Genomic DNA, 457,378 nt, shown 5'->3' on the forward strand with positions numbered 1-457,378 from the left:
GGTGCTCACGTTACCGCTCGCGCCGGGGGCGTACGGGCAGCCGCCCAGCCCACCGGCGGCGGCGTCGAAGCGCGTCACGCCGGTCTGCCATGCCGCCATGGCGTTGGCCAGGCCCATGCCGCGCGTGTTGTGGAGATGGATGGTCAGGCCCGTCTGCGGCAGCGCGCGCTGGAAGGTCTCGCACAGCGCGGCCACCTGGTTCGGGTACGCCATGCCGGTGGTATCGCACAGCGTGATGCCCGCCGCGCCGGCGTCCGCAAAGCGCTTCGCCAGCGCCATCACGTCGGCCTCGCTCACCTCGCCTTCGAACGGGCAGCCGAAGACCGTCGACAGCGACACGTTCACCGGTACGCCGGCCTTGCCGGCTTCGTCGATCATCGCCAGCAACTGCGCCTGCGACTGCTCGCGCGTCATGCGCAGATTGGCGCGGTTGTGCGTCTCGCTGGACGACATCACCAGGTTGACTTCATCTGGATGGCACGACAGCGCGCGCTCCAGGCCGCGCAGGTTCGGCACCAGCACCGTATAGCGCACGCCGGGCACGCGCTCGATCTGGTGCATCACGGCCTCGGCGTCGGCCAATGCGGGAATGGCGCGCGCCGACGTAAATGAAGTCGCCTCGATACGGGCAAAGCCGCAGTGCGCCAGCGCATTGACGAACGCGACCTTGCCTTCGGTGGGCACCACCACGGGTTCGATCTGCAGCCCGTCGCGCGGCGCGACTTCGTTGATCTCGATCTTTGCCGGGCCGGCCAGCGAATAGGATTGAACACTCATGCGATGACTCCACGGGCACGCAGGTCGGCAATCGCCGCCGCGTCGAAGCCGGCATCCGCCAGCACGGTATCGGTGTGCTCGCCCAGCGTGGGCGCGCGGTCATGGATGGCACCAGGATTGGTGGAGAGCTTCGGGATGATGCCCGGCACTTCCACGCTCAAACCCTTGGCCGACGTCACGGTCTCGATGACGCCGCGTGCCCGGTAGTGCGGGTCCTCGGCGATGTCCTTGACGGTATAGATGCGGCCCGACGGCACGTCGGCTTCGCGCAGCACGGCGAGCGCCGACTCCACGGTTTGCGTCTTCGTCCAGGCGGCGATCGCCGCGTCGATCTCATCCACGCGCTTGACCCGGCCATCGTTACGGGCCAGCGCCGGATCCTCGCCCAGGTCGCTGCGTCCCAACGCGGCCATCAGGCGGCGGAAAATCGCATCGCCATTGGCGGCGATCAGCACGTAGTCGCCACAACCGCAGGGATAGGCGTTGGACGGGGCGATCCCCGGCAGCGCGCCGCCAGCCGGCTGGCGCACGGCGCCGAAGGCCGAGTATTCGGGCAGCAGGCTTTCGCTGAGGTTGAACAGCGACTCATACAGCGCCACGTCGATGACCTGCCCTTCCCCGCCACGCGCATCGCGCTCGTACAGGGCCAGCAGCACGCCCAGCGCACCGTGCAGGCCGGCGATGGTGTCGCCGAGCGACAAGCCGGCGCGCACCGGCGGGCGGCCGGGCTCCCCGGTCAGGTGGCGCAGGCCGCTCATCGCCTCGGCCACGGCGGCAAAGCCGGGCTCGTCCTTGCGAGGACCGGTCTGGCCGTAGCCCGACACGCGGACCATGATCAGCTTCGGGTTGGCCGCGTGCAGCACATCCCAGCCAAGCCCCCACTTCTCCATCGTTCCGGGGCGGAAGTTCTCAATCAGCACGTCGGCCTCGCTGGCCAGCTTGCGCACCAGCGCCTGGCCTTCCGCCTGACGCAAGTCGATCGCGATCGACTGCTTGTTGCGCGACTGGGCTTCCCACCAGACCGACGTGTCTTCATGCAGCATGCGCCATTTGCGCAGGGGGTCGCCCTGACCGGGCGGCTCGACCTTGACCACATGGGCGCCGAAATCGGCGAGGGTCTTGGCTGCAAAGGGGCCGGCAATCAGTTGTCCCAGTTCCAGGACCCGAATGCCATCGAGAATCTGTTGCGCCATCTTTGAGGTGTCTCCGTAGCTGACCATCCGCGGCGGCGCCTGCATCGCGACGCGTCGTCGGTGCGGACCTACCTGTGTTTTCACGGAGTGTGCACCAGCGTGATACAGCGGCGGAATCGGCATTCCGGCAAGCGGGCTATCTCGGAACGCGAAGGGGTGGCCTCATCTGCGGGAAAACCCGGAGACGCTGCTCAGGACGGAGAACGGAGGGAAAAGGGGCCTGGAGGCGGAGACCGTTTCAAACGAAGCGCGGCGGTCCCGATCAGACGGGCGGCCGCAGATAGTGCCACCGGTACGGCAAGCCCGCCAATCGACGCCAGGAGCTTTCCGAAGCGACCTCTTAGAACGGCGCGCGGTCGCCGCAGAGATGGGTGATGAGCAGCCGCGCGGACACGGTCAGGCCGGCCGGATCTCGCATGCCGATCAGCAGCGTGCGGCGCGCCCAGGCATCCTGCAATGACACCAGCGAGAGACCCATCGACTTGACGTGCGGCTCGGCGGCGATGCGCGGCAACACGCCCACGCCCAGCCCGGCCATCACCATGCGGCACATGGCGTCGAAGCTGCGCACCTGGATGCGCAGGCGGAACTGGCGTTCCAGCCGGCTGCTTTCCTCGAGTAGCCGTGCCGCCAGCGATGTCACCTGCGGCAGGCTGACGAAGTCGTATTCCAGCGTATCGGCGTAGCGCACCGGCCCATGCTGTGACAGCGGATGCCCCGGCGGCGTGATGATGACCAGCTCATCCTGCCGGTATTCGACGGTCACCAGGCCGGCGCACGGCGTGCGGTCGGCAAAGATGCCCACATCGGCGCGATTCTCGACCAGCGCGGCGACGATGTCGCTGCTGTTCTGCTCTTCGAGCTCGATGCGGATGGTCGGATGCTGGCGCATGAATTCCGCCAGGTCGTCGGGCAGGAATTGGGTGATGGCCGAGGTATTGGCGCAGACGCGCACCTGGCCGCGCACGCCGGACGCATAGTCCGACATCACGCCCGCCATGCGCTCCACGTCCTGGAGGATCGTCAGCGCATGATGAAAGCACGCCTGCCCTGCCTCGGTCAGCTGCACGCCGGACGCATGCCGGAAAAACAGCGGTGCGCCGACGGCGGTCTCCAGATCGGAGATCCGTTTGCTGGCAGCCGCCACGGCCAGGTGCGACTGGCGCGCCCCGGCCGAGATGCTGCCCTGCCGGGCCACGGCGACAAACAGCCCCAGCGTAACGAGATCGAAGCGCGCCAGATTCATCGTTACAGGCTTCGGCGGTCCATCACGGCGCGGGCGATGGTGCCCGCATCGACGTATTCGAGTTCGCCACCCACCGGCACACCACGCGCGAGACGCGAGACCTTGAGTCCGCGCGCCTTCAGCATTTCGCCGACGTAGTGCGCGGTGGCCTCGCCTTCGCTGGTGAAGTTGGTGGCGACGATGACTTCGCTGACCGGGCCGCCCAGTTCGGGATCGGTGGCGCGTGCCAGCAGGCGGTCGAGGTGAATCTCCTTCGGGCCAATGCCATCCAGCGGCGACAGCCGCCCCATCAGCACGAAGTATTGGCCGCGATAGGTCAGGGTCTGCTCGATCATGACCTGGTCAGCCGGCGTTTCCACCACGCAGAGCAGCGAGGCGTCGCGCCCGGTGTCGCGGCACGTCTCGCAAATCTCCTGCTCGGTGAAGGTGTTGCAGCGCACGCAATGGCGAATGCCATCGGCGGCACCGCGCAGCGCATCGCCCAGCTTGCGTGCGCCGTCGCGGTCGTGCTGCAGCAGGTGATAGGCCATGCGCTGAGCGGACTTCGGCCCCACGCCGGGCAGCACCTTGAGCGCCTCGATCAGCGCCTGCAGCGAGGTGGGCGGCGCCGCTTTCATCGGATCACCGCCTCGGATCGATGCGTCATCGGAACGGCAATCAGAACGGCAGCTTGAAGCCCGGGGGCAGCGGCAGGCCGGACGTCATCGAGCCCATCTTTTCCTGCGTGGTGGCCTCGGCCTTGCGCACGGCGTCGTTGAACGCGGCGGCGACCAGGTCTTCCAGCAGGTCCTTGTCATCAGCCAACAGGCTGGGGTCGATGGTGACGCGCTTGACGTCGTTCTTGCAGGTCATGAGCACCTTCACGAGACCGGCGCCGGACTGGCCCTCGACCTCGATCTGTGCCAGTTGCTCCTGCATCTTCTTCATGTTTTCCTGCATCTGCTGGGCTTGCTTCATCAGCCCGGCCAATTGACCTTTCATCATGGGAATACTCCTGGATACGTGTGGATGGGTGCGGGTGGCCCGGGGGGCGGGCCACCTCTGGAATTCAGGCCGCGCGGGGCTGGATGGATCCGGGAACGATCTGCCCGCCAAACTCGCGCAGCAAGCCTTGCACAAACGGGTCGCCGTCGATCGTCGCTTCCGCCTCGCGCTGGCGTTCGGCGCGCGCCGCGGCATCGACGGCCGCAGCGGTGTGCGTGACCGCGCCGACCTCGCATTGCACGCGGACCTCGGCGCCGAATTTCTCGGTCAGCGCCGCCTGCAGCCGTTCGGCGACAGCGTTTTCGGCAATGGCCGCTACCGGCACGCGCAAGTGCAGCGTGCGGCCGACCACGCGGTGCAGCTCGCTCTGGAACGCCAGCTGCTGGGCCAGCCCCTTCAGCGGCAGGCCGGCGGCCAGCGTGGGCCAGTCGTCGGTAAATACGGGCGGCGTGCCATCATCGGCCGCGCTCGGTGCCACGGGCGGCACGGCGGGCGCCAAAGGCACGGAGGGCACTGCGGCCACGGCGGGGATGGGCTCCGCCTGACGCGCCGGTTGCGACGGCGCGGCACGCCGATTCGCGCGCGGGGCACGGTCGAAGCTTGCGGACTCCGGCTCAAAGCCGTTGTCGAAGCCACCGAAGCTCGGGTCGTAGCCGGGATCGCTGTCATACGGGCCGATGACCGGCAAGTCCGGCGGCAGCTCTTCCCACGGCGGCACGTCGCTGCCACCAGCGGCTTCCCATGGGGCCGCCGCCTTGGCTTCCGGCTGGCGCGCACGCGCGGCCGGCTCCGGCTGGGTCGGCTGGCTGGCTGGCGATGGTGCCAGGGAGGGACGCTGGGATGGCGCCTGCATCGCGGGCTTCGCAGCAGGCTGGGACGACGCCGGCACCGGGCTCGCGGTCGTGGCCGGGCGCGTGGCCGAAGGCGGGCGCAGCGGCTGGGCGGCGGGCCGCGCGCTCGCCGCGGCGGCCGCAGCCGATGCGCCGGCGAGCGGTGGGCTCATCGGACGGCCGGCACCACCACGCCCCGCGGAGGCTTGTCGTGCTGCAGCCAGCGCGGCACGGGCCGGAGACATTGATTCGTTGCCCACGGCCGGCGCCGGCGCGACCGACGTCGATTCGGAGGCGGAAGCGGATGCGGATGCCGGGTTGGGCTGCGATGCGGGTGCCGAAGCTACCGGGGCCGCCGGGGCTGACGCCGATACCGGCGACTCAACCGGCTCAGCCGGTTCGATTGGCTCGACGGCACGTGCGACGGGCGCAATGGATTCCGGTCGGACGGCCTGAGCCGGCGCCGCGACGACGGGTTTCACAGGCGCCGGTGCGGCTGCCGCCGACACAGGAGCCGACGCGGGCGCGGTTGCCGTCGGTGCCGCGGCCATGCGCGACGGCGGCGCGGACGGCGCAGCGGCCGGACGCGTCCGCTGGACCTGCTGGCCGCCACCGCCCTGCCCGCTCACGGGCGCCGGGCTGGCCGACGGTCGGAAGGCCAGCATGCGCAGCAACGTCATCGTAAAGCCGGCGTACTCGTCCGGCGCGAGCGCCAGCTCGCTGCGGCCGAGGTTGGCGATCTGGTAGAACAGCTGGACTTCCTGCGCGTCGAAGGTGCCCGCCAGGCGACGCACCTCGTCAGCCTCGGGCCATTCGTCCTGCACCGACGCCGGCACGGCTTGCGCCAGCGCGATCTTGTGCAGCAGCGAGCCAAGGTCCTGCAGCGCGCCGGCAAACGACAGGCTGCGGTCAGCCATGGCATCGGCGATACCGAGCATGCTGGCGCCATCTTCGGCAGCCAGCGCGTCCAGCAGTTGCACGAGGTAGCTCTGGTCGATAGCACCCAGCATGCCGCGCACGGCGTCCTCGGACACCTGCCCGGCGCTGTAGGCGATGGCCTGGTCGGTCAGCGACAGCGCATCGCGCATCGAACCATGCGCGGCCTGGGCCAGCAGGCGCAGCGCGCTGCCGTCATGGCTGATGCCTTCCTGCCCGAGGATGTTGTCCAGATGGGAAACGATATGCCCCGGCGGCATCTGCTTGAGGTTGAACTGCAGGCAGCGTGACAGCACCGTGACCGGGATCTTCTGGGGATCGGTCGTGGCCAGGATGAACTTGACGTGCCCGGGCGGCTCCTCCAGCGTCTTCAACATGGCGTTGAAGGCGTGGTTGGTCAGCATGTGCACTTCGTCGATCATGTAGACCTTGAAGCGCCCGACCGTCGGGGCGTAGACGGCCTTGTCCAGCAGTTGCGCCATCTCGTCGACGCCGCGGTTGGACGCCGCGTCCATCTCGATGTAATCGACAAAGCGCCCGCTGTCGATCTCCATGCAGGCCTTGCACTGGCCGCACGGCTGGGCGGTGATGCCGCCGTTGCCGTCAGGGCCGGTGCAGTTGAGGGCCTTGGCCAGGATCCGGGAAAGCGTGGTCTTGCCGACGCCGCGCGTGCCGGTGAACAGGTAGGCGTGGTGCAGCCGTTGCTGTTCCAGCGCGTGCGTGAGCGCGCGGACCACGTGCTCCTGGCCGACCAGCGTGGTGAAATCCCTGGGGCGCCATTTGCGCGCTAGAACTTGATAACTCATGGCGGCGATTGTAGCAAAAGGCGAAGGCCGGATCGGGCATCCGCGCCGTTTTCGCCGCCCCCGCCACCGGACAGGCGCCGGCGGCTGTTGCGGCAAGGCTGCATGAGCCGCCGGGCCCCGGCCCCGGCCGCCGGCACCCCTTGACAAGCGGCCCGGCCGCTAGCCGCATTCGCCCACGTAGCCGCAATTGGCGCATTTGGCGCAGCCATCGACCTTGTGCAAGGCGTGGGCGCCACACTCGGGACAAGGCTTGCCAGTCCCCACGCCGAGGTTGACCGTTGGCGGCGAGGCGCGCGCCGGCAGGTCAGCCAGGCCGATTGCCGTCTCGCCGCCATCGCGCCGGGCCAGACGCGCGGCCAGCGCGGTCAGCGGCACCTGGCTGCCCTCTTCGTCCAGGAAGCCGCGCTTGATCAGGATCCGCTGGATGGCGTAGCTGATGGCGGCGACCTCCGAATCGTGGAAGCGCGGAACCTCGGTGCCGTCCTGGCGCACCAGCGAGCCATAGCGGACGGTGCCCTTGTCCCAGACGACATTGCGCATATCCGCCAGCGCCTTGGCCACCGGGCCGCCGGAGCGCGCCACCATCGACAGCAGCCGCATCGTCGACGTGATCCACTGCTGGCCCTCGCTGCGCTGGCCGGCGGGCATGAAGAACTCGAGCGGCCGTTCAATGGTGACGGCCTGCCCGTTGACCAGCCCGGATACCCGCATGAAGTTGACGGTCAGGTAGACGGTCTTGTGGCCCTCGTACGTCAGGTACTCGACCTTGGAGGTCACGCCCTCGAGGTCGCCCAATGGCCGGCTGCCAAACGGATGGGTGAGCGGATCGTCGTCGGCGGGTGCCGCGACCGCCGCGGTGGACGGCGTGCCCGGGCTGGCTGCGGGTGGCGTGACGGACAGCACCGCGCCCAGCACGCTGTTGGGCCGGTAGGTCGCCAGCCCCTTCAGGCCCGCCTTCCAGGCTTCCAGGTACAGATTGCGGAAGGCCTCGTACGGATAGTCCTCCGGCACGTTCACCGTCTTGCTGATGCTGGTGTCGATGTACGGCTGCACGGCCTCCAGCATGCGCATATGGTCAAGCGCGGACATTTGCAGCGCCGTGACGAAACTCTCCGGCAGCCGCTCCATGTCGGCCCCCATGTGACGATGCAGCCGCCACGCGTAGTCGGCCACCTCGAACATCTTGTAGCTGTCGTCCGGCATCCGCTTGCGCCGGCTGTAGGTCCACGAGAACGCCGGCTCGATGCCGTTGGAGGCGTTGTCAGCAAACGCCAGCGTGATGGTGCCGGTGGGGGCGATCGATAACAGGTGTGAATTGCGCATGCCGTGTTCGCGGATCACATCCCGCACGGACTCCGGCAGGCGGGCGACAAAACCGCCACGGAGGTAGGCATCGGCATCGAACAGCGGGAACTTGCCCTTTTCGTCGGCGAGTTCGGTCGACGCCAGATAGGCATGGTCGCGCATGGTCTCGGCGATCCGGCCGGCCAGCTCGCGCGCCGCGTCGGTGTCGTAGCGCAGGCCCAGCATTACCAGTGCGCTGCCCAGGCCCAGGAAGCCCAGGCCAATGCGACGCTTGGCCGCGGCCTCGGCCGCCTGTTCGGGCAGCGGCCAGAAGGTAACGTCGAGGACATTGTCGAGCATGCGCGTGGACACTCGCACCACTTCGGCAAACGCCTCGAAGTCGAAGCTCGCCTGCGCCGTGAACGGCTGGCGCACGAAGCCCGTCAGGTTGATCGACCCCAGGCAGCAGCAACCGTACGATGGCAGCGGTTGTTCCGCGCACGGATTGGTGGCTTCGATCCGCTCGCAGTAGTAGAGATTGTTGTCGGCATTGATCCGGGAGAGGAACAGGATGCCGGGCTCGGCATGGTCGTACGTCGCCTGCATGACCTGGTCCCAGAGCCGGCGTGCCGGCACGCGCCGGTAGACCCACTGGCCGTCGTCGCGGCGGTAGGCACCGGCCGCGATCACGTCCATGCCTGGCTCGGCCTCGTGGACCAGTTCGATCTCGCCATCGGCTTCGACGGCCTCCATGAAGGCGTCCGTGACACCGATCGAGATATTGAAGTTGGTCAGGTCACCCCGGTCCTTGGCGTGGATGAAGCTCTCGATGTCCGGATGGTCGCAGCGGAGCACGCCCATCTGCGCGCCGCGCCGCGCGCCGGCGGACTCCACGGTGGCGCACGATGCATCGAACACCTTCATGAAGGACACCGGCCCCGATGCGCGGGAATGCGTGGCACGCACCAGCGCCCCGCCGGGGCGGATCGAAGAGAAGTCATAGCCGACGCCGCCGCCGCGCCGCATGGTCTCCGCGGCCTGGGCCACGGCGGTGTAGATGCTCGGCTTGCCATCGCGCGATTCGGATACCGAATCGCCCACGGGCTGGACGAAGCAATTGATCAGCGTGGCCTGGATGCCGGTGCCTGCGGCGGAGTTGATCCGCCCGGCTGGCACGAAGCCGTTTTCCAGGGCCCAGAGGAAGCGTGCGGCCCATGCCTCACGCTTGTCGACGGGTTCGGCCTCGGCGAGGGCGCGCGCCACGCGCTGGCGCACGTCGGCGGCGGTCCGCTCTTCGCCCTTCGCATATTTTTCAAGCAGTACTTCGGTGGAAATGTCTTGCGGCGCGAGTGCGCCACGTATGATCTGGTCGTTTGCGTTCATGTCCTGGCTCATCAAGATGAGAACGATTCGGCATTGGCATCGCACGCGCCAAGTCGCCGGCACGGGTCGGAGCAACCAATGCAGCCCGCCATGCTGCCAGCCACAGGTTTGCGACGAGCCTGCGTGAGATCAAACAATTCACCAAACAACGCGCTTAACCACTCGCATTACAACTAATTTCGTGACGGCTTCCCGGGTTGCGTTACAATGCCGGTCGGACGGGCCTCCTCGCATGGTGGCGCGGTCAACCTGGTCAGGTCGGGAACGAAGCAGCCACAGCCGTTTTCCGCCAGTGCCGAGGGTCAGGCTCGTCCCCCTTATTCCTTCCTCACCCCATCTGCGTTCCCCCCGAACAATGCACGCATTGCCGCTATCGCGCGGCGTGACGGGTATCGTCGACGGATTCGCCACACAGCCCCAGCGCACCCCAGCGGGATTCTCCCGGCACTCACCCGGAACGCGACTATTCTGCGCCCAAATCGGCAACCACGCGTAGCAAGGCGCGATGTCCGCGACACCCGGTCCTGCCGGTGCCGCTCAGCGCCCCGCCCTGTTCAGAATAGCGAGCCCTGCTGCATGCCCGACATCGGCCGTTGCGCCACCCGCAGACTGCCCGCGTCGATCCACTCGCCCGCCGCCGTCGCCACGCCGGCTTCGATCCGCTTGCCCGGGAACATCGGCCCCACCGCCGCCACATAGCGCGCGAGCTGGGCGCCATACGACGCATGCTCCTGCGGCAACAGCCGCAGCTTGTAGTCGATGATGACGACGCGGTCCTCGAATTCCACAAGCCGGTCGATCCGCAGCAACCGGCCGCGTCCGTCGTACAACTCCACCTCATTGCGCGCCGATGCCGCCGCCTCCGGGAAGAACAGTGGACGCAGCGCCGGCGCCGACAGCATCGCGCGCACGTCGTCCACCGCGGCTTCGGCCTGCTGTTGCCAGCGTTCACGCGCCTGGGGAGCTCCGGCACCCGCCAGCGGGAACCAGCGCATGACGGTGGGCACATCAGGCACCACGCCGAATGCCTCCGGATAGCGTGTGACCCGCTCCAGCAAGGCGTGGACCAGCTCGCCGTGCGCCGCCGCCGTCGCGTCGAACACAACGCCTTCGTCTTCCGGCACGTCACCTTCCCCACCCGCAGACACCTCGTCGTCGACGAGCATCGCAGCGTCCCGATAGCGCAGCCGGAAGTCCGCGTAGCGCACGCGCTCGCTGGCCGGCGCCAGCGCGGCCGCCTCGGGCGAGACATCGGCTTCCGGATACGCCGTCAACTCGTCGCCCACGCCCGCCGCCGCCAGCCGCACATACCAGCTGCCCGCGATCTCCGCGGCCGGCGCGCTGTCCTTCTCCGCCTTGCTGGTGCGTCCCTTCACGCCGCTGACCAGCAACCCCTGTTGTGCGCGCGTCATCGCCACATACAGCAGGTTCCAGTTTTCGCGGTCCGCCAGCGCCGCCTCCGCCTCGAACAAGTGCGCGCGCGCCAGACCGCGTTCGCTGCGCTTGCCGTAGGCCGAGAAATGCGTCGGCACATGCGCCGTGGGCGGCCAGTCCACCAGGATCCCGCCCCGGTCCGCCGCCGGGTCGCTGTGGTTGGCGTCGAGCAGCACCACGAACGGCGCTTCCAGCCCCTTGGCCGCGTGCACGGTCAGGATGTGCACCGCGTCGAGCTGGTTGTCGCCGTCGTCCTCGGGTTCGGCTTCCGTGTCTTCCACGCCTTCGCCCATGCCGCCTTCGTCGGGGCTTTCATCCTCGTCGCCACGGCGAATCTCCTGCAGTTCATCGATGAACTTCGGCAGGCTCGGATAGCGACCACCGTCGAGATCGAGCGACAGCTTCAGGAACGCATCGAGATTCGCCAGTACCTGTTCGCGGATGGCCGCCGGAGCCGCCTCCGCATAGCGGCGGCGCACCTCGCCGTGGTGATAGATCTGGTCGATCAGATCGTGCACGGGCCGATGCGGTGCCAGCGCCAGCCATGCGCGCAGCCGCCCCACGCCACCGCGCAGCGCGTCGGAGACATTGGCGGGCAGACCGACGGTCTCAATGCGCGCCCACCATCCGCCCTCGCCGTCCATGCCGGCCAGCAGGATCAGGTCGTCGTCGGTCGCCCCGACAATCGGGCTCCTGAGCACGTGGGCCAGGTCGAGATCCGACTCCGGCGTCATCAGGAACGCCAGCAATGCCGAGATATCGAGGGCTTCCAGCGTCGTGAGCAATCCGCCGCGCCGGGGGCTCAGGCACGGGATGTCCGCTTCGCGCAGGGCCCGTTCGTAGTCGGCCAGGTGAGTCTTGCGCCGAACCAGCAGGTGCATGTCGCGCCAGCTCGCCCGCCGCGAGGTATCGCCTTCGCGCACCGGCACGTTGTCGCGGATGTAGCGCAGCCACGCCGCCACGCGCCGCCCTTCTTCCAGCCGCAGCGAATCGCCTTGATGGGTGCGCGGCTGCGTGAGCGTGTCGCGATGGCCATCGGCTTCCGGCGCGTCCTCACGCGCCGCTTCCGCTGGCTCCTCCACGAGCGGCAGCAACCACACCGGCCCACCGGGTTCCTTGAGGGCCGTGGTCTGCGTTTCATACAGCGAATAGCGGCCCTCGGCACGCGCGTGATCGAACACCGCGTTGACCCAGTCGAGCACCTCCGGCCGGTTCCGGCGCGTGCGGTTGGTGCGCAGCACGGTCGCGCCGAAATCCGCCTGCAGCATCTCGCTGGCGGCACCGAACAGGCGGGCGTCCGCGCGGCGGAAGCGATAGATCGACTGTTTGGGATCGCCGACCAGGAACACCGTCGGCTTGCCGCCCAGGCCTTGATAGCCGGCCAGCCAGCCCTGCAGGATGCGCCATTGCAGCGGGTTGGTGTCCTGGAACTCGTCAAGCAGCAGGTGGCGATATCGCGCATCGAGCCGCACCTGCAGATAGGTGGCGGTTTCCTCGTCAGCCATCAGCCTGGCGGCCAGCCATTCGAGGTCCGCGAAATCCATCGCGCGCTGCTCGCTCTTGTAATGCTGGTAGCGTTCCAGCAGCGCGTCGCCAAGACGATACAGCGCCAGGTTGACGGCCAGCACGGTGGCCTCGCAGCGGCGCGCGGCGATCTCGTCCAGTCGGGCACAGTGACCGGCGTGCCGCTCCAGCAGGGTATCGACGGCGGCTTCACTGCCGGCTGCCTTGACCAGCGCCGTCGTGCGGCGCATGGCGCGTGGCTCGCCGGCTGCGGTGAAGAATGCCGCGCGCAGCAGGCTGAACGCCTGCGTGGCGGGATCGCCCTGCTCACGACCGGCCTCGCGCCAGGACTGGATCGCCATCAAGCCATCGACCAGCCGCGCGGCATGCCCCTGCTCCGTCTTGCCGCCCTCGCCCAGCAGCCTGGCCATCTGCGCGCAGTCTTCGAGCCAGTCGTCGTCACAGAGCGCATCGACGAGCACGTCGATCGTCGCGTCGTCGCCAAGATCCCTGGCCAGCATGGCAGCCGGGTTGCCAGCCTCGCGCATCGCCCACCATTCGCTGCGGGCATGGAACATCCGGTCGAGCAGCCCGCGTGCCTGGAATTCACCGATGGCGTCAACGAGCTGTTCATAGGATTCGCGCAAATCCGCGTATTGCGGTTGCGCCAGCGCGCGCCAGAAAGGGGCCCACGCCTCGCGCTTCATGCGCAGCGCATCTTCGCGCAGCGACGCACCCGGCACGATGCCCGACGCCAACGGCGCACCGCGCAGCAGCGTGCCGAACCAACCGTGGAAAGTGTCGATGGCCATCCGGCCCGGCGACGCCAGCACCTGCGCGTGCAGGCCGCGCGCACGGGGCAGCGCGGCACGTGCCGCATCTGGCGTCATGCCGCGCATCTCCAGCTGGGCCAGCACGGCCTCATCGGTGCCGCTGGCCAGTTGGGACAGCACTTCCAGCAGGCGTTCGCGCATCTCCTCGGCCGCCTTGCGCGTGAAGGTGATGGCAAGGACTTCATGCGGCGCGGCACCAGCCAGCAGCAGGCGCACCAGCCGCGCCACCAGTAGCCACGTCTTGCCGCTGCCGGCGCAGGCTTCCACCACCACGGATCGACCGGGGTCGCAGGCGGCGCGCGTGAAATCACCTTCGCCAACGGGCTGGCCATCGCGGAGGTAGGCGTGAACTTCGGTCATGACTGCAGATCGGGCAAGGCGGTGGATTCCCAGAAGCCCTTGCGGCACAGGCCGCGGGCTTCGCAATAAGTACAGGCGGCGGCATCACCGAATGCCGGGAGCCTCGCCCCCTGGCGCAAGCGGCCAACGTCATTGCGTAGCTGACGCTCGAGCCAGGTCACGGTGGCCTGGAACTCGGGCAGATCTACCTCACGTTGCGCGCCCGGCGAACTGTCCTTGCCGCCGAGCTTCACGCCTTCGAGCGCGACCCAGCTGCCGGCCACGGCATCCGCGCGCAACAGGCCGTAGAACGGCAGCTGGCAATCCTCCTCGGGGTCGCCGGCCTTGCGCCGCAAGCGGCTGGCGGGCTGCGTCTTGTAGTCGAGCACGGCATGCGCGCCATCCGGCCCCTTGTCGATCCGGTCGATCCGGCCCGCGAGCCGCAGTGGCACGCCGTCCGGCATCGCCACATCCACGCTGACATCCATCTCGCCACCGCGCCAGTGCCAGCCCTCGGCCTCGCGTGCGGTCTGCCATGCGACATACGAGGGCAGCACTTCGCACCAGCGACGGTAGTAGCCGATCGCATTGCCATCATCGGCCATCAACGCGCCGAAGACGTCATCCGAAATCTCGCGCAGGCGCGCCAGCCGGCGTTCGGCATCGCGCTCGTCCGACGCGTGCATTTCCTCGTGATATTGCAGCAGCACGCGGTGCAGCAGATTGCCGATGTCGCGCTTCTCGAGGTCGTCGTTGACGGCCTCCAGCCCGGCAAGCCCGAGCATGCGTCCCGCAAAGAACTGATACGGGCATCGACGGAGCATGTTGTACGCCTGCGCGCTCCAGCGAGCCGGCACGCGCTCCGGCGCGGCGGGCGCGGGCATGTAGCCGGGCCGCGCGAACGTCTCGTGCAGGCCGGGCGCGGCATTGGCCTCGATCGGCGCGCCAGCGCGCGCGCAGCAAGCCGACAGCCGCTCGATCCAGCCCGACACATGGTGCGGTTCCCCCCTGCCGCCAAAACGCTGCCACGTCATGACCACATCGTCATTGTTCAGCAGCACCTCGGCCAGATCGCGCGCCTGCTGGGCGAAACGCGCCTCGCGGTCTTCGAGCCCGAGTTCGCGGCGCATCTGGTTCGAGAAGAACATCAGCTCGGCGGCGCTGGACGGCAGTTGCGCATCGTCGCAGCCGACCACCACCACGCCGTCGAACCGGCGCATCCGCGCACCGTTCAGCGGCAGAATCGTGATCCGCGACGCATCGGGCGCGGAGGGTTCCTTGTAGGCGACCGATTCCAGCAGCGCGGACAGCATCGCGCGGAACTCCTGCTGACTGAGCGTCGCGTGCGCACCCGTCTCGTCGCCAGGCAGATCGGCCAGCCGGGCCAGCGCATCGAGAAGCTGTCGGCCGGCATCGTCCCCGGCCAGCGCCGTGCGCATGGCCAGCGCATCCAGCATGGCGTCCAGGCGCTCCAGCCAGACGGTCAGCGGCTTTTGCGCAGCACCGCGCGGCCAGGCGGAGGCCTCGTCGGCGAGGATCGCAATCAGGGCGCGTGCGGCGGCGCGCGTCTGCTGCGCGGTGTCAGCTGCCGCATCGGTCGTGGCATCGGGCGTGCCCTGCATCGCCGCATCGGCCCGCGCGGCGGTGGCCCGTTCGGCAAACAGATGCCGCAGGCGTGCCCAGCCGCCACTGATGCCGTCGCGGCGAATCTGGCGCTCCATCAGCGCGATGGCCGCGCCACGATTTTCGAAGGCCGGCAGGCAGAACGGACTCTTCAGCAAATCCAGCAAGGCCGACGTGTCGCCATCGCGAGCGAGCACATCGAACCAGCGCATGAGCGCGGCTGCGGCGCGCGTCGTGGAAAGTTTCCAACCGGTTTCGTCGCGTACCGGCGCACCGGCACGGGCCAGCAAGGCGCGCGCGCGGCGGGCCACCACGCGATCATGGGCGACCAGCGCGACGTGGCGGCGGCCTTCGTTGAGCCACTGGACCAGTTGGTCGGCCGCGGCCGCGGCCTCGTCCTCGAAACGCGCGCTGCCAATCACGCGAATCCGCGGCCGGCTTTCCGGCAGCGTGGTCGGCAGCGATGGCGTGAATGATGGCACCGGATTGGGCGTCGACGGCGGCACGCTGCCGTCTTCTGCCGAGGCAACCTCCGCATCCACACGACGCGCTTCGGTCCATAGCGCGAGCAACGTGCCGTACCAGTCGGGCCCGGAATCAGCGTCATGCGCTCCGCCCGACCAGTCGTAACCGATCTCCAGCGTCGGCATTTGTTCGCCGACCTGCATCAGGAACGTGGCCTCGATCGGCTCCGGTGGCGTCGGGCCGATCCAGATCACTGGCCCCGCCACCTGCAGCGCGAGTCGTTGCAGTGCACGACGGCGGGCCGGCAGCGGATCGTCGGGGCCTGACAGCATCTGCCAGAACGCCAGCACGATCTGCGCCTCCTGTCCGAGGAAACGCTCGGACAGATGCGCGTATGTCCGCTGCAACGCACCTTGCAGCAAGGCGGCGCGGTCATCGCCATCGACGTCATCGTCATCACGGATCGCCGCGTCCTCGAGCCAACGCGCGCTGAGCTCGTCGCTGATGGACAGCAGCGTCTGCGCCAGGCCCCACGCTGCGCCCTCTGTCTGCGCACCGAATGCCTGGCGCAGCCAGTCCTGCGCGCGGATCGCCTGCTGCACCGCCAGCAAACGCGCCGCATGACTACGCACGAGGGTGGGCTCGGCGGCCAGATCGGGCGGCAGGTCCAGCAGCCAGTGGCCGAGCGTCAGCACGCGCGGCAGCAGCCGTGGCTGGCCCGCGGCCCGCGCAGCGGCGTCGAGCGCCGCGCGCACGCCAGGAATCTGCGCGGCCGTGGGCACGACCACATGCGCGCCGGCTGCCGCCGGACCGCAATGATCAAGGAAATACCACGTCGCCGTGGCGGCCTGCTCCAGGAAAGAGGGGCCGGGAGAAAAGGAAAGCCGGGTCATGGGTGGCGCGACGCATCGCGCAAGGTCAGGCTAGACCTTGCTGCGCGACGCGGCGCAGCAAGGCGACAGGAATGCTCAGCGATCCGAGGGCAACCCGGGGCCCTCGGCAGGATGGCCGGGCTCAGTGATCCCCCCGGTCGAGCCGGGCACGCAGTTCGCGCGCGGTTTCCAGCAGTCCCTCATAGCCGGAGCGGGCATGCTCCGGCAGGTCGGGGTCCCCTATCAGGGTGCCGAGGGTTTCCATCACACTGTAAACAAGTCCCCGCGCAGCGCCGGTGGCAATGCTGTTGGTCTCGACCGCGCTGCTGAGATGCTCCAGCGCGTCGCTCAGGTGGTCCACATCCGGAGCCTGCTCGTCTTCGGGCGGGATGGGCTTGCGGGATTCTGAAGTCATGATCGATGGCCTTGGTGGTTGCCCCGGCTGGGTGAAAACGGGTGACGAAACAGCGCCTGTCGCGGCATATCGCGAGACAACCTGTCCCGCCAGTATCCCGCCGCCAATGCTTCGCCGATCCGAAGGGCGGGCAAAGGCGTACGCGTCATTGGTCATTCTACGCGCGCCCGTCGCCCCTAAAAATGTGACGCCTCGCAAAGTGCATTCTAGATCATGCACGCGCCGCCATTTTCAGGGAAATCCCGCTCCGCAATAACCCAAATGAGTACTGGTCAATTGAGCCAGACTCTTGGCACGATTAACACAAACTTCAGCACCGGCAGCGCCCTGGCGGCACAATGGATACCAACGCCGCAGCCCTGCCGGAAGCGTCCCTCGCGGGGGTCTTGAAATCCGTCAAACTGGTAATATATCGGCGACAAAGGCGGTGGCTCTTCCCATGAAAGTGCCGTCCGGCGAAGCCGCGGAATCTCGTGTATGGTAGCGGTTCGACCCATTAGCAGTTTCCAGCCTTCAACATAAACTGAGCGAAACCAGAGGTTTTCCGCCATGAGCGAACAAATCAAGTATGTGAGCGACGCATCTTTCGAGTCCGACGTCCTCAAGTCCGACAAGCCCGTCCTGCTGGACTTCTGGGCCGAATGGTGCGGTCCTTGCAAGATGATCGCCCCGATCCTGGACGAAGTTGCGCGCGACTACGGTGACAAGGTGCAGATCGCCAAGATCAACGTCGACGAGAACCAGCAAGTGCCGGCCAAGTTCGGCATTCGCGGCATCCCCACGCTGATCCTGTTCAAGAACGGCGAGCCGGCTGCACAGAAGGTTGGCGCACTGTCGAAGTCGCAGCTGACCGCGTTCCTGGACGGCAACCTGTAATTTGCCGCCCGCCGGGGCCCGCCAGGCGCGGCACCCCGGCAACCACAATCCGGCCTATGCGCGCCAGCCCTGGCGCTGCGGCCGGATTGTGCTAAGATGCCACCAACAACTTCCCCGAGCGTTCGCTCAGTCTTTCCCCCTTCCCTTAGGTCTTGCCCGTCCGGGCCCTTCTGTACCCCTCGTCTATGCACCTGACAGAACTCAAATCGCTTCACGTGTCTGCGCTTCTCGAAATGGCGGCAACGCTCGAGATCGACAATGCACAACGGATGCGCAAACAGGAACTGATGTTTGCGATCCTGAAGAAGCGCGCCAAGATGGGCGAAACCATCTACGGAGACGGCACGCTGGAAGTTCTGCCCGATGGCTTCGGTTTCCTGCGCTCGCCGGAAACGTCGTACCTGGCCAGCACGGACGACATCTACATCAGCCCCTCGCAGATCCGCCGCTTCAACCTGCATACCGGCGACTCGATCGAAGGTGAAGTGCGCACCCCGAAGGATGGCGAGCGCTACTTCGCACTCGTCAAGGTGGACAAGGTCAACGGGCAGCCGCCCGAAGCGGTGAAGAACCGCATCATGTTCGAGAATCTGACGCCGCTGCATCCGAACCGGCCGCTCATCCTCGAACGCGACATCCGCGCCGAAGAAAACATCACCGGCCGCATCATCGACATGATCGCCCCGATCGGCCGCGGCCAGCGCGCACTGCTGGTGGCATCGCCGAAATCCGGCAAGACCGTGATGCTGCAGCACGTGGCGCATGCCATCGCCAACAATCATCCGGAAGCGGACCTCTTCGTGCTGCTGATCGACGAGCGCCCGGAAGAAGTGACCGAAATGATGCGCTCCGTGCGCGGCGAAGTGGTGGCGTCCACGTTTGACGAACCCGCCATCCGCCACGTGCAGGTGGCTGAAATGGTGATCGAGAAAGCCAAGCGCCTGGTGGAACTGAAGCGCGACGTGGTGATCCTGCTGGATTCGATCACGCGTCTGGCGCGCGCCTACAACACCGTGGTGCCGGCATCGGGCAAGGTGCTGACCGGCGGTGTGGACGCCAACGCGCTGCAACGTCCGAAACGCTTCTTCGGCGCCGCGCGGAATCTGGAAGAAGGCGGCTCGCTGACCATCATCGCCACCGCGCTGATCGAAACGGGCAGCCGCATGGACGACGTGATCTACGAAGAGTTCAAGGGCACCGGCAACATGGAAGTGCACCTGGAACGCCGTCTGGCGGAAAAGCGCGTCTACCCGGCCATCAACCTGAACAAGTCGGGCACGCGCCGCGAAGAACTGCTGATCAAGCCGGAAATCCTCCAGAAGATCTGGATCCTGCGCAAGTTCATCTCGGACATGGACGAAGTACAGGCCATGGAATTCATCCTGGACAAGATGAAGCCGACGAAGAATAACGCGGAGTTCTTCGACATGATGCGTCGGGGTGGCTGACCCTCGCAGCTAGTCCTGCACAGCAAGAAGGCGTACCCTTGGGTGCGCCTTTTTTGTTTCCTCTTTCGCGAGACCATGTTTGGCAAACTGACCAGCTTCCTGCGCGCACGATCCAGGGCCCGCAAGCTCGAGCACTATGCGATTCCGGACGAATTGTGGACGCGCACGGTAGCAGCCCTGCCCTTCGTGCAACGCTACGATGCCGACGACCTGGCCGCGCTGCGCGAACTGGCCACGCTATTCATCGCCAGCAAGGAATACTCCACCGCGCATGACCTGCCGCTGACCGACGAGATGGTGGTCAGCGTGGCCGTCCAGGCCTGCGTGCCAATCCTGAAACTCGGTATCGAGTGGTATCGCGGCTGGCACGGCATCGTCCTCTATCCGGGCGAGTTCCTGATCCGCAAAACCGTCGAGGACGATATCGGGTTGGTGCACGGTGTAGAAGAGGAAGCCAGTGGCGAAGCCTGGGAGCACGGCCCTGTGATCCTGTCCTGGCAGGACGTCAAATCGCCCGGCGCGGGCCTGGATGCTGACGGTCTGACAGCCGATGCGTACAACGTGGTGATTCACGAGTTTGCGCACAAGCTCGACATGCTGGACGGGGAACCCGACGGTGTACCGCCGTTTTCGCGCGTGCTGCATCCCGGCGTGGATGCCGCCCAATGGGCCGAAACGCTCCTGAGCGAGTACGATGCGTTTGCCGAGGCCTGCGATGCGCTGCCCGATTCCGCCTGGGACCATCCGGCCCGCCTGCCGCCTCGATTGCGCGTCATCGATCCCTACGGCTGCGAAGCGCCGAGCGAGTTCTTCGCGGTGGCGTCCGAGACATTTTTCGTCGAACCAGGAGGGTTGCATCAGCACTGGCCCGCGCTCTATGACGCGCTCGCCACGTTTTACCGGCAGGATCCTGCGAAAAAGTGATGCGTAAGATGCCGTTGCCCACTAGTGTCGCGTCCGGGCGATATCGCGCGTCTCCTTACCCAAGTCTTTGTTTTTCTGCCATAATCCCGGTTTGCCCGTTATCGGCAAGTGGTTCGCTCGCCGCAAGCATCAGCGCGACCGGCACACCCAGCGAACTGGCTACCCAACCTGAAAGGAAGCACCATGAAAGAAGGCATTCACCCGAATTACCGCGAAGTCCTGTTCCACGACGTGTCGAACGACTTCAAGTTCGTGACCCGCTCGACGATCCAGACCAAGGACACGATCGAACACGAAGGCAAGACCTACCCGCTCGCCAAGATCGAAGTGTCGTCGGAATCGCACCCGTTCTACACCGGCACCCAGAAGATCATGGACACGGCCGGCCGCGTCGAGAAGTTCCGCCAGAAGTTCGGCAGCAAGCTGAGCGCGATCAAGAAGTAATCGCGCACGCTTTCCGAGCGACTGCCGCGCACGCCAGGACGGATGCTCCTGCGGCGCGCGACCTGACAAAGAGGCAGCATCGGCTGCCTCTTTGCATTTGTGGCCGCATGAATGGCCACATGCCTGATCCCACCTGCCGATGAGTCAAGCCAAGACCTCTCCCGTCCATCTGACCGCCGCCGCCACCGGTGCCCTGCCCCGTGCGCTGCTGCTGGCGATCTGCATCATCTACGGACTGGCCGGCCTGTTTGGCCGCGACCCCTGGAAAAACGAGGACGCGGCGGGCTTCGGCGTGATGTGGCAACTGGCCACCGGCGGCGTGCAGGACTGGCTGATGCCGAATATCGTCGGCCGTCCCTTCAGCGAGGACGGCCCCCTCGTGTTCTGGGTCGGCGGCATCATGATCCGGCTGTTCGGCGGCTGGCTCGGCGCACCCGATGCCTCGCGCATCTCCACTGCGCTGTTCTATTTCGCGACTTGCGCGTTCATCTGGTACACGACTTACCTGCTCGGCCGGCGCGATGAGGTGCAGCCGTTCGCATTCGCCTTCGGAGGCCAGCCCGATGCACGATCCTATGGCCGCGCCCTGGCGGACGGCGCGCTGCTGATCTTCCTGGCTTGCGTCGGTCTGGCGATGCGTGGTCATGAGACCACGGCACAGGTCGGCCAGGTCTGCTTCATCGCCTTCATGCTGTACGGGATGGTGCGCAGCCTCGACAAGCCCGTGCAGGGCAGCCTGTGGTTTGGCGCCGGCCTGGGTGCGCTGGTCCTGGCCAGCGGCCCGATCCTGGGGGCGGCACTGCTGGCGGCAACACTGGTGGCGGGTGCGGTCTGCAAGCCGGTGCCGCTGAAGCGCCTGATGGGGATCGGGCTCCCGATCGCACTGGTGATCGTCATGGCCTGGATGGCTGCCGTTTATTTCGGCGCCAGCGATTCCATCAACGGCGTGACCTACATCCGTGAATGGTCGCGCTACGACCGCCGTACGTATGGCGCGCCATCGGTATTCACCATCGGCTTCATTGCCCGCAACTTCTTCCTCTTTGCCTGGCCCGTCTGGCCAATCGCCGCCTGGGCGTGGTTGTCGTGGCGCGGCATGCGGCGCGCACCCCACGTGACGCTGCCGCTGTCGATCCTGGCCATGCTGTTCTTGCTGCTGGTGCTGCAACGCAATCCCGGCGACGTGCAGTTCATCCTGCTGCTACCGCCGATGGCGATTCTGGCTGCATTTGCCCTGCCCACGCTGACGCGCGGCGCGATCAATGCGATCGACTGGTTTGCCCTGTTGTTCTTCACGATCTTCGGCGGCTTCGTCTGGTTCATGTGGATCGCCAAGACCACGGGCTGGCCGCCACGTATCGCCAACAATGTGTTCCGTCTGATTCCCGGCTTCCAGCACACGTTTACGATCAGCGCGGTGGCCATCGCGCTGGCCGTCACGCTGGCCTGGGTGCTGATCGTGCGCTGGCGCCTGTCGCGCGCGCCCAAGCAGATCTGGCGTCCGGTGGTGATCTCCGCGGCAGGCACGACGCTGATGTGGGTCATCGCCATGACGCTGTGGCTGCCGTCGATCAACTACGGCAAGACCTATCGCGATGTCGCACAGGCCGCGTCAATGGCACTCCCCTCGACCTATACGTGTGTGCAGCCGATCCGCATGGGCGATGCCCAACTCGCGTCGTTCGCGTTCTTCGGCCACATCCGCTTTGGCGGTCCGAGCGATGGCTGCGACGTGCTGCTGCGGCACGATGCCGTCGACTACGGCACACCGAGCAGCATCTCCCATTTTGAATGGCGCCTGATCTGGGAAGGCCGCCGGCCGGCGGACCGCGACGAGCGCTTCCGCATGTACCGGCTGGTGGATACATCGCGCATTACGACACCGCGCCCCACGTTGCCGCGCCGTCTGCCACCCCAGCCCTGATCCGGGCAGTCGCCCCTCGTCCCGCCCGCGCACGCGGGACCCCACCTGACAAGAACAATGAGCAGCGCGCTGCAGGATATTCGTCGGATTGCCAACCTGGCCGCACCGGTCCTGGTTGGCCAACTGGCCGTGGTGGCCTTCGGTGTCATCGATACGGTCATGGCCGGCCGTGCCTCCGCGGCAGACCTTGCCGCGGTTGGCCTCGGCGGGTCCATCTACATCACGGTCTATATCAGCCTGATGGGCGTGCTGCAGGCACTGGCGCCCATCGCCGGGCAGCTCTACGGTGCGGGACGCACGGTAGAAATCGGCAGTGAAGTCCGCCAGGCCGCATGGCTCGGCCTGGCGCTGGCGATCCCCGGCATGCTGCTGCTACTGTTCCCCGAGCCATTGCTTGCATTTGCCAAGGCGCCGCCCGAGCTGGTGGACAAGGCTTCCCGCTACCTGCATATCGTCGCGTTCGGGCTACCGGCCGCGCTGGGCTTCCGTATCTATATGGCGCTGAACAATGCGCTGTCGCGGCCGATCATGGTGACGGTCCTGCAACTGGCGGGGCTGGCCATCAAGATCCCGCTCAACGCCTGGTTCATTCATGGTGGCTTCGGCGTGGCGCCGATGGGCGGTCCGGGCTGTGCGCTGGCATCGTCGCTGATCAGCTGGATCTGGTGCATCGCCGGGCTGATGATCCTGCGGCATGGCGCGGCTTACCAGCCGCTAGCGATCTTTGCCGGCTGGGAATGGCCGAAGTGGGAGAAGGTCCGTCCGCTGCTACGGCTAGGCGTGCCGATGGGGCTCACGTACCTCATCGAGATCACGTCCTTCACGCTGATGTCGATCTTCATCACGCGCATGGGCACCGAGACGCTGGCGGGTCACCAGATCATCGCAAACCTCAGTGCCGTCGCTTACATGATGCCGTTATCGCTCTCGATCGCCACCTCGACACTGGTCGCGCAGTCGATCGGCGCTCGAGATCTGGCCGGCGCACGGCGTATCGCCTGGCGCGGCATCCGTTTCGGCGCGGGGCTGGCACTGGTCACGGGCGCCCTGCTCTGGCTCCTGCGCGAGCCGCTCCTGCACGCCTATGCAAAGGATCCGGCCGTGGTGGCCAAGGCGCTGCCGCTGATGCTGTTCGTCGCCTTCTATCAAGCATTCGACGCAGTGCAGGTAATGAGCGCCTTTATCCTCCGTGCTTACAAGATCGCGCTGATCCCGACGCTTATCTATGCAGCGTCACTATGGGGCGTGGGACTAGGGGGCGGCTACGTGATGGGTTTTGGCTTGATCGAGGCGCTGCCGGCCTTCACGCGCGGTGCGTCAGGCTTCTGGCTGGCGAACAGTGTCAGCCTGGCGGTGGCCGGAACGTTGCTTGTCCGGTATTTCATGCGGATCAGCAAATTGCCAGCGATGGTCAGAGACGAATCGTCATCGCATTAGTTGCGGACAAGATTCCACGCCAATGGCGTGTTGTCCCGGCCAACACATCCGCAGCCCGGGCCTCGCAAACCCGGGGGTCCCAAATCGGAAGCACAAAAGAAAAACCCGCATGGCTTTCACCATGCGGGCTTAGTTTTGGCGGAGTGGACGGGACTCGAACCCGCGACCCCCGGCGTGACAGGCCGGTATTCTAACCGACTGAACTACCACTCCTTAGTCGGTGCCATCCAGAGCCATGCTCCGGACGACAAACTGAACGTCTGATTACGTTCTGTTGTTTTGGCGTCCCCTAGGGGATTCGAACCCCTGTACTCACCGTGAAAGGGTGATGTCCTAGGCCTCTAGACGAAGGGGACAGAAACTTGTTGCAACGTTTCCGTCTGCGCTGCGAAGTCGGCTATTCTAGCAGACTTTTTTCAGCTTGAAGCACCTTTTTTGCTGGGTCGGTGCCTCGAAATCCTGGTGGAGCTAAGCGGGATCGAACCGCTGACCTCTTGCATGCCATGCAAGCGCTCTCCCAGCTGAGCTATAGCCCCTTGGTACTGCATAATCGCATCTGACGCGAAGCCGCGATTATATCTCGATATTCTTCCGACACGCAACATATTGCCTTGAAGAAAACCGCGAAGTGATTATCAGATAATCACCTCTCACCCAAAGAAAAACCCGCTTGGTATTACCCAAGCGGGTTCAGTTTTGGCGGAGTGGACGGGACTCGAACCCGCGACCCCCGGCGTGACAGGCCGGTATTCTAACCGACTGAACTACCACTCCATAGTCGGTTGCCATCTGGAGCTTCGCTCCGGACGACAAAGCGGACGTTTGATTACGTCCATTTTTCTGGCGTCCCCTAGGGGATTCGAACCCCTGTACTCACCGTGAAAGGGTGATGTCCTAGGCCTCTAGACGAAGGGGACAGAAACTTGGTGGAGCTAAGCGGGATCGAACCGCTGACCTCTTGCATGCCATGCAAGCGCTCTCCCAGCTGAGCTATAGCCCCAATGTTGCTGTCATTTACTGCTACTTGCTAACCACCAGATTTACTGCGTTTCTGGCGAAGCGGCGATTATAAAGCAACCACACCGTTTTGCAAGCCCCCGTTCCGCTAACTTCTCCGGCCTTTCAGCCAGTCCGCTTGGCTTTCACCGTGCAGTGGGGAGAACGAGATTATGCTGAAGTCTCGGTCGGAGCGCAAGCCCCCGCCGAGACTTTTCCGCACTTTTTTACACCGCGGCCAGGCGGCGCAACACAACCTCACGGCCGAACAGCTCCAGCACGGCATCGATGCTCGGCGTCTGCAGCTGCCCTGCCACCAGCAGCCGTACCGGCATCGCCAGCTTTGGCATTTTCAGACCGAACTCGGCCAGCACAGCCTTGAACGTCGCGCTGATGGCCTCACGCTTCCACTCGGGCAGCGCCGCGAGTTGCGTGGCCAGTGCCTGCAGCGCAGGACGAATCTCGCCAGTGAGATGCTCGGCGACCAATGCCGCCTCCGGCTGCGGCTCGCCGCGATAGAACAGGATCGCGGTCTGGGCCACTTCCTTCAGCGTGTTAGCGCGATCCTTGACCAGTGCGATGACGTCCGGCAGGTTTGCGCCTTCCACCTTACCGCCCAGCGCCTCGATGAACGGACGCGTCAGCTCGGCCAGACGCGCGTTGTCGCCCATCTTGATGTAGTGGTTGTTCAGCCAGGCAAGCTTTTCCGGGTTGTACTGCGCCGGCGACTTGCCCAGGTGCTCCAGGTCGAACCACTCGACGAACTGCTCGCGCGAGAAGATTTCCGCGTCGCCATGCGCCCAGCCCAGGCGGGCCAGGTAGTTCAGCACGGCCTCAGGCAGATAGCCTTCGTCGCGATAGCCGGTCACGGGCATGGCGCCGTGCCGCTTGCTCATCTTTTCGCCCTGCTCGTTCAGGACGGTCGGCAGGTGCGCGTAGACCGGCACGTCACCACCCAGCGCGCGGATGATGTTGATCTGGCGCGGCGTGTTGTTGACGTGGTCGTCGCCACGAATCACGTGCGTGATCTTCATGTCGAGGTCATCCACGACCACGCAGAAATTGTACGTAGGCGTGCCATCCGGACGGGCGATCACCAGGTCATCCAGCTCGTCATTGGCAATCTCGATGCGGCCCTTCACGCCGTCTTCCCAGACCACGCTACCGCCGATTGGGTTCTTGAAGCGCACCACGGGCTGTACGCCAGCAGGCGGCTCGGGCAGAACCTTGCCCGGCTCCGGACGCCAGAAGCCGTTATAGCGAGGCTTCTCGCCGGCCGCACGCTGGGCTTCGCGCAGAGCGTCCAGCTCCTCCGTGCTCATGTAGCAGTGGTACGCCAGCCCGGCGTCCATCATCTGCTGCACGACTTCGCGATAGCGGTCCATGCGCTGCATCTGATAGAACGGGCCTTCGTCGATATCGAGGTCGAGCCAGGCCATGCTCTCCAGGATCACGTCGACCGCTTCCTGGGACGAGCGCTCAACGTCGGTGTCCTCGATGCGCAGGATGAAGTCGCCCTTCATGCGGCGGGCAAAGGCCCACGGATAGAGTGCGGAGCGGATATTGCCGAGGTGAATGAAGCCGGTCGGGCTCGGCGCGAAGCGGGTGCGGACGCGTTGTGTCATGTCTGGGAGAAACAAAAAGGCCCGCGCACGGATGCGCGCAGGCCGGATTCGGTTAACGCGGCATTATAGCGCCCCGACTGCCTCCCCTTCGGCCAAGGAATCATTTATGCTGCCACCGGTCTCAGACTCAGCCGCACGCAAGGCGACGGCCCGCAGATGCCAGAGGCATCACTTCCTGACGATTCCCAACCCTCGATGAAACGACGCCACTTCCTGCGCAATGCCCTGGGCGCGTCGGCGGCGATGCTGCTGGCTGCCTGCTCCACCGGCCCGAAACCGACTCCCACGCTCCCGACGACGACCGGCACCGTGCCACCCGTCGCCACCATTCCGCCGCGCCCGATACGCATCGGACTGGCCTTGGGTGGCGGTGCCGCACGCGGCTTCGCCCATATTGGCGTGATCAAGGCGCTGGAGGCGCAAGGCATCCAGCCCGACATTGTCACGGGCACCAGCGCCGGTTCCGTGGTCGCGGCACTCTACGCGTCGGGCATGGACGGCTTCACGCTTAACAAGCTGGCCCTGACCATGGACGAAGCCGCCATCGCCGACTGGGCCCTGCCCTTCGGCACCAAGTTCGGCGGCTGGCTCAAGGGCGAGGCGCTGCAGAACTATGTCAACCGGCTGGTGAAGAATCGCCCGATCGAAGCGATGAAGTTGCCGCTGGGCATCGTGGCTACCGACCTCAAGACCGGCGAGCGCATCCTGTTCCGGCGCGGCAATACGGGCCAGGCCGTGCGCGCATCCAGTAGCGTGCCTGGCGTGTTCCAGCCGGTTTCGATCCAGGGGCACGACTATGTGGATGGCGGACTTGTGGAACCCGTTCCGGTGGATTCGGCACGCGAGATGGGTGCGGACTTCGTGATCGCAGTGAATATCTCCGCCGAGCCCTCAAGCCAGAAGAATGGCGGTCAGAGCGGCGTGCTGCTGCAGACCACGGCCATCATGGGCCAGTCGATCAACAAGATGGCGCTGGCGCGGGCCGACGTCGTGATCCGCCCCGACCTGCCCGATATGGGCGGCAGCGACTTCACGGCGCGCAATCGCGCGATCCTGGCCGGAGAACAGGCAACGGCGGCAGTGCTGGCCACCCTCCGCGAAAAACTCGTCGCGGCGCGCGGCCGTCCAGCCGCCACGGGAACGGTCGCCACCCAATAACGCGAGATGCCAGCCAACAATAGTTGTCACATCATTGCGACAAAGCCTGACAGAACGCGTCACCCTCGATGACAGAGCATGTCACCCTTTAGTGGGGTATATGTCTCAAATGTCACATCGCCACGGCGCGCATGGACGAAAAAAAGGACTGCCGAAGCAGTCCTTTTTCTTTCTGACCCAGCCAGGCTCAGCCGCCATAAAGCGACCGGCCTTGAGCATTCGGATCGAAACGCTTGAGCGTCTCCACCATGCTGCCCATGCCACTGTTGGCCGAGCCGCGCGACGAATCGTCGATACGGCGGGCGCCATTGTAGCGGGTGGTCCAGTAGGCAGCGCGCATGTCGTCCACACGGATCTTGCTGCCGGTGGACGGCGCGTGCACGAACTTGTTGTCGCCAATATAAATGCCGACGTGCGAGAACGTATGGCGCATGGTGTTAAAGAACACCAGGTCGCCCGGACGCAGGTCGTTGGCGGCCACGGTGGTACCCACCTGGCTCATTTCTACGGATCGGCGCGGCAGCATGAAGCCGAAGGTGTCATTGAACACGTAGCGGACAAAGCCGCTGCAGTCCAGGCCGGATTCGGGGCTGTTACCGCCAAAGCGGTAACGCACGCCAATCAGACCCAGAGCGTTCATGACCAGGTCGCCAGCCTTGCTGGCAACGTTGCTGGTGGAATTCATGACCGACGACAGCAAGCCACGCTTGCCTTCCGGATGGGCATCCGCGCTCGGTTCCGCGCGGGCATCGATCCGGGCGTCGGGGTCCTTGAAGACCGTATCCGCCAGCACACCATTCGACACAGTCGCACCGCAGGCAATGGCAATTCCAATGGCTGCGTTCGCCAGGGAATGAAGTACCGTTCGCTGCATTGGTTCTCCTGATGATCGGACTATTCTGACCGGCATGTCAGACATTGCCGGACAGTCGAAAGACATCAGGGCGGATCGTACGCAAAAAGTACGCCAGCACAGTTGCACCAGCCGCGAGCACAGGTGGCCTTCCCAAAGGCCTGCAAGCGGCGGACGAACCACCCCCAAAAATAGCTATCGCGGGATGGTAAAGGACTACCCTTGACATGTCAAAGATGGTTACAAATTCCCGTGAAAGCGCCATCAAATCAATGAAGTAGCGCAAAAAACGTATCTCTTTTCTCGCATTCCGCATAAACGGAATGTGCTAACTAGAATGCCGTGTGCGTGTTGCGACGCACATCATTCAACCCGCCCCCAACCGGGCAGCCGCCATCAGCTTGCGCGTATACGCATGCTGCGGTGCGCCGAGCACGGTTTCCGTTTCGCCCGACTCCACGACTTCCCCGTTCTTCATCACGATGACCCGATGTGCCATGGCCCGGATGACGGCCAGATCATGGCTGATAAAGAGATAGCTGAGGTTGTACTTGTGCTGGAGTTGCGATAACAGCGCCAGCACCTGCTGCTGGATGGAGACATCAAGTGCCGAAGTCGGCTCATCCAGGACGAGCACCTGCGGCTTCAGGATCAGCACGCGGGCGATGGCGATCCGCTGCCGCTGGCCGCCCGAGAACTCGTGCGGGTAGCGGCCAAGCGCCGTCCGGTCCATCCCCACCTCGCGCAGCACCTCGATGACACGCTCGCGCATGGCTTCGGGCGACAGCCCCGGCTGATGCAGCGCCAGGCCCTCGCCCACGATCTGCTCGATCGTCATCCGCGGCGACAGCGAGCCGAACGGATCCTGGAACACCACCTGCATCCGGGACCGTAGTGAACTGCGCTCCTTGTGCGTGCAGGCATCGAAACTCTTGCCGAGAAACTGGATCGAGCCGCCGCTCTTGCGCTGCAGGGCCAGCACCGCATGCGCCAGCGTGGTCTTGCCGGAGCCCGATTCGCCGACGATGCCGACGGTCTCGCCTTCGCGCAATTGCAGATCGACGTCCTTGACCGCCACGAACTGCTCTTTCATGAACCAGCCGGCAAGCCCGGGGCGCTTCTTCGCGTAGTTGACGCATAGCCCGTCGGTTTCCAGCAGCACCGGCGCCAGCGGCACCAGCGGCAGCACTTCGCGCTTAGGCCGGCTGTCGATCAGCTTGCGGGTATAGGGATGCTTGGGGCTGGCAAAGACCTCGGACGTGACACCGGTCTCCACCAGCACGCCTTTTTCCATCACGCCCACGCGCTGGGCAAAGGCGCGCACCAGATTCAGGTCGTGCGTGATCAGCATCACGGCCATGCCGAACTCCGCCTGGAGATCGCGCAGCAAGTCCAGGATCTGGGCGCGGATGGTCACGTCCAGTGCCGTGGTAGGTTCGTCCGCCAGCAGCAGCTTGGGCCGGCAGGCCAGCGCCATGGCGATCATCGCGCGCTGTCGCTGCCCACCCGATAGCTGGTGCGGAAAACTGTTGAAGCGGTTGGCGGCATCACTGATGCCGGTGCGCTCCAGCAGCGCGATCGCCCGGTCACGCGCCGCGCGGCGATCCAGCCCTTCGTGCAGCGCCAGCGTTTCCACGATCTGGTTGCCGACGGTGTAGAGCGGGTTCAGGGCCGTCATCGGCTCCTGGAAGATCATGGCGATCTCTGATCCACGGATGCCGCGCATTTCGCGATCGGACACCTGCATCAGATCCTTGCCTTCGAAACGAACGGCACCCTGATAGCGCGCGTCCTCCACCAGCCGCAGCATGGCGAGCGCGGTGACAGTCTTGCCGGACCCCGACTCGCCCACCAGCGCGTAGCGCTCGCCAGCGCGCAGGTCGAAGCTGATGTCACGCACCGCGCGCGTGGCGTGCTCGCCCTCCCCGAACGTCACGGACAGCCGCTCGACACACATTAGTTGCGTGCCCGGCGCCGGTGCGGCCACCGGGTCTGGAAACATCGCGGCAAGGCTCATTGCACGGCCTCCGCAGGCGTTGCGGCAGGCACCTTGGGTTCCACACGGCCGCGTAACTGGGCCAGGCCCAGGCGCGTGTCAAAGGCATCCCGCAAGGCATCGCCCATGAAGGTCAGCAGCAGCAGCGTGATGACGAGCACCGCGAACGTGGACAGCGAGATCCACCAAGCGTCGAGGTTGCCCTTGCCCTGCGCCAGCAGCTCGCCGAGGCTCGGCGTGGTCGGCGGCACGCCCAGGCCCAGGAAATCAAGGCTGGTCAGCGCCAGGATGGCCGCGCTCATGCGGAACGGCAGGAACGTGATGACCGGGGTCAGGCTGTTTGGCAAGATGTGGCGCCACATGATCTGGACATTGGACAGCCCGAGCGCGCGCGCCGCCTTGACGTAGTCCAGCGACCGGTTGCGGTAGAACTCCGCCCGTACGTAGTCGGACAAACCCATCCAGCCGAACAGCGACAGCAGGATGATCAGCAGCGCCAGGCTCGGCTCGAAAATGGAAGCGAAGATGATCAGCAGGTAGAGCTCCGGCATGGAACTCCAGATCTCGATGGCTCGCTGGGAGAACAAGTCGAAGCGCCCGCCGAAGAAGCCCATCAGCGCGCCAGTCAGCGTGCCGATCAGCACGCCAATAATCGTCAAGGCCAGCCCGAACAACACCGACACGCGGAAACCGTAGATCAGCCGCGCCAGCACGTCGCGTCCGCGGTCATCCGTGCCAAGCCAGTTTTCCGCCGACGGCGCCGCCGGGTTGGGCTCCTTGGCGAAGTAGTTCAGGGAATCGTATGAGTAACGGTTGATCGGGAACACGGCAAAGTTGCCATGCGTCGTGATCCGCTCGCGGATAAACGGGTCCAGGTAGTCGGTCCGGGTCGGGAAATCGCCGTCGAACGTGGTCTCCGGATAGACCTTGACGATCGGGAAGTAGTACTCCCCCTTGTAGCGCACCACGAGCGGGCGATCGCTGGACAACACCTCCGCACACAGGCTCAGCACGAAGATCACCACGAACAGGATCAGGCTCCAGTAGCCCAGCCGGTTGCGGCGGAAGCGTTGCCAGGCACGCTGGCGCGGCGAAAGCGAATGCGGCAGGCCGTTGCCGGCGACCGGAGCGCGGGAGAAGACTTTCATCGATGCATCCCTTCGAAGTGGATGCGGGGGTCGACCATCACATAGCAGACATCGGAAATCAGGCGCGTCACCAGCCCGATCAGCGTAAACAGGTACAGCGTGCCCAGCACCACCGGATAGTCGCGACGCAATACGGCTTCATAGGACAGCAGGCCCAGACCATCGAGCGAGAACAGCGTCTCGATCAGCAGGGACCCGGTAAAGAATGCGCCGATGAAAGCCGCCGGGAAGCCCGTCACCAGCGGAATCAGCGCATTGCGAAACACGTGCTTCCAGAGCACCCGACGTTCGGCCAGGCCCTTGGCGCGCGCGGTCAGCACATACTGCTTGCGGATTTCCTCGAGGAAAGCGTTCTTGGTCAGCATGGTGATCACGGCGAAGCTGCCGACCACCGATGCCGTAATCGGCAGCACCAGGTGCCACAGATAGTCCATCACCTTGCCCATCATGGACATCTGCTCCCAGTCGTCGGAAGTCAGCCCGCGCAGCGGGAACCACTGGACAAACGTGCCCCCCCCGAACAACACCAGCAACAGCACGCCCAGCACGAAGCCAGGAATCGCGTAGCCGACCAGTACCACCATGCTGCTGATCACGTCGAACCGGCTGCCCGCGCGGATCGCCTTGGAAATGCCCAGCGGCACCGATATCAGATAAGTCAGAAAGAACGTCCAGAGCCCCAGGCTAATCGATACCGGCAGCTTGGACTTGACCAGCTCCCACACGCTGCGGTGCTGGAAGTAGCTCTGCCCCAGGTCAAACCGCGCAAAGCGCTTGAGCATCAGGAAATAGCGTTCGAGCGGCGGCTTGTCGAAACCGTAGAGCGCCTGGATCTCCTTGATTTTTTCAGGATCGACGCCACGCCGGCCGCGGTATTCGGCACCTCCGCCGCTGGCTTCGCCGGCACCGCCCCGCCCTTTCATTTCGAGCATCATCTGCTCGACCGGGCCACCGGGCACAAACTGGATCACGACAAAGGTGAGCGTGATGACGCCGATCAGCGTCGGGATCATCAGCAAGATACGTTTGAGGAGGTAGGCAATCATGGCCGTCCAGTCCCTGTGGTGGCTTATTGGGTCTTCGGCGTCAGATCTTTACGCCACCAACTGGAGAGAATCCAGCCCTCCGCCGTGTAGTAGTACGGCAGCCGCGTCGGATACGACATGACCTTGCGGTACGCCACGCGATGCGATGCACTGTACCAGTTCGGCACGATGTAGTACCCATGCATCAGCACGCGGTCCAGCGCGCGGCCAGCGGTGATCAGCTCCTCGCGGGTGTGGGCATGCAGCACGGCATCGACCAGCTTGTCCACGGCCGGCGATTTCAGCCCGAACAGATTGTCGGACCCGGGCATGGCGGCGGCCTCCGCCGAAAAGCGGTCGCGCAGCTCGTTGCCGGGGCTCTGGCTGTCCGGAAAACGGATCGACACCATGTCGAAGTCGAAATCCTCCAGCCGCTTCTGGTAGAGCGCAAAGTCCGTGGTGCGCTGGTGCACCTCGATGCCCAACCGCTCCAGGTTGCGCACATAGGTGGTGATCACCCGACTCATGGCGCCGCCGTCGTCGAGGAACTCGAACACCAGCGGCTCGCCCTTGGCATTGCGCAGCGCGCCGTCCTCGTACGTCCAGCCAGCCTGAGCCAGAAGGCGACGGGCCTCGCGCAGGTTGTCACGCAGCGAGCGCGGCGGATTGGTCGTCGGCTGAATCACATCGGGGCCGAAGACCTCGGCAGGCAATTCGGCGCGCAAGGGCTCCAGCAGCTTCATCTCGCCGGGGCCCGGCCTGCCATCAAACGTCGTGCTGGCCGCCAGTTCGCTATTGGAGAACCAGCTGTCCAGACGCTTGTAGGCCCCGTAGAACAACTGTCGGTTCAGCCATTCGAAATCCAGCGCCAGAATCAGCGCCTGCCGTACGCGCACGTCCTGGAAAATCGGTTTGCGCATATTCATGACGAAGCCCTGCATGCCGGCGCCGTTGCGGTGCGGGAAATCGGTCTTGATCAGTTCGCCATCGCGGAAATGCGGGCCGACGTAGCTTTTCGCCCAGTTCTTGGAGCGATACTCGACGATCGCGTCGAACTCGCCGGCCTTGAAGGCTTCCAGCTTGGCGGTCTCGTCCTTGTAGAGCCGGTAGACCACCCGCGCGAAGTTGAACGTGCCGCGCCGCACGGCCAGGTCCCGGCCCCAGTAGTTCGGGTTGCGCTTGAAGGTGATGCCGCGGCCGGCGTCATAACGTTCGATGATGTACGGCCCGCTGGTGATCGGCTCCTCGAAGGTCAGCTTGTCGAACGGCACCTTCGCCGTCCACTTCTTCGAGAACACCGGCAGCGACCCCACGATCAGCGGCAGCTCGGTATTCCGTTGCTTGAATTCAAACCGTACCGTGCGCTCCCCGAGCACCGTCACGGCCTTCACGTCCATGCACATGCTGCGATAGCCCGGGCTGGCGGCCTTGCTCATCAGCATGTCATACGAATGTTTGACGTCCGACGCCAGAACCGGATCGCCATTGACGAAACGGGCTTCCGGGCGGATGCGGAAGGTGACGGACAGCTCGTCGGGTGCCACGGACACGTCCTCCGCCAGCAGGCCATAGGCGCTGGCGGTTTCGTCGGCGCTGCTGATCAGCAGCGACTCGAACATGAGCGCGGTCAGCCCCGGCGCCGAGGTGCCCTTGAGCGTGAACGGGTTGAACTTGTCAAAGCTGGTACGCCGGTCCGGATTGGCCAGCGTCAGCGTGCCGCCCTGCGGCGCTTGTGGATTGACGTACTCGAACTGCTTGAAGTCAGCCGGATACTTGAGATCGCCGTGCAGCGCAAAGCCGTGGGCGGCCAGCACCGATACGGGAAAACCCGAAGCCAGCACGATCAACAGCGCCAGCCCCCATTGCACTACCGCGCTACGACGGAAGCACTGCCCTGCCGCCTGAAGCGGCCAACGTGCGCGAATAAGCATCCCGTTGCAGACCTCCACCATGACCAGGACAGCCCGACGTCTTGTGGCCGGGCGAAGTTGTGCGACAATTTTACATGCGTTCGGGTGGCCCCCAGCCATCCGGACATTCCCTCTACGCGGCGCAACAAACAGCGGGGAACTTTACCCGCCATGCACCGGCCCCGGGCCTGTGCACGAAGCATGCCCGCCCCACAATATCTTGGAGAACCTATGGGATTTCTGGCAGGTAAGCGGATCCTGATCACCGGCTTGCTGTCGAACCGCTCGATCGCCTATGGCATCGCATCGGCGTGCAAGCGAGAAGGCGCGGAGCTGGCCTTCACCTATGTCGGCGAGCGATTCAAGGACCGCATCAGCGACTTCGCCAAGGAATTCGGCTCCGACATGATCTACGAATGCGATGTCGGCAGCGACGAGCAAATCGCCGCCACGTTCGCCGCATTGGGGCAACGCTGGGAAAAATTCGACGGCCTGGTGCATTCGATCGGTTTTGCACCGCGCGAAGCCATCGCCGGCGATTTCCTGGAAGGCTTCACGCGTGAAGGCTTCCGCATCGCGCACGACATTTCGGCCTACAGCTTCCCGGCGCTCGCCAAGGCAGCCCTGCCGCTGCTGTCGGACAAGGCATCGCTGCTGACGCTGTCGTACCTGGGCGCCGAGCGCGTGGTGCCCAACTACAATACGATGGGCCTGGCCAAGGCCTCGCTGGAAGCCAGCGTGCGCTACCTGGCGTCGTCGCTGGGTCCGCGCGGCATGCGCGCCAACGGCATTTCGGCCGGTCCGATCAAGACGCTGGCCGCCGCGGGCATCAAGGACTTCGGCAAGCTGCTCAACCACTTCGAGGAAGTGGCCCCGATGCGCCGTAACGTGACCATCGACGAAGTTGGCAACGTGGCCGCATTCCTGCTCTCCGACCTGGCCAGCGGCGTGACCGGCGAGATCACGTATGTCGACGGTGGCTACAACATCGTCGGCGCCGGCGTGACGAGCGAATAAGCGCTCGCGCCTTTCGCCTGCCGTACAGAGCGCCCCCTTCCGGGGCGCTTTTTTTATCGCCGATGCATCGTTGCCCGATGCGCGAGGCGCATTCACGCCACGGCGTCGATGGCCGCCACCGCACGCTCCGCAGCCGGCGACAGCGTGCGCTGGGCCAGCCGGACGATCGCAAACTGCATCGTCACATCGGGCAGCTCCGGCACTGACAGCGGCACCAGCGCGCCGGCCTCCAGCTCGGCATGCACGGCGCGCGCGGGAGCCAGCAGGACGACATCGGCATGACGCACCAAATAGGTCAGCGCGCGGAAGTCGTTGCTTTCGACCTGGAACGGCAGGTCTTCACCAGGCTTGCAGCGCAGCAGTTTGCGCAAGCGTTCGTGCGTCTCGGGCGGGAACACCACCGAGACCAGCGCCGCCGCGCGCAACGCTGCCAGGCTCACCGGTCCGTCCGCCAGCGGATGACCGGCCCGCACGAACAAGCCCGCGGATTCCGGCGGCAGGCGCCGGCTCTCCAGTTCGGCGGACATCGGCACCGTCCTGTGCTCGACCACGACGAAGTCCAGCCGCTCCGCGTGCAGCGCCGCCAGCAGCGCGGCGGGATTGCTGACTTCCGTGGCGATTCGGAGCTTCGGCCAGTCCCGATGGATCGCGCACAGCATCTCCGGCAGCAGGATCGCCGCCGGAAACGCCCCCAGCCCGATTTGAACGCTGCCAATCTCGTGCTGCCGAATCAGCGTCAGATCGCGCGCCAGGCAACTGGATTCAAACAGAATGCGACGGGCACGCTCGGTCACCATCTGGCCCACCGACGTCAGCGTCACCCCGCGGGCGCCACGATCGAACAGCATGACGCCGGCCTCTTCTTCCAGCGCCTGGATGCTGCGCGTCAAGGCTGGCTGACTCAGGTGAACGCGGCGCGCGGCACTGGCCAGCGATCCCTCCTCCGCCACGGCGATCAGATGTTCCAGTCGTTTCAGGTTCATGGTATGCGCCGATTGCATGCTTGCAATACAAAATTTGCAATTGAATTATAGGTGCGGGACGTCTCAAATAGGCGGCTAGCCCACTCGCCATGTCTACGATCCCACCATGCGCCTTGCCCGTCCCGCCACGTTCGCCATGGCCGCGCTTGCGGTCCTCGCCGCCGCCAACGCATCTGGCGCCGCCGCTTCCCCCAACGCGGCCACGCCGCTGACGGCCCGGTCCAACGCCGACTGGCTACGATCGTTGCCCTTCGCGGACCGCGCCGACTATGAAGATGCCCGACGCGGCCTGGTGGCGCGCTTCCCCGAGCGCACCATCGGCACCGCCGACGGCAAGGTGGCGTGGGACTTCGATGCCTACGCGTTCGAGGCCGCGCAGGACGCGCCCGCCACGGTCAACCCCAGCCTGTGGCGGCTGGCGCAACTGAACAACGAAGCCGGCCTGTTCAAGGTGACGGACCGCGTCTACCAGGTGCGTGGCGCCGACCTGGCCAACATGAACATCATCGAGGGCGACACGGGACTGATCCTTATCGACACCCTGCTCACGGCGGAGACCGCCCGCGCCGCGCTCGACCTCTACTATGCCCATCGCCCGCGCAAACCCGTGGTGGCGATCCTCTACACGCACAGCCACGCCGATCATTTTGGCGGCGTGCGCGGCATCGTCAGTGAAGACGATGTCAAGCGCGGCAAGGTCGCCATCCTCGCACCCCACGGCTTCATGGAAGAAGCCGTCAGCGAGAACGTGCTGGCCGGCAGCGCCATGGGCCGCCGCGCCCAGTACATGTATGGCACGTTGTTGCCAAAGAGCGCCACCGGCCAGGTCGATACCGGGCTGGGCAAGGCCACCGCGCGCGGCACGATCACGCTGATCGCGCCGACCGAACTCATCACCCAACCGATCGACACGCGCCGCATCGACGGCGTGGATATCGAATTCGAACTCACGCCGGGCACGGAGGCGCCAGCGGAGATGAACGTCTACCTGCCCCAGTTCCGCACGCTGTGCATCGCCGAGAACGCCGTGCGCACGCAGCACAACCTGCTGACGCTGCGCGGCGCCCAGGTGCGCGACGCCAAGGCATGGTCCTATTTCCTGGGCCAGGCGCTGGTGCGCTATGGCGACCGCACGGACGTGCTGATCGGCCAGCATCACTGGCCGACCTGGGGACGCGCGCGCATTGTGGAAATGCTGTCGGACCAGCGCGACATGTACGCCTATCTGAACGACCAGACGCTGCGCCTGATGAATCAGGGCATGACGCCGCTCGATATCGCCGACACCCTGAAGACGCTGCCCGAGCCGCTGGCCAGCAAGTGGTACGCCCGCGACTACTACGGGTCGGTCAGCCATAACGTGCGGGCCGTCTACCAGCGCTACCTGGGCTTCTACGATGGCAACCCGGCGCACCTCAACCCGCTGCCGCCGGTGCAGACCGCCAGGAAAACGATCGAATGGATGGGCGGCGCCGACGCGGTCCTGGCACGGGCCCGCGAGGCCTACGCACGCGGCGAATATCGCTGGGTGGCGCAGATCGGCAACGAACTGGTCTTTGCCGATCCGGCCAACGCGGCAGCGCGCGCCTTGCAGGCCGATGCCCTGGAGCAGCTCGGCTACCAGAGCGAAAATGCGACCTGGCGGAACATTTACCTGACGGGCGCGCAGGAGCTGCGCAACGGTGTCAACAAGGCGACCGGCAGCGCGCTGGGCTCCTCGGACCTGGTCCGCGCGCTGACGGTCACCAACTTCTTCGACTATCTGGCCGTGCGCCTGAACGCCGACAAGGCTGCCGGCAAGACGATGACGCTGAACTGGAACTTCAGCGACCTGCAGCAACGCTACGCCATGACGCTGCGCAATAGCGCCCTGACGTATGTGGCTGGCGCGCAGGCTGCCCAGCCCACCGCCGCGGTCACGCTGACCAAAGCCACGCTGGACCAGATCAGCCTGAAACAGCTGACGCTGCCCGATGCCATGAAGTCCGGTGCAATCCGGATCGACGGCGACCCCCGCGCCGTGGCAGCCTTGTTCGCCATGATGGATACCTTCGACCCCGCGTTCAACCTCGTCACGCCACAGGAGCGGCCATGAGCCAGGCAGAGTTCGACTACATCGTCGTTGGAGCGGGTTCGGCAGGTTGCGCCGTCGCCAGCCGGCTGGCGGACATTCCGGGCGTCACGGTGGCGTTGCTCGAAACCGGCCCGAACGATCACCACTTCAGCGTCTGGACGCCACTGGCCATCGCCAAGACCGTGCGGCAGCCCGGGCCGCACAACTACGGCTACCGCACCGTGCCGCAGGCCGGACTCAACGGCCGGCCGTCCTACCAGCCGCGCGGGCGCGGATTGGGCGGCAGCTCGTCGATCAACGCGATGCTTTATATCCGCGGCCATCGCAGCGACTATGACAAATGGGCCAGCCTGGGCTGCACGGGTTGGGGGTTCGACGACGTCCTGCCCTATTTCCGCCGCAGCGAGTGCAACCAGCGCAATGCGGGCCATGACGACGCCTGGCACGGTGGCCTGGGACCGCTCCATGTGAGCGACCAGCGAACGCCCAACCCGTTCTCGCGGCGCTTTGTCGCGGCCGCCGCGCAGGCCGGCCTGCCGCTGAATCCCGATTTCAATGGCGCGGAGCAGGAAGGGGTGGGGTTGTTCCAGGCCACGCAATACAACGGCGAACGCTGGAACGCGGCGCGCGCCTACCTGCATCGCGGCAACAAGGCCGATGCCGGGCACAACGGTGGTCGCAAGAGCCTGACGGTGCTGGTCGAGACCCAGGCCATGCGGATCCTGTTCGACAACAAGCGAGCGGTGGGTGTCAGCGTGATGCGTGACGGGCAGGCACAGACGCTGCGCGCGCGGCGCGAGGTGATCGTCAGCGGCGGCGCCTTCAATTCGCCACAGTTGCTGATGGCCTCGGGCATTGGTCCCGCGAACCATCTGCGTAGCCTGGGCATCCCGATCGTGCACGATTTGCCCGGCGTCGGCGAGAACCTGCAGGATCACCTCGACGTCATCGTCGGCAAGCCGCTGAAGTCCTACCACCTATATGGCTACTCGCTGGTCGGCGCGGCCCGCATGGCCGGCGAGGTCCTGCGCTATCGCCTGCGCCGTAGCGGCATGCTCAGCTCGCCCGTGGCCGAGGCCGGCGCCTTCGTCAGGACACGGCCGGACCTGGCCGCGCCCGATCTGCAACTGCACTTTGCGCCGGCGTTGCTCGGCAATTCGAACGTGGCCCGGGCCGGCAAGCCGGATCATGGCTACTCGTGCCATGCCTGCGTGCTTCGGCCGGAAAGCCGTGGCAACGTGCGACTGCAATCGGCCGACATGCGCGACATCCCACTGATCGATCCGCGCTTCCTGTCGGCGGCGTCCGACCTGGATGGCATGGTGGCCGGCGTCAGGCTGATGCGCCGGATCTTTGCGCAGCCCGCGCTCACCGAAGCAGGTGGCGAGGATACGCTGACGCCGCTGTTCGGCCCCGGCGACGGCGATGAGGCCGCGATCCGCGACTTCGTCCGCAATCACGCCGACACCATCTATCACCCGGTGGGCACCTGCAAGATGGGGAGCGACGCCATGGCCGTGGTCGACGCCAGCCTGCGGGTGCATGGCGTGGCGGGGCTGCGCGTGGTGGATGCATCCGTGATGCCGACGCTGGTGGGCGGCAATACCAATGCGCCGACGATCATGATCGCGGAGAAGGCGGCGGACATGATCCGCGCTGGCGACTAAGGGGTCGGGGCGCAGGGATTTCAGGTGCGGGGAAGGTGGCCGGAGGAGTGACCGAGGGAGTGGCCGGAGGGAAGGTGGCCGAGGGAGTGGCCCGCCCTAGAGGATTCGAACCTCTGACCGCTCGCTTAGAAGGCGAGTGCTCTATCCAACTGAGCTAAGGGCGGCCGGCCTGCCGTTGCTGGCAAGGCGAGCATTCTACCGCAGCGCCATGCCTTGCAGCACGCGCCGCGCCAGATTATGAGGGTTCGCGCTCGCGCACCCGGGGGCGACGCGGCATGCCGACGCCCTCCGCCGTATCGTGCGCCGACACGCAATCGCGGCCCATCTGCTTGGCATCGTAGAGCGCGCGATCCGCGCGGCGCATCACCGCATCGGCGTTCTCGCCGGCCTGACGCTCCGCCATGCCAATGCTGACCGTGTAGGCAATCGCATCGGGCTCGGACGGACACGGCGTCGAACGCACCAGCGCGCTCAGCCGCAGGCCGACGGCACGACCGGCTTCCATCGTCGAGTCTGGCATGACGATGGCGAATTCCTCCCCGCCCAGCCTGCCGAGGATGGCGCCCGACGGCGCCGACTTGCGCAGCAGGCCGGCAAAGTGGCGTAGCACGCTGTCGCCGGCCAGGTGACCGTAAAGGTCATTGATGGCCTTGAAGTGATCCAGGTCGATGAACGCCACCGAAAACGGCTGACGCTGGCGCTCGGCCTGCTTGCAGGCGGCCTCCAGTTCCTCCCAGAACGCGCCGCGCGACAGCACGTCGGTCAGGTCGTCATGGCGTGCACGGCGCTCCAGCTTGCGGCGCAGGCGATCGTGCGCCATCAGCGCGAAGCTGACAGACAGGCCAACCACGCCGAAGACAAACCACACGGTGATACTGCCACGCACATCGGACGCCGGCATTGGCAAGCCGTCCACCAGCGCCCGCAACGGCGGCCACGCCTGCACGCCTGACAGGACCGCGCACGCCACGGCCACCAGCACCAGTGAAAACACGGCCAGACGGCCCATGCCGCGCTTGGCCGGCAAGCGCGAAGCAGTCACGCGGATCATTTCGAGCAGCAGCAGAATCTGGATAAGGGACGACGCCAGCGTCAGCCATGCGACGACGGTGTCAGACGTCAACCTGCCGCTTGCGGACGCAAGCGCGCTGCCGGCATGTACCGCCAGCGCTGCCAGGCCCGGCAGGTTCAGCGCCGCAAGCACGACACCGCGCCCCGGCTTGCCGGTGAAATGCCGGGTGCCATAGACCATCATCGACAGCCCGGCGGTGAGCGCAAGCTCCGGCAACGCTTCGATCGGCCATTCGGGCCGGTAGGCGTGCGTCGCCAGCAGCACCACGGCCAGCGTGACAATCAGGTCGCCGATTGCCCATGACGTCAGCCCGCTGCGCTCCATGCCGGAGGATCGCCGCAACACGGCACAGACGACCGCCATCTGCAGCGCGAACAAGCCTGCAATCAGCACTACCACCTGCGACTGAAACATCTTCTTTCCCGTTCACAAAGTCATCGCCGGTGCTCCGCATGGCACCCTCGTGTCTTTTGATTGCGGCCTGCGAAAAGCCGTCGTGTTTTGTTGCCGCGGGTTCCGGGTGCCCGGACAACCGGTAGCGCGTCAGGCACCGGGCGGGCATGGCTCAGGCACGGCCGGGCCGATCGCATCGCTCGCGGCGGCTGGCGCACCATTGTTGTGATATTCGGGACCGGGTCCGGATGGGAACAGCGTTTCCAGGGCGCGAGGCGCCGGCGGACCTTTGCGGTGTGCGGATTATGTCAGCGCCCCGGATCAAGTCAAGCCAAAACCCATCCCGCCTGAAGCGGGGTGCGAGCGCAGCGACTGCCGCGACACTTTTTCGGGCCCCGCGCGGCCCCTGCGCATCGTGATTGACCTCGACCCCGCGTCCGGGATAGAATCGCCGGCTTCGGAGCGTAGCGCAGCCTGGTAGCGCATCTGATTTGGGATCAGAGGGTCGTAGGTTCGAATCCTATCGCTCCGACCAGTATTTGCAGTGGTAAAGGCAGTGGAATGAAGGGCTTACGCTTTGCGGCGTAAGCCCTTTTTCTTTGCACTCCTCGCAATTACATGCCGCCAGGTACCTGCCTCGCCGCAAAATACATTCAAGACAATCACCTCGTACCAGGTTGACTCCAGAGTATTTCAATCGACCTATACTGGATTCAGGCCGCATGGCTACCGTGTCTCTGGCGCAGCTTCAGCCAACTTTGATCGACACGAGGTGGTGAGCAACCCTTCGCGCCAGCGCGCTTTGCGGGCGAGGAGGGACATCATGTTCAATCATCTTCTTCTTCCGGTCGACGGTTCAGCCCTTTCCGAATCGGCATTCCACAAGGCAATTGCGTTCGCTGGCGAGATGAATGCCAGGGTCACTGCCATTCGCGTTTGCCCCGACTATCACATCCTGGCCTACCACACGGAAATGCTGAGCGATACCCGCGAGCAATACAAGGAAGCGGCCTGGGAAAACGCAACGCATTATCTGAGCAGGCTTGCGCGCGAGGCGGGCGCTGCCGGCGTGGACTGCCAGACGCTCTACTCCGTCAGCGACCATCCCTATGAGGCAATTATCAAGGCTGCCGAAGACAGGGAGTGCGACCTGATTGTGATGGCATCGCATGGCCGCCGCGGTGTGCAGGGCGTCCTGATCGGTAGCGAGACACAGAAAGTCCTTACCCACAGCAAGATCCCGGTGCTTGTCTACCGATAACGCGAGAGATTTCCCATCGATGCCTCCTGCCCGCGCATATACCCTCCCCCACACGCGGCCGCACGCGCCGTGAGGTGGAAGGCGACGGCAGGTGCCAATCGGGGTGCTATTACAAGCCGACCAGGATCGTACCCAGGACGTACACCGTGCCGACCACCAGGATGGCGCCAGCAAATGCCAAGTAGTATCTGGCGCCGTGGCGCGGAGGATCCGAATGAAAATGGTGAACAACCGATTTCATTTTGTATTGGAGGACTGAACCCGCCTCCGCCTGTGCCGTAACGGCACGGCGGATGGCGGCGAAACGCTGATCAAGCTCAGCCGCGTGGCGATGCGGGCACCGCCTCCATTCGTCGCTCGAAATGCATGTACGCGTCAGCGGCCACCAGCCCAAACAGGGCGTGCGCGAACAGGCTTTCCCAGCCGCGGGCTTCGTCGAACCAGTTGAAATAACGCCCGAACACGTAGAAGTTGACGAAGTACGCTACCAGGCCAAATACGATGCCGACCGCCGACGCCATGACAAAGCTCGAGTCGAAGCGGAACGACGACACAATCATCGCCAGAACCCCCGCCATGACGATCGACAGCCCAAAGTGCACGATGCCGGCCGCCAGTACGATCGTCCAGCTGAAGCCATCGGCAGATGCCAGCGCCTCGCGTCCCAGCATCAGCGCGGCCACCATTTTGACGGTGCCCCACGCGCCCTGGTAGAGCACGAAGCGGGCCGTCAGCAGTTCCAGCACCATGTACATCGCACCGGCGATGAGCCCGGCAATCACCACGGCGCGCCAGTCCGGCATGCGGCGAACATAGTGATGTGATTCCAGGTGGAGTTCCATACTGCCTCCTTTTGCCCAGTGGGCAGGTAAGACCGATGACGACGGCCTTCCTGATAGTTTTAGCCCATCAATCACAAATACCAAGCGATTCAAAAGCCACGCCCGACCAGCGCCCGGACGCCAGTCGTTGCGGCAACGCAGCATCCCGGAAGCCCGCGCCCCGAACCGGTTCCGAGCCACCGTGCTGCGCCTGCGATGTGGTACAATCCCGCGTCAGTTCGGGGTATCTGAGCATGCCCTGTAACCGGGTCCACGCCGCCAGGCGTCTGGAAAAACCGCCCCCGCCCCGCATCTTCGGGAAGTTGGGACCGTCCCAGGCCCGGAAACACCTTGCCCGCCTGTCCCGCGACGCTAACGGCTGCAACGACAAGAGTGGCCGTCACTGGCAAGGCAATCGTCTGGGTTTTCCGCGCCCCTCCGCGATTTTCCTGACCTGGCTCTCCGGGCCCCGTCAGCTTGCCACCCGATACGGTCCGCGCGGCCGCCGCAAGTGCGGCGAAACTTGTGAGCGTGCGCTGCCGAGGCGCTCACAGGATTCACTAACTCATGCAGCCCCAAAAGGCTGCCGCAAAGGAAAACAGATTGGCTAAGGAAGAACTCATTGAATTTGGCGGCGTGGTGTCGGAAGCCCTGCCCGACAACCGTTATCGCGTCACGCTGGAAAACGGCGTGGAAATCTGGGCATACGCCTCGGGCAAAATGCAGAAGCACCGCATCCGCATTTTGGCCGGCGATCGCGTAACCCTGGAAATGTCGCCCTACGACCTGACCAAGGGCCGCATCAATTTCCGCCACAAATCCTGAGTTTGCGCCGACCCGGACGGACGCCGCTGTCACGCGGCTGACACCGCCCTCGCCGACACTAGCGGGCTGCCTACGGGCAGCCCGCTTTGTTTTTGCCACGAGCTCGGCTTGCACGGGGCAGTTCGCTTCACCATACTCAAAGCATCACGATCCCCTGCCCTGACATGAACCTGATTCTGTGGCGCCACGCCGAAGCCGAGGATCTGCCCGCCGCGCTGAGCCTGTCGCGCAGCGCGGACCTGCAGCGCCCACTGACACGGCGAGGCCGCAAACAGGCCGAAGCATCCGCGGCATGGCTACGCGCACATCTGCCCGCCGATCGGCGCGTCATCTGCAGCCCCGCGCTGCGCACGCGGGAAACCGCCGCGGCACTAACCGGCGAGCCGGAAATCATGCCTGACCTGGCCCCCGGCGCCGACGCCAGCACAGTGCTCGCGGCCATCGACTGGCCGCAAGGCCACGACAACACGGTGGTCGTCGGTCATCAGCCATGGATCGGCCTGATCGCCAGCCTGCTGCTGGCCGGCCAGGAAATGAACTGGAGCGTGAAGAAAAGCGGTATCTGGTGGCTAAGCGGCCGTACGCGCGAAAGCGAAGCCCAGGTGGTGCTGCGCGCCGTCATCAATCCCGACCTGCTTTAAGCCCCACGCCCGCGGCTTCCCTGTCGCGGCAGAACGTCAACGCCAGCATCAGCAACACCAGCCACCGCCGTCGGATGCCACAAATGGCACCCGAATGCCCGCGCATCTTTCGGAAAGCGGTGATCGCCGCGCCTGCGGCCAGCCAGTGAGCGTCAGTCACGCACGCCGGCCATCGCCAGAACTCTGCGTCACGGAAGCGTCATCACTGGTTCACGGCACTGTCACTCGGCCTCTCTACATTGTTTCGAAGCCGTTTCGTCACCGAAAGGACACACTGATGCGCGATCTCCCGACGCCTACCCAGCCGCTTTTCGACTCCTTGCCCACTGGCCTGACTGGCCAGTCGGCGCGGAGGCGTCTTCCTCGTCAGCCAACGCAACGTCAAAACGATACACAAGCTGCAGCGCCTGCTTTCAGTGTGGCGTGGGCACGTCACCAGGATGAAGTAGCCGAGGCCCAGCGCCTGCGCTACAAGGTCTTCGCGGAGGAAATGGGCGCCCGCCTGCAATCCTCGGCAGCGGAAACCGATGTGGACATGTTCGACGCCTACTGCGACCACCTGATCGTGCGCGACCAGGAAACGCTAAAGGTGGTTGGCACCTACCGCGTACTGCCGCCGCACCAGGCAAAGCGCATCGGCTGCCTCTATGCCGAATCCGAATTCGACCTCGTCCGCCTGGCGCACCTGCGCCCCAAGATGCTGGAACTGGGCCGCTCCTGCGTGCACCGCGACTACCGCTCGGGCAGCGTGATCATGGCCCTGTGGGGCGGTCTGGGCGAATACCTGCAGCGCTACAACCTGGAATCGATGCTGGGTTGCGCCAGCGTGCCGATGAGCGACGGCGGCCACTATGCAGCCAGCCTGTACCGCTTGTTTGCCGAAAAGGCGCTGGCCCCGATCGAATACCATGCCTTCCCGCGCGTGCCGCTGCCCGTGGACGACCTGAATCAGACGCTGGACGTGGAACCGCCCGCACTGATCAAGGGCTACCTCCGCCTCGGCGCCAGGATCTGCGGCCTGCCGGCCTGGGATCCTGACTTCAATGTGGCGGACTTCCTGACACTGCTGCGCGTGAGCGACATGAACCCGCGCTATGCCCGCCACTTCCTGGGCCTGAATCGCGACTGATCTCCGACTGATTCCCGGTCGAGGCGCTGCGTCGAGCGGCATCAAAAACAAAACGGCGACCTCGGTATCGGGGTCGCCGTTTTGCTTCTGCCCGCACGTCGGGCCGCTCGGCTCAGACGTACACGACCTTGTAGCGCTTGCCGATGCGCTCCCATTCATCGGCCTCCTGCGCGAGGCTGTACTCGACGAGCGGATTGGCATCGATCCACGTCTTCGGCAGCCGCACCTCAAAGCCTTCGTCGAGCGCATCGGAGCGCTGTCTCACGCGAATATCGGGCAGCTTGACGTCGGCACGGCGGCGGCACAGCACAAAGGCCAGCCGCAGGCTGAACAGCATCCGCCAGTCGACGAACTTGCCGCTGCCGGACAGCTTGCCAAGCTTGCCCGCGTGCCCCAGCAACAGCGTGGCCAGCCGGGCCTGATCGGTCTTTGAGAATCCCGGCATATCCGCGTGCGTCGAGATGTACGCCGAATGCTTGTGGTAGCCGCTGTGCGAGATCGACATGCCGATCTCATGCAGGCTGGCAGCCCAGCCCAGCAGCGCCAGGTTGTCGTCGCGGCGCTCGTTGGGCGGCGGATCGGGGAACTGCGCCAGCAACTCGCGCGCGGCGGCCCCTACCCGGCCGGCCTGCGCGCGGTCGACCGCATAGCGGCGCATGAACTGGTCGACCGTCACCGTGCGCATGTCCTCGTGATGGCTACGTCCCAGCAGGTCGTATAGCACCCCGAGGCGCAGCGCGCCGTCGGTGACGTCCATGCGATCGATGTCGAGCTCGGCGAAGACACCGAGCATGATCGACAGGCCGCCGGGCAGCACCGGAATCCGGTCAGCCTTGAGCCCGGTCAGCTTCACGCGATTGGTGTTCTCCGCCTTGACGAGGGCGCGCTTCAGGCGCTCCAGCCCTTCGCGCGTGATGCCGTGCTCGGCCGGGTTATCGTTCATGCCGTTGAGCTCGATCAGCTCGGCCAGCGCGCGCGCCGTGCCCGACGAGCCCACCGCCTGCTGCCAGCCCGCAGCGCGGTACTGGCGCACCAGCACCTGGATTTCGCGGCGTGCGGCCAGTTCAGCCTGCTTCATCGCGTATTCGTCGACATTGCCGCTCGGGAAGAACTGGCGGCTGTGCGACACGCATCCGATATACAGGCTCTCCATCAGCTTGGACTGATAGCCGCTGCCGATGATGAACTCGGTGGAACCGCCACCAATATCGACCACGAGGCGATTGCCCTGGCAGGCCGGCGCATCATGCGAGGCCCCCAGGTAGATCAGCCGCGCCTCTTCACGCCCGGCGATCACTTCGATCGGGAACCCCAGCGCGTTCTCGGCCTCGATCAGGAATTCGGAAGCATTCTTGGCCACGCGCAGCGTATTGGTGGCCACGGCGCGCACATGCTCGGGGGCGAAGTCGCGCAGGCGGTCGCCAAACCGGCGTAGTGCGTCGATGCCGCGCCGGCGTGCGGGCTGGTCCAGGTACTTGTCCGGCGTCAGGCCGGCAGCCAGCCGCACAGGCTCGCGCAGGGCATCCACCTGGAAGATCTGGCTGGCAGGGCCGGAAGCCGTGGGGGTCTCGTCCACCCGCCCGATCATCAGGCGGAAGCTGTTGGAGCCCATGTCGACGGCGGCCAGCAAGCGGGGAGTTTGTGTCATTGCGTCTGAATTGCGCGGGTTCGGCCCAAAGAGCACCAAACCCGAAAGATTATGTCCTTGTCATGTCTGCATCATGACAAAATCAAAGTGTCATCAAACTGACACGATTCTATGAAAAAGTCGCCACATTACCAAAATGAGGTCTTATACATGTCGACGACGCCGCCCGGCACGCTGCTGAACCGCGAGCTGGGCATTCTGGAATTCAATGCGCGCGTGCTCGCGCAGGCCGCCGACCCGAATGTACCGCTGCTGGAAAGGCTGAAGTTCATCTGCATCGTGTCCAGCAATCTGGACGAGTTTTTCGAGATCCGGATGGCCGGCCTGAAGGAGCAGATGCGGGACAACGCGTCGGGCCTCACGCCCGACGGCCTCTCCTTCCTGCAGGCCTACCAGCTTGTCACCGAGCGTACCCAGCGGCTGGTTGCCTCGCAGTATGACATGCTGCAGAACGTGATTTTCCCCGCGCTGGAAAAAGACGGGGTGTTCTTCCACCTGACCAGCACGTGGACCGACGCCCAGCGCGAATGGGCGCGCGACTTCTTCGTGCGCGAACTGGGCCCGGTGCTGACGCCGATTGCGCTGGACCCGGCGCATCCCTTCCCGCGCGTCCTCAACAAGAGCCTGAACTTCGTGGTGGAGCTGTCCGGCAAGGACGCCTTCGGACGCGATGCCGACCTCGCCATCGTGCAGGCCCCGCGTGCGCTGCCGCGCGTGGTGCGCATGCCGGAAAAGCTGTCCGGCTACCCCTACGGCTTCGTGATGTTGTCGTCCTTCATGCAGGCATTCGTGCATGAGCTGTTCCCGGCGATCGAAGTGCAAGGCTGCTACCAGTTCCGCGTGACGCGCAACTCGGACCTGTTCGTGTCCGAAGACGACATCACCGATCTGCGCGAAGCGCTGCAGGGCGAACTTCCCGCGCGGCACTTTGGCGATACGGTGCGGCTGGAAGTCTCCTCGGACACCCCGAACGCGCTGGCGCGCCGCCTGTTGCTGGAGTCCGGCCTGACGGAACAGGATCTCTACCGCGTCAGCGGCCCGGTGAACCTGGTGCGCCTGATGCAGATTCCCGATCTGGTCGACCGCCCCGCCCTCAAGTACCCGCCGCATGTGCCGGCGGCGATGAAGGCGTTCTCGCCGGGCATCGGCATGTTCGACGTGATCCGCCAGCAGGACGTGCTGATGCACCATCCGTACGAGAGCTTTACTTCCGTGCTGGACCTGCTGCAACTGGCCGCCGCCGACCCCAACGTGGTGGCCATCAAGCAGACCGTGTACCGCACCGGCAATGAGTCGCTGGTCATGGAAGCGCTGATGACCGCCGCCCGCAACGGCAAGGAAGTCACGGTGGTGGTGGAGCTGCTGGCGCGTTTCGACGAGGAAACCAACATCAACTGGGCGGAACGCCTGGAATCGGCCGGCGCCCACGTCGTCTACGGTGTGGTGGGTCACAAGTGCCACGCCAAGATGCTGCTGATCGTGCGCCGCGAAGCCGCCACGCCGAAGGCCAAGCACGTCTCGCTGCGCCGTTACGCCCACCTGGGCACCGGCAACTACCATCCGCGCACGGCACGGCTGTACACGGACTTCGGCTTGCTGACCACCAACGAGAAGATCTGCGAAGACGTACATCACGTGTTCCAGCTGCTGACGGGAACCGCAGGCACGATCCGGCTGAATCACCTGTGGCAGTCGCCGTTCACGATGCACAGCAACCTTGTCGAGCATATCCGCGCGGAGGCTCGCAACGCGCGCGCCGGCAAGTCCGCGCGGATCATCGCCAAGATGAATGCGTTGCTGGAGCCGTCGATCATCGACGAGCTCTACAAGGCGTCACGCGCCGGCGTGAAAATCGAACTGATCGTACGGGGCGTCTGCGCGTTGCGTCCCGGGGTACCGGGGATGTCGGAAAACATCTCCGTGCGCTCGATTGTCGGCCGCTTCCTGGAACACCATCGCGTCTACTACTTCCGCGCCGGTGGCGAGGATGTGGTCTACCTGTCCAGCGCGGACTGGATGGATCGCAACCTGTTCCGTCGCGTGGAGGTGGCCTTCCCGGTGCTGGACCGGGTGCTCAAGGCGCGCGTGATCAAGGAAAGCCTGCAGATACATCTGCGCGACAACGCGTCCGCATGGATCATGCAGCCGGACGGCAACTACGTGCGCAAGCTCTCGCGGGCCAAGGAACAGCACGTGAGCCAGCTGGAATTGCTGGCGATGTTCGGCGGCTGAGCCGGTAACGGCAACCCAAAACGAAAACGGCCCGTCGGGGCCGTTTTTTCTTCCTTGCATCGCCGTTGTACTCAGGCGGCGTGCCGCGTGCGATCCGGATAGTTCGGCGCCACGTCCGGCTCATACCCGCTGCGGTCCGTCGGGAAGATGATGCGAAACGTGCTGCCTCGTCCGACTTCGCTGGTCACGCGCATGTCCGCATGGTGACGGGACAGCACATGCTTGACGATGGCCAGCCCGAGCCCCGTGCCGCCCGTGTCGCGCGAACGGCTGCGATCCACGCGATAGAACCGCTCGGTCAGCCGCGGAATATGCTCGGGCGCAATGCCCAATCCCGTATCGCTCACCGAGAACACCGAATGCCCGTCGGTGTAGGTCAGGCGGATCGCGATCCGCCCGCCGTCCGGCGTGTAGCGCACCGCGTTGGAAACCAGGTTGCCCAGCGCCGAGAGCAGTTCGCTTTCGGCGCCACGCAGGACCACGCTCGCGTCGATCTCCGCCTGGATCTGGTGCCGATCCTGCGACAGCGCCTCGGCATCGTGCACCAGGTGCGCGGCCAGCGCCCCCACGTTCACGCGCTCCAGCGGAGGCGGCTGGACATCCGACTCCAGCTTGGCCAGCGCCAGCAGGTCTTCCACGATCCGCTGCATGCGCATCGACTGCACCAGCATCATGTCGACGTAGCGCTTGCGGTCATCCTCGGTTACGGGCAGGTCCCGCACCGTCTCCAGGAAACCGGTCAGCACGGTCAGCGGCGTCTTCAGTTCGTGCGACACATTGGCCACGAAATCGCGCCGCATGGCTTCGGTGCTTTCCACCTTGGTGATGTCCTGCGTCAGCACGAGCTTGCGGTTCTCGCCATAGGGAAGGATCTGCACCGAGGTGATGCTGCGCTTGTGCTCGCCCATATCGCGCATGATCAGCGGCTCGTCATAGCGCTCGCGCGTCAGGTAGTTGACGAATTCGGGGCGGCGGATCAGGTGCGTGATGCGCTGGCGCACGTCGCGCCGGGCGTTCAGGCCAAAATGCTGCTCCGCCACGCCATTGCACCACTCGATCTGGTCGGCATCGTCGAGCATCAGCACGCCGTAGGGCGACGCCTGGATGGCCTGGATAAAGCGCGTGTGCTGTTGCTCCACCTGCAACACCTGCGTGCGCCAGCGCTTGACCAGCCGGTGCAGGCGGTAATAGACCTCGCCCCACAGGCCGAGCGCGCTGGGAATCGCGCCATAGGCAGGTGCATCGAGCACCTTCCACAGCCGGTTGATCTGGAACAGGTAGTAGCCCAGCAGCAGGAACAGCGAGACGCAGAGGAACAGCAGGCCGGAAATGGGGCCGGCCGTGACGTACAAGCTGGCACCGATGATGGCCAGGCAGACAAGAATGGCCGCGGATCGGGCCCAGATGACATTCATGCGAGGGAAGAGGATTCAGGCGGGCGGCCAGGCCGCGGGCGCGTTGCGTCGGAGTGTGCCACGAATTCACGTCGTTCTGCGCGCGGATCTGTGGACCGATCCGCACATGGATCTGCGCATCGATCCGCGCATCGAGCCGCGAGCCGCCAGCGCTCGCCATGCCAGTCCGCCGGCGCGGCCCCTCTGTATCCGCGCCCGGCGAACGACCGTTCAGTGGCTCGACCCGCGGGCCAGGCGATAACCGCTGCCACGGACCGTTTCGATCATGTTGCTGTATCCGCCCGGCATCAGCGCGGCACGCAGGCGCTTGATGTGGACGTCCACGGTGCGCTCTTCCACGAAAACGTGGTCGCCCCACACCTGATCGAGCAATTGTGACCGGCTATGCACGCGCTCCGGATGCGTCATCAGGAAGTGCAGCAGGCGGAACTCGGTCGGGCCCAGGTCCAGCTTGATCGGCCCGCCCTCATCCTGCCCCGTCACGCGATGCGTGGCCGGGTCCAGCCGCAGGCCGTTGATGGCCACCACGTCGTCCGTCAGCTGCGGTGCCCGGCGGCGCAAGACGGCCTTGATGCGAGCCAGCAGCTCCTTGGGCGAGAACGGCTTGGTCACGTAGTCGTCCGCACCGGCCTCCAGTCCCATCACCTTGTCCTGCTCCTCGCTGCGAGCGGTGAGCATGATGATCGGAATCTGCTTGGTGCGGTCGTTGGTACGCAGTTCCTTGGCGAAGGTCGCGCCCGACTTGCCCGGGAGCATCCAGTCCAGCAGGACAAGGTCGGGCAGCACGTCGCTCATCAGCGACAGCGCCTGCTCGGCGTTATAGGCCCGGATCGGATAGTGCCCCGCGTGCTGCAGGTTGACGGCAATCAGCTCAGCGATCGCCGGTTCGTCTTCGACAACGAGAATACTGCTTGGCATGTATGTTTTCTCCGCTCTTCAGTCCCTGGGCTTTTCAGCTCAGCGCTTCGCGCTCCATATCTTCGCGCGAGGCATGACGGACGTCCCTGCCCTTTACGATATAGATGATGAATTCTGCAATATTCTTGGCATGATCGCCGATCCGCTCGATGGCCTTGGCGATAAACAGGAAGTCCAGCGCCACCGAAATCGTGCGCGGATCTTCCATCATGTAGGTGATCAGCTTGCGCACGAAGGCCCGGAATTCGTCGTCGATGGCCTTGTCGTCCTTGACGATCCGCGCGGCCGCCACGGTATCCAGGCGGGCAAACGCATCCAGCGCCTGACGCAGCAGCGTGATGGCCATCTCGCCCGACAGCTTCACCTCGGAATAATTGATGTTATGGGCCGCCGCATCTTCCATGATGTGCTTGGTCCGCTTGGCCACCTTCTCGGCTTCGTCGCCAGCGCGCTCCAGGTTGGTGATCGTCTTGGAGATCGCCATCACCAGGCGCAGGTCGCGCGCGGTCGGCTGGCGGCGGGCGATGATGTTGCCGCAGTCCGCGTCGATCTCGAGCTCCAGCGCGTTGAGCTGTTGTTCGCGGGTAATGACCTGGTCGGCCAGGTCGGCGTCGAAGTCGGCCAGCGCGCGCATGGCCAGCTCGATCTGCGATTCCACCAGGCCGCCCATCTGCAGCAGCTTGGTGTTGATCGCGTTGAGGTCGGCGTCGAACTGGGTCGACAGGTGCTTGTCAGTCATGGTGTTCTCCTGGCCGCTATTCGTATGCTAGGCGTGGAAGGTCGAGTCCTGCAATTCAGCCGAAGCGGCCGGTAATGTAATCCTCAGTTTCCTTGCGATGCGGCTTGATGAAGATCTTTTCGGTCTCGCCGAATTCGATCAGTTCGCCCAGGTACATGTACGCCGTGTAGTCCGAGCAGCGCGCGGCCTGCTGCATGTTGTGGGTCACGATGACCACCGTGTACTCGTCCTTCAGTTCGGCGATCAGTTCCTCGATGCGGCCCGTGGAAATCGGGTCCAGCGCGGAGCACGGCTCGTCCAGCAGCAGCACTTCCGGACGGATCGCGATGCCGCGCGCGATGCACAGACGCTGCTGCTGCCCGCCGGACAGGCCATAGCCAGACTGGTGCAGCTTGTCCTTGGCCTCATTCCACAGCGCGGCCTTGGACAGCGCCCATTCCACGCGGTCGTCCATTTCGGAGCGCGACAGCTTCTCGAACAGCCGCACGCCGAAGGCGATGTTGTCGTAGATCGACATCGGGAACGGCGTCGGCTTCTGGAACACCATGCCCACCTTGGCGCGCAACAGCGAGATGTCCTGCTTGCTGGTCAGCAGGTTTTCGCCGTCCATGTTGATCTCGCCCTCGGCGCGTTGCTCCGGGTACAGCGCATACATCTTGTTGAAGGTGCGCAGCAGCGTGGACTTGCCGCAGCCGGACGGGCCGATGAACGCGGTCACCTTGCGGTCCGGAATCGACATGTTGACGTTCTTCAGCGCGTGGAACTGGCTGTAGTAGAAATTCAGGTTCCGCACGTCGATCTTGGCGCGCACAGTATCGGGAATGTCGATGACGGTAGAAGTCATGCTCATGTCTCGCTTGAATTCGATGGTTCGGGCACGTGGCGCCGGTTATTTCTTGAACAGCATGCGCGCCGCGATATTCAGCGCGAGCACACCGACGGTAATCAGGAACACCCCGGCCCAGGCCAGTTGCTGCCATTCGGTGAACGGGCTCATGGCGAAGCGGAAAATCGTCACCGGCAGGTTGGCCATCGGCTTGTTCAGGTCGCTGCTCCAGAACTGATTGGACAGCGCGGTGAACAGCAGCGGCGCGGTCTCGCCCGCGATGCGGGCCACGGCCAGCAGCACGCCGGTCACGATGCCCGCATACGACGACTTGACCGTGATCGACAACACCATCTTCCACTTGGGCGTGCCAAGGGCCACCGCGGCCTCACGCAGCGCGTTCGGCACCAGTTGCAGCATGTTCTCCGTGGTGCGGACCACGATGGGGACCTGCAGCAGCGCCAGCGCGCACACACCGGCCCAGCCCGAGAAGTGGCCCATGCGGGTCACCACCAGCGCGTAGACAAACAGGCCGATCACGATGGACGGCGCCGAGAGCAGGATGTCGTTGATAAAGCGGATCAGGCTGGCCAGCGGCGATTTCTGGCCATACTCGGCCAGGTAGATGCCCGCCAGGATGCCCAGCGGCGTGCCGAGCAGCGTGGCCATGCCGACCATCACGAAGCTGCCGAAGATGGCGTTGGCCAGCCCCCCGCCGGCCGTGTTCGGCGCCGGGGTCATCTGGGTGAACAAGTCGAGCGACAGCCCGCCCACGCCCAGCGAGATGGTGGTCCACAAGATCCACGCGAGCCAGAACAGGCCAAAACCCATCGCCGCGAGCGATGCGGTCAGCGCGTACAGGTTCATCCGGCGGCGCGAGCCCTGCAGGCGGGCGCGCACGGCGTCCGCATCGGGACGAACGGCGGGGATGGCGGAAGTCGACACGACGGCTTGGCTGGCTTGGTTCATTTGCCACCCTCATTCTTGGCGAGTCGCAGCAGCAGGAGCTTGGACAGCGCCAGCACCACGAACGTAATCACGAACAGGATCAGGCCCAGCTCCATCAGCGCGGCGGTATGCAGCCCGGCGCCGGCTTCGGCGAATTCGTTGGCCAATGCCGAGGTGATGCTGTTGCCCGGCGAAAACAGCGAGACGCTATCCAGCAGGTTGGTGTTGCCGATCACGAAGGTGACGGCCATGGTCTCGCCAAGCGCGCGGCCCAGACCCAGCATCACGCCACCGATGACGCCCGCGCGGGTGAACGGCAGCACGACGTTCCACATCACTTCCCACGTGGTGCAGCCGATGCCGTAGGCCGACTCCTTCAGCAGCACCGGCGTGACTTCAAACACATCGCGCATCACCGAGGCGATGTACGGAATGATCATGATGGCCAGGATGACGCCGGCACAGAGCAGGCCAATGCCCAAGGGGGCGCCCTGGAACAGTTTGCCGATCACGGGCACCTGGCCCACGGTGGCAGCCAGCGGCTTCTGGAAGTATTCGCCGAAGATTGGCGAGAACACGAGCAGGCCCCACATGCCGTACACGATGGACGGCACGGCGGCGAGCAGCTCGATGGCGGTGCCAAGCGGCCGGCGCAGCCATGCTGGCGACAGCTCGGTGAGAAACAGTGCGATGCCGAAGCTGACCGGCACGGCGATGATCAGGGCGATCAGCGAAGTCACCAGCGTGCCGTAGATCGGCACGAGTGCGCCGTAGACGTCGGCGGGCGGATCCCACTGGGCCTCCCAAAGGAAGGCGATGCCGAACTGCTTGATTGACGGCCATGCGGTGATGGCCAGGGAAACGATGATGCCGCCCAGCAGCAGCAGCGTGACGATGGCGGCGCCGCGGGTCAGGCCGCCGAACAGGATGTCGCCGGTGCGGCTGGGAGGCCGGACTGCGGGAAGATCGGACGTAGTCGCCATGGTGGGGAAATCGAGTGCGTGGATGGATTCGGCGCGGATCGCCAGGGGCCTGGCGCGACGGCGGACCGGCCGGTCCGGCAGCCCCTGCAGCTTGCTGGCCGCGGGGGCTGCCTTGTCACGCGACCGCCGGGGCCACGTGACGGGGCATGTCAGGCAATCAGTACAGCGACTTGCCCGAAGCGTCCTTGACGCTGCTCTTCCAGGTCGTGCGGATCTGGTTCACGACCGACTCCGGCAGCGGCACGTAATCCAGGTCAGAAGCCATCGTACCGCCGCTCTTGTAGGCCCAGTCAAAGAACTTCATCACTTCGGCGCCTTGAGCCGGCTTCTCCTGGCTCTTGTGCAGCAGGATGAACGTGGCACCGGCGATCGGCCATGCCGTCTTGCCCGACTGGTTGGTCAGGATCTGGTAGTAGGTCTTGCTCCAGTCAGCACCTGCGGCGGCGGCCTTGAAGGCATCGTCACCCGGCTGCACCACTTCACCCGACGCGTTCTTCATGTTCAGGTGGGTCATCTTGTTCTGCTTGGCGTAGGCGTACTCGACGTAGCCAATGGCGCCGTTCAGGCGCTGCACGAAAGCGGCCACGCCTTCGTTACCCTTGCCGCCCGTGCCGCCACCCGGCCAGTTCACCGTGGTGCCCTCGCCCACCGAGCTCTTCCAGTCCGGGCTCACCTTCGACAGGTAGTTGGTGAAGATGAAGGTCGTGCCCGAGCCATCGGCGCGGCGTACCGGCAGGATGTCCTGGTTCGGCAGCTTGGCCTTCGGGTTCAGGGCCTTGATCGCGGGATCGTCCCACTTCTTGATCTTGCCCAGGTAGATGTTTGCCAGCACTTCGCCGGTGATCGTCAGCTCGCCCGGCTTCACGCCTTGCAGGTTGATCACGGGCACCACGCCACCGATGACGGTCGGGAATTGAACCAGGCCTTGCTTGGCCAGTTCGTCGTCCTTCAGCGGGGCGTCGGAAGCGCCGAAATCGACCGTCTTGGCGCCAATTTGCTTGATGCCGCCCGACGAGCCGATGGATTGATAGTTGACCTTGTTACCCGTTGCTTTTTGATAGGCGTCAGCCCATTTGGAATACACGGGCGCCGGGAAAGAGGCGCCAGCACCGGTAATTTCCGCCGCGAACGCAGTACCCGCTACGACCATCGAAACGATGCCTGCCACGGCAGTCTTGACCAGCTTCATATGTCCTCCAGAGAACATGGTTGGGAATGACAAATTTTTGACAAGTCGAACTTTAGGCCCTCTGTATGACAGTTCCGTGACATCCCCGAATCTTCTTCGAACATCCCGCCAGCCCGCCCTGATCCACGCTGCCGTCACACCGTCGCCGTCTCCCCGTGATCTGCCCGCCACCTGCCTTGTCGGCTTGAAAACATGGCGGTTAATTGCCAAATAGCGATAAAAAACGCCACGGCGGGTAGCCGTGGCGTCATGAGGCGTTGGTGCCTTGGGTAGGGACTGGCCGGAATCAGGTGCGCAATGCGTCCGCCAGCGTCTGCGCCGCGCGTTCGGCGGTTTCCACCTGCTCCGCCTCGACCATCACGCGCACCACAGGCTCAGTGCCGGAGGCACGGATCAGCACACGGCCGCGACCTTCCAGCTCTGGCTCCACGCGCGCACGGGCCGCTTGCAGACCGGCATGGGTCTGCCAGTCGAAGCCCTTCTCCACACGTACGTTGATCAGCGTTTGCGGGAACAGGCGCACGCCTTCCAGCAGTTGTGCCAGCGTCTTGCCGCTGCGACGCAGTGCCGCCAGCACCTGCAGTGCGGACACGATGCCGTCGCCGGTGGTGTGCCGGTCCAGGCAGAGCAAGTGGCCGGAGCCCTCGCCGCCCAGCATCCACTTGTTCTTGTTCAGCTCTTCCAGCACGTAGCGGTCGCCCACCTTGGCGCGCACGAAGGAGACGCCCAGGCGCTTGAGCGCCAGCTCCACGGCCATGTTCGTCATCAGCGTGCCGACAGCGCCTTCGACCTTCTGGCCGGCCGCCTGGCGGTCCCGGACGATCAGGTACAGCAGTTCGTCACCGTTGTAGAGACGACCATCGGCATCCACCACTTGCAGGCGGTCCGCATCGCCGTCGAAGGCCAGGCCCAGGTCGGCGCCGTGGGCCTTGACGGCCTCGATCAGCTTGTCCGGTGCCGTGGCGCCGTAACCCGCGTTGATGTTGCGGCCATCGGGCTGGTTGCCGATGGCAATGACCTCGGCGCCGAGTTCGTGGAACACGTGCGGGGCAATGTGGTACGCGGCCCCATTGGCGCAATCCACCACCAGCTTCAGGCCATGCAGGTCCTGCTCATACGGGAACGTGCTCTTGCAGAACTCGATATAGCGGCCCGCGGCATCCTCGATCCGGCGCGCGCGGCCCAGGTCGTCGGAGCGCACACAGGCCATCGGCTCTTCCAGCTGCGCCTCGATCTTCTGCTCGACGTCATCCGGCAGCTTGTCGCCGGAGGCGGAGAAGAACTTGATGCCGTTGTCGTAGTACGGATTGTGGCTGGCGGAAATCACCACGCCTGCCGCCAGGCGCAACGCCCGGGTCAGGTAGGCAATGCCCGGCGTGGGCAACGGCCCGGTCAGCAGCACATTCACACCCGCCGCGGTAAAGCCGGCTTCCAGCGCAGCCTCCAGCATGTAACCGGAGATCCGCGTGTCCTTGCCGATCAATACCGTCGGCTTGCCTTGCGAGGTCTTCTGGCCCAGTGCCAGCACCTTGCCGGCCGCATAACCCAGCCGCATCACGAAGTCCGGCGTGATCGGCGCCTCGCCGACCCGACCCCGCACGCCATCTGTCCCGAAATACTTGCGTGTCATCTGTTCATTTCTCCCTATTGCCCTGTACCGGCAACTGATTCATGGCGAATCGCCCACCACGTCTTGAGGGCGTCCACTGTCTGTTCCACGTCGTGCACACGCACGATGAAAGCACCGCGCTCGGCCGCGCACACCGCCGCCGCCAGGCTGGCCGCCACGCGCTGTTGCGGTGGCTTGCCGCCAAGGATGGCGCCGAGGGTCGACTTGCGCGACAGCCCGGCCAGAATCGGCAGGCCATCGACAGCCAGCCGCGGCATCTGGCCGAGCAAGCGGAGATTATGATCCGGAGTCTTGCCAAAGCCAAAGCCTGGATCTAGCGAAATGCGTGCATCGTCCACGCCCGCTGCGCGCAGGACGGCTACCCGCTCGCGCAGGAATGCCTCCACTTCGGTCACCACATCCGTGTAGTGGGGGTCTTCCTGCATGGTTTGCGGGTCGCGCTGCATGTGCATCACGCACAGACCCGCCTGCCCCGCCGCCACGGCCTCGACGGCCCCCGGCATGCGGAAACCCCAGATATCGTTGATCAGATCCGCTCCGCCCGCCAGTGCCGCGCGCATGACCTCGGGCTTGTAGGTGTCGATGGACAGCGGCTTGCCGCAGCCTGCCAGCGCCTCCACGATTGGCATCACGCGTGCAAGCTCCTGGTCGAGTGGCAGCGCCGCAGATCCCGGGCGGCTCGATTCGCCACCAATGTCGATGATATCCACGCCCTCGGCCATCATCTGTTCCGCATGACGCAAGGCCGCGTCGCGGGTAGCGTGCTGGCCGCCATCGGAGAACGAATCGGGCGTCACGTTCAGGATGCCCATGACGAGCGGGCGGCGGTTACGGGCGAAGCGGTAGCGCCCGCACTGGAAATACTCGGTCGACAAGGTTCGTGTCCTGGAATGGAAAAAGCCGGTGCGCAGGGCACCGGCTTCGGAGGCTGTCAGGGACAGCCGGGGTCACACAGGTCAGGCCGTGGCAGGGGCGTTGGTCGGCGCCACCGGCGAACCGCCCGAAGGCGTGCTGCCACCACCGTTCGGGCCCGACACGCCGCGCGGCGGGCGCGGCGGCTTGCCGGCCATGATGTCGTTGACCTGCTCGGCGTCGATCGTTTCCCACTCCATCAGCGCGTTGGTCATCGCTTCGACCTTGTCGCGGTTCTCTTCCAGCAGGCGCTTGGCCAGCGCGTACTGCTCGTCGATGATGCGGCGGATCTCGGCATCGACCTTCTGCTGCGTGGCCTCCGACACCGTCTTCGACGACAGCTTGCCGAACATGCCGTCCTGCTCGGTGTCGACGTAGACCATGGCGCCCAGCGTATCGCTCATGCCGAAACGGGTCACCATGTCGCGGGCAATCTTGGTCGCACGCTCGAAGTCATTGGACGCACCGGTGCTCATGGCGTTGAGGAAGACCTCTTCCGCCGCCCGGCCGCCGAAGAGAATGGCAATCTCTTCAAGCATGTTGTCCTTGTACTTCGAATACTTGTCATGCTCCGGCAGCTGCCAGGTCACGCCCAGCGCCCAGCCGCGCGGCATGATCGTGACCTTGTGCACCGGGTCGGCCTTCGGCAGCAGCTTGGCCACCACCGCGTGACCGGACTCGTGGTAAGCCGTGGCCTTGCGCTCTTCCTCGCGCATGACCGTCGACTTGCGCTCCGGACCCATGTAGATCTTGTCCTTGGCGTCCTCGAAGTCCTGCATGTCGACCACGCGCTTGCTGCGGCGAGCGGCGAACAGCGCGGCTTCGTTGACCAGGTTCGCCAGGTCGGCACCCGAGAAACCCGGCGTACCGCGCGCGATGATCGATGCGTCCACGTCGTTGCCGATCGGCACCTTGCGCATATGGACCTTCAGGATCTGCTCGCGGCCGCGGATGTCCGGCAGGCCCACGTAGACCTGCCGGTCGAAACGGCCCGGACGCAGCAGCGCCTTGTCGAGCACGTCCGCACGGTTGGTCGCGGCGATCACGATGACGCCCGAGTTGGCCTCGAAGCCGTCCATCTCCACCAGCATCTGGTTCAGGGTCTGCTCGCGCTCGTCGTTGCCACCGCCCATGCCGGCGCCACGATGGCGGCCGACCGCGTCGATTTCGTCGATGAACACGATGCAGGGGGCCTGCTTCTTGGCATTCTCGAACATGTCGCGCACACGGGCCGCGCCCACGCCGACGAACATTTCCACGAAGTCAGAACCCGAGATGCTGAAAAACGGCACCTTGGCTTCGCCGGCGATGGCGCGCGCCAGCAGCGTCTTGCCGGTACCCGGGGGGCCCACCAGCAACACGCCGCGCGGGATGCGCCCGCCCAGCTTCTGGAATTTCTGCGGATCCTTGAGGAAGTCGACCAGCTCGACCACTTCTTCCTTGGATTCGTCGCAACCGGCGACGTCCTGGAAGGTGACGGCGTTCTGGTTCTCGTCGATCAGGCGTGCACGGGATTTGCCGAAGGAGAAGGCGCCGCCTTTCCCCCCGCCCTGCATCTGCCGCATCATGTAGAACCAGAAGACGATGATCAGGAGGGTCGGCCCGAGGTAGTACAGGGCCTGCACGAGCAGGTTGGGCTCGTCGTCGGCCTTGCCGGTCACCTGGACACCGTACTTCATCAGGTCGCCGACCATCCAGATGTCGCCCGGCGAAATGATGGTGTACTTGGCGCCCTCTTTCGGCGATACCACCAGGTTACGGCCCTGCACGTCGACGCGGCTCACCTTGCCGTTCTTGGCGTCATCCATGAACTGCGAATAGGTGACGCCGTCCTGGGCACGTGGTTTGTCGAACTGCTTGAAGACGGTAAACAACACCAGCGCGATCACGAGCCAGATTGCCGCCTTTTGAAACAGGTTGTTATTCAAGGCCGAACTCCTTTGCAATTGCCTTGCCAACGGATAGCTGCATTGCATTGTAATGCAGTGCCCGCCCCCGGGGTGAAACTCTGAATCTATGATGCCGATAGTGCCCGACCCGCCCCATTCGGGACAATCCGGGAAAAACCAGCCCAACGCAACATCAGTCCAGCGTTTTCAGGTATCGCCCAAGAATAAAGGTCTCTGAAGACTTGTCGCGTGACGCCTTGGGCTTGCGTTTGGCGACCACCTTGAACTGACGTTTGAACTTCTCCACGATCTGGCTGTAGCCGCTGCCGTGGAAACACTTTACCAGCAACGATCCCTCCGGCTTCAGATGGGCCTGGGCAAAGTCCAGCGCCAGGTCGCACAGATACTCGATCCGGGCCGAATCCGCCGAAGACACACCAGACAAATTGGGGGCCATATCGGAGATAACAAGGTCGATCCGGGACCCGCCCGAGGCCGCCAGCACAACTTCTTCCAACTGGCGGAATACTTCTTCCTCGCGGAAATCCCCCTGAATGAAAGTGACGTCGGCAACCGGCTCCATCGGCAGGAGATCGATCGCCACCACCGCGCCGTCGATCCGGCCGTCCCGGGCCCGTGGCGACGCCGCCAGCTTGTTGCGCGCATACTGGCTCCAGCTGCCGGGGGCGGCGCCCAGGTCAACGATGACCTGGCCGGGCTGGATCAGCTTGTCCTGCTCGTCGATTTCCTTGAGCTTGTAGGCCGCCCGGGCCCGATAGCCGTCGCGCTGGGCCATCTTCACATAAGGATCGTTGATATGGTCGTGCAGCCACGACTGGTTGAATTTGTTCTTGGCCATTCCAGAGATACGCCTTGTTGCGGGAGCCGCCCGGCCACGTTACGTGACCGCATGCAGTTTTTCTCCCTTTTTGCTGATCTTTGCCGCCTGCCGGCGATATTTTGGCGGATAATACGCGCCAATCCGCTTTTCGCCATCTCATGCCAGCACTCCAACTGATCCCCGCCCAACGCTCCGACCTGCGCTCGCGCGCCCACAGCCTGAATCCCGTGGTCATGATCGGTGCGGAAGGCCTGACTCCCGCTGTCCTGGCCGAGATCGATCGCAGCCTGGCGGCCCACGATCTCATCAAGATCCGTGTATTCGGCGACGAGCGTGACACGCGAATCGCCATCTACGAAGCCATTTGCGACGAGCTCGACGCCGCGCCGATCCAGCACATTGGCAAGCTGCTGGTGATCTGGCGTCCGGGTCCGGCCCGCCTGAAGGAAAACCAGCCCGAGGAGCTGGGCCGCATGGCCCCGCGCCGCCTGGGAGCCGGTGCCGCGCCGCGCACTGTCACGGTGCGCAAGCCCAGCGCCGCGCCGAATCGCCGGCCGACCCGCAAGCAGGTGACCGTGCTCGGCAATGAACGGGTGACCCAGGGCGGCAACGTCAAGCGCTCGCGCGCCCGTCCTGCCAGCCAAAAGAAGAAGGCACTGGGCTGATTCGGTCCCTGCTTTCACCAAAAACGCCCGCGTCAGCGGGCGTTTTCTATTCCGCAGCCTGAATTGCCTTGCCTGGATTGCTTGTTCCCCGCTGCTTATTCCCCGGCCGATCGCGGCGCGGCGGCGCGCCAGACCAGCACCAGGGCCAGCAGGCTGTGCAGCAGATAGATGACGCTCGACACGCCGTGCAGCATGCCGAACTGACCCTTGTAGGGCGATTCGGAAACGCCCACGTTCAGCGCCTGTGCCTTGACCTTCAGCCCCTCCATGAAAGGCTGCACGCCGAAGTAGCCGGCCAGCACGCACACCAGCATGGCCAGCACGATCCAGCGCAATACGCGATACCGCGCGGCACCCCGGCGGATCATCACGTTGCACAGCACCAGCTGCAATACCCCAACCGTCACGCCGAGGATTGCCTCGTAGCGGAACAGGTGGCCCGCGATCATGCCGGCAGTCTCGCGGCTGGGCAGCACGGCAAACAGCGTGGGGGCCACCATGTAGCCCACCGTCCACAAACTGCCGGCCCATACGACGGTCAGCAGCAGGAAAATGCGGTGGGGCAACGGCGGCAGATTTGAATAGGAAGACGAGAACACGCCTGGGCCGCCCGTCAGACGTAGCGGACGGTGATGACTTCGTATTCGCGCTCGCCGCCCGGGGCCAGCACGATGGCCACATCGCCCTCGAACTTGCCGATCAGCGCACGGGCGATCGGGGAACTCACGGAAATCTTGCCGCTGTCCAGATCGGCTTCATCGTCGCCAACGATCTGGTAACTCACGGGCTTGCCCGATTCCAGGTCTTCCAGGTCCACGGTGGCGCCAAAGACGATGCGGCCGTCGGTGTCCAGCTGGGTCGGGTCGATGATCTGGGCGGCCGACAGCTTCGACTCCACCTCGATGATGCGGCCTTCGATAAAGGCCTGCTTCTCCTTGGCGGCGTCGTACTCGGCGTTTTCCGACAGGTCGCCCTGGGCGCGCGCCTCGGAGATGGCATTGATCACCGCGGGACGTTCGACGGCCTTGAGGCGCTGCAGTTCTTCCTTCAGGAGCTCGGCGCCACGCTTGGTAATCGGAATGGTGCTCATTGTCTCGTTCAACAAAAAAATGAGCCGCAGCGGAGCTGGAGCCATGTCCCGGCAAGGCTGCCGGAAGCACTTCCGCTCAACCGCGGCTTTCGGATATGACCGGACGGCGCAATGGCCGTCCGATCGACGAATTCGACGTAGTGTAGGCGAAGAAGCCCGCCGGCATCAACCCGGCGGGCCTCACGAGGGACGTGTGCGCCCCTCGCGGCGCAGCATTTTCAGACGCTGTCAGGCCAGTTGCTTATGCAGGCTCTGCAGGTCATAGACCTCCAGGCTTTGCATGTGCTTCAGGCCCTCCACCGCGGCACGGGCGCCGGCGATGGTGGTGTAGTACGGCACCCGGGCGGCCAGCGCCGCGATCCGGATCGACCGCGAATCGGCAATCGCCGTACGGGTCTCGTCCACGGTCGTGAACACCAGCGCCAGCTCGCCATTCTTGATCATGTCCACGATGTGCGGACGGCCGTCCTTGACCTTGTTGACCACCCGGACAGGGATGCCGGCGGCCTCGATGGCCGACGCCGTGCCGCGCGTGGCGACGATCGGGTAGCCCAGGTCGTGCAGCATGCGGGCCACGCCAACGGCGCGCGGCTTGTCGCTATCCTTGACGGTAATCAGCACGGTGCCCTTCTCCGGCAGGCGCGATCCCGCAGCCAGCTGGCTCTTGAACAGTGCCTCGCCGAACACCTTGCCCACGCCCATCACTTCACCGGTCGAGCGCATTTCAGGTCCGAGGACCGGATCCACGCCGGGGAACTTGTTGAACGGGAACACGGCTTCCTTGACGCTGAAGTACGGCGGCACGACTTCTTCGCCGATGCCCTGCGAATCCAGCGACTGGCCGGCCATGCAGCGCGCGGCGATCTTGGCCAGCGACAGGCCCGTGGCCTTCGACACGTACGGCACGGTCCGCGACGCACGCGGGTTCACTTCCAGCACGTAGACGACGTCCTCGCCGTTGGTCTGCTGGATGGCGAACTGCACGTTCATCAGGCCCACCACGTTCAGCGCCTTGGCCATCGCGGCGGTCTGGCGCCGCAGTTCGTCCACGGTGGCCTGGGCCAGCGAGTACGGCGGGAGCGAGCAGGCGGAATCGCCCGAATGCACGCCAGCCTGCTCGATATGCTCCATCACGCCGCCGATGAACACGCGCTGGCCGTCGCACAGGGCGTCCACGTCGCACTCGATGGCATCGTTCAGGAAGCGGTCCAGCAGCACCGGGGAGTCGTTCGACACCTTCACGGCCTCGCGCATGTAGCGCTCGAGGTCGCGCGGCTCGTGCACGATTTCCATCGCGCGGCCACCCAGCACGTACGACGGGCGCACCACCAGCGGGTAGCCGATTTCCTCGGCCAGGCGCAGCGCTTCGTCCTCGGCACGCGCGGTGCGGTTGGGCGGCTGGCGCAGGCCCAGCTCCTGCAGCAGCTTCTGGAAGCGCTCGCGGTCTTCCGCGGCGTCGATCATGTCCGGGCTGGTGCCGATGATCGGCACGCCGTTGGCTTCCAGGTCCAGCGCCAGCTTCAGCGGGGTCTGGCCGCCGTATTGCACGATCACGCCAACCGGCTTTTCCTTGTCGACGATTTCCAGCACGTCTTCCAGCGTCAGCGGCTCGAAGTACAGGCGGTCCGAGGTGTCATAGTCGGTCGACACGGTTTCCGGGTTGCAGTTGACCATGATGGTCTCGTACCCGTCTTCGCGCAGCGCCAGCGCGGCGTGTACGCAGCAGTAGTCGAACTCGATGCCCTGGCCGATCCGGTTCGGGCCGCCGCCCAGCACCATGATCTTCTTGTTGGCGGTCGGCTCGGCCTCGCACTCGCCATGTTCGGCTTCATACGTGCCGTACATGTAGGCGGTGTTGGTCGCGAACTCGGCCGCGCAGGTGTCCACGCGCTTGTAGACCGGGCGCACGTTCTGGGCCACGCGCGCCTCGCGCACGGCCTTTGCATCGGTCTTCATCAGCCGGGCCAGGCGGCGGTCGGAGAAGCCCTTCTGCTTGAGCAGGCGCAACTCGGCCGACGACAGGCTGGCCAGCGTGCGGTTACGCACCAGGCCTTCGGTCTTGACGATGTCCTCGATCTGGGCCAGGAACCACGGATCGATATCGGTTTCGGCATGCACTTCTTCCAGCGACATGCCCAGGCGGAAGGCGTCGCCCACGTACCAGATACGGTCCGGGCCGGCCTCGCCGATTTCCTCGATCACCTCGTCGCGGTCGGAGGACTTCTCGTCCAGGCCGTCCACGCCGACTTCCAGACCGCGCAGGGCCTTCTGGAACGATTCCTGGAAGGTCCGGCCCATGGCCATCACTTCGCCCACGGACTTCATCTGCGTGGTCAGGTGGCTGTCGGCCTGCGGGAATTTCTCGAAGGCGAAACGCGGCACCTTGGTGACCACGTAGTCGATCGACGGCTCGAACGACGCCGGGGTCTGGCCGCCGGTGATCTCGTTCTTGAGCTCGTCCAGCGTGTAGCCCACGGCCAGCTTGGCGGCGACCTTGGCGATCGGGAAGCCGGTGGCCTTCGAGGCCAGCGCCGAAGACCGCGACACGCGCGGGTTCATTTCGATCACGATCATCCGGCCATCTTGCGGATTGATCGAGAACTGCACGTTCGAGCCGCCGGTGTCCACGCCGATCTCGCGCAGCACGGCCAGCGAGGCGTTACGCAGGATCTGGTATTCCTTGTCGGTCAGCGTCTGGGCCGGGGCCACGGTGATCGAGTCACCGGTGTGGATGCCCATCGGGTCCAGGTTTTCGATCGAGCAGATGATGATGCAGTTGTCCGCCTTGTCGCGGACCACTTCCATCTCGTATTCCTTCCAGCCGAGCAGCGACTCTTCGATCAGCAGCTCGCGCGTGGGCGACAGGTCCAGGCCGCGCTTGCAGATCTCTTCGAACTCTTCGCGGTTGTAGGCAATGCCGCCGCCGGAGCCGCCCAGCGTGAACGACGGGCGGATCACGATCGGGTAGCCGGTGGTGCCGGTGTCCTGGGCGATGCGCGATTGCACCGCCACGGCTTCATCCATCGAGTGGGCGATGCCGGACTTGGCCGAACCGAGACCGATCTTGGTCATCGCGTCCTTGAACTTCTGGCGGTCTTCGGCCTTGTCGATCGCTTCCGGCGACGCGCCGATCAGCTCCACCTTGTACTTGTCCAGCACGCCGTGGCGATGCAGGTCCAGCGCGCAGTTCAGCGCGGTCTGGCCGCCCATGGTCGGCAGGATCGCGTCCGGGCGTTCCTTCGCGATGATGCGCTCGACCACTTCCCAGGTGATGGGCTCGATGTAGGTCACGTCGGCCGTGTTCGGGTCCGTCATGATGGTCGCCGGGTTCGAGTTGACCAGGATGACCTTGTAACCCTCTTCGCGCAGGGCCTTGCAGGCCTGGGCGCCGGAGTAGTCGAATTCGCACGCCTGGCCGATGATGATGGGGCCCGCGCCGATGATCAGGATGCTTTTAATGTCTGTGCGTTTTGGCATTGCACGCTCTCTTTGGTGGCCGGCTCGCGAAGGTGTCGCGGGCCGCGCCGGATATCAGGATTTCGCCGCGCGTCAGTTCAGCGTGGCCGTGGCCAGCTTGGCACCGAAGCCGATGAACATGGCCCCCACGCCGCTCGCCATGCCCGCCGACAGGCGGCGGCGCCGGCGGAATGCCTCGGCCAGCCGGGCGCCCACGAAAATGATCGTGGTCAGGTAGGCAAAGCTGCAGATCTGGCAGACGATGCCCAGCGCGACGAAGGACAAGGCCGGGTAGCCGAACTGCGGGTCCACGAACTGGATGAAGAACGAGATGAAGAACAGGATCGCCTTGGGGTTCAGCAGGCTGATGACCAGTGCCTTGCGGAACGGATTCGCCGCGCGGTCCACCGGCGCGGCCTCCGTGGCCGGCGCATTTTCCCCGCGCGCAGCCCAGCTGCGCAGCGCACCGCGCAGCATCTGGAAGCCGATCCAGCCCAGGTACGCCGCACCGATGTACTTCACGACGTAGAACAGCGCCGGGCTGGCCTTGAGCAGCGACGCCACGCCCGCGGCCGACAGCACCATCAGGATGGCATCGCCCAGGAACACGCCGCACGCGCCCTTGTAGCCGGCGCGCACGCCGCGCTGGGCGGCCACCGACAACACATACATCGAGTTCGGCCCCGGCAGCAGCACGATGAAGATCGTGCCAAGCGCAAAGGTCCAGAAATCGGTGATGCCCAGGCTGGCATGCATGAAGGCGTTCATGGGGATTCCCTGCTCTCTCGTTGTTCAGGCCGCGGCTTACTGCCTGGCGTCCTTCATCAGCTTGATGAAGCGGTCGAACAGGTACGCCAGATCGTGCGGGCCGGGCGACGCTTCCGGGTGACCCTGGAAGCAGAACGCCGGCTTGTCGGTCAGCGCAAAACCCTGCAGCGAACCGTCGAACAGCGATGTGTGCGTGATGCGGACGTTGGACGGCAGCGTGTCGGCGTCCACGGCAAATCCGTGGTTCTGCGACGTGATCACCACGCGGCCATCATCCATGTCCTTGACCGGATGGTTGGCGCCGTGGTGGCCGAACTTCATCTTGAGCGTCTTGGCACCGACCGCCAGGCCCATGATCTGGTGGCCCAGGCAGATGCCGAACGTAGGAATGCCGCGCGCGATGAACTCGCGCGTGGCGGCGATCGCGTAGTCGCAGGGCTCGGGGTCGCCAGGGCCGTTCGACAGGAAGATGCCGTCCGGGTTGAGCGCGAAGGCGTCCGCGGCGCTGGCCTGGGCCGGCAGCACGGTGACCTTGCAGCCGCGCTCGGCCAGCATGCGCAGGATGTTGAACTTGACGCCGTAGTCATAGGCCACCACGTGGAACTGCGGCTTGTCCTGCGTGGCGTAGCCCTGACCGAGCTTCCATTCGGACTGCGTCCACTCGTACGGTTCCTTGACCGATACGACCTTGGCCAGGTCCATGCCGGCCAGGCCGGGGAACGAGCGGGCCAGGTCGATGGCCTTCTGGACGTTGTCCTCGCCAGCCAGGATGCAGCCGTTCTGGGCACCCTTTTCGCGGAGGATACGGGTCAGCTTGCGGGTATCGATGCCGGCGATCGCGACGACCTTTTCCTGCTTCAGGTAGTGCGCGAGCGTATGTTCCTTGCGGAAACTGGAGGCCAGAAGCGGCAGATCCTTGATGATCAGGCCGGCGGCATGGACTTTCGTGGCTTCGACATCCTCAGTATTGACGCCAACATTGCCGATATGCGGATACGTCAGCGTGACGATCTGCCGCGAATAGCTCGGGTCGGTGAGGATTTCCTGGTAACCGGTGATGGCGGTGTTGAACACCACTTCGCCGATGGTATGGCCGGAAGCGCCGATGGAATAGCCACGAAAGACCGTGCCGTCTGCAAGCGCGAGAATGGCGGACGGAAAAGACGGTAACACGGGTAGGCTCCTGCTGGACTCACCCCGTGACCGACCTGCTCAACGCCTCGTGCCCCGTGGGCGGATCCCTTGGCCATGCGGATGGCGGGACCGGCCGATCGCGGCTTTTGCATCACATTTTGCAGTGCACAAAGACTCGCGCGAATGGGGGCGGCGGAAGGTGGAATACGGTAGGCGCTAGGGTGAAGGGTTCTGAAAGCGAAACTTTCGAATTATATCCCGTGGCGCCCATTTTCTCAAGTTTTCAAGGACTTGCGACAGCAAGTCCCGAGCCTTGGGTCATGCAGCCGGCGTCACAACCGCCGTGACCTCGATTTCCACCTTGGCGCGCGGCTCGACCAGATCCGCCACCTCCACGGCGGTCATCGCCGGAAAGTGACGGCCGATGATGTCGCGATAGTGCTGGCCGATGGCCTTGTAGGCACCCACGTACTCCACCTTGTCCTTCACATACCAGGTCATGCGCGTGATGTGCTCCGGGCGCGCCCCGCCCGCTTCCAGCACGGCGACGATATTGCGCAGCGCCTGGGCCACCTGCAAGGCGAAATCGTCGGTCTCGAATTCGCACTGGCCATTCCAGCCGATCTGGCCACCCACGAAAATCAGGCGGCTACCCACCTGCATTTCGGTCAGGATGCCGTTGGCGTAGCCCCGGGGCGGTGCCCAGTCGGGCGGTTGCAGCGTCTTGAGCATGATGAAATCCGTGTCTGTGAGAGATTGGGAATATCGGGAATCGGTCGACTTGTTCTGCATGTGTGCTGTCATGCGGCGGCCGCCACGAAGCGCCCCATCGCGGTGCGCACTGCCTCCGGCAGCACTTGCGGCGACATCGTTCGCGTGTCGACGCAAACCAGCCGCTGCGTGACGACCATGCGCGTGTCGTCACCCGGTCCGGCAAAGCGGATATCCACGGCAAAGCTGCTCCGGCCGACATGCGTCACGCGCAACTCGCGCGTCAGCAGATCGCCCAGCCGGCTCGGCGCCACGAAGCGGCACTGCAGTTCGGCGGTCGGCACGCCGGCATGGCCCGCCCCATGCATCGCATCAAAGGGCCAGTCCAGCCCGTCGGCAAACCAGTCCTCGATGAAGTCGTTCAGCATCTCGAAGTAGCGCGGATAGAACACGATGCCCGCGGCATCGCAATGCTTGAAGCGGATGCGTACGGTATTGCGAAAGACCTCGCTCACGGCCGCCCCGCACTGCCGCCGGCGCTGCCGTTGCCGTTGCCATTCGGGGCGATACCCGCGGCGATCTGGCGCAGGCGGAAGCGCTGCAGCTTGCCGGTCTCCGTGCGCGGCAGCGCGGCCACGAACTCGATGCGGCGCGGATACTTGTACGGCGCGATCTCGCGCTTCACGTAGTCCTGCAGGGCCGCACGCATGGCCTCGCTGGCCTCCACACCGGGCCGCAGCACCACGTAGGCCGTCACCACCTGCCCGCGCTCGGGATCGGGCGCGCCCACCACGCCGCATTCGGCCACCGCCTCGTGCCGCATCAGCGTGCCCTCCACCTCCGGTCCGGCGATGTTGTAGCCCGCCGAGATGATCATGTCGTCCGAGCGCGCCTGATAGAAGTAGTAGCCGTCGGCATCGGCCATGAACGTATCGCCCGGCAGGTTCCATCCGTCGCGCACATAGGCCTCCTGCCGGGGATCGTCGAGGTAGCGGCAGCCCGTCGGGCCGCGCACGGCCAGCTTGCCGACCACGCCTGGCGGCACCGGCTGCATGTTCTCGTCGACGATGCGGGCCTCGTAGCCGGGCACCACGCGCCCGACCGCACCGGGCCGCACGTCGGCGCCGGCACTGGAGACGAAGATGTGCATCATTTCCGTGCCACCGAGGCCGTCAATCATCTCGATGCCGGTCGCCGCCTTCCATGCCTGCCGCGTGGCGTCGGGCAATGCCTCGCCGGCCGATACGCTCTTCTTCAGGCTCGACAGGTCAAAGCCATGCGCCAGCGTGGCCATCTGGCGATAGAACGTCGGCGCCGTGAAGACGATGCTGGCGCGATGATCCTGGATCAGCTTCAACAGCGTCTCCGGCGTGAGTTTTTCCGCCAGCGCCGTGCTTGCGCCGATCCGCAGCGGAAAGCACAGCATGCCACCCAGCCCGAACGTGAACGCCAGCGGCGGCGTGCCGCAGAAGATGTCGTCGGCGGTCGGCTGCAGCACGTGACGCGGAAACAGGTCGCACATCGCCAGCACATCGCGATGGAAATGCATCGTGCCCTTCGGCTGGCCCGTGGTGCCGCTGGTGAAGGCGATCAGGCAGGTGTCGTCGGCGGCGGTGTCGCAGGCCGCGAACGTGTCCGGCTTGCCGGCCATCGCGGCCTCCAGCGCATCGTCGCCGGTGCCGTGGAAGTATCGCGTCGTCGTCAGCGTCGGGCAGTAGTGTTCGCCGTCGGCACGCAGGTTCGCCTCGAGCTCCTCACGCAGCCGCGCATCGCAAAGCGCCGCGGTCACCTGCGCCTTGTCGATGATCTGCTTCAGTTCCTTGGCGCGCAGCAGCGGCATGGTCGGCACGGCGATCAGCCCGGCCTTCACGATGGCCAGCCAGCTGGCCGCCATCATCAGGTTGTTCGGCCCGCGCAGCAGCACGCGATTGCCGGGGACCAGCCCCATGTCTTCCACCAGCACATGCGCGATGCGGTTCACCATCGCCGCCAGCCCAGCATATGTCACCGTTTCAATCCTGCCGTCGCGTTCGTGGCGCACCGCCACGCGCGCGCCGTTCCCTGCCGCCACGTGCCGGTCGACCAGTTCCGCTGCGGCGTTCAGGCGCTCGGGATAGCGGGTATCGGCATTGAACTGGAACACGGGCCACGACCGCTGCGGCGGCAGGCGGTCGCGGGCGAAGGTGTCAACGTGGGCAGTGGGGGCGGCCATGCTTGTCTCTCCTGGTTCTCGGCGATTCGTCGTTAGCGGGCGTGCGCGGCCAGCGTTTCGCGGGCGATGATCAGCTTCTGCACTTCGGTGGCGCCTTCGTAGATCCGCAGCGAGCGAATCTCGCGATACAGGCTCTCCACGCGCGTGCCGACCCTGACACCAAGCCCGCCGAACATCTGCACGGCGCGGTCGATCACCTGCTGGGCGTTCTCGGTGGCGACCATCTTTGCCATGGCCGCCTCGCGCGTAGTGCGGATACCCTGCACATCGCGCAGCCATGCGGCGCGATAGGTCAGCAGCACCGCGGCGTCCACGGCCGTGGCCATGTCACCGATGGCCGCCTGCGTGAGTTGCAGGTCAGCCAGCACGCCGCCGAACATCGGGCGCGATGTCGCGCGCGCCAGCGCATCGTCCAGCGCGGCGCGCGCAAAGCCGATCGCCGCAGCCGCCACCGACGCGCGGAAGATATCCAGCGTCATCATCGCCACCTTGAAGCCCTGCCCCGTCTCGCCGAGCCGGTTGCCCACCGGCACGCGGCAGTTGTCGAAACGCAGCGTGGCCAGCGGATGCGGCGCGATCACATCGATGCGCTCGGCAATCGTCAGGCCGGGGGTGTCCGCATCGACGACAAACGCGGTGATGCCGCGCGCGCCCGGCGCCTCACCGGTGCGGGCAAACACACAGTAGAAGTCGGCAATGCCGCCGTTGGAAATCCACGTCTTGGCGCCATCCAGCACGTAGTGGCTGCCGTCGTCCGACAGCCGCGCACTGCACTGCATGGCGGCCACGTCAGAGCCCGCCTCGGGCTCCGACAGCGCAAACGCGGCGATGGCGTCGCCACGGGCCACGCGCGGCAGGTAGCGCTCGCGCACGGCATCGCTGCCGGCCAGCGTGATCGCGCCGGAGCCGAGCCCCTGCATCGCAAAGGCAAAGTCGGCCAGGCCATCGTGACGCGCCAGCGTCTCGCGGAGCAGGCACAACGCGCGCGAATCGAGCGCAGGCAGCGCGCCGCCAAACGCGGCCGGCACGCAGTAGCGCAGCCAGCCCGCTTGCCCGAGCTGACGGACCAGCCCACGGCAGGCGGCATCCGCGTCGGCATGATCGACGTGTTGCAGGGATTTGCCACACCACGCATCCAGCTCGCGCTCCAGCGCGCGATGCGTCTCGTCAAAGAACGGCAGGTCGATGTAGGTCTTGTCGCTCATCGCCGGCTCCTCAGTTGCCTTCGAATACCGGCTTCTGCTTGGCGACGAAGGCGTCGTACGCGCGGCGGAAGTCCTTCGTCTGCATGCAGATGGCCTGCGCCTCGGCTTCGGCCTCGATGGCTTCGTCGAGCCCCATATTCCACTCCTGGTGCAGCAGTTTCTTGGTCACGCCATGTGCGAAGGTCGGGCCCGCCGCGATCTGCGCGGCCAGCGCCTGGGCTTCGCCCAGCACCGCCTCCGGCGCGTGCAGCGCGTTGAAGAAACCCCACTGCAATCCCTCTTCGGCGCTCATCGAGCGGCCCGTATAGAGCAACTCGCTCGCCCGCCCCTGCCCGATCATGCGCGGCAGCAACGAGCACGCGCCCATGTCCGCGCCGGCCAGCCCCACGCGCACGAACAGGAACGCGGTCTTCGCCTGTGCGGTGCCCAGGCGCAGGTCGGAGGCGAGCGCCATCATCGCGCCCGCGCCGGCGCAGATGCCGTCGATCGCGCTGATCACCGGTTGCGGGCAGGCACGCATGGCCTTGACCAGATCGCCCGTCATGCGCGTGAAATCCAGCAGCTCCGGCATGGTCATGCGCGTCAGCGGGCCGATGATTTCGTGCACATCGCCGCCCGAGCAAAAGTTGCCGCCCGCGCCGGTGACAACCACTGTCTTGATGTCGGTGGCGTAGCACAGGGCGCGAAACAGGTCGCGCAGCTCGGCGTAGGAATCGAACGTCAGCGGATTCTTGCGCTCGGGGCGATTCAGCGTGATGGTGCCGACCTTGCCGTCACCCGAGACCGACCACAGGAAATGCTTCGGCTGATAGTCGGCAAACGCGCGCTTGTGGTGGCGCATATCCAGTGCGATGTCGCTCATGTCGTTTCTCGTTGTCTCTCGTGGTGTTCGTCGTAACTCGTGAGGGGAAGCGCGGTTCAGCCGGCCATGACTTCGCCGCCCGCAACCGGCACGGCCTGGCCCGTGATGGCCGATGCCGATGGCTGGCACAGCCACGCCACTGCATCCGCCACCTCGTCCGGCTGCACCAGCCGGCGCTGGGGGTTGCGCGCGGCCAGCTCGGCGCGGGCCTGCTCTTCGGTGCGACCGGTTTTGCCGACGATATTGGCCACGGCATCGCGCACGATGTCCGTCTCGGTGTAGCCCGGGCATACCGCGTTGACGGTAATGCCCTTGGACGCCAGCTCCAGTGCCAGCGCCCGCGTGAGGCCGATCACGCCGTGCTTGGCCGCGCAGTAAGCGCTGACGTAGCCGTAGCCGATCAGTCCTGCCGTGCTGGCCACGTTCACGATGCGCCCCCACCCTGCCGCCTGCATGCCCGGCAGCGCTGCCTGCATGCAGAGGAAGGTGCCGGTCAGGTTGACGTCGAGCATCCGTTGCCAGAGCGCCAGATCGGTCTTGCCGAACGGCGCGCTGTGCGCCTGCCCCGCGTTGTTGACCAGCAGGGCGATGGTCCCGCGTGCCTCGGCCGCCCGGGTGAACGCGTCGCTCACGCTGGCAACATCGGTGATGTCCGCACTGACCGCGCCGAGCTGCGCGCCCGCGGTGACGCTGGCGCCAAGCGCGGTCACCGTGGCGTCGAGCGTCTTCGCATCGCGCCCGAGCAGCGTCACGCTGGCGCCGTCGGCCAGCAGCCGGCGCGCAATCGCCGCACCAATGCCGCGCCCACCGCCGGTGACCAGCGCGTGCCGGCCTTCGAGTGAATAGGCCATCGTCATTTCCCCGGCGGCTGTGCAAACGCCGCCGCGCGTTCGAGGTTGGTTTCCAGTTGGCGCTTGCCGGCTACGTACTGCTTCGGCCAGGTCACGTCACGGAAGCCCAGCCGCGCAGCCTCATGCAGCGTCCAGGCCGGATCGGCCAGGTGCGGGCGGGCAATCGCGCAGAGATCCGCGCGGCCTGCCGCGACGATGCTATCGACGTGGTCGGCCTCGAAGATCGCGCCCACCGCGATCGTTGGAATTCCGGCTTCATTGCGAATGCGGTCCGCGAACGGCGTCTGGTACATCCGGCCGTACACAGGCGCCTGGTCAGGACTGACCTGGCCGGACGAACAATCGATCATGTCCGCGCCGGCCGCCTTGAAGGCACGAGCGATCTCGACGGCGTCGTCGGCCGTGATGCCACCCTCCACCCAGTCGTGCGCGGAGATCCGCACCGACATCGGCTTGTCCTGCGGCCAGACCGCACGGACGGCCGCAAAGACTTCCAGCGGGTAGCGCAACCGGTTGGCGAGCGTGCCGCCGTAGGCGTCGGTCCGCAGGTTGGTCAGCGGCGAGATAAAGCTCGACAGCAGGTAGCCGTGGGCGCAGTGCAGCTCCAGCCAGTCGAACCCGGCCTCCGCTGCGCGGCGCGCATTGGCGACGAAGTCGTCGCGGACCGTATCCATGTCGGCACGGCTCATTTCTCGTGGCATCTGGGAAATGCCGGGCATGTAGGGCAGCGCCGACGCCGCCATCAGCGGCCAGTTGCCCGTCTCCAGCGGGAAATCCATCTTTTCCCAACCCAGTTGCGTGGAGCCCTTGCGGCCGGCATGGCCCAGTTGCATGGCGATCTTCGCGTCGCTGTTGGCGTGCACGAAGTCGACGATGCGCTTCCACGCGTCGCGCTGGGTGTCGTTCCACAAGCCCGGGCAGGCCGGCGTGATGCGCGCATCCGGAGACACGCAGGTCATCTCGGCCACGACCATCCCGGCGCCGCCAAGCGCGCGGGCACCGAGGTGGACCAGATGAAAATCGCCCGGCACGCCGTCGACGGACGAGTACATCGCCATCGGGCTGACTACCACGCGGTTCTTCAGCGTGAGCCCGCGGACGCGGTACGGCGTGAACATCGGCGGCAGGCTTTCGTGGCCCGCATCGGCGCGCAGCCGCAGCGTCTCGGCCGGCACACCCGCCTGTGCGGCCAGCCATTGCTCGAAGTCGTCCACGTACTTTGCGTCGCGTACGCGCAGGTTTTCATGCGAGATCCGCTGCGAACGGGTCAGCAGCGAATAGGCGAACTGCTCCGGCGCCATGCTTGCGTAGCGATCCACGTTTTCGAACCACTCCGTGGAATTGCGCGCCGCGTTCTGAATCTTGAGGACTTCCACACTGCGCGTCGCCTCGTAGCGCGACAACGCCTGCGGCAGTCCATCCACGCCCACGGCACGCGTCTTGCCGATCTCCTCGGCCAGGTCGATCGCATCTTCCAGCGCCAGCTTGGTGCCGGAGCCAATCGAGAAGTGCGCGGTGTGGGCCGCATCGCCCATCAGCACCACGGGCACGCGGCGGCCGTCGTCCAGCGTGTTCCAGTGCACCCAGTGGCGGCAGATCACACGCGGGAAGCGGATCCAGTTTGCCGAGCCGCGCAGGTGCGTGGCGTTGCTGATCAGCTTGTTGCCATCCAGATAGCGGGCGAAGAGCCGCTCGCAGAACGCCACGCCCTCTTCCTGGCTCATCTGTTCGATGCCGGCGGCGCGCCAGACCGGTTCCGGCGCCTCGACAATGAACGTCGATGTGGTGTCGTCAAACCGGTAGGCATGGGCCTGGAACCAGCCGTGCTCGGTTTTCTCGAACGCAAACGTGAAGGCGTCGAACAGCTTGTGCGTGCCGAGCCAGACAAAGCGGCACTGCCGCGTGTCGATATCGGGCGCGAAGCTCTCGGCGTAGCGCGTGCGGATGCGGCTGTTGATGCCGTCGGAGGCGATCACCAGGTCGGCGTTGTACTGACGGGCCAGCGCCTGGTCGTCGCTGACATCGGTCTCGAACACGAGCCGCACACCGAGCGCTTCGCAACGCGCCTGCAGGATATTCAGCAACCGCTTGCGGCCGATGCCGATAAAGCCGTGGCCGCCCGAGCGGATCGTCCGCCCGCCGATGTGGATGTCGATGTCGTCCCAGTGGTTGAACGCCTCGTTGATCTCCTGTGCGCTGACCGGGTCGGCCTGCTTCAGGTTCTCCAGCGTGGCGTCGGAAAACACCACGCCCCAGCCGAAGGTGTCGTATGCCCGGTTTCGTTCCACCACCACGACATCGTTGGACGGGTCCTGCAGCTTCATCAGCAACCCGAAGTACAGGCCCGACGGACCGCCACCAATACACAGCACGCGCATTTGCTTGCCTCCTGCCGGCCGCCGGCGGTACGCCATCCGGCCATCTAGATCAGGGTTAAATATTTTATGCTTAAAATATTAGGTCGCATGAGAACGACTGGCAAGCGAAATCTGCGCAAGTCCCCGCATTGATTGGGTTTTTGCCGGCCGGCCGCCTGCGCAGATTCGCGAGGGATCACATTGGACCCCGCTCCGATTCAGTCTAGACGCCCTTTTCGGCCATCGCCGCCTTGACCTGTTCCAGCGCCGTCGGGTCCTCGATGGTCGTCAGGTCGCCCGGATCCCGCCCCTCCGCCACCGCCTGAATGGCGCGCCGCAGCAACTTGCCGGACCGCGTCTTCGGCAGCGCGTTGACGAAAAACACGCGTGCCGGACGCGCCACCGCGCCGAGTTGCTGCTCCACGGTCTTCATCAACTCCCCTTCCAGCGCCAGGCGGTCCGCCGGCGTGGCCGTGCGGGCGGCGTCGCGGGCAATGCAGAAGCCCATCGCCACCTGCCCCTTGAGCGCATCCTGCACACCGATCACCGCCACCTCCGCCACGCCCGCGTGCGACGACAGGCTCTCCTCGATCTCGCGCGTGCCCAGCCGGTGGCCTGCCACATTGATCACGTCGTCCGTTCGCCCGAGGATGAACACGTAGCCGTCCTCGTCGCGCACGCCCCAGTCGAACGTCGAATAGCACTCCCGGTTCGGCACCGCCGACCAGTAGGTGCGGATGAACCGGCCATCATCGCCCCAGACCGTGGTCATGCAGCCCGGCGGCAATGGATAGTCGATGGCCACCACGCCCTTCTGGTTGGGCGGGCATTCCTCGCCCGTGATTTCGTCGACGATGCGCAGGTCATAGCCGTAGGCCGGCACCCCCGGCGAGCCCAGCTTGGGCGGCAGCGCCTCCACACCGCGCTGGATCGCGATGATCGGCCAACCCGATTCGGTCTGCCAGTAGTTGTCCACCACGGGCTTGCCGATGCCGTCCTGGATCCAGCGCGCGGTGGGCTCGTCCAGCGGTTCGCCGGCCAGGAACAACAGGCGCAGGCTGGACAGGTCATGGCGCCTGAGCAGCGCCGGGTCCTGCTTCTTGAGCACGCGGATCGCGGTCGGCGCGCTGAACATGAGATTCACGCCGTACTGTTCGACGATTTTCCACAGGATGCCGCCATCGGGCCGGACCGGCGTGCCCTCGTACATCACGGTGGTCATGCCGGCCAGCAACGGCGCGTAGACGATGTAGCTGTGTCCGACCACCCAGCCGATGTCCGACGCCGTGAACATCGTGTCACCGGGCTTGCCGCAGAAGATGTACGCCATCGACGTGGCCAGCGCCACCGCGTAGCCGCCGGTATCGCGCTGCACACCCTTCGGCTTGCCCGTCGTGCCGGAGGTATAGAGCACGTAGGACGGTTCGCTCGACTCCATCCAGACACACGGCACGGCCTGGCCGGCCACGCGGTCGCGCCAGGCGGTGTAGTCTTCGTCACGGCCCGCGGTGCGCGGCATGTCCGCCAGCTTGCGGTCCACCAGCAGCACCTTCTCCGGATGATGACCGGCCAGCCGGATCGCCTCGTCGAGCAACGGCTTGTACGGCACGACCTTGCCCGCACGCGACCCCGCATCGGCACTGACGATCACGCGTGGCCTGGCATCATCGATGCGCGCGGCCAGGCTCACCGAGGCAAACCCGCCAAACACCACCGAGTGCACCGCGCCGATGCGCGCGCAGGCCAGCATCGCGAACATCGCCTCGGGGATCATCGGCATGTAGATCAGCACGCGGTCCCCGCGCGTCACGCCCAGCCCCTGCAGGATCGCCGCCATGCGGGTCACTTCCTCGTGCAGTTGGGCGTAGGTATAAGTGCGCGCTTCGTCGGTCTCCGTGGAAACGTAGACCAGCGCACGCTGGTCAGCCCGCTCAGCCAGATGGCGGTCGATGGCGTTGTGGCACAGGTTGGTGCGCCCGCCGACAAACCAGCGCGCAAACGGCGGCCGGCTGTCGTCCAGCACCTGCTCAAAGGGGGTTTCCCAGTCGATACGCGCAGCCTGCTCCGCCCAGAAACCTGCCGGGTCGGACAGCGATCGCGCGTGCAGCGCACGGCTTGCCGTCATGATGGTGTCTCCTCCGCTTGACTGCGGTTTTATGGTCGACGGCTAGTGTGCCAGCGCAACCGATGGCGGTCTATGAGGGCAAATCGGCAGGAATTTGCCTCAGAAGATTGACCACTATCAAGGCGACAGGGGCATGGCGCGGATAGCGGCCATCTCGCGTGGGGAATCCACCAGGACCGCATCCATCCCCAGCCGCGCCGCCTCCTGGTATGCGGCGGCGTCGTTGACGCCGATCGCCAGCAGGCGGGTGCTGCCGTCGGCACGGAAACAGGACACGGAAGCCGGCGTCCACATCGCTGCACGGGTGCCGGAGCGCCCTTCCCCCAGCGTGAAGCGCTCCACCACGTCGACGTTGCGGCGCATCTCGAAGCCAGCCCAGGTGCCGTCCGGCGGCGGGGACTTGCATTCGCGGGCCAGCGCGACATCGACCAGCCGCCCGCGCGTGGCATCGCGGGACTCGAACAACTGCGCCCGCGGCCACGCGGCAAAGGCTTGCTGGAAAACGGCCTCGGTGGAATAGATGCGTACGCGCTGCCACGCCTGGTGCTGCGCCAGGACCGCCGCCACGGCGGCAGCCAGCGGGGGCGCCGGCAGGGATTTCATATCGAGGATGACGGGCACGGACGCCGGAATGGCGGCCAGCGCCTCATCCAGGGTTGGCAGCCCCACGGGCGCGGTGCGATAGGGATAACCCTTGCCGCCATCCGCATCGGTCACGGCAAACTGCCATCCTGCATTGCGCTGCCGCAATTCCGCCAGCGTCTTGCCCGCCACCGGCCCGGTCCCGTCGGTCAGCGCGGACAGATCGGCTGGCCGATAGAGCACCGGCACGCCATCCCGGCTCAACTGGACTGACAGCCAGATCATGTCGACGCGATGCGCCAGCGCGGATTGGATCGCCACCAGCGTATTCTCGGGCGCATCGGCCGTGCCGGCGCGGTGCGCGACGATCCACGGCCGCTGCGGATTGGAGACGGAGCCGACGGACGGACACGCCGCGACAACGCCGGCCGTCAACAACACGGCCAGCGCACGGAACGCGATACGGGGAAGGGAAACAGGCAGGAAACGACAACAACGCATGGCAACACCCCCCAAAGAATCGGGTCAATGGGGCCGCTTGTTGTTGTCTACCAGACTGCGGTCAGTGGGCCTTGCCTTTTGGCTTGGCGGTCGCCTTGGGGGCCGGCGCGGATTTGGGCGGCGTGGGCGGGGCGGCCTTGCCGGATGCCTTGCTGGCACCCTTGCGCGGCGTGGCCTCGACGACCACCCGCTTGCGCGGCTCGGCACGCTCGGTCTTGTCGGCCTTTGCGGCCTTCTCTGCCGTCTTGCCCTTCGCCTTGCCGTGCGCCGACGCCCGCACCGGCGCATCGTCGCTGTCGTCACCACGGTCCGCCCGCGCGGCGGCAGGCGAATTCGGCCGCACCATCAGCACCAGGCTCTGGCCGGCCACCAGCTTGCTGCCGGAGAGCTTGTTCCAGGACTGCACCTGTCGTGGGGATACGCCGAAGCGGTGCGCCACGGAAGACACGGTGTCCTTGCGGCCGGCGCGAACGACAATGCGCCGGGCATCGGGAACATCCGGCTCGACGGCCAGCATCGCGGTATCCACCAGCGATGCGCTGATGTCCTGGTCATGGCGCTCCGAGCGCGGGATCATCACCGTCGACCCTGCCTTCAGCCGCATGCCCTTGGGGATGCGGTTGATTTCCCGCAGCGTGTCGGCATCGACATTGAGCCGTGCGGCCAGCGCCTCCACGCGCTCGCGGCTGTCCACCGTCACGGTCGTCCAGCTGGACAGCCCGCCACGGTAGGTATTCAGGTTGTACTGGAAGCGCTCGGCGTTATCGAACGGCAGCAGGATCTGCGGATTGGCCGCACCCAGGATCACCGGCCGGTTGAACGACGGATTGAGCGCCTTGAACTCGTCCAGCGGCATGTTGGCCAGCTTGGCGGCCAGCGCCACGTCGATGTCGCGCGACGTGGTCACCGTGACGAAGTACGGATGATCCGGGATCTCGGGCAGCCTCACCCCATACGCGGCCGGGTTGGCGATGATGTTCTTGACCGCCTGGAGTTTGGGCACGTAGTAGCGCGTCTCGTTCGGCATCGTCAGGCTGGCGTAGTCCGTGGGCAGCCCGCGCGCCTGATTGCGCGCGATGGCGCGAGACACGGCGCCCTCTCCCCAGTTGTACGCGGCCAGCGCGAGTTGCCAGTCGCCGAACATGTCATACAGCCGCGAGAGGTAGTCCAGCGCGGCATCCGTGGATGCCAGCACGTCCCGGCGCTCGTCGCGGAACATGTTCTGCTTGAGGTTGTAGGTCTTGCCGGTGCTCGGGATGAACTGCCACATGCCGGCCGCCTTGGCCGTGGATTCCGCCTGGGGATTGAACGCGCTTTCGACGAACGGCAGCAAGGCCAGCTCAGTGGGCATCTTGCGCCGCTCCAGCTCCTCCACGATGTGGTAGAGGTAGCGGCTGGACCGGCCCACCATCCGCTCCATATAGTCGGGGCGGGCGGCGTACCACTGGGTGCGGTCGTCCACCAGCGTGCCTTCCAGGTCCTGCATCGCAAAGCCGCGACGGATGCGGGCCCAGATATCGGAGGACGGGCCGCGCATCCAGTCCACGCTGGTCTGGTCGACGTTGACGACGGCGTTACTGGAAAGCGAGCCGGGACGGCCGGTGCTGTTGAGCGTGTTGAGCGGGTCCTTCTTGGGACCGGAATCCAGGGCGGTCGGCGTGCCGGCCATCTCGCCGGCAGGCGGGGTAGGTGTGCTGGCGCAGGCTGCAAGCAGCGCCGCACACGCAACTACCGCCAGAAATCGACCAAATCGCATTAATTTCTCTGAAAGTGACGCCAAAAAATTTTGCCTGATGCTATGGAAAAGGCCCGCTGGCGTCAATGAGATTTTCCCCATGACGCAATTTAAGATAGTCGCCGCGCGAGCGTTCCACTGTGCGGTGGAAAACGGCCAGCAGCGCGGCGCGGCGCCGGTCCGCTAGCGGAAGTTGTCCTTCCAGCCCCTCAAGGCGCCGAAGGCCGCCGCGTCATTGCTCACGTCCCCGCCCTGCGCCCCCACCGCCCGCCGTACGGCCGGCTCGCGCGAGCGCAGGAACGGGTTGACCGCCCGCTCGTGGGCCACCGTGGTCGGGACGGTCGGGGTGTCCGCGTGGCGCAGGGCATCGACCCGCGACGCCCAGGCGGCGAGTTCCGCGTTGGCCGGTTCCACCGCCTGCGCAAAGCGGACATTGCCGCGGGTATATTCATGCGCACAATAGACTCGCGTGGCCCCGGGCAGCGCAGCGAGCTTGTCCAGCGACGCGAGCATCTGGGCCGGCGTGCCTTCAAAGAGCCGGCCGCAGCCGCTGGCAAACATCGTGTCGCCGCAGAACACCACGGGGCCGGCCCCAGGGAGATCGCCGACATAGGCCACATGGCCCGCGGTATGGCCGGGAACGTCCAGCACGCCGAAGGTGGCGGCCGGGTAGCGCAGCGTCACGGTGTCGCCCTCGCGCACGGCCTGGGTGCGGTGTCCGATACGTTCGCCTGCCGGGCCGACAACCGGCATCGGCGCGCCATCGGGGCCATACGGGTGCGCGTCCAGAAGGTCCGACACGCCACCCTGGTGATCCCCATGGTGATGGGTGATTACAATAGCGCCCAGTGCCAGCCCATGCTGGGTCAGGAAACGCTCGACCGGCGCGGCCTCGCCGGGGTCCACGACGGCGGCGCTATGCCCGTCATGGATCGCCCAGATATAGTTGTCCTGGAAGGCGGGGATTGGCTCCACTTTCAACATGTGTGCTCCTATGTCCAACCGTCCGATTATAAATTGGGAAGACTGGCTGGCCTCGCCTCCCGGGCAGTATGTGCTGCAATGGGAAGGCCGGCAGTACGACCGGATCGTCGCGGACATCTTCGGCTATCACGCGGTCCAGATGGGGTTGCCCGCCATCGACACGCTGCGCGAGAACCGCATGCCGTTCTCGGCGCTGGCGCTCGATGGCCGCTTTGGCCCGCACGGCCCGAGCGAGACCCACCCGGACGCCCGGCAGCTCCTTTGCCGCTTTGACGAGCTGCCGTTCGACACGCAAAGCATCGACCTCGTCACCCTGCCCCATATCCTGGAATTTTCCGAAGACCCGCACGAAGTGCTGCGGGAGGTCTCCCGTGTGCTGATGCCCGAGGGCCGCGTGGTGGTGACCTGCTTCAACCCGATGAGCCTGTGGGGCGCGCGGCAGGGCCTGAACCGCCTGGGCGCATCATCCTTCCTGCCCAGCGACGCCCAGACCATCGGCTTTGTGCGGATCAAGGACTGGCTCAAGCTGCTGGGGTTCGATATCATCCGCGGCCGCTTCGGCTGTTATTGCCCGCCCTACCGGACCGACCGCTGGATTCAGCGCACGGCCTTCATGGAAAAGGCCGGCGACCGCTGGTGGCCGATCTTCGGCGCGGTTTACATGATCTCGGCCGTCAAGCGGGTCAAGAACATCCGCCTGGTCGGGCCGGCCTGGAAGACCGCCAAGCCCACCCTGACACCTGTGGCCGCCCCCGTGGCCACGCCTACCGGCACGCACGGCAAGACGCCGGGCGACGATGCCTGAGACTCCCGAATACCTCCCATCCAATGCAAGAAGTCACCATTTATTCCGACGGCGCCTGCAAGGGCAACCCTGGCCCCGGGGGCTGGGGCGCTGTGCTCGTCGCCGGCACCAGTGAGAAAGAACTGTTCGGCGGCGAGAACCCGACCACCAATAACCGCATGGAACTGACCGCCGTGATCGAGGCCCTGCGTGCGCTCAAGCGGCCGTGCGTGGTCCAGGTCTACACGGATTCACAGTACGTGCAAAAAGGCATCAGCGAGTGGATCACCGGCTGGAAGGCCCGCGGCTGGAAGACCGCCGACAAGAAACCGGTGAAGAACGCCGACCTGTGGCAGCAACTGGACGAAGCCCGGCAGCCGCACACCATTTCCTGGCACTGGGTGCGCGGCCACAATGGCCACCCGGGCAATGAACGCGCCGACGCGCTGGCCAACCGTGGCGTGGCGTCGATCAACGTGTGACGCCCCGGCCTGCCCTCTCCGTTAGAATGCCCGCCATGCGACAGATCGTCCTCGATACCGAAACCACCGGCCTGAACCACGCCACCGGCGATCGCCTGATCGAAATCGGCTGCGTGGAAATGGTGAACCGGCGCCTGACCGGCCGCCACCTGCACTACTACGTCAATCCCGAGCGCGACATCCACGAAGACGCGATCGCCGTGCACGGCATCACGCTCGAATTCCTGGCCGACAAGCCGAAGTTCGCGGACGTCGTCCATGACATCCGCGATTTCGTGCAGGACGCCGAGTTGATCATCCACAACGCCGCGTTCGATCTGGGATTCCTTGACATGGAATTCCAGTTGCTGGGCTTGCCGCCATTCCGCCAGCACGCCGGCAACGTGATCGACACGCTGCGCGAGGCCCGCCAGATGTTCCCCGGCAAGCGCAATTCGCTCGACGCCCTGTGCGACCGCCTGGGCATCAGCAACGCCCACCGCACACTGCACGGCGCATTGCTCGATGCGGAATTGCTGGCCGAGGTCTACCTGGCGATGACCCGCGGCCAGAATTCGCTGGTGATCGACATGCTGGAAGGCGGCACGGCGGGTGGCGATGCCCGGGCCGCCACCGATCTCTCCACCCTGACGCTGCCGGTCCTGCTTGCCACGGAGGCCGAAGTGTCGGCGCATGTAAGCGTGCTGAAGGAACTGGACAAGGCCAGCGGCGGCAAGACAGTATGGCAAGCCGCACCGCCGCCCGAAGCCACGATCCAGTAAGCGCTCTGCGCGTGTGATCCCGCCGCGTGATTTCGCCGATCCGGCCCCGCTCAGAAAGTTAAAAAAAGGGCTTTACAAGATACAGCCCCGTCGGCATAATCTCGTTTCTCCGCTGCACGACACCAGCAACAACGGTGACGGCGCAGAAAGGGGTGGTTAGCTCAGCGGTAGAGCACTGCCTTCACACGGCAGGGGTCACAGGTTCAATCCCTGTACCACCCACCAGTATAATGGTTAGCAACACCTAACGTTGCCTGAAAACCCCGGCGCCAAGCGGCTTCCGGGGTTTTTTGTTACGTGGTTTGCCCGACGTTGACGCGTAGCAACGGTCACGTTTTGGGGTATGGATCCGGGTATGGGGGTATAGTTTTCAGGGTACGCACTTTTACCCGAAAAATGCCGAAGCGAATCCTGCCCCTCTCCGACATTCAATGCCGACACGCCAAGTACAGCCCGGAAGGTAACAACCGCCTCCGGGACGGCGGCGGTCTCTATCTCGAAGTCCTTCCGAGCGGCGCCAAGAAATGGCGCATGAAATATCAGAAGCCAGGCGGCAAGTCAGAAAACCTCCTGACCTTTGGCGACTATCCGGCAGTCAGCCTCAGCGCAGCTCGCGAACGGCGTGAAGAAGCTCGCGCCCAGATCACGGCAGGTACGGATCCGGCACTGGCACGCGATGTTGCTCGCGCGGCCGTCGCCACCGCATCGAGAAACACCTTCCGGGCTGTCGCGGAAGAATGGCTTGACCATCGCCGCGACACCTGGAGCGCGAACTACGCTCAGAAGACCAAGCAGCTGCTCGAACGAGATTTGTATCCGGACTTGGGCAACCACCCCATCGCGTCCATTACTCCCGCTTACCTTCTCGGCGTCGTTCGCAAGATCGAAAGCCGGGGCGCATATGAGATGCCTCGCCGAGCCTTAGTGACGGCTGGCCAGGTGTTCCAGTACGCCATCGGCACGGGCCGAGTTTCGACAGACGCCTCGGCCGGCATGGCAGCGCAGCTCAAGCCTCGTCCGCCAGTTCAACACTATCCCCACGTTGCCGACACACAGCTGCCGGACCTTCTCCGGCGCATCGATGGTTACTCAGGTCGGCCAGAGACAATTGCCGCCGTCAAACTGGCTGCACTCACGTTCATTCGTGGTGGCGAGCTTCGGTATGCCGAATGGAAAGAGTTCGACTTTGAGAACGCCGAGTGGCATGTGCCTGCAGGCCGCATGAAAGGCCGCCTCTGGCATAAACAATCCGGCGCGCCCCATGTCGTCCCTCTAGCACGCCAAACCATCGCGCTCCTCGAAGACTTGAAGCAGTACAGCGGCCACTTCGCGCTGCTCTTCCCCGGCGCCGTCAGCGTGCTCCGTCCAATTACTGGCGAAGCGATGAACAAGGTTTTCCACTCCATCGGTTTCAAGGGACAGCAGACCGTTCATGGTCTGCGCGGACTTGCGTCCACGCTACTCAATGAATCGGGACATTTCGATCCTCGCGTCATCGAAGCACAGTTGTCTCACAAGGAGACCAACAAGACCATCGCCGCCTACAACCACGCAAAGTACCTTCCGGAACGACGCCGCGTGATGCAATGGTGGGCGGATTACATCGACCAACGCGCGCGGGCCACAAGCTTGCCCGAGCGCGACGCCGCATAAAGAGATACAAGATCGCGACATATGGCACACATCACGAAAGAACTCCACGCTCGACTGCAAAACGAATTGAGAGACTTGCGTTGCGAGCTCAGAGAGACCTTCGAGGAAGCGTTCAATCTCGACCTGCAGCAGTACATCGACGTGCTCAAGGGACCGGCCGCAGAGAACTTCTTTGGCGACGGATACGTTAATCGCCCGCGCAATGAAGACGACCTACGAGACGATGACCCTCTAGCCATCTACATACACGGCGGCGATATCGGGCGCATACAGGAGCGAATCGATTCGGTGGCGCCATTCCTCGATCAGCTCCGACCCAAAAGCGCCTACAACGGAGGGATCTTTTATGCTCTGGCTCAGGCATCCATGGAACTCGCCATGGCCGAAAGCGGCCTCGAGAGCGCAGACATCAGGTACCTCGTCAGCTGTGTTCGGCAAGCCGGCAAGGAACTCGGTATAGCAAGTGGCTTTCTCCAGTCGAGGGAGTTCAGGAAGGCCGGCGCAAGAAGTGGCGCGTTGGGGCTTGCCTCGCAGCGCAAAGAAGACAGGGCAAAAGCGATGCAGATCTGGAGAGAACAAGTCCACCCGGGGCTGTCGTCAGAGCGTGCCGCTGAAATCCTGCGCACGAAGTTCAACGTCACAGTCGGGCATGGAAACTTGGCGCGATATGTTTCTGCCGAGAAGAAAAAGCTTGCCGCCAGTTCGCCTCGAACAGAAGCAGCGGTCACGCCGGACACCCAGGTCACCGAATAGCCCTTTGCGCCCCTTCACCCTTGACGCTGGTATGCGGGTGCAGATGTTGCGAAGTGGCAGAACAACAGGCCCTCCTTCAATTGATGGGCGCCGAAAGCAAACCGACCAAGATGTAGTCTCAACACCGTTTTGCCTTTTGCCGAGCAACAGACAGCGAATGCCAAGCATCATCAGACGATAGTTAGCAACTGGGCTTACGCCAAAGTGCTGCTGTCCCTACTCTGCGGTCATCAACAACTTTGCCCGCTTCGGGCTAACTATGTCGATGATGGCCAAGACCTCAAAGCGCACACCCGCCGCAAAGGCGACTACCGAGGGCCGCCGAGCGCAGCCCGACATGCTCACGTCACTTCCTCGAGTCGGCTTGGGCCGTTGGCGTGACATCGCTCCGTTCGTAGGGGTTAGCCGGGACACCTGGCGAAACCTGATCAAGGTAGGTAAAGCCCCTGCCGGCCGCCGCCTCTCCGAACGGTGCACCCTTTACGATTTCTCAGCAGTCCACACCTGGATTGCCGACCCTGCAAACTTCACCCCCGAAGTTCGAGAAGCCCAATGACAGCCCAAACGAATTCGCGTGCGCTTCTTTCGGGTGCTCAGGCAGCAGCACGGTATCTCACTCGCGTAGACGCATGCGCGACAAACGGTGCGTGCATGCCCTACTCGGAGCTGCATCGGCAGCTCGTAGCCTTAGGTGGCCTTCATCGTGAGGAAGCGCAAGGCTTTCTTCAGCACATACAGGACCAGTTGCAATTGATGCACGCTGGCCCAGCGCCACATCGGACAGCGATGAGGCCGGACATCGTCGGCAGGATTGTCCGACGGCATATTGACAGATGGTATAGCGGACCGTCCGACGCTTCTCTTGTCGATGCGCTTAGCGATGCCGTTGTCGATGTCCTTACCAGCCATCCCCAGGCAACGCCGCAACTCACGGCCAAAAGTCTGTGGCTTCAGGCCACACACGATGTCATCGTCGGCGACCCACCACTTCCGGCAACTCAAATACCGCCGTGGGAGCCCGACCCTCCGCTACCGTCAAACACTGCCCGAGGTGCGTAAATCTGCGTAATTCCTTGCACGGTGTCGCCGACCTTCCAAGTCAGCGCCGGGGCGGATCTCTGTCTCTACATGAGTGCATAAAAACCACTCGATGAAGCGCGCGGGTGAGGCGGGGTCTCCACGGCGCGCTGACGGTGCAGAGCACTGACGGCCCCAACCGTAAGGCCGCGATTTGCCACGGCCAGCTCGGAGCACGTTGCTTTCACATGCGACACGCGATCGCCCCCTTGCCCCGAGCCACTCAGACCGGAGCGCATGTTGTAAACGGCGTCACCACAACAGCGCGCTATTGCCATTAGTTGCGCGCGCTCAAGACACTGTGAGCTGCTCTGAGCAACAACGAGCGACGCCGAGGAACTCCGAGCGATGTTTCTCGAATCTTTGAACATTGATGAGGAAGACAGATGATCAGCTCGCAAGCTAGAGCGCCTGCCGCTCGCATTACTCCCGGCCTCGTCCTGCACGACGCGGGAGTAGCGGAGGGGGAACGCTTCATGCGACTGCCCGAAGTCACGGCCGTGTGCGGGATGTCAGCATCGTCCATTTACGACCGCATCCGACGCGGAGATTTCCCGAAGCCCGTGCCGCTGGCGGGAAAGAGCGTGGCCTGGCTTTCTAGCGAGATCAGGCAATGGATGCAGTCACGCATTGCATCACGTCGGCCGTAACCCATACCACTATGACCACACAACCACCCAACCAGGAAGTCCAGACAGCCTTGGACCGATACCGCAACGCGGCGACCGCATTCGAATCTGCCGTAGGCACAGCGAACAGAATGAAAGCGGACTTGGAGAAGCACACCAAGGCCGCACAAGCTGCAGATGCTGAAGCGCTTGCCGCGCGCAACGAAGCAGCGTCACTGATGCGCGATTCGGATGCGTCGATGAAGCAGCTTCGCGACCTGAAGGGAAAAGAGCGCGCTGCTTACACGCTTGCGGAGGACTACCGGTCCATCATCGCCGAAGTTCAGCTTGCATTAGATGAAGCAACGCTCGAAGCTCGCGTCGCGCATCTCGCGGAATCGTACGCCTACACAGGACTTGTAAGTCAGCATGCAGAAGAGCTGCTGCGCTCCAGCAGTCAGACGCTCCAGCCCTTTGCCCATGCGATTCATATTCTTGCGGACGCGTACTCGTGCCAAGCGCGAGACCCAGGCGGCGCGCAATGGGAAAAGCTGGGCTACGCGTCCGCAATGGACGCAGCTCTCGAAGAAGCCTTCTCGGTCGTTCGCAAGTGCGTCAAGGAATATGGCAAGACTTCTGCGCACGACCACGTGCTCTCCAACATCGAGCGCCCCTCCGGGCGTGCCAATTTCCCGCCGGCCTACGCGGCGACGGTGCAAAGGGTGCGCACTGAACTTTCCAAGCGCAAAGCACAGCTCCGTGAGGCCGCTGCGGACACTCTCTCCTAAGGAAACATGATGCAAGCAGAAAAATGTCCGAAGTGCCGTGCCCTGACACCCGCCGAAGGCTACGTTGAATGCGGCAGTGGGAATCGTGAGGCGCTGTATCGCTGCAAGAACTTGCGCTGCGAACACATGTTCTCCCGCTCCGACAGTGCCCGTCTGACCGAAAACACTGAGCGGTACTCGTCGAAACACGGCGACACCATCGCAACCGACTGCTGACATCACTGCGCACGGGCGGTGGCCGCTGGACGCCGCCCCGCAAAGGAGCACTTGTTTCCTATGAGAATGGACTGCCCTCACTGCGGCTCGAAATCGAATATTCGCTCCAGCCGCCCGGTTTCCCGCATGACGCGGGAGCTTTACTGCCAGTGCACAAACCTCGACTGCGGGCACACGTTTGTCAGCCTGGTCGAAGTGGTGCGGACCCTGTCTCCAAGCAGCATCCCCGACCCGGACATCGCCCGACAGCTTGCCGGGCGCTCGGCCAACGCAGTGCCGGCACGCGACCAGGTCGCGATCCAACCACTTTCCGCCCAAGTGAGGCCGGGGAGATAGCAACCTTGACACCCTGAAGCAGATGATGAAGAATTCAACCGTCGCCGAAACAAAGGCGGCCGGGCGTGAGAACCCGAAACAACCCAAGGCGGACAGCCGCCCATGCGGCATTTTTTTCGTCCGTAGCGCACGTGCGCGCCTACACTTCTATGGCGGGCCGGGCGGGGCAGCCTTCGGGCTGGCCGGTCACCTTGGGTACCGGTTTCTCACCCCCGCTGTCGGGCCCGCCACCCCTCACGTGAGAATGAGCGGCGGGCCTCCAACATACCCAAGGAGGCCGCAATGCGTGCTAATGCCCTCGCTCGTTCTGAGCAAACCGCTTTCCCCCAAATCCTCGCCATTGTTCGCCTTGCCCTGCGCGACGCGGTTGACGCGCCGACGGAGCGTGCATCACTCGACATCGTTGGCGACGCACTGGTCGCCGTCGCAGCCATCGCCCAAGCGGAGGTGCGCCATGCATAAGGCTCAGCATCTGACGGGAAACGAGCTCGCCTTCTTCCGCCAACGCGACATGCTGTCGCAGCTCGTGTCGCAGATCCTTCCAACAAACCGTCGATCCAAAGCGGAGCTGTCCAGCGCCGTTGCCCAAATCAATGCATTGAGCGAGAGCATTCGGGGTGCCACACAAAACAGTTGCTATGAGTTGCTGAGGGTAAGTGCCGGACTTGAAGGCATTCTGCGGCTCCTCGACCTTGAGAGCGACAGGTCCCCTACTCACCTCCGTCTGCATTGCATGCTCAGCCCACTTAAAAAACAATTGGATGAGGCACTGAGCCATGTCCATGACATGCTGTGAGGCCGCCCATGCATACACAGCACAATCCCGCCCTCCGCGCTTGGTTTGATGAACTCAAGCGCAGCATCGATCTGCACGATGTAGCCGAGCGATTAGACCTGAGGCGCAGCGGCGCCAAGGGCAACTATCACAGCCCACACCACACCGACAAGAGCCCCTCGCTCTCGATCTATGACAACGGACGTTCCTGGAAGGACTGGTCTACCGAGACGGGCGGCTCCTGCATCGACCTTGTCATCCATTGCCTGCCCGAGATCGATGGCCCGATGGACGCCGCCAAGCTGCTTGGCGAGTGGTATGGCATGCCGATGCCAAGTAGCGAACCCAGAGGGCTTCCAGCGAAGAAAAGCACTGAGGAATACATCGCGGAGAAGGCTCGCGCTGATGCAAGCCCTGCGGTCTCCTATCTGTCGGGCCGAGGCATCGATGAAGCGGTCGCGCGCCGCGCCATTAAGGCAGGCACTCTCGGATGGAACACATGGCAAAGCCACAAGGTTCCAGCCGGCGAAGTTGGCCACGGCGGGCCTGCGGCCGCGTTCATCGTGTGCGAATTGGGTACAGGTCGCGTCGTGGCCGTGGACCTTCGGTATGCAGATCCCACACTGAATGGCAACGTCAAGACGCAATGCCAAGGTGAAAAGCTCGGACACGGATGGACGAGCGATGCCATGCGACTGCGGCGCGCGCACACGGTGTTTATTGTCGAAAGCCCCATCAATGCACTGTCCGTCGAGTCGTGCCATCTTGCCGATGGCACTGCTGCGCTTGCCATCCGCGGCACCACCAACGTGGACAAGATCGATTGGACTTTTCTGCGCGGTAAGCGCGTCTTGATTGCGCTCGATCATACGGACGCCGTCAACGAGCAAACAGGACTGCGCGCCGGCCTATCGGCTGCATGGAAGCTGTCAGAAGCCCTAACAGCTGCGGACATCGGTGCGATGTTCGTTGACATGCAGGACTGGGACGAAGGACAGGATATCAATGATGTCCTGCAGCAACATGGCGCCGATGAACTGACCAAGCGGTTAAAGCGGCTTGAGCCTTGGCTGATACCGGGCATGCCGGGAGGTGGCGAGCGCCTCGAAGGGACACGCCGTGTTTTTCTACCGAGTCATGACTTCGCGGTCTACTGGCGTTTTCGTGTCAAGGAAGACTTCACGCAATACGTGCAAAAGTACAAAGAGGGTGACGGTGATGATGACCAGCCACGCCGCTCCGAAGAAGTGGGCGACCTTTGTTCGTTCCGCATCGCCGGCTTCTCCCGCCTGCGCATTCAAAGCCATCTGGCGACGATCAACGGCACGCCGGACAACCAGCCGGAGACAGTCTTCGGTATCAGCGCACAGGTTCCGCGTCACGGAGCAGTCCTACAGCGCGAGGTTGTCGGCGATGAGAAGCTCTACAACCTCGAATGGTGGCGAGGGAAGTTTGGGCATATCTGGATGCCGGCGCAGTTCTCCCGAATGGTGACAGTTTTGGAGCGCGCCGCCGATCTTGGTGCGCGAGACGTGGTGAATTTTGTTGGACTAGCGTGGCGCGGCGGCGAGCTGGCTGCATTGGAGGGCAGCGACTGCTTTTTCATTGAGCCGCAGAAGCAATGCCTGTATTACAACATGACGTTTCCGCGCGGAACGCGCCAGAACGCACGCGCAGTCATCAAAGCGTATCAGGCGACCTTCCGAGACAATGCGGCCGCTATTGGGCTTGTGTGGACCCTTGGAACGCATCTAAAGACGGTTCTCGGGTTCTACCCACATCTCCAGATGCAAGCCGAAAAGGGCTCGGGAAAATCCAAGCTGCTGGAAAGCCTACAAAGCACACTCGCCTTTCAGGTTCTGTCTGGCCAGATGCTGAAGACGGACCACCGCCGCCGCGCCTCCGTCTCATGGACTACGCAGCCCGTGGGATGGGATGAGTTTTCCAAGCTGCCCAAAGCCGTTCTATCGGACATCGACGGACTGCTGCAGTCCACGTATCGCTTCGAGTTCACACGTGTTGGGTCGTCTCTCACGCCATACCTGATGTGCGCCCCCGTCTTGTTGGCCGGTGAAGAAGTGGACGTGGCCAGCCTGCAGTCGAAAATCTGCCGCACGTCGCTATCGGTGGCCAAGCAGGGTGCAATCGTCCCGCACAGCACGCCGCAGTTTCCGGTATGGGAATGGCTTCAGTTTCTTGCCGCCATTGAGCCGGCACGCATTAGAGACCTTCACGAAGCCTTCATCGCTGAGTGTGTGAAACGCAGCGGTGTCGCATCGCCTGACGCCACCGCGCGGCGCATGATGGAGAACTACGCGGCGGTCATGACAGCGTGGGCGTTGTTGGCCGAGTTCGCCGACATCGATGTCGACCAGGGCGGATTTGTGGAAGACGTCCTGGCGGAAATGACCGCACACATCGCAGAAACCGATGGTGCACGCCTGCCGTGGTTCTGGGTAATGGATGTCTTGCTTTCCGAGCTTGCGGCACGCCGCTTTGAGTTCCCCCGCTGCTGGGACACCGTGCAGACCGATGAAGGCAAGGTCATGGCTCTTTTCGTGCGGCCGAGCCACGTCATGGACCATATCTCGACGGCACCGCACTTGCGGCAGAAGTTTGATTCGCTGCCCATCAAGACGGCACGGATCTTCAAACAGCAGTTGCTGCAATCCGGCGTCGTCCCCAAGCATGCGGGCAAGCTGCTGGACGATGTTGAAAAGCGCATCCACGGGCGGCGCCATGCCCATATGACGGCCATCAGCGTGCCGAATCTGGAACGGCTCGGCCTTGAGGCCATACCTGAAATCGAAGACGCTCGAAGTCCGCCGTAGTGCCCGCAGCGCCCTCTTCCAAGCCCGCCATGCGCGGGCTTTTGTTTTTTGGCTGCGCCAGCGCTCTCGGACAGATGTCGGCCTCGCTGGCTAGGCCAACATCGAGTTCCCTCTAGTCCGTTGGAAGCCGCACAATGTGAAAAAACTCGTGGCGGCGTGTAACTCGCCCCGTAACCCTTTGATTTCCAAGGAAACAAGCCACACAGCTTCGCCCGCTTTTGCCACGTTTTTGCCGCCATTTGCCACACCGAATGTTCAAGCTCCCTTCCCTCATCTTCTTTTCTTTCTCTTTTAAAATCAAAGAGAAAGAGAAAGAATCGTTGAAAACGGACGGACAGCGACGTGCCACAGTTTCGAGGCACTGCCTATTTTTTAAGCCACGGATTCGGAAGGAAGCCACACAGAATTTCGTGGCATTCCGAGGCGGGTTAGTCCGTTGATTTATATGGCTTCGCCGGCGATGCGCGCGCGTTGCCACGGTGCCACTGCATTTTTCGCCAGTCACTTCTCAGCCGGTGTGCTCAGTCTCGCCATGGGCCAACAACTTCCCCGGCGCCCGCCAATCTGCGCCATAAGCCCCTGCCAAAGCCAATTCAAGGATCGGCGGCTGCAGCTCCTCGGCGGCTGGGCTGGGTGGGCCTCTTCAGTAGGCGCTGCTGATTCTTGACAGCCCGGCGTCACTCGACACGGGATCTCTATGCCTTCATAAATCGAGAGTCGGACGCATGCTCTACGTCCGCCCGCCCGTGCGCCAGCGCCGACGGCTGCTGTCATATTCAGCGACAGTTACCACAGCAGTCTGTGATAATTTGTGCTCTCGTGTGACACAACATAAGAATGCGGAGGCACGCTTGCACATTTCCAAACTAACGCTCGTTAATTATCGAAATTTTGGTAACGCCTCCCTGCGATTCACCAAAGGCGTCAATACGATCATCGGCGAGAACGGCGCAGGGAAGACAAACGTCCTAAGAGCGATCAGGCTCATGCTTGATGACAGCATGGTCCGAGCTTCCTACAGGCTCAATGAATCTGACTTCTACCGAGGACTTGGATCCTGGCGAGGCCATTGGATCATAATCAGCGTCGAGTTCGAGGAGATCAGCGCGGATGAAGCCATTCAAGCTCTCTTTTTACATGGCACGGGAGTCGGTCAGCCTGGCGGCGTGGTTGAGCGAGCAACTTACAATTTGATATTTCGCCCGAATAAGCAGATCAGAATGAATCTCGCCGCTCTGGCGGATTTTGACGTTCCAGGCATGAACGCGATCCTTGATCGGGTTACAGTCGACGACTACGAAACGCTATTTACGGGAAAGAGCGTTGCCGATTTCTCGGATCCTGCTGTCTACCGACGCATTGTGGGAGACTTTGGCAGGGCTGTGTTCAGCCGCGAGATCGAGTTTCCGGAGCTAGGGACACGCATTCCGGGCACGCTGTCGGTCACCAAGGAAGTGTCGTTCACTTTCATTCAGGCTCTACGCGATGTGGTATCCGAGTTCCACAACAACCGGACGAATCCGCTCCTTACACTGCTGAAAAGCAAAAGTGGACAACTCGATCCCGTGCAATTTCAGCCAGTCGTAGACCGCGCACGACAGCTAAACGCAGAGATTGAAAATCTGAGGGATGTGCTGACCGTCCGCTCTGACATCATGGAGACGATCCATGGCGCTTCTGGCCAGACGTATTCCCCCTCCTTGCTAGCGATCAAGTCTGACCTACCGGATGAAGCGGACTTGCTATTTCAGTCGCTAAAACTCTTCGTCGGTGAGTTCGATGCGAGTCATGAGGGAAGCATTAACGAGCTCAGCCTTGGGGGAGCCAATCTCATTTTCCTCACGCTGAAGCTTCTCGAGTTCAAATACCAGCACGAACGCCAAGCGCTTGCGAACTTCCTGCTCATCGAGGAGCCAGAGGCGCATCTGCACACTCATGTGCAAAAGACGCTGTTCGATCGCATTGGATATGCCGGTGCGCAGATCATCTACTCGACGCATTCAACGCACATCTCCGAGGTGAGCAACATCCAAAGCGTCAACATCCTAGGGCGCACCGGAACTGCTTGCGAAGCGTTCCAGCCGGCCGCAGGGCTCGCTGCCGATCAGGTGGGCAATGTTCAACGTTACCTCGATGCTGTTCGCAGCAACCTGCTCTTTGCAAAGAGCGTCCTTCTAGTAGAGGGAGACGCCGAAGAAATCCTTATCCCGTTGATGGTGAAGAAGGTTCTTGGAGTCAGCCTAGACGAGCTTGGAGTGAGTCTAGTCAACATCGGCAGTACCGGATTTTCAAACGTATCCGCACTGTTCCATCAGACTAGAATACGTCGACGTTGTTCGATCATCACTGACCTCGATGCAGCATTTATGAACCCGCATCCATCGCCAGGCGACGATCCCGAAACATTAAAGTTCAAAAGCAAACTCTTAGGAGCCCAGACCTCCGGTGCAGCTCGCAAGATCGCACTCGACGCGCATACCGCCGACAATGCATGGCTTAAGGCGTTTTATGCTGCCAATACGTTCGAGGTTGATTTCGTGGCATGCGGAAATACGGGACAAGTGGTTGCAACGGTCAATGATGTCTATACGCAGGCAGCAACTCGCGCGCAATCCATAGCCGAGCTGAGCTCAGGAGATCCAGCTCAATTTGGAAGGCGCGTGCTCACCATGGCTAACTATGAAGGCAAGGGGTGGTTCGCGATTCTTCTCGGCAAGCGAGTAGATCACAAAACCGTGATCCCGCCCTACATCCGGCAAGCGATCATCTTCGCGCATGGCACGTTTTCCACCGAACTTATCTTCAGCATACTCAAGCACAGAGTGACACTGAACAACCCTGGCGGAGCCGCCACACCTCCAGAGCTGCAGCGCTATTGGGGACGTCTGCTTGAGTATCGTGCAGGCCGCGTTGACTTCAACACCATCAGAGCGGAGGCTGCGATAGGGCTCCCGGGCGATCAGATCCTAGCATTTTTGGGCGATCTGCCATGACCTTCGTATGGACTCAGACCGAGCTGAACGATGAGCAGTCGCAGGCTGTACGCGAGGAGAACAGCGTGTTCCTGATCGCATGCCCGGGCAGCGGAAAGACCAGAACACTTACCTATAAGATTGCCTATGAGCTCTCACGCCTGCAAAGCAAGCGGCAGTTTATCGTGGCCCTCACTTATACGCACCGAGCGGCCGACGAGATTCATGAACGGATCGAAGGGCTTGGCGTGGACACATCGCAGCTATGGATTGGGACAATCCACTCCTTCTGCTTGGAATGGATTCTGAAGCCCTACGGTATTTATGAACCAGCCTTAGCACGTGGCTTCCGGATCATTGACGGCCATGAGCAAGAGCGGCTACTGGAAGATCTATGCCGCACGCAGCGAGGAATTACTTATTGGGACTGTGATTACTATTTCACCGATGAAGGGTATGTCTTAGGGTGCAGAGACCAAAGCAAACACGAACGTCTTCATGCGATTTTCTCTCTGTACTTCCGCCACCTGTCAGATAACAGGCAGATTGACTTTGAACAGATCCTCTTCTATGCGTCGCGCCTGATTCAAAGCCAACCACAGATTTCTAAGGTTTTGGCAAACATCTTCCCGTGGATACTGATCGACGAGTATCAGGACACGAAAAGGATTCAATACTCCATCGTTGCCGCCATCGCGAGGGCTGGAGCTGAGCGATCAAAGCTGTTTGTTGTGGGCGACCCTAACCAAGCAATCTTTGGCTCGCTAGGTGGCTTCGCGATGCCAGTTGCCGAGTTACGGCAGCTGTGCGGTGTCCGAATGGACGAGCGTGTGCTGTCTGAAAACTATCGATCTACGGACCGGCTAATCAGATATTTCTCGAATTTCACTGTGTATCCAACCGGAATTCGAGGGGCCTCATTCGACCGAGCGTTCCCAAGCCGTATCAGCTACAACACCAATTTGGAGAGAGACCAGCTCGAAGCTGAGCTTGTGAGACTGATCAGGCTAAGCACCGCTCAGGGCTTTGCTGCGGAACAGATCTGTGTTGTTGCGCCATGGTGGATTTTGTTGGCCGGAGTGACACGCCGACTGGCAGGTGCTTTACCTGAGTATCAATTCGACGGCCCAGGCATGATCCCATTCAGCCGGGATCAGGAGAACTTCTGGTACCGGTTGTCGCGGATCGCACTCACGGATGCATCTCCCTCGCAACATGTGCGGCGCATGCGGTGGGCGACAGAGGTAATTAAAGACCTTGGCAATGAAGGGATCGACACTCGGATGCTAACTGCCAAGCTGCTACTTCGGGAAAGCAACTCCATCCATCTGAATCAGCTTGACGGCCTGCAATATCTTAGAGAGTACTTCACCTCATTGATGGATCGCCTCGGTGTCGATTGGCAGTCTCACAGGTTGCTCTCAGAGCATCACCAAGCATTCTTCGACAGTTCTGCCGCGAAGATCGCGCGACTACGGAGGGAGGGTGCCGCGTACATCGGAGGCATCGACTTCTTCCGCAAAGTCTTCCAGCACCGGAGTGGTATCACTGTCAACACAATCCATGGTGTCAAGGGTGCCGAGTTCGACGTGGTAATAGCCTTCGGGCTGCTGCAGGGAATGGTCCCCCATTTCAGCGAAGAAGCGGACGCAGACGAAGGAATCAGCAGCGCCCGAAAGTTGCTCTACGTCGTGGGCTCTCGCGCGCGCAAACATCTACATCTGATATCGGAGCGTCAGCGCTTGAGGGGCGGCGGGCGGGGCCCGTACGCAGCAACGGATGTGCTTGCCGCATGCGTGTTCGATTACGACGTCGTGTAGCTTGGCGCAACGATAGGCCCTCACATGTGAAACGCGCATTGTGTTGGTGCGGTCGACAATGTGCGGCGACGGCACACAGAGAGCACGCACAACGCCGAGACCTGACTGCTGCGCCGCCGCCCGACAAACCGTGACGCTCCGCGGCTTACCAAGCGCCCTTCTGCCTTTTTAGGGTATGCAATGGGGTATGCACGATCTAATAAACTTATAAGTCATTGATTTATATAGATCATTATGCATCGATTCGGTCGCTGTACCACCACCAGAATTTGGTAGCAAAAATCAACGGCTTACAAGGTTCGCGCCTCGTAGGCCGTTTTGCTATTCTGACCTTTCGCATCGCTCCCGCGTCCACGTTCCCGGCATACCCCCCTCTCGCTGCCCGCCTGCATCCGCTCCGGCTTCGGCAGGGTGGACGCAATCTTTTCCGTTTCCCTTACTGCCTCCAGCCGTACGTTTGCTGGAGCGCGGCTGTCTGATGTGATCTCGCTGATGAGCCGGGAGCGCCATACGCGCGTTTCGGCTCTCAGGGCGATGCGTACCACCGTGCGACTCCTGCGCGACGCACGCCCACTTCCGGCCCACTGTCCTCCCGCCCCCTAGTTCCCTCCGCTCTGCGTGTTGGCGCGGCTGGGATGGGACGGCCAGCCCGCTACAAAAGCGGATTTATCGACACTTGGCATCAAATGCAAAGCCACGGGCAGCCCATGCAAAGTTGTGCCTTGTCGCTATGCCTATCTTGGGTAGTGAGTTTGTTGGATTCAGATGCAATAAACGAACACACCATGAAAAGGATCATTATCGCTGCACTCATCGCGGCCTCTACCCTCTACCCTCGCTCCTGCCGCGCATGCGGCCTCTACCTTCGGTGCCAACTTCAAATGCGTGGATTTGACTGAACATGCCGAAAGAATCGACTCCAGGAACATCGCAATGGGTGCGTTTATTGCCGGTTACGCATCCGACTTCCCCTCTTGATTCTCTGAGTATCTGAAAATGAAACGGATTATCGCCAGCGCGCTCGCCCCTTTGGCCCTCTGTCTTTCCGCCACCGCCGCGCTTGCCTTTCTGACTCTCTGCCTTTTGGCTACCGCTGTTTTATTCGGATACTTCGAATTTCAAAAGTGATTGCCACGTACACAGAATCGAACCGATTCTGAGTGGCAACCAGATCAAACGCAATATCGAGATCGAGTTTAATTATGCTTGGATTGTTCAAGAAAAAGCCTGCCAACATTCACGATTTGCCCTTTGGTGAAAAGAACCAAGGGGAAATCCGCGAACTTGCAGAAAGTTTGGCGAACCAAATCCGGATCATTGTGTATGAAGATGTTCCCGGCTCAAGTCGCGAGCATGATAAACGCACATTTCACAAGATCGAAGATGCGGCATTCGAGATTAGCAGCAGCATGTTCGATCGCGTCAAGATCTGGAATGCCGTGGAGGGCGTTGACAGGGACGCATACGATAACCTTATCGCTGCGATCCAAAACCTGGGGCGCAACAACCGCGTCGCATCGATCATCTAGCAACAGGCGCGGCATTCCTGCCTGTCGCACGTGGCGGGGCCGCTTCCCCGCCTCCCCCGCCCCGCCCTCGCTCAAACCACCCCAAAGAAATGCGTCTGGTCCCGTTCGAGCTGGGCGATCAGTCCGAATTCCCAATCCAGATAAGCCTGCATCGCCGCTGTCGCGTTGTCGGTGCCCTCGTAGGGGCGACGATAGCGATCCGTGCGCGGCACGGCCAGGTGTGTCTCGCCCTGCTCCAGCAGCAGGCCAGCCTCGATCCACGCGGCGGTGCCGCCTTCCAGCACCACAACCTCCGCCGACGTCAGCCGCTTCAGGTCCGCTGCGGCAAACCGCGCCAGCTGGCTCGTTCCGCAAGTCAGCACGTAACGCTTCGCCGATGGAATATTCGCCAGCGCCTGCTCCAGTTGCGCGCGGATGACGAACCAGGCGCCCGGGATATGCCGCTTCACGTAGTTCGCACTCGCGGTGACGTCCAGCACGGCGATCTCGTCTTTCCCCGCCTCCGCCAGCCAATCGGCCAGCGTCGCCGGCGATACCGTTGCCACCGGTGCAGACTCCGGCACCGGCACGCTCGTCGCGCCACGCTCGCTTCGCCCGGCGTCGGGTACCGGATCGACGACCGCCACATCCCAGCCCATCTGCGCCAGCCACGACGCCGTCATGTCCGCGCGTACGCCGTCGTCGTCGGCCAGCACGATGCGGGCGCCACGCACCGGCGCGACATGGTCGGTCTCCTGCACCAGCTGGCCCCCGGGCGCGTTGGTGAAGCCCGGCAGGTGGCCATCGGCAAACTCCTCCGGCGTACGGACATCGAACCGAAACAGCGTGCGCCCCGCTTCCTGCAACGATTCCACCGCGTCATGGGCAATGCGCCGCACCCCGGCACGCGCCGCGATTTCGCGTGCGCCGCTGCGCGCGAGATCGCGATTGGCGGCGTCGACCACGGCCGGCGCGCGGCGACTGGCCCCGTGGTCCAGCACCTGCCCGGCCAGCGTCCAGCCAATCGTCCCGTTGCGCAGCGCCGCCACCGGGTTCGGAATGCCCGCATTGATCAGCGATTGCGTGCCGATGATGCTGCGCGTACGGCCCGCGCAATTGACGATGACCCGCGTCTTCGGGTCCGGCGCCAGCTCGCGCACGCGCAACACCAGCTCCGCGCCGGGCACGCTCGTGGCTGTGGGAATGCTCATGGTCTGGTATTCGTCAAAGCGGCGCGCGTCGACGATCACCACATCGGCCTTGGCGTCGATCAGCGCCTGCACCGCCTGCGCCGGCAGGGAAGGCGTATGACGCTTGGCCTCCACCAGCTCGCCGAATGATTTGCTCGGCACGTTGACGTCGCGGAACACTTCGCCGCCCGCCGCGATCCATGCGGCCAGCCCACCGTCCAGCAGCGAAACCTCCGTATAGCCCAACTCACGCAGCACGGCAGCCGCGCGCGGCGCCAGGTCCACGCCATCGTGCTCGCCATAGACCACGATCCGCGTATCGCGGCGCGGGATGCGCGACCACGCTTGCAGTTCCAGCTTCGACAGCGGGAAATTCGTCGCCCACAGCGGATGCTGCTGCGCGAACGGGTCTTCCTCGCGCACGTCGATCAGTGCGATCTCGGTGCGGTCCAGCAATGCCTGGCGCACCGCCAGGCTCGTCGTGGTCGGGAATGCTTGATGGAAATCGGTCATGACGCTGCAGGGTCCTTCGATCGGTCCCATGGGTTGGGGAGTGTCTGGTTGGAATAGCCGGAGATGAACGCCTTGCGGCCGCCCTCTTCCGGATACACATGGCGACGTACCGCGCCGATATTGGCGCCGTACACATGGATGCTGATCGACACGCGGTCGTCATAGGCGTTGTGCACACGATGGATATCGCCCACCGTCGGCGATACGGCCTCGACGTGCCCTGGTTCGAGGCGAATCGGCTCGCCCTGCGGACGCGGCTTGCCGTCGGCATCGAGCGCAAACGGCTGCGAATACTCCGCGCCGCGCAGCATGCCGATCAGCCCCCACACGGTGTGGTCGTGGATTGGCGTGCGCTGCCCCGGGCCCCAGACAAAGCTGACGACCGAGAAACGCTCTGCGGAATCGCAATGCAGCAGCACCTGCTGGTAGTACTCCGGGTGCGGTTGGGCAAAGGCATCGGGCAGCCAGTCGTCACGGGCAACCAGTCGCGCAAGCAGCGCGCCGCCTTCGGCAAGAATCCGGGATTCGTCGGGCTGCTGGTGGAGCAACGCGGACAAGCCGGTAATGAACTCGCGCAGCGGCGTCAGCGAGCCCTTGGTGTCGGGCAGGGAATCGTGCATCCCAGTCTCCTGATGGATCGTCCGGCCGTCTGATCGCGGCCGGTGGCCACAAACATAGCATGAAGCCTGCGGGCCGTTTGGCAGGGTCACAAGGCCAGCGCCGCACGGCCCGCGGCGATCAGGATCGAATCGTTCTGCGGCGTGTGAATGCGGCTGCAAAGCACATCCCGATAGTGCCGCTCGAGCGGGTTGTTGCGGCTCAGGCCGTGATTGCCGGACAGTTGCAAGGCCATCTCCACGGCCCGGATAGCATTGCCGGTGACCGTGAACTTCAGCAGGCCGCTGTCCGTGGCCAGTGGCGGCGCGCCCGCATCGGTGCGCGCGGCGGCCGCATCCAGCAGCCCCTGGTTGGTGTGGAGCAGCGCCGCGATCTCGCCGATGGTCTCCTGCACACGCGGCAGCGTAGCCAGCGGCGCGCCGAGGCTGCCCGGTGCGCGCTCACGCACAAAGCCACGAATCCAGTCGAAGCCGGCGCGCGCCACGGCGTCGTACAGGCTGCCGAGCAACACCACCATCCACGCCTGCTGATCCGTGCTGGCGTCGACGTCCGCCTGACTGGCGCCCGCAGGTGCCCACGCGGCGGGCGGGCGGATATCGACAGCGTTCGCGAGCGGTATCCACACGTCGTCCAGCACAGTCTCGTGGCTGCCCGAAGCGCGCAAGCCGAGGTGATTCCAGTTCTCCACCACGCCGATGCCCGGCGTATCGGCCTCCGGCTTTGGCACGAGGAAAACGCCGACGCGCGGATCTGGCTCATGCGTGCGCGCCCACACGACCAGCCATTTCAGCGCCGGAATACCGGTGCTGTAGAGCTTGCGGCCACGGATGCGCCATTGATCGCCCACGCGCGTGGCCACGGTGGCGGGCAGTCCGCCGCGCGCCGGCGAGCCGAGGTCCGGCTCCACACGTAGCGAATTGATCAGCGCACCGGACGCCACCGCGCTGGAAAACACTTCCCGCCGCACGGCTTCCGGCCAGCGCGAATCGGCGCGTCCGATGGCTCGGTGCTGCAGATAGGTCATCGTCAGCACCAGCGCCGTCGCCGCATCGCCAGATGCCACCGCGGCGACGATGCGTCGCGCCTCCGCAAGGCCCGCCCCGCCGCCGCCGTATTCGCGCGGTACCACCTGGGCAATCAATCCGTGCCGATGCAGCCAATCGAAGTTGTCGTGCGGAAAGCTGCCCTGTGCGTCGTGATCGGCGGCCGTCGCCGCAAAGCGGGCAGTCAGTTCAGCCAGCACATCGGCCAGCCGCGGCTCGCTCGCCGGCAGCCGGCGCAGCGGAGAAGAAGACATGGTGGGGGTCCTTGCAGGGGATGCTCGTGAAGGGATCGCCGCATAGCGTACCGCCGGCGCAGCGCGCCGATAACGACGCATATCGCATATCCAGCAGCGGTTTTTGCTGAATATTCAGTGGCGTTTTTATTCGTTGGGGCGTGTCGGACGCTGGCGTACTTTCTTCCTCAGCCCGCTTCACGAACCAGGAGAACCACGCATGAGCGTCGACATCATCGGCATGATCCAGAGCCAGAAGCAGTCCGAGATCCATCCGCCTTCCGGCCCGGTGATCGATCGCGACTATGTGCGCGCCTTCGCGCAGGCCCACGAGCAGGCGGGCTTCGACCGCATCCTCGTGCCCCACCACTCCACCGGCCCTTCGGCCACGCTGACCATTTCCTATGCGGCCACGGTCACCGAGCGGATTCACTTCATGCTGGCTCACCGGCCGGGATTCACGTCGCCGACGCTGGCCGCGCGCCAGATCGCCACGCTGGACCAGTTCAGCGGCGGACGGCTGGGCGTGCATTTCATCTCGGGCGGCTCCGACGACGAACAGAAGCGGGACGGCGACTATCTCGACCATGACCAGCGCTACGCCCGCACCGATGAGTACCTCGGCATCCTCCGCCGCATCTGGACGGAGGACAAGCCGTTCGACCACGCGGGCACCTTCTATCGCTTCAGCAATGGCTTCTCCGAGGTCAAGCCGGCGCAGCGACCGCATGTGCCGGTCTACTTTGGCGGCGCGTCCGAGGCCGCCATCGCCGTTGCGGGCAAGCATGCCGACGTCTACGCACTGTGGGGCGAATCGCTCGAACAGGTGCGCGAGCTGACCACGCGCGTGCGTGCCGAAGCCGCGAAGCATGGGCGCGAGGTGCGCTTCTCGGTCTCGTTCCGGCCGGTGCTGGCCGAAACGGAAGACAAGGCCTGGGCCCGCGCCGAGCGCATCCTGGAACGCACGCGCGCCCTGCGCATACAGGCTGGCTACAGCCGCGGCGGCCCGCAGCAGAGCGAGGGCGCGCGCCGGCTGCTGGCGGCGGCCGAGCAAGGCGACCGCGTCGACGCGCGGTTGTGGACCGCCATCGCTCGCGAAACCGGCGGCCGCCATAACTCGACCGGGCTCGTCGGCACCCCCGAGCAGGTGGCCGAGGCGCTGCTGGCCTACTACGACATCGGCGTCACCACCTTCCTGATTCGCGGCTTCGATCCGCTGGAAGACGCAATCGACTACGGCCGGGAGCTGATCCCGCGTGTCCGCGAGCTGGTGGCCCGGCGCGACGCGGAAGGTAGCCGGAAGGCCGCCTGAGCCCGAGCCTGCCCGCTGCAATCACGTCGACGACGGCGCAACGAGGACGCCATGACGGCGCGGGCGACATCGAAGAACACACCTACGTGCCATGACAAGACGGGAAAACAGACAACCATGAGCCAGCCGGAAGCCAACCCCATCAACGATCCACACAATCCACACCGCTCACACAGCTCACGCCGCCGCGATCTCCTGCGGCTGGCCGGTTCGGCGGCGATCGCCGCGCCCGCGCTGATCCTGGGCCGCCAGGCCTGGTCGGCGCCGCGCAAGCTGACGTTCGCGTGGAACCAGAATTCCTTTTGCCTGACGCCGATCGTCGTCGCGCAGGAACGGGGCTTCTTCGAGAAGAATGGCCTGCAGGTGGACCTGATCAACTACAGCGGCTCCACCGACCAGTTGCTGGAGTCGATCGCCACCGGCAAGGCCGATGCCGCCGTGGGCATGATTCACCGCTGGCTCAAGCCGCTCGAAGCGGGCTTCGACGTCAAGATCATCGGCAGCTCGCACGGCGGTTGCGTGCGGCTGGTGGGATCGAAGGCCGCAGGGGTCACGAACCTGCAGCAACTGAAGGGAAAGACCGTGGGCGTGAGCGACCTGGCCGCGCCGGGCAAGCACTTCTTCACGATCCTGCTGGCCAAGAACGGCATCGACCCGGACAAGGACATCACGTGGCGCCAGTACCCGGCCGACTTGCTGGGTGTGGCCGTGGACAAGGGCGAGATCCAGGCGATTGCCGACGGTGATCCCAACCTCTACCTGCTGGAGAAGCGCACCAACGGCGCCTACGTGGAACTGGCGACCAACCTGACCGGCGAGTACGCGCGCAAGGTCTGCTGCGTGGTCGGTGCACGCGGGGAGCTGGTGCGCAACGACAAGCCGGCCGCATCCGCGCTGGCGCGCTCGATCGTCCAGGCGACGGACTTCGTCAACGAGAACCCGAACGAGGCTGCCCGCGTATTCGCGAAGTACTCGCCGAAGATCAACCTCGACGACTTGCGCAAGCTGTACGCCACGCTGACCTATACGCACCACCCGACCGGCGTCGACCTGCAAGAGGAGATTGCGTTCTACGCCGACGACTTCCGCCGTATCGGCGTGCTCAAGAAGTCCACCGATGCAAAGCGGCTGGCGCAGCATGTCTACGCCAACGTTCTGGGGTGATGCCATGACGACGAGCCACACCGCGCTGGACGCGGGTCTTGCCCGCGACAACGAAGCGGGGCGCAGCGCTTTCTCCGGCGCGGCGCCCGGTGCCGCCCGCGCTGCGGCCGGCCACACGCCTGCGCAGCCGCATCGTGCGGGCCTCTGGCTGACCGGCCTGGTTGCGGCGCTGACCTGGGCCGCATTCGGCGCGGTGACCTGGCGCTGGCCCAACAAGGCCGTCGGCTTCAGCGACTGGGCCTATACCGAAGCCCTCGGGATCGCCGCGCTGGCGGTCGCCGCCGCATTGGCGTTGCTGGCGCTGACGGGCCAGCATGTGGCCCCGCTGCGGCGCGCACTGACCGCGTTGCGCTCGGCTGGACCCTGGCTGGTGGCGTTGCCACTGGGGTTCGCCGCGTGGGAAATCCTGACCGCCAAGACCGCCATCCTGCCGACCCCATTCTTCGCGCCGCCGCAGGCGCTGATCGAGGTCTACCTCGACGACTGGCAGCGCCTGGGCGACAGCGTGCTGAACACCCTGAAGCTGCTCGGGCTGGGCGTGGCCTATGGCGGCGCGGCGGGCTTCCTGATCGGCGTGTCGATCGGCTGGTCGCGCCGGATCGGCTACTGGGTCCACCCCGTGCTGCGCGTGCTGGGGCCGCTGCCCTCCACCGCACTGCTGCCGCTGACGTTCTACTTCTTCCCGTCCAGCTATTCCGCCGCCGTGTTCCTGATCGCACTGGCGACAGCCTTCCCCGTGGCCGTGCTGACATGGTCCGGCGTGGCCGGCGTCAACAAGAGCTACTACGACGTGGCCCGCACGATGGGCGCCTCCGGCTGGTTCCTGGTGCTGCGCGTGGCGATTCCCGCTGCGCTGCCGCAGGTGTTCGTCGGCCTGTTCATGGGATTGGGCGCATCGTTCTCGGTGCTCGTCACCGCCGAGATGATGGGCGTGAAATCGGGCCTCGGGTGGTATCTCACCTGGGCACAAGGCTGGGCCTCGTATGTGAACATGTACGCCGCGCTGATCGTGATGGCGCTGCTGTTCTCGGGCGTCATCACCTTGCTGTTCGTCGTGCGCGACCGCGCGCTGTCGTGGCAAAAAGGAACCGTGAAATGGTAGCCGTCCTCGCGCGCGAACCGGCCGCGCAGGCTCATGATCCGGTGCCGGCATCCGGCCCGGGAGCCCGCATCGATATCCGCAACGTCAGCCACGCCTTTGGCGACGGCGACAAGCGCCTGGAGGTGCTCGACGACGTCAACCTGACCGTGGCGCCCGGCGAATTCGTGGCCCTGCTGGGCCCGAGCGGCTGCGGCAAGTCCACGCTGCTGCGGCTGGTCGCCGGGCTCGACGCGCCATCATCGGGCCAGATCCTGCAGGACGGCACGCCGATTGAAAACCCGGACCCGTCGCGCATCGTCGTCTTCCAGGACCCGACGCTCTACCCCTGGCGCCGCGTGTGGGACAACGTAGCGCTGGGCCTTCAGGCGCGCGGCATCGTCAAGCGCGAACGCCATCGCGTGGATGACGCGCTCAGGCGCGTGGGGCTCGAAGCCTTCGACCGCGCCTTCCCGCACCAACTCTCCGGCGGCATGGCGCAGCGCGTGGCACTGGCCCGCGCGCTGGTCAATGATCCGCAATTGCTCGTGCTCGACGAACCGCTCGGCAAGCTCGATTCGCTGACCCGGCTGGCCATGCAGAGCGATCTGGTCGAGTTATGGCAACGCGCCGGCTTCTCCGCACTGCTGGTCACGCACGATGTGGAGGAGGCGCTGTTCCTGGCGCAGCGCGTGATCGTGTTCAGCGACCGTCCGGCAAAGATCCGGGCCGAGCTCAAAGTCGACCTGCCCTACCCGCGCCATCGTGGCGATCCGCGCCTGACGGCTCTGCGTCACGAAGCGCTGCGTCTTCTGGGGCTCGATGCCAGCTGGTAACGCGATGACGGCAACGGCCCCGCGCCACCGCAGCCGGGGCTTCGCATGAACGGCCTGCCGCCGCAGGCGTGGCTCAACACTCTGCTCGTCGTGCTTCAGGAGGCGCAGCTCGCACTGCTGCGCGCCTGGCACGCGCTCGGCCTGACCGGCGACATCCACGGCCAGCCCGCGTGGCCGTGGGCCCATCGCATCGTGGGCGAAACCCTGCTGATCGACCTCGGCCTGGCGCGGCAACTCGCGTGGAGCGTGGCGGCGATTACCTTCGCGCTGCTCGCAGTCATGGTTGCGCTGCTGTGGCGCCGCCGGCGACTGCCGTGGCTGGCGGCCGGCGCGCTGGCGCTGGTGCTGGCGCCCTGGCCCTCGCCGGCGCTGGTGTTCGGCCCGGCCGCGCCGACGAGCTTTCACGCAAGCCCCACCGGTTTTTCGGTCGCGTCCATCGCTCGCGGCGAGCGCGTTTATACGCAGCATTGCGCGGCCTGCCACGGCGCGGATGGACGCGGCGAAGGCCCACTCGCGCACACGCTGCAACATTGGCCGCCGACCGTGGTCAGCCCGTTGCTGGGACGCCGTGCAGAGGGCGAACTGTTTTGGCACATCCAGACCGGCATGCGCGACGTACGCGGCCGGTCGACGATGCCCGCATTTGGCCGGCTTCTGGACGATGCCGACACATGGGCGGTGCTCGACTACATGAAGGCGCTGGCCGCCGGCAGCGGCGCCGTCGCCACCGGCAATTGGCCAAACCCGCTGCGCCTGCCCGACGTTTCCATCCGCTGCGGCACCGATGCGCCGCGCCCCCTCTCTGAATGGCGTGGCAACCAGCGCGTGCGCGTGGTGGCGTTCGACGGCCCGCCCGCCGCACTGCCGATAGAGGATCCGCGCTTCCTGACACTGCTGGTGACGCCGGACGGCAAGCCGCCCGCCAGCGTGCCGCAATTTCGTGCAGGGTGCGTGGCGATGCCAGCGGCGACGTGGCGCGTGATCGCGCAGATCGCCGGCGTCCCGGCTTCCGCATTGGCCGGCACCGAGCTACTGGCTGACCGCAACGGCTGGCTGCGCGCACGCGGCGCGCCGGGTCGCGGCACCTGGAGCGATGCCGACCTGCTTTGCACCTCGGGCCAGCCGGCGGCCGCGCGCGCCGGAACGCCACCATCGCGGGACGGCCTCACCGCGTTGCTGCTGCGCATGGACGCGGAACCCGTGCGCTTTGTTCAAGGCGGATTCATTCATTAGGAAGACAGGCGCACGCCGGGACTGCAAGGGCGGCATGCTGCGACAAACCCCGGAGCATGCGAGACTAGCCGCCTGCCCTTTCTCTTGGCCACATCACCATGTCCACCCATCGACCAGCCCCGTCCGACGTCCATTTCTACCGTCCCGAAGATGGCCACGGCCTGCCTCACGATCCGTTCAAGGCCATCGTCGCGCCCCGCATGATCGGCTGGATTTCCAGTCGCGACGCAGCGGGCCGCGTCAACCTGGCGCCGTACAGCTTCTTTGGTGCCTTTGCCGGCAACCCGCCCGTGATCGGGTTTTCCAGCGAGGGCTACAAGGACACGGTCCGCAATATCGAAGCCACTGGCGAATTCGCGTGGAACATGGCCAGCCTTTCCCTGGCCGAGAAGATGAATGCCACCTCTGCCAGCGTACCGAGCGATGTCGACGAATTCGTGCTGGCCGGGCTGACGCCGGCACCGGGGCGCAGCATCGCGGCGCCCCATGTGGCCGAGTCCCCGGCGGCGCTGGAATGCAAGGTGTTGCAAGTGATCCGGCTGAACGCGCTGGACGGATCGCCGATGCCCAACTGGCTGGTGCTGGGCCAGGTGGTGGGGGTGCATATCCGTGGCGAGTTTCTCAAGGAGGGGATGTTCGACACCTTCCTCGCGCAACCCGTGATGCGGGCCGGCTATCGTGCCGACTACGCGCAAACGGGCGACAAGTTCGAGATGATCCGGCCGCGCTGAGCAGGGGTTCGATCAATGATCGCCAAAGATTCAGACATTTCAGACGCCAATTCCAGACTTTTCCTGTAGATCGGCCCACACCAGCCGCGTAGCGTGAGGGCCCTCCTCTTGCTACGGAATCACGTGGATGTCGCTGGATCTGCTGCCTTCGGAATACGCCGCTCAACTCGCCATCGGGGCCATACGGCCCTGGACGGGCCACCATGCCGGGTCCGCCGGCCTGTTCGAGGTCCGGCCGCGACACATCCCGCGCGATGTGCGCCCGGTCTTCGACGAAGACCTGGATTGCATCATCGGATACCACCGCGTATTCCGGGAGCGTTGCTATCTCTATGACCTGACCGGGGACATGGCCGCGATCTGGGAAGGCATGAAGGATTTACCGCCACCGGCGCAGCACGATACGTTGCTGGTGGCGGGCGGCCTCTGGGCTGCGAATGTGCGCGGGATGACGGCGCTGGGGATTGCGGGGAGCGGGGTCGCGCTGGCGCCGACGACGCTGGCCCAGCTACGCAAGCGGTTTGCCGGGCTGACGCAGGTGCCGCTGCACTTCACGGAGGCCGCGCACGCCAGCATGGACGATGCGCGGCGCTTTGTGCCACCGCATATCCTGCGGCTGGCGATGCGACTGGGCCAGCGCGGCAACGCGCCCGCGGAATGGCCGGGTGCGGCGCGCTATCTGGCCAGGATGTCGATCATGCAACTGCCCTGCATCCTGGACCTGGTCACCGTCGATGACGGCACCGTGGTCCAGTTCCGGCACTGGCGTTACGCCGAGACCCGGCCGGACGATGCCTGGCCGGCAGCCTGAACGGAAGGAGGGGTCGCAGCGGCCGGCGACTGCGTCACCTGCCCGATCGCGGCCATGACGGCGTCGACCGAGGGCGGTGCGCCGTTATCGCCGATCGACACCGACTGCCCCGGCCGCTGCACGCCAAAATGCGCGCACGACGTGGCCGTGAACAGCATGACGGTGGGCTTGCCGAGCGCGTCGGCCAGATGGACGAAACCGGTGTCCATGCCGACGACCAGTGCGGCGGCATCCACACGCTGCGCGCATTCGGTAATGGACATGCGCGGCAGCACCTCGGCATCGGGAATCGCCGCGGCCAGCGCCTGGGATTCCTCATGCTCCCTGGCGGAGCCCCACGGCAATTGCACACGGTAGCCGCGCGCGGCCAGCGCCTGGCCGACCTGGATCCAGCTGGCCTGCGGCCATTTCTTGATCTCCGCGGACGTCGCGTGGAACAGCATCGCGCGCGGCACGCCGTCGGTGTTCAGCGGCGTGGCAGGTGCCGGCACGCGCAGGTCGCAGACCTCGGGCGGTTCGATCTCGTACCCCAGCGCATTGGCCACGACCAGCCGCATCTTGTGGCGGCACGTCGCGTCGCCGTGCGGCCCGAAGATATCCGTATAGGCAAAGACGGCCTTGGCTTCTCCCAGGAACTCGGCCGCGTAGCCGAAGCGGCGCGGCGCACGCGCCAGCCGCGCGACGATGGCGCTCTTGTAGACGCCGTGGACGTCGACCACCACGTCATATTTCTCGCGTCGCAACTCGCGCACGGCGCGCAGGATGCCGCGCAGGTCTTTCCACTGCTTGCCGTTCTTCTTGAACTGCCGCAGCGGTGGCGCGATCACGCGGTCCACACCCACGGTCCAGCTCGGAATATCGGCGCACGATGCGTCTGCCACCCAATCGATTGCCGCGCCGGGATAGGCGCGGCGCAGGTCAGAAACCAGCGGCAGGGTGTGCACCATGTCGCCAAGCGAGGTGATCTTGATCAGGAGGATGCGCTTCATGGAAACAGGGGCGTAATGGCGGGCTGGTGCGGCCAATGGCGGCCGCCCGGAAAGGCGCTAGTATGCCTGACACGCCCGGGCCCGGGACGGCGAAAATGCAATCCAGTCCGCATATCCGCCCGACATACGCGACGCCTGCGGCACGGCGCCGCTTTTTGTTACATCTGGCGAATTGCGACGCCCTTCCCCGCGCCCCCCTGCGACACCCAGTCCCTTATCTCCAGACCGAGGCGTCCCCGACGACGGTTGCAAACCGGTCATTCAGCGCGGCCAGCGTCACCCGGTGCAGTTCCGCGGCTGTCAGCGGATCCCCGCCGAGCGGATCGGGCAGATCCCGCGTGGCGCAGGCATTGGCCACCAGCGTGACCCGATAGCCATGATCCAGCGCCGAACGCGCGGTCGCGCTGATGCACATGTGCGTCTGGAAACCGGCGAGGATCAGTTCCTTGCGCCCCGTGGCCGCCAGTTGCGCGGCCAGTTCCGTGCCGGCGAAGCTGTTGGGCAGGTGCTTGACGACGGTTTGCTCGCCAGCCTTGGGCGTCAGCCCCTCGATGATCGCGGCAAACGGCCCGCCCGGATCGAACGCGCCGCCGGCCTTGCCGTGGTGCACCACGTGAATCACCGGCGTGCCATGGGCGCGCGCCAGCGCCAGCAGGTCCGCACAGGCGGCGACGGCCTCCGGCATGCCGGTCAGCGGCAGCTTGCCATCGACATATTCACGCTGGTGGTCGACCAGCACCAGCACGGCATCCGTCCAGGCGGAAGGCTTGCGGCTGGCGCCGGCGGCATCGAGCAGGGTAAAGGGGGCGGGCATGACGTCGGGCTCCTGAGGAGGTGGTCTATGCACGTATCCTATGGCGCGCTATCCTGTGCGCCAATTCCCCAACAACTCACACTCGCTGTGCAAAAAAGCACAATCGCCTGGGATGATCTGCTGACCCTGTCCACGCTGATGCGGGCGGGGAGCTATTCGGCTTGCGCGCGGGAGCTCGATATCACCCATGCCACCGCCATCCGCCGCATTCGCCGGCTGGAAACCGCGCTGGGCAAGCCGGTGGCCACCCGCACCGACGGTACCTTCGTACTGACCGCCGCCGGCCGCAACGCCCTGACGGCGGCGCGCCAGATGGAGCAGTCCGCGGACCGGCTGATGCGCGAGATCGAGGGCGCCAGCACCGGCGTCTCGGGCGTGGTGCGCGTTGCCGCCACCGCGGCGTTGGGCAGCGAATTCCTGACGCCGCAACTGCCCACGCTCTACGCAGCACACCCCGATGTCGAGATCCGGCTGGAGGTCGATAACCGCGTCACCAGCCTGGCACGCCGGCGCGCGCATATCGCCGTCCGGCTGGCCCGCCCGCAGGAGGACGACATCGTGGCGCAGCGGGCCGGCACAGCGCGCTTCGGACTCTACGGACCGACGGGCGGCCAGGCACCGGACGATGCGCCGCTTTGCGGTCTGCTGGACGAAGGCTTTTCCCTGCCGGAGGTTGCCTGGCCCCAGGCGCTTGAGCGGCGTTTCGCCTACCAGTCCAACAGCCTGCTGGCCGTCCGCGAGGCCGTGCGCGCCGGCATCGGCATCGCCTTGCTGCCCCACTACGTCGCGCAGCATCACCCCGACCTGCAACTACTGCGCGAGGTACCCGAAGTCGTCCGGGAAATCTGGCTGGCCTACCCTGCCGAGTTCCGCGGCGCCTCGCGCTTCCGCCCCGTGATCGACTGGCTGGCGGACACCCTGGCCAGATGCCCGTGAGCGGCCGGCCGGGGTGTCCGCCAGCCGGCACTGTCGCATCGACACCACCCGAGTCCCGCCGCTGATCGCGCAAGGCGTCGCATGCGCCACACATGTGGGATGACACACGTCTCCGGGCCTTTGCAGGCGCTGCGAGCGAAACCAGTTCTGCTACGCTACAAACCGGTTTGCCGAAAAATGGGCGGGTCGATGTCCAAAGCCCTGGCACCGGATAACGGGTCACTGCGCAAAACGAAAAGAAGAGATTCATGCGGCACTCCTTGAAGTACCGGATGGCGGTCGCGACTGCGGTCGCGGTCACGCTTATTCTTGTGGCGCGTGCCGGCTTTTCCCAGTACTACGCCTATGAGAGCCTGAAGGAGATGCTTCAGGCCCAGCAGGACACACTGGTCAAGCTGGTTGCCGGACAACTCGACGAGAAACTCGAATCTCGCGAGGTCGTGTTGCGCCGCCTGGCGCGTGCGTTGACCCCCGCGCTGAACCAGAAACCATCCGAACTGCGCCGCATCGCGACGGAAACCGTCGACATGCCCGAAAGCTTCAACGCCGTCTTCCTGGCGTGGCCGGACGGCACGCTTGCCTTCAGCACGGCAGTGCCTGAAGGGGTCAAGATGACCGTGGGCGAACGGGACTATTTCAAGGAAATCCAGCGCGGCGCATCGTTTGCCGTCTCCGACCTGCTGCAAGGCAAGCATTCCAGTTCGCCGGGCGTGATCCTGGCCATCCCGCTGCGTGGCCCCGACGGCGAGTTGCGCGGCGTGGTGGGCGGCGTGCTGAACCTGTCGGCGAGCAATTTCCTGCGTGAACTGGCCCACAGCCGCGTGGGCGTGACCGGCTACTACTGCCTGGTCTCGGCGGGCGCCAATCCGCGCTACGCCTTGCATCCGGATGGCGACAAGGTCCTCGCGCCGGCGCGCGCGGTTGGCGAGGCCTGCGGGGCCGATCAGCCCGAATCGAACTGGGAGATGCTTTTCCCCGAACAACCGGTCGTCGCGCGCTATCTGCTGTCCTCCAACGGCTGGGAGGTGGTGTCGGTGTTGCCGGCCGACGAGGCCTATGGCCCGCTGTTGGAAATCCGCCAGCGTGCGGTGGGCATCGGCCTGGCGTCCCTGCTGATTGCCGCCGTGTTGATGTGGAGCGTGGTCCGGCGCCTGCTGGCGCCACTGGAACACCTGCACCGGGCGGTGCGCCAGCTGGCGACGCAGCCTGCGGCGGTGTCGGACCTGCCAGTCGGCCGTGACGACGAGATCGGCGAGCTGGCGGCGTCCTTCGCCGAGGTCATGCACCAGCTTTCCGAACGCGAGGCCGCGCTCAAGGCGGCCAAGGACAGCGCCGCCGCCAGCGAAAAGCGTATCGAGGCGATTGCCAACCACGTGCCGGATTTCGTCGCCTTCATCGATGCCGCCGAGCGCTTTGCCTTCGTCAACCAGGCCTATGCGCGCCACTTTGGCCTGCCGGCCGAGCAGATCACCGGCCTGTCGCTGCGCGAGCTGTGGGGCACGCCCGAGTACGTCGCCAACAAGCCCTACCTGGATCAGGCGCGCGACGGCCACGCCGTGACCTTTACGCGCGAGAGCACCGAGGGCACGGCGTGGGAAGTCACCTACCAGCCTGCCTGGGACGATGCCCAGGATGCCGTTACGGGCCTGCACATGTTCGCGCGCAACGTCACCGGCGAGCGGCAGAAGCTGCGGTCCCTGGAAGCCCAGACGCTCTCCGACCATCTGACGGGCCTGCTCAACCGCAAGGGTTTCGATCGCCGCCTGACGGAAACCATGGCGCGCGCCGACGCGGCCGGCCAGCGCGCGGCGCTGTTGCTGGTGGACCTGGACGACTTCAAGGCCGTCAACGATACGCACGGCCACCCCGTGGGCGACCGCCTGCTGGTGGCGTTTGCCGAACGGCTCACCGCCTGCGTGCGCAAGGGCGATGCCGTGGCCCGCATCGGCGGCGACGAATTCGCGATCATCCTGGACAACGTGTCACAAGCCGGCACCGTGGAGCGCATCGCCCACACCGTGGTGCAGGCGGCACTGCGCCCGTTCTCGATCAACGGCCACACCCTGGTGTCCACCGCCAGCGTGGGAAGCGCGATCCATCGGCCGGACAATGGCACGTCGGTCAGCGAACTGTTCATGCGCGCCGACATGTCGCTGTACGAGGCCAAGCGGCGCGGCAAGGCTCGCTACGCAGCAGCGGCGACTGCGACGACTTCCGAAGCCTGAGCACGCCGCCACAGACAGCGGATGAAGAAAAGCTCTTCGCTGATTTGCGGGGTGAGGGAGCGTCGCAGAGCGACCGTGGATTCAACCGGTCGATGCAACACTCTAGAAACTGCGGGCGGCAGCGGTTCGATTCGTGCGAATGGTCGTCCTCGATTGCGACACGTTTCGTTGTCTGTAACGTGCCCTGCCTCTGCAGAAACAAAGCTTACGGATTGTCACGAGTTGGCAGTCAACTGAGTGTGAGGCTGCCCCGTTTTCTGGGATAAGCGCGGCACATCGCAGCGCCCAAACCTCTCAGAAGGATTGTCGATCATGAAGAAGCTGTTTGCTGCCGTTGCCGCTTTTGCCATCACTGGTGCCGCCGTTGCTCAAGGCGTTGCCCCGGCTCCCGCCACGGCCGCTCCCGCAGCGCCGGCCGCTACGGCAGCTACGGCGCCCGCTGCGAAAGCGCCCGCCGCTACCGCGACCCACAAGCATGTCGCCAAGCACGCCAAGGCAACCAAGGTGAGCGCCGAGAAGGCTGCTGCGCCGGCCAAGGCCGAGAAGGCTACGGTCACGGCAGAAAAGGCCGCGCCGGCAGACGCCGTCAAGAAGCCGTAATCGCGAGCCAGTAAGCCTGCGGGTTGACGCCACAGGCGCGCCCGCAAAGAAAACAGCCGACCATGTCGGCTGTTTTCTTTTGGAAGGCGGTGACCGCATCTTAGGATTGTGTGCAATCAGGGCCCGCATACCGAGCGGCAGCTACCGGCCGATCTCGGTCGGATGCTCCCAATCCAGGCGACCTTCCCCGGAACTTTACGAAGAACCCAAAAAAACGGTGGCGCCGCAAGACGCCACCGCCCTTCCTCTACAACACCCCGCGCAACCAATCAGCGAACGCGACCTTCCTTCCACGCCTGGAGCAGCTTGTCATAGGCGATGGTCTCGCCCTTCGGCTTTTCGTTATCCAGCTTCTTCCACGGCGCGTGGTCCGACGACAGCCACTTGGACGGATCGCTCTTCGCATTCAGCTTGGGCGCGCAGTTGGCCATGCCGGCGCGCTGCAGGCGACCCATCACCTGATCCATCTCCTCGGCCAGGTTGTCCATCGCGGCCTGCGGCGTCTTCTCGCCGGTGACCGCCGTGGCCACGTTCTTCCACCAGAGCTGGGCCAGCTTCGGATAGTCGGGCACGTTGGTACCGGTCGGCGTCCAGGCCACGCGGGCCGGGCTGCGGTAGAACTCGATCAGGCCGCCGTACTTGGCCGCATTCTTGGTCAGATAGTCGTGGTGGATATCGCTGTCACGAATGAACGTCAGGCCGGTGAGCGACTTCTTCAACGACACCGTCTTGGAGGTCACGAACTGCGCATACAACCACGCGGCAGCCAGGCGGTTCGGGTCGGTGTTCTTGAAGAACGTCCACGAACCCACGTCCTGGTAGCCGTTCTGCATCCCCTGCTTCCAGTACGGGCCGTACGGCGACGGTGCCATGCGCCACTTGGGCGAGCCATCGGCGTTCACCACCGGCAGGCCCTTCTTGGTCATGTCCGCCGTGAAGGCGGTGTACCAGAACACCTGCTGGGCGATCTGCCCCTGCGCCGGCACGGGACCGGCTTCGGAGAACGTCATGCCCATGGCCTGCGGCGGCGCGAACTTCTTCATCCAGTCGATGTACTTGGTCAGCGCATAGACCGCAGCCGGGCTGTTGGTGGCGCCGCCACGGGACACCGACGCACCGACCGGCGTGCACTTGTCCTCTGCCACGCGGATGCCCCATTCGTCCACCGGCATGCCGTTGGGCAGGCCCTTGTCGGCCGTACCCGCCATCGACAGCCACGCGTCAGTGAAACGCCAGCCCAGCGACGGGTCCTTCTTGCCATAGTCCATGTGGCCATAGACCTTCTTGCCGTCCAGCTCCTTCACGTCGTTGGTGAAGAAGTTGGCGATGTCCTCGTACGCGGACCAGTTGGTCGGCACGCCCAGGTCATAGCCGTACTTGGCCTTGAACTTGTCCTGCAGGTCCTTGCGCGCGAACCAGTCGGCGCGGAACCAGTACAGGTTGGCAAACTGCTGGTCCGGCAGCTGGTAGAGCTTGCCGTCCGGCGCTGTGGTGAACTTGGTGCCGATGAAGTCCTTGACGTCGAGGTCCGGATTGGTGAATTCCTTGCCCGCGCCGCTCATGTAGTCAGAGAGCGGCAGGATGGCGCCATAGCGGTAGTGCGTGCCGATCAGGTCCGAATCGGAGATCCAGCCGTCGTAGATGGACTTGCCCGACTGCATCGAGGTCTGCAGCTTCTCCACCACATCGCCTTCCTGGATGATGTCGTGGTTGACCTTGATGCCGGTGATTTCCTCGAACGCCTTGGTCAGCGTCTTGGACTCGTATTCGTGCGTGGTAATGGTTTCCGAGACCACGTTGATCTGCGTGACCCCCTTGGCCTTGAGCTTGGCGGCGGCATCCATGAACCACTTCATCTCCGCCATCTGCTTGTCCTTGGCTAGCGACGACGGCTGGAATTCGTTGTCCACCCACTTCTTCGCCGCAGCCTCGTCGGCCCAGGCGGCATGACCGCATGCCAGCGCGGCCGCAAAGGCCAGGGCCGACATCCCCAACTTCACGTGCACTTTCATCAGTGTCTCCTCAGGAATCCCCTCCCCGGCTCTGTTACTGGGTTGCGGCCCCGGGGAAGGGACAAGCTGCGCAGCCCATGACAGCGAAACCCGGCGTGCCGCGTCAGCCGCGGCGCATGATCACCAGCAGCACCACGGCGGAAATCGCCACGCTGATCCAGATCGACGGCTCCTCGGCCAGCGAGAACCACGCCTGCATCTTCTCCCCCAGCCCCACCCAGGCCAGGTTGATCCATGCCGCGCACATCAGGCCGATGAACAGGCGATCGCCACGCGTGGTGGCGATCGGCAGGAAGCCCTTGCGCATGACCGTGGGCAATCGCGTCTCCCAGATCGTCATGCCGATCAGCATGACCACCACCGACGTGAAGAACACCGCGACGGGGGTGGTCCAGACCATCCAGCTGAGCATCTCTTCGACTCCTTGTTATCGGCTACACGCGGCCCATCGCGAAACCCTTCGCGATGTAGTGCCGCACGAACCAGATCACGATGGCGCCCGGCACGATGGTCAGCACGCCGGCCGCCGCCAGCACGCCCCAGTCCATGCCTGACGCGGACACCGTGCGCGTCATCGTCGCCACGATCGGCTTGGCGTTGACGGACGTCAGCGTGCGCGCCAGCAGCAATTCCACCCAGCTGAACATGAAGCAGAAGAACGCCGCCACGCCCACGCCCGCCTTGATCAGCGGCAGGAAGATCGTCACGAAGAAACGCGGGAAGGAATAGCCGTCCACGTAGGCGGTCTCGTCGATCTCGCGCGGCACGCCGGACATGAAGCCCTCCAGGATCCACACCGCCAGCGGCACGTTGAACACCAGGTGCGCCAGCGCCACGCCCAGGTGCGTATCCATCAGCCCGATCGTGGTGTACAGCTGGAAGAACGGCAGCAGGAACACCGCGGGCGGCGTCATGCGGTTGGTCAGCAGCCAGAAGAACACATGCTTGTCGCCGATGAACTGGTAGCGCGAGAACGCATAGGCCGCCGGCAACGCCACGGACACCGAGATGATCGTGTTCAGCGCCACGTAGATCATCGAATTGATATACCCGGAGTACCACGAGGCGTCGGTAAAGATGGTGACGTAGTGCTCCAGCGTGAACGACGCCGGCAAGAGCGACAGCGTGGAGACGATCTCCTCGTTCGTCTTGAACGACATGTTCACCATCCAGTAGATCGGGACGATGGCGAACAGCAGGTACAGCACCAGGAACAACGGGCGCCACCAGCCGGCGCGCTGGCCGGGATGCGCGATATCAGCCATTGGGCATCTCCTCGGTGCCGGACGTGCCGGCACGCTGCATCCAGTTATAGAGGATGAAACAGGCCAGCAGGATGATCAGGAAGTAGATGATCGAGAATGCCGCGGCCGGCCCCAGGTCGAACTGGCCCACCGCCTTCTGCGTCAGGTATTGCGACAGGAATGTCGTGGCATTGCCGGGGCCGCCGCCGGTGAGCACGAACGGCTCCGTGTAGATCATGAAGCTATCCATGAAGCGCAGCAGCACGGCGATCATCAGTACGCCCCGCAGCTTGGGCAGCTGGATGAAGCGGAACACGGCAAAGCGCGACGCGCCATCGATCCGGGCCGCCTGGTAGTAGGCGTCCGGAATCGCGCGCAGGCCCGCGTAGCAAAGCAGCGCCACCAGCGGCGTCCAGTGCCAGACATCCATCACCAGCACCGTGACCCATGCATCGACCGCACTGCCCGTGTAGTTGTAGTCAAACCCCATGCCCGCCAGCGCCGCGCCAAGCAGGCCGATGTCCGTCCGGCCGAAGATCTGCCAGATCGTGCCCACCACGTTCCACGGAATCAGCAGGGACAGCGCGATGATGACCAGCACGGCGGAGGCCCTCCAGCCCTTGGCCGGCATCGCCAGCGCCAGCAGGATGCCGAGCGGAATCTCCACCAGCAGCACCGCCAGCGAAAAACCGAGCTGGCGCAGGAGCGCGTCGTGCAGTTCGCCATCGCGCAGCACGGTGCGGAACCACTCCGTGCCGACGAACACCCGCCGCTCTGGCGAAATGATGTCCTGTACCGAATAGTTGACGATGGTCATCAGCGGCAGGATGGCCGAGAACGCCACGCACAGCACCACGGGCAGCACCAGCAGCCAGGCCTTCTGGTTGACGGGCTTCATTGGACCAGTTCCTCGTTGATATAGAAGCAGGTGTGCCGGTTGAAGACCGACAGCCAGACGGTGTCGCCGGGGCGCAGGCTCGCGGCCTCGGTGCCAAGCCGGGCCCGGATCGTGGCCGGCTCGCCGCCGTTCTCCACGGTCGCCGTCACCAGCCAGTAGGTGCCGATATCCTGAGCGCGTACCACGTGCGCCGGCATGGCCTGCGGATCGTCACTGGCCGCCAGCTCCAGGTATTCGGGCCGCACGCCGATCTTGAAGCTGCCGGCGGCCTGCAGCGCAGGCCCGGTCGCCGGTGGCAGCGTCGGCATGTAGCGCCGCCCGGCCACGTCGATTGCCCCGTCGCGCCATACGGCCGGCAGGAAATTCATGCCCGGGGAACCGATGAAGTGGCCGACAAACGTGTGCGCCGGCCGCTCGAACAGCGCATCGGCGGAACCCACCTGCACCGCCTTGCCACGCGACATCACCACCACCTGGTCGGCGAACGTCAGCGCCTCGGTCTGGTCGTGCGTCACGTAGATCAGCGTCAGCCGGAATTCGTGATGAATCTCTTTGAGCTTGCGCCGCAACTGCCATTTCAGATGCGGGTCGATCACGGTCAGCGGTTCGTCGAACAGGATCGCCGAGACATCCTGCCGGACCAGCCCGCGGCCGAGGGAAATCTTCTGCTTGGCATCCGCGGCGAGCCCGCTCGCCCGGCGGTCCAGCGATGACGACAGGTCCAGCATCTCCGCCACGCGCCCCACGCGCTCCCTGACCTGCGCAGCCGGCACCCCGCGATTGCGCAGCGGGAAGGCCAGGTTCTGGCCGACGGTCATCGTGTCGTAGATCACCGGGAACTGGAATACCTGCGCGATATTGCGCGCCTGCGGCGTGGCGCCGGTCACGTCGTTGCCGTCAAAGCGAATCGTCCCCTGCGAGGGCCGCAGCAGGCCGGACACGCAATTCAGCAGCGTGGTCTTGCCGCAACCGGACGGGCCCAGCAAGGCGTAGGCCCCGCCATCCTCGAAGGTGAAGCGCAGCGGCAGCAGCGCGTAGTCCTCGTCGTTCTGCGGATTCGGGCCGTAGGCGTGCGCGAGATCGAGATCGATGCGTGCCATCTCAGCCTCCCGACTCGGTAATCGGCGTGCTGGCCACGTCGGCCAGTGCGCCCGGACGGCGCGGCGCGTGGATGCGATCGCCGGCAGCGTTGAACAGGTAGAGCTGCGCGGGTTCCAGATGCAGCGACAACGGCGCCCCCAGTCGAAGTTCGAGCACGCCGGCAAACTGCGCGACGAGATTGCCGACAGCGGTATCGAGGTGGACGAAGGTATCCGAGCCCGACAATTCGGCCAGCGCCACCTTGCCCGGCACCGCCACCGCGCCCGGCACCTGCGCCAGCCGCAGCGCGGCGGCGCGCACGCCGACCGTCACCGGGCCATCCGGCGCGGACACCTCGGGCAACGGAATCACGATATTGCCGGCCAGCGTCACGCGTCCGCCGGACAGCGTGCCCTCCACCAGGTTCATCGGCGGATCGCTGAAGGCGCGCGCCACGCGCAGCGAAGCCGGGTAATGGAAGACCTCGGGCGTCGGCCCGTACTGGAGCAGTTCGCCGGCATCGAGCACCGCCGTATGCCCGCCCAGCAGCAGCGCTTCGGCCGGCTCGGTGGTCGCGTAGATCACGGTGGCGTTGCCGTGCGCGAAGAGCTGTGTCAGTTCCTCGCGCAGTTCCTCGCGCAGCTTGTAGTCCAGGTTGACCAGCGGCTCGTCCAGCAGCATCAGCGGCGCGTTCTTGGCCAGCGCCCGCGCCAGCGCCACGCGCTGCTGCTGCCCGCCGGACAGTTCGGCGGGATAGCGGTCCAGCAGATGTTCGATATGCAGGCGGCTGGCCAGCGCGCGGACCTGCGTGGCAATATCCTCGCCACGGTCGCGCCGCAGCTTCAGCGGCGACGCGATGTTGTCGAAGACCGTGAGGGAGGGATAGTTGATGAACTGCTGGTACACCATCGAGACATTGCGCTCGCGGACTGGCACGCCGGTGACGTCGGCGCCGTCGACCAGCACACGCCCTGCGCTGGGCTTGTCGAGCCCGGCCATGACCCGCATCAGCGACGTCTTGCCGGCCTGGGTGGTCCCCAGCAGGATGGTGACGGCGCCGGGCACGGGAGCCAGCGTCATCGGGTAGAGATAGGCTTGCGACCCCACTTGCTGCGCAATGCCTTCCAGGCTCAGCTGCATCCAGTCTCCAATGTTCGATTGCTTGCTCAGCCACACCGAATACCGTGACCAAGGGGCACTATTCATAGCTTCCTGCTCGTTTTAGCGCAAAAACGAACGCAAAACAATCGTGCAGTGCATCATTTGTTTTCGTTTCTGTTTGAACTAGAATGCCGGCATGACGCTTAATCCCCGCCAGACCGCCCTCCTCGAGGAAGTCCGCAGCCAGGGCTTTGCCTCCATCGACGAACTCGCACGCAAGTTCGGCGTGACCCTGCAAACCGTCCGGCGCGACGTCAACCTGCTTGCCGAAAACGGCATGCTGGCGCGCTTTCACGGCGGCGTGCGCATGGAAGGGTCCACCACGGAGAACATCGCCTACCGGCAGCGCCAGGTGCTGCACGCGGAAGGCAAGGCGCGCATTGCGCGCGCGGTGGCGGCCGCCGTGCCGGAAGGCTGCTCGCTGATCCTGAACATCGGCACCACGGTGGAAGAGATCGCGCGCGCGCTGGTCCACCATCGCGGCCTGCGCGTCATCACCAACAACCTGCACGTGGCCAATATCCTGGCCGACAACCCGGAATGCGAGGTCATCGTGGCGGGCGGCGTATTGCGGTCACGCGACCGCGGCATCGTCGGCGAGGCCACGGTGGAGTTCATCCGCCAGTTCAAGGTGGATATCGGCCTGATCGGCATCTCGGGCATCGAGACCGACGGCACGTTGCGTGACTATGACTTTCGGGAAGTGAAGGTGGCGCGCACGATCATGGAACATTCGCGCGAGATCTGGCTGGCGGCGGATGCCAGCAAGTTCAATCGCCAGGCGATGGTGGAGCTGGCGCCCCTGTCGAGCATCGACCGCTTGTTCACGGACGAGCCGCTGCGCGCGCCGTTCGTGGAGATGCTGGCGGACAGCGGAGTGAATTGTGTGGTTGCGGACCAGGAATAACGCGATGGCGGGTCCGCGCGCCCGTCGCCTCCCCCGCGTGCGGGAGAGGCGGGATACCCATGGCTTACTTGAACACCACGGTCTTGTGGCCGTTCAGCAGGATGCGGTGTTCGGCATGCCACTTGACGGCGCGGGCCAGCGCCACGCATTCGACGTCGCGGCCGACCGCGGTCAGCTGATCGGGGTCCATGCTGTGGTCCACGCGCTCGATCTCCTGCTCGATGATCGGACCTTCGTCGAGGTCGGCAGTCACGTAGTGGGCGGTGGCGCCAATCAGCTTCACGCCGCGATCATGGGCCTGGTAGTACGGCTTGGCGCCCTTGAAGCTCGGCAGGAACGAATGGTGGATGTTGATCGCGCGACCTTCCAGCTTGCGGCACAGGTCGTTGGACAGCACCTGCATGTAGCGGGCCAGCACGACGAGGTCGATGTTCTGGTCGCGCACCACTTCGAATACGCGCGCTTCCTGGGCGGACTTCTGCTCGGCGGAGGCGTTCATCAGCGGCAGGTGGAAGAACGGCACGTCGTACGACGCGGCAAGCTGGTAGAAGTCGCGATGGTTCGACACGATCGCGGCGATCTCCACCGGCAGGCCACCCACCTTGGCGCGGAACAGCAGGTCGTTCAGGCAGTGTCCGATCTTGGACACCATGATCATCACGCGCGGCTTCGCCGCGGCGTCGAACACCTCCCACTGCATGCCGAACTGGTCGCCGACCGGCGCGAACGCGGCGCGCAGCGTGGCCAGGTCCGGACCGCCGGCGGCCGTGCTGAAGTGCACACGCATGAAGAAGCGGCCGGTGAACGCATCACCGTACTGGTCGGAATCGACGATATTGCAGCCATGCTGGAACAGCAGGCCGGAGACGGCATGCACGATGCCCGGCTGGTCCGGGCAGGAAAGAGTGAGGATAAATCCGGTGGAGCTCATCGTAGGCGAATCGGGCGAATCTTAGTCAAGCGGCAGGGCGCGGCCGTGATGCGAACAGATCAGGATGGCTGGGTGGATGCAGCCGTCCAGCCGCGTCGGCGGAGGGCATCCAGCGTCACCAGCGTGGCATCGACGGTCATGGCGCGGTCCGCCATGATAGCAAGCAATGCCGAAGGGTCGATACGGCGGTGCTCGGCCACCTCCCCGTCGCGATTGTGCGGCACGAAGTCCGGCGGCAGTGACAGGTCGTACACATACACCCGTTCCCACTGCACGCCCTCGGGGATTTCGCGCAGGACATCGATCACGCCGTGCGCCTCCGCCCGGGCCGCCAGCGCCGGAGGAATGCCGGATTCCTCGTCGCATTCGCGGATCAGCGTCTCCAGCGGGTCGCTGCCGGCCGGCATGCCGCCCGCCACGAGGTTGTCCCACATGCCGGGGTCCACGGACTTGGCGGGGCTGCGCCGGGAAATCCAGAGCGCACGCTCGCCGTCGATGATGCCGTTCATATGCGACGCGAACGTCAGCAGGCCGAGGAACCGCGCCGCGGCACGCTCGATCACGGCCAGCGCCGGCGCGTCCGGTGCGGGCGTGACCGCGAACAACTCGTTGCGCCAGCCGCGCAAATGGCCGGCGTCCGCCAGTTGTCGCGCCAGATTGGCCAGCGTGGCGCTGCGCGTATCGAAGTCCGGGCACCCGGGCAGCAGCGTCATAGCGCCCTCTCCCACCGGGACCAGCAAGCTCCCGGCGCCCGGTATGCCGGTCATCGAGTTCAGCACATCCGCGTGCCTGCGCGACAGCCAGCCCACCTGCCGGCCTTCGACCATCAGCCGCAGATGCGCGGACGGGTCAAACGGGCTGCGCGCGGCCACGCCGGCCGTCACGCGGGTAATCAGATCAGAAGGTTCGGAAACGATGTCGGCCATGGCAGCAAGGTTTGGCCGGCAACACCAGCCTCAATTTTTTTCCGGACGGAACGCATGACGCCGACTCACACTTCCCAGCAGCCCCAGTACGTACTGGCCCTGGACCAGGGCACCAGCAGCTCGCGTGCCATCCTGTTCGATCACGCCGGCAATGTGGTGCGGATTGCCCAGCGCGAGTTCCGCCAATATTATCCGCATCCGGGTCACGTCGAGCATGACCCCTATGAAATCTGGCAGTCGCAGCTGGCGGTTGCCCACGAAGTCCTCGCCGATGCCGGCGTCAGCAGCACGCAGATCCGCGCGATCGGCATCACCAACCAGCGCGAGACCACCGTGCTCTGGGACCGCAAGACCGGCGAACCCGTGGGACGCGCGCTGGTCTGGCAGGACCGCCGCACCGCGCCGATGTGCGAGGACCTGCAGGCCGCGGGCCACGGCGCGACCTTCCAGCAAAAGACCGGGCTGATCATCGACGCCTACTTCTCGGGCACCAAGCTGCGCTGGATGCTCGACAACTACGAAGGCGCGCGGGAACGCGCCGAGCGCGGCGAACTCGCGTTCGGCACCGTCGACAGCTGGCTGATCTGGCAGTTGACCGACGGCACGCGGCACGTGACGGACGTCTCCAACGCCTCGCGCACCCTGCTGTTCAATATCCACGATTTCCGCTGGGATGACGAACTGCTGGGCCTGCTGGACATTCCTCGCAGCCTGCTGCCCGATGTGGTGCCGTCGAGCGGGGAAGTCGCCCTCACGGCGGCGCGCCTGTTTGGCACCGGGATTCCGATCGCCGGCATCGCTGGCGACCAGCAGGCCGCGACGTTCGGCCAGGCCTGCCTGTCCCCGGGCATGGCCAAGAATACGTACGGCACCGGCTGCTTCATCCTGATGAACACGGGCGACAAGCCCGTGACGTCGCAAAATCGACTGCTCACCACCATCGGCTGGCAGATCGGGCAGAACACGCAGTATTGCCTGGAAGGGGGCGTATTCATGGGCGGCGCCACGATCCAGTGGCTGCGCGATGGGCTCAAGCTGATCCACAGCGCCCCGGAAGTGGACCCGCTCGCGCGCCAGTGCGAGGACACCGGCGGCGTGGTGCTCGTGCCGGCCTTTGCCGGTCTCGGCGCGCCCCACTGGGACCCCTTCGCGCGCGGCACGATCGTCGGCATCACGCGCGGCACCGGCGGCCCGCACATTGCGCGCGCCGCGCTGGAATCCATCGCGCTGCAAAGCGTCGACGTGCTGGATGCCATGCAGAAGGACGCCGGCATCTCGCTGGCGGAGCTGCGTGTCGACGGCGGCGCGTCGCGCAGCGATTTGCTCATGCAGATGCAGGCCGACCTGCTCGGCACGCCCGTGGTCCGTCCGCGCGTGACCGAAACCACCGCGCTCGGCGCGGCCTACCTGGCGGGGCTGGCCACCGGCTACTGGACCGATCCCGAGGAGATCACGCGCCAGTGGCAGGTGGAGCAGCGCTTCGAGCCGAAGCTCTCGGCCGACGCGCGCGCGCATCGACTGGCCCGCTGGCATCGCGCCGTGGACCGCGCCCGCGACTGGGCCCGCGAGGACGACACCAACGCCCGCGCACACTGATTTCCGTATTCGACCATCACCATGCCAACACCTGCTACCCCCATCCAGCCACCTTCGCGCGCCGAGCTGCTCGCCACGCTGTCGCGCGAGGCCCGATGGGATGTCATCGTCATCGGCGGCGGCGCCACCGGCCTGGGCACGGCGGTGGATGCCGCCTCACGGGGCTATCGCACGCTTCTGGTGGAAGCGGCCGACTTCGCCAAGGGCACGTCGAGCAAGGCCACCAAGCTCGTGCACGGCGGCGTGCGCTACCTGGCCCAGGGCAACATCAGCCTGGTGCGCGAGGCGCTGCACGAACGCGGCCTGCTGGCCCGCAACGCCCCGCACCTGGTCTGGCCGCTCGGCTTCGTGGTGCCGGCCTACCAGATGTTCGACCAGCCGTTCTATGGCATCGGGCTGAAGGTCTACGACATGCTGGCGGGCGGCCTCAACCTGTCCGGCAGCCGCTGGCTCAGTCACCGCGAGACCCTGCAGGCGGCGCCCACGCTGGCCGAGCACGTCGGCGGCCGTCCGCTGCGCGGCGGCAATCTCTATTTCGATGGCCAGTTCGACGACGCGCGCCTGGCCGTGGCCCTGATGCGCACGCTGTTCGATGTGGGCGGCACCGCCGTCAACTACATGCGCGTGACCGGCCTGTCGCAACGCAACGGCGTGATTACCGGCGTGACGGCGCAGGATGCGCTCGGCGACGCCACCTTCGACCTGCGTGCGGACTGCGTCATCAACGCCACGGGAGTATGGGTGGACGCGGTGCGGCAGATGGAAGACGGCCACGCCCGCAGCATGGTGGCGCCCAGCCAGGGCGTGCACCTGACGCTGCCCAAGAGCTTTCTGCCCGGCGACCGTGCGATCCTGATCCCGAAGACGGACGACGGACGGGTGCTCTTCCTGGTGCCCTGGAACGGCCACACCATTGTCGGCACCACGGACACGCCGCGCCAGGACCTGCCGCTGGAGCCGCGCGCGACCGGTGACGATGTCGATTTCATCCTGGAAACGGCCTCGCGATACCTGGCGCGCGACCCGACACGCGCGGACGTGACCAGCGTGTGGGCCGGTTTGCGCCCGCTGGTCAAGGCGACTGGCGAAGCGTCCACCGCATCGTTGTCACGCGAGCACACCATCCTGGTATCGAAAGCGGGCCTGATCACGGTCACCGGTGGCAAATGGACCACCTACCGCAAGATGGCTGAGGACGTCATGGCGACAGCGATCCAGCGCCAGTTGCTCAAGGCGGCGCCGGGCAGGACGGAAGACCTGCCGCTGCACGGCGCCACCGGCATGCCGGCGGACCTGCCGCCTGCCGGCTCGGGATCGCCGGACCGCTACTATGGCGCCGACCTCCCCCTCGTCCGCGCCCTGCCCGGCGCGGACAACCTCCTGGTGCCCGCCGCGGGCCTGACCGAGGCCCACGTGCGCTTTGCCGCCCGCCACGAACTGGCGCGGCGCGTGGAGGACGTGCTGGCGCGGCGCAATCGCGCCTTGTTCCTCGACGCAAAGGCGGCACTAGCCGGTGCGCCGCAGGTGGCGGCGATCCTCGCGGAGGAACTCGGACACGATGCGGCCTGGCAGGCGCGCGAACTGGAGAGCTTCGGCACGCTGGCGAGGGGATACATGCTCGACTGAATGTATAAACGTGCGCAATCGGGGCGGCCGTGGTGGAGGACTTGGGCGATAATGCGGGCTATCGCATCAGGGAGAACACCATGGACGAGATTGATGATCTGTCCGATTTGCCGATGCCCCGGTTCATCTGGGGTTTCGCCGTCATCGCAGGCAAGGGCGGCGACATCATGCACGACGAATTCGAGTATCTGACCCACACCCGCAGCCCGCGCTTCACGTGCCGCGTGGTCGAGCTGGAGGATATGCCGGCCGACAGCGAGGAATCGGGGATCGACGGGCGTATCGTCCACTACGACGAGCCGGACCGTCTGTTCTACATCACCGATGCGGGTATGGCGCTGGTGAATTTCCAGCTGTTTGACAAGCTGCCCGACAAGGACAAGCTCAAGAAGGTGTGCGACGAAGCCATCGCCAACTGGATGCTTCGCCGCGACTTCCTCGGCGACGAGGAAGACGAAGGCTGACTGGAAGTTCCGGGGAAAGCCCCCGGGATCCGGGAAAACCAAGGCCCGCGGACTGCGGGCCTGGCAGCCTGCCCCCGCTCCTCACCGGAGCGGGGCGACCATCACCGGGAAATTATTCCCCCAGCCCCTTTTCCACCACCTCGGCCAGCAGGCCGCTCATTCCGCCGGGATGATCCTTGGCCAGTTCCTGCAGACGCGTCACCAGCTTGCCATCCAGCTTGCAGGCAAACGGCACCAGGCCAGCCTGCTGATCCAGCTTGCGCTGCTCGCGGCGGTCGATCTTCGCGCCCTGCGCCACGCCGCCCGCACGCGTTGCCGCCGCGTGCTTCATGTCGTGGGCAATCTTGAGGCCTTTGTTCTTTTCCAGGTCCGTCTTCTTCACGGGAATTCTTTCGATGGGATGGGAAGGCCGCTATTGTACCGGCCTCACTCGGTCCGGACCTCGATCAGGCCGGAAGCCACGCGTTCGATCTCGCAATAGACCGGCATGGCCTCCAGCGGACCGGTGCAGCCGACGCCGGACGCCTGGCTCGCGCTCGCCCCCGGCGGCAGGAAGACAAACGCCATGCCGGGCTGGAAGCCCGGATGTTTGCGCAAGCTGTCGTTGAGGATGTCGAGGTACTGCGAACGCGAGAAGACCTGCTTTGCCATGTCTAGCCTCCGGGTGGGTGACCCCTGCCCCGCGCCATGCCTGCGCCGTTCTGTGCGGCGGCCGGCATGAGAGGTCGCTTCATTTTGAAGCAACCTCCAGGTCGCGGGTCCGGAGATCCTAGCATGGCGCTCCGTGCTCCCTTCTCAGCATTCGCCCTTCTTGGCGTGGCCGGGCGGGCAGTGGTAGCCGCCCTTGCCGCGATGGCCATGGTCGTGATCATGATCGTAGTCATGGTCATGATCGTGGCCGCGACGGTCCCAGTCCGGCCCCTGATTCCAGCGACCCGGCTGCATCACCCAGCCATTGCTGGCCTGCACCCAGCGCGGCGACTCGTAGACGTAGCCCGGGCGCGCCTTGGCCCACTTGCCCTTCTTCCAGTTGTGCTTGTGGTAGTGGTCGTCCCAGTCCCAGTAGCCAGGTTGCCAGATGTAGCCGGGGCGTGGCCCAGGTACGACTTCGTAGACCGGGGCTGGCGGCGCGACACCAATGCCGATGTTGATATTGACCTGTGCCATGGCGCTGGGCGCGAAGGCGATTGCCGACCAGAGCAAGGCGGCGGCCGTTACGGCGCGCACGACGGTGCGGTGTGTCATGGGGGACCCTTTTCCATATTGTGATGACTACGGCAGCAGTCTAGCCGACCCCGCGCAGGGGCCGGTGTAAGAAAGGGTATCGGGAAGTTACGCGGCGCCGACCGGGCCACCGCGCCGGTGGCCGTCAGTGATCGGCGGCCATCGCTTTCAGTTCGGCGTCGCCCGCCACACGCGCGGCATCTGACGTCGTGAAGGTGTCGTCGGACACCATGGTGCGCCGGATCTGCTGCGCACTGAAGTCCACCAGGGAAATGACCCACACATAGCGCCCTGCCTGGGGCGCGGTCTGCACGAAAGCCTTCAGCTGCGGTCTGGATTCGGTCGCCATGGTGCTCCTCCGTAGACAAACGCGTCCAGAAACTCTAGCACATCCAATCCAGACGACCGGCACCCACCTACAGCGTTTGACCCAGTGCCACCGCGTGCATTTCAGGCTACAGTTTTTTTGACAAGTGCCGACACCCATTGGAGTACCAACCGCCACCAAATTGCCGCGCATCGCCATCCACCCTCCCCAGCACCCCATGGCTGAACCAGGTTGTCCGCTCCCTGATCGGCCACGGCTCAGCATCGCCCGCGCCCGCCGCCATGGACTGGCCGCGTTGCTGGCATGGCTGGCTGGCGCGATGCCCCTCGTACTGACGCCTGCCGTGGCCGCACAGACGCCACAGGCAACACAATCTCCGGCCTCGGCCGCCGCACCAGCCTCCGCACCCGCCGCCGCGCCGGTGCCGCGCCCGGAGGCGGTCGCGCGTGTCGTCATGAGCCTGCTCAGCTACGCCCGCTGGCCCGCCGAACGCGAGACGCTGCGCCTGTGCGTTGACAACGGCACCCGCTACGCCGGCAAGCTGATGGAAGGCGGCACGCTGTCCACCGGACGCCTGGTCGAGGTGCGGCGCGTGGACGTGATGAGCGATGCCCTGACGCCGGACTGCGATGCGCTGTACCTCGGCACCATGACCGATACGCGTCGCAAGAAGCTGGCTGGCGACCTGACGGGGCGCCCGGTGCTGGTCATCGCCGAAGAAGACTTCGAATGTGAGGTTGGCAGCATGTTCTGCCTGAACATTCGCGAGAACCAGGTCTCGTTCCGTGTGAACCTCGATTCCATCGCCCGCAGCGGCATTCATGTCCATCCGGGTGTGCTGCAACTGGGACGTCGCAAGACGCCGGCATCATGATCACGCCCGGCCCGCGCCCTACCCCGCCTACTCCGCCCGCCCCACCCGCGCCGCCTGCCACTCATGCGCGGCCCACGCTCTACAGCACGCTTCGGCGTATCCACCTCAGCGTCGCGCTGATCGCCGTCTGCACGGCCGGGCTTTCGCTGACGGCGCTCGGCCTGACCGCGCTACGCGTCTATGCCGACCACAACCTGCGGCTGGTGGCGCGCTCCATTGCCTATACGCTGGAAGCGCCAGTCGTGTTCCGCGACGAAGCCGCCGCGGCCGAGACCCTTTCCGTCATCGCCGCCGGCGAGGACGTCACCACCGTCGCGGTGTTCGACCGAGACCACCAGCCGCTGGTCACATGGCAGCGCCCCGGCCAGGACCGCTTTCCGCAATTGCGCAGGCTGGCTGGCGACCTGCTGACGTCCGGCCCGGTGGAACAGCCGATCTATCACGAATCCCTGCAGGTGGGCAGCGTGCGCGTGGCGGGCGACCCCATCGCGCTGCTGCATTTCCTGCTGCAAGGCACGCTGGGCCTGCTGGCGTGCCTGCTGCTGACGGCCGTGGGCGCGCACTACATGTCGAGCCGCATGATCGTCCACATCATCGACCCGGTGCGTAACCTCATGCGCGTGGCCCATGCGGTGCGGTCCGAACGCGCGTTCGACCAGCGCCTGCCGCCAGCGCGGATCGCGGAACTCAACGCGCTTTCGGAAGACTTCAACGTGCTGCTGGACGAGCTGGAGGCGTGGCAGAACCAGCTACAGCATGAGAACCGTTCGCTGGCGCACCGCGCCACCCACGACAGCCTGACAGGATTGCTCAACCGCGCCGCCTTTACCGAAGCGCTCGAGCATGCCGTGCACACCGCGGCGGCGTGCAACCAAAACGCCGCCTTGCTTTACCTGGACAGTGACGACTTCAAGGGCATCAACGACCGCTATGGCCATGCCGCCGGCGACGCCGTGCTCGTCGGCATCGCCCAGCGCATTCGTACCTGCGTGCGCGAGAGCGACCTGGTCGCACGCCTGGGCGGCGACGAATTCGCCGTGCTGGTGGGCCCGCTGCGGCAGCCGGAAGACGCCGTGCTGGTGGCCGAGCACATCCTTGCCGTCATGGCGGACCCGATCGCGCTGCCGGACGGCACGCACATCGTCGCGCCGCTCAGCATCGGCCTGGCCGTCTATCCGTTCCACGCCCGTGCCGGCTCCGCGCTGCTGCACGCGGCCGATGCCGCAATGTACGGCGCCAAGCGCCAGTCAGGCGCAACCTGGCGCAGCGCCGAGACCGTCCCGCCAGACGCGCACGTGTAGGAGGTCGCGATGACGCTCCGCCCGACCGCCCGCCCGACCGCCCGCCAGTCCGGCCGCCAACCGGGCCACCGGTGGCTCGGTGCGATGGGCATCGCCGTGGCACTGGCGTTGGCGCTGGGCGGTTGCCAGAGCGCGCCGCCGCCGCCGCCCGGCAAGCTCACGCCGGCCCAGATTGCGGTGCTGAAGGATGAAGGCTTTGCGCTGACCGATAACGGCTGGGAACTGGGTCTCTCGCACAAGGTGCTGTTCGGCTTCGATGAAGACTTGATTACCCCGGAGCGCCGCGGCGCCGTCATGCGCGTGGGCCTGGCGCTCAATGCCGCCGGCATCGAGCGGCTGCGCGTGGACGGCCATACGGACGCCGCCGGCACCGTTGCCTACAACCAGCAGCTCTCCGTCCGGCGCGCCGAGGCCGTGGCCCGCTTGCTGTCCGCATGCGGCTTTCCCCGCGAGCACATCGAGGTGCGTGGCCTGGGAAAATCCCGCCCGGTGTCCGACAACCGCACCGCCGCGGGGCGGGCCGAGAACCGCCGCGTAGCGATCATCGTCACGGTCGACTAGAAACCGAAGAAACACTCTAATTCGCCAGGTAATGCGGTCAGATCCGCCCCGGCACTGACGCCCCCGGCCACGGTGACCCCGAAGAAGGGTTGACGCCGTGTCCCGCCATGCGAAATGCCGGGCAAACCCTGCCCGCCAACCGTCACGAACGGTCGTACACTCGCGCCTGTGCCGTCTGGCCGAGACGCGGGGTTTCCCGCGCGGGCGCGCATCACCGAATTCCAATAAAAGAAAGCAAGAAAGCATGCGTACCCAGGCGCTGGAGCAGGCAATAGACGCCGTGGTCGTGGTCAACGCGCGCAATCAGGTCACCCTGTTCAACGCCGCTGCCGAGGCCTTGTGGGGATTGCAGCGTTCAGCCGTGCTAGGGCGATGCGCGAGCCGGCTCGCGCTGGACGACCTTGGCGGCCATCATGCGCGACAGGCCGGCCAGCCCGACGCCGACATCGCGTTCGACCTCACCATCACGCGTCCCGACGGGACGACGCGCCATGCACAGTTGCGCACGGCCGCCTTTGCTCCCCTCGATCCCGACACCCTCGCATCCGCAGCCGCGAATGACGCCGACCTGCAGTACGCCGCATTCCTGCGCGAAGACAGTGGCGATGGGCTAAGCCCCGCCGGGCTGCGCATGGTTTCGCTGTGTCTGGACCATGCCGAGAATCCGGTCATGATCACCGACGGCCGCGGCATCGTCTGCCACATCAACGGCGGCTTCACGCGTCTGCTGGGCTATGGCCGCCATCAGGCCGTGGGCCGCCTCTGGCACGACCTGCTCAAACCGATCAACGCCCGCCCGGAGATGATTCCGCCGCTGCTGGCGCCGCTGACCGAAGGCCGGCCGCTCCAGCGCGAAGCACTGGTGGCCGACAAGAGCGGCCAGCCGCGCTGGCTGTCCGTGGCCGTCAGCCCGGTCATGGCCCGGCCGGGCAGCCGGCCCGCGCCGCAGCCCCAGGAGCAAGGCGGGCTGGTCAATGCGGTCTGCGTGCTGACCGACATCACGGCCACCAAGCTGCGCGAATCGATCCAGCACCGGACGCTGGAAGCGCTGGCGCAGGATCTGCCGACCGCGGACATCATGGCCGACCTCTGCCGGCAAGTGGAGCGGATGGCGCCGGGCGCCGTGGCCTCCGTGATGCGCGTGGCCGATGGTCGCCTGCGCATGGTGGCGATGCCCTCGGCACAGCCGGCGTCCCTCGATCACTTCGACAACCTGCCGATCGGCCTCCAGTCGGGGTCCTGCGGCGCTGCCGCCTTCCTCGGCCGGCCCGTGGCGGTCAGCGACATCGCGCAGGACCCGCGCTGGGAACTGCTGCGCGAACACGCCCTCGCGGCCGGCTGGGCCGCCAGCTGGTCCACACCGGTGCGCGCCGCCGATGGCCGCGTGCTGGGCACCTTTGCCCTGAGCTTCGCCCAGCCGCGCCTGCCGGACACCTTCCACGAAAACCTGGTGGCCGTTGCCGCGCACCTTTGCGCGCTGGCGCTGACGCGCGACCAGGCGCAGGAACGCATCCACCGGCTGGCCTATTACGACGCGCTGACCGGCCTGCCGAACCGCCAGTTGCTCCTCGCCCGTGCCGACGAAGCCGTGACGCAAGCCAATGCCGAGGGCACGCCGCTGGCATTGCTGTTCATCGACCTGGACGACTTCAAGCGCGTCAATGACGTGCAAGGGCACGTGGCCGGCGACCGCTTCCTGAGCGAAGTGGCCGCGCGCCTGCTGCATGAGGCCGGCGAGCACGATACCGTGGGCCGGCTGTCCGGCGACGAATTCGCAATGCTGCTGCCGCATTGCACGCGCGATGACGCCGTGGCCACGGCGCAGCACCTTCTGCGTGCATTGGCGGCACCGATCCACATCTCGCGCGGGCTGAGCCTGTCGCCGTCGGCGAGCATTGGTATCAGCCTGCTGACGGAAAACGCGCGCGACCGCGAGACGCTGCTGCACCATGCCGACCTCGCCGTGTACCAGGCCAAGCGGCGGGGCAGCCACGTGTGCGTGTATGACAGCGCCCTCGCCCGCCGCCTCGGCGACCGCCGCACGCTGGAGCAGGAACTGCGCGAGGCCATCGCGGAGGGCCAGTTGCGCATGCATTACCAGCCGCAGATCCATTTGCCGACCGGTAGCCTGTGGGCCGTGGAAGCGCTGGCGCGCTGGGCCCATCCGCGGCGCGGCGATATCGCGCCGTCCATCTTCGTGCCGCTGGCCGAGGAAACGGGGCTGATCGTGGCGCTGGGCTACTGGGCCGTGCGCGAGGCCTGCGTCCAGCAGGCCCGCTGGCGTGCGCGCGGCGCGGCGGTGCCGGCGATCTCGGTCAACCTGTCGCCGCTGTGCATCCGCGATCCGGGCCTGCCGGAGATGGTCGCGCAGGCGCTGGCCGCGAGCGGCCTGCCAGCCGGCGACCTGACTATCGAACTGACGGAGAGCGTTTTCCTCGATCTCACGCCGGCTGCGGAAGCCACCATTGCCGCGCTGCGCCAGCTGGGCGTGCGGCTGTCGATCGACGATTTCGGGACGGGATTTTCGAGCCTGAGCCGACTGACGCGGCTGCCCGTGGAAGAGATCAAACTGGATCGCAGTTTCCTGGTGGACCTGGAAACCAGCGAGCCCACGCGCACGCTAGTGGAAGCCGTGATCCGTATCGGCCGGGCGCGGAACCTGACGGTGGTGGCCGAGGGCGTCACGACCGCTTTCCAGCGCCAGTTCCTGCTCGACCAGGGCTGCCACGTGGGCCAGGGCTTCCTGTTCTCGCAGCCGCTGCCGGCACGGGCCATCGAGGGCTGGCAGCCGCAGGCTAGTTCCCCCGGCCTGCCACACTAGGAATACGAAGGGACCCGTTGGCGCCGCGTCGGCGACTAATCGCCGAACGGGTTCGGCACGCTGCCTGGCGGATCGTCGCCGAGGTCGAACTCTTCACGCACCTCGTCCACCACGGCGCGGATCGCGGCCTCGAAGCCGCGCGCGTTGCCAAAGCGGCCCATATCCCAGTTGCGGCCGCGGGCATCCCGCTCGTGCGGCTGGGGGTCCGGCACCCGGATCAGCGTCCCATCGTCGGCGATCTCGTCGATCTGCTGGATGCGCCGGCTGACCTCTTCCTTCAGGACACGCCGGCTGCGCTCGCGCTTGGCCATGACTGGCCTCCTTTCGGTGGTTCGTCCGCGGGCATCCTAGCACGCGGCCACCGGGCGGTCACAGCACCGCTTACAGGGCCGATTTCGCCGCCTGGTAGCCCGCGTAGAGCCGCTGGAACACCGGGCCCGGCTTGCCGGTGCCGATGGTTCGGCCATCGATCGTGACGACCGCCAGCAGTTCCTTGCTGGCCGAGGAAATCATGACCTCGTCGGCGACAAATACCTCGTCGCGTGTGATGCGGCGGGCTTCCAGCGAAATATCCAGCGCCGCGCACAGTTCTTCCATCAGGCCGTAGCGGATGCCTTCCAGGATCAGGTTGTCCTTGGGCGGCGCCTCCAGGCGACCCTTCCTGACGATCCACACGTTCGACGACGACGCTTCCGTCAGGAAGCCGTCGCGGAACTGGATGGCTTCCGTCACGCCATGCTCGGCGGCGACCTGCGCGGCCAGCACGTTGCCCAGCAGCGAGGTCGACTTGATCTGGCAGTTCAGCCAGCGACGGTCTTCCATCGTCACGCAGGCGACACCGGCTTCGACGGCCGCCGCCGGCGGCAGCGCCATCGGGTTGGTCATGATCAGCACGGTGGGGGTGACGTCCTTGGGGAATGCATGCGCGCGCTTTGCCACGCCGCGCGTGACCTGCATGTAGACCATCTGGTCAGACAGGCCGTTGGCTTGCACCACGCGATCGATCAGCGCAAGCCATTCGGCCTCGCTGTACGGATCGGGAATGCCGATCGCGGCCAGGCTGCGCTTCAGGCGCGCCAGGTGCTGCTGGCCGCGGAACGGCTTGCCGTTGTAGAGCGGGATGACTTCATAGATGCCGTCGCCAAAGATGAAGCCGCGATCCAGTACGGGGATGCGGGCTTCGGACAGGGGGAGGATCTCCCCATTCAGGTAGACGACGGCTTCGGACATGGCGGACACGCTAAAGGGATCAAGAAACGGGATCGGAAAACAAGACATTCTTCCACATGGCTTGCCCTGCCTTCATGCAAATTCGGCATCGTGGCCACGAAGACCTGCCGCCCCACGCCGGCAAGACCGGGAGCCCGCTGCGTGGGCCAGGCGGAAGCGCTGCTGCCGCCACCCCACTCCAGAGGGGCTTTAACCTTTGATTCGCAAGGAAAAACGTCACGGAGACGACACGCACGCCGCCTAAACTCGGGGCCACTTTTCCATCACTGGCTCCTCCCGTCATGTCCGGCGTCCTGGTTGATCCTTTCGCTGCCCGTCCGCGCTTCCGGCAGCCGTGCGCGGAGGATCTGGCCGTTGCGACGCCGTCTGTCACCACCGACCAGACCAACCAGGACGTGCTCGAGGTCTTTGCCGTGCATCGCGACCTGGCCTGCCTGCCGGTGACCGAGGCCGACCGGCCGATCGGCCTGATCAACCGGTCGATCTTCCTGTCGCAGATGAGCAAGCCGTATCACCGCGAGCTCTACAACCGCAAGAGCTGCATCGCGTTCATGGACAAGGAGCCGCTCGTGGTGGATGCGGCCATGAGCATCGACGCCCTGACCTTTCGCGCCGTGGAGTATGGCGAGAAAGCACTCGCGGACGGCTTCATCATCGCGCGTGACGGCAAGTTCATCGGCCTGGGCCAGGGCCTGCAGCTGATGCGCGTGGTGGCCGACATGCAGGCCGAGCGCAATCGCCAGATCATGCACAGCATCGACTACGCCAGCACGATCCAGCGGGCGATGTTGCGCACGTCGCGCGAAACGCTGGCGGCCACGCTGCCCGACGCCGCACTGGTGTGGGAGCCGCGCGACGTGGTCGGCGGCGACTTCTATCACTTTGCCGCGTTCGAGGACGGCTGGTTCGCCGCGCTGGCCGACTGCACCGGACATGGCGTGCCCGGCGCGTTCATGACACTGATCGCCTCGTCGCTGCTGACGCAGGCCATCGAACAGCAAGGCCCGCGCGATCCCGGTGCGCTGCTGATGGCCGTCAACCGCGGCATCAAGCAGATGCTGGGCCAGATGCCCGGCCAGATGGGTAGCCAGCCGGATGGCCAGCTGGAAGGCCACGGCGGCGCATCGGCGTCCGACGACGGCATGGATGCCGCCTTCTTCTGGTTCGACAACGCCACGCGGCAGCTTACCTTCGCCGGCGCCAAGTCCGCGCTGTTCGTGCTGCAACCCGGCGACGCGGAAGGCGAAATGCTCAATGGCGCCCGGATGGGCGTGGGCTACGTCGATACCGACATGGACTTCGCGTGGCAAAACAGCACGGTGCCGACGCGCACCGGCACGCTCGTGTTTGTCACCACCGACGGGCTGATCGACCAGATCGGCGGCCCGAAGGAGATCGCCTTCGGCAAGCGCCGGATGCGCGAAGCGATCCGCGCCAGCCGCGACGCCCCGGCCGTGCAGATCAGCCAGGCGGTGCTTGAGGTGCATCGCGCCTGGCAGGGCCCGCATCGCCGCCGGGATGACCTGACCTTCTTCTGCTTCCGCGCCCGCTAGCCTCACGGCGCGCCAATTCGCCCCCACATGACCGTCGCACAACCCGCACTGTCCGCCGCACAATCGATTGACCATGAATATGAGCCCTTCTTCGCGATGGCTCGGGAACGTAAAGTGATCTTCTACTACGTCGGGTACTTCTCGCAGAACATCATCGCCGCCATGTCCGACGCGGTACGCCTGCAACTCGCCGTGAGCGGCGTGGATGGCACCACGCGCCGCAAGCTGTTTTCATCGTTCGTGGAAATGGCGCAGAACATCGTGCACTACTCGTCCGACGCGCTGACGCCGCCCACGCAGGACAACGGGCAGCTGCGTCACGGGTCCGTGTGCATCAGCATGGTGGACGAACACTATCGCCTGATGTGCTCGAACCCCGTGGCCACCGCGCGCGTGCATCAGCTGCGTGCCACGCTGGAGCCGTTGCGCACGATGACGCTCGACGAAATCAAGCAAGCCTACAAGCAGACCCTGCGCGCCGAGGCGCCGCAAGGCAGCAAGGGAGCCGGGCTCGGCTTCCTGACGATGGCGCGCGATGCCAGCGCACCCCTGGAGTACAACTTTCAGCCGATCGATACCGATCCGGTCTCGACGATGTTCCAGCTCGTCGCCACGATCTGACGGTATCGACAAGAGCCTGCCATGGAAAACCTGTTCATCGCCGCCACGCCGACCTCGCCCGAGGTCAGCTTCGACTTCGAGCGGCACGTCCTCTCGCTCAAGGGCGAGTCCTACCCCGAGAACGCCGCGGTGTTCTACGGCGAGGCCATCGTGCGCCTGCGCAAGTACCTGGCCGCGCGCGAAGGCGCCGAAGTCACCGTCAACGTGGCGCTGACCTACTTCAACAGTTCGAGCACCAAGATGCTGTTCAGCATGTTCGACGCACTGAACGAAGCCGCCGAGCGTGGCAACCGCGTCCGGCTGCACTGGTTTCACGACGAGGACGACGACACCATCCTGGAGTTCGGTCAGGAACTGCAAGCCGACTTCCCGGCCATCGCGTTCTTTGACGAAGTGACGACCGGCAGTTGAACCCGCCGCTTGCCGCTGCCGTTCCAGCTGCCACCGCCCCCGTCATTCCCGTCGCCATGTCCGAGCCCGACCTGTTCGAATCGGAGAACAGCGCCCTGGCCCATGCCAGGGCCGTGTTTTGCGATGTCGATGCGGGCGAGGAGGCCTATCGCCATACGCTCGGCCAGCTGATCAGCTACTACGAGCGCCTGATGCGGGAGACGCGCCGGCTGATCCGCCGCAGCGATCGCGAGGAGCTGGAAATGAACCGGCTCAACCATCGGCTGCAGGAACTGGCGCAAGAACTGGAATATCGCGCGACGCACGACACGCTGACCGGCGCACTGAACCGCGGCGCCGTCATCGACCGTGCCACCGCGGCACTGGCGCGCGGCAGCCTGGCGCTGATCGTGCTCGACATCGACCATTTCAAGCGGCTCAACGACACCTTCGGCCATCCGGTCGGCGATGCCGTCATCTGCGGCGTCACGGCCTGCCTGAAGAACGCAGTCGGCACGGAAGGCGCGATTGGCCGCGTGGGCGGCGAGGAATTCGCCGCGCTACTGCCCGGGTTGACGCTGGACGAAGCGACCAGCCTGGCGGAGCGCATGCGCGAGGCCATCGCCGGATACCGCTTCCCCGCGCCGGTCGACCGCGAGGTGACGGCCAGCTTCGGCGTCAGCTGGACCGCCGAGGGGCGCACGTTCGAATACGCCTACGGCCGCGCCGACGAAGCGCTATACCAGGCCAAGCGGGACGGCCGCAATCGCGTGACGCGGGCCGGAGCATGAACGCGCGGGCGTTCGACAGCTCTTCTCAAAGGCAGAACCGTGCCGACGTGATGCGGCGCCAGCTCGGGTTTCCCGGAAGCCAGCCGCACGCAACCGAGCGCGGCTGGGCGGAACCGCTATCGCTTTAGCTGTTGTGCTCGGCGGCAATGGGGCGGGTCTCGCCGGTCTCCACAAGGGTGCGGCTCGCGTCCGTGGAACCATAGATCCACAGGATCTTCATGGGCGCCGTCGCCGACGCATTGCGGAAGCGATGCGGCACGTTCGGGGGAATGAAGGTGGCGTCGCCCTTCTTGACGGGAATCGATTGTCCATCGATATCGAAGATCGCCTCGCCATCGATCAGCACAACACTTTCTTCGGCATTGTGGTGATGGAAAGGAATCTCGGCGCCTCCGCCGAACTCGGTATAGCCCGTGATGAAAGCCGTGGCGCCCGCCCCCTTCCCCACCAGGGGCGTCGTGCGGGCACCGCCGCCGCGCTCATGCGTTTTGATGGTGTCGGGCTTCAGCAGCACGGCATTGGATTCTGTCTTGATCATGGCATTGCCTCGAAGATAAGGAATAGGTTCAGTGGGCAGGGCCAACCCACACTGTCTTGATATTGGTGAACTCGCGGATACCGAACTCGCCAAGTTCGCGGCCGTAGCCGGATTGCTTGACGCCACCGAATGGCAATCGCGGATCGGAGGCAACCAGGCCGTTTACGAACACCGCGCCAGCCTCGATGCGCCGGGCCAGCGAGTGGGCCCGTTCCAGATCGCCGGTCCAGAGTGCCGCGCCCAGGCCAAACTCGGTGGCATTCGCCATCGCGATGGCCTCGTCAGCGCTACCGACCCGAATGACTGCCGCAACAGGCCCGAACGTTTCCTCCACGGCTGCGGCCATGTCTGGTGTGACCCGGTCCAGAATGGTCGGCGCGTAGAAGAAGCCCGGTCCTTCGACCGGATGGCCACCCAGCGCGACCACGGCGCCTGCGCTGACACTGCGCTCCACTTGCGAATGGAGATCGCTGCGCAGATTAGATCTCGCCAGCGGGCCCACGGTTGTGCTGCGATCCGTCGGGTCGCCGACTCGCAACTTGCGTGTGGCGGCGCAGAAGGCGGCGACGAAGCGGTCTGCAACGGCGTCTTCCACGATAAAGCGCTTGGCGGAAATGCAACTCTGGCCCGTGTTCGAGAACCGCGCCTTCACAGCCATGTTTGCGGCAGCCTCCACGTCCGCATCGGCCAGCACGATGAACGGATCAGAACCGCCGAGCTCCAGGACCTGCTTCTTCATCAGGCTACCGGCCTGGGCGGCAACCAGCTTGCCAACGGCCGTCGAGCCGGTGAGCGTCACCGCCGCAACGCGTGCATCGGCCAGAACGCCGGCCACCTCCGATGCATCGATCATCAACGTGGAAACCAGGCCCTCGACCGCGCCCGCTTCCCGGAAGACGTCCGCCAGCGCCAGCGCGCATTGGGGCACGTTGTTGGCATGCTTGAGCAGGGCCGCATTTCCCGCGGCGAGTGCGGGGGCGGCAAATCGAATGAACTGCCAGAACGGGTAGTTCCAGGGCATCACCGCGAGAACCACGCCCAGCGGGTCGAACACCACGCGGCTATCCGCCGCATTGCTCGGAACGCGGACGTCGGCGAGGAAGCCCGGCGCGGCATCGGCATAGAAGTCGCAAGTCCACGCCGATTTCTCGATTTCGGCCTCGGCTTCCGCGAGCGGCTTCCCCATCTCGGCGGTGATCATCGCCGCATATTGCTCGCGGTTACGGCGAAGCACCCTGGCTACTTCCGCCAGAAGCACGCAGCGCTCTTGCACCGACCGCATGCGCCAGGCCTGTTGCGCCTGCGCCGCGCGTTGCAGCTTGCGTTCGACATCTTCCGGGCGATCGAGCGGATAGCGGCCGAGCTCCGCACCCGTGGAGGGATTGAATGAAACGATCATGGGTAGATTGGTAGCAGGTTGTCTGGCGAACGCGGCCATGGCGGGGCCGCATTCACACAAAGGTCAGATGGGTTCGCTGCCCAGTACCTTGCGCCGGATCAGGTCTTCAAGCGTACCGGCATCCTTTGCCAGTCTCGCCTTGAATGCATCAGGCGTGCTGTTCACGATGTCGAATCCGTTCTGGGCGAAGTGCTTCGCGACTTCCGGGTTGCGCATCACTTCCGAGGTGGCCGCCACGATCTTGTTCCGCGTGTCCGCCGGCAGTCCACTCGGCGCGACCAGACCGACCCAGGTGGGATATTCAAGCCCCGGGATGGACTCGCTCATCGTGGGAACACCCGGCAACAGGGCAGACCGCTTCGACGAGCCCACGGCGATTGCCCGGACCTTGCCCGCCTGGATATGGGGGAGCAGCACCGATATGCCGGCGAAGGCGAAGTCGATATGCCCGCCCAGCAGGTCCGTGATCATCGGGGCAGCGCCCTTGTACGGAACGTGAGTGGTCTTGAGCTGACGGGCCAGGGCCATCTGCGCACTGTTGACGTGCCCCGCGGAGGCAAGCCCCGAGGTGCCGTAGGTCGTGCCCGGGTGGGCTTTCAGGTACGCGATCAACTCTTCCAGGTTCTTCACGGGGAGATCGCCCCGGGTCACCAGGATTTGCGGCGTCGTCACCAGCAGGTTCAGGTAGTCGAAGGACTTGAAGGTGTCGTACCGCAAGCCCTTCATGATCTGGTAGTTGGCCGCCTGCGTATCGAGCGCCAGCATCAGCGTATAGCCATCGGGCTTGGCACGGGCGATCTCCGCCGCGCCGATGGATCCGCCTGCGCCCGGCTTGTTCTCGATCACGATGGGTTGCCCGAGCTTCTCGCCGAGGGCCACACTGATGATGCGCGCCGTCTGGTCGACAGCGCCGCCCGGCGCGAACGGTACGATCAGCCGGATCGGCTGGTGCGGGTACGTCTGCCCCGAGGCCAATGCGCTGGCGCCGGCGCATAGGGCGAACACCGCGGCATTGAACAGCCTCCGATAGAAGGATGCCATCTTTGTCTCCTATTTTTTTCTGGTATGGTCTGCCCCGCGTCCGCGAGCACCTGTGCCCGGCTGGACGCCGATGTCGGAATCAGGGCGTGCTTGCGATCAGGCCGCCGTCGATGACGATCTCCGTGCCGGTGACGTACCGGCTCTCGTCGGCTGCCAGGAACAGGGCGGCATGGGCCGTGTCCCAGGCATCGCCCATATGCTTCATCGGAATCTGATTGTTCCGGCGCGCGAGGAAGCCATCCGGATCGCCTTGCGCGTACTTCTGGACCAGGTTGTCGAGCAGAGGCGTTTGCATCAGCCCGGGCACCACGCAGTTCAGGCGGATACCCTCCGCAGCGTGAATGACGGCCGTCGTCTTCGTGAACTGGATCAGCGCAGCCTTGGCCGCGGCGTAGGCGACCTGGGGCTTGCCCACGTAGCGCAGGCCGGCAACCGACGACACATTGATGACCGAACCGGCGCCCTGTTTGCGCATGACGGGCAGTACGTGCTTGCAGGCGAGGAACGCACCCTTCAGGTTCACTTCGATCTGCGCATCCCAGACAGCTTCCGTCATATCCACGGGACCACCAGGCTGCGACAGCCCAACGTTGTTGACCAGGATGTCGATGCGCCCGTGCTGCTCGAGGCAGCCGTTCACCGCGCGCTCCACGTCTTCAGCCTTGGTGGAATCGCACCGCACCACCGTTGCCACGTTGCCTTCTTCCTCGATGCGCTTGCGCGTATCTTCCGCGTTCTCGAGGTGCAGGTCGGTGCCAAAGATCGTGGCGCCCTGGCGGGCCATCAGGACTGCCATGGTCCGGCCGTTACCCCAGCCTTGTGCCACGGAGCCGCACCCCATGATCAGGGCAACCTTGTTGGTCAGTTTGAACATTCGACTTATCTCCTTGTACGGCGCTCCTCGTATGGCGCCTTGGGCGGTCACATCCGCCGACGTGGTGCACATCGTAAGTAGCGGCGATTGATAAGTGAAATTCTTTATATCTATCCAATGATAGGATTAAGGAATTAATCGCCCCCCTTCGCCGTGGCGCGAAGGGTCCAACCCGCACGATCAAAGGAACGCAGCGTGAATGTGATCCCCCGCCAGCTCCGAATCTTCCTGGCGCTTGCCGAGTCGCTCAACTTCAGCCGCACGGCCGAGCAGTTCTTCGTCACGCAACCATCGCTGAGCAAAGCCGTGAAGGACCTGGAGGCGGAACTGGGCGTCACCCTGTTCGAGCGCTCGACGCGCTCGGTGCGCCTGACGCCGGCCGGCGAACGCATGACTTCACTGGCAAGGCGCGTGGTCGGCGAATACGACAGCGGCCTTCAACGCCTGCAGAGCCTGGCCGACCTGGAATCCAACCACGTGGCCATCGCCGCGATCCCATCGCTCGCGAACGCCGTGCTGCCTGGCGTGTGCGCCAAACTGGAGAGCCGCTTCGCCGGGACACGCTTCACCATTCATGACGGCACCAATGCGTCCACGATCCAGCGCCTGATCAACTATCAGGTGGATTTCGCCCTGGCGTCCGCCGCCCCCTCGCACCCCGAACTGGAGTACGAGGAAGTCATGCGCGACCGCTTTGCCCTGCTGGCACCAGCGGCATGGAAAAAACTGGTGCGACCAACCATGCGCATGGAAGAGCTTGTCGACCTTCCACTGATCAGCGGCACCGATGCAAGCACCGCCAAGGAATATGTGAGTGCGGCCTTCCTGCAGCGAGGCGTCGTCTTCCGACCGAAACTTTCATTTGACCAGGTGGCCACCGCGACGGGGTTCGTGCGCCAGGAAGTGGGCATCGCGATTCAACCTTACCTGGGCGTCATGCCGCTTCTGGATTTGCAGGGCATGCGACTTTGCCAGATCGAAGATGGCCCGATCCGATCCGTCGGCATCGTCAGACGCAAGGGCTCATCCTTGTCGCCCATCATCGAGCAAGCGCTGGAGGAAGTGCGCGCGGCGGCCAGGCAGTTGGTGCGGCAGCTTCCGGCGTGGATTCATCCGCCCGTGGCTTCTGCGTGAGGCGGGGGCGATCTGATTGGGTGCGTGGGGGCGTTCCTTCGCACGTGGAATCGAAGACCACGAAGCGGGTCTGTCGACGCAAGGCGGAGCGAACGATACCGCCAATAGCAAAGGGCCGGGTCACGGTAAAGTGACCCAGCCCTTTGCTCGTGACCCGGCGCGCGATCTGGAATCGCCCGCAAGGCCTTGAGGAATACTGTGGCGGAGAGAGGGGGATTCGCCTACACATGCGCAGGCCGCGGATTCCGGGTTCGCTTGCAAGCGAATCCCTTCGAAGCCCCCACGCAAGCCAAGCCGATGGCTTGCTTCTCTCCAAATGAGAAATGCCCGCTTGCGCGGGCATTGAATTCTGGCGGAGAGAGGGGGATTCGAACCCCCGATAGGCTATTAACCTATACACGCTTTCCAGGCGTGCGACTTAAACCGCTCATCCATCTCTCCGGGAAGTCCGCGATTATAGCAGAGCTTGTCAGCCTGTCCAGCCCCTTTCCCGTCGCGCGGGCACAACCGCCCTCCTCGCCTACCCCTTGCGCAGATAGTTGACCATGCGGTCGATGACCGGGGCGTTTCTCGGCGTCACCAGACTCACCAGGATGGCCGCGGCGAAGCCTGCCGGGACGCCGAAGGCGCCCGAGGCGATCGGGTCCACGCCGAACCAGCGGTTGCCAAAAATCCCCGTCATCCGCGTGAAGAACGGATAGTTGACGAAGATGTAGTAGACCGCAACGGCCAGACCGGTGGCCATGCCGGCCACGGCGCCGGCTGCTGTCGTGCGGCGCCAGAAGATCGCCAGCACCAGGACGGGGAAGAAGCTCGATGCCGCCAGCGAGAACGCCGCCCCTACCAGGAACAGAATATTCCCCGGCCGCAGCGACGTGACGTACGACGCGAACAGCGCCACCCCCAGCAGCACGATCTTGGCCGTGGTCACGCGCCGCTGGTGGCTCGCCTGCCGGTCGATCATGTGGTAGTAGACGTCGTGAGACAGCGCGTTGGCGATCGTCAGCAGCAGTCCGTCGGCCGTGGACAGCGCGGCAGCCAACGCGCCGGCCGCCACCAGCCCCGAGATCACATACGGCAGGCCGGCGATTTCCGGGGCGGCCAGCACGATCATGTCTGGCTGGATCAGGACTTCCGCCCACTGGACGATGCCGTCGCCGTTGACATCGCGAATCCCGAACACCGGCGGGTCCACCTTGCGCCACTGCACCACCCATTGCGGCAGCTCCGCGTACGGCGTGCCGACCAGGTGCTGGAAGAATTCCACCTTGACCAGCGCCGCCAGCGTGGGCGCCGACACATACAGCAGCGCGATGCAAAACACCGCCCAGGCCACGGAGTTGCGCGTCTCTTTCACCGATGGCGTGGTGTAGAGCCGCGTGAGGATGTGCGGCAGGCTGGCCGTGCCCAGCATCAGGCAGAACACCAGCAGCACGAAATTCAGACGCTTGGTCTTGCGATCCTGCTCGGACGGTGCGGGATATGGCTCGGTCGACGGCGTCAGCGGCTGGCTGCGTGCCAGCGCGTCTTCGCGCATCTGACCCCACTGCTGCTGGGCATCGGCCACATCCACCGGAAACGCCTGCCGTTCGCGCTCGACGCCCTTGATCTCGCGCAGCGGCGCGTTGCGGGCACGCAGGTCCAGCAGCTTCGCGTCCAGCGCGTTGCGCTCCTCATCGAATGATTGCGGCAGGCGCGCAATGCGATCCTGCAGCTGGATCGCCTGCTGGCGGAACATCTCGCGCACCTGCAGCTCGGCGGGGTCGCGATCCAGCCGCTTCTCGGCCTTGTCGATCTGGACCAGCAGCGAACCGTAGCTGACCTGCGGCAACACCTCATGGTGATGCTTCCACGCGATCAGCGACACGGTCAGCAGGAACGCCACGATCAGCATGATGTACTGCGCAACCTGCGTCCAGGTGACCGCGCGCATGCCGCCCAGGAACGAGCAGACCAGGATGCCGGCCAGCCCGAAGAACACACCGACCGCGAACTCCACGCCGATGAAGCGCGTGACGATCAGCCCCACCCCCTGTATCTGGGCGACCAGATAGACGAACGAGCACAGCGATGCCGCCAGCACGGCAATCGCCCGCACGGGCATGTTGCCGCCAGGCTTGCCGTTGCCGTAGCGGGCAGCGAGGAAATCGGGAATCGTATAGCCGCCGTACTTGCGCAGGTATGGCGCGAGCAGGAACGCCACCAGGCAGTAGCCGCCGGTCCAGCCCATCACGTAGGCCAGCCCCTCGTAGCCGGAAGCGAACAGGATGCCGGCCAGTCCGATGAAGGATGCCGCGCTCATCCAGTCCGCGGCGATGGCCATGCCGTTGAACAACGCGGGCACGCGTCGCCCCGCCACGTAGTACTCGGTGAGGTCCGATGTCCGGCAGATCAGCCCGATGCACGCATAGATCGCAATCGTGACGAACAGGAACACGTAGCCGAGCCACAGGGCGTCAGCGTTGGAATGCTCGAGCAAGCCCATCATGCCGACAAAGCCGAACAGCCCGAGGGTGAACAGGCCGTAGTACAACATCAGCCGGCGGCGGAAGCGCGACTGGGCGTCAGGCATGAGCGAAGGTAGGGGTCACGTTGGCGAGCGGTTCGTCCGTGCAAAAAAAGCCCGCCAGCGCGTGGGGCGCCGGCGGGCCGTGGCTTGGGGGGCTTGGGCCCGTCAGCGTCTTATTGTGCCTGCTTCAGCTGGTCCAGGATGGCCGGATTTTCCAGTGTCGAAGTGTCCTGCGTGATTTCCTCGTTCTTGGCCAGGGACCGCAGCAGCCGTCGCATGATCTTGCCCGAGCGCGTCTTGGGCAGGTTGTCGCCAAAGCGGATGTCCTTCGGCTTGGCGATCGGACCGATTTCCTTGCCAACCCAGTTGCGCAATTCGGTGGCGATCTTCACGGCTTCCTCGCCGTCCGGACGCGAACGCTTGAGCACCACGAATGCACAGATGGCCTCGCCGGTCATGTCGTCGGGACGCCCCACCACGGCGGCCTCGGCCACCAGCGGATTCGCCACCAGCGCGGACTCGATTTCCATCGTGCCCATGCGGTGCCCGGACACGTTCAGCACGTCGTCGATCCGGCCCATGATCGTGAAATAGCCGGTTTCCTTGTCGCGGATCGAGCCATCGCCGGCCAGATACAGCCTGCCGCCGAGCTCTTCGGGGAAGTAGCTCTTCTTGAAGCGCTCCGGGTCACCCCAGATCGTGCGGATCATCGACGGCCACGGACGTTTGACCACCAGGATGCCACCACTGCCGTTGGGCACGTCCTGACCGGTCTCGTCGACGATCGCGGCCATGATGCCGGGCAGCGGCAAGGTACACGACCCCGGCACCAGCGGCGTGGCGCCCGGCAGCGGCGTGATCATGTGACCGCCGGTTTCGGTTTGCCAGAACGTATCGACGATCGGGCAGCGCTCGTTGCCGATGTTCTTGTAGTACCACATCCACGCTTCAGGGTTGATCGGCTCGCCCACCGTGCCGAGCAGGCGCAGGCTCGACAGGTCGTATTGCTTCGGATGAATCTTCTCGTCAGCGTCGGCGGCCTTGATCAGCGATCGGATCGCCGTCGGCGCCGTGTAGAAAATGCTGACCTTGTGGCGCTGGATCATTTCCCAGAAGCGCCCGGCGTTCGGGAAGGTCGGCACGCCTTCGAAGACGACCTGCGTGGCGCCGGCGGCCAGCGGGCCGTAGGCGATGTAGGTGTGGCCCGTGACCCAGCCGATATCGGCGGTACACCAGAAGAGATCGTCAGGCTTGACGTCGAACGTCCAGCGCATCGTCATCAGCGCCCAGAGCAGGTAGCCACCGGTGCTGTGCTGCACGCCCTTGGGCTTGCCGGTGGAACCGGAGGTGTACAGCACGAACAGCGGGTGCTCGGCCCCGACGGGCTCCGCCGCGCAGGCGTCCGGCTGGCCGGCGGAAACTTCGTCCATCCAGCGGTCGCGGCCTTCGGTCCAGGCCACCTTGCCGCCGGTGCGGCGATAGACCACCACGTGCTTCACGGCGTCACAGCCGCCCAGCGCCAGCGCCTCATCGGCAATCGCCTTCAGCGGCAACGCCTTGCCGCCGCGCATCTGTTCGTCGGCCGTGATCAGCGCCACGGCGCCCACGTCCACCAGGCGTTCCTGCAGGGACTTGGCCGAGAAACCGCCAAACACCACCGAGTGCGTGGCACCCACCCGGGCGCAGGCTTGCATTGCCACCACGCCTTCGACCGACATCGGCATATAGATGACGACGCGGTCGCCCTTCTTGATGCCCAGTGCCTTCAGCCCGTTGGCAAAGCGGCTGACCTTCGCCAGCAGTTCCTTGTAGCTGACGCGGGTGACGGTGCCGTCGTCCGCTTCGAAGACGATGGCGGTCTTGTCACCGATGCCCTTTTCGATATTGCGCTCGAGGCAGTTGTAGGAGGCATTGAGCTGGCCGTCCTCGAACCACTTGTAGAACGGCGCGTTGCTCTCGTCCAGCACCTTGGTGAACGGCTTGTCCCAATGCAGCAGCTCGCGGGCGTGGCGCGCCCAGAAACCCTCGTAGTCCTTTTCGGCTTCGTCGCACAGGGCCTGGTAGGCCGCCATGCTGGGGATCGCCGCAGACTTGGCGAACGACTCGGGGGGATTGAAAACGCGATGCTCCTGCATCACCGACTCGATGGCGGACATGGGTTGTCTCCTGTTTGACTTTGACAGCTTCGCTGCAAGGTACGCCCGGCGGCTTACTTAAACCTGACGGTGGAGGCACGCGCGGCATCCTTGGCGGATGCTGCGGCGCAGCAGGCAAAAAGCGGGAGACGGGGGCGCAAGTGCAGTCGGCTCTACTACGTTAGCACAGCTATAATGCGCCGAGCCCTATACCCGAACGCCGCATGCGAGCATTTCGTGGCGCTCCCATCATTTTTCGCGGCACCTCCCGGTTCGCCGTTTTCCGGCGCCGCTCCCATCTCCCGGTTGCACTCGCCTTGCCCGTCCACGCACTCTTCCTGATCGCCGCGATGGCCCTTGTTGGCAGCAACGTCGGCCTGGGGAAGTCCATCATCGCTGAGGTACCAGTCCTGCTGTTCGCGTTGCTTCGCTTCGTGATTGCGATCGTGTGCCTGTCGCCGTGGTATCGGCCCGCGCGCATGCGCACGGTGTCGCGAGGCGAATGGCGCAACCTGTTCCTGATGGCGTTCTTCGGCACGTTCATGTTCACGCTGCTGATGCTGGGCGGCGTGCGACTGACCAGCGCGATGGCCGCGGGCGTGATCACCAGCACGATCCCGGCCACGGTGGCCATCCTCTCTTGGCTGTGGCTGCGGGAGCGTCTGTCGCGCCGGACCGTGGCGTCAGTGTTGCTGGCGGTCGCTGGCATCGCCGTGCTCAACATCGCCCGTGGCGGCGAAGATCATGGCGGCCTGGCCGGTGGCCAGGCACTGGTCGGCAACCTGATGATCCTGGGCGCGGTGGTGTGCGAATCGATCTACGTGATCCTGTCGCGCCGGCTCTCGCAGACGCTGGCTGCGATCGAGATCTGCGCATACACCCACCTGATCGGCGGTGCGCTGATGCTGCCGCTGGGGCTGCTGCCGCTGCTGACGTTCGACTTCGGCAGCGTGGCCGGCACCACCTGGGCGATGCTGCTCTGGTACGCACTATCGGCCAGCGTGTTCTCGTTCTGGCTCTGGATGAAGGGCATCCGCCATGTGCCGGCGCAACTGGCGGGCGTGTTCACGTCCGTATTGCCGGTGGCGGCTGCGTTGTACGGCATCGCCTTCCTGGGCGAGCGGCCGGGCTGGGCGCACGGCGTGGCGCTGGCCTGCGTGCTGGGCGGGATCGCGCTGGCCAGCTTGCCAGGGCCGATGGCACGACGCGCGCTGCGGAGTCGCCCGGATCAGGCAACGCCAGACGGGAACTGACGCAAGGGGCACCGGGAGGCCCCCGATAAACCGGATGTGACGGTTTCGATTGTCATAGGGCGCAAGGTACAATCACACCCCACTTTGATTGTCTTGCGACATTTACAATCACCTCCCTGCGTTGCCCATGGCCTACCCCCCTCTTCGCCCTATTCCCCGCATCATCTTTGCGTCCCGCTGGCTGCAGCTTCCGCTCTACCTCGGCCTGATCATTGCGCAAGGCGTCTACGTCTATCACTTCCTGCATGAGGTCTGGCACCTGCTGTCGCACGTCACCACCTATGACGAGACCAAGATCATGCTGGTGGTGCTGGGCCTGATCGACGTGGTGATGATCTCGAACCTGCTGATCATGGTGATCGTGGGCGGATACGAGACCTTCGTCTCGCGACTGGGTATCGACAACCACCCGGACGAGCCCGAGTGGCTGGACCACGTGAACGCGGGCGTGCTCAAGGTCAAGCTGTCGATGGCGCTGATCGGCATTTCATCGATCCATCTGCTGAAGACATTCATCGATGCCGACCAGCGCTCCCATCACACCATCATGTGGCAAGGCATCATCCATGTGGCCTTCCTGCTTTCCGCGCTGGCCATGGCCTGGGTGGACCGCATGGTGTCCCACCCTCACGCGGCAGGACATGCGCCGGCCGCGGGTGCGCCGCAACAGGCGCACTGAGGCGGCCCGGCCCTTCCGGGTGAAGCCTTGATCGCTTTTCGTGATGTCGACGGCTGTATGCAACTCCGCAACCGTCGCCGTCACGGTGTATCATCCCGGGCTGTGTTTCACCGCTGCCCTCCCCCACAAAATGACAGTCATCAAGCAAGAAGACCTCATCCAGAGCGTCGCCGACTCCCTGCAGTACATCAGCTATTACCACCCGATGGACTACATCACCAGCCTGGGCCGCGCCTATGAGCTGGAACAGAGTCCGGCCGCCAAGGATGCGATTGCGCAGATCCTGACCAACAGCCGCATGTGCGCGGAGGGCAAGCGCCCGCTGTGCCAGGACACCGGCATCGTCACGATCTTCGTCAAGGTGGGGATGGACGTGCGCTGGGATGGCGCCACCATGGGCCTGACGGACATGATCAATGAAGGCGTGCGCCGTGGTTACACGCACCCGGACAATGTGCTGCGCGCCTCGATCGTCAGCCCGCCCGAAGGCGCCCGCAAGAACACCAAGGACAACACCCCGGCCGTGATTCACTACGAGGTCGTGCCGGGCAACACCGTGGACATCCAGGTCGCGGCCAAGGGCGGCGGCTCCGAGAACAAGTCCAAGTTCGTGATGCTGAACCCGTCCGACTCCATCGTGGACTGGGTGCTGAAGACCGTGCCGACGATGGGCGCCGGCTGGTGCCCGCCGGGCATGCTTGGCATCGGCATCGGCGGCACCGCCGAAAAGGCGATGGTGATGGCCAAGGAATCGCTGATGGAATCCATCGACATCCAGGACATCATCGCGCGCGGCCCGAAGGACTGGGTCGAGGAAATGCGCGTCGAGCTGTACGAGAAGGTCAACGCGCTGGGCATCGGCGCACAGGGCCTGGGCGGCCTGGCCACCGTGCTGGACGTCAAGATCATGGCATCGCCGACGCACGCGGCATCCAAGCCCGTGGCGATGATCCCGAACTGCGCGGCCACCCGCCACGTGCACTTCACGCTGGACGGCAGCGGCCCGGCCCAGCTGGAAGCGCCGGACCTGTCGGCCTGGCCGAAGGTGGAGTGGGCGCCGAACACCGAGACGTCGAAGCGCGTGGACCTGAACACGCTGACGCCGGAAGAAGTGGCTTCGTGGAAGCCGGGCCAGACGCTGCTGCTCAACGGCAAGATGCTGACCGGCCGCGATGCCGCGCACAAGCGCATCGCCGACATGCTGGCCAAGGGCGAGAAGCTGCCCATCGACTTCACCAACCGCGTGATCTACTACGTGGGCCCGGTGGATCCGGTGCGCGACGAAGTGGTCGGCCCGGCTGGCCCCACCACCGCCACCCGCATGGACAAGTTCACCGAGATCATGCTGTCGCAGACCGGCCTGATTTCGATGATCGGCAAGGCCGAGCGCGGCCCCGTGGCGATCGAAGCGATCCAGAAGCACAAGTCGGCCTACCTGATGGCCGTGGGTGGCGCGGCCTACCTGGTGTCGAAGGCAATCCGCGGCGCCAAGGTGCTGGCCTTCGAAGACCTGGGCATGGAAGCGATCTACGAGTTCGACGTCAAGGACATGCCGGTGACGGTAGCCGTGGACAGCTCGGGTACGTCCGTGCACAAGACGGGCCCCGCCGAATGGCAGGCCAAGATCGGCAAGATCCCGGTCGCGGCGGCATAATGGCGGCACCGGCGAACCTGCTTCGCGCAGGTTCTCCACACAGGAAAGCCGGGTCGATGTGGCCCGGCTTTTTTGTTTGAATGCTCTTCACTTTCTGCCCCACGTGAATCCCGCACCTATCGGCGTTTTCGATTCTGGCCTTGGCGGCCTGTCCGTCCTGCGCGAGATCCGCGCGCTGCTGCCGCACGAATCGCTGCTCTACCTGGCTGACTCCCGCTACGCGCCCTATGGCGAGAAGCCCGAGCACTTCGTGGAGGCGCGCACGCTGCAGGTCTGCGAGTGGCTGGCGGCGCAGGGCTGCAAGGCCCTCGTGATCGCCTGCAACACCGCGACGATGCACGCGGTGCAGACGCTGCGCGATCGACTGACGCTGCCGATCATCGGCGTGGAGCCGGGGCTGAAGCCCGCAGCGGCCGCGAGCCGCAGCAAGGTGGTGGGCGTGCTGGCCACCGCCAACACACTGAAGAGCGCCAAGTTCAACCGGTTGCTGATGTCGCTGCAGGACGAAAGCCGCTTCGTCTGCGAGGCCGGCCTGGGCCTGGTGCCGCTGATCGAGCAAGGCGACGTGTCCGGGCCGGCCGTGCGCGACAAGCTCGACGCATTCCTGACCCCGATGCTCGAGGCCGGCGCCGACACACTCGTGCTCGGCTGCACCCACTACCCTTTCCTTGCGGAGACGATTCGCGCGATGGTGGGCGACCAGCTCGCGCTCGTCGACACCGGCAGCGCCATCGCCCGCCAGCTGGCGCGCAAGCTCGTCGAATTCGATCTGGCGGCCGGCGCGGACGCCATGCCGCGCGACCGCTATCTATCCACCAAGGATGCCGCACACTTGCGGGCCATGGCCGCGGCGCTGCTGCAGGTGGAGACGAATGCCGAGACTGTCACCATCGAACCTGCCCCGGCCGTCTGAAGCGCTGGCGATTCGTCGCTACTGGAAGAAGCCCAGCGGCTTGTGATGCCGCACCTCCGGTTTGACCGCATGCTCCTGGCGAAGCTGCGCGAGGAATTCATCGGGCGTCAATGATTCCCCCAGCACGACGGACTGCCGCTTGACCGTGGCAAAGTCGCCCGGCGTCAGACAATCCATCGCATCGAGCTCGTGGCGGATGGCGTCGGTCATACGGCCTTCATTGCCTTCCAGAGCCTCGTCGATGAACATGGTCGCGCGCTGCGCGGGCTTGAGCGGAAGGAAGCGGATCTTGAACGAGAAACGCCGCAGCGCGGCTTCGTCGATTCGATCGAACAGGTTGGTCGTGCAGATGAAAATGCCGTTGAAGCGCTCCATGCCCTGAAGCATCTCATTGACTTCCGACACCTCATAGTTGCGCACCGCCTGCTGGCGGCTTTGCATGAAACTGTCGGCCTCATCAAGCAGCAGCACCGCCCCGTCCTCCTCCGCGCGCGCGAACATCGCGGCAATTTGCTGTTCGGTTTCGCCGACGTACTTGCTCATCAGGTCAGAGGCACGCCGGATCATCAGCGGCAGATCGAGTTCGGCGGCGATGTGCTCGGCGAGCGCGGTCTTGCCAGTGCCGGGTGGCCCGTAGAAACACAGCGTGCCTCGTTGCCGCGCGCCAAGCGCCTGCACGATCTTGTCCACTTCATAGCGCGCTTCCAGGTGCAGGTTATCGAGCCGGTAGTGGGTCACCACGGGACGTGCCTCGGCCTCGGGCCGCAAGCCCATCGCGCGGTCCGCATGCTCCAGCTGACGCAGGATCAGCGCCTCGACGGGTTCCTCCACATCGGGCCGCGCGAGTTCCACGAAGCGCGCGGCCGACTGCACCTGCGCGGGTGTCAGCGTCTTGCGCGCCGCCAGCGTGGCGATAAAGGCATCGCTCACGGCCAGCCCGCCCAGGTGCTTGCGGATGATGTTCTCGCGCACCAGCGGTGGCGGAATCCTGAGTTCCAGATGGAACTGGAAGCGCCGCAGATAAGCCGGATCAATCTGACGGATCGAGTTGGAGATCCAGATCACCGGCACGGGATTCTGCTCCAGTGTCTGATTGACCCAGGCCTTGCCGTTGACGGAGGCGCGCGTGTCCTCCTGTCCGAAGAGGCTCATCAACTCGCGCGCGCTGCCGGGGAAGACGTCCTCGACTTCATCGAACAGCAACGCCGTGCGCGGGCGGCCGCGCAGGAACGCTTGCGAGACCTGCAGCGAACGATAGCGGTCCTTGCCGGACAGGCTGTTGCCATCGCGATCGAAGCAGTCGACCTCGTAAAGCTCGCAGCCGGCCTCGCGCGCAAGCAGGCGCGCAAACTCTGTCTTGCCAGTACCCGGCGGACCATAGATCAACACATTGACGCCAGCGGCATTCTGGCGCGTGGCATTGGCCAGCAGCGCGGAGAGATAACGGGCATCGGTCTCCACATGCGGGTAGTCGCTCGTCCCCAGCGTGGGCGGGGCGGCAGGCCGCGTGAAGACCGCCATCATCTCGGCCTCGCTCGCATAGTTGCCCAGCAGCACGTGGAGCAGCCGGTCGGACAGTCGCATCAGGTCGCCGAGGTCCGTGACGCTGTTCTCCGGCAACGGCTGTTCGATCAGGTTGAGGGTTTCCAGCCGCGAACCGGGGCGCAGCGACACGGCGATGTCGGCGGGACTTGCGCCGGTCAGGCCGGCCAGGATCTGAAAGGCCTCCTGGCTGTGCGCAACCTTGCAGTCAACCATCACCGCGCGCAGGTCGCGCTTGTACTTGGCCAGCGCGGCGTAGAGAAGCAGCTTGCGTTCGTGTTCGGGCAGGTTCAGCACGTGGCTGAGCATGTCGATGTTGCGCACCAGCAGCACGCGTTCGCCGTCCAGCCGCGCGGCGATCGCGGCGGCCGATGCATCGAACACCGCGAACATGTCCTTGGCGTGGTGCTTGACGTACTCGTCGAGGTAGTAGAACAACGCGCTTTCATCGAAAGCGCTGTTCCACTGGCCGTGGCGATCCAGAAATTCCTCGGGTGTCAGCCGCGACGCGCCCTTCCATGCGGGCATGTCGGCACACCGCGCCGACAGGAAGCGCTGCACGCGCAGCACCACCCCATAAGGCCAGACCATTTCCTGTGCGCTGACGGTCAACACGTCATTGATGTTGCTGCGCAGGTTAAAACGGGGCCCGAGCGCGCATACGACGCGCAATGCAAACTGGGCACACATCCAGTCCAGCGCCGAAGTCCCGGTCAGGCCGGGAGAAGCGCGGAGGAGCGTGGAGCGGTCGTCTTCAGCAAAACGTGTGAAGTCCATGGCCAGTTCCCTTCGCACAGGGCTGGCGGGCGCCCGGACCGCGGGAGCGCCATCGCCTGCGCTGTTTCTGCCGCTAGTGGGGTGTCACGTTGTGTCTTTCGCTATTCCTTTCTGTCGCCGGATGGATTCGTTCTAATAATCCTAGCGCGGTTTTCCGCCGCCGGGGTATCGGAGACACCCGGCGGACGCGGCCTCTCCCACGCAGGGCGCCGGTAGCGCTCCTTGGTAGCGCTCTCGTTACGCGGCCATGCGATTGCTGCCAGGATGCGCCATCATATTGGCGAATCGGCCGAACGCATTGCACAATGCGCAACAAATAAGAATCATTATCGTTTATACTATCGCCCTGATACGCTACCCAAGAGTGGCGCTCCCCCGGCAACCCGGTTTCTTCGAGGCTGTTTTTTGGAGCGTTATCATGGAATTGCTGTTGAGCCTGCTGGTCGGATGTGGCATCTCGCTGATCCTGTTCTACCGCAAGTGATTGCGCCAACCGGCGTTCACCTGTCGTTCTTCCCATGTTCGATCAACGATTCTTCAAGATCACTGTTGCTGTCCTGCTGTTTCATGCCGGGCTGCTGTATCTGGTCCAGAGTGGCCTGGCGCGCAAGCTGACCGAAGCGGTCATCTCGCCTGAAATCATCGCCCGGATCATTCCACTGGAGCCACCTCAGCAGCCGCCCGCGCCGGAACCGCCCAAGCCGAGGCCGGAGACGCCGCCCAAGCAGGTCAAGGTGGTGACGCCGCGCCCCACCCCGCCGAGGCCGCAACCGACGCCGGAGCCGGTAGCGTCGCTGCCGCCGACACCGACGGCTATCTCGGCGCCGCCCTCGCCGCCTGCACCGCCTGCGCCCGCACCGGAAACCGCTGCGCCTGCGGCCCCGGCCAACGCCGCGCCGCGCGCCGTGGGCATCGGCGAGATCGCCTGCTCGCCGCCTCAGGTCGCCTATCCGTCGCAGTCTCGCCGTATGGGCGAGACCGGCAAGGCCGTGGTACGCCTGACCACCGATGAAGGCGGCCATGTGGTAAAGACTGCAGTGGTCACGTCTAGCGGGTCATCACGACTTGACCAGGCTGCGGTAGACGCCGTGCAGAAGATGCGCTGCAAGCCCTACATGGACAACGGCCGCGCCGTGGCCGTGACAGCCCAGCAGCCGATCAATTTCGAACTGAACTGATTTCCCGGAATTTTCCGATCTTCCCAAACACAGACATCATCAGGAACCACCATGCAGGACCTCGGACTCTCCCACCTCTGGTCGCAAGGCGATTTCGTCATGCGAGCGACCGCCATCATTCTGCTCATCATGTCGCTGCTGTCGTGGATCGTGATCCTCACCAAGGCGTGGGATCTGATTCGCCTCAAGAAGATGGCGCACGGCGCGGAAAAGCGCTTCTGGCATTCCGACGATTTCGATCACGCACTGGAAACGCTGGGCGCCAATGACGCCAACCCGTTCCGCACGCTGGCCGTGACTGGCAAGGAAGCCGCGCAGCACCATCGCGCGAGCCAGCCGCAGTTGCACGACGTCCTGGACATTTCCGACTGGCTGACCCGCTCGCTCAAGAGTGCGATCGACGAAGCCGTCGCCCGTATGCAGTCCGGCCTGGCCGTACTGGCATCGGTGGGTTCCACCGCGCCGTTCGTCGGCCTGTTCGGCACCGTCTGGGGCATCTATCATGCACTGATCGGCATTGGCGCCTCGGGTGTGCCGACGATCGACAAGGTGGCTGGCCCGGTGGGTGAAGCGCTGATCATGACCGCCTTCGGCCTGGCCGTGGCGATTCCCGCGGTGCTGGGCTACAACGCACTGAGCCGTGGCAACAAGTCGGTCATCAGCAAGCTCAACCGCTTTGCGCACGATCTGCACGCATACTTCGTGACCGGCGCCCGCGTGCGTCCGACCACCTCCCGCGCAGCCGACGACGGCTCGGTGCGCCTGGCTGTCAAGAACTGAGCGCGACCCGCATTAGAAGGAAGTCATCATGGCATTCGGCACTCTCGACGGAGACGATGACGAAGTGATGAGCGAAATCAACATGACGCCGCTGGTCGACGTCATGCTGGTACTGCTGATCATCTTCATCATCACGATTCCGGTCATCAATCACGCGGTAAAGATCGATCTGCCGCGTGCAACGAACCAGCCCAACGACAGCAAGCCGCAAAACATCAACGTGTCCATCGACGCGCAGGGCAAGGTTTTCTGGAACCAGCAGGAAGTTGATCAGCCCGCGCTGGAGGCCCGCATCGCCGACGCCGCACAGTTACAGCCGCAACCGGAGCTGCATCTGCGCGCGGATCGCGATGTGCGCTACGAGCGCGTGGCCGAAGTCATGGCCGCCGCGCAGCACGGCGGGCTTGGCAAGATCGGCTTCATCACTGAGCCGAAGCACTGATTCGACGCGTCCGGGCGGACACCGGGAAGAGCAAGGGCATCCAATCGGATGCCCTTTTTCTTTGCGCGTTCGTACGCGGTCGGTCACGCGAGGTTGCGCGGGTCGATGCTCGGGCACTGAGTGTCGATCCGCATGAGTGGCCGTATGCGTGTCTGTATGGGTGTTCGTTTGCCCGTTCGCTCGCATGCATTCCGACAATCTACCCCGCCCTCCGCCCTGGCGTTCTTAGCAAGAATTGTCGCGTGGTTATTGCAGGTGTAAAGGTTCGTGAAGATCCTTGTAATGATAACAATTCTCATTTAAGATCGATGTCACTGTGAATCACACATCGAATGCTTCGTACGGAGAAGATCATGAGCACCCTGAGCCTGCCGCTGTCGCAACCGCGTGAAGTCACGCGCCGCCGCTTGTCCCTGCGTCGTGTCGATGTTGCCCCGCAGGCGCGCCGTGAGACGTCTACCGCTTCGTCGGCGATCGAATCGGTCAAGTCGGCCGTGGCCGCACTGCCCGCACGGCTGGAAGCCCTGATGCGCCCCGACAGTTCGCCCAACGAATCCACCGCCCAGGCCGTGCCGCTGGAAGCCATCATGCGCGGCGCCACGACGCTGCCGATCTTGCATAACGGCGAGGTCTACACTCTGCGTGTGACGCGCTACGGCAAACTGATACTGACCAAGTGAAATACGGCTTCGCAGCCGGTGCGGCCAATATCAACTGTAATGACTTTTGTGGGGACCACCCTCTCAAGGGGTGTTAGGCAGTAGCCAGATGGTCGGACCGTAATAGGGCAAGCTTCCAAACCCCTTGCCCTATTGCCCGACGCCAGCCATGCCATCTTTTTATACCGCCCCGCAGGCATTGCGCCTGCGGGGCTTTTGCTTTTGCATGGGGCCAGTCGCCCGGCCCTTGCAATGCGAGATCAGATACCCAGGGCAGCGATGCCTGCGCGAGCGATCTGCGCGTCTTCGGTCGACTTCACGCCCGACACACCCACGGCGCCCACTACCTGATCGCCCACGACAATGGGTACACCGCCTTCGAGCATGCCGTGCAGCACGGGCGCCGTCATGAACGAGTAGCGGCCGTTGTTGATCATGTCTTCGTAAATCTTCGATTCGCGACGGCCCAGCGCGGACGTGCGCGCCTTTTCCGTGGCGATATAGGCCGAGATCGGCGCTACGCCATCCAGGCGTTGCATGCCGAGCGGATGGCCACCGTCGTCGACGACCACAATCGTGACAGCCCAGTTGTGGGCCTTGGCCTCAGCCTCGGCGGCGACCAGCACCTTCTTCACGTCGTCAGCCGTCAGTACGGTTTTTTGCTGCATACCTCTCTCCAGGTTCATGTCAGGTTGAGGCCGCAGTATATCGCGCGAAAGTCCCTGCCAAGGTCGTCACGGGCGGTTCAAGGTCTTTCACCTTGACGGACATTGCACAAAAAAGCCCGCATTGCTGCGGGCCTTTCTCAATTGCGACTGGCTGGACGAATCAATCAGGCTCCATCGGTGAACGCGTCGCGCTTGTCGTTCACTCGTGCACCGTCCAGATAGACGTCGCGCCTGTCATTTACGCGGGCACCATCGGTATAGACGTCGCGGCGATCATTGACGCGTGCACCATCGGTATAGGTGTCGACAGCGCCCACGCGCTGGCCACCACTGTAAACGTCGAATTTGGCGGGTGCGGCGAACGCCGAAACCGAAATGGCGGACAGCGCGCCGAGTGTGGCAATGGCAGCCATGTGTTGCTTGATGTTCATGTGAATCCCCTTGTTCCTGTTAGCAGCGGGCGCCGCGCCATCAGGCTGATCCTGTGGGAGCGACGTCACGAAGGCAGTGTAGGGGGAAACCCTGAAGTCAGCGTCCAGATCACTTGAGCGGTCGCATCAAATTCTTTGACTGATGAATTCCGACGGGAACTACCTTGCGCAATCTTCCACCAACTTTTCTCGCAAAAATTCCATAAACCCCGAGGTAGTTCGCCCGTATAAACAGAAAAAGCTCCAACCCTGGAGCTTTTTCTAACAGTCGCCTTTCAACGACCTTTCAATTCAATCTCTGTGTACCGGCTTGATCTCACCAACGACCGTGGCCATGACCATGACCGTGGCCATGATCCCGGTAATACCCACCGTGGCCACGCCACCCCGGGTGTCCGTAGTAGTAGCCGGGACCAGGGTAGTAGCGGGGACCGTAGTAGACCGGTGCAGGGCGCACCACCACCGGCGGCGGGCCGTAGTAGACGGGCGCCGGAGCCACCACAACCGGCGGCGGGGCATAGTAAGCCGGCGCAGGCGGATAGTAGGCAGGACCGCCCACAATCACACCAGGCACGCCAATCGCCACGTCCACGTTCACGCGTGCCATTGCAGCGCCAGACGCCAGCGCGGCGGCTACACCGAATGCTGCGAACAACCAACGTTTCATGATCGTGCCTCTAGAGTTGAGTGAATCTCGATACCCGTATTGTAGGGGTTCTCAATTCTCCAGGTGCAACGCGGGTATCTACATTGTTACCGGCGGTAACAGCGGGATCACATTCGCCGGAAGTGCTCTGGCTTGCTTCCTGCAGGGTAAGCCACGACAATACCGGGCTTGCCGTGCGGCCGTGGAGAAATTGGTAGACTCAGCAGACTTAAAATCTGCCGCCTTTCCGGGCTTACGGGTTCGAGTCCCGTCGGCCGCACCACTTCTTGCACCGCCCCCCCAAGGCTGGGTCAGGTCAACAGCGCGCAAAGCAGCGCGCCCACCCCCATCAGGAATACGAATAGCACACCCGCCAAAGCCAAGGGCTTGCGGCCCGCGCGCAGCAAATCGCCAATGCGCGTGTGCAGACCAATGGCCAGCATCGCACATGCCAGCAGCCAGTTGTCGAGCGCGATCAAGCCAGGCTTCAGCAATGCTGGCACCATCGACGCCGAATTCAGGGCCATCACTGCGACAAATCCAATCGCGAACCACGGCACCGACTTCATCAATCCGCGCCAGTTGCGCGTGCCACCGGAAGCGTCCGACCAGCTTGTGCGCGGCCACAGCGCCATGATGAGCAGCAGCGGGCCCAGCGCCAGTACACGGACCATCTTGGCAACAACCGCCGCATCGGCCGTGGCATCGCTCACCATCTTGCCCGATGCGATCACCTGAGCCACCTCGTGCAACGTGGCACCCGTGAAGATGCCGAACGCGCGCTCAGTCACGGACAGGTGCAATTGCTGCGTCGCCAGTTCGTAGAGCCACGGATACAACAGCATGCCCACCGTGCCAAACAACACCACCGTTGCCACCGCCACGGCAGTCTGGCGATCATCGGTCCGCACGACCGATGACACGGCAATCGCCGCAGCCGCGCCGCAGACTGCGCTACCCGCACTCACCAGAATGGCTTCCCGCCGGCTCAGGCCAAAGAAGGATGTGCCAACCCACATGCCGAACAGCAGCGTCGCCACCAGCATCGCCAACGGGACGACGACCCCACCGAGACCGAGTGCCGCAATCGCGCCGAACGTCAAACGCAGGCCGTACAAGGCCACGCCAAGGCGCAGCAGGTGATGGCGCGCGAACTGCATCCCTGGCGCCAGCGGCGTCAACCAGTGCTTCGGCATCGTATTGGCGGCAACCATGCCGGCGCACATCGCCAGCGTCAGGGCCGACAAGCCATACTGGGAGATCGCGGGATGGTCGGCCAGCACCAGCGCCAGCCAGGCGATGGCACCAAGCGGCGCCAGGGTGAGCGCGCGGACGCGCCACAATGCCAATCCCGACGGAGCGGTGGCCGTCAGTGAGGAAGAAGCAGGGGAAGAGGCAGGGGTCGTGGGCATGGCTGCGACAATGTTCTTGGACTGCCTGAAGCGTAATGGTCGCGACCTAACCCGCAAAACGGGTAATATCGTTATACATAATCTGTTATATCGATAGAGCCACCCCATGGACCAGCGCCCGCTTCGCCTGACCCTGCGTCAACTGCAGGTGTTCGTTGCCGTCGCCCAACACGGCAGTACCATTGCTGCGGCAGACGCACTTGCGATGTCCCAGTCTGCCGTGAGCGCATCACTATCAGAACTGGAGCGCGCCCTGAATGGGCCACTGTTCGATCGGGTGGCGCGGCGACTGAGTATCAACGAAGCCGGCCGGCAGTTCTTTCCGCGCGCATTGTCATTGCTCGATCAGGCCCACGAGCTTGAGCGATTCGCGTCGGCGGGTGGCGTCCAGTTGCGAATCGCAGCCAGCAATACCATCGGCAGCTATATCCTGCCGGCCCTTCTGGCTGGCTTTCGCAATGCACAGACCGGCCCATGCACGCTCGACTTGCGTATCGGCAATACCCAAGATGTGCTTCAGGCACTGATGAAGTTCGAGGCCGACATCGGCCTGATCGAAGGCACCAGTCACGAACGCGACCTGCGGAGCGTCCACTGGTGCGACGACGAGATGGTGGTGATCGTAGGACCGGCACACCCGCTGGCGATGACTGCAGAGGAACCAGAAATTCTCCACAGCATGCTGCGCGAGGCCGACTGGATCGTGCGGGAACCGGGCTCGGGTACGCGTGAGGTTATCGAAGAGCGGCTTGTGCCACATCTGGGGGCGCTGCGCTTTGCGCTGGAGCTTGGCAACGCAGAGGCCATCAAGCGCGCCGTGATGAGCGGCTTCGGCGTGAGTTGCCTGTCCCTGCACGTGGTGCGCGACGAGATCGAACGCGGCGCCCTCGTAGCGCTGCGCAACGGCTTGCCGCGCGTCATTCGTCCGCTGCAACTTGTCGTGCATCAGGACAAATTTCCGACCCAAGGCCTGCTGGCCTTCACCGAATACCTGCGTGGCGCGGCGCCGGACCTCTGCACCTGAGCCGAGACTACACCGTCAGACCGGCTGCGGATCTCCGCCCCGATCCATCCGTGCGCTGTAGCGGTCGAGCATGTGGAATAGCACGGGGTTGAGCAGGATCGACAGCAAAGCGCCAGCGAGGATCAGCGCCTGGCCACGCTCCGGCAGAATCTTCAGGTAGACGCCCAGACTGGCCAGGATGAACGAGAATTCGCCGATCTGCGCCAGGCTCACGGCAATGGTCATGCCGGTCTTGTTGTTGTGGCCGAACGCCCGCACGATGCCGAGCGCCGCCAGCGACTTACCCACAACAATGATCAGCAGCGTGGCCAGCACGCCCCACGGATCATTTACAAGCACCATCGGATCGAACAGCATCCCCACCGAAACGAAGAACAGCACGGCGAAAGCATCCCGCAGCGGGAGTGATTCCTCGGCCGCGCGATGACTGAACTCCGATTCCGCCAACACCATTCCGGCGAAGAAGGCCCCCAGCGCAAACGACACGCCAAATAAGGAGTAAGCACCAAAGGCAACGCCCAGCGCGGTGGCCAGCACACCCAGTCGAAACAGCTCGCGGCTGCCGGTCCAGACAATGCGCTCCAGCATCCATGGAATGAAGCGCCGACCAATCACGAGCATCACGGCCACGAATGCGACGACCTTCCCGAGCGTGGCAAACACCTCGATCAGGACTTCCATGGTGTTCGGCACGACCGCATCGCCCTCATGCCCGCTGCCAAGCAGCCCGGCCATGGCCGGCAGCAGCACAAGCGTCAGCACCATCGCCAGGTCCTCGACAATCAGCCAGCCCACCGCAATGCGCCCCTGCGGCGACTCCACCAGATCACGCTCCTGCAAGGCACGCAGCAGCACGACGGTACTCGCCACGGACAGCGCCAGGCCGAACACAAGCCCCTGCCCCCACGACCAATCGAAGCCCCATGCCACAAGCATGCCCAGCGCAGTGGCAATGGCGATCTGCACGATGGCCCCGGGAATGGCGATAGTCTTCACCGCCATCAGGTCCTTGACCGAAAAATGCAGCCCCACGCCAAACATCAGCAGGATGACACCCAGCTCCGCCAGTTCCGGCGCAAGCGCCTGGTCGGCCGTATAGCCAGGCGTGTGCGGGCCCACGACGATGCCGGCGCAGAGATAACCAATCAGGGGCGGAAGCTTGAACTTGTTGGCGATCGCACCCAAGATGAACGCCAGCACGATACCGCCGACGATTGTGCTGATGAGCGGGGTGGCGTGATGCATGCGTCTGGGGTTCCTTTCCGGTGTCTCGGTTGTCTCGGTATCGGGCGACCACGCACCTCCCTGGCGTCGGCATCGCACGAGGACACGTCATCGACGACAAGGCATGGCAGCGAGTTGAAGGTCGTACGGGAAGAGCGGCCGCAGACCGTGGGCGCAAGCGAAGACCAACGCGTCACGGCATGGGGAATGCATCGGAATACGACTACGCGAGGTGGGCAGACCCACGACAGGCGCCGTCCCGGATGCGTACGGCATGGCGTAATGTAACACGCGCGCCACCCCGGGCAGCCTGAGAAACGTCGCAAAAAGCGGCGGCTATTTGACGGCTTTTCGGCGAGTGGGGCGGATGGGCGTCTGAGCCGAAAAGCAAAGCAGCGCCGCAAAAACAAAACGGCGCCACAATGGGCGCCGTTTGCTTAAGACTGGAGGCGGAGGTCGGAATCGAACCGGCGTACACGGCTTTGCAGGCCGCTGCATAACCACTCTGCCACCCCGCCAGGTGACGATGCTGGATTGTATCCGTATTCGCCTACGCCGTCGTAATCGACATCACTGCGGCTTGGACAGCAATCCTGCCAAACAAAAAGGGAAGCGACGCTTCCCTTTGGGATTGGAGCGGGAGACGAGTCTCGAACTCGCGACCTCAACCTTGGCAAGGTTGCGCTCTACCAACTGAGCTACTCCCGCGTACAACAACTTTTTACTACTTCGCATTCGATGACCTTTTCAAAGCTTCATCGAACGTATTTAACCTGGAGCGGGAGACGAGTCTCGAACTCGCGACCTCAACCTTGGCAAGGTTGCGCTCTACCAACTGAGCTACTCCCGCAGGGCCCTGCATCATACTGAAAAGCAGACTTTTGCGCAACTTCTTTTAAACACGCAGCTTTGTGCCGGCATTTCGCGCTAAACACTGCTTATCTTGCTGCTTTCGATTGCGTCGTCAGCAGCGAGAACGAGATTATTGCAAAGATCGAACCGCCCCGTCAACAACTTTTTGCAGGGGTTTTCATTTTTGTGTGCGAGCCCCGCCGACCATATTGCTGCGCTCGCGGATCTGCGGCCAGGCGAGCTTCATGTAATAGAACATGGACCACAGGGTCAGCACGGCCGCCACATAAATCATCCAACCGCCCAGCACAGATGCATCCACGCCGAACACCGGATCGTTAAACAGCAGCAGCGGGATGGCGATCATCTGCACGGTCGTTTTGAGCTTGCCGAGGAAGTTCACTGCCACGCTCTTTGAGGCGCCGATTTGCGCCATCCACTCGCGCAGCGCCGAAATTGTGATCTCGCGCCCGATGATGACCAGTGCGATCAGGTCGGCCACACGGCCCAGAGCCAGTAGCGACAGCAACGCTGCCGTCACCATGAGCTTGTCCGCCACCGGATCGAGAAAGGCGCCGAACGACGAGGTCTGGTTCCAGCGCCGCGCCAGAAAGCCATCGAGCCAGTCCGTGGCCGCGGCCACAATAAAGAACGTCGCTGCCGTGACGTTCTTGGTGTGCATCGGCAGCCAGGCCTCGGGCAGGTAGTAGACCCCCACCACGAGAGGAATCATGGCCACGCGAAGCCAGGTCAGCAGGATGGGGATATTCAGTGGCATGAGCGGGCGTTTGGGGAAGGAGCGAGCCGGCCGGCATTGGCGAATGCCGCGATTGTCGCCGATTTCGGCCCGAACCCGCCAGTTCGGGCCGAAATCGCCCACGCCACGCCGTCAGCGGCATGTGTGACGGTCAGTGCAACTGGCGATAGATCTCTTCGGCCAGTGTGCGCGAGATGCCCTCGACGCTGGCCAGTTCGTCGATGCTGGCCGCCATGACACCCCGCAACCCGCCAAAACGCGTTAGCAGCTTTTGTCGGCGACGAGCGCCGACGCCTTCGATTTCCTCGAGTCGCGACGTCGTGCGCGCCTTGGCCCGGCGCGCGCGCATGCCGGTGATGGCGAAGCGGTGGGCCTCGTCGCGGATCTGCGCCACCAGCATCAGTGCCGCGCTGCCCTGCCCCAGCTCGAGCGATGGCCGTCCGTCGGCGAATACCAGCGTCTCCAGGCCCACCTTGCGACCCTCGCCCTTGGCCACGCCGACCAGCAGTCCTATATCGAGACCGAGTTCCTCGAAGACCTGGCGCGCCACTTCGACCTGGCCCTTGCCACCGTCGATCAGTACCACGCGCGGCATGCGCGGCACGACATCACCACCGGCAGCTTCGCCGCTCAGGTCGCCACCATCTTCCTGGATCTGCTCCACCAGCTTCTGGTAGCGGCGGGTCAGCACCTGCCGCATGGCGGCGTAGTCGTCTCCCGGCGTAATGTCCTGGATGTTGTAGCGACGGTATTCGCTGTTCTGCATGTCGTGGTGATGGAACACCACGCACGAGGCCTGCGTCGCCTCGCCAGCAGTATGGCTGATGTCAAAGCACTCGATGCGCAGCAACGCCAGGTCTTCCATGTCCAGGGCGATGGTTTCGGCCAGCGCGCGCGTGCGAGCTTCCTGGCTGCCCTGCTCCGCCAGCCGCCGCGCCAGCGCGAGTTCAGCCCCCTGCACCGCCATCTCCAGCCAGACCTTGCGCTGCCCCTGAGGCTGGCGCACCAGTGAGATCTTGCGTGACGCCTGCATCGATAGCGCCTCCACCAGCGCGGCGTCCGCGGGTCGGTGGCTCAACACGATGATCGGGGGTACCGCCTGGTCGAGGTAGTGCTGAACCATGAATGCCGACAGCACGCGCGCAGCGATACGGTCAACAGACAGCGGCCCTGCGCCCGGCATTGCCTCGGAACCCTCGTCGCCCGCCTCGGTCGCGTCGTCAGTCTCTTCCACGATCATCGCGGCCTCGTCGGCATGGGCCGGAAAATACGCCTTGTCGCCCAGATGGCGGCCGCCGCGCACCATGGCCAGGTTCACGCACGCGCGCCCTCCCTGCACGGCGACGGCCAGGATGTCGATGTCACGCGCCTGCCCAACCTCCTCCACGGCCTGCCGCTTGAGCACGGTGGACAACGCGGAGATCTGGTCACGTACCGCCGCGGCCTGCTCGAACTCCAGTTGCTCCGCGTGCGCTTCCATCTTGGTCTGCAGGCCCTCCAGCACTTCCGTCTCGTGCCCCTGGAGGAAGCGCGCCGCGTTGTTGACGTCGCGCGCGTAGTCTTCCTCGCTGATCGCGCTCACACAGGGCGCCGTGCAGCGATGGATCTGATGCAGCAGGCACGGCCGCGTGCGATTGTTGAAGACGGTGTCCTCGCACGTGCGCAACTGAAACACCCTCTGCAGGATTTGCATGCTTTCGCGCACCGCGTAGGCGTTCGGGAACGGGCCGAAGTACTGGTGTTTGCGATCTGTTGCGCCGCGGTAGTACGCCATGCGCGGAAATTTGTGCCCCGTCAGCTTGAGAAACGGATAGGACTTATCGTCGCGGAACAGGATGTTGTACCGCGGCGCCAGCGCCTTGATGAGGTTGTTCTCAAGCAGCAGCGCCTCGGCCTCCGTCCGCACGACCGTGGTCTCGATGCGCACAATCTTGCCGACCATCATCGCGATGCGCGGCGAGAGCTGGGTCTTGTTGAAATAGCTTGAAACGCGTTTCTTCAGGTCGCGCGCCTTGCCCACGTAGAGCACGTTGCCGTCGGCATCGAAATAGCGATACACACCCGGCAGCCCCGGCAAGCGCGCGAGGATCGGCCGGGGGTCGAAGGCTGGCGCGTCGGGCAACTGCGGATCCGCAGCTGGCGCCGCATCAGCCGGCGCGATATCGGCCTGCACGGCGTCGACTTGCAACGTGGGCGCGGATTGTGGCTTGTCAATCGGGGGCGCGGGTTCCTGCTCGGGCATCTGAGATGAGAAAGTTGGACGGCGTGGCACGCGGGCGGCGGCACTCGCTCTAGAATCGCAAGTTTAGAGCAATTCGCCTGCAGGGCTTTTGCGGGTTATTCCTGCCATGACCATCCGTTCCTGGGACATTTTCTGCACCGTCATCGACAACTACGGCGATATCGGCGTTTGCTGGCGCCTGGCCCGCCAGCTAGCCCAGGAACATGGGCATGCCGTGCGACTTTGGGTCGATGATCTGGCCAGCTTTGCGCGGCTGGCACCCGAAATCGATCCCGCCGCACCACGTCAGAGGCTGGCCGGCGTGGAGATCCGCCGCTGGGACCCCAACCCAGGTGCGCCGTTCGATGCGGTAGCGCCGCATGACGCCGTGATCGAGGCCTTTGCCTGCCATCTGCCCGAGCCCTTCCTCGCTGGCATGGCCGCAGCCGAACGCAAGCCGGCGTGGATCAACCTGGAGTACCTGAGCGCCGAGGCGTGGGTCAGCGAGCATCACGCGATGTCGTCACCCCATCCCCGCCTGCCGCTGATGAAATACTTCTTCTTTCCCGGCTTTGCGCACGGCACGGGCGGCCTGCTGCGCGAATCATTACTCGGGGCACAACGCGATGCGTTTCTGTCCAGCCCGGCTGCTCACGCAACGCTCTGGCACCGCCTGGGCGTGGATCCGATCGCGGGTGCACTGCGCGTCAGCCTGTTCGCCTATGCCAACCCCGCGCTGCCCGCCCTGCTCGAACAATGGCGCGACGGAGCGACGCCGATCCAGTGCCTGATCCCGCAAGGATTGGCCGCCCGGCAGATCGGGGAATGGTTCGGCGCGCCGGCGCCAGTGCAAGCTGGCGCCTCATTTCATGCCGGCAACCTGACGGCGCAGATCATTCCGTTCGTGCGGCAGGAGCACTACGACGAGTTGCTCTGGGCTTGCGATATCAACTTCGTGCGCGGCGAGGACTCCTGCGTACGCGGACATTGGGCCGCCAGGCCATTGATCTGGCACATCTACCCGCAATCCGACGACGCCCATCACGTCAAGCTCGATGCGTGGCTGGAGCGCTTCGGGCGCAGCGGCGTGGCGCCGCAGGCGTCACATGCGCTGACGCAGTTCTCGCATGCCTGGAATGGCTACGGCACGGCGCCTGACTGGGCGTCCCTCCATGCACAATTGCTCGCGCTGACGTCGGCGATGGACCGTTGGCAGCGGCAGCTGCAGCACTTGGGTGATCTGGCCGCAAATCTCGTGGCCTTCTGCGAAAATCGGGTAAAATAGAGGGTTGATTTTGATGGCGAGCCAAGAACAGCAACCGCCGGCAGCGCGCCTTCGCCATACCGATTCCCGGGGTCGTATTGTTCCCGGACCTACTTTTTCAGGAAAACAGTTCAGATGAAAATCGCACAGGAACTCCGCGTCGGCAACGTGTTCATGATCGGTTCCGATCCGATGGTCGTACAGAAGGCCGAGTACAACAAGTCGGGCCGTAACGCCGCCGTCGTCAAGATGAAGTACAAGAACCTGCTGACGGAAGCCCCGGGCGAGTCGGTATTCAAGGCCGACGACAAGTTCGAGGTGGTGGTGCTGGAGCGCCGCGAATGCACCTACTCGTACTTCGCCGACCCGATGTACGTGTTCATGGACACCGAGTACAACCAGTACGAAGTCGAGAAGGACAGCATGGGTGACTCGCTGAACTACCTCGAAGACGGCATGAACGTCGAAGTGGTGTTCTACAACGACAAGGCTATCTCGGTGGAAATGCCGACGACGCTGGTTCGTGAAATCATCTACACCGAACCGGCCGTCAAGGGCGACACCTCGTCGGGCAAGGTGCTCAAGGGCGCCAAGATCAACACCGGTTTCGAACTGCAAGTGCCGCTGTTCTGCAACATCGGCGACAAGATCGAAATCGACACGCGTACCGGCGAATACCGCAGCCGCGCCAACTAAGGCGTGTGCACCTTCCCGCTCTGGCGGCGGGGAGACGAAAAAGGGCAGCTTCGGCTGCCCTTTTGCTTTGATCGACGCGCAACGTCAGGCGATCAGCTGATGCTCCTTCAGCAAGCGCAGCGCAGCGCGATACTCGCCTTCCTGCTGCAGCTTGTTCCAGTCCAGCGGCTTCTTGCGACCGAACAGCTTGCGGATGCGGCGTTGCGAAGCCTTGCCGATCGAAACATCGAGCTCGGACAGCAACTGGTCCGCGCGATCCGGATGATTGCAGATCAGCACCATGTCACAGCCGGCGTCGAGTGCGGCACGCGCGCCCTGCGTGACGGTACCAGCCACGCTTGCGCCCTCCATGCTCAGATCATCGCTGAAGATCACCCCCTCGAAGCCCAGCCGCGCGCGCAGCACGTCCTGCAGCCAGAAACGCGAGAATCCAGCCGGGTTCGGGTCCACCTTCGGGTAGATCACGTGCGCCGGCATCACCGACGCCAGCGCCCCACCCATCCAGTCGTACGGGCGTGCATCCTGGCCCAGGATCTCGTCGAGTTCGCGCTCATCAACGGGCACTGCGACGTGCGAATCGGCAGCCACAAAGCCATGCCCCGGGAAATGCTTGCCGCAGTTGCTCATGCCCGCCAGCAAAAGGCCGTGCGTGAGGTGATTGGCCAGCATCGTCACCACGCGCGGGTCGGCGTGGAAGGCGCGATCGCCGATCACGGCGCTGCGCCCGTAGTCCAGATCCAGCACAGGCGTAAAGCTCAGGTCGATGTCGCACGCGCGCAGCTCGGCCGCCAGCACGTAACCGCAGGCGATCGCCACCTTGGTGGCTGCCATCACATCGCGATCCCAGAGTTCGCCCAACTTGCCCATGGCTGGCAAGTGCGTGAATCCATCGGTCCTGGCGCGCTGCACGCGACCACCTTCATGATCGATACAGATCAGCACGTCGTCGCGCACAGCACGAATGGCGCGCGTGAGTGCTGTCAGTTGCGCGCGTGATTCGAAATTGCGCGCAAACAGGATCACGCCACCTGTCAGCGGATGGGCGATGCGGCGCGCATCTTCCGCATCGAGCTGCTTGCCCACCACATCAAGCACCACCGGACCCGGCTGCTTGCCGGAGACTTTCTTGTTCATAGAAATTAGTTCGAGGCAGGTTCAGACAGCGGATCGGCCGGCTGGCCAGTCCGCTCCGCGATCGCAAAGGCGACCGCATAGTCGTGTTCGTCACTGACACTGACACGGATGGTCAGGCCGCGTTCCCGCACCCATTCGGCAAGTTCGCCCGTGCACTGAGGCGTGGGCTCGCCCGAGGGCAGGTTCAAGAGTTCCATCGCGCGCCACGTCATCGGCCAGCGCATGCCCAACCCGATGGCCTTGGAGAAGGCCTCCTTGGCCGCGAAGCGCGTGGCGAGGAACGCGAGCCCGCGCTTTTCGGAGCGGGCCTTGCGCGCATGGTAGACCTTCAGCTCACGCGGACCGAGCACCTTTTCCGCAAATCGTCCGCGTGTGCGCTCCATCACGCCCTGCACGCGATCAATCTGGATGATGTCGGTACCGACGCCGTAGATCACGCCGCCTGGCCCGGAACGGGGTAGCGGGTGCCAAGGCGCGCAGCTACCATGATTGCCTTCATCTCGCGCACGGCGTTCTGCCAGCCCACGAACACCGCATGCGCGACGATTGCATGGCCGATGTTGAGCTCCTTGATGCCCGGCAGTGCCGCGATCGGCTGCACGTTCGTGTAGTGCAGGCCGTGACCGGCGTTGACGATCAGGCCGTGCCTCAGGCCGGCGTCCACGCCCTCCGCCACACGCCGGAATTCCGCAGCCTGCTCATCGGGCGTGTGGGCATCGGCATAGCGGCCGGTGTGGATTTCGATCACCGGCGCCTTGCAGGCGGCCGCAGCAGCAATCTGGTCAGGGTCCGCGTCAATGAATAGCGAGACGCGGATCCCCGCATCGGCCAGCTGGCGGCATGCGGCGCTGACCTGCTCGAAGTGGCCTGCCACGTCGAGGCCACCTTCGGTGGTCACCTCCTCGCGCTTCTCGGGCACCAGGCAGACATCCTGCGGCTGGATCTCGCAGGCGATATCCAGCATCTCGCGCGTGATCGCGCACTCGAGGTTCATGCGTGTAGCGAGCCTCGGCCGCAGCGCGCGCACATCGGCGTCGCGGATGTGGCGACGATCCTCGCGCAGGTGCAGCGTGATCAGGTCCGCGCCCGCCTCTTCCGCCTGCAAGGCGGCCTGGATCGGGTCGGGATATACCGTGCCGCGCGCGTTACGCAGCGTGGCCACGTGGTCGATATTGACGCCAAGGTCGATGACGCCGGGGTTCGCGTGGAAAATCATGCTGTCGAATCGTAAAACGTCAGGAATCAGAGGTACTGCAGGTCAATCAGGATCTGCCGCGTCTTCAGCGGCGCACCCTGCAAATAATAATGCAGCAGGAACCGCATCAGGGCACGACTTTGCGCCGCCGTCTGCGCGCGCGAATAATCGTCCTGTCCCATGTCCAGCAGCGTCTGGCCCGAAATCACCGGCCAGCTCGACGGATCGCTCGCGTGAGCCCGGCGCACGCCGCGCTCAGGCTGATAGACATAATCGAGTCCGGGCTGAACGCGCTCGCCGGATCCAGTGCACTGGTCGAATGCCACCGCGAAGCCGGTCTCCTGCAGCAGCACGCGTTCGAAACTGCGCAGCACCAGGCTTGCCGATTCGCCATGGGCTAACCGGGTCAGCGTGATCATGTAATGCCGGAACAGGGCGGGATGAGCGTCCTCGCGCGGACAGAAACGCAGCAAGAGCTCGTTCAGATAGAAGCCAGAAAGCAACGCGTCGCCGGACAGCGGCAGCACACCGCCGACGTATTCGGCCTTGGTCAGCGTCTTGACCTCGCCGCGACCGGTCCAGGACAGGGAAATCGGGTGGAAGTGCTGCAGCACCGCGCGCAGTGCCGAATGCGGACGCTTGGCGCCTTTCGCCACCATCGCCATGCGACCGTGATCACGCGTGAAAACATCCAGGATCAGGCTGGTTTCGCGATAGGGATACGCATGCAGGACAAAACCGGCCTCGTTGGCCACGCGCAGTTCCGTACGAGCTGGAACAATGCGCATGGCGCGGTCCATCATCTCGCGCCCGGCGGCTACCGCGGGACTCAGGCCGGGCACGGACTGGGATTCGAGGAGTTCCGCGGCCTCTTCCGCGATGGGATCGGCACTACGCGCGCGCGGTGCGTCGGCACGGCGCGCGACGGTGGCAGATGGCGCGGTCTTGCCAGGGCCACCGGCCCCGCCGCGACGCACGTCAGGCATCTTGCTCACTCGTAGCCGTAGGCACGCAGTCCGGCTTCGTTATCGGCCCAGCCGCTCTTGACCTTGATCCACATCTCCAGGTAGACCTTGCCGTCGAACAGCTTCTCCATGTCGAGGCGTGCCTCGGTGGAGATCTGCTTGAGCTTGCTACCCTTGTTGCCGATGATCATCGCCTTGTGTGCGTCGCGTTCCACCAGAATCGTCGCAAAGACGCGGCGCAGCCGGCCTTCGGTCTCGAACTTGTCGATGACCACGGTGCTCGTATATGGCAGCTCGTCGCCGGTCCAGCGGAACACCTTCTCGCGAATGATTTCCGACGCCAGGAACCGCTCGCTGCGATCGGTCATCGCATCGGCGTCGTACATCGGCTCGCCTTCCAACAAGTAGGGGCGGATGATGGCCAGCAGCCGCGTGATGTGGTCGCGCGTCTTGGCCGACATCGGCACCACTTCCCGGAAGGGGAACATCTGCCCCACCTTCTCCAGAAAAGGCATCATCACCTCCGAGCGATTCTCCCCGAGGCGATCCAGCTTGTTGGTCACCAACAGCACCGGCACATTCTTCGGTAGCAGCGAGAGCACGCGCTCGTCATCGGCGCCAACATAGCCAGCCTCCACGACGAACAGCACAACATCCACCGACGACAGCGTGGACGTGACCGCCCGGTTCAGCGAACGGTTGAGCGCACTGGCATGGCGGGTCTGAAAACCCGGGGTATCGACAAACACGAACTGCGCGTCATCCGTGGTCTGGATGCCGACGATCCGGTGGCGCGTGGTCTGCGCCTTGCGGGAGGTGATGCTGATCTTCTGGCCGACCAGCGCGTTCATCAGCGTGGACTTGCCGACATTGGGGCGGCCAACGATGGCCACCGTGCCGCAGCGAAAAGCCGGGGCATCAGACGGTTCCGCCGCAACCTGCTGCGGGGGGAGAGAATCGGTCATTCCTTCAACCTGAGAGACAACTGGGGATCCGGGGGCACCGGCTGCTTGCGGGTCTTGCCCGTGCGTTCGGCCCGGCTGCGCTTGAGCAACTGGGGTACGAGCTTCTGAACTTCATCGAGCGCGAGCTTGGCTGCCGCCTGTTCGGCCGCACGCCGTGAGGCGCCGGTGCCGAACACGCGCACCTCCAGTTTAGGCACGGTGCACTCGACTTCAAACTGCTGGCTGTGTGCGGCACCGTGGGTGGCGATGACGTTGTACTGCGGCAGGGCAATCTTGTGGCCCTGGAGATACTCCTGGAGCAGCGTCTTGGCGTCCTTGCCCAGCGTGCGCGGGTCCACCTGCTCCAGAATCGGGATATACAGCTTGCGGATCAGCGCCCGCGCGGCATCGAAGCCGGCGTCGAGGAACACGGCGCCAACGATGGCTTCCAGCGCGTCCGCCAGAATCGACGGACGGCGGAAACCGCCGCTCTTGAGCTCACCTTCACCCAGGCGCAGCGCGTCGGACAATTGCAGCATCTGGGCAATTTCGTACAGCGCCTGCTGCTTGACCAGGTTGGCGCGTACGCGGGACAGGTCGCCCTCGTCCAGCTTGCCGAACATGTTGAACAGCATGTCGGCGACGGCACAGTTCAGTACGGAGTCGCCCAGGAATTCCAGGCGCTCGTTGTGCTGTGCGCTGTGGCTGCGATGCGTGAGCGCCTGCTGCAGCAATTCGGGCTTGCTGAATCGGTAGCCGAGACGTTGCTGCAAGGCGTCGAGGGTCATGTCGTTACTGCGTTCCCGAATAGGTAATCAAAAAGCTCAGTGGACCATAGACAGGGATCTCGGTCCGGTATTCAAAGCCAATATTACGGATCCTGCCGCTCTCGTCTTCGATCACATTCAGATCCTCGCCCTTGACTGCCTCGATACGGTCAATCTGGGCTTGTCTGTTGAAATTGGCGGCCACTTCATTGCGGTTGTTCGATCGGTCCTTCGCATAGTTGATCGCCCGCTTGACCGAGAAATACTCCAACACACTCGGAATCGATTTCAGCCCCGGCAAGACCACCGCAATGACGATGACGATGACGATCAGCAATGACCCCAAAGAAAAGCCGCGTGACCTACGCCTCACATCAACGCGGACATTCCCCCTGCTTCCCAAAAACCATTGACCCATGTTGCGCTTCCCTCAATTTTTAGAGTGTATTTGCGCCGCGCGAGACCGCCGGATTGTTATTTGAACGATCCCACGCGTCCGAAGTTACCCAGATTCATCCAGATCAGGAACGCCCTGCCGACCACATTTGTGTCTGGCACGAAGCCCCAGTACCGGGAATCGAGGCTGTTGTCACGGTTGTCACCCATGACGAAATAGTGACCTTCCGGCACTTTACACGTCAGCCCCTGCTGATTGTAAGTGCAGTTCTCGCGGAACGGAAAATCCGGATCCGCGCCAGCCACGAAAGCCGGCCGGTCGGCGTCATTCAGGATGCCATGCTCCGGACCGCTGGGCAGCTTCTCGGTGAAATGCTTCGAGTACGCCAGGCGCTCTTCATCCAGGTAATCCGGCAGCGCGCTGTATTCCGCCGGCTTGCCGTTCACCGTCAGCTTCTTGTTCTCGTAGCTCACCACATCGCCCGGCACGCCAATGACGCGCTTGATGTAGTCCAGCGATTCGTCTTTCGGATAACGGAAGACCATGACATCGCCGCGCTGCGGCTCGCCCATGTTGATGATCTTCTTGTTCACCACCGGCAAGCGGATGCCGTAGTCATACTTGTTCACCAGGATGAAGTCGCCGATCAGAAGCGTCGGGATCATCGAGCCGGACGGGATCTTGAACGGCTCCACCACGAACGACCGGAGCACGAACACCGCCAGGATCACCGGGAAGAAGCTGGCCGAATACTCAAGCCACCATGGCTGGCGCAGTTTCTCTTCCGCCAGCCGGGCACGCGAGTTGTCCAGCTCGGCGGCACCGTGCATCGACTGCATGTCGGCGCGGCGCGCGTCGAACTCGGCAAGCGCCAATTGCGCCACGCTGCGGCGCTGGCGCTCGAAGACCAGCTTGTCCGCGACCCAGGCAATGCCCGTAATGACCACCAGCACAAAAAGGATCAGTGCAAAATTCATGACGGCTTGGAGTGTTGTCGATGTTTTGTTGTTGCCGGACCCGCGCTTACTTGTCGTCCACCTGCAGGATGGCCAGGAATGCCTCTTGCGGAATTTCCACGGTGCCCACCTGCTTCATGCGCTTCTTGCCCGCCTTCTGCTTTTCCAGCAGCTTCTTCTTCCGCGAGATATCCCCGCCGTAGCACTTGGCCAGCACGTTCTTGCGCAGCGCCTTCACGTTCTCCCGCGCGATGATGTTCGAGCCGATGGCCGCCTGAATAGCCACGTCATACATCTGGCGCGGAATGATTTCGCGCATCTTGGCCGCCACCTCGCGCCCGCGATATTGCGAGTTCGAACGGTGCACGATTACGGACAGCGCATCGACCTTGTCGCTGTTGATCAGAATGTCCACCTTGACCACATCCGAGGGGCGATATTCCTTGAACTCGTAGTCCATCGACGCGTAGCCGCGCGACACCGACTTCAGGCGATCGAAGAAGTCGAGCACGATCTCCGCCATCGGAATTTCATACGTGAGTTGTACCTGCTTGCCGTGGTAGCTCATGTTGATCTGCGAACCACGTTTTTGCGTACACAGCGTGATCACCGAGCCAACATAATCCTGCGGCATGTACAGGTTCACCGTGACGATCGGCTCCAGGATCGCCTCGATCTTGCTCGGATCGGGCATCTTGGCCGGATTTTCCACCGTTATCACGGTCCCGTCACGCAACTGGACCTGGTAGACCACCGTCGGAGCGGTGGTAATCAGGTCCATGTCGAATTCGCGCTCCAGTCGCTCCTGCACGATTTCCATGTGCAGGAGCCCCAGGAAGCCGCAGCGGAAGCCGAAGCCCAGCGCCTGCGAAACTTCCGGCTCGAACTGCAGCGCGGCATCGTTCAGCCGCAGCTTTTCCAGCGATTCCCGCAGCGCTTCATACTGGTTGGCCTCCACGGGATACAGCCCCGCGAACACCTGCGGCTTGACTTCCTTGAAGCCCGGCAGCGGCGCCTCGGCCTTGCGCGTGGTGGTGGTGATCGTATCGCCCACCTTGGCGGCCTTCAGTTCCTTGATGCCGGCGATGACGAAGCCCACCTCTCCTGCCGCCAGCGACTCGCGCTGGATCGACTTGGGCGAGAACACACCGACCTGCTCCACCAGGTGCTGGGCGCCGGTGGCCATCAGCAGGATCTTGTCCTTCGGGCGCAGGGTACCGTTGACCACACGTACGAGCATCACCACGCCCACGTAGTTGTCGAACCACGAGTCGATAATCAGGGCCTGCAGCGGAGCGTCCGGAGTGCCCTTGGGCGGCGGCACCTTCGCGATCAGCGCCTCGATGACGTCTTCCACGCCTTGCCCGGTCTTGGCCGAGCACGGCGTGGCATCCTGTGCATCGATGCCGATCACATCCTCGATCTCCTGGATCGCGTTGGCGGGGTCCGCCTGCGGCAGGTCGATCTTGTTCAGCACGGGCACCACTTCCACGCCAAGCTCGATGGCGGTGTAGCAGTTGGCCACGGTCTGGGCTTCCACGCCCTGGGATGCATCCACCACCAGCAGCGCACCCTCGCACGCAGACAGCGACCGGCTGACTTCGTAGCTGAAGTCCACGTGTCCCGGGGTGTCGATCAGGTTCAGGTTGTAGACCTGGCCATCGCGGGCCTTGTAGCTCAGCGCGGCCGTCTGGGCCTTGATGGTGATACCACGCTCCTTCTCGATGTCCATCGAGTCGAGCACCTGTGCTTCCATCTCGCGATCGGATAGCCCACCACAGCGCTGAATGATTCGGTCGGCCAGGGTCGATTTCCCATGGTCAATGTGGGCAATGATCGAGAAATTACGGATATGGTCCATCTAGTGCTCAAGGAAGCCCGGCGCGCCGGTGAGTCAGGGGGCGCGGGAGCTAAAAATGGTGGGGCGCGAAGCTCGTGCCAATCCGCGATTTTACCGGATTTTCAATGACTTCCGGCGCGGGAAATGGTGTCGGTCGTTGCGTGAGGGCGGCGACCAGATGACGCGGGAGATGCCGCCTGGATCACCCGCCCCGAAAGACAAATCGCGCCGGATGGGCTCCGGCGCGATGATTTTCCCGAAAGGCTCCTGCGCCTTGCCTTAGCGAGCCTGACTCGGGCGCAGCGTCAGCACCTGGGTGGCGTCGCCACGACGGACAAAAACCGCAGCCATCTTGTTCTTGTCCAGCCCCTTGACCAGTTCGTTGAACTGCCGGGCACCCGTCACATCAGTATCGCCCAGGCGCAGGATGATGTCGCCAGGGCGAATGCCGGCGCGCGCCGCCGAGCCATCCGCCGACTCCACCTCCACACCCGACTTGACCTTCAGCTCCTTCAGGCGTGTTTCGGAAAGATCGTTGACGATCAGGCCTAGCGAGTTTGGCTTGGCCGCCGGTGCTGCCTCATCCGCGCTGCCGCCACGCTTGTCGCCGCGACGCGCCACGGCCTTGGCGTCCGGCTCCAGCTCGGCGACAGTAATCGACACGTCGCGCGCCTGGCCCTTGCGCCACAACTGCAGCGGCACTCGCGTACCAGGCTTGGTGTCGCCCACCATGCGCGGCAGATCCGACGCCTTCTCGATATCGCGGCCGTTGAACTTCAGGATGATGTCGCCCGCCTCGATCCCAGCCTTTTCCGCCGGCCCGCCTGGCTCCACGCTGCCCACCAGGGCGCCGCGTGCACGGCCCAAGCCGAGCGAATCGGCCACTTCCTTGGTGACATCGCCAATCGCCACGGCGATGCGACCGCGTGTAACCTTGCCAGCGGTCTTCAGCTGCTCGGACACGCGCATGGCCTCGTCGATCGGAATTGCGAACGAGATGCCCATGTAGCCGCCGCTACGGCTGTAAATCTGCGAGTTGATGCCGATGACTTCGCCGCGCAAATTGATGAGCGGGCCGCCCGAGTTGCCGGGGTTGACCGCCACGTCAGTCTGGATGAACGGCAGGTAGTCGCCGGTATCGCGACCCTTTGCCGAGACAATCCCCGCGGTCACGCTGTTGTCGAGCCCGAACGGCGAGCCGATAGCCAGCACCCATTCCCCCGGACGGATCTTGTCCGAATCGCCCAGCGGCAGGCGCGGCAGATTGGTAGCCTCGATTTTGATCAGCGCCACATCGGTGCGCTTGTCCGAGCCAATCAGCTTCGCCTTGAATTCACGCTTGTCCGGCAGGGTCACATAGATGGTTTCCGCGTCGGCCACCACGTGAGCGTTGGTCATCACATAGCCGTCCTGGCTGATGATGAAGCCGGAGCCCACGCCACGACTCTGCTCCTCACCTTGTGGCGGCTGGCCACGGCGGGGCGGTGTCGGCGCACCGGGCATAGGAACCCCGAAGAAACGGCGGAAGAACTCAGCCATCTCATCGTCGTCCGGCGTGCCGTTGCCGCGTGCGCGCACCCGCTCGGTCGTGCGGATGTTGACCACGGCCGGGCTCGCCTTCTCGACCAGGTCGGTGAAGTCTGGAAGGTTGTAGTTCGAGGCTGCCGCCTGGGCATGGCCCAGTTCGGACATAGCCGGACCCAGTACGAGCATGGCGGTCATGACCACGGCTCGCACCAGGGCTGGGGATCTGGAAATCATCGACAACTCCCGGGAGATCAGCGAGAAACGTAAGCTTCGCGGCGCATCAGGGCGCCTGGGAAGCGGAACTGCCAGGTGGCTTCGGCACGGCGCGCTCTGCCCCGTGCCGCCACACGCGGTTTCCTCAGTGTACCGCCTTGGGAGGGCGATACTCCACGCCCGCGGCGAACTGCCTGACCGTGGCGGCCGGCACTTCGCCGACCACCGTGATCCAGTAGTCGGCCACGCGTCGCACCACAACTTGCGTGGCGCCGAGCGAAGCTACGCCTTCACGGCGGGCGCGTTGTTCGGATACGGGCTCGATGAAGATCGACAACCCGGTCAGGCCATCGCTATAGACGACCTGGAGCACTTCGAAGACCTGGCCACCCTTGTTGTTACCTTGTGCCGGCGCACGCAGCTCCCCAAGTGGTCGGCGAACTTCGCGGATCTTCTGGAAGCCCTTGAGAGATGAATTAATGGTCCATCCCTCGTCGGCGATATTGGCCGGCTGGTAGGTAACCTCGTAGTGATTCCACGAGCTGGCACCCTTGATCGCGCTAAGGATGCGCTGCTTGTCGGATGGCACGCCGATATCGACCTGCGAGAACGCAACCTGCTCCAGCACCTTGCCACCCTCGCCGATCGTCTGCGCGCGCATCAGTAGCCCGGAATTCTTGTCGGCCCACAGGCGCACCGCATAGCGGGCATTGTCATGCGGCTCCAGGCCAAAGACTTCGCATTCCACGCCAGCCACGCGCTCGGCGGGCAGCTTGCGCATGTCGTAGAGATCGAGCACATCGCTCTTGTTGGTGGCCAGCAGCGCCGGGAAACGATCCTTGGCCTCCTGCTTTTCCACCACCACCAGCTTGGCTTCGGGGATCAAGCTGTGTACGACGTCGTTCTGGCGCAGAACTTCGCGCGGCTTGCCGTCCAGCGTTTCCAGGCGCTCGTACTCGTTCTGTACGAGATCGCTGTAATGCTGGATACGCGACGCATGCATGACACTGCCGCGCTGGTAAATCAGCGTGCCGACATAGTTCTCGCGCTGGGCCGCACGGTGGATCTTGTTGAGCCACGCCGTGGCGTCCCGTCGGTTCAGCGTATTGTCAGACGGCTGCGCAGTGGCGGCGGCAGCGGTCAGACATAAGGCCAGAAAAAAGGACCTGCGCAGGCCCTTCTTTCTGTGTACGCCCGCTACGTTGGCGGACGACCGTCCTTTATGCATGTCCGGCATTATTCCTGCGAATTGTCCTGAGTGAAGTTTGCACCGTTGGCCACCGTGCGCATGGTCGGCACAAAGGCGTCCGTTGCAACCGACGTGCGGTGCGCGCGCAGGTATTCGTCGAGACGGGGATCGCGAATCATCTGGGCGCTGTCCGCGGCGACAGCCATGATGGCACCGGATTTGACCGGCGCTGCGGGTTGTTCCACGCGAGCCACCACGGCGTCAGGGGCGCCGATATCGTTCGGGCCGCGCATTTGCGGCACCACGACCCAGCTCACCGCAGCGACGGCAGCAGCGATCGCCGTGCCCGGCATCACGCGTCGTACCCATGATGGGCGGACCAGCATGCGCTGACGGCCAGCCGCGGCAACGGCGGGTACCAGCACATGAGGCTCAACCTCGAGGCGGGCGGAAAAGCGGGAAAGGAAAGCGTCGGTCGAACCAGCGTGCGTCAGTTCTTCCGAACGCAGCGTGTCACCGATCAGTTGATACATGGTCCAGTCGGACATGCCCGCATCGCTCTTCGCGAGACCCAGCACTGCGTCCACTTCATTCGGCGCCAGCTCGCCGTCCATCAATACGGAGATTTGCTCCGATGCTTCCACTACATGAACCGACTGCTTATGAGCCTGACCCATTTCCAACCCCAAGAAATTCCATTGAACACCGATAAATCCCGTCACTACCGCTGTCGTTTATCGATGCAGGAATAGGCTGCAACGCTGGCCGCACGACATTCTGAACTACCACCGCTTACCCTCTGCCGTTCCCAGCAGAGGTCGCAATTTTTCCGCGATCGCCTCACGCGCCCTGAAGATTCTCGAGCGCACTGTTCCGATCGGACACCCCATCGCCTCCGCGATCTCCTCATAGCTGAGGCCTTCAATCTCGCGCAGCGTGATGGCAGTGCGTAATTCCTCCGGAAGCGCTTCCATCGCACGGTTGACCGTCTCGGCCACCTGGCGCGTGTGGAGCATGGACTCCGGCGTATTGATATCCCTTAGTTGCTCGCCGTCTGCAAAAGTTTCAGCCTCTTCGGCATCGATATCGCTGGACGCTTCCGGCCGGCGGCCCTGGGTCGCCAGGTAGTTCTTTGCGGTGTTGACGGCGATCCGGTACAGCCATGTATAGAACGCGGATTCCCCCCGGAACTGGGGCAGGGCCCGGTATGCCTTGATAAAGGCATCCTGCGCCACATCCTCCACTTCGGCGGAGTCCCGGACAAGGCGCGAAATGAGCCGGATGATCTTGCGGTGGTACTTGGCCACCAGCAATTCAAAGGCTCGCTTGTCGCCCTGCTGGACGCGTTCAACTAGAAGCTGATCGGCTTCGCGCTCGCTCACGAATGGTTCACCTGCAGTGTATCTCTTGGTTTCGTCGTCACGACAAACGTTGTATTTTACCTACGATTCCGGCGCAACCGAGTATCGCGAAGCGCATTCTGTGACCGCAGGTGCTCCCATTGGTTCCAGGGTTATTGATATTGGTTGCACCTGCGTGCAACCCCATCCAGCCCCCGGGTCCGCAGGACGGATGCTGCATACGAGACCGGCGCATGAAAATCGGGGAGGCAAAACAGAACCAGGGCCCATCGCATCGGACGGGCCCCGGGGTGGCGTGAGCCGAAAAGGCTGCGCCCATGCGCGACAGCTTGCGCGAAATCAGATGCGACGGAAGACAAGCGTGCCGTTCGTGCCGCCAAAACCGAAGTTGTTTTTCACAGCGACATCAATCTTCATTTCACGCGCCGTATTGGCCACGTAATCCAGGTCGCATTCGGGGTCCTGGTTGAAGATGTTGATAGTCGGTGGCGACACTTGGTTGTGGATCGCCAGCACCGTGAACACTGACTCCAGGCCGCCAGCGCCGCCCAAGAGGTGACCCGTCATCGACTTCGTCGAATTGACCACCATCTTGTAGGCGCTATCGCCAAACGCGAGCTTGATGGCATCGGATTCGTTCTTGTCGCCCAGGGGCGTAGACGTACCGTGCGCGTTCAGGTAGCTAACTTCGTCAGGATTGACGGCTGCGTCCTTCAGCGCGGCGACCATGCAGCGGCGTGGACCGTCCGTGCTCGGGGCGGTCATGTGGAACGCGTCCCCGCTCATGCCGAAGCCAATCAGTTCGGCGTAGATGCGTGCACCGCGGGCCTTCGCCGACTCATACTCTTCCAGCATCATCACGCCAGCACCTTCGCCCAGCACGAAGCCATCGCGATCCTTGTCCCACGGACGCGACGCCGCAGCGGGGTCGTCGTTGCGGGTGGACAGCGCACGGGCGGCGGCAAACCCGCCAATACCCAGCGGCGACACCGTGGACTCCGCCCCGCCGGCCAGCATGGCGTCGGCATCGCCGGCCTGAATCAGGCGAGCAGCCAGGCCAATACTGTGCAGGCCGGTCGTGCAGGCCGTCACGGCGGCCAGATTCGGGCCCTTCAAGCCGTGAATAATCGACAGGTGCCCGGAAATCATATTGATGATCGATCCCGGCACGAAGAACGGCGAGATCCGGCGCGGGCCGCGGTTGGCCAGTTCCATCTGCGTATCTTCGATCATCGGCAGGCCGCCGATGCCGGAGCCGACCAGCACGCCGATGCGATCGGCGTTGGTTTCGTTGATTTCCAGCCCGCTATCCTTCAGGGCCTGCGAACCTGCGGCGATGCCGAAATGGATAAACGTATCCATATGGCGGGCTTCCTTCGCCGGAATGTAATCCTCGGCGTTAAAGCCCTTCACTTCGCCGGCAAAATGCACGGCCAGCGCGGAGTGATCGAATTTGGTGATGGTGGCAATACCGGACTTCCCGGCGACCAGGTTGGCCCAGCCTTCGGTAACCGTGTTTCCGACCGGGGACACGAGGCCAAGCCCGGTGACGACGACGCGACGACGGCTCACTATTTTTCCCTACGAGTGCGTGAAGCGGAATTGGATTGATTCAGGATCTCGCCGATCGTGCCGTAAGGCAACGGTATGGGTTGAGATCATTCCGATTCTGCTTCTTCGAACAGACGAAAGCCACAGAAAACAGCATGACAGGACCGTGACGGCCCCGCCCATGCGCCTTCTGTGGCTCGGAATACGAAGACGACGGCTTAGGCCTTGACGTGCGCGGTGGCGTAGTCGATTGCCTGCTGCACGGTCGTGATCTTTTCGGCTTCCTCATCGGGAATTTCCATGCCGAATTCATCTTCCAACGCCATCACGAGTTCAACCGTGTCCAGCGAGTCTGCGCCGAGATCGTTCACGAACGACGATTCGTTCTTGATGTCTGCCTCGGCCACGCCAAGCTGTTCAGCCACGATTTTCTTGACGCGTTGTTCGATATTGTCCATGTAACCCTCCAGGGAAGTTCGACAAAAAGTGGGCGCATTTTAGCAGGTTTGGACCACAAAACATCCGCCTGCAGTCCATTGCAAGAATCGCGCCCGTTTGGTTTCAAAAACAACTACTTCGCCCGGCTTCTTTCGGCTTCTCCCTCGAAACCGAAACCGGGAAAGGCAATCAGTTCATGTACATGCCGCCGTTCACATGCAGCGTGGTGCCCGTGATATAGGCGGCCTGCGGACTCGCCAGGAACGCCACCGCATTCGCGATGTCTTCCGGCTGGCCCAGGCGACCCAGCGGAATCTGGGTCTTGAGTGCCGCATGCTGCTCTTCAGACAGCGCCTTGGTCATGTCGGTGTCGATGAAGCCCGGTGCCACACTGTTCACAGTGACGTTGCGGCTGCCGATCTCGCGCGCCAGCGCACGGGCCATGCCTTCCACACCAGCCTTGGCGGCCGCATAGTTCATCTGGCCGGGGTTGCCGGTCGACCCGACCACCGAGGTGATGTTGATGATACGACCACCGCGCGCCTTCATCATCGGGCGCAGCACGGCGCGCGACAGTCGGAAGACGGCCGTCAGGTTCGTGTCGATGACCGACATCCAGTCATCATCCTTCATGCGCATGGCCAACTGGTCCTGCGTGATGCCGGCATTGTTCACCAGCACGCCCAATCCGCCGTGAGTCTTCACGATTTCGTCGACCACGGCCTCGCAGCGCGCGGCGTCGTTCACGTTCAGCACCACGCCGTTACCCTTCAGGCCTTCCGCCGACAGGTATTCGCCAATGGCGGCCGCACCCGATTCGCTGGTAGCGGTACCGATCACCGTGGCGCCCTGACGGGCCAGTTCCAGTGCGATGGCGCGGCCGATACCGCGCGAGGCGCCAGTCACCAGCGCAACCTGATTTTCCAGAGTCTTGCTCATGTTGCGATATTCCTTCGCTTACTTCAGCAGCGCCAGCGTGTCTTGCAGCGATGCGGGATCAAAAATCGCGCCACCGACGAGATTGCCGTCGATGCGCTTGGTCATGCCGGCCAGCACTTTGCCTGGGCCGCATTCGATGACGTGCGTCACACCTTCCGCAGCCATCTTCTGCACGCCTTCCACCCAGCGCACCGGCGCGGCGGCCTGGCGGACCAGCGCATCCTTGATCTGCGCAGGATCGTTGGCGATGGCGACGTCAACGTTGTTGACCAGCGGAATGGCCGGCGCCGAGAACACCAGGCCAGCCATGCGCTCCTTCAAACGATCCGATGCGGGCTTGAGCAGAGACGAGTGGAAAGGCGCCGAAACCGGCAGCGGCAGCGCGCGCTTGGCCCCCTTGGCCTTGGCGATCTCGCAAGCACGCTCCACTGCGGCCTTGTGGCCGGCAATCACGACCTGCGACGGCGCGTTGAAGTTGACCGCTTCCACCACGCCAGCGGCCGAGGCCTCGGCGCACGCGGCGCGCACATCGTCGTCGGACAGACCAAGGATGGCGGCCATGCCACCCTCACCTACCGGCACGGCTTCCTGCATGGCCTGAGCACGGAAGCGCACCAGCGGTACCGCGTCGGCAAACGGGATGACGCCCGCGGCCACCAGCGCCGAGTATTCGCCCAGGCTGTGGCCCGCCACCAGTGCCGGGGCCGGGCCGCCGGCGTCAAGCCAGGCACGGTACACGGCCACCGCAGCCGTCAGCATCACGGGCTGGGTGTTGGTGGTGAGGTTGAGTTCTTCTGCCGGGCCTTCCGCGATCAGGCGGCCGATATCCTGGCCGAGCGCGGTGGAGGCTTCCTCCAGCGTGGCACGCACGACGGGATTGTCGGCAAACGCGTTAAGCATGCCGACCGATTGAGACCCCTGACCGGGGAATACGAATGCGAATTTCATCGGAAATCCAATCCTAGAGAACCATACTGTCGACTCGCGCCGCGCACCGAAGCGCGCCGCGCCGGCCGCATATTACATGCGCAGCAGCACCGCGCCCCAGGTAAAGCCGCCGCCGACACCTTCCATCAGCACCGTCTGACCCGGCTTGATGCGGCCGTCGCGAACCGCCACGTCCAGCGCCAGCGGGATGGACGCAGCCGACGTATTGCCGTGCTCGTGCACCGTGGCCACCATGCGGTCGCCGGACAGACCGAGCTTCTTGGCCGTGCCCTGCATGATGCGGATGTTGGCCTGATGGGGAATCAGCCAATCGATCTCGTCCGACTGCACTTCCGCAGCCGCCATCGCTTCGCGGGCAACCTTGTCCAGCACAGTCACGGCGAGCTTGAACACCGCCTGGCCATCCATGTGCAGGAACGCATTGCCCGTGATGGCGCCACCGGACACATTGCCCGGTACGCAAAGGATGCCGACGTGGCTGCCATCCGAATGCATGGCCGACGACAGGATGCCCGGCTCGTCTGATGCCGACAGAACCACGGCTCCGGCGCCATCGCCAAACAGCACGCACGTCGTGCGGTCGTTGAAATCGAGAATGCGGGAGAAGACTTCCGTGCCGATCACCAGCACGTTCTTGTGCGAACCGCTGCGGATGAACTTGTCCGCCGTGGCGAGCGCGTAGACAAAGCCCGAACACACAGCCTGCAAGTCGAATGCCGCGCAGTTGTTGGTGATGCCTAGCTTGGTCTGCACCAGGCACGCCGTACTCGGGAACACGAAGTCCGGCGTGGAGGTGGCGACGATGATCAGGTCGATATCCTGGCGGTTGATGCCGGCCGCGGAAATTGCCTGCTCGGCAGCCTTGACGGCCAGGTCGCTGGCGGTGACATCGGGCTCCGCCCAGTGACGCGCCGAGATGCCGCTACGCGACACGATCCACTCGTCGCTGGTTTCGATGCCCTTTTCCGCGAGCTGCGCAGCCAGTTCGTGATTGGTGACGCGCCGCGGAGGCAGGAAGCTCCCCGTACCGATGATTTTTGCGTACTTGGTCATGTAGTGTCGGATCTAGATGCTCACCAGGTCGCCCGGGCGCGGGCGCATCGGCAGGCCCCGCCACGCGGGCGTGGCATCTGGGCCTCAGGCGGCACGTGTGTCGGGATGTGGGTCCGGTGCGTCTGTCTCCGGGCCGCCAGTCGCGGCGCCTGCGGCACCGGACTTGTTGGCAAAGGCCCTTGCTATGCGTTCAATGACGCCATTACTGGCCGCATCATACCCGCGTTTGATCGCCCATTCAAAAGAGTGGGCATCGGCCGAACCATGGCTTTTGATCACCAGCCCGCGCAGACCCAGGAGGGATGCGCCGTTGTACCGTGCGGGGTCCAGCCGGCGCGCCAGGCGCGACAGCACGGGCATGGCCACGCCGGCCAATAGCTTGGTGAACCAGGAACGCGTGAACTCTTCCTTGATCATGCTGCCGATCATCTTGGCCAGGCCCTCGGTGCTCTTGAGCGCCACATTGCCGACGAAGCCGTCGCAGACGACGATATCCGTCGTGCCCTTGAAGATGTCGTTGCCTTCCACGTTGCCGTAGAAGTTGAGTTCGGAAGCGCGCAGCAGCTCGCCGGCGGCCTTGACCACCTCGTTGCCCTTGATGACTTCCTCGCCGATGTTGAGCAGGCCTACCGAAGGATGGTCCTTGTGGTCCACAACGGACACCATGGCCTCGGCCATGCGGGCAAACTGCAACAGGTGCCCGGGTTCGCAGTCGGCATTGGCGCCCAGGTCGAGCACCGTGGTGCCCCAGCCCTGCTCATTGGGAATGGTGGTGGCAATGGCCGGCCGCTCGATGCCCTCGAGCGTCTTCAGCACGTAGCGCGACACCGCCATCAGCGCACCGGTATTACCGGCGGAGATGCATGCGTCGGCCTTGCCTTCCTTGATTTGCGTGACGGCCACGCGCATCGAGGAATCCTTCTTCTTACGCAGCGCCACTTCCACCGGGTCATCCATGGTGATGACCTCGGTCGCCGCCACAACGGTGACGCGCGGATGATCCACCGCATGCAGCTTCTTGAGCTGCGCGCCGATGGCGTCGGGCAAGCCGACCAGAATCATCTCGGCATCGTCGTGACGGGAAAGAAAACTGATCGCCGCCGGCACGGTCACGGATACACCGTGATCGCCGCCCATGCAGTCGATAGCGAGCTTGATCGTCATTGTTTCCAAATACGGAAAGCGCGCCGGCACCCACCGCATCGGTTCGCGGGGACGCAACCAGCCGGACACGCGGATACGCTGCCGTGCGGGCGCCGAGCGCCCAACAAAAAAGCGGCAACGAGCTTGCCGCTTTCCTGTTTTACACCTGACAACGTGCGCGAGCGAGACACAGGGTCACGCCAGACGACCTGGTCAGTCGTTCTTGGTCTTGATGACCTTGCGACCACGATAGTAGCCGTTCGGGCTCACGTGGTGACGCAGGTGGGCTTCGCCCGTGGTCGGCTCGACGGCCAGAGGTGCGACCGTCAGGTGGTCGTGCGAACGATGCATGCCGCGCTTGGACGGCGACTTCTTGTTCTGTTGAACTGCCATGATGACTCCTTCGAGAATTTTACGATATTAACACACGCACCCTGCACAAGGCGTAGCCGGGGCCCGGCCGGGTACTTGACCTGCTACCAGTAAGACGCTGGCACCGTACGCATAAGTGGCGTCAATGCTTCGTCTTCAGGCTGGCCAGCGCCGCGAAGGGCGATGGCCGCTTTTCTTCTTCAGGTGGCGCCTCGGGCTCCACCTCGCCGTCCGTGCCGGTCACGAGTGACTCGTGCACTGCCGGGCAGACCGCATGCTTCGGCGCCGACGGCAACGCCAACAGCACCTCGTCTTCAATCAGATCCAGCGCCGAAAACTTCTTCGAACCCACGATCACGTCGAGTTCATCATCATCCATCGGCGCCTCGTCAGCCGCTTCCTCGCTCATCATGACCTCGAAGCGCATCTTCGTGGCGATCGGCTCCGGATACACCTGGAGGCACCGCTGGCAATCCAGCCAGACCCGTCCATTGACCGTCACGTCCAGGAACATCCGTTTGGACACCGGCTCGCCGGGCTCCACCGCCTCCTCGCGCACAAAGCCCGCGAGCATGTACCGGAAGGTTTCCTCCGGCGCCGACGCTGGCGCATCTTCCGCCGTCTCGGCTAAGATGCGCGGCAAATCGCGCGTCACGACCTCTCCCGTCACGTTGCCGCCTTTGCGGCAGAAGGCGAAGAGATCCGTTTCGCGCAGATCGAATGCCACGGCGGACGCCGCAGACTGGGTCGGCTGACTCATGTAGGGCTGACGCTGGAAATATGCCTTGTTTGCCGCATCTGAAGACGATCCACGCTGACGAGGCTGGATTCGCCTGCCGGCCAGACCCTTGAGGGAACCCGGCCCGGCGCGAGGCACGAACGTGCCCGAGCGGCTAAACGCGCGATTTTACGACGAAATCTTTGAAGCGGTCAAAGTATACCGACCCTGCATCGACCTTGCACAGCGAATTCCCACACAGATATGCAGCGCCCGCCGCATCCTTTGTTCTTTTTGCCCAGTGACTGATATGTCTTCCCCCGATGCCCGCCCTCCCCTGATCCTGGGCTCAAGCTCCCCCTACCGGCGCGAACTGCTGGCGCGCCTGCGCCTGCCTTTTGAGGTCGCCACCCCGGACATTGACGAAACGCCACTTCCCGGCGAAGCCCCCGAGGCCACCGCGCTCCGACTGTCCCGCCTGAAAGCGGAAGCGATCGCCGCGCGACACCCGGGCGCACTGGTGATCGGCTCAGACCAGGTCTGCACGCTCGATGGCACGCAGATTGGCAAGCCTGGCAACCACGAGAAAGCGATGGCGCAACTGCGTCAGATGCGCGGCCGTACCGTCACATTTCATTCCGCCCTGTGCCTCCTGGACGGCCGCACGGGGCAGGCCCAAGTGGCGGACGTGCAAACCCACGCCACTTTCCGCGACCTGTCCGACGCGGAACTCGACACCTATCTGCGGCTGGAAACGCCTTACGACTGCGCCGGGAGCGCCAAGGCCGAGGGCCTGGGCATCGCGCTGCTGGCCCGGGTGGAATCCGACGATCCGACGGCGTTGATCGGCCTGCCGCTGATTGCGCTGACCGGCATGCTGCGCGCGGCCGGCTATCCGCTATTTGGAGCCTGAGCCATGACCGGCACCCTTTTCCTGATCCCGAACACGCTGGGCAAGCGCGATGCATTCGACCCGCTGCCCGACGTCATTCCGGCCGGCGTCCAGCAGATCGCCGCACAACTCGACTACCTGGTAGCCGAAAACGCCAAGACGGCGCGCGCCTTTCTGAAGAAGCTGAATGAAACCAGCGCGCTGGCGCACCCGATCCAGCAGATCGAAATCCGCGAACTGAATGTGAATACGCGAGCCGAAGCGCTGGCCGCCCTGCTCGATCCGATTGCAGAGGGGCGCGATGGTGGCCTGCTGTCGGAAGCCGGCGTGCCGGCCGTGGCAGACCCGGGCGCGGACCTCGTGCGACTGGCCCACGCGCGCGGCGTTACCGTGCGCCCGCTGGTTGGTCCGAGCTCAATCCTGCTGGCGGTCATGGGCTCAGGCCTGAACGGCCAGAGCTTTGCGTTCAATGGCTACCTGCCCGTCGATGCCGACGCGCGCGCGCAAAAGCTGCGCGAACTGGAAGCCCGCTCGCGCAAGGCGCACCAGACACAAGTCTGGATCGAAACCCCCTACCGCAATGGCGCACTGCTGGAAGCACTGCGACAGCATTGCGCCGGATCGACCCTGCTGTCGATCGCCGTCGATCTGACGCTGCCCACCGAGACGATCGTCACGCTGCCGCTCTCGGCGTGGCGGCCGGACCGGCTGGATCTGCACAAGCGACCGGCCATCTTCTCGCTGCTGGCCAGCTGACCCGCGCCACCCGCAGGCTCCGCACCAAGGGAAGAGAAAAGCAAAGGGGACGCACGGCGCGTCCCCTTTTTCACATCACATCCGCGATCCCTACCGCATCGGCTGGATACTCGTGCCCATCAACATCGTCTTCATCGCCGCCGAGCCCATTGCCGCACCAAAGCGCTTGGCCACGCGTTCGGCGATGTTTTCCTTGACCGTGTAGTCGACGATGTCCTCGGCCTTGAACAAGTCCCGTGCCACGTAGTCCGCGCTGCCAACACCATCGGCCAGCCCAAGTTGCACGGCGCGCTCGCCAGACCAGAACAGGCCGGAGAACAATTCCGGATCGCTCTTCAGACGGTCGCCGCGACCTTCCTTGACCACGTTGATGAACTGCTGATGGATTTCCTTGAGCATGGTCTCGGCGTAGACCTTCTGGCGCGGAACCTGCGGCGAAAACGGATCGAGCATGCCCTTGTTGGCGCCCGACGTGTACAGACGCCGCTCCACGCCGATCTTGTCCATCAGGCCGGTAAAGCCGAATCCATCCATCAGTACACCGATCGAACCCACGATGCTGGCCTTGTCGACGTAGATCTTGTCCGCCGCGGCCGCCACGTAGTAACCGCCGGATGCGCAGATCTCCTCCACCACGACATAAAACGGCTTGTTCGGATAGAGCGTGCGCAGACGATGGATCTCATCGTTGATGATGCCCGCCTGCACCGGAGAGCCACCCGGCGAGTTGATCTTGAGGATGACGCCAGCCGCATTGGTATCGGCGAATGCCGCCTGCAGCGAGGCATTGATCGATTCCGCACTGGCCGGCGTTCCCGCCGCGATCTCGCCCTCGAGCGACACCATGGCGGTATGCCGGCCCGATGTGCTGGTCAGGCCGTCGCCCTTGAAGTCGAACACCGCCAACAGGATCAGCGCGAGGATGCCCAGGCCAAGGAAGCGGAAGAAGATCTTCCAGCGCCGCGCGGCACGCTGCTCGCGCAGCGTGGCCATCAGCACCTTTTCCAGGACGTCGCGCTCCCAGCCGCCAGTGGCGCTGCCGCCTACCGGGGCCTTGCCACCTTTGCCCGCCATGCGCGCCTGGCGTTCGTCACCCTCACGCCGGGCAGCATCATCGCCCGCCTTGAGTTCATGCTCGAGCGGGTAGTCCGCCTGGCGCGCGGTCTCCAGCCGATGGGCGTCTCCGGGGCCGGCGCCCGGTGCGTCCGCATCGTTAGGAAAACCCGGTTCGACCGGCGGTTTTTGCTGTTCTGTCATGCAATTGGACTCGGTGAAAATCGGACTCGGTAAAGTCAGACGGAAGCCCCGCGAGGCTCAGGTGGCCTCGGGCGGGTAAAAAGGCGGTTCGGGGAGCCAATAGACGGCGCCCTCGCGTTCTTCGGTCCGGAGCTTGACCAGCGCGGCGCCCCGGCAAGGGCCGCCCACGCAAAGGCCGGTGTCAGGCGCATACGTCGCGCCATGTGTCGCGCACATCAAGTATAGGCCCGTGCTATCGAAAAAATGCCCTTCCTGCCAGTCGAGCTCCATCGGCACATGCGCGCACTGGTTCAGATAGGCATGGGCGGCGCCGTCGTAACGCACCACAAAGGCACCGATCTCGCGCGCTTCGACCTTGACGGTGAATCGCACTCCCGCGCCACCATCGGCAAGTTCGTCAGCGCCGCACAAGCGCCGCGGCTCCAGGCTGGATTCAGGCATGCGTGAGTAACCACTCTTGCAGATCGGCAATCGACGTCGCGCAATGCACCGGCGCCATCGCGCGCAGCGCATCGGCCGGATGCGCGCCATAGCACACGCCGAGGCCCTGGGCGCCCGCGTTGACGGCCATCTGCAGGTCATGCGTGGTATCGCCGACCATCACCGTTCGGGAAATGTCCTGCCCGAGCTCGCGCGTCAGTTCGTGCAGCATCGCCGGATGCGGTTTGGAAAACGTCTCGTCGGCACAGCGCGTGGCATCGAACAGCTTGCCGAGCCCGGTGGCCGCCAACGCACGCTCGAGCCCCACCCGGGTCTTGCCGGTGGCCACCCCCAGGAAATAGTGCTCCGCGTGCAGGGATTCGAGCATCTCGGGCACGCCGGGGAACAACACCAGATCGGCGTCGCGGGTCAGGAAGTGGAAGCGATAGCGCTCGGCCAGACGCTGGTAGTCGGCCGGGTCGAGCGTCGGCACGGCGTAGGACAACGCATCCTTCAGCCCCAGTCCGATCACATGGCTGGCGGCGCTGTCGTCCGGCACCGGCAGCCCCAGGTCGCGGCTGGCCAGCTGGATGCATTTGGCGATGGTCGGGGTGGAATCCATGAGGGTTCCATCCCAGTCGAAGACGATCAGGTCGAAGCGCTGCCTGCCCATTGAGGTCCTTGTTCGATGCAGAAAGTGTGGCGGGTTGCCCGATGCGCGCGCTTCAGGGCGCGGCGCGGGCCTGCCGCAATTGTTGCAGAAATTCAACACAATCGGCGGGGAGCGGCGCCGAGACCGTGATCGGCTCGCCCGTGGCGGGATGGATGAACGTCAGACGGTGCGCGTGCAGGAACATCCGCTTGATGCCCGGCCGCGCGTTGCTGCGCGATAGCGACTTGTTGAGCGCGAAATCGCCATACTTCTCGTCACCGACAATCGGAAAGCCCGATGCCTGCAAATGCACGCGGATCTGATGGGTACGACCGGTCTTGAGCTCGGCTTCCAGCAACGTATAGCCCTCGAAGGCCTCTACCCGGTTGAACACGGTGTGCGAAGGCAGCCCATCCGCCTGCACCCGGACCCGGCGCTCGCCGTCCGGCGTGCTGTATTTATATAGCGAGAGTTTTACGTGCTGGCGGGCATTGGGGAATTCACCTGCCACGCAGGCGAAATACCGCTTGTCCATGTCGCTGCCCCGAATCTGCTCATGCAGATGCACCAGCGCGGATCGCTTCTTGGCGAGCACCAGGATGCCGGATGTTTCCCGGTCCAGCCGGTGGACCAGTTCCAGGAACTTTGCATCGGGACGTGCGCGCCGTAACTGCTCGATCACCCCGAATGCCACGCCCGAACCGCCGTGGACGGCCACGCCCGCAGGCTTGTCGATCACCAGGAGATGCGCGTCCTCGAACAGGATCGGAAATTCCGCGGACGGCACATAAGCGCCGCCAGCATCCGGAGATGCCTTTTCCGCCACTCGCATGGGCGGAATGCGCACCACATCGCCGCACTGAAGGCGGTAGGTGGCGTCGATCCGGCCCTTGTTGACCCGGACTTCACCCGACCTCAATACGCGATAAATATGACTCTTGGGCACCCCCTTGGCGACCTTGAGCAGGAAATTGTCGATACGCTGACCTTCCGCGCTTTCATCGATGGTCACATACGCCACCTGGAGCGCGCCCGGGGTGGAACGCGGCTCCTTTTCAATTTGATGGCGTAACTCATTCATTTTCAATATAATTTCCCGGCTGTTCCGGCCAAAGACCGGCAGCGCAAGACCTGTGTAAGCGTTTTTTGGCGCGGGCCCTGTCCGACATGCATGACTTTCGGAAGGTTTCCAGTCGGGCACCCTTGGGTATTCCCACCAGTATCCGCGCGAGATCTCGCATTTTACACTTCGGGTTGCCGCCAACCCGGCCCGTCTCCCGCATTTTGCGTACCCCGCAGGCGCCAGACGGGCAAATAGCGGTAATCAGCAGCACGCACGCGCCGCGCCGGCGCGCAGGAAGTCGCCCATAGGCGGCTTCGGCGAAAGACGGCGGGCACGTGGAAACTGAGTGTTCAGGTAGAACAGAATTCAATGTGGATGCCCTACCGGCATCCGCATCGGTGAGAGAAGACCGCCCGCACCGGGAATCGGTGCCGGCCGGCAGGCGAGCCTGCCACCTGATCTGCATTATCGGCTTGTCGTATTTACCGGCGCCCGGTCGCAGAACTCCAAGAAGCAGCGGTGCGCCGCCAGGAGACAGATCAGGATGGCAAAAGGCCACGCGTGCCGCGTCCGAAAACTTGCTCTTTGACGCGTCTTGGCCATCCCGGCCGGCCGCGATGCGCGGAAAGCCAGTGCCGCAGGCATTGGACTTCATGGCGCATCGCCTCCGGCTGCCGGGCATCCGCCGCAAGTCGCTGTATCAGGAGCAGTGCCACGGCGCTCTCTCCGACCCAGCGGACGCCACGACGCCGACAGCCTCTCTCTTTCACCCGCGCCCTGCCGGCTGCGACGTTTTGCGCGCCGGCGACTCCGGCAATTCTCCCGCCCTCGCTCTATTTCCTCGCGTGCTCCATGGATCGTCGCGGGCACCGCCCATAGGTGCCATCCGCGACACAGGAGTGAGGTATTGCGATGAAACGCATGCTGTTCAACGCGACGCAACAGGAGGAATTGCGCGTCGCGATCGTCGATGGTCAGAAACTGATCGACATCGACATCGAAACTGCCGGGCGCGAACAGCGCAAAGGCAACATCTACAAGGGCGTCATCACCCGGATCGAGCCCTCCCTGGAAGCCTGCTTCGTCAATTACGGCGAAGAGCGCCACGGCTTCCTGCCATTCAAGGAAGTTGCCCGCGCCTTCTTCAAGGACGGCGTGGACGTGCGCAATGCACGCATCCAGGACGCCCTGCACGAAGGCCAGGAACTGATCGTCCAGGTGGAAAAGGAAGAACGCGGCAACAAGGGCGCCGCCCTGACCACGTTCATCTCGCTGGCCGGCCGTTACCTGGTGCTGATGCCCAACAACCCGCGTGGCGGTGGCGTGTCGCGCCGCATCGAGGGTGAGGACCGCCAGGAACTGCGCGAAACCATGGCGCAGCTGAGCGTGCCCGAGGGCATGAGCATCATCGCCCGCACCGCCGGCATCGGCCGCGCGGCCGAGGAACTGCAGTGGGACCTGAACTACCTGCTGCAACTGTGGAAGGCCATCGACGGCGCCGCCGGCGACAACAAGGCCCCGCTGCTGATCTACCTGGAATCGAGCCTGGTCATCCGCGCCATCCGCGACTACTTCCAGCCCGATATCGGCGAAATCCTGATCGATACCGACGAGATCTACGAGCAGGCCCGCGCCTTCATGAGCGTGGTCATGCCCGACAACATGAGCCGCGTGAAGAAGTACCGGGACGACGTGCCCCTGTTCTCGCGGTTCCAGATCGAGCACCAGATCGAATCGGCTTATTCCCGCATGGTGATGCTGCCGTCCGGCGGCGCCATCGTGATCGACCACACGGAAGCCCTGGTTTCGGTCGACGTGAACTCGGCCCGCGCCACCAAGGGTGCGGACATCGAGGAAACGGCGCTGCGCACGAACCTGGAAGCGGCAGACGAAATCGCCCGCCAGCTTCGCCTGCGCGACCTCGGCGGCCTGATCGTGATCGACTTCATCGACATGGAGTCCGGCAAGGCCCAGAAGGACGTGGAAACGCGCCTGAAAGACGCCCTGCGCCACGACCGCGCCCGCGTGCAGATGGGCAAGATCAGCCGCTTCGGCTTGATGGAGCTGTCGCGCCAGCGCCTGCGTCCGTCGCTGTCCGAGGGCTCGCATATCACCTGCCCGCGCTGCAATGGCACGGGTCACATCCGCGATACCGAATCGTCCGCCCTGCAGGTGCTGCGCATCATCCAGGAAGAGGCGATGAAGGAAAACACGGCCGCCATCCACTGCCAGGTGCCGGTGGAAGTGGCTGCTTTCCTGCTGAACGAGAAGCGCCAGGAAATCAACCTGATCGAGTTGCGCTTCAAGGTCAACGTACTGCTGATCCCGAACAAGCACCTCGAGACCCCGCATTACAAGCTGGAGCGCCTGCGCCACGACGACCCGCGCCTGGAGGAATCCACCGCGAGCTACCGCATGGCCGAGGCCGCCGCCAAGGAACTGGAGGCCGACACCAGCTACAGCAGCCGCAAGAAGGAAGACGCACGTCCGCGCCAGGAAGCCGCCGTCAAGGGCATCACTCCGGAGCAGCCGGCGCCCGTGTCGGTGCCGCGTCCCGAGCGCGCCCCGCGTCCGGAATCCGCACCGCGTCCGGTCCCGGCCACGCAACCTGTGGCCAGCGGCGGTTTCATCGCCTGGCTGAAGGGCCTGTTCGGCGCCAAGCCGGCCGCCCCGGTGGCGGAACCTGCCAAGCCGGTCGCCGAGACGCAAGCCCGCGGCGAAGGCCGCCGCGAGCGTGGCCAACGCGGTGACAGCCGTGGCCAGGGCCGTGGTGATCGTGCCGAGCGCGGTGAGCGCGGTGAGCGTGGTGACCGCGAGCAACGCGGCGAGCGTGCAGAGCGCGGCGAACGCCAGGGCCGTGGCCAGCGCGGCGAGCGTGGTGAGCGCGAGCAACGCGGCGAACGCGCCGAGCAGCGTGGCGAACAGCGTGGCGAACAGCGCGGTGAGCAACGTGGCGAACGTGGCGAGCGCCCGGCTCGCGCCCCGCGCGACGCTCAGGCCACCCCGGCCATCGCCCGCCAAGCGGACGCCGCCCAGGGCGAGCGCACCGAAGGCCGCCAGGAGAACCGTCGCGAACGCAACCAGGAACGTCGCGAGCGTCAGCGCGAACGCCAGCGTGAGCGTAGCGAATCCCGCGAGACTGACGAAACGCTGAACGCCGACGTTGCCCCGCAAACCGCGTTCGAGGCTGCACAGGCTGCTCCGGCTGCGCAAGTGGCTGTGACGGCTACCGGTGAACTGCCGGAAGGCGTGGAAGCCATGGCCGGCGAGGCAGGCGAAGGCGAGGAGCGCCGCCGCCGCAATCGCCGTGGCCGCAACCGCTATCGCCGCGAACGCGAGGATGGCGTGCAGGGCACCGAAGGCGAAACGCCTGAAGCGAACGATGCCAACCTGGCGGAAGTCAGCGCGGGCGTGACCGAGTCCGAGTACGAATCCGAAGTGGCACAAGCTGCCGCCACGCCGGTGACTCAGGCTCCGCAGCCCGCAGCCGCACAGCCGGTAACGGTTGCCGTGGCCGAGGTCGCGGAACGTGTCGAAACGGTTGTCGCCCGCGTGGAGCCGGCATCGTACGCCGAGCCAGTCGCACCGGCCCCGGCAGCCGAGCCGGTCTTTGCCGCCGTCAGCCAGCCGCCGGCAGCGCCGGTGGTGCCGCCGGCTCCGGCCTACACCGCACCGGCTGCACCGGCGGTGGAAGCACCGGCGCCCGTGGCCGCTGCACCGGCCATTCCGGAACCTGTGATTGTCACGCCTGACGTCGCGCCGGCTCCCGTGGCCAGCGCGCCGGCCCCGGTGGTGACCCCGGTCCCCACCCCGGTTGCTGCACCCGCCACCGCTTCGCTGAGCGAGGCGGCACTGGAACCGATGCTGTCCTCTGCGGGCCTCCAGTGGGTCCAGACGGACAGCGACAAGCACCGTGCGGCCCAGGAAGCCGCTGCCCGCATCGCACCGGCTCCGCGCGTGCTGCGCGAGCGCAAGCCGCTGCCGCCGCTGCCCCAGGGTCCGATGATCCTGGTGGAAACCGGTGGCCAGCAACGCGAAGCGGCACAGCAACAACAGCAGTAACTTGCCCGGACACACGGGATGGCGGCTTCCACGGCCGTCATCCCGTGGCGATTCCGCAAGACGAAGGGACGGCCATGCCGTCCCTTTTTTCATGTGGCGACAACCCGACTCACCCCTTGCCTTGGACTGTATTGCCCGGCGCGGCGGGAAACTGTGCCCCTGCGCCGAACCCGGTAGTCGACGGTGCCGAGGCCGCCTCGGCTAGAATGACAGCAGAACGGCGGCCACGCGCCCTTGCGCACTGGCAGACCGCCTCGCCACCCCCAGGCCATGACCGATACCGTCATTCCCATCCTTGATCTGCGCGACCATCTCTATCGCTCGATGGTGCCCAGCATTCCGTCCAGCCTCGTCACGCCGACCGGGCTCGTGGCGGATACGCGCGGCCGTCCCTTGCATGATCTGCGCATCTCGGTCACCGACCGCTGCAACTTCCGCTGCGTGTACTGCATGCCAAAGGAAGTGTTCGACAAGGACTACACCTTCCTGCCCCACTCCGAGTTGCTGAGCTTCGAGGAGATCGAGCGCACCGCACGCATCTTCGTCTCGCAGGGTGTGGAAAAGATCCGGCTGACCGGCGGTGAGCCACTGCTGCGCAAGAACATCGAAAAGCTCGTGGAGATGCTCGCGCGTATCGAGACGGTCTCCGGCAAGCCGCTGGATCTGACGCTGACGACCAATGCCTCCCTGCTGGCCCGCAAGGCGCAATCGCTGCGTGATGCCGGCCTGTCGCGCGTGACCGTGAGCCTGGATGCGATCGACGACGTCACGTTCCGCAAGATGAATGATGTGGACTTTGCCGTACGCGACGTGCTCGACGGCATCGAAATCGCCCAGGCCGTGGGTCTGGCGCCGATCAAGGTCAACATGGTGGTCAAGCATGGCACCAACGACGCCGAGATCGTGCCGATGGCACGCCATTTCCGTGGCAGCGGCATCATCGTGCGCTACATCGAATTCATGGACGTGGGCGCCAGCAATCACTGGCAAATGGACGAAGTGCTGCCGTCCGCCGATGTCGTGCGGCGTATCGACGAGGTTTTCCCCCTGGAAGCGATATCCGCCAACTACTCCGGCGAAACTGCGGAGCGCTGGCGCTATCGCGACGGCGGCGGCGAGATTGGAGTGATCTCCAGCGTCACGCATGCCTTCTGCGGCGATTGCAGCCGCATCCGCCTCTCCACGGAGGGCCGGCTGTACCTGTGCCTGTTCGCCACTGAGGGCTACGACCTGCGCGCGCTGCTGCGCGGCAGCCACAGTGACCTGGAAATCGCCAATGCCATCGCCCAGGTTTGGCAGGGCCGCACCGACAACTATTCGGAGCAGCGCAGTGACCCCGCCGTGCGCCAGGCGCGTGCCGAGCGCAAGATCGAGATGTCCTATATCGGCGGCTGACGCCGCCAAACGGTTCGCCGGCCGGATCCTTTTCCGACCCCTTCCATGCATCGCCTCTTTCCGAAAATATGATTGCACGCGACGACATCACGGGCCTGATCCTGGCCGGCGGCCGGGGCAGCCGCATGGGCGGCACCGACAAGGGACTGCAGCCATTGCGCGGCGTGCCGATGGCCATGCACACGCTGATGCGCCTCTCCCCGCAAACCGGCGCAATGATGATCAACGCCAACCGGAACCTGGCCGCGTACGAATCGTTCGGCGTGCCGGTGTACACGGATTCGGTGCAGGACTTCGCCGGCCCGCTGGCGGGCATGCTGGCCGGACTCGAGCAATGCCAGACTGGCTGGATGATCACCGCGCCATGCGACACGCCGTTCCTGCCCACGGACTTGGTCCAGCGCCTGGCGAGCGCCATCGAAGCGGAAGGCGCGGAGATGGCCATTCCCGTGACGGTGGATGCCGATGGCCGCCGGCAAACCCAGCCCGTGTTCTGCCTGATGCCGGCCACGGCCGCCGACAGCCTGACGGCCTACCTGAACGGTGGCGGCCGCAAGATCGAAACCTGGGTGGCCAGCCACCGCCTGGCTGAGGTGCTGTTCGACGATACCGACGCGTTTGCCAACATCAATACGCTGGACGAACTACGCACGCACGACAGTCGCTGAGCCCCGCGCCCGGGTTAGACTTCTTCGTATTTCGCTCCGGTATTCGCATCGTCATTCGCGCCACCTCCGCGCTCCACCAGACCGCCCCATGCCTTCCCTGCAATCCGTCATCTCCTGCCTGTCCGACTACGATCCCTCCGCGCTGCCCGTCGCTCAGGCCAACGCCATCATTGGAAACGTGGTCGAGCCCGTGCGTGGCACGGAGCAACTGGCCATTCGCGCCGCGCTGGACCGCGTGCTGGCCGAAGACGTGATCTCGCCAATCGACGTGCCGGCGCACGACAACTCGGCGATGGATGGCTATGCGTTCGCCAGTGCGGCACTGGCCAGCCAGGCCACGGATGTCGTGCTGGAGGTCATCGGCACGGCCTATGCCGGCAATACATATGACGTGGCCCCCGCTGCCGGCCAGGCCGTGCGCATCATGACGGGAGCGGTCATGCCGGCCAGTTGCGATACGGTGGTGCCACAGGAATTCGTCGAGGTGCAGGCCGGCGGCAACCAGATCCGCTTCGCCGCCAATGCCGTGCGCGCCGGCGACAACCGCCGCCTGCGTGGCGAAGACCTGGCGCGTGGCCAGGCCGCGCTCTCCGCGGGCCGCATCCTGCAACCTGCCGACCTGGGCCTGCTGGCCTCGCTCGGCGTTGCCGAGATCAAGGTACGCCGTCGCCTGCGCGTGGCGTTCTTCTCCACCGGCGACGAACTACGCTCGATCGGCGATCCGCTCGACCCGGGTTGCGTCTACGACTCCAACCGCTACACGCTGCACGGCATGCTGCGCCGTCTCAATGTCGAACTGATCGACATGGGCGTGGTCCGCGACGATCCGGCCGCGCTGGAAGCCGCATTCCGCAGCGCATGCGAAAACGCCGACGCGATCATCACCTCCGGCGGGGTCTCGGTGGGCGAAGCCGACTACACCAAGCAGATCATGGCGAAGCTTGGCGACGTGACGTTCTGGAAGATCGCGATGCGTCCCGGCCGGCCCATGGCCTTTGGCCGCATTGCCTCAAATGGCCGCGAGGCCATGCTGTTCGGCCTGCCGGGCAACCCGGTGGCCGTGATGGTGACCTTCTACCACTTCGTGCGCGCGGCGCTGCATCGGCAGATGGGCGCCAATGTGCCGCCGCTGCCGATGATGCGCGTGCGCAGCGTTGCAGCCATCCGCAAGAAGCCGGGCCGCACCGAATACCAGCGCGGCATCCTGGCGCCAGCCGCCGAAGGTGGCTGGGAGGTGCGCATCACGGGGCAACAAGGCTCCGGCGTGCTGCGATCGATGAGCGAGGCAAATTGCTTCATCGTGCTGGCACATGAGCAAGACACAGTCGCTGCCGGTGACACCGTTGACGTCATGCTGTTCGACGGGTTGATCTAGGCCCGGCGGATGCGTGCGCGTTTCGCCAAGCGGACATAGATGCCGTCCATTGATGAGCCGAATCGATTACCGATAAGGTGACGGCTAGTTGTCGTATAACAAGCAGCCACGGTGTCGTGACAGGTGTCGTTTTTGCGCCGCATTCTGCGCCTGCAGCCGCGTCCGGTCTCCCAAATTGCAAGGCTCAACGAGTGGTGGACTATGCGTCGCAAGCCCCAGTCGCTACACTTGCAGCACGAAAAATCTGAATCCCCCAATATCTTGTCTGTCGTCATGAATCAGGAGATCGCGTACCTCCACCCCGTCAAGACCGCACGCGCACTTGTGCTCGTCTACCTGTGCTTTTCGGTGCCGATTGTGGCCATGGGTCTGTTCGTAGCCTTTGTCCGATACGGCGATCTGCCCGGGATCACAGTGTTCACCGCACTGATCCTGAACGCACTGATCGGTTTCGGACTGCTGTGGCTGGGATGCAAGGCGTATAACTGGGTGGCTGCGCGCTTCGGCGGCATCGAGGTACACGTTCGCGAACTCACGCCTGACGATCGTCACTGAGCCGTCACTGCGTCGCTACTGAGCGATCAGCACCAGGCGGCCTGCGCGGCCGCTTGAGCATCCCCTGAGGATCGCCTTGCCGATCCTCTCGTTTTATCTCTGCGGCCTACTGCTGGGCCGTGCCGCCGCCTTCCTGCGGCTGCGGCGGCTGTTCGGGCACCCCACTCCCCGCCATCCCCACCGCTCCTGCAGTTCCCAATAGCTGCTCCGCCATCTCTCCGGGCAGTGCCTCCACGGTCCTCAGCTTGCGCTCCATCTGGCGTGTGCGTACCTCGGCTTGCTCGATGTTTCGCGCGGCGCGCACGAGCGTATCGCGCGTCTTGGCCAATATTTCGCCGAACTTGCCGAACTCGGTCTTCACCGCGCCGAGCACCTCCCAGACTTCGCTGGAACGTTTCTCCAGCGCCAGCGTGCGGAATCCCATCTGCAGGCTGTTGAGCAGCGCCGTCAGCGTCGTCGGCCCCGCCACGGTCACGCGGAAATCACGCTGCAGCAGATCGGTCAGGCCGGGGCGGCGCAGCACTTCTGCGTAGAGGCCCTCGGTTGGCAGGAAGAGAATGGCGAAATCGGTCGTAGCCGGTGGCGACAGATATTTCTCGGCAATGGTCTGCGCTTCGCGGCGCAATGCCACTTCCAGCTCGCGACCGGCACTGGCCACGCCCTCTACGTCACCATGCTCCTGCGCATCGACCAGGCGCTCGTATTGTTCCTTCGGAAACTTGGCGTCGATCGGCAGCCACACCGGCCCACCATTGCTATCGCGCCCCGGCAGGCGAATGGCAAACTCCACGCGCGCGCCGGAGTTGCGGACCGTCTCCACGTTCTTGGCGTACTGCTCCGCTGTCAACATCTGCTCGAGCAGCATTTCCAGTTGCACTTCGCCCCACGTACCGCGTGATTTCACATTCGTCAGTACGCGCTTGAGATCGCCTACGCCCTGCGCCAGCACCTGCATTTCGCCCAGCCCGCGGTGTACTTGCTCGAGCCGGTCCGAAACCAGCTTGAACGATTCGCCCAGTCGCTGTTCCAGCGTTGCATGCAGCTTCTCATCCACGGTCCGACGCATTTCCTCGAGCTTGGCCGCATTGTTGGCCTCGATGTCGCGAAGCTTCTGTTCGAGCGTGGCACGAACCTGAGCCAGTTGCCGCTCGTTGGCTTCGGACATCTGCGCCAGTTGCTGCTGCAGGCCGTCGCCAAACCGCCGCAGCGACAGCGCCTGTTCCTCGCGCCCCTGCTGCCCCTGCAGCAACAGATGCTGGCGGAAGTGCTCCTGTTGTTGAGTGTTCGATTCCGTCAGCTTGGCCAGTTGCTGCGCGAACGTGTCGATCTGGTTGTTCTGCAGCGTGGCAATGCTGGTCAGTTGCGACGACAACGTCTGCTGGAAGCGCAGCATCTGCTGTCCCGCTTCACCACGGTTGGCGCGCGCGGTCTCGCCGACTTCGGTACGCAGTTCGCGCTCCAGTCGCTCCAGGCCACGCGTGGTGTCGTCGCGCACGTTGCCGCGCATCTCCGTCAGCACGCGCAACAGGTCGGCAGACGGCGACGACGCGTCCCGCCCACGCCAGACGAGCATTACCAGCAGCAAAACCGCTACGAGCACGGCGGCGAGGGTCAGTACGGCAATCAGGGTCATGGAAGCGAAAACTAGACAATCGGAGCGCCGCGATCCATGCCAGATCGCGGCGGCGTTCAGCGATCAGCGACGATGCGCCATCACCTCGGGGTTGATGACCGAAGACGGCTTGCCGGATTGCGGACCCGCATCGAGGGCCGCGATCAGATTGTCCGCAGCCAGGTTAGCCATCGCGCGGCGCGTCTTTTCCGACGCGCTGGCGATGTGCGGCGTCAGCACCACGTTCGGCACGGTCAACAGGTCCGGATGCACGCGGGGTTCGCCCTCGAACACGTCGAGGCCCGCCGCGAAAATCCGGCGGTCGCGCAGTGCCGCGGCCAATGCGCCGTCGTCAACGATGCCGCCGCGCGCCAGGTTGATCAGCGTGGCCGTGGGCTTCATCAGCGCGAGCTCTGCCGCACCAATGGCGTGATGGCTCTCCGGGCTGTACGGCAACACCAGAACCAGGTGATCGGATTGTTGCAGCAACTCGGCCTTGCTGACGTAGCGCGCGTTCAGTGCCCGCTCGGTATCGGCGGGTAACCGGCTGCGATTGTGATAGAGGACCTGCATGCCGAAGCCGGCCGCGCGTCGCGCCAGCGCCTGGCCGATCCGCCCCATGCCAAGGATGCCCAGCGAGCTGCCGTACACGTCCATGCCGACCAGCATGTCGTAGCTCCAGCGCTCCCACTTGCCGGCGCGCAGGTAGTGCTCGGACTCGGTCACGCGCCGTGCGGTGGCCATCAACAGTGCCCAGCCGAAATCCGCGGTGGTCTCGGTGAGCACGTCGGGCGTGTTGGTCGCAACGATGCCCGCGGCGGTCAGCGCCGGTATGTCGAGGTTGTTGTAGCCCACTGCCATGTTGCACACGGCCCGCAAGGCCGGCAGTCCGGCCACCACACCGGCGTCGATCTTGTCGGCGGCATTCGCCAGCACACCGGCCTTGCCCGCCAGGCGGCCTTTCAGCGCGGCGGCATCCAGCACGACGTCATCCTGGTTGCTGTCGACTTCGAAATACTGCGCGAGCCGGTCGATCACGTCAGGAAAGATCGCGCGGGTAACAAGGACGGAAGGCTTCATGGCAGTCATACGTGGAAGAAAAGGAACGTCATCACCAGGAAAATCGGCAACAGCACGGCACACGACCATGCCATGTAGCCAAAGAAGCTCGGCATGCGAACGCCGCGGCTTTCGGCAATCGCCTTGACCATCAGGTTGGGCGCATTGCCGATATACGTATTGGCGCCCATGAACACGGCGCCGGCCGAAATGGCCGCCAGCGTGGAGGCTTCGCGCGTCATCAGCGTGGCCGGGTCGCCTCCGGCCGTGTTGAAGAACACGAGGTATGTTGGCGCGTTGTCGAGGAATGAGGAGAGGATACCGGTTGCCCAGAAGTACATGCTGTCGATCGGCTGGCCCTTGCTGTCGCTGACAGCGTGGATCACGCCGGCAAACGCGCCATCGGTCCCGGCCTTCAGCATCGCGATGACCGGGATGATCGTGAGAAAGATGCCGGCGAACAGCTTGCCGACTTCCAGGATCGGTTCCCAGTTGAACTCGTTCCTGCTGCGCGCCGTGCGGGGCGTGGCCAGCAGCGACACCACGGTGACGACGATCAGCAGCACGTCGCGCATCAGGGCCGGCAACGGCACCTCGGTACCCATCACGTCGAACGCGATGCCCGGCTTCCACAGGCCACTCATCAGCACCAGGCCGATCACGGCCAGCAGCAGTACAAAATTGACCTTGCCCTCGATGCGAATGCCGGCCGAATCCGGGGTCGGATCGCGTGCGATGGGCAATTCCTCCTCCCTGTTCAGGAAGTAATGGCGGTCCACCACATAGAACAGCGCCAGCAGGATCACCCAGACGAATATCGTCTCCGGCAGGATATTGCGCATCGTCCAGAAGAAGTCCACACCCTTCAGGAAGCCCAGGAACAGCGGCGGGTCGCCCAGCGGCGTCAGCGCCCCACCCGCGTTGGCCACCAGAAAGATGAAGAACACGACGACGTGCGCCACGTGGCGGCGATTGTCATTGGCGCGCAGCAACGGACGGATCAGCAACATGGCCGCGCCCGTGGTCCCCATGAAGCTGGCCAGCACTGTGCCAAGTGCAAGGATGCTGGTGTTGAGCCGCGGCGTCCCATGCAGGTTGCCGTGCACGCAGATGCCACCGGCCACGACGTACAGCGAAGTCAGCAGGACGATGAAAGGCACGTATTCGGCAAGCAGGGCGTGGACCGTGCTGACCACCGCCGCATGGGTGCCGTACTGCATGGCGAACGGCACCAGGAACAGCAGGCCCCACACCGCGGAAATCTTGCCGTAGTGGTGATGCCAGAAGTGAGGTGCGAACAGTGGAAACAGGGCGATCGACAGCAGGATGCCGGCGAACGGCATCCCCCAGACGGGAGACAGCGCCGCGCCGTCGAGATCGGCCGCATGGACGAGCGTGGGAAATAGTGCGATGGCAGCAAGCAAAGCCGGCGGCAGGATCGCGAAGGCACGTCGCATCGAGCAGGATTCTCCTTGTCGCGAAACGAAAGCCGCCCGCGCGGTCAGGCTACGGCTTGCGCATGAAATGGCGAAAAGGCGCACGCGTCCGAGGCGTTGCAGGGCCTCGGACGTCAGCACGCAGCGAAGGGCTCAGTGTAAAGCAAACCCCTTTGCGAAAGGTCTCAAAATGCGCGACAGGGGACCTCGCCCCGGACGTCGGGGCATTGGGGAATCCGGGCTTCAGCCCTGGTCGACGAGGATCACGTGCACGCGATACGGGCCATGCGCGCCCAGCACGATGGTCTGCTCGATATCGCCCGTGCGGGAGGGCCCGCTGATGACGTTCGTGGCGCGCGGCAGCTGACCATGCTCCGCGCGCATGCGGGCAAACGCCTCTTCGAGATTGACCACGATGCGGGACACTGGCACCACCGCGATGTGCGTCTCGGGCAGCAGCGCAGCCGAGGCAAAGGTTTCCGGCCCGGACAACAGCATCAGCGACCCGGTCTCCGCGATCGCCACGAAACAGCCGGTGATGCCGACGAGGTCGCCGTGATCATGATCGGCCTGCGGTTCGCGCACCGGGGGACGGCATTCCACCGTCAGCCCCTGCGCGTCCCACGGCAGGCTGCCGAAGCTGTCCCACGCCACGGCGCGGCGCACGAGCTTCAGCCCATCGAGATACCGGGCCACTGCGGCCGGGACATCGGCCAGCGTGGCCACGCGATCCACCGTCGACGACAACTTCCGCGCCTGCAGGCTGAAGGCTTCGACACGGTCCCCGGCCACGGGCGGCTGCGGCCCTTGCGGATGGCGCGTCAGGTAGTCCGCCACGGCCTCGCGCTCGCCGCTGGTCACCTTGGGGCCCCGACCCTGGGCGGCACGGATGCGGGCAAAGATGCGGTCACGGGCAGCGTTGGTTTCCATGGCAATCGGTATCGGGTTTCAGGTGGGATCAGTTGGGACCAGTCAGGATCCGGGACTGGCCGATTATAGGAGCGCGGACGGCGCCGGGCGTGAATCTTCCTAAGCCGATGGCTGAACCGTGAACACCTGGCGCAGGTAGGCCAGGTAGCCCGGATCGTCGCACATGGTTTTCTCCGGGGTATCCGACAGCTTGGCCACGGGCTGGCCATTGCAGCGCACCATCTTGATGACGATCTGCAACGGCGTGTAGCCGAGGTCGTTGGTCAGGTTGGTCCCGACGCCGAATGCCAGCTTGCAGCGGCCACGGAACCGCTCGTACAGTTCGATGACCTTCGGGATGCTCAGCGCGTCGCTGAAAATCAACGTCTTGCCGCGTGGATCGACGCGGTTGGCGGTGTAATGCGCCAGCATGCGTTCGCCCCATTCCAGCGGGTCGCCGGAGTCGTGCCGCACGCCATCGAACAGCTTGCAGAAGTAGAGATCGAAATCGCGCAGGAAGGCATCGAAACCGTAGGTATCGGACAGCGCGATACCCAGGTCCCCACGATATTCACGTGCCCAGTTCTCCAGCGCGTACACCTGCGAATCGCGCAGGCGCGGCCCTAACGCCTGGCAGGCCTGCAGGTACTCGTGCGCCATCGTGCCGAGCGGCGTCATGCCGTGCAGCCGCGCGAAGTGTACGTTGCTGCTGCCGGCCAGTTGCTGCCCGAGGATCCGGCGCGCGGTCAGCAGGACCTCCTCCTGCCAGTCGCGCGAGAAGCGACGGCGCGTGCCGTAGTCCGCGATCACGCAATCCGCATACGGCGCGGCCTTCAGCAGCGCGAGCTTGGCTTCCAGGCGCCTGCGGCCCTCGGCCAGGTCTGGCTCCGGCTGCGTCCGACGGAAATAGACTTCGTTGACGATGGCCAGCAGAGGCACCTCGAACAGGATCGTGTGCAGCCACGGCCCCCGGATCGTGATGTCGATCTCGCCGTTGCCCCCGGCAGACGGCGCGATCGAAACGTACTTCTCGTTCAGGTGGAACAGCGCGAGGAAGTCGACGAAATCGCTCTTGATAAAGCGCATTCCGCGCAGGTAGTCGAGCTCTTCCCCGGCGAAGCGCAACTGGCACAGGCGGGCCACCTCGGCACGGATCTCGTCGACATAAGGCGTGAGATCGACGCCGGCGTTGCGGCACTTGAAGCCATACTCGACCTGGGCTTGCGGAAAGTGGTGCAGCACCACCTGCATCATCGTGAACTTGTACAGGTCGGTGTCGAGCAGGGAGCGGATGATCATAACGAGGCCAGACGGCATGCCGGGGTCAGGCCGACATGCTAACCGAAAGTGATGTGGCGGCGCGGCGCATCAGCCACCGTCGAGATATCGCTGCGCTGGCTTCACCTGCCGCCCTTGCACGCACCATAGCGGCTTGCCCTGCGCGTCCTGGCAGGAAACCAGCGTGGCCCGGTCGCGCGGCACGGCAGCCGGAAGCGGATCGGCAAAATAGCCTGATGCCACGATGATGCGCTCCTGGTAGACCGGCCGTCCTGCGCGGTCGAAGCGCAGCACCTGGATCAGCGTGTTGGGCGGTGGCTGCAATGCCGGGTCGCACGGCAGGAAGCCCTCACGATTACAGTTGGCGAGCGCCTCGCCGGCCGGGGCACGGACCACGCTGAAGCTGTCCCAGTCGAACGCCGTCAGCGCAGAGAGCGTCACCGGCTGGTCCGTCCGCGCACGCCATGCCACCAGCCGGGAGACCACGCTGCCGGCCATCTCCCCCTGGGTCGGCGCGTTGGCCAGTCCCTGCGCGTCGGCAGGCGTCAACGCCGGCCAGAGCATGGCCGCGGCGGCGAGCAGGCAGGCGAGGTGGCGCTGGCGGGCGCATACCGGCATGGTGAATATCCTTGTTCGGCAAGGGCTTTTTCCCACGAAAACCATGGGAAAAAGCCCCGGGTGACACAGGGGAATAGTAGTCCCTCCGTGCCCCATCCGACACCCAAATCCCGCTCGGCACCCGCCCCAAACTGCCCTGCAGGCCCATTCCAGCGGGGTGCCGGCACAAAAGTACATAAAGAAATAAGAAAACTATCTGACCCGGCTATATAGACTGGCTATCCTTGCGGGAAGGCTCGGATACAATATCGGTCTTTGAAAGGCCACGGCCCCCGTTCGCCCCGACTTACCCCGATTGACATGCGCGTTGCGCGCGTGTCTGTCGGCCAGCCGGATGAGCGGCAGGCAAGAAGCGGCCTGAACAGTTTCCCATCAAAGACCGATCCGTTTTTCTGGAACCGAAATGACTCACGTTGTCACCGAATCCTGCATCCGTTGCCGCTACACCGACTGCGTTGATGTGTGTCCGGTCGATTGTTTCCGCGAAGGCCCGAACTTCCTGGCCATCGACCCCGACGAATGCATCGATTGCGCCGTGTGCGTCGCCGAATGCCCGGTGAACGCGATCTACGCCGAGGAAGACGTTCCGGGCGACCAGCAGCAGTTCATCGACCTGAACGCCGAGCTGGCCCGGACGTGGCCGTCCATCACCAAGACCAAGGCGCCGCTGGCCGAGGCCGAGGAATGGAAGGACGCCACTGACAAGCTGCAATACCTGCAGCGGTAAAACAAAAGAAAGCCGTCCCCGCGCTTTCCCGCAATGCCGGGCACATCGCGTGCCCACAACGTATCAGGACGAATATGGACTTGAGCATTCCAAATCCCGTGGCCGACGCGACCCAACAGGCCGGCGGGAACCCCGGCGGGCAGCCGCTGGAAATCGATGCGCTGATCGTGGGCGCAGGCCCCGTCGGCCTGTTCCAGGTCTTTGAACTGGGGCTGCTCGAAATCAAGGCGCACGTGATCGACTCGCTCAAGGTAGTGGGCGGCCAGTGCGTCGAGCTCTACCCGGACAAGCCTATCTACGACATCCCGGCGGTGCCCATCTGCACGGGCCAGGAACTGACCGATAACCTGCTCAAGCAGATCGAGCCGTTCGAGCCCACGTTCCACCTGGGCCAGGAAGTCGCCGTCGTGGAACGCCGCGAAGACGGCCGCTTCTTCGTCGAGACGTCCCTCGGAACGCGCTTCATCACGAAGACCATCTTCATCGCCGCTGGCGTGGGCTCGTTCCAGCCGCGCACGGTGAAGGTCGAAGGCATCGACAAGTTCGACGGCAAGCAGTTGTTCTACCGCGTGAAGGATCCGAGCCGCTTCCACGGCCGCAACCTGGTCATCGTCGGTGGCGGTGACTCGGCGCTGGACTGGACGCTGGACCTGGTCGGCAAGGCCGAGTCCGTGGTGATGATCCACCGCCGCGACGGCTTCCGTGCCGCGCCCGCCTCTGTCGCCAAGATGAAGGAACTGTGCGAACAGATGGAGATGCAGTTCATGGTGGGCCAGATCAGCGGCTACGAGGAACGCGACGGCCTGCTCACCGAGATCAAGGTTACCGGCGGTGACGGCGTGACGCGCCGACTGCCGCTGGACGACCTGCTGGTGTTCTTTGGCCTGTCGCCCAAGCTCGGCCCGATCGCCGAGTGGGGCCTCGAGCTCGAGCGCAAGCAGATCAAGGTGGATACGGAGAAGTTCGAAACGAACATCCCGGGCATCTTCGCCGTGGGCGACATCAACACCTACCCCGGCAAGAAGAAGCTGATCCTCTCGGGCTTCCACGAGTGTGCGCTGGCCGCTTTTGGCGCTGCGCCGTACATCTTCCCCGAGAAGAAGATCCACATGCAGTACACGACGACGTCGCCGAAACTGCACAAGATCCTCGGCGTGGATTCGCCGGTGTTCGACTGATCCGTCGACGCGAATACAAAAAGACCGCCTCCGGGCGGTTTTTTTGTTTGCACAAATCAAAAAGCTGGCTATAATGCGGCCTCGCTGCTGAACACGGCGCGAAGCAAACGGCGGAAACGCCCGCTGCAAGCCGATTCCAGGGCGACCCAGAGTTTTGGAAACGACTTCCAACGAAAATAAAACGTTGAAAAGTTGTTGACGAAACGAAGAGAAGCTGGTTATAATTTCTTTCTCAGCTGTTCCCCGATAGCTCAGTCGGTAGAGCGCCGGACTGTTAATCCGTAGGTCCCTGGTTCGAGCCCAGGTCGGGGAGCCAACCGATAGAAGAGGAAGGCCGATGCGAAAGCATCGGCCTTTTTCTTTTTCCGCTTTCCCTTTCGGCCCCCCCTTCCCTCGCTTAACCCCTCCCTGCACAAACGTTCCAGAAAATTCTCGCATCCATCGCTAGGATAGGGAAACCAGGCGCCACGCCCGCCACCACTCCCCCGGAAACGCAGTGAGCCCCCAAAGCTGGATCGATCTGAAGCAGGATGCCGAAACAGGCATCGAGACGATTCGCGCCCATTTCGTAGGCCACGCCTACGACCCGCACTGGCACGACAGCTACCTTGTCGGCTACACCGAACAGGGCATCCAGCAATTCCATTGTCGTCGCACCATCCACAGCAGCACGCCCGGCAAGGCGTTCACGCTCGAACCCGGCGAGATTCACGATGGCTATGCGATCGCACCGGATGGCTTCACCTATTCGATGCTCTATCTCGATGCGCAGTGGGTCGAGCGCGAACTGCGCGCATTGTTCGAGGAAGCCCCCGCGCATTGCCAACCAGGCTTCACGCAGACGCTAACCGAAAACCCGACCCTGATCGTCGCGATCCAGCGCGCGTTTTCCGTACTTCAGCAGCCGGAGCTGCGCATCGTCAGGCAGACAACCCTCGACACCCTGCTCGGCCAACTCACGACGCAACTGCATTGGCGCGCCCGGCAGGGGCTCGATCCCCGCCTGCCTCTGGTTGCCCAACGTGCGCGCGATTATCTCCACGACCATCTGGATCAGGACGTCGGACTCGACGACCTCGCCGCGGTCAGTGGCGTCGATCGCTTCCGCCTGACGCGCGCGTTCAAGGCCGCGTTCGGCATCGCCCCGCATGCGTACCTCGTGCAGTTGCGGCTCGCTCGGGCGCGCCATCTGCTTGCGCGGGGCGCGACCCCTGCCGACGTGGCCGTCGCACTTGGATTTGCCGATCAGAGCCACCTGGGCCGCTGGTTCCTCCGGGCCTATGGCCTGACACCGGCGCTCTACCGCAAGCGGTGCTCAAATCTTCCAGACGCGTGAAGGATGCGGCGGCAACAATGGCCTCATGCACCAGACCCTGCCGCTCCTCCCCTTCCTGCTGTTTGCGATCGTGGCATCGATCACACCCGGTCCGACCAACGTGCTCGTGCTCAGCAACAGTGCCCGGCATGGGGTGGCCGCCACAGTGCCGATCATCGTCGGCGCGTGCGGAGGTGCCGCATTGCTCGTGCTGACCGTCGGGATCGGCATTGGCGATACGCTGGCACACCATCCCGATGTGCAGCGCGCCATGTCATGGGCCGGCGTGCTATGGCTGACGTGGCTCGCGTGGCAGATCTTCAGCAGTCCGGCTGCCGGCGTCGAGATCGGCGCGGAAAGCAAGCGACCACTAGGCTTCGTTGGCGCGGCCGGCCTGCAGCTCGTCAATCCCAAGACATGGATGATGGCGCTCGCGGTCGTCAGCGTGTTTGCGGGCCATGGCGCCGCTCAGACGCGGAATGTGGTGCTGCTGTCGCTGATATTCTTTGTGGTGGCGATGCCATGCATGGGTGCGTGGGCCTTCCTCGGTGCAGGAGCCGCGCGCTTTATCCGATCGCCAAGGCTCATGAAGTGTTTCGACCGCCTCATGGCGCTGGTTCTGCTGGCCTCGGCATGGCTGAGCCTGCTGGGTTGAGCCAATGCCAGGAACACAATGCATTGGCGCACGATACGACGCTTTTTGCGGCAACAGAGGCAGCTTTCGCGCCTTTTGCTTGACTCCCGATTCGTATACCTGTAAAAGCTTACCGGCGTATCACTTGCGCAATATCCAAGGAAACAGGTAGTCGCCAAGTTTTTACTACGTAGGAAAATTTGGCCCATCACCCCTGACACTGGCAGTACGGACCTCGGTCTACGCTTCAGGTTCGCGGGGGCGCACCGCGGCATTCGCCGCAGCGTGCAATACCACCGTCGCAGAAGGCTCCGGAGCCCCAACGCGACGACGTTTCCCCCCGTATGAACCCGCCGCCCTCGCGGCATTCCCAAAAGGACTGAGTTGACTAAGATCGTTCTGAAACCGGGTGAACCCGTTGAAGTTGCAATGCGTCGTTTCCGTCGCGCCATTCTGCAGACTGGCCTGATCGTGGAACTGAAGAGCCGCACCGCCTACGAAAAGCCGACGACCGAGCGCAAGCGCAAGAAGAAGGCTGCCGAGTCGCGTCTGCGCAAGCGTCTGCGTATGCAAATGCTGCCGAAGAAGCTCTACTGATTCGCGCGCACTGCAACAAAAAAACCGCCAGCATGCTGGCGGTTTTTTTTCGTCCTCGCGGACCCGGTTGGCTGCGGCGCAATCAGCTGCGCGCCGCAATCAGGGCACCAGCGCCGATCAGGGTAATGCCACCGGCTCGCTGAACATTGGCCTGCGCGCGACGCGTGGTCAGGCGCGTCGCCAACGATCGCGCCAGCAGCGCATAGACCATGGCATTCGCGCTCGCCAGGACGACAAAGGTCGGGATCAGCACCGCCGCCTGCGGCCAGAACGCCAGTTTGGCGTCCAGGAACTGCGGCACGAAGGCTACAAAGAATACGATGCTCTTGGGGTTCAGCGCCGTCACCAGCCACGCCTTGATAAAGCGCTGACGCGCGCTACCGGACTGCGACGATACATCGAGCGCATTGGCACGACTGGCCGACCGCAGGGCCTGGATACCCAGATAGACCAGGTAGGCAGCACCGACCCATTTCAGGGCCGTGAAGAGCGCGGCGGAGGCCGCCAGCACGGCGCCCAGGCCGGCCATCGACAGCGTGAAGGCGGTGAGATCTCCGGCGGCCACGCCGGCTACCGTAGCGAAGGCGCTGCGGCCACGATGCGCCAGCGCGTCACCGATGACCAGCAGGATGGTGGGGCCGGGGATGATGAGAAGAACCAGGCTTGTCAGCGCAAAGGCCAGCCAGTGCTCGAACGACATGTTGCCTCCTTGGGAATTCTTGTCATGGATCTTGTTGAATGGGCCAGGCCCAGCGTGCAAGGCTAGTACGAAACCGCCCCGCGCGCTTGCCGCCCCATCAGGCCGGCAGTGGGAACAGCAAGCACGTGGTCGTCGCATAGGCATACAGCTTGCCTTGCACATCGACCAGGCGCCCTTCGGCGATGCCGATCTGGCTAGTCAGACTCACCACCTTGCCCTCCGCGCGAATAGGGCCGGTATGCGTAGTCAGCGGGCGGACGTAGTTCACCTTGAGCTCAAGCGTCGTATAACCCTTCCCCGCCGGCAGCATGGTGTGCACGGCGCAGCCAACGCAGGAATCCAGCAGCGTGGCCGCGTAGCCACCGTGGACGGTGCCCAGCGGGTTGTAGTGCTGCGGCCCCGGCGTTCCCTGGAAGACGAACCGGCCCGGCTCGTATTCCATCGGCACGAAATCGACGAGATCGCCGATGGGAATGCCCGGCAGCTTCCCCGAAAAGATATCGTCAAAAAACTCCGGCCCGGAGCGCGCACGCAGTTCGTCGCGCGTGATCAGCCCCGGTGGCGCCAGCCGTTCCCGCACCCGTTCCTCGGCGGCCTGCCACTGGGCCAGCACTTTTTCAACACTCATGATCCGATGTCTCCTGTGAAGGTTGCGCCGCGCACCATGGACTGGCATCGTCTTCGGACGCATCCCGGAAAGATACCTGCAACGGCTGATTCTTGCTGCATTGCGCCACCGGATGCCCCGCGCGATGACCGGCATAATGGCGGGATATCGCACTCACGAGGCCCCGCCTTGACTGCCATCCTGCAAATGCGCAATGTGCGCAAACTCTACGGAGACACCGTCGTCGTCGACAACCTCGACCTCGAAGTGCAACGCGGCCAGTGCTTCGGCCTGCTCGGTCCCAACGGGGCGGGCAAGACCACCACGCTGCGCATGCTGCTGGGGCTGACCACACCCGCATCGGGCACGTTGATGCTGTGCGGCGAGCCGATTCCCCAACGCGCGCCACAGGCCCGTATGCGCGTGGGCGTGGTGCCGCAATTCGACAACCTCGACCCAGATTTTTCCGTGATCGAGAACCTGCGTATCTTCGGCCGCTACTTTGGCCTGTCGTCGGCGGAAATCGCCCGACGGGTACCCAAGCTACTGGAGTTCGCACGGCTCGAAAATCGCGCCGATGCCCAGGTGCGTGATCTGTCCGGTGGCATGCGGCGGCGGCTGACCGTGGCGCGCGCGCTGATCAACGACCCGGATCTGCTGGTGATGGATGAACCCACCACGGGTCTGGACCCGCAGGCACGCCACCTGATCTGGGAGCGCCTGAAATCCCTGATGTCGGCCGGCAAGACCATCTTGCTCACCACGCACTTCATGGAAGAAGCCGAGCGCCTCTGCAACCACCTGTGCGTGATCGATGCCGGCCGCAAGATCGCGGAAGGCAAGCCACATGAACTGATCGACCGGGAAATCGGCTGTGACGTGGTGGAAGTCTATGGCGACGAACTCGAGCCGCTGCGCGCCAGCCTCACACCACTGGCCGAACGCACCGAAATGCGCGGCGAAACGCTGTTCTGCTACGTGCGCGACCCCGCCCCGCTGCTGAACGCCCTGAACGGGAAGGGCGGCGTGCGCTACCTGCACCGGCCTGCCAACCTGGAGGACGTGTTCCTCAAGCTGACCGGCCGCGACATGAGAGACTGACATGAGCGAACAAGATCCCCGCACACCGGAGGCAACGGCGACCGCCCGTCCGGCATCCGCCGCCCCGCCCCGCCAGCACTATCCCCAGCCGCTGCTCCCACGCAATGCGCGCAACTGGATGATGGTCTGGTACCGCAACTACATGGTCTGGAAGAAGCTGGCCATCCCGTCGATGATCGGCAACCTGGCCGACCCGATGATCTATCTCTTCGGCCTGGGGCTCGGGCTCGGGCTGCTGGTGGGCCAGGTGCATGGCGTGTCGTACATCGCCTTCCTGGCCGCCGGTACGACGGCTTCGAGCGTGATGATGTCGGCGAGCTTCGAGTCGATGTACTCCGCGTTCTCGCGCATGCATGTGCAGCGCACGTGGGAGGCCATCATGCACGCACCACTGACGCTGGGCGATGTGGTGCTGGGCGAGATCCTGTGGGCCGCCAGCAAGGCCGTGCTGTCGGGCGTGGCGATCATGCTCGTGGCCAGCGCGCTGGGCTACGCGCAGTTTCCCAGCGCGCTGGCGGCGTTGCCCGTGATCGTGCTGGCAGGCATCGCATTTGCCAGCCTGGCGATGATCGTGACGGCGCTCGCACCGAGCTACGATTTCTTCATGTTCTACCAGACGCTGGTGATGACGCCGATGCTGCTGCTCTCCGGCGTGTTCTTCCCGCTCGAGCAATTGCCCGAGGGCGCGCGGGCGGCGACCAGCGTGCTGCCGCTCGCCCACGCGGTGGCGCTGATTCGACCGTTGATGCTGGGCCGCCCCGTCGAGAACGCACCGCTGCACCTGGCGGTGCTGGCTGCGTATGCGATTGCGGCGCTGGTCATCGCGTTGGTGCTCTTGCGACGCCGATTGCTGCGCTGAGCGCTGGGTATGACAAAAAAGGGCAGCCGATCTGGCTGCCCTTCCTGTTTGACGATGTCCTCGCCGCTGTTAGCTTCCCAGCCCGCGCAGCAGATCCGCCTTCAGATCCACCACCGACTCCAGGCCTACCGCCAGGCGGATCAGCCCTTCGCTGATGCCGGCCGCCGCCTTGACTTCCGGCGCCACACGCCCGTGCGTGGTCGTGTACGGGTGGGTGATCGTCGTGCGCGTGTCGCCAAGATTGCCGGTAATCGAGCAGACCCTGGTGTTATCGATCACGCGCCAGGCATTGGCACGCTGCTGCTCGGGCGTGGCGCCCTTCAGCTCGAACGACACGACGGCGCCGCCGCCGCTCTGCTGGCGCTGTGCAATCTCGTACTGAGGATGCGATTTCAGCGCCGGGTGGAACACCCGGTTCACGGCCGGGTGCGACTCCAGGAACTCGGCAATCGCCAGCGCACTCTGCGAGTGGCGCTCCATGCGGATCGCCAGCGTCTCCATGCCCTTCAACATCACCCAGGCGTTGAACGCGGACAGCGTGGGGCCTGCCGTGCGCACGAACGGAAATACCTTGCCCATGATGAAGTCGTGCTTGCCCAGCACGGCGCCACCGAGCACGCGCCCCTGCCCATCGATATGCTTGGTGGCCGAATGCACGACCACATCGGCACCAAACCGGATCGGCTGTTGCAGCGCCGGCGAGCAGAAGCAATTGTCCACCACGAACAGTGCACCGGCATTGTGGGCGATGTCGGCAACGGCCGCGATGTCCGACACCTCGGTCAACGGGTTCGACGGCGTTTCCAGGAAGAACAGCTTCGTGTTCGGCTTCACCGCCGCGCGCCACGCGGACAGGTCGCCGCTGTCGACGTAGGTCGTCTCCACACCGAACTTGGCCAGGATGGTATTGAACAGCGTCATCGTCGAGCCGAAGATCGAACGCGAGCTGACCAGGTGGTCGCCGGCCTGCAGCGACGCCAGCGCCACCGACAGGATCGCGCTCATGCCCGATGCCGTGGCCATGCAGGCCTCGGCACCTTCCAGCGCGGCCAGGCGCGACTGGAACATCGACACCGTCGGATTGGTGAAGCGCGAGTAGGTGTAGCCCTCCTCCGAGTTCGCAAAGCGCTCTGCAGCCTCGGCGGCGCTGTTGAAGCAGAAGCTGGAGGTCAGGTACATCGCCTCCGAGTGCTCCATGAATTCGCCGGTACGCAGCGTGCCGGCGCGTACGCCGAGGGTATCGATGCCGAGGGAGTCAGGATTGAACGGTTCGCTCATGCTGCTTTGCTGCCCAGATATGAGGGTTGGTCTTGGTCTTACTCGTTGCCGCTCGAACGCTGCAGATGCAGCTGCGAGCGTTCCGTATCGCCGTTGGTGCCGTCGCGGTCCGCCTGGCTGCGGGCCGTTTCCAGTCGCAGCAGGTAGGCCTCGTCGATATCGCCCGTGACGTAGCGGCCATCGAAGCACGATGCATCGAAGTCACGCAGCGCCGGGTTGATGTCGCGCACGGCCTGCTTCATGGCTTCCACGTCCTGGTACACGAGCTTGTCGGCACCAATCATGCGTGCCACTTCCTCATCGGTGCGGCCATGGGCCACCAGCTCGCTGCGCGTGGGCATGTCGATGCCATACACGTTCGGGAACTTCACGGGCGGCGCGGCCGAGGCAAAGATCACCTTGTTGGCGCCGGCGTCGCGCGCCATCTGCACGATCTCGAACGACGTCGTGCCACGCACGATCGAATCATCCACGATCAGCACGTTCTTGCCCTTGAACTCCACGCCCATCGCGTTGAGCTTCTGGCGCACCGACTTCTTGCGCACGGCCTGGCCTGGCATGATGAAGGTGCGGCCCACGTAGCGGTTCTTGAAGAAGCCCTCGCGGTAGTCCACGCCCAGCGAGTTGGCCACTTGCATGGCGGCCGGACGGCTGGAATCGGGAATCGGCATGACCACGTCGATATCGCCACCGGACACTTCGCGGCGGATCTTCTCGGCCAGGTAGTCACCCATGCGCAGGCGCGCATCGTAGACGGGCACGCCGTCGATGCACGAATCCGGACGGGCCAGGTAGACGTATTCGAAGATGCAAGGCGTCAGCACGGGGTTCTCCGCGCACTGCTTGCTGTAGAGCTTGCCGTCGAGATCGACGAAGATCGCCTCGCCCGGGGCCACATCGCGGTCCATGCGGTAGCCGATGCCTTCCAGGGCCACGGATTCGGAAGCGATCAGGTATTCCTTGCCCGCCGGCGTGTCGACGCTGCCGATGCACAGCGGCCGGATGCCGAACGGATCGCGCACCGCCAGCAGGCCATAGCCGGCAATCTGCGCCGTGATGGCGTACGCACCCCTCACGCGGCGATGCATGCCGGCCACGGCCTTGAAGATGGTCTCAGGATCCAGCGCCTTGCCATTGCTGGCTCGCTGCAGCTCGTCGGCCAGCACGTTCAGCAGGACTTCGGTATCCGAATGCGTGTTGATGTGGCGGCGGTCGCGGCGGAACATTTCCTCGCGCAGCTGCTCCGAGTTGGTCAGGTTGCCGTTGTGGGCCAGGATGACGCCATACGGCGCGTTCACGTAGAACGGCTGGGCTTCTTCCTCGCTCGATGCGGAACCGGCCGTGGGATAGCGCACCTGGCCGATACCGGACGTGCCCGGCAGGCCGCGCATATTGCGGGTGCGGAACACATCGCGCACGAGGCCGTTGGCCTTGTGCATGTGGAAGGTGCTGCCGTTGGCCGTGGCGATGCCGGCTGCATCCTGTCCGCGGTGTTGCAACAGCAGCAGGCTGTCATAAATGAGTTGGTTGACAGGGCTGGTGGAAACCACGCCGACGATACCGCACATGCCGAACTCCCAGGAAAGGCGAATGATTCAGGGGCGCGGTCCCGTCTTGGGCGGACGGGACCCGCATTGTTACTGCCACGCGGGCGGGCCTGTCGGCCACGCCTCACGCTTTCACATACTTGGCCAGATCCGGCGGCAGCCAGTGCCGCAATTCGTTCATGGCCTGCAACACATAGGGGCGCGACACCGCGTCACGCCAGAATGGCTCCTCAGGCAGCTTCGTGAGGCCCGCCAGCACAACGACGAGCATCACGATCAGCACGCCGCGCGCGAGGCCGAAAAACAACCCGAGGCCGCGGTCCGCCGGCTTCAGGCCTGTGGTCTCCAGAAGCTGGCCCAGAATCGTGCCGGCCAGTGCCGCGACGATCCAGGTGCCGAAGAACACCACCAGGAACCCCAGCGCACTGCGCGTCAGTTGCCCCCCAGGCAGCGATTCAGGCATCCACTGCGCCGCCATGCCGCCGAAGTGATAGGCCAGCACGAAGGCCACCACCCAGCCGACCAGCGCCAGCACCTCGCGCACGAGGCCACGCAGGATGCCGATCAGGCCAGAGGCCACCACGATAAAGGCAACGCCGTAGTCGAAAAAAGTAAAAGCCATGCGTCTGGCGCGTGTCCCTGACAAATGGGGGCGATGTGGCGCCCGGCAATAGTGGGCGTTACTGCTCGACCACCTTGGAGGTCAGGCCCACGGCCTTGACCCGCTTGTCGGCCGCATCGGCGGCATCGCGATCGGCAAACGGGCCGGCACGCAACAGGATGCGCTCGCCATCGGCCAGCACTTTCTTTTCCACGTAGGCCGGCACCTTGCTCGCCTTGAGCTTCGCCAGCCAGTTCTTTGCGCGTTCCTCCGACGAGAACGCGCCAATCAGAATCAGGTACTTGCCACTGCCAGTGGCCTTGTCCGCCTTGTCCTGCTTCGCGTCGGCGATCTTCGCATCGGCCTTGGCGTCCGGCTTCGCATCAGCCTTTGCATCGGCCCGCGGCTTGTCCGACGTGGCGGCCGCGGGGGTGCTGACCAGTTCCTCGCCGGCATCGAGCGCGGCGTCATTGCGGGACGGGTTCTGCGCAGGTGGCAGCGGATCGGCCTTGCGGGCCTCGACCTTGGGTTTCTGGGAGACGCCCTGCCCGTTCGCGACCTTGACGGCCACGTCTTCCGATACCGGGCGTGGCTTGTGTTCGAACACGATGGGCAGGACGATGACCGCCGCCACCAGCAGTACCACCGCGCCGATCAGGCGGCGCCGTGCACGTTGCTTCTGGGGAAAGTCGGGGTCGAGGGTGTCGTCGGCGTATTCCTCCGCCAGCCGGCGCGACGAAGCGATGCCGGCGCCTGCGTCTGAGCGCGTGCGGCGACCGCGTCCGGGTGCCGGGTCAGTGCCCTTGCGGGACGAGAACAGCGAAAGCAGGCCCATAAATGCCCAAAGAGTGGTTCGGTGCGATGTCGTCGACTAGTTCGCCTGGGTGGCGCGATATGCCATCACGCCGGCAACCGTATAGAACGACCCGAAGACTAGGATTCTATCATTCTCGGTCGCTCTCTCGATGGCATCTCGATATGCCATTTCCGGGCTCGAGAAGCACGCGGCCGTATTGTCCGGGCCTTCCCGGAAGCCGCCCGCCTCAAGCTTTTCCAGCACCTCGGCGGCGCTGGCGGCGCGGTCCGTAGGCAGGTCGCACAGGCACCAGTGGTCAACCTTGTCCGCCACGTGGTGCAGCACCCCGGCGATGTCCTTGTCCGCCATGGCGCCAAACACCGCGTAGGTGTAGCGGAAGAACCCCATGTTTTCGAGGTTCTGGCCCAGCGTGGCGGCCGCATGGGGATTGTGCGCGACATCGAGGATCACCGCGGGACGGCCCGGCATGACCTGGAAGCGCCCTGGCAACTCCACGAAAGCCAGCCCGTTGCGGACTTCCTGCGCGCTGACGGGCAACTGCGGGCGCATGGCCTGAAGTGCCGCCAGCGCGGCGGACGCGTTCAGGAGCTGGTTGGCTCCGCGCAGCGCCGGGTAGCCAAGGCCATTGAGCTTGCGGTCACGTCCCGCCCAGTCCCATTGCTGACGCTCCTGGCCCTGGGCCGCCTGATGGCGAAAATCGCGGCCCACGAGCCACAGGTCGGCGCCGATGGCCTCGGCGTGGTCGATCAGCGATTGCGGGGGCATCGGGTCGCCGCAGATGGCGGGCACATTCGGGCGGAAGATGCCGGCCTTCTCGTAGCCGATCTTCTCGCGCGTATCACCGAGGTACTGGGTGTGGTCAATGTCAACGCTGGTGATGACGGCGCAGTCCGTATCGATCACATTGACGGCGTCCAGCCGGCCGCCCAGCCCCACTTCCAGGATGATCGCGTCGAGCCCCGCAGCGGCGAAGGCGTGAATAATCGCCAGCGTGGTGAATTCGAAGTACGTCAGGCTGACCGGGTCGGCAAAGCTCGTCCGCGCACGTTCCACCGCCTCGAAGTGCGGCAGCAACTGGGCATCGGTGGCCTGCTCGCCATTGATGCGCGCGCGCTCGTTGAAGGTGATCAGGTGCGGCGACGTATGCAGGCCAACCTTGTAGCCCGCCTCCAGCAGGATGCGCTCCAGTATCGCGCAGGTGGAGCCCTTGCCATTGGTCCCGCCGACGGTGAAGACCACGGCGTCGATCCGCAGGCCCATTGCTTCCTTGACGCGCGTGATGCGGGTCAGGCCCATGTCGATGCCCACGGGGTGAGCGGTTTCCAGGTGGGTCAGCCAGTCGGGGAGATGATGGAAAATGGGCATGCTTGTGGATTCGAACTTCAGGTTGCTTCTGCTTCGACGTCGCAGGCGTGGTGGCGGTTCGCCCCAGAAAACAAAATGGCGCGGGTCAGCACCCGCGCCATTGTCCTGCATTCACGCCAATCTTTCAGGCCACCGCGTCCGCTGGTTGCTTTTGCAGCAGCGCCAGCAGTTGCGCCAGTTCCGCGCGCAGCTTGCGGCGATCGACGATCATGTCGATCGCGCCCTTCTGCATCAGGAATTCGGCACGCTGGAAGCCTTCCGGCAGCTTCTCGCGCACGGTCTGCTCGATCACGCGCGGTCCGGCAAAGCCAATCAGCGCCTTCGGCTCGGCGATGACTACATCGCCCAGGAACGCAAAACTGGCCGATACGCCACCCATGGTCGGATCGGTCAGCACGCTGATGAACGGCAGCTTGGCGTTCGACAGCTGGTTCAGCATGGCCGTGGTCTTGGCCATCTGCATCAGCGACAGCAGGCTTTCCTGCATGCGCGCGCCACCCGTGGCGGTAATGCAGATGAACGGCACCTTCTGCTCCAGCGCCGCCTGGGCGCCGCGGGCAAAGCGCTCGCCCACCACCGAACCCATGGAACCGCCCATGAACTCGAATTCGAAGCAGCTCACCACCACCGGGATGGTGTGGATTGCGCCACCCAGGACCACCATCGCGTCAGTCTCGCCGGTGTCCTCCATGGCGGCCTTGATGCGGTCCGGGTACTTCTTCGTGTCCTTGAACTTCAGCGCGTCCACCGGCACGATTTCCTGGCCGATTTCATAGCGGCCCTCGGCGTCCAGCAGCGCGTCCAGGCGCTCGCGGGAGCGGATGCGCATGTGGTGATCGCACTTCGGGCAGACGTGCAGATTGGCCTCGACGTCGGTCCGGTACAGCGTGGCCTCGCACGACGGGCACTTGACCCACAGCCCTTCCGGAATGCCCTTGCGGGTGGAGGGGTCGGTCTGTTGAATCTTGGGAGGCAGGAGTTTATCCAACCAGCTCATGAAAGCTCCTTTCGGATAGCTGCCGCCCGCGCGCCAGCCCCCTTCGGCAGGGTCTGGTACAGGGACGGCAGGGAATCAGGCCGCGAATTTACCACGCCGGGGCCGTCTGGCCGAAGCAAAACCCGATCGTTGTTATCAATACATCACAATATTGGGCGAGCCGTGTCTGCGCGGCATCACGTTCAGGCATCCAGTGCCTGACGAATTTCAGCGATAAACCCGCGCAGCGATTCTACCGCCTGGCCGCGCGGCGCATCTTCCAGCAGTTGCACCAGGCGGCTGCCGATCACCACGGCGTCCGCCACGCTGCCGATCGCCCGGGCGGTCTGGGCGTCGCGAATGCCAAACCCCACACCCACCGGCAGGTTGGCATGGCGCTTGATCAGCGGCAGGCGCGCCGCCACGCTGCCCAGGTCCAGCGTCGCCGACCCGGTCACCCCCGTCAGCGACACGTAATACAGGTAGCCGCTGGCCACCTTGGCCACGGCCTCGATGCGGGCGTCGGTGGACGTCGGCGCCAGCAGGAAGATCGGATCCATCTGGTTGGCGCGCATCAGCGCGGCAAAGGATTCGCTCTCCTCGGGCGGATAGTCCACCACCAGCACGCCGTCCACGCCGGCAGCCTGGGCCGCCTTCGCGAACACTTCCTCGCCCATGCGCTCGATCGGGTTGGCGTAGCCCATCAGCACCACCGGCGTGGCGGCATTCGTCTTGCGGAACTCGGCCACCCACGCCAGCACTTGTTTCAGCGACACGCCATGCGCCAGCGCGCGCTCGGAGGCGCGCTGGATCACCGGGCCGTCGGCCATCGGGTCGGAAAACGGTACGCCGAGTTCGATCACGTCGGCGCCACCGGCCACCAGCGCGTGCATCAGGTCCACGGTCAGGCCGGGCTCCGGGTCGCCTGCGGTGATAAACGGGATCAGGCCCTTCTTCTGCTGCGCGGCCAGCGCCGCGAAAGTCTTCTGGATGCGGGACATGTCAGGGAATCAGATAAGGTGTTGAGCCGCCGACGCTTCCTCATTGGCGTCGTCGTTGGCCGCGGCCGGGGTTGGCGCGGGCGCCGCTTCGGGGGTGGTGGACGCGATCAGCGGCCTGGCCGCCGATACGCGCTGGCGTACCAGCTCCGCGTACTCCGGATTCATCTCGAAGCCGACAAACCGCCGGCCGTGCCGCACGCAAGCCACCGCCGTGGTACCGCTGCCAGTGAACGGGTCCAGCACCAGCCCGCCCGGCGGGCAGCTGGAGAGCACCATGCGCTCGACAATCTCCAGCGGCTTCTGGGTCGGATGATCGGCCCGCTCCGGGTCCTGCCGGTGAATGCGCGACACGCTCCAGAGGTCCTTCGGGTTGTATCCCACCTCCAGCCACTTCTTGCCTTCGAAGCGGGGCCGACTGCGCGCCTTCTTGGTCTCGGCGTCATACGGGATGCGCACCGGGTCCAGGTCGAAGTAATAGTCGCGCTGGCGGGCAAAGAAGCCGATGTTGTCGTGCACCGACGAGAACTTGCGCGTCGTGCCGCCCATGCTCGGCACCCGGCGGTCCCAGATGATCTCGTTGATCATGGTCAGGCGTTGCTTGAGCATGACGAACAGTTCGGGCGAGTATTGCCAGGTGCAGAACAGGTAAAGCGAGCCGCGCGGGGCGATCTTGGGCACGATGGCATTCATCCAGCGCTCCGACCATTCCAGGTAGGCCTGCCCGGAGAGGCGGTCTGAATCGTTGCCGTAGTCCTTGCCCAGTCCGTAAGGCGGATCGGCCACGACCAGGTCGATCGAGCCGTCGGGGATCTTCGCGATCCCTTCGAGCACATCTTCCTGGTACAGGCGCAGCGTCGACGTGTCGAGGATATCGATCGCGTCGGCGCCTGCGCCGCCCTCTTCGCCTGCGGACAGCGGTGTGTTGGGTGGCAGCGCGCGCATCAGAGCTTCAGCCCCGAACGCTCGGCCACGGTGTGCATGTCCTTGTCGCCGCGGCCGGACAGGTTCACCAGCAGCAGCTTGTCGGCAGGCAGTGTTGGTGCCAGCTTGCATGCGTAGGCGATGGCATGGCTCGATTCCAGCGCCGGGATGATGCCCTCGATGCGGCAGCAGTCGTGGAAGGCCTTGAGCGCTTCCTCGTCGGTGATCGGCACGTACTGTGCGCGGCCACTGTCCTTGAGCCATGCATGCTCGGGGCCCACGCCCGGGTAGTCCAGCCCGGCGGACACCGAGTGGGTCTCGATGATCTGGCCGTTCTCGTCCTGCAGCAGGTAGGTACGGTTGCCGTGCAGCACGCCCGGCGTGCCGCCGGTCAGCGATGCCGCGTGGCGGCCCGTGTCCAGGCCGTCGCCGGCCGCTTCGACGCCGATCAGCTGCACGTCCTTGTGCTCGATATACGGGTAGAAGATGCCCATCGCATTGGAGCCGCCGCCCACGCAGGCGATGACCGCATCCGGCTGGCGGCCGGTCATCTCGGGCATCTGCACCTTGGCTTCCTCGCCAATCACGCACTGGAAATCGCGGACCATCATCGGATACGGGTGCGGGCCCGCCACGGTACCGATGATGTAGAAAGTGGATTCCACGTTGGTCACCCAGTCGCGCATTGCTTCGTTCAGCGCGTCCTTGAGCGTGCGCGAGCCGCTCTCCACGGGCACCACCGTCGCGCCCAGCAGCTTCATGCGATAGACGTTGGCTGCCTGGCGGCGCACGTCCTCGGAACCCATGTAGACCACGCACTCCATGCCGAAGCGAGCAGCGATCGTCGCCGTGGCCACGCCGTGCTGGCCGGCACCGGTTTCGGCGATCACACGCTTCTTGCCCATGCGTTTGGCGAGCAGCGCCTGGCCGATGACGTTGTTGATCTTGTGGGCGCCGGTGTGATTCAGGTCCTCGCGCTTGAGGTAGATCTGCGCGCCGCCGAGCAGCTCGCTCCAGCGCTGCGCGTGGTAGATCGGCGACGGGCGGCCGACGAAGTGCTTCAGTTCGCGCCGGAATTCGGCATCGAACTCCGGGTCCTGCTGGTAGCGCGCATAGGCATCACGCAGTTCGTCCAGCGCGTGGACCAGGGTCTCGGAAACAAAAGTGCCGCCATAGGGGCCGAAGTGGCCGCGGGAATCGGGCAAGTCGTACATATCCAGGCTCTCAGGATAACGTGCCTGCGCCAATCGGGCAGACACGCGAGGATTCGATGTGGGATGCGGCCGTCGGGCCAAGGCAGGCGATGCCGGGAATATCGGGAAATTCCGGCTGACTCACCCTGCCTCCGCCATGCGTACAGCACGCACGAACGCTGCAATGCGGGCGTGGTCTTTCACGCCCTTGGCGGCCTCCACGCCACTGCTCACATCCACAGCGTAGGGCCGCACGCGTTCAATCGCGCCAGCGACGTTTTGCGCGTTCAACCCACCACTCAAAACGATGCGAGGAGCGCCGTTTGCGGTCGGGGTGCCCGTGCGGGGCGGATTGGACGGAAGCCATTGGGCGGGAATCAGGGTCCAGTCGAAGACGTGGCCACCGCCGCCGTAGCCTTCCACGAAGGCATCGAGCAACAGGCCGGCGGCGTCACGATATTGATCGGCGAATTCTACCAAATCGAGGCCCGGTCGGACACGGGCAGCGCGCATGAATGGCAGCCGGCAGCGCCGGGCGATGTCGGAACACTGCTGGGGCGTCTCGTCGCCGTGGAACTGAAGCAACGTCAACGGCACTCGCTCGGCCACATGCGCCACTTCCTCGGCATCGGCATTGACGAACAGGCCGACCACCGAGACGAATGGCGGCACGCGCTCGGCCAGTTCGGCGGCACGAGCCACATCGACGTGACGCGGGCTGCCGGCATAGAACACCAGGCCGATGGCGTCGGCGCCGGCATCGACAGCCGCGCGCACATCGTCCTCGCGCGTGAGGCCGCAGATCTTGATACGGGTACGGGCGGGCACGCCGCCCGCTTCAGGCGCCGTCATCGGCAAATACTCCGTGGAAAACGCTGGCGGACGGGTCCGCCCTGGGAAGGTCGTAGGGCTCAGGATACTTTACGTCAGCGAGGTAGAGGCCGTCAGGCATGAAGGTCGGCGCGGCCTTGCTGCGGTCGCGGCCCGCCAGCACGCCGGCCATCCAGTCGGCCGGATAGCGCCCGCGCCCTACCGCCACCAGGCAGCCCATCAGGTTGCGCACCATGTGATGGAGAAACGCGCTGGCGCGAAAGCGCAGAAAAACCCAGTTGCCGTCCGCCTTGATCGTCACGTCGTACATCGTCTTGACCGGCGACTTGGCCTGGCATTCGGCGGCGCGGAAGGCGGAAAAATCGTGCTCGCCCAGCAGATGGCTGGCGGCGGCGCGCATCGCCTCCACATCCAGCCGCTGGCCGGGAGGCAGCATCTGATAGCCCGCGCGGCCGTGGATCATCGGCACGCGATGCGGGCCGGTATAGAGCGCGTAGTAATACTTGCGCTCGAACGCCAGGAAGCGCGCGTGGAAATTCTCGTCCACAGGCTCGGCCCACTGTACGGCAATGGACGGCGGCAGGAAGGCATTGACGCCGCGCACCCACGAGAATTTCTCGCGCGACAGCTCGGTGTCAAGATGGATCACCTGCCCGAGCGCATGCACGCCGGCATCGGTCCGACCCGCCACCGTGGTCAGCAGCCGCACGCCGGCAAAACGCTCGATCGCGTCTTCCAGGTGGTCCTGCACGGTATTGCGGTGGGGCTGCGACTGCCAGCCGGAAAAGGCTGACCCGTCGTAGTGGAGGCCGATGGCGATGCGGTTCATGGATGCGTGAAGTGGCCGACCAAATTGGCCGAACCCAAAAAGAAAATGCGCCGGAAGGGACGCTTCCGGCGCATCGCTTCGGGCTACGGCGTCGAGACGCCGCGCAAGCCCTCAATCATACCGGCCTTTGCAGGCCGTCACGGCGTCAGACCACTTCGCGGAGCAGCGTGCGGGCCTCAGCCTGCAGCGGATCTTGCGACTGGTCGACCACTTCCTGCAGCAGCTCGCGGGCCCCCTCCTTGTCACCGATCTCGATGTAGGCGCGGGCCAGATCGAGCTTGATCTGCATGTCACGGCCACCGTCCATGCCCGTGGCGGACAGGGTACTGGCGGACACGCCATGCGTCGTATCGGCACCGCCCTCGGACGTCACACGCGTCAGGTCGATCGGCTCGACCAGCCGGCCGTTCTGCAGCATCGTCGGCGCCGGCAGCGGCACTGTGGACTCCGCCAGCGAGCGGCCTTCCGTCTGCTGGTCCGCGTTCAGGTCGAGCGAGATGCCCGACATGTCGAAATCCAGCGGGCGCGAACGCGTCGGGGTGTCGAGTGCCGGTACCTCGGCCAGATGCCGGCTTGCCTCGTTCACCGGCATATCAAGGCCGGCGTCGTGGCTTTCGTCGAGTACGTCATCCAGTCGTGCCACCGGTTCCGCTTGGAGTTCGTCACCGAACACCAGCGAGGCCGACTCCGGCGCCACGATGGGCTCCCCCGGCGCAGGCGCCGGGAAGGCGTCCAGCGGCAGTGCCAGGTCCGCCATGGCGGGTTCCTTCGGCGGCTGCTGCGGGTTCTGTGCAGGATCCTGCGTGCGCCACTGGTCCGCGACGGGCGTGGTGGTATCCACGCCTGCAGAGGTGTCCGGTGCGACCGACAGATACAACGCATTGCTCGGGTCCAGCTTGCGGCCCATTTCCGCGGCCTGCAACCAGTCCGCGCCTTGCCCGCCCGTCTGGGCGAACATTTCTTCTGCAATCACTCGGAAACCTTCCACATCCTGACGAGTGTTGTAAATCTCCATGAGCTTCAGGCGGATAGCCTGGCGCTCAGGGCTCTGTTGCAGCGCTTCGCGCAGGATTTCCTCGGCCTGCACGTCGCGCCCGTAGGCGATATACACCTCGGCTTCCGCGATCGGATCGACCTCGGTAGCCTCAGGCGAGTTGTTGCCAATCCGGAAATCCGCGCCGAACACGCTGTGCTGCGAGGTATCCACGCTCTGGCCGCCGGCGGTGCCGAACAGCGAGTGACCGCCCGCCATCACGGTGCTTTCCTGCGACAAGATGCTGTCGCCGAAGCCGGAGTTCTCGCTCGCCTTCTGCTTCTGGCGGCGACGGTAGAACGCGTAGCCGCCCAGCAGCACAGCCAGCAGGCCGGCACCCGGCAACAACATCGGGTTGTCCAGCAGTTCGTCGACAAAGGATCGTTGCGGCACCGGGGCCGGCGGCGACACCGGCTTCCTGGCCGCGGGGGCCGGGGCTGCAGCGGCCGGCGCCGATGCGGCGGCCTGGGCTTGCGGCGCCGAAGCCGAGGCTTCGGGTGCCGAGGCGGCAGCCGTCGCGGCCGGCGCAGGCACCGGCGTCGCCGTGCTCGGGGCGTCCGTCGGCTTGGCGGGTTCGGCCGGTACCACCGTCGGCTCGGTGCTTGCAGCCGGTGCCGGTGCGGCAGCAGTCGCGGCCGGCGCTGCGGCAGCTACTGTTGCCGCAGCCGGCGCGGCCGGAGCCGCCTTCGCCGCCTGGCTTGTCTGATTGAGCTTGGCGATCTCCGAATTCTTCAGCTCCATCAGGCGCTGCATATCGGTGACGTTCTTTTCCAGCTGGGCCAGCTTGGATTCCGCATCCTTGAGCTTGCGCTGGTTGGCGACGTCGGCTTCCGCCTGGGCTTGCGCCTTGGCTTGCGCGCCACGGTCGGCCTTGGAAAGCTTCAGCTCGTCACGCGGACCTGCCGCGGGCACCGTGGTGTCCTGCACGCGCGCGGTGATGTTGCCCGACTGCTCGCGGCCGGTGCCGGCTTCCACGGACTTGGCGGCAGCAGCGGCAGCCAGACGACTGCGGTAGCTGTCGAAGCCCTGCGTGCGGGCCACGACTTCGCGATGCGCCACACGCGGGCTCACGGACTGGGCCTGCTGGGCACTCGGCACCTTCAGCACGGCGCCGGATTTGATCCGGTTGATATTGCCGCCGATGAAGGCATTCGGATTGTTCCGATACAGCGCGAACAGCATCTGTTCGAGCGACACGCCGTCCTGGGCGGCCTCGCCGGCAATGCCGTACAGGGTGTCGCCACGCTGGATCGTGTAGTTGCCGTTGGCGGGGGCGCCATCCGTCGCGGTCGGGGACGGGGCGGCAGCGGCACGGCGCGGCTGGCGCACAGCGGGTGCGGGGCGCGCGGCCTCGGTCGCCGGTGCGGCGGATGTGGCGGCGGGTACCGACGCGGCAGCGGCGGGCGCCTGGGCCGGCGACGCGTCCGGCGACGCGTCCGGCGTGGCGGCCTGCACGACCGTGGTCGGCGAGAACGATTGGGAGGTCGACTTGACGCCGGCCGGATCGAGCAGGAACGTGTACGCGCGCGTCACCTTGCCGCTGGACCAGCTCATGTCGACAAGGATGTCGACAAACGGCTCGCTGATCGGCTGGTTGGATTTGACGCTGGCGACGTAACTGCCATTGGGGCGACGCTCCACCTGGAGCCGTACGCTGGAAACAGCGGGCAGGTACGTCAGCCCTGCCCTGGCATAGGCGGCGGGCGAGGCCAGCTTGACAGTCAGGCTGTCCGCTTCCTCGGCTGAGACGCCGCTGATATCGATTTCAGCCTGGAGCGGCTGCCCCAGGTTGGACTGTACCCGTAGTTGTCCGAACCCCGCGGCATACGCGGCCGGCTGCATCAGCAGCAAACCGAGTGCCGTGACGGCCAGCGTTGACCAGCGCTGACGGACAGTAGGCGCATCTTTCCGGCGATGTAGGCTCACACTCACCTCGTGCTCCATTTATGTTTCTAGTAGCGAAAAATAACCCGACCCCAAATGCCTGGCTGGCGGGCGGATGGCCGGTGCGGACGGAAACGTCTGCCCGGATACCTCGCCCTTTCGCCACCGCAGAACAGCGACGAAGACCCCGTAGCCAAGCGTATGCCGGCTGTATTGTGACGCAAGCCCGGGAAAAATAGGCACTCGGATGCAACAACGCCGCGCTGTGGCGCGGCGTTGCAGGGAAAGCAGAGAATTCTGTTGCCTCGCCGCAACGAAAGCGGCGGGGCTCACCGGAGGCTCAGCCCTCGATCAGAATGCGCAGCATACGCCGCAGGGGTTCGGCTGCCCCCCACAGCAACTGATCACCCACCGTGAAGGCCGACAGGTACTCGCCACCCATCTGCATCTTGCGCAGGCGGCCGACCGGGATGGTCAGCGTACCCGTCACGGCAGCCGGCGTGAGATCCGTCATGCTGGCTTCACGCGTGTTCGGCACCACCTTGGCCCACTGGTTGTTGGCCGCCAGCATGCCTTCGATCTCATCCAGCGGCACATCCTTGCGCAGCTTGATCGTCAGCGCCTGCGAATGGCAGCGCATGGCGCCAATCCGCACGCACAGGCCGTCGACGGCGATCGGGGCTGCGCCGGTGGCGCCCACGAAACCTTCGCCGCGACCCAGGATCTTGTTGGTCTCGGCGCCGCCCTTCCACTCTTCCTTGGAAACGCCGTTACCCAGGTCCTTGTCGATCCAGGGAATCAGGTTGCCGGCCAGCGGCACGCCGAATTGCTTCGTTTCGTCCGCCGACAGCCCGTGCTGGGTGGCCAGGATGGTGCGGTCGATTTCCAGGATGGCGGAAGCCGGGTTGTCCAGCAGCGGCTTGACCGCGGCGTTCAGCGTACCGAACTGCGTCAGCAGCTCGCGCATGTGCTGGGCGCCGCCGCCCGATGCGGCCTGGTACGTCATGGAGGTCATCCATTCCACCAGATCATGCTCGAACAGGCCGCCCAGGCCCATCATCATGCAGCTGACCGTGCAGTTGCCGCCGATGAAGTTCTTCACGCCCTTCGACAGCGCATCCTTGATCACGCCGAGGTTGACGGGATCCAGCACGATGATGGCATCGTCCTTCATCCGCAGCGAGGACGCCGCATCGATCCAGTAACCGTTCCAGCCGGCCGCACGCAGGCGCGGGAAGACATCGTTCGTGTAGTCGCCGCCCTGGGCGGTGAGCACCACGTCGCACTTCTTCAGTGCCTCGATGTCGTTGGCATCTTTCAGCGTGGTTTCGTTCTTTGCCATCGCCGGGGCCTTGCCGCCAGCGTTGGAAGTGCTGAAGAAAACGGGCTCGATATGGTCGAAATCGCCCTCTTCCTGCATGCGCTGCATCAGGACGCTGCCGACCATTCCTCGCCAACCGACGAGACCTACAATCATGACTTACCTCGGATGTGATGTGAACTTCCCCGCCATTTTCCTCGCCCGGCGTGGCTGCGCGGGGAAGACGGGCAGGCACGACGAACGATCTAGGCGATCGCTTTTTTGGTAATGGTTTTAATCGTCGTTGCGGTAACCGCCGGGCCGAGCGAATCCGCGCCGCCCGTGCCGCGGGTGGCGGCGGGAGCGACGGAGGCAGTCAGGATGGACTGGTTGATTCGGGCCATGCGGGGGAGTCTACACGATTTTGCCGCGCTGCCGCAGCAGACAAACCTGTGAAAAATGCGCTGCCAACCGGGGGAACCGGGGGGGCCGGCCGGCAGGACGCCTCGACACGAAGCCGCCCTGCCAAGCCGACGCCGCTTTACAGCGCGGCGAGCACCGCTTCGCCCATCTCGCGGGTGCCAACCTGCTTGCAGCCCGGCGTCAGGATGTCGCCCGTGCGATAGCCCTGCGACAGCACCTTCTTGACGGCATTCTCGATGCGATCCGCCTGCTCGGCGCGGTTCAGCGAGTAACGCAGCATCATCGCGGCGGAAAGGATCGTGGCCAGCGGATTGGCCACGCCCTTGCCGGCGATGTCCGGTGCCGAGCCGTGCGACGGCTCGTACAAACCCTTGTTGTTCGCGTCCAGCGATGCCGACGGCAGCATGCCGATCGAACCCGTCAGCATGGCGGCCTCGTCCGACAGGATGTCGCCGAACATGTTGCCGGTGACGATCACGTCAAAGCTCTTCGGCGCCTTGACCAGTTGCATCGCGGCGTTGTCCACGTACATGTGGGACAGCTCGACGTCCGGATACTCCTTGCTGACATCGATCACGATGTCCTTCCAGAACTGGAACGTCTCCAGCACATTGGCCTTGTCCACGCTGCACAGCTTCTTGCCGCGCTTGGCCGCCGCCTGGAACGCCACGTGCGCGATGCGGCGGATTTCCGGCTCGCTGTAGCGCATCGTGTCGAAGGCTTCGCGATGACCCTTGAACAGGCCGTCCGGGGCTTCGCGCAGGCCGCGCGGCTGGCCGAAGTAGATGTCGCCGTTCAGCTCGCGCACGATCAGGATGTCCAGGCCCGCCACCAGCTCGGGCTTCAGGCTCGAGGCGCCGGTCAGTTCCGGATAGCAGATCGCCGGGCGGAAGTTGGCGAACAGCTGCAGGTGCTTGCGCAAGCCCAGGATGGCCTGCTCCGGACGCAGCGGACGCTCCAGGCTGTCGTACTTCCAGTCGCCCACGGCGCCGAACAGGATCGCGTCGGCTTCCTTTGCCAGCTTCAGGGTGTTCTCCGGCAGCGGATGGCCTTCGGCCTCGTAGCCAGCGCCACCCACCGGCGCGGTTTCCATTTCGAATTTCTCGTCGAGCGCGTTGAGCACCTTGACGGCTTCGGCGACGATCTCGGGACCAATGCCGTCACCCGGCAGGACTGCAATCTTCATCTGTCTTCCTGTATTCGTAGTGTGTCTTCAACCAACCAGGCGATTGCCCAGCCACGGCATCTTCGTCAGGCGCTCGGCTTCGTACGCCTTGATCTTGTCCGACTGGCGCAGCGTCAGGCCGATGTCGTCAAATCCGTTGAGCATGCAGTACTTGCGGAACGGGGCGATATCGAAGGAATAGCTCTCGCCGCCCGGCGTCAGCACCACCTGCTTGTCGAGGTCGATGGTCAGCTTGTAGCCCGGGAACGCATTGGTCTCGTTGAACAGGTGATCGACCTGCAGGTCGGTCAGCACCACCGGCAACAGGCCGTTCTTGTAGCAGTTGTTGAAGAAGATGTCGGCGAAACTCGGCGCGATGACGGCGCGGAAGCCGTATTGCGAAAGCGCCCACGGCGCATGCTCGCGCGAGCTGCCGCAGCCGAAGTTGCTGCGTGCCAGCAGCACCGACGCGCCCTGGTAGCGCGGCTGGTTCAGCACGAAGTCCGGGTTCAGCGGACGCTTGCTGTTGTCCTGGCCGGGCTGGCCGACGTCCTTGTAGCGCCATTCGTCGAACAGGTTCGGACCAAAGCCCGTGCGCTTGATCGACTTCAGGAATTGCTTCGGGATGATCGCGTCGGTATCGACGTTCTCACGATCGAGCGGCGCCACGAGGCCGCTGTGTACGGTGAACTTTTCCATGGTGGTGTCCTTACTTCTTGGCAGCGTTCTCGAGCGAGCGGCCCGCCGCCTGCGTGTCCTTGCCCAGTCCGGCCATCGTGTTGCAGCCAGCCAATTGCAGCATGCCCAGGCATGCCAGCAGCGTGATCACGATCTTTTTCATGTTCTCTCTATTCGAAAGTCGTGGTTGACCCGCCCGATCAGCCGAGCTTGCGGATATCGACGAAATGACCCTCGATGGCGGCTGCGGCGGCCATCGCCGGGCTGACCAGATGGGTACGTCCGCCCGCACCCTGACGGCCTTCGAAGTTCCGGTTGGAGGTAGACGCGCAGCGCTCGCCCGCCTCCAGGCGGTCGGCGTTCATGGCCAGGCACATCGAGCAGCCCGGCTCGCGCCATTCAAAGCCGGCGGCCTTGAAGACCTTGTCCAGCCCTTCGCGTTCGGCTTGCGACTTCACCAGACCCGAGCCCGGCACGACCATCGCCAGCTTCACATTCGACGCCACCTTGCGGCCGAGTTTCTGCACCACCCATGCGGCGGCTCGCATGTCCTCGATACGGCTGTTGGTGCAGGAGCCGATGAACACCTTGTCGACGTTAATCGCTTCGATCGGCACATTCGGCTGCAGGCCCATGTATTCCAGCGCGCGCTCCATGGCGTTGCGCTTGTTCGGGTCCTTTTCCTTCTCGGGGTCCGGCACGCGGTCTTCGATGCTGACGACCATCTCCGGCGACGTGCCCCAGGTCACCTGCGGGCGGATATCCTCGGCGCGCAGCTCCACGACCTTGTCGAAGTGGGCGCCATCGTCGGAATGCAGCGTGCGCCAGTAGCCCACCGCCTGCTCCCATTCCACGCCCTGCGGCGCGTACGGACGGTTCTTCACGTATTCCAGCGTGGTGTCGTCCACGGCAACCAGCCCGGCGCGGGCGCCGGCTTCGATCGCCATGTTGCAGACCGTCATGCGGCCTTCCATGGTCAGGTCGCGAATGGCCGAGCCGGCGAACTCCATGGTGAAGCCCGTGCCGCCAGCCGTGCCGATCTTGCCGATGATGGCCAGCACGATGTCCTTGGCGGTGCAGCCGCGCGGCAGCTTGCCTTCCACCTTGATCAGCATGTTTTTGGCCTTCTTGCCCAGCAGCGTCTGCGTGGCCAGCACGTGCTCCACTTCCGAGGTGCCGATGCCGTGCGCCAGTGCGCCGAACGCGCCATGCGTGCTGGTGTGGGAATCGCCGCAGACCACGGTCATGCCCGGCAGCGTGGCGCCCTGCTCCGGCCCGATCACGTGGACGATGCCCTGGCGGTGATCGTTCATCTTGAACTGGGTGATGCCGAAGCTGTCGCAGTTGGCGTCCAGGGTATCGACCTGGAGCTTCGACACCGGGTCCGCGATGCCTTGCGAGCGGTCCGTGGTCGGCACGTTATGGTCGGACACGGCCAGGTTCGCGCTGATGCGCCAGACCGGACGCGACGCCAGTTTCAGCCCCTCGAACGCCTGCGGGCTGGTGACTTCGTGCAGCAGGTGGCGATCGATGTAGAGCAGCGTGGTGCCGTCTTCCTCGACGTGGACGGTGTGGTCATCCCAGAGTTTGTCGTAGAGCGTCTTGGCCATGATGCGAGGGGGCAGACCGACCGTCCGGACAGGAACGGCGCAGATCCGCGCGTTGGTTTGCAGGGGATTTGTTTTTTCCGGATGCCATCGCGGGCAAGCAGACTATTGTGCTGCTTTTCCCGCGTCGCCGGTGATTGCTTGACATCGCAATCGATTATGCCATGTGCGCCGGCCCGGAACGGGTGCGCCGGACGCGACCTGCGGCGGTCATTGGCGAAAGGGGGATTTCGCAGATGGCGAAAAGGTGGCAACGCGCACGGCCCAGGCGGGCGGCCCGGAACGCGGAGGAAGCGGAGGAAGCGGACGAGCTGAGGAAGCGCCGCCGTGCCCACAAACGGGGCACGACGGCGGTACGGCGGGATCGGGGGCCGGAATCAGCCGCCGAGGTAGGCGCTGCGAATGCGGTCGTTCGCCAGCAGGTTTGCGCCGGTATCGGCCAGCACCACGCGGCCGGTTTCCAGCACATAGCCGCGATCCGCCACTTGCAGGGCCTTGTTGGCGTTCTGCTCCACCAGGAAGACCGTGACGCCCTCGTCACGGATGGTGCGGATGATGTCGAAGATCTGCGCGATGATCAGCGGTGCCAGGCCGAGCGTGGGCTCGTCCAGCAACAGCAGGCGCGGACGGCTCATCAGCGCGCGGCCGATCGCCAGCATCTGCTGCTCGCCCCCGGACATCGTGCCGGCACGCTGGCCCGAGCGCTGGTTCAGGCGCGGAAACAGCTTGAACACGTGCTCGATGCCGGCCTCGATCTCATGGCGGCTGCCGAAGAATGCGCCCATCTTGAGGTTTTCCAGCACGGTCAGGCTCGGGAACACCCGGCGCCCTTCCGGCGAGATCGCCATGCCCATGCGCATGATCTCGTGCGTGTCGCGGCGCGTGATGTCCTGCCCCTCGAACAGCACGCGGCCGCCCGAGGCGCGCGGCGATCCGCACACGGTCATCATCAGCGTCGTCTTGCCGGCGCCGTTGCTGCCGATCAGGGTGACGATCTCCCCCTTGTTGACTTCGATCGATACGCCAGACAGCGCCTCGACGGCGCCGTAGTGGGTATGGACCTGTTCCAGCTTCAGCATCAGTCCTCTCCCAGGTAGGCCTTGATCACGCGCGGGTCGTTGCGCACCTCGTCCGGCGCGGCCGTCACGATCGGGCGGCCGTGCTCCATCACCATGATGCGGTCCGATACGCCCATCACCAGGCTCATGTCGTGCTCGATCAGCAGCACGGAGATGTTGAACTCGTGGCGCAGGCGGTCGATCAGCTGTTGCAGCTCGATCTTTTCCTGCGGGTTCAGGCCGGCGGCCGGTTCGTCCAGCATCAGCAGGCGCGGCCGGGTGATCATGCAGCGCGCGATCTCCAGCCGCCGCTGATGACCGTACGACAGCGTGCCCGCCTCGCGGTTGGCCACCGACGTCAGCCCCATGCGCTCCAGCCATTCGGCGGCGCGCTCCAGCGCTTCGCGCTCGGCGCGACGATAGGCCGGCGTGGCCAGCAGGCCGCGCAGCAAGCCCGACTTGACCTGCAGGTGCTGCGCGACCAGCAGGTTTTCCACCACGGTCAGCGACTTGAACAAGCGGATGTTCTGGAACGTACGCACCAGGCCGCGTCGTGCCACCAGGTGGCTCGGCAGGCCGGCGATCGCGTGGCCGTCGAGCGTTACCTCGCCCGCCGTGGGCTTGTAGAAGCCGCCCACGCAGTTGAATACCGTGGTCTTGCCCGCGCCGTTGGGGCCGATGATGGCAAAGACCTCGTCGCGACGCACATCGAAATCGACGCCGTCCACGGCCAGCAAACCGCCAAAGCGCATCTGCAGGCCGGATACTTTCAGCATTTCCGCGCTCATTGCGGCAACTCCACGTGGGGACGGCTCGCGGGCAGCAGGCCCTGCGGACGCCACATCATCATCAGCACCATCACCAGGCCGAAGATCAGCATGCGGTACTCGGCAAAATCGCGCGCCACCTCGGGCAGCGCGGTCAGCAGGATCGCCGCCAGGATCACGCCCAGCTGCGAACCCATGCCGCCCAGCACCACCACCGCCAGGATCAGCGCCGACTCGATGAACGTGAAGGACTCCGGATTGACCAGGCCCTGGCGCGCCGCGAAGAACGCACCGGCCAGACCCGCGAAGGAGGCGCCCAGCGTGAATGCGGAAAGCTTGATGCGCGTGGGATTCAGGCCCAGCGAGCGGCAGGCGATCTCGTCGTCGCGCAACGCTTCCCATGCACGGCCCATCGGCATGCGAATCAGGCGGCTGGTCACGAACAGGGTGAAGCCCACCAGCAGCAGCGCCAGCAGGTACAGGAAGATCACCATGTGCTGGCCGGCGTATGGAATGCCGATCAGGTCATGGAACGTCTTCGCGCCTTCCACGCTAGCGCTGCGCGCCATCTCGATGCCGAACACGCTCGGCTTCGGAATGCCCGACACGCCATCCGGGCCACCGGTCAGGCTGGTCAGGTTGTTGAGCAGCAGGCGGATGATCTCGCCGAAGCCCAGCGTCACGATGGCCAGGTAGTCGCCGCGCAGGCGCAGCACCGGGAAGCCAAGGATGAAGCCGAACGTCGCAGCGAGGCCGGCGGACAGTGGCAGACATTCCCAGAACGTCAGGCCGAAGTACTGGTTGAGCAGCGCGTAGGTGTAGCCACCCACCGCATAGAAGCCCACATAGCCCAGATCGAGCAGGCCGGCGTAGCCGACCACGATGTTCAGGCCCAGGCCCAGGATCACGTAGATCAGCGCCAGCGTGGCCACGTCGACAGCGCCGCGCGAGCCAAAGAACGGGAACACCAGCCCCACGGCCAGCAGCACCCAGACGGCGGTGCGCTGCTGCTGCGCACCCATCGCGGGCAGCGTCGGCAGCTTCACGGCGCTGCGTGCGCGCGTCAGCATCGGCTTGAACAGCTGGAACAGGAACACCGCGGCCACGGCAATCCAGACCGGACGCCAGTGCGACTCCAGCACGACCTTATATCCGTCGAGCTTCAACTGAAGGCCGAGGACGGGGATGGTGAGGATCGCCGTCATCACGGCTGCCGTCACGGCGTTCTTGAGCGTCTGCCCAGGCAAGGCCCCGTTGGCCGCCGGTGTGCGGCCGGCCGGCGTTGCCGAAATCTGATTAGTCATCTTGCGCTCCCCTCAGACTTTTTCCACATCCGGCTTGCCCAGCAGGCCGGTCGGACGGAACAGCAGCACCAGGACCAGCAGGCCGAAGGCGACTACATCCTTGTATTCGGCCGGCATGTAGCCGGAGGCGAAGGTCTCGGCCAGACCGAGCAGCACGCCGCCAAGCATGGCGCCCGGGATACTGCCGATGCCGCCCAGCACCGCGGCCGTGAAAGCCTTGATGCCGGCAATGAAGCCGATGAACGGATTGAGCTTGCCGATCGTCAGGCCGATCAGCACGCCACCGACGGCGGCCAGCATCGCGCCCAGCACGAACGTGAACGAGATCACCCGGTTCGTATCGATGCCCAGCAGATTGGCCATGCGCATGTCCTCGGCGCACGCGCGGCAGGCGCGGCCCATCCGGGAATGGCCAATGAACAGCGTCAGCGCCACCATCAGCACCAGCGTCACGCCTACGATCAGCAGGCGCGAATACGGCACGGTCACGGTGAAGTCGCCGCCCATCTGGAATTCGATGGCACCCGAGATCAGCAGCGGCACGGAAACGTCACGTGCGCCCTGCCCGATCTGGACATAGTTCTGGAGAAAGATCGACATGCCGATGGCGGAGATCAGCGGCACCAGCCGAGGCCCACCGCGCAAGGGGCGGTACGCCACGCGCTCGACGGCAAAGCCGTAGCAGCCCGTGACGGCAACGGAAACAAGCAGCGCCGCGCCCAATACCAGCGGCAGCGGATAGCCGGCCTGCGCGCCGATGGCGGTCAGGGTGACCAGGCCCACATACGCGCCGATCATGTAGATCTCGCCGTGGGCAAAGTTGATCATGCCGATGATGCCGTAGACCATCGTGTAGCCGATGGCGATCAGGGCATAGATCGCGCCCAGCGTCAGGCCATTGACCAGTTGCTGGGTGAACTGTGGAAGAAATTCGTTCATGCGAGGGACCTTTTGGATCGGAGAGCCCGATGCGGCGCGCTGGCCGCCGTCATGTGGCGGCAAGCCGACATCGAACCGATACCAAAACGCCCCGCTCGCCGGGTCGCGAGCGGGGCGTTTGCCAGGAGTGGCGCCGGATTAGTTGGCGGCGGTCTTCGTGGCGTCCTTGTGCCACGTGTAGACGACGAACTTGAACGACTTCAGGTCGCCACGATCGTCGTACTCGACCTTGCCGATCGGGGTCTGGAAGGCGTTCTTGTGCATATACGCCGCCACCTTGGCCGGGTCCGTGCTCTTGGCGCCGGCGATGGCGTCGCCAATGATCTTCACGGCGGCGTAGGCAGGCATCTGGAACGGACCGTTGGCGTCACGCTTCTTGTCGGCGAAGGCCTTCACCAGGCCGGCGTTGGCCGGGTCGGCGGAGAAGTCGGCCGGCAGCGTTACCAGCATGCCTTCCGACGACGGGCCGGCAATCGCGGTCACGTCCTTGTTGCCCACGCCCTCGGGACCCATGAAGGTCGCCTTCACGCCCTGCTCGCGCGCCTGGCGCAGCAGCAGGCCCATTTCCGGGTGGTAGCCGCCGAAGTAGACGAAGTCCACGCCTTGCGCCTTCAGCTTGGTGATGACGGCGGAGTAGTCGGAATCGCCGGCGTTAATGCCTTCGAATACCGCCACGGGGATCTTGGCCGCTTCCAGGTCCTTCTTCACCGAACTGGCGATGCCCTGGCCGTACGACTGCTTGTCGTGCAGCACGGCGACCTTCTTGGGCTTGACCTTGCCGATGATGTACTGGGCGGCTGCCGGACCCTGCTGGTCGTCGCGGCCGATCGTGCGGAAGACGAACTTGCGCTTCTTCGTCTCGGTCAGTTGCGGCGCGGTGGCCGACGGCGTGACCATCACGATGCCTTCGTTTTCGTAGATGTCCGATGCGGGAATGGTGGAACCCGAGCACACATGACCGATCACGTAGTGGATGCCCTGGCTGACGATCTTGTTGGCCACCGCCACGGCTTGCTTCGGCTCGCAGGCATCGTCCATCAGCACCACTTCCAGCTTGTTGCCGCCGGCGCCGCCCGCTGCATTGATCTGTTCGATGGCGGTCAGGGCGCCCGCCTTGACCATGTCGCCGTATTGGGCGACCGAGCCGCTCATGGGGCCGGCGATGGCGATCTTGACGGTTTCGGCGTTCGCCGAGGTGAAAGCAGTTGCGCCGGCAGTGGCGAGCACGGCGGCCATGGCAGTGGACGTGAGACGGGACAGCGTCATCAGGAGCTCCTCGATTATGTATGGGTCATTCCGGGCAGAGGCGGCATGACCAGCGCAATCGAACAACACCCGCGGGGAGCGTCCGCCGGAGATGGCGGAGAGAAGACCCGAAGCGGAAGACGGGCCTGCGATAGAGACAAGTGAAGCGTGCGGGGCCCGGCATGTGTCAGCGTCCCGGATACCCGTGACGCCCAAAGTTCGGAAAGACAACGTTGTGATGCGTTCTCTATTGCGCAAGCGCTTCGCCTGCCCCGCTTTCCAAACTCGACGCACCGGAAGGGTGGCCCGGCTGCCGGTCGGAAAAGCAGCCCGCATTATAGAGGGAAGTTGCAACCGGATGGGGTGAAAGTCCCCGCACTTGCGGAAAAACCGACAACTAATACCGAGAGGTGCAACCCTGTTTCAGCATGAATCACCGCTAAAAGGCACATTCCCAACCGTTGTGCATGACACATACGATGACGTGACCAGGATGACGCAACCTGTTGCAACCCAAAAACAAACGCCCCGGCAAGCCGGGGCGTTCGAATTTGCTGCACTGCAAGGCGGCGAGTGCCGCCCGAGGATCAGCGCTTGGCCATATCCGGCACGTCGCGGGCGGCGTTGCCGTTGAACAGCTGGCGCGGGCGACCGATCTTGTATTCCGGATCGGTGATCATCTCTTCCCACTGCGAGATCCAGCCCGGCGTACGTGCCAGGGCGAAGATGCAGGTGAACAGCGAGGTCGGGATGCCCAGCGCGCGCTGCACGATACCCGAGTAGAAGTCCACGTTCGGGTACAGCTTGCGGCTCACGAAGTACTCGTCTTCCAGCGCGATCTTTTCCAGTTCCATGGCCAGCTTGAACAGCGGGTCGTTGTGCAGGCCCAGTTCGTTCAGCACTTCATGGCAGGTTTCGCGCATCAGCTTGGCGCGCGGATCGTAGTTCTTGTACACGCGGTGGCCAAAGCCCATCAGACGCACGCCGGAGTTCTTGTCCTTCACCTGGCGGATGAACTCGTTGATGTGGTCGACGCTGCCAATTTCTTCCAGCATCTTCAGCGCGGCTTCGTTCGCACCGCCGTGGGCCGGACCCCACAGGCAGGCCACGCCGGCGGCGATGGCGGCAAACGGGTTCGTGCCCGACGAACCGGCCAGGCGCACCGTCGAGGTCGAGGCGTTCTGCTCGTGGTCGGCGTGCAGGATGAAGATGCGGTCCAGCGCGCGCTCCAGCACCGGGTTCACGGTGTACGGGGCGCACGGCGTGCCGAACATCATGCGCATGAAGTTGCCCGAGTAGGACAGGTCGTTCTGCGGGTAGATGTAAGGCTGGCCGATGTTGTACTTGTAAGCCATGGCGACCAGGGTCGGCATCTTGGCGATCAGGCGGATGGCCGAGATCTCGCGCTGGTGCGGATCGTCGATGTCCATGGCGTCGTGGTAGAACGCGCTCATGGCACCCACCAGGCCCGTCAGCACGGCCATCGGGTGGGCATCGCGGCGGAAGCCACGCAGGAAGAATTGCAGCTGCTCGTGAACCATCGTGTGGTTCATCACGCTGTTTACGAATTCTTCCTTCTGCTTGGCGTTGGGCAGCTCGCCCTTCAGCAGCAGGTAACAGGTTTCGAGGTGATCACACTTCTGTGCCAGTTGCTCGATCGGGTAGCCGCGATACAGCAGTTCGCCCTTGTCACCATCGATGTAGGTGATCTTCGAGTTGCACGAAGCTGTCGACATGAACCCCGGGTCATAGGTGAACTTGCCGGTTTGTCCGTACAGCTTGCGAATGTCGATCACGTCCGGGCCAACAGTGCCCTTGTAGATCGGCAGCTCAACGCTGGGGGAACCATCGGAAAACGATAGCGTGGCTTTCACATCGGACGGCGTCATGTCGGTTCCTTCAAATGCTGTGAATAATAGTGTTGACCAAACTCAGACCGAACGCAGCAGGCCAAGGACCCGCTGCATCGGGGGCGTGTCGAGCTCACCGTCCAGCTCCTTGCGGGCAAGCAGCAGGTCCATCAACTCGTTGTCGCTCAGCTCGAACAGCTCGCCAAGCGATGCCACATCCTGATCGGACAGGCTCTCCTCGTAACGGTTGAAGAAACGTTCGACGATGATGTCGTTCTCCAGGAGGCCGCGGCGGGCACGCCAGCGAAGACGGGCGCGCTTGTGCGGATCGGCCTGATGGGAGAAAGTGGTGGAAAGACTCATGGTCAGCCTTCTTGCGATCGGCGCGCCCCCCGATATACCTCACCGGGCTGACGCGCCGCTTACATCGACTACATCAACTGCAAACTACGGCACTGCGCTGGCTCTGCGTGGTGGCAGAAGGCAGTTTATACCGCGCCCTTATACCGCGCGGCGGACCATCAGTTCCTTGATCTTGCCGATGGCCTTGGTCGGGTTGAGACCCTTCGGGCACACGTCGACGCAGTTCATGATGCTGTGGCAGCGGAACAGGCGGTACGGGTCGTTCAGGTTGTCCAGACGCTCGTTGGTTGCCTGGTCGCGGCTGTCCGCGATGAAGCGGTAAGCCTGCAGCAGGCCGGCAGGGCCGACGAACTTGTCCGGGTTCCACCAGAACGACGGGCACGACGTGGAGCAGCTGGCGCACAGAATGCACTCGTACAGGCCATCCAGCTCGTCGCGCTCCTGCGGCGATTGCAGACGCTCCTTCTCGGGCGGCGGCTCGTCGTTGATCAGGAACGGCTTGATCGAGTTGTACTGCTTGAAGAACTGCGTCATGTCGACGATCAGGTCGCGCACGACGGGCAGGCCGGGCAGCGGACGCAGCACGATGCGGTCCGGCAGCTCGCGCATGTTCGTCAGGCAGGCCAGGCCATTCTTGCCGTTGATGTTCATCGCGTCCGAGCCGCACACGCCTTCACGGCACGAGCGACGGAACGAGATGGTTTCATCCAGCTTCTTCAGCTTGACCAGTGCGTCCAGCAGCATGCGCTCGTGACCGTCGAGTTCCACCTCGTAGGTCTGCATGCGGGGTGCGGCGTCCTTGTCCGGATCGTAGCGGTAGACTTCGAAAATACGCTTCATTTCTGTGGGTCCTGTTTTCTCTACGATGCGGTGCTCAGAAGGTACGGGCCTTCGGGGGAACGGATTCCACCGTCAGGGGCTCCATCTTCACCGGCTTGTAGTCGAGGCGGTTGCCTTCGCTGTAGAACAGCGTGTGCTTGAGCCAGTTCTGGTCGTCGCGGTTCGGGAAATCGCTGTGCGCGTGGGCGCCGCGCGATTCCTTGCGGGCCGCGGCCGAGATCATCGTCGCCTTGGCCACTTCCACCAGGTTGGCCACTTCGAGGGCTTCCACCAACGCGGTGTTGAAGACCTTCGACTTGTCCTTCAGGTGGATGTTGTTGGCGCGCTCGGCCACTTCCAGAATGCGCTCGACACCCTCGTCCATCAGCTTCTGCGTCCGGAACACGCCGGCATGCGACTGCATGTTGCGGCGGATGTCGTTGGCCACGTCCTGCGTGTACTCGCCCGAGGACGTTGCCTGCAGCTTGGCCAGGCGCGACATGGCGCGATCGGCGGCATCTGCCGGCAGCGGCTTGTGTTCCTTCTGCTTCGAGGCGTTGGCGATGATGTGGTTGCCGGCCGCACGACCGAACACCACCAGATCCAGCAGCGAGTTCGTGCCCAGGCGGTTGGCGCCGTGCACCGACACGCACGAGCATTCGCCGATCGCGTAGAAACCGTTGACGACCTCGTTGGGGTTGCCGTTCTTCGGCACCACCACCTGCCCGTGGAAGTTCGTCGGAATGCCGCCCATCTGGTAGTGGATGGTCGGGACGACGGGGATCGGTTCCTTGATCGCGTCGACGTTGGCGAACTTCATGCCGATCTCGCGGATCGACGGCAGGCGCTTCATGATGGTCTCGGCACCGACGTGAGTCAGGTCGAGCAGCACGTAGTCGCCGTTCGGGCCGCAGCCACGGCCTTCCTTGATTTCCTGGTCCATCGAGCGCGAGACGAAGTCACGCGGCGCCAGATCCTTCAGCGTCGGCGCATAGCGCTCCATGAAGCGTTCGCCATCCTTGTTACGCAGGATGCCGCCCTCGCCGCGCACGCCTTCCGTGATCAGCACGCCCGCGCCGGCCACGCCGGTCGGGTGGAACTGCCAGAATTCCATGTCTTCCAGCGGCACGCCGGCGCGCGCCGCCATGCCCAGGCCATCACCGGTGTTGATGAAGGCGTTGGTGGAAGCCGCGTAGATCCGGCCGGCACCGCCGGTCGCGAACAGCGTGGTCTTGGCTTCGAGGATATAGACTTCGCCGGTTTCCATTTCCAGCGCGGTCACGCCCAGGACGTCGCCGTCCTCGTCGCGGATCAGGTCCAGCGCCATCCACTCGACGAAGAAGTGGGTCTTGGCGCGAACGTTGCGCTGATACAGCGTGTGCAGCAGCGCGTGACCGGTACGGTCGGCCGCGGCGCAGGCACGCTGCACGGGCTTCTCGCCGTAGTTGGCGGTGTGGCCGCCGAACGGACGCTGGTAGATCGTGCCATCGGCGTTACGGTCGAACGGCATGCCGAAGTGCTCGAGCTCGTACACGACATTCGGCGCTTCACGGCACATGAACTCGATGGCGTCCTGGTCGCCCAGCCAGTCGGAGCCCTTGATCGTGTCGTAGAAGTGATAGTGCCAGTTGTCCTCGCTCATGTTGCCGAGCGAGGCACCGATGCCGCCCTGCGCCGCAACGGTGTGCGAGCGGGTCGGGAAAACCTTCGACAGCACGGCCACGTTCAGGCCGGCTTCTGCGAGCTGGAGGGATGCGCGCATCCCGGCGCCGCCCGCCCCGACGATGACCACGTCGAACCGACGACGCGGCAATCCAGTCTTGACTGCGACCATTTATTACACCCTCCAGAGAATCTGAGCAGCGTAGCCCGCGCAACCGACGAGCCACAGAATCGTAAGAACTTGGAGCACGAGGCGCACGGCCATCGGCTTCACATAGTCCATCCAGATGTCGCGTACGCCGATCCAGGCGTGGAACAGCAGCGAGAGGATGGTGAGGAACGTCAGGATCTTCATCCACTGATTGGCGAAGAGACCCGACCAGCCTTCGTACGAAGGATTGCCGAAGGCGAGATACACCGCGGCGAGCACCACGGTGAAGATCACCATGATGACGGCGGTGACGCGTTGCGCGAGCCAGTCTTTCAGACCGTAGTGCGCGCCGACGACGAGACGCTTGGGACCGATATTGTTATTTGCCACTTGATTCTCCTCAGAACAGGCCGAAAAGCTTCAGCCCGAAAATCAGGGTAAGCAGCAGGCTGACGATCAGCACGGATACGGCAGACTTGGCGGACGCGGGCTTGGATACGCCAACGTGCACATCGAGCAGCAGGAAACGGATGCCGGCGCAGAAGTGATGCAGATAACCCCAGATCAGCGCCAGGATCACCAGCTTGACGAAGCCGTTGGACAGCAGGGCCGAGAACTTTGCGAAACTCAGTTCGGAGGTGACGCTCTGCTCAAACAGGTACAGAACGAAAGGAAGGAGGAGAAACATCATTGCACCGCTGACACGATGCAGGATGGATACCTTGCCGGCCCAGGGCAACCGGTAGCGCGAGATTTGCGCGATACCGATGTTCCGGAACTCCGGCCTGGCTTGTTTGACGGCTTCAGCCATGCGAGACCCCATTTGCGGTAAGAAAAAAACTGCAAAAGAACGAAACTGCCATTGCCCCGGATTGCATACATGCGCCACAGCAGGTACCGTGGACGCACTGGTTTGGATCCTGCGCGTGGGTGTCGCTGGATGCAAATGGATGCACTGGAGCAAATCCCGATGATTTTAGCGCCTTTGTTGCGCAGCGCACCAATAATTTTCAGCTATCGCGCACCAATCCGGCGTGCCCGACAATCGCACGCAACAATTCACGCACGATAGCCGGACGAGGCATTTCCGGCGATTGCACTCGCCATCCGCAATGGTAGGCACAAGCGTCGCCACATGCCGCAACAATCGGCACGCCGCCCTGCCCGTCCATCGCTTCCGGTCATCAACTCAAGTCGTTCTGATAATAGTGCCGCGCAGTGACATACAGTCCGCGGCGAACCTCCACCGGACGATCGCCATAGGTGAACGACACACGTTCCACCGACAGCAGCGGCGAGCCCGGCTCCACGGAGAGCAACTCCGCCGCCGTATTATCGGCACCGACGGCCCGGATCTTTTCCGTGGCGCGGATCATCCGCGTCCCGAACTCGGCTTCGAAGAGCGCGTACATCGGGCCCTTCCACTCGTTGAGCTTCTCGGCCGTCAGGCCCTTGAAGTTCGCGCCCAGCAGCCAGATTTCATCCAGCACCGTGGCTTCATTCGAAAAAGTCAGTACGCGGCGGATCTGCACCACGCTATCACCCGTGCGGATATCCAGCAGCCGGGCAATCTCGGCCGGTGCGCGCAGCCGCTTGCACTCCAGCACGCGACTAGCGCCGTAATGGGGTTCGCCCTCGTCCGGCACCAGCCGCAGGAAGCGGAACTTGACCACATCCTCGTAGTGCGTCGTGACGAAGGTGCCCTTGCCCTGCCGGCGCGCCACCAGGTTGTCGGCGGCCAGTTCGTCGATGGCCTTCCGCACCGTGCCCTGGCTGACCTTGTAGCGGGCGGCCAGATCCATCTCGCTGGGGATCATGTCGCCCGGCTTCCATTCGCCGGATTGCAGGCTCTGCGTGATCAGGGCCTTGATCTGCTGGTACAGGGGACTGAACGTCGGCGACGGATTGGCGCCGGCTGGCACGCCCTGCGCGGCAGGCAGGGACGACGGGGAATTCGCGGACGGCTGCGCCCCGGCACTGCTCGGGGCAGTGCCAGATTCCGGCGCGCCAGGGTTGGTCGCGGCGGACAAGGGCGTAGGCAGGGATGACATAGGCCGGATTTCACCACAAAAGCGAGAATCGCGTCCAGCGCGCTATGAAATGTCTTATGTCTTATATAAGACATATGAATTGACATCAATCAGGGTCCGCCCTACACTCGCGCAGTCCGCGGAGCCGCCGCTGGCCGACTTCCGCCCAGGGAGCTCAAAACCCTGCTCGCGAATCCGTCCGGATGCGGCACACCACGCAGCAGTAGTAGACTTACGCCTTGTCGCCCTCGACGCATGCAAATGGCTCGCGCGCTCCTTGTCGCCGGCCACGGGCAATGCCGCGGGCTCCCGGCGGATGCCCGCCTGCCCCGTGGCGACACGCGACCAGCACCCGGTGACGCGCCGCCCCCTATCCGCGGCCGCCGCCGACCGGTTTCCCCCTCTTTTCGTTTGGAGAATTACTCATGGCTAAAGCCCCAATGCGCGTCGCAGTCACCGGCGCCGCTGGCCAGATCGGCTATTCCCTGCTGTTCCGCATCGCCAACGGCGACATGCTCGGCAAAGATCAGCCGGTCATCCTCCAACTGCTCGACCTCCCGCAAGCCCAGGCCGCCGTCAAGGGCGTGGTGATGGAACTGGAAGACTGCGCGTTCCCGCTGCTGGCTGGCGTGGTCATCACCGACGACCCCAAGGTCGCCTTCAAGGACGTCGACGTGGCCCTGCTGGTGGGTGCCCGTCCGCGTAGCAAGGGCATGGAACGCAAGGACCTGCTCGAAGCCAACGCCCAGATCTTCACGGTGCAGGGCAAGGCACTGGACGAAGTGGCCAGCCGCAATGTGAAGGTGCTGGTGGTGGGCAACCCGGCCAACACCAACGCCTACATCGCCATGAAGTCGGCCCCGAGCCTGCCGCGCGAGAACTTCACCGCGATGCTGCGCCTGGACCACAACCGTGCCCTGTCGCAAGTCGCCGCCAAGACCGGCAAGCCGGTGTCGTCGATCGAAAAGCTGTTCGTGTGGGGCAACCACAGCCCGACCATGTACGCCGACTACCGCTACGCCACCGTCGACGGCAAGAACGTCAAGGACATCATCAACGACCAGGTCTGGAACAACGACGTGTTCCAGCCGACCGTCGGCAAGCGCGGCGCCGCCATCATCGAGGCGCGCGGCCTGTCGTCGGCTGCCTCGGCCGCCAATGCCGCCATCGACCACGTGCACGACTGGGTGCTGGGTACGAACGGCAAGGTTGTCACGATGGGTATCCCGTCGAACGGCGAATACGGCATTCCGAAGGATGTGATGTTCGGCTTCCCCGTGACCACCGCCAACGGCAAGTACGAAATCGTGAAGGGCCTGGAAATCGACGCCTACAGCCAGGAAAAGATCAACATCACGCTCAAGGAACTGGAAGAAGAGCGTGCCGGCGTGCAACACCTGCTGGGCTGATCTCCGGAGCTTCCCGCTCATGAAAAACCGGGGTCCCGCATCGATTCGAAAATCGGCGCGGACCCCGGTTTTTTCTTGGGCATCGACTTTGTCTTCTCATTAACCCCTGTTTTCATACGTATTCAACGTGCATCCATCCGAGGTCTTGTTCCAGGGCGAAGCCATTCCGGTCCAGTTGCCGGTGTGTGACCACTATGCCGGCAGCGAAAAGCTCATGCGCAAGTCGCTTGCCTTGCAGCAAGAGCTTGGCCCCGTGTTCGACATCACGTTCGACTGCGAGGACGGCGCCGCCGTGGGCCTGGAGCGCGAGCACGCGATGCTGTGCGCACAGCTCATCAATGGCGCCGACAACGCCCACAACCGCGTGGGCGTGCGCATCCACGATCCCGCCCACCCAAGCTGGCGCGAAGACATCGACATCCTGGTGGCCGCGGCCGGCGCGCGGCTGGCCTATGTGGTCGTGCCCAAGGTGACCGATGTGGTCGAGGTGGCCCGCATCACCGACCACGTGAACCACGTGGCCAAGTCGGCCGGCATTGCGCGGCACATCCCGATTCACGTGCTGATTGAGACACACGCGGCACTCGAACAGGCCTTCGACATCGCCGCGCTGGTTCAGGTGGAATGCCTGAGCTTTGGTCTGATGGACTTTGTCTCCGCCCACCACGGCGCCATCCCGGGCGACGCCATGCGCTCGCCCGGCCAGTTCGAGCACCCGCTGATCCGCCGCGCGATGCTGGAAATCTCCGCCGCCTGCCACCGGCACGGCAAGGTGCCCTCGCACAACGTCAGCACGGACGTGCAGAACCCCCAGCAAGCCGGCGACGATGCCCAGCGCGCCCGCGCCGAATTTGGCTACTTGCGCAAGTGGAGTATCCATCCGGGCCAGATCGCGCCGATCGTGGCGGCATTCCGCCCGAGCGACGGCGAGATTGGCGCCGCCAGCCAGATCCTGCTGGCAGCCCACGAGAACAATTGGGCGCCGATCCGCCATGATGGCCAGTTGCACGACCGTGCCAGCTATCGCTACTACTGGTCTTTGCTGCAGCGCGCCCACGCCACGGGCAAGAGCCTGCCCGGCCCGGTGGCAGACCTGTTTTTTGACTGAGGCGGGACCGACGCGCAGGTGACGTGGCCGCGCGCGGAAGCTGCCCTTTCCGGGCTCCATGTGCCCCATGGCAAACGATCCGCGTCCGATTATGTAACCAATGAATGATGGACTTCGCCCGGTCAGACAAATCGTAGAGAATAGCGGCGGAAAGTTGCCGGAGCGCCCCCCGGTGCCCCGCCCGGACCAATATTAGAACGAGCTTTTTTTGACTACTTTGAAATCCGGAAGGAAACCCATAATGAAACAGATCGTGCTTGCCACCTTGCTTGGCGCCCTCACCCTGACCGCCGCCAGCACCGCCATGGCGCAGGAACCCGCCAAGAAGCCGGCAGCCACCAAGAAGGCGCCTGCCAAGAAGTCCGCCAAGGCCGCCCCCGCGGAAGCCGCTGTCACGCCGTCGGGCGAGAAGTGGCAATGCGAACTGGGCAACGCCCTCTATATCAGCGGCAACATGCAGCGCGACGAGGTGCTCACCGTGCATTGGCAGGGCAAGGATTACCGCCTGCCGCGCCAGAGTACCGTCACCGGCGCCGATCGCTACTTCGATGCCCGGTCCGGCCTGGATCTGGTCGTGATCCCGAGCAAGGCGATGCTGTTCAACAAGAACCTGGGTCAGCGCCTGGCTGACGAATGCCAGAACGCCGACATGCAGGCCGGCGGTTCCGCGCCGACGCAAGCCGGCGCCCTGCGCGCCCCGGCGACCACGCCGCTGCTGATGGCCCCGGCGGCTCCGCAACAGGCCGCCGACGCCCAACAGCCGGCTGCCCAGGCCGCGCCGAAGCAGTAAAGTCTTACCTTGCCGTACCCCGCGTGGCGGACCACCCGCCGCGCGGTCGCTCTGAGTTTGTTGCAACGGTGCGCGTCCGGGCTCCGGCCGCGCCGCGTACAGGCGGCGGAACCCTTTCGTGCACCGGGGTCTGAAGAAGAAGAAAGTCCAGAAGTCGAGTCCCGCGTCATCCTTCGATTGGAGTCAGGCAATGCCCCACAATCTCAATAACACACTGAAAGAATTCAAGATCGGCTCCGGCGGCCGCGGCCAGTACTATTCCCTGCCCCAGTTGGGCAAGGCGCTGGGCGTGAAGATCGAGCGCCTGCCGATGTCGATCCGCCTGGTGCTGGAATCGGTCCTGCGCAATTGCGATGGCAAGAAGGTGACCGAGGAACACGTCCGGCAACTGGCCAACTGGAAGCCCAACGCGGACCGCGTTGACGAAATCCCCTTCGTGGTCGCACGCGTGGTGCTGCAGGACTTCACGGGCGTGCCGCTGCTGGCCGACCTGGCCGCCATGCGCAACGTGGCCGAGAAGATGGGCAAGAACCCCAAGAAGATCGAGCCGCTGGTGCCGGTGGACCTGGTGGTCGACCACTCGGTGCAGATCGACCACTTCCGCGAGAAGAAGGCGCTGGACCTGAACATGCAACTGGAATTCCAGCGCAACAACGAGCGCTACCAGTTCATGAAGTGGGGCATGCAAGCCTTCGATACGTTCGGCGTGGTGCAGCCCGGCTTCGGCATCGTCCACCAGGTGAACCTGGAATACCTGGCCCGCGGCGTGCACAAGAAGGAAGGCGTGTACTACCCGGACACCCTGGTCGGCACGGATTCGCACACGACCATGATCAACGGCATCGGCGTGGTGGGCTGGGGTGTCGGCGGCATCGAGGCCGAGGCCGGCATGCTCGGCCAGCCGGTCTATTTCCTGACGCCTGACGTCGTCGGCGTGGAACTGAAGGGCCGCCTGCGCGAAGGCGTGACCGCCACCGACCTGGTGCTGACCATCACCGAAATGCTGCGCCGCGAGAAAGTCGTCGGCAAGTTCGTCGAGTTCTTCGGCGAAGGCACGGCCAGCCTGACCACCCCGGATCGCGCCACCATCGGCAACATGGCCCCTGAGTACGGCGCCACGATGGGCTTCTTCCCGGTCGACGAAAAAACCATCGACTACTTCAAGGGCACGGGCCGCACCGAAGAGGAAATCGCCGCATTCGAAGGCTACTTCCGCGCCCAGGGCATGTTCGGCGTGCCGCGCGCCGGGGACATCGACTACAGCACCACGCTGTCGCTGGACCTGGGCACCGTGGCCCCGTCGCTGGCCGGCCCGAAGCGCCCGCAGGACCGCATCGAGATCGGCAACGTCAAGAGCACGTTCGCATCGCTGTTCACCAAGCCGGTGGCCGAGAACGGCTTCAACAAGGACGCCGCCGAGCTGGACCGCGAGTACACCACGTCCGACGGCGTGAAGGTGAAGAGCGGCGACGTACTGATCGCCGCCATCACCTCGTGCACGAATACGTCCAACCCGAGCGTGCTGCTGGCTGCCGGCCTGCTGGCCAAGAAGGCGGTGGAAGCCGGCCTGACCGTTGCGCCGCACATCAAGACCTCGCTGGCCCCGGGCAGCCGCGTGGTGACCGAGTACCTGACCGCCACGGGCCTGCTGCCGTACCTGGACAAGCTCGGCTTCGGCGTGACCGCGTATGGCTGCACGACCTGCATCGGCAACGCCGGCGACCTGACCCCGGCGCTGAACGAAGCCATCGTCCAGAACGATCTGGTGGCTGCCGCCGTGCTGTCGGGCAACCGCAACTTCGAAGCACGCATCCACCCGAACATCCGCGCCAACTTCCTGGCATCGCCGCCGCTGGTGGTGGCCTATGCCATCGCCGGCAATGTCACACGCGACCTGATGACCGAGCCGGTCGGCAAGGGCCGTGGCGGCAAGGACATCTGGCTGGGCGATATCTGGCCGACTTCGGAAGAGATCCAGTCGCTGCTGAAGTACGCGCTGGACGCCAAGACGTTCAAGGGTAACTACGAGCAGGTGAAGAAGCCGAGCAAGCTGTGGGCCGCCATCAAGGGCACCAAGGGCCAGGTCTACGACTGGCCGACGTCCACCTACATCGCCGAGCCGCCGTTCTTCCAGGACTTCACGCTGCAGCCGGGCGAAGCCAGCGCCAGCGTGCGCGGCGCGCGTGCCCTGGGCGTGTTTGGCGATTCCGTGACCACCGACCACATCTCCCCGGCCGGCTCCATCAAGGACACGTCGCCGGCAGGCAAGTACCTGCTGTCGCACGGCGTGCTGAAGGCGGACTTCAACAGCTACGGCTCGCGACGCGGCAACCATGAGGTGATGATGCGCGGCACGTTTGCCAACGTGCGCATCAAGAACCTGATGATCCCGCTGAAGGCGGACGGCTCGCGCGTGGAAGGCGGCATTACGCTGCACCAGCCGACCGGCGACGAGATGTCGATCTACGACGCCGCCATGAAGTACGTCGCCGAGGGCACGCCCACGGTGGTGTTCGGCGGCGAAGAGTACGGCACGGGATCGTCGCGCGACTGGGCGGCCAAGGGCACGCAACTGCTCGGCGTGAAGGCCGTGATCGCGCGCAGCTTCGAACGGATTCACCGCTCCAACCTGGTGGGCATGGGCGTGCTGCCGCTGCAGTTCAAGGGCAGTGACAGCGTGCAGTCGCTCGGCATCATCGGCAACGAAACGTTCGACGTGGAAGGCATCGAGGGCGAGCTGAAGCCGCAGCAGGATGTGGTGCTGGTGATCCACCGCGCCAATGGCGACACGCAGCGCGTGCCGGTCCTGCTGCGCATCGACACGCCGATCGAAGTCGACTACTACAACCACGGCGGCATCCTGCCGTTCGTGCTGCGCCAGTTGCTGGCAGCGTAGTCAGCACGTGATCGGTGCCCGCCCCCACGGGGGCGCGGACCGCGCGGCAAGCCAACGGCGCACCACCCGGTGCGCCGTTTTCCTTTCCGGCTTCCGGGTAATCCCCACCCCCTCGCGTAAGTTCCACGCAAGCCTGCGCTGCCAGACTGGCCTTCACACCGCCGGCCGTCATGTACTTACTGGCGTTCACCCCGGCGCTCAACCCTTGAGGCGCAGCAGAATTTCAAGCGCCCGCCCTGACTGGAGACACCCATGGTTAAGATTCTCATCGCTTTCATCGTCGTGGCCGGCGCCTGCCTGTACCTGCTGACCAAGGGCGGTGGCGACGTTTCCATGGGCGGAGAACAGCACGGCACCGAAACCCACGCTCCCGCCGCACAGAAGTAAGCGTGCGACCCTAGACACGCATCCGGGCACCGCCCGGCCACGATCGGTCGTGGCCATCGCGACGTGCCCTGCACCGGGCCGCTGTGTTTGTCAACGCAGCGAGTAGAATACCGTTTTACGAAAAACGGACGGTCTCTACATATGGCAGGTTTTCGCCCCAAGTCTTCCCCCCGACTCTCGCCCGATGCCGAGCGACTGGTGGCCGACGCGCTCGCCCTGGACGCCTCGGGCAGTCGCATGGAGGACGGGTATTGGGAGCGGCGGCTGTCGCAACGGCTCGGCCGTCTCCTGAAGAACGGCAGCCAGACCGCACTGGACGCCGCACTGGAACATTTGTTCAAGCACAACGCCGATGCTTCCGACGTGCTGGCCGAACAGGCCGAGACGCTCGCCGAATCGGCCACGCTCGAGATCGATGGCGTATTGCACGATGCCCTGCTGATTGCCGCGCCGATCCTGGCCCACACCCGCTACGCGATTCCCTCCGGCGCGCTCAAGCCTGAACTGGCACAGACCCTGGCCGTGCACCTGCAGGCGCACGTGCTGGCCACCAGCACCAAGGTTGCACTGTCTCCTTATCTGTACAGCATCGACCAGCTCCCGCGCACCCACAGCGACACCTTCGCGCTGACGCACAAGCTGGCGTCGGCCGCACTTGCCGGCACCGTGCCCAAGGTCGACCTGAAAGACCTGCCCGAGACGGCGCCCATCCTGGCCGATCCGCGCTACCTGCTGGCCGTGGTGGTGGCGCCGCACGAAGGCGCACTGTTCCGCTGGCAGGAGGATGCCAAGGAGCACCACGCCGAACGCACGGTCTGCCTGGAGCAATGGCGCAATCAGGTGCAGCCGTCGGTGGCCGTGCTGCTGCCCGGCTGCGAGTTTGAACTGCTGCTGCCGGACGCCTTCTTCCTGTCGTGCCGCGAATCGGACAAGAGCATCCGCCCGCTGACCGTGCGCGCCGCCGTCAACTACCTGTGCGGCACGCTGGACGTCCCGGCGGGCCAACTGGCTGCGGTGGTGGCATCGTTTGGCGAGGAAGTCGTCGAGGAATACCGCGTCGGCTTCACCATGCGCGGCGAGAAGGATGTGATCTACGGCATCGTCTGGCCCGTCTATGGCCGCGAGGCCGGCGAGGTGGACGCCGAGGAGAAAGGCAACCCGCTCGAGCAGATCTGCGAGGAACTGCGTAACGCCGGCGTGGAGGAAATTTTCCGCCATGCCGCGCTGTTCGACCCCGAGTACTGCGAGGACTGCGGCACGCCGCTCTACGCAGACCGCTCGGGCGAGATCGTGCACGCCGAACTACCCGAGGACGCGCCGACCCAGCAGCCGCTGTTCCATTGAACAAAAAGCCCGCGAAAGCGGGCTTTTCTTTTGGTTAGGAGGTTGTTTAAAAATGAAGCGAAGCGGTCCTGGCTAGGGCGGAGCAGGGGTTTCGGATCGCACGCGATCCGCCTGCGTAGCGGTATGCGCCTACGAGCGCATACGCGCCCTGCAAGGGCGCGGCCGCAGACAGTACAAGTGGTACGGCAAGGCCGCGCAACGACGCCAGGATCTTTTTTAAACGACCTCTAAAGGGCTCAGGTTCTCTCGCTGACGCATCGCCACAGCGCCTGCCCCGATGCGCCGTACTTGCGCTCGAACGGTGTCATCGGCGTCTCGGGCTGCCAGGCCTCGGTCGTTGCCGGGCGGCCCACCATCGTCAGCGCCGCGGCGAACTCGTCGATGTAGATCTTCCAGTTGCTGCGGCATTCCAGATAGTCGCCGCAGGCCGCCAGCGCCGGAAACACCGCGTGGCCTTGCCATCGCCGGCCAAGGTGGCCGATCTTGGGCCAGGGGTTCGGATACAGCACATAGTGCCGCGCCACCGGCACCTTTGCGTCCTGCATCAGGCGCCAGACGTCGACCAGATCCGCGCGGGCCCAGTGGAAGTTGGCAGGCATCGCCGCCTCCCACCAGTCCTTGCCGGCGGTCAGCCGCTTCTCCGACTGATCCACCCCGATCACGTAGTGATCCGGGAAGCGCGTCGCCAACCGTAGCGTGCTCTCCCCCACGCCGCAGCCAGCGTCGAGGATCAGCGGCGTCCCGCCGGCCTGCTGCCAGGCGTCGATGGCCATATCGAACGCGCGCTGGCTTGGCGCGCCCACGGGCTTGCGGAACGGCTCGGCCAGATGGCGCGCCACGCGGGCGGCCAGATGCTCATGGATATCGGACTGCGCCGACGTTATCGTGCGGGAATTGGCGAACATGGGCGCGATTTTACCGGCCTCGCCGCCAGGGGGCTGCGCCGCATTGCGCAACAATGTACATTTGCCGGCACAATGCGAGCGAATGCGAGCGAACGCCAGCGCAAGCGAGCGTATGCAAGCCACTGCAAGCCCCTGACACCGTCTGACCCTGAACGAGGAGCCCACCGATGAATGCCAGCGATCGATCCGCCGCCGTCCGCCGCACGCTGCTGCAGGCCACCTTGTCCGCCGTGCTTGGCGCGGCCACGTTCACGCTGCTGCCAGCGGGCGTGGCGCATGCCGAGGACCTGCGTATCGGCCTGGCCGCCGACGTCACGTCGATGGACCCGCAATGGAACAACTCGGGCCCGAACAACGCCATCGCGCTGCATATCTTCGAGTCGCTCGTGTTCATGGACAAGAACGCGCGCTACATCCCCGGACTGGCCCTGTCATGGAAGCCCGTCAACGCCATCACGTGGGAAATCAAGCTGCGTCCAAACGTCAAATGGCACGACGGCGCGCCGTTCACGAGCGAGGACGTCAAGGCGTCGCTGGAGCGCCCGGAGAAACTGACCAACAGCCCGGGCTCGTTCACGAGCTACACCAAGCCGATTGCGCGCATCGACACGCCCGATCCGCTGACCGTCCGCCTGACCATGAGCGTGCCCAACTACGCCAACCTGGCCAACGACCTGAACAGCGTGCCGATCATGCCGAAAAAGGTCGCCGCCAACCTGACCCAGGCGGACTTCGATTCCGGCAAGGCGATGGTCGGCACGGGCCCGTTCAAGTTCGTGCGTTTCGCGCGCGGGCAGGAAATCGTGATGGCGAAGAATCCCGACTACTGGGGCCCGAAGGCGGAATGGGACCACGCGACCTTCCGCATCCTGACGGACAACGGCGCCCGCAGTGCCGCACTGCTAGCCGGCGACGTCGACGTGATCGAAAGCGTGCCGTCCGCCGACGTGGCGAAGCTCAGGCAGAATCCGAAATTCAAGATCGAACAGGCGGTCTCCTGGCGCACGATCTTCTGGCAGATGGACCAGTCGCGCGATAACCCGCCATACGTGACCGACAAGGCCGGCAAGCCGCTCGGCAAGAACCCGTTCAAGGACGCCCGCGTGCGCGACGCGATCAGCAAGGCCCTGAATCGTGATGCCATCGTCAGCCGGATCATGGAGGGCCTGGCGGTGCCGGCGTCGTCGATCGTGTCGCCGCAGATCTTTGGCCATCCGGGCACCAAGCCCGACGCGTACGACCCCGACGGCGCCAAAAAGCTGCTCGCCGCCGCCGGCTACCCGGACGGCTTCGGCCTGACGCTGCATGCGACCAACAACCGTTACCTGAACGATGCCCAGGTGGCGCAGGCCACGGCCAGCATGCTGACGCGCATCGGCATCCAGACCAAGGTGGAAACGCTGCCGGTGGCCGCGTACTTCACGCGCGCGCGGCAAGGCGATTTCTCGTTCGAGATGCTGGGCTGGGGTTCGGCCGCGGCCGATGTGGCGCTGCGCTCGATCACTGGCACGCCGAATCCGAAAACCGGCTATGGCACCTGGAACTGGGGCAAGTACAGCAATCCGCAACTGGACCAGTTGATCGAGAAGTCGCTGACCACGGTGTCGAGCGACAAGGCCCGGGAGGAGAACGCCCGCGCGGCGGCAAAGTTCGCGCTGGCGGATCACGCGATCATCCCGTCGCACAGCCAGCTGGCCATGTGGGCGATGCGCAAGGGGCTGAAGTATGAGGCGCGGACGGATGAGTGGTCGCTGGCGCAGTTCTTCCACAAGGAGTAAGGGAACAAGCGGCACGATCGAAATGGACAAGGGGGCACGTGCCCCCTTTTCTCATCGTTGTTCGCCCCGGCGCCACTGCGTGGACGCCGCCGCTCCAGCGCTCGCCAGGGCGACCCCGCATCTGATCACCAGTGCCTCAGATCACCAGCCGGGCTTCCTGACGCGCGTTGGCCGCGCGCAGCTTCTGCACCCAGTCTTTCGCCGGCAGCGTCGTCGCGGCTTCCACGACGGCGGCCCTTGCCTCCAGCGTTTCCCATGACACATCGATCGCCGGCCCATTGAAAGCCATCGCGATGATATTGCCGTCGTGCACCTCCGGGAACACCAGCACGCGATTGTCGAATGCATCGCAGATCCGCACGATGTTCTTCGGAAAACTCTCGTGGTCGCCGAACAGGTTGATCGTCATCACGCCGGGAGACTTCAGCACGCGGCGGCAGGCGCGATAGAACGCCGTGGTGTCGAGCACCGGCCCCCGCGCCGTGGCGTCGTACAGGTCCACTTGCAGCGCGTCCACGGATGCCGTGGTCGCGCCATCCATCACGTAGTCCCAGGCGTCCTGCTCCCGCACCGTCAGGCGGGCGTCGTCATTGCGCAGGCCGAACATGCTGCGGCCCGCCACGATCACCGCCGGATTCAACTCCACCGCCGTCACCTTCGCGCGCGCGAAATGACGATGGCAGAACTTGGTCAGCGCGGCGGCACCCAGCCCCAGCTGCACCACATGGAAGTCACCATCGGAGGGCGACTGGAACAGCAGCCACGCCATCATCTGCTGCGCGTACTCCAGTTCGATGGCATCGGGCTTGCGCAGTCGCATCGCACCCTGGACCCATTCGGTTCCGAAGTGCAGATAGCGCACGCCGTCCATCTCGGAAAACGTCACCGGGGCGAAGCGCGGCTTCATGCGCACTTCCTTGGCGCCGTCCTTTTGAGTCGCCTTGCCGGCGCCCTTGCCGCCATCTTTGCCAGTTTCCTTGCCGGCGTCCTTGCCGCTGTGTTTGCCGGCATCCTCCCCCTCATCCCAGAGGTTATTGCGAGAGGATTCGCGATGGCCCCGTGCCGGGCGGCGCGAGGCGACTGCCTCGATCGATTTGCGTTTCAGAAGCGTCATAGAACTGAAAAAAGCGCCCAGGGCGCGGATCATTGGGCCAGCGCCGTCTGCGCGCGCTGCAGCCATTCGCGATTGTGTTCGCGGGCATGGCGCGGCCAGTGGCGCGCGTCATGAACAATTTCGGTGTAGAGCACCCTCGCGCGTTCGCGGTCCGCGGCGTCGGGCTGAGCGGCCAGCCAGTCGGCAAACAGGCAGCGCGGCGCGGCATCGCTGGCACACGCCAGCGCCTGCTCGAACGCCGCACGCGTATCCGGGGACCCGACGGCAGCCAGCGCGCGAGCATACAGCAATGCCGGGTCCGCCTGTTCGCGCGCCTGCGGCGTGGCCGCGAACAGACGCTCGAGCGTGGCCTGCGCGGCCGCATGCTGGCCTGTGGCGACCTGCGCCCGGGCCAGGCCCTGCAGCAACGCTGGATCGGAGGCAAACGGCCCGTTGGCGGCGGCCTGATAGTGTTCCAGCGCCTCCGAGGCGTTGCCGGCATCGAGCAATGCCGCGCCCAGGCGCATGCGGTGATCGACCGTTGGCGCGCGATCAAACGCGTCGCGCGCCTCGCGCACGGCACGGTTCGGATCGACGATCTGCTTGATGGCGCGGGTGGCCGCCCGCGCGCCGCGCGTCTGGCGCAGGCTGGGCAGGTAGACCGCGAAGAAATACACCACGCTGCCCAGGCCGGGGAAGATAAACAGCAGCAGGAGCCAGTACATGTTCTGGTGGCTGCGCACCGCATGGATCGCGAAGAAGATCGCGACGATCACGTGCAGGCCGATGCCGCCGATGCCGAAAGAGGACATATGCAATGAACCCGGAAAAATGCCGCCGGCTCCACCGGAGCCGGTCATGGCCGCGATTGTGACAGAAGCCGGTAAGACCGCCCCCGTCGCCCTAAAGTTTTCCGGGACGGTGCCGATGAAGGGGTACGCTCTCCCGTCGATCGGATTTACGCATGACATCCCTCAGCAGCGTTACCCCCCAGATCATCACGCCCAGTGACGTCACCGTAACCAGGGCCAACCGCTTCACCCAGCCCGCTGATGCCGAAACCCAGGTAACCGACAGCAAGGCAGGCGACAGCCAGGGGAGCGTCACGGGCCCGGCTTCGGGCTCGGCCCGCGCCAGCGGCTCGATCACCGGCCCGTCCGGCCTCGGCCGTGCAGGCAAGGCCGGCGGCACAGGCGCCACCGACAGCAGCAGCGAAGACAGCGAATCGGCCGTCATCAAGGCCCTGAAACAGCAGATCGAGGCGCTGCAGAAGCAGCTCGCCGCCCAGATGCAGCAACTGCAGGCGGCACAGAACAGCAACGCTGACGACAGCGCCAAGGCCAGCACCGTGGCGGCGCTGCAAGCCGGCGTGACGGCGACGTCCGCCGCCCTGCAGGAGGCTGTTGCCAAGCTGGCCGAAGCGATTCAGGAAGCCGGCGGCAGCACCTCGGGCAATATCGTCGACACAACGGCCTGACTTGCCTCGCGGCTGCGGCCATTGTATTGAGACATACCGCGGAGACATACCGCGGATACATACCGCGATACCCGCCTGACCGGCCTGCCCAGGCCAGCCGGGCGCGCCGCACCACCTGCCCCGCCCGCCTGAACAGACGGGCCGGAACCCGATGCGGCCAGTGCCTAGCGCCGCGTCTTCTGCGACCCGGGCATCTGGCCCGAGTCCGCCAGAGTCGACTCGATACGGCGAATTTCCTGCCGGAGCTTTTCAAGCTGGGTGCGCGCGGCGCGGTTATCGACTTCGGCGGCCTGCACTTCCATGCGGGATGCCTGCCGGGTCTCCGTCAGGCGCTGGCGCTGCGCCTGGATCACGCTCAAATCATTGCTGAGGGCACTGGCCCGCGCTTCCGCGTCTTGAATCGCACGATCATATTGGCGCTGCTGCGTGGCCAGCAATTGCCGCCGGATCTCATCGTCAGCCATGGCTGCGCTTTGCTTGCTGGCCGTACGGTAAGCCGACTCGGCCGCCGCCAACGAATGAAAGCGCGATACGTTCCAGAGCTTGTTCTGGTAAGAGAGCCCGACGTAGCAAAGCACCTGGTCATCGGCAAGCATCAGGGTCGCGCCGTAGTCGCCATTGACGCTCGCGCGCAATTCACGGACGGACTTGTCTCGCATACGCTGCTGCAGTTCAGCGACGAGGCTCGTCGAAGATGGCTCGGCCGGCGTACCGGACTCGACCGAAGTGTCGACGGCGGGCGCCGGATTGGCTTGCGCGAAAACAGCGGACGCGCCCATCGACAACTGCATCGCAATGACGCAGGCGAACAACCGGGGATGGCAAAATTTGTCAAACATGCTTTTTAGTATGTAGTGGCAGTTTGTTTGGCAAGGCAGCCAGACTGCAACAACACGGCTGCAGGAGGACGGACATCAACAACATGGCTGAAAGCAGCTGGTTCTTGATCCCGGCTCTCCACCATGGAGCGTCGGTGATCTGGGATTACGGCTACTTCCGGAAAAACTTGACCCCTGATCTTGATGCAGCCGCACAGGATAATCCATGCCGCAGGTCTTGCCGAGAATATCGCCCATCAACGACCAGAACCGGTTGTTATTTTGTCTAATTTGACACCACCAGGCAGTTGGCCGCGCAGATGCAGCCGTTGCAGGCGGCGCAGAACAGTGGCGCGGATGACAGCGCCAAGGCTGGCACCGTGGCCGGCCTGCAAGCCGAGGTCACCGCCACGCTGGCGGCCCTGACTCGACGGCCTGAGCGGCACTCCCCTCCCCCGAGACGCCCTTTGAGCCGGCTGGACCTCCACTGGCCGGCGCGTATCTCCCCTCCCGCATCGCCTGCGCCCCGAACCATCGGATGTAACAGAGCTTGATCTTCATTTAACCAATGAGTTAAATGACCTCATGCCAAATACCGGCGACCCCCTCTCCACCATCTTTGCTGCCCTGGCCGACCCGACACGCCGCGCGATTCTTGCGCGGTTGTCCGAGGGCGACGCCCCGGTCAGCGAACTGGCGCGCCCGTTCGATATCTCCGCCCCGGCCATCTCCCGGCATCTGCGTGTGCTGGCCGACGCAGGACTGATCGAGCGGGAAGTCAACGCACGCTGGCGTATCTGCCATTTGCGCCCTGGCGCATTGCGCGATGCGCATGGCTGGCTGGAGACCTATCGCCGGCTTTGGGATGGCAATCTCGACCGGCTGGTGGCCTTTGTCGAGCAGACGCAAAGCGAGCCCGCTGTCACCCATCGGAAAAAGGGGATCAAGTCATGACCGAAGCTGCAACGTTTCATCTGGAGATGACCCGCCAGATCCGCGCGCCGCGCGAGCGGGTGTTTGATGCATTTACCGACCAGGCCGCCCTGGCCGTCTGGCATTGCCCGCGTGGCATGCAGGTATTGGAAGCCAGCGCCGATGCGCGCGTGGGCGGCCGCTATCGACTTGTGATGGGCGCAAAGGACGGCGAGCAACACATCGTCGGTGGCGAGTATCAGAAGATCGATCGCGCTGACTTTCTGGCCTACACGTGGCAGTGGGAAGGGAGCGAGCCACCCGCCGGCGTGCGCACGCTCATCGAGATCACACTGACCGACAAGGATGGCGGCACGCACCTGCACATGCGTCATAGCGGCTTCCCCGACACCGCCACGCGCGATTCGCACGCCGGCGGCTGGCAATCGGTCTTCAACAACCTTAGTGACTATGTGGATGCCGAAGGCAGCGCCGGCACGCTGACCGTCTACGGCGATGCGCGCAGCACCTACGTTCGCACGGTGCGCCTGGCGCTCGAAGAGAAAGGCGTGGCCTACACGCTCAAGCCACTTGCGCCGCACAACGACGAACTGCTGGCCCACAACCCTTTTGGCCGCATTCCGGCATTCGCCGACGGTCCGATCGAATTCTACGAAACGCGCGCCATCCTGAGCTATATCAACGACGTCTTTGGCGGCCCAAACCTGATTCCGCAAACCGGCCCCACTGCGCGCGCACGCTGCGAGCAGTGGATCAGCCTGATCAACTGCCACGGCTACGATGCGATGGTGCGCCGCTACGTGCTGCACTACGTGTTCCCGAAGGGCCAGGACGGCCAGCCTGATCGCGCCACCATCGAGGCGGCCCTGCCCGAGATCGCGAGGCAGCTCGATGCATTGGAGCAGGCATACGGCGGGCGCGATTTCCTGGTCGGGAATACGTTGTCGATGGCCGACCTGTTCTTCGCCCCGATCGTCGAGTATCTGGCGCGATTCCCGGAAAGCGCGGCGATGCTGGAAACGCGGACGAACATCCGGCGTGGTCACGCAGTCATGCGTGCGCGGCCAAGCTACGCAGCCACGCAGCCGGATTTCGGCTAATCAGTCGAGCCAGGTCGGAGCGGCCGGGGCGCTCCGACGCACGCGAGGGAACGTGAAGGGCTATACCAGACGCGGCTTTTCAGACAGCCACGTCTGCAATGTCTGCCAGGCGCGCAGCTTTTCCGCGTATGACAATGTGTAGGCAGGGCTGCTGGAGGGAAGCATGACGATCCGATGCCGATCCGCATGATGCGCGAGCGCTTTCTTGCCGATACGCGCCGCCGTGCCACCATTGAACGCGATGACCTCGAGACCGGGCAACGCAGATCAGCCAAGTCCCTCCATCGCCGCGCGCAGCTCCCCGGCAAATCGGGAGTCTTCGCCATGGGTTATCACGAGTTGCCGCGTGGCCCGCGTCATGGCCACATAGAGCAACCGGGCCTCGTCCTCCGGAGATTCTTCCTTCTTGTGAGGCATGCCAGTGCCTGGAATGCACACCAGCGGGAATTCCAACCCCTTGCTGCTGTGCATGGTTACCACCTTGACACTGTCATCGCCGGGCGTAAAGCGCTTGCTCTCCTGTGGGCACTCGAATGGAATACCTTGTCGCGCCAACACATTGGTGATTTGACTAGCCATATCCCAATAGCGATACAACACGGCCATTTGCGACCACGGCGTCCCAGTCCTATTCTCATCTCGCAGGATCTGGGCAATACGTTCCACCTCGGCACTGAACGTAGGCAGCTCAAGCAAGAGGGGCTTGGGACCTCGCCTTCCGGCCCCTATGGGAAGCACGGTGGGCGCCTCATCCTCCCCAACATCACGTGAATTCAATAGTTCGCCAGCAACGGAACGCGCGACAAACAGAATCTCCTGCGTGTTTCGGTAGTTCAGCTTGAGAATGGTGGTACGACCCGATGCCTTGATACCAACGCTCGCGAAGCTGAATTTCCGTTTAGCCGTACCGCCATAGATCGACTGCGCATCGTCATACATGACAAGCAGAGAATTGCTCTCCGGGTTGACCATTTGCACGACCAGCTTGAACCACTCCGGCCGAAAATCGTGACCCTCATCGATCAGTACGGCGTCATACTGACCGGATGGGATCAGCTTCCGATCAACGCCATGGATGACGCGCTCCACCATCGACTCGAACAATGCGTCCGTCGGCGGACCCTTGGGTCGCTCAATATGAAAGGCATCGAGCTGGCGCGAACACCACGCATGAAAATTGTGAACGTGAACCTTGTCGCCGATACCCTTTTCATCCATGGAAGCCGCCAGCTTGGCGGCAAGCGTCTTGTTGTAACAGAGCACCAGCACCGGCCGCGTTACGATCTTCGCCAAGTGCTCTGCACGATAGCCAAGAATCAGCGTCTTACCTGACCCGGCCACGCCATGGATAACGCGATGCCCTTCCCCCAAACTGCGCGCCAACTGCTCCTGCTGCAAATCCATGACGCGCAAAATGTCGGGAATATCCTGCGGCCCGGCGTCATCCTCGGCAAACAACGCCCGCTGTTCGGGCAGCCGAACCTGCGGAAACAGGTGCCAGCGAATCCTGTCGATCTGAGGAAGCGAAAGTTTGTGCGCAAACTTGATGGGAAACATGTCCCACAAACGTTGCTGGAACACTTCGGCTTCCACTTTCGGGTACATCTCGTCCTGACAGATAACAAGGTGCGGCGGGATGACATCGCCGAGATTGGTTCTATCGAAATCGCCACGCGAGATATTGGACAGTACGACACCATGGCCATATGGGAAGAATGGCTTCCCCCTTAATGAGCCGGAAGGCCAGACCAGTTGCGGATCCCGCTGCAGCAGATTGGTGACGTAGAACATGAACTGCCGCGCCTGCTCGAGCGGATTCATCGTCGCGACCAAGCCTTGGCTGGTCAGTAGGGTAACTGCACGCTGATCGATCTCGCGAATGTTGTCGAGCTTCCAATCCTTGACCTCCAGCACTAGCAACCCACGACTTGGATGAAACACGATGAAATCCGGATTTCGTGTCTTCTCGCCCAGCGTGACGTCATACCAGCAGACGTAGTCGTCTTCCAGCTTGGCCTCGAGCCTTTCGGCGAAGCGCTTTTCGCCACCGGTCATGCGCGAGGTGACCGAACCGAGGGAAGGAATCAGCGTTGCCATTATCTTCTTCTTATTCGCTATATAGCTATTGAGTTACTCTACCGGAATACTCTTCCGTGACCCGATGCAATCCGTATGGCCGAGAGAGTAGTCAACCCTCACATCGGACAATATCAAGAGAACCGGTATCTCATGTCAAGAGCCAAAACAACTTTCGAAGAATCCATCAAGGACGCCGACGAACTGCTGCGACATTTTGATAACCTGAATTCCAACCCGCCGCCGCCAAATGCCGAGGTTCTTAAACGTGCTGGGCTCATCATGGCAATGACAGCGTGGGAAACCTATGTCGAGGATCGCGTTCAGGAGGGTGTTACGGATTGGCTGCGCCCGGTCGAAGGCAGTCCGTTGGCGAAATTTGTTTCCGAACGGCTACAGGATGAACTCAAACGGTTTCACAATCCATCGACAGACAAGACGCGCAAGCTCTTTCTCGATTATCTAGGCAAAGACGTCACTGCGCATTGGACGTGGAATAACACTGATGCCGCAAAGGCCAAACAGACGCTGGATGACTGGATTCGGCGGCGAGGAGATGCCGTGCATCGATCTCGCACTGTCTCGGCGGGTCCTGCAGTTGCACACCTGATAAGGCGCGACGAACTAGAAAAGGCGATTCGCTTTCTTCGCGGTCTGGTGGACGCGACGGACAAAGCGCTCGATATGCGCTGATACGCACGTATCAGCCAATCCCGTGCATATGCGTCCGCAATGCCTGCCATGCGCGCAACTTTTCCGGATAGGCCAATGTATGGGCCGGGCTGCTGGATGGGAGTCTAACGATGCGGTACTGGCCGCAGTCGTGTTTCACAAGAACCTTCGAACCAATCCGCTCAGCTGTACCGCCATTGAACGCAATCACCGCGAGCTGTGGTAGCGATTGGATCAGGCCGATGAGATCGTTCCCTGCGTGATCACGGATGTTGCTGTCCAGGCTGCCTTCGCGTTTCGCTTCGGCGACGACATCCCATAAACCAATGTTGTAGGCCAGCAGCGTTTGCAGTCGTTCGGCATATTCCATTCCGACGAGATCCCCGCCGACAACATCGCCAACCAACCGCCAGAACTGGTTCTGCTTGTGCGCGTAATACTGGCTTTGCGCGAGCGAGACCTCGCCCGGCAGGCTGCCGAGCACGAGCACGCGGGTGTGGGCATCGACGACCGGAGGAAAGCAGCGTTTGGTGGTCATTGCCGGGGCCTCATGACGGCAAAACGGGGCGGCCGTCGCCGGCCACCCCGCCCTGCCTGCGCGTCACGCCGTCAGGCCAGCAGACGGTTGACACGCTGCACATAGGCCGCCGGGTCCTCGAGCATGCCGCCTTCGGCCAGCAGGGCCTGGTCGAACAGCACGCGCACGCGGTCGCCAAACGCGTCGCCGTCCGGCACGTCGCGCAGCTTTTTCACCAGCGCGTGCTCCGGATTCAGCTCCAGGATCGGCTGGGCGTCCGGCGCCTTCTGGCCGGCCTGCTTCAGCAGGCGCTGCAGGTAGCCGCTCATGTCGCCGTCATCGGACACCAGGCACGACGCCGATTCCGTCAGGCGCAGCGTCACGCGCACGTCCTTGGCCTTGCCTTCCAGCACGGCCTTGGCGCGGTCGACCACTTCCTTCCAGTCGGTTTCGGCCTTTTCCTGCTCGGCCTTCTCGGCTTCATCGGCCAGGCTGCCCAGGTCCAGGTCACCACGCGCCACGGAGACCAGCTCCTTGCCATCGAACTCGCGCAGGTAGGACAGCATCCATTCGTCCACGCGCTCCGTGAGCAGCAGCACTTCGATGCCCTTCTTGCGGAATACTTCCAGGTGCGGGCTCGATTTCGCCGCGGCCCAGGTGTCGGCCGTGACGTAGTAGATCTTGTCCTGCCCTTCCTTCATGCGGCCCACGTACGCCGCCATCGAGACCGATTGCCCGGCCGTGTCGTCTTGCGTCGACGCAAAGCGCAGCAGCTTCGCGATGCGTTCGGCATTGGCCTGATCCTCGCCCAGTCCTTCCTTGAGCACCTGGCCGAACTGCTCCCAGAAGGTCGCGTACTTGGTGCGGTCGGCTTCGTCCTCGCTGTCAGCCAGCGATTCCAGCATCGACAGCACGCGCTTGGCGCAGCCCTCGCGAATCGCACGCACGTCACGGCTTTCCTGCAGCAGTTCGCGCGACACGTTCAGCGGCAGGTCCGCCGAGTCCACCACGCCCTTGACCCAGCGCAGGTACGACGGCAGCAGTTGATCCGCATCGTCCATGATGAACACGCGCTTCACGTACAGCTTCAGGCCGGCCTTGTGATTGCGGTCCCAGAGGTCGAACGGCGCGCGCGCCGGGATGTACAGCAGCTGGGTATATTCGCTGCGGCCTTCCACGCGGTTGTGGGTCCAGGCCAGCGGCGCCTCGTGATCGTGGGCGATGTGCTGGTAGAACGCCTGGTACTGCTCGTCGGTGATATCGGATTTGCCACGCGTCCACAGGGCGCTGGCCTGGTTCACGCTTTCCCACTCGCCGGTGCGCTTGTGCGCGCTGGCCTCGGCATCCCACTCTTCCTTGGGCATGCGGATCGGCAGCGAGATATGGTCCGAGTACTTCTGGATGATGTGGCGCAGGCGGTAAGCCGACAGAAAATCGTCCTCGCCCTCGCGCAGGTGCAGCGTGATGGTGCTGCCGCGCTCGGTGCGGGTGATGGCATCCACGGAGAACTCGCCGTCGCCGGCGCTTTCCCAGCGCACCGCCTCGTCGGCGGGGAGGCCCGCGCGGCGGGTTTCCACGGTGACCTTGTCGGCAACGATAAAGGCCGAGTAGAAGCCCACGCCAAACTGGCCGATCAGCGCCGCATCCTTCTGCTGGTCACCGGACAGTTGCTGGAAGAATTCCTTGGTGCCCGACCGGGCGATGGTGCCGAGGTTGCGGATCGCCTCGTCACGGCTCATGCCGATGCCGTTGTCGGTGATCTTCAGCGTGCGGGTGGCGGCATCCGCTTCGATCCGGATGGCCAGGTCGGCGTCGTTCTCGAGCAGCGCGGGGTTCGCGATCGCCTCGAAGCGCAGCTTGTCGGTGGCGTCCGAAGCATTCGAAACCAGCTCGCGCAGGAAAATTTCCTTGTTGCTGTACAGCGAGTGGATCATCAGGTGCAGCAGTTGCTTCACTTCCGCCTGGAAGCTCATCGTCTCGTGCGGTGCGGTCATGGTTCTCCTCTTGAAAACAGGCAAACGGAACATGCCCGGCCCGTGGGTCCGGGCCGGCGTCGATGGGGCAGCAAATCGGGACTGGCAGGCGGTTTTTCAAGCCCCCGGGGCGGCTGACTGGCCCGACAGGCGATCCATCTGCCCGGCCAGGAAGCGCAGCATGCCGGGGTCGCTGCTGCTGGCGATGTTGAAGCGCGTCCAGCTCGACGGCATCTGCGACGGCGAGAACAGGCTGCCCGGCGCGAACAGGTAGCCTTCCTCATGCCCCGCCGTGGCGATGGCGTTGGTATCCACGCCCGTATCCGCCCACAGGTACATGCCGGCATGCTGGCCGGGGAACATGCGCAAACCCAGCCGTTCCAGCCGGTGGCGCGTCTCGTCGCGGGCGCGGTCCAGCCGCGCGCGCACCCGCTCCACGTGCTTGCGGTAGTGCCCTTCGGTCAGCACCTTGTAGACCACGCGTTCGTTGATCTCCGGAGTTGCCATGCCGGTCACCAGCTTGCTGTCGGTCAGCGTCACGGCCAGGTCCGGGCTGGCGGCGATGAACCCGACCCGCAGGTTGGCGGCCAGCGTCTTGGAGAAGCTGCCCAGGTAGATCACGCGCCTCAGCTGGTCCAGGCTGGCCAGCCGCGTGGCGGAGTGGCCGGGCGGGCACAGGTCGCAATAGATGTCGTCTTCGATGATCAGGAAGTCGTACTGCTCGGCCAGCTGCAGCAGCCGATGCGCGCGCGCCGCGGAGAGCGAGGTGCCGGTCGGGTTGTGCAGCACGGAATTGACGACGAAGAACCTGGGCCGGTGGGCCTGGACAATCCGCTCCAGCGCCTCCAGGTCCGGGCCGTCCGCCGTGTAGGGCACGCCGATCACGTTGGCGCCCTGCGTCGCAAAGCGGGCAAACATCACGAACCAGGCCGGATCGCCGACCAGCACGGTGTCGCCGGGATGGAGGAATTCCCGGGCGATCAGGTCCAGTGCCTGGGTGATGCCGGACGTCATCACGATCTGATCCGGCGTGACGCCGATCTCCAGCTCCTCCAGGCGCGTCCGCAACTGCTGCCGCAGCGGCAGGAAGCCTTGCGGCGTGCCGCTGGCGAGGAAGTGGTTGCCCGGCTGGCGGCCCAGGCTGCGCAGCGCACCGGAAACCAGCTCGCCGTCGAGCCATTCATTGGGCAGGAAGCCCCAGCCCGGCGCCTTGTGGCTTTCCGCCGAGTGGAACATGCTGCGCAGCAGCCAGGTGACGTCGATATTGCGGATGGCATTCGAGGGCGGCGGGACGACCGCGGCGGAATGACTGACGCGCTCGCGCACATAAAAACCCGAGCCGCGCCGGGATTCCAGGTAGCCCAGCGCCACCAGCCGCTCGTAGGCCTCCACCACGGTGAAGCGCGAAATCCCCTTCTCCGTGGCCAGTTGCCGGATCGATGGCATGCGCATTCCGGCGCGGAACACGCGCTCGTCGATCCGCAATCGCGCCCATTCGGTCAGTTGCTCGACCAGCGTCATCTGGGCGGACGGGATGGGGTCCGGCAGCCGCTCATGACCCGCCGCCGGCATCACCAGCCGCAATGCGCGTGTGCCGCCCACCGCACTGGCGTCGCCTCCGCTATTCTTGCGAGCTGGCGTCTTGGACGGGTTTCCGTCCTCCTGGCTCCCTTCCATGTGCTGCTCCCGAAACTGTACTGAATACGATCCGCTGAACTGTATCGGTACTGTACCGCCAACCTTGACTACCATCAACCGACGATGAAGCTAGCCATTGACCACCTCGTGATTGCCGCGCCCGACCTGGATTCAGGGGTCGACTACGTGGCCGGCGTGCTCGGTGTCGCCCCGCAAAGCGGCGGCGCGCACCCGGGCATGGGCACGCACAACCGCGTAATGGGCCTGTTTGGCGGCCTGTACCTGGAAGTCATGGCGATCGACCCGTCGGCGCCAGCGCCCGACCGGCCGCGCTGGTTCGGGCTGGACAGCGACCTGATACAGCAGCGCCTGCGCGACGGCCCGTTCCTGGCACACTGGGCGGCCCGCGTGGAGCGCCCCGCCGACCTGTCGCGCTGGCAGGCGCAATACCCGGACCGCATCGCCCCGGCCATCCCGATGACGCGCGGCGACCTGCACTGGCGGCTGACAGTGCCCGAGGACGGCAGCCTGCCCGCGTGGCGGGGTGAAGGAGCCAGTGCCGGCGACGGCCTGTTCCCCACGCTGATCCAGTGGGATGTGGCCAATCACCCGGCGATCAGCCTGCCGCGCCAGGACATGGCGCTGCGCAGGCTGCGCGGGCGGCACCCGCATGCGGAACTGCTGCGGCAGGGGCTGGCCTGGCTGGGCGCCGACCACCTGATCGAGATCGAACAGGCCGATGGCGCGCCTGGGCTCGCCGCCGAGATCGAAACGCCGACGGGCATCAAGACCCTGGGCTGAATCCCCGATACGACAACACAACAACAAGCCCCACACACCGAAGGAGCCCCCGCGATGTCCGCCACGACTCACAAGCGTTTCGACGACGACGCCTACCTCGACCACTGCAGCGCCACGGTCGTGGCCGTGAGCGAAGCCGGCATCGAGCTGGACCAGACCGTCTGCTACGCGCGCAGCGGCGGCCAGGCGGGAGACACCGGCACGCTGACCCTGGCCGATGGCCGCATGATCGTGCTGACCGACACGGTCTATGGCGACGACCGCACGCGCATCCTGCATGTGCCCGCCCCGGATGCCCCGGCCGTGCAGGCCGGCGATCGCGTGGAGGTGAAGATCGACTGGGCGCGCCGCCACAAGCTGATGCGGCTGCACACCTGCCTGCACCTGCTCGGGTCCCTGATCCCGGTGCCGGTGACGGGCTGCAGCATCTCGCCGGACTCGGCCCGCATCGACTTCGACTTGCCCGAATCCACACTCGAAAAATCCGAACTGACCGCACAACTGAACGCGCTGATCGGCGCGAAGACCGATGTGCGGATCGACCGCATCACGCCCGAACAACTGGCGGCCCAGCCGGACCTCGTGCGCACCGTGGGCGCGGCGCCGCCGGCCGGCACTTCGACCATCCGCATCATCGAGATCCCCGGCGTGGACCGCCAGCCCTGCGGCGGCACCCATGTGGCCAACACGGGCGAGATCGGCCCCGTGACCGTGACCAAGATCGAAAAGAAAAGCCGCACCAACCGGCGCGTGGTCGTCAACTTCGCCTGAGGCGGCACCGTCATGGATAGCACCTGGCTGACGGGCCTGTCGATGGCCCAGTTCCTCGCGTTGGTGACGCTGCTCGCCGTCGGCGCCTTCACGCCCGGCCCCAACACCACCATCGCCGCCGTGACCGGCGCCAACTTCGGCCTGCGCGCCACCCTGCCGCATTGCGTCGGCGTGGCGTTCGGCTTTGCCAGCATCGTGGCCCTGTGCGCCTCGGGCGTGGGCGCGCTGATCCTGGCCAGCCCGGTGCTGGCCACGGTGATCCACGTGATTGGCGTGGCCTACCTGCTGTGGCTGGCGTGGAAGATCGCGCGCAGCACGTCCCTCGCGGAAAAGACCGTGCTCAAGCCGATGAACGTCTGGCAGTCGGTCGCGCTGCAGTACGCCAATATCAAGGCGTGGATGCTGGCGCTGGCCGTGGCGGCGTCCTACATGGCCGGCGCGCCTTCGCCCGCTCAGCGTATCGCGCTGGTCAGCGCCGTGTTTGCGCTGTTCGGCTTCTGCAGCAACGGCGCCTATGGCGTGCTGGGCGCATCGCTGCGCCAGTGGCTGGCGCACGGCAATCGCGTGCGCTGGTTCAACGGCGCGATGGGCCTGGCGCTGGCGCTGACGGCGGCATGGATCGCCGTGGCTGGCCAGCCGCATTGATGTTCCGGAATTGATAATGACCTCCCGCAATCCTTCCTCCCCACCGTCCGGCGGCATGCTGCTGGGCTTTATCGGCGTGGCGATCTTCAGCCAGACGCTGCCCTTCACGCGGATGGCCGTGGCGGAGCTCGACCCCATCTTCGTCGCGCTGGCCCGCGCGGTGATCGCGGCGATCCTGGCGATCGTGCTGCTGGCCGCACGCGGCGCGCTGGCCGCGCATCGGCGGCCGCGCGGCGGCCAATGGTGGCGCCTTGCCGTGACCGCGCTCGGCGTGGTGGTGGGATTTCCGCTGTTTTCCTCGCTGGCCATGCGCGAGGTGCCGGCCGGGCATGGCGCCATCGTGATCGGCCTGTTGCCACTGGCCACGGCCGTGTTCGCGGCGTGGTTCGGCAACGAGCGCCCCTCCGCGGCGTTCTGGCTGTCGGCGATGGCCGGCAGCGCGCTGGTGGTCGGCTTTGCCCTCTGGCAAGGCGCTGGCGGCCTGCAGCATGCGGACTGGTTCCTCTTCCTGGCCGTGGTGCTCGGCGCGCTGGGCTACGCCGAAGGCGGCAAGCTGTCGCGCGAGCTCGGTGGACTGGAAACCATCAGCTGGGCGCTGGTGGCCTCGCTGCCGGTGCTGGCGCCCGTGGTGGGTTGGCTGGCCTGGATGCACGCCCCCGCCATTGCCGCGGCCTCCCCGCGCGCGTGGCTCGGCATGGCCTATGTTTCGGTCTTCTCGATGTTCATCGGCTTCCTGTTCTGGTACGCCGGGCTCGCAAAAGGCGGCGTGGCACGCGTAGGCCAGATACAATTGCTGCAGCCGTTCCTCACGCTGGCGGGCGGCGCCCTGATCCTGGCCGAGCCGCTCGACGCCCCCACCCTCGCTTTCGCAGTGGCGGTGATCGCCATCGTGGCCCTTGGCCGGCGCGCCGCCGTGCGCAACACCGCACCCGCCACGCCACCGGCCGCCGCCGGAGAGACGCCCCCCATCGTTCCAGGACGAATTCACTGACAGGAGAAACGCATGTCCGTCTACGACACCCTTGCCCGCCTCGGCGTGGAACTGCCCACCGCCAATGCCCCCGCCGCCGCCTATGTGATGGCGGCCACCACCGGCAACACCGTCTTCCTGTCGGGCCACATCGCCCGCAAGGACGGCAAGCCCTGGGCCGGCAAGCTCGGCAAGGACATTGACACGGAAACCGGCAAGGCCGCCGCCCGCGGCATCGCCATCGACCTGCTGGCCACGCTGCACGCCCATATCGGCGACCTGAACCGCGTCAAGCGCATCGTCAAGGTGATGAGCCTGGTGAACTCCACGTTCGAATTCACCGAGCAGCACCTGGTGACCAACGGCGCGTCCGAGTTCCTGGTCGAAGTGTTCGGCGACAAGGGCCGTCACGCCCGCAGCGCGTTTGGCGTGGCGCAGATCCCGATGGGCGCCTGCGTCGAAATCGAAATAATCGTGGAAATCGCCTGAGTCGATTCGACCGGGACATTCCGATGCGCATCGACAACCTGCCCTTTGGCACCACCGACTGGTCCGACGTCGCCCCCACCCGGCATCCCGGGGAGACCGGCGAAGCGCTCTGGCGCACGCGCCAGTTTGGCGACATCCGCGTACGCATGGTCGAATACACGGCCGGCTACCTGGCGGACCATTGGTGTACCAAGGGGCATATCCTGTTCGTCCTTGACGGCGAACTCCATACCGAACTGGAAGACGGCCGCCAGTTCGTGCTCCGCGCGGGCACGAGCTACCAGGTCGCCGACCATGCCGAGCCGCACCGTTCCTCCACACCGACCGGTGCGCGGCTGTTCATCGTTGACTGAGCAGCACAACGACTCAACTCCCACAAGAGACAAATCATGAAATGGGCCATCTCCCGCCGGGCGCAGCAACTGACCAGCTCGGCCATCCGCGAAATCCTGAAAGTCACCGAGCGTCCGGAAGTCATTTCGTTCGCCGGCGGCCTGCCCTCGCCGGCGTCGTTCCCGGTAGCGGCGATGGAAGCGGCAGTGGCCCGCGTATTTGCCGATAACCCCCAGGGCGCGCTGCAGTACGCCGCCACCGAGGGTTACCTGCCGCTGCGCGAATTCGTCGCCAAACGCTACAACGTGGGCGTCGAGCGTGTGCTGATCACCACCGGCTCCCAGCAGGCGCTGGATCTGATCGCCAAGGTGATGATCGATCCGGGCAGCCCGGTGCTGGTGGAAACGCCGAGCTACCTGGGCGCGCTGCAGGCGTTCTCGCTGTTCGAACCCGAGTTCGTGTCGATCCCGACCGATGAACGCGGCCTGATCCCGGAAGCCCTGACGCCCGAGCTGACCGCCGGCGCGCGCTTCCTGTACGCGCTGCCGAACTTCCAGAACCCGACCGGCCGTCGCCTGCCGCTGGAGCGCCGCCAGGCGCTGGTCAAGCGCGCGCAGGAACTGGGCGTGCTGCTGGTGGAAGACGATCCGTACGGCGAACTGAGCTACACCGGCGACCAGTTGCCGTCGCTGCTGTCGATGAATCCGGACGGCGTGATCTACATGGGATCGTTCTCCAAGATCCTGGCGCCGGGCCTGCGCCTGGGCTTCGTGATCGCCCCGCCCGAATTGCACTTCAAGCTGTGCCAGGCCAAGCAGGCGTCCGACCTGCACACGCCGAGCTTCACCCAGCGCCTGGCGTACGAGACCGTGCGCGACGGCCTGCTGGAGCGCCACATCCCGAGCATCCGCGAGCTCTACGGCAAGCAGTGCACCGTGATGCTGGACGCCCTCAAGCGCCATATGCCGGCCGGCGTGAGCTGGAACCAGCCGGAGGGCGGCATGTTCATCTGGGTGGAGCTGCCGGAAGGTCTGGACAGCATGAAGATCCTGGAAGAGGCCGTGCGCCGCAACGTGGCCTACGTGCCGGGCGCCCCGTTCTATGCGGGCAACCCGCGCACCAACACACTGCGCCTGGCGTTCGTGACGGTGTCGCCGGAGCGGATCGAACAGGGCGTGACGATCCTGGGCGAGGTGTTCCGCGAGGCCATCGCGAAAGCGGCGCCGCAGCCGCGCGCAGCCTGAGGAGCGACGACAGCCATGAAGCGTGATGAGCCGCAAAGCATGCTGCGCATCTGGGGCCGGCTGTCGTCGATCAACGTCCAGAAAGTGGTCTGGTGCGCGCGCGAGCTGCACCTGGACCACGAGCGGATCGACATCGGCAATTACCAGGGCGAGCTGGACACCGAAGCCTATGTCCGCCTGAACCCCAACCGCCAGATTCCCGTGATCGAGGATTTCCGCGATACGGACGTCGCCGGCGAGCCCTTCGTGCTGTGGGAATCCAACGCCATCGTGCGCTACCTGTGCGCGCGCTACGGCGAGGGCACGCTATGGCCTTCGGACGTCAAGGCGCGAGCCTCGGCGGATCGCTGGATGGACTGGCAGACCACGGCATTCAGTCCGGCGATGGTGCAGGCGTTCCTGCAATGCGTCCGCGTGCCGGCCGAACAGCGCGACGAGGCGGTGGTTGCCAAGTCCTGCGCGCGGACCGAGCCGCTGGCCGCGATGCTCGATGCAGCCCTGGCTGGCCGCGAGTTCATCGGCGGCGACCGCTTCACCATGGCCGACATCTCGCTGGCCTGCGCCGCGCATCGCTGGATGGGCACGCCGGTTACCCACGCGCCGCGCCCCCACCTGGAGCGCTGGCTGACGGAGATGCGGGCCCGCCCCGCCGCCACCGGCATCCTGATCCTGCCGCTGCGCTAAGAGGCGCCATGTGCCGCCACGGCGGCGCATGGTCTGCCCCAACGCATTCCCATCGCACCCCCTCGCATCCCCGGTTTTCCCCCTCTCCCGCACCACCCTCCCGCCCGCCTGCCATGTGGCGCAGGCGCGACTGTCTGCCTCGTCAGGGTTCTTTCGAACGCTCGTTTAAAGGAGTACCCTCGCCCGATAGCGTGAGGTGCACAAGCCTGCCCCCGAGCAAACCCTGATCCCTGAATCCGGCTCACGACGACGATGACCGGATTTAAGGCGGATCGCCCGGAACCGCTCCTTACAATCCCTTTTCTGTCCGTCCGCGCGGCGATCTCGCCGCTTGCCCGGACAACAGTAGTCCGGCAGTCCAGGCCCGTCAGAGGCACGGCTGCCGCATCAACCAGAGGAGGATTCAATCGTGTGGAGTCAAGTCTATGACCCGCTCGGCAATATGGCGCTGTCCACTATTGCCGCCGGGGTTCCGGTCGCCGTGCTGCTGGCAGCGCTGGCGTTCTTTCACATGCAGGCCCACCTGGCGGCCGGGCTGGCGCTGGTCGTCGGCATCGTCGTCGCCTCGTTCGTGTTCGGCATGCCGGCGGCCATGGCCGGCAAGGCGGCAGGGCTGGGCGTGGTCTCTGGCTTGTTCCCGATCGGCTGGATCGTTCTCAACATCATCTTCCTGCACCGGCTGACCACGATAAACGGGTCATTCAAGGTGCTGCAAAACTCGATCTCCGGCGTGACCGAAGACCGTCGCCTGCAGCTGCTGCTGGTGGCGTTCAGCTTCGGCGCGTTCTTCGAGGGCGCGGCCGGCTTCGGCACGCCGGTGGCCGTGACCGGTGCCATCCTGATCGGGCTGGGTTTCTCGCCGCTGGCCGCATCGGGCCTGGCGCTGATCGCCAACACCGCGCCCGTGGCCTTCGGCGCGCTGGGTGCGCCGATCATCGGCCTGTCCTCGGTGACCGGCATCGACCAGGTGCTGCTGTCCGCGATGATCGGCCGCCAGCTGCCGTTCTTCTCGGTGCTGGTGCCGTTCTGGCTGATCTGGGCGTTCGCGGGCTTCCGCGGCATGCTCGCCATCTGGCCCGCCATCCTGGTGGCCGGCGTCAGCTTTGCCGTTCCGCAGTTCCTCGTATCGAACTTCCACGGCCCGTGGCTGGTGGACGTGATCTCGGCCCTGATCTCGATGGGCTGCCTGACGGCCTTCCTGAAGATCTGGCACCCGAAGGAAATCTGGACCTCCACCCGCATCCTGGGCCGCCATGACGACTCCAAGGTCGATCATCCGGAAGCGCTCGAAGCCGACGCCCGCGCCAACGCCGCATCGGTGGGCATCTCGGTGGTCAAGGCCTGGATGCCGTGGGTGATCCTGACCGTCTTCGTGTTCGTCTGGGGCATCCCCGAGTTCAAGAAGTTCATGGACGCCATCTGGCAGTTCAAGTTTCCGATTCCGGGCCTCGACAAGGCCGTGATCAAGGGCCCGCCGGTGGTGCCGAAGGAAATCGCCGAAGGCGCCGTGTTCACGTTCAACGTGCTGTCGATGGCGGGCACCGGCATCTTCGTGTCGGCGATCGTGGGCGGCCTGCTGATGGGCTATTCGATCCCGCGCCTGATCAAGGAATACTTCGAGACCATCAAGCTCGTGCGTTTCTCCCTGCTGACGATCTGCGCGATGTTCGGCATCGGCTACCTGACCCGCTACTCGGGCCTGGATGCCACGCTGGGCCTGGCGTTTGCACAGACCGGCGTGTTCTACCCGCTGTTCGGCACCATGCTGGGCTGGCTGGGCGTGGCGCTGACCGGCTCCGACACGGCGTCGAACGTGCTGTTTGGCGGCCTGCAGAAGACCACGGCCGAACAGCTGGGTCTGTCGCCGATCCTGATGTCCGCGGCCAACAGCTCCGGTGGCGTGATGGGCAAGATGATCGACGCGCAGTCCATCGTCGTCGCATCCACCGCGACCAAGTGGTACGGCCACGAGGGCGAGATCCTGCGCTATGTGTTCTGGCACTCGATCGTGCTGGCCGTGCTGGTGGGCCTGTTCGTGACGCTGCAGGCCTATGTGCCGCCGTTCACGCACATGGTCATCCACTGACGCGCATCGCGGGCGACGGGGCGTTCGTTCCATCCCCCCCGCCTCGCAAGCCTCGCGCAAGCCCCGCCTCCCGGCGGGGCTTTTTCTTTGGGCCCTGCCCCGGCCTCCGCACGCGCGTATGATGACCGGTTCACTCCCACGGACGAGATGAGGGTCGCCGCATGCCGATTCGCCGCCTGGAAAGACTGATCGATCCCTTCCGCCGGATGCCCGATACGCAACCGCCAGGCAACGTCTGGCAGTTCTATGTGCATTTCCTGCGCGAGGTGCGGGGGGTGTTTGTCGCGCTGCTGGTGGTCGGCCTGATCGGCGCGCTGATCGAGGTGGCGCTGTTCAGCTTCCTCGGCCGGCTGGTGGATCTTGCGAGGGAAGCGCCGGACGGCAACTTCTTCGTCCGTCACCGCAACGAGTTGCTGTGGATGGCCTTCGTGGCGCTGATCCTGCGCCCGGTCTTCTTCGGCCTGCACGACATCCTGGTGCATCAGGTCATCAACCCGAGCCTGGCCAATCTGATCCGCTGGCAGAACCATCGCTACGTGCTCAAGCAAAGCCTGTCGTTCTTCCAGAACGACTTCGCGGGCCGCATCGCGCAACGGATCATGCAGACGGGTTTCTCGCTGCGCGACTCGGCGGTGCAGGCCGTGGACGCCCTGTGGCACGTCATCATCTATGCCGTCAGCTCGCTGATCTTGTTTGCCGAGGCAGACTGGCGCCTGATGATCCCGCTGCTGCTGTGGATCGCGGGCTATATCGCCGCCCTCGCCTGGTTCACACCCCGCGTGAAGGAACGCTCGGTGGTCGCCACCGATGCGCGGTCCCGCCTGATGGGCCGGATCGTCGACGGCTACACCAATATCACCACGCTCAAGCTCTTCGCCCATACGCAGCAGGAGGAAAGCTACGCGCGCGATGCCATGGCCGAGCAGACCGACAAGGTGCGGCTGGCCGGCCGCATGGTCAGCGCGATGGACGTCACGATCACCACCATGAACGGCGCGTTGATTGCCGGCACCACCGGGCTGGCGCTCTGGCTATGGAACCAGGGCCTGGTGTCCACGGGTGCCATTGCGCTGACGACCGGGCTGGTGATTCGCATCAACAACATGTCCGGCTGGATCATGTGGGTGGTCAACGGCATCTTCGAAAACGTCGGGCAAGTGCAGGACGGCATGAAGACCATCGCCGTGCCGCGCCACGTGGTGGACCGGCCCGATGCCAGGCCGCTGGAGATCGGGCGCGGCGAGGTGACGTTCGATAACGTGGGCTTCCACTATGGCAAGGGCGCCGGCGTCATCGAGAACGTGGGCCTCGTCGTGCGGCCCGGCGAAAAGATCGGGCTGGTGGGCCCTTCCGGCGCGGGCAAGTCAACGCTGGTCAACCTGCTGCTGCGGCTGTACGACGTGGAAACCGGCCGCATCCTGATCGACGGGCACGACGTGGCAGGCGTGACGCAGGAAAGCCTGCGCGCGCAGATCGGCATGGTCACGCAGGACACCTCGCTGCTGCACCGGTCGATCCGCGACAACCTGCTCTACGGCAAGCCGGACAGCACCGAGGCCGACCTGCATGAGGCGCTGCGGCGCGCGCGGGCCGATGACTTCATCGGCGAGCTGGCCGACTCGCACGGCAACAAGGGGCTCGATGCGCTGGTGGGCGAGCGCGGTGTCAAGCTGTCGGGCGGGCAGCGCCAACGCATCGCGATTGCGCGCGTGCTGCTCAAGGATGCGCCGATCCTGATCCTGGACGAAGCCACCTCGGCGCTGGACTCCGAGGTGGAGGCGGCGATTCAGGAAAGCCTGGAGGAGCTGATGCAGGGCAAGACGGTCATCGCCATCGCTCACCGGCTGTCGACGATCGCCCGCATGGACCGGCTGGTGGTGCTGGACGGCGGGCACATCGTCGAGACGGGTACGCACGCGGAACTGCTGGCGCGCGGCGGGCTGTATGCGCGGCTGTGGGCACATCAAACCGGCGGCTTCGTCGGTGTCGACTAGGAGGTCGTTTCAAAACGATTCTGGCGTCGTTGCGCGGCCTGGTCGTGCCACTCCGTACTGCCTGCGGCCGCGCGTCTAGCCAGAACCGCTTCGCTTCGTTTTGAAACAACCTCTAGAGCGCTATCGCGATCCCGGCGCCGATCAAACCAAACCGAGCAACCCAGCCCCCGCGCCCAGCGCCACCAGCGCCAGCGGATGCACCTTCGTCTTCAGCATCAGGCCGATCGTCACCAGCGTCACGGCCACGGCGGTCCAGCTATGGTCGACACTGCTGGCCAGCACCCAGCCGGTCGACATCAGCAAGCCAATCGTCAGTGCCGACAGCCCGCGCTTGATCAGCCCCGGCCACCGGGCATGGGGCGAGCGCCCCGCGAAATACTCGAACCCCAGCGCGATGAGGCTGGATGGGCCGCACATGCCGACCATCGACGCGAATGTCCCCGCCGCGCCAGCCACCTGCCAGCCGAACAACGCCACGAACAGGATGTTCGGCCCCGGCGAGGCCTGCGAGATCGCGTACAGCGCGGCAAACTGCGCATCGGTCATCCAGCCGTTGGCTTCCACCAGATAGCGATGCATATCGGGTATCACCGTCCCGCCGCCGCCGACGGCCAGCAGGGACAGCATGCTGAAATGCCCCAGCAGGCTGCGCAGGACCTCGGGCGAACTCATGCGCCCTCCTTGCGGCTGGCGCGATGTTCGAGGATCAGGGCCACCGGCACCAGCACCGCCATGACCGGCAGCAGCGGCCAGCGCATCAGGCCGATCAGCACAAAGGCGGCTACGCCGATGACGATGGCGCGCACGGAGCGCGGCTGACTCTGCGCCAGCTTGAAGCCGGTGGAGAGCACCAGCCCCGCGGACACGGCCGTCATGCCGGCGAGCATCTGCCGTACGGCGGTCACGTCCTGATACCGCAGGTACAACGCCATCGCGCAGAGCACGACGACCATCGGCACCAGCACCAGGCCGCAGAACGCGGCCACCGCGCCGCGCAGGCCGGCAAAGCGCAGGCCCAGCATGAGTGCGAGGTTGATGACGTTCGGGCCGGGCAGGACTTGCCCGAGGCTGAGGATTTCGACGAAGTCACGGTCATTGAGCCAGCGATTGCGCTCCACGACCGAGCGCCGGACGAACGGGAGCACACCGCCAAACCCTGACAGGCCCATGCGGGCGAATTCGAAGAACAAGGCGCGGGCGTTGGGTGGGGGAGCGAGTTCGGGCTCGGAGACTGCGGGCAGCGGCGTGGAGGACATGACGGGGCGATAAGAGGCGCCCGCGCAAATGGATGACACGCGGCGCGCGCGGGCTGCCGACATACTACGGCAAACCCGCCGCCGGGCACACGGCCGGGGTCATCACGAACACGCAAGAGGGGGTCATGCCATGTGAAAGCGGCGCGCCGGGATGCCCCGGACGCGCCGCTTTCCTTTCTGTGCGAGTGGTCGACGATCGGTCGACGATCGGTCGACGACCACTCGCCAACCCATCACCGACCGGTCATCAACCGATCGCTACGATGCCGGCGTCAGCCTGCCGGCTCCGTCGGTACCGGCTCGATCTTCACGTCCTTCAGCCGCGGTTCGATCTGCTTGCCCTTGCGTGCGCGCTTGCCCACGTACGGCAGCAGCGTCTTGCCTGCCAGCTTCTGCGGCGGCATCTTGCCGCCACGGACGCCGGTGCCGGAGATCAGCAGCCCCGGCGCACCCACGGCTACCGCCTGCGTCAGCGTCTCCTTCGGCTCCAGTTCCATCAGGATCACGCCTCGGCCACCGGCAGACAGCACCTTGACCTCGTCGATCCCGACCAGCAGCAGGCGGCCGTTGGCCGAGAAGCAGGCCACATGCGTGGCCTCGTCGCCGATCGGTGCCGGCGGCAGCGCCGTGTCGCCCTCGTCGAGCGTCAGGAACGACTTGCCACCCTTCTGGCGGCCCGTCATGTCGCCAACCTTGGTGACAAAGCCGTTGCCGCTCGCCGTGGCGATCAGCATGCGTTGCTCCGCTGCGCCCGCGAACGTGTTCGCAATCTGCGTGCCGGGTGCCAGGTCGATCAGCGTCGTCACCGGTACGCCGTCACCGCGGCCGCCCGGCAGGCCCGCCACCGGCACCGAGTACACGCGACCGTTGCTGCCGAATGCCAGCAGCGTGTCCACGGTGCGGCATTCGAACGTGCCATACAGGTTGTCGCCCGCCTTGAACGTGAACTGCTGCGACTCGTGCCCGTGGCCCTGGCGCGTGCGCACCCAGCCCTTGCCGGACACGATCACCGTCACCGGCTCGTCCACCACGCGCACCTCGGCGGCGGCGCGGCGTTCTTCCTGAATCAGCGTGCGGCGCGGGTCCTTGTCTTCCGGGCTGTACTGCCTGGCGTCCTGCTCGATCTCCTTGATGATGCGACGGCGCATCATCGTCTCGGACTTCAGCAGCACGTCCAGCTCGGCCTGCTCGTCGCGCAGCTTCGCCAGCTCCTGCTCGATCCGGATCGCCTCCAGCCGCGCCAGCTGGCGCAGCCGGATTTCCAGGATGTCCTCGGCCTGGCGGTCGGACAGGCGGAACGCCTCGATCAGCGCGGGCTTGGGCTCGTCGCTCTCGCGGATGATGCGGATCACCTCTTCGATGTTCAGCAGCACCAGCATCCGGCCTTCCAGGATGTGGATGCGGTCTTCCACCTTGGTCAGCTGGAAGCGCGTGCGCCGGGTCACCGTCTCGAAGCGGAAAGCAATCCACTCGCGCAGGATCTCCTGCAGGCCCTTCTGGCGCGGCCGGCCGTCGGTACCGATCATCACCAGGTTGATCGGCGCGCCGGATTCCAGGCTGGTGTGCGCCAGCAGCGTCTGGACGAATTCCTGCTGGCCGATGTTCTTGCTCTTGGGCTCGAACACCAGGCGCACCGGCGCATCCTTGCCCGACTCGTCGCGCACGGCGTCCAGCACGGCCAGCATCGTGGTCTTGAGCTGGGTCTGTTCCGGAGTCAGCGCCTTCTTGCCGGCGCGGATCTTCGGATTGGTGATCTCCTCGATCTCCTCCAGCACCTTCTGCGCGGACGTGCTCGGCGGCAGTTCCGTCACCACGATCTGCCACTGGCCCCGCGCCATCTCCTCCACGGTCCAGCGCGCGCGCACCTTCAGGCTGCCACGTCCGCCTTCGTAGATCTGGGCGATGTCGCTGGCCGGCGAAATGATCTGGCCGCCGCCCGGATAGTCCGGGCCGGGCATCAGCGCCAGCAGCTCGGCCAGCGAGATATTCGGATTGCGGATCATCGCCACGGTGGCCGCGGCGACTTCGCGCAGGTTGTGCGGCGGAATCTCCGTCGCCATGCCCACCGCGATGCCCGACGCGCCGTTCAGCAGCACGAACGGCAGGCGTGCCGGCAGCAGCTTCGGTTCTTCCTCCGATCCGTCATAGTTGGGCAGGAAGTCCACCGTGCCCTGCTCGATTTCATCGAGCAGCAGCCGCGAGATCGGCGTCAGGCGCGCTTCCGTGTAGCGCATGGCCGCCGCGCCGTCGCCGTCGCGCGAGCCAAAGTTGCCCTGGCCATCGATCAGCGGATAGCGCAGCGAAAAATCCTGCGCCAGACGCACCAGCGCGTCATACGCGGACTGGTCGCCGTGCGGGTGGAACTTGCCGAGCACCTCGCCGACCACGCGGGCGGACTTCACGGGCTTGGCATCGGCGCGCAGCCCCATGGCCTGCATGGCAAACAGGATGCGGCGCTGCACCGGCTTCTGGCCGTCGGCCACCTCCGGCAGGGCGCGGCCCTTGACCACGCTGACGGCGTAGTCCAGATAGGCCCGCTCCGCATAGCGCGCGAGCGTCAGCGAATCGGCCGGCTCTTCGGGTTGAAACGAAATGTCTGGTTGATCCATGGTTGGCAAGAATTCGGCATGCGGGGCGCAACTTGCGTCCCGGCGGCCGGGTAGCGTGGGTACCGCGACGAACGGGCGATCCGGTCAGCGTGGGATTCTAACGAACTGGGGCGATGGCAGGCAGTTTTGCGCGGCGGCCCCTCAGGGCATGTTGCGCCGGCCGCCAATCACCATCTTGACGCGCCCCGCCTCGTGGCTGGCGCGCACCACCGAAACGCCGGCGGGCTGGTAGATGCGGTAGAACTCCATGACGGTGCTGACATACTGCCGGGTCTCGGGGAAAGGCGGAATCTGGTTGTTGTAGCGCTGCACCGCGCCCTCGCCGGCGTTGTAGGCCGCCAGCACCAGTTCCAGGTTGTCGGGAAACAGCTCCATCAGCCAGCGCAGGTATCGCACGCCGACCGAGATGTTCAGGCGCGGATCGGCCAGCTTCTGCTCCACGGTACGGCGCTTGTCCGCGGCGATGCCGAAGCGCGCGCCCGTGTCCGGGATCACCTGCATGAGGCCGATGGCGCCCTTGGGCGACACCGCGCCGGGATTGAAGCCGCTCTCCACCGCCATCACCGCCTTGACCAGCGCCGGGTCCACGCTCTGGGCCGCGGCGATCTGGTGGATCATCGGGTCGACGGCGGCGATGTTCGGATGGTTGAGCACGTAGCGAAACAGCTTGTCGCGATCCGGGTCGGCCTTGCCGGCCGGCATCGTGGCAGTACTGCGTGGCATGGCGGCGGAGTCGAGCCTGCCGCCGTCCTTCATGAACAGCTTGTAGCGGCCGTCGAGCTTCTCGTCGGCAAAGTGGGCCACGCCCTCCTCGTCGATATAGCCGTACAGGGCGGCATGGGCCGCGCCGGCGGCGCACAGGCCGGCCAGCGCCAGCGCGAGATGCGCCGCCAGCCTTGCCAGTCGCGCCCGCATGGCGCGTCGATTGCCCGTGATCCCCATCGCTTTCTCTCCTTCACCGACCGCCTGCCCACCCGGGGACGATCAGATATCGGCCTCCACCTCGTTGCCCTTTTCTTCCAGCCAGGTGCGGCGCTGGGACGCCTCGCCCTTGCCCATCAGCATGTTCATCATGCTCACGGTCTGCGGCAGGTCGTACTCGCCCAGCGATACCGGCAGCAGCCGGCGCGTGTCCGGATTCATCGTGGTTTCCCAGAGCTGCTCGGCGTTCATTTCGCCCAGGCCCTTGAAGCGGGAGATCTGCCACGCGCCTTCCTTGACGCCGTCCTTCATCAGCTTGTCCTGGATGGCCTCCAGTTCGCCTTCGTCCAGCGCGTAGAGCTTCTGCGCCGCCTTCTTGCCGCGCGCAGGCGCATCCACGCGGAACAACGGCGGGCGGGCCACGCAGACGTTGCCGTTGTCGATCAGCTTGGGGAAATGGCGGAAGAACAAGGTCAGCAGCAGCACCTGGATGTGCGAGCCGTCCACGTCCGCATCGGACAGGATGCAGATCTTGCCGTAGCGCAGGTTGGACAGGTCGGGCTCGTCATCCGGGCCGTGCGGGTCCACGCCGATCGCCACCGCGATGTCATGCACCTCGTTGTTCGCGAACAGGCGGTCGCGCTCGGTCTCCCAGGTGTTCAGCACCTTGCCGCGCAGCGGCAGGATGGCCTGGAATTCCTTGTCGCGGCCCATCTTGGCGGAGCCGCCGGCGGAGTCGCCCTCCACCAGGAAGATCTCGTTGTGGTTGACGTCGGTCGATTCGCAGTCGGTCAGCTTGCCGGGCAGCACGGCCACGCCGGAGCCCTTCTTCTTTTCCACCTTCTGCGCGGCGCGCGTGCGCGCCTGGGCCTGGCGGATCACCAGTTCGGCCAGCTTCTTGCCGTAGTCCACATGGTGGTTGAGCCAGAGTTCCAGCGCGGGGCGGCTGAACGTCGACACCAGGCGCACCGCGTCGCGGCTGTTCAGGCGCTCCTTGATCTGGCCCTGGAACTGCGGGTCCAGCACCTTGGCCGACAGCACGAACGAGGCGCGCGCAAACACGTCTTCGCTCATCAGCTTCACGCCCTTGGGTTGCAGCGAGTGCATCTCGATGAAGCTCTTCACGGCCAGAAACAGGCCTTCGCGCAGGCCGGACTCATGCGTGCCGCCGGCCGGCGTGGGAATCAGGTTGACGTAGGACTCGCGCACCGGCGCGCCCTCTTCGGTCCAGGCCACCACCCACGATGCGCCTTCGCCTTCGGCAAAGCCTTCCTCGCCGGGATTCGCGTCCGGATCGGCGAAATGCTCGCCCTCGAACATCGGGATGACCAGCTCGGCGCCGCTGCCCTGGGCCAGCGCCTCCACCAGGTAGCCCTTCAGGCCCTGGTCGTACTGCCAGACCTGGCGCTCGCCGGTCTTCTCGATCTCGAGCGTGACCTTCACGCCCGGCAGCAGCACGGCCTTGCTGCGCAGCAGCCGTTGCAGTTCCGCCTGCGGGATCGTGGCGGAGTCGAAATAGCTGGCGTCCGGCCATACCTGGACGCGCGTGCCGTTCTTCTTCTCGCCGCGTTCCAGCTTGCGGGTGGCCAGCGGCCGGGTGACATCGCCGCCGGAGAACGTCAGCGTGGACAGCGAGCCATCGCGCCACACGGTGACGTCGAGCTGCGTGGACAGCGCATTGGTCACGGACACGCCCACACCATGCAGGCCGCCGGAGAACGCGTAGGCGCCGCCCTTGCCCTTGTCGAACTTGCCGCCCGCGTGCAGGCGGGTGAACACGATCTCCACCACGGGGACCTGCTCCTCCGGGTGGATGCCCACCGGGATGCCGCGGCCGTCGTCTTCCACGCTGACACTGCCGTCGCGGTGCAGCGTCACGAGGATCTCGGAGCCGTGGCCGCCGAGCGCTTCGTCGGACGCGTTATCGATCACCTCCTGCACGATATGCAGGGGGTTGTCGGTACGGGTGTACATGCCGGGCCGTTGCTTGACCGGCTCCAGGCCCTTCAGGACCCGGATGGAAGATTCGCTGTACTGACTGGTTTTGCTCGCCATGGAGTCGCTACGGATAGTGGGATCTCCCGACCGCCGACGGCCGGGCTGCGCAGCATTGTAATGGAAGGCCGGGTCGCCAATCCGATTGGCACGGCCCCAATTCGACCGATGCTTTGCCGCCACGCCCACGGCACATTCGGGACGGCGGCCCCCGGCAGGAACGGCCGGGGCAGAGTAAACTCCACGACCACTACCCGCCGGCGCCGCCCTCCTGCCCGCGCGCCCTCGCAGGGACGCCGGCCTACGCGTCACCGGTGTCGCCGTCATAACAATAGAGACAATCGCACCGAGCCCGACGACATGACCGACCGCAAACTTTCCCTGACCACCGTACTCGTGTGCGGCGGGCTGCTCGTAACCCTCTCGATGGGGATCCGGCATGGCTTCGGCCTGTTCAACCTGCCGATTACCCAGACGCACGGCTGGAACCGCGAGACCTTTGCCTTCGCGCTGGCACTGCAGAACCTGATGTGGGGCGTCAGCCAGCCGATCGCGGGCGCGCTGGCTGACAAGTTCGGCGCGCTGCGCATCATGGTGATCGGCGTGGCGCTCTACGTGGGTGGGCTGATCATCATGGCGCTGGCCAGCAGCGGTACGGCGTTCGCCTCCGGCGCCGGCGTGATGATCGGCATTGCGCAGGCCGGCACGACCTACAGCGTGGTCTACGGCGTGATCGGCCGCGTCGCCAGCGCGGAAAAGCGCGTCTGGGCGATGGGCATTGCCGCGGCAGCGGGTTCGTTCGGCCAGTTCCTGATGATTCCGGTGGAGCAAACGCTGATTTCCACCGTCGGCTGGCAGAACGCGCTGTTCGTCATGGCCGTGATGGCGTGCTTCATGCTGCCGCTGGCCTTCACACTGCGTGAACCGAAGTCGATGGCGGCCAGCGGCGGCCATCACCAGACCATTGGCGAGGCCGCGCGCGAGGCGTTCGGCAACCGCAACTTCCAGCTGCTGACGCTGGGCTACTTTGTCTGCGGCTTCCAGGTCGTGTTTATCGGCGTGCACCTGGCACCGTACCTCAAGGACCGCGGCTTCACCGATCCGAAGATCGCCACCGTGGCGCTGGCGCTGATCGGCCTGTTCAACGTGTTCGGCACCTACACGGCAGGGGCGATGGGGCAGCGCGTGCCAAAGCGCTACCTGCTGTCGTTCATCTACCTGGCGCGATCCGTGGTGATTGCCGGCTACCTGCTGCTGCCGCTGACGGCCGCGAGCACCTGGGTGTTTGCGGCGTTGATGGGGTTGCTGTGGCTGTCCACGGTGCCGCTGACCAACGGCATCATCGCGCAGGTGTTTGGCGTGAAATACCTGTCGATGCTGTCAGGCGTGGTGTTCTTCTCGCACCAGATCGGCAGCTTCCTGGGCGCGTGGCTCGGCGGTTTCCTGTTCGACCGGACCGGCAGCTACAGCCTGGTATGGCTGATCGCGATTGGCCTGGGCGTGCTGGCCGCGCTGGTCAACCTGCCGATCCGCGAGCAGGCGCTGTCGCGCCCGCAACCGGTGGCGGTCTGACCATGATCGCGGCGCGGCAGCGCTGGCTGAAGGGACTGGGCCTGCTGGCGCTGGCGGTGGCGCTGACGCTCGGCTTCCTGGCCTACCTGCGGCCGGCGTTCATGGTCGACCTGACCAATATGGTCCTGGCCTGGTGCGGCTGAGTGGGTCCTGGCGAAAGGGCGGGGTTACTGCGTCTCGCCCTTCGTTTTAGCCTCAAGCACTTCCCAGCGTTCCAGCGCCTCCAGCAGTTCCATCTCGATCTCGTCATGCCGGCTGGCCAGTTGCGCGGCCTTGCCCGGATCGGTCGCGTACAGCGAACCATCCGCAAGCTGCGCACCGAGGGTTTTCTGCTCGGCTTCCAGCGCGTTGATGCGCTCGGGCAGGCCATCCAGTTCGCGCTGCTCCTTGTACGACAGTTTCACCGTGCGATTGGCGCCGCGGGATTCGCGCGTGGCCTGGGCCTTTGACGCCTCGGCCGGCTTCTGCTCGGCCTGCCGGGCCGCCTGCAACGCTTCGGCACGGGCCGACTGGGCCAGCCAGTCCGAATAGCCACCCACGGATTCCCGCCACTGGCCGTCGCCCTCGGCGGCGATCGTCGATGTCACCACGTTGTCCAGGAATGCCCGGTCGTGCGAGACCAGGAACACCGTGCCGCTGTAGTCCTGCAGCAGTTCTTCCAGCAGTTCCAGCGTGTCGATGTCGAGGTCGTTGGTCGGCTCGTCCAGCACCAGCACGTTGGCCGGCCGGGCGAACAGGCGCGCCAGCAGCAGGCGGTTGCGCTCGCCACCGGAGAGCGACTTGACCGGCGACCGCGCGCGTTCCGGCGCGAACAGGAAGTCGCCCAGGTAGCTCATCACGTGCTTGCGCTGGCCGTTGACCTCCACCCAGTCGCTGCCCGGGCTGATGGTGTCCGCCAGTGACTTCTCCAGGTCCAGCGCCGTGCGCATCTGGTCGAAGTACGCCACCTGCAGGTTGCTGCCATTGCGCACGGTGCCGCTGTCCGCGGCCAGCTCGCCCAGGATCAGCCGCAGCAGCGTGGTCTTGCCCGCGCCGTTGGGGCCGATCAGGCCGACCTTGTCGCCACGCATGATCGTGCCGGTGAAATTGCGCACGACCCCCTTGTCGCCGTACGCCTTGGAGACATCGATCAGCTCGGCCACGATCTTGCCGGAGCGATCCGCCTGGGAAACCTCCAGCTTCACGTTGCCCTGCACCTCGCGGCGCGCGGCGCGCTCGTTGCGCATGGTGACCAGTCGCTGGATGCGGGCCACGCTGCGGGTCCGCCGCGCTTCCACGCCCTTGCGGATCCACACCTCTTCCTGTGCCAGCAGCTTGTCGAACTTGGCCTGCTCCACAGCCTCGGCGGCCAGCAGGTCCGCCTTGCGTGCCTGATAGGCGGCGAAATTGCCCGGGAACGACACCAGCCGGCCACGGTCGAGTTCGACGATGCGCGTCGCCACGCGATCCAGGAAAGCGCGGTCGTGGGTCACCAGCAGCACGCTGCCACGGAAACCCAGCAGCAGGTCTTCCAGCCAGCGGATGGCTTCCACGTCCAGGTGGTTGGTCGGCTCGTCGAGCAGCAGGATGTCGGGCTCCGCCACCAGCCCCTGGGCCAGCGCCACGCGCTTCTGCAAGCCGCCGGACAGCGCATCCACGCGCACGTGCGGATCCAGCCCCAGCTTTGCCAGCGTGGATTCCACGCGGGTGCGCAGCTGCCAGGCATCGGCGGCGTCGAGTTCCGCCTGCACGCGATGGAGTTCGGCCAGCGTGGCCTCGTCGTGATGGGTTTCGAGCCTGGCCAGCGCGGCGTCGTAGCGGATCAGCAGGTCGTGGGCCTCGCCCATGCCCTGGCTGACCGCATCGAACACGGTCAGGCCCGGCTCGAACTGTGGCTCTTGCGCCACATATGCCGAAGTAACGCCACTTTGGCGCGCGATCAGCCCGTCGTCGGGCGCGGACATGCCGGCCACGATCCGCAGCAGCGACGACTTGCCCGTGCCGTTGCGGCCGATCAGGCCAACGCGTTCACCGGCTTCCAGCGAGAAATCGGTGTGGTCAAGCAATGCCACATGCCCGAAGGCAAGCTGGGCATCGGAAATGGAAAACAGGGCCATGGTGCGGAGACGGGTAACGTGCGGCGCGCGTCAGTCGGGGATCGCGGGTCGATCCCAGCGCGCAAGGCAGGCCCGAATTGTAGACGAGTCGGCGGCCCGGCCACGGGCACCGGCGCCCAAAAAAAGAAGGGCCCGTTTGCACACGGGCCCAAGAGTCTCTCCTCGGTGCCCTGCTCGCAAGGCACGATTGAAGGATACGCATAGGCGTCGCGCACCAGAAGTCGGAGAAATCCGTAAGGGAAAGTCCCCGTCAACCGCCGGATGGGGGGAACGTTGCAAGCGAGCACGACTACTATCGCGGCGGTTGTGTCTCAGCCGTTCGCCGTGGAACAATCAGCGCCATCGGATTTCTCCGAAAGCACAACAGCGGTATCAGAAGAAGGCAGTACGAGAGAGCCGGACCCATCCGGCCATCGGGTGGCTATCCGCCACCAGGGGTTTTTTCCTGACAATTTTCGGACGGGTGTCTTTCATGACCAATTCTGGCCTGCCGCGCCGTGCCTCGCTCAAGAGGCTGGCGCCTGTCGTACTTTCCCTTGCCGCCCTGCTTTCCCTGCCGGCCATGCCGCCGGCGCAGGCAGCTTCCAACTCCGTGGTCCTGCGCATCCAGCAGACCGGCGCGATCCGCATCGCCCACCGCGAAAGCTCGGTGCCGTTTTCCTTCGTGGTCGACGGCAAGCCGATGGGCTACGCCGTGGACCTGTGCCTGAAGGTGGCCGAAGCGGTGCGCACGCAGCTCAAGATGCCGCAGTTGCGCGTGGATTGGGTGCCGGTGACGCCGGCCTCGCGCATCCCCGCCATCGTCGACGGCAAGGCTGACCTGGAATGCGGGTCCACCACCAACAACCGCGAGCGCCGCGACCAGGTGGCATTCACCATTCCGCACTACATCGCCGGCAGCCGCATGCTGGTGAAGGCGGACTCCGGCATCCGGAAATGGAGCGACCTGCGCGGCAAGACGGTGGTGTCGACCACCGGCACCACGCCGCTTGCCATGGCTCGCAAGATGGATGAATCCGGCACCCTGGGCCTGAAGGTGGTGGAGGCGAAGGACCATGCGGAAGCATTCGCGATGGTGGAGTCCGGCCGCGCCGACGCCTTCGTGATGGATGACGTGCTGCTGTTCGGCCTGCGCGCCAATGCGAAGAATCCAGCGACGCTGGCCGTGACCGGCGACCTGCTGACGATCGAGCCGTACGCGATCATGCTGTCGAAGCACGACGCCGAGTTCAAGAAGCTGGTGGACAAGGCGATGGTGGCAGCGATCTACGATCAGGAAACCCAGAAGCTCTACCGCAAGTGGTTCCTGGCACCGATCCCGCCGAACGGCATCACGCTCGACATCCCGATGAGCTACCTGCTGCGGGATTCGTTCAAGTTCCCGAGCGACAAGGTCGCGGACTGACCTCCCCGGGGGCGGCGACCGTCCGCCCCGCCTCCCTGCTGCCGCCGCGGGCAAGCGTGTTCCGCGCCGGCGCGCGCCCGTGCGAAGATGTCGGCCACGCCGCACAGCCCCTCCCCGCACAAGACGCCATGACCGCCGCCTCCCCAAAACTGTCCGACCTGTCCGTCTCCACGACGGTGGCCGGGCTGATCGCCCTGCTGACCGGCTACACCAGTTCGCTGGTGCTGATGATCCAGGCCGGGCAGGCGGCGCATCTCAGCGACGCCCAGATTTCGTCGTGGATCTGGGCGCTGTCGATCGGGATGGGGATCACCACGCTGGTGTTGTCGCTGGCGATGCGGGCACCGGTCGTCACCGCGTGGTCCACGCCCGGTGCGGCACTGCTGATTGCCAGCCTGCCAGGTGTGCCGTACCCCGAAGCCGTCGGCGCCTTCCTGCTGGCGGCGCTGCTGATGACCGCGGCGGGACTGACCGGCTGGTTCGACAAGCTCATGAAAGCGTTACCGGCCAGCATCGCCTCCGCCCTGCTGGCCGGCATCCTGTTCCGGATCAGCGTGGATGTCTTCGTGCAGGCCCAGCACCAGACCTTGCTGTTGCTGGTGATGTTCGCCGCCTATCTGGTCGGGCGGCGCGGGTGGCCACGCTACGCGGTGCCGGGCGTACTGGGGATCGGCGTGGCGCTGGCCGGCGCGCTGGGCCAGCTGCACTTCGAGCACCTCCGCCTTGCCGTGACCTTGCCCGTGTGGACCACGCCGGCGTTCTCGCTGTCCGCATTCGTCAGCATTGCGGTGCCGCTGTTTATCGTCGCGCTGGCGTCGCAGAACATCCCCGGGCTGGCCGTACTGCGCGCGGACGGGTATCACGTACCGGCCAGCCCGCTGATCACCATCACGGGCGTGGCGTCCGCCATCCTGGCGCCGTTCGGGTCGCACGGCATCAACCTGGCCGCGATTACCGCCGCCATCTGCACCGGTCCGCAGGCCGACGCCGATCCGCGCCGGCGCTACATGGCCGCCGTGGTTTGCGGCATTGGCTATCTGACAATGGGCGTGATGGCGGCCAGCATCGCGGCGCTGTTCGCGGCGTTTCCAAAGGCCCTGGTGGTGGCGGTGGCCGCGTTTGCGCTGCTGGGGTCGATCGCCAACGGGCTCACGGTGGCCATGCAGACGCCGGCCGAGCGCGAGTCGGCGCTGCTGACGTTCATGATCACGGCCTCGGGGATGACGCTGGCCGGCGTGGGCTCGGCGTTCTGGGGGGTGGTGGGCGGGATGCTGGCACTGGCGGTGCTCAGGCCGCGGCAATCCGCCACCTGAGCCCGGACCCCCTCTAGCACCTACAACAACAGGAAGGCCACGTCGGCGGCGCAGATCTGCGTCACCGGCACACCCTTGCGACGCTGGAACAGCACGTGCTCCAGCACGCGGTCGCGGTGTTCGGCAAAGACGGCCGGATCAAAGCTCAGCGCGGCCGTGGCGTAGTGTTCGGACAGCAACTTGTAGACGCGGTGACGAACCAGCAGCATCTCGTTGTCCGCCTGCAGGCGGGACAATTCCGCGCTGTTGTCTTCCTCGAGCTGGCGCATGCCAACCACCACGCGCGCGTGCATGCCGCGATAGCGATCGATCTCCGCGTGCGCCTTGCGCAACTCCTCGCGCAGCGCCCGCACTTCCTGCATCAACTTGAGATTTTGCTGGACGCCCCGCTGAATGCGGGACGCTTCTTCCAGCGCGTGATCGGCGGCGGCAATCGTGTTCTGCCACACGCCCTCGCCGGTGTCCTCGTGGTGCGCCGGGTCCGATGCGCCCTCGATTTCGGCGAAGCGCGGTTTTGGCCAGGCCGTTGCCGTCTCCAGATTGTTGCTCATACCGCTCCCCTTTATCCCTACAGCAACCTACCTGCCACCAGCTTTGTTATGGTGCCGGCATGGTCAGGCGAACACCGCGACATACCTGAGCCGCCTCTTTTGTCTTCCCGAGCGACCCTTGCGTCATGCGCATACCTGCATTCAAGACCTCTATGCGACGTAATACAACCACCGCAAGGGGGTAATCCATCTGCCCGAGACCCGCATGGTGCTTGGGCTTACGGCAATTCAGAGCCGGCCTTGCAGCCCCATTTGGGGTGTGCCGCCGCATAATATCGCGTCCGGAGCGCCTTACCCGCCGCTTTCGCCCCAACCCAAGTGACACGCATCAAGGTTATGAACGGATACGTACTCCTCGCCCTGGCCATCGTCGCCGAAGTCATCGCCACCAGCAGCCTGAAGGCCGCGGAGAATTTCACGCGGCTGTGGCCCAGCGTGCTGGTCGTCACTGGATATGTCGCGGCCTTCTGGCTGCTGATGCAGGTCATGAAGACCGTGCCAGTGGGGGTGGCCTACGCGATCTGGTGCGGTGCCGGCATCGTGCTGGTCACGCTGATTGCCGGCGTGCTGTACCGCCAAGTGCCGGACCTGGCCGCATGGATCGGCATCGCGCTGATCATTGCGGGCGTGGCGGTCATCCAGCTGTTCTCGAAGATGACGCACTGAGTCGTGGAGTGGGGAATGGGGAATGGGTAATGGCCGGCTGCTCCGCCGGTGGCCGGTCAGCTCTTGGGCGGCAGGGTGCGGAGCAGGCGGTTGACCTGCACCAGCGTCTCGCACTCGTCGGCATTGCGCTTGCGGCGCTGGTCGATGATCTCCAGCAACGCCCGGATCTGGCCGTTCTTGACTTCGCAAGCGGCCTTGCCAGCTTCCACGCAGGCCACGTCGATCTCGCCGCGCAAGCTTTCCTGAACGATATCGATCAGCGCGGTGCAGCCGGACGTATCCGCCAATGCGGGATCAGGCGTCGCCGCCATGGCATGGATAGCGCCAAGCATGGCAAGCGCCGGTAGCCAGCGGTGAATCGTCCTGACAGGGAGCATGTGCGCGGTGATGAAGATGGGACCGCATCCGGCGGCGTCGGGCGCCCTTGCGGCGCGCAGCCGACATCATAGCGGTTTGGCCCGGCGCCGAGGCCGCGGGATGTTGGGGACCGCGCAGAACCGGCTCGGCTAGTGCTCAGGGGGATGAAGTCGGGACCGGCATCTGGTGGCATCGGGCGCGCTTGCAATCCAGCCACAAGTTCCCGCATCCCCGCACATTGTGTGCGCCAGCCGACCAAAGCAATTTGCCCGAATTGGTAAGGTGCGGTTCCATCTCGCTTCCGGACGGCAAAGGAATGTGCACGCGATGAATCCATTCGACAGCACCATCGTTCACTTCCTGAACCAGTTCGCATTCCGCTCGGAATTTTTTGACCGCGCCGCTTTGGCCATGACCCAGTTGTATATGCTGCGCGGCGTGCCAATGATTGCCCTGCTCTGGTGGATCTGGTTTCGCGATGGCGACAGTGCGACCAGGCAGCGCGATCGGGAAATCATCATCACGACCATTTTTGCCGGCCTTTGCGCGCTGGCCCTGGGCCGGTTTCTGGCGCACTGGGTACCGTTCCGCATTCGGCCTTTCGCAAACCGCGAGCTGGGGTTGCATTTCCCCATGTCCTCGGAAGATCGCATTCGCACCTGGAGTGCCTTCCCGAGCGACCACGCGATGCTGTGGGTCGCCGTGGCGACCGGCATCCTGCTGGCGTCCTGGCGGGCGGGTATCGTCGCGCTGGCGTACGCGCTTTTCGGCATCTGCCTGACGCGTGTCTATGTCGGACTGCATCATCCGACCGACGTGCTCGGGGGCGCCGTCATCGGCGCCTCACTGTGCCTGCTACTGAACCTGACGCCGTGCCGCCAATGGATAGCCGCACCAGTCCTGTACCTTTCAAGGCGCTACCAGGCCCTGTTCCATATGGGCATGTTCTTACTGAGCTTTGGACTGGCGACCCATTTCGACGAATTGCTGATGATGAGTTCGGCGCTGCTGAAGCTCGCCTGAAGGCGTTGTGGCAGCGGCGAGTTTGTTGAGCGCGTGCAACACGGTGCAACCGATACGTTGCAATGCGAATTTCCACGGTTTGTCATGTGGCCGATTGGCTGGCCAGATCACCAGGTACCCAGGCTCAAAGGAACCGGTGCCAGAAGGTGCGCGGGCAATTGACGGGGAAGCCGTAGGTCTTGGCAGTGAATCCGCATCGACTGACATCGCTGATGCGGTCCAAGGCGTAGGCATAGCCAAACAAGGCAACGAGAAGTAGCGCCAGGACATACGTCGGGATGGCACCACACAGGGTACGCAATAGCTTCATAGTCAGGCTCACAAAGGTTAGCTACATCGGAAAACGAAGTGCCCTACCGGTGACCCGTGCCAGTTCTCTGAGTGACTGGCTTGAAAACTAAACGCCGTGCTGGACAACCATACCAAGACTTGGCCAAAAACTGAATGCCGTGAATACCATTAGGCAATTTAAGGGCGCGTGTTGAAGCAGCGCGGAATTCCAGGCCCGCCGACAATCGGACGCAACCAGGGCGGTTTGCAAGGTAATTGGAAATGAGAGGTTCGACCGTACGGGCATCGCTCAGGGGCACCGAGAGTCGGGGCATCGAGTGATGCCCCCGGGGAAACCCCGAAAATGGTGGATGCCAGCGGGTCGCGGCGATCCTTGGCAAACGTTGGCGAACCAGGTCAGACCGAAAGGCCTTGAATTGGCTTGACCGGGTGAACGTTGAAGAACGTCCGCAGCCTTGATGATGGTCCCGCCGACAGGAATCGAACCTGTATCTAGCGCTTAGGAGGCGCTCGTTCTATCCATTGAACTACGGCGAGCGGACCGTCTGCACGTTGCTTGTGCCGCGCTGGGGCGGCCAAGCCGGAAGACGGGGCGGAGTATAACAAACTCCGCCGCGCCCGGCCTCTTCTGCCGGTTGTTTCACGTATCCCGCGGCCGGTGCCGCGCGCGCTCGCCCTGCCCTGTCCGCATCCACGATGGCAGGCACGTCCGCTGCGGCTGTCGCAGCGTTCCCAGTCGATCAGTCCGGTCATGGCAGGCTCCTTGGGGTTGTAAGGGTCAGGCGGGTAAATCAGGCGGCATGCAGGCCGGAGCCCGTGCCGGTCGACGACAGGAAGGCGCGGACCATTCGCAGCACCGTATGCACGGCGGCACGCGGGTGGCGCAGGCAGGTTTCCACTTGCTCGCTGCGGCCTTCGCCCAGCAGGCACCACGTGCAGAAGTGCTCGCAGTTGTTGGTCAGCAGGTGGTAGTGGCTTTCTCCCAGGCGGGTGCGGGCACGTTCCACGGCTTCCACGCCGATGTAGCGGGCGCAGGGTTCGGGCTTGACCGCCACACCATGGCCGTGGGCGAACTGTTCGAGCGAGGTTTCTTCCACCGGGGCGGCGTGCAGCGTGTGGCAGAAGCCGGCGTAGTGGATCACGCGGCCGTGGCCGACGTAGATGCCGTGGTGGATGTAGCCATTGCGTTCCGTGACCAGATGGGCGCCAGGCAGGTAGTCGTCGTCGGCCAGCGCGATCGGGTCGCTTTGGCGTGCGGCTTGTTGTTGGTCTTGGGCGTTCATGGCAGGTCTCGGTTCGGTGTCTGTTGGCTGCAGCCAGTGCTGCGTCGTTGCCAACCAACCGCATCAAGCGTGCCAATGACACCGATCGACGGCGCCACAAGGCTTCCCGGGGAATCCGGCCAGAATCGAGCGCCGGAGTCGTCGGCGAGCATCCAACACCTTTTGGCTCACTGTGTTGGCGTCCCACCACCAGCAAGGTCCCGCCAGCATGGCTTTCACGGCGGGAACAGGCCGACGGCCGACTGGTGGGCAAAATCCACCACCGCAGGCGAGCCTGTTGGAGGGCCCCCAACGCCGCAAGCGTCGCATGCGGCATATTTCGGGCGGAATCTTGCCCGGACGCCACGTCCACGCCACCATGGCGACGGTGGCACACCGCTTGCTCTTATCAGGCATCGCGCAATGCGCAGCCCGGGCCGGACGGCCCCGACTCAGGAGACCACCATGGCCACGCTTATCATCAAGGACCTCGACACCCACCGGGAGCTGGATTTCCGCTCGATGGCCTGCATTCGCGGCGGCGGCGCCCCGTGGGTGTTCGGCTGGATCCAGCCCTACTTGCCGTCCCGGCCCAGCGCGTCTCCCGTCGTGAACTTTTACGAGATCAACTACAGCTTCTATGCTGATCAGATGAACAACCAGTTCCAGAACATCGACGTCCACAACAACGCGCCGAATTCGACCATCACCGTCGACGCCAACCTGGACGCCCGCAACAAGGGACGGCTGGTCTGAGTCCTGCCGGTAGCCGGCGAGACTCGCTGGCTACCATTTGACGGCTGCCCCAGGGGGCGGCGCTTGCGCGGAGCCGCACCGATCCGCGCCGGAGCACAACGTGACCTGCGCATCGCAATTCCGCTGGACCTCCGCCGCCTGTACAGATGTCGGACTGGTGCGGGAACGCAATGAAGACGCCTGCCTGGATGCCCCCGAACGCGGCGTCTGGGCGGTAGCCGACGGCATGGGTGGCCATGCCGTCGGCGACTTTGCGAGCCGGGCCATCGTCCAGGCCCTGTCGGCGATATCCCCCGGGGACAGCCTGGAGTCCACGCTGGACGTCGCGCGCGCGGCCATGCAGGCGGTCAACCAGGCGCTGATCGACGAAGCCCTGCGGATGAAGGTGCGGGTGATCGGCAGCACCGTGGTGACGCTGGTGACCTGCGAGCGCCGCTGCGGCTGCCTCTGGGCCGGCGACAGCCGGCTTTATCTATTCCGCGCCGGCCATCTGAAGCAGCTCACCCGCGACCACAGCCAGGTGGAGCGGCTCCGCGCGCGCGGCCTGATCACGGCCGAGGAAGCCAAGCACCATCCCGCGCACAACACCATCACGCGCGCCGTGGGCGCTGCATCCACGCTCGACCTTGAGCAACTGACGCTGGAGATTGGTGATGGCGACATCTTCCTGCTCTGCAGCGACGGGCTCAGCAACGAGGTCGAGGACCCCGAGATCGCGGAAGTGCTGGCGGGTGGCGATACCGAGTGGGCGGCGAAGAAGCTGGTCGAGCTGGCGCTCGCGCATGGCGGGCACGACAACGTGTCGGTGGTGGTGATCCGCGCCGAGGATATCGGCGGGGGATCGGACATGACGCTGCTGAATCCGGAGGTTTGACGCCCCCGGTTTGCCTTCACACGATTCCCGGATGCATCGGCGAATTTCACGCCAAGGGTCTGGGATCGACACATCCCTCTCCGCCGCGCTCACTGGGGGAATGGCTGGCACGAAGTCTGGCGCCACGCCCGGCTCACGTGCACCGCACGTGCTCCATCCGTATCACGGCGAGTGGCCCGGGATGTACCCGGTGACGCATTCGAATCACCTCGGGCTCCCCCTTTCGATCGATGAGACGGTAGCGCCCTTTTAAGCATTCTCTGATTTACATTCAGACGATTCTGAAAGACGACTCCCGCTTTCGAGTTACTCCTATTCAAGCAGCTCAGGGCTGCAACCAGAATGGATCAACTGACAGGCACGCCCCCTCATCGCCCGTCCCGCACAATCCGCTTTCGCGCCCCATTCGAGAAAAAAATGGCCTGCAACGCTGGTTCTCTAAGCGCCCTGACGCTTGCATGTCCCTCGCCCGCACAGGCTTCCATGCACGCGAGACTACTCTCGCTCGCCAAATGCGCTATTTCCCACATGGTCGTGGGCATTGCGGTCATCTGCCTGCCTGGAATCGCACTGGCCGATTGCAGCAGTGACGGATCCCTAAGCATTGATGTTCCCGTGAAATTCAGCGCCCCAATCAATGTCGGGCGCGACGTCGCCGTCGGACAGGATATTTCAGCCGCGTACTTTCACCCGGTAACGGCGAACGCAGGATTTGGCACTTGTACCCCGCCAGGTGGGAATGCATATTGGCAAGGCAATAGACCGCTTGCGCCCGGCTTCCACGATGTATATGAGTCCGGCGTGCCTGGAATTGGATTGCGCTTTGAAATGGCCGTATCCAGTGGACTGTGGAATGGATCCTTCGTCATCCCTTACACGCAATCCAATCGCAACAACACCCATCTGAATTTGGCATGGCATACCGCTGACTATGTCAAAGTTCACATCGTCAAGACGGCGAGCACGACGGGAAGCGGCCTCGCCACACCCGGGACATACGCCACCATGGCCTTGAATTCGGGGCCCACGAGACTGACGATCTCAATCCCTCCCGACGGGCTCCATGTCAATACCGTGACCTGCCAGACGCCGGATGTTGTGGTCAACCTCGGTAACCACGCCACTTCCGAGCTGGGTACCGTCAACGCATTTTCAGCGTCGACCAACTTCGAGATTGCCCTGAACAATTGCCCCGGCGGCATCAAGGCCATCAAATACGAGGTGGATGCGGCCACCTCGATTCTGGATGCCGACAGGGCCGTCGTTGCGCTGGATGCCGCCTCCACGGCCAAGGGGGGAGTTGGCGTGCAGCTTTTGGATGGCGCAGGAAACCCGCACAAGCTGGGGGTTTCCAACACATTGAGCGGCGTCGATCCCAACGGCGGCAACTACAAAATCCCCTTGCGCGCGCGGTACTTCCGAACAGGAGCAGGCATTGGCGCCGGTAGCGCGAACACCTCCATGACTTTCACCATGTCGTACGAATAGAACGAACCAGGTGGCATTGGCCAAAAGCCACCTACTTCCCCCCCTCCGCCTGCCGGTTGTTCCTGAAGTCCTTCGAGTGAATCCCGTGCTTCTTCAGCAGCATCTGCACGTGGGAGCGATTCATGTCGAAGCGGCGCGCCAGTTCGGCGACGGTGCCGCCCACCTCCTGCAACCCACGCTCCAGAAACGCGCGTTCGGCCTCGTCGCTGGCCGCGCGTTTTGCCTCGCTCAGCGATGTGGCGGTGCTGCTCAGGTCCGTTACCGTGGCCTTTCCGCCTGCGATGGCCACCGCTTGCAGTCCGGCGGGTTTCGGCCGGATGTCCTGCGGCAGGTGCGCGAAGTCCGCCGTATCGCCCGCCAGGCATGACAGCCGGTACATCAGGTTGCGCAGCTCGCGGATATTGCCCGGGTAGTCGTAGTGCAGCAGGAAGTCCCGCAGCCGGGGCGTCAGCTTGATGGGCCTGCGCTTGAGCAGCCCAGCCGCTTCGTCGCCAAAATACGCCACCAGCAGCGGGATTTCGTCGCGCCGTTCTCGCAACGCCGGTAGCGTCACGTGGATCACGCTGAGCCGGTAGAACAGGTCTTCGCGGAACGTGCCCTCCTGGCTCATCCTGCGCAGGTCCTTGTTGGTCGCCGCGACGATGCGGGTGTCCACGGCAATCACCTCGTCCGATCCCACGCGCTGGATTTCGTGCGCTTCCAGCACGCGCAGCAGCTTCACCTGCCCCGTCAGTGGCAGTTCGCCGATTTCGTCGAGGAAAATGGTGCCGGTATGGGCGCTTTCGAACTTGCCGCGCCGGTCGTTGGACGCGCCCGTGAACGCGCCCTTCTTGTGGCCGAACAGTTCCGACTCCAGCAGGCTATCCGGAATGGCGCCGCAGTTGACCGAGATGAACGGCTTGTCGGTGCGCGCGCCGTTGGCGTGGATCACCTTGGCCATCAGCTCCTTGCCGGTGCCGCTCTCGCCGTCGATCAGCACCGGGAGGTCGGTCGGCGCCGCCTTCTCGGCAATCTCCAGCGCCTCCAGCAGCTTGGGGTTGTCGCCGAACGTCCCTTCGAACACAAAGCTGCGCTCGAGCAATGCCTGCCGGCGCTCGCGCGAGGACATGTCCACGGGCTCCACCTCGGGCACTTCGGGCTCGCCCGTGGCAGACGCCGCCGCGACAAAGCGCTCCTTGTGCGACAGCCCCATCACTTCGTCGCGCAAGGTCGTGGCCTGCTTGAGCAGCTTCTCGATCTCGGGCCGCTCCAGCCGCGACGCCCAGCGCAAGGTGGAGCGCAGGATCTCGATCTTCTCCATCAGGCCGGCAAACGACACCGCGGACGTGACAGGCGTTGGGTTGTATAGCTTCATGCCGCGCTCAGCTGTTTCTGAACCAACTGGTAGTACATGCCGCGGCGCGCGAGCAGTTCCTCGTGCCGCCCCTGTTCCACGATCCCGCCTTCGTACAGCACCAGGATCGTGTCTGCCTGCATGATCGTGCTGAGCCGGTGCGCGATGATGACCGCCGTGCGGCCGCGCAGGATGTCCTGCATGTTTGCCAGGATGTTGCTTTCCGACTGCGTATCGAGCGCCGACGTGGCCTCGTCGAACACCAGCAGCCGCGGATCGTGATACAGCGCGCGGGCGATGCACAGCCGCTGGATCTGCCCGCCCGACAGCCCGATGCCCCGTTCGCCCACCACCTGCTCGTAGCCCAGCGGCAGCTTGGAGATAAACGGATGGGCGTCCGCCATCTTGGCGACTTCCTCGATTCGCCGTCGATCGGGACTGTCGTCGCCACAGGCAATGTTCTCGGCGATGCTCCCCGAGAACAGCAGGTTGGTCTGCATCACATAGCCCACCTGCGCCCGGAAAAACTCGGTGTCGATCACGCCGACGTCGTAGCCATCCACGGTCATCGATCCTTCCGTCGGCTTGTAGAAGCCCACTAGCAGCTTGGCGAGCGTGGTCTTGCCCGACCCGCTGCGTCCCACGATGGCCACCATCTCGCCGGGCCGCATATGGAAGCTGATGTTCTCCAGCACGTAGGGCGTGTCCTCGCCGCCATAGCGGAAGTAGACGCCATCAAAGCGGATTTCGCCCTGCAGGTCCGGCAGCATCACGCGCGACAGCACGTCCTGCGGCTTCTGCTCAGGCTCCAGGTCCAGCACGTCGCCCAGCCGCTCCATCGCCACGCCGGCATCGTTCAGTTGCCCCCACAACGACACCAGCCCCATCAACGGCGCCAGCACGCTGCCCATGAACGCGTTGAACGCGATGAGCTGGCCGATGGTCAGCTCCCGCTCCAGCACCAGCGTGGCGCCGACCCAGAGCACGGCGATGGTCGTCGCCGCGTTGAGGACCTGGCTGACCAGACCGACGAGGATATGGAACGACTGCGCGTGATACTGCCGATCCAGCGCCTTGGCGTACTTGCGCTCCCAGCGCAGCCGCACGGGCCGCTCGATGCCCATGCCTTTCACCGTCTCCGCACCACCCAGCGTTTCCATCAGGTAGGCCTTGGCATCGGTCGATGCGGTGAAGACCTCGCGCGCGTAGTTCTTCACCTTCGGCGTCACCACCACGGTCAGCCCCGCGATGGGAATCACAAACGCGATCAGCAGCAACGTCAGCTTGACGTTGTAGAGGAACATGATGGTGAAGTAGATGAACACCATCAGCAGGTTCAGCGCCGTGGTCACCGTGGACTCGGTCAGGAAGGCGCGGATGGTCTGGTTTTCCTGGAAGCGCGCGAAGATGTCCCCGGTCTTGCGTTTGGCGAAGAACGACAGCGGCAGCGATAGCGTGTGCTTGAAGAAGTGCGACATCATGGCGAAGTCCATGTTGCGCACCATGAAGTTGGCCAGGTAGGCGCGAATGGTCACCATCAGCTGCGTGAAGACGTTGGAGATGACCAGCCCCAGGATCAGCAGGTGCAGCAGCCCGACGTTCTGGTGCACCACCACGCCATCCAGGATGTTCTGGATGATCAGCGGCGGCACCACGCCCAGCATCTGGATCACGAACGTCGCCAGGAACAGGTGCGCGAGGATCTTCTTGTAGGGGGCCAGGTAGCTGATGAAACGCAGCCAGGGCGACCGCGCCACGGCCAGCTGCGTCATCGTCTCGCCGGCCGTGAACAGCAGGCAGGTGCCGCTCCAGCCGCGCTCGAATTCCTCCGTGCTCATCTTGCGGAAGCCGAGGGCCGGGTCGGCCACCCAGACCCAGCGCGCGGAGATCCCGTAGACCACCACGTAGTGGTAGCCCTCCCAGTGGACGATGAACGGCAGCTCGAACCCGAGCAACGCGTCGCGCGTGCATTGCACGCCGCGCGCGGTAAAGCCGAGCGATTCGCCGGCGCGGGCCAGGCTGTCGAGCGTGGCGCCGGCCGTGGTCACGTTGGCCAGCTCCCGCAACTTGCCCAGCGTCATCGGAATGCCGTAGTGGCGGCAGATCATCGCCAGGCAGGCCGCGCCGCAATCCATCTCCTCGGCCTGCTCCACCAGCGCGAAGCGACGGATCAGGCGTTCACCGAATTCCGGCTTGGAATGCAGGTCCAGCAGCACGGGCCGCTTGCGCCGTTCGGCCAGCTTCTTCTGCCGATGCAGCTCGCGATCCACCACACGGATGCGCTCCTCCATCACCTCGCGCAGCCGTGCATTGCGTTCCAGGATCAACTGGACGGTCTTCTCGGGGATCACCAGCAGCCGCGTGTCGGTTTCCGCAATCGCCGAGGCCACCTGCTCCTGCCGCATCACGCAGGCGCGCTCGCCGAAGATGTCGCCCTGGCCGAGCGTGGCAAGCTGGAACGTGTCGCCGTCGTCTTCGCGCACGATGCGCACCGTCCCCTGCCGCACCACATAGAGCCGGCGGTCATCGCGGCCATCCTGCTGCAGGATCGTCTTGCCGGCGGCCACGCGCTTCACGCCGACGCTGCGCACGGCTTCTTCCAGCTCGGTCTTGTCGAGCTTGCCACGGAGGTCGAACAGCCGCGCCACAAAGCCGCCAGCCGAACTGATCGCCACATAGCTGGTGATGAACGCCAGTGCGGCGGGATTGCCCGCCACCACGGGTTCGCTCACGCTGCGCGGGATGGTGATCAGTTCCGTCTTGCCCGATGCGCGCACCGACGACTCGTGCCGGTATTCGCGCAGCAGGGCGATATCCGCGAAGACCTCGCCGGTCTTGCGCACGCCCATGCTGATTTCCTTGCCGTGCTCCTCGTTGAACACGCGGACGGAGCCCGTACGGACGATGACGATGCCATCAGCCGGGTCGCCAGCGTTGCACACGGTGTCGCCAAAGCCGAACGTCAGCGTCCTTGCGCTGGCCGCCAGCCGCTCGATTTCTTCGCGCGACAGCGGCGTCAGGATCTCCACGGTCGCCAGGAAATCGGCCAGCGCGGACTGGCCGGTCGGCGACGATGCGCCAGGCGACGGCGGCTCACCGGCTGCCGGTGCGCCCGCCGCGACGGTCGATGCGGATTCGCTAGCGGGCTTCGATGACATGTTCCTGCGCCCTCGCCATCAACCAGTCCTCGCGCAGCCGCCGCTTGACCTCCATCGTCACGTCGGCATCCAGCCGGGCGGGATGCTTGGCCCGCACGAGAAAGACCTCGAAGAAGGAGCGATCCGGCGCCGGAAACGGCCCCAGCAGGTCGCCCGGCTCCGCATTGAACACCTTGGCCTCGATATCGCCCTTGAGCGATCCGCGCAGCACCTTGCCGATGTCGCCGCCCTGCTCGCGCGTGTCGGCGATGGAGTGCTCGCGCGCCATCTCGGCAAAGCTGTCCGGGTCATCCTGCAGGTACGACACCAGTTCGCGCGCCTTGCCTTCCGTGTCCACCACGATATGGCTGACCTCGATGCTGTCGAACTTCGGCGAATTCAGCTGGAAGTACTCTTCCACCGCCTCGTCGTTGCAGACGCTCGCCAGCATCTTCTCCTGGTAGAGGCTGTCCGTGACGAAGGCCTCGAACTCGTCCAGGGTGATGTTGAGCGCGTCGAGATAGTGATTCATGTCCGCCGCGCGATGCAGGCCCTGCACGCGCCGGAACTGGTCGGCGCGCTCCTGGATCTCCTCCGGCGTCGGCTTGATGCCGTGGCGCCGCGCCGCGTGCGCGGTCAGCTTGTCGCGCACCAGTTGCTCGACCAGCCCTTCGAACTGGCCGGTCAGCTTCAGCACCCTCACGAATTCTTCGACGCCGATTACTTCCTCGTCGATTCGCACGATGGCTGTCATCGCCCTCTCCTCTTGCGTTGTTAGCCCGCGACCTGGCGGAACGGATCCAGCCCCAGGTCGATCAGGCGCCGCTCGCGCACCACAATCTCCGCCGTGGCGGTCATGCCGTAGCGCAGCGGGTACTTGTTGTTGGCCACGGCGTAGTAGTCCTGCGCCAGTCGCACGCGACCCTCATAGACGGGCTGCTTGTCCGGCCCCGACGGCTTGGTGGCCGGCGAGATGTATTCGAGCGTTCCGGCAATCAGGCCGTATCGCTGGAACGGAAACGCGTTGAACTTGAGCTTGACGGGCAAGCCTTCGCGCAGGAACGCGCGATCGCGCTCGGCGATCTCGATCCGCAGCATCGGCCGCGCATCCTTGGGGGCGATGCCGCCCAGTGGCGCGTTGGCCTGAACCTTGTCGCCGCGCTGCGTCGACGTGACGTCCGTGATCACTCCCGACACCGGTGCGAGGATCAGCAGGAAGTTGTCCTTGTCGATGTTCTCGAACTTGATGCGCGCGGCGGCCTCTGCCACCAGCCGCGCGGTCTGCACCTGCAGTCGCAGCTTGTCTTCGGTGTTGCTGATCTCGCGCATTGCCGCGTCGTACTGGATCCGCAGGTTCGCCAGCTCCTGCCCGCTGCCTTCCAGTTGCGCGCTGGCCTGCGTGTATTCCTGCGATAGCCGCGCATCGAGTTCCGCCAGCCGCGATTGCGCGACGCGCAGGTTGTTCTCGGCCTCCTGCGTGGTGGCGCGTTTGGACTCCACCTGCGATTGCGACACGCCGCCGCCGGCCGGCAGCGCGAACAGCCGCGCGTAACGATCCTGCTCCTGGCGGGCAAAGTCGCGCGCGCGGCGCGCATTCTCGAGGTTGCTGCGTGCTTCCGCAAGCTGGGCACGCTGCTGCTCCGCCAGCCGCGTGGTGCCCTCGGCCATGCGGTTCTCGTGCTGGCGCGACGACAGTTCGATCTGCTGCTTGAGCGCCGCCGCCTTGCGCTCCATCAGCACCTTGCGCTCGGGAAACTGCTTCCACTCGCGCTCTGAGTCCTCCAGCTTCAGCTGCGCCTCCAGCGCGTTGGCGGCGGCCTCGATGGCGCCGCGCGCATTCAGGCGCGCCACGACGTCATCCTTCGACACCGGCTGACCCTCGGCGACATAGAGGTCGGCGAGTTCGCCGTCGACGGGGGCATAGAAGCGACGCACCTCGGATTCGGGTGCCAGCGTGCCCTGCGCGCTGACGATGACATCGGCGTGCCCGAAGAACGACCAGATCAGCGCGCAGACCACCAGCGCACACGTGGTGATGACCGTCATCATCGACAGCTTCCACGGCTCCGCGCTGAGGATGGAGATGCCCTCCGCGCTGTGGTCCTCCAGCGCCTCGGTGAGGGGGCGCAGGCGGTTATCGCGGTTGTCGTCCTTCATCGCGCACCTCCCGATGCCGTCTGCGCTGGGGCGCTCGCGCCGCTGTCGCCGGTCTTACCCGCGTCGGCCTTGTTCGCGCCAGTTTCTGTGGTCGAATCGGCCCGGGCTGGCTCTGCCTTCGCGGCATCGGCCTTCGTTGCATCAGCCTTGGTCGCTGCGTCCTTGCCGGCGCTGTCGCCGGCTCCACCGTCCTTCGCCCCAAGCTCCTTGCTGCCCTCTCCGACCAGCGCGAGCTTGGCCTTGAGCACGGCCGGGTCCAGCACCATGCGCAGGTCGTTCAGCGAGCGGCGCTGCAGGTCGACCTCGGCCTGGATCTCGTCGCGCACCTTGCTCCACTGTGCCGAGTCTTCGGCCTTGAGTTGCGCGTAGATGCGCAACCCCTGTCGCGCGTCATCCTGCGCATCGGCCAGCAGCTTGGCCTGCGCGCGGAACTTGGCGGAGATGCCCGAATCCAGCCGTTGCTCGCCGGCAATCAGGCCGTTGTTGCGATACTGCCGCCAGCTGGTCGCCGCGCGATTAAGCAGCGCATTCGCGCGGCGCAGCGCCGCTTCGCGAATACCGTTGACGTCGGCATCGACGGCCTTTACGTAGTAGGCGTCGGCCTCCGGATCCAGCGACGCGTAGAACGTCAGCAACTGGTCCTCGTAGCCACTGCCGCCGCGCGCGGCCTTGACCGCTGCAAACTGCGCGGCCACCTGCTGCTTGTGGGCGACGTCCTTTGCGACGTCGCTGGCCCACGGCCCGCTGGTGACCTGCCGCAGCGCGTCGGTGGCGGCCGCGCTGTCGCCCTGACCCCATGCCTTGGCCGCCAGCGCGTACTGCCGCTGCACATCGGCGTCCGGCAGCCGGCTCGCCAGCAGCTTCTGGTATTGCGCCTGGAACGGCGGCGTGACAAAGCTGGCCTTGCCCATCTGCGCGACCAGTGGCCCCGTGGCGCGGTCACGCAGCGCGCGGATGAGTCCCGTGTATTGCTTCAGATCGCTTTCCACACGATCGAGGCCGGCGAGCCGCGGATACTTGTCCTTGTAGTCGGCCAGCATCGACTGGAGCGCCTCGGGCTGGTCGCGCCCGAGTTCGGTGGCAATCGCCGCGTTCAGCCGGTCGATAGCGGCCAGGAAGACCGAATCGTCGTTCTGCAGCTTGCGCAGGTAGCTCAGGGCCTCGGCGTAGGTATCGCGGAAGGCGGGCACGTAGTTGGCGATACGGCCCAGCGCTCGCTGGTGCGATGCCGTATCGGCATCCCAGCGCGACACCAGTGCGCGAATCTTGCCTTCGTCGGCGTACATCCGGATCGGCGCGTCGGCGCCACCGCGCCCCACGACGAAGCGCTCCAGGTTACCTACCCAGTCGAGTTCGTCGATCAGCCCGCGCCCGTCGGCGTTGTGGCGGCTATGCGCGCGCATGTCGGCCACCACCGCGTCCGCGCCGCTGAAGTCTTTCGCCTGCAGCCGGGCCGTCCACGGCGGCACGTAGGCGTGCATCAGCGCCTCCGTGCCGAGGGCCTGGTACTGCGCGCTGTCCGGGTGGCGGCTCAGGTAGTCGTCGGCAACGGCCGCGGCCCGCACATACTGCCCTTCCTGCATCAGGTCCTTGAGCGTCCGGTCTGCCGCGCCGCGCCAGTACAGGTAGCCTCCGCCGACAGCCACCAGGATCGCGCCCACCGCAGCCCAGCGGCCCACGCGCTCCAGCTGCTTGCGGTCCTGGAGGCCAAAGCTGCGCGCCGCTTCCGACAGCAACATGGCCACCTTGCCGCGTGGTGCCGGCTTGTGCGCGGCATGCTGCGCGGCGTCGGGCATTTCCTCCGGATTGACCTCGTCCTCCTGCGCGGCGCTGTAGTCCATGCAGAAGATATCCAGGAAGGAATCGGCCGCGCCGACGAACGTGGTCTTGTCGGCATCGCCGTCCGCCGGCAGCGCGGCCGGCGCGTCCATGGCGCCTGCGGCAACACCGGGGCCAGCGGTTCCACCGGCGCCACCCACGCCACTTGCGCCGGCAGTGGTCTGCAGCGGCGATTCCGGCGGTGGCTCGAAGATCATTGACTTCGTCGCCGTGATATCGGCATCGGCCTCGCGCTCGATATCCACGCGATACACGAAGTGGCTGCCGCCCAGCGCGATCACATCGCCGGGCTCCAGCCGGATCGACTGGTCGTCCAGCTTCACGCCATTGACGAAGGTGCCGTTGGTGCTGCCGAGGTCTTCGATCCACGGCGCGCCGGCCTTGATGTAGATATGGGCATGGCGGCGCGACAGGTAGTTGACCTGATGCGGATAGTCGTTCTTGTAGCGCGCGAAGGTATCGTCGGCCTTGCTGAAGAGAAACGGAAACCCGGTGACGATGACCGGTTGCAGGCCCAGGTCCTCGCGCACGGGCGCCAGCGTGACGGCCACGCGTGGCGCCTCCGGTGTCGGCGGGCGCGGATACAGCCGCACGCGATACGACAGCGCCGCGCCAAAGCTGACCTCGTCGCCATCGCGCAGCACGGCGGGCTGCTGCGCCACCGTGTCGCCGTTGACGCGCGTGCCGTTCTTGCTGCCCAGGTCCGCCACGTAGACCGCGCCATCCTCCGAGAAGATGCGCGCGTGACGGCGCGAAAGTACCGAGATCGCCTCCGAGGGGTACGCAACGAACGGGGCCTCGCCGCGACCGATGGCGAACAGGTCTTCGCCAATGCGGATCTCGCCCAGCTCGGGACGCGATACGGGCATCAGCAGGACGTCGAAGGCCTGACCCGCTCTCACCGGCATTTCCATGATCAGGGCATCGTCGCGCGTCATGTTTCAACGGAACCAACAGTCGGGCCTGTGGCGCAGCGCAGTGTGTCGGTCTGCTGGCAGCCGACGAAGAGACGGCAGGTCACGGGTAAGAACATAGTAGGCCACGCATTACGGGAGTCAATCCGCTGCGCCGCAGCGTTGCGCGAACGCATGGCGCAGGCGGGTTTCAAGGTTGAAACGCTTTGGTCGCGAGAGCGCCTAAGGCGCCGCGTTCGCGCTGGTCTTGAGGCCGTAGCCGCCCGGTGCGTTGCGCACGTCGGCCGACGGCCATCCGCCGCCCAGTGCCTTGTAAAGCGTGACGGTGTCGGACAGGATTTGTTGGTGGACCGCCAACAACGCCAGTTGCGCCTGCAGCAGCGAACGCTCGGTCTCAAAGACCTCCAACTGCGATGCAATGCCTTCCTTGGCCTGGGCCTCGATCTGGCTGGAGACCACGCGGAGCTGATCCACCTGTTGCTGCAGTTCGATGCGCTGCTTCTTGTGTGCGTCCACGTTCACGAGCGAGCTTTCCACTTCCTCGAACGCGGTCATCACGGTGCGGCCGTACTCGTTCTCGACCACGCCGATATTGGCCTCGGTGGTCTTCACGCGGGCCCGCACGTTGGGGTCCAGCATCGGCAGGTTGATGCTGGGCATGAAGCCGAACGTGAACGACTTGAGCAAGTCGGACAGCGCGAAGCTGGCGGTGCCCCCGCGTGCGGTGAGGCTGACGCTGGGCAGTTGCGCCAGCCGGGCCTGGCCGACCAGGTTGTACGCAGCCAGCACGCGGTATTCGGCGGCCACGATGTCCGGGCGCCGCGCGAGCAGTTGCGACGGCAGCCCGGCCGGCACCACCGGCAGCTTCACGCGGTCCTGCAGCCGGCCCGGCGGCACCTTGAAGTCGCCCGCGGGTGCGCCGACGAGCGTGGCCAGTGCGTTCTCGCCCACGTCGCGAGACCGGCGCAACTCGATCAGGTCCTTGTTCAGGCGGTTGATTTCCGCCTGTTGCTGCATCACGCGGATCTGCGGCAGCAGGCCATTGGCCAGCATTGCCTTGTAGGTCGTCAGGATCTGGTTGTTGCGATCGATCGTGTGGCGCTGCTGCGCGATCTGCTCGTCGAGCTGCAGGATCGTGAAGTACGTGACAGAGACATCGGACACCAGCGACAGGTAGCCGGCGCGCCAGTCGGCTTCCGTGGCGCGGAATTCCGCGGTCTGGGCCTGTACGCCTTTCTCCACCTTGCCCCAGATGTCGATATCCCAGTTGACCGTGCCGCCCAGGTTATAGGTGCGCGACACCGGCTGGCCGGTGGTCTTCGAGATGTCCACGCCGGCGCCGATGTCAAACACCGGCAGTGCGCCCGCCTTGGCCTCGGCAATCTGCGCGTTCGCCACGCGAATGCGCGCCGCCAGCACCTTGATGTCGTAGTTGCCGGACAGCGCCCGGGCCACCAGCTGGTCGAGGTACGGGTCCTGGAAACCTTGCCACCAGTTGGGCACGATGGTTTCCGTGGGCGACACGCTCACCGATTCCTCACGCGACCACGACGCCTTGGCCGGCGTTTCGGGACGCTTGTACTCGGGTGGCCGGAAATCGGCGCAGCCGGCGAGCAGCGTGGCACATAGCGCGGCCCCCAGGGCCAGACGCGGAGTCAGGCGGCGGACGGCGATGGCAGGGAGGAAAGCGATCACGATGACATCCTGCTTGGAACGCCATCGGACCCTGACTGCAAGTCCCGGCGCTCGATCTGTATTGTGGTGCGCGGCGAAGCGAGCTCCAACCTCAAAATGCGCGAAGTCGAAGGATCAAAAAAAGCGCCGGGGCGGAGGTGTCCCGGCGCAAGCTCCCCGTGCGGTTTGAGGCGCCGCGCGCGGCGGCGCCCTACCGTTCTGAACCGGCTTTATCAGTAGATGTTGTTGTGTGCATCTTGCGACGTATGCACATCGTTCTTCATATGGTCCTGGAAGGCCGAGCCATTGCCGAAGTAGCTGGCGACCTGCTGCATTTGCTGGTTGCTCTGGTTGATCGTGGTGGTCTTCTCGAACGACAGCTTCACCGGCGTGTAGATCGAGGTGTAGGGGGCGAAGATGCCCAGGCCGCCGCGAACGGCGCGCAGGCCTTTGGCGTCGAGGGTTTCGGTCGAGGACAGATCGATGATGGTCAGGGTGCTCATGGCAGTCTCCAGGCGGGTGCGAAGTGGGGTGATCGTCAGTCAGGTGGTGCGCGGGTCAGGCGGCGTGGCCGTACACGTTGTTGGTGGCCGTTTGCGACGTGTGCACGTCGTTCTTCATGTGGTCCTGGAAGGCCGAGCCGTTGCCGAAGTAGCTGGCGACCTCTTGCATTTGCTGGTTGCTCTGGTTGATCGTCGTGGTCTTGTCGAACGACAGCTTGAACGGGCTGTAGACGGAGGTGTACGGGGCGAAGAGGCCCAGGCCGCCGGTAACGGCGCTCATCTTCTTGGCGTCCAGGGTTTCGGTGGAGGTCAGGTCCTTGATGGTCAGCGAGGTCATTTCAATTCTCCTAGAGAGGAAGGTCAGGCTTTGGTTGGTTGAGCATCGGGTTGGTGTCGCGCTCGGTTGAGATATCGCAGGGAGCGTGCCAGCGCGGGCCAGCGCGACGAAAAAAAGTCGCCAAGCCTTTCTGGACAATGGATTGCGGGCGATGGCACGATGCCGCGCGCCGTGCCGGGGTGGCATGGGCGGGCAGAGAGTGACGGGGGCTGGCCGACAGATGTCAGCAGGTGTGTTGGCGGCGCAGCGACACATGTCCATGCCAGGCGCCAGCTAGCGAAGAAAGGCAAAAAAAAACGGCGCACATCGCTGCGCGCCGTGTCGGAGGTGGGCGGACCGCCCCGCCCTACCTCACATAGATCGTGATTTTCTTGGAGTAGACCGGCGGATTCGTCGGCACGTGCTTCTCGTCGCCCATCAGCAGTTGCAACGTATGCTTGCCCGGCGCCAGTTCAATCGTGGTCTCGGTCTCCCCGGCGCCGAAGTGCAGGTGATTGCGGTCGTTGGGGATCTCCTTGTCCATCGGCGGCAAATCCACGTCGATCAGCAAGTGATGATGGCCCGTGTTCGGATACCTGACGTCCTTGGGCGCCACGCCCATGTTGCGCAGCCCGAACCAGACCTTGACAGGCTTGCCGGCCGGCAACGTCTGATTGTTGTTCGGATAGCCGATATAGAGATAGGCGTTCTTCGGCGCCGGCGTGGGTCCGCTTGCAGCGGCGGGGGCTGCGGCGGGCGCGGCAGGTGCGGCGGCGGGCGCGGAAGCATCCGCGGCCCAGGCTGTGCCAGCAAGCCCCGCGGCCAGCGCGCTGGCGGCAAGCAGGGTGACGACGGCGGTGACGGACTTGGTCATGGCTTCTCTCCCCTACGCGCGACGAACTCCCGAACGAGCGCGGAACGCCGCGCTTTGTGCGTCAGCGCACGGTGATCGTGATCTTCTTGGAGTAGATGGGCGGATCGAACGGCACGTGCTTGCTGTCACCCAGCAACAACTGCAGCGTGTGCTTGCCCGGCGGCAGCTCGATGCGCGCGTCCGTCTCGCCCGCGCCAAAGTGCAGGTGGTTGCGATCGTTGGGGATCTCCTTGTCCATCGCCGGCAGGTCCACATCGATCAGCAAGTGATGGTGGCCGCAGTTGGGACGTTCGATGCCCTTCGGGCAAACGCCCATGCCTTTCAGGCCCATGCGCACCCAGAGCTTGCCGCCTTCGATGACGGTGCCGTCCGCAGGCCAGATGATGTAGACCTCGGCGTTCTTTGGGGCGGGTGTGGGATTGGCCAGGGTGGCGTACGCGGCCACGGACATGGCCGCCAGCGCGCGGAGCAAGGATCGTCTGGACATACGCGGCTCCTCCCGGAGAACTGTCCGCGCGCTCCCTTCCCGTGCGGGACGGCAAGCGAGGTGAGCAGGCAGCGGTTCTTGATTGGTGTTGTCTGTCGTGCAATGCGCTTGGCGATGTGTCCTCAAGCGTAGGTCGGAAGCCTGGAAAAAGCGAACCCGGCACGACGCCACCACGGGTTGCGGAGACCTTTCACGCCACACGTGCTGTGCTATCTTGGAACGAGCCGGTACCGCGTCACGGCAACTCCACACCGCGCGTTGCGCCGAACCCAGGGGCCTGAATATGTGGCGGAAACTCCTCGTCGTGTCATTGGTCGGGATTGGGGCGCTGCAAGCGGGGGCCGTGCTCGTCGGCGCCCGCCCCCTCGGTGCCTGCTTCCTCGGCACCTGCTTCATTGCACCGGCCGCCGCCGGCATCCTGCCCAAGAACAGCGACGAGCAATATGAGTTGTCGTTCTGGGATTCCATCAAGAACAGCAACTACGCGAGCGACTACGAGGCCTATCTGAAGGCCTACCCCAACGGCCGCTTCGCGGCGCTGGCCAAGGCACGTATCGAGCGCATCCGCGCCGCTGGCCCCGCCACGCCGGCGGCCCCGGCCGCAAAGCCCGAGCCGAAGGCGGAGTCGAAGCCAGCGCCCGCTCCCACCCAGCCACCTCCCGCTGCACGCACGACGCCCCCGCCAAGTGCTCCGGCACCCGCGCCGGCCCAGCCACGTTCGCGCACGGGCGGCCCCATCGCGCAGGGCACCGTCACCTATCCCACCGAAGGCAAGGAGGCCGCCAGCAACGGCGGCGCGAAGCCGTCCGAGGTCAAGGGTGGCGAGATCCGGGACTGCCCGGCGTGCCCCGTGCTGATCAGCCTGAATCCGGGCAGTTTCACGATGGGCAGCGCCACGAGCGATCCCGCCGAGCGGCCTCCGCATCGCGTCAACATCCCCCAGTCGTTCGCGATCGGCAAATACGAGGTGACGAACGAGCAATGGAATGCCTGTGCCGACGCCAACGCCTGCCCGCGCATCGGCACCAATCCGGCGGATGCGAAGAACGCACCGGTGCGCGACGTGAGCTGGGACGACGCGCAGCAGTACCTGGCATGGTTGTCCAAGACCACCGGCAAGACCTACCGGCTGCCGAGCGAAGCCGAGTGGGAATACGCGGCGCGCGGCGGCACGGCGTCGGCATATTGGTGGGGCGACCAGATGCGCAAGGGCAACGCCAACTGCAAGGATTGTGGCGACCCGTGGAGCGACGCCGCGCCGGCCAACGTGGGATCGTTCGCGGCCAATCCCTATGGGCTCCATGACATGAATGGCAGCGTCTGGGAATGGGTGGCCGATTGCTGGCACAGCTCGTACAAGAACGCACCGGTCGACGGCCGCGTCTGGGACGAAGCCGCCTGCACCGCGCGCGTGATTCGCGGGGGGTCGTGGCGCGAAGGCGCGAGCTACATGGTGTCTTCCACGCGCTTCAAATACAGCACGAGCGTGCGGCAATCGCAGAACGGCTTCCGCGTGGCACGGGACATGAAGTAGAAAGAAGCAGGAACGAAGACGCGCGCCAGCTAGCGCGCCCGGGTCGAAATCTGCACGAGGTCTGCGCTGATGCGGTCCTGGCCGTACTTGCCCGCCATCTGCGCCAGGGGCCGCTCCAGCGCGCGCAGGTATTCCTGGCGTGTCTCGAATTCCGGCCGGCGCGCCTCGAACAACGGCGCCGGCGTGGTCAGCAACACCACCAGTTCCGTGCCGAACGGCTTGGATACCACCCAGTCGCCGCTGTCGCCGATCGTCGCGCTATAGCCGGCGGGAGCCTGGTTGCCCTGGATGCGCTTGCTGGGAACCAGGTGCGCCACCTTGCCGTCCACGACGAAGTAATCAACATAGACGTAGGAATCGTGCGCCGGCGTGGTGAGGTCCAGCACCAGGGGCGTACCCTCGGTGAGCTGGGTGCCATTGCCCCGCGTGCGCAGCACGGCGGTGCCTGGCTTGTGGCCTGACCAGTACGGCGCGACCGCCTTCACCACGTCGCATTTGTCGGCGCTGAGCGGCTGGGCATCGAACTTCAATGACTTCACGCCGGGGATGGCGGCAAGGCGGTCGCGCAGCGTCTGCGCGCCGGCTTCCGAGACATAGCCGCTGACCTGCAAGGCATTGCCATCGACGTTCGCCGTCAGCAACGAGCATGGCGCGGCGGCCAGCACCGGCGCGACCGCCTGCAGCGTCAGCTTCGGCTCGGGCTTCGGTTCCGGTTTGGCTTCGGCCTTGGCTTCGACTTTCGGCGCGGGCTTCGCCTCCGGCCCGGATTCGGGCCCCGCTTCGGGCTTCGACCCCGCCACGCTTCCCGGCGAGGCCGCGGTCTCCGGCGCGCTTGCCTGCGTGGCCTCCCTTGGCGTTTCGCCCAGGTGCCAGACGTAGTAACCCAGCCCCGCCACGATGGCCGCCCCGGCCGCGACACCGCCCAGCACCATCGGCAGCTTCGACGTACCGTGCTGTGGCTCGGCGCCGAGCCCCTCGAGGAACTTCGTCACCGTGGGGGTGCGCGTGGCGCGGTCCAGCGACAGTGCCTGCCGCAGCGTCTTCCACTGGACGCGGTTGAGCGACTTGGGCTGCGCCGGCTTCAGGTTCGATGCGCGCGCCTGGTTGGCGGACAAGCGGTCGTACGGATGCCGGCCCGTCATCAGTTCGTAGGTGACGCAAGCCAGCGCATAGATATCGTCACGCGGATCGGGTTCGCGGTGCTCGAACATTTCCGGGCTCGCATAGGCGGGCGTCATGCCGCCCAGCGATCCCGGATCGAACACGGTCTGGTCGGCGTCGTCGGTCGGTTGCACGAAGCCGCGCGCGATACCGAAGTCGATCACCTTCACTTCGCCGCGATCGGTCAGGAAGACGTTGGCCGGCTTGAAGTCGCAATGGACAAAGCCGCGCTCGTGCGCATAGGCCAGCGCGCGGCCCATGCCGAGGATGATCGGCATCGCCTTGGCGTAGGGCATGCCGGTGAAGTCCGGCGCGCGCAGCACGCGGCTCAGCGGCTTGCCGGACAGGTATTCCATGGTCAGGAAGACTGTGGGGCCGTCGCGGTCGAAGTCGTACACCGTGACGATATTCCGGTGCGCCAGCTGCTGCGCCTTGCGCGCTTCGCGCTGCAACGCCATCAGGGACTTCGGGTGCGCGCTGAACTGCAGGTTGAGCACCTTGATCGCGATATAGGGCTTGCGGTCGGATGCCTCCAGCTTGCGCAGGTCGAGCGCCTTGTAGACCGTGCCCATGCCACCCACACCCAGGCATTCCTCCAGCACGAAGCGGCCATTGAGCGTGTCGCCAACCCCCTTGGTGGGCCCCGACGCGATGTATCCGCCCGTGATGCTGCTACCTGTATTGGCGCCACCGGTATTGCTGCCCGTATTACCACCGGCCGTGCCGGTCGTGTTGCCGCCACCGGGCGGGCCGGACGGGCGATACGTCGGCGATGCGGGCGCGGACGGTCCGCTGCGGTCGGCCGGATCGGCCTCCACGCGGGTTTCCTCGCCGATGGGATCGAACTGCGTAGCCACGCGGGACTCGATGCGCCGCATTACCTCGGCATAGACGCCAGGTGGCAGCGGGTACCGCGTGTGCTCTTCGCTGAGCACGCGCGCCAGCTGGCTGGAATGCGTATGGTCTTCCTGCAGGGCCATATCGACCGACGCAAGGAATTCGTCACGCGAGAGGCCCCCGCGCTGGAAGTTGCGTATCAGGTCGGTCAGGCTAGACATCAGATGCAATCCCGACGAGTGGTTGCGGACCGGGCGAAACCGTTGCGTCACGAACCATCGCCCACGATGGATACTAGTGCGCACTCAGGCCATTCGCAAACCCCGACTCACCCGGGTGGTTGCCCGGCCACCAACACCCACCGCCAATCTGTTGGCGACAGCCCGTCAGTCCCGCCCCGGCTGGCATGGCGCGCACCGCCTCCGCCCCTCCCCTTGCTACCCGCCAGCCCAATCCGGACAAGGCTTTGCGACTTTTTTTCGTCGCGCTGGCCCGCGCTGGCACGCTCCCTGCGATATCCCAACCGAGCGCGACACCAACCCGATGCTCAACCAACCAAAGCCTGACCTTCCTCTCAAGGAGATTGAAATGACCACGCTGACCATCAAGGACCTGACCTCCGCCGAAACCCTGGACGCCAAGAAGATGAGCGCCGTTACCGGCGGCCTCGGCCTCTTCGCACCCTACACCTCGGTCTACAGCCCCGTGAAGCTGTCGTTCGACAAGACCACGACGATCAACCAGAGCAACCAGCAAATGCAGCAAGTCGCCAGCTACTTCGGCAATGGTTCGGCCTTCCAGGACCACATGAAGAACGACGTGCATACGTCGCAAACGGCCACCAACAACGTGTACGGCCACGCCGCCTGACCCGCGCACCGCCCGCCTGACCGACGATCACCCCACTTCGCACACCCTGGAGACTGCCATGAGCACCCTGACCATCATCGATCTGTCCTCGACCGAAACCCTCGACGCCAAAGGCCTGCGCGCCGTTCGCGGCGGCCTGGGCATCTTCGCCCCCTACACCTCGATCTACACGCCGGTGAAGCTGTCGTTCGAGAAGACCACCACGATCAACCAGAGCAACCAGCAAATGCAGCAGGTCGCCAGCTACTTCGGCAATGGCTCGGCCTTCCAGGACCATATGAAGAACGACGTGCACACGTCCCAGACGGCCACGAACAACATCTACTGATACGGCAACACGAGGGCGCCACCACCCGGCGCCCCGCCGATACCCAGCACCGAACCCAAGGAGTCCACCATGTCATCGATCATCGTCCGCGACCTTGCCGCCAGCAAGGACCTCGACCGCAAATCCCTGTGCGCCATCCGCGGCGGCACGGACTGGCTGAACAAGGTTGCCAACGTCGGCCCGCTGGCCAACGTCAACATCAACATCAATCAGAGCGTCCAGCAGTTCCAGCAAGTCAACGTGGCCGCGCTCAACAACAACACGCTGATTGGCGCCGACCTCGGTCACGTCAAGATCGGCGTGAACCCCTCGCAATGGGGCGGCAACTGGGCGGCGGCCTGACCGGCCGGCGTCCGGGGGCGGTCCCGCCACAATCGCGGGACCGCTCGCCTATACTGAATCGGGCCCGCGCCTGCCCCGGCGCTGCCCGGCCGGCCCCTAGCAGGACCGCCACGGCAAGGCCCGCATGCTGGAGAACGCCATGGCAGTGATCGTCATCAAGGATTTGTCGGAGAACGTCGACCTCGACCGCGAGGCCATGACCGCCATCACAGGCGGCGCACGTACTTCCGGCAGTCAGCATGGATTCGCACGCCGACGCGCGCAGCTCGCGCGCCTCATCCAGTATCCGGGGGGGATTCCCGGCGAGCCACAGGTTGCAGGGCAGGAACGGGTGAGCGGCAAGCTGCCGCGCAAATGACCGCGCGGCATACGCCTGCCGACCAGTAGAAAAGAAAAGCCCGCCAAGCAATTGGCGGGCTTTGGTTGCGGACGGCCCCGGACCTCCTGGGTCAGCGTCGCCGGCGAATTCCGGTCATTCCTGTGCCAAGCACGCTTCCCATGATTCCGCCCATGACGCGGACGCCCATCCGGACCACCCGGATAGTCGGAGGAAACCTGGCAGTGGCATCAATGACCGCAATGCCGGGGGCGAGCGGCAAGCGAACCTTGCCGTAGGCAGATCATCGGATTCGTAGGTGTCCGCCCCATGCGGGCATGCAATGCTCGCGCTCTGAGTATAGGCAGGGAGCCCCCGCTTTCAAGACGCCCCGCCGCCGCCCGACAATCGGAAAATGCCTGAAATTGCCCGGAAAGCGGCGTGGTTGACACATTCGCTTACTTTTCGCGCTGCAACATAATAATCGTTGTTCTGTTATACTCCGGCCCGTGAGTTTCGCACTGTGAGATCCGCTCCGCGCCCCCGGCACCACGCCATGGCGTATCCGCTGCCTCCCAAGCTCTGCTCCCTGCCTCTGTCTCCTCTTAAGCCGTTTCTGATGACAGGTGTTGGCCAGAACGCTCCGCTCACCTGACGTCGCCTCGTCTCCGATCCTGATGAACAGCCTGAATCTCTGCGCTGTTTGCCTGCCAGGGAACAACGGCCGGTTGATGCACTGACCAGTCGCCCCCTGCCTGCCGCCGTATTGCCAGCTGAGTCTGTCGTACGGCCTACCGATTGGCGCCGAAGCCTTTTTTAAAGACTTTGCACTGCGCCCGCCCCTTTGCGCACACTTGCCCTGGGGTGCCATGCATTTTTATACCTACGACATGACCCAGCACGATTTCCGTGCGGAGCAATCTTTTGCCTCCGCCAGCGATTCTTTTGCCCCCGCTACCGACGCAACCGCCACGCCCGCTGCCGCCACGAGCCCGCTCGACAAGCTCGACGCCATGCTTAACGGCGACGCCGCGCCGGCCGTGACCGAAGCGACGGAAAATGGCTTCGCACACCTCGGCCTGGACGCTGCCATCCTGCGCGCCCTTTCCGAAGTGAACTACAACACGCCGACGCCCGTCCAGGCGCAGGCCATCCCCGCCTTCCTGGCCGGCCGCGACCTGCTGGTATCCAGCCAGACCGGTTCGGGCAAGACCGCGGCGTTCATGCTGCCCGCGATCCAGCGCATTTCCGAGAAGCCGGCCCCGAACCGTCCGCGTGCCGACGAACCCGTCAAGCGCATGAAGGGCAAGCGTCCCCGCCCGGCTCCGGCCCAGCCGTCGCTGCTGGTGCTGACGCCGACGCGCGAACTGGCCCTGCAAGTGACCGAGGCCGCCGCCAAGTACGGCCGCCACCTGCGCCGCATCGTGTGCGCAAGCATCCTGGGCGGCATGCCCTACCCGAAGCAGCTGGCCATGCTGGCCAAGATGCCGGACATCCTGGTTGCTACGCCGGGCCGTCTGCTCGACCACATCGACGCTGGCCGCATCGACCTGTCCGCGCTGGACATGCTGGTGTTCGACGAAGCCGACCGCATGCTGGACATGGGCTTTGCCGATGACATCGACGCGATTGTTGCCGCCACGCCGGCCACGCGCCAGACGCTGATGTTCTCCGCGACGCTCGACGCCCGCATCGCCCAACTGGCTTCGCGCCAGCTGCGCGACCCGCAACGCATCGAGATCGCCGCCGCGCGCGCCGACCAGAGCCACATCGAGCAGCGCCTGCACTTCACCGACGACATGTCGCACAAGGAGCGCCTGCTGGACCACCTGCTGCGCGACGCCACGCTCAAGCAAGCCATCGTCTTCACCGCCACCAAGCGCGATGCGGATTCGCTGGCCGAGCGCCTGTCGGACACCGGCTTCTCCGCCGGCGCGCTGCATGGCGACATGACCCAGGGCGCGCGCAACCGCACCCTGACGGCCCTGCGCCGCGGCAATCTGCGCGTGCTGGTGGCTACGGACGTGGCCGCTCGCGGCATCGACGTGCCGGACATCACCCACGTGGTGAACTTCGACCTGCCGAAGCAAGCCGAGGACTACGTGCACCGTATCGGCCGTACCGGTCGTGCCGGTCGCTCGGGTATCGCCATCAACCTGGTGAACCACGGCGACATGTTCCAGTGGAAGCGCATCGAGCGCTTCACCAACAACCGCCTGGACGCATCGGTGATCGAAGGCCTGGAGCCGCGTCGTACGCCCAAGCCGCGTTCGAACTTCGGCGGCAAGCCGGGCGGCCGTGATGGCTTCCGCGGCAACGGTGGTGGTGGCGGTGGCTATCGTGGCAACAATGGCGGCGGCTACCGTGGCAACACCGGCGGCAGCGGCGAACGCACCTTTGGCGATCGCAAGTTTGGCGGCGGCGAAAGCCAAAGCCGTGGCTTCGGCGACCGTGGTGGCTTTGGCGATCGCGGCGGCTTCGGCAACCGCGAAGGCGGCCGCACCTTTGGCGACGACAACCGTGGCTTCGGTGACCGTGGCAATGCTGGTTTCGGCGACCGTGGCAATGGCGGCAATGGTGGCTATCGCGGCCAGACGCAAGGCCAGGGCCAAGGCCAGCAACGCGGCTTCGGCGGCGAGCGCAGCGCGGGCGATCGTGGTGGCTTCGGTAACCGCGACGGCGCGCGTGGCTTTGGCAATCGTGAAGGCGGCCAGGGCACCCAAGGCGGTCAGCGCGATGGCAACCGCGGCTTCGGCGACCGTGGCGAACGCACCTTCGGCAACCGTGAAGGCTACGGCGCCCAGCGCAACAGCCGTTCGCGCTACGAGCGTTAATCGCCAGGCAGCATAGATAAAGGGCACCCTCGGGTGCCCTTTTCTTTTGCCTGCCGCTTTGTCGGCAAGTTTGGCATCGGTGCCCGGCTCGGCGGGACTTATAGTGGAAAGCCGCCCGCGCCACTTGCCGACATGGCCGCCGCAGCGTTCCTCGATGTCCGCTGCCGGTGACCGCTGCCCGCCAGCTCAGACCGCGCAGGACCGGAAGCCCACGAACGAGACATCGTCTTCCGGCAGCAATGCCATGCGCGCCCGCGTATGCCGCTGACGCGCCGGACTTGCGAACGACACGCCTCGCACCGCCTGATGGGTGCCGAAGCGTCCGACAATCTCGGCATCCGCCGGTTGCGCGACAAACCCTGCGTAGGGCTCGTACGGCGTGGCGGTCCATTCCCGCAACGCGCCCCAGTTCAGGCCGCGATTCTGCGTGGCCGCGAGTTCCCACTCCACTTCCTGAGGCAGCCGCCGCCCGGCCCACACGCACCACGCTTGCGCCTCGAACAACGTCACGTGGCGCACGGGCTCGTCCGGATTGAGCGTACGCTCCGCACCGAAGCGAGACACCATCCACATCCGGTTGACCGGATGGCGGGACCAGTAGCGTGGCGCCGAGCGCTCCTGCGTCATCAGCCACTGGCGGCCGGCAGCCGACCACCATGCGGGATGCTCGTAGCCGCGGTCTTCCACGAACTCCAGGAACTGCGCGTTGGTGACCAGCGCCGCGTCCATTTCGAACGCCGGCACATAGGTCGGCTGCGGCGGCACTTCATCGGGCAGCGCGAAGCCATCGGCATCGGACCATCCCTGCAGGAAGCGGCCGCCCGGGAAATGCAGCGTGCCGGCGTTGACGACCGAGACTGACGGCCCCACCGATGCGGGCTCCGCTGGTGCCATGCCCAGCGACTGCAGCAGCGTGGCGATGGTTTCGCCCTGCGCGTCCTCATGGAACAGCGCGCGGCGGAAGGGATAGAGCGTGGCGTCACCGTCGTCCGGAAGCAGCGCGATGCGACGCAGCAGGCCGTCGAGCACCTGCGCGGCGTATTGCTTGACGCGCCCGACATCAGGCAGCGCGATCTCCCAGCGCTCGTCCGGCCCGATACGCTCCGGGTCGAACCATTCGTCCGCACCGTCGAGCAGCGATGGCTCGCTCGCCACCGGCAGCCGCAGGCCGCCCCGCTCGAGGTGTCTCACACCGCGCAGGCACCACCATTCGGCGTGCCATGCAATATGGCCGAGCGTCCACAACGGCGGATTGCAGTCGTACTGGCGCGTCACGGTCCAGCCACGCCGCGTCTGGCCAAATGCGGCCAGCCAGGCAAGCGTGCGGTTGCGCGACTCCACCAGTGCCTGCGCCAGCCCCTCGCGCGGCAGGCGGCGCGCATCGGCCCACGATGCCTTGCCGCCTGTGAAGTGAAGATCGGGAAGCATGGAGAAGCCGCTCATCGAAGATTCCGTGAGAGAGGGTGGAAGGGAAGCCGGGGTCACCGGCTGCGCGCATTATGACACCTGCGCGACGATGGCCTCTTCCCCCTGCCAGCCCTGCGGACTCTCCGTGCCAGCTCAGCCCCGCGCGTGAAATACTGCGAACCACCCTTGCGGATCCGTCCAGCAGACCGGGTCCGTGAAGCCGGCCGATTCCAGCAACAGCGAAAAATCCCCAGGCCGGTACTTGTACGAATCCTCGGTGTGGATCCGGTCGCCGGCGGCAAAGCGACGCTCGCCACCGGGCCAGCGCACGGTCACGTCACGCGTGGCCTCCAGATGCATCTGGATGCGCGACGCCTGCCTGTCGAAGCTGGCCGTGTGACGCCAGTCCTCGAGCGCGAAGTCACTGCCGACGATGCGATTGAGGTTGCGCAGCACATTGCGGTTAAAGGCCGCGGTCACACCGAGTGCATCGTCATAGGCGGCCACGAGCGTGTCGGCATCCTTGTAAAGATCCACGCCGATCAGCACGCCGTCGCCGCGCCCCGCTGCCGCGCGCAGACGCTGAAGCAGGCCCAGCGCGTCTACCGGCGCGAAGTTGCCGATGCTGGAACCGGGATAGAAGAACAGCTTGCGGCCGCGCCTGACGCGGTTGGGCAGATCAAGCGGACCGCAAAGGTCGGCCCCCAGCCCGAGCATCGGAATTTGCGGGTTCTGCTGCTGCAGGCACGACAGCGTGCCGCGCAGGAACTCCACCGAGATATCGAGCGCCACGTACTGCGCCGGCTGCAGGCTCGGGAACAGGCGCGATGCCTTCTCGCAATTGCCTGCGCCCAGGTCGATCAGCACGCAGCCGCTGCCGGCGCGCGCGGCGATGGCCTGCGCCGCGCTGGCGAAAATCGACGCCTCCGTGCGGGTCGGGTAGTACTCGGGCAGGTCCGTGATGGCTTCGAACAGCCGCGAGCCCAGCACATCGTAGAAAAACTTGGGGCTGATGCCCGGTTCGGGCCGTGTCAGTCCCGCCACGATCTCGGCCCGTAGCGCACCGCTGTCCTCGTGGTATTGCTGCACGAACTCCGGCTGCGGCGCTGTTCCGGCGGCCGGCGCAAAACCGTTGCCAACGACGATGCCGGAGGTCGGCTCGGACGTCAGTTCCGGGGAGGCGTTGTGGTGGTTGTGATTGGGTTGGGTTCGAGGGCGGGATGGGTTCAGCGGTGTCGTAACGGCCGGCATGACGTTTCCTTGTTGTCGATGGGCACTACGTGAATCCCCAAAGACCGCCCGCGGCTGCGTCGGGCGGCTGGCGGCGGGGTGCATTCCTGTCCTGTCCGAAGCACACCGGCCGGCGCCAATCCAACTAGCATAGGAGGATAAATTTATGCGTGCAGGATGCTTTGCATCGGCTTACAAACTCCCCCGGGCGTCATCGCAACGACCTTTGTTCCATACATTTGAACGCGATGATGGCGATGCAACATTTCTTCTCACACTTCGCTTATAATCCGCCCCAGCGCGACCGCCACCCGATACTGCGGCAGTCGCGTCCCTTCAAAGGGGAGTAGCTTGGGGGCCCATGCCCTTAGCACAATCGTCATTCCGAGACGCTCGCTCGTCTCCGGTTGTGCTGACCCTGGCGCGCATTCCGCGCCAGTGTGTCGAGCAAGACCTTTGCAACCTGGTTTCACGGTTTGCAAAGGACGCCCCCAACCTCCGGTGCTCCGCGATCCCAGGCGAAACAAAAGCCCCTTGCAGGCCAGATTGGCCCGCAGCTATTCGCACTTGAGGAGAGTTCATGGAGTGGTTCACCGATTTGTTCACGATGCAGTTCCTGACGGCGCTGCTGGCGATCGTCGTCATCGATCTGGTCCTGGCTGGCGACAATGCCATCGTGATCGCCCTGGCGGCGCGCAACCTGCCCCAGCACCTGCAGAAGAAGGCCATCATCTGGGGTACCGTGGGTGCCGTGGTCGTACGCTCGGCGATGACCGTTGGCGTGGTCTGGCTGCTCAAGATCCCCGGGCTGCTGCTGATCGGCGGCGTGGCGCTGGTCTGGATCGCCTACAAGCTGCTGGCGGCCGAGGAAGACGGTGACGAGCACGGCGCAGGCGCCAGCACGCTGGTCGGCGCGATGAAGACCATCATCATCGCCGACGCCGTCATGGGCGTGGACAACGTGCTGGCCGTGGCCGGTGCCGCGCACGGCAGCTTCCTGCTGGTGGTGCTGGGCCTGCTGATCAGCATCCCGATCGTGGTCTGGGGCTCGAGCCTGGTCCTCAAGCTGATGGGGCGCTTCCCGGTCATCATCTACCTGGGTGCCGGCGTGCTGGCCTTCACGGCGGTGAAAATGATCGTCAGCGAGCCGCTGGTGAAGGAGTTCTTCGCCAGCCAGCCCGTGATCTACTGGGGCCTGTATGTGCTGATCGTCGGCGGTGTGCTGGGCGCCGGCTACCTGACGCAGAAGCGTCGCACGCCGGCCACGCAGGAAAGCCACTGACGCCGGACTGCCAGGCGTCCGCATGATGCAACAGCCGCCCTTCGGGGCGGTTTTTGCTTTTCGGGCAAGGTCGGCCTTTCAGGCTAAAATCCCCGCTTGCGGCCCAAGCGCCAACATCACTTTCCCCCATCCGCGCCGATGAAACAGTACCTCGACTTCATGCGCCATGTGTACGAGCATGGCACCGAAAAGGCCGATCGCACCGGCACCGGCACGCGCTCGGTGTTTGGCTACCAGATGCGCTTCGATCTGAACGAAGGCTTCCCGGTGGTCACCACCAAGAAGCTGCACCTGAAGTCGATCATCCATGAACTGCTGTGGTTTCTCCAGGGCTCGACCAACGTCAAGTACCTGCAGGACAACGGCGTGACGATCTGGGACGAGTGGGCCGACGCCAACGGTGAACTGGGCCCGGTCTATGGCTACCAGTGGCGCGCGTGGCCGACACCGGACGGCAAGCACGTGGACCAGATCGCCGACCTGATCCAGCAAATCCGCAACAATCCCGATTCGCGCCGGCTGATCGTCTCCGCCTGGAACGTCGGCGAGATTCCGCAGATGAAACTGCCGCCCTGCCACGCGTTCTTCCAGTTCTACGTGGCCGACGGCAAGCTGTCGTGCCAGTTGTACCAGCGCAGCGCCGATATCTTCCTGGGCGTGCCGTTCAACATCGCCAGCTATGCACTGCTGACGCACATGATCGCGCAGCAGACCAACCTGGGCGTGGGCGACTTTGTCTGGACCGGCGGCGACTGCCACGTCTACAGCAACCACTTCGAGCAGGTGGAAACCCAGCTCGCGCGTACGCCGATGAAGCTGCCGACGCTGCAAATCAAGCGCAAGCCGGACAGCATCTTCGACTACAAGTACGAGGACTTCGAACTGGTCGGCTATGAATCGCACCCCGCGATCAAGGCGCCGGTGGCCGTATGACGCTGCTGACCCTGATCGTGGCGCGGGCCCGCAATGGCACCATCGGCCGGGACAACACCCTGCCCTGGCGCCTGCCCGAGGACCTGCAGCACTTCAAGCGCACCACCATGGGCGCGCCGGTGATCATGGGCCGCAAGACCTGGGATTCGATTGGCCGGCCGCTGCCGGGCCGCCGCAACATCGTGGTGAGCCGCAACCAGGACCTGAAGCTGGAAGGCGCCGAAGTGGCGGCATCGCTCGAAGATGCGCAGCGCCTGTGCGTCGGCGTGGAGCAGGTGTTCCTGATCGGCGGCGCGCAACTGTACGCGGAAGCGCTGCCGAGCGCTGACCGACTGATCGTGACCGAGATCGATGCCGACATTGCCGGCGACGCGTTCTTCCCTGCAGTGGACCGTGCGCGATGGCTGGAGGCGGCGCGGGAGACGCATCACTCGGCGGCCAACGGCTTCGACTACGCGTTCGTGACCTACGAACGGCCGCCGTCGGGCGAGGAATAAGCGAAAGCCAGTCACTCGCAGGCGCCCCAAAAAACAAACGGCACGGTTCGCACCGTGCCGTTTCTGTTTGTCGTTCCGCAGCCTAGTTGCCCGCGATCGTCATCTGCTCGATCAGGATCGACCCGGTTTCCTTGGTGCCGCGCACCAGCGCATCGGCGCCCACGGCCACGATCTGCTTGAACATCTCGACCATGCTGCCGGCGATCGTGATCTCTTCCACCGGATACTGGATCACGCCGTTTTCCACCCAGTAACCCGACGCGCCGCGTGAATAGTCGCCCGTCACGTAGTTGACGCCCTGCCCCATCAGCTCCGTCACCAGCAGGCCCGTGCCCATTTTCTTCAGCATGCCGGCGAAATCATCGCCCGGCTGCGTCAGCGTGCTGCTCAGCGTCAGGTTGTGCGAGCCGCCCGCGTTGCCGGTGGTCTGCATGCCCAGTTTGCGTGCCGAGTACGTCGACAGGAAATAGCCTTCCACCACGCCGTCGCGCACCACGTCGCGCTCGTGCGTGCGCACGCCCTCTTCGTCGAACGGCGCGCTGCCCATGGCACCCGGTACGTGCGGCTGCTCGTGGATCTGGATGTGCGGGGCAAATGCGGCCTTGCCCAGCGAGTCATAGAGGAACGTGGACTTGCGATACAGCGCGCCACCCGAGACCGCCTGAACGAAGGCGCCCAGCAGACCGGCCGCCAGCGGAGCTTCGAACAGCACCGGGCACTTGCGCGTGGTCAGCTTGCGCGCGTTCAGGCGCGCAAGCGCGCGCTCCGCGGCGTAGCGGCCGATGTCTTCCGGCGCGGCCAGCGTCAGCGGCGACCGCTTGGACGAATACCAGTCGTCGCGCTGCATGCCGCCGCCCGAACCGGCGATCGGCGCGCAGGAGATGAAATGGCGCGAATACGGATAGCCGCCCGAGAAGCCACGCGAGGTGGCCAGCACGAACTGCGAATGCTGGGCCGATACGCTCGCGCCGTCGCTGTTGCGGATCTTGGGCGACACGGCAAACGCGGCGGCTTCGGCGCGGCGGGCGATGTCGATGGCCTCCTCGGCATCCACGGTCCACGGGTGGAACAGGTCCAGGTCCTGCGGATCGCGCTCCAGCAGCTCTTCCTCGGCCAGTCCCGCACAATCGTCCTCGGCGGTGAAGCGGGCGATGTTGTACGCCGCCTCGGCCGTGGCGCGCAGTGCCGCCGGCGAAAAGTCCGACGTACTGGCATTGCCGCGGCGCTTGCCGATCATGACCGTCACGCCCACGACCTTGTCGCGGTTCTGCTCGATGGTCTCCACCTGGCCCTTGCGTACCGTCACCGACAGGCCGCTGCCTTCGGAAATTTCGGTGGCGGCGTCCGTCGCCCCCAACTCGCGTGCCACGCGCAGCACATCGGCCGCCATGGCCCTGAGCTGATCCTGGGAATAGGTGAAATGCGCGGTCGGTTCGGCAATCTGGTCCATGTGGGCGGGCGTCATCAAAAGTCCAAACGGGAATCATAGCAAGATAAAATGCCGCCTATGACGCGAAATACCCGTAGCACCTCCAATTCTCATTTCCCGGGCGGATTTGCCCCGGAGCCGGATGACGACCTGCCGAAGAGCAAGTCGCAGAAAAAGCGCGACATGACGGCGCTGCAAGACCTGGGCGCCGAACTGGAAGCCCTGCCGCGCGACCGGCTGGCCCGCGTGCCGATGCCCGAAGCTCTGGCCGATGCCATCGGTCAGGCGCGCAAGATCACCAGCCATGAAGGCAAGCGACGCCAGATGCAGTTCGTCGGCAAGGTCATGCGCGGGCTGGACGACGATGAGGTGGACGCCATCCGCGCCGCGCTGGAGGGCTTCAAGGGCACCAGCAAGGCGGAAACCGCCCGCCTGCACCTGATCGAACGCTGGCGCGAACTGTTGCTGGCCGACGACGCGGCGCTGACCAAGTTCCTTGGCGAGCACCCGGGCGTGGACGTCCAGTCGGTGCGCAATATCATCCGCAATGCCCGCAAGGAAAGGGAACAGGCTCGACCGCCCAAGTACTTCCGGGAGCTGTTCCAGGCCATCAAGACCGCGCTGGAAGATACCGATGCCGGCGCGTCCCCCGAATCCGCCCCTGCACCGGAGCCCGAGGCATGACCCAGCCGCTGAACGCACCCGTTTCCCGCAACCATCCCGACGAGCTGGTGGTCGGTTTCGTATCGATTTCCGACCGGGCGTCGTCCGGCACCTACCAGGACGAGGGCATTCCCGCCCTGCGCGACTGGTTCGGCCGTACGCTGACGTCGCCCTGGCAAGGCGTGGAACGGCTGATCCCGGATGAAAAGGCGCTGATCTCCCGCACGCTGATCGAACTGGTGGACGTGGCGGGGTGCGACCTCGTGCTGACCACGGGCGGCACCGGCCCGGCGCGCCGCGATGTGACGCCGGAGGCCACACTGGCCGTGGGAACCAAGGAAATGCCGGGTTTCGGGGAACAGATGCGGCAGGTCAGCCTGCACTTCGTGCCGACCGCGATCCTGTCGCGCCAGGTGGCGGTGATCCGCGAGACACCGAGCCGCGCCGCGCTGATCGTCAACCTGCCGGGCCAGCCACGTGCGATCCGCGAGACACTGGAAGGCCTGCGCGATGCCGACGGCAAGTCGATCATTCAGGGGGTATTTGCCGCAGTGCCCTATTGCATCGACCTGATCGGCGGCCCCTACATCGAGACCGACGAAGCCGTGGTCAAGGCCTGGCGTCCCAAGAACGCGGTGCGCACCCGGCCGGCCGCCTGACGGCCGTGGTCACCTGAGGCCGAGGTAGAGTCCCAGCGGGATGAAAACCACGGCCGCGATATTGCCCAGCAGCACGATGGAGGCCACCTGATCCGGCTCCTGCCGGAAGTGGTCGGCCACCAGGAAATTCAGCACCGCCGGCGGCAGTGCCGCGAAGACGAACAGCAGCCCGCGCTGCAGGTCGCTCATCGGCACCCACCAGGCCAGCGGCAGCGCCACCGCGATGCCGGCCAGCGGGCACACCGCGGCGCCCAGCATCCCCATCCCCCAGTTGCGCAGGCTCACGTCTTTCATCCGCACGCCCAGCGCAAACAGCATCAGCGGCACCGTGGCGTCGCCAAGCAGCTTGATCGATTCATAGACCGGTTGCGGCAGCGTGAACACCGGGCGCGCCAGCGACAGCGCCACACCGACCACCGTCGCCAGCACCATCGGGTTGCGCGCGATCTGCGCCATCGACGCGTGCCGGTTGACGATCTTCATGCCGATCGTGAAGTGCATCAGGTTGGATGCCGCGAACAACGCCACAGCTGGCGCCAGCCCGGCCGGGCCGAACGCGAAGACCGACAGCGGCAAGCCCATGTTGCCGCAGTTGTTGAACATCATCGGCGGCACGAAGGTACGCGGGTCGGCCTTGGTCAGCCGCGCGACGATCCAGGCCACGATGCCGGAGCCGATCACCACCGCCACGGCGCAGGCCAGCAGCACGAGCTGGTCGGCCAGCACGAATTCCTTGCTGACGAACGCCGAAACCACCAGCAATGGCGCGATCACGTCCAGCGTCGCGCGATTGATGCCCGCCATGTCCGGATGGGCGCGCCGCCCGTACAGCCACCCCACCAGGATAATCAGGATGACCGGGGTGATGATCGAGACGATACGGGTGAACATGGCGGGATGCGGGCGGCAGGAGGGCGGACGGCGTGGCGGCCCCGGCTTCCGGGGCTGCCCGCCGGGTTATTGTTCGATGCTTGTGCGCTTGTGCCTCACGCGGCGGGCGCGGCGGGCGCGTCCGGTGCGGCCGGAGCCGCGGCGGCAGCTTCGGCCGCCGACGACCTGATGAAATGCGTGCGGTAGTAGCGCAGTTCTTCCACGGACTCCAGGATGTCCGCCAGCGCCGTGTGCAGCTGCCGCTTGATGAAACCCTTGTGGATGGCCGGTTCCCAGCGCTTGCAGAGTTCCTTCAGCGTGGACACGTCCAGGTTGCGGTAGTGGAAGAACGACTCCAGCTTGGGCATATGGCGCGCCATGAAGCGGCGGTCCTGGCAGATCGAGTTGCCGCACATCGGCGACTTGCCGGCCGGCACCCAGCGCTTCAGGAAAGCCAGCAGTTCGGCTTCGGCCTGGGCTTCGGTCAGCGTGGAGGCCTTGACCTTGTCGATCAGGCCCGAGCGGCCGTGGGTGCCCTTGTTCCAGTTGTCCATGGCGTCCAGCACGCTATCTGGCTGGTGGATCACCAGCACCGGCCCCTCGGTCAGGATATTCAGCTCGGCGTCGGTGACCACCACCGCCACTTCGATGATGCGGTCGGTGTCCGGCTGCAGACCGGTCATTTCCATGTCCAACCAGACCAGGTTGTTTTCACTTTTTACGGAGGTGGCGGCGGGGCTTGTCATCTGGCGGTACGGCTCGATATGGGGTACGGAAGGGGAAATCGCGAACCAGCGCGAATTCAGCGCAATCGTCCGGGCAGGCACCCGGCGCGAACAACTTATAATTCTCGCATATCCGCCCCGGATGGCCGCCCGCGCACTTTGCGAGAAGCCAGCCGGGCATCGTTTGCGCGCCGTGGCCGGCGCGGTCCCCGACAAGGCCTTGCCGATGTTCACAGTGATCTTTCTTGCCGCCCTGGTCGTCATGGTGCTGACCAAGCTCTGGCTCGCCGCCCGCCAGGTCCGCCATGTGGCGCGCCACCGCGGCGCCGTGCCCGCCCGCTTTGCCGACACCATCACGCTGCCCGCCCACCAGAAAGCGGCCGACTACACGATCGCCCGCACGCGGCTGTCGATGCTCGAGGTGCTGGCCGGCGCTGCCGTGCTGATCGGCTTCACCATGCTCGGCGGCCTGCACGTGCTGAACCAGTTCTGGCTGCGCATGTTCGACGGTGGCGGCTATCTCTATGGGGTGGCGCTGATTGCCAGCGTCGCGCTGATCGGCGGACTGGTCGACCTGCCCTTTTCGCTCTACGGCCAGTTCGGCATTGAGCAACGCTTCGGCTTCAACAAGATGACCTTCGGCCTGTGGCTGGCGGACCTGATCAAGATGATGGCCGTGGCCTGCGTTCTGGGCCTGCCGCTGCTGCTGGCGGTGCTTTGGCTGATGGAGCGGGCCGGCCCCTACTGGTGGGTCTGGACCTGGCTGTTGTGGATGGCGTTCAGCCTGTTGTTGCAGGTGATCGTGCCGACGTTCATTGCTCCGCTGTTCAACAAGTTCGAGCCGCTGACCGACGAAGGCCTGCGGCAGCGCATCGAGGCGCTGCTGCGCAAGTGCGGCTTTGCCAGCAAGGGGTTGTTCGTGATGGATGGCAGCAAGCGCAGCGCCCACGGCAATGCTTATTTCACCGGCTTTGGCGCCGCCAAACGCATCGTCTTCTTCGACACCCTGCTCTCGCGGCTCGATGGCGAGGAGGTGGAGGCCGTGCTGGCGCACGAACTGGGCCATTTCAAGCGCCGCCACGTGGCCAAGATGATTGCGGTCACGTTCGCGCTGTCGCTGGTGTTCCTGGCCCTGCTGGGCTGGCTGGCCACGCGGTCCTGGTTCTATACGGGCCTGGGCGTGCTGCCGAACTTCGGCACCAGCAATCATGCGCTGGCGCTGGTGCTGTTCTTCCTGACGCTGCCGGTGTTCACATTCATCCTGGGGCCGCTGGCCAGCCAGTCGTCACGCCGGCACGAATTCGAGGCTGACGAATTCGCCGCCCACCAGACCAACGCCGGCCACCTGGTATCGGCACTGGTGAAGCTCTACAAGGACAACGCGTCCACGCTCACGCCAGACCCGCTCTATAGCGCGTTCTATTACTCGCATCCGCCGGCAGCCCAGCGGATCGATCGCCTGCTGGCGCACGCATGAGCCGCAACGCACGCCATCACAACGCCGGCAAGGGCACCGGCGGCAATACCGAATCGGCACTGATCATCGCAGCGCATGGCCGCCACTACGTGGTGGAACTGGGCGACGGCACGCGCCTGCATGCCTTCCCGCGCGGCAAGAAGAGCGATTGCGCTGTCGGCGATCACGTGCGTGTGGAATCCGCCGCGGCGGACCAGTGCGTGATCACCGCCGTCGACGCGCGCAAGAACCTGCTGCATCGCTCGGACCAGTTCAAATCCAAGCTGCTGGCGGCCAATATCGATCAGGTCATCATCGTGCTGGCCACCGAACCGAGTTTCTCCGAGGATCTGCTGGGCCGCGCCCTGGTGTCCGCCGAGGCGCTGGAGATCCGGCCTCTGGTCATCCTCAACAAGACCGACCTGACCGGCCGGCTCGATGACGCACGACGCAGGCTGAAGCTCTACCAGGACCTGGGCTACGACACGCTGGAGCTATCCGTCCACGGTCGCCCGGAGGAAGCCCTGGCAGCGCTGCAACCGCGCACGGCCGGGGTGTCGAGCATCCTGATCGGCCAGTCCGGCATGGGCAAGTCGTCGCTGCTGAATCTGTTGATCCCGGGCGTGGAAGCGCAGACGCGCGAAATCTCGGCCAAGCTCGATTCCGGCAAACACACCACCACATTCACGCGGCTGTATCACCTGCCGGCGGGCTGGGCCACCCTTGACGGCCGCCCCGGCTATCTGATCGACTCACCGGGCTTCCAGGAATTCGGCCTGCACCACCTGAGCGAAGGCATGCTGGAGCGCGCGTTCCCAGAGTTTCGCCCCCGCCTGACCGAATGCCGGTTCTACAACTGCCACCATGTGAACGAGCCCGGCTGCGGCGTGCTTTCAGCCATCGATGGCGGCGCGATCTCCGAACGCAGGCACCAGCTCTATACGCAGTTGCTGCACGAGTCCCGGCAGCAAAAACCCTGGTAGTCCGTGGTAAGGTTGGCGCACCTGCCTGAAAGTTCGCGCCATCATGAAACTGCTGCTGAGGACGCCGTCGCTGGTGCATGCCGCGCACTGCGAAAACCTGCTGCGGGCCGCGGGAATCCGGGCCGAATTACGGAATACGTGGCTCGCCGGCGCGACCGGCGATATCCCGTTCCAGGAAAGCGCTCCACAGGTGTGGATTGCCGACGATGCCGCCGAGGCCGACGCATGGGCCGTGCTCAATGCCGCCGCCAACCCCGCACCGGGGCCGCGCTGGCAATGCCGTCACTGCAAGGAATGGCACGAGTCCCAATTTTCGGCATGCTGGCGTTGCGGCGCGCAGCACGATTAAAAAAAGCGCCACGTATGTGGCGCTTTTCTATTGAAGCGATCGCCGGATCGGCTGCCTGGAAGACTAGCCCACCCAAAGCGCCAGCGAGATCATCGCCAGCAGCAGCATCCACAGGATGACGGCACGCCAGACCAGGCCGACAGCCGATTGCAGCGTGCGCACGCCGGGGTCCGCGCCGAATTCCGGAGGCACCGGTTCCGAGGAATCCGCCATGCCCGGCGCATAGTCCACGCCCGCCAGGCTGGTGCGCAGCATCACGCTGGAATCGTCCTCAGCCAGCGGCGCCCCGAGCCGGACACCCAGCGCCCCGCCGCCGCTCGCCAGCAGGATGCCATTGACCGCATCGTTCCATTTGCGGGCGTGATTGCGCCACGCATAGACCGCATCCTCGAAATTCCCGACGATGGCAAACCCGATCGCGGTCAGCCGCGACGGCACCCAGTCCAGCACGTAGAACGCCTGCGCGGCAAAGCAGCCCAGCGCCGGGCTGCGTTCGTTGGATGGGGTATTCCATTGGCGGCTCAGGAACTCGGCGGTGCGATACAGCACCACCCCGCCGGGCCCGATGGGCACCAGGAACCAGAAGAACACGCCGAAGACGTGGCGGTGCACGGCAATGATCGCGGCTTCCAGCGTGTGGCGGACAATCTCGCTGACCGGCATCTCCACGGTATCCAGCCCGGTCCACTCGTGCAGGAGCGCGCGCGCCGTGTGCGGGTCGTCACGGTTCAGCGCCTCGTGGATATCGGTGAAATAGTGGCTGAACTGGCGGAAGCCCAGGGTCAGGTACAACAGCAACACGTTCCAGGCGAGCGTCAGCGCCACGCTGATCGACGCCAGCAGATAGTGCACGACCACGGCGGCCAGCATCAGCGGCACCACCACGGTCAGCCACGCCAGCGCGGCATCTCGCGGGCGGCCCGTATCGAAGGCGTGTTCGGCCCGATCGCCCAGTACGCGCACGATGTCGTAGATGGGGTTATTCCGGCCCAGGGCACGGAATTGTTCGGCGATCAGCGCCAGGAGAATGGAAACAAAGGTCATCTCGTGACAGAAGCAGAGGCAGCGGCGAAGTGCCGCGCCGGTCGCATAGCGGTATTGTCAGACGATAGCATAGCGTCACGCCGTGTCGGCATTGCAAAAGACCTGTAAGCGGTCGTAAGCAAAAAAAAGCCCGCCGGGTTGCCGACGGGCTTTGGTCGTCCCCGGCCGCTGGCGAACGGGGACGGATAGCACTTGCCAAATGCGTCAGGGCAGGTCGAAAACCAGCACCTCGGCATCGCTGCCTTGCGACAGGCTGATGGCATCGACATCTTCCACCCGGGCGGCATCGCCGGCCTCGAGCGCCCGGCCGTTCACCGACACGCGGCCACGGGCCACGTGGACATAGGCGCGGCGGCCCGGGGCGAGGTTCAGCGTGGCGGATTCGTCGCCATCGAACAGGCCGGCGAAGATCCGGGTGTCCTGATGCACAACCACGGAACCCTCGGCGCCATCGGGACTGGCCACCAGGCGCAGCTGGCCCCGCTTGTCGGCCACCTCGAAGCGGCGTTCCTCGTAGCCCGGCTCGATCCCGAGCTGGTTCGGCATGATCCAGATTTGCAGGAAGTGCGTCGTATCGTGCGCCGCATGGTTGTATTCCGAGTGCCGCACACCCGTGCCGGCGCTCATGCGCTGCACGTCGCCGGGGCGGATCACGCTTCCGTTACCCATGCTGTCCTTGTGGGCCAGCTCGCCTTCCAGCACGTAGCTGATGATCTCCATGTCACGGTGGCCGTGCGTGCCAAAGCCCATGCCCGGCGCCACGCGATCCTCATTGATCACACGCAGCGGCCCGAACTGGATATGGTTCGGATCGTAGTAATCGGCAAAGGAGAAGCTGTGGTATGACTTCAGCCAGCCATGGTCCGCATAACCGCGCTCTCCAGACTTACGGATTTCAATCATTTTGATGGCCCTCCTTGTGGCCTCTGCACTGCCCCTCCGGCCTACCATTCGGGCTCGGGCTTGGGTCAGTGGCGTTTCGATGCTAGGCAGTTTAGGGGTGTGGGAGTATATTGGCGGGCACCGCGTTAGAAGCACTCGTTCAGAATTTCTGAATATGCCACTCTCCCTAGAATCCCTTGAAGTCCTTGATGCCATCGAGCGCAAGGGCAGCTTTGCCGCCGCCGCCCACGAGATGGGCAAGGTGCCCTCCGCCCTGACCTACGTGGTCCGCAAACTGGAAGAGGACCTGGACGTCCTGCTGTTCGACCGAAGGCGCCACCGGGCTGAGCTGACGCCGGCAGGCCGTGCGCTGCTGGACGAAGGCCGCCACCTGCTGCACGCAGCCGATGACCTGGCACGCCGCGTCAAGCGGCTGGCCACGGGCTGGGAGGCCAACCTCAACATCGTCGTGGACGATCTGGTCAATTTCCGCGCCCTCCTGCCAGTGATCCAGGACTTCTATGCCGAGAACACCGCCACGCGGCTGCGGTTTTCGAAAGAGGTGCTTGGCGGTGCGTGGGACGCACTGGTCAGCAACCGGGCGGACCTGATCATCGGCGGCGCCTACGAAGCCCCGAGCACGCAGGGCTTCCAGGTGCGGCCGCTCGGCGCCATGCCATTCGTGTTCGCCGTGGCCGCTCATCATCCGCTGGCGACGGAGGAAGGTCCGCTGACGACGATGCAGATTGCCAAGCACCGCATCGTGGCCGTCGGCGACACCTCCCGCAACCTGCCCGCGCGCACCCACGGCGTGCTCGCGGGGCAGGACGTGCTGGTGGTACCGACCATGCGCGACAAGCTCGAAGCGCAGATTCGCGGCCTGGGTTGCGGCTGGCTGCCGGCACCGATGGCACAGCCCTATATCGAAAGCGGCGTGTTGCAGGCACGCGAGACCGTCGAAATCCGCGCACCGGGCAACTTCAAGGTGGCCTGGCGGACCAGCACGCGCGGCAAGGCGCTGCAATGGTGGACGACCAAGCTGGAAGATCCTCGCCTGGCGCAGGCGCTGGTGCTCCAGCCGGTGGGGCAATCCGACTGACCTGGCGGCGTCGTATGTCGCAAATGCCCACGCCGCGCTCCCCGTCGCACCTTCCGTCGCGCTCACCGTCGCGCTATCGCGGCCGCTTCGCGCCCTCGCCTACCGGCCCGCTGCACCTAGGCTCGCTGGTCACGGCGCTGGCCACCTGGCTGGACGCCCGCGCACATGGCGGCGACTGGCTCGTGCGAATCGAGGACATCGACTATCCGCGCTGCGTGAGCGGTGCGGACGCCGACATCCTGCGGACGCTGGAGACCCTTGGCATGCATCCCGACGAGCCGCCGGTCTGGCAGAGCCGCCGCGAAGCGCTCTACGCCGAAGCACTGCATCGCCTCGATGCCAACGGCCAGCTCTACCCGTGCGGGTGCTCGCGCAAGGAGATTGCCGATTCGCTCGTGCATGTGCGGGAGCGCCATCAGACGCTCGGCTATCCGGGTACCTGCCGCAACGGCCTGCACGGCAAGCTGCCGCGCGCATGGCGCGTACGGGTGCCCGACGGCCCGGCAGCGACGATCTGCTTCGACGACCGCTGGCAGGGCCGCCAGTGCCAGGATCTGGAGACGGAGTTGGGGGATTTCGTCCTGCGCCGGGCCGATGGCCTGTGGGCCTACCAGTTGGCGGTGGTGGTCGATGACGCCGCGCAGGGCATCACGCATATCGTGCGGGGTGCCGACCTGCTGGATTCCACGCCGCGGCAAATCCATCTGCAACATCTGCTGGGGCTGCCGACACCCGCCTACCTGCATGTGCCGGTGGTGGTGAATGCCGTCGGCGAGAAACTCAGCAAGCAAAGCGGCGCACAGGCAATCGACACCTCCGCGCCGCTGGAAGCGTTGCGTGCGGCCGGTGCGCACCTGGGCATCGTCAACGGCGAATCGACCATTCCCGAGTGGCTGGCGGCAGCGACCGAACAATGGTCGATGTTGCTTCGCCAGCCACAGGCCCCTCGCTGACATCCGACAGAAAAAGAAAAGGCACCCGAGGGTGCCTTTCTTGCATCGTCGAGCCAGTCGGCTCAGACCATCACGACTTGCGCGGTGCGCCGCCCAGCAGTGCGGCGACGGGCCGCTTGGGCAACTGACGGCCACGGGCGAGTGCGGCGGCCAGTTGTTCCTCGGCCGGCTGCGTCTGCGCATGGCTGCTCGACGGCTCATACGGACGCGAGAAGAATGGATCGTCCGACGGACGGAATGCCTGGCGGTTGTTCGACTCCGTGCGACGGCGGCGGCCTTCGCCATCACCCTCGCCAGCTTCGCGCGTCCGGCGCACGTCGGTGCGTTGGCGGCGACGATCGGCATCCTCGCTTCGGGCGCGCTCGCCGGTCGGGTCAAAACCCTCCAGCGTGCTGCGCGGAATGCTGCGCTTGATCAGCTTCTCGATATCGGCCAGCAGGCGTTCGTCGCCGCCCGGCACAAAGATCGACAGCGCATCGCCGCTGGCGCCGGCCCGGCCCGTACGGCCGATGCGGTGCACGTAGTCTTCCGCGCTATAGGGCAGGTCAAAGTTGATCACGCACGGCATGTCGGGGATATCGAGGCCACGGGCCGCCACGTCGGTGGCCACCAGCGCGTCGATCGAGCCGTTCTTGAAGCCGTCGAGCGTCTGCATGCGCTCGGTCTGCGTCTTGTCGCCGTGGATCGCGGCGGCGTTGATGCCTTCGCGCTCCAGGTGCCGTGCCAGGCGCGAGCAGCCGATCTTGCTGTTCACGAACACGATGCACTGGCGGGAGGTTCCATTCGTGGCACGCTGCTTGAGCAGGTGCACCACGGCGGCCTGCTTGTGGCCATCCTCCACGGAATAGACGGTCTGGCGCACGTTCTCGTTGGTCGAATTGCTGCGCGCCACTTCGATCGTCACCGGCTCCTTCAGGTAGCTGGAGGCGAGTCGCTTGATTTCGGTCGAGAAGGTCGCGGAGAACAGCAGCGTCTGACGTTGTGCCGGCAGCAGGTTGATGATGCGCTGCAGGTCCGGCAGGAAACCCATGTCGAGCATGCGGTCCGCCTCATCCAGCACCAGCATCTGCACTTGCGACAGGTTCACCGACTTCTGCTGAACGTGGTCCAGCAGGCGACCCGGCGTGGCGACCAGGATTTCCACGCCACGGCGCAGTGCATCGGTCTGCGGGTTCATGTCCACGCCACCGAACACCACGGTGCTGCGCAGGTCCGTATGCTTGGCGTAGCGGGCGACGTTGTCGTAGACCTGATCCGCCAGTTCGCGCGTGGGCGTCAGCATCAGCGCGCGCACCGGGTGACGCGCCGGCGAAGCACTGGCATTCGCCATCGGCAGCAGGCGCTGGATGATGGGCAGTGCAAAGCCGGCGGTCTTGCCGGTGCCGGTCTGTGCGGCGCCCATCACGTCCTTGCCCAGCAGCACCACGGGAATGGCTTGCGCCTGGATCGGCGTCGGCTTGGTATAGCCCTGGTCGGACAAGGCGCGCAGGATGCGCGGATCCAGCCCGAAGCTCTCGAACGTCTGCTCTGCTGCTGGGGTCTGGTCTGGGGTGGTCGTCATCGTCATGGTTTCGGTGTCGTTGCGGGAGGCGATGCCAGCGCAAACGGACACGCGTCTCGAACTGATCGGCAAGTGCGCCGGCCGGCCGGAGTGGCAGGCGGGGCCGGGGTTTCCGGCCTGAAGCGGCGTCAGGCGATCAATTGCCTAGAAAATCAAAGACTTGGATTCTACCATCAGTGCCCGGACGCGGACATGGCAGGCGACAGTATCCCCACATGGGATTTCAACGGCGTGTCACAAATGCCGGCCACCATGTCGCGCGCCGGACAAGTGCCGGCAGGGTCCCACCGATGACCCCCAACCACAACAATCCCTGGTGCCGAACCCACTTGCGAGCCGCCCCATGACGACCGCCCCGCTTCCCCCCCAAGCCCCGTCCGACCTGGCGCGCCGCCACTTCCTGCGCACGTCGAGCCGCTTCCTGGGCCTCGGGGTCGGCATGAGCGCCCTCGGCCCCGCGCTGGCCGCCGCCAGCCAGCCGGCCGCGCGGCCCGCCGCCCCTGCTGTCATGGCGTCCGGCCGGCCCGGCCTGCCCGACGGCATCCAGCTGGGCGATCCCTCCGACGACGGCCTGGTGGTCTGGGCTCGTGCCGACCGCCAGGCACGCATGGTGGTCGAATACGCCACCGATGCGAATTTTCGCAATGCCGCACGTATTTCCGGCCCGCTGGCCGGCAGCGAGGCCGATTTCACCGCCCGCACGCTGCTGACCGGCCTGTCGCCGGGACAGTCTTACTTCGTCCGCGTCGCGTTCGAAAATCCGGCCGAGCGCCGCGGCCTGGGCCCGTGGATGGACGGCAGTTTCCGCACCCCGGCGCTGACCGCCGATCGCCCCGTGCGCTTCGTCTGGTCCGGTGACACCGTCGGCCAGGGCTGGGGCATCAACCCGGAGCTCGGCGGCATGCGCATCTACGACGCCATGCGCCGCCGCAATCCGGACTTCTTCCTGCACAGCGGCGACACGATCTATGCCGACAGCCCGATCACGGCCGAGCAAAAGGCCGAAGGCGGCCGCATCTGGAAGAACCTCGTCACCGAGGAAGTCAGCAAGGTCGCCGAGACGCTGAAGGAATTCCGCGGCCGTCACCGTTACAACATGATGGACGACAACGTGCGCCAGTTCGCGCGCCACGTGCCGCAGATCTGGCAATGGGACGACCACGAGGTGACCAACAACTGGTCGGCGTCGAAGGATCTTTCGGGCGATGCTCGCTATACGGAAAAAGATGTGCGTGTGCTGGTGGCACGCGGCCAGCGCGCGTTCCTGGAAAATGCGCCGATGCGCTGGCACCGCCAGGGCATGGACGAGCGCGTGCATCGCAAGATCGCGTACGGCCCGTTGCTCGATGTATTCGTGCTCGACATGCGCAGCTTCCGCGGCCCCAACGGCTACAACCGCGAGACGGCCGAGGGCGCCAACACGGCCTTCCTGGGCAACGCGCAGCTGGAATGGCTGATGGCGGAACTGATGGCGTCGCGCGCCACGTGGAAGGTGATTGCCGCGGACATGCCGATTGGCCTGGGCGTGCCCGATGGCAAGGACGCCGAGGGCCGCGCCAAATGGGAGGCCATCGCCAATGGCGACGGTCCGGCGCTGGGCCGGGAGCTGGAGACCGCGCGCCTGCTGACGCGCATCCGTCAGGCGGGACTGAAGAACGTGGTCTGGGTGACGGCCGACGTGCACTACTGCGCAGCGCACCACTATGCGCCGGAGCGCGCCGTGTACAAGGACTTTGATCCGTTCTGGGAATTCGTGGCCGGTCCGCTCAACGCCGGCAGCTTCGGGCCGAACCCGCTGGATAACACGTTCGGTCCGCGGATCGTGTTCCAGCGCGCGCCGACCGCCCAGAACATGTCGCCGTTCGCCGGCTTCCAGTTCTTTGGCGAGGTAAACATCGACCCGGCATCGCGGGCGCTGACCGTGGACCTGCGCGACCTGAACGGGGTGTCGCAGTTCAGCCAGACACTCCAGGCCCAGGCGTGATGCCGGCACCGGCCGCCAACACCCTCACCTGCATGCGGGCGGGGGCGTTGGCGGTCGGGATCGCCGCAGCTCAGTCGCCGCGGATGCCGTTGTCCTGGATCACCTTGCCCCACTTCGCGTAGTCATTGCGCATGCGGGTGGCCAGCTGGTCCGGCGGCATGAAGGACGCCACCGTCCCAGCGCCCAGCATCTTCTGCTGCACGGTCGGGTCGGCCAGTGCGGCGCGCAGCTCGGCGGACAGCTTCGCGACCACCTCCTTCGGTGTGCCGGCCGGCACCAGCAAGCCGCCCCACGACGCAGCATCGAATCCCGGAAAGCCTTGCTCCGCCACCGTTTTCACCTCGGGCGTGAAGCTGACGCGCCTGGCCGACCCCACCGCGATCGGACGCAGCTTGCCGGCCTTGATATGCGGCAACGCGGCAATCATGTCCGCGAACATCATGGGCACCTGCCCCGCCAGCAGGTCGGACATCGCCGGCGCGCTGCCTTTGTAGGGCACGTGCTGAACGTCGAAGTGACCCAGGCTCTTCAGCAATTCGGTCGACAGGTGCCCGAAGCTGCCATTGCCGGCGCTCGTGTAGTTGAACTGGCCGGGCTTCGCCTTCACCCTGGCGATGTACTGCTGCAGGTCCGTCACGTCCGGCAGCGATTGCGGATTCACCACCATCACGATCGGCAGTTCGTAAGCAGCGCCGATCGGCGTGAAGTCCTTGAAGATGTCGTAGCCCTTGCGCGCGATCAGGTGCGGCGCCAGCAGCGTGGGCGTGGCCAGCATCAGCAGCGTGTAGCCATCCGGCGCGGCCTTGGCCACGGCCTCGGCGCCGATCGTGCCCGACGCACCCGGGCGGTTGTCGATCACCACGGTCTGCTTCAGGGACTCGCCCATCTTCTGGCCGATGATGCGCGCGGCGGTGTCCGTGGGACCGCCGGCCGGGAACGGCACGACCAGCCGGATCGGCTTGTCGGGGTAGCCTTGCTGCGCCAGTGCGGGCGTGGCGGCAAACGGCAGCATGGCTGCCAGGGCCATCGTGGAAAACGTGAGACGACGACGTTGGTGTTGCACAGTCCTTCCTCCAATGGGCCGGTCAGCGCCGGCTTGCTTTGATTTTCTGAGTGTCTGAGCGGTCAGGGCAGTCAGAGCGTCATGACGCCGGGCCGGAACAGGCGAGCGTCCATCTCGCGCAGGTCGTCCGCCACGGCCACCGGCGTGGCGCACTGATCCAGCACGTCGCGCTGCAAGTCCATGCCGGGGGCGATTTCCACCAAAGTGAGGCGCGGCTCGCCGCCGGCATCGGGACGCATCTCGAACACGGCGCGCTCTGTCACGTAGAGCACCGGAACACCGAGCGACGCGACGTACGGACCGTTGAAACTCAGGTGCGAGACCTCGGGCACGATCTTCTTCACGCGGCCCTCGCGCACGATCTGCAGGCGATCGCCTTCCGCGCGGATTTCCAGCCCGCCGGCCGTCAGCGTGCCCATGAACACCACGGCGCGTGCGCTTTGGGTGATATTGATGAAGCCGCCCACGCCCGCGATCAACGCGCCCTCGCCCTCGCCAAACTTGCTGACGTTGACGTTGCCGTGACCATCCAGCTCCGCCAGGCCAAGAATCGCCAGGTCGATGCCGCCACCCTCGTAGAAATCGAACTGCGCCGGCTGGTCCACCACCGCCTCGGGATAGGCCGATGCGCCGAAGCTCAATCCGTCGGCGGGCGTGCCGCCAATCGGGCCCGCTTCCACGGTCAGCGTGAAGCCATCGAGTCCGGCCTGATGCGCCAGCGCACCCACGGCGGCGGGCATGCCCACGCCGAGATTCACCACGCGCGGCTGGCGACGCGCCAACTCCATGACGGCGCGGCGCTGGACGATAGTCCGCGCATCGAGGGCCGTAGCCGCGGCGGGAAGCGCTTCGGCCTCGCGCGCGTGCTCGGCTGCCGACGCCGCCTCGCCACGCCACGGCGTCACGTAGGCCTCGTTGTAGGCCTCGGCAAACGTCATCTGGTGGTGCGCGGGCTGCTCGCTGACGACCACGTAGTCGACCAGGATTCCCGGCACGTGGATGGCCTGCAGGTTCTGGTGATAGTCGACGAGCGATTCGACTTGCGCGATCACGATGCCGCCCGAGTTGTGCGCGGCTTGCGCCATCGCCAGCAACTCATGGTGAAAGGCCTCGCGATGCGTGCTCAGGTTGCCGCGCGTGTCGGCCGCCGTGCAGCGGATCAGTGCGCAGTCGATGCGGAAGCTCGGATAGAACAGATACTCGTCGCCACGGAAATTGACGGCTTCCACCCAGTTGGCGTGGCCCGCCGTGATGGCATCCCGCGCACGCTGGTTGACGGCACCGCCGTGGTAGCGCGGATCTTGTGCCGTACGCGGATCGACAAAAGTATGCAGGCCGATCTTGGTCATCACGCCCGGCTTGCCGCCGGCAATCGCGCGATAGAGGTGGGTCAGCACGCCCTGCGGCAGGTTGAAGCCCTCGCATTCCTCGTTCATGGCCAGCGTGGCCAGGCGCGTGGCAGAGCGCCAGTGACCGCCGACGATGGCCTTCGTCATGCCGGCATTGCCGAAGTGGTTCACGCCGCGCGCGCCGCGATCACCCTGCCCCGCCGAGTAGACCAGCGTCAGGTCGCGCGGCAGCCCATGCTGCAGGAAACGCTGCTCCAGCGCCTCGGTCACGCCCTCGGCATGGCCGGCACCGACAAACCCCGCGCTGGCCACGGTCCAGCCGCTTTGAACGAGTTCCGCCGCCTGCCGGGTGGTGATCACCTTCATTGCTGTCTCCAGTTTTCCTCTTTGTCGTGGTTTCTACCGACCCACGTTTTCCGAACATTTGTTCGCAAAACGCCTATCATACGGATCGACCGCCCGGACGCAAGTCCGGTCTGACCCGCAGAAGGCCCTTAAGCTGAACGCTCGGTTCGATGCCGGTTCGACCCCGGTACAACTCAATTCGACCGCCCGACGCCATCGATATGGCTGTCTCGACACGCCGATCCGCCATGCCGCGCACCGACACCCCGCCCGCAGACCTCCCCGACACGCCCAGGAAAGAGGAACTGCTCGATTCCCTGACGAAGGGGCTGGCCCTGCTGCGCCTCTACGCGAGCGGCGTGGAGCGGCTGACGATGCAAGAGGTGGCCGATCAGCTCGATGTGACGCGCGCCGCTGCACGCCGGCTGCTGCTGACGCTGGAGCACAACGGCTACCTCGCGCAGGAAGGCCGGCAATTCGCGCTGACCCCCAAGGTGATGGACCTGGGCTACGCGTACTTCGCCTCGATGAACCTGCCGCAACTGGCCCGGCCATACCTCCAGGCACTATGCGCGGAGGTGAACGAAAGCTGCTCGATCGGCATGCTCGACCGGGATTCCGTGGTGCTGGTGGCGCGCGAGGAACCCAGCCAGATGCTCCGCGTGGACATGGCCATCGGCCGCAGGATGCCAGCCTATGCGCATTCGCTGGGCCGGGTGTTGCTGGCCGGACTGGACGATGGCGCCCGCGCCACCTACCTGGCTGGCGCGGAGCTCAGGAAACTCACGCCGTTCACGATCAGTTCCCGACCGGCGCTGGCGCGCAAGCTGGAGCAGGTCAGGGCCGAAGGGTTCTGCACGCTGATCAGTGAACTGGTTGACGGATTCGCCGGCATCTCGGTGCCGCTGCGCGACCAGGACGGCAAGACCGTGGCGGGGCTCGGTCTGAGCATGGTGCTGGGGAGCCGCGACCAGGCCTACCTGGAGCGGCACTATCTGCCACCGCTGCGCCGTGCCGCCGCAAGCATCGAGGCAATCCTGAAGGCGCGCTGACGGGACTCGGCCCCTCACAATCGCAATCGCAATGGCGCTCGCAGTCGCAATCACACTTCGCGTGCAGGTATCGGCCGGCACTGCGCCGGCGACTCAAAAAGGAAAAAGCCCCGCAGGCCGGGGAAGGTCGCGGGGCTGAAGTGGTAGCGGGGCAAGGATCCTGTCACCCCGGGCATATCTTGCAAGAACCGTCTTACCCCCACATCACCCGAATGTGGGGCATTTGGTGGGGTATCGCACGCTAACAATCATGCGTGCGGAAATGCCGTGAAGACCGGAAAGCGCTCGATGGCCGCCGCAAATGCCGCCAGCGCGGGATGCTGATCCGCGACAATCCTTCCGGGCAGCAAGGCCTGCGTGAAGGTCCAGACCACGGCAGTCGTGAGGTCCGCCTGATTCAGCGCGGCCGCATCGGCGGGCACTCTCGTGGCGGCGATTTCCTGCTCCAGCAGCGCGTAAGCACGGGCCAGCTGGCCATCGACGCGATCCACCCACGGCTGGTGCACCTTCTCCGGTGGACGCAGGTTGTGCTCGTAGACGTCCTGCACAGCCTTTTCGCAGGCTGCCAGCGCAAGCCCCAGAATGCGTAGCGCCCGCTGGCGCGCGTCAATTGTGGCTGGCATCAGGCTGCGCCCGGCCAGCGTCTCCGCATAGTCGATGATCAGCGTGGAATCCATCAGCACGACACCGTTCTCGCAAACGAGCGATGGCGCCTTCACGACCGGATTGATCGAACGGAACTGATCAAAGGTGCGGAACACCGACACCGACTCATGCGAAAACGGCAAGTCCAGCAGCTTCAGCGTGATCGCCGCGCGGCGCACGTATGGGGAATCCAGCATGCCAATCAGTCTCATCTTGTGCGCTCCTGAGTGAGGTGTTCGGGAACATCCGATATCGCATATGATCCTTCGCGCATGTCTGAAAGCCAACGGGCGGTCATCGGAAATTGCCTGTCGGCACCGATGATTCATCGGCGCGCGGCAATGCGCAAGCAGGGCAGCCGGCAGAACGAGAGGGGCGGATGAAACTGGACAAGAAGGACCGACTGATCATCGAGGCGTTGCAGACGGATGCGCGCCAGAGCCTGGCGGCTATCGGCAAGCGCATCGGCCTGTCCCAACCGGCCATGAGCGAACGTGTGCGAAAACTGGAAGACGCCGGCGTCATCGAAGGCTACGGCGCACGCATCAACTTGCGCGCGCTGGGGATCGGGCTGGAAGCCATCATTCACGTGGAAACCGACCACGCCGGCATCCGCAAATACGTCAGGCTGTTCGAGGAGATGCCGGAGGTCCTGGGGGCCGATCGCGTCACCGGCCAGTACTGCTTCATCGTGCGCTGCGCGATTCCGCAACCGTCCGATCTCGAACGCGTGGTGGACACCCTGGCCGCGCACGGGGCGGTAACCACCGCGCTCGTCTTGTCGAGCCCGGTCAGGAAGACGGTGACGATCGGCGCGGCGAAGGGCGCCGAGCGCTGAGCCGCCGACGCTGCCCCATTCGGCAATTGCGGCAACTGGAGCGGCTTCGGCATCATTTTTTGCCCGATTCAATCATTTTTATGACCGAACTGGTCAAAATTAACGAGTTGTCCTACACTTCGCCCCACGAATGATCGAATCGATCATTCGCCTGCTCAAAAAACCCACAGGTTGCCGCACCCACACGCGGCAGGAGACGAAGATGCAGATTCATATCAAGCGCGCCATCGAGCGCGTACCGGGCGGCATGATGATCGTGCCGCTGCTGATCGGTTCGCTGGTGGCCACGTTCGCGCCCGAGGGCCCCAAGTTCTTCGGGTCGTTCACCAACGCCCTCTTCACCGGCGCCCTGCCGGTCCTCGCGGTCTTCTACGTCTGCATGGGCGCCAGCATCAACATCAAGGCCACGCCGTACATCGTCAAGAAAGGCGGCGTACTGTTTGCCACCAAGGTGGGCACGGCGATGCTGCTGGGTGTGATCCTGGGCCACTTCCTCGGTGAAGCGCCGATCAGCGCCGGCATGTTCGCCGGCCTGTCCACGCTGGCCGTGGTGGCCGCGATGAACGACACCAACGGCGGCCTCTACATGGCGCTGATGGGCCAGTACGGCAAGCCGGAAGACGTGGGCGCGTACAGCATCATGTCGCTGGAGTCCGGCCCGTTCCTGACGATGATCACGCTGGGCGTGGCCGGCCTCTCCGCCTTTCCGTGGCCGACGCTGGTCGGGAGTATCCTGCCGCTGCTACTGGGCATGTTGCTGGGCAACCTGGACCGCGAGATGCGCGACTTCCTGAGCAAGGCCGTTCCCGTGATGATCCCCTTCTTCGCGCTGGCACTGGGCGCCGGCCTGGACCTGCACAAGGTGTGGCAGGCCGGCATGCTGGGCCTGGGCCTCGGCATTGGCGTGGTCGTGATCACCGGCTTCGCGCTGTACATCGCCGACCGTCTGAGCGGCGGCACAGGTGTGGCGGGCGTGGCGGCGGCCAGTACCGCCGGCAATGCCGCGGCGGTGCCGACACTGGTGGCCGCGGCCAACCCGGCCTACTCTGAAGCCGCCAAGAGCGCAACGATCCTGGTGGCCGCCTGCGTGGTCGTCACCGCCGTGCTGACCCCGCTGGTCACCGCCTGGGTGGCACGCCGCGTAGCCAGCAAGACCGACGCCGCGATGGCAAGAAACGGGACCACGGCATGAGCTGGCTGATCATCGCCGATGACCTGTCCGGCGCCGCCGACTGCGCCATTGGCTTTGCCGCCCATGGTGCCCACACGGTCGTGACGTTGGAGGCGACGGCCTCGGCCGACATCGCCGATGCCGATGTCGTGGCCGCCGACGTCGACAGCCGCCGCATGACCCCGCGGGACGCCGCGGCGCGCAATCTCGACGCCTGGCATCGCAGCCACGGTGCCGGCCGGCGCCTGTACAAGAAGATCGATTCGACGCTGCGCGGCAACTGGGCCGCGGAGACTGGCGCGTTGCAGCCGCTGGCCGGACTGGCGATTGTCGCCCCCGCCTTTCCGGCGACGGGGCGCACCACGCGCAACGGTTGCATGCTGATCAACGGGCAGCCGCTCGAGGGCTCCGACATCTGGCAGCTGGAAGGCCTGACCGGGCGCGCCGACATGGTCGCGCTGCTGGCTGCGCAAGGGCTGCGCGCCGCGCTGGTGCCGCTGGATATGGTCCGTGCCGGCGCATCCGCCGTGCAAGCGATGCTGACCACGTTCGTGGGACAAGGCGTGCAGGCAGTTGTCTGCGACGCCGACATCGAACAGGATCTGATGACGCTGGCCGAGGCCTCCACACGCATCGAAGCACCCGCCTTCTGGGTCGGCTCCGGTGGCCTCGCCCGGGCGCTGTCGGCGCTATCGACAAGTGCGGCGGTTGCGCCGGTGGAGAGCGACAAAGCTGCCGCAGCGCTCCATCACGAAGGCCCGGTGCTGACGCTCGTCGGCAGCCTGTCAGGTGTATCGGGCCGGCAGGCCGCCTGCCTGTGCGAACGGGGCCGCATCGCATCGCTGGTAGTCCCACCGCAGGCGCTGCGCGATGGCCCCGGCCACGCTGGCTGGGACGTCGCCCAGCAATCGGTTGCGGAATGCCTGCTTGCCGGGCGCGACCTGCTCGTCAGCATCGGCCGCGATGACGCGTTCGACCCCGCCGAGGGTCCGCACCTCTCCGCCGCACTGGCGCAACTGGTACTGCCTTACTTCGATCGCGTCGGGGGCCTGATCGCCACCGGCGGCGAAACCGCGCGGGCGATGCTCGCCGCGGCCGGCATCACCGCCCTGACGTTGCGGCGCGAGATCGAGCCGGGCGTGCCCCTGTCCATCACCCACGACACGCCTGCACGACGCGTGGCCACCAAGGCCGGCGCATTCGGCACGGACGCGGCGCTGTGGCTGGCGTGGCAAGCCATGCGGCAAGACTGAATTTCCAGCGCCGTTGTTCATGAAGACGGCGCGCAGTGACAACACCCGAAACGGGACACAGACAAATGAACGACTACCTTCCAGTCATCGGCATCACCATGGGTGACGCCACGGGCATCGGTCCCGAAGTCATCGTCAAGAGCCTGGCGCATGAAACGGTCTACGCGCAATGCCGCCCGCTCGTGATTGGCGACGCCCGCCGGCTGGAGCACGCGGGCAAGCTCGTGCAATCGGCGTTGAAGGTGCGTGCCATTCAGTCGCCCGATGAAGCCCGCTTCGAACCCGGCACGATCGACTGCATCGACCTCGGCCTGATCCCCGAAGACCTGCCTTTTGGCAAGCTCTCCGCCGTGGCGGGAGACGCCGCATTCCGCTACATCGAACGCGCAGTGGCGCTGACGCGTGACGAGAAGATCGATGCGATCTGCACCGCGCCGCTGAACAAGGAAGCCCTGCACGCGGGCGGCCACAAGTTCCCGGGCCACACCGAGATGCTCGCGCATCTGACCGGCACGCCGGAGGTGTCGATGATGCTGGTGGCTCCCAAGCTGCGCGTGATCCACGTGACGACGCACATCGGCCTGATGGACGCCATCCGCAAGATCGAACCGGGCCTCGTGCAGCGCACGATCGAGCGCGGCCAGGTAACGCTGCAGCGCGCTGGCATCGCCGCGCCGCGCATCGGCGTGTGCGGCATCAACCCGCACGCTGGCGAGAATGGCCTGTTCGGCCAGGGCGAGGAAGAGCAGAAGATCATCCCGGCGGTGGAAGCGCTGCGCGCCCGCGGCTGGGACGTGGAAGGCCCGCTGCCCGCCGACACGCTGTTCTATCGCGCCGGGCGTGGCGACTTCGACCTCGTCGTGGCGATGTATCACGACCAGGGTCACGGCCCGGTCAAGGTGCTGGGTCTGGAAGCCGGCGTGAACATTACAGTGGGCCTGCCGGTGATCCGCACGTCCGTCGACCATGGCACCGCGTTCGATATCGCCGGCAAGGGTATCGCCGACGAACGCAGTCTGCTGGAAGCACTGCGCCAGGGCGCGGAACTGGCGACGCGCCGCGCCTGATACCGCCACCGCTGCTGTAAGATCGGGGATCGTTTTCGATCCCCTTTTCATTTGCCCCTGACATGAAAGCCGCCGACCGCCGCCGCGCCATTCTCGAACTCGTGTTGTCGGGCGAGGACGCCAATGTCGAACGGCTGACCGGTAGCCTGGGCGTGTCCGAGGCCACCGTGCGGCGCGACCTGACCGCCCTCGCCCGCGAAGGCCGCATCGTTCGGACCTATGGCGGCGCGGCGGCACTGATGCAGGTGGGCGGCCACGAACCCGAAGCCTCGCTCGAGGAGCGCAAGGTCCTGCAGCGCGAGCAGAAGGAAGCCATCGCCCGGATGGCAGCATCCTTTGTACAGGATGGCGACGCGGTGCTGCTGGACAGCGGCACCACCGCCACCGCCCTCGCCCGCCTGCTGGCCGCGCGCGAGGATCTTCATGTCTACACCACCAACCTGCTGGCCGTAACGGCACTCGTCGGCCTGCCCAAGATCCGCGTCACGCTGATCGGCGGCGACGTACGTCCGTCGAGCATGGGCACCTTTGGTCCGCTGGCGCAGGTGGCGCTGTCGCGCATCAGCGTCGACAAGGCATTCCTCGGCGCCGACGGTGTGGTCGCCGGCGTGGGCCTCTGCGAAGCCAGCGCGGAGCAAGCCTACCTGAAGGAATGCATCATCCGGCAGGCTGCCGATATCTTCGTGCTGGTGGATTCGACCAAGCTGGGCCGCGCGCGGCAGCAACACTGGACGCCGTTGGAGCGAGCCTGGACGCTGGTGACGGATGCCAGCGCCACCGTCGCGCAACTCGAGCCGTTCCGGGGGTTGAAGCAGGTGAAGGTGGCCGTGGCCGATTGATGGCTGATGGCTGATGGCTGATGGCTGATGGCTGATGGCTGGCGCGAGCCTGCCGGGTTACGCGACATTGGTTCGCGTCGGCATCGGCATTCGCTTTTTCCCTCGCTCCAGGACGACTAGGACTGCTGGAGCGATGGCAGCAGTGAGGGACTCGGCAACCGTGGCGAGAAGCGCTTGTGATCGATCTCCCCACCCCGGGCAACCAGGATGGTCGCTTCGGGAATCTCCTCCCACACCCCCTGCACTTCAATCAGCGGTTCGGAAAGAACCAGGAAAGCGTCGTCGCCGGCGGCGATGATGCGCGGGTCCTCTGGATAGAGTGCGCGCAATTGCCGGAACGAAGTGCTATGGAACAGCGTCCGCGAGTCCGTCTCGCTTGAATAACGCACCGCGACGATCTGCTGCCCGTCCGTGACGCAGACGGTCATGTTGAGCGGAAATTGCACGTCGTGCCGATGCCCGACATCCTCGATCAGGCCGGCCATCTGCTCCAACGCGCCGCATGGGTCGCGCTCCAGGCCAAAAGTCAGGGCCAGGAAGAACATCACCTCGGAATCGGTCGACCCCTCTATCCAGCGGAACAGATGCGGCGCCACCGCCATCATCAAGTCGCGGCGAATGACGGGGTAATCGCGAATCAGCCCATTGTGGACAAACAGCCAGCGACCGAAGCGAAACGGATGGCAATTGGTCTCCTGGGTTGGGGTGCCCGTTGCCGCCCGCACATGGGCAACGAACAGCGGCGCCCTCACGGCCCGGGCGGCTTCGCGAAGGTTGGTATCGCTCCAGGCTGGATGGAGACAACGATAGCGAAAAGGCACCTCCGAGTGACGACCATACCAACCGACGCCGAATCCGTCGCCATTGGTGGTGGTATGGCCGAGCCGCGAATTCAGGCTTTGGTCGATCAGCGAGTGTTCCGGCTGGAACAGCACCGTTTCCAGCGGAACGGATTTGCCCGAGTAGGCCAGCCAGCGGCACATGATGCTTTTCCTCCACATGTCTTGCGCGGACGCATCCCATGCAAATCGGTCCGACGCAACAGGTGACGCCGGAGATTCACCGAACGCGGCTCTCCAGGCGGAGTCGTATCGGCTTCGCCATTTTGGTCGCGCCCGCATTGACGTGCGCGTCGCGCTACAAATAAACCGTAGCCCAAAGATCGCTCGGGTGCAGGGGAAATGTCCAGGTTCGGTGGAAAGACGGACTTGGCGACTACGGACCCAAGGCGACTTCTTCCGCTGGCCCTCGCTGGAGCAGTTTTCCCAGGCGGCTCGACATTACGCTGGAGCCTGACCGTCCGCCAACTATTGGCCTTGGGCAAGGCCCAGCTGGCGCGCCTTTTCCGCCAGGATGGTGGCTTCCCTTTTTGCGTTGGCCTCTTGCAGAGTTACCAACGCAGCTTGCCGCTTTATAAGCGCTTCCATCTGCGCCAAGTTGTCATCGCCCCGCTTGAATTGCTCATCACTGCGCTTCCACGCTTGATCTCGCAACGCAAGGTCCTTCTTATAGTCGGCATCCTGCTCCGCAGCCTTGCGCTGCGCTTCCTCCTGCGCCTTTTGTCGCGACGCTACCTGCTGAGCTTTAGTGCGCTCCTCCTTCGCCTCTTGCATTTTCATGATCGGAATGGACAAGAGCACTACCGTGATAGTGAAAACAACCGAGAATGCAAACGACTTGAGCAGGAAACGAATCGCAGCGTTCATTGTGGATATTCAGTGTGAGTGGCTTTGATACGGGCACATGGTCCGACCCGCATTCTTGTCAGCAGACGAGCGATGCTTTGGGACGTTTGCGCGGATTCCCGCTGTTCTCACCCCAAATCATCAGTGACGCAGAGGCCGCTGCTTAAGTGTATTTTACAGCACCCCGCATGAGCTACTACGCCCATGTCTACATGCGGCCACATCTCACAGGTTTTCGACAAAGCGCCCGCAACGCTGCTAGTCCGTGCGAGCCATCAAAGCAATTCAATTGCTTACGACGTTTACTCCGACCACAAATGAACAAGGGGTTACAACGAATAATCGTTGTAACCCCTTGATTTCAATGGTGGGCCTCCCGTGAGTCGAACACGGCACCAACGGATTATGAGTCCGCTGCTCTAACCAGGCATGAGCTAGAGGCCCTTGGAAGGGCTTAGTTGCCTTCCAGGAAGCTCTTCAGCTTGTCGGAGCGGCTCGGGTGGCGCAGCTTGCGCAGTGCCTTGGCCTCGATCTGGCGAATCCGCTCACGCGTGACGTCGAACTGCTTGCCGACTTCTTCCAGCGTGTGGTCCGTGCTCATTTCGATACCGAAACGCATGCGCAGCACCTTCGCTTCGCGCGGCGTCAGGCTGTCCAGCACGTCCTTCACGACATCGCGCATCGAACCATGCAGCGCGGCTTCCGCCGGCGCCAGCGTGTTCGTGTCCTCGATGAAGTCGCCCAGATGCGAGTCGTCGTCGTCACCGATCGGCGTTTCCATGGAGATCGGCTCCTTCGCGATCTTCATGATCTTGCGGATCTTGTCCTCCGGCATCTCCATCTTCTCGGCCAGCGTTGCCGGATCCGGCTCGTTGCCGGTTTCCTGCAAGATCTGGCGCGAGATCCGGTTCATCTTGTTGATCGTTTCGATCATGTGCACCGGAATACGGATCGTGCGAGCCTGGTCGGCGATCGAACGCGTAATGGCCTGGCGAATCCACCACGTGGCATACGTGGAGAACTTGTAGCCGCGACGGTATTCGAACTTGTCCACCGCCTTCATCAGGCCGATATTGCCTTCCTGGATCAGGTCGAGGAACTGCAGGCCACGGTTCGTGTACTTCTTGGCGATCGAAATCACCAGACGCAGGTTGGCCTCGGTCATCTCGCGCTTGGCTTCGCGGGCGCGCTTCTCGCCTTCGGACATCTTGCGATTGACGTCCTTCAGCTCCTTCAGCGGCAGCACCACGCGGGCCTGCAGGTCGATCAGCTTCTGCTGCAGTTCGTGCACGGCCGGCACGTTACGCTCGACGATCGTGCTGTAGCCCTTGTTGTCAGCCACGATGGTCTGGATCCAGTCCAGGTTCGTCTCGTTGCCGGGGAAACGGGCCACGAAGTCGGAACGCGGCATGCCGCACTTGTCGACCACGATGTTCAGGATGGCGCGTTCCAGCTTGCGGACTTCGTCCACCTGACCACGCAGTGTGTCGCACAGGCGCTCGACATTGCGCGCGGTGAAGCGGATGCCCATCAGTTCGGCCTGGATGGCTTCCTGCGCCTTCACGTACGGCTTGGACTTGTAGCCTTCCTTCTCGAACGCACGACGCATCTTGTCGAACTGCTCGGCGATCACGCGGAATTTCTCCAGCGCGGACTGCTTCAGTTCTTCCAGTTGGCGTGCGGATGCCGCAGCGCCAGCGCCGGCTTCGTCTTCGTCTTCGTCTTCCTCGTCGCCTTCCTCGTCCGATTCGATGTCTTCATCGTCAGCCGCGGCAGCCGGGGCGGCCGCGGACTCTACAACCTCCGAGGCATTCGGGTCGATCAGGCCGTCGACGAATTCGTCGATCTTGATCTCGTCATTGGCCACACGCTCGGCGTGGGCCAGGATCTCGGAGATCGTGACCGGGCAAGCGGAAATGGCCATGACCATGTCCTTCAGGCCGGCTTCGATCCGCTTGGCAATCTCGATTTCGCCTTCGCGCGTGAGCAGTTCCACGGTACCCATTTCACGCATGTACATGCGGACCGGGTCAGTGGTACGGCCAAACTCGGAATCCACCGTGGACAGGGCGGCTTCCGCCTCTTCCTCGGCCTCTTCCTCGCTGGTGGCGGACGGCGCGTTGTCGTTGAGCAGCAGCGTCTCGGCGTCCGGAGCTTGCTCGTAGACGGCGATGCCGATGTCGTTCAGCGTGGCGACCAGCGTGTCGATCGTTTCCGAATCGACCATGTCGTCCGGCAGGTGATCGTTGATTTCCGCGTAGGTCAGGTAACCGCGCGACTTGCCCAGCTTGATCAGCGCCTTGAGCTTCTGGCGGCGGACCTCGAGTTCCTCCTCGGTGCCCTGCTGGGTCGAGGCGAACTCCTTGAGCAGGGCCTTTTCCTTGGCCTTGCGGTCCTTGGCTTTCTGCTTTTCGGTCTTGGGCGCCGCGGCAGGGGTGGCCGCGGGAGCATCGTTTTCGTAAAACTCTTCAGTCACGTCTTCAGTAGTGCTGTCGTCTTGCTGCATCTCGGCCTTGGGCTTGCGGCCACGCTTCTTGGGCTCCGGCTTTACGGCCGGGGCAGCGGGACGCTCGGATGCAACGGGTGCGGGAGTCGCGGCACGGGCCTTCGGCGCCGCGGCGGCGGCGCCTGCCTTGGCGCCTCCATTCCGGGTGCCGGCCGTCGTTGCCGCACGCTTGCTCTCGACTTCGGTATTCTGCTGTTTCGCCACGGTGATACTCTTGCCTTTCACGGGTGCAGAAGCGGCAATCTTGCCGCTCGTATTGGCGCTCTCGCCGCTCTCGCGTGCCGAAGTCGAGGGCTTGGTAATTTTGGATGTGCGATTCCTGGCGGAAGTGGTCTCGGCGGGTGCTGATGCACCGCGCACGGACTTTGCTGGCGCAGACCGGGCTTGTGTCGTCCTGACTGACGCGGTCGATGTCTTCGCCGCCGTTGTTTTCACGGACGCCTTGCCGCTCCCTGATTGGGGAGCTTTGGAGGGCGCCTTCTCGGCTACCCTTTCGGTTGCTTTGGCCTTTGCCATTGGCACGCTCACTTTCGCCAGAACTGGAGAGAAAGATTTCGCAATCCAAACCGGGCATTGTAGCACGTCACCAACGCCCAGCTTCCTGTCAGGTGAGGTTTTCACCTGAAAAATCAAGGCTTAAGCTCGACACGCCCTAATCTGGAGCGTGTCTTGCGCCACGTGCAGGCCGCTCAAGCCGTATATCCGTTCACCCTTCATCCGCCGAACCGGGGCGCCAACCGAGCTGGCGCCGGCGCTGGACTTCCGCGACCAGCCAGCGCATGCGTGCCTTGCCCGCCTCATCGGCGATACCTGCCACAACGGCCGCCTGCAGGGTTTCCAGCTCGCGCTGCAGCGGATCTGCCAGTAACTTGTGGATGGCGCCGTCAAATTCCAGCGTTGCCGGCTCCTCTTCGATGTCTTCCTTCAACACCGCGGTTCGGGCGCCGGCATAGACCTCGGCATAGGGCGATTGCGCCAGCTGCTCGCTAAATGCCGCAAAGTTCACTTCGCCCTGTATACCATCACAAGCCTCCACCAGATGCACCAGCACCTCGGTTTCGGGCCGCTCGGCGTCCAGCAGCAGCGCGCGGGCGTCGGGCTCGAGCCGGCTTGCCAGGGCGGGGTAGCACATCAGCAACTGGATCACGCGCTGCTCCAGACCCGTCGGCGCCTGGCGGCGGGCACGGGGCCGTGGCTGGGCAAAGCGGCCGACACGCGACGAATCGCTACCCAGCCCGCAGACCACCTCTATTTCGGCAGGCGTCGTTCCCGTAGCATCGGCAAGTTCCCGCACAATCTGTAGCCGCAACCCGCCGGCGGGCATGGCCTGCAACAGCGGCTTGGCTTCGTATTGGGCGCGGGCGCGGCCCTCCGGCTGGCGCAGGTCCTGATCCTCCGTCACCACCTGCAGCAGGAATCGCGACAGCGGCATGGCCGTCTGGACCTGCCGCGCAAAGGCGTCCGTGCCCTCTTCCCGCACGTAGCTATCCGGATCGTGTTCGGCCGGCAGGAACAGGAAACGGATGGTCTTGTTGTCCGCGATATGAGGCAGGCAAGCCTCCAGCGCCCTGCGCGCGGCACGACGGCCGGCGGCGTCACCGTCGAACGAAAACACCACGGCATCGGTCTGGCGCATCAGCTTCTGGACGTGCACAGCCGTACAGGCGGTACCCAGCGTGGCCACCGCGTTGGCAAAGCCGAGCTGGGCCAGCGCCACCACATCCATGTAGCCTTCCACCACCAACACGTAGCCATTCTCGCGAATCGCGTGGCGAGCCTCGAACAGGCCGTAGAGCTCCGTTCCCTTACTGAAGAGCGGCGTTTCGGGCGAATTCAGGTATTTTGGCTCGCCCTGGCCCATCACGCGGCCGCCGAACCCGATCACATTCCCCTTGGTATTGCGGATCGGGAACATGATGCGATCGCGGAAGCGGTCATAACGCCGCGGCTTGCCGTCGGCATCGCGCTTGTCCGCGGATTCGATCAACAGCCCGCCTTCCACAAGCGGCGCGGCAATGGCGTCGTCGCGGTAGCTGCCGAACACGGCTTCCAGCCCCTGCCAGTCATCCGGGGCGTAGCCCAGGCCGAAGTGGGCGGCGATCTCGCCAGTCAGACCGCGGCCCTTCAGATACTGGATGGCCTGTGGCGCGCCGCGCAGTTGCTTGCGATAGAAATCAGTGGCGCGCGTCATGGCATCTGACAACGCGACGGATTTTGCCTGCTGCTCGGCGCGCTGTGCCGGTGGCAGCCGGTCGCGCTCCTCCGGCACCGACAGGCCGACGGACTGCGCCAGTTCCCGGACCGCATCCGGGTATGACTGCCCGGAATACTCCATCAGGAAACCGATGGCCGACCCATGGGCGCCGCAGCCAAAGCAGTGATAGAACTGCTTGGTGGGAGAAACCGTGAATGACGGCGATTTCTCGTTATGGAAGGGGCACAGCCCCATGAAGTTGGCGCCGCCCTTCTTCAGCTGCACATACTTGCCCACCACGTCGACAATGTCGACACGGTTGAGCAGGTCCTGAATAAAGGATTGCGGAATCACCCGACTGACCGTCCTGATGGCAAGGCCTGCCGGGCTCGCCGGCGGCCGCTTTTCTGGAATGCGTGACCGGAACGACGCCCGGTAGCTATCGAATCATTGTAGTGCAGATGCAACGCGCCGCCGGACATTGCCGACATTGACCGCCAAATCCCGTCAACCTGGCGGCAATTCCACGCATCGCACATGCTAACCGTGCTTATTTCTGACCTAAAGATCTTTTTACGACGCTGGTCTGACCAGCGGCATTCTACTTGGAGGTCAGGGCTGCCTTGACCAGGGCCGAGACCGCCGTCATGTCGGCACGACCGGCCAGGCGGGGCTTTACGATACCCATCACCTTGCCCATGTCCTGGGGGCCGGTGGCGCCGGATTCGGTGACTGCCTTCTGGACTTCGGCGGCAACCTCGGCATCCGACAACTGGGCCGGCATATAGGCGGTCAGCACCTCGACCTCGGCCTTTTCCTTGTCGGCCAGATCGTTGCGGCCGGCCTGCTCGAACTGCGAGATCGAATCCTTGCGCTGCTTGATCATCTTGTCGATCACAACCGTCACGGCGCTGTCATCCAGCTCCACACGCTCGTCGACCTCGCGTTGCTTGATGGCGGCCAGCAACAAGCGGATGGTGCCGAGGCGGTCGGCTTCACGGGCGCGCATGGCGGCCTTCATGTCGTCGTTGATGCGGGCTTTCAGGGACATGGCAGTTTTCCGAAAATTTGGGGTTACGCGCCGAACCGGCGTGCGGCCGCGACAAGTCAGACCATAACGCAAAAACCCGCCGGAGCCGTGCCCGCAGCGGGTTTCAAGCTGACTCGGGGTGCGGTCAGTACAGCTTCTTCGGCAGCATCTGGCTGCGAAGGTGCTTGTAGTGGCGTTTGACGGCGGCGTCGCGCTTGCGCTTGCGCTCCGCAGTCGGCTTCTCGTAAAACTCTCGCGCTCGCAGCTCGGTGATCAGCCCATTCTTCTCGATGGTGCGCTTGAAGCGTCGCATGGCGACTTCAAACGGTTCATTGTCTTTGAGGCGAATCGTAGTCATTTGGCCAAAAAGGAAGAAGAGGATGCCGGCGCCCTGCCAGCGTTTACGAGAGGTGCCGATTGTAGCGCAAGGCCTGTGACGCTGCACGCGCACGGCCGGCGCTCCGGGCCGCCGCGTGCTGACTACGCAACAGCCGTGGCACCGCGCGCGGCTTCCGCCACGGCTTCGCCAGCGGCCACGGCGGATGCCCAGGCCCACTGGAAGTTGTAGCCACCCAGCCAGCCGGTCACGTCGACCACTTCGCCGATGAAATAGAGGCCATCGACCTCACGCGCCATCATCGTGGTCGAAGACAGGCCCCGGGTATCCACGCCGCCCAGCGTGACCTCGGCCTTCTTGTAGCCTTCAGTCCCGGACGGCACCAGCTTCCAGCGGTTCAATGCCTCGCCGAGCTGGCGCAGCGGCTTGTCCGGCAGGTCGGCCACCGACTGCGCGCCAGGCAGACCGGCGGCCGCGCACCAGGCATCAGCCAGCCGGGACGGCAGGCGTTCCGCCAGCAGATTGGCGAGATGCTTGCGGCTGCCCTTCTTATGGGCGATCAGCCAGTCCGAGGCCTCTTCCCCGTCGAACAGGTCGATTTCGATCGGCGTGCCGGGCCGCCAGAAGCTGGAAATCTGCAGCACCGCCGGACCGGACAGGCCGCGGTGCGTCCAGAGCAGGTCTTCCTTGAAGGCGCCGGCGGTCTTGCCGCTGCCGGTGGCGATGTCCACTTCCATCGATACCCCGGCCAGAGGGACGAAAGGCTGCCAGGCCTGCCCATCGAATGTCAGCGGCACCAGGGCCGGCCGAGTGTCGACGATCTTGAGACCGAACTGGCGGGCGATGCGGTAGCCAAAGTCCGATGCGCCGATCTTCGGAATCGACAGGCCGCCGGTGGCCACCACCACGGCCCCGGCGCGAATCGTGCCCTGAGTGGTCAGCAGCAGGAAGTCATCGCCCTCGCGCCGGATCTCTTCAATGACGCAGCCGGTCTGCCAGTGCACGCCGCCCGATTCGCATTCGGCGCGCAGCAGGTTGATCACGGACTCCGCGCTGTCGTTGCAGAACAGCTGGCCGCGATGTTTCTCATGCCAGCCGATGTCATACCGGCGCATGAGCGACAGGAAGTCCTGTGGCGTGTAGCGCGCCAGCGCCGACCGGCAAAAGTGCGGATTGGACGACAGGTAGTTGGCCGGGCTGGCCTGCAGATTGGTGAAGTTGCAACGGCCGCCGCCCGAGATGCGAATTTTCTCGGCCAGCCGCGTGGCATGGTCGATCAACACCACGCGCGCGCCGCGCTGTCCGGCCACGGCGGCACACATCATGCCGGCCGCTCCCGCGCCCAGCACCGCCACATCGAACCGGTCTGTCCTGCTTTTTGTCATACCTGCCTTTTCAACGAAGCGCCGATTGTAGCGAAAAGCCGTGCGCCGGCCCTGCGGACAGCGTAGCCGGCGCTGGTGTGCTAACCTGCTGGCCTTCAGATTTTGCCGGCACGATCCCCGCAGATCGCCGCTGGCCGCTCCATTTTCTCCATGCTCGTCCTCGGTATCGAATCCTCCTGCGATGAAACCGGGCTGGCCCTCTATGACACCGAGGCCGGCCTGCTTGCGCACGCGTTGCACTCGCAAATCGCCATGCACCGCGACTACGGCGGCGTGGTACCCGAACTCGCCTCGCGCGACCACATTCGCCGCGTGCTGCCGTTGCTGCAGCAGGTGCTGGACGAAGCGCAGCGCACGCGCGATGACATCGACGCCATCGCCTACACCCAGGGCCCCGGCCTGGCCGGCGCGCTGCTGGTGGGCGCATCGGTGGCCAACGCACTGGGCTTCGCGCTCGATGTGCCGATGGTCGGCGTGCACCACCTGGAAGGTCACCTGCTCTCGCCGCTGCTGACCGATGCACCGCCGCCGTTTCCGTTCGTGGCGCTGCTGGTCTCCGGTGGCCATACCCAGTTGATGGAAGTGAAGGGCATCGGCGACTATCAGCTGCTGGGTGAAACGCTCGATGACGCCGCGGGTGAGGCCTTCGACAAGACCGCCAAGCTGCTCGGCCTCGGCTATCCGGGCGGGCCGGAAGTCTCGCGGCTGGCGGAGTTCGGCACGCCCGGTGCATTCACGTTGCCGCGTCCCATGCTGCATTCGGGCAATCTCGATTTCTCGTTCGCCGGACTGAAGACCGCCGTGCTGACGCAGACGCGCAAACTGGCCAACACCTGCGAGCAGGATCGCGCCAACCTGGCCCGGTCCTTTGTCGATGCCATCGTCGACGTGCTTGCAGCCAAGTCGTTTAACGCCCTCAAGCAGACCGGCCACAAGCGGCTGGTCGTGGCGGGTGGCGTGGGGGCCAACCGGCAGTTGCGCGAACGACTCGACGAGATGGGCAAGCGTCGCAAGGTGGAGGTGTTCTATCCCGATCTGGCCTTCTGCACCGACAACGGCGCGATGATCGCGTTCGCCGGTGCGATGCGACTCCAGGCCGCACCGCAACTGGCACGGCGCGGCTACGACTACGGCGTGACACCACGCTGGGACCTGGCCGACATCCGGCTGCCGGCATAAGCCTGTCGCCCATCGGGTGACAATGTATCGAAAACAGACCCCACGCCTCATCCGCGTGGGGTTTTGTTTTTTTGCCGCGTTCAATCCTGAAGCCGGGACGATGCAGGTCTGAGTTCCGGGGAGGCATCACGCGAGCCGCCGTCCAATGCAATCGGGGGCAGTCGCCGTGACTGCCCCCGATGGGTCCCACCTGTCCAACCTGTCGCCGCTGATGCTGGCTGTTACAGCGACGGCTCCGTCGCGCGCTTGTCGCGCTCGATCACCGCATAGGCGCTGTGGTTGTGAATCGACTCGAAGTTCTCCGCTTCCAGCGTGTACGCCACGATCCGATCGTCGGCATTCAGGCGCATGGCGATGTCGCGCACCAGATCTTCCACGAACTTCGGGTTCTCATAGGCACGCTCGGTGACGAACTTCTCGTCCGGCCGCTTGAGCAGGCCCCACAGTTCGCACGACGCTTCTTCCTCCGCCATGCGCACCAGCGTCTCCACGCTCATGTCGCCGCCGCGGTCGCCTGCCAGCTCCACCCGCATCGTGATGTGCGAGCGCTGGTTGTGCGCACCGTACTGCGAGATCTTCTTGGAGCACGGGCACAGGCTCGTCACCGGCACCAGCGCGGTCAGGAACACGCGCGTCTCGCCATCGCGTACTTCACCGGCCAGCGTCACCTCGTAGTCCATCAGCGATTGCACACCCGACACCGGCGCAGTCTTGGAGATGAAGTACGGGAACGTAACCTCGATGCGGCCGGCATCGGCTTCCAGCTTCAGCAGCATGCCGTCCAGCAGCGCGCGGAACGCGTCCAGGTCCAGCGGCGTCTGGTTTTCCTCCAGCAGGGCCACGAAGCGCGACATATGCGTGCCCTTCTGATCCGCCGGCAGGCGCACGTCCAGGTTGAACGTGCCGACCGTCGCCACTACGCCGGCCGGAGTCTTCAGCGTGAGCGGGTAGCGCACGCCCTTCACGCCCACGCGCTGGATCACGATCTGGCGGGTATCTGCGCTCGACTGGACGTCGGGCATGACAAAGGCGGGATTGATGTCATTCATCTACGGTTTCCTCCAGGACGTCGGCAGGGGGTGTCGGCCATCCTTACGGTCGCGGCGTTTTCGCAGGACTTATCCACGCCGCGCAACGAGTGTGAAACGACGGGTCCCGGCAATAAAGGGCCGGCCCGCAGCTGCGAACACGAAAAATGAAAGGGCGATTTTAGCGGGAATTGGATAACCCTGTCGCAATGCGGCCCAAATCCGCATGATCCGTGCGGATGCCCGCGAGCTGACGCGGCAGATCACCATTTCCAGGCCCCACAAAGCAAACCGGCGCGGGATTGCCGCGCCGGTCTGGCCTGGTTCAGCGGGACAGTGACGTCAGGCGACGCGCGTGGCCACCTTGACCGGTTGTGCCGCGATCGAAAAACGCTCGCGCACCGATTGCTCGATGCCGGCGGCGTCGAGCCCGCACTGCGACAGCAGGAAGGCGGGGTCGCCGTGGTCGATGAACTTGTCGGGAAGGCCAAGCACCAGCACGGGAATGTCGATGCCGGCTTCGGACAGCGCTTCCAGCACGGCACTGCCAGCGCCACCCATCACGCTGCCCTCTTCCACCGTGACCAGGTAGTCATGGCTGGCGGCAAGTTGCTTCACCAGCTCCACGTCCAGCGGCTTGACGAAGCGCATGTTGGCCACCGTGGCGTCCAGCGCCTCGGCCGCGCCCAGTGCCGGGTGCAGCATCGAACCGAAGGCCAGGAAGGCCGCGCGCTGGCCGGCGCGGGCATTGCCTTCGCGGCGCACTTCGCCCTTGCCCAACGGCAGCCCGGTCAGCTCGGTCTGCGTGGCCACGCCGACGCCTGCACCGCGCGGATAACGCACGGCCGTCGGGCAGTCCTGCTGGTACGCGGTGGTCAGCAACTGGCGGCATTCGTTTTCGTCCGCCGGCGTCATCACCATCATGTTGGGGATGCAGCGCAGGAAGGCGATGTCATACGCGCCCGCATGCGTGGCACCGTCGGCGCCAACCAGCCCGGCGCGGTCCAGCGCGAACACTACCGGCAGGTTCTGCAGCGCCACGTCATGGATCAGCTGGTCATAGCCGCGCTGCAGGAACGTGGAATAGATCGCCACGACCGGCTTCAGGCCTTCGCAGGCCAGGCCGCCGGCAAACGTCACGGCGTGTTGCTCGGCGATGCCGACGTCGTAATAGCGCTCCGGGAAACGCCGCTCGAACTCCACCATGCCCGAGCCCTCGCGCATGGCCGGCGTCACGCCGACCAGTCGCTTGTCTGCCGCGGCCATGTCGCACAGCCAGTCGCCAAACACTTGCGTGTAGGTCTTGCGCGACGGCTTGCCCGACGGGCGGATGCCCTCGGCCGGGTTGAACTTGCCCGGGCCGTGATAGAGGATCGGGTCGGCCTCGGCCAGCTTGTAGCCCTGGCCCTTCTTGGTCACCACGTGCAGGAACTGCGGGCCGTGGCCTTCCAGCGCGCGCTGGCGGATGTTCTGCAGCGTCGGCACCAGCGAATCGAGGTCATGGCCATCGATCGGACCGATGTAGTCGAATCCGAATTCCTCGAACAGCGTGGCCGGCACGACCATGCCCTTGGCATGTTCTTCCAGCCGCTTGGCAAACTCCAGCACCGGCGGCGCCACCGACAACACACGCTCGATACCCTTCTTGGTGGCCGCGTAGAACTGGCCGGACAGCAGGCGGGCCAAGTGGCGGTTCAGCATGCCCACCGGCGGCGAGATCGACATGTCGTTGTCGTTGAGCACCACCAGCAGCGGCAGGTCCTTGTAGACGCCCGCATTGTTCATGGCTTCGAAGGCCATGCCGGCGGTCATCGCGCCGTCGCCGATCACGGCGATGCCCACGCGCTTCTCGCCCTTGGTGCGCGCACCCAGCGCCATGCCCAGCGCGGCGGAGATCGACGTCGACGAATGCGCGGTGCCGAAGGTGTCGTACTCGCTTTCCGCGCGGCGCGGGAACCCCGAGATACCGCCGTACTGGCGCAGCGTGGACATGCGGTCGCGGCGGCCGGTCAGGATCTTGTGGGGATAGCTCTGGTGGCCCACGTCCCAGACCACGCGGTCAGCCGGCGTGTCGAAGACGTAGTGCAGCGCAATGGTCAGCTCCACCGTACCGAGGTTGGACGACAGGTGCCCGCCGGTCTGGGAGACCGATTCCAGCACATAGGCGCGGAGTTCTTCGGCCAGCGTATTGAGCTGGCGCCGATCCAGCTTGCGCAGGTCCGCGGGGTCGTCGATTTTATTGAGCAGCGTGTAGGTCATGGTGTCCGTTCGGCCGCCGGATTCTTTGCGTCCGGCTTTTTCAGTTCAGTTTGAGCGCAGCACGATCAGGTCGGCCAGTTCGGCCAGCCGGTGTGCCCGCGCGCCGAATCCCGCCAGCGCCTCGTGGGCGTCGGTGCGCAGCTGGGCGGCCAGTGCGCGTGCGGCATCCAGTCCCATCAGGGACACGTAGGTCGGCTTGTCATTGGCGGCATCCTTGCCGGCGGTCTTGCCGAGTGTCGCCGTATCCGCGGTGACGTCGAGAATATCGTCAACCACCTGGAACGCCAATCCCACGGCCGCAGCATAGCGGTCCAGCGCGGCCAGTCCAACCGAATCGACGTTTCCACACAACGCCCCCATGCGCACGCTCGCGCGCAACAGGGCGCCGGTCTTCATCCGGTGCATGGCCTCCAGCGCGTCGCGCGACATGGCCAGGCCCACGTTCTGCAGGTCAATGGCCTGGCCGCCGGCCATGCCGACCGAGCCCGATGCCACCGCCAGTTCCGCCACCAGCTTGAGTCGCGCCTCGGGGGCGACAGCCGGGGTCTGGGCCAGCAGGATGAACGCCTGTGTCTGCAGTGCGTCGCCCACCAGCAGTGCGGTGGCCTCGTCATAGGCCTTGTGGACCGTGGGACGCCCGCGGCGCAGGTCGTCGTCGTCCATGCAGGGCATGTCGTCGTGAACCAGCGAATAGGCGTGGATCATCTCCACGGCGCACGCGGCCGCATCGCAGGCCTCGGGTGTTGCACCAGCCACCTCGCCGGCCGCGTGGACCAGAAGCGGGCGAACCCGCTTGCCACCGCCGAGGACAGCATAGCGCATGGCTTCATGCAAGGTGTGTGGAATTGTGTCAGGGGACGGTAGTGCCGCGTCTAGGGCGGCCTCGGTCCGGGCGCCCTGCGCCCGCATCCAGGTAGCGAAATCGCTCATTCGAAATCTGCGCCGTTGCTGTTGTTATCTGTGCGTGACTCGCCAGCCAGTGGCTTGAGCGCGTCACCTTCCAGTACCTTGACCTGCTGCGCGACCCGCTCGAGGCTTTGCTGGCAATAGCGCACCAGTTCGGCGCCGCGGCGGTAGGCGGTGAGGGACGCCTCCAGCGGCAGTTCGCCACTCTCCATGCTCGCCACCAGCGTCTCCAGCTCGGCCATTGCGGCCTCGTAGGATGCCGGCGGCACGCTGGCTACCGGCGATTCTTCAGGCTGGACCGGGGCGGTCGTCGTTTTTGGCATGTCAGGCCTTGATCAGGGGAAGCCGGGATTTTACGCCAAACCCGGACTTACCCGCAGATATGCATTGGCCAACCTGTGTCATCCCTCGGCCAGGCCTTTCGCGGGCGGGTCCCAAAGTGGAAGTGACGTGTGCGCCCGGGTCGTCATTCCGAATGCGCTCCAAAGGGCACCTCCATGACGACCCGGGTCGACTTTTACGCTAAAAAGGCAAAAAAATCAGACCCTTAAGTTTTGGCCTCGGGTACAATCCCCGGCTCGTCAGCGAGTTGGCGCCGACCGTGCCCGCATCGCCGCCCGGACCGCCATTGCCGTGCAAAAATGCCGGTTCTCGCGTCCCGTCGACCGGCCGTTGTGTACCGTCTCCGCCCTCCGCGCGTGCCGGCCAATGCCGCAGGAAACCGGGCCACGCTCCACTCGTCTGACAGGGTTTCCCAAATCGATTTCATATTTCGATGGTTGGGTTGTTCACTGCTTTCGCCTGTCATAGGGAGTGGGGATAATGTCCAATCTCAGCACCGCGCTCAAGCTGGCGCCGGCTGATTCGCAGTTGCCTGTGGATGTCTACTTTGACGAGGCGCTGCATCAACAAGAACTGGAACTGCTGTTCAGGAAAGGCCCGGGGTACGTCGGTCACGAACTGATGATCCCGGAGACGGGCGATTTCCATACGCTCGCCGCCGAAGACGAAGGCCGCATGCTGGTCCGCAACCCCGCGGGCATCGAGCTGCTGTCCAATGTGTGCCGCCACCGCCAGGCCATCATGCTCAACGGCCGCGGCAACGCCAAGAACATCGTCTGCCCCCTGCACCGCTGGACCTACGACCTGAAGGGTGAACTGCTCGGCGCGCCGCATTTCGCGGAGCAACCGTGCGTCCACCTGAATCGCTCGCCGCTGCAGAACTGGAACGGACTGCTGTTCGAAGGTGCGCGCGACGTGCGCGAGGACCTGGCCCGCCTGGGCGTGGCCGGTGATCTGAAGTTCGACGGCTACATGCTCGACCACGTGGAAGTCCACGAGTGCGACTACAACTGGAAGACCTTCATCGAGGTCTATCTGGAGGACTACCACGTCGTGCCGTTCCACCCGGGCCTGGGCAGTTTCGTCTCCTGTGACGACCTGAACTGGGAGTTCGGCGACTGGCATAGCGTGCAGACCGTGGGCCTGCATGCCGGGCTCAAGCGGCCGGGCAGCCCGACGTACCAGAAGTGGCACGACGCGGTGTTGCGGTTCAACAACGGCACGCTGCCCAAGCACGGCGCGATCTGGCTGACCTACTACCCGAACATCATGGTGGAGTGGTACCCGAACGTGCTGGTCGTCTCGACGCTGCATCCGCTCGGCCCGCGCAAGACCCGCAACGTGGTGGAGTTCTACTACCCCGAGGAAATCGCGTTGTTCGAGCGCGAATTCGTCGAGGCCGAGCGCGCCGCCTACATGGAAACCTGCGTGGAGGACGACGAGATCGCCGAACGCATGGATGCCGGCCGCCTGGCACTGATGAAACGCGGCGTCAGCGAAACCGGCCCTTACCAGTCGCCAATGGAAGACGGCATGCAGCACTTCCACGAGTGGTATCGCCGCACCATGGACTACACCGGCTGAGCGGCTGAGCGGCTGACCGGCTATCGCCCGGTATCTGCCGCCATCCTCCGAAACGGACCGTGAAAACGGTCCGTTTTGCATTGGAGTGGCCATCTACGCACTGTTACAATTGGCCTTCCATCGCCGGCCCTTCCCATGGCCGGCGCCCCATTGGTCCGTGGTCCCCACCGCAGCGCCCGGCGCTTGAAGCCGCGCATGCGCGTCGTACCCGACCCTCGCTTTCGGTTTTCACCTCGCCCTCGCCATGCAATCGCTCTGGATGCTGTTCGCCGCCTTCTCGTTTTCATTGATGGGGGTGGGCGTCAAACTGGCTTCCGAGTTCTACACCACCGGCGAAATCGTCTTCTATCGCAGCCTGATCGGCGTGACCATCATGTGGATCATGCTGGCGTCCCAGGGCATCTCGGTCCGCACGCCACACATGGCCACGCACATCAAGCGTAGTGTGTTCGGCGTGACCGCCCTGCTGCTCTGGTTCACCTCGATCACCCTGCTGCCGCTGGCCACGGCCATGACGCTGAATTACATGTCGCCGGTCTGGATCGCGCTAATCCTCGGCGCCAGTGCCGCACTGGCCGGCACAGCTGGCGCGGCGGACCGCAAGCTGATCGGCGCGATCCTGTTGTCGTTCGCCGGCGTGCTCTGCCTGCTGCAGCCATCAGTCGGCAAGGATCAGCTTACCGGCGGACTGATTGGCCTGATTTCCGGCGTATTCACGGCACTGGCTTATGTCGAAGTGCGCCAACTGGGGCAACTGGGCGAGCCCGAGGGTCGCATCGTGTTCTATTTCTCCGCCGTGGGCATGGTCTGCGGGCTGGCCTGGATGCTGTACACGGGGCCCACCCCCCATACCTGGCACGGTGCCACCCTGCTGCTGGCCATCGGCGTGCTGGCCACGCTGGGCCAGACATCGATGACCCGCGCCTACAAGCGCGGCAACACGCTGCTGACGGCCAACCTGCAGTACGCCGGCATTGTGTTCTCGAGCCTCTGGGGCATCCTGGTCTGGGACGACAAACTCAACTGGATCTCCTGGCTCGGCATGGCGCTGATCATCGCCAGCGGCATCGCCACTACGCTCACGCGTGCGCGCGACACCGACAAGCACCCCACGCCGGCCACGCCGGTGAAGTCCGCGGAGGCGGAAGTGCACCCCGAGGTGTAGCATTTGCGAACCGCGTGGCTATCACTTGCTGACAGGTTCCCTACATGCCGACACCCCTGATTACTTCTGCCGAGCTGGACTCGTTGCGCGCCAAGGGCACGCAGCACATCGTCGTCTTCGACTGTTCTTTCGACCTGGCCAATCCGGCCTCCGGCCGCGAGAGCTTTCTCCAGGGCCACCTGCCCGGAGCCCATTACCTCCATCTGGACAACGAGCTGTCCGGCCCGAAGACCGGTGTCAACGGCCGCCATCCGCTGCCAGATGCCGAGATCCTGACCGCGCGACTGCGCGCGCTGGGCGTCAGCGACAACTCGCTGGTCGTCGCCTATGACGCGCAGGGCGGCATGTACGCGGCGCGGCTCTGGTGGTTGATGCGCTGGATCGGCCATGCTGCCGTGACGGTACTCGATGGGGGCAAGAACGCATGGGTGGCGGCGGGCCTGCCGCTGGAACGCGGCGCCACGCCCGACCCGGATACCGCCGGCAACCTGACGCGCAAGACGTCGCTGGTGCGCACGGTCGATGCGGAGTCGCTGGTCGCCAATATCGCCCAGCCGTCCGTGCTGGTGGTCGATGCCCGCGCGGCCGACCGCTTCCGCGGCGAGAACGAAACGCTCGACCCGGTTGGTGGCCATATCCCCGGAGCGGCCAACCGCTTCTTCAAGGACAACCTGGCCCCGGACGGCCACTTCAAGCCGGCCGAGACGCTGCGTGCGGAGTTTGGGAAGGTGTTCGCCGGCAAGGCCCCGGCGGAAACGGTGATGCAGTGTGGATCGGGAGTAACGGCCTGCCACAACCTGCTGGCGCTGGAAGTCGCTGGCCTGCCCGGCGCGGCGCTTTATCCGGGATCGTGGAGCGAGTGGTGCGCCGATCCGAAGCGCCCGGTCGCGACGGGCGCCTGATCCGGCAAGGCGGCGTCAGTTCGACGCCGCTGCCGAGCCTGCCTTGGTGTCCACGTTGTGGCGATGGGCGTGCGACTCGTGCACGCCGTTGGTGATAAAGACGATCGCCGCGATGCCGGCCGCTACCAGCACCACCTGCACGGCCGATTCCTTCAGCCGCGGCCTGCGTTGCATCTGCGGCATCAGGTCGCTCACCGCGATATAGACGAAGCTACTGGACGCAATGACCAGCACATACGGGATCCAGCCGCTCAGCTGATCCAGCAGGAAATACCCCACCACGCCACCAATCACCGCCGCCAGGCTCGACAGCAGGTTGAAGGCGAACGCGCGGGCCTTGGAGAAACCCGCGTTCAGCAGCACGATGAAATCGCCGACTTCCTGGGGAATCTCGTGCGCCGCGATCGCCAGCGCGGTGACGATGCCGATATGGGGATCGGCCAGGAACGCCGCGGCGATCACGATGCCGTCGGCGAAGTTGTGGAAGGTGTCGCCCACCAGGATCGTCATGCCGCTGCGGCCGGCTTCCTCGCGGTCATGGCCGTGGTGGTGGTGGTGCCCGTCGCCCTCGTGATGATGCGAGTGGCGCAGCAGCGAAATCTTTTCCAGCAGGAAGAAACCCAGCAGCCCGGCCAGCAGCGTGCCAAACAAGGCGCGCGGATCGGCGCCGGACTCGAACGCCTCCGGCAGCGAATGCAGCAGCGCCGTGGCCAGCAACACGCCCACCGAGAAGCTCACCATGCGCTCGACCACGCGCGAGGCCACGGTCAGCGAAAGCAGCGCCGCCCCGAGAATGCTGCCGACGCCGGAAATGGTCGCCGCCAGCAGGATGTACAGAAGCGTGGAATGGATAGTGGGCTCCCGAAACCGGCCCGGAGCAGTGCGCTGGAACACAGCGCGACATCACGCGGCCGATTAACGCAACATGGTTGCAAAAACTTGAAAGCCGCATTGTACGTACGTCCGCGCCGACTTTGCAATGACCGGCGCGGAACCGGCGGAACGGGCCAGACCCGCGGCCTCAGCCGGGGAGGCCCCGGGCATCAATAATCCGTGCCGGCACTCCCGCCAACCTTGTGTTCCTTGAACCACGCCAGGCATTTCTGCCAGCCGTCCTTGGCCGCCGACTCCACATAGCTCGGGCGGTAGTCGGCATGAAAGGCGTGGCCAGCCTCCGGATAGACCACGAAGGTGGACGCCTTGGCATTCGGGTTCGCGGATGCCGCCAACGCCGCCTTCATCGTCCCCACATGCTCCTGCGTAATGCCGGCGTCCTTGCCGCCGTAGAGGCCCAGCACCGGCGCGTGCAGATCGTTGACGATATCCACGGGATTGCGCGGCTTGAGCGCCGTGGGCGCGCCCACCAGCTGGCCATACCAGGCCACGGCGGCCTTCACCCGCTTGCTGTGCGCCGTATAGAGCCACGTGATGCGGCCACCCCAGCAGAAGCCAGTGATGCCCAGGCGGTTGAGGTCGCCACCATTGGCGCCGGCCCAGGCGACAGCGGCATCCAGATCCCCCATCACCTGTGCGTCCGGCACCTTGGAAATGATGTTGGCCTGCAGTTCCTGGATGGTGCCGAAGCTGCCCGGATCGCCCTGGCGGGCAAACAGTTCGGGCGCGATGGCCAGAAAGCCCAGTTTGGCAAAGCGGCGGCAAACATCGGCAATGTGCTCGTGCACGCCGAAGATCTCGCTGATGACCAGCACCACGGGGAGATTCTTCTTGCCTTCCGGCTGGGCGCAATAGGCGGGCATATTGAAGCCACCCGACGGAATCGTGACCTCGCCGGCGGTCAGGCCCTTGAAATCGGTCTTGATAGTTTCCGCGGCCACCGGCAGCGCGGCCGCCGCAAACGCGGAGCCCAGCGCGGTCTTGACGAAACGGCGGCGATCAAATGTCTGGCCGGGAACGAGGCTTTCCACTTCGGGCTTCAGCATGGGGGCGGTCTCCTTGGGTAGCGATGAGTGGCGATGAGTGATGCAAACGCGACTCGTCGATTCTAAGCAAACTTGGCCGACCACGCACAACAGCGTGGCCGACCACCCCCCCATTTTCAGATCCGGCTCAACTCCCCTGCCCCTCAGTGCAGCTTCACGCGCGGGCTGGTCTTGCTGCGCAGCCAGTGCGTCACCGTGTCCACGCCCATGCCGATCGCGCCGTGCAGCGCCAGCACGTGCATGCGGTAGAGCGACGTGTACATGAAGCGCGCCATCAGCCCCTCGATGAACATCGATCCGCCGATCAGGCCACCCATCAGGCTGCCCACGGCACTGAAGTGGCCCAGCGACACCAGCGAGCCAAAGTCCTTGAAGCCAAACCGTGGCAGCGGCTTGCCGGCCAGCCGCGCGCGGATCGCGTCGTAAAGGAACGTGGCCTGCTGGTGCGCGGCCTGCGCGCGCGGCGGCACGGCGGCTTGCTTCTCCGGCCACGGGCAGCTTGCGCAGTCGCCAAACGCGAAGATGTCCGGATCGGCCTCGCTCTGCAGCGTGGGGCCCACCACGATCTGGCCCATCTTGCTGACCGGCAGGCCAAGCGTGCGCAGCACGTCAGGTGCGGTGATGCCCGCGGCCCATACGGTCAGGTCGGCGTCGATGTGCTTGCCACTGGCCGTCAGCACCGCGTCAGAGGTGACTTCCGTCACGCGCTCGGACGTGAACACGTCCACATCGAGCTTGCGCAGCAGCTTGGTGGTCTCCGCCGACACGCGCTCCGACAACGCCGGCAGGATGCGCGGGCCGGCCTCGATCACGTGGATGCGCACATCGCGGCGCGGGTCGAGCTGATGCAGGCCATAGGCATTGAGCACATGCGCGGTATTGCGCAGTTCCGCGGACAGCTCCACGCCCGTCGCACCGGCGCCGATGATCGCCACGTCCACGCGCGGCCGGCCATCCTCGCCCACGCGTCCACGGCCGTTTTGCGCGCGCACGCAGGCGGCGATCAGCTTGCGGCGGAATCGCTCGGCCTGGTCGACGGTATCGAGTGCAATCGCATGCTCGGCCGCGCCGGGCACATTGAAGAAGTGCGTGACGCAACCGATGGACAGCACCAGCGTGTCATAAGGCAACTCGCGGGCGGGCAGCAGTTCCGTGCCGTCCAGGTCCACGCAGGCGGCCACCTGGATGACCTTGCGCGTGCGATCGACGCCCGTCAGTTCGCCTTGCTGGAACTCGAAGTAGTGCCAGCGCGCCTGTGCCACGTATTCGAGCTGGTGGGTGTTCGGATCCATGCTGCCGGCTGCCACCTCGTGCAGCAGCGGCTTCCAGATGTGCGTCGGCAAGCGGTCCACCAGGACGACCTGCGCCGCCCCGGACTTGCCGAGCTTGTCGCCGAGCCGGGTGACGAGCTCAAGCCCGCCTGCCCCGCCGCCGACGACGATGATCCGATGGACATCGCGAGGCGTGTCGCGTTGTGTACCGTTGTGTGCCGTGCTCCTGCCCGTGCTTTCCTCTCTGCCGTCTGTGGTGCTCATGGTCTACCCGATGTTTTCAATTTGAAAACCGGAGGCCCCGTCGGCGAGCTTTATGTTGTGGTCTCGCGCCGCGTGGTCATTATTCTGGGCACTGCTGTCGATGGCTCCAGTTTGCTGCAGAGCAGCAGAACTGACAAGCCGTGATGTGAGGGCATTCACCGACCCAGCAGTCGCTTCAATCGATACTCACGCGCAATCGCGATCCATGGAGCATACAGCGCGCCATCCGGCGTGGCAGTACAGCTTGCCGCGCGCCATGAAAAAGGGACGCCGCAGCGTCCCTTTCTCCCGAGCCAACCTCAAGCGGTCAACTGGCCGGCCTCAATGCGCCTCTTCCCAGTTGGTCCCGCTGCCGACCTCGGCTACCAGCGGCACGCGCAGGTCCGCCACCGAGCACATCAACTCCGGCAGCCGGATCTTCACCAGCTCGAGTTCACCTTGCGGCACCTCCAGCACCAGTTCATCGTGCACCTGCATGATTTGCCGCGTGCCAAGCTGGTCGCGCTCCAGCCAGTCCTGCACCGCGATCATCGACAGCTTGATCAGGTCCGCCGCCGTACCCTGCATCGGCGCATTGATGGCGGCACGCTCCGCCGCCTGGCGGCGCGGGCCGTTGCCGCCGTTGATGTCCGGCAGCCACAGCCGGCGGCCGAACACGGTCTCCACATAGCCCTGCTCGCGTGCCATCTGGCGCGTCTCTTCCATGTAGTTCGCCACGCCCGGGTACCGCATGAAGTAGCGGTCGATGTAGTGCTTGGCCGCCTCGCGCTCGATGCCGAGGTTGCTGGCCAGGCCGAATGCGCTCATGCCGTAGATCAGGCCGAAGTTGATCACCTTGGCGTAGCGGCGCTGCTCGCTGCTCACCGCCTCGCGCTCCACCCCGAAGATCTCGGACGCCGTGGCACGGTGGATGTCCTCGCCGTTGGCAAACGCGCGCAGCAGGTTTTCATCGCCCGAGATGTGCGCCATGATTCGCAGCTCGATCTGCGAATAGTCCGCCGATACGATCACGTTGCCCGGCGCCGCGATAAAGGCCTCGCGAATGCGGCGGCCCTCCTCCGTGCGCACCGGGATGTTCTGCAGGTTGGGCTCGGTCGAGGCAAGACGGCCGGTCACCGCCGTGGCCTGGCCATAGCTCGTGTGCACACGACCGGTGCGCGGGTTGACCATCTTCGGCAGCTTGTCCGTGTAAGTGGACTTCAGCTTCGACAAGCCCCGGTAGTCGAGCAGCAGCTTCGGCAGCGGATAGTCCTCCGCCAGCTTCTGCAGCACCTCTTCGTCTGTCGACGGCGCGCCGCTGGCGGTCTTCTTGACCACCGGCAGTTTCATCTGGGTGAACAGGATCTCGCCGATCTGCTTCGGCGAGCCCAGGTTGAACGGCTGGCCGGCGGCGTCGTACGCGGCCTTTTCAATTTCCATCATGCGCTGGCCCAGCTCGGCGCTCTGCGCGCCCAGGCGATCGGCATCGATCAGCACGCCGTTGCGCTCGATCTTCTGCAGCACCACGGAAACCGGAATCTCGATCTGCTCGTAGACGTGCTTCAGGCCCTTGGCCGCCTCGAGCTGCGGATACATCTTGCGATGCAGGCGCAGCGTCACGTCGGCATCTTCGGCCGCGTATTCGGTGGCGCGCTGCAGGTCGATCTGGTCGAAGCCGATCTGGCTGGCGCCCTTGCCGCACACTTCTTCGTACGTGATCGTCTTCAGGTTCAGCAGGCGCTCGGCCAGGCTGTCCATGCCGTGATTGCGATGCGACGCCAGCACGTAGCTTTCCAGCATCGTGTCCTGCGCAATGCCACGCAGCGCAATGCCGTGGTTGGCGAACACATGCGAGTCGTACTTCAGGTGCTGTCCCAGCTTGGGACGCGACGGATCTTCCAGCCACGCACGCAGGCGCTCCAGCACGAACTCGCGCGACAACTGACCGTGGTTCTCCATGCCAGCCACGTCCGGGCCACGATGCGCCACCGGGATGTAGGCGGCCTCGCCCGGTTCCACCGACAGCGAGATGCCCACCAGCTGCGCCTGCATCGGATCCAGCGATGTGGTCTCCGTATCGATCGCCACCAGCGGCGCATCGACGATCTTCGCGATCCACGCGTCGAGCGCGGGCTCGGTGAGCACGGTCTCGTAGCGGATCTCGGCCGGTGCGTTGTCGGCGGCAGGCGTCTCGGCCGCAGTGTCCTGCGCGTCGGCCGGGCCATCGAACAATCCGCCTTGCGCAGACGGCGCGGCGCTGGCCTTCGATCGCGCCGCGGCGCGCGGATTGGGCAAGGATTCGCCCGTGGCCTCGCGCAGCCAGGTCTTGAAGCCGTAACGCGAAAAGAACGCGATCAGCTTCTCGTTGTCCTCGCCGAGTTCGCGCAGCGCGTGGAAGTCCTTGACGGCATCGGTCAGGTCGCAGTCGGTCTTGACGGTCACCAGCTCGCGCGCACGCGGCAGCCAGTCAAGCGTATTGCGCAGGTTCTCGCCCACCACCCCCTTGATGCCGGCCGCGCTGGTCATGATGTTGTCGAGCGTGCCGTGCTCCCCCAGCCATTTGACCGCGGTCTTCGGGCCGACCTTGGGCACGCCGGGCACATTGTCCACCGCGTCCCCGATCAGCGAGAGATAGTCGACGATGCGCTCCGGCGGCACGCCGAACTTGGCGACCACGCCGGGCGGGTCCAGCACCTCGCCGCTCATCGTATTGACCAGTGTGACGTGGTCATCGACCAGTTGCGCCAGGTCCTTGTCGCCAGTGGAGACGACCGTGCGCACGCCCTGCGCCGTCGCCTGGCGGGCGAGCGTGCCGATCACGTCATCGGCCTCCACGCCCTCCACCACCACGATCGGCCAGCCCAGCGCGCGCACGGCCTCATGAATCGGCTCGATCTGCCGGGCCAGGTCTTCGGGCATCGACGGGCGATGTTCCTTGTACGCCGGATAAAGGTCGTCGCGGAACGTCTTGCCCTTGGCGTCGAACACGCAGGCGCTATACTCTGCCGGGTAATCGTTGCGCAGCTTGCGCAACATGTTGATCATGCCGTAGATTGCCCCTGTGGGCAGCCCCTCACCATTCCTCAGGTCGGGCAGAGCGTGATACGCGCGATACAGATAGCTCGATCCATCGACGAGCAAGAGTGTTTTTGGACTATCCGACATTCCCATGGACTCAAAATTGACTGGTGCCCCCGCTGGCGGTGCTGCTGCCGGCCCCCTCGCTGATACGGACGTTTCCGACATTTCCGGCGATACCGTGAACCCGCCGCCCGAGCAAGCCTCGGCGCACGCTGCCGCCATCGCCGCAAAAGCCGATGCGGCGGCGGCAGGCAAGAGCCCCGAAGCCCAGGAAGCGGCCGCCGCGGCAGCTGCCGCGCGCGCCAATCCGCGCAAGATGATTCCGAGCCTGCGGGCGCTGGCGGACGAAGACCGCGCCACCGCAAAGAAGGCACGTGCCTCGTGGCAAATGTTCACGATTATGGCAGAGTTCATTGAGGCGACCGAGTACCTTTCGGAGATCCGCCCAGCCGTGTCGATCTACGGCAGCGCGCGCCTGCGCGAGGATTCGCCGTACTACCAGAAGACCATCGAGATCGCGCGGCTGTTTTCGGACGCCGGCTTCGCGGTGATCTCCGGCGGCGGCCCCGGCATCATGGAAGCGGCCAACAAGGGCGCGCACGCGGGCAAATCCGCCAGCGTGGGCCTGAACATCGAACTGCCTCACGAGCAGCAAGGCAATCCGTACCAGGACATTGCCATGCGCTTTCGCCACTTCTTCACGCGCAAGGTCACCTTCGTCAAGAATTCCGACGCCTTCATCGTCATGCCGGGTGGCTTCGGCACGCTCGACGAGCTGGCCGAGGTGCTGACCCTGGTGCAGACCGGCAAGTCGCGGTCGGTTCCGGTGGTCATGTACGGCAGCCGCTTCTGGAAGGGCTTGCTGGACTGGTTCCGCTTCACGCTGCTGCCAATGGGCCTGATCGCCGAGCACGACCTGGACCTGATGAAGATCGTGGACGAACCGCACGAGGTGCTGGAAGCGGTCTACGACTACTACGAGAAGCGCGGCGGCGACCGCCCGATCCCGCCGAAGGAAGAAATGTTCTATCTGTAAGGCATTGCGCCCCGGCTGGCACCGGGGCTGGCAGCTGTCAAGCGAGGTGCCCCGGGCGCCACGACGGCGGCCCGCGGACGGCAGGAATTGCTAGAATGGAAGCCTGTCTGCACTGCCAGGTCCGGCGCCGCCGGGCCGCAGATTTCAATCCGCGTCGCGGTGCCGTATGCCCCGCACGCACAGGAGCCTCAGATGACCTCCCCTTCGCACCCGGCTGCCATGCCGGCTGATGCCCATCCCGCCTCGGGCGGCCGTGGACATCGGCTGGCACTTGCCGCGACCGTGCTGGCACTGTCCGTGTCCAGCCTGGCGCTGGCCCAAGGCAGCCAGGAAAGCAGCGCGCTGACCCAACAAGAACTGAATCAGATCAATAACCAGCCCATTGCACCGGCGGCCAAAAGCCAGCTGAACCAGCCGCGCGAGCCAAGCTTCGTGCTGCGCGAACGGGACGGGACCCAGGTAACCGAATATCGCAACAAGGGGCAGGCCACCGACATCCAGGTCCGCTCCGGCATGGGCACCAAGTACGAAATGAGCAAGCCGGAAGACAGCTCGCCCAAGATTCGCGACCATGACGTGAATCGTGTGCCGTCCGTCAACCTGAAGTTCTGAGTTGTTCTGATTGTCTTTTCACCCACGATCCGGCCGGCCCCCAGGCTTCGCCGGATCGCGCCGGCCCTCCGGCAGTCATGCCGCGGCGGCGGATCGCTTTTGCCAAACCGGCTACCGGCCCGCCGCGCCCGAATCGCACCAATAAAACAGTATGGCCGTATTCACCACGGTCTCGCAGGACGAGATCGCCCGCTGGCTGCTTGACTACGATCTTGGCGAAGTGCGCGCGCTGCGCGGCATTGCCTCCGGGATCGAGAACAGCAACTTCTTTCTGACCATGGAGCAGGGTGGCGTCACGCGCGAGTACGTGCTGACCATCTTCGAGCGGCTGACGTTTGACCAGCTGCCGTACTACCTGCACCTGATGGCTCACCTGGCGCGCCACGACATCAGCGTGCCGGCACCCATCCCCGCACGCGACGGCGAGATCCTGCGCGCGCTGAAGGGCAAGCCGGCGACGATCGTCACACGCCTGCCGGGTGCCTCGCAGCTGGCGCCGCAGCCGGGCCACTGCGCCGAAGTCGGCGCGATGCTGGCCCGCATGCATCTGGCCGGCCAGGACTACCCGCGTCAGCAGCCCAACCTGCGCAGCCTGGCCTGGTGGCGTCAGACCGAGCCCGAGATCACGCCGTTCCTGGACGCTGGCCAGCGCAACCTGCTGGCGAACGAGATCGCGCACCAGACCGCGTTTTTCGCCGGCGCCGACTACGCCGCGCTGCCGGGCGGCCCGTGCCATTGCGACCTGTTCCGCGACAACGTACTGTTCGATGCCGACGGCACCTCCGGGCACAAGCTGGGCGGCTTCTTCGATTTCTACTTCGCCGGCAACGACAAGTGGCTGTTCGACCTGGCCGTGACCGTCAACGACTGGTGCATCGACCTGCCGACCGGCACGCTGGACCGCGACCGTGCGCAGGCCATGCTGCGGGCTTATCATGCCGTGCGGCCGCTCACCGCCGTCGAGTCCGCGCACTGGCAGGACATGCTGCGCGCGGGCGCGTTGCGCTTCTGGGTATCGCGCCTGTGGGACTTTTTCCTGCCGCGCGAAGCCGACATGCTGCAGCCGCACGATCCGACCCACTTCGAACGCATCCTGCGCCGTCGCATCGACGACGCGGCGACGCTCCCCTGGATCTGATTTCCCATGCAACTACTGGAAGTTTCCGCCAAGGAAGGCTACGTCTGGTTTCGACAGGGTATCTGGCTCTTCCGCAAGAACCCGCTTGCATTCCTGATGCTGCTGTTCATCTACCTGATCGCCGCGCAACTGGCGATCTTCGTGCCGCTGTTCGGCATCATCGCGTTGCTGGTGGTGACACCCGGCCTGTCGGTCGGCGTCATGACGGCATGCCGCGAGGTGATCCAGAACAAGCGCGTGATGCCAACCGTGTTGCTGGCGGGGTTCCGCACCAACGGCAAGCAGGCCACGCGCAACCTGCTGGTGCTAGGCGGCATCTATGCGGCGCTGGTGTTCACGTTGAGTTTTGTCGCCACGACCGTGGTCGATATCGGCACGCTGGCACCGATCGTGCTCAAGGGCGAGGAGCCGTCCGCCGAGGCCATCCGGCAGCTCTACTACGCCCTGCTGATTGGCGCGCTGTTATATACGCCGATTGCAATGATGTTCTGGTTCGCGCCGCTGCTGTCGGCGTGGCACAGCGTGCCGCCGGTCAAGGCGCTGTTCTTCAGCTGGACCGCATGCTGGCGCAACCGTGGTGCGTTCTTCACGTATGCCGTGCTGTTTGCGATGCTGCTGGTGGCGATTCCGCTGTTCCTGGAAGCGGTGTTCGCGGCGTTCGGCGCGGAGACGGTGCTGTCGTTCCTGGTGACGCCGTACTCGCTGCTGATGCTGGCGATCCTGTATTGCTCGTTCTACGCCACGTATCGTGGCTGCTTCAACATCGTGCCGGCCGAGGAATCGGCCGAAGCCCCGCAAGGCTGATACAGGACAGATATCCCTCCGGCGCGCGCGGGTGCCTTCCAGCGCGCGCCCGGGCTCATCTCCCCGGTCAATCGATCGGATCGAGCTTGGCCACCGACAGCGCCAGCCACTTGGCGCCATGCCGCTTGAAGTTGATGTTGGCGCGCGCATCGGCGCCCTCGCCTTCCATCGCTGTGATCTTGCCTTCCCCGAACTTGTTGTGGAATACGTTCTGGCCGACCCGGAGCCCGGTTTCGGCCGCGCGTTTCTGCTCGGCGTAGGTCTTGCCGGTATCCATGCCGCCGGTCGGCTTCGTCCCCGTGTACGGCACGTCCTCCGGCTTCCTGAACCAGTCGCGGCCCCAGGCGCTTTCACGTTCCGATGACTGGCGGCGGGCACCACCGCCGCCGTACGTGCCATAGCTCTGGGCCTGCGGCGTGATCCACTTCAGCGACGTCTCGGGCAGCTCCTCGAAGAAGCGCGAGCGGATGTGGTAGCGCATCTGGCCGTGCAGCACACGGCTCTGGGCGAACGACATATACAGCCGCTCCCGCGCGCGCGTGATGGCCACATACATCAGCCGGCGCTCTTCCTCCAGGCCATCGGCCTCCATCGCGCTGTTCTCATGCGGGAACAGACCTTCCTCCAGCCCGGTGATGAACACCGCGTTGAATTCGAGCCCTTTGGCGGCGTGCACGGTCATCATCTGCACGGCATCCTGTCCGGCCTGCGCCTGGTTGTCGCCCGCTTCCAGCGACGCGTGCGTCAGGAACGCAACCAGCGGCGTCATCACCACCGGCAACTGCTCGGGGTCCAGCACCTGCTGCGCCTGGTCGCCATCGGCAAGCACCGGCGGGGCATCGCCCACGCGGTTCGCCGGCAGCACGCTGGCCAGCGCCTCGAGCCCGTAGCCCTCTTCCACCACGAACGCCTGCGCGGCGGTCACCAGTTCCTGCAAGTTCTCGATGCGATCCTGGCCTTCTTTTTCGGTCTGGTAGTGCGTGATCAGGCCGCTGGTATTCGTCACGTACTCGACGGTCTCCGCCAGCGTCATGCGCCGGGTCTCGGCGCGCATCTGCTCGATCAGACGGATGAACGCACCCAGCGAGCTGCCGCCCTTGCCCGGCACATACGCCACCGCCTCGGCCAGCGAGCAGTTGTACTGGCGTGCCGCGTCCTGCAGCAATTCCAGGGTTCGCGCGCCAATGCCACGCGTGGGGAAGTTGACCACGCGGCCAAAGGAGGCGTCGTTACGCGGGTTCTCGATCAGCTGCAGGTACGCCAGCGCGTGCTTCACTTCGGCGCGCTCGAAGAAGCGCAGGCCGCCGTACACGCGATAGGGAATGCCCGACGAGAACAACGCATGCTCGATCACGCGCGACTGGGCGTTGCTGCGATACAGGATGGCGATTTCCGAACGCTGCATGCCTTGGGCGATCTGGTCGCGGATTTCCTCGACGATCCACGAAGCCTCCTGCCCGTCCGTGCCGGCCTGGAACACGCGCACCAGCTCGCCATGGCCGGCATCGGTGCGCAGGTTCTTGCCCAGCCGGCGCGCGTTATGCGAAATCAGGTGATTGGCCGAATCGAGAATGTGACCATGCGAGCGATAGTTCTGCTCCAGCTTGATCATGTGGCGCACACGGAATTCCTGCTCGAAATCACGCATGTTGCCCACGTTGGCGCCACGGAACGCGTAGATGCTCTGGTCGTCGTCCCCGACGGCGAAGACCGATGCCGTATTGCCCGTGCCATAGCCGGCCAGCAGCTTGAGCCACTGGTACTGCAGCACGTTGGTGTCCTGGAACTCGTCCACCAGCACGTGGCGGAAGCGATGCTGGTAGTGCTGCCGGATCGCGTCGTTGTAGCGCAGCAGCTCGTAGCAGCGCAGCAGCAGTTCGGCAAAGTCGACCACGCCCTCGCGCTGGCACTGCTGGTCGTACGCGGCGTACAGGTCGACGAAGCGGCGGTTGAAGTCGTCGTTGGCCTCCACGTCCGCCGGGCGCAGGCCCTGTTCCTTGGCGTTGTTGATGAAGTACTGGAGATTTTTGGCCGGGTACTTCTCGTCGTCCACGTTCAGGGACTTGAGCAGGCGCTTCAGCGCCGACAACTGGTCCTGCGAATCGAGGATGGCGAAGGTCTGGGGCAGCCCGGCGTCCCGGAAGTGCGCGCGCAGCATCCGGTTGCACAGCCCGTGGAAGGTGCCGATCCACATGCCGCGCGTGTTGATCGGCAACATGGACGACAGGCGGGTCTGCATCTCCTTGGCCGCCTTGTTGGTAAAGGTGACCGCCAGGATGCCGGCCGGCGAGACGCGCCCGTTCTGGATCAGCCAGGCGATCCGGGTGGTCAGCACGCGGGTCTTGCCGCTGCCCGCCCCCGCCAGGATCAGGGCCGGTTCGTCAGGTAATGTGACGGCGGCGAGTTGTTCGGCATTGAGATTGGCGAGCAGGCTGGACATCGGGAGAGGGCCGGGAGGAATGGCGGCAATTATACCGGCGGGCCATGGCCCGCATCGGCAACGAGGTGGCCCTTCCGGCGCGCGCGCAAGCAGGAAATGCGCACCGGCACCCCGCCTCCCCTATAATTTGATGTTTTCCCGGCCCGATGCCGCGGCGCGCCGATTTCCGCCTGCCGGCCACCGCCCTGACACGCATACCTCCACATCCCCAGCATGACCGCAGAAGACCAGTCCCTTGCCAAGAGCTTCGAACCCGCCGCCATCGAGGCGAAATGGGGCCCAGAGTGGGAGCGCCGCGGCATTGCCCAGCCCACGTTCGACCCCGATCGCCCCGACTTCGCGATCCAGCTGCCGCCGCCGAATGTGACCGGCACGCTGCACATGGGCCATGCGTTCAACCAGACCATCATGGACGGCCTGACGCGCCACGCCCGGATGCGCGGCGCCAACACGCTGTGGCTGCCCGGCACCGACCACGCCGGCATCGCCACCCAGATCGTGGTGGAGCGCCAGCTGGAGTCGCAGGGCGTGTCCCGCCATGACCTCGGCCGCGAGAAGTTCACCGAGAAGGTCTGGGCCTGGAAGGAAGAGTCCGGCTCCACCATCACGCGCCAGGTACGCCGGATGGGTGCGTCGATCGACTGGACGCGCGAATACTTCACGATGTCGCCCGAGATGTCGAAGGCGGTGACCGAGGTCTTCGTCCGCCTGCACGAGCAGGGGCTGATCTATCGCGGCAAGCGGCTGGTCAACTGGGACCCGGTGCTGGGCACGGCCGTGTCCGACCTGGAAGTGGACAGCATCGAGGAAGAAGGCTCGCTCTGGCACATCCACTATCCGCTGGCCGAACCGGATACCGTGCGCGGCCTGACCCACCTGACCGTGGCCACCACGCGGCCGGAAACCATGCTCGGCGACACCGCCGTGATGGTTCATCCCGAAGACGAGCGCTACGCGCACCTGATCGGCAAGTCCGTGCACCTGCCGCTGACCGGCCGCAAGATTCCGGTCATCGCCGATGAATACGTGGACCGCGAGTTCGGCACCGGCGTGGTCAAGGTGACCCCGGGCCACGACTTCAACGACTACGCGGTGGGCCAGCGCCACAACCTGCCGCAACTGTCGATCCTGACGCTCGACGCGAAGGTCGTGGCCGACGCGCCGGCAGCCTACGCCGGCATGGACCGCTTCGACGCGCGCAAGAAGATGGTCGACGACCTGCAGGCACAGGGCCTGCTGGGCGAGATCAAGAAGCACAAGCTGATGGTGCCGCGCAGCGAGCGCACCGGCAGCGTGATCGAGCCGATGCTGACCGACCAGTGGTTCGTCGCCATGAGCAAGCCGGCGCCGGAAGGCACGTACTTCCCGGGCCGCTCGATCGCCGAGGTGGCGCTGGACGCCGTGCAGAGCGGCGAGATCAAGCTGGTGCCGGAAAACTGGAACAGCACGTACAACCAGTGGCTGGCCAACATCCAGGACTGGTGTATCAGCCGCCAGTTGTGGTGGGGCCACCAGATCCCGGCGTGGTACGACGATGCGGGCCACTGCTTCGTTGCCCGCACCGAGGAAGAGGCGAAGGCCAAGGCCCAGGCCGCCGGCAGCACCGGCGCGCTGCGTCGCGAGGAAGACGTGCTCGACACGTGGTTCTCGTCGGCGCTGGTTCCCTTCTCGTCGCTGGGCTGGCCGGAAGAGACGCCCGAGATGCAGCACTTCCTGCCCTCGTCGGTGCTGGTGACCGGCTACGACATCATCTTCTTCTGGGTGGCGCGCATGGTCATGATGACCAAGCACTTCACCGGCAAGGTCCCGTTCCACACCGTGTATGTCCACGGCCTGGTGCGCGATTCCGAAGGCAAGAAGATGAGCAAGTCCGAGGGCAACACGCTGGACCCCGTGGACCTGATCGACGGCATCGAGCTGGAGCCGCTGCTGAAGAAGCGTTCCACGGGCCTGCGCCGCCCGAAGGATGCCCCGCGCATCGAGGCCAAGACGAAGAAGGAATTCCCAAACGGTATTCCCGCGTTTGGCGCCGACGCGCTGCGCTTCACGTTTGCCTCGCTGGCCACGCTGGGCCGCAACATCAATTTCGATACGGGCCGCTGCGAGGGCTATCGCAACTTCTGCAACAAGCTCTGGAACGCCACGCGCTTCGTGCTCATGAACACCGAGGGCCATGACTGCGGCATGGGCCCGTGCAACAACGATTGCGGCCCGGACGGCTACCTGCACTTCTCGCAGGCCGACCGCTGGATCGTGTCGCTGCTGCAGCGCGTGGAAACGGAAGTCGAAAAGGGCTTCGACGAGTACCGCTTCGACAACATCGCCAACGCGATCTACAAGTTCGTCTGGGACGAATACTGCGACTGGTACCTGGAACTGGCCAAGGTGCAGATCCAGACCGGCACGGAAGCACAACAGCGCGCCACGCGCCGCACGCTGCTGCGCGTGCTGGAGACCGTGCTGCGCCTGGCCCACCCGATCATCCCGTTCATCACCGAGGAACTGTGGCAGAAGGTGGCCCCGCTGGCCGGCCGTGCCAAGGGTGACGGCAGCGAGTCCCTGGCGCTGCAGGCCTACCCGCTGCCCGCCGTGGCCAAGATCGATGAAGCCGCCGAAGCCTGGGTGGCCCAGCTCAAGGCCGTGGTGGACGCCGCCCGCAACCTGCGCGGCGAGATGAACATCTCCCCGGCCCAGCGGATTCCGTTGTACGCCCACGGCGACAGCGCCTTCCTGAGGGAAGCGGCGGCGCAAGTGCAGGCGCTGGCGAAACTTTCCGAGGTCAAGGTGTTCGAAGACGATGCCACCCTTCAGAAGGAGGGGGCTGGGGCGCCGGTTGCCATCGTCGGCGGCAATCACCTGTTGTTGAAGATCGAAATCGACGTCGCGGCCGAGCGTGTGCGCCTCTCCAAGGAAGTCGAGCGGATCAGCGCCGAAATCGGCAAATGCCGTGGCAAGTTGTCCAACGAGAGCTTCGTGGCAAAGGCGCCGCCGGCCGTGGTGGCGCAGGAGACGCAGCGTTTGTCGGATTTCGAACAGACGCTGGCCAAGCTGCAGGGTCAACTACAGCGTCTGCCGGCCTGACGGGCCCTGTACGCCGCTGCCTGACCGGCACGGAAGTTGCGGGGCTGGTTGTAACGGGCCGTGTTAGCTTCCGGCGCGGTCAGACAGCGATTCCGGACCCGGCCGCCCGCCGGGTCGGACGGAACCGGACAGACGGCGCCCTCACCATACGGCACGGTATTACACCGGATAGAAAAGGAATCTGAAATGGAAAACCGCGTCACCAAGGCCGTCTTTCCCGTCGCCGGTCTCGGCACCCGTTTCCTCCCCGCAACCAAGGCAAGCCCCAAGGAAATGCTGCCGGTGGTGGACAAGCCACTGATCCAGTACGCCGTGGAAGAAGCCATGGCCGCAGGCATCACCGAAATGATCTTTGTGACCGGCCGCTCCAAGCGCGCCATCGAGGATCACTTCGACAAGGCCTATGAGCTGGAAATGGAGCTGGAAGCCAAGAACAAGCGAGCCCTGCTCGATGTGGTTCGCTCGATCAAGCCGGCGAACGTGGAGTGCTACTACGTTCGCCAGCCCGAGGCGCTTGGCCTGGGCCACGCGGTGCTGTGCGCCGCCAAGCTGGTGGGCGACACGCCGTTCGCGGTCATGCTGGCCGATGACTTGCTGGATGGCGACGTGCCGGTCATGAAGCAGATGGTGGATGTCTACAACCACTACAACTGCTCGGTGCTCGGCGTGGAAGAAATCGCGCCCGAACAGAGCCGGTCCTACGGCGTGGTGGATGGCCGCGAGTGGGACGAGCGCGTGATCAAGATGTCCGCCATCGTGGAAAAGCCAGCGCCGGAGGACGCGCCGTCCAACCTGGGTGTGGTCGGCCGCTACATCCTGACGCCCCGCATCTTCGATCACATCCGCGAGCTGAAGCCCGGCGCCGGCGGCGAGTTCCAGCTGACGGACGCCATCCAGTCGATGCTGGACCAGGAGCAGGTGCTCGCTTACCGCTACAACGGCGTGCGCTACGACTGCGGCAGCAAGCTCGGCTACCTCAAGGCGACCGTCGAGTTTGCGCTGAAGCATCCCGAAGTACGTGACGAGTTCAGCGCTTACCTGGCGCAGCGCGGATAAGCACCAGAAGCCGGAAACGAAAAAGCCGCCTCACATGCGAGGCGGCTTTTTCTTTGCCCGGAGGCGCGGGCTTTAGCGGCGCTTCATGTAGAACACGAATACCTTGTCCACTTCCGCGTGCGACAGCAGCTCATTGCCGGTCTGCTTGGCGAACGCCTGGAAATCGCGCGTTGCGCCCGGGTCGGTCGCCAGCACCTTGAGCACGTCGCCGCTGGCCATGTCCGCCAGCGCCTTCTTGGTCCGCAGGATCGGCAGCGGGCAGTTCAGTCCGCGCGCATCCACTTCTTTCTGGAAGTCCATTCCTCTCATCCCACTATTTTTGGTCGATGCCGTATTGTAACGAAGCCCCGACCTGGCTGAAGTCCGTCGGCCGGCGTGGATCGGGAATGTCTTCCCCCGTCGCCCGGTCGAAAAACTGCACCGGCAGGCCGCGCCGCTCCAGGAAGTCGGCCACGGCAAACCCGGTGCCGGCGTTCCAGATCCGCATCTTCTCCGGCGCCACCAGCTTGTATTCCGCCAGTTCCTCCGACAGTTCGATCCGCCCCGTCGCCTTGACGTGATAGGCGATGATCAGCTCGTTCTTGCGCATGAATTCGTAGACGCCGATCAGCGACGCGGAAACGGTGTCGAGGTTGGTCTCCTCTTTCAGCTCGCGCGCCACGCCCAGTTCCGGCGTCTCGTCGCGCTCCATGAAACCCGTCACCAGCGCGAACATCTTCTCCGGCCAGGCCGCGTTGCGGGCCAGCAGGATCTTGTCCTCATACTCCACCACGGCCGCCAGCACGGGCAGCGGGTTGTTCCAGTGCACAAAGCCACAGCCATCCTGCACGCAGGCATGCCGCCAGCGCCCTGACATCGGCAAATGCTCCAGCGGCGAGCCGCACCGGGGGCAGAATCGGTAGGGTTCCATCGAGGGCTCCTGGGCGTCTGTCGCGCCCGTTCAGGTTCGATATTCAAGGTCGATCGTCTGGCGCGATCGTTCCTCCGATCGCCCGTTCGATCGCTACGTCAGCGGGTACAGGCGGCGCGGATGTCCGCGGCAAACGCCTCCACCGTCTGTGGCTGCAGGTCCCACGAACACATCAGGCGGCAACCGCCCGCGCCGATGAACGTGTAGAACAACCAGCCTTTCGCGCGCAACGCTTCAATCGCCGGCAGCGGCAGTTCGGCGAAGACCGCATTCGACTCCGTCGGGAACATGATCCGCACGCCGGGGATATCGACGATGCGCTGATGCAGCAGCTGCGCCATCGCGTTGGCATGGCGCGCATTGGCCAGCCACACGTCGTTTTCCAGCATGCCCAGCCAGGGTGCCGAAATGAAGCGCATCTTCGACGCCAGCTGGCCGGCCTGCTTCACGCGGTACGCAAAGTCTTCCGCCAGGCGCCGGTCGAAGAACACCACGGCCTCCCCCACCGGCAAGCCGTTCTTGGTCCCGCCGAAGCACAGCACATCCACGCCGGCGCGCCACGTGATCTCGGACGGATGCACGCCCAGCGATGCCACCGCATTGGCAAAGCGCGCGCCATCCATATGCACGCGCAATTGCCGGCGCTTGGCGATGGCGGCAATCGCCCGCACCTCTTCCACGGTGTAGACCGTGCCAACTTCCGTCGTCTGGGTCAGCGACACCACGCGGGGCTTCGGGTAGTGGATGTCGGTGCGGCGCGTGACCAGCGCCTCCACGGCATCGGGCGTCAGCTTGCCGTTCTCGCCGGGAGCCGTCAGCAGCTTGGAGCCGTTCGAGAAGAACTCCGGACCGCCGCATTCGTCGGTCTCGATGTGGGCCAGTTCGTGGCAGATCACCGAGTGATACGACTGGCACAGCGACGACAGCGCCAGCGAATTGGCCGCCGTGCCGTTGAAAACGAAGAAGACCTCGCAATCGGTCTGGAACAGGTCGCGAATGCGATCGCAGACCTTTTGCGTCCAGGTGTCGTCGCCGTAGGCCTTTTCGTGGCCGCTCGCGTTGGCTTCCAGGAAATACTTGAGCGATTCCGGGCAGAAGCCGGCGTAGTTGTCAGAGGCGAAATGCTGCATGGCGGGAGGCGGCGAAGAACGTGGATGGCAGGCCAGCGTGGTGAACTGGCGCGGATGGCTTACTTCTTGTCGATCCAGAGTTCGCCGCCGGTGGACCAGTTCTCGCGCTTGATATCGGTAATGATGATGTCCACGGCCGACGCGGAACATCCAAGCGTCTCACAGGTGACGCGGGTCACTTCCTCGACCAGCTTGCGCTTCTGCTCGACCGTGCGGCCTTCGAACATCTCGACGTGAAACGTGGGCATTTCTCGTGACTCCTTTGGTTTTGCGGGTGCTCTGTCAGAAAACCGGGTATTCAGTCCCGGCAAGAGGGATCGATTCTATCGAGTTTGCGCAACAGCGAGGGCCATTCCATCTCGCCCTCCACGGCGCCGTTGTCGTAGAGCTGCAGCGACGTCTTGTCCACCACGGCCGCCAGCGGCTGCACGGTGGCGCTGCCGAGCTGTGCGCCAAGCTGGATCTCGCACGCCTTGATGAGGGTTGCCATCAGCACGTAGGCTTCCGCCACGGTGCGCCCCACGGTCAGCGTGCCGTGGTTGCGCAACAGCATCGCGGGATGGCCGCCGAGCGACGCGGTGAGCCGCGCCCCCTCGGCCGGCGTGAACGCCAGGCCCTCGTAGTCGTGATAGCCGATGCGGCCGTGAAAGCGCATCGCGTGCTGCGACAGCGGCAGCAGCCCCTCCGCCTGCGCGGACACCGCGATACCCGCCGTGTTGTGCAGGTGCATGACGCAATGGGCGTCGGCGCGTGCGGCATGCACGGCGGCGTGCAGCGCGAATCCGGTGACATTGACGGGATGGACGGTCTCGCCGACCACCTCGCCGCGGCCGTTGATCTTGACGAGATCGGACGCGCAGATCTCATCGAAGGCAAACCCGAACGGGTTGATCAGGAAGTGGTCCGGCTCGCCGGGGACGGTGGCCGAGATGTGGGTGTAGATCAGGTCATCCCAGCGTTCCAGCGCGGCCAGCCGATAGGCGGCGGCCAGGTCGGCGCGCACGCGCGCTTCCTCGGCGCTGACGGGAAGAGCCGGGCCCGCGGCACGCCCGGGCTGCAAGGCAAAAGACATGGGGACGCATTCTCCGCACGCCGCCCTGCAGCGCCGGTGCGGATGCACCCCGGTCGAGTGAGCGGCGAAGCCAATACTGTAGCGCAGTCCTCAGCGCGAGGTGGCCGCCCGAACCGGCATCGCCCGCCACATCCACAGGTAGATCAGGGCCCCGACCAGCAACGCCGCGGCCGCCACGACAAGCGATGCCGCAAACCCGCCGGTGCGCGCCACCAGCGCCGTCGCCAGCGGCGGCCCGGCAATCTGGCCGAGGGCGTAGGCGGCGGTCATCAGGCCGATCAGCTTTGGCGCGCAGGCGCCCCAGAGCCGGCGCGCCTCGCGCATCGCAAACGACACCAGCGCCGTGAACGGCAGCCCCACCAGCAGGCTGCTCAGGGCGAATCCGGCGACCGTCGGCCAGACCGCGGCCACGCCCACGCCGATGGCCTGCACCGTGTACAGGATCATCATCATGCGCCGGTTGTCGTGATGCATGCCGACGCGCGTGGCCAGCCAGGCGCCGACCGCCACGCCGGCACCGAGGATCGGCCAGAACAGGTCCGCCCAGACCGTGCCGGGCATCGCCTGCCGCGCAATCACTGGCAGGAAGGTGGCGGTGATGATGTAGCCAAAGCCCGCCAGCCCGTACGCCAGGGTCAGCGCCCAGGTTTCCAGGTTGAGCTCGGGTGTGACGACCGACGTGGCCCGCGTGGCTGCCACCGGCTGGCCGGATGGCGCATGCGCGGCGGGGGCCGGCGATCCGAACACGCGCCAGACCGCCGCCAGCATCACGGCGCCGAGTACCGTAAAGGCAATCCAGCCGCAGTTGGCCAGCCAGTGCTCGCCCACCATGCCGAAAACCGACACGCCCGTGACCACGATGCCAATGCCCGGTCCGCAGAACATGATCCCGCCCAGCGTCGGATGACCGAGTTCGGCGAGCCGCTGCATGCACCACGCGGTGGCGTAGACCATCACCACCGCGCTGGCAGCACCGGCAATCGTGCGCCACGTCAGCCAGGCCGGCATGCCGCCGGGCAGCGCCATGGCCAGCGTCAGGACGACCGTCAGCACCAGCGACCCGCGCACGATCCGCACGGGATCGGGGCGGATGAACAGGCACAGCAGCGCGCCCAGCAGGTAGCCGATGTAGTTCATCGTGGCCAGCGCGCCGCCCTCGGCCAGCGTCACGGAGCCGTCGTGCAGCATCATCGGCAACAACGGCGTAAAGGCAAACCGGCCGATGCCCATGGCCAGTGCCAGCGAGACGAAGCCGGCCATGGCCACGGCCCACGGGCCGGCGGTTGGCCGGGCAACGCGCCCGGCGGAGAGATCGATATTCACGAGAGACATGGAGGAACCTGCACCTTGCAAAGAGGCGCCTTGGCTGAACGGTTGAGTTTCCCCTATGCTATGCCGCAAATCCCATCACGGATAATGAATTATCGAGATGCCTTTCATCTCGATTTGAGAAAGGAGACTGCCATGGACCTGGCGGCGCTGGAGATCTTCCGCACTGTCGTGGAGGCTGGCGGCATCACACGCGCCGCCGCACGGCTGCATCGCGTGCAATCCAACGTGACCACCCGGATACGCCAGCTCGAGCAATCGCTGGGGGTGGACCTGTTCGTGCGGGACGGCAAGCGCATGGTGCTGACGCCGGCCGGCCAGACGCTGTTCGACTATGCGCGCCGGATCCTGCAATTGTCCGACGAGGCGCGGCACGCCGTGCAGCCGGCCCGCCCGCACGGCCGACTGCGGATTGCGTCGATGGAGAGCACCGCCGCCAGCCGGCTGCCCACCGTGTTGGCGGCCTACCATCAGGCGTGGCCCGAGGTGGAACTGGAACTCGTGACATTGACCACGCGCCAGTCGCTGGATGCCCTGCAGCGCTTCGAGGTGGACTGCGCATTCGTGGCCGAGCCGCTCGGCAATCCGGACCTGGTCAGCCGCCCGGGCTTCGAGGAGGAACTGGTGATCATCGCCAGCGCCCAGCATCCGCCGATCCGCACGCCCGAGGACATCGAACGCCCCACCCTGCTCGCCTTCGACTCCGGCTGCAACTACCGCACGCGCTTCGAACACTGGTACAGCCAGTACAGCAATGCGGCGCGGCGCGTGATCCAGCTTGGCTCGTACCACGCCATCGTGACCTGCGCGGCGGCGGGCATCGGCGTGGCGATCGTGCCGCGCTCCGTGCTGGCGCTCTACCGTAATCTGCCGCAGATCAGCATCCATCCACTTGGGGAAGCGGGCCGCGTGACGACGGTGCTGGCATGGCATCCCGCCATGACCAGCGCGGCGCTGACCGCACTTGCCGACATGCTGCCGAACATCGTAGCCACGGATATCACGCGCGAAGCGGCCTGACGCGGGCCGCCGGCGCACGCAGCACAGCGTGCAATATGTGGCCGGTCGCCTACACTGAAAGTGGCGTCACCACGGCATATCCCGTGGCGACGTCCTGCCATGACACTCGCCCTTGCGTTGATACGGTCGTTGGCCCGCCGGCTGGCTGCGCCCTGGCCCGCCTGCCTTCTGATGATCCTGGCGATGGCGGGGCCGCTCGTGGCGCTGGCGCAAACCGTGACCCCGTCGGCCGGGAATTCCGCTGCAACGTCCGCCACCGCGCCCGCCACACCTCCCGTCTATGTCATTCCGGTCAAGGGTGCGATCGGCCCCGCCAGCGCCAGCTTTGCCGTGCGCGGCATGGCGCTGGCCCAGAAGCAAGGCGCGCAACTGATCGTGCTGGAAATGGACACGCCGGGCGGGCTCGACGTGTCCATGCGCGACATCATCCAGGCCATCCTCGCGTCGCCGGTGCCGGTGGCCACTTACGTATTCCCGGGTGGCGCGCGGGCGGCCAGCGCCGGCACCTACATCCTCTACGCCAGCCACATCGCCGCCATGGCGCCCGGCACCAACCTGGGCGCGGCCAGTCCCGTGCAGATTGGCGTTGGCGGGCCCAAGCCCGAAGCCGCCCCGGCCCCCGCTTCCGCCCCGGCCAGCGCGCCGCCGGAGGACACCATGGCGCGCAAGCAGATGCACGACGCCTCCGCGTATATCCGCGGCCTGGCGCAACTGCGCCACCGCAATGCCGAATGGGGCGAGCGGGCTGTGCGCGAGGCGGTGAGCCTGTCGGCCGAAGAGGCCGTGACCCAGCGCGTGGCGGACCTCGTGGCGGCGGACCTGCCGACGCTGCTGCGGCAAGTGGACGGCAAACGCGTGGAAGCCGCAGGCGCCGCGCGCGTGCTGCGCACCGCGAACGCCCCCGTGGTGACCCTGGAACCCGACTGGCGCAGCCGGTTCCTGGCCGTCATCACCGAGCCCAGCGTCGCGCTGATCCTGATGATGATCGGCATCTACGGGCTGATCTTCGAATTCTCCACGCCGGGCATGGTCGTGCCGGGCATCGCGGGGGCGATCTGCCTGTTGCTGGGCCTGTTCGCGCTGCAGATGCTGCCCGTCAACTACGCGGGGCTGGCGCTGATCGCGCTGGGTGTCGGCTGCATGGTGGCGGAGATATTCCTGCCGACCTTCGGCGCGCTCGGCGTGGGCGGAATCATCGCGTTTGCCTTCGGCGCCGTGATGCTCATCGATACCGATGTGCCCGGCTTTGGCGTGCCGTTGTCGCTGATCGGCGCGCTGTCGGGTATCTCCGCCATCTTCCTCTTCGGCATGTCCGCGCTGCTGCTGCGCTCGCGGCGGCGGCCGGTCGTCAGTGGCGCGGATACCCTGCTCGGCACCGTGGGCATCGTGATCGACGACACGCAGGCCGACGGCTGGGCCATGGTGCGGGGCGAGCAATGGCGCATCCACAGCACCGTGCCGCTGGCGCGCGGCCAGCAGGTGCGCGTGACGGCGCGGCGTGGGCTGGTGCTGGACGTGATGGCCAGCGACGCCGGCTTTGCAACTTCCCCCCACAACAAGGGAGCCTGACATGGCATTCGGATTCAGTTTCGGTGGCCTGATCTTCCTGCTCGTCCTGCTGGTCGTGGCCGCGTTCCGCGTGCTGCGCGAATATGAGCGCGGCGTCGTCTTCATGCTCGGCCGGTTCTGGCGTGTCAAGGGGCCCGGGCTGGTGCTGCTCATTCCCGCAGTCCAGCAGATGGTGCGCGTGGATCTGCGGACCGTCGTGTTCGATGTGCCGCCGCAGGACGTGATCTCGCATGACAACGTGTCGGTCAAGGTCAACGCGGTGGTGTACTTCCGCGTGGTGGACCCGGAGCGCGCGATCATCCAGGTGGCGAATTTCATGGAGGCGACCAGCCAGCTTGCGCAGACCACGCTGCGTTCCGTGCTGGGCAAGCATGAACTCGATGAAATGCTCGCCGAGCGCGAGAAGCTGAACCTCGACATCCAGAAGGTGCTGGACGCGCAGACCGATGCGTGGGGCATCAAGGTGTCGAACGTCGAGATCAAGCATGTGGACCTGAACGAATCGATGATCCGGGCGATCGCGCGCCAGGCGGAGGCGGAACGCGAACGCCGCGCCAAGATCATTCACGCGGAGGGCGAGTTGCAGGCTTCCGTGAAGCTGCTGGAGGCCGCGCAAATGCTCGCGCAGCAACCGCAGGCAATGCAACTGCGCTACTTGCAGACGCTGACGCAGATCGCCGGGGACAAGAGCTCGACGATCGTGTTTCCGTTGCCGATGGACCTGCTGAGCGGGCTGGCGGCCGTCGTCGGAAAGCGCGAGGTTTGATGCAGGAACGAAGGATGTAAGAACAAGGGATGCAGAGGGAAGAGATGCAGAAACAAGGGACACAAAAACAAGGGGCGCCGAAGCGCCCCTTGTCATGCGTGGATCAAGGCATCAGACCTTGGTCGCCACCCATTCGCTGACGCCGGCCAGCGCCTTCGGCAGATTGGCCGGCTCGGTGCCGCCCGCCTGCGCCATGTCCGGACGGCCGCCACCCTTGCCGCCCACCTGCTGGGCCACGAAGTTGACGAGATCGCCAGCCTTTACCTTCGACGTCGCGTCGGCGGTCACGCCAGCAATCAGGCTGACCTTGCCGTCGGCCACGGCGCCCAGTACGATGGCCGCGCTCTGGAGCTTGTCCTTGAGCTTGTCCATCGTCTCGCGCAGCGTCTTCACGTCGGCGCCGTCGAGCTGGGCCGCCAGCACCTTGAGGCCCTTGACGTCCACCGCCTGCGCGGCCAGCTCATCGCCTTGCGACGACGCCAGCTTGCTCTTGAGCTTCTCCAGTTCCTTCTCCAGCGCGCGGACCTGGTCCTGCACCTGGCCGATACGCGGCACCAGTTCCGAAGGCTGGGCGCGCAGCGCGGCGGCGGCTTCGTTCAGGCGCGCGTCCAGCGCCTGCAGGTAGTGCAGCGCGTTGTCGCCGGTGATGGCTTCCACGCGGCGGATGCCGGCGGCCACGCCCGCTTCCACCACGATCTTGAACAGGCCGATATCGCCGGTGCGCGACACGTGCGTGCCGCCACACAGCTCCTTCGACGTCCCGATCGACAGCACGCGCACATCGTCGGCGTACTTCTCGCCGAACAGCGCCATCGCGCCGCCCTTCACCGCGTCATCGAACGGCATGACCTCGGCACGGGTGGCCTCGTTGCGCAGGATCTCGGCGTTGACGATCTCTTCCACCTGGCGGATTTGCTCGTCCGTCAGCGCCGCGTTGTGCGAGAAGTCGAAACGCGTCTTGTCGGCATCGACCAGCGAACCCTTCTGCTGCACGTGCGTGCCCAGCACCTCGCGCAGGGCCTTGTGCATCAGGTGGGTCGCCGAGTGGTTGCGCACGGTGCGCGCACGGCGGTTGGCATCCACCTGCGCGGCAAGCGTGTCGCCGACCTTCAGCGGACCGTTCGTCAGCGTGCCCTGATGGCCGAAGACTTCGTTCTGGATCTTGGTCGTGTCGGTCACGCTGAACACCGCCGGACCCGACACCAGCGTGCCCTGGTCGCCCACCTGGCCACCGGACTCCGCATAGAACGGCGTGTTGTCCAGCACGACGACGCCGGTCTGGCCCGGCTGCATCGTATCGACGGCGGCGCCATCCACGTACAGGGCCGTCACGCGCGCGCGCTCGACGCCCAGCGAATCGTAGCCGTGGAACACGGTCTTGTCGCCCGTGTACTCGAGGCCGGCCGCCATCTTGAACTTGCCGGCCGCGCGGGCCTGCTCGCGCTGGCGGGTCATCGCGGCGTCAAACGCGGTCTCGTCGACCGTGATTTCCTGCTCGCGCGCCACGTCCTGCGTCAGGTCCAGCGGGAAGCCGAACGTGTCGTGGAGCTTGAACGCCAGTTCGCCGTCCAGCACCTTGCCACCGCGCGTCTTCAGCTCGGCCACGGCGCCGTCGAGGATCGACATGCCGTTCTCGATGGTCTCGAAGAAGCGCTCTTCCTCGGCCTTCAGCACTTCCACCACGCGCGTCTGCGCTTCGGCCAGTTCCGGATAGGCCTGGCCCATCTGCGCCACGAGGTCCGGCACCATCTTGTGGAAGAACGGCGTCTTCTGGCCCAGCTTGTAGCCGTGGCGGATGGCGCGGCGCACGATCCGGCGCAGCACATAGCCGCGCCCTTCGTTGCCGGGAATCACGCCGTCGACGATCAGGAACGAGCAGGCGCGGATGTGGTCGGCGATGACCTTCAGCGAATTCTGGTTCAGGTTGTCGATGTGGGTCTCGCGGCCAGCAGCCTTGATGAGTGCCTGGAACAGGTCGATCTCATAGTTGCTGTGCACGTGCTGCAGCACCGCGGCAATACGCTCCAGGCCCATGCCGGTGTCCACGCACGGCTTGGGCAGCGGCGTCATGTTGCCCTGCTCGTCGCGGTTGAACTGCATGAACACCAGGTTCCAGATCTCGATGTAGCGGTCGCCGTCTTCCTCGGGCGATCCCGGGGGGCCGCCCCACACTTCCGGGCCGTGGTCGTAGAAGATTTCCGAGCACGGGCCGCACGGGCCGGTGTCGGCCATCTGCCAGAAGTTGTCCGACGCGTAGCGCGCGCCCTTGTTGTCGCCGATGCGCACGATGCGCTCGGCCGGCACGCCCACTTCCTTGGCCCAGATGTCATAGGCCTCGTCGTCTTCGGCGTAGACCGTGACCCACAGCTTCTCGGCGGGAAGCTGGTAGACCTTGGTCAGCAGTTCCCAAGCGTACTGGATGGCTTCGCGCTTGAAGTAATCGCCAAACGAGAAATTGCCGAGCATCTCGAAGAACGTGTGGTGACGAGCCGTATAGCCCACATTCTCGAGGTCGTTGTGCTTGCCGCCGGCGCGGACCGAGCGCTGGGACGACGTGGCGCGCGTGTAGGGACGCTTGTCGGTGCCCAGGAACACGTCCTTGAACTGCACCATGCCCGAATTGGTGAACAGCAGCGTCGGGTCGTTCGCCGGCACCAGGCTGGACGAGCGGACCACGGAATGGCCCTTCGACTCGAAGTACTGCAGGAACTTGCTGCGAATGTCGGAGACTTTCATGTTGTATCGGGCGCCTCCCGCGTCGTGGCAGGGCGCAGTCAGTCAGGTTGGATTTGCAAACCGTTGATTATACGGGCAAGCCCCGCCCCGGGGCAGTCTCGCGGGCGGCCCGTGTCCGCCCGGCAGCCGCCGGACAGCCGGCCGGTGGCGGGACGGGGGCCGGGCGGGAGCCGGGTGAGCGACGAGTCGTCGTCAATTGGCCGGCTATCGCCCACGGATGCCCCACCGGGGTGCGTCGGCCGCCCTGCCGGGTGGTAGAGTGCAGGCTGTCCGCCCGGGCTCCGCCACGGCCTTTCGCGCCGCGCCGCCGCCCCGCCCCACTCACCCCACCTCCACGCCTCGCCGTCTCTGCCATGGGAGCCTTGAGCCATCTCCGCGTCCTCGACCTGACCCGCGTCCTCGCCGGGCCATGGTGCGCCCAGAACCTTGCCGACTTCGGCGCCGATGTCATCAAGATCGAGCGCCCCGGTGCCGGCGACGACACCCGCACCTGGGGCCCGCCGTGGCTCAAGGCCGAAGACGGCCGCGACACGGCCGAAGCCGCCTACTACCTGGCCGCCAACCGCAACAAGCGCTCCGTGACCTGCGACATCAGCACGCCGGAAGGCCAGCAGCTGGTGCGCGAACTGGCCGCCAAAAGCGACGTGGTGCTGGAAAACTACAAGGTCGGGCAACTCAGCAAGTATGGGCTGGATTACGAGTCACTGAAAGCCGTCAAGCCGGACATCATCTATTGCTCGGTCACCGGTTTCGGCCAGACCGGCCCGTATGCCCAGCGCCCCGGCTATGACTTCATCATCCAGGGCATGGGCGGATTCATGAGCCTGACCGGCGAGCGCGACGACCTGCCCGGCGGCGGCCCGCAGAAAGCCGGCGTGGCGATTTCCGACCTGATGACCGGCCAGTACGCGACCATCGCGGTGCTGGCCGCCCTCGCCCACCGCGACCGCACCGGCGAGGGCCAGTACATCGACATGGCGCTGCTGGACGTGCAGGTGGCCATGCTGGCCAACATGAACACCAACTACCTGGCCAGCGGCGTGGCGCCGCGGCGCTGGGGCAATGCCCACCCGAACATCGTTCCCTACCAGACCTTCCATGCCGCCGACGGCTGGATCATCGTGGCGGTGGGCAACGACGGGCAATTCCGCAAGTTCGTGACGGCCGGCGGCCGGCCGGAACTGGCCGACGACCCGCGCTTCGCCACCAATCCGCAGCGCGTGGCCAACCGTGACGAGCTGGTGCCGATCCTGGCCGACATGGTGCTGCCGCGCACGCGCCAGCAATGGATCCTGGACCTCGAGAAAGCAGGCGTGCCCTGCGGCCCGATCAACTCGCTCGACGAAGTCTTCGAGAACGAGCAGGTCCTGGCGCGCGGCCTGCGCGTCGATCTGCCGCACCCCACCGCCGGCGAGGTAAAGCTGGTCGGCAGCCCGATGCGGATGAGCGTCACGCCGCCCGAGGCGCTGCGCCATCCACCGTTGCTGGGCGAGCACACCGATGTGGTGCTCGGCGAGACACTCGGCTACAGTGCCGAACACATCGCCGCCTTGCGCGCCAAGGGCGTGCTCTAAGAGGTCGCTTCAGGAAGATCCTGGCGTCGCTGCACGGCCTGGCCAGGACCGCTTCGCTTCATTTTTGAAGCAACCTCTGAACCGGCACAGACCGGCGCAGGCAGGGTCCGGGGCCTTCCCCGGACCGGGCGAGACAACCAGAAGTCCAAAGTCGTCCCCCGCAGTTCCCATTGAAAGCGAAGTTTGCAAGCCAATCGCCGCGGTCTGAAAGCGCGCGCCAGCGCAGCCGCGACTCGCCCAAGGAGAATTCATGCTGACCGATGCCCTGCTGGCGTTCTTCCATTTCCTCGCGATTTTCGTGCTGGTCACGCTGCTGGCCGCCGAAGCCGTCGTGCTGCGGCCTGAAATGACGCCGGCCACCGTGCGGCGGCTCTCGCTGTACGACCTGTTCTATTTCCTGTCGGCGATGGTCGTGCTGGCCACCGGCCTGCTGCGGCTGTTCTATGGCGCCAAGGGTGCGGATTTCTACCTGCACAACCCGTGGTTCCACGCCAAGGTCACGATTTTCGTGCTGATCGCCCTGAGCTCGCTGCCGCCGACGTTCGCCATCGCGCGCTGGCGCAAGCAGGCGCGCAAGCTGCCCGACTTCGTGCCGACGCCCGCCGAGATCAAGAAGGCCCGCCGCTGGGTCATGATCGAAGCCCACGTATTTATCCTGCTGCCGCTCTGCGCCGTGATGATGGCGCGCGGCATCGGCATCCACTGAACTGCCCGGCCAGCGCCGGGGCGCCACGTACGTCCCGGCCACCCGCTTTCCCAATCGCTCCGTCGTTCCGATCCCATATGCTGAAGACTCTCTTCACGGCCACGAAGATGGCCGCCACCGTGGCCACGCTGGTGGCCGCCACCCTGCCGATGACCACGCCCGCGCATGCCGCCGGCAACTGGCCGACCAAGCCGATCAAGTTCGTGGTGCCCTACCCGGCCGGCGGACCGCTGGACACCGTGGCGCGCGCCATCGGCGAAAAGCTGCGCGACAGCCTGGGGCAGCCCGTGGTGGTGGAAAACAAGCCCGGCGCGGGTGGCAACCTGGGCGCGGACTACGTGGCCAAGCAACCGGCGGATGGCTACACGATCGTAATGGGCGCGGTGGCCACGCATGCCATCAACCCGACGCTGTTCAGCAAGATGCCGTATGACCCGGTCAAGGACTTCGCGCCCGTGACGCTGGTCGCCGACGTGCCCAACGTGCTGGTGATGCATCCGGGCAAGGCCGCCGAGCTGCACATCAACAACGTGCGCGACCTGGTGGAATACGCGCGCAAGCATCCCGGAAAGCTCGACTACGCATCCGGCGGCAATGGCAGCGCCGGCCACCTGTCGGGCGAGCTGTTCAAGAGCATGGCCCATGTCAGCATGGTCCACATTCCGTATAACGGCGCATCGCCCGCGCAGTTGTCGGTGCTGTCCGGCCAGACTGACCTGATCTTCGACAACCTGGCCTCGGCGTCGGCCAACATCAAGGCTGGCAAGCTCAAGGCGTTTGCCGTGACCACGGCCAGCCGCGCCGCCACGTTCCCGGATCTGCCGACCATCGCGGAAGCCGGCAAGGGCCTGGGGCTGGAGGGGTTCGACATCTCCACGTGGTTTGGGGTGCTGGCCCCGGCCGGAACGCCGCGTGACATCGTCGACCGCCTCAACCACGACATCGTGGCGATCCTGAAGACCGACGACATGCGCGCCCGTCTGGCCCGCATCGGCGCGCAGCCGGCCCCGACCACGCCTGAACAGTTCGCGGCGCTGATCCAGAAGGAACTGAAGAAGTACGGACAGGTGGTAAAAGTGTCCGGCGCGAAGGTCGATTGAGGGCCGATTGAGGGTCGATTGAAGGTCGACTGAGCGCCGACCGCGGGTCAACTGATAGTCGACTGACCGCTACGCGTGATCCGTGGCGCCCGGCGATTTTCGCCGCAGGCGCCACAACCTGTCCTTGGCCGTGTCGGCCGCTGCCGGCCCGCGCGGCAGCAACAATCCCACCTGCACGATCCGGGGCCCGTCCATGCGGGTCACCGTCAGCCGCAATCCGGCAATCTCCACGGCATCGCCCTCCACCGGCGGCGACGGAAACGCCGCCAGCATGGCGTTTTCCAGCGTCAGCGCATGCTCGGCCGGTGTCAGCGCGCGGGTGCCATAGAGTGCGGCCACGTCGCGCAGGAAGGCGTCGCCGGAGAGCAGGAAGTCGTGCGATGCCTGATCCCATGCGGGTGGCCGGGCCGCGGTCAGGAACAGGCGCGACAGCAGCGGCACCGTGCTGCCCGGCGCCACCACCGACACCGCGTCGCCGGCGCGCAGGATGACCTGATCGAGCGACACCAGCACGCCGTCGCGCGCCACCGTCATCAGTCGGCTGCGTGGCGGCAGCTCCAGCTGATCGGCACGCAAATTCTCCACCGACGAATTGGCCGCCACCAGGAACTGCATCAGCTCCAGCGACGGCGCGCGCGTGCCTTGCAGCCGTTCGCGCGACAGCGGTTCCGTGTAGGCCGGGCGCAGCACGCGCGCCAGACGCGCCGCCAGCGCCACAGTCGTCCCCTGGCACAGCAGGCTGGCCAGCACCACCGCAAAGGCGATGCGGAACAACAGGCCGGAATCCTCCATGCCCTGCAGCAGCGGGAAGAGGGACAGCACGATCGGCACGGCCCCGCGCAAGCCCATCCAGGCCAGGAAGCCCTTCTCCCCCGCGCTGAAGCGGAAAGGCAGCAGCGACACCCAGACCGCCAGCGGCCGCGCCACGCACATCAGGAACAGTGCCACGGCCGCGGCCGGCAGGGCCACTTCCCAGATCCGGTGTGGCGTGACCAGCAGCCCCAGCAGCAGGAACATGGCCGACTGGGCCAGCCAGGCCATGCCGTCCATTGCGCGCATGGTGTCGGCGGTGACCGCGCGCTCGCGGTTGCCGATGATCATGCCAGCCAGGTACACGGCCAGGAACCCGCTGCCGCCGACGCTCTGGACGATCGCAAAGACCATCGCGCCACCCGAGCAGACCAGGATCGCCTGCAACCCCTCGCCCACGTTGACGCGCTCAAGCACATTCGCGAGGCAATAGCCGAGGCCGACGCCCAACGCGCCCCCCACGCCAAACTGCACCACCAGCCGCCATGCCAGCGCGCCCGCGGACAGCGACTGCGGCGCGGTGATCCATTCGATCAGCGTAAGCGTCAGGAAAATGGCCATCGGATCGTTGATGCCGGATTCGATCTCCAGCACGCTGGCCACGCGCTCCTTGAGCCGGATGCCGCTGCTGTTGAGCAGCGAGAACACCGCCGCCGCGTCGGTCGACCCGACGATCGCGCCCAGCAGCAACCCGAGCTTCCAGTCGATCTTCAGGACCCAGGTGGCAAAAGCGCCGACCAGGCCCGCCGTGATCACCACGCCGAGCGTGGCCAGTGCCAGCGAGGGCCGCAGGGCCACGCGGAACGTGGCAAAGCGCGTGCGCAACCCACCGTCGAGCAGGATGATCGCCAGCGCGATATTGCCCACCAGGAAGCTGAGCCAGGTATTGGAAAAACGGATGCCCCCCGGGCCGTCCACGCCGGCCAGCATGCCGACGCCCAGGAAGACCAGCAGGAACGGCACGCCGAAACGCGCCGAGAACGCCCCTACGACGATACCGAGCGTCATCACCACGGCGCCGATCAGGATGGCATGGTCAATACTTTCCAAATGACTCCTTTCGATTCCTTTCAGCGCGCCCGCGTCCACTTGTGCGGTTGATGATAGCGCACGCGTTTTTCGCCCCGTCCGTCCGCCCCTTGTCTACCCCTTTGTTTTCCTTTTTTCGTTGCAACGTCAACGACTTACTGCGTCCTTTCAGACGTCTCCCTAGGGACATACCCTGAAGTTGCCCCTGATTGCAGACATATGAAAGGTAGCTGAAAGGATGCGCTTTTAACTTCCACCCTGCCCGTGGCGGGGTCGGGGGAGATTGCCCCTTCCTGCCTTGCATGAAGCCGGACGATCCGGCTCCGCCGCGACGATTTCAAGCAGTCAATATCGAGGAGAATCATTTTGCGCATACGTAGCCAAAAGGACTTTGCCTCCGGCCTGTTGTTCATCCTGGTCGGATTCGGCTTTTCCTTCGTCGCCCGTGGCTATTCCATGGGAACAGCCGCCAAGATGGGACCGGGGTACTTCCCGTTCTGGCTCGGCGTCGTGCTCGCCCTGCTGGGCGCGCTGGTACTGTGGGGCTCGCTGTCTTCCAAGATGGAAGAAGACCAGCTGGCCCGCTGGGACATCAAGACGCTGCTTTGGATCCTTGGCGCCGTAGTGCTGTTCGGCCTGCTGCTCAAGCCGCTGGGCATGGTGCTGTCGGTGCTGGTGCTGGTGCTCGTCTCCTCGATGGCCAGTCATGAATTCAGCTGGAAGGGTACCGTCCTGAACGCGATCATCCTCGTGGTGATCAGCCTGGGCGCATTCGTGTACGGCATCAACCTGCAGATGCCGGTGTGGCCGGCTTTCCTGGCAAGCTAAGGAGCCGCCAACATGGAACTACTCTCCAACCTCGGACTGGGCTTTGCTACCGCCCTGTCCTTCCAGAACCTCGCGTACGCCTTCCTGGGCTGCGTGCTGGGCACCCTGATTGGCGTGCTGCCGGGCCTGGGGCCTCTGGCCACCATCGCCATGCTGCTGCCGGTGACCTACACGCTGCCGCCGGTGGCCGCGCTGATCATGCTGGCCGGTATTTACTACGGCGCCCAGTACGGTGGTTCCACGACCGCCATCCTGGTGAACCTGCCTGGTGAATCGTCGTCGGTGGTGACCACCATCGACGGTTACCAGATGGCGCGACGTGGCCGCGCCGGCGTGGCGCTGGCCACTGCCGGTCTGGGCTCGTTCTTCGCCGGCTGCGTGGCCACGCTGATCCTGGCCGCCTTTGCCGCACCGCTGTCGGAACTGGCGTTCAAGTTCGGCCCCGCCGAGTACTTCTCGCTGATGGTGCTGGGCCTGATCGGCGCCGTGGTGCTGGCCTCGGGTTCGCTGGTCAAGGCAATCGCCATGATCGTGCTGGGTCTGCTGCTGGGCCTGGTCGGTACCGACGTGAACTCGGGCGCGGCGCGCTTCTCGTTCGACGTACCCGAACTGACCGACGGCCTGAACTTCGTTTCGGTGGCCATGGGCGTGTTCGGCTTCGCGGAAATCATCGCGAACCTCGAACAGAAGGATGCCCGCGAGACCTTTACCGACCACATCACCAACCTGTTCCCGACCAAGGCTGACTTCAAGCGCATGATCCCGGCCGTGCTGCGTGGCACGGCGCTGGGTTCCGCACTGGGCATCCTGCCGGGCGGCGGTGCGGCACTGGCTTCGTTTGCAGCCTACTCGCTGGAAAAGAAGACGTCGAAGTATGCGCATGAATTCGGCAAGGGCGCGATCGAAGGCGTGGCAGGTCCGGAATCGGCCAACAACGCCGCGGCACAGACCTCGTTCATCCCGCTGCTGACGCTCGGTATTCCGCCTAACGCCGTGATGGCGCTGATGGTGGGCGCGATGACCATCCACAACATCCAGCCCGGCCCGCAGGTGATGACCAGCAACCCGGCGCTGTTCTGGGGCCTGATCGCCTCGATGTGGATCGGCAACCTCATGCTGATCATCCTGAACCTGCCGATGATCGGCATCTGGGTGAAGCTGCTGAACGTGCCGTACCGCTACCTGTACCCCGCCATCCTCACGTTCTGCGGCATCGGCGTGTACTCGGTCAACAACAACACCTTCGACGTGTTCAAGACCGCAGCCTTCGGCGTGATCGGCTACCTGTTCATCAAGCTCAAGTGCGAACCGGCACCGCTGCTGCTCGGCTTCGTGCTGGGACCGATGATGGAAGAGAACTTCCGCCGCTCGCTGCTGCTGTCGCGTGGTGACTTCAGCGTGTTCGTGACGCGTCCGCTGTCGCTGGGCCTGCTGATCGCCGCGGCGGTCCTGGTGGCGATCGTGGCGATGCCGGCGATCAAGTCCAAGCGTGAAGAAGCGTTCCAGGAAGAATAAGCAGTAGCCAGGCCGGGGTTACCGGCCACACAACGCAAACTCAGGGCGCCGCAAGGCGCCCTTTTTTTATTCCGCCTCCGTAGAGGTCGTTTCAAAAAGATCCTGGCGTCGTTGCACGGCCTGGCCGTACCACTTGTACTGTCTGCGGCCGCACGCCTACCCCGGCCGCCTACGCCGGCGCTAGCCGCCAAACAGGCCGGCGCATGCAGCGCGGATCGCCTCCGTCACGTGTCCCCGGCCGTGATCGCGCCGCTCCAGCATGCCGATCGTACGCACCACCGGGTCCCCAGCGGCCTGCAGCGGCAGGATCCGGAGCGCATCGTCGTCGCGCCAGCGCGCGCGCTTGAGCAAAGGCACCACGGTCACGCCCACTTCCTGCCGCACCAGCTCGACCAGCGCCTCGATCGAATTGAGTTCGAGGAACTCATTGGTCCGCAGGTGCGCACGGCGTAGCGCGCGCTCCACGAGCGCGCCGGTGCGCTGGCCGCGGTCGAAGCGCAGGAACGGATTGGCCGCCAGCGCCTGGCGTGCCGTCTCGCCCGGACTGCCGCGCGCGGCGATGGCGACCAGCGGCTCCTGGTAGAGCGGCGTCCAGCGCAGCGCGCCGGCCGGCCGGGCCGATCCCTCCACCAGGAACGCCGCATCGAGCTCCCCGCTCTCCACCTGCGCGGCCAGGTCGATCGACTTGGCACCCACCAGACGCACGTCCAGCGCAGGGTAGGCGCGTTTCATCCGTGCCACCACGTGGGACAGCCCCCCCATCACCGACACCACCGCGCCCACGGCCACCGCCCCGGCCATGGCCTCGGACGCCGCCAGCGGCAATCGCATCTCGTCGTAGAGTGCCAGCAGCTGGCGCGCCCGTGGCAGCAGCTCCCGCCCGTCCGCGTTGAGCACGGCCACGCGGCCGCTGCGGTCGAACAGTTCGCGCCGCAACTCCTGCTCCAGCGAGCGCATCTGCAGGCTGACGGCGGCCTGGGTCAGCGCTACCTGGCCGGCCGCGGCGGCAAAGGACCCCTGCTCGGCGACGGCCACGAGAGTACGAAGGAAACGGATAGTGCTCATGTCAGGCTCGATTGTGGTGCATCCACTCACAAGGTTTTCTTGTGAATCGCAAAAGGAATATTAGCTTTCATTGTGATCGGCCGCGCGGAATAATGATGGTCGAGCCTTGATTTGGCTCGGTTTTTCCTGCCAAGCATTGCCCCCGCCTGACTGTTTGACCTTCCGTACCGGAGCGAAGAATGAAAACCTGGCTACGCCATATCGGCATCGGCCTTGCCACGAGCCTGACCCTGGTTGCCGCACCGTCGCACGCCGACACCTTCCCCAGCAAGCCGATCCGCCTGATCGTGCCCTTCCCCGCCAGTGGCGCGACGGATCTGCTGGCGCGAGCCATCGCCCAGAAAGTGGGCGCCAACCTGGGCCAGCAGATCGTGGTGGACAACCGGCCCGGCGCGGGCGGCGCGATTGGTTCCGACATGGCCGCCAAGGCTCCGGCTGACGGCTACACGCTGTTGATCGCCACCACCAGCACGCACTCCATCGGCCCGTACATCAACACGCACCTGCCGTACAACACCGAGACCGATTTCACCCCGATCGGTCAGGTGGCCACGGCAACCAACGTGCTGGTCGTGCCGAACTCCCTGCCGGTCAAGAACGTCAAGGAACTGATCGACTACGCCAAGAAGCATCCGGGCGAGCTGAACTACGCTTCCAGCGGCAACGGCACGGTGGTCCACCTGACGGCCGAGGCCTTCAAGGCCCAGGCCGGCGTGTTCATCACCCATATCCCGTACCGCGGCACGGCGCTGGCGGTGCCCGACCTGATCTCGAACAAGGTGCAGGTGTTGTTCGACAGCATCGTGTCCGGCATGCCACATGTGAAGGACGGCAAGCTCAAGGCCCTGGCCGTGACCAGCCTCAAGCGTTCCCCGCTGGCACCGGACCTGCCGACGGCCAGCGAATCCGGCCTGCCCGGCTTCGAATCCGATACGTGGTTCGGCATCTACGGCCCGAAGGGATTGCCGGCTGACGTCGTCAGTCGCCTGAACGCCGAGTTCAACAAGGCGATCCAGTCGCAGGACGTGAAGGACCGCCTGGCCAAGCTGGGCGCCGAGCCCGTCGGCGGCACGCCGGCGCAGTTCGCGACGATGGTGAAGAAGGACAGCGCCCGATGGGGCAAGCTGATCAAGGACCGGAAGATCCAGGTCGACTGATCGGCATCGGGCCGGCGCGAGACGCCGGCCTTATCCTTCCACATTCCTTCCTGACATCGCGGTGCGTGATGCCGCGCAGGATATTTTGTCCCGAGGCCTCCCGAGGCCCGCATTTACGAGACAGACCATGCAGAACTTCAACTGGACCAACCCCTATCCCACCGTGCGCATTCCGCTGTTCGCGCGCAACGTGGTGTCGACGTCGCACCCGCTGGCCGCACAGGCCGGCCTGCGCATGCTGCTCAAGGGCGGCAATGCCGTCGACGCGGCCATCGCCGCCGCGGCTGCGATCACGCTGGTTGAGCCCGTGTCGTGCGGCCTGGGCAGCGATGCCTTCGCGATCCTCTGGGACGGCAAGGAACTGCATGGCCTGAACTCCTCCGGCGTGGCCCCGGCCGCCTGGAATACCGACTACTTCAAGAAGAAGTACGGCGTGGATGCCAACGGCAACGCCAACCGCCCGATCCGCGGCTGGGACTCGGTCACCGTGCCGGGCGTGATCGCCGGCTGGGCCGCACTGCACGAGCGCTTCGGCAAGCTGCCGTTCGAAGACCTGATGGAGCCGGCAATCGAGATCGCCGAGCGCGGCTACGCCGTGCCGCCGGTGGTCGCGCACAAGTGGGCCGCCGCCGTGCCGGACCTGAAGAACCAGCCGGGCTTTGCCGACACCTTCATGCCCAACGGCCGCGCGCCGCAGGTGGGCGAGAAGTTCGTCCTCAAGGCCGCCGCCGACACGCTGCGCAAGATCGGCGCCTCCAAGGGCCGTGCCTATTACGAAGGCGAGATCGCCGAGCGGATCGCCGCCTTCAGCAAGGAGTGCGGTGCCGCGCTGACGCTGGACGACCTGCGCAACTATCGTCCCGACTGGGTCAAGCCGATCAGCAAGTCCTACCGCGACCATGACGTGCACGAGATTCCGCCGAACGGCCAGGGCATTGCCGCGCTGATGGCACTGGGCATCCTCGACCAGTTCGACGTGGGTTCGCTGCCGGTCGACTCCGTGGATTCCCAGCATCTGCAGATCGAGGCCATGAAGCTCGCCTTCGCCGACCTGTACCGCTATGTGGCCGACCCGCGCAGCATGGAGGTCACGCCCGAGCAGATGCTGGACGATGCCTACCTGAAGTCCCGCGCGAAGCTGATCGACATGAAGCGCGCCACCCACTTCAACTTCGGCATGCCGAAGGTCGGCGGCACGATCTACCTGACCGCCGCCGACGAGAACGGCATGATGATCTCGTTCATCCAGTCGAACTACATGGGCTTTGGCTCGGGCGTGGTAGTGCCGGGCACCGGCATCAGCCTGCAAAACCGTGGCGTGGGATTCTCGATGGATCCGAAGTCCGCCAACGTGGTGGAAGGCGGCAAGCGTCCTTTCCACACCATCATCCCGGCCTTCCTGACGAAGGACGGCCAGCCCGTGATGAGCTTTGGCGTGATGGGCGGCGACATGCAGCCGCAGGGCCACCTGCAGACCGTGGTGCGCATGCTGGACTACAAGCAGCAGCCGCAGGCCGCCTGCTGCGCACCGCGCTGGAAGGTGAACCGCGACTTCACGCTGGACGTGGAAGGCACGATGGACCCGGCCACGGTGGCGGGCCTGAAGGCGCGTGGCCATCAACTCAAGTCCGTGGACGATCCCTACATGGACTTCGGCTCCGGCCAGTTCATCTGGCGCCTGTCCGATGACGCCGAGCAAGGCTACGTGGCCGCCAGCGACAGCCGTCGCGACGGTCAGGCCGTGGGCTTCTGACACGGGACTGGCGGGTGATTTCGTAGTACCGCAGCACCGAAGCTGTACTGAAGTCTTTGTCCTGCAAGGCGCCCGGGGGTCCATCCCCCGGGCGCTTTTTTCATGGGCGCGTGAAGCAGGCATCGGGGATGGTGGATACGGGGCCGGGGATACGGGGCGGGGATACGGGGCTGGGGATATGGGGCGGTGACTTTGGGTGGGGAGGGCCGGGGAATGGGGCCCGGGGAACCGGGGGCCGGCGAGTCGAAGGCCAGTGTGTCGCGCCGGCCTCAACTGTTCCGCTCCGCGCGTGCGGAACTGTGCATGGCGCCCGCCAACCGCTCGCATACACTTGCCGGATTCGCCGCGACTCCCCACTCGTTCCTCGCGCCGTTGCCTCCGTTGCCTCCGTTGCCATTCATCGCCATTCGTCGCCATTCGTCGCTACTCGCATCGCGTCATTCACCGCACCACTCACCGCGCCCCGCTACCATGACCAACTACGCCTTCCGCATCGTCAACGTCTTTGCCGAATCCACCTTCGGCGGCAATCCCCTGTGCGTGTTCGAAGACGCGCGCGGCCTGGACGACGCCACCATGCAGGCGCTGGCGCTGCAGTTCAACCTGTCCGAGACCACGTTCGTATTTCCGTCTGACAACGCGACCGCCGCCGTGCGCATCTTCACGCCCGGCTACGAAATGCGTTTTGCCGGCCACCCGACGCTGGGCACGGCCCACGTGGTGCGCGACCTGGCAAGGACCGGCGATGCGTTGTCGCTCGAGTTCAAGGCCGGCGTGGTGCCGGTGACCGCCGAGGGAGACCGCTGGACGCTGACGGCGCCGCATCAGGGCCAGCCAAAGACTGCGCCGGCAGGCCTGCCCGACGCCGAGATGGCCTCGCTGCTGGGCCTGTCCGTGGACGACCTGGCGGGATCGCCGATGTGGGTCGACACCGGCGCCGACCAACTGCTGGTGCCAGTCAGGACGCCGGACGCCGTACGTCGCGCGCAGCCGGACAGCAGCCGTCTTGACCGCTGGCCGCAGAGCAGCCTGGGCCGCAAGACAGCCTACGTGTTTGCCTTCGATCCGGAACAGCCTGGCAAGGTGCTGGTGCGCTACTTCTTCACCAAGCAGGGCGGTGGCGTTGCCGAAGACCCGGGCACTGGCTCCGCGTGCGCCAACCTCGGCGGGTGGCTGCTGGCCACCGGCCACGCGCTGCCAGCGGCCTATGCCGTGGATCAGGGCGAGTTCGTGGGTCGCCACTGCCGGCTGGACCTGGCGGTCACCGCCGAGGGTGCCATCCGGGTCGGCGGCCGGGTAATCGAGATCGGCCGCGGCACGATCACGCTCTGATCCCGCCGGTAGGGTCACGCTTCACGGACACAATTCAGGGGCATACTTCCGGTTCCGGCTGCTTTCGCCGGTTTGCCCCGTTTCCCCTTGTTCCTGTTGGTCCTCCATTGCCCCGCCAACTTCAGCGCCCCACTGCCATGACGTCCCACGACATCGCCGCGCTCGCCGACCTGGAAGCGCTTTACGCCGAGCCCGGCGCCGCCTCCCTCGCCAAGGAAGTCGACTACCTGCACCCGTACTACCGCACGTTCGTGGAAGCGTCGCCGTTTTGCCTGTTGTCGACGATGAGCGACAAGGGTGGCGACTGCTCTCCGCGCGGCGATGCGCCGGGTTTCGTGCAGGTCCTGGACGACCGCACGCTGTTGCTGCCGGACCGACGCGGCAACAATCGCATCGACAGCCTGCGCAACATCGTGGCCGATCCGCGCGTGGGGCTGCTGTTCCTCGTGCCGGGCGTCAATGAGACGCTGCGCATCAGCGGTACCGCGAAGATATCGACCGACCCGGACCTGATCGCCCGATGCGAGGCGCATGGCAAGGTCCCGACGACGGTACTGGTCGTTTCGGTGCGATCCGTGTTCTTCCAGTGCGCCCGCGCGCTGGTCCGTTCGCACCTGTGGTCTCCCGAGGCGCAAATTCCACGCGAGGCACTGCCCAGCAACGGCACCATCGTGGCCGAACTCAGCCAGCACGCGATCGACGGCCCGACCTACGACCGCGAGCAGCCCGAGCGCATGCGCAACACGCTCTACTGAGAGGCGCTATCCAAATGATTCTGGCGTCGTTGCCGGTTTTGCCACACTCGCTGGCCGACGACAGCGGCAGTGTTTCACGTTCGGCGCGGTAACCATTCGGCGGGGTGGGTGCCCAGCGGCACCGATGGCAATTCCCAGTACGCGGGCGTCTCTGACAGCTTCGCGGCATGCCGCACCACCGTCAGTTCACCGAAACCGGATTCGAGCACTTCCAGCAGGTCGGAAATCTCGTCGATGTGCTGATCCGGCACGCCGAGGCCGTCCGGCACGCGCCCGAGGCTGCGCAGCCACTGCCCCACCTGTGCCAGCGACACGCGCACATGCCAGCTCCCCCCCTCCACGGCGCGCCGATGCAGCGCCGCCATCGCGCCAAACGCCAGCAGGTAGCCCGCGGCGTGGTCAAGCACCTGAGCCGGCAATGGCTTCGGGTCGGTGCTGCCGGCGGCCTGGGCTTCGTCATGATTCAGCCCTGTCGCGGTCTGGACGAGCGAGTCGAAGCCGCGCTTGCCCGACCACGGTCCGACGTGGCCATATGCCGACAGTGACACGTAGACAATGCCCGGCCGGGCGCGTGCCACGGCTTCCGGCCCGGCGCCCAGTTCGGCGAGTCCTGCCGGACGATAGCCCTGCACCAGCACGTCCGCGCCATGCAGCAGCTTGTGCAGCGTGCGCTTGTCGTCCGGATCCCGCAGGTCCAGTTGACAGGACCGCTTGCCGCGTCCCGTGTCGATGACGAGCGGGGCAATGGACGGTAGATGCGACGCCGTCACCAGCAACACGTCCGCCCCATGCGCGGCCAGCGTGCGCCCCGCTACCGGGCCTGCGATGATGCGCGTGAAATCGAGCACTCGCACGCCCGTGAGCGGCCGCGCGTCGACATTGAGTTCCGCGTGAGCGGGCAAGGCCGGCAGCGGCTCCGGCGGCGCTTCGCCGATCTTTTCGATCGTCACCGGCGGCAGCGCGCGGATGGCTTCGGCCTGCGGATGCGCCTGCCATTCGTCAAACGTCCGCATCGCGGCGACCACGAGCCCCGCCTCCGATGCCGTGGCTTCGAAAGCCTCGGCTTCCCACTTGCCAAGCGCGGCGCGCACGGCCTCCTTGTCGTGCGCGCAGTGGAGGATGCGCAGCACGCCGTCGCGATGATGGGGAAAGTTCGTGTGCAGCCGGACCCACCGGCCGTCCCCGCAGGGGTACAGCCCGGCAATCTTGTCCCAGAGCTCGGGTGCGGGACCACCGTTCACGCGCAGATAGCGCTCGCTGCGGAATTCGGCCAGTGCATGACGCATGTCGACGGACACGTCCTGCCAGCGGCCCGTGCGCCGGGCCCACAGCGCGGCGGCGGCCAACGCCGACGCGCCCAGGCTGGCCTGTGCGGCGGCACCGATGGCAAAGCTCGATGGCAGGACGGGATCCGCTCCGGTCAGGTGCAGGTGCGCAAGCGCCTCCGGCGCCATGCCGGCACCCTGCCAGAGCGCCGCCACCACATCGGCCGGCGGGATGGAATCGGGGGAGGAAGCAGGTTTCATGGGGTGTGTTCCAGCAACAAGGCCCGGGGGATCGTGCGAGGATGACGCCTTACCAAGCGCCATGCCGAGCGTCATGCCGAGGTGTCGCCCCGAGGACGGCACTCGATCACTCTGCGGTGGATTCTGCCCCACTTCGGGCCCCGCCGCAGTGAGCCGATTCGCAAAATGGCGGTCCGCTGTCGGGTTGACCCCCAAGGCACGGTAAAATCCCGCCATTCCAAGGAACACCAAGGACGCGCCCGGGTCAATCCTTGCCTGGCCGTCCGCCAAATGCTATCCAGCCGCACCCGATGCGGCGCCACCATGAGCCAAGACAACAAGCCCAACGACACGCCCGCCGCCTCCAACTTCCTGCGGAGCATCATCGACCAGGACCTGGCCGCCGGCACGTATGCCGGCCGCGCGGACAAGCAGGGCGAGCCGCTGCCCCCGGTCATCACGCGGTTCCCGCCGGAGCCCAACGGCTACCTGCACATCGGCCACGCCAAGAGCATCTGCCTGAACTTCGGCCTGGCCCGCGACTATGGCGGCCGCTGCCACCTGCGCTTCGACGACACCAACCCGGTCAAGGAAGACACGGAGTACGTCGATTCGATCATCGATTCCGTGCACTGGCTCGGCTTTTCGTGGGACGCCACCAAGGCCGGCGCGGCTCCGCACCTTTACTACGCCAGCGACTACTTCGACCAGCTGTATGCATTCGCCGAAACGCTGATCGAGCGCGGCGCCGCCTACGTGGACAGCCAGAGCGCCGAGCAGATCGGCGCCACGCGCGGCAACTTCTCGGAGCCGGGCAAGCCGTCGCCGTACCGCGATCGCTCCGTCGAGGAAAACCTGAAGCTGTTCCGCGAGATGCGCGACGACAAGTACGCCGACGGCGAACATGTGCTGCGTGCGAAGATCGACATGGCCGCGCCGAACATCGTGCTGCGCGACCCGGTGCTCTACCGCATCCGCCACGCCCATCACCACCGGACCGGCGACAAGTGGTGCATCTACCCGATGTACGACTTCACGCACTGCATCTCGGATGCGCTGGAGAACATCAGCCATTCGCTGTGCACGCTGGAATTCGAGAACAATCGCCCGCTGTATGACTGGGTGCTCGGGCACCTGCGCGAATCCGGCGTGTTCCGCGATCCGCTGCCGCATCAATACGAGTTCGCGCGCCTGAACCTGACGTACGCGATCACGAGCAAGCGCAAGCTCAAGCAACTCGTGGACGAGAAGCGCGTGGACGGCTGGGATGATCCCCGCATGCCCACCATCGTCGGCATCCGCCGCCGCGGCTACACGCCGGAATCGATCCAGCTGTTCTGTGACCGCGTAGGCGTCTCCAAGGCCGACAGCTGGATCGACATGAGCACGCTGGAAGGCGCCGTGCGCGACGATCTCGACGCGCGCGCGCCGCGCAGCGTGGGCGTGCTGGACCCGGTCAGGCTGATCCTGGACAACTATCCCGAAGGCCAGAGCGAGGAATGCTCGGCACCGGTGCACCCCAAGCAGCCGGAGTTGGGGCGTCGTGTGTTCCCGCTGTCGCGCGAGCTGTGGATCGAGCGCGAGGACTTCAACGAGAACCCGCCGAAGGGCTACTTCCGCCTGTTCCCGGGCAACAAGGTGCGCCTGCGCTATGGCTACGTGATCGAGTGCACGGGCGTGGACAAGGACGCCGACGGCAACGTGATCGCCGTGCACGCGAACTACCTGCCGGACACCAAGAGCGGCACGCCGGGCGCGGACAGCGTCAAGGTCAAGGGCAACATCCACTGGGTCAGCGCGGCGCACGCGTACGAGGCCGAGGTGCGCCTCTACGACCGCCTGTTCAACGATCCGAACCCGGACGCCGGCGGCAAGAATTTCCTGGACGCGCTGAACCCCGATTCCAAGAAGGTCGTCACGGCCTATCTGGAGCCGGGCCTGCGCGATGCGAAGCCAGAAGACCGCTTCCAGTTCGAGCGTCACGGCTACTTCGTGGCGGACCGCGTGGATTCGCAGCCGGGCAAGCCCGTCTTCAACCGGACGGTCGGCCTGAAGGACAGCTGGGGCAAGTGACTATGACGCAGACCATCACGTTTCCGCTCGAGGGCGAGTTCATCGCCCTCAACGACCTGCTGAAGCTGGCCGGCATCTGCGACAGCGGCGGCGCCGGCAAGGCGCTCGTCGCAGCCGGCGAGGTCTCGGTGGACGGTTCGGCGGAATCACGCAAGACCGCCAAGATCCGCGCCGGGCAGGTCGTCGGCGTGGCCGGCGTACGCATCAAGGTGGTGGCGGCCTAAGGGGCGGCCTCGCCTGCCGGAAGCCGTTCGGTTCCGGTCTCACCTGACGAAAAGGACATTCAATGCCGATCGCGTTCTGGTGTGTACTGGTGGCGGGCCTCCTGCCCGTCCTGACCGTAACCATCGCCAAGGCCGGTGGGCGCAGCGGCTTTGACAACCATGACCCGCGCGGCTGGCTCGAAAAGCAAAGCGGCCGCGCGCGCCGCGCCGACCTGGCGCACCGCAACCACTTCGAGGCCTTCCCGTTCTTTGCCGCGGCTGTGTTGACGGCCAGCTACCTGTCCGCGCCACAGGCCCGGATCAACGAGTTGGCGGTGGTATTTCTCGTTGCGCGCGTCCTCTACACGGTCTGCTACCTGACCGACCGGCCCACCCTGCGCACGCTGTGCTGGACCGTGGGTTTCCTGACCGTGATCGGGATCTTCCTGTTACCGGTCTTCGTCCACTGATCGCCACATCGCCATGCGGATCCTCACTCTGAAGCTGGCTCTCGCCACGGCCGCTATCGCGGCAACGGTTGCCAGCGGCATGACGTTTGCGGCACCCACCACCTACACCGTCGATCCGACTCACACCACGGTCCACTTCGGCGCCAGCCATTTCGACCGCACTACCGTGCGCGGCCGTTTCAACAAGCTGGACGGCCGGATCATCTACGACCCGGCAACCGGCGCGGGAGCCATCGACTTCACTGTCGATACCGATTCGGTTGACTCGGGCAATCGCAGCCTTGACGGTGTGCTGCGTTCCGCACAGTTTCTCGACGCCCAGACCTTCCCCGTGGCACGCCTGCAGGCAAACCGCTTTATCGTCGAAGGTGGCAAGCTCGTGGCTGTGGAGGGCACCTTCTCGCTGCACGGCGTCACGCAACCGCTGCGGCTGGAGGCCGACCGCTTCAGCTGCGGCCAGACCGTGCTGTTCGGCGTCAGGCGCGATGTTTGCGGCGGTGACTTCCACGCCACACTGACGCGTAGCGCATTCGGCATGACCCGTTTTCTGCCCGATGTAAGCGATACGGTCACCTTGCAGATTTCCGTCGAGGCGTCACCTGCCGGGCCAGCGCCGCAATAAGAGCTGCAATAAGGGCGGGCTGCTGTTCCGGATGACGACCACGCGTCACCTTTGCCGGCGAAATCTCTCGTAAAATCATCGCTTTGCAAATCCATCCTGCCGCGTTCCGCCCCCAGCGCACCCGGCGACAACGTGAGTCAAGATGATCCACATTCACGCGGGTGACGTCGTTGCGGCGTCGCTGGCCGCGGCCGGCGCGTGCCTGGCCTGCAGCATTCCTGCCGATTTCCTGCGCCGCTTCCCGCTCTGGGCCTACAAGACCTATGGACGAGGCGCCCTGCTGCTGCCACTGCTGGCCATGGTCGTTGGCTCGTTGCTGGCCAGGACCGCCATCACTGGCCAGATCAACAGCCATGGCGGCGTGGCGCTGGTGGCCGCGGCGGCCTTCCTGACGCTCGTGCTGGCTTCCGCACTGCTGCGCTTCTGGCTCAGCGACTACCGCAAGTCCTGACGCATTGCCGCGCGGGCGCGCCAGCGCACGCAAACCGGCGGCGGATTCCATCGCGCCGGCGCCCGGATCACGTATGATGCGGCCTTCCGCGCGCCGAGCAACGTCGCTGGCGCCGCCCGCTTTCCTGACCTCATGGCGCTCAAGTCCACCATCTTCAAAGCCGAGTTGTCCGTGTCCGACATGGACCGGCCCTACTACGGCAGCCACGCCCTGACCATCGCCCAGCATCCGTCCGAAAACGATGCGCGCATGATGGTCCGTCTGCTGGCGTTTGCCTGCGAGGCCTCCGAGTCTCTTGCCTTCACCCGCGGCCTGGACGAACCCGACGAGCCGGACCTCTGGGACAAGAACCTGACCGGCGAGATCGAACACTGGGTCGAACTGGGCCAGCCCGACGAGGCCCGCCTGCGGCGCGCCTCCGCCCGCTCCGGGCGCGTGACCGTCTATACCTATCAAAGCGCCAGCGCACGTGAATGGTGGAAGGGCATGGCCGGCAAAGCCAGCAAGCTGCGCAACGTCACCATCTACAATGTGCCGTCGGAAGCCGTCGACGCGCTGGCCGGCCTGGCGCAGCGCGCCATGCGGCTGTCGGTCACGATCCAGGACGGCGAGATCTGGGTCAGCGACGACGACCACAACGTCCAACTCACGCTGGACGTGCTGCAGCGCGCCGCCGGCTGAGCGGCGCTGCGGCGCCTGATGATTCCACTGCCACACAACAAGGAAGATTGCGATGCAAACTACTCCCTCCGGCCTGCAGTTTGAAGACACCGTCGTCGGTTCGGGCGACGAAGCCACGTCGGGCAAGCACGTGACCGTGCACTACACCGGCTGGCTGTACGAGAACGGCCAGGCAGGCCGCAAGTTCGATTCGAGCAAGGACCGCAACGACCCGTTCGTGTTTCCGCTGGGCGCCGGCCACGTGATTCGCGGCTGGGACGAAGGCGTCCAGGGCATGAAGGTCGGCGGCACGCGCCGCCTGGTGATTCCGGCCGACCTCGGCTACGGCGCTCGCGGCGCCGGCGGCGTGATCCCGCCGAACGCCACGCTGCTGTTCGAAGTGGAACTGCTGGCGGTCTGATTCCCGCCCGCCACATGTCAAAACGGACGCGCAAGGCGTCCGTTTTGTTTTGGTGCAGGCAGGCGCAGTCAGAAGCCGATGGCGGCGTTGCCCACGTCCACGCGTACCTTGTCGCGGCCCAGCAGCCGGCCGGCGTGGCGGGCAAAATCCTGGGCCCATTCCGCATTGCCGGCAAAGCGGTTCTCGCCCGAGAACTTGGCCACGTTCAGGATCTTGTCGATCACCAGCACCTTCCCCACCGGGCTGGATGCCTGACAATCCAGCTCCGCGTATTCGCGGTCGAACCAGCGCCACGCAGCGTCCTCCGTCACCGCCGCCAGCTCGGCATCGCCGAGCGTGAATTCAAACTCCTTGCCGCTGCCGAACACCACGGTAAGCGTACGCGCCATGACCGGTTCTCCGAGATTCTCCGAGGATGAGGTCCCTATTGTAGTGACTTGGCAGCGCCTGGGAATCGGCCGGACGAGCTATCCCGCAAGATCCGACCGTTGCCTGCGACACACACCGCACCCGCGCGCGTGGTTTCCGTGCGACACACTCTTCGGCTTTGGATTATCCTTGCACGCATGGCCATCACCAGACAGGACCTCGAATCGGATCGGCTGCGCACATCGCTGTGCAGCACACCGATCGCGTCTTCACTCCTGCCGGAGGCCGATATCGAGCGCTCGCTCTGCAACACGCTGGCGGCCCGGCCCGATGGCGTCGACCTGAACGGTGACGTGTGGCTCTTCGGCTACGGGTCCCTGATCTGGAACCCGATGGTGGTGCACACGGATCGGCGGCTCGCCACCGTGCATGGCTATCACCGCGGCTTCTATCTCTATTCCCGCATCAACCGTGGCACCTGGGACAATCCTGGCCTGGTGCTGGGACTCGATCGCGGCGGTTGCTGCACCGGCATGGTGTTTCGCATCCCGAGCCATGTGATCGAACAGGAATTCCGTGTGCTGTGGCGCCGCGAAATGATGACCGGCGCCTACCATCCGCGCTGGCTGCGCGTAAAGGTCGACGACCAGCCGGGCGGCGCCGAACAGCGCGCCCTTGCCTTCGTGATGAATCGCGAACACCCGGGCTATGCGGGCCGCCTGCCCGACGCTCGCGTGGTGGCCTGTCTGCGCCACGCCACGGGCCTCTACGGTCCGGCGCGCGAATATCTGCAGCAGACGCTGCTGGGCCTGGCCACCAATGGCGTGGATGACCCCTACCTCGGCCGCCTGTGGCGCCAGTTGCAGGAGGGCGAGGCCGGCGCACCACACACGAAGCCCGCACCTACATTGCAGGCCGATTCCGCCGACGCAGTGGCCGCGACGACCGCGCCCCACGAAACCGTCTGAGTCCATCCGATCGCCCACGAACCATGACGCGCTCCCAGACCCGCCCCCGTCGCCAGGCACTTGCCGAGATGCTCGGGCTCATGGGATTGCTGATGGGAGGTGGATTGCTGGCCGGACAGGGCGGCCAGACGCTGGCGCGATCGATCGGCATGGGCGGCGCCTCGGCACCGCCTCCCTCGCGCGCGCCGCGCACCTCCGACCCTGCCCTGACGCCGCCACGCGGCGACGGCATGGCGGCGCTGGACCGCAACCTGATTACGGCCGCCAGCATCGGCGACCTGGATCTCGTCAACCGCTTGCTGGCAGCGGGTGCCTCCGCGCAGGCCGTGGACGAACGCGGCCGAACGGCGCTGGTCGCGGCCGTCTATAACCGGCGCGGCGACGTGGCGCGCGCGCTGATCCAGGCAGGTGCGGACGTCAACCGCAAGGACGGCGAGGCCAACAGCGCCTTCCTGCTGGCGGCGGCCACGGGGCAGATCGATGTGGTACGGCTGGCGCTTGCGCATGGCGCCGACCTCAGGAGCACGGACCGCTACGACGGCACCGCGCTGATCGCCGCCAGCCAGCACGGCAATGTCGAAGTCGTGAAGCTCTTGCTCAAGGCCGGGATCGCCGTGGATCAGGTCAACCAGCTCGGGTGGACGGCGCTGCTGGAGGCCATCGTCCTGGGCGACGGCAGCACGCGCTACGAGGAAATCGTCCAGCTCCTGCTGGACGCGGGGGCCGACGCCAACCTGGCCGACCGAGAAGGGATCACGCCCTCGCGCCATGCGCGCGAGCGTGGTTACAAGACGATGGTGAAGATGCTCATGCGCGCCCGCGGTCACTGACCCCGGGCACACACCGCCGCACCCGCCTCAAGCGGCCTCAAGCTCCCTCAGGCTGCCGCGTTGCGCGTATTCTCCGATTCCTGCAACTGGCGCCACATCACCTTGCCCGTGCCCGACTTGGGCAGCGCATCGACGAACTCCACCACGCGCGGGTACTTGTACGCGGCCATGTTCTCCTTGGCCCATTCGATGATGTCTTCCGGCGTGGTCTTGCCGCGCGCATCGGTGCGCAGGACGACCACGGCCTTCACCGTCTCGCCGCGATAGGCGTCGCGCGTGCCGATGATGCACGCCTCCTGCACGGCCGGATGCTTGTACAGCAGGTTCTCCACCTCGGCCGGCCAGACCTTGAAGCCCGACGCATTGATCATGCGCTTGAGGCGGTCCGTGATGAAGAAGAAGCCATCCTCGTCCACGCGGCCCAGGTCGCCCGTGCGGAAGAACGTCTCGCCTTCGAACTCGATGAACGCATCGCGCGTGGCATCGGGCTTGCCCCAGTAGCCCTTGAACACCTGCGGGCCGCGCACGATGATCTCCCCCACTTCGTTCGGCGGCAGTTCCTGCAGCGTGACCGGATCGATCACGCGCGCGTCCGTGTTGAACGTCGGCACGCCCAGGCACTGCAGCTTGGCATGCTCGGCCGGGTTGCTGTGCGTCGGCGCCATCGTCTCGGAAAGCCCATAGCCTTCCAGGTAGCTCAGGCCGAACTGCGTCTTCAGGCGTTCCGCCACGGCCTGCGGCATGGCCGCGCCGCCGCCGCCGATGTAGCGCAGGCTGCCGAGGTCGAACGACGCCAGGTTCGGACTGCCCAGGAAGTCGATCACCATCGTCGGGATGTTGGTCCAGTGCGTGACCTGATAGCGCGAGATCAGGCTACCGGCCACCTCGCGGTCCCAGCGCGGCAGCATCACCACCGTGGCGCCGGAATAGATCGGGCCGTTCATGCCGTACTGCATGCCGGTGACGTGGAACAGAGGCAGCACCGACAGGATCACCGATTCGGCGCCGCTGCCGGACCACGTGGCGCCACCGATGATGTTGTGCATCACGGAGCGATGCGTGTGGATGCATCCCTTGGGGAACCCGGTGGTACCCGAGGTGTACGGCATGACCGCCATGTCATCGGGGCCAGCGGTATGCGGGCCGGGCTGCAATCCGGCGCCGATGGCCTCGGACCATGCCGTGGTGCCGGCGGGCAGTGGATGCTCCACGGTCAGCCACGCGGGCGGCGCGTCCTCCGGGAATTCGTACGTCGCCGGCAACGCATCGGCGTACTGGGTGGCCAGCACGTGCTGCAGGCGCTGATCGGCATCGACCTCGCTGTTGGCCTGCGTCACGCCGGACATGAGGTCCGCAGTGCAGATCGCTACCCGCGCTTGTGCGTCGGTGATGTAGTGCTTGAATTCCTCGGCACGGTTCATCGGATTGACGGGCACCACCACGGCATCGGCGCGCAGGATCGCGTAGTAGCTGGCCAGGAATTGCGGGCAGTTCTGCATGTACAGCAGCACGCGATCGCCCTTCTTGACGCCGGCCTTCTGCTGCAGCCAACCCGCCAGCGCCGTGGCCTGCGATTCCAGTTCACGGAACGTGATGGCATTGCCGAAGTAGCGGATCGCAGGCTTGTCGGCAAAGCGGTGCGCGGAGACTTCCAGGTTGTACCAGAGCGAGGTCTCCGGCAGCACGATTTCGGTTGGCACTCGCTTGGGCCAGAACTGGAAATGCGGACGCGCGGGCTTGGTGGTCATGGTGTCTCCTGCAGTCGGCCTCATGGACCGATGTTCTTGGATTGGTCAACGGTCAAGCAATATAACTGAACGACCGTTCTATTTTCAACCACAGGTTTTCCCGCGCTGCACGGGATTCCGGGGGTACGCCCCGTTGTGTTTTGCGGCCCTGCCCTCACAATAGGGAAATCAGGCCACTTTTAGTGGCCGTCCATTCCGAGGTGCAGAACATGAGCGACGTCACCCTGCAGAATTTCGAAGCCGACGTCATTGAGATGTCGCGCCAGGTTCCAGTGCTGGTTGATTTCTGGGCGCCGTGGTGCGGCCCGTGCAAGACGCTGGGCCCGATGCTGGAAAAGCTGGAGGCCGAGGCCGGCGGCAAATGGAAGCTGACCAAGGTCAACGTGGATGAGAACCAGGAACTGGCTGCGCACTTTGGCGTGCGCAGCATTCCGCACGTGGTGGCATTTGCCGACGGCAACGCCGTCGACCAGTTCATCGGCGTGCTGCCGGAATCCCAGCTGAGAGGGTTTCTGGAGGGCCTGTCGCCCAACCCGGGCGAGGTGGCATTGCGCGAGGCAAGGGAGGCGGTCGCAGCCGGTGACCGGGACGGTGCCCGGGCTGCGTTCCAGGCGGCGCTGGCCTTCGATCCGGGTGCGGATGGTGCGCGCCTGGCGTATATCGGCTTCTTGCTGGACGACAATGCCATCGACGACGCCGAAGCCGAGTTCGGTCTCTTGTCGCCACATGCATTGCAGGACGATGCCTACGCGGCGCTGCAAACGCGACTGGAAGCGATGAAAGGCATGGGCGATCTGCCGGACCCTGGCGAACTGGCCGCCCGCGTGGACGCCAACCCGAACGACCTCGCCGCGCGGCTCGATCTGGCCAAGGTGCTGATTGCCCGCCGCCAGTACGAACCGGCGCTGGAGCAGTTGATCGCGATCGTCCGCAAGGATCGCGGCTTTGAAGACGACATCGGCCGCAAGACCATGTTGTCGGTGTTCGAACTGATGGCGGACCAGCCCGAGGCGGTTTCACGCTGGCGCCGCCAGCTCAGCACGTCGCTGAACTGAACGTCGCCTGAATGCCTGCCTGAGGGTGGGCTTGAAGATTTCTTGAAGGGCTACCTGACTCGGGCGCGCCCACAGGTCGCCACCTTCAGGCCATCGGGCTGTCAGGCTGGCTGATCGGCAGGCCCTTCGACGAGCGTGAAGCCGTTGGCCTTCATGTGCTCGACCATCATCGTGTCCATGGACTTCACGTGCTGGTCAAACCAGCCGGGTAGCTCGCCGATCAACCTGCGGCCCAGGTCGACCATTCCCTCCCCCGCCACCTTGTCCCGCACGGCTTGCGCAACGGCCAGCACCTGCTGGTGCTCGCCCGCATGGCAATAGCGCGGCCCGAAACCCATCGCCTCCATCCACTGCTCTTCCTGCGCGAAGTGATGCCGCGTGTGGTCCATCCACGCATCGTAGGCCGCGAGGAAGCCTGCATCGTCGGCTTTCGCGGTGGCGTCGAGCAACTGGAGGAATTCGGCGTGGGTGGCGTCGGTCACCGGTTCTCCGAGATGGAGATCGGCGGGCAGGCCTTCGGACGACAGCCCTTCATAGGGATTGGCGACGGCACTGGACTCGGTGGCTGGGGTGCCGAGTTCGGCGCTGGGTTCGTGATGGGGAGTGGCGGACATGGTTGGCCGGCAACGATGGAATGACCGGCAAGGATACCGATTTCCCGCGCGGCCGATCTGATTTTCCGCAATCGCGGGTTATCCTTGGCGCTTCCGCCCTCGCCAGGAACGCCCTCGCCCATGCCACGACTGATCTTCTTCTGCGGCCACGCCGGCACCGGCAAGACGTCGCTCGCCCACCGGCTGATCGGGCCGCTCATGCAGGCCACCGGCGAGCCGTTCTGCCTGCTGGACAAGGACACGCTCTACGGCCGCTACAGCGCCGCGGCGATGGGTGCCATCACCGGCGATCCCAATGACCGCGACAGTCCGGCCTACCTCGACAACCTGCGCGATCCCGAATACCAGGGCCTGCTCGACACCGCGCGCGAGAACCTGATGCTTGGCATCAGCGTGATCGTGATCGGGCCGCTGTCGCGCGAGATTCGCGCGCATCAACTGGCCGATCCACAGTGGCTGCACTTGCCGGCCGGCACGCAGACGCAGATCGTCTGGGTGCACCTGCCCGAAGACGAGGCCCACGCACGCATCATCCGGCGCGGCAACCCCAACGACGCCTACAAGCTGGCGCACTGGGAAGCGTATCGCACACGCCGCTTCATGCCGAATCCGGCCGAGTATCCCGAACTGATCTTCTTCGACAACCTGGCGCCCGATGATGCCGCCGTGAACAGCCTGCTGCGGCAGCTGGCCTCCTGACCTGGCACAAGCGCTGGAGCCGCACGGGTGCTGGACTGATGCCGGACTCGCGATGAGCCGGCACCCGATCTGACTGCCCGGATTCAGCCCGCCACGACTGCGCCGATCACGGCCGAGGCGGCCACGAAGCCAAACACCGCCGTCACGGCCACCGACGATCCGAAGCCGGCACAGGCCAGCCCCTGCGGCCCCTGCCGATGCGTGGGCGGGACTTCGTCGATCTCGCACGCCTGCTGCTCCGGCTCCGGATAACGCAGCGGTTCATCCGAATACACGGCCTGGATGCCGAATTTCTTCTTCGGATCGCGCGGGAAACCCCATTGCCGGCGCAGGTTGCCACGCACTTTCGCCAGCAGTGGATCCTGGACGGTCCGCGCCAGATCCTCGATCCGCACGCGCGTCGGGTCCAGCTGGCCACCAGCGCCCCCGCAGGTGATCACGCGCGCACTCTCGCGGCGCGCCCACCCCAGGATCGCGGTCTTGATCTTCACGGCGTCGATCGCATCGATCACCCAGTCAAACCCGCCGAGCAGCGCCGCCACATTGTCCTCAGTGACGAAATCGTCGATCTGCGTCACCCGGCAACGCGGATTGATGGCCACCATGCGCTCGGCCATGGCATCCACCTTGGCACGGCCATAGGCGTCACCCAGCGCATGAATCTGGCGGTTGGTGTTGGAGAGCGCAATGTGATCCAGGTCGATCAGGGTCACGCGGCCCACCGCATTGCGGGCCAACGCCTCCGCCGCCCAGCTACCCACCCCGCCGATGCCGATGACACAGACGTTGGCCGCCTCGAGCCGCGCCATTCCTTCCGCGCCGTACAGACGGGCCACGCCACCAAAGCGGCGATGGTAGTCGTCGTCCTCGGGGCTCTCGTGGGTCAGGGGCTCGGGCAGGCCCGGCATATCGGCCAGGGGGGTCGGGGCAATCGTCATGACGGTCGGAATCTGTGGCGACAGCGCGCCCGCTGGCGCGCCGTGCCGGCATTTTATGCCACCCGGGCCGAACGGGCTGGCCGCAAAAATAGGCGGGCCTGCGACCGAATTGTCAGCGCGAGGCCGACAACGGGCGCGAACGGTGGCCCCTACAATGGTCTTGCAGTGGTTGATCCGCCGCATGGCCCCGCACACGTGCCCGACGGGGAATGCCCCCTTGCCCGCGCGTCAACAGGAGTCCGACCTCATGGAGTCCAACCCCATGCCCGCCTCGCGCCACCAAAAGATCGTCCTATGGAGTGCATTGACGCCGATCGCGCTGATCGCGATCCTCCTCGTTGTGATCCTGACCTTTGACTGGAACCGGCTGAAGCCGTGGATCAACGACAAGGTCACGCAGGCCATCGGGCGTCCGTTCGCCATCAATGGCGACCTGGTTGTCACCTGGAAGCGCGCGCAGGGCGAAACCGGCTGGCAAACGCTGGTTCCATGGCCACGACTGTCCGCGCGCGACATCACCGTGGGCAATCCCGACTGGGCGAAGTCGCCCAACATGGCAAACATCCGTGAGCTGATCTTCGTGCTGCGACCCGTGCCGCTGCTGGCCCACGAGATCAACGTGCCGACGATCGTGGTCGACAGCCCGGCCGTATGGCTGGAGCGGCTGGCCGACAAGCGCAACAACTGGACCTTCGATACGGGGCCGGACACAGGCCAGCGCAAATGGCATCTCGATATCGGCGAAGTGGTCCTGCAGCGCGGCAACCTGGCGCTGGCGGACGCCGCGGAGAAGATCGAAATGCAGGCCACGCTGGATACCGTGGGGGACCAGGCGCTCTATGACAGGGCGCGCGACGGCGCGCTGGTGCCGCCCACCGATGCGTCGGCGACGGAGGCCTCCGCGCCCGTGGCATCGGCCTCGACCCCGACATCCAGCCCGGCCGGCGACAGCGTCGCCAGGGACGCAAAGGACAGCAGGCCGGACGCGCGGGACAGCCGCTATGGCATCCGCTGGAAGGCCGTCGGCCATTACAACCAGGCCACGATCAACGCCAGCGGCAAGGCTGGCACCGTGCTGAGCCTGCGCGACACCAACACGCCCTACCCGGTCCAGGCCGACGTCCGCGTGGGCAGTACGCGCGCCGTGATCGAAGGCACGCTCACGAATCCGACGCATATCGGCGCACTGGACGTGCACCTGCAGCTGTCCGGCGACAACATGGCCAGGCTGTATCCACTCACCGGCATCGTGCTGCCCTCGACGCCGCCGTATGAAACGCGCGGCCGTCTGGTGGGCACGCTCAAGCCGGGCGCCTCCACCTATACCTATCGCAATTTCACCGGCAAGGTGGGCGGCAGCGACCTGGGTGGCACGCTCACGTTCGCGCAGCGCTCGCCGCGCCCGCTGCTCTCCGGCGAACTGGTCTCTCAGCAACTGCTGTTCTCCGACCTGGCACCGCTGATCGGTGCGGATGCCAGGCCGGGCCGGGCCGCGCCGGAGAGCCCCGTGAAGCAGCCCGCCAACAAGGCGTTGCCGGTGGCCCCGTTCCGGACCGAACGCTGGGACGAGATCGATGCCGACGTGAAATTCACCGGCAAGCGCATCGTGCGCGACGAAGACCTGCCGATCACGGACGTGACCACGCACCTGAAGCTGACCGACGGCGTGCTGCTGCTGGATCCGCTCAACTTCGGCGTGGCCGGCGGCAACCTGGTCTCCACGATCCGGCTGGACGGCAAGCGCGAGCCGATGGGCGCCGTGATCGACATGACCGCGCGCCACCTGAAGCTCAAGCAGATGTTTCCGAAGATCGACACGATGCGAGCGAGCATCGGCGAGGTCAACGGCAGCGCCAGGTTGTCGGCCACGGGCAATTCCGTGGCCGCGTTGATGGGATCGTCCAACGGCGAGGCGCGGTTGCTGGTGGAAAACGGCACGGTCAGCAAGTTCATTCTCGAGGCGATCGGCCTGAACGTGGGGAGCGTGGTGATCTCCAAGCTGTTCGGCGACAAGCCCGTGCAAATCAACTGCGGCGTCAGCGACTTCGCGTTCAAGGACGGCGTGGCGCGCGCCCGCACGTTCGTACTCGACACGCAGGACGCCGTCATCAACACCGAGGGCGCCATCGACATGCGCGACGAGCGGCTGGCACTGACCATCCATCCGGATTCCAAGGGCCTGCGGATCATTTCGCTGCGTTCGCCGCTGTATGTGGGCGGCACGTTCAAGAACCCGTCCGTGAGCCCGAACATTGCGGTGCTGGCGCTGCGGGCCGGCGGCGCGCTGGCCCTGGCGTTGACGGCGCCGGTGGCCATGCTGGTGCCGCTGCTCGACATCTCCCCGGGCGAGGAGAGCCAGTGCGGCAAGCTCCTGGCCGAACTGAAGAAGCGCCCGACCGCCCCGCCGCCGGGCAAGACCTACCAGGACCCGGCCTCCGGCAAGGGGGCGAAGCAGACAGCCGGCCCGGCGATCCCCGAACCGCCGACGAAGTCCGCCGCCGCCCAGGGCGAAGCCGGCCCGCCACCCACCACACCGCGCGTCCCCGCCCCGACCGTCCAGCAGAATCCGTCGCGCCCGGCCAACGATGTCCAGCTCTACCAGGGTGGCTGAGGCATCGCCTGAACGATCTTTCGGGCATCCGCCGGACCGACGGGCCGCATCCGATTGGCAAATCTGCAACACAAACGCCTCGAAAGTGTTGCGGATTTGCACCCCCTCCTTCTTCGCCGTTGTGCCCGGCCCACGGGCAGTCGCATAATTAAACGGCCATTTACAAGCAATTTACGAAGAGATGGCGTGCATCGGTTGCCGATGCCGGTTCCAGTCCGGCCGTCGGCGGCCATTGTCAGGTGCGGCCTCGGCCGCACTCATTTTTTCTCGCGCTTTTTATTGACCGGAACGGAGACCTTGCCGGCAGCGCGATCCACGCATGTCTTTTTCCGCCCCCGTCATGACGTTGCCTCACGCCGCCGTCCCGCCGATCAGCTGGCTGATCGCCCTGACGGTGTGCAATCACGTGGCGTTCAACGCCAGCCGCGTCGTCGTTTCCCTGTTTGCCATCTCCCTCAAGGCGTCCACGGTCACCCTGGGCATCCTGATGTCGCTCTATGCGTTGCTGCCGATGTTTCTGGCGATCCGCGCGGGCAAGCGCATCGACGAGATCGGGCCACGCCTGCCGATGACAGCGGGGTCCCTGATGGTGGTGGCCGGCACGCTGCTGCCGGCGGTCTGGCATGACATTTCCTCGCTGTATGCCGCGTGCGCGCTGATCGGGGTCGGCTTCATGCTGGTCCAGGTGGCGATGCAGCTGCTGATCGGACAGGTCTCGACCAACGACACGCGGCTGCGCAACTACACGCTGCATGCGCTGGGGCTGTCGGTGTCAGGCACGCTGGGCCCTGTGGTAATGGGCTATGTCATCGAGCACGCCGGCTTCCGCGCGGCGTTCTGCGTGCTGGTGGTGGTTGCGTTGATTGGCCAGGCGGGCCTGCAGTACGTGCGGCCCCGGCTGCCGGCCACGGGCGGCAATGCCGGGCGCATCGCCATCGAGGACGGCAGCCGCCACTCCACGCTGGACCTGCTCCAGCATCCCGAACTGCGTGCGGTCTTCATCGCCAGTGCGGTGTTGTCCGCCGCGTGGGATCTCCACGCATTCCTGATCCCGATCCAGGGCTCGCGCATCGGGCTGTCGCCGTCGTCGATCGGGTGGGTGCTGGGCGCGTTCGCGATCGCCACATTCGCGATCCGCGTGGCCATGCCGATGGTGTCGCGCCACCTGTCCGAATGGAAGATCATTCGCGTCGCGCTGATGGTGGGTGCCATGGCCTACCTGGTCTATCCGTTCGTCGCCCATTTCTGGCTGATGTGCGGACTCGCCTTCGTACTGGGCCTGGCGCTGGGCAGCGCGCAGCCGAACGTCATGAACATCCTCCATACCGCATCGCCGTCCGGCCGGGCGGGCGAGGCGCTGGGCCTGCGCTCGGCGGTGCTCAACACCAGCCAGGTGGTCTGGCCGCTCACGTTTGGCGTGGTGGGCACCGCGCTGGGCATGCTGCCGATCTTCCTGTCGATGGCTGGCGCGATGGGCATGGCCGGCTACTACTCGCGCAACCAGGCGCGCAAGATCCGCGCGTCCGACCAGACACCCATTTCGCGATGACGGCGGGGGCAGCGCCCCCAGCCGGTTGCGACAGCGCAAACGCGCTGTGCGGCGCTTTCGCTATACTCGAATCATCCTCATCCGCGTGTTTGGCGCGGACATTTCCCCTTCGTCCTTCGTGATAGCGACATGACCCAACTCGCCGACCTGCGCCGCAACTACATGCTGAGCGCGCTTTCCGAATCCGACGTGGCCCCCGACCCCATCCGCCAGTTCAAGTCCTGGTTCGACGAGGCCATGCAGGCCAAGTTGCCCGAACCGAACGCCATGACACTGGCAACCGTCGATGCCGACGGCCAGCCGTCCGCACGCATCGTGCTGCTCAAGGGCATGGATGCCGACGGCTTTACGTTCTTCACCAACTATGAAAGCCGCAAGGGCCTGGACCTGCTGGCCAACCCGCGTGCGGCGCTGTTGTTCCACTGGGTCCAGCTGGAGCGCCAGGTGCGCGTGGAAGGCATCGTGGAGAAAGTGGATGCCGCCGAGAGTGATGCCTATTACGCATCGCGGCCACTCGGGTCGCGGCTGGGCGCATGGGCCTCGGAGCAAAGCCGCGAAGTCGCCGGACGCGAAGTGCTGGAGGCCCGCGAGGCCGACTTCCGCAACAAGTTTGGCGAGAACCCACCGCGACCGGATCACTGGGGCGGCTATCGGGTCGTGCCCACGTGGATCGAGTTCTGGCAGGGCCGCCCCTCGCGCCTGCATGATCGTATCGGCTATCGCAAACAGGACGACGGCAGCTGGAACATCGTCCGACTGTCGCCCTGACAGGCGCGGCGCGTCCGGCTGCGCCCGTCATGATTTTCCCGACGACACGGGTCGCCTGACACATTGTTTGCCCGACCAGACAGGTACACCGGCCACCGGTCCCGCCGGGGACCCGCACTGCACAATTCGAGGATTTGGCGTAAAGTTTTAGAGTCGTCGCGCTGGCCATGTCTGGCCGGCGCGGCCCCCACGGCTCGCGCCACGCACAGGCGAACCCGCCATGGGGCACGTTCGAGAGGTATGCCGCAACCAATCGGGAGGAAGCCGCATGTTTTTCAAGCAAGCTCTGGACAAGCAACTCGACAGCTGGATTGCCGACGTACGCAAGCACGCGAACCTGCCGGTCAGGCTCCGGCTGTGGAATGGCACCGAATACCTGCTGGGCAACGATGAGAAGCCGGACGTCACGCTGACGGTGCGCGAGGCCACCGCGCTGCCCCTGCTGCTGGTGCCGAGCCTGGACAACCTCGGCGAGGCCTACGTCCAGGGAAAGATCGATTTCGAAGGCCGTCTGGCCGACATCATCAAGGTTGCCTACGGCTTTTCCGCCGCCGCCACGCGCAGCGCCGGCGGAGCGCTCGCCAGGGTAGCGCAACACTTCACGCACACCAGACAGGAAGACAAGGCATCCATCCAGTATCACTACGATGTCTCCAACGACTTCTACAAGCTCTGGCTCGACGCCAACATGGTCTACTCGTGCGCGTACTTCGAGCGCGGCAATGAAGACCTGGCCGCGGCCCAACTCAAGAAGATCGACCACATCCTGACCAAGATCCGGTTGCAACCGGACCAGACGCTGCTGGATATCGGCTGCGGCTGGGGGGCACTGGTGCTGCGCGCGGCGCAGAAGTTCGGCGCCAGATGCGTGGGCATCACGCTGTCGCAGAACCAGTTCGACCTGGCCACGGCACGCGTGAAGGCCGCCGGCCTGCAGGACCGCATCGAGATCCGCTTGCAGGACTATCGCGACACCGCGGGCCAGTTCGACCGCATCACCAGCGTCGGCATGTTCGAACACGTGGGCAAGGAAAACCTGCCGGGCTACTTCGGACGCATCCGGGAACTGCTGATCGACGGCGGTGTGGCGATGAATCATGGCATCACGTCAACGGACCCGGACAGCGGCGTGGTGCCGATGGACGGCTCGGGCTTCATGGACCGCTACGTATTCCCGCAGGGCGAGCTGCCCCATATCGGCCTGGTCTTGCAGACCCTGCAGAAGGGCGGCCTGGAAGCCTTCGACGTGGAACTGCTGCGCAAGCACTACGCGCAGACGCTGCATCACTGGGCCAATAATTTCGAAGCGAACGGCGACACCATCCGCGCGATGGTCGGCGAGAAAAAGTACCGCATCTGGCGGGTGTACCTGGCCGGTTGCGCCCACGCATTCACGACCGACCAGATGTCGATCTACCAGGTGGTGTGTCACAAGGCCGGCCGCCCGCCCGAGACGCTGCCGTGGTCGCGCCGGTATATTTACGAGCCTGCGCTCGGCACCCCTATCTGACGATTGACTGAGAATCTCGACCTGTTCGGCGACGCGCCCGCGTCGCCTTCCGCCGCAACGCCTCCAGCCGCGGCGGGTGATACCGGTACCGCGCCGGACTCCCCCGCTCCGAAGAAACAGCCCGTCGGCAAGATCGTCCAGCCTTGGACACCCGACGCGGCGTTGATCGACCTCGGCAAACGCCTGCCGCCCAACCTGTATTTCGGCACCTCATCCTGGTCTTATCCGGGTTGGCATGGCATGGTCTATGACGGCCAATACACCGAAAGCCTGCTGTCACGCAAAGGCCTGCGCGCCTGCGGCCAGCATCCACTGCTGCGTGCAGCAGGCATCGATCGCGGCTTCTACGGCCCGATTCCGCTGGCCGACTACCTCGGTTACGCGGCGCAGGTGCCGGAGGGATTCCGCTTTCTGGTGAAGGCACCCGCCAGCGTCTGCGATGCGTGGCTGCGTGGGCCCGACGGCGCGGGCAGGCTGCACAATGCGGCCTTTCTGAATCCGGAGATCGCCATCCGCGATTTCATCGTGCCGGCCACAGGGGGACTGGGCCTGCATTGCGGGCCGCTGCTGTTCCAGTTGTCGCCGCTGGCCAGCATGGCCGACGACGGCCCCGCGCTCCTCGTCCGGCTTGACGCGTTCCTTGCCGCCCTGCCACCGCTCGATCCCGCACTCACGCCCTACGCGTGCTATGCAGTGGAAATGCGCGATCCGACGTTGCTGACGCCGCGCTACATTCGCCTGCTGCGCGACCGTGGTGTGCGCTTCTGCCTGGCCGCACGCGACCGGCTGCCGCCCGTGCCGCGCCAGGCCGCCGCACAGGCATTGATGGACGATGGCGCGCCTGGCCCGCTGGTATTGCGCTGGATGCTGCGTGAAGGCCGGTCGTATGCGATGGCCGAGAAGGCGTACTCGCCGTTCGACAAGATCATCGACGAGGACGTCGAGACGCGCCACGCCATCGCCGACGTGGTCGCACGCACGCTGCGCACGGGGCAGCCGGCTTACGTGATCGTCAGCAACAACGCGGAAGGCTGCGCGCCGCAGAGCATCGTGCGGCTGGCGCAGGCGATTGCGGATCGGCTCGAGGTGGCGGCCTAGGGCACTAGCGCTAGCGACGCATCCGGCTGGCGAAATCCTTGCGGAATTTGGCCAGCTTGGGCGTGATCACGAACGCGCAGTAGCCCTGCGCCGGATGCTCCTGATAGTAATTCTGGTGGCTCGCCTCGGCGCGCCAATAGGGCTGCTCGGGTTCGATCTGGGTCACGATCGGCGCGTCAAAGACCTTGTTGGCGACGAGCTCGCCCATCACGTATTCGGCCACGGCGCGTTGTGCCTCCGAATGCGTGAAGATGATCGAACGGTATTGCGTGCCCACGTCATTGCCCTGCTGGTTCAGCTGCGTGGGATCGTGGATGGCAAAAAAGATCTCGATGATCTCGCGATACGTAATCACGGACGGATCGAAGGTTACCCGCACGACTTCGGCGTGGCCGGTATCGCCCTCGCAAATCTGACGATAGGTGGGATGGCTGACGTGGCCGCCCGTGTAGCCGGATTCCACGGCACGCACGCCATCGACCTGCTGGTACACCGCCTCCAGGCACCAGAAGCATCCACCACCCAGGGTGGCAATCTCAAGCCCGTGTTCCATCTGCAAGCTCCCTTTCTCGTGTCATGCCTTGACGGCAACCCGCTGGCTCTGCAGGCGGCCATTTCCTAGCATAAGCAACCGGAAACGGACTTGCTGGCAAAAATGCAAACTTCCGCGCCAAAAAGCGGCAATAACGACGCTGCCGGGAAGGTTGTCCGGACTCCGCTACAATCGGGGCAGTTCAGGGCTGGCAAGCGCCTGCCCGAAGCGCGGGCGCGAATTGTGCGAAATCCAACCGATGCTTCCCCTGCGAGGGGATTAGGTTGAGTCTGCAAACGAGCGCGCCGGCAGACCAGAAAATGAAACTCATGGATTTGTGTGGAGCCCGAGACATGGGCATGCCTGAGGCCGAAGCCCCCGTCACGGGCCCCAAGGCCGCTTCTCCCGACTTCGATTCGCAACACTTCAAGCGGGCGCTGTCGCAGTTTGCGACCGGCGTGACCGTCATCACCACGCGCGCAGTCGACCATCCCTACACGAATGGCGCGCCGTTTGTCGGCATCACGGCCAGCTCGTTCAATTCGGTTTCGCTGGATCCACCGCTGGTGCTATGGAGCATGGCCACACGGGCCAACAGCCTGCCTATGTTCCGCGACGGCTCGCACTACATCGTCAACGTACTGGCGGCGTCGCAGCTGGACCTGTGCCAGCGCTTCGCCTCGCTCAAGGGCGACCGCTTCGCCGGCGTGGACTACCGTCTGTCCGAGACCGGCCTGCCGATCCTGGCCAACGCGTTGGCCTGGTTCGAATGCCACAACCGCAGCCGCTACGACGAAGGCGATCACGTCATCTTCGTCGGCGAGGTGGAACGTTGCGGTATCCAGGACCAGGGCTGCCGGCCGCTGGTCTTCCAGGGTGGGCAATTCTCCACTTTGGGACCACTGGATCGCTGACTGGCGGGGCGCATGCCCTGCCCACTGCCGCACCCCGGCTTCCTCGCCGCGCCTTTGACGGCGCACTCTCCTACCCAGCTACGACGCCTCGCCCTGACCCGCCTTGAGCACGGCCAGGGGTGATCCGTCCGTCTTGATCCGCTGCAGCACGATGTTGGAGCGGATGTCCATCACGCCTGGCGTGCGGTACAACCGGTTCACGATGAAATCCGAGTAGTGCTTCAGGTTCCGGGCCTGGACGCGCAGGATGTAGTTGCTGTCGCCGGTGATGACATAGGCCGACAGCACCTCCGGCCACGCCTGCACCGCCGCGTTAAATGTGTCGTGCCAGCCCTCCACGTCATGCCGCATCGACACCTGCACGATCGCCTCGATCTCCAGCCCTAGCTGTTCAGCGTCGAACCAGGCGCGATAGCCCCCGATCACGCCGCCCTCTTCCAGCAAACGCACGCGCCGCAGACACGCCGAGGGCGACAGCGCCACGCGGTCCGCCAGGTCCTGGTTGCTGATCCGGCCGTTCTCCTGCAGGCAGGCCAGAATGCGCAAATCGATAGGATCGAGGGTCATTTCGCAGAAACCACTATTTTTTGTCCGATTCACACAATTCTATGCGAAACATGGGCACATGGACGGGCCATTTCGCAAGCCTCTTCTCAGGGGATTTGTCTATGATGCGGTCATTGAATCGTTGATCGAAACGATCCCCGGAGACCATGCCCCACGCCCCCGATCCCCGCCTCATCTGGGACATCACCCCGCCTGTATCGCGGTCCACGCCGGTCTGGCCCGGCGACACGCCGTTCCGCCACGACCCAGCCTGGCAGATGGATGAACATTGCCCGGTCAACGTCGGCCGTATCACGATGTCCCCGCACACAGGCGCCCATGCCGATGCCCCGCTGCATTACGCGGCGGATGGCGCGCCGATCGGCGCGGTGCCGCTGGACGCCTACCTGGGCCCCTGCCGCGTGATCCATTGCATCGGCGCCGCGCCGCGCGTGGAACCGCGCCATATCGAACACGCCCTCGGCGATGTCCCGCCGCGCGTGCTGCTGCGGACGTACCAGCAAGCGCCGCGAGACACGTGGGATTCGGCGTTCTGCGCCGTGGCGCCCGAGACCATCGCGCTGCTCGCCCGTCATGGCGTGAAGCTGATCGGCATCGATACGCCCTCGCTGGACCCACAGGAATCCAAGACGATGGATGCGCACCACGCCGTGCGCGATCACCGTTTTGCGATTCTCGAAGGCATCGTGCTCGACGACGTGCCCGCCGGCGACTACGAACTGATTGCACTGCCGCTGCGCCTGGCCACGCTGGACGCGAGTCCCGTGCGCGCCGTGCTGCGCGCCCTGCCCTGATCTTTACGAATCGTCTGATATCGCCTGCCCCCAGGCCCCAACAGAATCTGCCTTATGACGTCTCTGACTCGTGAACACTGTCTTGCGCTCGACCGGGGTGACCCGCTGCGCGCCCTGCGCGAACAATTCGCGCTGCCCGCCGGGGTGATCTACCTCGACGGCAACTCGCTCGGTGCCCGTCCGCGGGCGGCCGCGGCACGCGCCGCCGAAGTCGTCTCCGCCGAATGGGGCGACGGCCTGATCCGCAGCTGGAACACGGCTGGCTGGTTCGATCTGCCGCGCCGCCTGGGCAACCAGATCGCCCCGCTGATCGGCGCCGGCCACGATGAAGTGGTGGTGACCGATACCACGTCGATCAACCTGTTCAAGGTGTTGGCCGCCGCGCTGCGCGTGCAGCAGCAACGCGACCCGGCGCGCCGCGTGATCGTGTCCGAAGCCAGCAACTTCCCGACCGATCTCTATATCGCGCAGGGGCTCGCCGACCTGCTCCAGCAGGGATATTCGGTGCGACTGGTCGACAGCCCGGACGAGATCGACGCCGCCGTTGGCGCCGATACCGCGGTGCTGATGCTGACCCACGTCAACTACAAGACCGGCGAGATGCTCGACATGGCCGGCCTCACCGAACTCGCCCATGCGCGCGGGGCACTGACGGTCTGGGATCTCGCCCACTCGGCCGGTGCGGTGCCCGTGACACTCAGCGCGGCCAAAGCCGACTATGCGATCGGCTGCACGTACAAGTACCTGAACGGCGGCCCCGGTTCGCCGGCCTTCGTCTGGGTGGCGCCGGCGCTGCGCGACCAGTTCTGGCAGCCGCTGTCTGGCTGGTGGGGGCATCGTGCCCCGTTCGCGATGGCGCCTCAGTATCAGCCGACCGAGGGCATCGGCCGCTTCCTGTGCGGCACACAACCGGTGACGTCGCTCGCGATGGTTGAATGCGGGCTCGACATCTTCGCGCAGACCAGCATGACCGCACTGCGTGCCAAATCGCTGCAACTGACGGACCTGTTCATCAAGCTGGTGGAGGCGCGCTGCGGCCAGCACCCGCTGACGCTGGTCACGCCGCGCGAACACGCCAGGCGTGGCAGCCAGGTCAGCTTTGCGCATCCGGACGGCTATGCCGTGGTGGCGGCGCTGATCGAGCGCGGCGTGATTGGCGACTATCGCGAACCGGGCATCGCCCGCTTCGGCTTCACGCCGCTCTACACGAGCTTTGCGGAAGTCTGGGATGCGGTGGAAATCCTGCGCGACGTGCTCGACAGCCGCACCTATCGCGACGCGCGGTTTGCCGTGCGGACGGCGGTGACCTGAGCGGAGCAAATCATGAGCGAAATCAAGGGATGCCCGATGGGCCATGGTGCGGCAACGGCCGGGGAAGTCACGGAAGGCGATAGCTGGCACGGCGCGCAAATGGACTTCGCGCGCGACATGAGCTACGGCGACTATCTTGGGCTGGACCAGATCCTGAACGCCCAGCATCCGCTGTCGCCCGACCACAACGAGATGCTGTTCATCGTCCAGCACCAGACCACGGAGCTGTGGATGAAGCTGATGCTGCACGAGTTGCGCGCGGCGCGCGAAGGCGTGCGATCGGATCAGCTGCGTCCGGCGTTCAAGATGCTGGCGCGCGTGTCGCGCATCATGGATCAGCTGGTGCAGGCGTGGAACGTGCTGGCCACGATGACGCCGCCGGAGTACTCCGCGATGCGGCCCTACCTCGGCGCGTCGTCGGGGTTCCAGTCCTACCAATACCGCGAGATCGAATTCATCCTCGGCAACAAGAACGCCGCGATGCTGCGCCCGCATGCGCACCGGCCCGAGCATCTGAAGCTGGTAGAGGACGCGCTGCACACGCCGTCAATGTATGACGAGGCGATCCGCCTGATGGTGCGACGCGGCTTTCGGATCGATCCTGACGTGGCGGAGCGCGACTGGACGCAGCCAACGGCCTACAACGCTTCGGTGGAAGCAGCATGGCTCGAGGTGTATCGCAACCCGTCGGCGCACTGGGAGCTCTACGAGCTTGGCGAAAAATTCGTCGACTTGGAAGACGCGTTCCGGCAATGGCGCTTCCGCCATGTCACCACGGTGGAGCGCGTGATCGGCTTCAAGCGCGGCACGGGCGGCACCGAGGGTGTCAGTTACTTGCGAAGGATGCTCGACGTGGTGCTGTTCCCGGAACTGTGGAAGCTGCGAACGGACCTCTGAGCTTCCATCGGTCCTTCGGGATCTTCGGGCCCGCTGGGCCCATTGGCCCGCCAAACCCAGTGAGCCCATTGGGTCCCTCGTGCCTTTCGAGCCGTCGATCGGTCAGGAACGCAGCGCGTCGCGCGGTGCGTCGTCCGACTGGCTGCTCAGATGCGTCCGGAGGACGGATCGGACAATCGCGCCGCCAGCGCCTGCAGCGCAGGTGCGAGCTTCTCGCGGAACACGTCCTCGCTCACCGCGCCATAGGATGCGCTGCAACTGAGCATATGCAGATCCTTCTCCCCCACCGGGCGGAAGGCCACCGCGCTGGCATGGATAGCCGGATGCCAGTCCCGGAACGAGGCTGAGTAGCCATCGCGCTCGGCCTCGGCCAGCGCCACGCGCATCGACGCCTCCTGCTGCCGCCATTGTTCGGGAAACGCCTGGGCGAATTCGGCGAGCACGCGCTCGCGCCGCGCCGTCGGCAACGCCGCCAGGTAGGCACGGCCCATCGAACTCGACACCAGCGACAGCCGCGACCCCACCCCCAGCCCGAGCATGACGCCGGCATCGTTCCGGATCGATTCCAGGTAGATCACCTCCAGCCGCTCGCGCTTGCCGAGCGACACCGACACGCCGTACGCCTGAGCAAACGCCAGCATGTGCGGGCGCGCCAGCGCCACCGCATCCGACGCAGACAGGTACGAATACCCCAGCGCCAGCACGCCCGCATCGAGCGCGTACTTGCCCAGACTCTCGTCGTAGCGCAGGTAGCCAAGCTGCACCAGCGTGCCAGCCAGACGGCTGACAGTGGCCTTGGGAAATCCCGTGCGACGCACGAAATCCTGGTTGCCGAGCATCGCCTCGCCAGTGCGGAAGCAGCGCAGCAACTCCAGGCCGCGCGCGAGCGCAGTGACGAAGTTCGGATCGCTCTCGCGCTGGGCCGGCTCGGCGGCCGGCGAGGCCGGGGGCGCGGTGGAAATGGCAGAGGTCGGGGAAGTGGCCAAGACGTGGCTCCAGAGGTCAGTTTCCGCAGGCCCGGGAAAAATCCCCTGTTGCACCGCGGATCGGTTCGGCTATACTAGCTCATCGGAACAAGGTTCCGCAATGCGGAACTAAAAATTTCTTCCGCATCCTACGTTTTCCCGTATATCCGAGGGCCCATCGCCCCCATCGCGCTACCAAAGAAGGAGACCTCCATGGCTGCCAACGCCGAATTCCACTGGGCCGATCCCCTGCTGCTGGACCAGCAACTGACCGCCGACGAACGCATGGTGCGTGACGCCGCCGCTGCTTACAGCCAGGACAAGCTGATGCCGCGCGTCCTGCAGTCGTTCCGCAACGAGAAGACCGACGTGGAGATCTTCCGCGAGATGGGCGAACTGGGTCTGCTGGGCCCGACCATCCCCGAGGAATACGGCGGCCCCGGCCTGAACTACGTGGCCTACGGCCTGATCGCCCGTGAAGTCGAGCGCGTGGATTCGGGCTACCGTTCGATGATGAGCGTGCAGTCGTCGCTCGTGATGGTGCCGATCTACGAATTCGGCAGCGAAGCCCAGAAGCAGAAGTACCTGCCCAAGCTGGCCACCGGCGAATGGATCGGCTGCTTTGGCCTGACCGAGCCGAACCACGGCTCCGATCCGGGCTCGATGATCACCCGCGCGAAGAAGGTCAACGGCGGCTACGAGCTCACCGGCGCCAAGATGTGGATCACCAACTCGCCCATCGCCGATGTTTTCGTGGTCTGGGGCAAGCTGACCGGCGACGACGGCAAGGAACACATCCGCGGCTTCATCCTGGAAAAGGGATGGAAGGGCCTGTCCGCTCCGGCCATCCACGGCAAGGTGGGCCTGCGCACCTCGATCACCGGCGAAATCGTGCTGGACCAGGTCTTCGTGCCGGAAGAAAACCTCATGCCGGGCGTCAGCGGCCTGAAGGGTCCCTTTACCTGCCTGAACTCGGCCCGCTACGGCATCGCCTGGGGCGCGCTGGGTGCCGCCGAATTCTGCTGGCATACCGCCCGCCAATACACGCTGGACCGCAAGCAGTTTGGTCGCCCGCTGGCCGCCACGCAGCTTGTGCAGAAGAAGCTGGCCGACATGCAGACCGAAATCACGCTGGGCCTCCAAGGCTGCCTGCGTCTGGGCCGCATGAAGGACGAAGGCACGGCTGCGGTGGAAATCACCTCGATCATGAAGCGCAACTCCTGCGGCAAGTCGCTGGACATCGCCCGCGTGGCGCGCGACATGCTCGGCGGCAACGGTATCTCCGATGAATTCGGCGTGATCCGCCACGTGGTCAACCTCGAGGTGGTCAACACGTACGAAGGCACGCACGATATCCACGCACTGATCCTGGGCCGTGCCCAGACCGGCATCCAGGCCTTCTTCTGATTCCCGGCAACCGCCCATGAAAAAAGCCCGGCGATCAGGCCGGGCTCAAGCACACTACCAAGGAGACGACGGGCGAGCCCGCCGTTTTACGACATCGGTCAGTACTGGACCGGGCCAGGGGGCATGTCCTCCGGCCCGGTTTTTTTATTTGTTCGGCTGCGGCGTCAGACGCAGATACGGACGCACGGCCTTGTACCCCTTCGGAAATTTCTGGCGGATGATCTCTTCATCCTTCAACGACGGCACGATCACCACGTCGTCGCCGTCCTGCCAGTTGCCCGGCGTGGCCACGCTGTGGTTGTCAGTCAGTTGCAGCGAATCGATGACGCGCAGGATCTCGTTGAAATTTCTACCGGTACTGGCCGGGTAGGTAATGGTCAGCCTTACCTTCTTCTTCGGGTCGATGACGAACAGCGAGCGGACCGTCAGGGTCTCGTTGGCGTTCGGGTGAATCATGTCGTAGAGCTCGGAAACCTTGCGGTCGCCATCGGCCAGGATCGGGAAATTGACGGACGTGGATTGCGTGTCGTTGATATCGTGGATCCAGCCCTTGTGGGACTCCACGCTGTCCACGGACAGCGCAATCGCCTTGACACCACGCTTGCCGAACTCTTCCTTCAGCTTGGCGGTCAGGCCCAGTTCGGTCGTGCAAACCGGGGTGTAATCCGCCGGGTGCGAGAACAGGACACCCCAGCTGTCGCCGAGCCATTCGTGAAACCTGATGCGGCCCTCGCTCGATTCTTGCTCAAAGTCCGGTGCGATATCGCCAAGACGCAGTGTCATGCCTGAAAGCCTCCAAATAGTCGGGGAAAACGAGTGGAACCAGCTTAGTTGGATTGCGATCCAACCCAAACGAATATAAAGTCACTATAAAATCACTCGAAGTCATAAAGACGACGAATGTGAATGCAAGCTAGATGCATGCATTTGCCTGGGTTTTTCTGGATGTGGGTGTCACGCTTGCCATTTGCGTGACACGGAATTGCAAAGTATGGGTGAGCAAGCTTGAAACGATGGGCCGGCGCCACATATGCTACTTGGAAGACAAGAAACGCCACAAGCCAGAGCGAGCAAGGCAAAATGTCACCACTTGAACCAACCGCCCGCAAACAGGAGAAACTGATGAGCGATGTCAAGACCGTTCTGTCCGACGCCGAAGAACTGCTTAAGCAAGCGGCCTCGACCACCGGCGAAAAAGCCGCCGAACTGCGCGAGCGTGGCATGGGCCTGCTGAAGCAGGCCAAGGAAAAGGCGCAGGACCTGCAGGACGCCGTAGTGACCAAGAGCAAGGCCGCGGCCCGCGCCACGGATGACTACGTGCATGACCATCCCTGGCGCGCCGTGGGCGTGGCGGCCGGCGTGGGTCTGCTGATCGGCCTGCTGCTCAACCGCAAGTAAGCCGTCGCTGACCGGGGCGGCACGCCGGGCAACGCCCGGCGCGAGCAGCGCGCCTCCCCGGATCCGGCCGCGCCCGCGCTATATATATGCCGGGCGCCGCCAACGGACCGGCTCCGTGGCCCCATCCGCCGCGCAACCGGTCGCTCGTCGCAGATGCCGCCAATGCCGGCGCATCGATTCTTCGCCGGAGCCGCATGAGCGAGTCCCCTTCCCCCAAGTTCCTGGAATCCCTCCGCAACCTCACCGGCTCAGTGGTGTCGATGCTGCAGACACGCCTGGAGCTTGCCAGCGTCGAGCTGGCCGAGGAGCGCACCCGCCTGATGAAGGTCGCCCTTCTGGCCTGCTTCGGACTGGTGTTCTTCAGCATGGCGCTGATGACCTTCACGCTGCTGATCGCCATCCTGTTCTGGGAAAGCTATCGCTGGCAAGCCATCGGAGCCATCGTGGTGTTCTACCTAGTCTGCGCCGCGATCCTGCTTTTCGTCGCGCGCCAGATGGTTCGCAACGCGCCGCCGCTGTTCGAATCCACACTGGCCGAACTCGATAAAGACCGGGAGATGCTGCGCCGATGACCACGCCCGAAGACGACAACATCGACAACCGTCCGCGCCGCGACCACCCCCGCCCGGTCCGCTTTACGCGGGAAGTTCGGCTGCCGCTGGCCGTACGCAAGGAATTGCTGATCACGCGTGCCGCGCTGGAGCGCTACGACGCCATCCAGGCGCTGCGCCAGGTCCGGGGCGGCGCGCGTCGCATGACCAATCTCGGCTCATGGCTACCGCGCCTCGCGCGACCGTCCGGCTGGCTCAAGCTGCTGGGCGTCACGCGCGAATACCCGATGCTGAGCACTGCCATCACGCTGGCCATGCCACTGCTGCGGCGAACGGCCATCGGCCGCGCGGCCTGGAAGGTGTCCAAGTACGGCATGGTCGCTGGCGCCGGCTACTGGGCCTACAAGACCTGGAACGAATCACGGCGCGCTGGCGCAACCACTGCGCCTTCGGCCTCGGCACCCCTCGATACGGGATTCCGTGACCCGCTGGTCTCGTCAGCTACACCGCCGGCACCGCCGCAGCCGTAGTCGGGGCCGCTTCAGAGCGTGACGGCAAATCGCTCCGAGCCGGCTACCGACAAACCCGTACCCCGAGCAAACGGCACCGGTCCGCCAAACAGCGCGCCCTGCGCAAGATCCACCCCCATCTCCTGCAAGCGCGCGCGCATCGCATCGCAGGTCACAAACTCGGCGATCGTCTTCTTGCCCATCGCGTGACCGATTCGCTGGATCACCTCCACCATCACCGCGTTGACGGGATCCTCCAGCATGTCGCGTACAAAGCTGCCGTCGATCTTGAGGTAGGCCGCCGGCAAATGCTTCAGGTACGTGAACGACGACATCCCCGCGCCGAAATCATCGAGCGCGAACGCGCAGCCCAGGGCCTGCAGCTGCTGAATGAACGCAGCCGCCTGCGCGAGATTGTTGATCGCCGCCGTCTCGGTGATTTCGAAGCAGATGCCGGACAGCGCGATGTCGTGGCGCTCGGCCTGGCGCCGTACGAATTCCGGAAAATGGTCGTCGGCGAGGGACGCGCCCGACAAGTTGATCGAGCACATCGCGATGTCGCCGGGCCGCCCGGCATGCACACGCCCCAACGCGGCGAACGCCGTCTCCACGACCCAGCGGTCGATCATCGGCATCAGGTTGTAGCGCTCGCACGCAGGCACAAACGCCATCGGCGGCACCAGTTGCCCGCGCTCGTCGATCAGCCGCAGCAGCAGTTCGACATGGCGACCAGCGGGCGCAGCCGCCGGATTCAATGCGACGATGTCCTGCGAGTACAGGCAGAAACGCCCGGCGGCCAGCGCCGCGTGGATGCGGCTGACCCATTCCATCTCCCCATGCCGCGCCCGAACCACGCTGTCGTTGGTGTGATAGACCTGCACTCGGTTGCGGCCGCCCTCCTTGGCCATGTAGCACGCCGCGTCGGCCGCGCTCAAGGCCTCTTCAAGCTTGCCGGTGCTCTGGTCTAGGTTGACCAGGCCGATGCTGACGCCAAGCGTGAACGTCCGTTGCCGGTGGGCGTAGCGGAAGGTAGCAATGGCGCGCCGCAGCGCCTCGGCCACGCGCTCGCCATCGGCCGCCGCGCAATGCTCGAGCAGCACACCGAATTCGTCACCGCCCAGCCGCGCCAGCGTATCGCCCTTGCGCAACTGCTGGCGCATGACCTCGGCAATCTGCCGGATCAGTTCGTCACCCGCCGCGTGGCCGCACGTGTCGTTGACCACCTTGAACTGATCGAGGTCGAGGTACATCAGAGTATGCGTGCAGGCCTCCTGACGGGCCCGCGTGATGGCTGTGGCCAGCCGACGCTCGAACTCCACGCGATTGACCAGTCCGGTCAGCGCATCGTGGCTTGCCTCGTGCGCCAGTTGCGCCGCGTGGGCGCGCTCCATGCTGACATCGTGCAGCACAAGCACCACCCCAATCGCGTGCCCGCCCTTATCGCGGATCAGGGCGACAGACGGCTTTACCGCGACAAGCCCCCCGCCAGTGCGCCGGGAGAGCAGCATCACGGACTGGATAGGCCACCGGTCCTCCAGCGCGCGGGGCACCAGGTCAGACACCAGCGCGCGCGTGGCCTCGTCCTGCAGCGGGCAGACCTGGGCGAGGAAGCACCCCGCCGCCTCCGCATCGCTCCAGCCGGTCAGCCGTTCGGCCACGGGATTCAGCGACTGAATCCGCCCCCAGACGTCGGTGGTCACCACCGCATCGCCGATCGCTTGCAGCGTGACTTGCGCACGCTCCTTTTCGGCGAACAGTTGCGCTTCGGATCGCTTGCGGTCCGAAATATCGCTCAGCGATCCAGCCATCCGCACCGCCTTGCCCACGGCGCTCCGTACCATGCGACCCCGGGCACGCACCCATAGGTAACCGCCCGCCTTCTTGCGCAGACGGAGTTCGACGTCGTAGGGCGAATTTTCTCGCACGTGACGCGACAACTGCCGGTCAAAATCGGCCATGTCAGAGGGATGCATCAGCGCCAGCAGCGTTTCGCGTGCGTGCGGCAGTTCGTTCTCGGCATACCCCAGCATTTCCGCGCAGCGGGCGGAGAAGTACAGCTCACCCCGATGCGGATGCCAATCCCAGAGGCCGTCGGAACTCCCAGCCACGGCCAGCTGGAGCCGCTCCTCGCTGCTCGCCAGCGCCGCGCGCAGTTGCCGTTCCTTGCGCATGATCCGCCGGGATAGCAGGCTTGCGCACAGCAGCAACAATGCCGTCATCGCCACGGTGCCAATCAGCAACAGGCCGCTTACGCGGTGGGACGCCTTGCCCAGGCTGTAGGAGAACGCCGCCTCCATCGGAGTGAGCTGCGCGTCGAGCTCCGTGATTTCGCGCTGCAGCGGCGCGAGGCAGGCATCGTCGCAACCAAGATCCTTCACACGCTCGCGCAGCCGTTGCGCCACGACGCTGAGGTTCTGGATTTCCGCGTCAGCCGCCGTCCAAACCGCGATGGCTTCATCGATTTCGGCCACGTCGCGGAAGTAGCGATAGAGCCGGATCATCCCCGGAATATCGTCTGGATGATTGCCGCCGATGATCAGGCCCTCCACCGCGCGGTCGCGATCAAAATCCGGACGGCGCTCGAGTTCGAGGCGCGCCTGCCGGTCGCCCAGCGGGCCGGCAATGGCCAGTTGGTAGGCGTGATATTCGGATTCCTGGCGGTTTTCGGCGTAGCGCAGCAGATGCATCACGGCATCTTTCTGGCCCTTGGTCCAGAGGCTCTCCCCGGCCACGAAGGCGCGGGCTGACGACAGGACGTCCACGCTGGCAATACAGAACAATGCCAACGTCATGACGACGGGGACGAACGGCCAGATGATGCGTAAGACGTGCTCATTGGCCGGCAGGGCGCCTCCAGCTTGCTGCATAGAAACTTCCCGCGCCGGCCTGGACCCCGGCGCCATTGATGAAAGGGTCGGCGCCATCACAAGGTGACGCGACGCTTTCATTCTCGATGAGCACGGTGGCGGTGTCTCTACCTCAGACTGGTTAATCGGGAGCCATCACGGCGGCACGGGGAAGACAGGCAGCCGCGCCCTAACCTGTGGCAAAGATCACGGCCAACAGCACGCCGTTGAGCAGCAGCAGTCCCCCGAGGACGAACGCGATCGGTGGGGCGCCCCTGAGCCGCGCGACGATTGCCGTCACGCCCGTCGGCCATTGCACGCGCCGGCGCGTCAGCACCCAATCCAGGCCGACGCCAAGCGCGATCAGCGGCGCCAGCTGCGCGAGCCACGCCAGGCCAACCGGGGGTGCCCAGGCAGCACGCTCGCGTCCGCGCTCGACCAGTGCCGGCGCATCGGGCGCCAGACGCAAAGCCCGCATGTCATGCGCGGATGCAAGCGGCGTCGAGGGCATGGCGGAGGTCTCCATCAAGGGCGATGGTGATGGCGATGACCATGTCAGCGATGGCGCGACGCTATCCGGCGTCGGCGACATCGGTGGTATCGGCGACATCGATACCTGTACCTCCTCTCGCATGGGCTGCTCGCTTGCCGACTTGCCCTCGGGCATGCCTTGCCCCGGTGCGACTAATGGCTTCCTGGAAGGCTGAACGGGATTGGCGGCAAGCCTTCTCGTGACGGCCTGCCGCTGCCAGTCAGCAAAGACTTGGTCCACGCATTTGACGGTCGTACAGGCATCCCGCTTCCTGCGCCACGCCAGGACTTCCGAGGGGCGGATCTTGCCCGCGTTGAGCATATGGCGCTGGTCGGCATAAATGCGCTCGTACGCCACGTTGAGCATGGCGTAGTCGCAGATCAGGCGTTCGGCGGGTGGGCGCCTGTCCGCATGTCTTGCGCACAGCGGGCCACCGGCAATCGAATCGTCGCAACGGACCGTGGTCGAATGCAGCGACGATTTGCAGGAGATATCGGACGCCTGCGCGCTGGCGCCAACGAAAAGACCCAAGACAATGAGAGGGGCCAGACGGCCCATGAGCCGGTTCATGTCTTCTCATCGATATCTGGATTGAGCGACGAGGTCCCGCGCGGATGAGACCAGTATTGTGCGCCGATCGTGCAGATGCAACGTGCGCTGGAATACGTAAGACATCAACGCGCTGGCAGGGCGTGGCACCTGGCGGTGTTGGCGATGGGCCACAGGCGTACGCGTGCCGCTGCCATTGGGTCCGGCCCATGTCAGAGGCGTTGATAGCCGGGCTGGAGAGTGTGATTCCGGAAGAATCCGGCAGATGCCAGTGAACGCCGGCAAGCGCAGATTCTGCTCAGCCAGAATGCAAAAAAGGCGTAGCGGTTGCCCGCTACGCCTTTCGCAAAACTGGTGGGTCGTGCGTGACTCGAACACGCGACCAACGGATTAAAAGTCAATTACCATCCACGGCGGGTCCCGAAAGACTACACAGGACTACACCACAACACAAGCCATTTGGCCACCTTGGGGCTACACCAGATTGCCCAGCATTTCACCCGAGTTCCGGCAGATTTCCGGCAGTCACAGGCGCTGAACACCGGTACATATTTTGCCGGTCCGCTTCGGTTGGTTGCTTGCGGAGCAGCTTCGCAAAGCGGTCGTCGAGTTCAATCATGCACTACCTCGCGCAGCACCTTCTTTGCCTCATTGCGCCAACGGGCCCCGCCCGGAGGATCCAACCTTGGGACTAGTGGCAAACCATCTGCCACGATCTCGACGAACGGCCAACCACGTTGGCTCATCCTCCGAAGCAGCACCCTCGATGAAACTTCATCGGTCCCAACCCCCAACTCAAGCAGTTGAATACGTGGCGTATTATGCACATATTCAACAACACCGCAATCCCGTTTCTCGTCGTAGTAGGTCTCATAGAACTGATCGTAGTAGGGATCAGCCTCCGCGATCGCAATTGAACGACTGCGACGACCAACAAACTCGGCGACCTTTCGCTCCAACCTAACGATCCCTCGCAGGCTAGGGGCAGTCTCGCCCCTCAAATATTCGCTCAGCAGTTGTCCTAGAGGGTTCCCCGGCAACCCCAAGCGCTCCTCAATGGAGACACGACTCATCCCACGGGCCATTCCGTACTCAATGGCCTCTTCGGCCAATGCTTGCGCTGCCACCCGGCGTGCGCTGGTTATGTTGGTTTTCAGGTCAGCCCCTGCAATGAACAGAAATTCGCCTTAGACGTTGCACCCACTAGCCGCAAAGATACCTAGAAATGTCAGAACATTACAGGGTGTCCCATGGACTTTCGAGTTTTATTTGCAGGGATGGACTCCGCCGCGTGTATCGATACACGTGAGCTCGCATTGCTGCTACGTACCACTGAGAAAAACATTGTGGTGATGAAGAGCCGCGGCCAGCTGCCACCTACGGCGTTTCCGAGCCGAAGACTCAATCGCTGGCTTGTAGGCACCGTGCGGGGCTGGTTGCAGCAAGGAAGTGAGGCACTCGCTCAAGATGCCCAAGGCTCAGACCTCTCTAACAGCGAGAGAGCGATGGAAAGTCCCGCGCTACCTGTCAATGTTCGACGCATCGGTCGGCCAAGAAAGAACAGCGCACCCATCTGAGCGCCAATAGTGACAGACGGCTATTTTTGGCAACGCACGGAAGACGAGCGACACCTGTCCGAGCGGCATGTGACGCTCCATAACAACCTGGTGGCGTCATCGCATGGGCTCAAGACCTTGGCTGAGCAACGAGTTGTGAAATCCTGTGCCGCAAAGCTCGATTCGGTGCGCACGGATCAAGGGCGATACAAGATCAAGCTAACTGCCGCTGAATATGCGGAGACGTTCGGGCTCGATATCAATACTGCTTATGAACAACTCAGAGCGGTGTCGGAATCCCTGCTGGAACGCGTAATCCATCGTGAGGAGCGCACGCACCGCGGCATAAAGGTGCATCAGGATCATTGGGTAAGCGGCGTAACCTATTTCCAGCGCGAAGCATGGGTCGAACTGCGTTTCAGTCATGAAGCAACGCCATACTTGGTGGCTCTTCGCGGCAACCACACCACATACCTTCTGAAACAGGCCGCAGGCCTGCGGTCCATCTACTCATGGCGACTGCTGGAAATGCTAATGCGCTTCAAGGACACGGGCTGGTATCAAGTCGAGGTTGAAGCCTTCTCCAAGGCAATCGACGCCAAGGCGAGCCATACAAGGAATTTCAACGATCTCAGGCGATGGATCATCGAGCCGGCAATCAAGGAGTTGAAAGAGAAAGACGCTTGGCATATCACCTGGAGCGCGATCAAGACCGGCCGCAAGGTCACGGCCTTGCGCTTTGCCTTCAAACGCGACCCCCAAATCCGGCTGGAACTTTGACTATGAAAGCTGTGGACAACACCCTGCTTTTCTCTCATTTCGGCTGTGGAAAATCCCCGGCTTGTCTCTCATTTCGCCCGGTTGATCTCCCGTTCGCCCGGCTTCTCTCGCATTTGCCCCGGGTTCTCTCTCAATAGCGCCCTGCAAAGCGTTACCTGGCGTGGGTTCTAGGACTTACAAACGTCTACAAACGTATTACAAACTGCGTCGTTGCGTCCGGTCTGTGGAAAACCTCAGCAGTCGTGCGCTGGGCTGCTCAAGTCGCAGCAGATGCATCGACACGTGCGGTGGTAGTTGTGGGATTGACAGTGTGCTCACCTTCGAGCCCAGCGCTTTGGCACACGGGAAAGGCTTCAACCTAGTTCATTGTCGGCACCGAACGGTGTAACAGATTGGTCCGCAACCTCGCAGCAGGCCCGATGCCATCTTCATCGCCGCCTTCGCCGGCTGGCAGGATGGCTACCAGCTCGGCGTCCGCTTCGATCTCGCCCTCCCAGCCAAGCAGCGTTCCCACATGGCACGGGCGTGAAGCCCCTGGAGATGGCCGGGGGGAGCCGATGGCGGCTTCCAGAGCTGCCAATGTCATCGCACATCCAAGTCCAGCCCGCGCCAGACACGCATCAGGGCGCTCAGCGGGCCAGGGAGCTGCCCCAGTTCCTTGTAGACGTGATCATCGCGTTTGGCGGGGTCCGCGTCGTCCATATCAGAGGAGCCAGCTACCAAAGTATGGATCAGACTCAGGGCGAACAGGTAGGAACCGGGAAACGGAACCTGGTAACGGCTGGAGACCGGCTGACCCAGTTGGCGCGTCAGGGTGTCAACCTCAGCCCGCAAGAACGCTTTACAGGCGGTATGCGCCTCGATGCCGCTCTGCCCGGGGTCTGCCAGTCGGGCAAAGAGTTCCGGCCGCTTCAGCTTCAAAGCAATCAGGTAAGCGCTGAGCTGCGGGATCTGATGCTCGCTCAAGGCGAAGAGAGTGCAGCCGCGCTCGATGTCACGCAGCGACAAGTCGAACACCGAAGCGCACACCGAGAAGGTGTTGAGGAACACGTGGTCTGTCACGCCGACTTGCGTCAGCATCGAGCGGACGAACGCATACACCCCACTCTGCTCGTTGAATTCGGTCCGGGTGCGGTCCTTGGGCAGGCACAGCGAAAGGTGCAAGAATTTGCCCAGGTACGCCGCGGCGTCGGTTTCGCCGCCATAGACGCCGCGGATTGCCTTCTCCAGTTGGTCCCGGTTCATCAGCAGTACGAAGATCAGCTTGGGCACGTCGAAGAAGTGCTTGATCCGCTCGATCAACCCCACGGCGAAGGCGGGCCGGCAACGGTCCAGTTCGTCGATCAGGATCACGACGGGTTTCCCCGTGGCTGTAAAGGCCGCTTCGGTAAATGCCGTGAGGGCTTCACGGAAGTGTTCGACTGTTTGCTGTTCCTCTTCCCACTGATCGAGCCGCCCCTTGATCCAGTCGCTAGCTGCTTCCGCGCCCTTGTCGCTGGCCGCCTCCATGGCCTCCTTGACGTTGTCCGCGAGGTCCGTGGTGCCGATCGCGCGCCCGGCAAGGTTGATCAGCGCCTTGGTGCCGACAGGGAGCAACGCTCGCAGAACCGCACCGGCCCGATGCTTGAGCTGGCCGGTGCGGCTGTCATGCTCGGTGCAGAGCCGGAGTACTGCGCTGGACAGCAGCAAGAACGCGTCTTCGGCGTAGTCCTGCTGGAAGGCATCGATCCACCCGACCTGGTGGCCACGCGCCTTGAGGCTGGCCTCCCAGTGCCGCCCGAACCAGGTCTTGCCCTCGCCCCAGGGCGCGTCCAGGGCGATGACCGCGCCATCCGGCAGCCGGTCGATGTAGCGGGTCAGGCGATCTGCGACGGCCGCCCGCTGGAGCAGGTCCCCGCCAAACGGGGTTTCGATCTTGTCCATGGCGCCACGGCGCATGGCCAGCCGCGGCCTTGGGCTAGGTTCGGTGGTGGTCATCTTCTCTCCTAAATCCTTGGAGGCAGACACGCGTCCGCGGCTGCTTAGCCCGCCAGCCCAATGCCGACGCGGCCGTCGCGCGAATTTTCCACATTGCCGGCCATGCTCGCATGCAGTGTGGTGATGATCTGTACCTTATTTTACGTGTGCTTGATAAGTGCAGTTATCATGTACTGAGAAATCCAATAACTATCATAATGATAGTGATAAGGCGTCGCCTAGTTAGGGCATGGCGGTTGCCGCGTAACAGGGACGATTACCCGGCGCGGATGAAGGCCATGGGCAGGGCCACGAGCTCATGCTGGCGGGCCTTGCCGAAAAGGAGGCCGGTTTGTTGTCGGCGCTGAAGGCGGCAACTGAGGAACTGGCGCGCATGGGCGAACGTCAGCGGGCACTGGAGACCGAGCGGAACGGGACGCTTTGGGCGGCCGGGTGACGTTTCTGGAAGAGGAACTGAAACGTGCCAGCACCGCCGCCGATGCATATCGCCAAGCCAAGCCCGAAGCAAATAGCGTTACCTCCCAGAGGTGTGGCGACATCGGCCTAGACGGGTGCTCACTAGGACTGTCAGAATGCGGTTATGGATCCGCTGACGCTAACCATCGCGCTGGAAGACGACTCGCCGGGGTACGAAATTACCCCGGCGCGGGTCCCGCTGTCCGTCCTCTCCACGTTCGCTACGGATGTTAAGGACTTCCTTAAGGGTAGCGGCAAGGAAGTGGACCCAGACACCGTCGAAGTCGCGGTCGTGCATGGTTCCCTCGCCGTACAAGCGCGTAACGTTGTCTCGCCAAGCCTGGTACATGATCTTGAGATGTTGCAGTTCAGTGCCGATCTCGGACGTATTGACTCCAGGCGCCGCACTGTCATGCAACGTTGGCAGGCGGCCGCAAAGAAAAAGGGAGCGTTCAAGATAAAGATCAGCTCGGAGCAGCTTCAAACCACCATCGCCATCACCAATCGTACAAACTTCCAGGCCGAACTGGGCGACGTCGAGGTCATGGTGGAACGATACGTGAAAGGAGAAGTCGTCGATCTGGGGGGAGCCACTCAATCGAACGCCCATATCAAGCTGCCCGATGGTAAAACGCTTGTCGTCCGAACCGATCGGGACAAAATCCGCGCTGAAACAGAGAACCATCTATATAAGCAGGTCCATCTGCGGATCCAAGCCAAGCTTAACATTGAGACTGGGGAGCTCAGTGATGCCGTTCTGATTGAGTTCGTCCACTATGCGCCCCGCTTCGACGAGGCGTCCTTCGATCGATTGACGCAGAAGGGCGAGCAGGTCTGGGGTAATGTCGATGATCCAGCAGAATGGGTGCGCAAATTGCGGGGAGGCAACTGATTGCAACACGTTCTTCTGGACACGAGTTTCCTGATCTGCCTCAGCACGCCGAGCCGGACGAATCACCAGACTGCAAAGACTTACTACCAGAACTTCATCGCGCGCGGCGTGACGATGTTCCTTTCGACCATCGTCATTAGCGAGTTCGAAGTACGCCAACGAGTCACGGACCTTGACCTGCACAATTTCATCGTCAAGCCGTTCAATTACGACGACGCTTGCACTGCAGGCAGACTCTTCGAGCGAGGCTTCGCCGCAAAGGCACCCGGAGATGATCGCGTCGCAGTTAAAGACGACATCAAGCTGCTAGCTCAGTGCATGACCGGTGGCATCGAACATTTCATCACCGATGATGGGCCGTGCACGCGCCGCGTGGCTGCGCTCCGGAGTACTGGCACAGTAGCCTCGCTCCCGCACGCGATCTGCATACAGGACCCATTTTCGGACGCATGGTTCGCTGAAGGCAATCAAGCGTCTCTGAGCCTCGGCTAAGCGGCACTGAATGGTGTAATGAATTGGTCCGCAACCTCGCAGCGGGTCCGACTATGACCATTGCTGGCGAGCGTGAAGTGCCCTAAAGCTCACCTACATGTCCTTCTAGCGATAGAAAAACGGGGACTCTCGGGACGTCTGTCTCGCGGGTGCCGCGCGCGCTTGGCGGCGCTGCCGAGTTGCGGCCCAAACCATGACACCATCGATTTCGTAAACGTTTGCCACTCCTTACCCATTCCAGGCCGAGGAAGCCCTACGGGCGATCGGAGCGGGCGTCAGGATTGCGCGCCTGCGGCGCGGTGAGTCGATCGCACTGCCGGCGCAGCGCGCATCTGTTACTCGAAACACGTGGTCGCGGCTAGAGGAAGGAAGCCCACCCAGGCGTGGCTATCGGCCTACCGATCGAAGCGCTGCTCGCCTATAGATTTGATCGGCAAGTCTTCGAACTGGACCCCCGGACGCGGACGAAAAGGGCAAGCGGCTAGACTTAAAACGCTTGCCAAAGCGAGGCAATTCCCGTGCGAAAGTCCGATCCCGCCACGCGAGAGACTTCCCAAGCA

General features: G+C 64.9%; 407 protein-coding genes, 17 tRNA genes, 1 other RNA gene and 1 pseudogene (2 of these 426 running past the window's edge). 190 read left to right on the plus strand and 236 right to left on the minus strand.

All coding sequences use genetic code 11. The features are described from left to right. The 7 genes from BLR29_RS02225 to BLR29_RS02255 form a co-directional block, all read right to left on the minus strand. Window positions 1-777, minus strand: the 5' portion of a protein-coding gene (locus tag BLR29_RS02225) for a hydroxymethylglutaryl-CoA lyase (RefSeq protein ID WP_092134294.1). It extends 192 nt beyond the left edge of the window; the window shows 777 of its 969 coding nt (coding positions 1-777); the start codon lies at window positions 775-777; its stop codon lies beyond the left edge, outside the window. Next, window positions 774-1,970 carry a CaiB/BaiF CoA transferase family protein gene (locus BLR29_RS02230; RefSeq protein ID WP_176860859.1) on the minus strand — a complete coding sequence of 399 codons (1,197 nt, stop codon included), beginning with the start codon at window positions 1,968-1,970 and terminating at the stop codon, window positions 774-776. Before BLR29_RS02230 ends, BLR29_RS02225 begins: the two co-directional genes overlap by 4 nt. 340 nt (window positions 1,971-2,310) lie before the next feature. Next, the gene (locus BLR29_RS02235; RefSeq protein WP_092134297.1) at window positions 2,311-3,216 is read right to left on the minus strand and encodes a LysR family transcriptional regulator; all 906 of its coding nucleotides are present in this window, start codon (window positions 3,214-3,216) and stop codon (window positions 2,311-2,313) included. A 2-nt stretch (window positions 3,217-3,218) separates the two neighbouring features. Next, the gene (gene recR / locus BLR29_RS02240; RefSeq protein ID WP_092134299.1) at window positions 3,219-3,833 is read right to left on the minus strand and encodes a recombination mediator RecR; all 615 of its coding nucleotides are present in this window, start codon (window positions 3,831-3,833) and stop codon (window positions 3,219-3,221) included. 40 nt (window positions 3,834-3,873) lie between these two features. Further along, window positions 3,874-4,200, minus strand: a complete 327-nt coding sequence (locus BLR29_RS02245; protein WP_092134301.1) for a YbaB/EbfC family nucleoid-associated protein — start codon at window positions 4,198-4,200, stop codon at window positions 3,874-3,876. A gap of 64 nt (window positions 4,201-4,264) precedes the next feature. After that, window positions 4,265-6,772: a DNA polymerase III subunit gamma/tau gene (locus tag BLR29_RS02250; RefSeq protein ID WP_092134302.1), complete on the minus strand. Its 2,508-nt coding sequence runs from the start codon at window positions 6,770-6,772 to the stop codon at window positions 4,265-4,267. Window positions 6,773-6,931: 159 nt separating this feature from the next. Continuing rightward, entirely contained in the window at window positions 6,932-9,439 is a 2,508-nt protein-coding gene (locus tag BLR29_RS02255) for an adenosylcobalamin-dependent ribonucleoside-diphosphate reductase (RefSeq protein WP_092134304.1), read from the minus strand. Between the two features lie 217 nt (window positions 9,440-9,656). On the opposite strand from BLR29_RS02255, the gene ffs reads away from it, so the two are divergent. Continuing rightward, window positions 9,657-9,755: signal recognition particle sRNA small type (gene ffs, locus BLR29_RS02260), an RNA gene on the plus strand. Window positions 9,756-9,993: 238 nt separating this feature from the next. Here ffs and BLR29_RS02265 read toward each other — a convergent pair. The 3 genes from BLR29_RS02265 to BLR29_RS02275 form a co-directional block, all read right to left on the minus strand. Beyond that, window positions 9,994-13,569 carry a UvrD-helicase domain-containing protein gene (locus BLR29_RS02265; RefSeq protein WP_092134305.1) on the minus strand — a complete coding sequence of 1,192 codons (3,576 nt, stop codon included), beginning with the start codon at window positions 13,567-13,569 and terminating at the stop codon, window positions 9,994-9,996. Next, on the minus strand, window positions 13,566-16,529 hold the full coding sequence (locus BLR29_RS02270; protein ID WP_092134307.1) for a PD-(D/E)XK nuclease family protein: 2,964 nt from the start codon (window positions 16,527-16,529) through the stop codon (window positions 13,566-13,568). The genes BLR29_RS02265 and BLR29_RS02270 overlap by 4 nt, the downstream gene beginning before the upstream one ends. A gap of 121 nt (window positions 16,530-16,650) precedes the next feature. Then, window positions 16,651-16,923, minus strand: a complete 273-nt coding sequence (locus BLR29_RS02275) for a hypothetical protein (RefSeq protein WP_092134309.1) — start codon at window positions 16,921-16,923, stop codon at window positions 16,651-16,653. Between the two features lie 549 nt (window positions 16,924-17,472). Between BLR29_RS02275 and trxA (BLR29_RS02280) the strand changes: the two genes are divergently transcribed. The 6 genes from trxA (BLR29_RS02280) to BLR29_RS02305 all read left to right on the plus strand — a co-directional run bounded on the left by trxA (BLR29_RS02280) (window position 17,473) and on the right by BLR29_RS02305 (window position 23,976). After that, entirely contained in the window at window positions 17,473-17,799 is a 327-nt protein-coding gene (gene trxA / locus BLR29_RS02280) for a thioredoxin TrxA (protein ID WP_092134310.1), read from the plus strand. A 185-nt stretch (window positions 17,800-17,984) separates the two neighbouring features. Next, window positions 17,985-19,247: a transcription termination factor Rho gene (gene rho / locus BLR29_RS02285; protein WP_092134312.1), complete on the plus strand. Its 1,263-nt coding sequence runs from the start codon at window positions 17,985-17,987 to the stop codon at window positions 19,245-19,247. A gap of 75 nt (window positions 19,248-19,322) precedes the next feature. After that, window positions 19,323-20,171, plus strand: a complete 849-nt coding sequence (locus tag BLR29_RS02290; protein ID WP_092134313.1) for a M90 family metallopeptidase — start codon at window positions 19,323-19,325, stop codon at window positions 20,169-20,171. A gap of 183 nt (window positions 20,172-20,354) precedes the next feature. Then, window positions 20,355-20,615, plus strand: coding sequence for a type B 50S ribosomal protein L31 (locus tag BLR29_RS02295; RefSeq protein ID WP_092134315.1), 261 nt, complete (start codon window positions 20,355-20,357; stop codon window positions 20,613-20,615). 139 nt (window positions 20,616-20,754) lie between these two features. After that, complete coding sequence (locus BLR29_RS02300; RefSeq protein ID WP_092134316.1) at window positions 20,755-22,539, plus strand: ArnT family glycosyltransferase; 1,785 nt, start codon at window positions 20,755-20,757, stop codon at window positions 22,537-22,539. Between the two features lie 57 nt (window positions 22,540-22,596). Then, window positions 22,597-23,976, plus strand: coding sequence for an MATE family efflux transporter (locus tag BLR29_RS02305; protein WP_092134318.1), 1,380 nt, complete (start codon window positions 22,597-22,599; stop codon window positions 23,974-23,976). Between the two features lie 136 nt (window positions 23,977-24,112). Here BLR29_RS02305 and BLR29_RS02310 read toward each other — a convergent pair. The 7 genes from BLR29_RS02310 to gltX form a co-directional block, all read right to left on the minus strand. Then, window positions 24,113-24,189 (minus strand) — tRNA-Asp (locus tag BLR29_RS02310). Window positions 24,190-24,256: 67 nt separating this feature from the next. Next, window positions 24,257-24,332, minus strand: a tRNA-Glu gene (locus BLR29_RS02315). A 104-nt stretch (window positions 24,333-24,436) separates the two neighbouring features. Beyond that, window positions 24,437-24,512, minus strand: a tRNA-Ala gene (locus BLR29_RS02320). A gap of 161 nt (window positions 24,513-24,673) precedes the next feature. Continuing rightward, a tRNA-Asp gene (locus tag BLR29_RS02325) sits at window positions 24,674-24,750 on the minus strand. A gap of 67 nt (window positions 24,751-24,817) precedes the next feature. Then, window positions 24,818-24,893: transfer RNA gene (locus tag BLR29_RS02330), tRNA-Glu, on the minus strand. Between the two features lie 7 nt (window positions 24,894-24,900). Further along, a tRNA-Ala gene (locus tag BLR29_RS02335) sits at window positions 24,901-24,976 on the minus strand. Between the two features lie 223 nt (window positions 24,977-25,199). Continuing rightward, a complete protein-coding gene (gene gltX / locus BLR29_RS02340) occupies window positions 25,200-26,597 on the minus strand; it encodes a glutamate--tRNA ligase (RefSeq protein WP_092134319.1) in 1,398 nt (465 codons plus the stop codon). A gap of 195 nt (window positions 26,598-26,792) precedes the next feature. On the opposite strand from gltX, the gene BLR29_RS02345 reads away from it, so the two are divergent. Further along, entirely contained in the window at window positions 26,793-27,755 is a 963-nt protein-coding gene (locus tag BLR29_RS02345) for a patatin-like phospholipase family protein (RefSeq protein ID WP_092134321.1), read from the plus strand. 187 nt (window positions 27,756-27,942) lie between these two features. On the opposite strand, the gene BLR29_RS02350 is transcribed toward BLR29_RS02345, so the two are convergent. The 5 genes from BLR29_RS02350 to BLR29_RS02370 all read right to left on the minus strand — a co-directional run bounded on the left by BLR29_RS02350 (window position 27,943) and on the right by BLR29_RS02370 (window position 34,708). Continuing rightward, window positions 27,943-28,629, minus strand: a complete 687-nt coding sequence (locus tag BLR29_RS02350; protein ID WP_092134322.1) for a C40 family peptidase — start codon at window positions 28,627-28,629, stop codon at window positions 27,943-27,945. 346 nt (window positions 28,630-28,975) lie between these two features. Continuing rightward, window positions 28,976-30,610 carry an ABC transporter ATP-binding protein gene (locus BLR29_RS02355; protein WP_369804560.1) on the minus strand — a complete coding sequence of 545 codons (1,635 nt, stop codon included), beginning with the start codon at window positions 30,608-30,610 and terminating at the stop codon, window positions 28,976-28,978. A gap of 11 nt (window positions 30,611-30,621) precedes the next feature. Beyond that, complete coding sequence (locus BLR29_RS02360; RefSeq protein ID WP_092134325.1) at window positions 30,622-31,752, minus strand: ABC transporter permease; 1,131 nt, start codon at window positions 31,750-31,752, stop codon at window positions 30,622-30,624. Further along, window positions 31,749-32,798, minus strand: coding sequence for a microcin C ABC transporter permease YejB (locus tag BLR29_RS02365; protein ID WP_092134327.1), 1,050 nt, complete (start codon window positions 32,796-32,798; stop codon window positions 31,749-31,751). Before BLR29_RS02365 ends, BLR29_RS02360 begins: the two co-directional genes overlap by 4 nt. Window positions 32,799-32,821: 23 nt before the next feature. Further along, window positions 32,822-34,708, minus strand: coding sequence for an extracellular solute-binding protein (locus tag BLR29_RS02370; protein WP_092134328.1), 1,887 nt, complete (start codon window positions 34,706-34,708; stop codon window positions 32,822-32,824). A 210-nt stretch (window positions 34,709-34,918) separates the two neighbouring features. On the opposite strand from BLR29_RS02370, the gene fabI reads away from it, so the two are divergent. After that, entirely contained in the window at window positions 34,919-35,704 is a 786-nt protein-coding gene (fabI, locus tag BLR29_RS02375) for an enoyl-ACP reductase FabI (protein ID WP_092134330.1), read from the plus strand. A 92-nt stretch (window positions 35,705-35,796) separates the two neighbouring features. Here fabI and BLR29_RS02380 read toward each other — a convergent pair whose 3' ends face one another. Further along, window positions 35,797-36,687: a LysR family transcriptional regulator gene (locus tag BLR29_RS02380; RefSeq protein ID WP_092135387.1), complete on the minus strand. Its 891-nt coding sequence runs from the start codon at window positions 36,685-36,687 to the stop codon at window positions 35,797-35,799. A gap of 106 nt (window positions 36,688-36,793) precedes the next feature. Between BLR29_RS02380 and BLR29_RS02385 the strand changes: the two genes are divergently transcribed. Beyond that, on the plus strand, window positions 36,794-38,782 hold the full coding sequence (locus BLR29_RS02385) for an alkyl/aryl-sulfatase (RefSeq protein WP_092134331.1): 1,989 nt from the start codon (window positions 36,794-36,796) through the stop codon (window positions 38,780-38,782). Then, window positions 38,779-40,428 carry a GMC family oxidoreductase gene (locus BLR29_RS02390; RefSeq protein WP_092134333.1) on the plus strand — a complete coding sequence of 550 codons (1,650 nt, stop codon included), beginning with the start codon at window positions 38,779-38,781 and terminating at the stop codon, window positions 40,426-40,428. Before BLR29_RS02385 ends, BLR29_RS02390 begins: the two co-directional genes overlap by 4 nt. 87 nt (window positions 40,429-40,515) lie before the next feature. Here BLR29_RS02390 and BLR29_RS02395 read toward each other — a convergent pair. Together BLR29_RS02395 and BLR29_RS02400 are read right to left on the minus strand one after the other, a co-directional pair. Then, window positions 40,516-40,592: transfer RNA gene (locus BLR29_RS02395), tRNA-Arg, on the minus strand. 71 nt (window positions 40,593-40,663) lie between these two features. Further along, window positions 40,664-41,914: a GGDEF domain-containing protein gene (locus BLR29_RS02400; RefSeq protein WP_092134334.1), complete on the minus strand. Its 1,251-nt coding sequence runs from the start codon at window positions 41,912-41,914 to the stop codon at window positions 40,664-40,666. Window positions 41,915-42,351: 437 nt separating this feature from the next. On the opposite strand from BLR29_RS02400, the gene BLR29_RS02405 reads away from it, so the two are divergent. Beyond that, a tRNA-Pro gene (locus BLR29_RS02405) sits at window positions 42,352-42,428 on the plus strand. Window positions 42,429-42,716: 288 nt separating this feature from the next. After that, window positions 42,717-43,154: a universal stress protein gene (locus BLR29_RS02410; RefSeq protein ID WP_092134336.1), complete on the plus strand. Its 438-nt coding sequence runs from the start codon at window positions 42,717-42,719 to the stop codon at window positions 43,152-43,154. Between the two features lie 317 nt (window positions 43,155-43,471). Here BLR29_RS02410 and BLR29_RS02415 read toward each other — a convergent pair whose 3' ends face one another. Continuing rightward, window positions 43,472-43,996, minus strand: a complete 525-nt coding sequence (locus BLR29_RS02415; RefSeq protein WP_092134337.1) for a hypothetical protein — start codon at window positions 43,994-43,996, stop codon at window positions 43,472-43,474. Window positions 43,997-44,578: 582 nt separating this feature from the next. Between BLR29_RS02415 and infA the strand changes: the two genes are divergently transcribed. The 3 genes from infA to BLR29_RS02430 all read left to right on the plus strand — a co-directional run bounded on the left by infA (window position 44,579) and on the right by BLR29_RS02430 (window position 46,570). Then, a complete protein-coding gene (infA, locus tag BLR29_RS02420) occupies window positions 44,579-44,800 on the plus strand; it encodes a translation initiation factor IF-1 (RefSeq protein WP_008641674.1) in 222 nt (73 codons plus the stop codon). A 164-nt stretch (window positions 44,801-44,964) separates the two neighbouring features. Then, the gene (locus tag BLR29_RS02425; protein ID WP_092134339.1) at window positions 44,965-45,441 is read left to right on the plus strand and encodes a SixA phosphatase family protein; all 477 of its coding nucleotides are present in this window, start codon (window positions 44,965-44,967) and stop codon (window positions 45,439-45,441) included. A 277-nt stretch (window positions 45,442-45,718) separates the two neighbouring features. Further along, on the plus strand, window positions 45,719-46,570 hold the full coding sequence (locus BLR29_RS02430) for a GNAT family N-acetyltransferase (RefSeq protein ID WP_092134340.1): 852 nt from the start codon (window positions 45,719-45,721) through the stop codon (window positions 46,568-46,570). 112 nt (window positions 46,571-46,682) lie between these two features. Here the strand turns inward: BLR29_RS02430 and ppx are convergent, their stop codons facing one another. Next, entirely contained in the window at window positions 46,683-48,218 is a 1,536-nt protein-coding gene (ppx, locus tag BLR29_RS02435; RefSeq protein ID WP_092134342.1) for an exopolyphosphatase, read from the minus strand. Between the two features lie 150 nt (window positions 48,219-48,368). Here ppx and ppk1 point away from each other — a divergent pair, with 150 nt between their 5' ends. Further along, complete coding sequence (ppk1, locus tag BLR29_RS02440) at window positions 48,369-50,450, plus strand: polyphosphate kinase 1 (RefSeq protein ID WP_092134343.1); 2,082 nt, start codon at window positions 48,369-48,371, stop codon at window positions 50,448-50,450. 71 nt (window positions 50,451-50,521) lie between these two features. Here the strand turns inward: ppk1 and phoR are convergent, their stop codons facing one another. From phoR to BLR29_RS02495, 11 genes are all read right to left on the minus strand, one after another. Next, a complete protein-coding gene (phoR, locus tag BLR29_RS02445) occupies window positions 50,522-51,865 on the minus strand; it encodes a phosphate regulon sensor histidine kinase PhoR (RefSeq protein ID WP_092134345.1) in 1,344 nt (447 codons plus the stop codon). Window positions 51,866-52,075: 210 nt separating this feature from the next. Beyond that, a complete protein-coding gene (gene phoB / locus BLR29_RS02450; RefSeq protein WP_092134346.1) occupies window positions 52,076-52,783 on the minus strand; it encodes a phosphate regulon transcriptional regulator PhoB in 708 nt (235 codons plus the stop codon). A 34-nt stretch (window positions 52,784-52,817) separates the two neighbouring features. Continuing rightward, complete coding sequence (gene phoU / locus BLR29_RS02455; RefSeq protein WP_092134347.1) at window positions 52,818-53,522, minus strand: phosphate signaling complex protein PhoU; 705 nt, start codon at window positions 53,520-53,522, stop codon at window positions 52,818-52,820. A 55-nt stretch (window positions 53,523-53,577) separates the two neighbouring features. Then, window positions 53,578-54,366: a phosphate ABC transporter ATP-binding protein PstB gene (pstB, locus tag BLR29_RS02460; protein WP_092135388.1), complete on the minus strand. Its 789-nt coding sequence runs from the start codon at window positions 54,364-54,366 to the stop codon at window positions 53,578-53,580. A 45-nt stretch (window positions 54,367-54,411) separates the two neighbouring features. After that, a complete protein-coding gene (gene pstA, locus BLR29_RS02465) occupies window positions 54,412-55,317 on the minus strand; it encodes a phosphate ABC transporter permease PstA (protein WP_092134349.1) in 906 nt (301 codons plus the stop codon). Beyond that, complete coding sequence (gene pstC / locus BLR29_RS02470; RefSeq protein ID WP_092134351.1) at window positions 55,314-56,279, minus strand: phosphate ABC transporter permease PstC; 966 nt, start codon at window positions 56,277-56,279, stop codon at window positions 55,314-55,316. The genes pstA and pstC overlap by 4 nt, the downstream gene beginning before the upstream one ends. 157 nt (window positions 56,280-56,436) lie before the next feature. After that, the gene (pstS, locus tag BLR29_RS02475) at window positions 56,437-57,468 is read right to left on the minus strand and encodes a phosphate ABC transporter substrate-binding protein PstS (RefSeq protein ID WP_092134352.1); all 1,032 of its coding nucleotides are present in this window, start codon (window positions 57,466-57,468) and stop codon (window positions 56,437-56,439) included. Between the two features lie 286 nt (window positions 57,469-57,754). Beyond that, complete coding sequence (glmM, locus tag BLR29_RS02480) at window positions 57,755-59,098, minus strand: phosphoglucosamine mutase (RefSeq protein ID WP_092134354.1); 1,344 nt, start codon at window positions 59,096-59,098, stop codon at window positions 57,755-57,757. Between the two features lie 14 nt (window positions 59,099-59,112). After that, a complete protein-coding gene (gene folP / locus BLR29_RS02485; RefSeq protein ID WP_092134355.1) occupies window positions 59,113-59,973 on the minus strand; it encodes a dihydropteroate synthase in 861 nt (286 codons plus the stop codon). An 81-nt stretch (window positions 59,974-60,054) separates the two neighbouring features. Further along, window positions 60,055-61,938 (minus strand): ATP-dependent zinc metalloprotease FtsH, encoded by a 1,884-nt coding sequence (ftsH, locus tag BLR29_RS02490; protein ID WP_092134357.1) that lies wholly within the window; start codon window positions 61,936-61,938, stop codon window positions 60,055-60,057. Between the two features lie 154 nt (window positions 61,939-62,092). Next, complete coding sequence (locus BLR29_RS02495; protein WP_092134358.1) at window positions 62,093-62,758, minus strand: RlmE family RNA methyltransferase; 666 nt, start codon at window positions 62,756-62,758, stop codon at window positions 62,093-62,095. Window positions 62,759-62,898: 140 nt separating this feature from the next. On the opposite strand from BLR29_RS02495, the gene BLR29_RS02500 reads away from it, so the two are divergent. Then, window positions 62,899-63,405, plus strand: a complete 507-nt coding sequence (locus BLR29_RS02500) for a YhbY family RNA-binding protein (protein WP_092134360.1) — start codon at window positions 62,899-62,901, stop codon at window positions 63,403-63,405. Between the two features lie 95 nt (window positions 63,406-63,500). On the opposite strand, the gene BLR29_RS02505 is transcribed toward BLR29_RS02500, so the two are convergent. The 16 genes from BLR29_RS02505 to gloB form a co-directional block, all read right to left on the minus strand. After that, the gene (locus BLR29_RS02505) at window positions 63,501-64,004 is read right to left on the minus strand and encodes a DUF4149 domain-containing protein (RefSeq protein ID WP_092134361.1); all 504 of its coding nucleotides are present in this window, start codon (window positions 64,002-64,004) and stop codon (window positions 63,501-63,503) included. A gap of 14 nt (window positions 64,005-64,018) precedes the next feature. Beyond that, window positions 64,019-64,495, minus strand: a complete 477-nt coding sequence (gene greA, locus BLR29_RS02510) for a transcription elongation factor GreA (RefSeq protein WP_092134363.1) — start codon at window positions 64,493-64,495, stop codon at window positions 64,019-64,021. A 228-nt stretch (window positions 64,496-64,723) separates the two neighbouring features. After that, window positions 64,724-67,972: a carbamoyl-phosphate synthase large subunit gene (carB, locus tag BLR29_RS02515; RefSeq protein WP_092134364.1), complete on the minus strand. Its 3,249-nt coding sequence runs from the start codon at window positions 67,970-67,972 to the stop codon at window positions 64,724-64,726. 72 nt (window positions 67,973-68,044) lie between these two features. Then, window positions 68,045-68,719 (minus strand): leucine efflux protein LeuE, encoded by a 675-nt coding sequence (leuE, locus tag BLR29_RS02520; protein ID WP_092134366.1) that lies wholly within the window; start codon window positions 68,717-68,719, stop codon window positions 68,045-68,047. A gap of 36 nt (window positions 68,720-68,755) precedes the next feature. Then, the gene (carA, locus tag BLR29_RS02525) at window positions 68,756-69,892 is read right to left on the minus strand and encodes a glutamine-hydrolyzing carbamoyl-phosphate synthase small subunit (RefSeq protein WP_092134367.1); all 1,137 of its coding nucleotides are present in this window, start codon (window positions 69,890-69,892) and stop codon (window positions 68,756-68,758) included. A 279-nt stretch (window positions 69,893-70,171) separates the two neighbouring features. Further along, complete coding sequence (locus BLR29_RS02530; RefSeq protein ID WP_092135390.1) at window positions 70,172-70,585, minus strand: RidA family protein; 414 nt, start codon at window positions 70,583-70,585, stop codon at window positions 70,172-70,174. Window positions 70,586-70,653: 68 nt separating this feature from the next. After that, window positions 70,654-71,079 carry an acyl-CoA thioesterase gene (locus BLR29_RS02535; protein ID WP_092134369.1) on the minus strand — a complete coding sequence of 142 codons (426 nt, stop codon included), beginning with the start codon at window positions 71,077-71,079 and terminating at the stop codon, window positions 70,654-70,656. Further along, window positions 71,076-72,776, minus strand: a complete 1,701-nt coding sequence (locus BLR29_RS02540; RefSeq protein ID WP_092134370.1) for an AMP-binding protein — start codon at window positions 72,774-72,776, stop codon at window positions 71,076-71,078. The genes BLR29_RS02535 and BLR29_RS02540 overlap by 4 nt, the downstream gene beginning before the upstream one ends. A gap of 32 nt (window positions 72,777-72,808) precedes the next feature. After that, complete coding sequence (locus BLR29_RS02545; RefSeq protein WP_092134372.1) at window positions 72,809-73,981, minus strand: acyl-CoA dehydrogenase family protein; 1,173 nt, start codon at window positions 73,979-73,981, stop codon at window positions 72,809-72,811. 10 nt (window positions 73,982-73,991) lie between these two features. After that, the gene (locus tag BLR29_RS02550) at window positions 73,992-74,843 is read right to left on the minus strand and encodes an enoyl-CoA hydratase family protein (protein ID WP_092134374.1); all 852 of its coding nucleotides are present in this window, start codon (window positions 74,841-74,843) and stop codon (window positions 73,992-73,994) included. A gap of 56 nt (window positions 74,844-74,899) precedes the next feature. After that, window positions 74,900-75,694: an SDR family NAD(P)-dependent oxidoreductase gene (locus tag BLR29_RS02555; protein WP_092134375.1), complete on the minus strand. Its 795-nt coding sequence runs from the start codon at window positions 75,692-75,694 to the stop codon at window positions 74,900-74,902. A 2-nt stretch (window positions 75,695-75,696) separates the two neighbouring features. Continuing rightward, complete coding sequence (locus tag BLR29_RS02560; RefSeq protein ID WP_092134377.1) at window positions 75,697-78,072, minus strand: bifunctional salicylyl-CoA 5-hydroxylase/oxidoreductase; 2,376 nt, start codon at window positions 78,070-78,072, stop codon at window positions 75,697-75,699. A gap of 202 nt (window positions 78,073-78,274) precedes the next feature. Then, window positions 78,275-80,176, minus strand: a complete 1,902-nt coding sequence (locus tag BLR29_RS02565) for a propionate--CoA ligase (protein ID WP_092134378.1) — start codon at window positions 80,174-80,176, stop codon at window positions 78,275-78,277. A gap of 117 nt (window positions 80,177-80,293) precedes the next feature. Next, on the minus strand, window positions 80,294-81,259 hold the full coding sequence (locus tag BLR29_RS02570; RefSeq protein ID WP_092134380.1) for a glycerophosphodiester phosphodiesterase family protein: 966 nt from the start codon (window positions 81,257-81,259) through the stop codon (window positions 80,294-80,296). A 61-nt stretch (window positions 81,260-81,320) separates the two neighbouring features. Beyond that, window positions 81,321-83,015 carry a transglycosylase SLT domain-containing protein gene (locus BLR29_RS02575; protein ID WP_092134381.1) on the minus strand — a complete coding sequence of 565 codons (1,695 nt, stop codon included), beginning with the start codon at window positions 83,013-83,015 and terminating at the stop codon, window positions 81,321-81,323. A 162-nt stretch (window positions 83,016-83,177) separates the two neighbouring features. After that, window positions 83,178-83,978: a hydroxyacylglutathione hydrolase gene (gene gloB / locus BLR29_RS02580; RefSeq protein ID WP_092134383.1), complete on the minus strand. Its 801-nt coding sequence runs from the start codon at window positions 83,976-83,978 to the stop codon at window positions 83,178-83,180. Window positions 83,979-83,988: 10 nt separating this feature from the next. Between gloB and BLR29_RS02585 the strand changes: the two genes are divergently transcribed. The 6 genes from BLR29_RS02585 (at window position 83,989) to BLR29_RS02610 (ending at window position 88,411) form a co-directional block, all read left to right on the plus strand. Continuing rightward, window positions 83,989-84,783 (plus strand): class I SAM-dependent methyltransferase, encoded by a 795-nt coding sequence (locus BLR29_RS02585; protein ID WP_092134384.1) that lies wholly within the window; start codon window positions 83,989-83,991, stop codon window positions 84,781-84,783. A gap of 23 nt (window positions 84,784-84,806) precedes the next feature. Next, entirely contained in the window at window positions 84,807-85,244 is a 438-nt protein-coding gene (rnhA, locus tag BLR29_RS02590; protein WP_092134386.1) for a ribonuclease HI, read from the plus strand. A 35-nt stretch (window positions 85,245-85,279) separates the two neighbouring features. Further along, complete coding sequence (gene dnaQ / locus BLR29_RS02595) at window positions 85,280-86,005, plus strand: DNA polymerase III subunit epsilon (RefSeq protein WP_092134387.1); 726 nt, start codon at window positions 85,280-85,282, stop codon at window positions 86,003-86,005. A gap of 150 nt (window positions 86,006-86,155) precedes the next feature. Further along, window positions 86,156-86,230, plus strand: a tRNA-Val gene (locus tag BLR29_RS02600). Window positions 86,231-86,401: 171 nt separating this feature from the next. Then, a complete protein-coding gene (locus tag BLR29_RS02605) occupies window positions 86,402-87,658 on the plus strand; it encodes a tyrosine-type recombinase/integrase (protein WP_092134389.1) in 1,257 nt (418 codons plus the stop codon). Window positions 87,659-87,679: 21 nt separating this feature from the next. Next, complete coding sequence (locus BLR29_RS02610; RefSeq protein WP_092134390.1) at window positions 87,680-88,411, plus strand: hypothetical protein; 732 nt, start codon at window positions 87,680-87,682, stop codon at window positions 88,409-88,411. A 687-nt stretch (window positions 88,412-89,098) separates the two neighbouring features. Here BLR29_RS02610 and BLR29_RS31845 read toward each other — a convergent pair. Then, entirely contained in the window at window positions 89,099-89,320 is a 222-nt protein-coding gene (locus BLR29_RS31845; protein WP_143018406.1) for a hypothetical protein, read from the minus strand. 644 nt (window positions 89,321-89,964) lie between these two features. On the opposite strand from BLR29_RS31845, the gene BLR29_RS02620 reads away from it, so the two are divergent. The 10 genes from BLR29_RS02620 (at window position 89,965) to BLR29_RS02660 (ending at window position 101,363) form a co-directional block, all read left to right on the plus strand. Continuing rightward, window positions 89,965-90,138 (plus strand): helix-turn-helix transcriptional regulator, encoded by a 174-nt coding sequence (locus BLR29_RS02620; RefSeq protein ID WP_255371065.1) that lies wholly within the window; start codon window positions 89,965-89,967, stop codon window positions 90,136-90,138. A 122-nt stretch (window positions 90,139-90,260) separates the two neighbouring features. After that, a complete protein-coding gene (locus BLR29_RS02625) occupies window positions 90,261-90,884 on the plus strand; it encodes a hypothetical protein (RefSeq protein ID WP_143018407.1) in 624 nt (207 codons plus the stop codon). 6 nt (window positions 90,885-90,890) lie between these two features. Then, window positions 90,891-91,100, plus strand: a complete 210-nt coding sequence (locus tag BLR29_RS31850) for a hypothetical protein (protein ID WP_143018408.1) — start codon at window positions 90,891-90,893, stop codon at window positions 91,098-91,100. Between the two features lie 66 nt (window positions 91,101-91,166). After that, window positions 91,167-91,436 carry an Ogr/Delta-like zinc finger protein gene (locus tag BLR29_RS02630; RefSeq protein WP_255371105.1) on the plus strand — a complete coding sequence of 90 codons (270 nt, stop codon included), beginning with the start codon at window positions 91,167-91,169 and terminating at the stop codon, window positions 91,434-91,436. 282 nt (window positions 91,437-91,718) lie between these two features. Beyond that, on the plus strand, window positions 91,719-91,898 hold the full coding sequence (locus BLR29_RS02635; RefSeq protein WP_092134398.1) for a hypothetical protein: 180 nt from the start codon (window positions 91,719-91,721) through the stop codon (window positions 91,896-91,898). Continuing rightward, window positions 91,891-92,232 (plus strand): DUF1484 family protein, encoded by a 342-nt coding sequence (locus BLR29_RS02640; protein ID WP_092134400.1) that lies wholly within the window; start codon window positions 91,891-91,893, stop codon window positions 92,230-92,232. Before BLR29_RS02635 ends, BLR29_RS02640 begins: the two co-directional genes overlap by 8 nt. A gap of 8 nt (window positions 92,233-92,240) precedes the next feature. Next, on the plus strand, window positions 92,241-95,042 hold the full coding sequence (locus BLR29_RS02645; RefSeq protein ID WP_092134401.1) for a toprim domain-containing protein: 2,802 nt from the start codon (window positions 92,241-92,243) through the stop codon (window positions 95,040-95,042). An 851-nt stretch (window positions 95,043-95,893) separates the two neighbouring features. Further along, a complete protein-coding gene (locus tag BLR29_RS02650) occupies window positions 95,894-98,035 on the plus strand; it encodes an ATP-dependent nuclease (protein ID WP_092134403.1) in 2,142 nt (713 codons plus the stop codon). Continuing rightward, window positions 98,032-99,834: a UvrD-helicase domain-containing protein gene (locus tag BLR29_RS02655; RefSeq protein WP_092134405.1), complete on the plus strand. Its 1,803-nt coding sequence runs from the start codon at window positions 98,032-98,034 to the stop codon at window positions 99,832-99,834. Before BLR29_RS02650 ends, BLR29_RS02655 begins: the two co-directional genes overlap by 4 nt. A 1,202-nt stretch (window positions 99,835-101,036) precedes the next feature. Continuing rightward, window positions 101,037-101,363 carry a hypothetical protein gene (locus BLR29_RS02660; protein WP_092134406.1) on the plus strand — a complete coding sequence of 109 codons (327 nt, stop codon included), beginning with the start codon at window positions 101,037-101,039 and terminating at the stop codon, window positions 101,361-101,363. Between the two features lie 71 nt (window positions 101,364-101,434). Here the strand turns inward: BLR29_RS02660 and BLR29_RS02665 are convergent, their stop codons facing one another. From BLR29_RS02665 to BLR29_RS02675, 3 genes are all read right to left on the minus strand, one after another. Next, window positions 101,435-103,045, minus strand: coding sequence for a rhodanese-related sulfurtransferase (locus tag BLR29_RS02665; protein WP_092134407.1), 1,611 nt, complete (start codon window positions 103,043-103,045; stop codon window positions 101,435-101,437). Further along, window positions 103,042-103,665: a cysteine dioxygenase family protein gene (locus tag BLR29_RS02670; protein WP_092134409.1), complete on the minus strand. Its 624-nt coding sequence runs from the start codon at window positions 103,663-103,665 to the stop codon at window positions 103,042-103,044. Before BLR29_RS02670 ends, BLR29_RS02665 begins: the two co-directional genes overlap by 4 nt. An 86-nt stretch (window positions 103,666-103,751) precedes the next feature. Continuing rightward, the gene (locus tag BLR29_RS02675; RefSeq protein WP_092134410.1) at window positions 103,752-104,960 is read right to left on the minus strand and encodes an acyl-CoA dehydrogenase family protein; all 1,209 of its coding nucleotides are present in this window, start codon (window positions 104,958-104,960) and stop codon (window positions 103,752-103,754) included. 199 nt (window positions 104,961-105,159) lie between these two features. On the opposite strand from BLR29_RS02675, the gene BLR29_RS02680 reads away from it, so the two are divergent. The 7 genes from BLR29_RS02680 to BLR29_RS02710 all read left to right on the plus strand — a co-directional run bounded on the left by BLR29_RS02680 (window position 105,160) and on the right by BLR29_RS02710 (window position 112,104). Beyond that, the gene (locus BLR29_RS02680; RefSeq protein WP_092134412.1) at window positions 105,160-106,251 is read left to right on the plus strand and encodes an LLM class flavin-dependent oxidoreductase; all 1,092 of its coding nucleotides are present in this window, start codon (window positions 105,160-105,162) and stop codon (window positions 106,249-106,251) included. A gap of 117 nt (window positions 106,252-106,368) precedes the next feature. Then, window positions 106,369-107,415, plus strand: coding sequence for an ABC transporter substrate-binding protein (locus BLR29_RS02685; RefSeq protein WP_255371066.1), 1,047 nt, complete (start codon window positions 106,369-106,371; stop codon window positions 107,413-107,415). 4 nt (window positions 107,416-107,419) lie between these two features. Beyond that, the gene (locus BLR29_RS02690; protein WP_092134413.1) at window positions 107,420-108,517 is read left to right on the plus strand and encodes an ABC transporter permease; all 1,098 of its coding nucleotides are present in this window, start codon (window positions 107,420-107,422) and stop codon (window positions 108,515-108,517) included. Next, on the plus strand, window positions 108,511-109,329 hold the full coding sequence (locus tag BLR29_RS02695; protein WP_092134415.1) for an ABC transporter ATP-binding protein: 819 nt from the start codon (window positions 108,511-108,513) through the stop codon (window positions 109,327-109,329). Before BLR29_RS02690 ends, BLR29_RS02695 begins: the two co-directional genes overlap by 7 nt. 45 nt (window positions 109,330-109,374) lie before the next feature. Beyond that, complete coding sequence (locus BLR29_RS02700) at window positions 109,375-110,562, plus strand: c-type cytochrome (RefSeq protein ID WP_092134416.1); 1,188 nt, start codon at window positions 109,375-109,377, stop codon at window positions 110,560-110,562. Window positions 110,563-110,660: 98 nt separating this feature from the next. Then, the gene (locus BLR29_RS02705) at window positions 110,661-111,293 is read left to right on the plus strand and encodes a flavin reductase family protein (RefSeq protein ID WP_092134418.1); all 633 of its coding nucleotides are present in this window, start codon (window positions 110,661-110,663) and stop codon (window positions 111,291-111,293) included. 127 nt (window positions 111,294-111,420) lie between these two features. After that, window positions 111,421-112,104, plus strand: coding sequence for a hypothetical protein (locus BLR29_RS02710; RefSeq protein WP_092134419.1), 684 nt, complete (start codon window positions 111,421-111,423; stop codon window positions 112,102-112,104). On the opposite strand, the gene waaC is transcribed toward BLR29_RS02710, so the two are convergent. Then, entirely contained in the window at window positions 112,062-113,093 is a 1,032-nt protein-coding gene (gene waaC / locus BLR29_RS02715) for a lipopolysaccharide heptosyltransferase I (RefSeq protein WP_092134421.1), read from the minus strand. The two genes, BLR29_RS02710 and waaC, sit on opposite strands and share 43 nt — an antisense overlap. Window positions 113,094-113,307: 214 nt before the next feature. Beyond that, a complete protein-coding gene (locus tag BLR29_RS02720) occupies window positions 113,308-113,907 on the minus strand; it encodes a cysteine hydrolase family protein (RefSeq protein WP_092134422.1) in 600 nt (199 codons plus the stop codon). An 87-nt stretch (window positions 113,908-113,994) separates the two neighbouring features. Here BLR29_RS02720 and BLR29_RS02725 point away from each other — a divergent pair, with 87 nt between their 5' ends. The 3 genes from BLR29_RS02725 (at window position 113,995) to BLR29_RS02735 (ending at window position 117,668) form a co-directional block, all read left to right on the plus strand. Next, window positions 113,995-114,843 carry a LysR family transcriptional regulator gene (locus BLR29_RS02725; protein ID WP_092135393.1) on the plus strand — a complete coding sequence of 283 codons (849 nt, stop codon included), beginning with the start codon at window positions 113,995-113,997 and terminating at the stop codon, window positions 114,841-114,843. A 248-nt stretch (window positions 114,844-115,091) separates the two neighbouring features. Next, window positions 115,092-117,068 carry a sensor domain-containing diguanylate cyclase gene (locus tag BLR29_RS02730; RefSeq protein ID WP_255371067.1) on the plus strand — a complete coding sequence of 659 codons (1,977 nt, stop codon included), beginning with the start codon at window positions 115,092-115,094 and terminating at the stop codon, window positions 117,066-117,068. Window positions 117,069-117,380: 312 nt separating this feature from the next. Continuing rightward, the gene (locus tag BLR29_RS02735) at window positions 117,381-117,668 is read left to right on the plus strand and encodes a hypothetical protein (protein WP_092134426.1); all 288 of its coding nucleotides are present in this window, start codon (window positions 117,381-117,383) and stop codon (window positions 117,666-117,668) included. A 269-nt stretch (window positions 117,669-117,937) separates the two neighbouring features. Here BLR29_RS02735 and BLR29_RS02740 read toward each other — a convergent pair whose 3' ends face one another. The 6 genes from BLR29_RS02740 to BLR29_RS02765 all read right to left on the minus strand — a co-directional run bounded on the left by BLR29_RS02740 (window position 117,938) and on the right by BLR29_RS02765 (window position 124,042). After that, complete coding sequence (locus BLR29_RS02740) at window positions 117,938-119,668, minus strand: ABC transporter substrate-binding protein (RefSeq protein ID WP_092135394.1); 1,731 nt, start codon at window positions 119,666-119,668, stop codon at window positions 117,938-117,940. Between the two features lie 115 nt (window positions 119,669-119,783). After that, window positions 119,784-120,092: a DUF2160 domain-containing protein gene (locus BLR29_RS02745; protein ID WP_092134428.1), complete on the minus strand. Its 309-nt coding sequence runs from the start codon at window positions 120,090-120,092 to the stop codon at window positions 119,784-119,786. Between the two features lie 22 nt (window positions 120,093-120,114). Then, a complete protein-coding gene (locus BLR29_RS02750) occupies window positions 120,115-120,945 on the minus strand; it encodes a carbohydrate ABC transporter permease (protein WP_092134430.1) in 831 nt (276 codons plus the stop codon). After that, a complete protein-coding gene (locus BLR29_RS02755) occupies window positions 120,938-121,822 on the minus strand; it encodes a carbohydrate ABC transporter permease (protein ID WP_092134432.1) in 885 nt (294 codons plus the stop codon). Before BLR29_RS02755 ends, BLR29_RS02750 begins: the two co-directional genes overlap by 8 nt. After that, the gene (locus BLR29_RS02760; RefSeq protein ID WP_092134433.1) at window positions 121,819-122,922 is read right to left on the minus strand and encodes an ABC transporter ATP-binding protein; all 1,104 of its coding nucleotides are present in this window, start codon (window positions 122,920-122,922) and stop codon (window positions 121,819-121,821) included. Before BLR29_RS02760 ends, BLR29_RS02755 begins: the two co-directional genes overlap by 4 nt. A 1-nt stretch (window position 122,923) precedes the next feature. After that, window positions 122,924-124,042, minus strand: a complete 1,119-nt coding sequence (locus BLR29_RS02765) for an ABC transporter ATP-binding protein (RefSeq protein ID WP_092134435.1) — start codon at window positions 124,040-124,042, stop codon at window positions 122,924-122,926. A 157-nt stretch (window positions 124,043-124,199) separates the two neighbouring features. Here BLR29_RS02765 and BLR29_RS02770 point away from each other — a divergent pair, with 157 nt between their 5' ends. Beyond that, window positions 124,200-124,970, plus strand: a complete 771-nt coding sequence (locus BLR29_RS02770) for a DeoR/GlpR family DNA-binding transcription regulator (protein ID WP_092134437.1) — start codon at window positions 124,200-124,202, stop codon at window positions 124,968-124,970. Window positions 124,971-125,034: 64 nt separating this feature from the next. On the opposite strand, the gene purU is transcribed toward BLR29_RS02770, so the two are convergent. Both purU and BLR29_RS02780 read right to left on the minus strand, forming a co-directional pair. Continuing rightward, entirely contained in the window at window positions 125,035-125,901 is an 867-nt protein-coding gene (gene purU / locus BLR29_RS02775) for a formyltetrahydrofolate deformylase (RefSeq protein ID WP_092134438.1), read from the minus strand. Window positions 125,902-125,960: 59 nt separating this feature from the next. Continuing rightward, window positions 125,961-126,827 (minus strand): NUDIX hydrolase, encoded by an 867-nt coding sequence (locus BLR29_RS02780; protein ID WP_092134440.1) that lies wholly within the window; start codon window positions 126,825-126,827, stop codon window positions 125,961-125,963. 54 nt (window positions 126,828-126,881) lie between these two features. On the opposite strand from BLR29_RS02780, the gene glpK reads away from it, so the two are divergent. From glpK to BLR29_RS02795, 3 genes are all read left to right on the plus strand, one after another. Beyond that, on the plus strand, window positions 126,882-128,423 hold the full coding sequence (gene glpK / locus BLR29_RS02785; protein ID WP_092134441.1) for a glycerol kinase GlpK: 1,542 nt from the start codon (window positions 126,882-126,884) through the stop codon (window positions 128,421-128,423). A 21-nt stretch (window positions 128,424-128,444) separates the two neighbouring features. Continuing rightward, window positions 128,445-130,049, plus strand: a complete 1,605-nt coding sequence (locus BLR29_RS02790) for a glycerol-3-phosphate dehydrogenase/oxidase (RefSeq protein ID WP_092134443.1) — start codon at window positions 128,445-128,447, stop codon at window positions 130,047-130,049. A gap of 80 nt (window positions 130,050-130,129) precedes the next feature. Further along, window positions 130,130-130,513 (plus strand): hypothetical protein, encoded by a 384-nt coding sequence (locus BLR29_RS02795; protein ID WP_092135396.1) that lies wholly within the window; start codon window positions 130,130-130,132, stop codon window positions 130,511-130,513. 112 nt (window positions 130,514-130,625) lie between these two features. Here the strand turns inward: BLR29_RS02795 and BLR29_RS02800 are convergent, their stop codons facing one another. The 4 genes from BLR29_RS02800 to BLR29_RS02815 form a co-directional block, all read right to left on the minus strand. Then, complete coding sequence (locus BLR29_RS02800) at window positions 130,626-130,844, minus strand: hypothetical protein (RefSeq protein WP_369804561.1); 219 nt, start codon at window positions 130,842-130,844, stop codon at window positions 130,626-130,628. A gap of 95 nt (window positions 130,845-130,939) precedes the next feature. Next, window positions 130,940-131,164: a hypothetical protein gene (locus BLR29_RS02805; RefSeq protein ID WP_092134445.1), complete on the minus strand. Its 225-nt coding sequence runs from the start codon at window positions 131,162-131,164 to the stop codon at window positions 130,940-130,942. A gap of 144 nt (window positions 131,165-131,308) precedes the next feature. Further along, a complete protein-coding gene (locus tag BLR29_RS02810; RefSeq protein WP_092134446.1) occupies window positions 131,309-131,758 on the minus strand; it encodes a YXWGXW repeat-containing protein in 450 nt (149 codons plus the stop codon). A gap of 124 nt (window positions 131,759-131,882) precedes the next feature. Beyond that, window positions 131,883-132,086: a hypothetical protein gene (locus tag BLR29_RS02815; RefSeq protein ID WP_092134448.1), complete on the minus strand. Its 204-nt coding sequence runs from the start codon at window positions 132,084-132,086 to the stop codon at window positions 131,883-131,885. 196 nt (window positions 132,087-132,282) lie between these two features. Between BLR29_RS02815 and BLR29_RS02820 the strand changes: the two genes are divergently transcribed. The 4 genes from BLR29_RS02820 to BLR29_RS02835 all read left to right on the plus strand — a co-directional run bounded on the left by BLR29_RS02820 (window position 132,283) and on the right by BLR29_RS02835 (window position 137,622). Continuing rightward, entirely contained in the window at window positions 132,283-132,939 is a 657-nt protein-coding gene (locus BLR29_RS02820) for a regulatory sequestration protein YfiR (protein WP_255371068.1), read from the plus strand. Next, the gene (locus BLR29_RS02825) at window positions 132,936-134,240 is read left to right on the plus strand and encodes a diguanylate cyclase DgcN/YfiN (protein ID WP_092134449.1); all 1,305 of its coding nucleotides are present in this window, start codon (window positions 132,936-132,938) and stop codon (window positions 134,238-134,240) included. The genes BLR29_RS02820 and BLR29_RS02825 overlap by 4 nt, the downstream gene beginning before the upstream one ends. 84 nt (window positions 134,241-134,324) lie before the next feature. Then, complete coding sequence (locus BLR29_RS02830) at window positions 134,325-134,801, plus strand: outer membrane lipoprotein YfiB (protein ID WP_255371106.1); 477 nt, start codon at window positions 134,325-134,327, stop codon at window positions 134,799-134,801. 244 nt (window positions 134,802-135,045) lie between these two features. Next, window positions 135,046-137,622, plus strand: a complete 2,577-nt coding sequence (locus BLR29_RS02835) for an EAL domain-containing protein (protein ID WP_092134452.1) — start codon at window positions 135,046-135,048, stop codon at window positions 137,620-137,622. Window positions 137,623-137,657: 35 nt separating this feature from the next. Here the strand turns inward: BLR29_RS02835 and BLR29_RS02840 are convergent, their stop codons facing one another. Continuing rightward, the gene (locus BLR29_RS02840) at window positions 137,658-137,933 is read right to left on the minus strand and encodes a hypothetical protein (RefSeq protein ID WP_092134454.1); all 276 of its coding nucleotides are present in this window, start codon (window positions 137,931-137,933) and stop codon (window positions 137,658-137,660) included. Window positions 137,934-138,003: 70 nt separating this feature from the next. Then, on the minus strand, window positions 138,004-138,852 hold the full coding sequence (locus tag BLR29_RS02845) for a D-amino acid aminotransferase (RefSeq protein WP_092134455.1): 849 nt from the start codon (window positions 138,850-138,852) through the stop codon (window positions 138,004-138,006). Window positions 138,853-139,133: 281 nt separating this feature from the next. Here BLR29_RS02845 and BLR29_RS02850 point away from each other — a divergent pair, with 281 nt between their 5' ends. From BLR29_RS02850 to BLR29_RS02865, 4 genes are read left to right on the plus strand one after another with little or no spacing between them, the layout of a single operon-like run. After that, window positions 139,134-140,405, plus strand: coding sequence for a SpoIIE family protein phosphatase (locus tag BLR29_RS02850; RefSeq protein WP_092134457.1), 1,272 nt, complete (start codon window positions 139,134-139,136; stop codon window positions 140,403-140,405). 48 nt (window positions 140,406-140,453) lie between these two features. Beyond that, window positions 140,454-141,026 (plus strand): SiaB family protein kinase, encoded by a 573-nt coding sequence (locus BLR29_RS02855; RefSeq protein ID WP_092135399.1) that lies wholly within the window; start codon window positions 140,454-140,456, stop codon window positions 141,024-141,026. Between the two features lie 21 nt (window positions 141,027-141,047). Beyond that, window positions 141,048-141,437 carry a DUF1987 domain-containing protein gene (locus BLR29_RS02860; protein WP_092134459.1) on the plus strand — a complete coding sequence of 130 codons (390 nt, stop codon included), beginning with the start codon at window positions 141,048-141,050 and terminating at the stop codon, window positions 141,435-141,437. Between the two features lie 56 nt (window positions 141,438-141,493). Next, a complete protein-coding gene (locus BLR29_RS02865; RefSeq protein ID WP_092135401.1) occupies window positions 141,494-142,207 on the plus strand; it encodes a GGDEF domain-containing protein in 714 nt (237 codons plus the stop codon). Window positions 142,208-142,331: 124 nt separating this feature from the next. Here BLR29_RS02865 and BLR29_RS02870 read toward each other — a convergent pair whose 3' ends face one another. The 4 genes from BLR29_RS02870 to BLR29_RS02885 all read right to left on the minus strand — a co-directional run bounded on the left by BLR29_RS02870 (window position 142,332) and on the right by BLR29_RS02885 (window position 146,059). Beyond that, entirely contained in the window at window positions 142,332-142,790 is a 459-nt protein-coding gene (locus BLR29_RS02870; RefSeq protein ID WP_255371069.1) for a cupin domain-containing protein, read from the minus strand. Next, entirely contained in the window at window positions 142,774-144,144 is a 1,371-nt protein-coding gene (locus BLR29_RS02875) for an NAD-dependent succinate-semialdehyde dehydrogenase (protein ID WP_092134462.1), read from the minus strand. Before BLR29_RS02875 ends, BLR29_RS02870 begins: the two co-directional genes overlap by 17 nt. Before the next feature lie 63 nt (window positions 144,145-144,207). Next, window positions 144,208-145,185, minus strand: coding sequence for a Bug family tripartite tricarboxylate transporter substrate binding protein (locus tag BLR29_RS02880; RefSeq protein WP_092134464.1), 978 nt, complete (start codon window positions 145,183-145,185; stop codon window positions 144,208-144,210). A 79-nt stretch (window positions 145,186-145,264) separates the two neighbouring features. Beyond that, on the minus strand, window positions 145,265-146,059 hold the full coding sequence (locus BLR29_RS02885; protein ID WP_092134465.1) for an SDR family NAD(P)-dependent oxidoreductase: 795 nt from the start codon (window positions 146,057-146,059) through the stop codon (window positions 145,265-145,267). A 195-nt stretch (window positions 146,060-146,254) separates the two neighbouring features. On the opposite strand from BLR29_RS02885, the gene BLR29_RS02890 reads away from it, so the two are divergent. Beyond that, window positions 146,255-147,193, plus strand: a complete 939-nt coding sequence (locus tag BLR29_RS02890) for a LysR family transcriptional regulator (protein ID WP_092134467.1) — start codon at window positions 146,255-146,257, stop codon at window positions 147,191-147,193. Between the two features lie 350 nt (window positions 147,194-147,543). On the opposite strand, the gene BLR29_RS02895 is transcribed toward BLR29_RS02890, so the two are convergent. The 3 genes from BLR29_RS02895 to acs form a co-directional block, all read right to left on the minus strand. Next, window positions 147,544-147,634, minus strand: a tRNA-Ser gene (locus BLR29_RS02895). A gap of 79 nt (window positions 147,635-147,713) precedes the next feature. Next, window positions 147,714-149,765, minus strand: coding sequence for a sodium:solute symporter family protein (locus BLR29_RS02900; RefSeq protein WP_092134469.1), 2,052 nt, complete (start codon window positions 149,763-149,765; stop codon window positions 147,714-147,716). Between the two features lie 110 nt (window positions 149,766-149,875). Continuing rightward, window positions 149,876-151,858 (minus strand): acetate--CoA ligase, encoded by a 1,983-nt coding sequence (gene acs / locus BLR29_RS02905; RefSeq protein ID WP_092134470.1) that lies wholly within the window; start codon window positions 151,856-151,858, stop codon window positions 149,876-149,878. A gap of 296 nt (window positions 151,859-152,154) precedes the next feature. Between acs and BLR29_RS02910 the strand changes: the two genes are divergently transcribed. The 4 genes from BLR29_RS02910 to murI all read left to right on the plus strand — a co-directional run bounded on the left by BLR29_RS02910 (window position 152,155) and on the right by murI (window position 156,336). Continuing rightward, the gene (locus BLR29_RS02910) at window positions 152,155-153,090 is read left to right on the plus strand and encodes a DMT family transporter (protein ID WP_092134472.1); all 936 of its coding nucleotides are present in this window, start codon (window positions 152,155-152,157) and stop codon (window positions 153,088-153,090) included. Between the two features lie 127 nt (window positions 153,091-153,217). Next, window positions 153,218-153,769, plus strand: coding sequence for a TIGR00645 family protein (locus tag BLR29_RS02915; RefSeq protein WP_092134474.1), 552 nt, complete (start codon window positions 153,218-153,220; stop codon window positions 153,767-153,769). A 130-nt stretch (window positions 153,770-153,899) separates the two neighbouring features. Beyond that, window positions 153,900-155,423: a fumarate hydratase gene (locus BLR29_RS02920; RefSeq protein WP_092135402.1), complete on the plus strand. Its 1,524-nt coding sequence runs from the start codon at window positions 153,900-153,902 to the stop codon at window positions 155,421-155,423. Between the two features lie 103 nt (window positions 155,424-155,526). Next, window positions 155,527-156,336, plus strand: a complete 810-nt coding sequence (gene murI / locus BLR29_RS02925; protein WP_092134475.1) for a glutamate racemase — start codon at window positions 155,527-155,529, stop codon at window positions 156,334-156,336. An 18-nt stretch (window positions 156,337-156,354) separates the two neighbouring features. On the opposite strand, the gene BLR29_RS02930 is transcribed toward murI, so the two are convergent. Continuing rightward, window positions 156,355-158,655: an AAA family ATPase gene (locus BLR29_RS02930; RefSeq protein WP_092134477.1), complete on the minus strand. Its 2,301-nt coding sequence runs from the start codon at window positions 158,653-158,655 to the stop codon at window positions 156,355-156,357. 247 nt (window positions 158,656-158,902) lie between these two features. Here BLR29_RS02930 and BLR29_RS02935 point away from each other — a divergent pair, with 247 nt between their 5' ends. From BLR29_RS02935 to BLR29_RS02955, 5 genes are all read left to right on the plus strand, one after another. Next, a complete protein-coding gene (locus BLR29_RS02935; RefSeq protein ID WP_143018409.1) occupies window positions 158,903-159,139 on the plus strand; it encodes a hypothetical protein in 237 nt (78 codons plus the stop codon). A 34-nt stretch (window positions 159,140-159,173) separates the two neighbouring features. Next, window positions 159,174-159,833 (plus strand): energy transducer TonB, encoded by a 660-nt coding sequence (locus BLR29_RS02940; protein ID WP_092134480.1) that lies wholly within the window; start codon window positions 159,174-159,176, stop codon window positions 159,831-159,833. Between the two features lie 51 nt (window positions 159,834-159,884). Further along, window positions 159,885-160,613 (plus strand): MotA/TolQ/ExbB proton channel family protein, encoded by a 729-nt coding sequence (locus BLR29_RS02945; RefSeq protein ID WP_092134481.1) that lies wholly within the window; start codon window positions 159,885-159,887, stop codon window positions 160,611-160,613. 28 nt (window positions 160,614-160,641) lie between these two features. Further along, window positions 160,642-161,055, plus strand: coding sequence for an ExbD/TolR family protein (locus tag BLR29_RS02950; protein WP_092134483.1), 414 nt, complete (start codon window positions 160,642-160,644; stop codon window positions 161,053-161,055). A 353-nt stretch (window positions 161,056-161,408) separates the two neighbouring features. Further along, a complete protein-coding gene (locus BLR29_RS02955; protein WP_092134485.1) occupies window positions 161,409-161,735 on the plus strand; it encodes a hemin uptake protein HemP in 327 nt (108 codons plus the stop codon). A gap of 239 nt (window positions 161,736-161,974) precedes the next feature. On the opposite strand, the gene BLR29_RS02960 is transcribed toward BLR29_RS02955, so the two are convergent. From BLR29_RS02960 to BLR29_RS02970, 3 genes are all read right to left on the minus strand, one after another. Beyond that, complete coding sequence (locus BLR29_RS02960; protein ID WP_092134486.1) at window positions 161,975-162,382, minus strand: heme-binding protein; 408 nt, start codon at window positions 162,380-162,382, stop codon at window positions 161,975-161,977. Window positions 162,383-162,546: 164 nt separating this feature from the next. Continuing rightward, complete coding sequence (locus tag BLR29_RS02965; RefSeq protein WP_092134488.1) at window positions 162,547-162,813, minus strand: hypothetical protein; 267 nt, start codon at window positions 162,811-162,813, stop codon at window positions 162,547-162,549. 316 nt (window positions 162,814-163,129) lie between these two features. Next, window positions 163,130-163,480 carry a hypothetical protein gene (locus tag BLR29_RS02970; protein ID WP_092134489.1) on the minus strand — a complete coding sequence of 117 codons (351 nt, stop codon included), beginning with the start codon at window positions 163,478-163,480 and terminating at the stop codon, window positions 163,130-163,132. A 175-nt stretch (window positions 163,481-163,655) separates the two neighbouring features. Between BLR29_RS02970 and BLR29_RS02975 the strand changes: the two genes are divergently transcribed. Continuing rightward, window positions 163,656-163,742: transfer RNA gene (locus BLR29_RS02975), tRNA-Leu, on the plus strand. Window positions 163,743-163,770: 28 nt separating this feature from the next. Here the strand turns inward: BLR29_RS02975 and BLR29_RS02980 are convergent. Continuing rightward, a complete protein-coding gene (locus BLR29_RS02980; protein ID WP_092134491.1) occupies window positions 163,771-164,871 on the minus strand; it encodes a YeiH family protein in 1,101 nt (366 codons plus the stop codon). A gap of 106 nt (window positions 164,872-164,977) precedes the next feature. Between BLR29_RS02980 and BLR29_RS02985 the strand changes: the two genes are divergently transcribed. Beyond that, the gene (locus BLR29_RS02985; RefSeq protein ID WP_092134493.1) at window positions 164,978-165,895 is read left to right on the plus strand and encodes a LysR family transcriptional regulator; all 918 of its coding nucleotides are present in this window, start codon (window positions 164,978-164,980) and stop codon (window positions 165,893-165,895) included. 15 nt (window positions 165,896-165,910) lie between these two features. Here the strand turns inward: BLR29_RS02985 and ybaL are convergent, their stop codons facing one another. The 6 genes from ybaL to uvrC form a co-directional block, all read right to left on the minus strand. Beyond that, window positions 165,911-167,140, minus strand: coding sequence for a cation:proton antiporter domain-containing protein (gene ybaL / locus BLR29_RS02990; protein WP_092134494.1), 1,230 nt, complete (start codon window positions 167,138-167,140; stop codon window positions 165,911-165,913). A 423-nt stretch (window positions 167,141-167,563) separates the two neighbouring features. After that, a tRNA-Cys gene (locus BLR29_RS02995) sits at window positions 167,564-167,637 on the minus strand. Window positions 167,638-167,751: 114 nt separating this feature from the next. Continuing rightward, window positions 167,752-167,827 (minus strand) — tRNA-Gly (locus tag BLR29_RS03000). 66 nt (window positions 167,828-167,893) lie between these two features. Further along, window positions 167,894-167,969: transfer RNA gene (locus tag BLR29_RS03005), tRNA-Gly, on the minus strand. A 180-nt stretch (window positions 167,970-168,149) separates the two neighbouring features. Continuing rightward, window positions 168,150-168,749: a CDP-diacylglycerol--glycerol-3-phosphate 3-phosphatidyltransferase gene (pgsA, locus tag BLR29_RS03010; RefSeq protein ID WP_092135404.1), complete on the minus strand. Its 600-nt coding sequence runs from the start codon at window positions 168,747-168,749 to the stop codon at window positions 168,150-168,152. Window positions 168,750-168,879: 130 nt separating this feature from the next. Next, the gene (uvrC, locus tag BLR29_RS03015; protein ID WP_092134496.1) at window positions 168,880-170,970 is read right to left on the minus strand and encodes an excinuclease ABC subunit UvrC; all 2,091 of its coding nucleotides are present in this window, start codon (window positions 170,968-170,970) and stop codon (window positions 168,880-168,882) included. Between the two features lie 106 nt (window positions 170,971-171,076). Between uvrC and earP the strand changes: the two genes are divergently transcribed. Continuing rightward, window positions 171,077-172,234: an elongation factor P maturation arginine rhamnosyltransferase EarP gene (gene earP / locus BLR29_RS03020; RefSeq protein ID WP_092134497.1), complete on the plus strand. Its 1,158-nt coding sequence runs from the start codon at window positions 171,077-171,079 to the stop codon at window positions 172,232-172,234. 114 nt (window positions 172,235-172,348) lie between these two features. Beyond that, window positions 172,349-172,909, plus strand: coding sequence for an elongation factor P (efp, locus tag BLR29_RS03025; RefSeq protein ID WP_092134499.1), 561 nt, complete (start codon window positions 172,349-172,351; stop codon window positions 172,907-172,909). 84 nt (window positions 172,910-172,993) lie between these two features. Here efp and nagZ read toward each other — a convergent pair whose 3' ends face one another. From nagZ to BLR29_RS03130, 21 genes are all read right to left on the minus strand, one after another. Next, window positions 172,994-174,043 carry a beta-N-acetylhexosaminidase gene (gene nagZ / locus BLR29_RS03030; protein WP_092134501.1) on the minus strand — a complete coding sequence of 350 codons (1,050 nt, stop codon included), beginning with the start codon at window positions 174,041-174,043 and terminating at the stop codon, window positions 172,994-172,996. A 5-nt stretch (window positions 174,044-174,048) separates the two neighbouring features. Next, on the minus strand, window positions 174,049-174,480 hold the full coding sequence (gene acpS, locus BLR29_RS03035; protein ID WP_092134502.1) for a holo-ACP synthase: 432 nt from the start codon (window positions 174,478-174,480) through the stop codon (window positions 174,049-174,051). Then, window positions 174,477-175,259, minus strand: coding sequence for a pyridoxine 5'-phosphate synthase (gene pdxJ / locus BLR29_RS03040; RefSeq protein WP_092134504.1), 783 nt, complete (start codon window positions 175,257-175,259; stop codon window positions 174,477-174,479). Before pdxJ ends, acpS begins: the two co-directional genes overlap by 4 nt. A gap of 26 nt (window positions 175,260-175,285) precedes the next feature. Then, window positions 175,286-176,224: a DNA repair protein RecO gene (gene recO / locus BLR29_RS03045; protein WP_255371070.1), complete on the minus strand. Its 939-nt coding sequence runs from the start codon at window positions 176,222-176,224 to the stop codon at window positions 175,286-175,288. A gap of 5 nt (window positions 176,225-176,229) precedes the next feature. After that, window positions 176,230-177,168, minus strand: a complete 939-nt coding sequence (era, locus tag BLR29_RS03050) for a GTPase Era (protein WP_092134505.1) — start codon at window positions 177,166-177,168, stop codon at window positions 176,230-176,232. Then, complete coding sequence (gene rnc / locus BLR29_RS03055; protein ID WP_092134507.1) at window positions 177,165-177,935, minus strand: ribonuclease III; 771 nt, start codon at window positions 177,933-177,935, stop codon at window positions 177,165-177,167. Before rnc ends, era begins: the two co-directional genes overlap by 4 nt. Before the next feature lie 4 nt (window positions 177,936-177,939). Then, window positions 177,940-178,332, minus strand: a complete 393-nt coding sequence (locus tag BLR29_RS03060; RefSeq protein WP_092134508.1) for a DUF4845 domain-containing protein — start codon at window positions 178,330-178,332, stop codon at window positions 177,940-177,942. Between the two features lie 56 nt (window positions 178,333-178,388). Next, complete coding sequence (gene lepB, locus BLR29_RS03065) at window positions 178,389-179,288, minus strand: signal peptidase I (protein ID WP_092134509.1); 900 nt, start codon at window positions 179,286-179,288, stop codon at window positions 178,389-178,391. A gap of 46 nt (window positions 179,289-179,334) precedes the next feature. Further along, complete coding sequence (gene lepA, locus BLR29_RS03070; protein WP_092134511.1) at window positions 179,335-181,128, minus strand: translation elongation factor 4; 1,794 nt, start codon at window positions 181,126-181,128, stop codon at window positions 179,335-179,337. A 258-nt stretch (window positions 181,129-181,386) separates the two neighbouring features. Next, window positions 181,387-182,868 (minus strand): DegQ family serine endoprotease, encoded by a 1,482-nt coding sequence (locus tag BLR29_RS03075; protein WP_092134512.1) that lies wholly within the window; start codon window positions 182,866-182,868, stop codon window positions 181,387-181,389. 124 nt (window positions 182,869-182,992) lie between these two features. After that, on the minus strand, window positions 182,993-184,075 hold the full coding sequence (locus tag BLR29_RS03080) for a MucB/RseB C-terminal domain-containing protein (RefSeq protein ID WP_092135407.1): 1,083 nt from the start codon (window positions 184,073-184,075) through the stop codon (window positions 182,993-182,995). 8 nt (window positions 184,076-184,083) lie between these two features. Beyond that, window positions 184,084-184,713, minus strand: coding sequence for a sigma-E factor negative regulatory protein (locus BLR29_RS03085; protein ID WP_092134514.1), 630 nt, complete (start codon window positions 184,711-184,713; stop codon window positions 184,084-184,086). Between the two features lie 105 nt (window positions 184,714-184,818). Then, the gene (gene rpoE, locus BLR29_RS03090) at window positions 184,819-185,418 is read right to left on the minus strand and encodes an RNA polymerase sigma factor RpoE (protein ID WP_017229336.1); all 600 of its coding nucleotides are present in this window, start codon (window positions 185,416-185,418) and stop codon (window positions 184,819-184,821) included. A 318-nt stretch (window positions 185,419-185,736) separates the two neighbouring features. Next, window positions 185,737-186,969, minus strand: a complete 1,233-nt coding sequence (gene fabF / locus BLR29_RS03095) for a beta-ketoacyl-ACP synthase II (RefSeq protein WP_092134515.1) — start codon at window positions 186,967-186,969, stop codon at window positions 185,737-185,739. Between the two features lie 197 nt (window positions 186,970-187,166). Next, on the minus strand, window positions 187,167-187,406 hold the full coding sequence (acpP, locus tag BLR29_RS03100; protein ID WP_008644813.1) for an acyl carrier protein: 240 nt from the start codon (window positions 187,404-187,406) through the stop codon (window positions 187,167-187,169). Between the two features lie 169 nt (window positions 187,407-187,575). Next, window positions 187,576-188,325 (minus strand): 3-oxoacyl-ACP reductase FabG, encoded by a 750-nt coding sequence (fabG, locus tag BLR29_RS03105; RefSeq protein WP_092134517.1) that lies wholly within the window; start codon window positions 188,323-188,325, stop codon window positions 187,576-187,578. Window positions 188,326-188,343: 18 nt separating this feature from the next. Continuing rightward, window positions 188,344-189,273, minus strand: a complete 930-nt coding sequence (gene fabD / locus BLR29_RS03110) for an ACP S-malonyltransferase (protein ID WP_092134518.1) — start codon at window positions 189,271-189,273, stop codon at window positions 188,344-188,346. A 72-nt stretch (window positions 189,274-189,345) separates the two neighbouring features. After that, entirely contained in the window at window positions 189,346-190,326 is a 981-nt protein-coding gene (locus BLR29_RS03115) for a beta-ketoacyl-ACP synthase III (protein WP_092134520.1), read from the minus strand. Between the two features lie 84 nt (window positions 190,327-190,410). Then, window positions 190,411-191,490 (minus strand): phosphate acyltransferase PlsX, encoded by a 1,080-nt coding sequence (plsX, locus tag BLR29_RS03120; protein WP_092134521.1) that lies wholly within the window; start codon window positions 191,488-191,490, stop codon window positions 190,411-190,413. 192 nt (window positions 191,491-191,682) lie between these two features. Continuing rightward, window positions 191,683-191,862, minus strand: coding sequence for a 50S ribosomal protein L32 (gene rpmF / locus BLR29_RS03125; protein ID WP_092134523.1), 180 nt, complete (start codon window positions 191,860-191,862; stop codon window positions 191,683-191,685). Between the two features lie 121 nt (window positions 191,863-191,983). Continuing rightward, window positions 191,984-192,601 carry a YceD family protein gene (locus BLR29_RS03130; protein WP_092134524.1) on the minus strand — a complete coding sequence of 206 codons (618 nt, stop codon included), beginning with the start codon at window positions 192,599-192,601 and terminating at the stop codon, window positions 191,984-191,986. A 268-nt stretch (window positions 192,602-192,869) separates the two neighbouring features. Between BLR29_RS03130 and BLR29_RS03135 the strand changes: the two genes are divergently transcribed. Both BLR29_RS03135 and BLR29_RS03140 read left to right on the plus strand, forming a co-directional pair. Then, on the plus strand, window positions 192,870-193,472 hold the full coding sequence (locus BLR29_RS03135) for a Maf-like protein (RefSeq protein WP_092134526.1): 603 nt from the start codon (window positions 192,870-192,872) through the stop codon (window positions 193,470-193,472). A gap of 3 nt (window positions 193,473-193,475) precedes the next feature. Beyond that, a complete protein-coding gene (locus tag BLR29_RS03140) occupies window positions 193,476-194,207 on the plus strand; it encodes an SAM-dependent methyltransferase (RefSeq protein WP_092134527.1) in 732 nt (243 codons plus the stop codon). Window positions 194,208-194,297: 90 nt separating this feature from the next. On the opposite strand, the gene BLR29_RS03145 is transcribed toward BLR29_RS03140, so the two are convergent. The 4 genes from BLR29_RS03145 to BLR29_RS03160 are packed head-to-tail and all read right to left on the minus strand — an operon-like array spanning window position 194,298 to window position 197,617. Beyond that, the gene (locus BLR29_RS03145; RefSeq protein WP_092134529.1) at window positions 194,298-195,464 is read right to left on the minus strand and encodes a S49 family peptidase; all 1,167 of its coding nucleotides are present in this window, start codon (window positions 195,462-195,464) and stop codon (window positions 194,298-194,300) included. Between the two features lie 57 nt (window positions 195,465-195,521). Then, window positions 195,522-195,905: a Rieske (2Fe-2S) protein gene (locus BLR29_RS03150; protein WP_092134530.1), complete on the minus strand. Its 384-nt coding sequence runs from the start codon at window positions 195,903-195,905 to the stop codon at window positions 195,522-195,524. Beyond that, entirely contained in the window at window positions 195,898-196,557 is a 660-nt protein-coding gene (locus tag BLR29_RS03155; protein WP_092134532.1) for an HAD-IA family hydrolase, read from the minus strand. The genes BLR29_RS03150 and BLR29_RS03155 overlap by 8 nt, the downstream gene beginning before the upstream one ends. A 52-nt stretch (window positions 196,558-196,609) precedes the next feature. Continuing rightward, window positions 196,610-197,617 (minus strand): RluA family pseudouridine synthase, encoded by a 1,008-nt coding sequence (locus tag BLR29_RS03160; RefSeq protein ID WP_092134533.1) that lies wholly within the window; start codon window positions 197,615-197,617, stop codon window positions 196,610-196,612. Window positions 197,618-198,511: 894 nt separating this feature from the next. Between BLR29_RS03160 and BLR29_RS03165 the strand changes: the two genes are divergently transcribed. The 5 genes from BLR29_RS03165 (at window position 198,512) to BLR29_RS03185 (ending at window position 205,654) form a co-directional block, all read left to right on the plus strand. Further along, complete coding sequence (locus tag BLR29_RS03165) at window positions 198,512-201,661, plus strand: Rne/Rng family ribonuclease (protein WP_092134535.1); 3,150 nt, start codon at window positions 198,512-198,514, stop codon at window positions 201,659-201,661. 270 nt (window positions 201,662-201,931) lie between these two features. Beyond that, complete coding sequence (moaA, locus tag BLR29_RS03170) at window positions 201,932-203,056, plus strand: GTP 3',8-cyclase MoaA (protein ID WP_092134536.1); 1,125 nt, start codon at window positions 201,932-201,934, stop codon at window positions 203,054-203,056. Between the two features lie 68 nt (window positions 203,057-203,124). Further along, window positions 203,125-203,724 (plus strand): molybdenum cofactor guanylyltransferase MobA, encoded by a 600-nt coding sequence (gene mobA, locus BLR29_RS03175; RefSeq protein WP_092134538.1) that lies wholly within the window; start codon window positions 203,125-203,127, stop codon window positions 203,722-203,724. Between the two features lie 88 nt (window positions 203,725-203,812). Next, complete coding sequence (gene glp / locus BLR29_RS03180) at window positions 203,813-205,099, plus strand: molybdopterin molybdotransferase MoeA (protein ID WP_092134539.1); 1,287 nt, start codon at window positions 203,813-203,815, stop codon at window positions 205,097-205,099. Window positions 205,100-205,372: 273 nt separating this feature from the next. Further along, window positions 205,373-205,654 (plus strand): hypothetical protein, encoded by a 282-nt coding sequence (locus BLR29_RS03185; protein ID WP_092134541.1) that lies wholly within the window; start codon window positions 205,373-205,375, stop codon window positions 205,652-205,654. 106 nt (window positions 205,655-205,760) lie between these two features. On the opposite strand, the gene BLR29_RS03190 is transcribed toward BLR29_RS03185, so the two are convergent. From BLR29_RS03190 to BLR29_RS03215, 6 genes are all read right to left on the minus strand, one after another. After that, complete coding sequence (locus tag BLR29_RS03190) at window positions 205,761-207,287, minus strand: DNA recombination protein RmuC (protein WP_092134542.1); 1,527 nt, start codon at window positions 207,285-207,287, stop codon at window positions 205,761-205,763. Between the two features lie 63 nt (window positions 207,288-207,350). After that, on the minus strand, window positions 207,351-208,346 hold the full coding sequence (locus BLR29_RS03195; protein ID WP_092134544.1) for a 2-hydroxyacid dehydrogenase: 996 nt from the start codon (window positions 208,344-208,346) through the stop codon (window positions 207,351-207,353). Window positions 208,347-208,351: 5 nt separating this feature from the next. Then, window positions 208,352-209,782 carry a sodium:proton antiporter gene (locus tag BLR29_RS03200; protein WP_092134545.1) on the minus strand — a complete coding sequence of 477 codons (1,431 nt, stop codon included), beginning with the start codon at window positions 209,780-209,782 and terminating at the stop codon, window positions 208,352-208,354. Between the two features lie 222 nt (window positions 209,783-210,004). Next, complete coding sequence (locus BLR29_RS03205; protein ID WP_092134547.1) at window positions 210,005-210,691, minus strand: LutC/YkgG family protein; 687 nt, start codon at window positions 210,689-210,691, stop codon at window positions 210,005-210,007. 99 nt (window positions 210,692-210,790) lie between these two features. Next, entirely contained in the window at window positions 210,791-211,969 is a 1,179-nt protein-coding gene (gene pncB, locus BLR29_RS03210) for a nicotinate phosphoribosyltransferase (RefSeq protein ID WP_092134548.1), read from the minus strand. Between the two features lie 69 nt (window positions 211,970-212,038). Further along, a complete protein-coding gene (locus BLR29_RS03215; protein ID WP_092134550.1) occupies window positions 212,039-212,566 on the minus strand; it encodes a hypothetical protein in 528 nt (175 codons plus the stop codon). Between the two features lie 403 nt (window positions 212,567-212,969). On the opposite strand from BLR29_RS03215, the gene fdxA reads away from it, so the two are divergent. The 6 genes from fdxA (at window position 212,970) to rpsU (BLR29_RS03245) (ending at window position 217,017) form a co-directional block, all read left to right on the plus strand. Next, window positions 212,970-213,293 carry a ferredoxin FdxA gene (gene fdxA / locus BLR29_RS03220; RefSeq protein WP_092134551.1) on the plus strand — a complete coding sequence of 108 codons (324 nt, stop codon included), beginning with the start codon at window positions 212,970-212,972 and terminating at the stop codon, window positions 213,291-213,293. A 74-nt stretch (window positions 213,294-213,367) separates the two neighbouring features. Next, complete coding sequence (locus BLR29_RS03225; RefSeq protein ID WP_092134553.1) at window positions 213,368-214,471, plus strand: NAD(P)/FAD-dependent oxidoreductase; 1,104 nt, start codon at window positions 213,368-213,370, stop codon at window positions 214,469-214,471. Window positions 214,472-214,711: 240 nt separating this feature from the next. Then, window positions 214,712-214,787: transfer RNA gene (locus BLR29_RS03230), tRNA-Asn, on the plus strand. A 180-nt stretch (window positions 214,788-214,967) separates the two neighbouring features. Next, window positions 214,968-215,807 (plus strand): AraC family transcriptional regulator, encoded by an 840-nt coding sequence (locus tag BLR29_RS03235; protein WP_092134555.1) that lies wholly within the window; start codon window positions 214,968-214,970, stop codon window positions 215,805-215,807. Between the two features lie 25 nt (window positions 215,808-215,832). After that, entirely contained in the window at window positions 215,833-216,441 is a 609-nt protein-coding gene (locus tag BLR29_RS03240; RefSeq protein WP_092134556.1) for a LysE family translocator, read from the plus strand. A 363-nt stretch (window positions 216,442-216,804) separates the two neighbouring features. Further along, on the plus strand, window positions 216,805-217,017 hold the full coding sequence (rpsU, locus tag BLR29_RS03245) for a 30S ribosomal protein S21 (RefSeq protein ID WP_029044331.1): 213 nt from the start codon (window positions 216,805-216,807) through the stop codon (window positions 217,015-217,017). 82 nt (window positions 217,018-217,099) lie between these two features. On the opposite strand, the gene BLR29_RS03250 is transcribed toward rpsU (BLR29_RS03245), so the two are convergent. Both BLR29_RS03250 and BLR29_RS03255 read right to left on the minus strand, forming a co-directional pair. Beyond that, window positions 217,100-217,717 carry a LysE family translocator gene (locus tag BLR29_RS03250; protein ID WP_092134558.1) on the minus strand — a complete coding sequence of 206 codons (618 nt, stop codon included), beginning with the start codon at window positions 217,715-217,717 and terminating at the stop codon, window positions 217,100-217,102. 97 nt (window positions 217,718-217,814) lie between these two features. Continuing rightward, window positions 217,815-218,345 carry a hotdog fold thioesterase gene (locus tag BLR29_RS03255; RefSeq protein WP_092134559.1) on the minus strand — a complete coding sequence of 177 codons (531 nt, stop codon included), beginning with the start codon at window positions 218,343-218,345 and terminating at the stop codon, window positions 217,815-217,817. A 186-nt stretch (window positions 218,346-218,531) separates the two neighbouring features. Between BLR29_RS03255 and nodI the strand changes: the two genes are divergently transcribed. Further along, window positions 218,532-219,425 carry a nodulation factor ABC transporter ATP-binding protein NodI gene (nodI, locus tag BLR29_RS03260; RefSeq protein WP_369804562.1) on the plus strand — a complete coding sequence of 298 codons (894 nt, stop codon included), beginning with the start codon at window positions 218,532-218,534 and terminating at the stop codon, window positions 219,423-219,425. 1 nt (window position 219,426) lies between these two features. Beyond that, window positions 219,427-220,284, plus strand: coding sequence for an ABC transporter permease (locus BLR29_RS03265; protein WP_092134562.1), 858 nt, complete (start codon window positions 219,427-219,429; stop codon window positions 220,282-220,284). 69 nt (window positions 220,285-220,353) lie between these two features. Here BLR29_RS03265 and BLR29_RS03270 read toward each other — a convergent pair whose 3' ends face one another. The 30 genes from BLR29_RS03270 to BLR29_RS03410 form a co-directional block, all read right to left on the minus strand. Beyond that, complete coding sequence (locus BLR29_RS03270) at window positions 220,354-221,562, minus strand: O-succinylhomoserine sulfhydrylase (protein ID WP_092134564.1); 1,209 nt, start codon at window positions 221,560-221,562, stop codon at window positions 220,354-220,356. A 38-nt stretch (window positions 221,563-221,600) separates the two neighbouring features. Further along, window positions 221,601-223,130 (minus strand): amidophosphoribosyltransferase, encoded by a 1,530-nt coding sequence (gene purF, locus BLR29_RS03275; protein WP_092134565.1) that lies wholly within the window; start codon window positions 223,128-223,130, stop codon window positions 221,601-221,603. 103 nt (window positions 223,131-223,233) lie between these two features. After that, entirely contained in the window at window positions 223,234-223,731 is a 498-nt protein-coding gene (locus tag BLR29_RS03280) for a CvpA family protein (RefSeq protein WP_092134567.1), read from the minus strand. A 58-nt stretch (window positions 223,732-223,789) separates the two neighbouring features. Continuing rightward, the gene (locus BLR29_RS03285; RefSeq protein ID WP_092134568.1) at window positions 223,790-224,545 is read right to left on the minus strand and encodes an SPOR domain-containing protein; all 756 of its coding nucleotides are present in this window, start codon (window positions 224,543-224,545) and stop codon (window positions 223,790-223,792) included. Between the two features lie 36 nt (window positions 224,546-224,581). After that, entirely contained in the window at window positions 224,582-225,892 is a 1,311-nt protein-coding gene (folC, locus tag BLR29_RS03290) for a bifunctional tetrahydrofolate synthase/dihydrofolate synthase (RefSeq protein WP_092135409.1), read from the minus strand. A 124-nt stretch (window positions 225,893-226,016) separates the two neighbouring features. Then, window positions 226,017-226,889, minus strand: coding sequence for an acetyl-CoA carboxylase, carboxyltransferase subunit beta (gene accD, locus BLR29_RS03295; protein ID WP_092134570.1), 873 nt, complete (start codon window positions 226,887-226,889; stop codon window positions 226,017-226,019). Window positions 226,890-227,071: 182 nt separating this feature from the next. Beyond that, the gene (trpA, locus tag BLR29_RS03300; RefSeq protein WP_092134571.1) at window positions 227,072-227,869 is read right to left on the minus strand and encodes a tryptophan synthase subunit alpha; all 798 of its coding nucleotides are present in this window, start codon (window positions 227,867-227,869) and stop codon (window positions 227,072-227,074) included. A 9-nt stretch (window positions 227,870-227,878) separates the two neighbouring features. Next, window positions 227,879-228,811, minus strand: a complete 933-nt coding sequence (locus tag BLR29_RS03305; RefSeq protein ID WP_092134572.1) for a DNA-methyltransferase — start codon at window positions 228,809-228,811, stop codon at window positions 227,879-227,881. After that, window positions 228,811-230,004: a tryptophan synthase subunit beta gene (gene trpB / locus BLR29_RS03310; protein WP_092134574.1), complete on the minus strand. Its 1,194-nt coding sequence runs from the start codon at window positions 230,002-230,004 to the stop codon at window positions 228,811-228,813. The genes BLR29_RS03305 and trpB overlap by 1 nt, the downstream gene beginning before the upstream one ends. A gap of 120 nt (window positions 230,005-230,124) precedes the next feature. Then, window positions 230,125-230,835 (minus strand): phosphoribosylanthranilate isomerase, encoded by a 711-nt coding sequence (locus tag BLR29_RS03315; RefSeq protein WP_092134576.1) that lies wholly within the window; start codon window positions 230,833-230,835, stop codon window positions 230,125-230,127. Further along, window positions 230,822-231,643, minus strand: coding sequence for a tRNA pseudouridine(38-40) synthase TruA (gene truA, locus BLR29_RS03320; protein WP_092134577.1), 822 nt, complete (start codon window positions 231,641-231,643; stop codon window positions 230,822-230,824). Before truA ends, BLR29_RS03315 begins: the two co-directional genes overlap by 14 nt. A 145-nt stretch (window positions 231,644-231,788) precedes the next feature. Next, the gene (locus BLR29_RS03325) at window positions 231,789-234,608 is read right to left on the minus strand and encodes a motility hub landmark protein FimV (RefSeq protein WP_092135410.1); all 2,820 of its coding nucleotides are present in this window, start codon (window positions 234,606-234,608) and stop codon (window positions 231,789-231,791) included. Window positions 234,609-234,900: 292 nt separating this feature from the next. After that, window positions 234,901-236,037 (minus strand): aspartate-semialdehyde dehydrogenase, encoded by a 1,137-nt coding sequence (asd, locus tag BLR29_RS03330; RefSeq protein ID WP_092134579.1) that lies wholly within the window; start codon window positions 236,035-236,037, stop codon window positions 234,901-234,903. An 89-nt stretch (window positions 236,038-236,126) separates the two neighbouring features. Continuing rightward, on the minus strand, window positions 236,127-236,264 hold the full coding sequence (locus BLR29_RS32370; RefSeq protein ID WP_176860863.1) for a hypothetical protein: 138 nt from the start codon (window positions 236,262-236,264) through the stop codon (window positions 236,127-236,129). A gap of 137 nt (window positions 236,265-236,401) precedes the next feature. After that, window positions 236,402-237,469 (minus strand): 3-isopropylmalate dehydrogenase, encoded by a 1,068-nt coding sequence (gene leuB, locus BLR29_RS03335; RefSeq protein WP_092134580.1) that lies wholly within the window; start codon window positions 237,467-237,469, stop codon window positions 236,402-236,404. 27 nt (window positions 237,470-237,496) lie between these two features. Next, window positions 237,497-238,147: a 3-isopropylmalate dehydratase small subunit gene (gene leuD, locus BLR29_RS03340; protein WP_092134582.1), complete on the minus strand. Its 651-nt coding sequence runs from the start codon at window positions 238,145-238,147 to the stop codon at window positions 237,497-237,499. Window positions 238,148-238,157: 10 nt separating this feature from the next. Next, window positions 238,158-238,289: an entericidin A/B family lipoprotein gene (locus BLR29_RS03345; protein ID WP_092134583.1), complete on the minus strand. Its 132-nt coding sequence runs from the start codon at window positions 238,287-238,289 to the stop codon at window positions 238,158-238,160. A 37-nt stretch (window positions 238,290-238,326) separates the two neighbouring features. Beyond that, window positions 238,327-239,736: a 3-isopropylmalate dehydratase large subunit gene (leuC, locus tag BLR29_RS03350; protein ID WP_092134585.1), complete on the minus strand. Its 1,410-nt coding sequence runs from the start codon at window positions 239,734-239,736 to the stop codon at window positions 238,327-238,329. A gap of 374 nt (window positions 239,737-240,110) precedes the next feature. Beyond that, window positions 240,111-240,812: an ABC transporter ATP-binding protein gene (locus BLR29_RS03355; RefSeq protein WP_092134586.1), complete on the minus strand. Its 702-nt coding sequence runs from the start codon at window positions 240,810-240,812 to the stop codon at window positions 240,111-240,113. Continuing rightward, on the minus strand, window positions 240,812-241,579 hold the full coding sequence (gene livG, locus BLR29_RS03360; RefSeq protein WP_092134588.1) for a high-affinity branched-chain amino acid ABC transporter ATP-binding protein LivG: 768 nt from the start codon (window positions 241,577-241,579) through the stop codon (window positions 240,812-240,814). The genes BLR29_RS03355 and livG overlap by 1 nt, the downstream gene beginning before the upstream one ends. Continuing rightward, window positions 241,576-242,862, minus strand: coding sequence for a high-affinity branched-chain amino acid ABC transporter permease LivM (locus tag BLR29_RS03365; protein ID WP_369804550.1), 1,287 nt, complete (start codon window positions 242,860-242,862; stop codon window positions 241,576-241,578). Before BLR29_RS03365 ends, livG begins: the two co-directional genes overlap by 4 nt. Before the next feature lie 12 nt (window positions 242,863-242,874). Then, window positions 242,875-243,801 carry a high-affinity branched-chain amino acid ABC transporter permease LivH gene (gene livH, locus BLR29_RS03370; protein WP_092134590.1) on the minus strand — a complete coding sequence of 309 codons (927 nt, stop codon included), beginning with the start codon at window positions 243,799-243,801 and terminating at the stop codon, window positions 242,875-242,877. 138 nt (window positions 243,802-243,939) lie between these two features. Continuing rightward, window positions 243,940-245,067, minus strand: a complete 1,128-nt coding sequence (locus BLR29_RS03375; protein ID WP_092134591.1) for a branched-chain amino acid ABC transporter substrate-binding protein — start codon at window positions 245,065-245,067, stop codon at window positions 243,940-243,942. Window positions 245,068-245,633: 566 nt separating this feature from the next. Next, window positions 245,634-246,935, minus strand: a complete 1,302-nt coding sequence (gltA, locus tag BLR29_RS03380) for a citrate synthase (RefSeq protein WP_092134593.1) — start codon at window positions 246,933-246,935, stop codon at window positions 245,634-245,636. Between the two features lie 42 nt (window positions 246,936-246,977). Further along, window positions 246,978-247,259, minus strand: coding sequence for an FAD assembly factor SdhE (locus BLR29_RS03385; RefSeq protein ID WP_092134594.1), 282 nt, complete (start codon window positions 247,257-247,259; stop codon window positions 246,978-246,980). A gap of 138 nt (window positions 247,260-247,397) precedes the next feature. Then, entirely contained in the window at window positions 247,398-248,099 is a 702-nt protein-coding gene (locus tag BLR29_RS03390; RefSeq protein WP_092134596.1) for a succinate dehydrogenase iron-sulfur subunit, read from the minus strand. A gap of 34 nt (window positions 248,100-248,133) precedes the next feature. Next, window positions 248,134-249,912: a succinate dehydrogenase flavoprotein subunit gene (gene sdhA, locus BLR29_RS03395; RefSeq protein ID WP_092134597.1), complete on the minus strand. Its 1,779-nt coding sequence runs from the start codon at window positions 249,910-249,912 to the stop codon at window positions 248,134-248,136. A gap of 3 nt (window positions 249,913-249,915) precedes the next feature. Continuing rightward, the gene (gene sdhD, locus BLR29_RS03400; RefSeq protein WP_092134599.1) at window positions 249,916-250,281 is read right to left on the minus strand and encodes a succinate dehydrogenase, hydrophobic membrane anchor protein; all 366 of its coding nucleotides are present in this window, start codon (window positions 250,279-250,281) and stop codon (window positions 249,916-249,918) included. A 10-nt stretch (window positions 250,282-250,291) separates the two neighbouring features. Continuing rightward, on the minus strand, window positions 250,292-250,702 hold the full coding sequence (sdhC, locus tag BLR29_RS03405) for a succinate dehydrogenase, cytochrome b556 subunit (RefSeq protein ID WP_092134601.1): 411 nt from the start codon (window positions 250,700-250,702) through the stop codon (window positions 250,292-250,294). A gap of 373 nt (window positions 250,703-251,075) precedes the next feature. Further along, complete coding sequence (locus tag BLR29_RS03410) at window positions 251,076-251,942, minus strand: GntR family transcriptional regulator (RefSeq protein ID WP_092134602.1); 867 nt, start codon at window positions 251,940-251,942, stop codon at window positions 251,076-251,078. A gap of 404 nt (window positions 251,943-252,346) precedes the next feature. Here BLR29_RS03410 and BLR29_RS03415 point away from each other — a divergent pair, with 404 nt between their 5' ends. The 6 genes from BLR29_RS03415 to BLR29_RS03435 all read left to right on the plus strand — a co-directional run bounded on the left by BLR29_RS03415 (window position 252,347) and on the right by BLR29_RS03435 (window position 259,855). Further along, complete coding sequence (locus tag BLR29_RS03415) at window positions 252,347-253,330, plus strand: malate dehydrogenase (RefSeq protein ID WP_092134604.1); 984 nt, start codon at window positions 252,347-252,349, stop codon at window positions 253,328-253,330. Between the two features lie 127 nt (window positions 253,331-253,457). Beyond that, entirely contained in the window at window positions 253,458-254,438 is a 981-nt protein-coding gene (locus BLR29_RS03420) for an HpcH/HpaI aldolase/citrate lyase family protein (protein WP_092134606.1), read from the plus strand. 241 nt (window positions 254,439-254,679) lie between these two features. Beyond that, complete coding sequence (locus tag BLR29_RS03425) at window positions 254,680-255,228, plus strand: hypothetical protein (RefSeq protein WP_092134607.1); 549 nt, start codon at window positions 254,680-254,682, stop codon at window positions 255,226-255,228. A 190-nt stretch (window positions 255,229-255,418) separates the two neighbouring features. Beyond that, the gene (gene acnA, locus BLR29_RS03430; protein ID WP_092134609.1) at window positions 255,419-258,124 is read left to right on the plus strand and encodes an aconitate hydratase AcnA; all 2,706 of its coding nucleotides are present in this window, start codon (window positions 255,419-255,421) and stop codon (window positions 258,122-258,124) included. Between the two features lie 252 nt (window positions 258,125-258,376). Next, window positions 258,377-258,511: a hypothetical protein gene (locus BLR29_RS32755; RefSeq protein ID WP_255371071.1), complete on the plus strand. Its 135-nt coding sequence runs from the start codon at window positions 258,377-258,379 to the stop codon at window positions 258,509-258,511. A gap of 141 nt (window positions 258,512-258,652) precedes the next feature. After that, entirely contained in the window at window positions 258,653-259,855 is a 1,203-nt protein-coding gene (locus BLR29_RS03435; RefSeq protein ID WP_092134610.1) for a DUF2863 family protein, read from the plus strand. A gap of 236 nt (window positions 259,856-260,091) precedes the next feature. Here BLR29_RS03435 and BLR29_RS03440 read toward each other — a convergent pair whose 3' ends face one another. Beyond that, window positions 260,092-260,760: a tRNA (guanine(46)-N(7))-methyltransferase TrmB gene (locus BLR29_RS03440; protein ID WP_176860864.1), complete on the minus strand. Its 669-nt coding sequence runs from the start codon at window positions 260,758-260,760 to the stop codon at window positions 260,092-260,094. Between the two features lie 167 nt (window positions 260,761-260,927). On the opposite strand from BLR29_RS03440, the gene BLR29_RS03445 reads away from it, so the two are divergent. Beyond that, window positions 260,928-262,538, plus strand: coding sequence for an ABC transporter substrate-binding protein (locus tag BLR29_RS03445; protein ID WP_092134612.1), 1,611 nt, complete (start codon window positions 260,928-260,930; stop codon window positions 262,536-262,538). Between the two features lie 136 nt (window positions 262,539-262,674). Here BLR29_RS03445 and BLR29_RS03450 read toward each other — a convergent pair whose 3' ends face one another. Together BLR29_RS03450 and BLR29_RS03455 are read right to left on the minus strand one after the other, a co-directional pair. Further along, window positions 262,675-263,652 (minus strand): class I SAM-dependent methyltransferase, encoded by a 978-nt coding sequence (locus BLR29_RS03450; protein ID WP_092135415.1) that lies wholly within the window; start codon window positions 263,650-263,652, stop codon window positions 262,675-262,677. 29 nt (window positions 263,653-263,681) lie between these two features. Next, window positions 263,682-264,443, minus strand: a complete 762-nt coding sequence (locus tag BLR29_RS03455) for a tetratricopeptide repeat protein (protein WP_092134613.1) — start codon at window positions 264,441-264,443, stop codon at window positions 263,682-263,684. A gap of 152 nt (window positions 264,444-264,595) precedes the next feature. On the opposite strand from BLR29_RS03455, the gene BLR29_RS03460 reads away from it, so the two are divergent. Then, window positions 264,596-265,108: a hypothetical protein gene (locus BLR29_RS03460; protein WP_092134615.1), complete on the plus strand. Its 513-nt coding sequence runs from the start codon at window positions 264,596-264,598 to the stop codon at window positions 265,106-265,108. Window positions 265,109-265,272: 164 nt separating this feature from the next. Here the strand turns inward: BLR29_RS03460 and BLR29_RS03465 are convergent, their stop codons facing one another. After that, entirely contained in the window at window positions 265,273-265,887 is a 615-nt protein-coding gene (locus BLR29_RS03465; protein WP_255371072.1) for a DUF2968 domain-containing protein, read from the minus strand. Window positions 265,888-266,511: 624 nt separating this feature from the next. Between BLR29_RS03465 and BLR29_RS03470 the strand changes: the two genes are divergently transcribed. Both BLR29_RS03470 and BLR29_RS03475 read left to right on the plus strand, forming a co-directional pair. Beyond that, entirely contained in the window at window positions 266,512-266,880 is a 369-nt protein-coding gene (locus tag BLR29_RS03470) for an ArsR/SmtB family transcription factor (RefSeq protein ID WP_092134618.1), read from the plus strand. Further along, window positions 266,877-267,959 carry an SRPBCC domain-containing protein gene (locus BLR29_RS03475; RefSeq protein WP_092134620.1) on the plus strand — a complete coding sequence of 361 codons (1,083 nt, stop codon included), beginning with the start codon at window positions 266,877-266,879 and terminating at the stop codon, window positions 267,957-267,959. Before BLR29_RS03470 ends, BLR29_RS03475 begins: the two co-directional genes overlap by 4 nt. A 60-nt stretch (window positions 267,960-268,019) precedes the next feature. Here the strand turns inward: BLR29_RS03475 and BLR29_RS03480 are convergent. Beyond that, window positions 268,020-268,223, minus strand: a pseudogene (locus tag BLR29_RS03480) (DNA-deoxyinosine glycosylase); the annotation flags it as partial. 3 nt (window positions 268,224-268,226) lie between these two features. Next, window positions 268,227-270,056: a DEAD/DEAH box helicase gene (locus BLR29_RS03485; protein WP_092134622.1), complete on the minus strand. Its 1,830-nt coding sequence runs from the start codon at window positions 270,054-270,056 to the stop codon at window positions 268,227-268,229. A 132-nt stretch (window positions 270,057-270,188) separates the two neighbouring features. Here BLR29_RS03485 and BLR29_RS03490 point away from each other — a divergent pair, with 132 nt between their 5' ends. Continuing rightward, the gene (locus tag BLR29_RS03490) at window positions 270,189-270,728 is read left to right on the plus strand and encodes a HEPN domain-containing protein (RefSeq protein ID WP_092135417.1); all 540 of its coding nucleotides are present in this window, start codon (window positions 270,189-270,191) and stop codon (window positions 270,726-270,728) included. A 10-nt stretch (window positions 270,729-270,738) separates the two neighbouring features. On the opposite strand, the gene BLR29_RS03495 is transcribed toward BLR29_RS03490, so the two are convergent. The 3 genes from BLR29_RS03495 to BLR29_RS03505 form a co-directional block, all read right to left on the minus strand. Further along, window positions 270,739-271,245 (minus strand): DNA-deoxyinosine glycosylase, encoded by a 507-nt coding sequence (locus BLR29_RS03495; protein ID WP_092134623.1) that lies wholly within the window; start codon window positions 271,243-271,245, stop codon window positions 270,739-270,741. A 71-nt stretch (window positions 271,246-271,316) separates the two neighbouring features. Then, window positions 271,317-273,218 carry a molecular chaperone HtpG gene (htpG, locus tag BLR29_RS03500; RefSeq protein WP_092134625.1) on the minus strand — a complete coding sequence of 634 codons (1,902 nt, stop codon included), beginning with the start codon at window positions 273,216-273,218 and terminating at the stop codon, window positions 271,317-271,319. A 96-nt stretch (window positions 273,219-273,314) separates the two neighbouring features. Continuing rightward, the gene (locus BLR29_RS03505) at window positions 273,315-274,874 is read right to left on the minus strand and encodes an aminotransferase-like domain-containing protein (RefSeq protein ID WP_092134627.1); all 1,560 of its coding nucleotides are present in this window, start codon (window positions 274,872-274,874) and stop codon (window positions 273,315-273,317) included. A gap of 84 nt (window positions 274,875-274,958) precedes the next feature. Here BLR29_RS03505 and BLR29_RS03510 point away from each other — a divergent pair, with 84 nt between their 5' ends. From BLR29_RS03510 to BLR29_RS03555, 10 genes are all read left to right on the plus strand, one after another. Beyond that, entirely contained in the window at window positions 274,959-275,636 is a 678-nt protein-coding gene (locus tag BLR29_RS03510) for a VOC family protein (RefSeq protein ID WP_092134628.1), read from the plus strand. Between the two features lie 54 nt (window positions 275,637-275,690). Next, window positions 275,691-276,407, plus strand: a complete 717-nt coding sequence (locus BLR29_RS03515; RefSeq protein ID WP_092134630.1) for an alanyl-tRNA editing protein — start codon at window positions 275,691-275,693, stop codon at window positions 276,405-276,407. A 12-nt stretch (window positions 276,408-276,419) separates the two neighbouring features. Continuing rightward, window positions 276,420-277,052 (plus strand): LysE family translocator, encoded by a 633-nt coding sequence (locus BLR29_RS03520; protein ID WP_092134631.1) that lies wholly within the window; start codon window positions 276,420-276,422, stop codon window positions 277,050-277,052. A 16-nt stretch (window positions 277,053-277,068) separates the two neighbouring features. Continuing rightward, a complete protein-coding gene (locus tag BLR29_RS03525) occupies window positions 277,069-278,043 on the plus strand; it encodes a DMT family transporter (protein ID WP_255371073.1) in 975 nt (324 codons plus the stop codon). A 12-nt stretch (window positions 278,044-278,055) separates the two neighbouring features. Next, window positions 278,056-278,511, plus strand: a complete 456-nt coding sequence (locus BLR29_RS03530) for a RidA family protein (RefSeq protein WP_092134633.1) — start codon at window positions 278,056-278,058, stop codon at window positions 278,509-278,511. A gap of 23 nt (window positions 278,512-278,534) precedes the next feature. Continuing rightward, window positions 278,535-278,864 (plus strand): DHCW motif cupin fold protein, encoded by a 330-nt coding sequence (locus tag BLR29_RS03535; RefSeq protein ID WP_092134634.1) that lies wholly within the window; start codon window positions 278,535-278,537, stop codon window positions 278,862-278,864. Window positions 278,865-278,900: 36 nt separating this feature from the next. After that, entirely contained in the window at window positions 278,901-280,088 is a 1,188-nt protein-coding gene (locus BLR29_RS03540) for an aminotransferase-like domain-containing protein (protein ID WP_092134636.1), read from the plus strand. A gap of 39 nt (window positions 280,089-280,127) precedes the next feature. Next, a complete protein-coding gene (locus BLR29_RS03545; protein ID WP_092135420.1) occupies window positions 280,128-280,772 on the plus strand; it encodes a glutathione S-transferase family protein in 645 nt (214 codons plus the stop codon). A gap of 409 nt (window positions 280,773-281,181) precedes the next feature. Then, window positions 281,182-282,858: an L-lactate permease gene (locus BLR29_RS03550; RefSeq protein ID WP_092134637.1), complete on the plus strand. Its 1,677-nt coding sequence runs from the start codon at window positions 281,182-281,184 to the stop codon at window positions 282,856-282,858. Window positions 282,859-283,019: 161 nt separating this feature from the next. Next, entirely contained in the window at window positions 283,020-284,852 is a 1,833-nt protein-coding gene (locus BLR29_RS03555) for an ABC transporter ATP-binding protein (RefSeq protein ID WP_092134639.1), read from the plus strand. Window positions 284,853-284,993: 141 nt separating this feature from the next. Here BLR29_RS03555 and BLR29_RS03560 read toward each other — a convergent pair whose 3' ends face one another. The 5 genes from BLR29_RS03560 to BLR29_RS03580 form a co-directional block, all read right to left on the minus strand. Continuing rightward, on the minus strand, window positions 284,994-285,524 hold the full coding sequence (locus tag BLR29_RS03560; RefSeq protein ID WP_092134640.1) for a chromate transporter: 531 nt from the start codon (window positions 285,522-285,524) through the stop codon (window positions 284,994-284,996). After that, window positions 285,521-286,108 carry a chromate transporter gene (locus BLR29_RS03565; protein ID WP_092134642.1) on the minus strand — a complete coding sequence of 196 codons (588 nt, stop codon included), beginning with the start codon at window positions 286,106-286,108 and terminating at the stop codon, window positions 285,521-285,523. The genes BLR29_RS03560 and BLR29_RS03565 overlap by 4 nt, the downstream gene beginning before the upstream one ends. Before the next feature lie 272 nt (window positions 286,109-286,380). Further along, window positions 286,381-288,717 (minus strand): DNA topoisomerase IV subunit A, encoded by a 2,337-nt coding sequence (gene parC, locus BLR29_RS03570; RefSeq protein WP_092134643.1) that lies wholly within the window; start codon window positions 288,715-288,717, stop codon window positions 286,381-286,383. A 141-nt stretch (window positions 288,718-288,858) separates the two neighbouring features. Continuing rightward, complete coding sequence (locus BLR29_RS03575; RefSeq protein ID WP_092135422.1) at window positions 288,859-289,632, minus strand: lytic transglycosylase domain-containing protein; 774 nt, start codon at window positions 289,630-289,632, stop codon at window positions 288,859-288,861. Window positions 289,633-289,701: 69 nt separating this feature from the next. Beyond that, window positions 289,702-291,693: a DNA topoisomerase IV subunit B gene (locus tag BLR29_RS03580; RefSeq protein WP_092134645.1), complete on the minus strand. Its 1,992-nt coding sequence runs from the start codon at window positions 291,691-291,693 to the stop codon at window positions 289,702-289,704. A 300-nt stretch (window positions 291,694-291,993) separates the two neighbouring features. Between BLR29_RS03580 and BLR29_RS03585 the strand changes: the two genes are divergently transcribed. Both BLR29_RS03585 and BLR29_RS32375 read left to right on the plus strand, forming a co-directional pair. Next, a complete protein-coding gene (locus tag BLR29_RS03585; RefSeq protein ID WP_092134646.1) occupies window positions 291,994-293,205 on the plus strand; it encodes an MFS transporter in 1,212 nt (403 codons plus the stop codon). Between the two features lie 2 nt (window positions 293,206-293,207). Then, window positions 293,208-293,348 carry a hypothetical protein gene (locus BLR29_RS32375; RefSeq protein WP_176860865.1) on the plus strand — a complete coding sequence of 47 codons (141 nt, stop codon included), beginning with the start codon at window positions 293,208-293,210 and terminating at the stop codon, window positions 293,346-293,348. A 24-nt stretch (window positions 293,349-293,372) separates the two neighbouring features. Here BLR29_RS32375 and BLR29_RS03590 read toward each other — a convergent pair whose 3' ends face one another. After that, a complete protein-coding gene (locus BLR29_RS03590) occupies window positions 293,373-295,301 on the minus strand; it encodes an ATP-binding cassette domain-containing protein (RefSeq protein WP_092134648.1) in 1,929 nt (642 codons plus the stop codon). Between the two features lie 472 nt (window positions 295,302-295,773). Here BLR29_RS03590 and BLR29_RS03595 point away from each other — a divergent pair, with 472 nt between their 5' ends. Together BLR29_RS03595 and BLR29_RS03600 are read left to right on the plus strand one after the other, a co-directional pair. After that, window positions 295,774-296,706: an amino acid ABC transporter substrate-binding protein gene (locus BLR29_RS03595; RefSeq protein WP_092134650.1), complete on the plus strand. Its 933-nt coding sequence runs from the start codon at window positions 295,774-295,776 to the stop codon at window positions 296,704-296,706. A 128-nt stretch (window positions 296,707-296,834) separates the two neighbouring features. Continuing rightward, window positions 296,835-298,019 (plus strand): benzoate/H(+) symporter BenE family transporter, encoded by a 1,185-nt coding sequence (locus tag BLR29_RS03600; RefSeq protein ID WP_092134651.1) that lies wholly within the window; start codon window positions 296,835-296,837, stop codon window positions 298,017-298,019. A gap of 20 nt (window positions 298,020-298,039) precedes the next feature. Here the strand turns inward: BLR29_RS03600 and BLR29_RS03605 are convergent, their stop codons facing one another. After that, window positions 298,040-298,570: a hypothetical protein gene (locus tag BLR29_RS03605; protein WP_092134653.1), complete on the minus strand. Its 531-nt coding sequence runs from the start codon at window positions 298,568-298,570 to the stop codon at window positions 298,040-298,042. A gap of 336 nt (window positions 298,571-298,906) precedes the next feature. On the opposite strand from BLR29_RS03605, the gene BLR29_RS03610 reads away from it, so the two are divergent. Beyond that, window positions 298,907-299,236 (plus strand): DMT family transporter, encoded by a 330-nt coding sequence (locus tag BLR29_RS03610; protein ID WP_092134654.1) that lies wholly within the window; start codon window positions 298,907-298,909, stop codon window positions 299,234-299,236. Window positions 299,237-299,292: 56 nt separating this feature from the next. On the opposite strand, the gene BLR29_RS03615 is transcribed toward BLR29_RS03610, so the two are convergent. Beyond that, entirely contained in the window at window positions 299,293-299,568 is a 276-nt protein-coding gene (locus BLR29_RS03615; RefSeq protein ID WP_255371074.1) for a hypothetical protein, read from the minus strand. A gap of 211 nt (window positions 299,569-299,779) precedes the next feature. Here BLR29_RS03615 and BLR29_RS03620 point away from each other — a divergent pair, with 211 nt between their 5' ends. Next, a complete protein-coding gene (locus BLR29_RS03620) occupies window positions 299,780-300,616 on the plus strand; it encodes a phosphatase PAP2 family protein (protein ID WP_255371075.1) in 837 nt (278 codons plus the stop codon). Window positions 300,617-301,369: 753 nt separating this feature from the next. Here BLR29_RS03620 and BLR29_RS03630 read toward each other — a convergent pair. Together BLR29_RS03630 and BLR29_RS03635 are read right to left on the minus strand one after the other, a co-directional pair. Next, window positions 301,370-301,444: transfer RNA gene (locus BLR29_RS03630), tRNA-Arg, on the minus strand. Window positions 301,445-301,698: 254 nt separating this feature from the next. Further along, window positions 301,699-302,190: a lecithin retinol acyltransferase family protein gene (locus BLR29_RS03635; protein ID WP_092134660.1), complete on the minus strand. Its 492-nt coding sequence runs from the start codon at window positions 302,188-302,190 to the stop codon at window positions 301,699-301,701. A gap of 444 nt (window positions 302,191-302,634) precedes the next feature. Here BLR29_RS03635 and BLR29_RS03640 point away from each other — a divergent pair, with 444 nt between their 5' ends. The 3 genes from BLR29_RS03640 to BLR29_RS32680 all read left to right on the plus strand — a co-directional run bounded on the left by BLR29_RS03640 (window position 302,635) and on the right by BLR29_RS32680 (window position 305,287). Beyond that, window positions 302,635-302,925 carry a hypothetical protein gene (locus tag BLR29_RS03640; RefSeq protein ID WP_092134662.1) on the plus strand — a complete coding sequence of 97 codons (291 nt, stop codon included), beginning with the start codon at window positions 302,635-302,637 and terminating at the stop codon, window positions 302,923-302,925. A gap of 100 nt (window positions 302,926-303,025) precedes the next feature. Next, window positions 303,026-303,799, plus strand: a complete 774-nt coding sequence (locus tag BLR29_RS03645; RefSeq protein WP_092134664.1) for a PP2C family protein-serine/threonine phosphatase — start codon at window positions 303,026-303,028, stop codon at window positions 303,797-303,799. Between the two features lie 342 nt (window positions 303,800-304,141). Next, the gene (locus tag BLR29_RS32680) at window positions 304,142-305,287 is read left to right on the plus strand and encodes a fimbrial protein (protein WP_218132679.1); all 1,146 of its coding nucleotides are present in this window, start codon (window positions 304,142-304,144) and stop codon (window positions 305,285-305,287) included. Window positions 305,288-305,318: 31 nt separating this feature from the next. On the opposite strand, the gene BLR29_RS03655 is transcribed toward BLR29_RS32680, so the two are convergent. The 10 genes from BLR29_RS03655 to BLR29_RS03700 all read right to left on the minus strand — a co-directional run bounded on the left by BLR29_RS03655 (window position 305,319) and on the right by BLR29_RS03700 (window position 318,521). Further along, complete coding sequence (locus tag BLR29_RS03655) at window positions 305,319-306,641, minus strand: sigma-54 interaction domain-containing protein (protein ID WP_092134665.1); 1,323 nt, start codon at window positions 306,639-306,641, stop codon at window positions 305,319-305,321. After that, complete coding sequence (locus BLR29_RS03660) at window positions 306,638-309,778, minus strand: peptidase domain-containing ABC transporter (protein WP_255371076.1); 3,141 nt, start codon at window positions 309,776-309,778, stop codon at window positions 306,638-306,640. Before BLR29_RS03660 ends, BLR29_RS03655 begins: the two co-directional genes overlap by 4 nt. Continuing rightward, window positions 309,759-310,511, minus strand: a complete 753-nt coding sequence (locus tag BLR29_RS03665; protein WP_092134667.1) for a peptidylprolyl isomerase — start codon at window positions 310,509-310,511, stop codon at window positions 309,759-309,761. The genes BLR29_RS03660 and BLR29_RS03665 overlap by 20 nt, the downstream gene beginning before the upstream one ends. Window positions 310,512-310,531: 20 nt before the next feature. Next, complete coding sequence (locus BLR29_RS03670) at window positions 310,532-311,914, minus strand: HlyD family secretion protein (protein WP_092134668.1); 1,383 nt, start codon at window positions 311,912-311,914, stop codon at window positions 310,532-310,534. Beyond that, window positions 311,911-314,691 carry an FHA domain-containing protein gene (locus BLR29_RS03675; RefSeq protein ID WP_092134670.1) on the minus strand — a complete coding sequence of 927 codons (2,781 nt, stop codon included), beginning with the start codon at window positions 314,689-314,691 and terminating at the stop codon, window positions 311,911-311,913. Before BLR29_RS03675 ends, BLR29_RS03670 begins: the two co-directional genes overlap by 4 nt. 198 nt (window positions 314,692-314,889) lie before the next feature. Further along, a complete protein-coding gene (locus tag BLR29_RS03680; protein WP_092135427.1) occupies window positions 314,890-316,359 on the minus strand; it encodes an efflux transporter outer membrane subunit in 1,470 nt (489 codons plus the stop codon). A gap of 215 nt (window positions 316,360-316,574) precedes the next feature. Further along, window positions 316,575-316,844 (minus strand): hypothetical protein, encoded by a 270-nt coding sequence (locus tag BLR29_RS03685; protein ID WP_092134671.1) that lies wholly within the window; start codon window positions 316,842-316,844, stop codon window positions 316,575-316,577. Between the two features lie 55 nt (window positions 316,845-316,899). Then, complete coding sequence (locus BLR29_RS03690; RefSeq protein ID WP_092134672.1) at window positions 316,900-317,181, minus strand: hypothetical protein; 282 nt, start codon at window positions 317,179-317,181, stop codon at window positions 316,900-316,902. Between the two features lie 346 nt (window positions 317,182-317,527). Beyond that, complete coding sequence (locus tag BLR29_RS03695) at window positions 317,528-318,034, minus strand: DUF4399 domain-containing protein (RefSeq protein ID WP_092134674.1); 507 nt, start codon at window positions 318,032-318,034, stop codon at window positions 317,528-317,530. Window positions 318,035-318,095: 61 nt separating this feature from the next. Then, window positions 318,096-318,521: a DUF4399 domain-containing protein gene (locus BLR29_RS03700; RefSeq protein ID WP_092134676.1), complete on the minus strand. Its 426-nt coding sequence runs from the start codon at window positions 318,519-318,521 to the stop codon at window positions 318,096-318,098. A 283-nt stretch (window positions 318,522-318,804) separates the two neighbouring features. On the opposite strand from BLR29_RS03700, the gene BLR29_RS03705 reads away from it, so the two are divergent. Next, the gene (locus BLR29_RS03705) at window positions 318,805-320,055 is read left to right on the plus strand and encodes a formylglycine-generating enzyme family protein (RefSeq protein WP_092134677.1); all 1,251 of its coding nucleotides are present in this window, start codon (window positions 318,805-318,807) and stop codon (window positions 320,053-320,055) included. A 29-nt stretch (window positions 320,056-320,084) separates the two neighbouring features. On the opposite strand, the gene BLR29_RS03710 is transcribed toward BLR29_RS03705, so the two are convergent. Next, window positions 320,085-322,274, minus strand: a complete 2,190-nt coding sequence (locus BLR29_RS03710) for a protein kinase domain-containing protein (RefSeq protein WP_092134679.1) — start codon at window positions 322,272-322,274, stop codon at window positions 320,085-320,087. A gap of 367 nt (window positions 322,275-322,641) precedes the next feature. On the opposite strand from BLR29_RS03710, the gene BLR29_RS03715 reads away from it, so the two are divergent. The 5 genes from BLR29_RS03715 to BLR29_RS03735 all read left to right on the plus strand — a co-directional run bounded on the left by BLR29_RS03715 (window position 322,642) and on the right by BLR29_RS03735 (window position 326,743). After that, window positions 322,642-322,923: a hypothetical protein gene (locus tag BLR29_RS03715; protein ID WP_092134680.1), complete on the plus strand. Its 282-nt coding sequence runs from the start codon at window positions 322,642-322,644 to the stop codon at window positions 322,921-322,923. 58 nt (window positions 322,924-322,981) lie between these two features. After that, window positions 322,982-323,251, plus strand: a complete 270-nt coding sequence (locus BLR29_RS03720; protein ID WP_092134682.1) for a hypothetical protein — start codon at window positions 322,982-322,984, stop codon at window positions 323,249-323,251. 69 nt (window positions 323,252-323,320) lie between these two features. Next, a complete protein-coding gene (locus tag BLR29_RS03725) occupies window positions 323,321-323,593 on the plus strand; it encodes a hypothetical protein (RefSeq protein ID WP_092134683.1) in 273 nt (90 codons plus the stop codon). Between the two features lie 139 nt (window positions 323,594-323,732). Next, window positions 323,733-323,951, plus strand: coding sequence for a hypothetical protein (locus BLR29_RS03730; protein WP_092135429.1), 219 nt, complete (start codon window positions 323,733-323,735; stop codon window positions 323,949-323,951). Window positions 323,952-324,799: 848 nt separating this feature from the next. Next, a complete protein-coding gene (locus tag BLR29_RS03735; protein ID WP_092135431.1) occupies window positions 324,800-326,743 on the plus strand; it encodes a DEAD/DEAH box helicase in 1,944 nt (647 codons plus the stop codon). 186 nt (window positions 326,744-326,929) lie between these two features. Here the strand turns inward: BLR29_RS03735 and BLR29_RS03740 are convergent, their stop codons facing one another. Further along, window positions 326,930-328,186, minus strand: coding sequence for an ergothioneine biosynthesis protein EgtB (locus BLR29_RS03740; protein ID WP_092134685.1), 1,257 nt, complete (start codon window positions 328,184-328,186; stop codon window positions 326,930-326,932). Window positions 328,187-328,303: 117 nt separating this feature from the next. Further along, window positions 328,304-329,401 carry an L-histidine N(alpha)-methyltransferase gene (egtD, locus tag BLR29_RS03745; protein WP_092134687.1) on the minus strand — a complete coding sequence of 366 codons (1,098 nt, stop codon included), beginning with the start codon at window positions 329,399-329,401 and terminating at the stop codon, window positions 328,304-328,306. 559 nt (window positions 329,402-329,960) lie between these two features. Here egtD and BLR29_RS03750 point away from each other — a divergent pair. The 3 genes from BLR29_RS03750 (at window position 329,961) to BLR29_RS03760 (ending at window position 332,092) form a co-directional block, all read left to right on the plus strand. Continuing rightward, complete coding sequence (locus BLR29_RS03750; RefSeq protein WP_092134688.1) at window positions 329,961-330,662, plus strand: TerC family protein; 702 nt, start codon at window positions 329,961-329,963, stop codon at window positions 330,660-330,662. 138 nt (window positions 330,663-330,800) lie between these two features. Next, complete coding sequence (locus tag BLR29_RS03755; protein ID WP_092134689.1) at window positions 330,801-331,595, plus strand: thymidylate synthase; 795 nt, start codon at window positions 330,801-330,803, stop codon at window positions 331,593-331,595. Then, the gene (locus tag BLR29_RS03760) at window positions 331,592-332,092 is read left to right on the plus strand and encodes a dihydrofolate reductase (RefSeq protein ID WP_092134691.1); all 501 of its coding nucleotides are present in this window, start codon (window positions 331,592-331,594) and stop codon (window positions 332,090-332,092) included. Before BLR29_RS03755 ends, BLR29_RS03760 begins: the two co-directional genes overlap by 4 nt. Window positions 332,093-332,174: 82 nt before the next feature. Here the strand turns inward: BLR29_RS03760 and pmbA are convergent, their stop codons facing one another. Continuing rightward, window positions 332,175-333,542 (minus strand): metalloprotease PmbA, encoded by a 1,368-nt coding sequence (gene pmbA, locus BLR29_RS03765; protein WP_092135432.1) that lies wholly within the window; start codon window positions 333,540-333,542, stop codon window positions 332,175-332,177. A 57-nt stretch (window positions 333,543-333,599) separates the two neighbouring features. On the opposite strand from pmbA, the gene yjgA reads away from it, so the two are divergent. After that, the gene (gene yjgA / locus BLR29_RS03770) at window positions 333,600-334,205 is read left to right on the plus strand and encodes a ribosome biogenesis factor YjgA (RefSeq protein WP_304441178.1); all 606 of its coding nucleotides are present in this window, start codon (window positions 333,600-333,602) and stop codon (window positions 334,203-334,205) included. After that, window positions 334,202-334,843: a molybdopterin adenylyltransferase gene (gene mog, locus BLR29_RS03775; protein WP_092134693.1), complete on the plus strand. Its 642-nt coding sequence runs from the start codon at window positions 334,202-334,204 to the stop codon at window positions 334,841-334,843. The genes yjgA and mog overlap by 4 nt, the downstream gene beginning before the upstream one ends. 9 nt (window positions 334,844-334,852) lie before the next feature. Here mog and BLR29_RS03780 read toward each other — a convergent pair whose 3' ends face one another. Both BLR29_RS03780 and orn read right to left on the minus strand, forming a co-directional pair. Further along, window positions 334,853-335,734 carry an AEC family transporter gene (locus BLR29_RS03780; protein WP_092134695.1) on the minus strand — a complete coding sequence of 294 codons (882 nt, stop codon included), beginning with the start codon at window positions 335,732-335,734 and terminating at the stop codon, window positions 334,853-334,855. Window positions 335,735-335,829: 95 nt separating this feature from the next. Then, window positions 335,830-336,459, minus strand: a complete 630-nt coding sequence (gene orn, locus BLR29_RS03785) for an oligoribonuclease (RefSeq protein ID WP_092135434.1) — start codon at window positions 336,457-336,459, stop codon at window positions 335,830-335,832. 205 nt (window positions 336,460-336,664) lie between these two features. Here orn and BLR29_RS03790 point away from each other — a divergent pair, with 205 nt between their 5' ends. The 3 genes from BLR29_RS03790 to BLR29_RS03800 are packed head-to-tail and all read left to right on the plus strand — an operon-like array spanning window position 336,665 to window position 339,226. Further along, window positions 336,665-337,915, plus strand: a complete 1,251-nt coding sequence (locus BLR29_RS03790; protein WP_092135435.1) for a M48 family metallopeptidase — start codon at window positions 336,665-336,667, stop codon at window positions 337,913-337,915. Then, on the plus strand, window positions 337,912-338,877 hold the full coding sequence (rsgA, locus tag BLR29_RS03795) for a ribosome small subunit-dependent GTPase A (protein WP_092134696.1): 966 nt from the start codon (window positions 337,912-337,914) through the stop codon (window positions 338,875-338,877). Before BLR29_RS03790 ends, rsgA begins: the two co-directional genes overlap by 4 nt. A gap of 43 nt (window positions 338,878-338,920) precedes the next feature. Beyond that, a complete protein-coding gene (locus BLR29_RS03800) occupies window positions 338,921-339,226 on the plus strand; it encodes a putative signal transducing protein (protein WP_092134698.1) in 306 nt (101 codons plus the stop codon). A gap of 63 nt (window positions 339,227-339,289) precedes the next feature. Here the strand turns inward: BLR29_RS03800 and BLR29_RS03805 are convergent, their stop codons facing one another. Further along, window positions 339,290-340,270 (minus strand): CobD/CbiB family protein, encoded by a 981-nt coding sequence (locus BLR29_RS03805; protein ID WP_092134700.1) that lies wholly within the window; start codon window positions 340,268-340,270, stop codon window positions 339,290-339,292. Between the two features lie 204 nt (window positions 340,271-340,474). Next, window positions 340,475-341,173 (minus strand): pirin family protein, encoded by a 699-nt coding sequence (locus BLR29_RS03810; RefSeq protein ID WP_092134702.1) that lies wholly within the window; start codon window positions 341,171-341,173, stop codon window positions 340,475-340,477. Window positions 341,174-341,327: 154 nt separating this feature from the next. On the opposite strand from BLR29_RS03810, the gene BLR29_RS03815 reads away from it, so the two are divergent. Beyond that, window positions 341,328-342,251 carry a LysR family transcriptional regulator gene (locus BLR29_RS03815; RefSeq protein ID WP_092134704.1) on the plus strand — a complete coding sequence of 308 codons (924 nt, stop codon included), beginning with the start codon at window positions 341,328-341,330 and terminating at the stop codon, window positions 342,249-342,251. Between the two features lie 14 nt (window positions 342,252-342,265). Further along, window positions 342,266-343,204 (plus strand): tRNA glutamyl-Q(34) synthetase GluQRS, encoded by a 939-nt coding sequence (gene gluQRS, locus BLR29_RS03820; RefSeq protein WP_255371077.1) that lies wholly within the window; start codon window positions 342,266-342,268, stop codon window positions 343,202-343,204. A 70-nt stretch (window positions 343,205-343,274) separates the two neighbouring features. On the opposite strand, the gene BLR29_RS03825 is transcribed toward gluQRS, so the two are convergent. Further along, window positions 343,275-344,771 carry a DEAD/DEAH box helicase gene (locus tag BLR29_RS03825; RefSeq protein ID WP_176860866.1) on the minus strand — a complete coding sequence of 499 codons (1,497 nt, stop codon included), beginning with the start codon at window positions 344,769-344,771 and terminating at the stop codon, window positions 343,275-343,277. A 337-nt stretch (window positions 344,772-345,108) separates the two neighbouring features. On the opposite strand from BLR29_RS03825, the gene BLR29_RS03830 reads away from it, so the two are divergent. Beyond that, window positions 345,109-346,749, plus strand: a complete 1,641-nt coding sequence (locus BLR29_RS03830; protein ID WP_092134705.1) for an alkaline phosphatase D family protein — start codon at window positions 345,109-345,111, stop codon at window positions 346,747-346,749. Between the two features lie 70 nt (window positions 346,750-346,819). On the opposite strand, the gene BLR29_RS03835 is transcribed toward BLR29_RS03830, so the two are convergent. Together BLR29_RS03835 and BLR29_RS03840 are read right to left on the minus strand one after the other, a co-directional pair. After that, window positions 346,820-347,776, minus strand: coding sequence for a Bug family tripartite tricarboxylate transporter substrate binding protein (locus tag BLR29_RS03835; RefSeq protein WP_092134707.1), 957 nt, complete (start codon window positions 347,774-347,776; stop codon window positions 346,820-346,822). 107 nt (window positions 347,777-347,883) lie between these two features. Then, window positions 347,884-349,527, minus strand: coding sequence for an acyl CoA:acetate/3-ketoacid CoA transferase (locus BLR29_RS03840; RefSeq protein ID WP_092134708.1), 1,644 nt, complete (start codon window positions 349,525-349,527; stop codon window positions 347,884-347,886). A 227-nt stretch (window positions 349,528-349,754) separates the two neighbouring features. Between BLR29_RS03840 and BLR29_RS03845 the strand changes: the two genes are divergently transcribed. Then, on the plus strand, window positions 349,755-350,558 hold the full coding sequence (locus BLR29_RS03845; protein WP_092134710.1) for an IclR family transcriptional regulator domain-containing protein: 804 nt from the start codon (window positions 349,755-349,757) through the stop codon (window positions 350,556-350,558). A gap of 248 nt (window positions 350,559-350,806) precedes the next feature. On the opposite strand, the gene BLR29_RS03850 is transcribed toward BLR29_RS03845, so the two are convergent. Further along, window positions 350,807-351,415, minus strand: coding sequence for a glutathione S-transferase family protein (locus tag BLR29_RS03850; RefSeq protein ID WP_092134711.1), 609 nt, complete (start codon window positions 351,413-351,415; stop codon window positions 350,807-350,809). A 167-nt stretch (window positions 351,416-351,582) separates the two neighbouring features. Between BLR29_RS03850 and BLR29_RS03855 the strand changes: the two genes are divergently transcribed. The 5 genes from BLR29_RS03855 (at window position 351,583) to BLR29_RS03875 (ending at window position 356,371) form a co-directional block, all read left to right on the plus strand. Then, complete coding sequence (locus tag BLR29_RS03855) at window positions 351,583-352,041, plus strand: Lrp/AsnC family transcriptional regulator (RefSeq protein ID WP_092134713.1); 459 nt, start codon at window positions 351,583-351,585, stop codon at window positions 352,039-352,041. 202 nt (window positions 352,042-352,243) lie between these two features. Then, complete coding sequence (locus tag BLR29_RS03860) at window positions 352,244-353,233, plus strand: 2-keto-3-deoxygluconate permease (RefSeq protein WP_092135440.1); 990 nt, start codon at window positions 352,244-352,246, stop codon at window positions 353,231-353,233. Further along, window positions 353,230-354,465 (plus strand): four-carbon acid sugar kinase family protein, encoded by a 1,236-nt coding sequence (locus BLR29_RS03865; protein WP_092134714.1) that lies wholly within the window; start codon window positions 353,230-353,232, stop codon window positions 354,463-354,465. The genes BLR29_RS03860 and BLR29_RS03865 overlap by 4 nt, the downstream gene beginning before the upstream one ends. A gap of 65 nt (window positions 354,466-354,530) precedes the next feature. After that, entirely contained in the window at window positions 354,531-355,532 is a 1,002-nt protein-coding gene (pdxA, locus tag BLR29_RS03870) for a 4-hydroxythreonine-4-phosphate dehydrogenase PdxA (protein WP_092134716.1), read from the plus strand. A gap of 62 nt (window positions 355,533-355,594) precedes the next feature. Beyond that, the gene (locus tag BLR29_RS03875; RefSeq protein ID WP_092134718.1) at window positions 355,595-356,371 is read left to right on the plus strand and encodes a DeoR/GlpR family DNA-binding transcription regulator; all 777 of its coding nucleotides are present in this window, start codon (window positions 355,595-355,597) and stop codon (window positions 356,369-356,371) included. A gap of 116 nt (window positions 356,372-356,487) precedes the next feature. On the opposite strand, the gene BLR29_RS03880 is transcribed toward BLR29_RS03875, so the two are convergent. From BLR29_RS03880 to rpoD, 4 genes are all read right to left on the minus strand, one after another. Continuing rightward, complete coding sequence (locus BLR29_RS03880) at window positions 356,488-357,354, minus strand: class II glutamine amidotransferase (protein ID WP_092134719.1); 867 nt, start codon at window positions 357,352-357,354, stop codon at window positions 356,488-356,490. Between the two features lie 324 nt (window positions 357,355-357,678). Further along, window positions 357,679-358,077, minus strand: coding sequence for a hypothetical protein (locus BLR29_RS03885; RefSeq protein ID WP_092134721.1), 399 nt, complete (start codon window positions 358,075-358,077; stop codon window positions 357,679-357,681). Between the two features lie 344 nt (window positions 358,078-358,421). Continuing rightward, window positions 358,422-358,500 (minus strand) — tRNA-Ile (locus BLR29_RS03890). A gap of 10 nt (window positions 358,501-358,510) precedes the next feature. Next, complete coding sequence (gene rpoD / locus BLR29_RS03895; protein WP_092134723.1) at window positions 358,511-360,787, minus strand: RNA polymerase sigma factor RpoD; 2,277 nt, start codon at window positions 360,785-360,787, stop codon at window positions 358,511-358,513. Here rpoD and BLR29_RS03900 point away from each other — a divergent pair. Then, window positions 360,777-361,187: a hypothetical protein gene (locus BLR29_RS03900; protein WP_255371078.1), complete on the plus strand. Its 411-nt coding sequence runs from the start codon at window positions 360,777-360,779 to the stop codon at window positions 361,185-361,187. The two genes, rpoD and BLR29_RS03900, sit on opposite strands and share 11 nt — an antisense overlap. Before the next feature lie 81 nt (window positions 361,188-361,268). On the opposite strand, the gene dnaG is transcribed toward BLR29_RS03900, so the two are convergent. From dnaG to BLR29_RS03920, 4 genes are all read right to left on the minus strand, one after another. After that, entirely contained in the window at window positions 361,269-363,110 is a 1,842-nt protein-coding gene (dnaG, locus tag BLR29_RS03905) for a DNA primase (RefSeq protein WP_092134726.1), read from the minus strand. Between the two features lie 247 nt (window positions 363,111-363,357). After that, the gene (locus BLR29_RS03910; RefSeq protein ID WP_092134727.1) at window positions 363,358-363,807 is read right to left on the minus strand and encodes a GatB/YqeY domain-containing protein; all 450 of its coding nucleotides are present in this window, start codon (window positions 363,805-363,807) and stop codon (window positions 363,358-363,360) included. A gap of 124 nt (window positions 363,808-363,931) precedes the next feature. Beyond that, window positions 363,932-364,144, minus strand: coding sequence for a 30S ribosomal protein S21 (gene rpsU, locus BLR29_RS03915; RefSeq protein ID WP_092134729.1), 213 nt, complete (start codon window positions 364,142-364,144; stop codon window positions 363,932-363,934). A 122-nt stretch (window positions 364,145-364,266) separates the two neighbouring features. Next, entirely contained in the window at window positions 364,267-365,508 is a 1,242-nt protein-coding gene (locus BLR29_RS03920) for a BaiN/RdsA family NAD(P)/FAD-dependent oxidoreductase (protein ID WP_092134731.1), read from the minus strand. Between the two features lie 150 nt (window positions 365,509-365,658). Between BLR29_RS03920 and tsaD the strand changes: the two genes are divergently transcribed. After that, a complete protein-coding gene (gene tsaD, locus BLR29_RS03925; protein ID WP_092134732.1) occupies window positions 365,659-366,687 on the plus strand; it encodes a tRNA (adenosine(37)-N6)-threonylcarbamoyltransferase complex transferase subunit TsaD in 1,029 nt (342 codons plus the stop codon). 221 nt (window positions 366,688-366,908) lie between these two features. On the opposite strand, the gene folE2 is transcribed toward tsaD, so the two are convergent. The 4 genes from folE2 to BLR29_RS03945 form a co-directional block, all read right to left on the minus strand. After that, entirely contained in the window at window positions 366,909-367,736 is an 828-nt protein-coding gene (gene folE2, locus BLR29_RS03930) for a GTP cyclohydrolase FolE2 (RefSeq protein ID WP_092134734.1), read from the minus strand. A 321-nt stretch (window positions 367,737-368,057) separates the two neighbouring features. After that, window positions 368,058-369,974: a 1-deoxy-D-xylulose-5-phosphate synthase gene (gene dxs / locus BLR29_RS03935; protein WP_092134735.1), complete on the minus strand. Its 1,917-nt coding sequence runs from the start codon at window positions 369,972-369,974 to the stop codon at window positions 368,058-368,060. Between the two features lie 45 nt (window positions 369,975-370,019). Then, window positions 370,020-370,904, minus strand: a complete 885-nt coding sequence (locus BLR29_RS03940; protein ID WP_092134737.1) for a polyprenyl synthetase family protein — start codon at window positions 370,902-370,904, stop codon at window positions 370,020-370,022. Next, complete coding sequence (locus BLR29_RS03945; protein ID WP_092134738.1) at window positions 370,901-371,203, minus strand: exodeoxyribonuclease VII small subunit; 303 nt, start codon at window positions 371,201-371,203, stop codon at window positions 370,901-370,903. Before BLR29_RS03945 ends, BLR29_RS03940 begins: the two co-directional genes overlap by 4 nt. Window positions 371,204-371,702: 499 nt before the next feature. Between BLR29_RS03945 and BLR29_RS03950 the strand changes: the two genes are divergently transcribed. The 3 genes from BLR29_RS03950 to BLR29_RS03960 all read left to right on the plus strand — a co-directional run bounded on the left by BLR29_RS03950 (window position 371,703) and on the right by BLR29_RS03960 (window position 374,873). Further along, on the plus strand, window positions 371,703-372,806 hold the full coding sequence (locus BLR29_RS03950; RefSeq protein ID WP_092134740.1) for an aromatic ring-hydroxylating oxygenase subunit alpha: 1,104 nt from the start codon (window positions 371,703-371,705) through the stop codon (window positions 372,804-372,806). 244 nt (window positions 372,807-373,050) lie between these two features. Continuing rightward, complete coding sequence (locus BLR29_RS03955) at window positions 373,051-373,971, plus strand: DMT family transporter (protein WP_092134741.1); 921 nt, start codon at window positions 373,051-373,053, stop codon at window positions 373,969-373,971. Window positions 373,972-374,015: 44 nt separating this feature from the next. Beyond that, window positions 374,016-374,873: a sulfurtransferase gene (locus BLR29_RS03960; RefSeq protein ID WP_092134743.1), complete on the plus strand. Its 858-nt coding sequence runs from the start codon at window positions 374,016-374,018 to the stop codon at window positions 374,871-374,873. A 15-nt stretch (window positions 374,874-374,888) separates the two neighbouring features. Here the strand turns inward: BLR29_RS03960 and BLR29_RS03965 are convergent, their stop codons facing one another. The 4 genes from BLR29_RS03965 to polA form a co-directional block, all read right to left on the minus strand. Next, window positions 374,889-375,710 carry a ZIP family metal transporter gene (locus tag BLR29_RS03965; protein WP_255371110.1) on the minus strand — a complete coding sequence of 274 codons (822 nt, stop codon included), beginning with the start codon at window positions 375,708-375,710 and terminating at the stop codon, window positions 374,889-374,891. A 206-nt stretch (window positions 375,711-375,916) separates the two neighbouring features. Further along, window positions 375,917-376,813: a dienelactone hydrolase family protein gene (locus BLR29_RS03970; RefSeq protein ID WP_092134747.1), complete on the minus strand. Its 897-nt coding sequence runs from the start codon at window positions 376,811-376,813 to the stop codon at window positions 375,917-375,919. Window positions 376,814-376,956: 143 nt separating this feature from the next. Further along, window positions 376,957-378,348: an NAD(P)/FAD-dependent oxidoreductase gene (locus BLR29_RS03975; RefSeq protein ID WP_255371079.1), complete on the minus strand. Its 1,392-nt coding sequence runs from the start codon at window positions 378,346-378,348 to the stop codon at window positions 376,957-376,959. Window positions 378,349-378,669: 321 nt separating this feature from the next. Next, on the minus strand, window positions 378,670-381,492 hold the full coding sequence (gene polA, locus BLR29_RS03980; RefSeq protein ID WP_092134748.1) for a DNA polymerase I: 2,823 nt from the start codon (window positions 381,490-381,492) through the stop codon (window positions 378,670-378,672). A 4-nt stretch (window positions 381,493-381,496) separates the two neighbouring features. On the opposite strand from polA, the gene BLR29_RS03985 reads away from it, so the two are divergent. The 4 genes from BLR29_RS03985 (at window position 381,497) to BLR29_RS04000 (ending at window position 384,998) form a co-directional block, all read left to right on the plus strand. Continuing rightward, window positions 381,497-382,444: an LOG family protein gene (locus BLR29_RS03985; RefSeq protein WP_176860867.1), complete on the plus strand. Its 948-nt coding sequence runs from the start codon at window positions 381,497-381,499 to the stop codon at window positions 382,442-382,444. Between the two features lie 192 nt (window positions 382,445-382,636). Next, window positions 382,637-383,056 carry a DUF2782 domain-containing protein gene (locus BLR29_RS03990; protein WP_092134750.1) on the plus strand — a complete coding sequence of 140 codons (420 nt, stop codon included), beginning with the start codon at window positions 382,637-382,639 and terminating at the stop codon, window positions 383,054-383,056. 151 nt (window positions 383,057-383,207) lie between these two features. Further along, window positions 383,208-384,194 (plus strand): homoserine kinase, encoded by a 987-nt coding sequence (locus BLR29_RS03995; protein WP_092134752.1) that lies wholly within the window; start codon window positions 383,208-383,210, stop codon window positions 384,192-384,194. Between the two features lie 6 nt (window positions 384,195-384,200). Further along, the gene (locus BLR29_RS04000) at window positions 384,201-384,998 is read left to right on the plus strand and encodes a BPSS1780 family membrane protein (protein WP_092134753.1); all 798 of its coding nucleotides are present in this window, start codon (window positions 384,201-384,203) and stop codon (window positions 384,996-384,998) included. A gap of 67 nt (window positions 384,999-385,065) precedes the next feature. Here the strand turns inward: BLR29_RS04000 and BLR29_RS04005 are convergent, their stop codons facing one another. After that, window positions 385,066-387,438, minus strand: coding sequence for a UvrD-helicase domain-containing protein (locus BLR29_RS04005; RefSeq protein WP_092134755.1), 2,373 nt, complete (start codon window positions 387,436-387,438; stop codon window positions 385,066-385,068). Window positions 387,439-387,651: 213 nt separating this feature from the next. Between BLR29_RS04005 and BLR29_RS04010 the strand changes: the two genes are divergently transcribed. Together BLR29_RS04010 and galU are read left to right on the plus strand one after the other, a co-directional pair. Next, window positions 387,652-390,519: a valine--tRNA ligase gene (locus BLR29_RS04010; protein ID WP_092134756.1), complete on the plus strand. Its 2,868-nt coding sequence runs from the start codon at window positions 387,652-387,654 to the stop codon at window positions 390,517-390,519. A 186-nt stretch (window positions 390,520-390,705) separates the two neighbouring features. Then, window positions 390,706-391,575: a UTP--glucose-1-phosphate uridylyltransferase GalU gene (gene galU, locus BLR29_RS04015; protein WP_092134758.1), complete on the plus strand. Its 870-nt coding sequence runs from the start codon at window positions 390,706-390,708 to the stop codon at window positions 391,573-391,575. 72 nt (window positions 391,576-391,647) lie between these two features. On the opposite strand, the gene BLR29_RS04020 is transcribed toward galU, so the two are convergent. From BLR29_RS04020 to BLR29_RS04045, 6 genes are all read right to left on the minus strand, one after another. After that, entirely contained in the window at window positions 391,648-391,875 is a 228-nt protein-coding gene (locus BLR29_RS04020; protein ID WP_092134760.1) for a sulfurtransferase TusA family protein, read from the minus strand. Between the two features lie 13 nt (window positions 391,876-391,888). Then, complete coding sequence (locus BLR29_RS04025; protein ID WP_092134761.1) at window positions 391,889-392,485, minus strand: NUDIX domain-containing protein; 597 nt, start codon at window positions 392,483-392,485, stop codon at window positions 391,889-391,891. A gap of 98 nt (window positions 392,486-392,583) precedes the next feature. Next, window positions 392,584-393,615 carry a threonine aldolase family protein gene (locus BLR29_RS04030; protein ID WP_092134763.1) on the minus strand — a complete coding sequence of 344 codons (1,032 nt, stop codon included), beginning with the start codon at window positions 393,613-393,615 and terminating at the stop codon, window positions 392,584-392,586. A 59-nt stretch (window positions 393,616-393,674) separates the two neighbouring features. Next, on the minus strand, window positions 393,675-393,863 hold the full coding sequence (locus tag BLR29_RS04035) for a 4-oxalocrotonate tautomerase (protein ID WP_092134765.1): 189 nt from the start codon (window positions 393,861-393,863) through the stop codon (window positions 393,675-393,677). A gap of 50 nt (window positions 393,864-393,913) precedes the next feature. Beyond that, complete coding sequence (locus tag BLR29_RS04040) at window positions 393,914-394,687, minus strand: class II aldolase/adducin family protein (RefSeq protein WP_092134766.1); 774 nt, start codon at window positions 394,685-394,687, stop codon at window positions 393,914-393,916. A gap of 90 nt (window positions 394,688-394,777) precedes the next feature. After that, the gene (locus tag BLR29_RS04045) at window positions 394,778-396,019 is read right to left on the minus strand and encodes a YbfB/YjiJ family MFS transporter (protein ID WP_255371080.1); all 1,242 of its coding nucleotides are present in this window, start codon (window positions 396,017-396,019) and stop codon (window positions 394,778-394,780) included. A 132-nt stretch (window positions 396,020-396,151) separates the two neighbouring features. Here BLR29_RS04045 and BLR29_RS04050 point away from each other — a divergent pair, with 132 nt between their 5' ends. The 3 genes from BLR29_RS04050 to BLR29_RS04060 all read left to right on the plus strand — a co-directional run bounded on the left by BLR29_RS04050 (window position 396,152) and on the right by BLR29_RS04060 (window position 399,371). Then, window positions 396,152-397,036: a LysR family transcriptional regulator gene (locus tag BLR29_RS04050; protein ID WP_092134768.1), complete on the plus strand. Its 885-nt coding sequence runs from the start codon at window positions 396,152-396,154 to the stop codon at window positions 397,034-397,036. Window positions 397,037-397,135: 99 nt separating this feature from the next. Then, window positions 397,136-398,605: an NfeD family protein gene (locus BLR29_RS04055; RefSeq protein WP_369804551.1), complete on the plus strand. Its 1,470-nt coding sequence runs from the start codon at window positions 397,136-397,138 to the stop codon at window positions 398,603-398,605. 1 nt (window position 398,606) lies between these two features. After that, a complete protein-coding gene (locus tag BLR29_RS04060; protein ID WP_092134769.1) occupies window positions 398,607-399,371 on the plus strand; it encodes a slipin family protein in 765 nt (254 codons plus the stop codon). Window positions 399,372-399,482: 111 nt separating this feature from the next. On the opposite strand, the gene alaS is transcribed toward BLR29_RS04060, so the two are convergent. After that, complete coding sequence (gene alaS / locus BLR29_RS04065) at window positions 399,483-402,107, minus strand: alanine--tRNA ligase (RefSeq protein WP_092134771.1); 2,625 nt, start codon at window positions 402,105-402,107, stop codon at window positions 399,483-399,485. Window positions 402,108-402,460: 353 nt separating this feature from the next. Here alaS and BLR29_RS04070 point away from each other — a divergent pair, with 353 nt between their 5' ends. From BLR29_RS04070 to BLR29_RS04080, 3 genes are all read left to right on the plus strand, one after another. Beyond that, window positions 402,461-403,681 carry a CaiB/BaiF CoA transferase family protein gene (locus tag BLR29_RS04070; RefSeq protein ID WP_092134773.1) on the plus strand — a complete coding sequence of 407 codons (1,221 nt, stop codon included), beginning with the start codon at window positions 402,461-402,463 and terminating at the stop codon, window positions 403,679-403,681. A 250-nt stretch (window positions 403,682-403,931) separates the two neighbouring features. Then, window positions 403,932-404,387, plus strand: a complete 456-nt coding sequence (locus BLR29_RS04075) for a DUF2214 family protein (protein ID WP_092134774.1) — start codon at window positions 403,932-403,934, stop codon at window positions 404,385-404,387. A 77-nt stretch (window positions 404,388-404,464) separates the two neighbouring features. Continuing rightward, window positions 404,465-405,487: a Bug family tripartite tricarboxylate transporter substrate binding protein gene (locus tag BLR29_RS04080; RefSeq protein WP_092134776.1), complete on the plus strand. Its 1,023-nt coding sequence runs from the start codon at window positions 404,465-404,467 to the stop codon at window positions 405,485-405,487. A 69-nt stretch (window positions 405,488-405,556) separates the two neighbouring features. Here the strand turns inward: BLR29_RS04080 and BLR29_RS04085 are convergent, their stop codons facing one another. Then, window positions 405,557-407,347 (minus strand): potassium/proton antiporter, encoded by a 1,791-nt coding sequence (locus BLR29_RS04085; protein WP_092134777.1) that lies wholly within the window; start codon window positions 407,345-407,347, stop codon window positions 405,557-405,559. Between the two features lie 345 nt (window positions 407,348-407,692). Between BLR29_RS04085 and BLR29_RS04090 the strand changes: the two genes are divergently transcribed. Both BLR29_RS04090 and BLR29_RS04095 read left to right on the plus strand, forming a co-directional pair. Further along, on the plus strand, window positions 407,693-408,154 hold the full coding sequence (locus BLR29_RS04090; RefSeq protein ID WP_092134779.1) for a tripartite tricarboxylate transporter TctB family protein: 462 nt from the start codon (window positions 407,693-407,695) through the stop codon (window positions 408,152-408,154). 12 nt (window positions 408,155-408,166) lie between these two features. Continuing rightward, window positions 408,167-409,669, plus strand: coding sequence for a tripartite tricarboxylate transporter permease (locus BLR29_RS04095; RefSeq protein WP_092134780.1), 1,503 nt, complete (start codon window positions 408,167-408,169; stop codon window positions 409,667-409,669). Between the two features lie 180 nt (window positions 409,670-409,849). Here the strand turns inward: BLR29_RS04095 and BLR29_RS04100 are convergent, their stop codons facing one another. Beyond that, entirely contained in the window at window positions 409,850-410,734 is an 885-nt protein-coding gene (locus tag BLR29_RS04100; protein WP_092134782.1) for a LysR substrate-binding domain-containing protein, read from the minus strand. A 179-nt stretch (window positions 410,735-410,913) separates the two neighbouring features. Here BLR29_RS04100 and BLR29_RS04105 point away from each other — a divergent pair, with 179 nt between their 5' ends. From BLR29_RS04105 to BLR29_RS04120, 4 genes are all read left to right on the plus strand, one after another. Further along, a complete protein-coding gene (locus BLR29_RS04105) occupies window positions 410,914-411,891 on the plus strand; it encodes a Bug family tripartite tricarboxylate transporter substrate binding protein (protein ID WP_092134783.1) in 978 nt (325 codons plus the stop codon). 127 nt (window positions 411,892-412,018) lie between these two features. Then, on the plus strand, window positions 412,019-413,644 hold the full coding sequence (gene ggt / locus BLR29_RS04110; protein ID WP_092134785.1) for a gamma-glutamyltransferase: 1,626 nt from the start codon (window positions 412,019-412,021) through the stop codon (window positions 413,642-413,644). A gap of 471 nt (window positions 413,645-414,115) precedes the next feature. Then, on the plus strand, window positions 414,116-414,976 hold the full coding sequence (locus BLR29_RS04115) for a PhzF family phenazine biosynthesis protein (protein WP_092134786.1): 861 nt from the start codon (window positions 414,116-414,118) through the stop codon (window positions 414,974-414,976). Between the two features lie 137 nt (window positions 414,977-415,113). After that, window positions 415,114-415,731, plus strand: coding sequence for a pyridoxamine 5'-phosphate oxidase family protein (locus BLR29_RS04120; protein WP_092134788.1), 618 nt, complete (start codon window positions 415,114-415,116; stop codon window positions 415,729-415,731). A 74-nt stretch (window positions 415,732-415,805) separates the two neighbouring features. On the opposite strand, the gene BLR29_RS04125 is transcribed toward BLR29_RS04120, so the two are convergent. Further along, the gene (locus BLR29_RS04125; RefSeq protein ID WP_092134789.1) at window positions 415,806-417,257 is read right to left on the minus strand and encodes a CoA transferase; all 1,452 of its coding nucleotides are present in this window, start codon (window positions 417,255-417,257) and stop codon (window positions 415,806-415,808) included. A gap of 303 nt (window positions 417,258-417,560) precedes the next feature. Between BLR29_RS04125 and BLR29_RS04130 the strand changes: the two genes are divergently transcribed. The 7 genes from BLR29_RS04130 to BLR29_RS04160 all read left to right on the plus strand — a co-directional run bounded on the left by BLR29_RS04130 (window position 417,561) and on the right by BLR29_RS04160 (window position 422,136). Continuing rightward, window positions 417,561-419,309 (plus strand): glutamine--tRNA ligase/YqeY domain fusion protein, encoded by a 1,749-nt coding sequence (locus BLR29_RS04130; protein ID WP_092134791.1) that lies wholly within the window; start codon window positions 417,561-417,563, stop codon window positions 419,307-419,309. Between the two features lie 2 nt (window positions 419,310-419,311). After that, on the plus strand, window positions 419,312-419,533 hold the full coding sequence (locus BLR29_RS04135) for an RNA-binding S4 domain-containing protein (protein WP_092134792.1): 222 nt from the start codon (window positions 419,312-419,314) through the stop codon (window positions 419,531-419,533). A gap of 62 nt (window positions 419,534-419,595) precedes the next feature. Further along, the gene (locus BLR29_RS04140; protein ID WP_092134794.1) at window positions 419,596-419,982 is read left to right on the plus strand and encodes an MAPEG family protein; all 387 of its coding nucleotides are present in this window, start codon (window positions 419,596-419,598) and stop codon (window positions 419,980-419,982) included. A gap of 79 nt (window positions 419,983-420,061) precedes the next feature. Then, the gene (locus BLR29_RS04145) at window positions 420,062-420,604 is read left to right on the plus strand and encodes a YceI family protein (RefSeq protein ID WP_092135448.1); all 543 of its coding nucleotides are present in this window, start codon (window positions 420,062-420,064) and stop codon (window positions 420,602-420,604) included. Between the two features lie 142 nt (window positions 420,605-420,746). Next, complete coding sequence (locus BLR29_RS04150; protein WP_092134796.1) at window positions 420,747-421,055, plus strand: hypothetical protein; 309 nt, start codon at window positions 420,747-420,749, stop codon at window positions 421,053-421,055. Window positions 421,056-421,187: 132 nt separating this feature from the next. Further along, a complete protein-coding gene (locus BLR29_RS04155; protein WP_092134797.1) occupies window positions 421,188-421,736 on the plus strand; it encodes a YaeQ family protein in 549 nt (182 codons plus the stop codon). 52 nt (window positions 421,737-421,788) lie between these two features. Next, the gene (locus BLR29_RS04160) at window positions 421,789-422,136 is read left to right on the plus strand and encodes an FKBP-type peptidyl-prolyl cis-trans isomerase (protein ID WP_092134798.1); all 348 of its coding nucleotides are present in this window, start codon (window positions 421,789-421,791) and stop codon (window positions 422,134-422,136) included. Between the two features lie 68 nt (window positions 422,137-422,204). On the opposite strand, the gene BLR29_RS04165 is transcribed toward BLR29_RS04160, so the two are convergent. Next, the gene (locus tag BLR29_RS04165; RefSeq protein ID WP_092134800.1) at window positions 422,205-422,525 is read right to left on the minus strand and encodes a hypothetical protein; all 321 of its coding nucleotides are present in this window, start codon (window positions 422,523-422,525) and stop codon (window positions 422,205-422,207) included. A 177-nt stretch (window positions 422,526-422,702) separates the two neighbouring features. On the opposite strand from BLR29_RS04165, the gene BLR29_RS04170 reads away from it, so the two are divergent. Then, window positions 422,703-423,473 carry a gamma-glutamylcyclotransferase gene (locus BLR29_RS04170; RefSeq protein WP_092134801.1) on the plus strand — a complete coding sequence of 257 codons (771 nt, stop codon included), beginning with the start codon at window positions 422,703-422,705 and terminating at the stop codon, window positions 423,471-423,473. 23 nt (window positions 423,474-423,496) lie between these two features. Continuing rightward, the gene (locus BLR29_RS04175; RefSeq protein WP_092134803.1) at window positions 423,497-424,303 is read left to right on the plus strand and encodes an ankyrin repeat domain-containing protein; all 807 of its coding nucleotides are present in this window, start codon (window positions 423,497-423,499) and stop codon (window positions 424,301-424,303) included. 47 nt (window positions 424,304-424,350) lie between these two features. Here the strand turns inward: BLR29_RS04175 and BLR29_RS04180 are convergent, their stop codons facing one another. Next, window positions 424,351-426,051: a long-chain fatty acid--CoA ligase gene (locus tag BLR29_RS04180; protein ID WP_092134805.1), complete on the minus strand. Its 1,701-nt coding sequence runs from the start codon at window positions 426,049-426,051 to the stop codon at window positions 424,351-424,353. A gap of 209 nt (window positions 426,052-426,260) precedes the next feature. On the opposite strand from BLR29_RS04180, the gene trxA (BLR29_RS04185) reads away from it, so the two are divergent. Next, window positions 426,261-427,106, plus strand: coding sequence for a thioredoxin (trxA, locus tag BLR29_RS04185; RefSeq protein WP_092135449.1), 846 nt, complete (start codon window positions 426,261-426,263; stop codon window positions 427,104-427,106). A gap of 101 nt (window positions 427,107-427,207) precedes the next feature. Here trxA (BLR29_RS04185) and BLR29_RS04190 read toward each other — a convergent pair whose 3' ends face one another. Beyond that, window positions 427,208-427,720, minus strand: coding sequence for a bacteriohemerythrin (locus BLR29_RS04190; protein WP_092134806.1), 513 nt, complete (start codon window positions 427,718-427,720; stop codon window positions 427,208-427,210). 120 nt (window positions 427,721-427,840) lie between these two features. Here BLR29_RS04190 and BLR29_RS04195 point away from each other — a divergent pair, with 120 nt between their 5' ends. Next, on the plus strand, window positions 427,841-428,419 hold the full coding sequence (locus BLR29_RS04195; RefSeq protein WP_092134808.1) for a P-loop nucleotide/nucleoside kinase family protein: 579 nt from the start codon (window positions 427,841-427,843) through the stop codon (window positions 428,417-428,419). An 83-nt stretch (window positions 428,420-428,502) separates the two neighbouring features. Here the strand turns inward: BLR29_RS04195 and tcdA are convergent, their stop codons facing one another. Next, a complete protein-coding gene (gene tcdA, locus BLR29_RS04200; RefSeq protein WP_092135451.1) occupies window positions 428,503-429,327 on the minus strand; it encodes a tRNA cyclic N6-threonylcarbamoyladenosine(37) synthase TcdA in 825 nt (274 codons plus the stop codon). Window positions 429,328-429,619: 292 nt separating this feature from the next. On the opposite strand from tcdA, the gene BLR29_RS04205 reads away from it, so the two are divergent. The 5 genes from BLR29_RS04205 (at window position 429,620) to BLR29_RS04225 (ending at window position 436,893) form a co-directional block, all read left to right on the plus strand. Continuing rightward, window positions 429,620-431,968, plus strand: a complete 2,349-nt coding sequence (locus BLR29_RS04205) for an AsmA family protein (protein WP_092135452.1) — start codon at window positions 429,620-429,622, stop codon at window positions 431,966-431,968. Between the two features lie 340 nt (window positions 431,969-432,308). After that, on the plus strand, window positions 432,309-433,517 hold the full coding sequence (locus BLR29_RS04210) for an MFS transporter (RefSeq protein ID WP_092135454.1): 1,209 nt from the start codon (window positions 432,309-432,311) through the stop codon (window positions 433,515-433,517). Between the two features lie 129 nt (window positions 433,518-433,646). Beyond that, the gene (gene pdxH, locus BLR29_RS04215) at window positions 433,647-434,285 is read left to right on the plus strand and encodes a pyridoxamine 5'-phosphate oxidase (protein WP_092134809.1); all 639 of its coding nucleotides are present in this window, start codon (window positions 433,647-433,649) and stop codon (window positions 434,283-434,285) included. Window positions 434,286-434,553: 268 nt separating this feature from the next. Continuing rightward, window positions 434,554-435,795, plus strand: a complete 1,242-nt coding sequence (locus tag BLR29_RS04220; RefSeq protein WP_092134811.1) for an SAM-dependent methyltransferase — start codon at window positions 434,554-434,556, stop codon at window positions 435,793-435,795. A 3-nt stretch (window positions 435,796-435,798) separates the two neighbouring features. After that, window positions 435,799-436,893 carry a DUF72 domain-containing protein gene (locus tag BLR29_RS04225; protein WP_092134812.1) on the plus strand — a complete coding sequence of 365 codons (1,095 nt, stop codon included), beginning with the start codon at window positions 435,799-435,801 and terminating at the stop codon, window positions 436,891-436,893. A 10-nt stretch (window positions 436,894-436,903) separates the two neighbouring features. Here BLR29_RS04225 and msrA read toward each other — a convergent pair whose 3' ends face one another. Next, the gene (gene msrA / locus BLR29_RS04230) at window positions 436,904-437,446 is read right to left on the minus strand and encodes a peptide-methionine (S)-S-oxide reductase MsrA (protein WP_092134814.1); all 543 of its coding nucleotides are present in this window, start codon (window positions 437,444-437,446) and stop codon (window positions 436,904-436,906) included. A gap of 332 nt (window positions 437,447-437,778) precedes the next feature. Between msrA and BLR29_RS04235 the strand changes: the two genes are divergently transcribed. Further along, entirely contained in the window at window positions 437,779-438,339 is a 561-nt protein-coding gene (locus BLR29_RS04235) for a flavin reductase family protein (protein WP_092134815.1), read from the plus strand. A 78-nt stretch (window positions 438,340-438,417) separates the two neighbouring features. On the opposite strand, the gene BLR29_RS04240 is transcribed toward BLR29_RS04235, so the two are convergent. Beyond that, window positions 438,418-438,906, minus strand: coding sequence for an Lrp/AsnC family transcriptional regulator (locus BLR29_RS04240; RefSeq protein ID WP_092134817.1), 489 nt, complete (start codon window positions 438,904-438,906; stop codon window positions 438,418-438,420). A gap of 146 nt (window positions 438,907-439,052) precedes the next feature. On the opposite strand from BLR29_RS04240, the gene kynB reads away from it, so the two are divergent. Genes kynB through kynA form a run of 3 tightly spaced genes read left to right on the plus strand, consistent with a single transcriptional unit; the run spans window position 439,053 to window position 441,908 of the window. Beyond that, window positions 439,053-439,700 (plus strand): arylformamidase, encoded by a 648-nt coding sequence (gene kynB / locus BLR29_RS04245; RefSeq protein WP_092134818.1) that lies wholly within the window; start codon window positions 439,053-439,055, stop codon window positions 439,698-439,700. A 54-nt stretch (window positions 439,701-439,754) separates the two neighbouring features. Next, the gene (kynU, locus tag BLR29_RS04250) at window positions 439,755-441,011 is read left to right on the plus strand and encodes a kynureninase (RefSeq protein WP_092134820.1); all 1,257 of its coding nucleotides are present in this window, start codon (window positions 439,755-439,757) and stop codon (window positions 441,009-441,011) included. Window positions 441,012-441,023: 12 nt separating this feature from the next. Beyond that, window positions 441,024-441,908: a tryptophan 2,3-dioxygenase gene (kynA, locus tag BLR29_RS04255; protein WP_092134821.1), complete on the plus strand. Its 885-nt coding sequence runs from the start codon at window positions 441,024-441,026 to the stop codon at window positions 441,906-441,908. Window positions 441,909-442,054: 146 nt separating this feature from the next. Here kynA and BLR29_RS04260 read toward each other — a convergent pair whose 3' ends face one another. Further along, window positions 442,055-442,870, minus strand: coding sequence for an IclR family transcriptional regulator (locus BLR29_RS04260; RefSeq protein WP_092135455.1), 816 nt, complete (start codon window positions 442,868-442,870; stop codon window positions 442,055-442,057). 216 nt (window positions 442,871-443,086) lie between these two features. Here BLR29_RS04260 and BLR29_RS04265 point away from each other — a divergent pair, with 216 nt between their 5' ends. After that, on the plus strand, window positions 443,087-444,280 hold the full coding sequence (locus tag BLR29_RS04265; protein ID WP_092134823.1) for an acyl-CoA dehydrogenase: 1,194 nt from the start codon (window positions 443,087-443,089) through the stop codon (window positions 444,278-444,280). A gap of 144 nt (window positions 444,281-444,424) precedes the next feature. Here BLR29_RS04265 and BLR29_RS04270 read toward each other — a convergent pair whose 3' ends face one another. Further along, a complete protein-coding gene (locus BLR29_RS04270; RefSeq protein ID WP_092134824.1) occupies window positions 444,425-445,063 on the minus strand; it encodes a peroxiredoxin in 639 nt (212 codons plus the stop codon). Window positions 445,064-445,360: 297 nt separating this feature from the next. On the opposite strand from BLR29_RS04270, the gene BLR29_RS04275 reads away from it, so the two are divergent. The 3 genes from BLR29_RS04275 to BLR29_RS04285 all read left to right on the plus strand — a co-directional run bounded on the left by BLR29_RS04275 (window position 445,361) and on the right by BLR29_RS04285 (window position 446,759). Continuing rightward, window positions 445,361-445,678, plus strand: coding sequence for an ElaB/YgaM/YqjD family protein (locus BLR29_RS04275; protein WP_317915246.1), 318 nt, complete (start codon window positions 445,361-445,363; stop codon window positions 445,676-445,678). 194 nt (window positions 445,679-445,872) lie between these two features. Beyond that, on the plus strand, window positions 445,873-446,250 hold the full coding sequence (locus BLR29_RS04280) for a phage holin family protein (RefSeq protein ID WP_092135457.1): 378 nt from the start codon (window positions 445,873-445,875) through the stop codon (window positions 446,248-446,250). After that, window positions 446,247-446,759, plus strand: coding sequence for a DUF3318 domain-containing protein (locus BLR29_RS04285; RefSeq protein WP_092134826.1), 513 nt, complete (start codon window positions 446,247-446,249; stop codon window positions 446,757-446,759). Before BLR29_RS04280 ends, BLR29_RS04285 begins: the two co-directional genes overlap by 4 nt. 11 nt (window positions 446,760-446,770) lie before the next feature. On the opposite strand, the gene BLR29_RS04290 is transcribed toward BLR29_RS04285, so the two are convergent. The 4 genes from BLR29_RS04290 to BLR29_RS04300 all read right to left on the minus strand — a co-directional run bounded on the left by BLR29_RS04290 (window position 446,771) and on the right by BLR29_RS04300 (window position 451,624). Continuing rightward, entirely contained in the window at window positions 446,771-449,605 is a 2,835-nt protein-coding gene (locus BLR29_RS04290; RefSeq protein ID WP_092134827.1) for an EAL domain-containing protein, read from the minus strand. 169 nt (window positions 449,606-449,774) lie between these two features. Then, on the minus strand, window positions 449,775-450,686 hold the full coding sequence (locus BLR29_RS04295; RefSeq protein ID WP_092134829.1) for a hypothetical protein: 912 nt from the start codon (window positions 450,684-450,686) through the stop codon (window positions 449,775-449,777). 475 nt (window positions 450,687-451,161) lie between these two features. Beyond that, on the minus strand, window positions 451,162-451,284 hold the full coding sequence (locus BLR29_RS32760) for a hypothetical protein (protein ID WP_255371082.1): 123 nt from the start codon (window positions 451,282-451,284) through the stop codon (window positions 451,162-451,164). Continuing rightward, window positions 451,277-451,624: a hypothetical protein gene (locus BLR29_RS04300; RefSeq protein WP_143018411.1), complete on the minus strand. Its 348-nt coding sequence runs from the start codon at window positions 451,622-451,624 to the stop codon at window positions 451,277-451,279. Before BLR29_RS04300 ends, BLR29_RS32760 begins: the two co-directional genes overlap by 8 nt. Window positions 451,625-452,251: 627 nt before the next feature. Here BLR29_RS04300 and BLR29_RS04305 point away from each other — a divergent pair. Then, the gene (locus BLR29_RS04305) at window positions 452,252-453,001 is read left to right on the plus strand and encodes a replication initiation protein (RefSeq protein WP_092134832.1); all 750 of its coding nucleotides are present in this window, start codon (window positions 452,252-452,254) and stop codon (window positions 452,999-453,001) included. 582 nt (window positions 453,002-453,583) lie between these two features. Here BLR29_RS04305 and BLR29_RS04310 read toward each other — a convergent pair. Next, on the minus strand, window positions 453,584-454,978 hold the full coding sequence (locus BLR29_RS04310; protein WP_092134834.1) for a KAP family P-loop NTPase fold protein: 1,395 nt from the start codon (window positions 454,976-454,978) through the stop codon (window positions 453,584-453,586). 298 nt (window positions 454,979-455,276) lie between these two features. Between BLR29_RS04310 and BLR29_RS32380 the strand changes: the two genes are divergently transcribed. The 4 genes from BLR29_RS32380 to BLR29_RS04325 all read left to right on the plus strand — a co-directional run. Then, window positions 455,277-455,414, plus strand: coding sequence for a hypothetical protein (locus BLR29_RS32380; protein WP_176860869.1), 138 nt, complete (start codon window positions 455,277-455,279; stop codon window positions 455,412-455,414). A gap of 144 nt (window positions 455,415-455,558) precedes the next feature. Further along, entirely contained in the window at window positions 455,559-456,326 is a 768-nt protein-coding gene (locus BLR29_RS04315) for a hypothetical protein (RefSeq protein ID WP_092134835.1), read from the plus strand. Beyond that, window positions 456,327-456,818: a PIN domain-containing protein gene (locus tag BLR29_RS04320; RefSeq protein ID WP_092134837.1), complete on the plus strand. Its 492-nt coding sequence runs from the start codon at window positions 456,327-456,329 to the stop codon at window positions 456,816-456,818. A 518-nt stretch (window positions 456,819-457,336) separates the two neighbouring features. Then, window positions 457,337-457,378: the 5' portion of a 3'-5' exoribonuclease gene (locus BLR29_RS04325; protein ID WP_092134838.1), read on the plus strand. Its footprint extends 480 nt past the window's final position; the window shows 42 of its 522 coding nt (coding positions 1-42); it begins with the start codon at window positions 457,337-457,339; its stop codon lies off the right edge, out of view.

The organism is Cupriavidus sp. YR651 (genome assembly GCF_900101625.1).
Classification (GTDB): Bacteria; Pseudomonadota; Gammaproteobacteria; order Burkholderiales; family Burkholderiaceae; genus Cupriavidus.

Bases quoted from the DNA above. Each gene is read 5' to 3' on its own strand.
- BLR29_RS02230 (WP_176860859.1), bottom strand. From the start codon at position 1,970: ATGGCGCAACAGATTCTCGATGGCATTCGGGTCCTGGAACTGGGACAA.
- BLR29_RS02235 (WP_092134297.1), bottom strand. From the start codon at position 3,216: ATGAATCTGGCGCGCTTCGATCTCGTTACGCTGGGGCTGTTTGTCGCC.
- recR (WP_092134299.1), bottom strand. From the start codon at position 3,833: ATGAAAGCGGCGCCGCCCACCTCGCTGCAGGCGCTGATCGAGGCGCTC.
- BLR29_RS02245 (WP_092134301.1), bottom strand. From the start codon at position 4,200: ATGATGAAAGGTCAATTGGCCGGGCTGATGAAGCAAGCCCAGCAGATG.
- BLR29_RS02250 (WP_092134302.1), bottom strand. From the start codon at position 6,772: ATGAGTTATCAAGTTCTAGCGCGCAAATGGCGCCCCAGGGATTTCACC.
- BLR29_RS02255 (WP_092134304.1), bottom strand. From the start codon at position 9,439: ATGAACGCAAACGACCAGATCATACGTGGCGCACTCGCGCCGCAAGAC.
- BLR29_RS02265 (WP_092134305.1), bottom strand. From the start codon at position 13,569: ATGACCGAAGTTCACGCCTACCTCCGCGATGGCCAGCCCGTTGGCGAA.
- BLR29_RS02270 (WP_092134307.1), bottom strand. From the start codon at position 16,529: ATGACCCGGCTTTCCTTTTCTCCCGGCCCCTCTTTCCTGGAGCAGGCC.
- BLR29_RS02275 (WP_092134309.1), bottom strand. From the start codon at position 16,923: ATGACTTCAGAATCCCGCAAGCCCATCCCGCCCGAAGACGAGCAGGCT.
- trxA (WP_092134310.1), top strand. From the start codon at position 17,473: ATGAGCGAACAAATCAAGTATGTGAGCGACGCATCTTTCGAGTCCGAC.
- rho (WP_092134312.1), top strand. From the start codon at position 17,985: ATGCACCTGACAGAACTCAAATCGCTTCACGTGTCTGCGCTTCTCGAA.
- BLR29_RS02290 (WP_092134313.1), top strand. From the start codon at position 19,323: ATGTTTGGCAAACTGACCAGCTTCCTGCGCGCACGATCCAGGGCCCGC.
- BLR29_RS02295 (WP_092134315.1), top strand. From the start codon at position 20,355: ATGAAAGAAGGCATTCACCCGAATTACCGCGAAGTCCTGTTCCACGAC.
- BLR29_RS02300 (WP_092134316.1), top strand. From the start codon at position 20,755: ATGAGTCAAGCCAAGACCTCTCCCGTCCATCTGACCGCCGCCGCCACC.
- BLR29_RS02305 (WP_092134318.1), top strand. From the start codon at position 22,597: ATGAGCAGCGCGCTGCAGGATATTCGTCGGATTGCCAACCTGGCCGCA.
- gltX (WP_092134319.1), bottom strand. From the start codon at position 26,597: ATGACACAACGCGTCCGCACCCGCTTCGCGCCGAGCCCGACCGGCTTC.
- BLR29_RS02345 (WP_092134321.1), top strand. From the start codon at position 26,793: ATGAAACGACGCCACTTCCTGCGCAATGCCCTGGGCGCGTCGGCGGCG.
- BLR29_RS02350 (WP_092134322.1), bottom strand. From the start codon at position 28,629: ATGCAGCGAACGGTACTTCATTCCCTGGCGAACGCAGCCATTGGAATT.
- BLR29_RS02355 (WP_369804560.1), bottom strand. From the start codon at position 30,610: ATGTTTCCAGACCCGGTGGCCGCACCGGCGCCGGGCACGCAACTAATG.
- BLR29_RS02360 (WP_092134325.1), bottom strand. From the start codon at position 31,752: ATGAAAGTCTTCTCCCGCGCTCCGGTCGCCGGCAACGGCCTGCCGCAT.
- BLR29_RS02365 (WP_092134327.1), bottom strand. From the start codon at position 32,798: ATGATTGCCTACCTCCTCAAACGTATCTTGCTGATGATCCCGACGCTG.
- BLR29_RS02370 (WP_092134328.1), bottom strand. From the start codon at position 34,708: ATGCTTATTCGCGCACGTTGGCCGCTTCAGGCGGCAGGGCAGTGCTTC.
- fabI (WP_092134330.1), top strand. From the start codon at position 34,919: ATGGGATTTCTGGCAGGTAAGCGGATCCTGATCACCGGCTTGCTGTCG.
- BLR29_RS02380 (WP_092135387.1), bottom strand. From the start codon at position 36,687: ATGAACCTGAAACGACTGGAACATCTGATCGCCGTGGCGGAGGAGGGA.
- BLR29_RS02385 (WP_092134331.1), top strand. From the start codon at position 36,794: ATGCGCCTTGCCCGTCCCGCCACGTTCGCCATGGCCGCGCTTGCGGTC.
- BLR29_RS02390 (WP_092134333.1), top strand. From the start codon at position 38,779: ATGAGCCAGGCAGAGTTCGACTACATCGTCGTTGGAGCGGGTTCGGCA.
- BLR29_RS02400 (WP_092134334.1), bottom strand. From the start codon at position 41,914: ATGTTTCAGTCGCAGGTGGTAGTGCTGATTGCAGGCTTGTTCGCGCTG.
- BLR29_RS02410 (WP_092134336.1), top strand. From the start codon at position 42,717: ATGTTCAATCATCTTCTTCTTCCGGTCGACGGTTCAGCCCTTTCCGAA.
- BLR29_RS02415 (WP_092134337.1), bottom strand. From the start codon at position 43,996: ATGGAACTCCACCTGGAATCACATCACTATGTTCGCCGCATGCCGGAC.
- BLR29_RS02425 (WP_092134339.1), top strand. From the start codon at position 44,965: ATGAACCTGATTCTGTGGCGCCACGCCGAAGCCGAGGATCTGCCCGCC.
- BLR29_RS02430 (WP_092134340.1), top strand. From the start codon at position 45,719: ATGCGCGATCTCCCGACGCCTACCCAGCCGCTTTTCGACTCCTTGCCC.
- ppx (WP_092134342.1), bottom strand. From the start codon at position 48,218: ATGACACAAACTCCCCGCTTGCTGGCCGCCGTCGACATGGGCTCCAAC.
- ppk1 (WP_092134343.1), top strand. From the start codon at position 48,369: ATGTCGACGACGCCGCCCGGCACGCTGCTGAACCGCGAGCTGGGCATT.
- phoR (WP_092134345.1), bottom strand. From the start codon at position 51,865: ATGAATGTCATCTGGGCCCGATCCGCGGCCATTCTTGTCTGCCTGGCC.
- phoB (WP_092134346.1), bottom strand. From the start codon at position 52,783: ATGCCAAGCAGTATTCTCGTTGTCGAAGACGAACCGGCGATCGCTGAG.
- phoU (WP_092134347.1), bottom strand. From the start codon at position 53,522: ATGACTGACAAGCACCTGTCGACCCAGTTCGACGCCGACCTCAACGCG.
- pstB (WP_092135388.1), bottom strand. From the start codon at position 54,366: ATGACTTCTACCGTCATCGACATTCCCGATACTGTGCGCGCCAAGATC.
- pstA (WP_092134349.1), bottom strand. From the start codon at position 55,317: ATGAACCAAGCCAGCCAAGCCGTCGTGTCGACTTCCGCCATCCCCGCC.
- pstC (WP_092134351.1), bottom strand. From the start codon at position 56,279: ATGGCGACTACGTCCGATCTTCCCGCAGTCCGGCCTCCCAGCCGCACC.
- pstS (WP_092134352.1), bottom strand. From the start codon at position 57,468: ATGAAGCTGGTCAAGACTGCCGTGGCAGGCATCGTTTCGATGGTCGTA.
- glmM (WP_092134354.1), bottom strand. From the start codon at position 59,098: ATGACACGCAAGTATTTCGGGACAGATGGCGTGCGGGGTCGGGTCGGC.
- BLR29_RS02495 (WP_092134358.1), bottom strand. From the start codon at position 62,758: ATGGCCAAGAACAAATTCAACCAGTCGTGGCTGCACGACCATATCAAC.
- BLR29_RS02500 (WP_092134360.1), top strand. From the start codon at position 62,899: ATGCCAGCACTCCAACTGATCCCCGCCCAACGCTCCGACCTGCGCTCG.
- greA (WP_092134363.1), bottom strand. From the start codon at position 64,495: ATGAGCACCATTCCGATTACCAAGCGTGGCGCCGAGCTCCTGAAGGAA.
- carB (WP_092134364.1), bottom strand. From the start codon at position 67,972: ATGCCAAAACGCACAGACATTAAAAGCATCCTGATCATCGGCGCGGGC.
- leuE (WP_092134366.1), bottom strand. From the start codon at position 68,719: ATGAACGCCTTCATGCATGCCAGCCTGGGCATCACCGATTTCTGGACC.
- BLR29_RS02530 (WP_092135390.1), bottom strand. From the start codon at position 70,585: ATGCTCAAGACGCTGCAACCGCCCGACTGGGCACCGCCCCGGGGCTAC.
- BLR29_RS02540 (WP_092134370.1), bottom strand. From the start codon at position 72,776: ATGGCCGCCCCCACTGCCCACGTTGACACCTTCGCCCGCGACCGCCTG.
- BLR29_RS02545 (WP_092134372.1), bottom strand. From the start codon at position 73,981: ATGAGCGACAAGACCTACATCGACCTGCCGTTCTTTGACGAGACGCAT.
- BLR29_RS02550 (WP_092134374.1), bottom strand. From the start codon at position 74,843: ATGAGCGACATCGCACTGGATATGCGCCACCACAAGCGCGCGTTTGCC.
- BLR29_RS02555 (WP_092134375.1), bottom strand. From the start codon at position 75,694: ATGGCCTATTCACTCGAAGGCCGGCACGCGCTGGTCACCGGCGGTGGG.
- BLR29_RS02560 (WP_092134377.1), bottom strand. From the start codon at position 78,072: ATGCGCGTGCTGTGTATTGGTGGCGGTCCGTCGGGCCTGTACTTCGGG.
- BLR29_RS02565 (WP_092134378.1), bottom strand. From the start codon at position 80,176: ATGACGGCAAGCCGTGCGCTGCACGCGCGATCGCTGTCCGACCCGGCA.
- BLR29_RS02570 (WP_092134380.1), bottom strand. From the start codon at position 81,259: ATGCGTTGTTGTCGTTTCCTGCCTGTTTCCCTTCCCCGTATCGCGTTC.
- BLR29_RS02575 (WP_092134381.1), bottom strand. From the start codon at position 83,015: ATGCGATTTGGTCGATTTCTGGCGGTAGTTGCGTGTGCGGCGCTGCTT.
- gloB (WP_092134383.1), bottom strand. From the start codon at position 83,978: ATGTTGAAAGTGGAGCCAATCCCCGCCTTCCAGGACAACTATATCTGG.
- BLR29_RS02585 (WP_092134384.1), top strand. From the start codon at position 83,989: ATGTCCAACCGTCCGATTATAAATTGGGAAGACTGGCTGGCCTCGCCT.
- rnhA (WP_092134386.1), top strand. From the start codon at position 84,807: ATGCAAGAAGTCACCATTTATTCCGACGGCGCCTGCAAGGGCAACCCT.
- dnaQ (WP_092134387.1), top strand. From the start codon at position 85,280: ATGCGACAGATCGTCCTCGATACCGAAACCACCGGCCTGAACCACGCC.
- BLR29_RS02605 (WP_092134389.1), top strand. From the start codon at position 86,402: ATGCCGAAGCGAATCCTGCCCCTCTCCGACATTCAATGCCGACACGCC.
- BLR29_RS02610 (WP_092134390.1), top strand. From the start codon at position 87,680: ATGGCACACATCACGAAAGAACTCCACGCTCGACTGCAAAACGAATTG.
- BLR29_RS31845 (WP_143018406.1), bottom strand. From the start codon at position 89,320: ATGGCTGGTAAGGACATCGACAACGGCATCGCTAAGCGCATCGACAAG.
- BLR29_RS02620 (WP_255371065.1), top strand. From the start codon at position 89,965: ATGCGACTGCCCGAAGTCACGGCCGTGTGCGGGATGTCAGCATCGTCC.
- BLR29_RS31850 (WP_143018408.1), top strand. From the start codon at position 90,891: ATGATGCAAGCAGAAAAATGTCCGAAGTGCCGTGCCCTGACACCCGCC.
- BLR29_RS02630 (WP_255371105.1), top strand. From the start codon at position 91,167: ATGGACTGCCCTCACTGCGGCTCGAAATCGAATATTCGCTCCAGCCGC.
- BLR29_RS02635 (WP_092134398.1), top strand. From the start codon at position 91,719: ATGCGTGCTAATGCCCTCGCTCGTTCTGAGCAAACCGCTTTCCCCCAA.
- BLR29_RS02640 (WP_092134400.1), top strand. From the start codon at position 91,891: ATGCATAAGGCTCAGCATCTGACGGGAAACGAGCTCGCCTTCTTCCGC.
- BLR29_RS02645 (WP_092134401.1), top strand. From the start codon at position 92,241: ATGCATACACAGCACAATCCCGCCCTCCGCGCTTGGTTTGATGAACTC.
- BLR29_RS02655 (WP_092134405.1), top strand. From the start codon at position 98,032: ATGACCTTCGTATGGACTCAGACCGAGCTGAACGATGAGCAGTCGCAG.
- BLR29_RS02660 (WP_092134406.1), top strand. From the start codon at position 101,037: ATGCTTGGATTGTTCAAGAAAAAGCCTGCCAACATTCACGATTTGCCC.
- BLR29_RS02665 (WP_092134407.1), bottom strand. From the start codon at position 103,045: ATGACCGATTTCCATCAAGCATTCCCGACCACGACGAGCCTGGCGGTG.
- BLR29_RS02670 (WP_092134409.1), bottom strand. From the start codon at position 103,665: ATGCACGATTCCCTGCCCGACACCAAGGGCTCGCTGACGCCGCTGCGC.
- BLR29_RS02675 (WP_092134410.1), bottom strand. From the start codon at position 104,960: ATGTCTTCTTCTCCGCTGCGCCGGCTGCCGGCGAGCGAGCCGCGGCTG.
- BLR29_RS02680 (WP_092134412.1), top strand. From the start codon at position 105,160: ATGAGCGTCGACATCATCGGCATGATCCAGAGCCAGAAGCAGTCCGAG.
- BLR29_RS02685 (WP_255371066.1), top strand. From the start codon at position 106,369: ATGAGCCAGCCGGAAGCCAACCCCATCAACGATCCACACAATCCACAC.
- BLR29_RS02690 (WP_092134413.1), top strand. From the start codon at position 107,420: ATGACGACGAGCCACACCGCGCTGGACGCGGGTCTTGCCCGCGACAAC.
- BLR29_RS02695 (WP_092134415.1), top strand. From the start codon at position 108,511: ATGGTAGCCGTCCTCGCGCGCGAACCGGCCGCGCAGGCTCATGATCCG.
- BLR29_RS02700 (WP_092134416.1), top strand. From the start codon at position 109,375: ATGAACGGCCTGCCGCCGCAGGCGTGGCTCAACACTCTGCTCGTCGTG.
- BLR29_RS02705 (WP_092134418.1), top strand. From the start codon at position 110,661: ATGTCCACCCATCGACCAGCCCCGTCCGACGTCCATTTCTACCGTCCC.
- BLR29_RS02710 (WP_092134419.1), top strand. From the start codon at position 111,421: ATGTCGCTGGATCTGCTGCCTTCGGAATACGCCGCTCAACTCGCCATC.
- waaC (WP_092134421.1), bottom strand. From the start codon at position 113,093: ATGAAGCGCATCCTCCTGATCAAGATCACCTCGCTTGGCGACATGGTG.
- BLR29_RS02720 (WP_092134422.1), bottom strand. From the start codon at position 113,907: ATGCCCGCCCCCTTTACCCTGCTCGATGCCGCCGGCGCCAGCCGCAAG.
- BLR29_RS02730 (WP_255371067.1), top strand. From the start codon at position 115,092: ATGCGGCACTCCTTGAAGTACCGGATGGCGGTCGCGACTGCGGTCGCG.
- BLR29_RS02735 (WP_092134426.1), top strand. From the start codon at position 117,381: ATGAAGAAGCTGTTTGCTGCCGTTGCCGCTTTTGCCATCACTGGTGCC.
- BLR29_RS02745 (WP_092134428.1), bottom strand. From the start codon at position 120,092: ATGCTCAGCTGGATGGTCTGGACCACCCCCGTCGCGGTGTTCTTCACG.
- BLR29_RS02750 (WP_092134430.1), bottom strand. From the start codon at position 120,945: ATGGCTGATATCGCGCATCCCGGCCAGCGCGCCGGCTGGTGGCGCCCG.
- BLR29_RS02755 (WP_092134432.1), bottom strand. From the start codon at position 121,822: ATGAAGCCCGTCAACCAGAAGGCCTGGCTGCTGGTGCTGCCCGTGGTG.
- BLR29_RS02760 (WP_092134433.1), bottom strand. From the start codon at position 122,922: ATGGCACGCATCGATCTCGATCTCGCGCACGCCTACGGCCCGAATCCG.
- BLR29_RS02765 (WP_092134435.1), bottom strand. From the start codon at position 124,042: ATGCAGCTGAGCCTGGAAGGCATTGCGCAGCAAGTGGGGTCGCAAGCC.
- BLR29_RS02770 (WP_092134437.1), top strand. From the start codon at position 124,200: ATGACGCTTAATCCCCGCCAGACCGCCCTCCTCGAGGAAGTCCGCAGC.
- purU (WP_092134438.1), bottom strand. From the start codon at position 125,901: ATGAGCTCCACCGGATTTATCCTCACTCTTTCCTGCCCGGACCAGCCG.
- BLR29_RS02780 (WP_092134440.1), bottom strand. From the start codon at position 126,827: ATGGCCGACATCGTTTCCGAACCTTCTGATCTGATTACCCGCGTGACG.
- glpK (WP_092134441.1), top strand. From the start codon at position 126,882: ATGACGCCGACTCACACTTCCCAGCAGCCCCAGTACGTACTGGCCCTG.
- BLR29_RS02790 (WP_092134443.1), top strand. From the start codon at position 128,445: ATGCCAACACCTGCTACCCCCATCCAGCCACCTTCGCGCGCCGAGCTG.
- BLR29_RS02795 (WP_092135396.1), top strand. From the start codon at position 130,130: ATGGACGAGATTGATGATCTGTCCGATTTGCCGATGCCCCGGTTCATC.
- BLR29_RS02800 (WP_369804561.1), bottom strand. From the start codon at position 130,844: ATGAAGCACGCGGCGGCAACGCGTGCGGGCGGCGTGGCGCAGGGCGCG.
- BLR29_RS02805 (WP_092134445.1), bottom strand. From the start codon at position 131,164: ATGGCAAAGCAGGTCTTCTCGCGTTCGCAGTACCTCGACATCCTCAAC.
- BLR29_RS02810 (WP_092134446.1), bottom strand. From the start codon at position 131,758: ATGACACACCGCACCGTCGTGCGCGCCGTAACGGCCGCCGCCTTGCTC.
- BLR29_RS02815 (WP_092134448.1), bottom strand. From the start codon at position 132,086: ATGGCGACCGAATCCAGACCGCAGCTGAAGGCTTTCGTGCAGACCGCG.
- BLR29_RS02820 (WP_255371068.1), top strand. From the start codon at position 132,283: ATGGCTGAACCAGGTTGTCCGCTCCCTGATCGGCCACGGCTCAGCATC.
- BLR29_RS02825 (WP_092134449.1), top strand. From the start codon at position 132,936: ATGATCACGCCCGGCCCGCGCCCTACCCCGCCTACTCCGCCCGCCCCA.
- BLR29_RS02830 (WP_255371106.1), top strand. From the start codon at position 134,325: ATGGGCATCGCCGTGGCACTGGCGTTGGCGCTGGGCGGTTGCCAGAGC.
- BLR29_RS02835 (WP_092134452.1), top strand. From the start codon at position 135,046: ATGCGTACCCAGGCGCTGGAGCAGGCAATAGACGCCGTGGTCGTGGTC.
- BLR29_RS02840 (WP_092134454.1), bottom strand. From the start codon at position 137,933: ATGGCCAAGCGCGAGCGCAGCCGGCGTGTCCTGAAGGAAGAGGTCAGC.
- BLR29_RS02845 (WP_092134455.1), bottom strand. From the start codon at position 138,852: ATGTCCGAAGCCGTCGTCTACCTGAATGGGGAGATCCTCCCCCTGTCC.
- BLR29_RS02850 (WP_092134457.1), top strand. From the start codon at position 139,134: ATGTCCGGCGTCCTGGTTGATCCTTTCGCTGCCCGTCCGCGCTTCCGG.
- BLR29_RS02860 (WP_092134459.1), top strand. From the start codon at position 141,048: ATGGAAAACCTGTTCATCGCCGCCACGCCGACCTCGCCCGAGGTCAGC.
- BLR29_RS02865 (WP_092135401.1), top strand. From the start codon at position 141,494: ATGTCCGAGCCCGACCTGTTCGAATCGGAGAACAGCGCCCTGGCCCAT.
- BLR29_RS02875 (WP_092134462.1), bottom strand. From the start codon at position 144,144: ATGATCGTTTCATTCAATCCCTCCACGGGTGCGGAGCTCGGCCGCTAT.
- BLR29_RS02880 (WP_092134464.1), bottom strand. From the start codon at position 145,185: ATGGCATCCTTCTATCGGAGGCTGTTCAATGCCGCGGTGTTCGCCCTA.
- BLR29_RS02885 (WP_092134465.1), bottom strand. From the start codon at position 146,059: ATGTTCAAACTGACCAACAAGGTTGCCCTGATCATGGGGTGCGGCTCC.
- BLR29_RS02900 (WP_092134469.1), bottom strand. From the start codon at position 149,765: ATGCCTGACGCCCAGTCGCGCTTCCGCCGCCGGCTGATGTTGTACTAC.
- acs (WP_092134470.1), bottom strand. From the start codon at position 151,858: ATGTCCGCCATCGAGTCGGTGATGCAGGAGCATCGCGTTTTCAATCCC.
- BLR29_RS02915 (WP_092134474.1), top strand. From the start codon at position 153,218: ATGGCCTACCCCCCTCTTCGCCCTATTCCCCGCATCATCTTTGCGTCC.
- BLR29_RS02920 (WP_092135402.1), top strand. From the start codon at position 153,900: ATGACAGTCATCAAGCAAGAAGACCTCATCCAGAGCGTCGCCGACTCC.
- BLR29_RS02930 (WP_092134477.1), bottom strand. From the start codon at position 158,655: ATGGACTTCACACGTTTTGCTGAAGACGACCGCTCCACGCTCCTCCGC.
- BLR29_RS02935 (WP_143018409.1), top strand. From the start codon at position 158,903: ATGCGATTGCTGCCAGGATGCGCCATCATATTGGCGAATCGGCCGAAC.
- BLR29_RS02940 (WP_092134480.1), top strand. From the start codon at position 159,174: ATGTTCGATCAACGATTCTTCAAGATCACTGTTGCTGTCCTGCTGTTT.
- BLR29_RS02945 (WP_092134481.1), top strand. From the start codon at position 159,885: ATGCAGGACCTCGGACTCTCCCACCTCTGGTCGCAAGGCGATTTCGTC.
- BLR29_RS02950 (WP_092134483.1), top strand. From the start codon at position 160,642: ATGGCATTCGGCACTCTCGACGGAGACGATGACGAAGTGATGAGCGAA.
- BLR29_RS02955 (WP_092134485.1), top strand. From the start codon at position 161,409: ATGAGCACCCTGAGCCTGCCGCTGTCGCAACCGCGTGAAGTCACGCGC.
- BLR29_RS02960 (WP_092134486.1), bottom strand. From the start codon at position 162,382: ATGCAGCAAAAAACCGTACTGACGGCTGACGACGTGAAGAAGGTGCTG.
- BLR29_RS02965 (WP_092134488.1), bottom strand. From the start codon at position 162,813: ATGAACATCAAGCAACACATGGCTGCCATTGCCACACTCGGCGCGCTG.
- BLR29_RS02970 (WP_092134489.1), bottom strand. From the start codon at position 163,480: ATGAAACGTTGGTTGTTCGCAGCATTCGGTGTAGCCGCCGCGCTGGCG.
- BLR29_RS02980 (WP_092134491.1), bottom strand. From the start codon at position 164,871: ATGCCCACGACCCCTGCCTCTTCCCCTGCTTCTTCCTCACTGACGGCC.
- BLR29_RS02985 (WP_092134493.1), top strand. From the start codon at position 164,978: ATGGACCAGCGCCCGCTTCGCCTGACCCTGCGTCAACTGCAGGTGTTC.
- ybaL (WP_092134494.1), bottom strand. From the start codon at position 167,140: ATGCATCACGCCACCCCGCTCATCAGCACAATCGTCGGCGGTATCGTG.
- pgsA (WP_092135404.1), bottom strand. From the start codon at position 168,749: ATGCCACTGAATATCCCCATCCTGCTGACCTGGCTTCGCGTGGCCATG.
- uvrC (WP_092134496.1), bottom strand. From the start codon at position 170,970: ATGCCCGAGCAGGAACCCGCGCCCCCGATTGACAAGCCACAATCCGCG.
- earP (WP_092134497.1), top strand. From the start codon at position 171,077: ATGACCATCCGTTCCTGGGACATTTTCTGCACCGTCATCGACAACTAC.
- efp (WP_092134499.1), top strand. From the start codon at position 172,349: ATGAAAATCGCACAGGAACTCCGCGTCGGCAACGTGTTCATGATCGGT.
- nagZ (WP_092134501.1), bottom strand. From the start codon at position 174,043: ATGAACAAGAAAGTCTCCGGCAAGCAGCCGGGTCCGGTGGTGCTTGAT.
- pdxJ (WP_092134504.1), bottom strand. From the start codon at position 175,259: ATGATTTTCCACGCGAACCCCGGCGTCATCGACCTTGGCGTCAATATC.
- recO (WP_255371070.1), bottom strand. From the start codon at position 176,224: ATGCCTGACGTGCGTCGCGGCGGGGCCGGTGGCCCTGGCAAGACCGCG.
- era (WP_092134505.1), bottom strand. From the start codon at position 177,168: ATGACCGATTCTCTCCCCCCGCAGCAGGTTGCGGCGGAACCGTCTGAT.
- rnc (WP_092134507.1), bottom strand. From the start codon at position 177,935: ATGACCCTCGACGCCTTGCAGCAACGTCTCGGCTACCGATTCAGCAAG.
- BLR29_RS03060 (WP_092134508.1), bottom strand. From the start codon at position 178,332: ATGGGTCAATGGTTTTTGGGAAGCAGGGGGAATGTCCGCGTTGATGTG.
- lepB (WP_092134509.1), bottom strand. From the start codon at position 179,288: ATGAATTTTGCACTGATCCTTTTTGTGCTGGTGGTCATTACGGGCATT.
- lepA (WP_092134511.1), bottom strand. From the start codon at position 181,128: ATGGACCATATCCGTAATTTCTCGATCATTGCCCACATTGACCATGGG.
- BLR29_RS03075 (WP_092134512.1), bottom strand. From the start codon at position 182,868: ATGATTTCCAGATCCCCAGCCCTGGTGCGAGCCGTGGTCATGACCGCC.
- BLR29_RS03080 (WP_092135407.1), bottom strand. From the start codon at position 184,075: ATGCATAAAGGACGGTCGTCCGCCAACGTAGCGGGCGTACACAGAAAG.
- BLR29_RS03085 (WP_092134514.1), bottom strand. From the start codon at position 184,713: ATGGGTCAGGCTCATAAGCAGTCGGTTCATGTAGTGGAAGCATCGGAG.
- acpP (WP_008644813.1), bottom strand. From the start codon at position 187,406: ATGGACAATATCGAACAACGCGTCAAGAAAATCGTGGCTGAACAGCTT.
- fabG (WP_092134517.1), bottom strand. From the start codon at position 188,325: ATGAGCAAGACTCTGGAAAATCAGGTTGCGCTGGTGACTGGCGCCTCG.
- fabD (WP_092134518.1), bottom strand. From the start codon at position 189,273: ATGAAATTCGCATTCGTATTCCCCGGTCAGGGGTCTCAATCGGTCGGC.
- BLR29_RS03115 (WP_092134520.1), bottom strand. From the start codon at position 190,326: ATGACCAAGTACGCAAAAATCATCGGTACGGGGAGCTTCCTGCCTCCG.
- plsX (WP_092134521.1), bottom strand. From the start codon at position 191,490: ATGACGATCAAGCTCGCTATCGACTGCATGGGCGGCGATCACGGTGTA.
- rpmF (WP_092134523.1), bottom strand. From the start codon at position 191,862: ATGGCAGTTCAACAGAACAAGAAGTCGCCGTCCAAGCGCGGCATGCAT.
- BLR29_RS03130 (WP_092134524.1), bottom strand. From the start codon at position 192,601: ATGAGTCAGCCGACCCAGTCTGCGGCGTCCGCCGTGGCATTCGATCTG.
- BLR29_RS03135 (WP_092134526.1), top strand. From the start codon at position 192,870: ATGTCTTCCCCCGATGCCCGCCCTCCCCTGATCCTGGGCTCAAGCTCC.
- BLR29_RS03140 (WP_092134527.1), top strand. From the start codon at position 193,476: ATGACCGGCACCCTTTTCCTGATCCCGAACACGCTGGGCAAGCGCGAT.
- BLR29_RS03145 (WP_092134529.1), bottom strand. From the start codon at position 195,464: ATGACAGAACAGCAAAAACCGCCGGTCGAACCGGGTTTTCCTAACGAT.
- BLR29_RS03150 (WP_092134530.1), bottom strand. From the start codon at position 195,905: ATGCCTGAATCCAGCCTGGAGCCGCGGCGCTTGTGCGGCGCTGACGAA.
- BLR29_RS03155 (WP_092134532.1), bottom strand. From the start codon at position 196,557: ATGGGCAGGCAGCGCTTCGACCTGATCGTCTTCGACTGGGATGGAACC.
- BLR29_RS03160 (WP_092134533.1), bottom strand. From the start codon at position 197,617: ATGAATGAGTTACGCCATCAAATTGAAAAGGAGCCGCGTTCCACCCCG.
- BLR29_RS03165 (WP_092134535.1), top strand. From the start codon at position 198,512: ATGAAACGCATGCTGTTCAACGCGACGCAACAGGAGGAATTGCGCGTC.
- moaA (WP_092134536.1), top strand. From the start codon at position 201,932: ATGACCGATACCGTCATTCCCATCCTTGATCTGCGCGACCATCTCTAT.
- mobA (WP_092134538.1), top strand. From the start codon at position 203,125: ATGATTGCACGCGACGACATCACGGGCCTGATCCTGGCCGGCGGCCGG.
- glp (WP_092134539.1), top strand. From the start codon at position 203,813: ATGCCTTCCCTGCAATCCGTCATCTCCTGCCTGTCCGACTACGATCCC.
- BLR29_RS03185 (WP_092134541.1), top strand. From the start codon at position 205,373: ATGAATCAGGAGATCGCGTACCTCCACCCCGTCAAGACCGCACGCGCA.
- BLR29_RS03190 (WP_092134542.1), bottom strand. From the start codon at position 207,287: ATGACCCTGATTGCCGTACTGACCCTCGCCGCCGTGCTCGTAGCGGTT.
- BLR29_RS03195 (WP_092134544.1), bottom strand. From the start codon at position 208,346: ATGAAGCCTTCCGTCCTTGTTACCCGCGCGATCTTTCCTGACGTGATC.
- BLR29_RS03200 (WP_092134545.1), bottom strand. From the start codon at position 209,782: ATGCGACGTGCCTTCGCGATCCTGCCGCCGGCTTTGCTTGCTGCCATC.
- BLR29_RS03205 (WP_092134547.1), bottom strand. From the start codon at position 210,691: ATGGAAACCAACGCTGCCCGTGACCGCATCTTTGCCCGCATCCGTGCC.
- pncB (WP_092134548.1), bottom strand. From the start codon at position 211,969: ATGATCATCCGCTCCCTGCTCGACACCGACCTGTACAAGTTCACGATG.
- BLR29_RS03215 (WP_092134550.1), bottom strand. From the start codon at position 212,566: ATGCCGGTATGCGCCCGCCAGCGCCACCTCGCCTGCCTGCTCGCCGCC.
- fdxA (WP_092134551.1), top strand. From the start codon at position 212,970: ATGACTCACGTTGTCACCGAATCCTGCATCCGTTGCCGCTACACCGAC.
- BLR29_RS03225 (WP_092134553.1), top strand. From the start codon at position 213,368: ATGGACTTGAGCATTCCAAATCCCGTGGCCGACGCGACCCAACAGGCC.
- BLR29_RS03240 (WP_092134556.1), top strand. From the start codon at position 215,833: ATGCACCAGACCCTGCCGCTCCTCCCCTTCCTGCTGTTTGCGATCGTG.
- BLR29_RS03250 (WP_092134558.1), bottom strand. From the start codon at position 217,717: ATGTCGTTCGAGCACTGGCTGGCCTTTGCGCTGACAAGCCTGGTTCTT.
- BLR29_RS03255 (WP_092134559.1), bottom strand. From the start codon at position 218,345: ATGAGTGTTGAAAAAGTGCTGGCCCAGTGGCAGGCCGCCGAGGAACGG.
- nodI (WP_369804562.1), top strand. From the start codon at position 218,532: ATGCGCAATGTGCGCAAACTCTACGGAGACACCGTCGTCGTCGACAAC.
- BLR29_RS03265 (WP_092134562.1), top strand. From the start codon at position 219,427: ATGAGCGAACAAGATCCCCGCACACCGGAGGCAACGGCGACCGCCCGT.
- BLR29_RS03270 (WP_092134564.1), bottom strand. From the start codon at position 221,562: ATGAGCGAACCGTTCAATCCTGACTCCCTCGGCATCGATACCCTCGGC.
- purF (WP_092134565.1), bottom strand. From the start codon at position 223,130: ATGTGCGGTATCGTCGGCGTGGTTTCCACCAGCCCTGTCAACCAACTC.
- BLR29_RS03280 (WP_092134567.1), bottom strand. From the start codon at position 223,731: ATGGCTTTTACTTTTTTCGACTACGGCGTTGCCTTTATCGTGGTGGCC.
- BLR29_RS03285 (WP_092134568.1), bottom strand. From the start codon at position 224,545: ATGGGCCTGCTTTCGCTGTTCTCGTCCCGCAAGGGCACTGACCCGGCA.
- folC (WP_092135409.1), bottom strand. From the start codon at position 225,892: ATGCCCATTTTCCATCATCTCCCCGACTGGCTGACCCACCTGGAAACC.
- accD (WP_092134570.1), bottom strand. From the start codon at position 226,889: ATGAGCTGGTTGGATAAACTCCTGCCTCCCAAGATTCAACAGACCGAC.
- trpA (WP_092134571.1), bottom strand. From the start codon at position 227,869: ATGTCCCGCATCCAGAAGACTTTCGCGGCGCTGGCCGCGCAGCAGAAG.
- BLR29_RS03305 (WP_092134572.1), bottom strand. From the start codon at position 228,811: ATGCGCGCGCTGCCACCCAACACACCGCTGTCCGCAGGCGAAGAGGGC.
- trpB (WP_092134574.1), bottom strand. From the start codon at position 230,004: ATGTACGACTTGCCCGATTCCCGCGGCCACTTCGGCCCCTATGGCGGC.
- BLR29_RS03315 (WP_092134576.1), bottom strand. From the start codon at position 230,835: ATGACGGCGCCTGAAGCGGGCGGCGTGCCCGCCCGTACCCGTATCAAG.
- truA (WP_092134577.1), bottom strand. From the start codon at position 231,643: ATGAACCGCATCGCCATCGGCCTCCACTACGACGGGTCAGCCTTTTCC.
- asd (WP_092134579.1), bottom strand. From the start codon at position 236,037: ATGATTGTAGGTCTCGTCGGTTGGCGAGGAATGGTCGGCAGCGTCCTG.
- BLR29_RS32370 (WP_176860863.1), bottom strand. From the start codon at position 236,264: ATGGCCCGAATCAACCAGTCCATCCTGACTGCCTCCGTCGCTCCCGCC.
- leuB (WP_092134580.1), bottom strand. From the start codon at position 237,469: ATGAAGATTGCAGTCCTGCCGGGTGACGGCATTGGTCCCGAGATCGTC.
- leuD (WP_092134582.1), bottom strand. From the start codon at position 238,147: ATGGAAAAGTTCACCGTACACAGCGGCCTCGTGGCGCCGCTCGATCGT.
- BLR29_RS03345 (WP_092134583.1), bottom strand. From the start codon at position 238,289: ATGAAAAAGATCGTGATCACGCTGCTGGCATGCCTGGGCATGCTGCAA.
- leuC (WP_092134585.1), bottom strand. From the start codon at position 239,736: ATGGCCAAGACGCTCTACGACAAACTCTGGGATGACCACACCGTCCAC.
- BLR29_RS03355 (WP_092134586.1), bottom strand. From the start codon at position 240,812: ATGCTGAAGCTGGAACAGGTCCATACCCACTACGGCGCCGTCGAGGCG.
- livG (WP_092134588.1), bottom strand. From the start codon at position 241,579: ATGAGCGCGGAAATGCTGAAAGTATCCGGCCTGCAGATGCGCTTTGGC.
- BLR29_RS03365 (WP_369804550.1), bottom strand. From the start codon at position 242,862: ATGACTAATCAGATTTCGGCAACGCCGGCCGGCCGCACACCGGCGGCC.
- livH (WP_092134590.1), bottom strand. From the start codon at position 243,801: ATGAACGAATTTCTTCCACAGTTCACCCAGCAACTGGTCAATGGCCTG.
- BLR29_RS03375 (WP_092134591.1), bottom strand. From the start codon at position 245,067: ATGACGCTGTCCCGTCTCACGTCCACTGCCATGGCCGCCGTGCTCGCC.
- gltA (WP_092134593.1), bottom strand. From the start codon at position 246,935: ATGACGCCGTCCGATGTGAAAGCCACGCTATCGTTTTCCGATGGTTCC.
- BLR29_RS03385 (WP_092134594.1), bottom strand. From the start codon at position 247,259: ATGAGTCTTTCCACCACTTTCTCCCATCAGGCCGATCCGCACAAGCGC.
- BLR29_RS03390 (WP_092134596.1), bottom strand. From the start codon at position 248,099: ATGAAGCGTATTTTCGAAGTCTACCGCTACGATCCGGACAAGGACGCC.
- sdhA (WP_092134597.1), bottom strand. From the start codon at position 249,912: ATGGTCGCAGTCAAGACTGGATTGCCGCGTCGTCGGTTCGACGTGGTC.
- sdhC (WP_092134601.1), bottom strand. From the start codon at position 250,702: ATGGCTGAAGCCGTCAAACAAGCCAGGCCGGAGTTCCGGAACATCGGT.
- BLR29_RS03410 (WP_092134602.1), bottom strand. From the start codon at position 251,942: ATGTCATCCCTGCCTACGCCCTTGTCCGCCGCGACCAACCCTGGCGCG.
- BLR29_RS03415 (WP_092134604.1), top strand. From the start codon at position 252,347: ATGGCTAAAGCCCCAATGCGCGTCGCAGTCACCGGCGCCGCTGGCCAG.
- BLR29_RS03425 (WP_092134607.1), top strand. From the start codon at position 254,680: ATGAAACAGATCGTGCTTGCCACCTTGCTTGGCGCCCTCACCCTGACC.
- acnA (WP_092134609.1), top strand. From the start codon at position 255,419: ATGCCCCACAATCTCAATAACACACTGAAAGAATTCAAGATCGGCTCC.
- BLR29_RS32755 (WP_255371071.1), top strand. From the start codon at position 258,377: ATGGTTAAGATTCTCATCGCTTTCATCGTCGTGGCCGGCGCCTGCCTG.
- BLR29_RS03435 (WP_092134610.1), top strand. From the start codon at position 258,653: ATGGCAGGTTTTCGCCCCAAGTCTTCCCCCCGACTCTCGCCCGATGCC.
- BLR29_RS03440 (WP_176860864.1), bottom strand. From the start codon at position 260,760: ATGTTCGCCAATTCCCGCACGATAACGTCGGCGCAGTCCGATATCCAT.
- BLR29_RS03445 (WP_092134612.1), top strand. From the start codon at position 260,928: ATGAATGCCAGCGATCGATCCGCCGCCGTCCGCCGCACGCTGCTGCAG.
- BLR29_RS03450 (WP_092135415.1), bottom strand. From the start codon at position 263,652: ATGACGCTTCTGAAACGCAAATCGATCGAGGCAGTCGCCTCGCGCCGC.
- BLR29_RS03455 (WP_092134613.1), bottom strand. From the start codon at position 264,443: ATGTCCTCTTTCGGCATCGGCGGCATCGGCCTGCACGTGATCGTCGCG.
- BLR29_RS03460 (WP_092134615.1), top strand. From the start codon at position 264,596: ATGACATCCCTCAGCAGCGTTACCCCCCAGATCATCACGCCCAGTGAC.
- BLR29_RS03465 (WP_255371072.1), bottom strand. From the start codon at position 265,887: ATGGGCGCGTCCGCTGTTTTCGCGCAAGCCAATCCGGCGCCCGCCGTC.
- BLR29_RS03470 (WP_092134618.1), top strand. From the start codon at position 266,512: ATGCCAAATACCGGCGACCCCCTCTCCACCATCTTTGCTGCCCTGGCC.
- BLR29_RS03475 (WP_092134620.1), top strand. From the start codon at position 266,877: ATGACCGAAGCTGCAACGTTTCATCTGGAGATGACCCGCCAGATCCGC.
- BLR29_RS03485 (WP_092134622.1), bottom strand. From the start codon at position 270,056: ATGGCAACGCTGATTCCTTCCCTCGGTTCGGTCACCTCGCGCATGACC.
- BLR29_RS03490 (WP_092135417.1), top strand. From the start codon at position 270,189: ATGTCAAGAGCCAAAACAACTTTCGAAGAATCCATCAAGGACGCCGAC.
- BLR29_RS03495 (WP_092134623.1), bottom strand. From the start codon at position 271,245: ATGACCACCAAACGCTGCTTTCCTCCGGTCGTCGATGCCCACACCCGC.
- htpG (WP_092134625.1), bottom strand. From the start codon at position 273,218: ATGACCGCACCGCACGAGACGATGAGCTTCCAGGCGGAAGTGAAGCAA.
- BLR29_RS03505 (WP_092134627.1), bottom strand. From the start codon at position 274,874: ATGGAAGGGAGCCAGGAGGACGGAAACCCGTCCAAGACGCCAGCTCGC.
- BLR29_RS03510 (WP_092134628.1), top strand. From the start codon at position 274,959: ATGAAGCTAGCCATTGACCACCTCGTGATTGCCGCGCCCGACCTGGAT.
- BLR29_RS03515 (WP_092134630.1), top strand. From the start codon at position 275,691: ATGTCCGCCACGACTCACAAGCGTTTCGACGACGACGCCTACCTCGAC.
- BLR29_RS03520 (WP_092134631.1), top strand. From the start codon at position 276,420: ATGGATAGCACCTGGCTGACGGGCCTGTCGATGGCCCAGTTCCTCGCG.
- BLR29_RS03525 (WP_255371073.1), top strand. From the start codon at position 277,069: ATGACCTCCCGCAATCCTTCCTCCCCACCGTCCGGCGGCATGCTGCTG.
- BLR29_RS03530 (WP_092134633.1), top strand. From the start codon at position 278,056: ATGTCCGTCTACGACACCCTTGCCCGCCTCGGCGTGGAACTGCCCACC.
- BLR29_RS03535 (WP_092134634.1), top strand. From the start codon at position 278,535: ATGCGCATCGACAACCTGCCCTTTGGCACCACCGACTGGTCCGACGTC.
- BLR29_RS03540 (WP_092134636.1), top strand. From the start codon at position 278,901: ATGAAATGGGCCATCTCCCGCCGGGCGCAGCAACTGACCAGCTCGGCC.
- BLR29_RS03545 (WP_092135420.1), top strand. From the start codon at position 280,128: ATGCTGCGCATCTGGGGCCGGCTGTCGTCGATCAACGTCCAGAAAGTG.
- BLR29_RS03555 (WP_092134639.1), top strand. From the start codon at position 283,020: ATGCCGATTCGCCGCCTGGAAAGACTGATCGATCCCTTCCGCCGGATG.
- BLR29_RS03560 (WP_092134640.1), bottom strand. From the start codon at position 285,524: ATGAGTTCGCCCGAGGTCCTGCGCAGCCTGCTGGGGCATTTCAGCATG.
- BLR29_RS03565 (WP_092134642.1), bottom strand. From the start codon at position 286,108: ATGTCCTCCACGCCGCTGCCCGCAGTCTCCGAGCCCGAACTCGCTCCC.
- parC (WP_092134643.1), bottom strand. From the start codon at position 288,717: ATGGATCAACCAGACATTTCGTTTCAACCCGAAGAGCCGGCCGATTCG.
- BLR29_RS03575 (WP_092135422.1), bottom strand. From the start codon at position 289,632: ATGCGGGCGCGACTGGCAAGGCTGGCGGCGCATCTCGCGCTGGCGCTG.
- BLR29_RS03580 (WP_092134645.1), bottom strand. From the start codon at position 291,693: ATGGCGAGCAAAACCAGTCAGTACAGCGAATCTTCCATCCGGGTCCTG.
- BLR29_RS03585 (WP_092134646.1), top strand. From the start codon at position 291,994: ATGACCGACCGCAAACTTTCCCTGACCACCGTACTCGTGTGCGGCGGG.
- BLR29_RS32375 (WP_176860865.1), top strand. From the start codon at position 293,208: ATGATCGCGGCGCGGCAGCGCTGGCTGAAGGGACTGGGCCTGCTGGCG.
- BLR29_RS03590 (WP_092134648.1), bottom strand. From the start codon at position 295,301: ATGGCCCTGTTTTCCATTTCCGATGCCCAGCTTGCCTTCGGGCATGTG.
- BLR29_RS03595 (WP_092134650.1), top strand. From the start codon at position 295,774: ATGACCAATTCTGGCCTGCCGCGCCGTGCCTCGCTCAAGAGGCTGGCG.
- BLR29_RS03600 (WP_092134651.1), top strand. From the start codon at position 296,835: ATGACCGCCGCCTCCCCAAAACTGTCCGACCTGTCCGTCTCCACGACG.
- BLR29_RS03605 (WP_092134653.1), bottom strand. From the start codon at position 298,570: ATGAGCAACAATCTGGAGACGGCAACGGCCTGGCCAAAACCGCGCTTC.
- BLR29_RS03610 (WP_092134654.1), top strand. From the start codon at position 298,907: ATGAACGGATACGTACTCCTCGCCCTGGCCATCGTCGCCGAAGTCATC.
- BLR29_RS03615 (WP_255371074.1), bottom strand. From the start codon at position 299,568: ATGCTTGGCGCTATCCATGCCATGGCGGCGACGCCTGATCCCGCATTG.
- BLR29_RS03635 (WP_092134660.1), bottom strand. From the start codon at position 302,190: ATGAACGCCCAAGACCAACAACAAGCCGCACGCCAAAGCGACCCGATC.
- BLR29_RS03640 (WP_092134662.1), top strand. From the start codon at position 302,635: ATGGCCACGCTTATCATCAAGGACCTCGACACCCACCGGGAGCTGGAT.
- BLR29_RS32680 (WP_218132679.1), top strand. From the start codon at position 304,142: ATGGATCAACTGACAGGCACGCCCCCTCATCGCCCGTCCCGCACAATC.
- BLR29_RS03655 (WP_092134665.1), bottom strand. From the start codon at position 306,641: ATGAAGCTATACAACCCAACGCCTGTCACGTCCGCGGTGTCGTTTGCC.
- BLR29_RS03660 (WP_255371076.1), bottom strand. From the start codon at position 309,778: ATGTCATCGAAGCCCGCTAGCGAATCCGCATCGACCGTCGCGGCGGGC.
- BLR29_RS03665 (WP_092134667.1), bottom strand. From the start codon at position 310,511: ATGACAGCCATCGTGCGAATCGACGAGGAAGTAATCGGCGTCGAAGAA.
- BLR29_RS03670 (WP_092134668.1), bottom strand. From the start codon at position 311,914: ATGAAGGACGACAACCGCGATAACCGCCTGCGCCCCCTCACCGAGGCG.
- BLR29_RS03675 (WP_092134670.1), bottom strand. From the start codon at position 314,691: ATGACGCGCGACGATGCCCTGATCATGGAAATGCCGGTGAGAGCGGGT.
- BLR29_RS03685 (WP_092134671.1), bottom strand. From the start codon at position 316,844: ATGAGCACCCTGACCATCATCGATCTGTCCTCGACCGAAACCCTCGAC.
- BLR29_RS03690 (WP_092134672.1), bottom strand. From the start codon at position 317,181: ATGACCTCGCTGACCATCAAGGACCTGACCTCCACCGAAACCCTGGAC.
- BLR29_RS03695 (WP_092134674.1), bottom strand. From the start codon at position 318,034: ATGACCAAGTCCGTCACCGCCGTCGTCACCCTGCTTGCCGCCAGCGCG.
- BLR29_RS03700 (WP_092134676.1), bottom strand. From the start codon at position 318,521: ATGTCCAGACGATCCTTGCTCCGCGCGCTGGCGGCCATGTCCGTGGCC.
- BLR29_RS03705 (WP_092134677.1), top strand. From the start codon at position 318,805: ATGTGGCGGAAACTCCTCGTCGTGTCATTGGTCGGGATTGGGGCGCTG.
- BLR29_RS03710 (WP_092134679.1), bottom strand. From the start codon at position 322,274: ATGTCTAGCCTGACCGACCTGATACGCAACTTCCAGCGCGGGGGCCTC.
- BLR29_RS03715 (WP_092134680.1), top strand. From the start codon at position 322,642: ATGACCACGCTGACCATCAAGGACCTGACCTCCGCCGAAACCCTGGAC.
- BLR29_RS03720 (WP_092134682.1), top strand. From the start codon at position 322,982: ATGAGCACCCTGACCATCATCGATCTGTCCTCGACCGAAACCCTCGAC.
- BLR29_RS03725 (WP_092134683.1), top strand. From the start codon at position 323,321: ATGTCATCGATCATCGTCCGCGACCTTGCCGCCAGCAAGGACCTCGAC.
- BLR29_RS03730 (WP_092135429.1), top strand. From the start codon at position 323,733: ATGGCAGTGATCGTCATCAAGGATTTGTCGGAGAACGTCGACCTCGAC.
- BLR29_RS03735 (WP_092135431.1), top strand. From the start codon at position 324,800: ATGACCCAGCACGATTTCCGTGCGGAGCAATCTTTTGCCTCCGCCAGC.
- BLR29_RS03740 (WP_092134685.1), bottom strand. From the start codon at position 328,186: ATGAGCGGCTTCTCCATGCTTCCCGATCTTCACTTCACAGGCGGCAAG.
- egtD (WP_092134687.1), bottom strand. From the start codon at position 329,401: ATGCCGGCCGTTACGACACCGCTGAACCCATCCCGCCCTCGAACCCAA.
- BLR29_RS03750 (WP_092134688.1), top strand. From the start codon at position 329,961: ATGGAGTGGTTCACCGATTTGTTCACGATGCAGTTCCTGACGGCGCTG.
- BLR29_RS03755 (WP_092134689.1), top strand. From the start codon at position 330,801: ATGAAACAGTACCTCGACTTCATGCGCCATGTGTACGAGCATGGCACC.
- BLR29_RS03760 (WP_092134691.1), top strand. From the start codon at position 331,592: ATGACGCTGCTGACCCTGATCGTGGCGCGGGCCCGCAATGGCACCATC.
- pmbA (WP_092135432.1), bottom strand. From the start codon at position 333,542: ATGGACCAGATTGCCGAACCGACCGCGCATTTCACCTATTCCCAGGAT.
- yjgA (WP_304441178.1), top strand. From the start codon at position 333,600: ATGACGCGAAATACCCGTAGCACCTCCAATTCTCATTTCCCGGGCGGA.
- mog (WP_092134693.1), top strand. From the start codon at position 334,202: ATGACCCAGCCGCTGAACGCACCCGTTTCCCGCAACCATCCCGACGAG.
- BLR29_RS03780 (WP_092134695.1), bottom strand. From the start codon at position 335,734: ATGTTCACCCGTATCGTCTCGATCATCACCCCGGTCATCCTGATTATC.
- orn (WP_092135434.1), bottom strand. From the start codon at position 336,459: ATGACAAGCCCCGCCGCCACCTCCGTAAAAAGTGAAAACAACCTGGTC.
- BLR29_RS03790 (WP_092135435.1), top strand. From the start codon at position 336,665: ATGTTCACAGTGATCTTTCTTGCCGCCCTGGTCGTCATGGTGCTGACC.
- rsgA (WP_092134696.1), top strand. From the start codon at position 337,912: ATGAGCCGCAACGCACGCCATCACAACGCCGGCAAGGGCACCGGCGGC.
- BLR29_RS03800 (WP_092134698.1), top strand. From the start codon at position 338,921: ATGAAACTGCTGCTGAGGACGCCGTCGCTGGTGCATGCCGCGCACTGC.
- BLR29_RS03805 (WP_092134700.1), bottom strand. From the start codon at position 340,270: ATGACCTTTGTTTCCATTCTCCTGGCGCTGATCGCCGAACAATTCCGT.
- BLR29_RS03810 (WP_092134702.1), bottom strand. From the start codon at position 341,173: ATGATTGAAATCCGTAAGTCTGGAGAGCGCGGTTATGCGGACCATGGC.
- BLR29_RS03815 (WP_092134704.1), top strand. From the start codon at position 341,328: ATGCCACTCTCCCTAGAATCCCTTGAAGTCCTTGATGCCATCGAGCGC.
- gluQRS (WP_255371077.1), top strand. From the start codon at position 342,266: ATGTCGCAAATGCCCACGCCGCGCTCCCCGTCGCACCTTCCGTCGCGC.
- BLR29_RS03825 (WP_176860866.1), bottom strand. From the start codon at position 344,771: ATGACGATGACGACCACCCCAGACCAGACCCCAGCAGCAGAGCAGACG.
- BLR29_RS03830 (WP_092134705.1), top strand. From the start codon at position 345,109: ATGACGACCGCCCCGCTTCCCCCCCAAGCCCCGTCCGACCTGGCGCGC.
- BLR29_RS03835 (WP_092134707.1), bottom strand. From the start codon at position 347,776: ATGGCCCTGGCAGCCATGCTGCCGTTTGCCGCCACGCCCGCACTGGCG.
- BLR29_RS03840 (WP_092134708.1), bottom strand. From the start codon at position 349,527: ATGAAGGTGATCACCACCCGGCAGGCGGCGGAACTCGTTCAAAGCGGC.
- BLR29_RS03845 (WP_092134710.1), top strand. From the start codon at position 349,755: ATGCCGCGCACCGACACCCCGCCCGCAGACCTCCCCGACACGCCCAGG.
- BLR29_RS03850 (WP_092134711.1), bottom strand. From the start codon at position 351,415: ATGAGACTGATTGGCATGCTGGATTCCCCATACGTGCGCCGCGCGGCG.
- BLR29_RS03855 (WP_092134713.1), top strand. From the start codon at position 351,583: ATGAAACTGGACAAGAAGGACCGACTGATCATCGAGGCGTTGCAGACG.
- BLR29_RS03860 (WP_092135440.1), top strand. From the start codon at position 352,244: ATGCAGATTCATATCAAGCGCGCCATCGAGCGCGTACCGGGCGGCATG.
- BLR29_RS03865 (WP_092134714.1), top strand. From the start codon at position 353,230: ATGAGCTGGCTGATCATCGCCGATGACCTGTCCGGCGCCGCCGACTGC.
- pdxA (WP_092134716.1), top strand. From the start codon at position 354,531: ATGAACGACTACCTTCCAGTCATCGGCATCACCATGGGTGACGCCACG.
- BLR29_RS03875 (WP_092134718.1), top strand. From the start codon at position 355,595: ATGAAAGCCGCCGACCGCCGCCGCGCCATTCTCGAACTCGTGTTGTCG.
- BLR29_RS03880 (WP_092134719.1), bottom strand. From the start codon at position 357,354: ATGTGCCGCTGGCTGGCCTACTCGGGCAAATCCGTTCCGCTGGAAACG.
- BLR29_RS03885 (WP_092134721.1), bottom strand. From the start codon at position 358,077: ATGAACGCTGCGATTCGTTTCCTGCTCAAGTCGTTTGCATTCTCGGTT.
- BLR29_RS03910 (WP_092134727.1), bottom strand. From the start codon at position 363,807: ATGTCCCTGAAAGCCCGCATCAACGACGACATGAAGGCCGCCATGCGC.
- rpsU (WP_092134729.1), bottom strand. From the start codon at position 364,144: ATGACTACGATTCGCCTCAAAGACAATGAACCGTTTGAAGTCGCCATG.
- BLR29_RS03920 (WP_092134731.1), bottom strand. From the start codon at position 365,508: ATGACAAAAAGCAGGACAGACCGGTTCGATGTGGCGGTGCTGGGCGCG.
- tsaD (WP_092134732.1), top strand. From the start codon at position 365,659: ATGCTCGTCCTCGGTATCGAATCCTCCTGCGATGAAACCGGGCTGGCC.
- folE2 (WP_092134734.1), bottom strand. From the start codon at position 367,736: ATGAATGACATCAATCCCGCCTTTGTCATGCCCGACGTCCAGTCGAGC.
- dxs (WP_092134735.1), bottom strand. From the start codon at position 369,974: ATGACCTACACGCTGCTCAATAAAATCGACGACCCCGCGGACCTGCGC.
- BLR29_RS03940 (WP_092134737.1), bottom strand. From the start codon at position 370,904: ATGAGCGATTTCGCTACCTGGATGCGGGCGCAGGGCGCCCGGACCGAG.
- BLR29_RS03945 (WP_092134738.1), bottom strand. From the start codon at position 371,203: ATGCCAAAAACGACGACCGCCCCGGTCCAGCCTGAAGAATCGCCGGTA.
- BLR29_RS03950 (WP_092134740.1), top strand. From the start codon at position 371,703: ATGTCCAATCTCAGCACCGCGCTCAAGCTGGCGCCGGCTGATTCGCAG.
- BLR29_RS03955 (WP_092134741.1), top strand. From the start codon at position 373,051: ATGCAATCGCTCTGGATGCTGTTCGCCGCCTTCTCGTTTTCATTGATG.
- BLR29_RS03960 (WP_092134743.1), top strand. From the start codon at position 374,016: ATGCCGACACCCCTGATTACTTCTGCCGAGCTGGACTCGTTGCGCGCC.
- BLR29_RS03970 (WP_092134747.1), bottom strand. From the start codon at position 376,813: ATGCTGAAGCCCGAAGTGGAAAGCCTCGTTCCCGGCCAGACATTTGAT.
- BLR29_RS03975 (WP_255371079.1), bottom strand. From the start codon at position 378,348: ATGAGCACCACAGACGGCAGAGAGGAAAGCACGGGCAGGAGCACGGCA.
- polA (WP_092134748.1), bottom strand. From the start codon at position 381,492: ATGTCGGATAGTCCAAAAACACTCTTGCTCGTCGATGGATCGAGCTAT.
- BLR29_RS03985 (WP_176860867.1), top strand. From the start codon at position 381,497: ATGGACTCAAAATTGACTGGTGCCCCCGCTGGCGGTGCTGCTGCCGGC.
- BLR29_RS03990 (WP_092134750.1), top strand. From the start codon at position 382,637: ATGACCTCCCCTTCGCACCCGGCTGCCATGCCGGCTGATGCCCATCCC.
- BLR29_RS03995 (WP_092134752.1), top strand. From the start codon at position 383,208: ATGGCCGTATTCACCACGGTCTCGCAGGACGAGATCGCCCGCTGGCTG.
- BLR29_RS04000 (WP_092134753.1), top strand. From the start codon at position 384,201: ATGCAACTACTGGAAGTTTCCGCCAAGGAAGGCTACGTCTGGTTTCGA.
- BLR29_RS04005 (WP_092134755.1), bottom strand. From the start codon at position 387,438: ATGTCCAGCCTGCTCGCCAATCTCAATGCCGAACAACTCGCCGCCGTC.
- BLR29_RS04010 (WP_092134756.1), top strand. From the start codon at position 387,652: ATGACCGCAGAAGACCAGTCCCTTGCCAAGAGCTTCGAACCCGCCGCC.
- galU (WP_092134758.1), top strand. From the start codon at position 390,706: ATGGAAAACCGCGTCACCAAGGCCGTCTTTCCCGTCGCCGGTCTCGGC.
- BLR29_RS04020 (WP_092134760.1), bottom strand. From the start codon at position 391,875: ATGGACTTCCAGAAAGAAGTGGATGCGCGCGGACTGAACTGCCCGCTG.
- BLR29_RS04025 (WP_092134761.1), bottom strand. From the start codon at position 392,485: ATGGAACCCTACCGATTCTGCCCCCGGTGCGGCTCGCCGCTGGAGCAT.
- BLR29_RS04030 (WP_092134763.1), bottom strand. From the start codon at position 393,615: ATGCAGCATTTCGCCTCTGACAACTACGCCGGCTTCTGCCCGGAATCG.
- BLR29_RS04035 (WP_092134765.1), bottom strand. From the start codon at position 393,863: ATGCCCACGTTTCACGTCGAGATGTTCGAAGGCCGCACGGTCGAGCAG.
- BLR29_RS04040 (WP_092134766.1), bottom strand. From the start codon at position 394,687: ATGTCTTTTGCCTTGCAGCCCGGGCGTGCCGCGGGCCCGGCTCTTCCC.
- BLR29_RS04045 (WP_255371080.1), bottom strand. From the start codon at position 396,019: ATGTCTCTCGTGAATATCGATCTCTCCGCCGGGCGCGTTGCCCGGCCA.
- BLR29_RS04050 (WP_092134768.1), top strand. From the start codon at position 396,152: ATGGACCTGGCGGCGCTGGAGATCTTCCGCACTGTCGTGGAGGCTGGC.
- BLR29_RS04055 (WP_369804551.1), top strand. From the start codon at position 397,136: ATGACACTCGCCCTTGCGTTGATACGGTCGTTGGCCCGCCGGCTGGCT.
- BLR29_RS04060 (WP_092134769.1), top strand. From the start codon at position 398,607: ATGGCATTCGGATTCAGTTTCGGTGGCCTGATCTTCCTGCTCGTCCTG.
- alaS (WP_092134771.1), bottom strand. From the start codon at position 402,107: ATGAAAGTCTCCGACATTCGCAGCAAGTTCCTGCAGTACTTCGAGTCG.
- BLR29_RS04070 (WP_092134773.1), top strand. From the start codon at position 402,461: ATGGGAGCCTTGAGCCATCTCCGCGTCCTCGACCTGACCCGCGTCCTC.
- BLR29_RS04075 (WP_092134774.1), top strand. From the start codon at position 403,932: ATGCTGACCGATGCCCTGCTGGCGTTCTTCCATTTCCTCGCGATTTTC.
- BLR29_RS04080 (WP_092134776.1), top strand. From the start codon at position 404,465: ATGCTGAAGACTCTCTTCACGGCCACGAAGATGGCCGCCACCGTGGCC.
- BLR29_RS04095 (WP_092134780.1), top strand. From the start codon at position 408,167: ATGGAACTACTCTCCAACCTCGGACTGGGCTTTGCTACCGCCCTGTCC.
- BLR29_RS04100 (WP_092134782.1), bottom strand. From the start codon at position 410,734: ATGAGCACTATCCGTTTCCTTCGTACTCTCGTGGCCGTCGCCGAGCAG.
- BLR29_RS04105 (WP_092134783.1), top strand. From the start codon at position 410,914: ATGAAAACCTGGCTACGCCATATCGGCATCGGCCTTGCCACGAGCCTG.
- ggt (WP_092134785.1), top strand. From the start codon at position 412,019: ATGCAGAACTTCAACTGGACCAACCCCTATCCCACCGTGCGCATTCCG.
- BLR29_RS04115 (WP_092134786.1), top strand. From the start codon at position 414,116: ATGACCAACTACGCCTTCCGCATCGTCAACGTCTTTGCCGAATCCACC.
- BLR29_RS04120 (WP_092134788.1), top strand. From the start codon at position 415,114: ATGACGTCCCACGACATCGCCGCGCTCGCCGACCTGGAAGCGCTTTAC.
- BLR29_RS04125 (WP_092134789.1), bottom strand. From the start codon at position 417,257: ATGAAACCTGCTTCCTCCCCCGATTCCATCCCGCCGGCCGATGTGGTG.
- BLR29_RS04130 (WP_092134791.1), top strand. From the start codon at position 417,561: ATGAGCCAAGACAACAAGCCCAACGACACGCCCGCCGCCTCCAACTTC.
- BLR29_RS04135 (WP_092134792.1), top strand. From the start codon at position 419,312: ATGACGCAGACCATCACGTTTCCGCTCGAGGGCGAGTTCATCGCCCTC.
- BLR29_RS04140 (WP_092134794.1), top strand. From the start codon at position 419,596: ATGCCGATCGCGTTCTGGTGTGTACTGGTGGCGGGCCTCCTGCCCGTC.
- BLR29_RS04145 (WP_092135448.1), top strand. From the start codon at position 420,062: ATGACGTTTGCGGCACCCACCACCTACACCGTCGATCCGACTCACACC.
- BLR29_RS04150 (WP_092134796.1), top strand. From the start codon at position 420,747: ATGATCCACATTCACGCGGGTGACGTCGTTGCGGCGTCGCTGGCCGCG.
- BLR29_RS04155 (WP_092134797.1), top strand. From the start codon at position 421,188: ATGGCGCTCAAGTCCACCATCTTCAAAGCCGAGTTGTCCGTGTCCGAC.
- BLR29_RS04160 (WP_092134798.1), top strand. From the start codon at position 421,789: ATGCAAACTACTCCCTCCGGCCTGCAGTTTGAAGACACCGTCGTCGGT.
- BLR29_RS04165 (WP_092134800.1), bottom strand. From the start codon at position 422,525: ATGGCGCGTACGCTTACCGTGGTGTTCGGCAGCGGCAAGGAGTTTGAA.
- BLR29_RS04170 (WP_092134801.1), top strand. From the start codon at position 422,703: ATGGCCATCACCAGACAGGACCTCGAATCGGATCGGCTGCGCACATCG.
- BLR29_RS04175 (WP_092134803.1), top strand. From the start codon at position 423,497: ATGACGCGCTCCCAGACCCGCCCCCGTCGCCAGGCACTTGCCGAGATG.
- BLR29_RS04180 (WP_092134805.1), bottom strand. From the start codon at position 426,051: ATGACCACCAAGCCCGCGCGTCCGCATTTCCAGTTCTGGCCCAAGCGA.
- trxA (WP_092135449.1), top strand. From the start codon at position 426,261: ATGAGCGACGTCACCCTGCAGAATTTCGAAGCCGACGTCATTGAGATG.
- BLR29_RS04190 (WP_092134806.1), bottom strand. From the start codon at position 427,720: ATGTCCGCCACTCCCCATCACGAACCCAGCGCCGAACTCGGCACCCCA.
- BLR29_RS04195 (WP_092134808.1), top strand. From the start codon at position 427,841: ATGCCACGACTGATCTTCTTCTGCGGCCACGCCGGCACCGGCAAGACG.
- tcdA (WP_092135451.1), bottom strand. From the start codon at position 429,327: ATGCCGGGCCTGCCCGAGCCCCTGACCCACGAGAGCCCCGAGGACGAC.
- BLR29_RS04205 (WP_092135452.1), top strand. From the start codon at position 429,620: ATGCCCGCCTCGCGCCACCAAAAGATCGTCCTATGGAGTGCATTGACG.
- BLR29_RS04210 (WP_092135454.1), top strand. From the start codon at position 432,309: ATGACGTTGCCTCACGCCGCCGTCCCGCCGATCAGCTGGCTGATCGCC.
- pdxH (WP_092134809.1), top strand. From the start codon at position 433,647: ATGACCCAACTCGCCGACCTGCGCCGCAACTACATGCTGAGCGCGCTT.
- BLR29_RS04220 (WP_092134811.1), top strand. From the start codon at position 434,554: ATGTTTTTCAAGCAAGCTCTGGACAAGCAACTCGACAGCTGGATTGCC.
- msrA (WP_092134814.1), bottom strand. From the start codon at position 437,446: ATGGAACACGGGCTTGAGATTGCCACCCTGGGTGGTGGATGCTTCTGG.
- BLR29_RS04235 (WP_092134815.1), top strand. From the start codon at position 437,779: ATGGGCATGCCTGAGGCCGAAGCCCCCGTCACGGGCCCCAAGGCCGCT.
- BLR29_RS04240 (WP_092134817.1), bottom strand. From the start codon at position 438,906: ATGACCCTCGATCCTATCGATTTGCGCATTCTGGCCTGCCTGCAGGAG.
- kynB (WP_092134818.1), top strand. From the start codon at position 439,053: ATGCCCCACGCCCCCGATCCCCGCCTCATCTGGGACATCACCCCGCCT.
- kynU (WP_092134820.1), top strand. From the start codon at position 439,755: ATGACGTCTCTGACTCGTGAACACTGTCTTGCGCTCGACCGGGGTGAC.
- kynA (WP_092134821.1), top strand. From the start codon at position 441,024: ATGAGCGAAATCAAGGGATGCCCGATGGGCCATGGTGCGGCAACGGCC.
- BLR29_RS04265 (WP_092134823.1), top strand. From the start codon at position 443,087: ATGGCTGCCAACGCCGAATTCCACTGGGCCGATCCCCTGCTGCTGGAC.
- BLR29_RS04270 (WP_092134824.1), bottom strand. From the start codon at position 445,063: ATGACACTGCGTCTTGGCGATATCGCACCGGACTTTGAGCAAGAATCG.
- BLR29_RS04275 (WP_317915246.1), top strand. From the start codon at position 445,361: ATGTCACCACTTGAACCAACCGCCCGCAAACAGGAGAAACTGATGAGC.
- BLR29_RS04280 (WP_092135457.1), top strand. From the start codon at position 445,873: ATGAGCGAGTCCCCTTCCCCCAAGTTCCTGGAATCCCTCCGCAACCTC.
- BLR29_RS04285 (WP_092134826.1), top strand. From the start codon at position 446,247: ATGACCACGCCCGAAGACGACAACATCGACAACCGTCCGCGCCGCGAC.
- BLR29_RS04290 (WP_092134827.1), bottom strand. From the start codon at position 449,605: ATGCAGCAAGCTGGAGGCGCCCTGCCGGCCAATGAGCACGTCTTACGC.
- BLR29_RS04295 (WP_092134829.1), bottom strand. From the start codon at position 450,686: ATGAACCGGCTCATGGGCCGTCTGGCCCCTCTCATTGTCTTGGGTCTT.
- BLR29_RS32760 (WP_255371082.1), bottom strand. From the start codon at position 451,284: ATGATTGAACTCGACGACCGCTTTGCGAAGCTGCTCCGCAAGCAACCA.
- BLR29_RS04310 (WP_092134834.1), bottom strand. From the start codon at position 454,978: ATGACCACCACCGAACCTAGCCCAAGGCCGCGGCTGGCCATGCGCCGT.
- BLR29_RS32380 (WP_176860869.1), top strand. From the start codon at position 455,277: ATGCTGGCGGGCCTTGCCGAAAAGGAGGCCGGTTTGTTGTCGGCGCTG.
- BLR29_RS04315 (WP_092134835.1), top strand. From the start codon at position 455,559: ATGGATCCGCTGACGCTAACCATCGCGCTGGAAGACGACTCGCCGGGG.